403 protein-coding genes, 1 tRNA gene, 5 pseudogenes, 1 riboswitch and 1 other annotated feature (2 of these 411 only partly in view) are annotated in these 461373 nt (G+C 44.5%); of the genes and pseudogenes, 167 read left to right on the top strand and 242 right to left on the bottom strand.

Going from position 1 to position 461373, the window contains the following annotated elements; all coding sequences use genetic code 11:
• A protein-coding gene (locus tag MSG34_RS13515; protein WP_248337882.1) for an undecaprenyl-phosphate glucose phosphotransferase crosses the window boundary here: on the bottom strand, positions 1–487 show its beginning. 935 nt of this gene lie to the left of the window's left edge; 487 of the gene's 1422 nt are visible here — the first part of the coding sequence; it begins with the start codon at positions 485–487; the stop codon falls past the left edge of the window.
• A gap of 445 nt (positions 488–932) precedes the next feature.
• Here MSG34_RS13515 and MSG34_RS13510 point away from each other — a divergent pair, with 445 nt between their 5' ends.
• Positions 933–1172 (top strand): PAS factor family protein, encoded by a 240-nt coding sequence (locus tag MSG34_RS13510; protein WP_004733935.1) that lies wholly within the window; start codon positions 933–935, stop codon positions 1170–1172.
• Between the two features lie 143 nt (positions 1173–1315).
• Here MSG34_RS13510 and MSG34_RS13505 read toward each other — a convergent pair whose 3' ends face one another.
• The 4 genes from MSG34_RS13505 to MSG34_RS13490 all read right to left on the bottom strand — a co-directional run bounded on the left by MSG34_RS13505 (position 1316) and on the right by MSG34_RS13490 (position 6211).
• Positions 1316–3040 carry a methyl-accepting chemotaxis protein gene (locus tag MSG34_RS13505; RefSeq protein WP_248338190.1) on the bottom strand — a complete coding sequence of 575 codons (1725 nt, stop codon included), beginning with the start codon at positions 3038–3040 and terminating at the stop codon, positions 1316–1318.
• Positions 3041–3658: 618 nt separating this feature from the next.
• Positions 3659–4075, bottom strand: coding sequence for a MarR family transcriptional regulator (locus tag MSG34_RS13500; protein WP_017059185.1), 417 nt, complete (start codon positions 4073–4075; stop codon positions 3659–3661).
• Positions 4053–5015 carry a CDF family Co(II)/Ni(II) efflux transporter DmeF gene (gene dmeF, locus MSG34_RS13495; RefSeq protein ID WP_248337881.1) on the bottom strand — a complete coding sequence of 321 codons (963 nt, stop codon included), beginning with the start codon at positions 5013–5015 and terminating at the stop codon, positions 4053–4055. Before dmeF ends, MSG34_RS13500 begins: the two co-directional genes overlap by 23 nt.
• Before the next feature lie 290 nt (positions 5016–5305).
• Positions 5306–6211 (bottom strand): LysR family transcriptional regulator, encoded by a 906-nt coding sequence (locus MSG34_RS13490; protein WP_248337879.1) that lies wholly within the window; start codon positions 6209–6211, stop codon positions 5306–5308.
• Positions 6212–7150: 939 nt separating this feature from the next.
• Between MSG34_RS13490 and MSG34_RS13485 the strand changes: the two genes are divergently transcribed.
• Positions 7151–8410, top strand: a complete 1260-nt coding sequence (locus MSG34_RS13485; RefSeq protein ID WP_248337877.1) for an adenylosuccinate synthase — start codon at positions 7151–7153, stop codon at positions 8408–8410.
• 85 nt (positions 8411–8495) lie between these two features.
• Here MSG34_RS13485 and MSG34_RS13480 read toward each other — a convergent pair whose 3' ends face one another.
• From MSG34_RS13480 to MSG34_RS13410, 15 genes are all read right to left on the bottom strand, one after another.
• Complete coding sequence (locus tag MSG34_RS13480) at positions 8496–9437, bottom strand: sensor domain-containing diguanylate cyclase (protein ID WP_248337875.1); 942 nt, start codon at positions 9435–9437, stop codon at positions 8496–8498.
• Between the two features lie 159 nt (positions 9438–9596).
• On the bottom strand, positions 9597–10235 hold the full coding sequence (locus MSG34_RS13475; RefSeq protein WP_248337873.1) for an OmpA family protein: 639 nt from the start codon (positions 10233–10235) through the stop codon (positions 9597–9599).
• Between the two features lie 8 nt (positions 10236–10243).
• Positions 10244–11800 carry a TadE/TadG family type IV pilus assembly protein gene (locus MSG34_RS13470; protein ID WP_248338188.1) on the bottom strand — a complete coding sequence of 519 codons (1557 nt, stop codon included), beginning with the start codon at positions 11798–11800 and terminating at the stop codon, positions 10244–10246.
• A 10-nt stretch (positions 11801–11810) separates the two neighbouring features.
• Entirely contained in the window at positions 11811–12368 is a 558-nt protein-coding gene (tadF, locus tag MSG34_RS13465; RefSeq protein WP_248338185.1) for a tight adherence pilus pseudopilin TadF, read from the bottom strand.
• Positions 12358–12840 carry a TadE family protein gene (locus MSG34_RS13460; RefSeq protein WP_248337872.1) on the bottom strand — a complete coding sequence of 161 codons (483 nt, stop codon included), beginning with the start codon at positions 12838–12840 and terminating at the stop codon, positions 12358–12360. The genes tadF and MSG34_RS13460 overlap by 11 nt, the downstream gene beginning before the upstream one ends.
• Positions 12827–13564, bottom strand: a complete 738-nt coding sequence (locus tag MSG34_RS13455; protein WP_248337870.1) for a tetratricopeptide repeat protein — start codon at positions 13562–13564, stop codon at positions 12827–12829. The genes MSG34_RS13460 and MSG34_RS13455 overlap by 14 nt, the downstream gene beginning before the upstream one ends.
• 10 nt (positions 13565–13574) lie before the next feature.
• Entirely contained in the window at positions 13575–14417 is an 843-nt protein-coding gene (locus MSG34_RS13450) for a type II secretion system F family protein (protein ID WP_050645251.1), read from the bottom strand.
• Positions 14414–15316: a type II secretion system F family protein gene (locus tag MSG34_RS13445; RefSeq protein ID WP_248337868.1), complete on the bottom strand. Its 903-nt coding sequence runs from the start codon at positions 15314–15316 to the stop codon at positions 14414–14416. The genes MSG34_RS13450 and MSG34_RS13445 overlap by 4 nt, the downstream gene beginning before the upstream one ends.
• Position 15317: 1 nt before the next feature.
• Positions 15318–16589 carry a CpaF family protein gene (locus MSG34_RS13440; RefSeq protein WP_248337866.1) on the bottom strand — a complete coding sequence of 424 codons (1272 nt, stop codon included), beginning with the start codon at positions 16587–16589 and terminating at the stop codon, positions 15318–15320.
• Entirely contained in the window at positions 16586–17827 is a 1242-nt protein-coding gene (locus MSG34_RS13435; RefSeq protein ID WP_050621444.1) for a chromosome partitioning protein ParA, read from the bottom strand. The genes MSG34_RS13440 and MSG34_RS13435 overlap by 4 nt, the downstream gene beginning before the upstream one ends.
• A complete protein-coding gene (locus MSG34_RS13430) occupies positions 17827–18306 on the bottom strand; it encodes a hypothetical protein (RefSeq protein WP_248337864.1) in 480 nt (159 codons plus the stop codon). Before MSG34_RS13430 ends, MSG34_RS13435 begins: the two co-directional genes overlap by 1 nt.
• Positions 18303–19673 carry a pilus assembly protein N-terminal domain-containing protein gene (locus MSG34_RS13425; RefSeq protein ID WP_248338183.1) on the bottom strand — a complete coding sequence of 457 codons (1371 nt, stop codon included), beginning with the start codon at positions 19671–19673 and terminating at the stop codon, positions 18303–18305. Before MSG34_RS13425 ends, MSG34_RS13430 begins: the two co-directional genes overlap by 4 nt.
• On the bottom strand, positions 19673–20497 hold the full coding sequence (gene cpaB, locus MSG34_RS13420; RefSeq protein WP_248337862.1) for a Flp pilus assembly protein CpaB: 825 nt from the start codon (positions 20495–20497) through the stop codon (positions 19673–19675). The genes MSG34_RS13425 and cpaB overlap by 1 nt, the downstream gene beginning before the upstream one ends.
• A gap of 21 nt (positions 20498–20518) precedes the next feature.
• Positions 20519–20944, bottom strand: coding sequence for a prepilin peptidase (locus MSG34_RS13415; protein ID WP_248338181.1), 426 nt, complete (start codon positions 20942–20944; stop codon positions 20519–20521).
• A gap of 148 nt (positions 20945–21092) precedes the next feature.
• Positions 21093–21299 carry a Flp family type IVb pilin gene (locus MSG34_RS13410; RefSeq protein WP_019826707.1) on the bottom strand — a complete coding sequence of 69 codons (207 nt, stop codon included), beginning with the start codon at positions 21297–21299 and terminating at the stop codon, positions 21093–21095.
• A gap of 416 nt (positions 21300–21715) precedes the next feature.
• Here MSG34_RS13410 and MSG34_RS13405 point away from each other — a divergent pair, with 416 nt between their 5' ends.
• On the top strand, positions 21716–22609 hold the full coding sequence (locus tag MSG34_RS13405; RefSeq protein WP_248337860.1) for a LysR family transcriptional regulator: 894 nt from the start codon (positions 21716–21718) through the stop codon (positions 22607–22609).
• Positions 22610–23248: 639 nt separating this feature from the next.
• Here the strand turns inward: MSG34_RS13405 and MSG34_RS13400 are convergent.
• Positions 23249–23325 (bottom strand) — tRNA-Val (locus MSG34_RS13400).
• Positions 23326–23590: 265 nt separating this feature from the next.
• A complete protein-coding gene (locus MSG34_RS13395; protein ID WP_017630504.1) occupies positions 23591–24259 on the bottom strand; it encodes a DUF2726 domain-containing protein in 669 nt (222 codons plus the stop codon).
• Positions 24260–24532: 273 nt separating this feature from the next.
• Here MSG34_RS13395 and MSG34_RS13390 point away from each other — a divergent pair, with 273 nt between their 5' ends.
• Positions 24533–24718, top strand: a complete 186-nt coding sequence (locus MSG34_RS13390; protein ID WP_017059179.1) for a hypothetical protein — start codon at positions 24533–24535, stop codon at positions 24716–24718.
• Between the two features lie 135 nt (positions 24719–24853).
• On the opposite strand, the gene MSG34_RS13385 is transcribed toward MSG34_RS13390, so the two are convergent.
• Positions 24854–26812 (bottom strand): GGDEF domain-containing protein, encoded by a 1959-nt coding sequence (locus tag MSG34_RS13385; protein ID WP_248337857.1) that lies wholly within the window; start codon positions 26810–26812, stop codon positions 24854–24856.
• Positions 26813–27073: 261 nt separating this feature from the next.
• Here MSG34_RS13385 and MSG34_RS13380 point away from each other — a divergent pair, with 261 nt between their 5' ends.
• Positions 27074–28180: a M20/M25/M40 family metallo-hydrolase gene (locus MSG34_RS13380; RefSeq protein ID WP_248337855.1), complete on the top strand. Its 1107-nt coding sequence runs from the start codon at positions 27074–27076 to the stop codon at positions 28178–28180.
• Between the two features lie 107 nt (positions 28181–28287).
• Here MSG34_RS13380 and MSG34_RS13375 read toward each other — a convergent pair whose 3' ends face one another.
• Both MSG34_RS13375 and MSG34_RS13370 read right to left on the bottom strand, forming a co-directional pair.
• Entirely contained in the window at positions 28288–28710 is a 423-nt protein-coding gene (locus MSG34_RS13375; protein ID WP_048611912.1) for a DUF3859 domain-containing protein, read from the bottom strand.
• 74 nt (positions 28711–28784) lie between these two features.
• Complete coding sequence (locus tag MSG34_RS13370) at positions 28785–29153, bottom strand: ATP-binding protein (protein ID WP_248337853.1); 369 nt, start codon at positions 29151–29153, stop codon at positions 28785–28787.
• A 275-nt stretch (positions 29154–29428) separates the two neighbouring features.
• Here MSG34_RS13370 and metA point away from each other — a divergent pair, with 275 nt between their 5' ends.
• Both metA and pilW read left to right on the top strand, forming a co-directional pair.
• Positions 29429–30370: a homoserine O-succinyltransferase gene (gene metA, locus MSG34_RS13365; RefSeq protein ID WP_017066439.1), complete on the top strand. Its 942-nt coding sequence runs from the start codon at positions 29429–29431 to the stop codon at positions 30368–30370.
• Between the two features lie 167 nt (positions 30371–30537).
• Entirely contained in the window at positions 30538–31305 is a 768-nt protein-coding gene (gene pilW, locus MSG34_RS13360) for a type IV pilus biogenesis/stability protein PilW (protein ID WP_248337851.1), read from the top strand.
• Between the two features lie 88 nt (positions 31306–31393).
• Here pilW and rlmF read toward each other — a convergent pair whose 3' ends face one another.
• Together rlmF and MSG34_RS13350 are read right to left on the bottom strand one after the other, a co-directional pair.
• Complete coding sequence (rlmF, locus tag MSG34_RS13355; RefSeq protein ID WP_248337849.1) at positions 31394–32716, bottom strand: 23S rRNA (adenine(1618)-N(6))-methyltransferase RlmF; 1323 nt, start codon at positions 32714–32716, stop codon at positions 31394–31396.
• A 4-nt stretch (positions 32717–32720) separates the two neighbouring features.
• Positions 32721–33218: a M48 family metallopeptidase gene (locus tag MSG34_RS13350; protein WP_102320098.1), complete on the bottom strand. Its 498-nt coding sequence runs from the start codon at positions 33216–33218 to the stop codon at positions 32721–32723.
• Between the two features lie 137 nt (positions 33219–33355).
• Between MSG34_RS13350 and MSG34_RS13345 the strand changes: the two genes are divergently transcribed.
• Complete coding sequence (locus MSG34_RS13345) at positions 33356–33592, top strand: glutaredoxin family protein (protein WP_016786183.1); 237 nt, start codon at positions 33356–33358, stop codon at positions 33590–33592.
• 88 nt (positions 33593–33680) lie between these two features.
• Here the strand turns inward: MSG34_RS13345 and MSG34_RS13340 are convergent, their stop codons facing one another.
• Positions 33681–34553, bottom strand: coding sequence for a LysR substrate-binding domain-containing protein (locus MSG34_RS13340; protein WP_248337847.1), 873 nt, complete (start codon positions 34551–34553; stop codon positions 33681–33683).
• 110 nt (positions 34554–34663) lie between these two features.
• Between MSG34_RS13340 and MSG34_RS13335 the strand changes: the two genes are divergently transcribed.
• Both MSG34_RS13335 and MSG34_RS13330 read left to right on the top strand, forming a co-directional pair.
• Positions 34664–35863 (top strand): MFS transporter, encoded by a 1200-nt coding sequence (locus MSG34_RS13335; RefSeq protein WP_248337845.1) that lies wholly within the window; start codon positions 34664–34666, stop codon positions 35861–35863.
• 85 nt (positions 35864–35948) lie between these two features.
• Positions 35949–36515, top strand: coding sequence for a DUF1415 domain-containing protein (locus MSG34_RS13330; RefSeq protein ID WP_017096948.1), 567 nt, complete (start codon positions 35949–35951; stop codon positions 36513–36515).
• A gap of 28 nt (positions 36516–36543) precedes the next feature.
• Here MSG34_RS13330 and MSG34_RS13325 read toward each other — a convergent pair whose 3' ends face one another.
• Positions 36544–37614, bottom strand: coding sequence for a diguanylate cyclase (locus MSG34_RS13325; RefSeq protein WP_248337843.1), 1071 nt, complete (start codon positions 37612–37614; stop codon positions 36544–36546).
• A 213-nt stretch (positions 37615–37827) separates the two neighbouring features.
• Between MSG34_RS13325 and MSG34_RS13320 the strand changes: the two genes are divergently transcribed.
• A complete protein-coding gene (locus MSG34_RS13320; protein ID WP_017059167.1) occupies positions 37828–38403 on the top strand; it encodes a nucleoside triphosphate pyrophosphohydrolase family protein in 576 nt (191 codons plus the stop codon).
• Between the two features lie 131 nt (positions 38404–38534).
• Here MSG34_RS13320 and MSG34_RS13315 read toward each other — a convergent pair whose 3' ends face one another.
• The 18 genes from MSG34_RS13315 to MSG34_RS13230 form a co-directional block, all read right to left on the bottom strand.
• Positions 38535–39023, bottom strand: coding sequence for a GNAT family N-acetyltransferase (locus MSG34_RS13315; RefSeq protein WP_050052538.1), 489 nt, complete (start codon positions 39021–39023; stop codon positions 38535–38537).
• Between the two features lie 304 nt (positions 39024–39327).
• Complete coding sequence (gene cydX, locus MSG34_RS13310; protein ID WP_017083482.1) at positions 39328–39429, bottom strand: cytochrome bd-I oxidase subunit CydX; 102 nt, start codon at positions 39427–39429, stop codon at positions 39328–39330.
• Positions 39430–39439: 10 nt separating this feature from the next.
• Complete coding sequence (gene cydB, locus MSG34_RS13305) at positions 39440–40576, bottom strand: cytochrome d ubiquinol oxidase subunit II (protein ID WP_248337841.1); 1137 nt, start codon at positions 40574–40576, stop codon at positions 39440–39442.
• A gap of 12 nt (positions 40577–40588) precedes the next feature.
• Positions 40589–42175, bottom strand: a complete 1587-nt coding sequence (locus MSG34_RS13300; RefSeq protein ID WP_248337839.1) for a cytochrome ubiquinol oxidase subunit I — start codon at positions 42173–42175, stop codon at positions 40589–40591.
• 142 nt (positions 42176–42317) lie between these two features.
• Positions 42318–43748, bottom strand: coding sequence for a PLP-dependent aminotransferase family protein (locus tag MSG34_RS13295; protein ID WP_248337837.1), 1431 nt, complete (start codon positions 43746–43748; stop codon positions 42318–42320).
• Positions 43749–43871: 123 nt separating this feature from the next.
• Positions 43872–44429, bottom strand: coding sequence for an MAPEG family protein (locus MSG34_RS13290; protein ID WP_348983360.1), 558 nt, complete (start codon positions 44427–44429; stop codon positions 43872–43874).
• A 196-nt stretch (positions 44430–44625) separates the two neighbouring features.
• The gene (locus MSG34_RS13285) at positions 44626–46092 is read right to left on the bottom strand and encodes a lytic polysaccharide monooxygenase (protein ID WP_248338179.1); all 1467 of its coding nucleotides are present in this window, start codon (positions 46090–46092) and stop codon (positions 44626–44628) included.
• Positions 46093–46481: 389 nt separating this feature from the next.
• Complete coding sequence (gene gbpA, locus MSG34_RS13280; protein WP_248337833.1) at positions 46482–47927, bottom strand: N-acetylglucosamine-binding protein GbpA; 1446 nt, start codon at positions 47925–47927, stop codon at positions 46482–46484.
• Between the two features lie 461 nt (positions 47928–48388).
• Positions 48389–48748 (bottom strand): DUF6559 family protein, encoded by a 360-nt coding sequence (locus tag MSG34_RS13275; RefSeq protein WP_017066163.1) that lies wholly within the window; start codon positions 48746–48748, stop codon positions 48389–48391.
• Between the two features lie 58 nt (positions 48749–48806).
• Complete coding sequence (btuD, locus tag MSG34_RS13270) at positions 48807–49565, bottom strand: vitamin B12 ABC transporter ATP-binding protein BtuD (protein ID WP_048617263.1); 759 nt, start codon at positions 49563–49565, stop codon at positions 48807–48809.
• Positions 49552–50547 (bottom strand): vitamin B12 ABC transporter permease BtuC, encoded by a 996-nt coding sequence (gene btuC / locus MSG34_RS13265; protein ID WP_017096955.1) that lies wholly within the window; start codon positions 50545–50547, stop codon positions 49552–49554. Before btuC ends, btuD begins: the two co-directional genes overlap by 14 nt.
• A gap of 133 nt (positions 50548–50680) precedes the next feature.
• The gene (locus MSG34_RS13260; protein WP_017092609.1) at positions 50681–51709 is read right to left on the bottom strand and encodes a succinylglutamate desuccinylase; all 1029 of its coding nucleotides are present in this window, start codon (positions 51707–51709) and stop codon (positions 50681–50683) included.
• 278 nt (positions 51710–51987) lie between these two features.
• Positions 51988–53784 (bottom strand): M3 family oligoendopeptidase, encoded by a 1797-nt coding sequence (locus MSG34_RS13255; RefSeq protein ID WP_248337831.1) that lies wholly within the window; start codon positions 53782–53784, stop codon positions 51988–51990.
• A gap of 125 nt (positions 53785–53909) precedes the next feature.
• Complete coding sequence (cobC, locus tag MSG34_RS13250) at positions 53910–54527, bottom strand: alpha-ribazole phosphatase family protein (protein WP_248337829.1); 618 nt, start codon at positions 54525–54527, stop codon at positions 53910–53912.
• A 9-nt stretch (positions 54528–54536) separates the two neighbouring features.
• Positions 54537–55157 (bottom strand): bifunctional adenosylcobinamide kinase/adenosylcobinamide-phosphate guanylyltransferase, encoded by a 621-nt coding sequence (cobU, locus tag MSG34_RS13245; protein WP_248337827.1) that lies wholly within the window; start codon positions 55155–55157, stop codon positions 54537–54539.
• A 9-nt stretch (positions 55158–55166) separates the two neighbouring features.
• Entirely contained in the window at positions 55167–55973 is an 807-nt protein-coding gene (locus MSG34_RS13240; protein WP_248337825.1) for an adenosylcobinamide-GDP ribazoletransferase, read from the bottom strand.
• Entirely contained in the window at positions 55973–57037 is a 1065-nt protein-coding gene (gene cobT / locus MSG34_RS13235) for a nicotinate-nucleotide--dimethylbenzimidazole phosphoribosyltransferase (protein WP_248337823.1), read from the bottom strand. The genes MSG34_RS13240 and cobT overlap by 1 nt, the downstream gene beginning before the upstream one ends.
• A 58-nt stretch (positions 57038–57095) precedes the next feature.
• Positions 57096–57707, bottom strand: coding sequence for a flavin reductase family protein (locus tag MSG34_RS13230; RefSeq protein ID WP_248337821.1), 612 nt, complete (start codon positions 57705–57707; stop codon positions 57096–57098).
• A gap of 664 nt (positions 57708–58371) precedes the next feature.
• Between MSG34_RS13230 and MSG34_RS13225 the strand changes: the two genes are divergently transcribed.
• Together MSG34_RS13225 and MSG34_RS13220 are read left to right on the top strand one after the other, a co-directional pair.
• Entirely contained in the window at positions 58372–59067 is a 696-nt protein-coding gene (locus tag MSG34_RS13225) for an NAD-dependent epimerase/dehydratase family protein (protein WP_248337820.1), read from the top strand.
• Between the two features lie 185 nt (positions 59068–59252).
• Entirely contained in the window at positions 59253–60626 is a 1374-nt protein-coding gene (locus MSG34_RS13220) for an L-cystine transporter (RefSeq protein ID WP_048611859.1), read from the top strand.
• A gap of 113 nt (positions 60627–60739) precedes the next feature.
• Here the strand turns inward: MSG34_RS13220 and MSG34_RS13215 are convergent, their stop codons facing one another.
• Both MSG34_RS13215 and MSG34_RS13210 read right to left on the bottom strand, forming a co-directional pair.
• Positions 60740–61132 (bottom strand): heme-binding protein, encoded by a 393-nt coding sequence (locus MSG34_RS13215; protein ID WP_248337818.1) that lies wholly within the window; start codon positions 61130–61132, stop codon positions 60740–60742.
• Positions 61133–61141: 9 nt separating this feature from the next.
• A complete protein-coding gene (locus tag MSG34_RS13210; protein WP_248337816.1) occupies positions 61142–62152 on the bottom strand; it encodes an aldo/keto reductase in 1011 nt (336 codons plus the stop codon).
• 132 nt (positions 62153–62284) lie between these two features.
• On the opposite strand from MSG34_RS13210, the gene MSG34_RS13205 reads away from it, so the two are divergent.
• The 6 genes from MSG34_RS13205 to MSG34_RS13180 all read left to right on the top strand — a co-directional run bounded on the left by MSG34_RS13205 (position 62285) and on the right by MSG34_RS13180 (position 69240).
• Positions 62285–63169 (top strand): LysR family transcriptional regulator, encoded by an 885-nt coding sequence (locus MSG34_RS13205; protein ID WP_248337814.1) that lies wholly within the window; start codon positions 62285–62287, stop codon positions 63167–63169.
• 317 nt (positions 63170–63486) lie between these two features.
• Positions 63487–64248, top strand: a complete 762-nt coding sequence (locus MSG34_RS13200) for a YdcF family protein (RefSeq protein ID WP_050646737.1) — start codon at positions 63487–63489, stop codon at positions 64246–64248.
• Between the two features lie 478 nt (positions 64249–64726).
• Entirely contained in the window at positions 64727–66199 is a 1473-nt protein-coding gene (locus tag MSG34_RS13195; RefSeq protein ID WP_248337812.1) for an aerolysin family beta-barrel pore-forming toxin, read from the top strand.
• Between the two features lie 218 nt (positions 66200–66417).
• Positions 66418–66639: a hypothetical protein gene (locus tag MSG34_RS13190; protein ID WP_017059142.1), complete on the top strand. Its 222-nt coding sequence runs from the start codon at positions 66418–66420 to the stop codon at positions 66637–66639.
• A 326-nt stretch (positions 66640–66965) separates the two neighbouring features.
• A complete protein-coding gene (locus MSG34_RS13185) occupies positions 66966–67616 on the top strand; it encodes a DUF3299 domain-containing protein (RefSeq protein ID WP_086970108.1) in 651 nt (216 codons plus the stop codon).
• 67 nt (positions 67617–67683) lie between these two features.
• Positions 67684–69240 (top strand): amidohydrolase family protein, encoded by a 1557-nt coding sequence (locus MSG34_RS13180; protein WP_248337810.1) that lies wholly within the window; start codon positions 67684–67686, stop codon positions 69238–69240.
• A 135-nt stretch (positions 69241–69375) separates the two neighbouring features.
• On the opposite strand, the gene MSG34_RS13175 is transcribed toward MSG34_RS13180, so the two are convergent.
• The 3 genes from MSG34_RS13175 to MSG34_RS13165 form a co-directional block, all read right to left on the bottom strand.
• Positions 69376–70326 carry an AraC family transcriptional regulator gene (locus MSG34_RS13175; RefSeq protein ID WP_050645295.1) on the bottom strand — a complete coding sequence of 317 codons (951 nt, stop codon included), beginning with the start codon at positions 70324–70326 and terminating at the stop codon, positions 69376–69378.
• A gap of 312 nt (positions 70327–70638) precedes the next feature.
• Positions 70639–71394 carry a hypothetical protein gene (locus MSG34_RS13170; RefSeq protein WP_050712068.1) on the bottom strand — a complete coding sequence of 252 codons (756 nt, stop codon included), beginning with the start codon at positions 71392–71394 and terminating at the stop codon, positions 70639–70641.
• A 162-nt stretch (positions 71395–71556) separates the two neighbouring features.
• The gene (locus tag MSG34_RS13165) at positions 71557–72078 is read right to left on the bottom strand and encodes a DUF2058 domain-containing protein (protein WP_010441213.1); all 522 of its coding nucleotides are present in this window, start codon (positions 72076–72078) and stop codon (positions 71557–71559) included.
• A gap of 415 nt (positions 72079–72493) precedes the next feature.
• Between MSG34_RS13165 and MSG34_RS13160 the strand changes: the two genes are divergently transcribed.
• Together MSG34_RS13160 and MSG34_RS13155 are read left to right on the top strand one after the other, a co-directional pair.
• Complete coding sequence (locus MSG34_RS13160) at positions 72494–73828, top strand: sphingomyelin phosphodiesterase (RefSeq protein WP_248337808.1); 1335 nt, start codon at positions 72494–72496, stop codon at positions 73826–73828.
• 39 nt (positions 73829–73867) lie between these two features.
• Entirely contained in the window at positions 73868–74818 is a 951-nt protein-coding gene (locus tag MSG34_RS13155; RefSeq protein WP_248338177.1) for a chromosome partitioning protein ParA, read from the top strand.
• Positions 74819–74822: 4 nt separating this feature from the next.
• Here MSG34_RS13155 and MSG34_RS13150 read toward each other — a convergent pair whose 3' ends face one another.
• Complete coding sequence (locus MSG34_RS13150; RefSeq protein ID WP_248337806.1) at positions 74823–75857, bottom strand: AraC family transcriptional regulator; 1035 nt, start codon at positions 75855–75857, stop codon at positions 74823–74825.
• Between the two features lie 169 nt (positions 75858–76026).
• On the opposite strand from MSG34_RS13150, the gene MSG34_RS13145 reads away from it, so the two are divergent.
• Both MSG34_RS13145 and MSG34_RS13140 read left to right on the top strand, forming a co-directional pair.
• On the top strand, positions 76027–77040 hold the full coding sequence (locus tag MSG34_RS13145; protein ID WP_248337804.1) for a DUF2804 domain-containing protein: 1014 nt from the start codon (positions 76027–76029) through the stop codon (positions 77038–77040).
• 87 nt (positions 77041–77127) lie between these two features.
• The gene (locus MSG34_RS13140) at positions 77128–77976 is read left to right on the top strand and encodes a sterol desaturase family protein (protein ID WP_248337802.1); all 849 of its coding nucleotides are present in this window, start codon (positions 77128–77130) and stop codon (positions 77974–77976) included.
• A gap of 15 nt (positions 77977–77991) precedes the next feature.
• On the opposite strand, the gene MSG34_RS13135 is transcribed toward MSG34_RS13140, so the two are convergent.
• The 4 genes from MSG34_RS13135 to MSG34_RS13120 are packed head-to-tail and all read right to left on the bottom strand — an operon-like array spanning position 77992 to position 82109.
• Positions 77992–80430 carry a carboxypeptidase-like regulatory domain-containing protein gene (locus MSG34_RS13135; RefSeq protein ID WP_248337800.1) on the bottom strand — a complete coding sequence of 813 codons (2439 nt, stop codon included), beginning with the start codon at positions 80428–80430 and terminating at the stop codon, positions 77992–77994.
• 47 nt (positions 80431–80477) lie between these two features.
• Complete coding sequence (locus MSG34_RS13130; protein ID WP_017083454.1) at positions 80478–81188, bottom strand: molecular chaperone; 711 nt, start codon at positions 81186–81188, stop codon at positions 80478–80480.
• Positions 81185–81622 carry a DUF4402 domain-containing protein gene (locus MSG34_RS13125; RefSeq protein ID WP_054546464.1) on the bottom strand — a complete coding sequence of 146 codons (438 nt, stop codon included), beginning with the start codon at positions 81620–81622 and terminating at the stop codon, positions 81185–81187. Before MSG34_RS13125 ends, MSG34_RS13130 begins: the two co-directional genes overlap by 4 nt.
• Before the next feature lie 52 nt (positions 81623–81674).
• Positions 81675–82109, bottom strand: coding sequence for a DUF4402 domain-containing protein (locus MSG34_RS13120; protein WP_004734871.1), 435 nt, complete (start codon positions 82107–82109; stop codon positions 81675–81677).
• 1033 nt (positions 82110–83142) lie between these two features.
• Between MSG34_RS13120 and sbcB the strand changes: the two genes are divergently transcribed.
• The 5 genes from sbcB to purT all read left to right on the top strand — a co-directional run bounded on the left by sbcB (position 83143) and on the right by purT (position 88161).
• The gene (gene sbcB / locus MSG34_RS13115) at positions 83143–84567 is read left to right on the top strand and encodes an exodeoxyribonuclease I (protein ID WP_248337798.1); all 1425 of its coding nucleotides are present in this window, start codon (positions 83143–83145) and stop codon (positions 84565–84567) included.
• A gap of 25 nt (positions 84568–84592) precedes the next feature.
• Complete coding sequence (locus MSG34_RS13110) at positions 84593–84964, top strand: CidA/LrgA family protein (protein WP_004734867.1); 372 nt, start codon at positions 84593–84595, stop codon at positions 84962–84964.
• Positions 84965–84966: 2 nt separating this feature from the next.
• On the top strand, positions 84967–85644 hold the full coding sequence (locus MSG34_RS13105; protein WP_017090893.1) for an LrgB family protein: 678 nt from the start codon (positions 84967–84969) through the stop codon (positions 85642–85644).
• 286 nt (positions 85645–85930) lie between these two features.
• The gene (cdd, locus tag MSG34_RS13100; RefSeq protein WP_050650073.1) at positions 85931–86818 is read left to right on the top strand and encodes a cytidine deaminase; all 888 of its coding nucleotides are present in this window, start codon (positions 85931–85933) and stop codon (positions 86816–86818) included.
• Between the two features lie 167 nt (positions 86819–86985).
• On the top strand, positions 86986–88161 hold the full coding sequence (purT, locus tag MSG34_RS13095) for a formate-dependent phosphoribosylglycinamide formyltransferase (RefSeq protein ID WP_017059132.1): 1176 nt from the start codon (positions 86986–86988) through the stop codon (positions 88159–88161).
• Positions 88162–88276: 115 nt separating this feature from the next.
• Here purT and MSG34_RS13090 read toward each other — a convergent pair whose 3' ends face one another.
• Positions 88277–88930: a thiopurine S-methyltransferase gene (locus MSG34_RS13090; RefSeq protein ID WP_050645308.1), complete on the bottom strand. Its 654-nt coding sequence runs from the start codon at positions 88928–88930 to the stop codon at positions 88277–88279.
• Between the two features lie 324 nt (positions 88931–89254).
• Here MSG34_RS13090 and MSG34_RS13085 point away from each other — a divergent pair, with 324 nt between their 5' ends.
• Positions 89255–90031 carry a RelA/SpoT domain-containing protein gene (locus MSG34_RS13085; protein ID WP_017059130.1) on the top strand — a complete coding sequence of 259 codons (777 nt, stop codon included), beginning with the start codon at positions 89255–89257 and terminating at the stop codon, positions 90029–90031.
• 154 nt (positions 90032–90185) lie between these two features.
• On the opposite strand, the gene MSG34_RS13080 is transcribed toward MSG34_RS13085, so the two are convergent.
• The 4 genes from MSG34_RS13080 to MSG34_RS13065 are packed head-to-tail and all read right to left on the bottom strand — an operon-like array spanning position 90186 to position 92768.
• A complete protein-coding gene (locus MSG34_RS13080) occupies positions 90186–90770 on the bottom strand; it encodes a cytochrome c (protein WP_248337796.1) in 585 nt (194 codons plus the stop codon).
• Positions 90767–91240, bottom strand: coding sequence for a cytochrome C (locus MSG34_RS13075; RefSeq protein ID WP_248337794.1), 474 nt, complete (start codon positions 91238–91240; stop codon positions 90767–90769). Before MSG34_RS13075 ends, MSG34_RS13080 begins: the two co-directional genes overlap by 4 nt.
• Positions 91240–92466: a molybdopterin-dependent oxidoreductase gene (locus MSG34_RS13070; RefSeq protein ID WP_248337792.1), complete on the bottom strand. Its 1227-nt coding sequence runs from the start codon at positions 92464–92466 to the stop codon at positions 91240–91242. Before MSG34_RS13070 ends, MSG34_RS13075 begins: the two co-directional genes overlap by 1 nt.
• Positions 92463–92768 carry a cytochrome c gene (locus MSG34_RS13065; protein ID WP_248337790.1) on the bottom strand — a complete coding sequence of 102 codons (306 nt, stop codon included), beginning with the start codon at positions 92766–92768 and terminating at the stop codon, positions 92463–92465. Before MSG34_RS13065 ends, MSG34_RS13070 begins: the two co-directional genes overlap by 4 nt.
• A 346-nt stretch (positions 92769–93114) precedes the next feature.
• On the opposite strand from MSG34_RS13065, the gene MSG34_RS13060 reads away from it, so the two are divergent.
• The gene (locus MSG34_RS13060) at positions 93115–94104 is read left to right on the top strand and encodes an ABC transporter substrate-binding protein (RefSeq protein ID WP_248337788.1); all 990 of its coding nucleotides are present in this window, start codon (positions 93115–93117) and stop codon (positions 94102–94104) included.
• Between the two features lie 191 nt (positions 94105–94295).
• Here the strand turns inward: MSG34_RS13060 and ihfA are convergent, their stop codons facing one another.
• Positions 94296–94592: an integration host factor subunit alpha gene (gene ihfA / locus MSG34_RS13055; RefSeq protein WP_004734853.1), complete on the bottom strand. Its 297-nt coding sequence runs from the start codon at positions 94590–94592 to the stop codon at positions 94296–94298.
• 653 nt (positions 94593–95245) lie between these two features.
• On the opposite strand from ihfA, the gene MSG34_RS13050 reads away from it, so the two are divergent.
• From MSG34_RS13050 to MSG34_RS13040, 3 genes are read left to right on the top strand one after another with little or no spacing between them, the layout of a single operon-like run.
• Positions 95246–95701: a transcriptional repressor gene (locus MSG34_RS13050; RefSeq protein WP_248337786.1), complete on the top strand. Its 456-nt coding sequence runs from the start codon at positions 95246–95248 to the stop codon at positions 95699–95701.
• A gap of 51 nt (positions 95702–95752) precedes the next feature.
• The gene (locus tag MSG34_RS13045) at positions 95753–96313 is read left to right on the top strand and encodes a carbonate dehydratase (RefSeq protein ID WP_248337784.1); all 561 of its coding nucleotides are present in this window, start codon (positions 95753–95755) and stop codon (positions 96311–96313) included.
• A complete protein-coding gene (locus MSG34_RS13040) occupies positions 96303–97304 on the top strand; it encodes a GTP-binding protein (protein WP_248337782.1) in 1002 nt (333 codons plus the stop codon). Before MSG34_RS13045 ends, MSG34_RS13040 begins: the two co-directional genes overlap by 11 nt.
• Positions 97305–97399: 95 nt before the next feature.
• On the opposite strand, the gene MSG34_RS13035 is transcribed toward MSG34_RS13040, so the two are convergent.
• Entirely contained in the window at positions 97400–98296 is an 897-nt protein-coding gene (locus tag MSG34_RS13035; RefSeq protein WP_248337780.1) for an EamA family transporter, read from the bottom strand.
• A 103-nt stretch (positions 98297–98399) separates the two neighbouring features.
• On the opposite strand from MSG34_RS13035, the gene MSG34_RS13030 reads away from it, so the two are divergent.
• Together MSG34_RS13030 and cqsA are read left to right on the top strand one after the other, a co-directional pair.
• Complete coding sequence (locus MSG34_RS13030) at positions 98400–99782, top strand: PLP-dependent aminotransferase family protein (protein WP_248337778.1); 1383 nt, start codon at positions 98400–98402, stop codon at positions 99780–99782.
• Between the two features lie 280 nt (positions 99783–100062).
• Positions 100063–101244 (top strand): alpha-hydroxyketone-type quorum-sensing autoinducer synthase, encoded by a 1182-nt coding sequence (gene cqsA, locus MSG34_RS13025; RefSeq protein WP_248337776.1) that lies wholly within the window; start codon positions 100063–100065, stop codon positions 101242–101244.
• 150 nt (positions 101245–101394) lie between these two features.
• On the opposite strand, the gene MSG34_RS13020 is transcribed toward cqsA, so the two are convergent.
• The 3 genes from MSG34_RS13020 to MSG34_RS13010 all read right to left on the bottom strand — a co-directional run bounded on the left by MSG34_RS13020 (position 101395) and on the right by MSG34_RS13010 (position 105723).
• Positions 101395–103443 carry a hybrid sensor histidine kinase/response regulator gene (locus MSG34_RS13020; RefSeq protein WP_248337775.1) on the bottom strand — a complete coding sequence of 683 codons (2049 nt, stop codon included), beginning with the start codon at positions 103441–103443 and terminating at the stop codon, positions 101395–101397.
• 254 nt (positions 103444–103697) lie between these two features.
• Positions 103698–104513, bottom strand: coding sequence for a TauD/TfdA family dioxygenase (locus tag MSG34_RS13015; protein ID WP_248337773.1), 816 nt, complete (start codon positions 104511–104513; stop codon positions 103698–103700).
• 310 nt (positions 104514–104823) lie between these two features.
• Positions 104824–105723, bottom strand: coding sequence for a Vmh family MBL fold metallo-hydrolase (locus MSG34_RS13010; RefSeq protein ID WP_248337771.1), 900 nt, complete (start codon positions 105721–105723; stop codon positions 104824–104826).
• A 160-nt stretch (positions 105724–105883) separates the two neighbouring features.
• On the opposite strand from MSG34_RS13010, the gene MSG34_RS13005 reads away from it, so the two are divergent.
• Together MSG34_RS13005 and MSG34_RS13000 are read left to right on the top strand one after the other, a co-directional pair.
• Positions 105884–106777, top strand: a complete 894-nt coding sequence (locus tag MSG34_RS13005; RefSeq protein ID WP_248337769.1) for a LysR family transcriptional regulator — start codon at positions 105884–105886, stop codon at positions 106775–106777.
• 145 nt (positions 106778–106922) lie between these two features.
• A complete protein-coding gene (locus MSG34_RS13000; RefSeq protein ID WP_248337767.1) occupies positions 106923–107324 on the top strand; it encodes an ACT domain-containing protein in 402 nt (133 codons plus the stop codon).
• 106 nt (positions 107325–107430) lie between these two features.
• On the opposite strand, the gene MSG34_RS12995 is transcribed toward MSG34_RS13000, so the two are convergent.
• On the bottom strand, positions 107431–109317 hold the full coding sequence (locus MSG34_RS12995) for a methyl-accepting chemotaxis protein (protein WP_248337765.1): 1887 nt from the start codon (positions 109315–109317) through the stop codon (positions 107431–107433).
• A 343-nt stretch (positions 109318–109660) separates the two neighbouring features.
• Complete coding sequence (locus MSG34_RS12990; RefSeq protein WP_248338175.1) at positions 109661–110377, bottom strand: DUF1826 domain-containing protein; 717 nt, start codon at positions 110375–110377, stop codon at positions 109661–109663.
• Between the two features lie 277 nt (positions 110378–110654).
• Here MSG34_RS12990 and MSG34_RS12985 point away from each other — a divergent pair, with 277 nt between their 5' ends.
• From MSG34_RS12985 to MSG34_RS12955, 7 genes are all read left to right on the top strand, one after another.
• The gene (locus tag MSG34_RS12985; protein WP_248337763.1) at positions 110655–111227 is read left to right on the top strand and encodes a YceI family protein; all 573 of its coding nucleotides are present in this window, start codon (positions 110655–110657) and stop codon (positions 111225–111227) included.
• A 384-nt stretch (positions 111228–111611) separates the two neighbouring features.
• Positions 111612–112802 carry a YbfB/YjiJ family MFS transporter gene (locus MSG34_RS12980; RefSeq protein WP_248337761.1) on the top strand — a complete coding sequence of 397 codons (1191 nt, stop codon included), beginning with the start codon at positions 111612–111614 and terminating at the stop codon, positions 112800–112802.
• 50 nt (positions 112803–112852) lie between these two features.
• Positions 112853–113509 carry a glutathione S-transferase N-terminal domain-containing protein gene (locus MSG34_RS12975; RefSeq protein WP_248337759.1) on the top strand — a complete coding sequence of 219 codons (657 nt, stop codon included), beginning with the start codon at positions 112853–112855 and terminating at the stop codon, positions 113507–113509.
• Positions 113510–113681: 172 nt separating this feature from the next.
• Entirely contained in the window at positions 113682–114377 is a 696-nt protein-coding gene (locus MSG34_RS12970; RefSeq protein WP_248337758.1) for a VC0807 family protein, read from the top strand.
• 381 nt (positions 114378–114758) lie between these two features.
• Complete coding sequence (locus MSG34_RS12965; protein ID WP_017059113.1) at positions 114759–115034, top strand: HU family DNA-binding protein; 276 nt, start codon at positions 114759–114761, stop codon at positions 115032–115034.
• Positions 115035–115059: 25 nt separating this feature from the next.
• Positions 115060–115203, top strand: a complete 144-nt coding sequence (locus tag MSG34_RS12960; RefSeq protein WP_017059112.1) for a hypothetical protein — start codon at positions 115060–115062, stop codon at positions 115201–115203.
• A 293-nt stretch (positions 115204–115496) separates the two neighbouring features.
• On the top strand, positions 115497–115700 hold the full coding sequence (locus MSG34_RS12955) for a hypothetical protein (protein WP_050645367.1): 204 nt from the start codon (positions 115497–115499) through the stop codon (positions 115698–115700).
• Between the two features lie 42 nt (positions 115701–115742).
• Here MSG34_RS12955 and MSG34_RS12950 read toward each other — a convergent pair whose 3' ends face one another.
• On the bottom strand, positions 115743–116834 hold the full coding sequence (locus MSG34_RS12950) for a transporter substrate-binding domain-containing protein (protein WP_248337756.1): 1092 nt from the start codon (positions 116832–116834) through the stop codon (positions 115743–115745).
• 220 nt (positions 116835–117054) lie between these two features.
• Positions 117055–117492 carry a PaaI family thioesterase gene (locus MSG34_RS12945; protein WP_248337754.1) on the bottom strand — a complete coding sequence of 146 codons (438 nt, stop codon included), beginning with the start codon at positions 117490–117492 and terminating at the stop codon, positions 117055–117057.
• A 35-nt stretch (positions 117493–117527) separates the two neighbouring features.
• On the opposite strand from MSG34_RS12945, the gene MSG34_RS12940 reads away from it, so the two are divergent.
• On the top strand, positions 117528–117806 hold the full coding sequence (locus MSG34_RS12940; RefSeq protein WP_004734814.1) for a DUF134 domain-containing protein: 279 nt from the start codon (positions 117528–117530) through the stop codon (positions 117804–117806).
• A 67-nt stretch (positions 117807–117873) separates the two neighbouring features.
• Here MSG34_RS12940 and nqrM read toward each other — a convergent pair.
• The 4 genes and pseudogenes from nqrM to MSG34_RS12920 all read right to left on the bottom strand — a co-directional run bounded on the left by nqrM (position 117874) and on the right by MSG34_RS12920 (position 120888).
• Positions 117874–118070: pseudogene (gene nqrM / locus MSG34_RS12935) on the bottom strand ((Na+)-NQR maturation NqrM).
• Entirely contained in the window at positions 118055–118546 is a 492-nt protein-coding gene (locus MSG34_RS12930) for a NifB/NifX family molybdenum-iron cluster-binding protein (protein ID WP_248337752.1), read from the bottom strand. Before MSG34_RS12930 ends, nqrM begins: the two are co-directional and overlap by 16 nt.
• A 280-nt stretch (positions 118547–118826) precedes the next feature.
• A complete protein-coding gene (locus MSG34_RS12925; protein ID WP_248337750.1) occupies positions 118827–120230 on the bottom strand; it encodes a HAMP domain-containing sensor histidine kinase in 1404 nt (467 codons plus the stop codon).
• Positions 120214–120888 carry a response regulator transcription factor gene (locus MSG34_RS12920; protein WP_248337748.1) on the bottom strand — a complete coding sequence of 225 codons (675 nt, stop codon included), beginning with the start codon at positions 120886–120888 and terminating at the stop codon, positions 120214–120216. Before MSG34_RS12920 ends, MSG34_RS12925 begins: the two co-directional genes overlap by 17 nt.
• Before the next feature lie 225 nt (positions 120889–121113).
• Here MSG34_RS12920 and MSG34_RS12915 point away from each other — a divergent pair, with 225 nt between their 5' ends.
• The 3 genes from MSG34_RS12915 to MSG34_RS12905 all read left to right on the top strand — a co-directional run bounded on the left by MSG34_RS12915 (position 121114) and on the right by MSG34_RS12905 (position 123768).
• Positions 121114–121611: a heme-binding protein gene (locus MSG34_RS12915; RefSeq protein WP_248337746.1), complete on the top strand. Its 498-nt coding sequence runs from the start codon at positions 121114–121116 to the stop codon at positions 121609–121611.
• Between the two features lie 242 nt (positions 121612–121853).
• Positions 121854–122576, top strand: a complete 723-nt coding sequence (locus MSG34_RS12910) for a DUF1007 family protein (protein WP_248337744.1) — start codon at positions 121854–121856, stop codon at positions 122574–122576.
• A 94-nt stretch (positions 122577–122670) separates the two neighbouring features.
• Positions 122671–123768 carry a nickel/cobalt transporter gene (locus MSG34_RS12905; RefSeq protein WP_248337743.1) on the top strand — a complete coding sequence of 366 codons (1098 nt, stop codon included), beginning with the start codon at positions 122671–122673 and terminating at the stop codon, positions 123766–123768.
• Positions 123769–123882: 114 nt separating this feature from the next.
• On the opposite strand, the gene MSG34_RS12900 is transcribed toward MSG34_RS12905, so the two are convergent.
• A complete protein-coding gene (locus tag MSG34_RS12900) occupies positions 123883–124215 on the bottom strand; it encodes a PepSY domain-containing protein (RefSeq protein ID WP_248337741.1) in 333 nt (110 codons plus the stop codon).
• Positions 124216–124479: 264 nt separating this feature from the next.
• On the opposite strand from MSG34_RS12900, the gene MSG34_RS12895 reads away from it, so the two are divergent.
• The 8 genes from MSG34_RS12895 to MSG34_RS12860 all read left to right on the top strand — a co-directional run bounded on the left by MSG34_RS12895 (position 124480) and on the right by MSG34_RS12860 (position 129466).
• A complete protein-coding gene (locus tag MSG34_RS12895; protein WP_017072037.1) occupies positions 124480–124839 on the top strand; it encodes a carboxymuconolactone decarboxylase family protein in 360 nt (119 codons plus the stop codon).
• Positions 124839–125369: a VOC family protein gene (locus tag MSG34_RS12890; protein ID WP_248337739.1), complete on the top strand. Its 531-nt coding sequence runs from the start codon at positions 124839–124841 to the stop codon at positions 125367–125369. The genes MSG34_RS12895 and MSG34_RS12890 overlap by 1 nt, the downstream gene beginning before the upstream one ends.
• Complete coding sequence (locus MSG34_RS12885) at positions 125366–125809, top strand: DMT family transporter (RefSeq protein WP_048611750.1); 444 nt, start codon at positions 125366–125368, stop codon at positions 125807–125809. Before MSG34_RS12890 ends, MSG34_RS12885 begins: the two co-directional genes overlap by 4 nt.
• A complete protein-coding gene (locus MSG34_RS12880) occupies positions 125806–126324 on the top strand; it encodes a DMT family transporter (protein WP_248337737.1) in 519 nt (172 codons plus the stop codon). The genes MSG34_RS12885 and MSG34_RS12880 overlap by 4 nt, the downstream gene beginning before the upstream one ends.
• The gene (locus MSG34_RS12875; RefSeq protein ID WP_248337735.1) at positions 126314–126637 is read left to right on the top strand and encodes a hypothetical protein; all 324 of its coding nucleotides are present in this window, start codon (positions 126314–126316) and stop codon (positions 126635–126637) included. The genes MSG34_RS12880 and MSG34_RS12875 overlap by 11 nt, the downstream gene beginning before the upstream one ends.
• Before the next feature lie 354 nt (positions 126638–126991).
• On the top strand, positions 126992–127930 hold the full coding sequence (locus MSG34_RS12870; RefSeq protein WP_248337733.1) for a LysR family transcriptional regulator: 939 nt from the start codon (positions 126992–126994) through the stop codon (positions 127928–127930).
• Positions 127931–128166: 236 nt separating this feature from the next.
• Positions 128167–128661 (top strand): YcxB family protein, encoded by a 495-nt coding sequence (locus tag MSG34_RS12865; protein WP_248337731.1) that lies wholly within the window; start codon positions 128167–128169, stop codon positions 128659–128661.
• A gap of 79 nt (positions 128662–128740) precedes the next feature.
• Positions 128741–129466, top strand: coding sequence for a metallophosphoesterase (locus MSG34_RS12860; protein WP_248337729.1), 726 nt, complete (start codon positions 128741–128743; stop codon positions 129464–129466).
• A gap of 60 nt (positions 129467–129526) precedes the next feature.
• On the opposite strand, the gene MSG34_RS12855 is transcribed toward MSG34_RS12860, so the two are convergent.
• Positions 129527–130726, bottom strand: a complete 1200-nt coding sequence (locus tag MSG34_RS12855) for a hypothetical protein (protein WP_059019414.1) — start codon at positions 130724–130726, stop codon at positions 129527–129529.
• Positions 130727–131111: 385 nt separating this feature from the next.
• Here MSG34_RS12855 and MSG34_RS12850 point away from each other — a divergent pair, with 385 nt between their 5' ends.
• The 5 genes from MSG34_RS12850 (at position 131112) to MSG34_RS12830 (ending at position 137551) form a co-directional block, all read left to right on the top strand.
• A complete protein-coding gene (locus MSG34_RS12850; RefSeq protein ID WP_248337727.1) occupies positions 131112–133184 on the top strand; it encodes an FUSC family protein in 2073 nt (690 codons plus the stop codon).
• A 200-nt stretch (positions 133185–133384) separates the two neighbouring features.
• A complete protein-coding gene (locus MSG34_RS12845; protein WP_248337725.1) occupies positions 133385–134293 on the top strand; it encodes a LysR family transcriptional regulator in 909 nt (302 codons plus the stop codon).
• 128 nt (positions 134294–134421) lie between these two features.
• Positions 134422–135591, top strand: a complete 1170-nt coding sequence (locus MSG34_RS12840; protein WP_248337723.1) for an MFS transporter — start codon at positions 134422–134424, stop codon at positions 135589–135591.
• 262 nt (positions 135592–135853) lie between these two features.
• Positions 135854–136231: a hypothetical protein gene (locus MSG34_RS12835; protein ID WP_248337721.1), complete on the top strand. Its 378-nt coding sequence runs from the start codon at positions 135854–135856 to the stop codon at positions 136229–136231.
• 177 nt (positions 136232–136408) lie between these two features.
• Complete coding sequence (locus tag MSG34_RS12830; protein ID WP_248337719.1) at positions 136409–137551, top strand: GGDEF domain-containing protein; 1143 nt, start codon at positions 136409–136411, stop codon at positions 137549–137551.
• Positions 137552–137708: 157 nt separating this feature from the next.
• Here the strand turns inward: MSG34_RS12830 and MSG34_RS12825 are convergent, their stop codons facing one another.
• Positions 137709–138455 carry a nuclear transport factor 2 family protein gene (locus MSG34_RS12825; protein WP_248337717.1) on the bottom strand — a complete coding sequence of 249 codons (747 nt, stop codon included), beginning with the start codon at positions 138453–138455 and terminating at the stop codon, positions 137709–137711.
• Positions 138456–138656: 201 nt separating this feature from the next.
• Complete coding sequence (locus tag MSG34_RS12820) at positions 138657–139157, bottom strand: nuclear transport factor 2 family protein (RefSeq protein WP_048609116.1); 501 nt, start codon at positions 139155–139157, stop codon at positions 138657–138659.
• A gap of 164 nt (positions 139158–139321) precedes the next feature.
• Between MSG34_RS12820 and MSG34_RS12815 the strand changes: the two genes are divergently transcribed.
• Positions 139322–140206, top strand: a complete 885-nt coding sequence (locus tag MSG34_RS12815; protein WP_248337716.1) for a LysR family transcriptional regulator — start codon at positions 139322–139324, stop codon at positions 140204–140206.
• On the opposite strand, the gene MSG34_RS12810 is transcribed toward MSG34_RS12815, so the two are convergent.
• Both MSG34_RS12810 and MSG34_RS12805 read right to left on the bottom strand, forming a co-directional pair.
• Positions 140203–141225 carry a DUF2955 domain-containing protein gene (locus MSG34_RS12810; protein WP_248337715.1) on the bottom strand — a complete coding sequence of 341 codons (1023 nt, stop codon included), beginning with the start codon at positions 141223–141225 and terminating at the stop codon, positions 140203–140205. The genes MSG34_RS12815 and MSG34_RS12810 overlap by 4 nt on opposite strands.
• A 12-nt stretch (positions 141226–141237) precedes the next feature.
• On the bottom strand, positions 141238–142287 hold the full coding sequence (locus MSG34_RS12805) for an HlyD family secretion protein (RefSeq protein WP_050634529.1): 1050 nt from the start codon (positions 142285–142287) through the stop codon (positions 141238–141240).
• 407 nt (positions 142288–142694) lie between these two features.
• Between MSG34_RS12805 and MSG34_RS12800 the strand changes: the two genes are divergently transcribed.
• Positions 142695–142937 (top strand): hypothetical protein, encoded by a 243-nt coding sequence (locus MSG34_RS12800; protein WP_048611711.1) that lies wholly within the window; start codon positions 142695–142697, stop codon positions 142935–142937.
• A gap of 137 nt (positions 142938–143074) precedes the next feature.
• On the opposite strand, the gene MSG34_RS12795 is transcribed toward MSG34_RS12800, so the two are convergent.
• Entirely contained in the window at positions 143075–144886 is a 1812-nt protein-coding gene (locus MSG34_RS12795) for a PLP-dependent transferase (protein ID WP_248337714.1), read from the bottom strand.
• 142 nt (positions 144887–145028) lie between these two features.
• Here MSG34_RS12795 and MSG34_RS12790 point away from each other — a divergent pair, with 142 nt between their 5' ends.
• Complete coding sequence (locus tag MSG34_RS12790) at positions 145029–145484, top strand: Lrp/AsnC family transcriptional regulator (protein ID WP_122082511.1); 456 nt, start codon at positions 145029–145031, stop codon at positions 145482–145484.
• A gap of 11 nt (positions 145485–145495) precedes the next feature.
• On the opposite strand, the gene MSG34_RS12785 is transcribed toward MSG34_RS12790, so the two are convergent.
• Entirely contained in the window at positions 145496–146122 is a 627-nt protein-coding gene (locus MSG34_RS12785) for a type II secretion system protein GspG (protein ID WP_248337713.1), read from the bottom strand.
• Positions 146123–146459: 337 nt separating this feature from the next.
• Between MSG34_RS12785 and MSG34_RS12780 the strand changes: the two genes are divergently transcribed.
• Together MSG34_RS12780 and MSG34_RS12775 are read left to right on the top strand one after the other, a co-directional pair.
• A complete protein-coding gene (locus tag MSG34_RS12780) occupies positions 146460–147368 on the top strand; it encodes a dienelactone hydrolase family protein (RefSeq protein ID WP_248337711.1) in 909 nt (302 codons plus the stop codon).
• A 311-nt stretch (positions 147369–147679) separates the two neighbouring features.
• On the top strand, positions 147680–148591 hold the full coding sequence (locus MSG34_RS12775; RefSeq protein WP_248337709.1) for a hypothetical protein: 912 nt from the start codon (positions 147680–147682) through the stop codon (positions 148589–148591).
• A 91-nt stretch (positions 148592–148682) separates the two neighbouring features.
• Here MSG34_RS12775 and MSG34_RS12770 read toward each other — a convergent pair whose 3' ends face one another.
• Entirely contained in the window at positions 148683–149051 is a 369-nt protein-coding gene (locus MSG34_RS12770) for a hypothetical protein (protein WP_248337707.1), read from the bottom strand.
• A 15-nt stretch (positions 149052–149066) separates the two neighbouring features.
• Entirely contained in the window at positions 149067–149939 is an 873-nt protein-coding gene (locus tag MSG34_RS12765; protein ID WP_248337705.1) for a patatin-like phospholipase family protein, read from the bottom strand.
• Between the two features lie 527 nt (positions 149940–150466).
• On the opposite strand from MSG34_RS12765, the gene MSG34_RS12760 reads away from it, so the two are divergent.
• Positions 150467–151975 (top strand): DUF3360 domain-containing protein, encoded by a 1509-nt coding sequence (locus MSG34_RS12760; protein ID WP_248337702.1) that lies wholly within the window; start codon positions 150467–150469, stop codon positions 151973–151975.
• A gap of 97 nt (positions 151976–152072) precedes the next feature.
• Here MSG34_RS12760 and MSG34_RS12755 read toward each other — a convergent pair whose 3' ends face one another.
• Positions 152073–152411, bottom strand: a complete 339-nt coding sequence (locus MSG34_RS12755) for a cytosolic protein (RefSeq protein WP_248337701.1) — start codon at positions 152409–152411, stop codon at positions 152073–152075.
• A 637-nt stretch (positions 152412–153048) separates the two neighbouring features.
• Here MSG34_RS12755 and MSG34_RS12750 point away from each other — a divergent pair.
• Positions 153049–153306 carry a hypothetical protein gene (locus MSG34_RS12750; protein ID WP_048609136.1) on the top strand — a complete coding sequence of 86 codons (258 nt, stop codon included), beginning with the start codon at positions 153049–153051 and terminating at the stop codon, positions 153304–153306.
• Positions 153307–153661: 355 nt separating this feature from the next.
• Here MSG34_RS12750 and MSG34_RS12745 read toward each other — a convergent pair whose 3' ends face one another.
• The 5 genes and pseudogenes from MSG34_RS12745 to MSG34_RS12725 all read right to left on the bottom strand — a co-directional run.
• Positions 153662–154804 carry an MFS transporter gene (locus tag MSG34_RS12745; RefSeq protein WP_248338173.1) on the bottom strand — a complete coding sequence of 381 codons (1143 nt, stop codon included), beginning with the start codon at positions 154802–154804 and terminating at the stop codon, positions 153662–153664.
• A 45-nt stretch (positions 154805–154849) separates the two neighbouring features.
• Positions 154850–155581: a GTPase gene (locus MSG34_RS12740; protein WP_248337699.1), complete on the bottom strand. Its 732-nt coding sequence runs from the start codon at positions 155579–155581 to the stop codon at positions 154850–154852.
• A 75-nt stretch (positions 155582–155656) separates the two neighbouring features.
• Positions 155657–155800, bottom strand: a complete 144-nt coding sequence (locus MSG34_RS12735; protein WP_248337697.1) for a hypothetical protein — start codon at positions 155798–155800, stop codon at positions 155657–155659.
• 438 nt (positions 155801–156238) lie between these two features.
• Positions 156239–157165, bottom strand: a complete 927-nt coding sequence (locus MSG34_RS12730) for a hypothetical protein (RefSeq protein WP_248337695.1) — start codon at positions 157163–157165, stop codon at positions 156239–156241.
• A 297-nt stretch (positions 157166–157462) separates the two neighbouring features.
• Positions 157463–157798 (bottom strand): annotated as a pseudogene (locus tag MSG34_RS12725) (alpha/beta hydrolase); the annotation flags it as partial.
• Positions 157799–157969: 171 nt separating this feature from the next.
• Here MSG34_RS12725 and MSG34_RS12720 point away from each other — a divergent pair.
• Entirely contained in the window at positions 157970–158653 is a 684-nt protein-coding gene (locus MSG34_RS12720) for a hypothetical protein (protein WP_248337694.1), read from the top strand.
• A gap of 142 nt (positions 158654–158795) precedes the next feature.
• Here MSG34_RS12720 and MSG34_RS12715 read toward each other — a convergent pair.
• Positions 158796–159668, bottom strand: a pseudogene (locus tag MSG34_RS12715) (alpha/beta hydrolase).
• Between the two features lie 296 nt (positions 159669–159964).
• On the opposite strand from MSG34_RS12715, the gene MSG34_RS24255 reads away from it, so the two are divergent.
• The gene (locus MSG34_RS24255; RefSeq protein WP_248337692.1) at positions 159965–161746 is read left to right on the top strand and encodes a HEPN domain-containing protein; all 1782 of its coding nucleotides are present in this window, start codon (positions 159965–159967) and stop codon (positions 161744–161746) included.
• A gap of 93 nt (positions 161747–161839) precedes the next feature.
• Here MSG34_RS24255 and pheT read toward each other — a convergent pair whose 3' ends face one another.
• The 7 genes from pheT to MSG34_RS12675 form a co-directional block, all read right to left on the bottom strand.
• Positions 161840–164227, bottom strand: coding sequence for a phenylalanine--tRNA ligase subunit beta (gene pheT, locus MSG34_RS12705; RefSeq protein ID WP_248337690.1), 2388 nt, complete (start codon positions 164225–164227; stop codon positions 161840–161842).
• An 18-nt stretch (positions 164228–164245) separates the two neighbouring features.
• Positions 164246–165229 (bottom strand): phenylalanine--tRNA ligase subunit alpha, encoded by a 984-nt coding sequence (gene pheS / locus MSG34_RS12700; RefSeq protein WP_004734764.1) that lies wholly within the window; start codon positions 165227–165229, stop codon positions 164246–164248.
• Positions 165230–165538: 309 nt separating this feature from the next.
• On the bottom strand, positions 165539–166630 hold the full coding sequence (locus MSG34_RS12695; RefSeq protein ID WP_248337688.1) for a GGDEF domain-containing protein: 1092 nt from the start codon (positions 166628–166630) through the stop codon (positions 165539–165541).
• Positions 166631–166832: 202 nt separating this feature from the next.
• Positions 166833–168065 carry a hypothetical protein gene (locus MSG34_RS12690; RefSeq protein WP_248337687.1) on the bottom strand — a complete coding sequence of 411 codons (1233 nt, stop codon included), beginning with the start codon at positions 168063–168065 and terminating at the stop codon, positions 166833–166835.
• A gap of 9 nt (positions 168066–168074) precedes the next feature.
• On the bottom strand, positions 168075–168866 hold the full coding sequence (locus MSG34_RS12685) for an outer membrane lipoprotein-sorting protein (protein ID WP_248337685.1): 792 nt from the start codon (positions 168864–168866) through the stop codon (positions 168075–168077).
• Between the two features lie 44 nt (positions 168867–168910).
• Positions 168911–171409 (bottom strand): MMPL family transporter, encoded by a 2499-nt coding sequence (locus MSG34_RS12680; protein WP_248337683.1) that lies wholly within the window; start codon positions 171407–171409, stop codon positions 168911–168913.
• 119 nt (positions 171410–171528) lie between these two features.
• Positions 171529–172314, bottom strand: a complete 786-nt coding sequence (locus MSG34_RS12675; protein ID WP_048611674.1) for a TetR/AcrR family transcriptional regulator — start codon at positions 172312–172314, stop codon at positions 171529–171531.
• A 546-nt stretch (positions 172315–172860) separates the two neighbouring features.
• On the opposite strand from MSG34_RS12675, the gene MSG34_RS12670 reads away from it, so the two are divergent.
• The gene (locus MSG34_RS12670; protein WP_248337681.1) at positions 172861–173646 is read left to right on the top strand and encodes a hypothetical protein; all 786 of its coding nucleotides are present in this window, start codon (positions 172861–172863) and stop codon (positions 173644–173646) included.
• Entirely contained in the window at positions 173567–174349 is a 783-nt protein-coding gene (locus MSG34_RS12665; RefSeq protein ID WP_248338171.1) for a hypothetical protein, read from the top strand. The genes MSG34_RS12670 and MSG34_RS12665 overlap by 80 nt, the downstream gene beginning before the upstream one ends.
• A 153-nt stretch (positions 174350–174502) precedes the next feature.
• Here MSG34_RS12665 and MSG34_RS12660 read toward each other — a convergent pair whose 3' ends face one another.
• The 3 genes from MSG34_RS12660 to MSG34_RS12650 all read right to left on the bottom strand — a co-directional run bounded on the left by MSG34_RS12660 (position 174503) and on the right by MSG34_RS12650 (position 180735).
• Complete coding sequence (locus tag MSG34_RS12660) at positions 174503–174997, bottom strand: outer membrane beta-barrel protein (protein WP_017107497.1); 495 nt, start codon at positions 174995–174997, stop codon at positions 174503–174505.
• A 143-nt stretch (positions 174998–175140) separates the two neighbouring features.
• The gene (gene hrpA / locus MSG34_RS12655) at positions 175141–179208 is read right to left on the bottom strand and encodes an ATP-dependent RNA helicase HrpA (protein ID WP_248337679.1); all 4068 of its coding nucleotides are present in this window, start codon (positions 179206–179208) and stop codon (positions 175141–175143) included.
• A 198-nt stretch (positions 179209–179406) separates the two neighbouring features.
• Positions 179407–180735: a MipA/OmpV family protein gene (locus MSG34_RS12650; RefSeq protein WP_248337677.1), complete on the bottom strand. Its 1329-nt coding sequence runs from the start codon at positions 180733–180735 to the stop codon at positions 179407–179409.
• 81 nt (positions 180736–180816) lie between these two features.
• Between MSG34_RS12650 and MSG34_RS12645 the strand changes: the two genes are divergently transcribed.
• From MSG34_RS12645 to MSG34_RS12635, 3 genes are all read left to right on the top strand, one after another.
• A complete protein-coding gene (locus MSG34_RS12645) occupies positions 180817–181317 on the top strand; it encodes a hypothetical protein (RefSeq protein ID WP_248337675.1) in 501 nt (166 codons plus the stop codon).
• 24 nt (positions 181318–181341) lie between these two features.
• On the top strand, positions 181342–183369 hold the full coding sequence (locus tag MSG34_RS12640; RefSeq protein WP_248337673.1) for an alkaline phosphatase family protein: 2028 nt from the start codon (positions 181342–181344) through the stop codon (positions 183367–183369).
• 140 nt (positions 183370–183509) lie between these two features.
• The gene (locus MSG34_RS12635) at positions 183510–183959 is read left to right on the top strand and encodes a TerB family tellurite resistance protein (protein ID WP_048609171.1); all 450 of its coding nucleotides are present in this window, start codon (positions 183510–183512) and stop codon (positions 183957–183959) included.
• Between the two features lie 33 nt (positions 183960–183992).
• Here MSG34_RS12635 and MSG34_RS12630 read toward each other — a convergent pair whose 3' ends face one another.
• The 6 genes from MSG34_RS12630 to MSG34_RS12605 form a co-directional block, all read right to left on the bottom strand.
• A complete protein-coding gene (locus MSG34_RS12630; RefSeq protein ID WP_050621982.1) occupies positions 183993–184430 on the bottom strand; it encodes a hypothetical protein in 438 nt (145 codons plus the stop codon).
• 5 nt (positions 184431–184435) lie between these two features.
• On the bottom strand, positions 184436–185350 hold the full coding sequence (locus tag MSG34_RS12625; RefSeq protein WP_248337671.1) for a helix-turn-helix domain-containing protein: 915 nt from the start codon (positions 185348–185350) through the stop codon (positions 184436–184438).
• A gap of 240 nt (positions 185351–185590) precedes the next feature.
• A complete protein-coding gene (locus tag MSG34_RS12620; protein WP_050654444.1) occupies positions 185591–186286 on the bottom strand; it encodes a hypothetical protein in 696 nt (231 codons plus the stop codon).
• Positions 186287–186301: 15 nt separating this feature from the next.
• Positions 186302–186658 carry an antibiotic biosynthesis monooxygenase family protein gene (locus MSG34_RS12615; RefSeq protein WP_048609176.1) on the bottom strand — a complete coding sequence of 119 codons (357 nt, stop codon included), beginning with the start codon at positions 186656–186658 and terminating at the stop codon, positions 186302–186304.
• Between the two features lie 307 nt (positions 186659–186965).
• A complete protein-coding gene (locus tag MSG34_RS12610; RefSeq protein ID WP_017068784.1) occupies positions 186966–187496 on the bottom strand; it encodes a 3'-5' exonuclease in 531 nt (176 codons plus the stop codon).
• 86 nt (positions 187497–187582) lie between these two features.
• Entirely contained in the window at positions 187583–189121 is a 1539-nt protein-coding gene (locus tag MSG34_RS12605) for a sensor domain-containing diguanylate cyclase (protein WP_248337669.1), read from the bottom strand.
• A 349-nt stretch (positions 189122–189470) separates the two neighbouring features.
• On the opposite strand from MSG34_RS12605, the gene MSG34_RS12600 reads away from it, so the two are divergent.
• From MSG34_RS12600 to MSG34_RS12590, 3 genes are all read left to right on the top strand, one after another.
• Positions 189471–190103 carry a DUF2760 domain-containing protein gene (locus tag MSG34_RS12600; RefSeq protein ID WP_017091262.1) on the top strand — a complete coding sequence of 211 codons (633 nt, stop codon included), beginning with the start codon at positions 189471–189473 and terminating at the stop codon, positions 190101–190103.
• The gene (locus tag MSG34_RS12595) at positions 190103–192061 is read left to right on the top strand and encodes an Hsp70 family protein (RefSeq protein ID WP_248337667.1); all 1959 of its coding nucleotides are present in this window, start codon (positions 190103–190105) and stop codon (positions 192059–192061) included. Before MSG34_RS12600 ends, MSG34_RS12595 begins: the two co-directional genes overlap by 1 nt.
• Before the next feature lie 153 nt (positions 192062–192214).
• Positions 192215–195055: an Hsp70 family protein gene (locus tag MSG34_RS12590; RefSeq protein WP_248337665.1), complete on the top strand. Its 2841-nt coding sequence runs from the start codon at positions 192215–192217 to the stop codon at positions 195053–195055.
• A gap of 171 nt (positions 195056–195226) precedes the next feature.
• On the opposite strand, the gene MSG34_RS12585 is transcribed toward MSG34_RS12590, so the two are convergent.
• The 8 genes from MSG34_RS12585 to MSG34_RS12550 form a co-directional block, all read right to left on the bottom strand.
• Positions 195227–195442, bottom strand: a complete 216-nt coding sequence (locus MSG34_RS12585; protein WP_012604204.1) for a hypothetical protein — start codon at positions 195440–195442, stop codon at positions 195227–195229.
• Between the two features lie 268 nt (positions 195443–195710).
• Positions 195711–196184, bottom strand: coding sequence for a DUF2947 domain-containing protein (locus MSG34_RS12580; RefSeq protein ID WP_248337663.1), 474 nt, complete (start codon positions 196182–196184; stop codon positions 195711–195713).
• Positions 196185–196336: 152 nt separating this feature from the next.
• Positions 196337–196924, bottom strand: a complete 588-nt coding sequence (gene rimJ / locus MSG34_RS12575; protein ID WP_017060432.1) for a ribosomal protein S5-alanine N-acetyltransferase — start codon at positions 196922–196924, stop codon at positions 196337–196339.
• Positions 196925–196942: 18 nt separating this feature from the next.
• Positions 196943–198487 carry a transcriptional regulator TyrR gene (gene tyrR / locus MSG34_RS12570; protein WP_019822554.1) on the bottom strand — a complete coding sequence of 515 codons (1545 nt, stop codon included), beginning with the start codon at positions 198485–198487 and terminating at the stop codon, positions 196943–196945.
• Positions 198488–198610: 123 nt separating this feature from the next.
• Positions 198611–199663, bottom strand: a complete 1053-nt coding sequence (locus MSG34_RS12565) for a TIGR01620 family protein (protein ID WP_248337661.1) — start codon at positions 199661–199663, stop codon at positions 198611–198613.
• Between the two features lie 14 nt (positions 199664–199677).
• Entirely contained in the window at positions 199678–201051 is a 1374-nt protein-coding gene (locus MSG34_RS12560) for a YcjX family protein (protein ID WP_248337659.1), read from the bottom strand.
• Positions 201052–201262: 211 nt separating this feature from the next.
• The gene (locus tag MSG34_RS12555; protein WP_004734731.1) at positions 201263–201448 is read right to left on the bottom strand and encodes a hypothetical protein; all 186 of its coding nucleotides are present in this window, start codon (positions 201446–201448) and stop codon (positions 201263–201265) included.
• A 164-nt stretch (positions 201449–201612) separates the two neighbouring features.
• Positions 201613–203130 (bottom strand): fumarate hydratase, encoded by a 1518-nt coding sequence (locus MSG34_RS12550; RefSeq protein ID WP_248337657.1) that lies wholly within the window; start codon positions 203128–203130, stop codon positions 201613–201615.
• A 254-nt stretch (positions 203131–203384) separates the two neighbouring features.
• On the opposite strand from MSG34_RS12550, the gene pabB reads away from it, so the two are divergent.
• Positions 203385–204764, top strand: coding sequence for an aminodeoxychorismate synthase component I (pabB, locus tag MSG34_RS12545; RefSeq protein ID WP_248337655.1), 1380 nt, complete (start codon positions 203385–203387; stop codon positions 204762–204764).
• Between the two features lie 162 nt (positions 204765–204926).
• Here pabB and MSG34_RS12540 read toward each other — a convergent pair whose 3' ends face one another.
• Positions 204927–206645, bottom strand: a complete 1719-nt coding sequence (locus MSG34_RS12540) for an ATP-binding protein (RefSeq protein ID WP_248337653.1) — start codon at positions 206643–206645, stop codon at positions 204927–204929.
• A gap of 1 nt (position 206646) precedes the next feature.
• The gene (locus MSG34_RS12535; protein WP_017060423.1) at positions 206647–207189 is read right to left on the bottom strand and encodes a heme NO-binding domain-containing protein; all 543 of its coding nucleotides are present in this window, start codon (positions 207187–207189) and stop codon (positions 206647–206649) included.
• A 303-nt stretch (positions 207190–207492) separates the two neighbouring features.
• On the opposite strand from MSG34_RS12535, the gene MSG34_RS12530 reads away from it, so the two are divergent.
• The 3 genes from MSG34_RS12530 to MSG34_RS12520 all read left to right on the top strand — a co-directional run bounded on the left by MSG34_RS12530 (position 207493) and on the right by MSG34_RS12520 (position 211137).
• Positions 207493–208092: a CoA pyrophosphatase gene (locus MSG34_RS12530; protein ID WP_248337651.1), complete on the top strand. Its 600-nt coding sequence runs from the start codon at positions 207493–207495 to the stop codon at positions 208090–208092.
• A gap of 309 nt (positions 208093–208401) precedes the next feature.
• A complete protein-coding gene (locus MSG34_RS12525) occupies positions 208402–209655 on the top strand; it encodes an aromatic amino acid transport family protein (protein WP_052878186.1) in 1254 nt (417 codons plus the stop codon).
• 120 nt (positions 209656–209775) lie between these two features.
• Complete coding sequence (locus MSG34_RS12520; RefSeq protein WP_065676971.1) at positions 209776–211137, top strand: L-serine ammonia-lyase; 1362 nt, start codon at positions 209776–209778, stop codon at positions 211135–211137.
• A 153-nt stretch (positions 211138–211290) separates the two neighbouring features.
• On the opposite strand, the gene MSG34_RS12515 is transcribed toward MSG34_RS12520, so the two are convergent.
• A complete protein-coding gene (locus MSG34_RS12515; protein ID WP_017060419.1) occupies positions 211291–212433 on the bottom strand; it encodes an aromatic amino acid transport family protein in 1143 nt (380 codons plus the stop codon).
• An 801-nt stretch (positions 212434–213234) separates the two neighbouring features.
• On the opposite strand from MSG34_RS12515, the gene MSG34_RS12510 reads away from it, so the two are divergent.
• Positions 213235–214857, top strand: a complete 1623-nt coding sequence (locus MSG34_RS12510) for a methyl-accepting chemotaxis protein (protein WP_248337649.1) — start codon at positions 213235–213237, stop codon at positions 214855–214857.
• 86 nt (positions 214858–214943) lie between these two features.
• Here the strand turns inward: MSG34_RS12510 and MSG34_RS12505 are convergent, their stop codons facing one another.
• The gene (locus MSG34_RS12505; protein WP_248337647.1) at positions 214944–216434 is read right to left on the bottom strand and encodes a SulP family inorganic anion transporter; all 1491 of its coding nucleotides are present in this window, start codon (positions 216432–216434) and stop codon (positions 214944–214946) included.
• 558 nt (positions 216435–216992) lie between these two features.
• On the opposite strand from MSG34_RS12505, the gene asnS reads away from it, so the two are divergent.
• Complete coding sequence (gene asnS, locus MSG34_RS12500; RefSeq protein WP_248337645.1) at positions 216993–218393, top strand: asparagine--tRNA ligase; 1401 nt, start codon at positions 216993–216995, stop codon at positions 218391–218393.
• A gap of 134 nt (positions 218394–218527) precedes the next feature.
• Here asnS and MSG34_RS12495 read toward each other — a convergent pair whose 3' ends face one another.
• On the bottom strand, positions 218528–218734 hold the full coding sequence (locus MSG34_RS12495; protein WP_004734707.1) for a hypothetical protein: 207 nt from the start codon (positions 218732–218734) through the stop codon (positions 218528–218530).
• 127 nt (positions 218735–218861) lie between these two features.
• Positions 218862–220265: a PLP-dependent aminotransferase family protein gene (locus MSG34_RS12490; protein ID WP_248337643.1), complete on the bottom strand. Its 1404-nt coding sequence runs from the start codon at positions 220263–220265 to the stop codon at positions 218862–218864.
• 218 nt (positions 220266–220483) lie between these two features.
• Here MSG34_RS12490 and MSG34_RS12485 point away from each other — a divergent pair, with 218 nt between their 5' ends.
• From MSG34_RS12485 to MSG34_RS12475, 3 genes are all read left to right on the top strand, one after another.
• Positions 220484–220783, top strand: a complete 300-nt coding sequence (locus MSG34_RS12485; protein WP_017060414.1) for a hypothetical protein — start codon at positions 220484–220486, stop codon at positions 220781–220783.
• A gap of 250 nt (positions 220784–221033) precedes the next feature.
• Positions 221034–222575 (top strand): HD domain-containing phosphohydrolase, encoded by a 1542-nt coding sequence (locus MSG34_RS12480; protein ID WP_248337641.1) that lies wholly within the window; start codon positions 221034–221036, stop codon positions 222573–222575.
• A gap of 202 nt (positions 222576–222777) precedes the next feature.
• A complete protein-coding gene (locus MSG34_RS12475) occupies positions 222778–223968 on the top strand; it encodes an amino acid aminotransferase (protein WP_019822582.1) in 1191 nt (396 codons plus the stop codon).
• A gap of 144 nt (positions 223969–224112) precedes the next feature.
• On the opposite strand, the gene MSG34_RS12470 is transcribed toward MSG34_RS12475, so the two are convergent.
• Positions 224113–224754: an outer membrane beta-barrel protein gene (locus MSG34_RS12470; protein ID WP_048617493.1), complete on the bottom strand. Its 642-nt coding sequence runs from the start codon at positions 224752–224754 to the stop codon at positions 224113–224115.
• A 150-nt stretch (positions 224755–224904) separates the two neighbouring features.
• Between MSG34_RS12470 and MSG34_RS12465 the strand changes: the two genes are divergently transcribed.
• The gene (locus tag MSG34_RS12465) at positions 224905–226794 is read left to right on the top strand and encodes a DUF294 nucleotidyltransferase-like domain-containing protein (protein ID WP_048609207.1); all 1890 of its coding nucleotides are present in this window, start codon (positions 224905–224907) and stop codon (positions 226792–226794) included.
• 5 nt (positions 226795–226799) lie between these two features.
• Positions 226800–227516 (top strand): 3'-5' exonuclease, encoded by a 717-nt coding sequence (locus tag MSG34_RS12460; RefSeq protein WP_248337639.1) that lies wholly within the window; start codon positions 226800–226802, stop codon positions 227514–227516.
• Positions 227517–227593: 77 nt separating this feature from the next.
• Here MSG34_RS12460 and MSG34_RS12455 read toward each other — a convergent pair whose 3' ends face one another.
• Complete coding sequence (locus MSG34_RS12455; protein ID WP_248337637.1) at positions 227594–228286, bottom strand: MOSC domain-containing protein; 693 nt, start codon at positions 228284–228286, stop codon at positions 227594–227596.
• A gap of 151 nt (positions 228287–228437) precedes the next feature.
• Between MSG34_RS12455 and MSG34_RS12450 the strand changes: the two genes are divergently transcribed.
• Positions 228438–229253 (top strand): helix-turn-helix transcriptional regulator, encoded by an 816-nt coding sequence (locus MSG34_RS12450; RefSeq protein WP_248337635.1) that lies wholly within the window; start codon positions 228438–228440, stop codon positions 229251–229253.
• Between the two features lie 25 nt (positions 229254–229278).
• Here the strand turns inward: MSG34_RS12450 and MSG34_RS12445 are convergent, their stop codons facing one another.
• The 4 genes from MSG34_RS12445 to MSG34_RS12430 all read right to left on the bottom strand — a co-directional run bounded on the left by MSG34_RS12445 (position 229279) and on the right by MSG34_RS12430 (position 235209).
• Positions 229279–231168 (bottom strand): GGDEF domain-containing protein, encoded by a 1890-nt coding sequence (locus tag MSG34_RS12445; RefSeq protein ID WP_248338169.1) that lies wholly within the window; start codon positions 231166–231168, stop codon positions 229279–229281.
• A 20-nt stretch (positions 231169–231188) separates the two neighbouring features.
• On the bottom strand, positions 231189–232313 hold the full coding sequence (locus MSG34_RS12440; protein WP_082242363.1) for an extracellular solute-binding protein: 1125 nt from the start codon (positions 232311–232313) through the stop codon (positions 231189–231191).
• Between the two features lie 375 nt (positions 232314–232688).
• Entirely contained in the window at positions 232689–233783 is a 1095-nt protein-coding gene (gene serC, locus MSG34_RS12435; RefSeq protein ID WP_048611612.1) for a 3-phosphoserine/phosphohydroxythreonine transaminase, read from the bottom strand.
• Positions 233784–233946: 163 nt separating this feature from the next.
• Positions 233947–235209 (bottom strand): DUF945 family protein, encoded by a 1263-nt coding sequence (locus MSG34_RS12430; protein WP_248337633.1) that lies wholly within the window; start codon positions 235207–235209, stop codon positions 233947–233949.
• A gap of 183 nt (positions 235210–235392) precedes the next feature.
• Between MSG34_RS12430 and MSG34_RS12425 the strand changes: the two genes are divergently transcribed.
• The 3 genes from MSG34_RS12425 (at position 235393) to MSG34_RS12415 (ending at position 238656) form a co-directional block, all read left to right on the top strand.
• Positions 235393–237336 carry an ATP-binding protein gene (locus tag MSG34_RS12425; protein ID WP_248337631.1) on the top strand — a complete coding sequence of 648 codons (1944 nt, stop codon included), beginning with the start codon at positions 235393–235395 and terminating at the stop codon, positions 237334–237336.
• Positions 237329–237826, top strand: a complete 498-nt coding sequence (locus MSG34_RS12420; RefSeq protein ID WP_017065410.1) for a response regulator — start codon at positions 237329–237331, stop codon at positions 237824–237826. The genes MSG34_RS12425 and MSG34_RS12420 overlap by 8 nt, the downstream gene beginning before the upstream one ends.
• 287 nt (positions 237827–238113) lie before the next feature.
• Positions 238114–238656 carry a hypothetical protein gene (locus tag MSG34_RS12415; protein WP_048609214.1) on the top strand — a complete coding sequence of 181 codons (543 nt, stop codon included), beginning with the start codon at positions 238114–238116 and terminating at the stop codon, positions 238654–238656.
• Between the two features lie 150 nt (positions 238657–238806).
• Here the strand turns inward: MSG34_RS12415 and MSG34_RS12410 are convergent, their stop codons facing one another.
• The gene (locus MSG34_RS12410; RefSeq protein WP_017060401.1) at positions 238807–239388 is read right to left on the bottom strand and encodes a TfoX/Sxy family DNA transformation protein; all 582 of its coding nucleotides are present in this window, start codon (positions 239386–239388) and stop codon (positions 238807–238809) included.
• A gap of 358 nt (positions 239389–239746) precedes the next feature.
• Here MSG34_RS12410 and MSG34_RS12405 point away from each other — a divergent pair, with 358 nt between their 5' ends.
• The 5 genes from MSG34_RS12405 to MSG34_RS12385 all read left to right on the top strand — a co-directional run bounded on the left by MSG34_RS12405 (position 239747) and on the right by MSG34_RS12385 (position 245305).
• A complete protein-coding gene (locus MSG34_RS12405) occupies positions 239747–240667 on the top strand; it encodes an HDOD domain-containing protein (RefSeq protein ID WP_052878172.1) in 921 nt (306 codons plus the stop codon).
• Between the two features lie 54 nt (positions 240668–240721).
• Positions 240722–241627, top strand: coding sequence for a lysine exporter LysO family protein (locus MSG34_RS12400; RefSeq protein WP_017071961.1), 906 nt, complete (start codon positions 240722–240724; stop codon positions 241625–241627).
• 174 nt (positions 241628–241801) lie between these two features.
• Positions 241802–242329 carry a hypothetical protein gene (locus MSG34_RS12395; RefSeq protein WP_017065407.1) on the top strand — a complete coding sequence of 176 codons (528 nt, stop codon included), beginning with the start codon at positions 241802–241804 and terminating at the stop codon, positions 242327–242329.
• A gap of 118 nt (positions 242330–242447) precedes the next feature.
• Positions 242448–244091 carry a pyridoxal-dependent aspartate 1-decarboxylase PanP gene (panP, locus tag MSG34_RS12390; RefSeq protein ID WP_248337629.1) on the top strand — a complete coding sequence of 548 codons (1644 nt, stop codon included), beginning with the start codon at positions 242448–242450 and terminating at the stop codon, positions 244089–244091.
• A 359-nt stretch (positions 244092–244450) separates the two neighbouring features.
• Positions 244451–245305 (top strand): MurR/RpiR family transcriptional regulator, encoded by an 855-nt coding sequence (locus MSG34_RS12385; RefSeq protein ID WP_004734686.1) that lies wholly within the window; start codon positions 244451–244453, stop codon positions 245303–245305.
• A 123-nt stretch (positions 245306–245428) separates the two neighbouring features.
• Here the strand turns inward: MSG34_RS12385 and MSG34_RS12380 are convergent, their stop codons facing one another.
• Positions 245429–246721: an iron-containing alcohol dehydrogenase gene (locus MSG34_RS12380; protein ID WP_248337627.1), complete on the bottom strand. Its 1293-nt coding sequence runs from the start codon at positions 246719–246721 to the stop codon at positions 245429–245431.
• Positions 246722–247127: 406 nt separating this feature from the next.
• Here MSG34_RS12380 and MSG34_RS12375 point away from each other — a divergent pair, with 406 nt between their 5' ends.
• Both MSG34_RS12375 and MSG34_RS12370 read left to right on the top strand, forming a co-directional pair.
• Positions 247128–247391 carry a GrxA family glutaredoxin gene (locus MSG34_RS12375; RefSeq protein WP_009847069.1) on the top strand — a complete coding sequence of 88 codons (264 nt, stop codon included), beginning with the start codon at positions 247128–247130 and terminating at the stop codon, positions 247389–247391.
• 250 nt (positions 247392–247641) lie between these two features.
• Positions 247642–249324 (top strand): aspartate:alanine antiporter, encoded by a 1683-nt coding sequence (locus tag MSG34_RS12370; protein ID WP_017060395.1) that lies wholly within the window; start codon positions 247642–247644, stop codon positions 249322–249324.
• 238 nt (positions 249325–249562) lie between these two features.
• On the opposite strand, the gene fabV is transcribed toward MSG34_RS12370, so the two are convergent.
• From fabV to MSG34_RS12350, 4 genes are all read right to left on the bottom strand, one after another.
• Positions 249563–250765 (bottom strand): enoyl-ACP reductase FabV, encoded by a 1203-nt coding sequence (fabV, locus tag MSG34_RS12365; protein ID WP_029405477.1) that lies wholly within the window; start codon positions 250763–250765, stop codon positions 249563–249565.
• Between the two features lie 209 nt (positions 250766–250974).
• Positions 250975–253257: an acyl-CoA dehydrogenase gene (locus MSG34_RS12360; RefSeq protein WP_248337625.1), complete on the bottom strand. Its 2283-nt coding sequence runs from the start codon at positions 253255–253257 to the stop codon at positions 250975–250977.
• A 55-nt stretch (positions 253258–253312) separates the two neighbouring features.
• The gene (locus MSG34_RS12355; RefSeq protein WP_017065403.1) at positions 253313–253942 is read right to left on the bottom strand and encodes a TetR/AcrR family transcriptional regulator; all 630 of its coding nucleotides are present in this window, start codon (positions 253940–253942) and stop codon (positions 253313–253315) included.
• A 444-nt stretch (positions 253943–254386) separates the two neighbouring features.
• Entirely contained in the window at positions 254387–258196 is a 3810-nt protein-coding gene (locus MSG34_RS12350; protein ID WP_248338166.1) for a VCBS domain-containing protein, read from the bottom strand.
• Positions 258197–258497: 301 nt separating this feature from the next.
• Here MSG34_RS12350 and MSG34_RS12345 point away from each other — a divergent pair, with 301 nt between their 5' ends.
• Both MSG34_RS12345 and MSG34_RS12340 read left to right on the top strand, forming a co-directional pair.
• Entirely contained in the window at positions 258498–259805 is a 1308-nt protein-coding gene (locus MSG34_RS12345) for a TolC family outer membrane protein (RefSeq protein ID WP_248337624.1), read from the top strand.
• Complete coding sequence (locus MSG34_RS12340) at positions 259805–260416, top strand: OmpA family protein (protein WP_052878165.1); 612 nt, start codon at positions 259805–259807, stop codon at positions 260414–260416. Before MSG34_RS12345 ends, MSG34_RS12340 begins: the two co-directional genes overlap by 1 nt.
• Before the next feature lie 220 nt (positions 260417–260636).
• Here MSG34_RS12340 and nhaA read toward each other — a convergent pair whose 3' ends face one another.
• From nhaA to MSG34_RS12315, 5 genes are all read right to left on the bottom strand, one after another.
• Positions 260637–261800: a Na+/H+ antiporter NhaA gene (nhaA, locus tag MSG34_RS12335; protein ID WP_248337622.1), complete on the bottom strand. Its 1164-nt coding sequence runs from the start codon at positions 261798–261800 to the stop codon at positions 260637–260639.
• Positions 261801–262075: 275 nt separating this feature from the next.
• On the bottom strand, positions 262076–263224 hold the full coding sequence (locus MSG34_RS12330; RefSeq protein WP_081228722.1) for a lipocalin-like domain-containing protein: 1149 nt from the start codon (positions 263222–263224) through the stop codon (positions 262076–262078).
• Positions 263214–265667 (bottom strand): ABC transporter permease, encoded by a 2454-nt coding sequence (locus MSG34_RS12325; protein ID WP_059019300.1) that lies wholly within the window; start codon positions 265665–265667, stop codon positions 263214–263216. Before MSG34_RS12325 ends, MSG34_RS12330 begins: the two co-directional genes overlap by 11 nt.
• Positions 265648–266319, bottom strand: a complete 672-nt coding sequence (locus MSG34_RS12320; RefSeq protein ID WP_017060385.1) for an ABC transporter ATP-binding protein — start codon at positions 266317–266319, stop codon at positions 265648–265650. Before MSG34_RS12320 ends, MSG34_RS12325 begins: the two co-directional genes overlap by 20 nt.
• 122 nt (positions 266320–266441) lie before the next feature.
• Positions 266442–267815 (bottom strand): MATE family efflux transporter, encoded by a 1374-nt coding sequence (locus tag MSG34_RS12315; RefSeq protein ID WP_059019298.1) that lies wholly within the window; start codon positions 267813–267815, stop codon positions 266442–266444.
• Positions 267816–267913: 98 nt separating this feature from the next.
• On the opposite strand from MSG34_RS12315, the gene MSG34_RS12310 reads away from it, so the two are divergent.
• Positions 267914–269344 carry a DUF2867 domain-containing protein gene (locus MSG34_RS12310; protein ID WP_248337620.1) on the top strand — a complete coding sequence of 477 codons (1431 nt, stop codon included), beginning with the start codon at positions 267914–267916 and terminating at the stop codon, positions 269342–269344.
• Between the two features lie 320 nt (positions 269345–269664).
• On the opposite strand, the gene MSG34_RS12305 is transcribed toward MSG34_RS12310, so the two are convergent.
• The 3 genes from MSG34_RS12305 to rsuA form a co-directional block, all read right to left on the bottom strand.
• On the bottom strand, positions 269665–270324 hold the full coding sequence (locus tag MSG34_RS12305) for a DUF2913 family protein (RefSeq protein ID WP_248337618.1): 660 nt from the start codon (positions 270322–270324) through the stop codon (positions 269665–269667).
• Entirely contained in the window at positions 270324–271541 is a 1218-nt protein-coding gene (locus MSG34_RS12300; protein WP_248337616.1) for a Bcr/CflA family multidrug efflux MFS transporter, read from the bottom strand. Before MSG34_RS12300 ends, MSG34_RS12305 begins: the two co-directional genes overlap by 1 nt.
• Positions 271542–271724: 183 nt before the next feature.
• Entirely contained in the window at positions 271725–272420 is a 696-nt protein-coding gene (gene rsuA, locus MSG34_RS12295; protein ID WP_017060380.1) for a 16S rRNA pseudouridine(516) synthase RsuA, read from the bottom strand.
• A gap of 97 nt (positions 272421–272517) precedes the next feature.
• Between rsuA and MSG34_RS12290 the strand changes: the two genes are divergently transcribed.
• From MSG34_RS12290 to MSG34_RS12275, 4 genes are all read left to right on the top strand, one after another.
• Positions 272518–274260, top strand: coding sequence for a DEAD/DEAH box helicase (locus tag MSG34_RS12290; protein WP_059019294.1), 1743 nt, complete (start codon positions 272518–272520; stop codon positions 274258–274260).
• Positions 274261–274440: 180 nt separating this feature from the next.
• Positions 274441–274839 (top strand): membrane protein, encoded by a 399-nt coding sequence (locus MSG34_RS12285; RefSeq protein ID WP_017066076.1) that lies wholly within the window; start codon positions 274441–274443, stop codon positions 274837–274839.
• A gap of 61 nt (positions 274840–274900) precedes the next feature.
• Complete coding sequence (locus MSG34_RS12280) at positions 274901–275560, top strand: response regulator transcription factor (RefSeq protein WP_017060377.1); 660 nt, start codon at positions 274901–274903, stop codon at positions 275558–275560.
• A 104-nt stretch (positions 275561–275664) separates the two neighbouring features.
• Positions 275665–277011: an ATP-binding protein gene (locus MSG34_RS12275; protein WP_017060376.1), complete on the top strand. Its 1347-nt coding sequence runs from the start codon at positions 275665–275667 to the stop codon at positions 277009–277011.
• A gap of 133 nt (positions 277012–277144) precedes the next feature.
• Here MSG34_RS12275 and MSG34_RS12270 read toward each other — a convergent pair whose 3' ends face one another.
• Entirely contained in the window at positions 277145–278182 is a 1038-nt protein-coding gene (locus tag MSG34_RS12270; RefSeq protein ID WP_248337614.1) for an alkene reductase, read from the bottom strand.
• Positions 278183–278338: 156 nt separating this feature from the next.
• On the opposite strand from MSG34_RS12270, the gene MSG34_RS12265 reads away from it, so the two are divergent.
• The gene (locus tag MSG34_RS12265; protein WP_048609233.1) at positions 278339–279235 is read left to right on the top strand and encodes a LysR family transcriptional regulator; all 897 of its coding nucleotides are present in this window, start codon (positions 278339–278341) and stop codon (positions 279233–279235) included.
• A 57-nt stretch (positions 279236–279292) separates the two neighbouring features.
• On the opposite strand, the gene MSG34_RS12260 is transcribed toward MSG34_RS12265, so the two are convergent.
• Positions 279293–280549, bottom strand: a complete 1257-nt coding sequence (locus tag MSG34_RS12260) for an LssY C-terminal domain-containing protein (RefSeq protein WP_248337612.1) — start codon at positions 280547–280549, stop codon at positions 279293–279295.
• Positions 280550–280563: 14 nt separating this feature from the next.
• Positions 280564–281292, bottom strand: a complete 729-nt coding sequence (locus MSG34_RS12255; protein ID WP_017079049.1) for a glycosyltransferase — start codon at positions 281290–281292, stop codon at positions 280564–280566.
• Positions 281293–281659: 367 nt separating this feature from the next.
• On the opposite strand from MSG34_RS12255, the gene rplY reads away from it, so the two are divergent.
• Positions 281660–281938 carry a 50S ribosomal protein L25 gene (gene rplY, locus MSG34_RS12250; RefSeq protein WP_017060373.1) on the top strand — a complete coding sequence of 93 codons (279 nt, stop codon included), beginning with the start codon at positions 281660–281662 and terminating at the stop codon, positions 281936–281938.
• Positions 281939–282106: 168 nt separating this feature from the next.
• Here the strand turns inward: rplY and MSG34_RS12245 are convergent, their stop codons facing one another.
• The 3 genes and pseudogenes from MSG34_RS12245 to MSG34_RS12235 form a co-directional block, all read right to left on the bottom strand.
• Positions 282107–282499, bottom strand: coding sequence for an NUDIX domain-containing protein (locus MSG34_RS12245; RefSeq protein WP_248337610.1), 393 nt, complete (start codon positions 282497–282499; stop codon positions 282107–282109).
• A 61-nt stretch (positions 282500–282560) separates the two neighbouring features.
• The gene (locus MSG34_RS12240; RefSeq protein WP_248337608.1) at positions 282561–283322 is read right to left on the bottom strand and encodes a nucleotidyltransferase domain-containing protein; all 762 of its coding nucleotides are present in this window, start codon (positions 283320–283322) and stop codon (positions 282561–282563) included.
• Positions 283323–283393: 71 nt separating this feature from the next.
• A pseudogene (locus MSG34_RS12235) lies at positions 283394–284056 on the bottom strand (DNA alkylation repair protein).
• A 204-nt stretch (positions 284057–284260) separates the two neighbouring features.
• Here MSG34_RS12235 and MSG34_RS12230 point away from each other — a divergent pair.
• A complete protein-coding gene (locus MSG34_RS12230; RefSeq protein WP_248337606.1) occupies positions 284261–284782 on the top strand; it encodes a prepilin-type N-terminal cleavage/methylation domain-containing protein in 522 nt (173 codons plus the stop codon).
• A 169-nt stretch (positions 284783–284951) separates the two neighbouring features.
• On the opposite strand, the gene MSG34_RS12225 is transcribed toward MSG34_RS12230, so the two are convergent.
• From MSG34_RS12225 to MSG34_RS12205, 5 genes and pseudogenes are all read right to left on the bottom strand, one after another.
• On the bottom strand, positions 284952–285497 hold the full coding sequence (locus MSG34_RS12225) for a GNAT family protein (RefSeq protein WP_248337604.1): 546 nt from the start codon (positions 285495–285497) through the stop codon (positions 284952–284954).
• A gap of 40 nt (positions 285498–285537) precedes the next feature.
• Positions 285538–285933, bottom strand: coding sequence for a DUF3465 domain-containing protein (locus tag MSG34_RS12220; RefSeq protein ID WP_086773680.1), 396 nt, complete (start codon positions 285931–285933; stop codon positions 285538–285540).
• 67 nt (positions 285934–286000) lie between these two features.
• The gene (locus tag MSG34_RS12215; RefSeq protein ID WP_050648790.1) at positions 286001–286249 is read right to left on the bottom strand and encodes a TIGR03643 family protein; all 249 of its coding nucleotides are present in this window, start codon (positions 286247–286249) and stop codon (positions 286001–286003) included.
• 124 nt (positions 286250–286373) lie between these two features.
• Positions 286374–286580, bottom strand: a pseudogene (locus MSG34_RS12210) (hypothetical protein); the annotation flags it as partial.
• A gap of 222 nt (positions 286581–286802) precedes the next feature.
• Complete coding sequence (locus tag MSG34_RS12205; RefSeq protein ID WP_248337602.1) at positions 286803–287228, bottom strand: hypothetical protein; 426 nt, start codon at positions 287226–287228, stop codon at positions 286803–286805.
• Positions 287229–287754: 526 nt separating this feature from the next.
• Here MSG34_RS12205 and MSG34_RS12200 point away from each other — a divergent pair.
• Together MSG34_RS12200 and MSG34_RS12195 are read left to right on the top strand one after the other, a co-directional pair.
• The gene (locus tag MSG34_RS12200; RefSeq protein ID WP_231624734.1) at positions 287755–287946 is read left to right on the top strand and encodes a hypothetical protein; all 192 of its coding nucleotides are present in this window, start codon (positions 287755–287757) and stop codon (positions 287944–287946) included.
• 334 nt (positions 287947–288280) lie between these two features.
• Positions 288281–288700: a BLUF domain-containing protein gene (locus tag MSG34_RS12195; protein ID WP_048614428.1), complete on the top strand. Its 420-nt coding sequence runs from the start codon at positions 288281–288283 to the stop codon at positions 288698–288700.
• A 99-nt stretch (positions 288701–288799) separates the two neighbouring features.
• Here MSG34_RS12195 and MSG34_RS12190 read toward each other — a convergent pair whose 3' ends face one another.
• From MSG34_RS12190 to MSG34_RS12180, 3 genes are all read right to left on the bottom strand, one after another.
• A complete protein-coding gene (locus MSG34_RS12190) occupies positions 288800–289750 on the bottom strand; it encodes an OmpA family protein (RefSeq protein WP_248337600.1) in 951 nt (316 codons plus the stop codon).
• Between the two features lie 62 nt (positions 289751–289812).
• Positions 289813–293328 carry a hypothetical protein gene (locus tag MSG34_RS12185; RefSeq protein ID WP_248337598.1) on the bottom strand — a complete coding sequence of 1172 codons (3516 nt, stop codon included), beginning with the start codon at positions 293326–293328 and terminating at the stop codon, positions 289813–289815.
• Between the two features lie 27 nt (positions 293329–293355).
• Positions 293356–303750, bottom strand: a complete 10395-nt coding sequence (locus MSG34_RS12180; RefSeq protein ID WP_248337596.1) for a DUF11 domain-containing protein — start codon at positions 303748–303750, stop codon at positions 293356–293358.
• 306 nt (positions 303751–304056) lie between these two features.
• On the opposite strand from MSG34_RS12180, the gene MSG34_RS12175 reads away from it, so the two are divergent.
• Positions 304057–305916 carry a helix-turn-helix transcriptional regulator gene (locus MSG34_RS12175; RefSeq protein ID WP_248337594.1) on the top strand — a complete coding sequence of 620 codons (1860 nt, stop codon included), beginning with the start codon at positions 304057–304059 and terminating at the stop codon, positions 305914–305916.
• Positions 305917–306052: 136 nt separating this feature from the next.
• Here the strand turns inward: MSG34_RS12175 and MSG34_RS12170 are convergent, their stop codons facing one another.
• The 5 genes from MSG34_RS12170 to MSG34_RS12150 form a co-directional block, all read right to left on the bottom strand.
• Positions 306053–306556: an ABC-type transport auxiliary lipoprotein family protein gene (locus tag MSG34_RS12170; RefSeq protein WP_248337592.1), complete on the bottom strand. Its 504-nt coding sequence runs from the start codon at positions 306554–306556 to the stop codon at positions 306053–306055.
• Positions 306556–308181, bottom strand: coding sequence for an intermembrane transport protein PqiB (gene pqiB, locus MSG34_RS12165; RefSeq protein WP_248337590.1), 1626 nt, complete (start codon positions 308179–308181; stop codon positions 306556–306558). The genes MSG34_RS12170 and pqiB overlap by 1 nt, the downstream gene beginning before the upstream one ends.
• A gap of 24 nt (positions 308182–308205) precedes the next feature.
• Positions 308206–309453 (bottom strand): paraquat-inducible protein A, encoded by a 1248-nt coding sequence (locus MSG34_RS12160; RefSeq protein ID WP_248337589.1) that lies wholly within the window; start codon positions 309451–309453, stop codon positions 308206–308208.
• Between the two features lie 231 nt (positions 309454–309684).
• Positions 309685–311079, bottom strand: a complete 1395-nt coding sequence (locus MSG34_RS12155; RefSeq protein WP_248337587.1) for a polysaccharide lyase family 7 protein — start codon at positions 311077–311079, stop codon at positions 309685–309687.
• 215 nt (positions 311080–311294) lie between these two features.
• A complete protein-coding gene (locus MSG34_RS12150; protein WP_086970306.1) occupies positions 311295–312161 on the bottom strand; it encodes a LysR family transcriptional regulator in 867 nt (288 codons plus the stop codon).
• Positions 312162–312302: 141 nt separating this feature from the next.
• Here MSG34_RS12150 and MSG34_RS12145 point away from each other — a divergent pair, with 141 nt between their 5' ends.
• Entirely contained in the window at positions 312303–312677 is a 375-nt protein-coding gene (locus tag MSG34_RS12145; RefSeq protein WP_248337586.1) for a nuclear transport factor 2 family protein, read from the top strand.
• A 203-nt stretch (positions 312678–312880) separates the two neighbouring features.
• Here the strand turns inward: MSG34_RS12145 and proX are convergent, their stop codons facing one another.
• Genes proX through proV form a run of 3 tightly spaced genes read right to left on the bottom strand, consistent with a single transcriptional unit; the run spans position 312881 to position 316166 of the window.
• Positions 312881–313888: a glycine betaine/L-proline ABC transporter substrate-binding protein ProX gene (gene proX / locus MSG34_RS12140; RefSeq protein WP_017065372.1), complete on the bottom strand. Its 1008-nt coding sequence runs from the start codon at positions 313886–313888 to the stop codon at positions 312881–312883.
• On the bottom strand, positions 313881–314975 hold the full coding sequence (proW, locus tag MSG34_RS12135) for a glycine betaine/L-proline ABC transporter permease ProW (RefSeq protein ID WP_048617625.1): 1095 nt from the start codon (positions 314973–314975) through the stop codon (positions 313881–313883). Before proW ends, proX begins: the two co-directional genes overlap by 8 nt.
• Before the next feature lie 3 nt (positions 314976–314978).
• Positions 314979–316166, bottom strand: coding sequence for a glycine betaine/L-proline ABC transporter ATP-binding protein ProV (proV, locus tag MSG34_RS12130; protein WP_248337584.1), 1188 nt, complete (start codon positions 316164–316166; stop codon positions 314979–314981).
• A gap of 641 nt (positions 316167–316807) precedes the next feature.
• On the opposite strand from proV, the gene MSG34_RS12125 reads away from it, so the two are divergent.
• Entirely contained in the window at positions 316808–317545 is a 738-nt protein-coding gene (locus MSG34_RS12125) for an HAD-IIB family hydrolase (protein ID WP_248337582.1), read from the top strand.
• Positions 317546–317585: 40 nt separating this feature from the next.
• On the opposite strand, the gene MSG34_RS12120 is transcribed toward MSG34_RS12125, so the two are convergent.
• The 3 genes from MSG34_RS12120 to MSG34_RS12110 all read right to left on the bottom strand — a co-directional run bounded on the left by MSG34_RS12120 (position 317586) and on the right by MSG34_RS12110 (position 321504).
• Positions 317586–317798, bottom strand: a complete 213-nt coding sequence (locus MSG34_RS12120; RefSeq protein WP_248337580.1) for a TIGR02450 family Trp-rich protein — start codon at positions 317796–317798, stop codon at positions 317586–317588.
• 141 nt (positions 317799–317939) lie between these two features.
• Positions 317940–320387 carry a molybdopterin guanine dinucleotide-containing S/N-oxide reductase gene (locus MSG34_RS12115; RefSeq protein ID WP_248337578.1) on the bottom strand — a complete coding sequence of 816 codons (2448 nt, stop codon included), beginning with the start codon at positions 320385–320387 and terminating at the stop codon, positions 317940–317942.
• A 22-nt stretch (positions 320388–320409) separates the two neighbouring features.
• Positions 320410–321504, bottom strand: coding sequence for a NapC/NirT family cytochrome c (locus MSG34_RS12110; protein ID WP_248337576.1), 1095 nt, complete (start codon positions 321502–321504; stop codon positions 320410–320412).
• Positions 321505–321811: 307 nt separating this feature from the next.
• Here MSG34_RS12110 and MSG34_RS12105 point away from each other — a divergent pair, with 307 nt between their 5' ends.
• Both MSG34_RS12105 and MSG34_RS12100 read left to right on the top strand, forming a co-directional pair.
• The gene (locus MSG34_RS12105) at positions 321812–322087 is read left to right on the top strand and encodes a nitrogenase-stabilizing/protective protein NifW (protein WP_048614798.1); all 276 of its coding nucleotides are present in this window, start codon (positions 321812–321814) and stop codon (positions 322085–322087) included.
• A 135-nt stretch (positions 322088–322222) separates the two neighbouring features.
• On the top strand, positions 322223–323347 hold the full coding sequence (locus MSG34_RS12100) for a M14-type cytosolic carboxypeptidase (RefSeq protein WP_029223407.1): 1125 nt from the start codon (positions 322223–322225) through the stop codon (positions 323345–323347).
• Between the two features lie 139 nt (positions 323348–323486).
• Here the strand turns inward: MSG34_RS12100 and MSG34_RS12095 are convergent, their stop codons facing one another.
• Positions 323487–323843 (bottom strand): hypothetical protein, encoded by a 357-nt coding sequence (locus MSG34_RS12095; protein WP_048609429.1) that lies wholly within the window; start codon positions 323841–323843, stop codon positions 323487–323489.
• Positions 323844–324074: 231 nt separating this feature from the next.
• Positions 324075–324701, bottom strand: coding sequence for a LysE family translocator (locus tag MSG34_RS12090; protein ID WP_248337574.1), 627 nt, complete (start codon positions 324699–324701; stop codon positions 324075–324077).
• A gap of 209 nt (positions 324702–324910) precedes the next feature.
• Between MSG34_RS12090 and MSG34_RS12085 the strand changes: the two genes are divergently transcribed.
• The 3 genes from MSG34_RS12085 to MSG34_RS12075 all read left to right on the top strand — a co-directional run bounded on the left by MSG34_RS12085 (position 324911) and on the right by MSG34_RS12075 (position 327054).
• The gene (locus tag MSG34_RS12085) at positions 324911–326149 is read left to right on the top strand and encodes a DEAD/DEAH box helicase (protein WP_248337572.1); all 1239 of its coding nucleotides are present in this window, start codon (positions 324911–324913) and stop codon (positions 326147–326149) included.
• A 253-nt stretch (positions 326150–326402) separates the two neighbouring features.
• On the top strand, positions 326403–326624 hold the full coding sequence (locus tag MSG34_RS12080) for a hypothetical protein (RefSeq protein ID WP_017057116.1): 222 nt from the start codon (positions 326403–326405) through the stop codon (positions 326622–326624).
• 127 nt (positions 326625–326751) lie between these two features.
• Positions 326752–327054 (top strand): thiamine-binding protein, encoded by a 303-nt coding sequence (locus tag MSG34_RS12075; protein ID WP_050650209.1) that lies wholly within the window; start codon positions 326752–326754, stop codon positions 327052–327054.
• Between the two features lie 59 nt (positions 327055–327113).
• Here the strand turns inward: MSG34_RS12075 and MSG34_RS12070 are convergent, their stop codons facing one another.
• Together MSG34_RS12070 and MSG34_RS12065 are read right to left on the bottom strand one after the other, a co-directional pair.
• Entirely contained in the window at positions 327114–327281 is a 168-nt protein-coding gene (locus MSG34_RS12070) for a hypothetical protein (protein ID WP_197283236.1), read from the bottom strand.
• Between the two features lie 109 nt (positions 327282–327390).
• Positions 327391–327654 carry a DUF1289 domain-containing protein gene (locus tag MSG34_RS12065; protein ID WP_081090123.1) on the bottom strand — a complete coding sequence of 88 codons (264 nt, stop codon included), beginning with the start codon at positions 327652–327654 and terminating at the stop codon, positions 327391–327393.
• A 188-nt stretch (positions 327655–327842) separates the two neighbouring features.
• Between MSG34_RS12065 and MSG34_RS12060 the strand changes: the two genes are divergently transcribed.
• The 5 genes from MSG34_RS12060 to MSG34_RS12040 all read left to right on the top strand — a co-directional run bounded on the left by MSG34_RS12060 (position 327843) and on the right by MSG34_RS12040 (position 332774).
• Complete coding sequence (locus MSG34_RS12060; protein ID WP_004734625.1) at positions 327843–328289, top strand: META domain-containing protein; 447 nt, start codon at positions 327843–327845, stop codon at positions 328287–328289.
• A 383-nt stretch (positions 328290–328672) separates the two neighbouring features.
• Complete coding sequence (locus MSG34_RS12055; RefSeq protein ID WP_248337570.1) at positions 328673–329839, top strand: ABC transporter substrate-binding protein; 1167 nt, start codon at positions 328673–328675, stop codon at positions 329837–329839.
• A gap of 5 nt (positions 329840–329844) precedes the next feature.
• Positions 329845–331545 carry a thiamine ABC transporter permease gene (locus MSG34_RS12050; protein ID WP_248337568.1) on the top strand — a complete coding sequence of 567 codons (1701 nt, stop codon included), beginning with the start codon at positions 329845–329847 and terminating at the stop codon, positions 331543–331545.
• A complete protein-coding gene (locus MSG34_RS12045; protein WP_248337566.1) occupies positions 331511–332161 on the top strand; it encodes an ATP-binding cassette domain-containing protein in 651 nt (216 codons plus the stop codon). The genes MSG34_RS12050 and MSG34_RS12045 overlap by 35 nt, the downstream gene beginning before the upstream one ends.
• Positions 332151–332774, top strand: a complete 624-nt coding sequence (locus MSG34_RS12040) for a CDP-alcohol phosphatidyltransferase family protein (protein WP_050645072.1) — start codon at positions 332151–332153, stop codon at positions 332772–332774. The genes MSG34_RS12045 and MSG34_RS12040 overlap by 11 nt, the downstream gene beginning before the upstream one ends.
• 76 nt (positions 332775–332850) lie before the next feature.
• Here the strand turns inward: MSG34_RS12040 and MSG34_RS12035 are convergent, their stop codons facing one another.
• The 4 genes from MSG34_RS12035 to MSG34_RS12020 form a co-directional block, all read right to left on the bottom strand.
• Positions 332851–333804 carry a class I SAM-dependent methyltransferase gene (locus MSG34_RS12035; protein WP_248337564.1) on the bottom strand — a complete coding sequence of 318 codons (954 nt, stop codon included), beginning with the start codon at positions 333802–333804 and terminating at the stop codon, positions 332851–332853.
• A gap of 8 nt (positions 333805–333812) precedes the next feature.
• Entirely contained in the window at positions 333813–334511 is a 699-nt protein-coding gene (locus MSG34_RS12030; protein ID WP_048609419.1) for a TIGR01621 family pseudouridine synthase, read from the bottom strand.
• 178 nt (positions 334512–334689) lie between these two features.
• Positions 334690–336306, bottom strand: coding sequence for a methyl-accepting chemotaxis protein (locus MSG34_RS12025; RefSeq protein WP_248337562.1), 1617 nt, complete (start codon positions 336304–336306; stop codon positions 334690–334692).
• Positions 336307–336513: 207 nt separating this feature from the next.
• Positions 336514–337947 carry a sodium-dependent transporter gene (locus MSG34_RS12020; protein WP_081090249.1) on the bottom strand — a complete coding sequence of 478 codons (1434 nt, stop codon included), beginning with the start codon at positions 337945–337947 and terminating at the stop codon, positions 336514–336516.
• A 367-nt stretch (positions 337948–338314) separates the two neighbouring features.
• Here MSG34_RS12020 and cls point away from each other — a divergent pair, with 367 nt between their 5' ends.
• Complete coding sequence (cls, locus tag MSG34_RS12015) at positions 338315–339769, top strand: cardiolipin synthase (RefSeq protein WP_048609417.1); 1455 nt, start codon at positions 338315–338317, stop codon at positions 339767–339769.
• Between the two features lie 183 nt (positions 339770–339952).
• On the top strand, positions 339953–341137 hold the full coding sequence (locus tag MSG34_RS12010) for a cystathionine beta-lyase (RefSeq protein WP_248337561.1): 1185 nt from the start codon (positions 339953–339955) through the stop codon (positions 341135–341137).
• An 86-nt stretch (positions 341138–341223) separates the two neighbouring features.
• Here the strand turns inward: MSG34_RS12010 and MSG34_RS12005 are convergent, their stop codons facing one another.
• The 9 genes from MSG34_RS12005 to pspA all read right to left on the bottom strand — a co-directional run bounded on the left by MSG34_RS12005 (position 341224) and on the right by pspA (position 350058).
• Positions 341224–341694 (bottom strand): hypothetical protein, encoded by a 471-nt coding sequence (locus MSG34_RS12005; protein WP_248337559.1) that lies wholly within the window; start codon positions 341692–341694, stop codon positions 341224–341226.
• Positions 341685–342623, bottom strand: coding sequence for a winged helix-turn-helix domain-containing protein (locus MSG34_RS12000; RefSeq protein WP_248337557.1), 939 nt, complete (start codon positions 342621–342623; stop codon positions 341685–341687). The genes MSG34_RS12005 and MSG34_RS12000 overlap by 10 nt, the downstream gene beginning before the upstream one ends.
• A gap of 109 nt (positions 342624–342732) precedes the next feature.
• The gene (locus tag MSG34_RS11995; protein ID WP_248337555.1) at positions 342733–343299 is read right to left on the bottom strand and encodes a DNA-3-methyladenine glycosylase I; all 567 of its coding nucleotides are present in this window, start codon (positions 343297–343299) and stop codon (positions 342733–342735) included.
• Positions 343300–343377: 78 nt separating this feature from the next.
• Positions 343378–346488: an efflux RND transporter permease subunit gene (locus tag MSG34_RS11990; RefSeq protein WP_061039426.1), complete on the bottom strand. Its 3111-nt coding sequence runs from the start codon at positions 346486–346488 to the stop codon at positions 343378–343380.
• Positions 346481–347566, bottom strand: coding sequence for an efflux RND transporter periplasmic adaptor subunit (locus tag MSG34_RS11985; protein ID WP_048614477.1), 1086 nt, complete (start codon positions 347564–347566; stop codon positions 346481–346483). Before MSG34_RS11985 ends, MSG34_RS11990 begins: the two co-directional genes overlap by 8 nt.
• Before the next feature lies 1 nt (position 347567).
• Positions 347568–348602: an efflux RND transporter periplasmic adaptor subunit gene (locus tag MSG34_RS11980; protein ID WP_248337553.1), complete on the bottom strand. Its 1035-nt coding sequence runs from the start codon at positions 348600–348602 to the stop codon at positions 347568–347570.
• Between the two features lie 157 nt (positions 348603–348759).
• Positions 348760–349146: an envelope stress response membrane protein PspC gene (gene pspC / locus MSG34_RS11975; RefSeq protein WP_029405576.1), complete on the bottom strand. Its 387-nt coding sequence runs from the start codon at positions 349144–349146 to the stop codon at positions 348760–348762.
• Positions 349139–349372, bottom strand: a complete 234-nt coding sequence (gene pspB, locus MSG34_RS11970; RefSeq protein ID WP_004734605.1) for an envelope stress response membrane protein PspB — start codon at positions 349370–349372, stop codon at positions 349139–349141. The genes pspC and pspB overlap by 8 nt, the downstream gene beginning before the upstream one ends.
• A 14-nt stretch (positions 349373–349386) precedes the next feature.
• Positions 349387–350058 (bottom strand): phage shock protein PspA, encoded by a 672-nt coding sequence (gene pspA / locus MSG34_RS11965; RefSeq protein ID WP_010440091.1) that lies wholly within the window; start codon positions 350056–350058, stop codon positions 349387–349389.
• 274 nt (positions 350059–350332) lie between these two features.
• Here pspA and pspF point away from each other — a divergent pair, with 274 nt between their 5' ends.
• The 7 genes from pspF (at position 350333) to MSG34_RS11930 (ending at position 357512) form a co-directional block, all read left to right on the top strand.
• The gene (gene pspF, locus MSG34_RS11960; protein ID WP_248337551.1) at positions 350333–351355 is read left to right on the top strand and encodes a phage shock protein operon transcriptional activator; all 1023 of its coding nucleotides are present in this window, start codon (positions 350333–350335) and stop codon (positions 351353–351355) included.
• Positions 351356–351457: 102 nt separating this feature from the next.
• On the top strand, positions 351458–353080 hold the full coding sequence (gene sapA / locus MSG34_RS11955; protein ID WP_248337549.1) for an ABC transporter substrate-binding protein SapA: 1623 nt from the start codon (positions 351458–351460) through the stop codon (positions 353078–353080).
• The gene (locus MSG34_RS11950) at positions 353080–354042 is read left to right on the top strand and encodes an ABC transporter permease subunit (RefSeq protein WP_048614483.1); all 963 of its coding nucleotides are present in this window, start codon (positions 353080–353082) and stop codon (positions 354040–354042) included. Before sapA ends, MSG34_RS11950 begins: the two co-directional genes overlap by 1 nt.
• Positions 354029–354916, top strand: a complete 888-nt coding sequence (sapC, locus tag MSG34_RS11945) for a putrescine export ABC transporter permease SapC (protein WP_017065331.1) — start codon at positions 354029–354031, stop codon at positions 354914–354916. The genes MSG34_RS11950 and sapC overlap by 14 nt, the downstream gene beginning before the upstream one ends.
• On the top strand, positions 354916–355917 hold the full coding sequence (locus MSG34_RS11940; protein WP_017060305.1) for an oligopeptide/dipeptide ABC transporter ATP-binding protein: 1002 nt from the start codon (positions 354916–354918) through the stop codon (positions 355915–355917). The genes sapC and MSG34_RS11940 overlap by 1 nt, the downstream gene beginning before the upstream one ends.
• Positions 355914–356696, top strand: coding sequence for an ATP-binding cassette domain-containing protein (locus MSG34_RS11935; RefSeq protein WP_017060304.1), 783 nt, complete (start codon positions 355914–355916; stop codon positions 356694–356696). The genes MSG34_RS11940 and MSG34_RS11935 overlap by 4 nt, the downstream gene beginning before the upstream one ends.
• A 36-nt stretch (positions 356697–356732) precedes the next feature.
• Positions 356733–357512: a DUF2927 domain-containing protein gene (locus MSG34_RS11930; RefSeq protein WP_061039418.1), complete on the top strand. Its 780-nt coding sequence runs from the start codon at positions 356733–356735 to the stop codon at positions 357510–357512.
• Positions 357513–357609: 97 nt separating this feature from the next.
• On the opposite strand, the gene MSG34_RS11925 is transcribed toward MSG34_RS11930, so the two are convergent.
• Both MSG34_RS11925 and MSG34_RS11920 read right to left on the bottom strand, forming a co-directional pair.
• The gene (locus MSG34_RS11925) at positions 357610–357999 is read right to left on the bottom strand and encodes a DUF2750 domain-containing protein (RefSeq protein WP_004734596.1); all 390 of its coding nucleotides are present in this window, start codon (positions 357997–357999) and stop codon (positions 357610–357612) included.
• A 149-nt stretch (positions 358000–358148) separates the two neighbouring features.
• On the bottom strand, positions 358149–359054 hold the full coding sequence (locus MSG34_RS11920) for a manganese-dependent inorganic pyrophosphatase (RefSeq protein ID WP_248337547.1): 906 nt from the start codon (positions 359052–359054) through the stop codon (positions 358149–358151).
• 201 nt (positions 359055–359255) lie between these two features.
• On the opposite strand from MSG34_RS11920, the gene MSG34_RS11915 reads away from it, so the two are divergent.
• Positions 359256–360470, top strand: coding sequence for a putative manganese transporter (locus MSG34_RS11915; RefSeq protein ID WP_248337545.1), 1215 nt, complete (start codon positions 359256–359258; stop codon positions 360468–360470).
• 294 nt (positions 360471–360764) lie between these two features.
• Here the strand turns inward: MSG34_RS11915 and torA are convergent, their stop codons facing one another.
• From torA to torE, 3 genes are read right to left on the bottom strand one after another with little or no spacing between them, the layout of a single operon-like run.
• Positions 360765–363227, bottom strand: coding sequence for a trimethylamine-N-oxide reductase TorA (gene torA, locus MSG34_RS11910; RefSeq protein ID WP_052879880.1), 2463 nt, complete (start codon positions 363225–363227; stop codon positions 360765–360767).
• A gap of 24 nt (positions 363228–363251) precedes the next feature.
• The gene (gene torC, locus MSG34_RS11905; RefSeq protein ID WP_017060299.1) at positions 363252–364433 is read right to left on the bottom strand and encodes a pentaheme c-type cytochrome TorC; all 1182 of its coding nucleotides are present in this window, start codon (positions 364431–364433) and stop codon (positions 363252–363254) included.
• 50 nt (positions 364434–364483) lie between these two features.
• Positions 364484–364666 (bottom strand): trimethylamine N-oxide reductase system protein TorE, encoded by a 183-nt coding sequence (gene torE, locus MSG34_RS11900; RefSeq protein WP_008222628.1) that lies wholly within the window; start codon positions 364664–364666, stop codon positions 364484–364486.
• Between the two features lie 437 nt (positions 364667–365103).
• Between torE and MSG34_RS11895 the strand changes: the two genes are divergently transcribed.
• The gene (locus MSG34_RS11895; protein ID WP_050621868.1) at positions 365104–365898 is read left to right on the top strand and encodes an ABC transporter permease; all 795 of its coding nucleotides are present in this window, start codon (positions 365104–365106) and stop codon (positions 365896–365898) included.
• A 354-nt stretch (positions 365899–366252) separates the two neighbouring features.
• Here MSG34_RS11895 and focA read toward each other — a convergent pair whose 3' ends face one another.
• Entirely contained in the window at positions 366253–367095 is an 843-nt protein-coding gene (gene focA / locus MSG34_RS11890; protein WP_248337543.1) for a formate transporter FocA, read from the bottom strand.
• Positions 367096–367457: 362 nt separating this feature from the next.
• A complete protein-coding gene (locus MSG34_RS11885; protein ID WP_248337541.1) occupies positions 367458–368765 on the bottom strand; it encodes an ATPase in 1308 nt (435 codons plus the stop codon).
• 257 nt (positions 368766–369022) lie between these two features.
• Between MSG34_RS11885 and MSG34_RS11880 the strand changes: the two genes are divergently transcribed.
• From MSG34_RS11880 to MSG34_RS11870, 3 genes are all read left to right on the top strand, one after another.
• Complete coding sequence (locus MSG34_RS11880) at positions 369023–369253, top strand: TIGR02647 family protein (protein ID WP_017060280.1); 231 nt, start codon at positions 369023–369025, stop codon at positions 369251–369253.
• Positions 369254–369367: 114 nt separating this feature from the next.
• Entirely contained in the window at positions 369368–370222 is an 855-nt protein-coding gene (locus tag MSG34_RS11875; protein WP_248337539.1) for an NAD(P)H-binding protein, read from the top strand.
• Positions 370215–370880: a YdcF family protein gene (locus MSG34_RS11870; protein ID WP_248337537.1), complete on the top strand. Its 666-nt coding sequence runs from the start codon at positions 370215–370217 to the stop codon at positions 370878–370880. The genes MSG34_RS11875 and MSG34_RS11870 overlap by 8 nt, the downstream gene beginning before the upstream one ends.
• 150 nt (positions 370881–371030) lie before the next feature.
• On the opposite strand, the gene MSG34_RS11865 is transcribed toward MSG34_RS11870, so the two are convergent.
• Together MSG34_RS11865 and cysS are read right to left on the bottom strand one after the other, a co-directional pair.
• Positions 371031–371609, bottom strand: a complete 579-nt coding sequence (locus MSG34_RS11865; RefSeq protein WP_017060277.1) for a thymidine kinase — start codon at positions 371607–371609, stop codon at positions 371031–371033.
• A gap of 97 nt (positions 371610–371706) precedes the next feature.
• The gene (gene cysS / locus MSG34_RS11860) at positions 371707–373092 is read right to left on the bottom strand and encodes a cysteine--tRNA ligase (protein WP_017060276.1); all 1386 of its coding nucleotides are present in this window, start codon (positions 373090–373092) and stop codon (positions 371707–371709) included.
• Positions 373093–373444: 352 nt separating this feature from the next.
• Between cysS and MSG34_RS11855 the strand changes: the two genes are divergently transcribed.
• From MSG34_RS11855 to MSG34_RS11840, 4 genes are all read left to right on the top strand, one after another.
• Complete coding sequence (locus MSG34_RS11855) at positions 373445–373939, top strand: peptidylprolyl isomerase (RefSeq protein ID WP_017060275.1); 495 nt, start codon at positions 373445–373447, stop codon at positions 373937–373939.
• A gap of 84 nt (positions 373940–374023) precedes the next feature.
• Positions 374024–374758, top strand: a complete 735-nt coding sequence (gene lpxH, locus MSG34_RS11850; protein ID WP_248337535.1) for a UDP-2,3-diacylglucosamine diphosphatase — start codon at positions 374024–374026, stop codon at positions 374756–374758.
• A gap of 123 nt (positions 374759–374881) precedes the next feature.
• Positions 374882–376099, top strand: a complete 1218-nt coding sequence (locus MSG34_RS11845) for an EAL domain-containing protein (RefSeq protein WP_248337533.1) — start codon at positions 374882–374884, stop codon at positions 376097–376099.
• Positions 376100–376235: 136 nt separating this feature from the next.
• Complete coding sequence (locus MSG34_RS11840) at positions 376236–376748, top strand: YchJ family protein (protein ID WP_248337531.1); 513 nt, start codon at positions 376236–376238, stop codon at positions 376746–376748.
• A gap of 257 nt (positions 376749–377005) precedes the next feature.
• Here the strand turns inward: MSG34_RS11840 and hisIE are convergent, their stop codons facing one another.
• From hisIE to MSG34_RS11795, 9 genes are all read right to left on the bottom strand, one after another.
• Positions 377006–377656 (bottom strand): bifunctional phosphoribosyl-AMP cyclohydrolase/phosphoribosyl-ATP diphosphatase HisIE, encoded by a 651-nt coding sequence (hisIE, locus tag MSG34_RS11835; protein WP_009848800.1) that lies wholly within the window; start codon positions 377654–377656, stop codon positions 377006–377008.
• Positions 377653–378426 carry an imidazole glycerol phosphate synthase subunit HisF gene (gene hisF / locus MSG34_RS11830; RefSeq protein ID WP_048609396.1) on the bottom strand — a complete coding sequence of 258 codons (774 nt, stop codon included), beginning with the start codon at positions 378424–378426 and terminating at the stop codon, positions 377653–377655. Before hisF ends, hisIE begins: the two co-directional genes overlap by 4 nt.
• On the bottom strand, positions 378408–379145 hold the full coding sequence (hisA, locus tag MSG34_RS11825; protein WP_248337528.1) for a 1-(5-phosphoribosyl)-5-[(5-phosphoribosylamino)methylideneamino]imidazole-4-carboxamide isomerase: 738 nt from the start codon (positions 379143–379145) through the stop codon (positions 378408–378410). The genes hisF and hisA overlap by 19 nt, the downstream gene beginning before the upstream one ends.
• A gap of 43 nt (positions 379146–379188) precedes the next feature.
• Positions 379189–379803 carry an imidazole glycerol phosphate synthase subunit HisH gene (gene hisH, locus MSG34_RS11820; protein ID WP_017060268.1) on the bottom strand — a complete coding sequence of 205 codons (615 nt, stop codon included), beginning with the start codon at positions 379801–379803 and terminating at the stop codon, positions 379189–379191.
• Between the two features lie 9 nt (positions 379804–379812).
• Positions 379813–380901: a bifunctional histidinol-phosphatase/imidazoleglycerol-phosphate dehydratase HisB gene (gene hisB / locus MSG34_RS11815; RefSeq protein WP_248337526.1), complete on the bottom strand. Its 1089-nt coding sequence runs from the start codon at positions 380899–380901 to the stop codon at positions 379813–379815.
• 131 nt (positions 380902–381032) lie between these two features.
• Positions 381033–382073 (bottom strand): histidinol-phosphate transaminase, encoded by a 1041-nt coding sequence (gene hisC / locus MSG34_RS11810; RefSeq protein ID WP_048609393.1) that lies wholly within the window; start codon positions 382071–382073, stop codon positions 381033–381035.
• Between the two features lie 9 nt (positions 382074–382082).
• Positions 382083–383384 carry a histidinol dehydrogenase gene (gene hisD, locus MSG34_RS11805; RefSeq protein ID WP_248337525.1) on the bottom strand — a complete coding sequence of 434 codons (1302 nt, stop codon included), beginning with the start codon at positions 383382–383384 and terminating at the stop codon, positions 382083–382085.
• Positions 383384–384280: an ATP phosphoribosyltransferase gene (gene hisG, locus MSG34_RS11800; RefSeq protein WP_029223418.1), complete on the bottom strand. Its 897-nt coding sequence runs from the start codon at positions 384278–384280 to the stop codon at positions 383384–383386. Before hisG ends, hisD begins: the two co-directional genes overlap by 1 nt.
• 53 nt (positions 384281–384333) lie before the next feature.
• Positions 384334–384469, bottom strand: a sequence feature (His leader region).
• A 190-nt stretch (positions 384470–384659) separates the two neighbouring features.
• A complete protein-coding gene (locus MSG34_RS11795) occupies positions 384660–386252 on the bottom strand; it encodes a Na+/H+ antiporter NhaC family protein (protein WP_050645092.1) in 1593 nt (530 codons plus the stop codon).
• Between the two features lie 112 nt (positions 386253–386364).
• Positions 386365–386542, bottom strand: a riboswitch (Lysine riboswitch).
• Positions 386543–386906: 364 nt separating this feature from the next.
• Here MSG34_RS11795 and MSG34_RS11790 point away from each other — a divergent pair.
• The gene (locus MSG34_RS11790; protein ID WP_017060262.1) at positions 386907–387317 is read left to right on the top strand and encodes an H-NS family nucleoid-associated regulatory protein; all 411 of its coding nucleotides are present in this window, start codon (positions 386907–386909) and stop codon (positions 387315–387317) included.
• 194 nt (positions 387318–387511) lie between these two features.
• Here the strand turns inward: MSG34_RS11790 and MSG34_RS11785 are convergent, their stop codons facing one another.
• Positions 387512–388816, bottom strand: a complete 1305-nt coding sequence (locus MSG34_RS11785) for an inosine/guanosine kinase (protein WP_017065317.1) — start codon at positions 388814–388816, stop codon at positions 387512–387514.
• Between the two features lie 102 nt (positions 388817–388918).
• Entirely contained in the window at positions 388919–389188 is a 270-nt protein-coding gene (locus MSG34_RS11780) for a hypothetical protein (RefSeq protein ID WP_010439986.1), read from the bottom strand.
• A 204-nt stretch (positions 389189–389392) separates the two neighbouring features.
• Between MSG34_RS11780 and mnmA the strand changes: the two genes are divergently transcribed.
• The 3 genes from mnmA (at position 389393) to purB (ending at position 392708) form a co-directional block, all read left to right on the top strand.
• Positions 389393–390529: a tRNA 2-thiouridine(34) synthase MnmA gene (mnmA, locus tag MSG34_RS11775; RefSeq protein WP_017068076.1), complete on the top strand. Its 1137-nt coding sequence runs from the start codon at positions 389393–389395 to the stop codon at positions 390527–390529.
• 47 nt (positions 390530–390576) lie between these two features.
• Positions 390577–391194 carry a high frequency lysogenization protein HflD gene (gene hflD, locus MSG34_RS11770; protein WP_019822494.1) on the top strand — a complete coding sequence of 206 codons (618 nt, stop codon included), beginning with the start codon at positions 390577–390579 and terminating at the stop codon, positions 391192–391194.
• 143 nt (positions 391195–391337) lie between these two features.
• Positions 391338–392708 (top strand): adenylosuccinate lyase, encoded by a 1371-nt coding sequence (gene purB / locus MSG34_RS11765; protein WP_019822492.1) that lies wholly within the window; start codon positions 391338–391340, stop codon positions 392706–392708.
• 255 nt (positions 392709–392963) lie between these two features.
• On the opposite strand, the gene htpX is transcribed toward purB, so the two are convergent.
• Positions 392964–393827: a protease HtpX gene (gene htpX / locus MSG34_RS11760; RefSeq protein WP_048609388.1), complete on the bottom strand. Its 864-nt coding sequence runs from the start codon at positions 393825–393827 to the stop codon at positions 392964–392966.
• Between the two features lie 277 nt (positions 393828–394104).
• On the opposite strand from htpX, the gene MSG34_RS11755 reads away from it, so the two are divergent.
• Complete coding sequence (locus tag MSG34_RS11755) at positions 394105–394272, top strand: hypothetical protein (protein WP_017078977.1); 168 nt, start codon at positions 394105–394107, stop codon at positions 394270–394272.
• A 114-nt stretch (positions 394273–394386) separates the two neighbouring features.
• Here the strand turns inward: MSG34_RS11755 and bioD are convergent, their stop codons facing one another.
• The 4 genes from bioD to bioB are packed head-to-tail and all read right to left on the bottom strand — an operon-like array spanning position 394387 to position 398121.
• A complete protein-coding gene (gene bioD / locus MSG34_RS11750; protein ID WP_048617718.1) occupies positions 394387–395070 on the bottom strand; it encodes a dethiobiotin synthase in 684 nt (227 codons plus the stop codon).
• Entirely contained in the window at positions 395067–395870 is an 804-nt protein-coding gene (gene bioC / locus MSG34_RS11745; RefSeq protein ID WP_248337523.1) for a malonyl-ACP O-methyltransferase BioC, read from the bottom strand. The genes bioD and bioC overlap by 4 nt, the downstream gene beginning before the upstream one ends.
• Entirely contained in the window at positions 395871–397082 is a 1212-nt protein-coding gene (gene bioF / locus MSG34_RS11740) for an 8-amino-7-oxononanoate synthase (protein ID WP_248338163.1), read from the bottom strand.
• The gene (bioB, locus tag MSG34_RS11735) at positions 397069–398121 is read right to left on the bottom strand and encodes a biotin synthase BioB (RefSeq protein ID WP_016792500.1); all 1053 of its coding nucleotides are present in this window, start codon (positions 398119–398121) and stop codon (positions 397069–397071) included. Before bioB ends, bioF begins: the two co-directional genes overlap by 14 nt.
• A gap of 159 nt (positions 398122–398280) precedes the next feature.
• Between bioB and bioA the strand changes: the two genes are divergently transcribed.
• From bioA to MSG34_RS11715, 4 genes are all read left to right on the top strand, one after another.
• Entirely contained in the window at positions 398281–399558 is a 1278-nt protein-coding gene (bioA, locus tag MSG34_RS11730; RefSeq protein WP_248337521.1) for an adenosylmethionine--8-amino-7-oxononanoate transaminase, read from the top strand.
• A gap of 331 nt (positions 399559–399889) precedes the next feature.
• Entirely contained in the window at positions 399890–403342 is a 3453-nt protein-coding gene (locus MSG34_RS11725) for an ATP-binding protein (protein WP_248337519.1), read from the top strand.
• Positions 403339–404490: an EAL domain-containing protein gene (locus MSG34_RS11720; RefSeq protein ID WP_248337517.1), complete on the top strand. Its 1152-nt coding sequence runs from the start codon at positions 403339–403341 to the stop codon at positions 404488–404490. The genes MSG34_RS11725 and MSG34_RS11720 overlap by 4 nt, the downstream gene beginning before the upstream one ends.
• Before the next feature lie 2 nt (positions 404491–404492).
• Positions 404493–406139, top strand: coding sequence for a response regulator (locus MSG34_RS11715; RefSeq protein WP_248337515.1), 1647 nt, complete (start codon positions 404493–404495; stop codon positions 406137–406139).
• Positions 406140–406264: 125 nt separating this feature from the next.
• On the opposite strand, the gene serS is transcribed toward MSG34_RS11715, so the two are convergent.
• The 5 genes from serS to lrp form a co-directional block, all read right to left on the bottom strand.
• Positions 406265–407572: a serine--tRNA ligase gene (serS, locus tag MSG34_RS11710; protein WP_010439959.1), complete on the bottom strand. Its 1308-nt coding sequence runs from the start codon at positions 407570–407572 to the stop codon at positions 406265–406267.
• Positions 407573–407714: 142 nt separating this feature from the next.
• Positions 407715–409070 (bottom strand): replication-associated recombination protein A, encoded by a 1356-nt coding sequence (locus MSG34_RS11705; protein WP_231625735.1) that lies wholly within the window; start codon positions 409068–409070, stop codon positions 407715–407717.
• 64 nt (positions 409071–409134) lie between these two features.
• Positions 409135–409731 (bottom strand): outer membrane lipoprotein chaperone LolA, encoded by a 597-nt coding sequence (gene lolA / locus MSG34_RS11700; RefSeq protein ID WP_017060248.1) that lies wholly within the window; start codon positions 409729–409731, stop codon positions 409135–409137.
• 75 nt (positions 409732–409806) lie between these two features.
• On the bottom strand, positions 409807–412977 hold the full coding sequence (locus MSG34_RS11695; protein WP_248337513.1) for a DNA translocase FtsK 4TM domain-containing protein: 3171 nt from the start codon (positions 412975–412977) through the stop codon (positions 409807–409809).
• Between the two features lie 163 nt (positions 412978–413140).
• Positions 413141–413635: a leucine-responsive transcriptional regulator Lrp gene (gene lrp, locus MSG34_RS11690; RefSeq protein ID WP_004734558.1), complete on the bottom strand. Its 495-nt coding sequence runs from the start codon at positions 413633–413635 to the stop codon at positions 413141–413143.
• Positions 413636–413791: 156 nt separating this feature from the next.
• Between lrp and ald the strand changes: the two genes are divergently transcribed.
• On the top strand, positions 413792–414916 hold the full coding sequence (gene ald, locus MSG34_RS11685; RefSeq protein WP_017060246.1) for an alanine dehydrogenase: 1125 nt from the start codon (positions 413792–413794) through the stop codon (positions 414914–414916).
• Between the two features lie 155 nt (positions 414917–415071).
• Here ald and MSG34_RS11680 read toward each other — a convergent pair whose 3' ends face one another.
• Both MSG34_RS11680 and cysB read right to left on the bottom strand, forming a co-directional pair.
• Complete coding sequence (locus tag MSG34_RS11680; RefSeq protein WP_248337511.1) at positions 415072–416274, bottom strand: methyltransferase; 1203 nt, start codon at positions 416272–416274, stop codon at positions 415072–415074.
• Positions 416275–416414: 140 nt separating this feature from the next.
• Positions 416415–417389, bottom strand: a complete 975-nt coding sequence (gene cysB, locus MSG34_RS11675; RefSeq protein WP_017060244.1) for an HTH-type transcriptional regulator CysB — start codon at positions 417387–417389, stop codon at positions 416415–416417.
• A 322-nt stretch (positions 417390–417711) separates the two neighbouring features.
• Between cysB and MSG34_RS11670 the strand changes: the two genes are divergently transcribed.
• Positions 417712–418476, top strand: coding sequence for a hypothetical protein (locus tag MSG34_RS11670; RefSeq protein ID WP_048614538.1), 765 nt, complete (start codon positions 417712–417714; stop codon positions 418474–418476).
• 143 nt (positions 418477–418619) lie between these two features.
• Complete coding sequence (gene miaE / locus MSG34_RS11665; protein ID WP_248337510.1) at positions 418620–419375, top strand: tRNA isopentenyl-2-thiomethyl-A-37 hydroxylase MiaE; 756 nt, start codon at positions 418620–418622, stop codon at positions 419373–419375.
• A gap of 104 nt (positions 419376–419479) precedes the next feature.
• On the opposite strand, the gene pyrF is transcribed toward miaE, so the two are convergent.
• The 11 genes from pyrF to MSG34_RS11610 all read right to left on the bottom strand — a co-directional run bounded on the left by pyrF (position 419480) and on the right by MSG34_RS11610 (position 431083).
• Entirely contained in the window at positions 419480–420175 is a 696-nt protein-coding gene (pyrF, locus tag MSG34_RS11660; RefSeq protein WP_017078954.1) for an orotidine-5'-phosphate decarboxylase, read from the bottom strand.
• 124 nt (positions 420176–420299) lie between these two features.
• Entirely contained in the window at positions 420300–421475 is a 1176-nt protein-coding gene (gene lapB / locus MSG34_RS11655; RefSeq protein WP_016769333.1) for a lipopolysaccharide assembly protein LapB, read from the bottom strand.
• A gap of 12 nt (positions 421476–421487) precedes the next feature.
• Entirely contained in the window at positions 421488–421760 is a 273-nt protein-coding gene (locus tag MSG34_RS11650; protein WP_017066774.1) for a lipopolysaccharide assembly protein LapA domain-containing protein, read from the bottom strand.
• Positions 421761–421889: 129 nt separating this feature from the next.
• Positions 421890–422174 carry an integration host factor subunit beta gene (ihfB, locus tag MSG34_RS11645; protein ID WP_017060238.1) on the bottom strand — a complete coding sequence of 95 codons (285 nt, stop codon included), beginning with the start codon at positions 422172–422174 and terminating at the stop codon, positions 421890–421892.
• Between the two features lie 121 nt (positions 422175–422295).
• Positions 422296–423966 carry a 30S ribosomal protein S1 gene (gene rpsA / locus MSG34_RS11640; protein ID WP_010439921.1) on the bottom strand — a complete coding sequence of 557 codons (1671 nt, stop codon included), beginning with the start codon at positions 423964–423966 and terminating at the stop codon, positions 422296–422298.
• 106 nt (positions 423967–424072) lie between these two features.
• Positions 424073–424753 (bottom strand): (d)CMP kinase, encoded by a 681-nt coding sequence (gene cmk / locus MSG34_RS11635; protein WP_017060237.1) that lies wholly within the window; start codon positions 424751–424753, stop codon positions 424073–424075.
• Positions 424754–425044: 291 nt separating this feature from the next.
• Positions 425045–425791, bottom strand: a complete 747-nt coding sequence (kdsB, locus tag MSG34_RS11630; protein ID WP_048609374.1) for a 3-deoxy-manno-octulosonate cytidylyltransferase — start codon at positions 425789–425791, stop codon at positions 425045–425047.
• Positions 425791–425970, bottom strand: a complete 180-nt coding sequence (locus tag MSG34_RS11625; protein WP_004736429.1) for a Trm112 family protein — start codon at positions 425968–425970, stop codon at positions 425791–425793. Before MSG34_RS11625 ends, kdsB begins: the two co-directional genes overlap by 1 nt.
• Positions 425951–426958, bottom strand: coding sequence for a tetraacyldisaccharide 4'-kinase (gene lpxK / locus MSG34_RS11620; RefSeq protein WP_248337508.1), 1008 nt, complete (start codon positions 426956–426958; stop codon positions 425951–425953). The genes MSG34_RS11625 and lpxK overlap by 20 nt, the downstream gene beginning before the upstream one ends.
• A gap of 14 nt (positions 426959–426972) precedes the next feature.
• Positions 426973–428721 carry a lipid A ABC transporter ATP-binding protein/permease MsbA gene (gene msbA, locus MSG34_RS11615; protein ID WP_248337506.1) on the bottom strand — a complete coding sequence of 583 codons (1749 nt, stop codon included), beginning with the start codon at positions 428719–428721 and terminating at the stop codon, positions 426973–426975.
• 31 nt (positions 428722–428752) lie between these two features.
• A complete protein-coding gene (locus MSG34_RS11610; protein WP_248337504.1) occupies positions 428753–431083 on the bottom strand; it encodes a DNA internalization-related competence protein ComEC/Rec2 in 2331 nt (776 codons plus the stop codon).
• 17 nt (positions 431084–431100) lie between these two features.
• On the opposite strand from MSG34_RS11610, the gene MSG34_RS11605 reads away from it, so the two are divergent.
• On the top strand, positions 431101–431613 hold the full coding sequence (locus MSG34_RS11605; protein WP_017060232.1) for a DUF2062 domain-containing protein: 513 nt from the start codon (positions 431101–431103) through the stop codon (positions 431611–431613).
• Positions 431614–431819: 206 nt separating this feature from the next.
• Here the strand turns inward: MSG34_RS11605 and lolE are convergent, their stop codons facing one another.
• Genes lolE through lolC form a run of 3 tightly spaced genes read right to left on the bottom strand, consistent with a single transcriptional unit; the run spans position 431820 to position 434958 of the window.
• Positions 431820–433064, bottom strand: a complete 1245-nt coding sequence (gene lolE, locus MSG34_RS11600) for a lipoprotein-releasing ABC transporter permease subunit LolE (RefSeq protein WP_248337502.1) — start codon at positions 433062–433064, stop codon at positions 431820–431822.
• Positions 433065–433757, bottom strand: a complete 693-nt coding sequence (lolD, locus tag MSG34_RS11595; RefSeq protein ID WP_048614550.1) for a lipoprotein-releasing ABC transporter ATP-binding protein LolD — start codon at positions 433755–433757, stop codon at positions 433065–433067.
• Positions 433750–434958: a lipoprotein-releasing ABC transporter permease subunit LolC gene (gene lolC / locus MSG34_RS11590; RefSeq protein ID WP_059020945.1), complete on the bottom strand. Its 1209-nt coding sequence runs from the start codon at positions 434956–434958 to the stop codon at positions 433750–433752. The genes lolD and lolC overlap by 8 nt, the downstream gene beginning before the upstream one ends.
• 227 nt (positions 434959–435185) lie before the next feature.
• Between lolC and MSG34_RS11585 the strand changes: the two genes are divergently transcribed.
• The 4 genes from MSG34_RS11585 to MSG34_RS11570 all read left to right on the top strand — a co-directional run bounded on the left by MSG34_RS11585 (position 435186) and on the right by MSG34_RS11570 (position 440737).
• Positions 435186–435755, top strand: a complete 570-nt coding sequence (locus tag MSG34_RS11585) for a hypothetical protein (protein ID WP_048614554.1) — start codon at positions 435186–435188, stop codon at positions 435753–435755.
• A 6-nt stretch (positions 435756–435761) separates the two neighbouring features.
• Positions 435762–439223 carry a transcription-repair coupling factor gene (gene mfd / locus MSG34_RS11580; protein ID WP_248337501.1) on the top strand — a complete coding sequence of 1154 codons (3462 nt, stop codon included), beginning with the start codon at positions 435762–435764 and terminating at the stop codon, positions 439221–439223.
• A 63-nt stretch (positions 439224–439286) separates the two neighbouring features.
• Positions 439287–440054, top strand: coding sequence for a peptidoglycan binding protein CsiV (locus tag MSG34_RS11575; RefSeq protein WP_017065298.1), 768 nt, complete (start codon positions 439287–439289; stop codon positions 440052–440054).
• A gap of 137 nt (positions 440055–440191) precedes the next feature.
• Positions 440192–440737 (top strand): GNAT family protein, encoded by a 546-nt coding sequence (locus MSG34_RS11570; RefSeq protein WP_009847153.1) that lies wholly within the window; start codon positions 440192–440194, stop codon positions 440735–440737.
• A gap of 111 nt (positions 440738–440848) precedes the next feature.
• Here MSG34_RS11570 and MSG34_RS11565 read toward each other — a convergent pair whose 3' ends face one another.
• The 7 genes from MSG34_RS11565 to hinT form a co-directional block, all read right to left on the bottom strand.
• Positions 440849–442138 carry an NAD(P)/FAD-dependent oxidoreductase gene (locus MSG34_RS11565; RefSeq protein ID WP_009847154.1) on the bottom strand — a complete coding sequence of 430 codons (1290 nt, stop codon included), beginning with the start codon at positions 442136–442138 and terminating at the stop codon, positions 440849–440851.
• Between the two features lie 511 nt (positions 442139–442649).
• Positions 442650–443189 (bottom strand): alpha/beta hydrolase YcfP, encoded by a 540-nt coding sequence (gene ycfP, locus MSG34_RS11560; RefSeq protein ID WP_009847155.1) that lies wholly within the window; start codon positions 443187–443189, stop codon positions 442650–442652.
• A 108-nt stretch (positions 443190–443297) separates the two neighbouring features.
• On the bottom strand, positions 443298–444152 hold the full coding sequence (locus tag MSG34_RS11555; protein WP_248337499.1) for a phosphotransferase: 855 nt from the start codon (positions 444150–444152) through the stop codon (positions 443298–443300).
• A 205-nt stretch (positions 444153–444357) separates the two neighbouring features.
• Entirely contained in the window at positions 444358–444948 is a 591-nt protein-coding gene (lpoB, locus tag MSG34_RS11550) for a penicillin-binding protein activator LpoB (protein ID WP_017060223.1), read from the bottom strand.
• Positions 444949–445034: 86 nt separating this feature from the next.
• Positions 445035–445418, bottom strand: coding sequence for a YcfL family protein (locus MSG34_RS11545; RefSeq protein WP_017060222.1), 384 nt, complete (start codon positions 445416–445418; stop codon positions 445035–445037).
• The gene (locus tag MSG34_RS11540; protein WP_017065296.1) at positions 445418–446809 is read right to left on the bottom strand and encodes a hypothetical protein; all 1392 of its coding nucleotides are present in this window, start codon (positions 446807–446809) and stop codon (positions 445418–445420) included. Before MSG34_RS11540 ends, MSG34_RS11545 begins: the two co-directional genes overlap by 1 nt.
• Before the next feature lie 278 nt (positions 446810–447087).
• Positions 447088–447438 carry a purine nucleoside phosphoramidase gene (gene hinT / locus MSG34_RS11535; protein WP_017065295.1) on the bottom strand — a complete coding sequence of 117 codons (351 nt, stop codon included), beginning with the start codon at positions 447436–447438 and terminating at the stop codon, positions 447088–447090.
• A gap of 277 nt (positions 447439–447715) precedes the next feature.
• Between hinT and MSG34_RS11530 the strand changes: the two genes are divergently transcribed.
• A complete protein-coding gene (locus tag MSG34_RS11530) occupies positions 447716–449707 on the top strand; it encodes a methyl-accepting chemotaxis protein (RefSeq protein WP_248337497.1) in 1992 nt (663 codons plus the stop codon).
• Between the two features lie 198 nt (positions 449708–449905).
• Positions 449906–451072 carry a DUF1887 family protein gene (locus MSG34_RS11525; protein WP_017065293.1) on the top strand — a complete coding sequence of 389 codons (1167 nt, stop codon included), beginning with the start codon at positions 449906–449908 and terminating at the stop codon, positions 451070–451072.
• Positions 451073–451267: 195 nt separating this feature from the next.
• On the opposite strand, the gene udp is transcribed toward MSG34_RS11525, so the two are convergent.
• From udp to MSG34_RS11505, 4 genes are all read right to left on the bottom strand, one after another.
• Entirely contained in the window at positions 451268–452026 is a 759-nt protein-coding gene (gene udp / locus MSG34_RS11520) for a uridine phosphorylase (protein WP_017632176.1), read from the bottom strand.
• 282 nt (positions 452027–452308) lie between these two features.
• The gene (locus MSG34_RS11515) at positions 452309–454666 is read right to left on the bottom strand and encodes a zinc/cadmium/mercury/lead-transporting ATPase (protein WP_248337495.1); all 2358 of its coding nucleotides are present in this window, start codon (positions 454664–454666) and stop codon (positions 452309–452311) included.
• Between the two features lie 153 nt (positions 454667–454819).
• Complete coding sequence (locus MSG34_RS11510; RefSeq protein WP_048614570.1) at positions 454820–456283, bottom strand: MATE family efflux transporter; 1464 nt, start codon at positions 456281–456283, stop codon at positions 454820–454822.
• Positions 456284–456486: 203 nt separating this feature from the next.
• Positions 456487–456903 carry a CBS domain-containing protein gene (locus tag MSG34_RS11505; protein ID WP_017060213.1) on the bottom strand — a complete coding sequence of 139 codons (417 nt, stop codon included), beginning with the start codon at positions 456901–456903 and terminating at the stop codon, positions 456487–456489.
• A gap of 302 nt (positions 456904–457205) precedes the next feature.
• Here MSG34_RS11505 and MSG34_RS11500 point away from each other — a divergent pair, with 302 nt between their 5' ends.
• Entirely contained in the window at positions 457206–457439 is a 234-nt protein-coding gene (locus tag MSG34_RS11500; protein ID WP_107898753.1) for a hypothetical protein, read from the top strand.
• Between the two features lie 167 nt (positions 457440–457606).
• Positions 457607–457903, top strand: coding sequence for a hypothetical protein (locus tag MSG34_RS11495; protein WP_050622140.1), 297 nt, complete (start codon positions 457607–457609; stop codon positions 457901–457903).
• Positions 457904–458002: 99 nt separating this feature from the next.
• On the opposite strand, the gene MSG34_RS11490 is transcribed toward MSG34_RS11495, so the two are convergent.
• Positions 458003–458989: a glycosyl transferase family protein gene (locus MSG34_RS11490; RefSeq protein WP_282449703.1), complete on the bottom strand. Its 987-nt coding sequence runs from the start codon at positions 458987–458989 to the stop codon at positions 458003–458005.
• Positions 458990–459155: 166 nt separating this feature from the next.
• On the opposite strand from MSG34_RS11490, the gene MSG34_RS11485 reads away from it, so the two are divergent.
• From MSG34_RS11485 to MSG34_RS11475, 3 genes are all read left to right on the top strand, one after another.
• On the top strand, positions 459156–459764 hold the full coding sequence (locus tag MSG34_RS11485) for a TetR/AcrR family transcriptional regulator (protein WP_248337491.1): 609 nt from the start codon (positions 459156–459158) through the stop codon (positions 459762–459764).
• Between the two features lie 123 nt (positions 459765–459887).
• Positions 459888–460382: a peptidylprolyl isomerase gene (locus tag MSG34_RS11480; RefSeq protein ID WP_048609354.1), complete on the top strand. Its 495-nt coding sequence runs from the start codon at positions 459888–459890 to the stop codon at positions 460380–460382.
• Between the two features lie 206 nt (positions 460383–460588).
• Positions 460589–461373 carry the 5' portion of a BamA/TamA family outer membrane protein gene (locus MSG34_RS11475; protein WP_248337489.1) on the top strand. Its footprint extends 358 nt past the window's final position, so 785 of the gene's 1143 nt are visible here — the first part of the coding sequence; it begins with the start codon at positions 460589–460591; its stop codon lies off the right edge, out of view.

Genomic DNA, 461373 nt, shown 5'->3' with positions numbered 1-461373 from the left:
CTAGCGCTCCGGCCATGTGATAACCCGTTTGCGTCGCTCCGATGACGATGGCTTTATTTCTATACTGACCTTGAGCAAACATGCCTGTTTTAGTAAATCGTTCCAGTGCCCTTGCCGATATCATGAAATAAGGTACAGCCATAGACCAAATCGCGATAACTACACGTGAATGGTCTTCCGAACGCTTCGCAAAAAAAGCGATCATTAGAATGACAAGAATCGTCATTCCCCAACACAAGGTCAGTCTCTGAATTTTTTGAAACGTTGTTGTGAAGTCTTGGTTTCGATAAAGCTCAAAAACTTGTGCGAACAACAAGTGAAGTACACAACCTAAGCTTGCAAGGGTGACGTAATCCTTTGATACGTTACCAATATAAAGCCAACTTGCGCCCGTTAATGTCGCGACGATAATGAGCAAATCCAGCATCTTATGAGCGACTACACTTTCGTACTCACCATTCTGTACTTGGTATTCTTTTGAAATCATTGTTTCAAAGCCAGTTTGTTATAAGCCATTAATTTTGAAAGTGATTAGTCGAACAACTGTTGCTTTTAGTAGCACCTGATTCACTGATGATTCAGGCTGTGATTACTGCTCTACTACTTGTTTATCATGACTAATACAGAAGCGCAGTTGCCGTTGCTTACTTTCTTCCTTTCGGTCAGTGGGGAGTAAACTTAATTTCACTCCTACTTAGACACTTTATAATTGGCTGAAATATTAATGCGTATTTGGTACGCTGTAAAGATATTATTTGTACTTGGTACGCAATAGTTTGAAAGTGTAGAAAAGACCGCGATCTAAGGGTCCGCTTTGAAACCAGTATTAGGCTTCCCTTAAAACATTGATAATATTGTATGACTTATATCACAGTAAACGAATACGAAAAGATTATAAAATAAGCGCCTCCCACTTAATGATAAAGAGACGAATGAACACTACCACCACTCTTGTTTATGACACTTTGAAAAGCCTTGCTGCTCACGCTCCTGAGCAACATGCCGAGATTCGCCAGCGTTTATATGAGCAGTTGAGCCTGCCATTTAACAAGCAGCTCTCGTTATACGCTAATGTGCTTGGTCCTATCAGCTCAGGTAAGTTAGCGGGATGCGACAATATTGATAAAGCGGTTGAACTGGCACTGGATGTGCTGGAAGGCCGAAATAAGTAATTCCCCTTTAAATACGTAATATAACGGCCCAGATCTTCCCCCAGATCGGGCCGTTTTTTTATTCTCGTCATTTATCTAGTTGAATTTTAGGCACAAAAAAGGCGCAGATGATCCGCGCCTTTGGTTTAGTGTTTTCTGAATGTTTACGAAGTCTTGAACTGCGCGACTGCTTGGTCCATATCGTTCGCTTGTTCTGCTACCTTGTCCACTTCAACTAAACAATGCTGCGCCGAAGCGTTGTTGTCATTCGAGATAGTATTCAGCTCAGTGATTGAGTCGCTCACTTGCGCCATTACTGCGCCCTGCTCTTCAATCGCTGAGGCAATACGTTCTGAATTACCTTGGATGCTTTCCATATCGCTCAAGATAAGTTGCAAGCTTGCATCCAGCTCTTCCGAATCTTTCAGTGTTAGTTGGCCTTGTTGATTACACTCGCCAATCTCTGTCATCGACGCCTGCATCTGGCTTTGAATTGCACTCACCACTGAGGTTATTTCTGTGGTCGATTGATGCGTTCTGCTTGCTAGTGCGCGTACTTCATCTGCAACCACAGCAAAGCCACGACCTTGTTCACCCGCACGTGCTGCTTCAATCGCTGCGTTCAATGCCAATAGATTTGTTTGTTCTGCAATGCCTTGGATGATGTTTACTGCATCACCGATTTGGTCAACATGATGGTTCAGTGAGCTAATCGAATCTTGGCTGCTTGAAAGACGTTCAGACAACTGGGTGATGTTGCTGATGGTTTCAACCACCACTTCACGGCCTTTATCGGCATTCACTTTTGCTTGATGAACACCTTCAGCCGCAACTGATGTGCTTTCTGAGATTTCACCAATGGTGAGTACCATCTCTTGAACTGACGTTGTCATTGTAGAGGTGTGATTTGCTTGAACTTCAAACTGTTTGATTACTGACTCTAGCTCATCATGCATGTTTGATGTGCTTTGTGTCAGTTGCAGTGATTTAGATTGAGAGGCCGCGATAAGCCCTTCAAGTTGGTCAAGCAGTTGGTTGAAGTATTGACCGAGCGTGCTGAGTTCGTCTTTACCATCTAGGTGAGAACGAATAGACACGTCGTTTGAATTAACGATATTACGGATAACCGATAACAGGGACTCAATTTTACCAATGATAGAACGGACGATTAACCAGCTGAACAGAATGATCGACACAAGCAATGTGACGCAAAGGATGTTGTTGATCAGCGATAGTTTGTCCATCTCTTGCTGCGTTTGTTGGTCTAACACCGCCGAGAACTCTTTAAACTGCGTCTCGATAACGTGTGAGCCAGAGCGCGTTTCGCCTAGCAGACCTTCGTTATGCTTCAAACCGATCACGCGCTTTTGCTCAACCACTTGGCGAGCAGCGTCAATCAAAGCAGCTGAACTACCCATATTCGAAGTTATAGAAAGAACACTCGGGTCAAACTCCCCCTTCTCAATTAAGTCATTGAACAGGTAAAGTTCAATTTTTTGTTCCGCACTGGCTGTCGCACTGATGTTATCGAGCGAAACATGAAACTCGCCTAGCAGGCCTTTGTCGCGTGCTAGCCCATAGACTTCGCTCGCTTTTACTAGGTTAACAAAGCTGGTGTGGTAGGTTTCGATGTCTTCACGTAGGTGTGTACTGTTGGCTAAACCTAAATCACTGAGCACTGTATCTAGCTCAGATTCCGACGCTAAGAATTTATTGTAGTTTACGTCGAACTTGTCGAGGTATTTCATATCACTACGCAGTAAGAAATCTTTCTCGTTACGGCGAAGGTTGAGCAAGCGCACTTCAAGTTCTTTGGTAATTTGTTTGGCTTCGCTCATTTGAGCGGTGGTGTCTGCAAATTGTGATGTGGTAAACAGCAGTGAAATCATGCCGAAGATGGAGAACATCCCCAACGAATAGAGCTTTTTCTTTATATTCATATACGTGGCTCGTCTTTACTAAATTAACTATGAGTATCTAAATAAATCGCATCAAAGAATGGATATCCAACTTGCGCGACCTGATTATTGTTATGGTTTTTATATCGATAATGAGCGTCTAAAACTGTGGCTTCTAAGTCCACTAGCTATGACGTTCTCAATTGCATTTAAACAGCAAATGAAGCAGCCAACTAAAGTTAATTTTATCAATAACACAAATTTATTACATGTACATTAGTTGATTGATAAAAGTGAGAGACAGCTATTTGACGGAGTGTGAGGGCTTGAACACCTTGCTATGTAAGGCTTTGAATTAAAACACTTTGGACTATTATTGACCTAATGGTTAGAAATGACGCTTTTTTGGCTCATCAGAGGAACAAAAATGAAGACCAATATTGGAGATTTTGACTTGTTTTTTAAACGGTGAATCCATCGATTGGTGATTGTACAGTCAAGCGTAAATGGCGAAAAAAATGGACCTACTCAAGTCGAGTCAGGTCCATTTTTGGATTTCTTAATCAATCGCTTTACGGCTAATAAGTTAGGCTGCGAACTTAAGGCTGACTAAAACGCTTTCACCATCTTGGTTAGGCACTTCAATAACACCGCTTTCTCGTCTTCTTCGATGTCTTGCGTCAGCTCATTAACCAAATTCAAGTGAAGCTGGTTATGGTGGACGTGGATCTTCTGACCTTCATCAGTTAATGCCACCACAATTGCACGACGGTCCGTTGGGTGTTCATGGCGTTCAATCAATTCAGCTTTAACCAGCTTTTCGATTTGAACGGTAAGTGTACCCGTGGTGATGCCCAACTTTTCAGCGAGCTCTTTCATTCTTAACGCGCCATGCATACCAAGTACTTCAATGGTGTGTACTTGAGCCAGGGAGTAACCCGTCTCTTTGACAACAGACTGCTCCCACGAAGACATTTTATCGTAGAACTCAGTCAGTATTTGGTTAAGCTGTTCTATATTTCGCATGGTCGTTTGAATGCACTTCAAGAGTAAGATGATTAATCTTATCAAACTTGGCGAGCATTTGTTTATATTCAGAGACGGTTTTATCACTGTTTGATTCAAGAGTAATCGCCGCTGAATAGTGATGCCCACTCACCTTCCACATATGGAAATCGGTGACCGACGCATAAGGCGTTAAGGTTTCGGTCACTGAGTCGCGATAATCTTGGTCGATATTCTCATCAAGTAGGATTGGGCTGGTTTGTTTCATAAGGTTCATCGTCCACTTAGCAATCACGAATGCGCCAACCATTCCCATTGCTGCATCTAACCAGTTCCAACCGTAAAACTTACCGAATAGCAGTGCAACAATCGCAAGCAGCGAAGTTAGAGTATCCGCCAACACATGCATGTAGGCTGCGCGTAGGTTGTGGTCATGATGGTGCTCACCATGTTTATGACCATGGTCGCTGTCGTGATCATGGCTATGTGAATGGCCATGCTCGTGTCCGTGATCATGATGGTGATCGCCAAGTAAAAACATACTCACCACATTCACAGTTAAACCAATACAAGCAACGATGATCGCTTCATTGAACTGAATCGCTTGTGGGTTAAACAAACGATGCACTGATTCCACCAGCATCAGTAATGCCACAATCCCCAATGCAATCGCGCTGGTGTAACCCCCTAACACGCTGACTTTGCCAGTACCGAAAGAGAAACGCTCGCTCTCGGCATGTTTCTTCGCATATCGGTATGCAAATAAAGTGATACCAAACGCTGCGGCGTGCGTCCCCATGTGCCAACCATCGGCAAGCAATGCCATCGAGCCGTAAATAGTGCCCGCAACGATCTCAACAACCATGGTAACGACGGTCAATAACAGGACATAGAACGTGCGTTTCTCACCTTGGCTGTTATATGAAGAAAAGTTGTGTTGGTGACGTGTTGGAAAACTCAAAATGGCGTCCTTAGCTTGTATTTGTGGTTAGATAATTGTGGTTAGATTATCGTTGTTAATAAAATCCCTTTGATTGACAAGTAATTTGACTATCAAAGTAATTAGTTGAAATTTAGTTTGATTATCAAACTTTGTCAACGATGAATTTTGAAACTATGATTTGCGGGACGAATAGTTGATGGTGCGCTCTAGATTGTTCCAGCGCTTATTGATTCAGTAAAAACGAGGCTTTCCAGGGACAAAAAAGCCCACGCGAGGTGGGCTAATTGAATCAAACTTAATAATTGTATTTATTTGTTTTGCAACAGAGTAATCTCATCATTCACCCACCCTAACAACTGCTTGGTTGCTTTCGACAAGACTTGGTTCTGCCGAACAATATAACCAAGGCTGGTGCTCGAGAAGTTGGTCAATGGTGTCACTGTTGAGTTCAAGTGATGCTTCGTTGATACCGCGAATTCAGGGACAATCGCCACGCCAAAACCCGCTTCTGCCCAATCGATTTGAGCGTCAACACTCCCTACTTCCATCACCCTATAACTTGGTAGATTAAGGCTCGGTAAACCTTCATCAATGAAGTCGCGGGTTCTCGTATCATGGCCTAATAAAATCAAAGTGAGCTCTGCATCAGTATCCCTGATATCACTTTTTAGCAAACTATCAGAGTCTTGGATATCAAACCCATCGCCAAGCGCACACCAAGAAAGCTCTTGCAGCTTAGTGAAATACAAGGACTCGTTGTGCTGTTCTTTGGCGATAACAAAACCAATATCTGCCTGAGCATTTTTAACTAAACTCGATGCCTGAGATGAGGTGGTATTCAAGAGCGTAAGGTCAATACCGGGATACTGCGCTTTGAACTTCTGGAACGGGCGAATTAGCAAGAATCGAGAAATGATGTCACTCACAGCAATGGTTAATGTCCCTACTTTAAGGTCGTTAATGGCATTGAGATCGGCCTGACAAACCTGAAGTTCAAGTAACGTTCTTTGGCTTGTTTCCAATAGCCGTTCACCCGCTTGAGTCAATTGAAATGGGCTTCGCTCAATCAACTTTATGCGTGTTTGTTGTTCTAGTTGTTTTAGGTGCAAACTCACATTGGGTTGTGTCATATGCAATGCAATGGCCGCTTTCCCGAAATGCTTGTACTCCGCAAGCGTCACAAACGTCTTCAACAAATTAATATCGAGCATCATGTTCTCTCTCGTGTCACTTATTTCATCCACTAAAAATGAAGAATGCCCTTCCGTCACTCCCTTCAGTGCGGAATATCCTCACATCGTCATTCCCTACTGTGAAGAACGAACGTGATAGGGAATCTCGCTTGTGGTTTGAGATTCCTGATACCTCGTTCCTCGGTTCTGGAATGACGCCAAGAAATCGAGTCGACGTTAGGTTCGTCACTTCCAGTTGCAAGGTATTGCAATCGCGTCTCTCTCTATGACGAATTACACCCCACCCTGTCATTCCCTACAGTGAGGAATACCCTCACATCGTCATTCTCTACATTGAGGAACGAACGCGATAGGGAATCGCGTTTGTGGTTTGAGATTCCAGATACCTCGTTCCTCGGTTCTGGAATGACGGTTGTTTTGACGTTTCTCTACTAATTATCGTCGTTCATTAAATTGAGGAATACCCCCATATCGTCATTCCCTGCAGTGAGGAACGAACGTGATAGGGAATCTCGCTTGTGGTTTGAGATTCCAGATACCTCGGTTCTGGAATGACGGTTGTTTTTAAGTTTTTGTACCAATTATCGTCATTTACTAAAGTAAGGAATAGCCTCACATCGTCATTCCCTACAGTGAGGAACGAACGTGATAGGGAATCTCGTTTGTGGTTTGAGATTCCTGATACCTCGTTCCTCGGTTCTGGAATGACGCCAAGAAATCGAGTCGACGCTAGGTTCGTCACTTCCAGTTGCAAGGAACTGCCATCGCGTCACTCTCTACTACGAATTACACCCCACCCCGTCATTCCCTACAGTGAGGAACGAACGCGATAAGGAATCTCGTTTATAGCTTAAGACTTTAAGGATATATGGAATCCTTATCAAGATAATAAAGATAATTAATTTCTCTTATCCACCTTGTAGGCCTAACATGATTTCTCAATCAGTTAGGAGAAAAATTATGCCATCTATCGTTGTTGTGGGCGCAAACTGGGGTGATGAAGGCAAAGGCCGCATCGTCGATTTTTTAGCAGACCAAGCTTCTGCTAGCATTCGTTTTCAAGGCGGAAACAATGCGGGTCATACTGTGGTAAATGACTTCGGTACATTCAAACTGCACCAACTACCTAGTGGTATTTTTAATCCTAATTGTACGGCGGTTCTTGGCCCTGGCATGGTGATCAGCCCTGCTGCGCTAACTGAAGAGATTGCAGAAGTACAGGCGGCTGGCATCAAAGTGAAAATGGCGATCTCCGATCGTGCGACACTGTGCCTGCCTTTGCATGCTCTTGAAGATACGCTTGAAGAAGAACGTTTGGGCGATGGTGCATACGGTTCAACACGTCAAGGTATTGCACCAGCGTACGGCGATCGTGTAATGAAAAAAGGCATTCTTGTGGGTTGGCTGAATCAACCTGAGATTTTAGAGCAGCGTATTCAATTCCTACTTGATTGGAAGATGCCTCAACTTAAAGCGCTCTACCCTCAATGTGACTTCTCTCAGACTGCTTCTGAAATGACAGAATGGCTACTTGAAGTGACTAAAGCTTGGCGCCCATTCATTTGCAACGTAACTGAGCCGCTGAAAGCACTGCAATCGCAAGACGCGAACCTACTGTTTGAAGCTCAGCTAGGCGCAGGTCGCGACCTTGTCTACGGTGAATACCCTTGGACAACGTCTTCGAATGTAACAGCAGCTTATGCAGGCATTGGCAGTGGTTTACCTGCCCTTCGCCCTGAGCGTGTTATTGCTGTTGCTAAATCGTTCAGCTCGTCTGTTGGTACTGGCACGCTTGTAACTGCAATGGAAGAGCAAGACAGCTTCCGCGAAAGCTCTAACGAATATGGTGCAACAACAGGCCGCCCACGTGATATGGGTTACTTCGACGCGGTAGCAACTCGCAACGGTGTTGACCTGCAAGCTGCAACGGAAATCGCACTGACTAAGATTGATTGCCTGTCTGGTTTGTCTGAACTTAAGATCTGTACTGCTTACTCAGGCGAGCATACTGAGAACCCAATTTGGCCACAAACGGCTGAGCTAAAACCTGTATATGAAGATATGGCTGGCTGGTCTGAAGATATCACGGGTTGCCGCACGTTTGAGAGCCTTCCTCAAGCAGCACAAGATTACGTTACTCGCATCGAAGAGTTGATGGGTGTTCCAATCGTGATGGTATCAGTAGGTCCAGAGCGCGAACAAATGATCATTCGCGCTTAGGTTAGAAAGCTATTACACATACATCTACATCTACATCTACATCAAAGCCCACACTAGTGGGCTTTTTTACGCCTGTCACGAACATCTAAATCTTGTTCTTCTTGTTGAGGTACATGTTTTCATCGGACGACTTTATTAGATTAATGATATTGAAGTTTCGAGAGTCAGCAATACCACAACCATATGAAAAGCCAAGTGAGACCTCATCATCGCAATGAAAGCCTTCAATGAAATCATGGAATTCAGCGTGAATTTTTTTGACCAGCTCCCGAGCAAAATCCACCTCTTCTGAGTGTATGACGACAATGAATTCATCACCGCCAACCCTCGCCGATATCGTGTTGTACTTTGAATTGTTTTTAATGCATGACGCAAAGCCAGATATGTAATCATCACCTTTGAAGTGACCATAGGTATCATTGATGTATTTCAGGTTATCCAGATCAAAATACAAACAAACAACCTCTCCATCACTGATGTTTGCTTTGTTGAATTCATGGAAAAACCCCCTACGATTAAGCAGCGTCGTCATGATATCAAAGTGACTGTTTTTGTATAAAATCCTACTCTCTTCTTTTAACAGGATTTCAGAACGCAATAGAGTCGATATGTTCTCAATCAAGTTAACTTGGCTTTCGGTATACGTTGTTGGGCTTAAATCAAACACCAAGAGCACCGCAAACACTTCTTCATCTATATCCCTAACAGGAACCCCGCAAAAAGACTTATAGGCATGCTTACCATTCGCAGAAACGGAATCACCACCAGCGTGACCACTCAAATAGACCGTGCGATTTTCGTTATGCACATACTCACAAAAGAGGCTAATTTTGCTCTTATGTTGGTTGCACGATATGTTTGACGAGCTCCACACACTCTCAGAACCGGAGCAACTCAAATCAGAGATCATGATGATGCCCGCATTCGATGCGTCCATTATGTCTCGTATGTTATCCAATATAGATACCCAAGTATCGACATCGATATTTCTTTGCATCCCTTCAGAAGAGAACTTATCAAAAAGCATTAATATTTCTTTAGTATCAGACAGTTAAACTTAATCGAATATTCATTAGTATACGTTGTAACAAAAATCCCAAGAGCGATGATCTAGGGCGGTTATTACCTAGTACTAAGCAACAACCAAGCACTAAGTCAGAACCAAGCAACAACCAAACCCTACATCCTAATTTTCTAATTCAGCAGCATCGTTCGCAGAGGCCCAAATTTCTGAGCGTCGATTCTTGGCTCTACCCTCTGGCGTTGCGTTAGACGCGATAGGTTCACTTTCACCAAATGAATGAATAACAAGGCGGTTTTTCTCGACACCCTCAGCGATTAAGCCATCCGAGGTCGTAAGCGCTCTTTGCATGCCCAGCGCTTGGTTATAACCTTCTGCGCCTGTGCTATCCGTGTGGCCATCAACCGTAATTGAACTTCCGTTAGCCTTCAGTTCACCTGCAAGCTGACTCAATGCTTTGCTGCCCATCGGCGTTAAGTTGTGTTGATCAAAACCAAAATGAAGACGGGCCAACAACCCTTGACGCTCTTGATTACTGATCCAAGTCTTACAGCCGGATTGATTGGTACTTAGATTAGATTGACCTGCCAAGGCTTTTTTTAACTCACTGCTATCAGACTGCTGCTCAATTTGTAAAAAGCCCTGTCTGTGTTGAGCTATACCCACGACATCATCAACTCTTACACTATGCTGATATTCACTAAATGCCGTGTCGCAATAAACACTGATACCTTCTTCCGCATTAGCGATAAAACTAAGTTGCAATGTCGATAGGACGATTGAACTGATCATTAACTTTTTCATATTTTCCTCTAGTACAACTTAGTGATTCCGCTTGTTTTCGAGCCTTTACGGATGAGTTCTTCTATCTTTTCAATCAATTCATCGAGGTTAGACACATCGATGATGTCTTCATCAGAATCCACAACACAGTCTTGAAAACCACTTTGTTGAGACGCTTGAAAATCGATACCAATAACACCTATGTATAAGCCGGGTATCTCCTCTCTTGCTTTGTCACACATACCTCGGTCGACAAGTCCTTTGAGGATGCCGTTATTAGGGCTCTCTTGCCCGTCACTCAAAATCAATAGCATCTTGATTTTCTTGTTGTAAGCCTGTTGTTCTTCTTGATCGGAACTGTTCGGGTCACCATTATGGAGAACTTGGGAGCCTCTCAAAATACCCTGAAACGCCGCTGTACCCCCGTCTGCCCACATCGAGTTAATCGGGTCTAAATCTGATAGCTTGTTCGATAGCTGAATGTTGGAAAACTGCGATGAATTTGAAGAACCATGCGCGTTGAATAGTTTTGCTCCACTCACACCATAGAAATCAGGCTTTAACCCCGATTTGTCAGTAAACATGGTCGACACTGAGGTCGATAAATCTACATAGTCGTAAACATCGGCAACAAGGTAACGATCGAGACTCATCACATCTTTGATACGCTTAGCGTACTTTTGGTTGTCCGATTTTGGGTTAGGGCAATATGATTTCCAGTACGCACAATCAAGCACATCATCTTCCGAATAGGTTCGCCAGTAATCCCAGTCAACATCGTTGTAGGAATATGGTGATACATTCGTTTTATAGTTGTCTTTGTAGCTCAACTGGCTTGTCGCCCGCGCTTGATTTCCCGAGACGATTTCCCTCGTTCGAACGTTAAAAGGCACAAAGCCAACTCGGTTAAGCAGCTTGTCTCCAGTGGTATCTTCACCCGGCTCATCACATACGTCTTTCAATTCTCCATCGACATTCTCTTGTTCAATCGATGTGCAAAGAATTTTGCTGGATATTTCGTCGATGGCCGTTTTCAAATCGTCGATTTTTTTATGTCGACTAGAACCCCATCGTTCATCCATAGAACCAGAAAAGTCCGACACGAACACAATGTCGATGTTGTTATCACCCAAGTAAACCGGGTACTTACGAGCTAACGAACGCCCCGCCAAATCTTGCTGCTGATCAAATGAAGGGATAAAGCTGCTCGCGAACCAAGAGTCGTGCGTGGTCTTGGCATTCACTGTGTATTGAATGTATTCAAGAACCCCAGCGCCCTCGTCTTCCGCTTGGTGGAACCTGTCTGCAGAGAGGTTGGTTGATTTAATGTCCCGCACATAGTTTTCGACATATTTGGTTGCTAGCCTACCAGCCTGATCTTGTTGATCTTCAATGGTCACCGCTATCGCCGCCGCCTCTGCGGAATCCCTTAATCGGCTGGTCTCTTGAACATAACGTGTGCCTTCAACCGCCCAAAAGGTCATACCCATGATTGGCACGAGCAATAAGCCCATCCAAACCGCGGCCACCCCTTGCTGTCTTTGGAGGCTAAGATGCTGACGACTGATATGACGGTCATGCTGCATTTTCATTTCATTATCTCCCAGGCATTATTGAAGATGAGCCAATCTTAACCGTGGTACTGGTGCCACCGTTGAAGAAGGGTTTGAACCAAGAACTCTGCTCTTCACAAAGGCTGATCCGATACAGTGGATAAACAACGCCCTTCTCTACTGGAGCCAGATCTGCATGCGCGAGAATCGAATCCGTTTGGCAATTTAAACTTCTATATTTGCTGGATGTGAACTCAGCAACATTCGTTTTATTGGTCAACGACTCAATCTTGATCCCCACACTGTCTACTGGTGTATTTAGCATTCGGCTTGCCACCTTCGTCATCTCTAGTAGCTCAGTGTTAGTCACGGCTAAGTTCTTTCCTGCCAACACATCGGCTTCAAAATAGCGAGTCCGCTCTTTGATAACATTGACTAAAGCAAAGCTCGATCGATCAAGCTTGGCACGGGCGAGCAACTGATAGCTCAAGTCCGCTCCAAACAAATAAACGCCCCATAAGGCCACAAGAATGAAAACTAACTCAATGGTGTACGAACCTTGCTGGCGCCTCTTAGAAAGCACTCGTTGTTTACGGAGCATCATCTTCCCACCCCTCGTGTTCTAAGTTCAAAACCATGGTGCGTGAAATATCTCTGTCAGCGGCACCGGTCAGTTTAATCACAGGTGTATAACGGTAAGTCACCGTCATTTCGGCTAAGTCGTAATTGAAGTTCAAACCTTGATCTGAGTGCCCTCTGTTCGCGATAAAATCGTCATAGGTTTTGAAGTACTGACCTGCGATATAGAACCTTGAGCTATCAATTAGAAAACTCCATAGATTGTCATCGTCTTCAATTAACGATCTGAACTTGTTCTCGTACTGTTCGTTGATCCCTTTGCCTTCATAAATTTTGGTATTCCTGATTGTTTCTCTAAGCGAATACTCGGTCATGTTCACGACATAGATCTGGTAACTCGATTCGAAAATCGCAAAGGTAGCGAAAAACAGAACAAGCGCACCCAACACAAACTCAATCGCCGTGACTCCTTTCTGCTTGTTAAGACGCTTCATCGTTAACTCCTAGTTGAGTTAATTCAGCTGCAATGCTCTGGATCTCTTCTGCTGAGAAATCGCCTTTAAGTAACTTTTTGGCCGAATCGATTTGTTGAGTTTTCATCAGCGCGATAGCAAGATTTGCTTTAACGATCTTATTTGCCGGGTCTTCTTTTAAAATCGGGGCTAACGTTCCGATCGCCTGTTGGTACTCGCCATTGGCCATTTGAATCATCGCAATGTTGTTCTTAACAACGACATCGTCATAACCGCGTAAACGTGCTCGATTAAGCTCTTGGTACGCTTCATCGAATCTTCCAACTTTGGTGTACGACACGCCGAGTAACACGTGAATCTGACCTGTTGTATTTCCTGATTCGATAGAAGTTACATACGCAGCAATCGCACTTTCAACGTCATTTTTTGCATCAAACACTTGCCCTTCTAACTGGTACAAGTTGGGATTTTCAAACCCCTCTTTTTGCAAGTGTTGAACATAGAAGTCAGCCGATTCGATATCCCCTTTATGGAAATATGCCCAAGCCAGTTTCTCTTTTACCTCTGGGTCTTCGGAATCTTGTGCTAACTCAGCCTTGTAATAGCTAATGAGGCCGTCATAGTTATTCACTTTTTCCATGCTCGTGACGTCGGCAAGTTGCAAGTCTTGTTGCGACGGTGCTGATTGACAGCCCGACAACACACTAAGCGCTAGACCAATGAGACAGATACGTTTTCTAATCACTGGTAACTCCCTATATGTTCAATGTCATTTGCATGATGCTCGGTGCGAGAATCAGGATAACGATCGGAAACATAATGAAGAGGATCAAAGGCACACTCATCTTCGCAGAGAGCTTACCCACCTTTTCCTCAACGGTAAGAATTTGAACTTTTCGCATGTCTTCAGCGAGATCACTTAACACACTCGCCACGGATGTTCCGTATTGCAGGTTCTGGATGATGGTCAGCACAAAGCTTCGTACTGGCGGCGTCGGGATGCGTTCACTCAGATCATTGAGCGCCTTTTCCAGTCCGTGTATCTTCGCCGAATCCGATGTGCGTTTAATTTGGTAACAAAGGTCTGAGTCAAATTCAGCCAACTCTTTTCCCAAATAGACCAATGCAGCTTCAATCGTCATACCGGTTTGCACACATACGGACATCATGTCTAGCAGATACGGGAGTTGAGCTGAGGTTCTGCTGATCAACATCTTACGTCGCATTTGCAACAAGGTATCTGGAACGACAATGACGCCAATCAGCGCGAAAATAACCACGACCAGTTTGTTGGTTGATGTCATATCCCCCAAGAGCACCAACCCAGAAACCAACGCCAATACCAGTAACTTGGCAGGAAAATAGAATTTCGCCCACTCAGTGTTGTAGTAGCCCGCCTCGATCATTTTTTGCTCGAGTTCATGGCGATGTTCTTTACCAAAACGAACGAAAAAACGGTTAACACGAGAAGGAGCGCGAGCCGAGTTGTCTCCAATATAGAGCGCAACTGTCTTATGTCGTTGCTCTTTACGAATAGAGTCGATAATCAAAAAGAGTAGCGAAAAAAACAACACAATAAGGGAAGCCAGTAACATCATGCGCGTACCCCCCTGACTAATAGCCAAACAATAAACAAACCGAAAAGCTCACTACCCAATACGTAAAACAATACGATTCTTCCCTCTGGATCGTAGAGAACAAAATCCACATTTTCAGGGTTAACGTAGTTAAGAATAATCATAAAAATCAGAGGAATGGCGGCAACGATTTTGGCGGAGATTCGAGCTTCCGAAGTCATCGCCATTTTCTTTTTCTCTAATGTTCTAGAATCGACCAGCACTCTAATTAACCGTGCTAACACCCCCTTGAGTTGCCCGCCCCGAGCGATATTCGCCCTAATCGTCACGGTAAAGAACAGGAATTCTGGGTACGGGTAATTTTTGCACGATCGTTGAAGTACAACTTCGGGAGATTCGCCTAGCTTTAGTCGCTCTCCCATTAGCTTAAACTCGCGGCCAATCGGGTTGTGCATGACATCGCCGACATAACTGATGGCTTGCATTAAGCTGTCACCCGCGGTGACGGCACTCATCAGGATATTCAGCGCATCAGGGAAAGTATTCTCAAAATCTCGACGCCTTCTTGTGACCAGAAAACGATAGCCGGAAAAGGTAAACATCAAAGATGAACCCAGTACCAACCAAGAATTGGTGATTGATAGTAGATCAGTAACGATGTACCAAGACGCGATAAGGCTGCCCGTTATATATAAGGCGATGTACAACGACGATCTCGGGCCCAACACCATTAATGTTGGCGAGATAGAATCTTTAAACTTTTGCCAGCCCTGCTTACGTACCAATGACTTCACGTTAATCGCATTAAAGTTTTCTGCTTCCGCTTCTTCGATATTGAAAAATTGGTAGACCTTTTTGACCTTTGAATCTCGGATCAAAAGCAGCACAAACGCGAACAGGATTAATGAAACCCAAAGCATGTTATGCCCCCTTAAACGCAGCGATGAGCTCTTCATAGAGCCCGAAGAACTGGGCCTTTTTCACAAGCTCAGATCGTTGCATGATGCCGTCTGTGACGAATTCGCCTTTAACCGTTTCTCCGTAATGTGCGTCGTCATAACGAAAGCGATAGATCTCTTCCATCACCACGCTCTCGCCTTCAAGGCCGACGATTTCAGAGATGCTCGTGATCTTACGAGACCCATCGCGTAATCTGTTGACCTGAACAATCATCTGAACGGCACTCACGATCGTTCTTCGAATCGCATCAAGCGGTTGATTCAAATTCGCCATCATCACCATTGATTCAACACGAGCAATCGCATCGCGCGGCGTGTTAGCGTGCAATGTAGACATCGAACCATCGTGACCCGTATTCATGGCTTGCAGCATTTCAAACGCTTCAGAGCCACGACACTCACCCAGAATAATTCGGTCTGGACGCATACGAAGCGCATTGATAACCAACTCACGCTGAGTTACTGCTCCAGTTTGCTCAACACTTGAGGTACGTGTTTCTAGTCGTACCAAGTTGGGTTGTTGCAGGCGCAGCTCGGCCGCATCTTCAATGGTGACGATGCGTTCATCTTCAGCAATATACTGAGACAACGCATTGAGCAACGTGGTTTTACCTGAGCCAGTACCGCCAGAAATCAATACATTGATGCGACAGCGTGAAGCGATCATCAACACTCGCGCCATCTCCGGAGACATAGACCCAAAACCAATCAAATCTTCAAAGCCAATCTTCTGCTCTCTAAACTTACGAATAGAGATCGATGTGCCATCCAATGAAATCGGCGGAATCACAATATTCACACGGCTGCCATCTTCAAGCCTGGCATCGACCGTCGGCGAAAGCTCATCCACACGTCTTCCAACACGTGAAGCAATACGCTTAGCAATCGCTAACAACTGCTCTTCATTGACGAACGAGACTTCGGATTTTTTGACCTTGCCGTGTCGTTCGAAAAAGATGTTGCTGGGCCCGTTCACCATGATGTCGGAAATGGACTGATCTTCGACTAACGGCTGCAAAGGTCCCAAACCAAACAGTTCATCGATTAAGCTTTTCACCAAGCCTGACTTCATCATCGAAGTGATCGGTCTTTGGTAGCTATTCGCCAGCAGATCGACAGCCGCTTGTATTTGGGATTCAAGGTCTCGGCGGCTCATTTTCTGAACCGCTTCTGCATCTAGGGCTTCAAAGATTTGGCCACGAAATGCGAGGTATAAGTCTTTGTTAGAACTCATTTAGCACGTACCTTTTTCAACCAAGAATTCATACTCTTGTGATCTAAAGGCTGACCATTAATCAACTTCACTAGCTGTTCCATAGAACGGCTAATGTGGCGGTCATGCTTATGGCCTCGTTTGCCATCGATAATGATGTGTGCCAACGCTTTGCAGTAGTCGACTTCGAGATCAACCTCTGCGCCTAAGTACTTGGTCAGATCGGGCTTTTGTAGAACGTAAGCGTTTTCCGGACGATGGTAGTTCACCACGGTAATCACACGAGTACGCGACGATAACGAAAGCTGTAAGTTGGAGACTTTCTCAAACAATCGCTTCGCACTTCTTACTGAAGACACCGACGCATCTAAAACCAGCACCACCACATCAAAGTTTTCTACCAAGAGTTGAGGTTCAACTTTGAAGTCCACACCACCTGAAAAGTCTTCAATAATGAAGTTGGCGTTACGCGCTAACAACTCACACAAAGTTTGGTTGTAATTAAGAACATCGGTTTGGCTCATGTCGCCATCAATCGCCAACAGACGTAAATTCTTGCGAGCGTTAATTAGGTAACTCAACGCCCCTTCTTCATCCATTTCATGCAATGGCGCAGTAAACTCATCAATGGTTCGCGGCTTAAAGTCTTTGAGACCCAGCAAGACATCAATGTTGGTATCGGCATATTGATGATCGACAAGAATCGTGTCCGAGCCTTGAGTCGATAACAGTGAGCCCAGCTCAGTGGTAATAAACGACGCGCCAACGCCACCTTTGGCGCCAACAATTGCAACTCGCTTGGCTTTGCGTTTCTGGCTCACACCAGAGAAAGTCTTAAGGTTCTTGCTAACGTGATTTAAGAAGTCCGCAAACTCTTGTTTGTTCACCGGCCAAAAAACGTAATAGAAACCCATCTCTTTAAGAGAACGAAGCGTAGAAATCGCATCCTCTTTACCAATCACGACCACACCTTTATGAGTGGGCAGTTTGCTGGCAAAAGATTTAGCGTCTTCAACAACATTGGTCGATTCATTGAGTTCCAGAATAACGATATGGCTACTCTGTTGTTCTGTTAGTTTGGTCAAGCCCGCTTTGGCTTTGACACAAGCAGGATCACTCCACCCTTCAAAGCGGAAGACTTCTTGAACAAGGTCTAAACACTCTTGAGATTGATAGAACAAAGTACACCCGGCAACGCCTGTTGTTGCGGTCGGAGTTGGCTTGGCCTTTGTTGTTAATGCTTTCGTCAGGTCAAACATTATTGTTCTCCTACCAATCTTGATTTGTAGGCCACTTGCTTCAAACGCATCGATTCAGCAAAGCAGTCTGGCTGTCTCAAGCGAACGTGGATCTGTGCTGGCGTGCATTCTTGAGTCTTCAAACGTGTTAGTGTCACCTGAATATTTAAGTCGTTAGGCAACAGCTGAGCACTTCGATACACCACTCTTTGTGGTGCAATCACATGCGATGGATATTGCTTGAAAATCTCTTGCAACATCGCTTTGCTACGAATTGATTTGTAATCCACAACATAGGTCGCTTCTTTGTCCATGGATTCAATATCCTGAATCAATCCTTTAAGCTGCTTGGCCGTTTCTGCACGGTTTTTCATCGTAAACTCAAAGTTATGATGCTCTTTGTACACCAAGGCTTCAGAACCATGCCCGACAAAGTATTGCTCAGAGGCGCAGCCCAAAAGTGAAGAGGTAAATAACACCATCAATAATAGTTTCTTCATTGGATAAACCCTCCTTGCGACAACAAGCGAATCGTTGCATCAGAAGACGTCACCGCCTTGCCATCCCACTTAACGTTGAGCCAACGCGCTAATGTAGAGGTCTTCTTGATGTAAGGCAGTTGAATGTCTTTCGGTTTCATCGGTTCCACAAGATTCACGGTCGCAACGATGATCAATTCAGTGCGTTTTCTTTCTGTGGTTGCTTTTCGGAATGCAGCGCCAAGTACTGGAATATCGCCAACGAAAGGGATCTTTTGCATTTTTTCCAAATCAGTACTGCTCATCAAGCCACCAAGAACGAAGCTGTCGCCATCGGCCAGTTCAACGGTTGTCATGGCACGTCGTGAAGCCAATTGTGGGACTTTGATTCCTGCCGCTTCGACATAGCCCTCAACTTCGCTCACTTCAGGCGCTAACTGCATGCGGATCTTGTCTTGGCTAAGCACTTTCGCCGTTAGGTCGAGTTTGATGCCGAACTCTTTGAATGAAATGTTCACGTTACTGCTTGTAGAAACGATAACGGGCACTTCGCCACCCACAAGGAAACTTGCAGATTCACCAGATAACACGGTTAAGTTAGGCTCAGCCAAAACTTCTGCAATCTGATCGTTACCTAACGCAGTGATTAATGTACTTAGGTTAGCTGCATCGAACTGGTCGAAAACAAACTCGCCAACACTCGAGCCCACTGAGCTCCAATCGACACCAACGGTTTGGCCAAACGATTCGGTGACTTGAGCCACAGATATTTTGACGTTCACCTGCTGGGTAGTCGCGACCTCAATACGTTCGATGATCCCTTCCCACGTCATGTTGCGCGCAAAGACCATGCTTTCTGGCTCTTCATAATCAGAGTTGTCGGATTTAAACTCTAGCTTCTGAGTTTTATCCCACTTCTCGGTCTTTTCTCGTCCTAGTAGAGTGGCAACCAAACGATAGATGTCGTCACGAGTCGCTTCCGAATCCACAAGGCCACTAACGGCAACTTGCTCACCCACTGATTGAACCTTGACATTGGCATCAGGGAAATGAAATTTGAGTTGACGCCTAATATCCGTCAGATTCAAATCAACAATAATGCGATCGGAAAGCAATACCTCGTCATCAATTCCGTAGACGATCAGGCGAGACTGCCCAATACCATTGGCGAACACGACTAGGGTGTTGTCATTTATTACCTTGTAGTCAACGATATCAGGGTTATTAATGAACACTTGGCCAACCGGGCTGTTGAATTTGATGTGCTGACCATCGTTGAGCGTAATGGAGCGATCGGCAGCAAAACTGTTTGTTATAAAAAGTAAGCCAATCAGCGGTGCCAACATGGAAACACGCAGTGCTTGCTTGATTCGATGATGAATCATAATTACAAAGCCTCTCTAGGGTTATTCTCATTACCGCGTAACTCAGCAATCCCGGTATAGTTATCGATAATGTTGCGCACCTCCGCGAACTCAGGTTGCGTATAGGTTTGGCTTCGATAAATTTCGATGTGCATTGTGCGCTGGGCTAGTGCGAGCTTTGGTAACTCATCGGGGCTAACTTCAATGACTACCGTAGTCAGTCCATCCTCTTTGCTCGGAGCTCGAGCAGTGACAGAACTGTCGCCTGTTTCGTCATTTCCGATGTTGAGGACTTTGACGTTTTTAAGAAACATTGAGGCTTTCACTCCCCTAAACCGCTTTGGCTTATCGATATTGCCAGCCAAGTTGGCATTAGGAGAACTCACCGTCAGTACATCGATAAACGAACCCGGTCTGATGTAGTCGTTAATTAGGTTTTTGTCGCTGACTTTTAATGGGTATAGCGTCATACCATCCGAGACCAGAAGATCAATGTATCCAGGCTGGCCAGGCGTCACCTGATATTCAGGCAGTACAACCTCGCCGGCGTTAAGGTTTCGATTTAACAAAATAGAGGGTGAAAAGCTGATTTGTGCGTCTTCTCTGACACCGAGCGTTAATGCTTTACTAAGAGGGAGTTGTTGTTTGACGACGCCTTGAGCATCGAGCGGAAGCCCTTTTTCATAAGGTTCTGTGGTCATCCAAACAGAAACATACTCTTCACTTTTTTCTTCCGCTACTTCAGCGGTCGTTGACGGTTTAGGTTCACTCTTGAACAAGTCGATAACGCCCAGTGCGCCAACTATCAAGGCGGCAATGGCAACAAGTAATACCAGTCGAGATCTCATAATGTTCTCATTCTTGGAGGTTTATATATGTGGCGTAGATTGAGTTAAAATGACTAAGTAAAATCCAATGCTAATGGCTATCCCATATGGAATACCCTCTTGGTAACGGGCATTTTCTCTTATTAATTTTTTAGTCATTAGATAAGTAACTGCTAAAATACCACCAGAAAAAACCGTCAGAATATACGCCAATAATAAGTCATCAAAAGGGATGGTAAGTGACAAAATAACGGCGTATTTAATATCACCCGCTCCAATCCATATCAGCTTATAAAGAATAAGCCCTCCACCTAACATCAGTAAAAAGCTCATTATTTGAATATCTAACGGGGATATGAAACACTGCAAGAAGAGTAATACGTACAGGGCGTAATTTTGTATCTTGCGATAGAGAAAATCAGTAACCGACACATATATACTCAGCACTGCCAAAGCCACTAAATACAATTCATGACTAAAAATTGGAAATACCACCTAAATTTGGTTAGAATAAATCTTATTTCACGATGTAAATTAACCAAGCCAGACCAATGTAAACATGGGTCTGGCACGAATATCTTTCGATATCTTCTACATTAGCTAATAAGGCTTGATGTTAGCTGCTAGCAGTTTCAATAGCCGTAGCTACTTGTTCAAAAGCACCTTCTAGCTTACCAATGAAGCCATCAGCGCCTACTGCTGTAGTTACTAATACAGCCATTGCAACAGCAATAAGACCATATTCAATCGCAGTTACGCCGCGCTCATCGTTCTTGAATTGTGATAAAAACATGTTTGTTTTCACGTAAAGCTTAGTAATCATTATTTCTTCCTATAAGGGCTGTTGAAAATTCGTCGCCATTATAATTACCGCCCCCACTCAGTGGAAAATACCCCCTATCGATTTAATCAATAGGTCGAGCAAAAAATGATCAGAATAAGCACAATAAAAACATAATAATTAAAAACAAATCGCTAAATAACAATACCTTACATATAAAATCCACTCCCACAAAGAATATTTATTTAAATTTATAAACTTGAAAAAGTAAGACACTGGTCAATATTCTTACTTATCTAAAGTTTATATAAGGTTTGGAAGCAACCTAAGAATTAATTGACCAAGCTTTATTACTCCTTATAAAACTTGTTGAAATACAATTATCATCACGCTATTGTTCTTCGAATCAACAAACAATAATAAATATAATTTCTTTGTGTCAAAAGGTTAGTCGAATCATGAAACTACATTTCGAAAATATTGTTTCGTTCATTGCAGTAGTTGAAGAAGGTTCATTTAGCTCTGCTGCTCGCATGCTTGGAAAATCACAGTCAACCGTTAGTACAGCGGTTCAGAATCTGGAGTCAGATTTAGGTTTCAATGTATTTAATAGAGAACACTCTAAAGTTTGGCTAACGGAGAAAGGAGAACGCCTATTCCAACTCTCTTTACCTGTGGTATCGAAATATCGAGAATTGGTCACCATTGCTCAACAAATGAATATATCTGACCAGATAGTTTACCGAGTAGGTATAGATCCGTTGGTGTTCAATCAAAACGTAAAGAAGACACTATTGGCATTTTCAGAGGCATTCCCAAATGTGGATTTACTTGTCGTCACGAAACCAAGTTTCGTTTTAGGAAACTACATAAATGAAGGGAAGATAGACTTAGCGTTAGGGAACCCCTATCACAAGACAAATTACGACTTCAATATAGAGGAGTTATTTCACGTCAACTGTTGGTGGGTAGCCCATGAAGACTTGGTAACCCTTGAGTCTCACGCAGCATCACAGCGAGTCCTATTAATGGATGGTTGTGAAGAGCTTCTTAACTTATCAAACATCGCTGCATATAACCTATGGCGACTTGATGATCTAGGGACCATCATCGACTTATGTAAGGCTCAAAAAGGCATCGCATTTTTACCCGGGTTTCTTATCGATGGTAACGTAAAAGAGAATAAGCTTAAAGTCATTACAGACCACCCTGATTTTTTTGGTAAACGAGTTATTGCCTCCCTCTTCTGGCACATACATTCTGACTTTAGCTTGTTTAACCAATGGATAAAAAAAGAGCTACAAACCACAACTAATTACAAACAAACATTTGTTGCTGATTTAGCTCAATAACGCTCTCTTACAATCTGGCAATCACGCTCTGGTACATTCACTAGCTTAGGGTGTGATACTAATAAATCCATACATCTTGATATATCTCCGAAATAAATCATAGATAATAAATATAATTAACGTCGTTATAAATTTGTTTATTCTATAGCTCACCAATCAAAACTTAACTGCACATATAACCTTCCATAGCTTAGATTTAATTAACAGAAAGAACTTACATCTATTTATCGCCATACTCATAATTCAACTGGTCACAAGATCTAAGGTTATGTGTTTGGCGGTATTTCGAAGAGATCAGTTGGGATTGTCGTTTGGTCGTCTACAAGTCCACTGTGGAGCTATTTAGGTAATACGTGTGTCTAGCAGACATAGAGCGACTTAGATTTCGCTTAATCCTCTCACAAGCAACGATATAGAGGATTAGAAGGTAAGTCGATTTAGACGACTCACATGCCCCTCCTTGGTGCTGACGACCTTTCTAACTACGTTAACTCGACAGTCGAACTACAACATTGGATAGGTAAGCCCTAAAGAGCTTCATAACAGGTGGAAGACTAGAACATTCATAATGCGGGGAATTACAGACACAAAAAAGCCCACACTAGGTGGGCTTTTTTGCTTGTTCATAAAGAACGAATCTGGTGCCCGCTACTGGACTCGAACCAGTGACACCTTGCATGTCATGCAAGTACTCTAACCAACTGAGCTAAGCGGGCAATGCTGTGAAACTTAACTAACCGCTTTACTAAGTGGCTAACGCTTCAGAACGAGATGGATAATAACGAGTGAATGGGTAGCGTGCAAGGATAAATTTGCACAAAACAGTTCGTTTGCTTTTAAAAACAACAATCAGAATAAATTTTAAACACAAAGCAGATCAATGGCTTGAAGTAGATCACATTTCATCTCAACTTCAATGGCGACATACATCGACACGCTTTGTGCTATTTATGGCTGTCTTGAGTATTTTGACTCAAGATATTAGTTCGTTTCCTCATCTACATCGAATACAACGTTGTAGTTTTCGGTATAGGTGCAGTTTGGCTGGCGGCTACAAGTGAAGAAGCGTCGGCCTTTGTAATCGCCTTGGCTTGCCAGTTTAATAATCATCGGGCTACCACACTTCTTACAGAATCGAACTTCTTTGGATGGTTCGATTAAATCGATGTGGGCTGCCAGTAACCTCTTCAAACGGCTCACTTGGTAGCTGTGTTTAATAGATGCACCAATCAGTGGCAAGCCTGCTGATTTGCAAACGTGAATCAGTAGCTTTTCGCGGTCGACTTTCCCTTTATTGAGCTCTTTGCCGTTATCAAGTTCGATGATCACGCGGGGCTCTAGCGTTCGCGGGTCGCAAACAACAAAGTCGAAGTAACTACGTGAGATCTTGTTGTTGGCGATAAACCAATTCTTCTTGTTGTTCGTCTTAGCAGGAACAAGCACGTTCGACATGCTGACTTTCGCAAACACTTCCCCATGGTTACCCACAGCGGATTTTAGCGCATTATAGAATGTCGCCTGTTGCGCCGACATCAACGCACCTTTCTTCTGATAAGCGTGGTCTTTGGTGTCATCGTGTTTCACCACATACTTTTGAATAAAGTAAAAGAACACAACCAGAACAATTACAACGATAAAGATATTAGTCATTTTCCAACACAATCGAGTCTGTATAGGGATTAAGAGAGTGGCTAGCGTATGTAGAAAAGCATCACCTGGCAAGCAAAAGAGCGAGAGTTGCCAACCAGAATCACGACCTTTGAGCGCAGTGCCCAGCGAGAGGTCGCCCCTTCGCTAGACACACATCTCCTATTTTGATTATCAAATCATCAATTACACTCTAGATTGATTTGGATCAATTTACCCGAATTTGTGATCAACTAGTCTGAAAAACGTTAGGCAAATGTTAATAAGGAAATTGATATGGAACTTAAACAAGACCCAAGATGTTATACCGACGTATGTGTAGATGGTAAATGGTTCCACTATGACCACTGCGGAACCCAAGCCTATATGTTAAAAGGCGGCGCTTCGGCAGTGATTGAGCTCGCTAGCGAACCTGCGACAGAAGGCGAATTGGTTGAAATGCTCCAAGGTGTCGCTAAGTAATCCAGCAAGCCAAATCAAAGTATGAATTAAGCGAATAAGAGTAGATAGCTGTATTAATTCAGATAAGCACTCTTATTCGCTTAGTTATTGAAGTTCAGGTTTCTTGATTACAGGGGATTAACCAAGTTTAGGCACTCAAATGATAACGACTTTATTGCGCCCTGACTGCTTAGCTTGATACAAAGCGTCGTCTGCCGATTTCAAGTGTTTCTTATAGGTACGGCTATTCAACTGTTGTTCCGTTAGATGAGTCGTCGCACCAATCGATGTGGTTAATTCTAGTGGGCCAGAATGTGTTTCAATCGGTCGGTCAGCGATCGTTTTTCTTATCAGCTCAAGCTCTTTATCAGGCTCTTGATTCCCAGCCAGTAACATAACGAACTCTTCCCCGCCCCATCTTGCCACTACATCGTTTGTTGATAAGATTTGCTCTAAACGCTTAGCGACTTCCACCAACACTTGGTCACCGATATCATGCCCATAAGTATCATTTACTTGTTTGAAGCGGTCCAAATCTAGAATAGCGAGCGTATACCCAAACGACGACAAATGGTCTGGCAACGGCTGAGTTAACCGTTGTTCCAAGTAACGCCTATTGTATAAACCTGTCAGTTCGCATCTTGTTGATTGCTTGAGTAACTCTTTGTTAGTCTTCTGGATCGAGCGTAACCTAATCAAAAGTAATGCGGCGCTGATCATCACCATGATACCCAACGCGACAACAATTCGATTCCGTAATTGCTGCTTATCTAATGTCAGCTCACCCAACTCTTTTTCTGCGTTAAGCAGTTCGTTTTCTTGAGCTAATGATGCTGTAGCGAAATCTTGCTCTAGTAAAAAGATATCACTCTGGCGCTTATCAAATAGCAGCGCTTTGTTACCCTTGTAATAGAGTTTGAAGTAACGGAGCGCGTTCTCGCTGTCGCCTCTTGAATCATAGTATTCAGCAAGTGTTCTTAAGCCGAGGACCTTCCAGCTACGAGTCCCCACAACATCGAACATTGCAGACGATCGCTTTAGATCAGCAAAGACAAAATTATCTCGATTCAAACCGATATTTGCTAAGGCTCTATTTAAGTAACACTGCCCCAATTGAAGTGTGTATTTGTCCACTCCTGGGTATCTAAGACACAAGTTTGCGACTTGCCGTGCTGACTCAAAGTTCTTTTCTGCCAACAACACATCACTCTCTGCTTTTAATAGGATGATTTTGTATCGTTCACTCACGTTATCGCCATTTAGCTTAGCCGCACTTTGATATGCTTCTCGACCCTTGACCAAATCACCACTGCGCAGATAAGCAAAAGACTCATTCACATGCAGCACGCCGATGGTAGACGCTTCAAGTAGTCCGCTCTTGTAATAGAGTTTTTTGGCTCTTTTAATCAGCTTGAGCGCCTTAGGCCAGTCTTCCAAATAGATATAAAGCAGTGCCATGTTTGACACTAACTTGCTGTTGTAGATGTGTTGAGGGTACTTCTTACCAAGGTCTAAACCTTTATGGAAAAAGTATTGAGCTTCGGGAAAGTCATTGCGGATATTGTTGATAACACCAGCCGTGTTATAGGCCTTAATCAACAACTCTTCATAGTGGAGCGATTCCGCGATATCTATCGCAGCTCTGATTTGGATTTCAGATTCCGCCAGCTCACCCTTACTGATGTATTCGATCGCCAATTCAACGAGAGATTGGGCCTTTAGCCAACCCATATGTTCGTGTTGTGCGAGTGCTTTAATCTGTCTGACGTATTCTGAAACCGCTTTGGTATCCAACTTGTGTTGCGCGAGGTTCGACAAAATCATTAATTCGTAAGCACGATAGATGGCTTTATCTTGGTCTGGGAACTTGTCTTGGAGAGCCTCGAGTTGTTGGGAAGCTAAATTTGGGTCACCACGAGATACATCGAGAATATCGATCAACGCAGATCCATATTGAGAGAGTAATAACTCTTTCTCTGGACTATAAACACTCGGGTTTTCAGGGCGAATATGCTTTAAATCGTCGTCATAAGTTGGATAGAGCAAATACAGCCCTAACACAACACTCATCAGCACCACTAAAAGGAATGAACCTAACACATTGTTTCTATTCATTTATCAGTGCCATTATTGATTACATTCCAATTTCATCGACGTATGTTTAAAAGCGGTCAAACATTATACCCGACAGATATACAGATTAAAATCCTGCACACCGGTGGATCTGAGTTGGATTTTTCTCATTAATTAGAATAATCAGGCAACTTTCTTGATTTAACTCAGACAATCATCTACCTCATTGGCGTTATAGTGATTTTCCTGTTCCTACCTCCGCGGCTTCTTTTTGAACAAGCGGAAGCATAATGAGAATTAACAATGACCCAAATTAATGAACAACGTCTTGTAGAACATTTCTGCGATCTAGTGAAAATTGATAGTGAATCTCGTAACGAAAAAGCGATTGCTGAAGCTTTGGCTGAGCAACTCAGTGAACTAGGTTTTGAAGTTCACAAACTGGCAGTTCCTGAAGAAGTGTCTAACGGTTTCAACATCTACGCTCGTCTAGATGGCACTCTTCCAGGTAGCACAGTGTTCAGCTGTCACATGGACACAGTAACGCCAGGTATCGGCATTGAACCAATCATCGAAGACGGTATCATCCGTTCAAAAGGCAACACAATTCTAGGAGGCGACGACAAGTCTGGTATCGCAGCTATCATGGAAGCGGTTCGTTGCATCAAAGCTGAAGGCCAAGAGCACAAAACTATTGAGATTGCGTTCACTGTATTCGAAGAAGGCGGTCTGTTCGGCTCTTTGAACTTCGACATGTCTTACATTCAATCTGAGCACGCAATCGTGCTTGATACAGGCGGTCCAATTGGCACTATCGTAAACGCAGCGCCTGGTCAGCAGAAGATTGTAGCTAAGATCAAGGGTCGCCCTGCTCACGCTGGATTAGCACCAGAAGAAGGCATCAGCGCAATTCAAGTTGCTGCAGACGCAATCACTAAGATGAACCTACTTCGTATCGATGAAGAAACGACAGCAAACGTTGGTATTGTTGAAGGCGGTCAAGCAACTAACATCGTAATGCCAGAGCTTAAAGTCGTGGCTGAAGCACGTTCTCTAAACGGTGAAAAGCTAACGGCTCAAGTTGAGCACATGATCTCTACATTCCAAGAGAGTGCAAAACAGTTCGGCGCTGAAGTAGAAATCGAATCGACTCGTGCTTACGATGCATTCGTTATTGCAGATGATCACCCGCATATTCTTTCTATCAAATCGGCGTTTGAGAAGCTTGGCGTAACAGCGAACACTAAACGCACTGGCGGCGGTAGCGATGCAAACAACTTCAACGCGAAAGGTCTAACAACAGTAAACCTTTCTACAGGAATGGCGAAAGTTCACACCACTGAAGAGTACATTGCAGTGAAAGACATGGTCGCTATCACTGAGTTTGTTGTGGCTTACGTAACGCAATAATCGAATCCATTAGCTAGGTAGTCACTTCTATCTAGCACAATGAAAAAAGCCGAGACATCATCACGATGCTCGGCTTTTTGTTGTTTAGATGGCATAGAAGGTCGAATCTAAAACCCCCTACGCTTCCAGAATTGGCCTTCGTCTTTTGCTACGAGGTCGAATGTCTTGTCGGCGATGATGTTGCCTTTTAGCTCGACCGTCATGCGCCATTTGCCTAGCTTGTTCGATACAGGTGCCCAGATAGTGTCACCTAAGTAGAAATCCCAGTCATTGTTACCGACATACTCTTCACCATCAAACGGTTCGAGCACTTCACCTTTGTCTGTGGTGATGTTTGGGTGATAAATGCAGTAACGGATCTTCTCCCCTTTGGCTTTTTTGATATTCAGGATATAGCCAAACTCTACGTCGATTTCAGCATCAACGATGGTGGTGAACTCTTGGATTTTTGGAAGGTCTTTAGATTTAGAATCCCATGTGGAATAGATACCATAAGAAGTCATGTCGACCACAACAGAGCGCTTTGCCATTTCAATCGTTACCTTGAAGTTGTTCTATTAATTTAATTCTGTTTGCCATTCAGCCAAGCTGGATAAGCACGAGGCTATTCTTGCCAGTCTCTCGCCATACGCTTAATCACAGAAGGTTCGATGTCGTGAATAGTGCCATATTGCTCTCGGCACACTTCGATAATTAATTCTGCTTTATATTTACGTGCAAGTTGGCGGTAGGCTTTCATTTCCCAATGCTTAATAAAGGTATTCGAAACAACCACATCAAGCCCTTGCATTAAGCCGTTTTCAGCCGTGTTTTGACACCACTCATGAGCTTGTTGCAGCTGCCTAGGATCAAAATGGTACTCACCTTGCTCATTCACATAATACATATCGGCTTCGACATGCAATGCATCGTAGGTTTTTGCTTTTGTTGATTTACCAGAACCAGGCAACCCTCGAATAAGTACTAACTTCATCTGTCACTTTACAGGCTAATTCGAAAACATGAGTTTATCGTAAATAGTAACGAGTTTCTCTGATAACTGCCTTTGCTCAGCATCCGAAAACCAACTACTTAAACACGACTCCGATAATCACTGAATATAATGAGACTCCCCTCGAAGCGCGTGGATGGCTTCTGATAGAAAACACAAATAATTTACATCTATCCATTTTGCATATCGACAAGCGTATCAAACTACTATAGATTTAGATGTATAGACGTCTACATATCTAGCTTAGGGAGAAAGCTGTGCCTATTCGCATTCCAGACCAATTGCCAGCATCCGATGTTCTTCGTGAAGAAAACATCTTCGTTATGCCGTTATCAAGAGCATCGACACAGGAAATTCGTCCACTTCGAGTCTTGATCCTCAACCTAATGCCGAAGAAGATTGAAACCGAAACTCAATTTTTACGCCTACTATCGAACAGCCCATTGCAAGTTGATGTAGAGCTGCTGCGCATTGATGACCGACCAAGCAAAAACACACCGACTGAACACCTTGATAACTTCTACCGCCAATTTGAAATGGTCAAAGAAAGAAACTTTGATGGATTGATCATCACTGGTGCGCCGCTTGGCTTGGTTCAATTTGAAGATGTGATCTACTGGGATCACCTGAAAACCATCATGGAATGGGCAAACAAGCACGTTACTTCAACGCTATACGTGTGTTGGGCGGCTCAGGCTGGTTTGAAATTACTGTATGATTTGCCAAAACGCACTCGTAAAGAAAAGCTGTCTGGTGTTTACAACCACGAGATACATAACCCATACCACCCTATTTTACGTGGCTTCGACGATACATTCTTGGCTCCGCACTCTCGCTATGCGGACTTCTCTCAAGAGTACTTAGCGGAGCATACAGACCTTGATGTTCTTGCGACTTCGGATGTTGCAGGCGTATACCTAGCGGCGACCAAAGATAAACGAAACGTGTTTGTCACCGGTCACCCCGAGTACGACTCTCATACACTTCACAATGAGTACATTCGTGATTTGGGTGAAGGCATGGAGCCAGTGATACCAATCAACTACTACCCGAATAACAATCCAGACAACAAACCGGTTGCAAGCTGGCGTAGCCACGGGCACTTGTTGTTCTCAAATTGGCTAAACTACTGTGTTTACCAACAAACGCCTTACGATCTGGATCACTTCAGCGAAGACAACTTTACCAAAGACGATTAAGTTCTTTCTTCTCATTCACAAACACATAAGCCGTGTTCAGTATGTTGTTGATAAAACGACGAATTGGACGCGGTTTTTTATGGTGTGTGGGTCGCATTCCATAATAGATTTACCACTTCAATGGGTTTGATTTCATATGATGGGTTGGTGTTCATAAGGAGCTTCACATGCCTGCCAAGCCGTCATTCTCAAATCCGATTTCGTTATCCCGCCGCCTTTCGTTATCAAATGTGGTACTACTCGCCTCGCTTTCGTTGGTCGGTTGCGTCTCTGTCACTGAAGGACCGCCAAAGATTGAAAGTGATCCTATCGCGATGTCTGAATCTCGAATCGAATTAGGTTTGGGCTATATGGGACAAGGCAATATGGTGAGAGCGCGTGAAAACCTTGAACTCGCGATTAAACACGCACCTAGCTACTACCGTGCTCGACTTTCAATGGCGCATTACTACGAAAAAGTGGGCGAAGTAGACGAAGCAAGGACCACTTACCGAAAAGCACTCAGTCTTGATTCAAGAAACGGCAATGTATTGAACAACTACGGTACCTTCTTGTGTAAACAGGGCGAATACGAACAAGCCGATAAATACTTTAATCGCGCTATCGACCAACCTTACTACTACTTGGTGTCTGCAAGTTATGAAAACGCCGCGTTTTGTGCATTTAAGGCTGGCAATACCGACCAAGCGAAGTACTACTTCAGCAGAGCGATTGACCACGATCCAAACCGCGTAAAATCGATACTACAATTATCAAAAATTGAAGTGAGTGACGCCGATTACAATGACGCTCGACTCCGTTTATTCAAATTCCACCAGCGTTATGGCTATCAAATTCCATCGCTTCAAATCTTGGTCGACCTCGAAAACAGAGCAGGTAACAAAGCTCTAGAGCAGAAATATCAGAGTAAGTTAGATGAGTTGCTTTCTGCTTAGCGAACATGCAAAGCACAAAAAACGGGCTTGTTGCGTTAACAACAAGCCCGTCGGTATTTCTGCTTAATATCTTAACTAAGTACAGCCACTATTTAAGAGCAATCCACTCTTGTCTTTGTTCATCGTCCATAAAGGTCCATGCGATAAATCGACTCACCTTCTGGCCTTGCGACATCTCGATGACTTTTACTTGTTTAGCTCGTAGCTTACCCAACTCTGAACGAACCATATCGACGTTGTCTTTCTTAGAAATCAATGTCGTAAACCACAAGACTTGAGTCGCAAAAAGTTGACTCTCTCTCGCCATCTTCATAATGAAAGCGGCTTCACCACCTGGGCACCAAAGCTCGGCTTTTTGACCACCAAAGTTTAAGGTTGGTTTAGCTTGCTTAGTTGATTTATCTAACTTAACTGGCTTCTTGTTCGTTTCAGGCTTGAATGACTGACCGGCTTTCTTAGCACGGTTTGCCGCTAGATTATCCAGTTTACGTTGTGAGCCCTTTTCCGCCTCTTCAAGAGAGCTGTGGAATGGAGGGTTACAAATAGTGACATCGTAACGTTCATTATCCTTAATCACGCCCTTAAAGATAGATTCAGAGTCAGCTTGTAGGCGAGCGCGGATCTTACCTTTTAGATTAGGGTTACTTTCAGCAATGAAGTTCGCTGTTTTAATAGAGACTGAATCGACATCAGTTCCCGTGCAGCGCCACTTATACTCTGTCGCACCAATAATTGGGTAGATACAGTTTGCACCAACACCAATATCTAATGCTTTCACAGAAGCATGATTATAGGGTTCACCTTGACCATCGCTATTAAGGATGTCGGCTACTCTGTGAATGTAGTCTGCACGGCCAGGAATTGGCGGACACAAGTAACCAGCAGGAATATCCCAATGTTTAACGCCATAGTGATGCGCCAACAAAGCTTTGTTAAGTAGCTTAACGGCTAATGGATCAGAGAAATTAATGGTGTCTTCACCCACTGGGTTCTTGATCAGATGCTCTTTTAGCTCAGGCAAGGCTGCAACCAACAACTCGAAGTCATAACGACCAGTGTGCTGGTTTCTTGGGTGTAATCCACCTTGAGGTTTTTCAGCCGAACGTCTTTTCTGAGCTGCGTTCTTGTTAAAAGCCGTTTTATTGAAAGAACCCTTATTCGATGATCCTTTATTCGAACCCGGTTTGCCTTTGCTGTCTTTTGCAAAAGGTCGCTTTGCTTTGTTATTGTCAGCGCCTTTAGGGACACTATTCTTGCGGCTTTTATCAGATGTGTTCTTGGTAGAAATACGCTTGTCGTTGCTTGGCTTAGCTGTACTTGGCTTAACATCAGCTTGGTTATCTTTTGTTTTTGCTGATGAAGTACTGTTTTTCGACAGGCTTAGCGTCGTTCTATTTTGTGATTGGCTCATTGGGCTACTTCTTTAAATCTAAATACATCATGAATAAACGGGCATCCAACTCAAGTTGATGATATTCCGATTCCATGTGACAGCATAGTTGGTAAAAGGCTTTGTCGTGCTCTTTCTCTTTGATATGCGCCAGTTCGTGTACCACCAGCATTCTTAGCAAAGGTTCTGGTGCATTTTTAAAAACACTGGCGATACGAATTTCATTCTTTGATTTAATCTTTCCACCGTGATTCTTAGCAACGTAAGAATGCAGACCTAACGCATTATTGATTAGGTGTATCTTGCCGTCGTAAATCACTTTGCTGATCGGTGGTGTTTTTTTCATGTAACGATTTTTTATCTCAATCGCATAGTCAAACAGGGCTTTCTCGCTTTTGATTTCATGATTCTTTGGGTAGCGAGCTTCAAACCACGGCACCAATTTACCCGACTCAACAAGTTGAGTCACAGGATCGAGAATGTGCTTAGGATAGCCTTGAATATAGCGTAAAGAAGGATGCATGCTGAAAGACCGTACAAGTTACACCACAACAATACGTTGTGGTCTTGAAAATTGAGCCGCATAGTGTAACTGATCACACTTTTCTAATCACCTAGGATTCGTTACACTTTAGCGAGATTCACCAAGAGAATGAAAAAATGAAACGTGTTGTATTGTACGTCGCAGACAAATGCCCGCACTGTAAAGATGCCCAAAGGTATTTAGACTCTAAGAAAATTGTTTACCGCCTGACGAATGCAAAGATGCAGCGTGGTCGTAAAGAATTACAAGCGATGGGTGCTCGTTCTATCCCCGTGCTTAAGATCGGCGATCAAGTGATGGTCGGCTGGAATCAAAAGAACTTCGATAAGATGTATAACTCAAAGAACACTTAACGTGATTTAAGAGACTTATATTTCTACAAACAAAGCCCGAATGTCCAGTCTAGGATGCTCGGGCTTTGTTTATTTAAATCTTACTAAATCACACATACCGCTTAACGAAGTCAATAAAGGTTCGGTCTGCTTTTGACAGATAACCTTCCTTTCTCCACGCCAAAGATAGGTTCAGTTTCACAGGGTCTTTAAATGGCACGCCTACTACATCTTCCTCGTATTCTGTAACCAAGCTTAGCAGCGCAGTAATAGCGAACTCTCGCTTCACGATAGAAAGAATCATCGGCAATAAATTGGTTTCGAACGCGATGGTCATATCGAGGTTGTACTTCTTACAAGTCGCATCGATAAAATCACGGTGGAAGTAGCCTGATTTGAACATGATCAGCTCTTGAGCAAAAAATTCTTCAAAGGTAATGGATGGTTGCGTTGCCAGTGGGTGATCTTTGCCAACGACAGCTAACATTTCTGAGCTTAACAGGTGGTCAGTTTCAAGATCATCAGGCACGTTTTCATGGTTGATTACGCCAATATCGAGTTCGCCGTTTAACAACATTTCACGAATAGAAGCGGTGCCTGCATCAATCAAGGTCAACTTTAGGTTTGGGTACTGGCTTTTAAAGGCCATCACTACTTGAGGAAAAAAATAACTGCCCATCATGCTTGGAGCGCCTAATCGCACTTCTCCCTTTTCCAGTCCCTTTAGCTCATTCATCGCGAGTTGAGCGTCATCAAACTGCTGGGCTATTCGCTTCGCATGCTCAAACAATACCTTTCCCTCTTCCGTTAAGGTGACAGATTTATCTCCGCGACGGAATAGAATCAAATCAAGCGTCTGTTCTAGTTTTTTAATAGAAATGCTCAATGCAGGCTGAGCTATATGCAGCGCTTTGGCGGCCTGAGTGAAGTTACCAAACTGCGCAACAGCCAGAAAATGTCGAAGTGGTTTTGATTCAAGCATGGCGATATATTAAATATATAGAGGTGATATTTTTAATATATTTCTTTAATCAAATTTGTGCTGATAACTTGTTCACAAATAGCTTACTAACTCGTGCAGGCACAACGTAAATGTTTGATAAAGGCAGTCCTCAATACAAACGAATTACCCAATCATTGGCGATTGGCTCGTTTATCATTTTCTGTAACCTTTACCTCTTTCAGCCAATCTTGCCGCACATGGCGGAGCACTTCCAAGTATCTGAAACTCAAATCAACTGGCTGTTTGCCGCGACAACACTTGGGCTTTCCATCAGCTTGGTGCCTTGGGCTATCGCTTCTGAAACCTTTGGCCGAAAACCCATCATTCTGTTCAGTCTGTTCGCTATTCCTTTGATTGGGCTGAGCATGGTGTTCACAACCACCCTACTACAGCTTGTTATTGCCCGAGCATTCATGGGAATCGCGGTTGCTGCTTTTGCAGGCGTGGCGGTTGCCTATATGGTCGAAGAGTTGTCACCGAAAGCATTCGCAGTCGCGATAGGCGGTTATATTGCGGCTAACTCATTAGGTGGTATTTTCGGGCGTGTATTGGGTGGCTTAATTACGGATTATTTCGACTGGCATGCGACAGTTTTGTTTTTCGTTATCGGCTCTTTGCTTGGCGCTCTCTATATTGCATATAGCCTGCCTGATCAACAAAACTTTAAGCCACAGAAAGGCCTGTTCTTTCACCATAACCGCTCTGTAATGATGCACTTAAAAAACCGTACACTGTGGTTAGCTATGCTGATTGGGGGTGCTAACTTTGCTCTGTTCGTTAACCTGTATTCGGTAATGGGCTTTAGGCTAGTCTCTGCGCCTCATTCAGTGCCTGTGGGTTTAGCTTCGTTGATATTCTTATGTTACTTGGCCGGAACGGTGAGTTCTAAGCTCTCCAACAAATGGACACTTCGCTTTGATCCTTTAAACGGAATATTGATGGGCGTGTGCATTAGCTTAATCGGAATGTTAGTTTCAGCCGTCGATAAAGTCCCGTTCATGTTAGCTGGCTTGTTATTGATTAGTGGCGGTGCGTTCTTTGCCCACACTCTTGCCTACTCTTGGGTGAGTCAAAAAGCGCCGAGCGCGAAAGCGACAGCAACGGCACTTTACTTAGTCCACTACTACATAGGTGGCAGTTTAGGTGGTTTCTTACTCCTATATTGCTGGCAGTTGTTCGGTTGGAATGGCGTAATTGCAGGCGGCTCGATCTTCTATGTCGCGATATTTACTTGGGTCTACCAGTTGAAACAGCTACAAGTATCGACTTCCAAACTCGCACAAGCATAACTACGACTGAGTTTGTAACTCAATTATTGCTTTTGATTAACGTCCGTTCTGATATCCTACGCAAAATTTTATTTCGGAACCTGTTATGTCGAACACTCAAAGCACAGATCTTCAAACCATCCACGACCAAGTTAAACAATGGTTAGACGATGTCGTTATTGGCCTAAACCTGTGTCCATTCGCAGCCAAGCCACAACGTAATAAACAGATTAAGATCTTTGTGAGTGAAGCGAATACGGAAGAAGCGTTATTGGAAGACATCATGACGCATTTCGTAGAGTTAGATAACACGCCTGTCGCAGAGTTGGAGACGACTTTGGTGGTTGTACCTAACATGCTGCAAGATTTCTTCGACTACAACATGTTCATTGATTGGATTGAAGCGTTGATCAAGCAAGAAGATTGGGAAGGCGTTTACCAAGTGGCAACCTTCCATCCAGACTATTGCTTTGGTGGTGCAGATCCAGAAGACGATGAAAACCTAACGAACCGTTCTCCGTACCCGGTTTACCATTTGATTCGTGAAGCAAGTATGGAAAAGGTGTTAAAGCACTACCCTAACCCTGAAGCGATTCCTGATACCAACATCGCGAGAGTTGAGTCTTTAACGCCAGAAGAACGCCGTAAACTGTTCCCTTATCTGTTCAGTTAATAGTTCAGTTAATCGCTAACATGCTGGCTCATATTCCTGAGCGCTCTTGATGATATGGACGAGAAATAAACTGATCTCGTCCATTTTGTTTCGCAATGTACAGACATTCATCGGCAACTTTGATCAGTTTATCTAACGCCGACATCCTTTGCCCTTTGGTATCCCCTGTACTCAACTCAAAATGACACGCACCAATTGATATAGTGACAGGCTTTCTATCCAGTTTGATTTTCTTCATCTCTTGCAAAAGAGTCATGAACTTATCTTCTACACAACTTGGTGTTTTATTTGGATACCAAAGAATGAACTCTTCACCACCAAAACGCGCCACAAACTCACCTTCTTGAATGTTATTGCTTAGCACGTTCGCCACTTTCTTTAAGACAACATCACCCATTTGGTGGCCATAGGTGTCGTTGACCTGTTTAAAGAAATCGATGTCGACAACGGCCAAGGTTCCCTTACCTAAAGAGCCTTTTAACTGCTCCACTTCTGCATTCAATGTTTTGAACAAGCAACGTCTATTTGGCAAGTGTGTCAGAGGATCGTACAGAGCTTGGTACTCTAACTTCTCATTCAGCTCTTTGAGTTTTCGTTCTTGCTGCCTTCTAACCAGCTCTACTTCGATCCATGATGCCATTAGTCTCATCACGTCGACATCGAACTCTTTGAACTCGCGATGATAGGGTGCTGGGCTTGAAAAGTTTAGGGTGCCATAAAGCTCATCATTAACGAAAATGGGAACCCCAATATAAGACTCCAAACCAAAAGATTGGTAAGCAGGGTGCTTCGCATATTTATCGTGTTTACCACAATGCTCAATGCAGATAGGACCAATCGATTTACAGGTAATTTCGCAATAGGTTGAACGATAATCGAAGGTGTCACCGCTATTGAGTTCTACCCCTTCAGGCGTAACACAATGTTCAACAACGTAAGCATTGCCATCGACTTTCGATAAGATACCAATATCAAGGTTGAAGCGTTCTAGCCCCATAATAAGCAGCTGAGCGATCTGAATATCGAAGCCCTTTCGATAATCATTGGTGATTTGATACAAGCGGCGTATAACAATTTCGCTTTCACTGGCTTGGTTCATAAATGGGGTTCCGCTGCTGCCGAAGTTAATGGCAACATTAATATTTGGTATATTAAGAAGAGTAAAGTGTAAAAAAACATAATAATCAATTAGTTTGTATGCAAAATACCTCATTGGTCCAATGAATAAAAGTCGACTTCTTCGACTTTGCGTTAGCACCCTATTCCTAGCTTTGGTAAAATAATCCATTAACGAAACAGAATGGATAGGAAAATGAACCTTTCTCAACTAAGCCAAGAAATCTACGATCACCTTTACCGCGACATTGAAGAGTTCCGCAGTACTTTTGATCTGCCTGTTGCTGCTCCTGAAACAATGGACGAAAAAGGCGATACGCTACATACCTCTCTAGCGATCGAAGAACTAACAGAACTTGCAGAAGCTGACTCTAAAATCGAACAAGCGGACGCTATTGTAGACAGCGTTTATGTTTTGATGGGACGTTTGGTTCACCTTGGCCAAGCTAAGGTAGAAGACAACCTAGCAATCAGCTACCTGATCGACCTACTGTTGAATGTTTCTAAAAACCGCTCAATTGACTTCTTACCGTGCTGGGACGAAGTACACTCAAGCAACATGAGCAAGGTATGTCGCAACGAAACTGAATACGCTGAAACAGAAGCTTTCTATGCTGAGCAGAACATCAAGCTGATGGCGGTTCAAAAAGGCGAATACATCATTGCTAAGTGTGCGGAAGATTTCGTATCTGAAGGCAAGACAGTTCGCCAAGGCAAAGTACTAAAATCTGTACACTACCGTCCTGCGAACCTTGAGCCACTAACGGCTTAAGTAAGGTTAAGACTGAAGCGGTTAAAAGCTTCAGCTAACTTGAATAGCAAACGCCACGTTTAAATAACGTGGCGTTTTATTATCTGTCAGTCAATTCTAACTGTGCGTTAATCGTAGCTGTGTGCTAAGTGTTATACCAGTCGAGCCATATGATAAGCCGCCACATATTCGCCATTTCTGAAAGCGAACCCTGCGGACTCTCCTTCAATCACGAAACCGAACTTCTTATACAGGCTAATGGCTCTTTCGTTATCGGTATACACCGTTAACTCCATTCGTTTGATGTTAATCCAGTTATCACACAAGTCGATTGCTGTTGCGAGCAGTTGACTACCAACGCCTTTGCCTAGCACATCGTCTTTAACACCCATACCAAATGAAGCCACATGTCGTCTTCTTGGATTCACACACACTTCCATTCCCAAGTTGCCAACAATCTCATCGTCGATCATCGCGACATACGAGTACACGTTGTCAGGCATATTAGAGATTCGTTTTTGCCAGCTTTCCAGAGATGGGTTTGGGAGTTGCAGTGTACCGGTATAAGCATTAGTGCATTCGTAAATTTCTTTGATTCCCTTTGCATCTGACGGCTCAGACCGTCTCACTATAATACTCATCGCAACTCCTAATATTTCTTCGCTAAATATGAAACACATCCTCAATGTGCACCTAAACACACTAACAAATAGTAAATATTTAACAATAGGTTAGGAAAAATTGTTTTGATTAAATCTGATATAGAGTTGAGATATAGGTGTGCTAATAAGAAGGCAGCTTACTCGCTTCAAGTCTTACCATCTTGTACCACGAAGAAAGAACCAAACCTTACGTAATTTAGGAAGGCTCATAAAGAAGACCAGAAACTTACGCTTCTGGTCTTCTTATATATTTCTTATTTTTTTATATAACCCTGCTCAGCGATTAAGACTCTGTTTCTGAGTCACTTTTCTCTAAGCTAATCACATTCAAAACCGCGAATGCTGAGGCTAGGAATAAGCCCAATATCCAAACAAAATACCACATGAGAAACTCCTTAATACAGTGAATGGCCATTACGTTCGACATACTCGCTATCGAGTCGTCCAAACATGGTTAGATAACTAAAAGCGGTATAACACAGGATGATTGGCACCATCACAAACGCCACACCTGTCATGATGTTCAAGGTCAGTTCACTGGAGGTTGAATCCCACAACGTTAGGCTATGACTCGGGTTAACGCTAGACGGGATAATGAACGGGAACATCGAGAAACCAGCCGTTAAAATGATGCAAGCATTAGTCAGGCTTGAACTGATAAAAGCAATCGCATCCCATTTCAATCTTGCGCCAATCAAAGCCAGTAATGGAATGGTCACGCTGCCGATCGGTGCAAACCACATCCAAGGATACGTATCGAAGTTGGTTAACCAAGCACCTGCTTGTGTAACGACTTTTTTATTTAAAGGATTCGATGCTGAGCTATGATCCATCGCACTGACTATCACATACCCATCACTATGGTTAATCGCCATACAGCCAACCACCATAAGGAAAGCGACAAGTACCGCACTCGCCTGAGTCATCCTTCTTGCCTTTTTGTACACTGCGTCTGTGGTTTTCACCATAAGCCAAGCACTCCCTTGTAACAGCGCCATCAATAACCCAACCAAACCACACAAAAGCGCAACTGGATTAATTAAATCGATAAACGAACCATGGTACTCAACCATCAATAAGCTATTCAGTGTAAAAGGTAAGCCTTGCATCAAATTGCCAAACGCGACGCCAAACAAGATAGGTGGGAAGAAGCCTGAGAAAGAGATTGCTAAGTCACATACTTGTCGCCACTGATCGCTGTCGATCTTTGCTCGATACTCAAGCGCCAAAGGACGCAACCATAACGAGATAAGCACCAAGTACATCGCAACATATAAGCTTGAAAAAGATGTCGCATACACTAACGGCCAAGCTGCAAACAAAGCGCCACCTGCGGTAATTAACCACACTTGGTTGCCGTCCCAATGAGGCGCGATGGAGTTGATCATGACTCGTCTTTCAGCGTTCGTTTTACCAATAAACGGCAACAACGCCCCCACTCCCATATCAAAACCATCGGTGATCATAAAACCAATCAGCAGTACACCAATCAGAACCCACCAAATTAAACGCAATGTGTCATATTCGAACATGAGTCAGTCACCTTATTGTTGAACTTTTTGTGCCAATTTGGCTTCAAGCGAAGTTGTATTTTGTTCATAGTGATAGCGGCCCGTTTTTAAACTGCTTGGGCCTTTTTTAGCCACGGTAATCATCAAGTAACTTTCAACAATGATGAATACGGTATATAGGCTGATAATGAGAGCAAGAGACGTAAGCAGGTTTTCAACGGTTTGAGAAGAAGCCGCGACCGTCACAGGAAGGATTTCACCTACTGCCCAAGGCTGACGGCCGTATTCCGCAACAAACCAGCCAGCTTCAATGGCAATCCAAGGTAATGGAATTGACCATAGCGCCGCTTTCAGTAACCAAGGCTTTTGCGTAATGTTTTTACGGTAGGTTTGCAGGAAGGCCGCACCAAAAACAAACAACATAACGAATCCACAGCCCACCATGATTCGAAATGACCAGAAAAGTGGCCAGACAGTTGGAATGGAATCATCTGCCGCTTGTTGGATTTGCTGTTCAGTCGCATCGGTTACGGTATCGGTGTAACACTTAAGCAATAAGCCATAACCGAGATCGTGCTTGGTTTGATCAAAGGCTTGTTCCGTCTCATAAGAGGTATCGCCAGCTCGTAAACGTTCTAGCAATTCATAAGCGATGATTCCGTTGCGAATGCGGACGAGGTGTTGGTCGCGCAAATCGTGAAGGCCAGTTACCTGCTCATCCAAAGATCGCGTCGCAATAATTCCCATCACATAAGGGATTTTGACCGCGAAGTCGGTTTTGCCTTCCTCTTGGTTTGGTAATCCGAACAAGGTAAATGCCGCAGGTGCGGGTTCTGTGTGCCATTCCGCTTCAATTGCCGCAAGTTTCACTTTTTGAACATCACCCAGTTCATAGCCCGACTCATCACCTAATACGATCACCGAGATAATAGAAGCAATGCCGAACGAAGCTGCGACAGCAAACGAACGTTTTGCAAAAGCAACATCACGGCCTTTAAGCAAATAGTAAGAGCTCACACCAAGGATAAACATTGATCCACAGGTATACGCTGAGGCCACTGTATGCAGGAATTTAACTTGTGCGACAGGGTTAAGCACCACGTCGGCAAAGCTGGTCATCTCCATACGCATGGTTTGGTAATTGAACTCTGATCCAATCGGGTTTTGCATCCAACCGTTAGCAACCAAAATCCACAGTGCAGAGAAGCTTGAGCCCAGAGCCACCAGCCAAGTCACTAAAAGGTGTTGGCGTTTAGATAGCCTTTCCCAGCCGAAGAAGAACAATCCAACAAAGGTAGATTCTAGGAAAAATGCGACAAGCGCTTCGATGGCTAAAGGTGCCCCGAAAATATCGCCAACATAGTGAGAATAATAAGACCAGTTGGTGCCGAACTGGAACTCCATGGTTAAACCCGTCGTGACACCCAAGGCAAAATTAATGCCGAACAGTTTGCCCCAGAAGCGGGTCATGTCTTGATAAATCTGTTTACCGGTAAGTACATAGATCGACTCCATGATCGCCAGTAAGCACGACATGCCGATAGTCAGAGGGACGAAAAGAAAGTGGAACATAGCGGTTAGCGCAAACTGTAAACGCGACAATTCAACTACATCAAACATTTAAGCTCCAAACATCATAATGATGGCTTTCATATTAAGAATTGGAGCGTATTTCAGCACAGTTCTCGCGAACCAAACTAGAACAGATTGGTTGATAAAAAACAGAACAGATTTACTTATTAGACGAACGACTGGTCAGAGCTTAACCGCATCTGATAGCTTGTGATTCCATTGTCTGAATCAAGCCGCCGAGCGTTCGAATGGCTTCTGCTATTTTGTCGTCACAAGCATACGAACAGTTGAGACGAATGTGGTGTGAGAACTTTTTGTCACTGCTGAATATGATTCCCGGAGCGACAGAGATGTTTTGTTCAAGGGCTAGCTCATACAGCTTTTCAACACAAACAGAGTGAGGCAGCTCTATCCAAATGAAGTAGCCACCTTGGCTTTTATGCACCATCGCACTTGAAGGTAAACTGGATTCTAAGAGTGCTATATGAGCTTTCTTCCTTTCATTCAAAAGTTTACGAAGCTTTTTAAGATGGTTGTCATAACTATAAAACGTAAGGTAGTGAGACAAACCGAGCTGAATAGGAATACTGCTGGAAAGAGTTGATAAGTGCTGTAACCGCTGAATCTTTAACGCTTGTTTACGTGCCACTACCCAACCAATTCGAAAGCCCGGTGACAATGATTTGGAAAACGAACCACACAACATGATCTGTTCGCCGGTGTCATAGGCTTTTGCAGGCAATGAGCTTTGGTTGCCGACATGAAGTTCTCGATACACATCGTCTTCAATCATCGGGATCTTATGTTGGTTCACCAACTCTGCCAATCGCTGCTTGTTTCCATCACTCATCGAATAGCCAACAGGGTTTTGCGATTCTGTCATGAACCAGCACGCTTTGATGTCCATTGAAGCGAACACCGATTCCAACACATCTAAATCAATCCCTGTTGTCGGGTCTGTTGGAATCTCTACGGCAGTGAGGTTTAGTCTTTCAATTGTCTGTAACACACCATAGAACGCAGGATACTCGATAGCGACCAAATCACCCGGTTCGGTACAGGATTGCAGGCATAAGTTAAGTGCCTCCATCGCCCCAGAAGTAATCACAATGTCGTCTGGCAGTACGTTTAAACCTTGAACTTGATAGCGTTGAGCAATTTGCCTACGAAGTGTTTCACTGCCTGGAGGTAAATTGGTGAGCATGCTGTTGTCGGGCATTTGACGGCTGGCATTAGCTAAGCTGCGTGACAGTGCTTGATGGGGAAACAAGGCGGGATCAGGGAATGCCGAGCTAAGTGGAATGATGCTAGGGTCTTTGGCTCGTTGAAGTACATCGTATAGCAGGTCACTGATTTTAACAGGATACGGCTTGATAGCTTTTTGTTTTGAATGGTCCGAAACGAATACATTTCTGCGCGGTAACACGAAATAGCCAGACTTAGGTTTTGAGCGCACATAGCCTTGGTCTTCAAGCTGCTGATAGGCTTGCAGTACCGTCTCGATACTGAGTTTATAGCGCTTACATGCATCTCTAATTGATGGGATCTTCTCACCACTCAACCAAATATTTTGCTCTATCTGATTCTTAATTGTATTGGCGAGTATCTGTGATTTTTTCATCAAAAAGTCTTTCGTGTTCGAAGATAGTAAGCACGTCATGTTACAGGCAAAGGGATACTCTGCCCTAATCGAAATTCATTTGCCTTGGTTTAAAATCGGGCAGCACCTTGGCAAAACGTCTAACTAACTTAAGGCGAATACCAATTGAGTAACCACCAATACTAAGCACAGCACTACCGTTGAATAAAAGGTTAACGCAAAACCAAAAGCCCTTGCCGGAGCTCCATGGCTGTAGCCTTTGAAAAAGAAGATACGCCCAATAAAAAACAACACTGAACACACGAGCCCCGCCGATAACCAAGCAAAAGGCATTAACAAACTCCACGTGGTATAGACACCAAATGCGATGACCAGTTGCTCTAAGGTATTTTGAAGCAAGCTTTGCAGCATTAGGGCTTGCTTTGTTCCAGACGTTAACCCACTGCCATCAATATCTTCTGGACTGAAAAACCGAAACTTGGCTAAGCGTCCAATAGAGACGATTAACATCAAGGTCGGTAGTATCAGTGACAGCCCTAAAACAGTCACCCTATCTTCTAGTAAGCTGGCTTGAGCGTAATTGAACGGGTCTAAGACGATGGCGACCCAGATTGCAACAATCGCGCTTAGCATAGCCAACGCCATTCCCTTAAAGACTCCAACTTGTTTGCTGGTTAGTTCCATAAAACCCTCGCCATCCATTCAACAAATTTACTCATTATTACCTATCAACCAGTTGACGTTTGTGACGCTCTTTTACTATATGAAAGGATAAAACCAATAGAAATCAAACCTATTTCGTTTATTAAGACTTTCAAATGAAAAAGACACCACACTCGTCAAAAAGTGTGGTGTCTTGGTTATTACTTTAAAGCTATTGAACTAACGATAGTTAAGATTAGTTGGCTGGACGCCAAACGCCCCATTTGTCATTTTCATAAGTCGCTTTAGGGTTTGTACCACCTTGAACCCACCATTGTGCTTTCCATGACTGGTTCGAGTAAGTCACGACTTCGCCACCAAGGTAAGTCGCTGATGAGTCCCACGTGCCTGGGTCTGGCGTAGGGTCTGGGTCAGGAGTCGGATCAGGATCCGGCGTTGGATCTGGGTCTGGTGTTACGCCACCGTCATCGGCAATTACTTCAAAAGTGAAGGTTTCAACACTGCCGCTTTCAATCGAGCTAGCCATAAACGATAAAGTTTCGTTTGCAGTGATGCCAGTGGTATCCACTACGATAGAAGCCGTGCCGTTATTTTGGATGCTTACTGAAGAACCTTGAGTTTGAGTCAATGTCGCGGCTTCGCTTGTTGCAATCACAACCTTATCGCCAGCATTCACTACATTGTCACTCTTCACTAGCTCGTAGATGTCACCTTTTAATGGTTCAACACCACCGTCGCCACCATCAATCAACGTTAACTGACCAGAAGCACGGCTATCTTTTGAATTGAAGAAGTTACGTGAAGGATCGTTTTGGAAATACATGTAGTGCTGCATCTCAGCGTGCCAGTCACCAATGAAGATCGCGCCATCTTTAAACTCTTCGTGCCAGCCATTAATTTCTGAAGCTAACAAACGAGCCCAATCGTTAACGTTTGAAGTATCGATAACGATGTCGAAGCTACGCGCTACTTCACCATACTTGTTGATAATGTCGTACTTAACTGTGTCACCAACTTCTGGCGTTCCAAATTGGTCTGAAACAAACAGCTCACCACGCACTAGTTCGGGTTCTGGACCCGGCTCTGGTGGAGGATTTGTGCCACCCGCAATAGTGATGTCTGAACAGTTGTAGAAGCCTTCGCCCGCAGCATCATCACGTTGCCAGCGAACGAATAGAATCGCATCGCCAGAACGGTCTGAAGGAATAGTGACATTAATGCGGTACTTACCACCATTAACCGGAACGTTACCCTCTTCTTGGATAAGATCTAAGTCGCCCCACGCTAGGCCTTTGCTTAGATCTGCGTTTGGTTTCGTTAGGTAGAACTCCCAGAAAGAAGGGTTGTGTGGCGCAGTCGCATTGAATACATATTCAAACGTACCAGTATTTAGCTCGGTACGAGTCCAACCAGTATGAGGCGCACCCATGCCGCGTTTTTGCGAATCATTGGCATAACATAACGTGCCGTCGGGAATCGCCGCTTTTACAGCATTGATGTTATTGAAATCCTGAACATTTTTAGCGTATTCGTTACGTTGAACAAATGGGTAGGAACCCGAAATGTCTTTTGCTTGAGCACACGCAGCATTAGGTGGTGTACCCGACCAAATCCCGCCTTGCTCGTAACACGTGTTCTGACGCGCACTTGGAAATTCAGACCAACCATGAGCATTTGCCACTGAAGGCACACTCGATAGCATAGCCATACCTACTGCTACTTTTAGAATATTATTATTTATTGTTGTCACTTTCCCACTCTCTATTATTTTACCCTGCACACAACATTAACTGGTCACTTACCAATCAAAATTGCACTTCGAGGGTTTATAGTTTTTGTTTGAAGAACAACGAAAAATATATACGTCAATTTTATCAATGACAGCGGGTTTTATATTGATAGGAATCAGAGTCACACAACTCAAAGAAATGCGTTGTCGATAGATGATGTTGCTTCGAATTATTGGATCTCAGTATTCCGTCTTGATTGAGGGAACATTATTCAAAGTGAATAAAAAAGCGGCTTGGTGATTAAGCCGCTTTTGCATCTAGAGATTTAATATACAGCTAAGTGAGTTCGATTAACTCGTAATTAATCTAACTTTTTCCATTGTTGCTCAACCCAATTTGGATCTGCTGCCACGCCTGGAAGGTACGCTTCATTGTTACATTCTGATGCCCATGGGCCGTAACATTGATATACACCTTCGCCTTCAAATAAAACGACGTCGCCATCAACATAGTTACCAAAGCCTTCTGGGTAGACATAATCATGTGCAGGTGGTGGCGCATCGGCATCAACTAAATGGAAATCCATCATTTGTTGGCCTACCAATTTACCTTCACTGTTTTTTACACTCACTACCAACATATGATGACCAGCCTCTGATTTAGACAAAGGTAATGCAACCGATTCTGACGAGTTATCTTCAACCTCCCCACTCCAGTATGCTAAAGACTCTCGAGCATGGTTATACACGGTGAGTTCAGCTTGGGCATCGCCCTCGGCTACCAATGATAGATCGAGTACGGTTGCTTGTTCTCCGATCACGTATTCTGAATCCAGACCTTCAACCATCAGTGACGTATCGGGTTCTGGCACCTCAACATCGTAGCCTATTTCCACACGCTGAATACCGCTGTCAGAATTCACATATATTGGGTTCACACCGTAAATAGGTGTAAAACCATTTTCACTCAACACGCCAGACTTGATGTTATTGCGATCTTCATTAACTTTGGTTGCTAATGCCTTAGACCAGTTCTTTGGTTGGCCATCCTCACTATTTGCAATCTCGATACGAGTACTGAGCGCTGAGTTTTCACCAGACCCATCAAACACGCGCGTATATACCGCGTCGCCTTCTTTCAAATTAATCGTAGGAGTTATCTGACCTGCTTTTTCCCAACCCGGAAGTTGAGAATCATCGCCATCAAACACCACATCAATCGCGTTATAGAAAGCCTTGTCGGTGTCGCCCACATCCCACACAGCTAGAATCACGTGATAGCCTTCTCGCTCTGGCACGTTACAGGTGTGAGTCGCCGTGTTCTGTGTCATCTCTCCATGGGCATCAACTTCACAAAAGGGATTTAAGTCAAACTCTGAGCGCGCTAATGGTGAATTTTGGTCCCAACCTTCTTTCGTAATGTAATATTTAAAACCAGCCGCAATATGGTTGGCTCTAAATGTCCATTCAAACTCTTGAGAGCCCGCTTCGATTGGGCGTTTCTGCCAGCGCTCTGAAGTTTGTTCATCGAGGTTTCTTGCCATTAATATTTCAGCACTGGCAATGTAACCATCAGCAGGGCCATCTTCAGGGAAGCCGTCAAAGCCTTCCACACTTTGTGGCTCATACTGTATGTCGCCACAGTCCATGTTCTTCGCCTGACCTTCAGAATCTTCTAAGTGACACAAAGCGACACGACTTATGATGTTGCCATCATCGTTCAGCGATATAAATCCATGTGCCATAGCGCCACCACAAGCCGCAGACAAAGCGATGGCTAAAGCCGTTTTCTCTATTCCGATTCTCATAACATTTCCACTTAAAGACGTCATATTTCCCATTAACAAGACAAAATGATCTTCGCTTGTTTACCTATCCACTTGTTTGATTGAGTAAGCACCTCAATTTGCTATTAACCGTTACTTGGCTCGAACATTAATAAAGCAAATGCATATCAATCAATTTGAGCATGGTCGAGGAAGGTAGGATTATTTAGTCAATAAGGCTGATTGATATTCATCAAAGGTAATACGAAGGGAAAATTATCTTATACATCTGAAGACTATGAAGTTTATTCAAGAAATAGAACAAGGGAACTAGCTAAAAACCTGAAAGACTAGAGGTGAGAAAGGTATGAACTGGCTGATCAGGATATCGCATTGACGCTAAAGTAGAGGGTTTGTTGTCAAAATAACGGTTTTGACGAGTCACATTAGATAAAGGTGCTTTGATGCGAAGTTGATTTAAATAAAGGGAGCTTGGTAAAGCCTTAATAGCGGCTATGCATGCCCATGCGATGTGACATGTCGTCGTCCATACGACCGCCCTTCCAACCGCCGCCACCCAATAGATTAAGTACATCTCGTGCTGTGTAGTCTTCTCCGCCGAAGAAGTCATTAGACACATCATTACGTAGCAACTGAATTGTTGGAGCTAATTCAACAGCAAGATCTTGTGGATCCGCAAACAAGGCTAAAGCAATCTGTTGTTGGCGCTTACTCAACTCACGAGAACTTGTTTCAACCTGCCCAATCGAGAAGAAATCACGGCTTCCGTAGCTCTTCACCATCTTTGCAGACAATGACTTAATCACCTTTTTGATTCTTCTTCTTTGGATGTATCTAAACATATTTGCTTCCTTTACTAACTCGCCTTGAACCGAATGTTCAGCTTAACCAATTAGTCTTTTAACCAAACAAAAGATAGGTTTGATTATCGACTGAGATACTTTTGACTTCGGTGTTGAACACGGACTCTAGTTGTTCTGGAGTAAGCACTTCTGCAGCTGTGCCAGATGCTTGAAGTACGCCTTTATCAAGCAACAACACCTGGTCGGCGTGTCTTAGGGTTCTGTTCAAATCATGGTTTGCCATGATCACGGCAATGCCCTTCTCTGCCACTCGTTCAATGAGCTTGTACAACAAGGCTTCTTGAGCAATATCCAGTGGAGCTGCGGGTTCGTCGAGGATCAGCAGCTTCGCGTATGGGTTAAGCGTTGGCCAAATTTGCAGGCACATTCCCGCCAAGCGAACGCGTTGCCATTCACCACCCGACAAGGTCTGAATTGAACGATGAAGTTTGTCTGCTATGTCTAGCATCTGGCTGATTTCTTCCAAAGCTGCGTTGATTTCAGCATCAAGGCCGTGTGAGGAGCTTGGCAGTGACAATGCAAGATACTGGAACACTTCCAAGTTGAAAGCCGGTCTCGCGCTTTGGCACAAGTAAGCACGATGCAATGATAAGTCTTGTAGAGACAGCTCCGACAAATCCTGCCCGTCGATCTTTATATCGCCTTTGTAACCATCACCAATGCCAGATATCGATTCGAGTAAGGTACTTTTTCCGCTGCCATTCGGACCGATAACGTGAGTCACCTGCCCTTGCTTGAGTCCAAATGATAGTGGTAATAAACGAGCGCCGACGCTCAGGCTCTTAATTTGAATCATGATTTTTAATTAACATCCAAATGAAGATAGGCGCACCGATACTGGTGGTCATCACACCCAAAGGTAATTCTGCAGAATCGAGTAATGTACGCGCGCAAATATCAGCAAACACCAACAACGCAGCGCCAGCAACGGCAGACAAAGGAAGAAGGTATTTGTTATCAGTACCAATCGCTAAACGCAATAAGTGTGGCACAACCAAGCCAACAAAGCTGATCACGCCACCTAAAGCTACCGCGCAGCCGACTAAAATAGACACGGCGAAAATTAGACGCCAGCGTAATCTCGGTACGTTCACGCCCAATTGTGCGGCATGCGTTTCCCCAATCATCAGTTTGTCTAGCTTGCTACCTTGCAAACACAGCCAAATAATCACGGGGATCATCACTAACGTAAGCGAGTGTTGATACCAAGTTACGCCACCTAAGCTGCCCATCAGCCAATACATCAACAAGCGTAGGCTTAAGTCATCACTAAAATAGAACGCCCATGTCACCATCGCACCAGAAAGAATGCCTAACGCGACACCGACTAGCAGTAATTTGGCCGTGGTGAGTCGCATCGTTTTTACCATGCTCACTAGAATCACGGTAAAACAGAGTGAACCTAAAACGGCGGCAATCATGAACAGTTCTGGTGTAGGAGCAAACGGTAAGAAGAACAATACGATAACCATCGCCAAACTTGCGCCACCAGAAATGCCGAGCACACCTGGCTCTGCTAATACATTACCCAATAACACTTGTAAGCTTGCGCCAGATACAGCTAACCCAGCCCCGATCGCAATCGCTGCTAATAATCGAGGTAAGCGTAAATCAATCAGTAGTTTTTGTTCTAACGTGGACAATGTGCCCAGAGGGGAAATGAAAAGATCGCCAACCATTAGGTAAATCGCACTCAGCGCGACAAGCAGTGCTGCCATCAGATAAATGGCTCGGGTCCATTTGCGCTGTTTTTGGTGAAGAAGTTGTTGGAAATCCATATCAAGCTACTTTGAAATTGTTCGCGTAACCTTACCTGTATCCCTAAATAAACTCAAGGCTCACACCGTAATGTGAACCTTGATATTTCAACCAGTTGAGCGGTTGTTTTGGTCGTTCTAGTTCGACTAGGTATTAATCGTACACAAGCTGACCGTGGTCGAATCGTGTTTCAACTTCGCACACCATTAAGGCCGCTCGTTGACCAATAGCCACGTTACGATTTGGGAATACCACTGCTTCGTTTTCATTCTTCGCCATCAATGGCTTATCACCATCATGACCAAACACTTCACCGTGCTTAAACGCCGTAAAGTTCTCAACGTCATCAGAGAACATGAAATCAAAGTCATCGTGCAAACGAACAATGGTTCGGCTTACGCGATATGTAATGGTTTTCTTCGGCAAATGCTCTGGTTCTATTTCAGCAATCAGATTACGCATTGCCAAATCGAAAGCCGTTAGCTTATCAAGTTGGTTCTCACCAATTCTTGCTACCTGCCCTAGCTCCATTGTCAGTGCTTGCGCTTCAAAGTTTTCAGCGCTGTACCAACTGAAGGTGCTGGTTGGTGCATTCGACAGCAACACAGCTTCAACGTGAGCACTGTTGATGAAATCGAAAAGCTCCTTGTTACGTACTTCGTGGCGAACCTTAGGGCTTACGGCGAACGAGTAATGCTTAGACAAACGGATCGCACAGTGCAGATCTAAGTGCCAACGAGTAGCAGGTACCGTTTCCTTGTAAAACTCAGTAACTAAGTACTTAAGGTTCTTTGCGATATCCACTTCTCGATTGCTTTCGTGCTGTTTTTCATCAAACAGACGGTTCATATTCACATCAAGAAAACGAGTATGCGCGTTGGTTGCTTCTGGGTGAGCAATGATGAACAAACATCTTGCTGTCACTACTTGGAAGCCTGTTTCAATATCCTCAATGAGCTTATCAATCAGCTCCATTGGTGAAGTTTCGTCACCATGAACACCGGTTGAAAAGATGATGTTCTTGGTTTCAGAATTATACTCAGCGGGAATCACTTCCAATACACCGCGTTGATGAAGCTTAATTTGAACACCGTTACTCAGTACGGTCTGTCCTGCAACCACTTCTTGCTCAAGATCTAGGCTGTCAAAAAGAAATGATTGGCGAAAGAGGGTCTTCGTCATGCGCTACTCCTTAATTGCACGGCCGTATGTTAATAAATTGTACATAGAAATTGTGTTGCTAGGATCGCACTTATCAATAGAAACTCCGTTATCACTCACAAATACTACCCATATATTTTTGTATTACCTGCTGATTTTACTAACCGACATCTGTTCCAAATAACTTTCTCTATTTAAAGCAACTTTTGGCTGTCTCAGCTTTTCTAAAGTCATGTCAGCAAGATAAGAGCCACGTAAGCTAACACAGCTCTTACCTGCCATGAACAGATTGAGATCAATTAATCTTCCTGATCGAGCAATCTTTCAAATTCATCGATTTGAACTTTGACCATGTCGATGCTTTGTTGCCAAAAATCCGCTTGAGTCAGGTCCATTCCTAAGTGCTTTTGAACGACTTCTTCCGCCATCATGCTGCCTGTATCACGAAGCAACGACACGTAATCACCGTAGAATTGCTCGCCTTTTGCATCGCGCTGAGCGTAAACCCCTTTACTGAACAGGTAACCGAACAAATATGGGTAGTTGTAGAAGCTCACTTGAGAGATGCTGAAGTGCAGTTTGCTCGCCCAGAAGTAAGGGTCGGCTTCTGTCATTGCATCTCCGTACCACTCTTTCCAAGTCGTTTCCATCAAGTCACACAGCTGCTGAGCCGTTAGCTCGCCTTTTTCACGCTGCTGGTAGAAGGCTTTTTCAAACTCAAAACGAACAGGAATGTTCACCATTAATGCCAAAGAAGAAGAAAGCTCTTCCCACAGCATTTCGAGCTTCTCATTGCGTGTTTGTGCTTGTTTTAACAAGTGGTCACGAACGATGTTCTCTGCAAAAATTGACGCGGTTTCTGCTAGCGTCATCGGGTAGCGTGTTTGACACAACGGCATGTCTTTCATCACCCAGTTGTGGAACGCGTGGCCTAGCTCGTGTGCCAATGTCATTAAATCTGAGCGGCTACCGCTCCACGTCATAAACACTAGCGGGGTGCGCGTGGCAGCAAACTTGGTGCAGTACGCGCCTAAACGTTTGTTGGCAGCTGGTGCGGCATCAATCCAACCGTTCTCAACCATCAAAGCGACAAAATCAGCCATCTCCGGATTCACTTCAGCGAACGCAGTTTTGATCACTTCGATCGCTTCATCAAATGGGTAAACCTTAGATTCAGCGTCACCAAGTGGTGGCATCGCTGCTAAATGATTCCAAGGCTTCATTTCATCGAGACCGTGAACTCTTGCCATCAACAAACCCGCTTTCTGACCAACAGCTCGATTCGCTTTCGCTACCGACATCATGGTGTCTAGCGTTTCTGGCACAATGCGGCTGCCGTGTAGACTTGGATCAAGGAAATGCACATCGCTAATCTTCGAGCGCTTTTTGTTTTCAGTCAGTCGCCAACCCGCCAATGCATTTAGAATCGAAGCAAAAGACTCTTGATGCGTTTTCATTGCGCCTTGAACCGCGCGCCATGCCGGTTCTTGTTTGTCGAATTCGCTGCCGTACAACAGGCTCGCGGCTTGTGAAAAACCTAGAGCTTCCTCTTCACCTTCCAGCTTTAGCGACAGTTTTAAAGATCCGGTAAGGTTATCGTATAAACGACCCCATCCGTCACGACCATCAACCTTCATCGCTGCCAATAACTGCTCTTCAGCAACACTGAGTCGGCTGCTTGATAACTTACGTGAGCTTTCAATCGCAAAGCGTTGGCCTGCTACGTCCGCACTATCATGTTCTAATACTGCATCAATAAATTCTGGTTCTGCGTGAATTAACGTGTCTTCGTAAGGGCTAAACGCTTGAGACATTTCAGAGTTCAGTTTCGCAACTCGACCAAGCAATGCTTTAGCTTCTGTGTGTGTCGCATCGACCGATGCATGGCAATTCGCGAAGGTGTTGATCGTACTCAGTAACGTGCCTGCCGCTTCTGAAGTTTGAATCGCGTTTTGCATCGCTAGAATGATATGACGCTTTTCAACGTGTAGGTTCAACAGCTCAATGCACTGTTGAATGAGTTCAATGTCCTGTTCGATTTTTGCATCATTAAGATCGCTATAAGCAATGCTTAGATCCCAACTCGGTGTTGTCATGACTAAATTCCTTTCACGTAGGTAGTAATACCAATCAGGTATAGCGGCTGTGAACGCCGCTTTATATCGATTTCTGTTTAAAGATCTAAAAGATTGTTAATTCTTAAACTGTGTTTTTTGAACACTCAGAGAACAGGTAGCCCTATCGATTTAACGCTGATAAAGCTCTGCGCAAACTGAGTGATTTGAATATGCGTTATCGATGCGTTTTCTATCGATAACTTCGAGTACAAACTCGGATTTTTCCAATCAATATCAAGGCAGTGCGCTAACAATATGCGAATCACACCACCATGAGTAACCAACAATATATTGTCACTTGGATCATTCAAAAGTTGCGACCAAGCTTGAGTTACTCTGTCGTGGAAGCCCTGTAAACTTTCTGCACCAGTTAATTGATGATTAGCAGGATCTTGCCAAAAGGTTTCTAACATTCCCCACTTGTCTTCAAGTTCATCAAATGGGACACCATCAACTTCACCGAAGTTCATTTCCTGAAAGCCCGATGCAACAGACAAAGGCACAGACATACGCTCTGCAAACAAGCTAGCGAGATCACCACATCGTCTTAGTGGAGAGCTAACCACGCTATCAAAGGTAATGTCTTGTGTCGCAAGCGCCTCACATATCTGTTCTTGAAGCTCAGGGTTGACCAGCACATCAGATAAACCATTGAGTGCAGCTTTTCCTTCGACTTTGCCATGTCTTAGCAGATAGATGTTTTTGGTTGTTCCATTGACCATGTGTGCGACCTAACCTTGAGTATCAAGCAAGTGATTAGATGGTTTTAAATGCAGCGGCAATCCGGCAGCAACCAGCGTGACGCGTTCGACGACGCGAGCTAGCGCTTGGTTCATGCGCCCCGCATTGTCCACAAACAAGCGCGACACTTTCCCCAGCGGCACCACACCTAAACCGACTTCATTAGACACCATGATAATTTGCGCCGGGCTTTGCTCGACGCTTTTGACCAATACTTCAACCACGGCTTCAACCTGTTCATTGGTTGCGTCATCACCCAGTTCAAAGATGATGTTGTTCAACCACAAGGTTAGGCAATCAATCAACACCACATCTTCTTTCTCAAAAGACTGCAATTTTTCGGCTAATTCGACCGGTACTTCATGCTCAATCCATTGCTCGCCACGACGTTGTTGATGGTGCGCTATTCGTTCTCGCATTTCATCATCAAGATATGTCGCAGTCGCAATATAATGGAGGCGTCCATTTGAACATGCTTCAATCGCACATAATGCTTGTTGCTCTGCAAAACTCGACTTGCCAGAACGAGCCCCGCCCAATACCAGATGGCTGTTTCGCTGACTTGCTTGATTAATTTGATTAGCTTGAAAAGTTTGATTCGCGTTTGTCATAGGAAGCCGTTATAGAAAGCCATTGTAAAAAGCAGTTATGAATACAAGGTAAATCAGCAACTCCATTAGCTGTTGAGCTGCACCCAAGCAGTCGCCAGTAAAGCCACCAATTCGAGCCGTTAACCACTTTTTGAAACCAGTTCTGAACAGATAGGCGACGACAGATAAAACCAAGGCGAATTCAAGACCAAACCACAGGCTAGGCAGCACACCTACAAGCAATAAGAAGACAAGTTCGCCTTTGGTTTGCTTGTTGGCCAAAGGCTTACTTTTACTGGTATCTAAATCACTAACATAAGGCATGTCGTAAATCAGCGATGCAGCAATCGCACGGCTAAAGGTATAACTGGTCACGATAACCATAAACAGAGCCGTCATGTTGACCAGCTCATTCAACAACACCCACTTGCCAAGCAAAGCCATAACCAGTGCAGACGCACCATAAGTACCAATTCGACTGTCTTTCATGATGGTCAAGCGGCGTTCTAGAGTCATGCCGCCACCAATGCCATCCGCCATATCAGTCAAACCATCTTCATGGAATGCACCTGTGAGCATCAGGCTAAAACTCATCATCAAGAAAATCGCCACTGCACTCGGCAATACCGTATCAAGTAGCAAAAACACACCGCCACATAGAACACCAAGTAACAAACCAACCGTTGAAAAGTAGCGACCAGAACGATTCATTCGCTCTGATGAATAGGGCGTGTTCTTTGGCATTGGCAAGCGAGAAAAGAAACCCATCGCCAGCGCAAACAGCTCCCACTGATAGGTGACTCGATCTTTCAACGATCTTTCTGGTGCATCACTCATTAAACCGTGACTCCAGCACTTTCGAAGCTCGCCATGTTGTTATAAAACTCGGCTGCCGCACGAATAATTGGCATAGCTAGCGCAGCACCTGTGCCCTCGCCTAATCTCAATCCAAGATCGAGCAGTGGCTCAGCGTCTAGCAGCTCTAATAGAATTTTGTGCCCCGACTCTTCAGAGCGATGTGCGAAGATCATATAGTCTCGGCAACTCGGTTCAATTAAGGTCGCGACATACGCTGCAACCGATACGATAAAACCATCGACTAATATTGGTGTTCTGTTTTGGTAAGCGCCAAGGAAACCACCGACCATTTGAACGATTTCATAACCACCAACTTGTGCTAGTGCCTCTTTGATATCTTTAAGATCTGTAAGCTCTTTAACTTCTTTAGGGTCTAAACCTTTGCAACGCGCAACACCTTGCTCAACCACAGCTACTTTTCGCGCAATTTGTTCATTGTTGATGCCTGTTCCTAGGCCAACACACTCATCTGCAGACCGATTCGATAATGCACTTAAGATCGCTGATGCGCTGCTGGTATTACCGATTCCCATTTCACCAAACATGATAATATTGGTGCCATTTGAAATGGTTCTAGAGACAAGCTCAGAGCCCAGTTCAATCCCACGCTCAACCGTCTCTAAACTCATTGCTGCTTCATTGGCAAAGTTATTAGTTCGCGTCCCCAAACGCTGATCGATCAACATGTCACTGTCAGATTCCACAGGCAACAATATCCCCGTGTCGACTACTGTGATATCGATGTTATTCACCGCACAGAAGCAATTGATCGCCGCGCCACCGCTTAAAAAGTTCAACACCATCTGTTGTGTGACGGCACTTGGAGCAATACTCACGCCTTCGTCAGCAATGCCATGGTCGCCAGCAAAAATGATGATACTCGGCTTATTTAATTCGATGTGTTCAATCGCCGCTTCTTTGCCTTGGCTCTGAATCAATGCCAGTTGATGTGCGACTTTTTCTAGTAAGCCAAGCGCACCAAGCGGCTTGGTTTTTTGGTCAATTCGGTGTTGGATGTAATGCGAGTATTGGGTATCTAACATGGTTTTTAAAAACGCTTATTCTGGGTACGTTGATTTAGGGACTGCTACTTAGGGATAGCTACTTAGGGCGTGCGACAGAGAACACATTGGAAAGCGTCGCGTATTCACCGCCACCAAGACGAGACAAAGGATCCAATGCCAACGCATCAATCTTAAGACGTTCACTCTCTTTGTCGATGATATCTTCCGAGATGTACACGGTTTCGACCTGAGCAAATATCAAGCTTTGCGGAACCTCGCCAACTTCTTTTACTTCATAAAGTGTGCAACCGAAAGCTACCGAGCACTCTTTAACTCTTGGTAAAGAAAACCCTTCAAATTCAACGAGATCAATGTTATTCGCGGTGACTTCTGAATCACCATGTTCAAGGGTAGCCGCTGTCGCTGTCATTGTTTCTGCAGAACTTGAAGAAGCAATGTGAATCACTAGCTTACCCGTTTCTAAGGCATTACGAGTGGTATCTTTGATTTCGCCGGACGGCTTCTTCCCAACCGATAACATCAGTAACGGCGGATTGCTGGAAACAGGCGTGAAATAAGAGAAAGGCGCTAGGTTGTACTCTTGGTCAGAAGATTCCGTCAATGCCCACGCAATCGGGCGAGGAACAACGGTTTGTGTCATCAGGTGATAAATCTGAGTGGGAGCAAGAGTATCAAGCTTGAGGTTCATAGCACGTCCTTGGTCTATGTGAATTACGACTCAGTTTACGTGTTAAGCAATGCTGTATCTATGCCTAATCAACAGAAACCGTAGAGAGTGTTCTTAATTTAAACAGATCACACTGGTTTTTTCTCAAATTGACAATCAAATTGACGAACCCTAAAACACCTACAATACTGATAATAGATTTATCAATAACTTACATTTTGGCATCGTTTATGCTTTATCTAGAGTACTTGTTAATCTCTCCATTGATAAGTACCCATACAGTGAATGCCCACAACACTAACGCTACACAAAGAAAGACAATCGATTGAAAGACAAAACAGAACAACGATTTAGGAGGTGTAATGATTCCAAACTCAAGTAAAAGAAAACCAAATAAATCAAGTAAGAAAACCAGCAAAAAGGTAAGGAAAATCCCACTATCCTTCACCTAGAAAGCAGTAAAGTAAATAACAAAGCCCGTCGCCCAGCGGGCTTTGTTATTTTTAACGCCGTACTAATGCTTCAGACCGTACTTATGCGTCGAGCCAAACTAAATCATCTCTTTTTCCATTAACAGGCGACTCCCCACATACTACTGACCACTCGTTTAACAAACTTTTATTCGCTTAAAATTCAAACACTGTTTATATTAAACAAGCACTTGTGGAGTGAATAAGGGATTAAAATGAGCATTGCTGGAGACAAAACATCGGTTGTTGTGGCTGGTGCAACAGGGTTAATTGGTCATCATGTGATGAAGTTGCTCATCGATGAACCCGCCGTTGATCATATCTATGCCCTATCTCGCCGAGCGTTAGATTCACAGTTTGATTCCAACAAGCTCCACACACTCATTCACAGCGACCTGCAAGTTACCAGTTGGGATGACACGAATGCGACGCCTAATCTTGGCGTTATCTGCTTAGGTACGACTAAGAAAAAGGCAGGATCAAAAGAAGCGCTTCGCAAAATCGATGTGGAACTGGTTAGCCAAGTCGCACAGTCGATGAAGTTTCTTGGGGTTCAACGCGTAGCGGTCGTTTCTAGCTATGGCGCTTCACCAGATTCCTATTCGCACTACCTTCGCTGTAAAGGACAAATGGAACAAAATTTAAAATGTATTGGCTTCAAGCAGCTTTTCATCGCACGCCCTGGGCCTCTGGTGGGTGAGCGTGATGAACCTAGAGCTGATGAAAAACTCCTACAAAGTGTCTTTCCTCTGTTGTCTCCGTTTATGTTTGGTAAGTTCAAAAACCTACGTCCTATTCAGTCGGAAGACGTAGCCAAAGCAATGTTGTTCCGATTATTCGCAAATAATTTCCAAAATATCGAAATTTACTCGTCAAGTGACATGCTCAATTTATTGGCAAAATATCGCTAAAAAGCTCACCTATTCATCACAATGTTGAATATCCACCCATCCTATTGAGTGGATATTACTAATCGTTCTAATAAATTACTTTTCCTTATTTTACGTTTTGTTACAGGTCGCTACTGTAGCTAACAGTATTTGCGCCCATATATCCAGGTGCTCTATCGATTTAAAGTAATTCATAAGGAAAACAAATGTCATTTTCAGCTATCGCTGCCTTAGCGGTATTCACTGGTATCCTCTTTTTTCTCTACGGACAGCAGAAAAAAGAAAACACACTTTCTCGCCTCGTTTTACTCGGTTTAGTATTTGGTAGCGCATTTGGTCTTGGTCTTCAGCTGTTATTTGGTGAAGGCAATCCGGTCATCAATGAGACACTTGATTGGGTAAACATTGTTGGCCGCGGTTATGTTGGCCTACTGAAAATGGTGATCATGCCATTAGTATTGGTTTCAATGATTGCCGCAGTAGTGAAGCTTGAAAAAGGCGGTTCACTGGGCAAGATTTCTGGCATCACCATTTCTGTACTGCTAGCAACAACCGCGATTTCTGCGATTGTTGGTATTGTTGTAACGCAAGCATTCGGCTTATCTGCTGAAGGTTTAACAGAAGGTGCTCGCGAAACAGCACGTATCGCAACACTTGAAAGCCGCATCGGCAGCGTTTCAGACCTAACAATTCCGCAGATGCTGATCAGCTTTATTCCGACTAACCCATTTGCAGACCTAACGGGCGCTCGCTCTACGTCTATCATCGCAGTGGTTATCTTTGGTGTGCTAACGGGTATTGCTGCTCGTAAAGTGATGGCAGAGAAAGAAGAACTAGAATCTCCAATCCGTACGTTCGTTGAAGCGGCACAATCTATCGTTATGCGCTTAGTTAAGATGATAATGGCACTCACGCCATACGGCATCGCAGCGTTAATGGCTAAGGTAGTTGCAACATCAAGTGCTTCTGACATCCTCAGCCTACTAGGTTTCATCGTTGCATCTTACGTTGCGATTCTACTGATGTTCGTTGTACACGGTGTGTTGGTTTCTTTTGTTGGTGTAAACCCGAAAGAGTATTTCCAAAAGATCTGGCCTGTACTGACGTTCGCTTTCACGTCTCGTAGTTCTGCTGCAACGATTCCACTGAACGTTGAAGCTCAAATCACTAAGCTTAACGTGCCACCAGCTATTGCTAACCTGTCTGCCTCTTTCGGTGCGACGATTGGTCAAAACGGTTGTGCGGGTATCTACCCTGCAATGCTAGCAGTTATGGTTGCACCTACGGTTGGTATCGACCCAATGGACATCAACTTCATTCTGTCTCTGATTGCTATTATCACAGTGAGCTCATTCGGTATTGCTGGCGTAGGTGGCGGTGCAACGTTCGCGGCACTTATCGTACTTCCTGCTATGGGCCTTCCTGTAACGATTGCAGCACTGCTTATCTCTATCGAGCCACTTATCGATATGGCACGTACAGCGCTTAACGTATCTGGTGCAATGACAGCCGGTACCATCACAAGCCGACTATTAGGTAAGAAAGACAAGCAACAAGATCTCGAACAAGCGAACGCTTAACGGGTTCGATTGGTTCAAGCACTTGAATCTCGTTAAACAAAAAACCGATGCACATGCATCGGTTTTTTATTATCTGTTACTTCTAACTTCCATTGCTTCACAAGCAACAGCACTTAGAGCACAAGTTGAATCACTTTCTCAGCAAGTGCTTCATCGTCATCTTCACTTAATCCACTGATACCAATAGCGCCAATCATCTGCCCCTTTAACTCAATGGGAACACCGCCTTTAAAGCCAGTGATCTTAGCGTCGGTCCAGTAACTTAAGTCTTTACCGGTTTCTCTCGCCCAAGCCCCTAAGTTACCACTTGGCTGTCTGTCTCTTGCAGACGTATAAGCTTTGTTCTGTGCTAACAATCCGGCTTGAACACTCACATTATCCATGCGAATAAACACCAGTAATTCACCATGCGTATCACACACGCTCACCGCAATTGCTTGTTGATTACGCTCAGCAATGTCGAGAGCATTAGACACCAATTGTTGCGCGATCTTTTGATTCAACATACTCATTCCTTATGGCAGTGCTTGACCACGTGAGTACACGTATAAGTTGTACCACTCTTCACGAGACAGGTTTATCTGAGTCGCGACTGCCGAAGCTTTGATTCGCTCTAGATTTGTGGTGCCAATTACAGGTTGGATACGAGCAGGATGACGAAGCAAAAATGCCAACACAATCGCTTCACTTTCTACGCCATATTGGTTCGCTAACTGAGCCACGTAGTGCGCTGTTTTTTTCACATTCTCATGTTCTGAATACAAACCTTGCTCAGCAAATCGGCCTTGTGCCAAACAACCCCAAGCTTGCAGTTGGATATTATTCATTTGGCAATGCTCTAGAGTGCCTGCGGCGAAGTCTGATTGATGGTGCCCTTGCGAGTTAATCATCACCCCATCGTTCAACCAATCCAATTTGGCTAAGCTCATCTCAACTTGATTCGCGACAATGGGCTGCCCAAGTGCAGATTGTAGGTACTGAATTTGATGGCTGTTCATGTTCGACACACCAAAGAAATCGACCTTGCCTTGTGCTTTTAAGCTCTCTAACGTTCTTGCTAGCTCATCGAGTTCCATCAAAGGATCTGGACGATGTAACAGCAACACGTCGAGCTTCTCGGTATTCAGGCGGTTCAGAATACCGTCTACCGATTGACCTACCCAATCAGCCGAGAAATCATAACGACCAACATTGCCCTCGCCTTCAAAACGAATCCCACACTTAGATTGAATGAACATCTGTTCACGCAGCTCAGGTGCTTGTTGTATTGCTTGACCAAAGGCTTGTTCAGCTTTGCTGAAGGTATAGATATCCGCATGGTCGAATAAGTTAATGCCCGATTCTAATGCTGTGTCGATTACACTTCGTGTTTGAGCAACATCCGCACTCGTCACTGGATTATCATTCCAGCCACCACCTAACCCCATGCAGCCATAGGCAATTTGCCCAACATTCGGTAGATAATTTGATAATGGGATACGTTTTTTGTCATTCGTTTTGTTTGTAGATTCAATGCTGTTCGTCATATCGATTCTCACTTAGAAGATTTGCTGACCAGAAATATGCCTCTATCATATTGTTCTTTTTAAAAAACAGAATATGCTAGTTACGAAATGATTGTTTGATATGACGAACAATAGATTGGTAGGAACACGCGAATGAACGAACACAAAAGAATAGAACGACTGATCCTGTTTGTAGAACTGGCTCAGCAACTTAACTTTACCAAGGCCGCCGAAAAGCTCGGTATCTCTAAGAGCTACCTTTCTGAGCAGATCAAACGTCTAGAGAATGATTTACAGTGCCCGCTTTTGGTCAGAACCACGCGCAGTGTTCGTTTAACCCAAGAAGGCGAACGCGCCTTACAACAAGGCTTAACGATTCGCTCGCAAGTCTTACAGCTTGAACGCAGTGTTTCTGAGCAACACGACATCGTAAAAGGTCTATTGCGCCTCACCGCGCCAAAGATGTTTACTGAGGTATATCTATTCGATATCTGCCAACAGTTTAGGCAGCAATATCCAGAAATCCGCTTTGAGATAAACAGCAGCTACACCAACTTTAATCTCAATCAAGATGATATCGATATCGCGTTTCGTGCCACCAATACTCCGCCTGACAACATGGTGGCGAAACACTTGATTAGCTATCAGCATGATTTAGTCGCGACTCCCAGTTATCTTAATCAATTTGGTCGCCCAACCAATGTGAGTGACTTAAGTGATCATCAATGCTTAGCAACGCTGCACCAAACCGAGTGGCCTTTAAAATCGGCAAATATTGATGTGTCCGGCTGGCTTTCAAGTAATGACAACCACTTACTTAAGCAACAAGCCATGGCAGGCAGCGGTATCATCCGTATTGCAAGTTACTACGTTGCGAAAGAGGTCGAGCTTGGAGAGTTAGAGCAAGTGCTGCCTGATGAATGCTTACAACAAGGCAACAGTATTTATCTGTTCTATCCGCAAGTTATTTATCCGGCAAAGAAACACCAAGTGTTCGTGAAATTTGTTCAAGCTTACTTTGATAATTTGAGAGCTTGATCATTTGGCAGTTTAAGAATATGAGAACTGAGTTAACGAATTGAAAAATGAGAAGCCGAGGAACCGATAAATTAAATAACACGAAATAAGGTTTAAATAACCCTCTTGGTTTATATACCTATATTTAGAATGGGATTATCGAACAATAATAAAGCGATTTGTGAATACTCTCATCGATGATTGTGTTAAATAGAAAGAAATCGTGCATTTGTTCAATAATACAATGAGTTAGCTATGAACGATTAACATAACTGATATATGATGCACCGCTTCAGTATGTCACATCATTTTGGCACCAGTTCGATAACAGGATCCTCATGAGCTTTATTATATTATTACTTCTTCTGCTATTCGTAGGCTTTACACGTTTACTTCAGTGGCGAAAAACCTCTCTGTTTTTATCTCTTGTTCTTATATCGTCATTTGTGCTGATTGGTTCAGGTTTAATTCCTCGTTATTTACTGAACGACCTACAAGCCAACTACGAAAGTAAGCCTGATATCCAATGGTCTGACAACAACGCCATTGTTCTTCTGGGTGCAGGAACGCAGTTAATTAAAAGCACGCAAGAGTTTGAGCCAGCCTTTTTCTCTTTTGGCCGAATCAGCGAAACAGCCAGCCAATATAAAGATTGCGCCAAAACCCAAACCACATGCAAAGTGATCATCAGTGGTGGCGATGCACAAAATAACGGTGTTACCGAAGCAGAAGTTTATCAACAACAATTGCTCAGACTTGGTGTTCCGATGGGAGACATCATTCAAGAACCAAATAGCGTCAACACTTGGAAGAATGCACAGCTCACTAGTGACCTAATGAAGCATCATAAATTCGACAACATTGTGTTGGTTTCATCTGGCCTACATATTCGTCGTAGCGAGCTCTACTTCAACCACTTCGGTTTGAATGTTATTCCAGTAAGAGCCGACTATATGGCTGCTCAAATTTCATGGTTGCCATTGTGGTACAACTTTGCGGTCACAGATTTTGCTTTGCATGAGCAGATAGGCTTTGCTCGTTACAACATTTACAACTTTATGGGTTGGAATAGCAAACGCGAAAAGCCAGGTGATGCTTAATCTCTACCAATTAAGTTAACTCGAACAATTCAAAATGCGGCAGCAATCGAACGGTTGTTGGCTGCATTTTTTGATCTTGCTTATCACAACATCCTTTCTTATTTGGCTTACTCAAGTACTTCCCCCTCCTTTAAGCAATAAACCTCTCTAATCCACCTTGCTGGCCTAAATTTTCCAAGCCAACATACCAAATGGCGAGACTTCAAAAACAGAAACGTTCAACAATTAATCACCCATAGATTGGATTGTTGAAACTAATTGAAGTCATCAAGGTAAGTCTTTATCAAACAACAAGTTGATCAGTACAACCTCCTGATATCTATAAGTATTTATTTTCAATTCATTTCAGTATTTTTGGCATTGTTTTATATGACAAAGTACACCCCGCTAGAGTCCCTCTGCTTTAAATCAATACCCATAAAACTAATAAATCGAATTAAATAAAAACAGCCCAATAATGGCATTTAGGAACTTATTCATGCTTAACGTCAGTAAAACCGTTCTATTTAGCTCTGCCCTATCGGTAATCTCTTTTACAGCTCATGCCAAGATATATTCAGACCAAATCGTATTGGATAACCTCGGTGAAGACATCTGCCGTTCCGATTATCGTCCGCTCAATAATACAGAAGCGCAAGAACACAAAACCGCCCTACTGTCTCGCATGAATGTGTGGGACATTGCTGGCCTTAAAAATGACTGGGTGATCATGGGGTCTGGCTACCACGGGCTCATCAAACAAGGACAACCAAGCGACAATACTTGGTGCTACCCCAATACCCCAGACGCTGGCCTGCCTTACTACGAAGCGCAAGCCATCGAAACAAACAATAACCTTGATGTTCAACGCGCCTTAGTCAGCGACAACACGAACTTTATCAGACCACTGAGTTACTTAGCCCATAACCTGGGTTACGCTTGGGTTGGAGGCGATAACGCGCGTTATGTCGGCCAAGATATGGCAATAAAACCGCTAAACAATGGTTGGGAGATTAAAGGCAATAACGATGGAAGCTGTGCCGGTGATCGCTGTAATGAGAAGACAAGCATCACTGTTGATAACTTCGCTTATACACTCGATAACACATCGTTTTTACACGGTTCCATAACAGAGACCGACCAAGAGCTGATTGAAACCGTCTCGGCTTATGCAATCAATGATGGCGATCAGCCTAAACAAATCGTCGTCGACCTTCATTTTGAGCAATCCACACAATGGAGTAAAACACAGCGCTTCGACCTTGCTGATTCAGTCGTCATTGATGAGACCTTTCACTGGCCACAAGTTGGAAAAACAGAAGTAAGAGTAGCGCTAGAAGATGGCCAACGTTTCTCCGATACCAACAGTGGTACTCGTTTTGAACCAACAGAACTGCAAGCCATCATTACCGTGCCTGCTCACTCAGTACTTCCTTTTCAAGTAGAGTTCTTACGCTCTACCATCACTTACCCATACCGTATCAAAACCAACATGAGTTACGACGTGAACTTCGCAGGTTTCCTTCGTTATAGCGGCAATGCGCTAAGCTCACATCCAACAAACCGCCCTACGGTCTCACACACCTTTACTATTGGAACCACCAGCGAAGATCAAGCGAATATCCGCTACCAATGGGACCACCGCTATATTCCTGGAGAGATGAAATGGTGGGATTGGAGCTGGGCAATCAACACCAATGGCTTGAGTAGCATGCAGTACGCCGCAGGTGCCAGTGTGCGTCCTTTCTACACCTATGTTTCAGGCCAGTTTAGTGCGGAGTCACAATACTCTGGAATGATAGACATTGGTACCGAGCACTCTATTGATTCATTTAACGCCATGACACCTTCAGGCGATTACACAACCTACTACGTCGGTCACATCGAAGTTCTGACTGACTTCGACCCTGCGGCTCTAGCGCAACTGGGTTATAGCAGCGCACAGCTAGCGCTTACCCCAATGCAGCAATAACCCCATAGAAAGTGTCAGCTGTTATTCCAAGCCCATTGCACCTGCTCTGGGCTTGATTCGTCTTACATTCTCTTAGTCGTACATCTACATTAGCCGCTAAGTATTCACTTTCTGAATCGTTTTTCATTGACTTAAAAATGAAATCATAACGACACACTAATTTGCGTAACTTAGGGTGCAAATAGGCAATCAGATTACAGTGCCTATCAGGAGGATGTATGAAACCAAATCGATCTACGGTACTCACTGGACATGTAAAACACTGCCCATGTTGTTCTACCGAACTGGTCATCAAAGACCACATTCACGTTTGCCCGCGCAATGAAATTGGCGACTGTTACTTCGATGGCTACGACCAACACGAACAGCGCGCCAATACCGATTTTATCGATCATGCAAGTGCCAATGATAGCCTTGTTTACGGCATGTCAGAACATTAGCTAGCGAACGTCAATCAGCCTCAATTCCTGTTCAAATGCAAACAAGCCCTGATGCTCTTTCTAGTTAAAAGCGCATCAGGGCTTTTCATTTATTACGCCCTTTTTATTCTTCAATAATCCCTCTTCCTCCTATCAGAATGCCCATCCACACTTGGCGCAAAGTGACCTATCTGTATTTTCAGCGGTTGCTATTATTCACAGCACGAATCACGGAGAGCAAATCAATAGGATTTGACAAAGCTTCGTTACTTACTATTCGTTTAGATTGATAGCGAATAGCTGAGACATTGCGAACGACCCTACGACAACGCTGGAGAATCCATCAGATGCTATTTCGATTTAGTTCACTCTTTACGACTCTGTTACCAGGTTTACTGCTTAGCTTTAGTGCTATGTCGTCAACCATGGTGATGTGGGAAGACCTGATTCCGCCGCCAACAAAAGAAGTCGCGCTACCCGCGTTGAATCAAGATCAAGTCTCTAATCTATTTGCCGTTTTGAACTATCAGCAAACGAGCCTCAAGCGCGAGATGAACTCTGAAGAGACACAACAATACGAAGCAAGCAAGCTCGCATTAAGTGAATCTGGTTATGACGCTGATGAATTACTGGCACTGAGAGAAGAAGCACTAGCGGTAGAACACATTCGCTTAACAACGGTCAACACCGACCTCGAACTGAACGATGTGACTATTCCGGGCTTTGTTGTTCCGCTTGAAATGGACGGCATGTTAACGACGAAGTTTCTTTTGGTACCCATCGCAGGCGCGTGTATCCATACCCCGCCTCCGCCGGCAAATCAGACCATTATTGTCGATATTGATGAAGGGTTCCCACTTCAGGATCTTTACAGAGTCGTTATGGTTTCGGGAGATATCGCCACCTTTGAACAAGATCTACCTATCTCATTCATTGATGGAACCGAAGTGATCAGCACGGGTTACTCAATGGCGGCGCATAAAGTCAATTACCCTTAGTAATTCGCCAACTTGCAATAACGTATTCATTTTCAATAACGTATTTATTTTCAATAGGAAAGCAGTCATGAAATCATCCATTCGCTCTGTTGCGTTACCCATCGTCTTAATTGCGTCAGCAGCTAATGTTTACGCAGAAAGCTACGACGTTGTCATTCAAGGTGGTCATGTTATCGACCCAGAGACAGGTTTGAGTGATGTACGAAATATTGGTATCAACAAAGGCACAATTGAGACGATCACTAAAGATTCAATCACGGGTAAAACCATCATTGATGCGAATAATCACATTGTCTCTCCAGGTTTCATCGACCTCCATCACCATGGTCAAAACATTGCTGGCTATCGTATGCAGGCACAACAAGGTGTCACCACTGCCCTTGAATTAGAATCGGGTATTTTGCCTATCGGCGACTGGTACAAAGGACAGGCAGAAAAGAACCTACCGATTAACTATGGCGCATCAGCAGCGTGGACATTTGCTCGTATCGCAACGTTCACCGACAGTGAGCCACAAGCTAATTTGCAGTACTTTCAAAGCATGCAAGGGCTCGACAACTGGAAGCAGAAAATCGCGACGCCAGAGCAGCTAGAAAAGATCATGGCATACGTTGAGCAAGGCTTAGACGAAGGTGCGATCGGGATTGGTATCAATGCAGGTTATGCGCCGGGTTATGGCCAGAAAGAGTACTATGCCCTTTCTAAGCTTGCGGCAGAGCGCGACGTTGCGACTTACACGCACGTTCGTTATGCCAGCATGATGGAACCAGGAAGCAGCTTTGAAGCTATTCAAGAGCTGATTGCGAACTCTGCACTGACTGGCGCGAAGATGCACATCAACCACATCAACAGTACTTCACTGCGCGATATTGACGCGACATTGGAACTGTTCGATGAAGCAACCGAGAACGGTTTCCATGTTACAGCCGGCGCTTACCCATGGGGAGCAGCAAGTACGGTGGTTGGCGCAGCGATGTTTAGCGGGCCAGAATGGAAAGAGCGTTTAGGCTATCAAGAAGAAAGTATCCAAATGGGTACCGAACGTCTGAATAACGAAGAGCTTCTCAAAGCACAGAAAGAACAACCAGGCTCAATCATTAACTGGCACTTCTTAGATGAAGCGGTACCAAGTGAGTTGTCTGCTCTGGATAAGTCAATCATCCATCCCAATGTGTTGATTGAATCAGACTCTATGCCTTGGATGTTGATAGAAGATGGCAAGGTAAGCTATTACGATGGTGATGAGTGGCCAATTCCAAGCGAGGCATTTGCACACCCTAGATCGAGCGGTACGTTCACTAAGATCTTAGGTACGTACGTAAGAGAGCGTGGTTTGCTTTCTATGGAAGAAGCGATTCGCAAAATGAGTTACATGCCTGCTACTGTGCTTGATGGCTTCGTACCGCAAATGGAGAAGAAAGGCCGTATCCAAGTGGGTATGGACGCAGACATCGTTATCTTTGACCCAAAAACGGTCGCGAACAAAGCGACATACCAAATACCGGCTGCGATTTCTACAGGGGTTGATACCGTGTTAGTTAACGGTCAGTTTGTGGTTCAAGATGGCGAGCTTGTAACAAATGCAGCACCGGGACAAGCAATACGTCGTGACATTAAGAAATAAGGTCATTCGAGCGTTAGAGTAATATACACAGATCAAAATTAGATTAAATCAAAATAAAGCCAGCCCCTTCCAACTTACATCTAGTGACTGCAAGGGCTGGCTTTTTGTTTATCCGTTAAAACATACATATCTTAATTAGCTGGTTTGCTTTTGATATTGCGCCGGCGTTTTGCCCAACCACCCTTTGAATGCTCGGTTAAAGTTAGATAAGTCGCTATAGCCACATCGCCATGCTGTCTCGAAAGGTGATGTGTTGGCTTTAAGCAACCGCTTCGCCACCTGACAACGAGCCTCATCTCGCAAACCACGAAATGTACAACCATGATCAGTGAACTGCCTTTGCAGAGAACGCGACGAAGTTCCAATCAATGAGGCAAGCCATTGAATATTAAACCACGGTAGAACCGCGTAGGTTTGTACCAATGCAGTAATTACCGTCAACCAATCACTGTCTATTGGCTTGTCTACTGGGACAAAATCCGCTGACAACGGCACTTCAATGGCACCAAATGCATGATCGAAATGGAACGCGTCTAGATTCGCAGTATTGGTAACATCTCTCGCCAAGTGGTCAGGAAAACTCATAAACACCGAGTTAGGCTCCCAATGATGACCCAAGAACATGCGACACAACGAAATAAAAGCAAAGGTTCGAAACCATTCTGCTTGGTCATAACCGGGTAACGAAGGATGGTATGAACCTCGGTGACACAAGTACCACTTGCCATCGATTTTATCGACCCAAACCACCATGTAGTTGTTTAACGTCGGCATCATTTCAAGCAGATGATGAAGTGCATGTTCTAAGTTTTCACATCCTGAGAACTCAGAAACCAGTTCAGGAGAGATTTGGTCAAGCGTGATTAACCGCCCCACGTCAAACCCAACATTCTTATTGGTTTGCTTGACCATTGCACCGAGAAAAGCCATCGCTTGATGAGAAGACAACCAATACTCTCGGTCTTCAATATCTTCAGGGAAGTCGTATTCAGCCGCAATTTTTCGCCACTCAATCCCCTTTTGTTCAAAGTAAGCTAAGAAGGGAGCAAGGTTGTTTGAGTTACTGATATTAATAGGATTCTGCATTAAGCGATTAAAACCTTAGAGACCATCTATTAACGACTATAGCGTTAATTGTTTTTCGATGTGAACTGTTACCTAAACATTGAGGAGTACGCTGCGAAAAAGTACGCTGCGAAAGTACACTGCAAGTGATAAGAGCCACGTAGATGTGCTGGCATAGAGCTTAGATTGAATGGTTTTGGGTGAGCTGATAGGAGAAGCCTACAAGGGGCGATATTAAAACAGGTTGCGGAAAGTGAAAGTGTAAGATGAGAAACTGAAATTGAATGAAGCCTCCATGCTTCGGGATCTTTAATCGTTAAATAGGTGTAGGTTCTAAAAGTAAACCTTATAGAAAACCCACGCTACCGTGTCATCAATATCGATTTTTTTCGATGCAGATTTCATGCTGCCGTTGGTATTTTCAATCTTGAATTGCCCCCAACGAGTACCATCGCTCGACAAAGGCGTACCCGCAGTTATTGAGCTTTTCAGTAATGAGGTTTCAATGTCACCATCCATGTAGGTGTACTCAGGTGAAAGCATGAAGTACGTGCCATCAGCACCCGGTTTCCATGAGATATACGCCGCAGCCATACCACCGATAATACTGGTTCCACTTACACCCATCGAAGACGCAAAATCACTGTCATAATCACCCGCTAGTACGCCCACTCGACCGAACAGAGTTAGGTTTTCTACGTCCGGTTTGATCATCACGACTCCACCCAACGCTGCAGTCGTGAACTGAGTATTGTCGATAATATCAATCGAGCCCGCCGCTGACGGCATAACAGGGTTAGCGAAATTCATAACATGGAAATATTGCAGTCGGCTGTCTTTGTATTTTCCGTCTTGGTCCATGGTGCCTTCGATGGTACCCATCGCCATTTGACCGTTTTGTAAACCATAGCCAATAGAGCCCGACAGTTTCACGTCGCCTTGGTTACTAAAGCCTAGGTAAGCGGATGTGTTAACGGCGGTCAGGTTCGAAGGATCAATCACTTCCTCATTAGAATCTTGTGCGTGAGCTAAAGTGATGCCAGCGCAAAACAGAGTGGTTGCGAAAGCAATTTTGGTGCGTTTTTTCATGTGTGTTCTCCCGTATTAAGGGGACGAACTATAGAGGTTTGCCTAAGTTTATTAAGGTCATTTTGCGCCAAAAAAAATGCAGCGCCAATCGAGTGATTGTTCGCTGCATTCTTAGATCCTGTAAACTTAGCTAGCCATTAGAATGGAGCTAGGTAAAACGGATTACCACATTAGATCATCTGGGATCACGAAGTCTTTGTACGGGTCATCTTCGTCTACTTCGTCTGTGCTACCTGCCTGCGTATCAACGATAGATTCTTCGTCGCGCATAGCAATCTTGTTCGCTACTGCTGTTGGAATAACAACATAGCTCTCGCCTTGACGAGCAATACTTAGAATGCCTTTACTTAGTTGCTTTTGAGTCAGCTCTTCTACGTAAAGGTATTTAACTAGCGTACCGTCGGTGAAGTTGTATTTGATCTCACCGTTCTTCTGTTCGATCTTGTTCATCTCAATCAGTTGCTTCACTTGAGCTTTAATTTCTTTGCTCAACTGCTGTTCTTTCAACTGTTGGTTTAACTCTTTGTCTTTCGCTTGCTGCGCCAGTTTAGTTTCTTCTGCTGCCGCTTTTGCTTCACGAGACTGAACGCGAGACTTTTTAGAGCCTTTCTTCGCCTTCTTTAATTTTTTCTCATTTACCAAGCCAGCTTTAAGCATCTGCTCTTGGAGTGTTAACTTTGCCATGACTTTCCCAGTTCAGGATTAAAAACGGCACTATCATACCTGTTTTTAAGGTTTCTGTTTACTGAACAAGAGTAAATTACAGAACAATCGCAAAATTTGTGCTGATAGATCTAAGCTGTCGCCAAAATCCCTTCTAGTTGCTCACAACCTCCACTTTACCGCAGCACACAGTTTTCACTTAAGCACGCCAACAATGGCTGTTCCACCGACTCGAAAGCATTAACTCACTCTATTATTCGCGCGCGTACCATTTATCATTCCAACAAGACAATATGTTAATTTTCAATGGTTAATCAATTTTATAAAACCTTGGCATATATCTCATATTTGAATAAATGCCATAGAGTTATAACTCCAATGTCATAACTCTTGACTACGTTATTCTAGACATCAATCAATAAGGATAACGTAAACGATGAAAACTCAATGGACTTGGTTAGCTGCACTTGTGGCATCCACATCAATCGCTTCGACCTCTGCGATCGCAGACACCGACGTGTATCTCACCAATAACACCAATCAAATGATGACCATTCAAGCCAACCACACCGGTACCGACCTACTTCAACTCGGTGATGAGTGGCAACAGCATGTTGAACAGATTGGCCCTTGGGAGACGAAGAAGCTGATCAGTTTCAATCGCTGGACTGGAGTAAAATCTGGGGAGACCTATGAGTTTGACACTGTAGTATCGAACGCTGTGGGCGAGAGTGTCACGCTCAACCAAACCATGAAGGGACATTGGTATAACTCGACACTGCAACATGGTTTGAGTGCCGCAGACGTCAACCTAATATTGCATGACGATCGTAATATTCATCGCAACACCACCGATGCCTTCGGGGTCAATGCAGAGCTAGCACTTAAAGCCGATTCTACAGCGCGCTATGATGATATTTATTACACCATCACCCCGCCCAAAGTGGATGAGCAGCCAGAGCCGGATGCCAATACACTGAAAGTCATGACCTACAACATCTGGGCGCTGCCTGCCATCGCTTCACATATTGGTGACCGCTACGCTCTTCTCCCTCAATACGTAAAGGGCTACGACGTGTTGGCGCTTCAAGAGGTGTTTGCTAACGGCAGAGATGAATTCTTGCGTGAACTTGCGAAAGAGTATCCTTATCAAACCAAAATGCTCGATAAAGATGGGATTAACATCTATGACGGCGGCGTAATCATTGTCAGCCGCTACCCTATCGTTAATGAAGCTCAGTATGTTTTCCCTGATTGCACGGGCACAGATTGCTTTGCTGATAAAGGTGTTAACTACGCCGAAGTGATCAAGAACGGTCAGGCTTACCATGTGTTTGGCACTCACACCGCATCATTCGATACGGACACCGCTCGTGACTACCGACAACGTCAATTCAAGCAGATGCGTCAGCTTGCTCAATCACTGGAAATACCAACCTCTGAAACGGTTATTTACAGCGGTGACTTCAACGTGAACAAGCTCAAGTTCCCAGGTGACTACCAACAGATGTTTGCTAACCTGCAAGCTGAAGAGCCACAATATTCAGGTTACACCGCTTCTACCTTTGACCCTCGCATCAACAACTTTGCGGGCGAACCTATGTCGGGTGGTGAGAACGTTGAGTATCTCGATTATGTGGTAGTGAGCTCGGAATATGCCGCTAAAGCGCATAACGACAATCGCGTGGATGTTCCAAGATCAACAAGCAGTGAGTTATGGAAGCACTACAACCTTTCAGACCACTTCCCTGTTAGCGCCGTGATTAAGTAACTCGGTGAATCAATAATGCATCGAGTTATATTAATCCTCATGCTCGTCTTAACGGCGAGCATTATTGGCTATTCGTGGTCATCAAAAACGAACGAAACAGCGCTATCTTCTGCTCAACACACAGAACCTAAGCCGCGTGTTTCTACGACAACTGCTGACGATAATTCCACACCAACTGCAACCGCCAGCTCGGAAAATGCAGCATCGCAGAGCAATCAATCCCAAACTGAATCATCGGGCGGAGAAACGCATGTTGAAAACTTAAGCGAACTTGAAGGTAAAGCTCTATTCGATGAACTCGATGGGTTCTGGAAGCTTTGCCAACAACGTGATGACTGCACTGAGCAACTCGCACGATTAAAATCGGAGTTGCCGAGTATATGGTTTGAGTTACTGAGCGACTATCCTCAGCTATCAGTCGACTGGCAATTAGCCCAAAGTACCATCCCACTTGAATCCATAGAGACTCTTGAAGATCGTGTTGCCTTATTCAAGCAGTCTGCACAGCAAGTATGGGGAGAGTTGGCCCACCAGCTATTCGCAGACCAGTTTGCGCAACTAGATTTTACGCTCGACGCCAACACCCTTGAAGAGAACGAAGCGAGCCAGTTTTTGGCCAATTATCAAGATTTGCTTAGTGAATGGCAAAACAATACGGGCACGTTAAACGCCGAAACACAGCTTCAAAAATATGAACTGGCAGTCTCTTTGATACCCAGCAGCTATAGCCCTGCTGAAGTTGCATCAGTCAAAGCCGACCTCCAAGGTGCCTACTTAGATGAAGCGCAGGCCAGCAACATTGCCGTGCGAGAACAACAAGTCGCACAACAGCAACAAACCGTGATGAGCTATCACAAGCAACTGGATCAGCTCAAAATGACCTTAGACTCTCAGCGAAGCTCGAGTTATGCCACTTGGACTCAACAAGATTGGGACCGTTATTATCAACAGCAAGTCACCGATTTCAGGGAGCAGTTTTTTAGCAAGTAACGCTTTAACTTAAACCGTCACGAAACTGAGCGGGCGTTTTATTGAGCCAACCTTTAAACGCCCTTCTGAAATTTGCCGGGTCGCTATAACCGAGCCTTTCACCGATATCATCGATACTCATGGTTGTGCCGAGTAACAGCTCTTTGGCCAGTTCCACTCTAACTTCGGTAAGCAATATTTGATAACTGGAATCATGGGTCACTAGCTCTCGCCTGAGTGTACGAGAGCTACAACCAAACTCATCCGCGAGTTGTTCTATATTCGGGAAACTGCCTGCGGTTTGATAAAAGATCGTTTTGATCTGGTTAGTCAGCAGGTGCTCAGAGTCCAGCGTTTCCACTATCGACTGGCAAGACGCGAGATAGCGCTTCAGGGTCGCGGCATCATGAGTCAATAAAGTTTGTGATAAAACGGAGACATCAAAACGCAGTTCACAATAGTTTTGTTCAAAAATCACCGAGCACTGGAAACGCTCGTCATAAAGCTTGGTGTAATTAGGGCGAGCATAAGGCAAAGCCAAAGTATGAATATCCAACTCATGACCAGTCAGTTCTTCGAACAAAGAGACGATTGAACTCAAGAAATACTCACTGCAGAAAGGTAGGAGATCGCCCACTTCCAAGGTGTTCTCAATCTGAATCACTGCTTGCTCGGAATCTAGAAATAATTTAACCGAGAAAATAGGACCGTTCAGGCGCAGATATTTAAAGCCCGACTTGATGGCCTCCCCGACATTTTGACTTGTCGATAGCGCATAACCCAACACACCAAAGTGGCTCAAGCTAGCGTGTTCCCCCAGCCAAAGCCCTAAGCCATCGTGAGGAAAGCTCTGATTCGCCGCGCTAAATAACGAAAGTTTGTCAGCGTAAGTCAGCTTTCCATTCGGGTCTCGCCAATCCATGTTCGGCAAACCCACATCATTGAGTAGCCTTTCAATATCGAGACCTCGTTGCTCTAACGTATTCAACAGCAGCGCGATATCTAATGTACCCAATTGATGCCGATGTCCGGTCGGCTTATACTCCGCGATAATCTCCAATCGTCTCTCCTTATATCGAGCCCATTCCCATCAACATGACTACTCAGCTTCAACAACACTACTGACAAAATCGTGATTGGTAACGCGCTCTTGTCCGAATATGACCTCCCAATTCTACGCTACTCATCGCACAATGGCTTTAGTTGTTAAATTTATGTGAACTATCGCAATGATAAAAACGAATCCTGCTCCACACAGTTTGATTGATTCTAATGGTCAGCCGATCATTGGACATTTCGATGGCATCCCAAAGCACCTGAACATCGAGAACTTTGACTACCGAAACTCGATGGATGCAAAAGCAAACCTTTGGCAGAAGCACTTCCACTACAAGCAATTTCAATTTGTCAGCATCGTCACCGACACGCACATTATTGGTGTCGCTATCGCGGATATTCGCTACTTAGGCTCGGCATTTTGTTATCTGTACGATATTGAAAACAACCATCTAGAAGAGTCATCTTGGTTGAGGCCATTAGGGTTTGATAAACAAGTTACCGCTTCGCCATTTGACGGCACGACAAACATTGCAGGCCAAAGCATCATCTTTAATATTGAAGGCGGGCAATGGCAAGTTCGATTGAATACCAAACTCATCAAGGCCGATATCGCTTTAGAGCCTAAAGCCGACAGCTTGCCCTTGGCGATGTGCAGCCCAACGGGTTATTCAGGTTGGACTTACACCCAAAAGCACAATGCTTTGCGCATCAGCGGTGACATCCAAATCAAGGGAGAATCACTCGTTCTCGAACAAGCTCGTGCTGGTTATGACTTTTCAGCGGGTTACATGAGACGTGAAACCAGTTGGCGCTGGGCAAGCATCAACACGCAATCCAATGGCACAGATATTGGCCTAAACCTCGCGGCGGGCGTGAATGAAACCGGAGGCTGCGAAAACGTGTTATGGGTCAATGGAACCAGACACTTGCTTAACCCGGTACAGTTTACGTTCAGTCGCCAAGACACGAACTTGCCTTGGCAGATAACATCACAAGATGGACGTATAAACCTGACCTTTACGCCCTTAAATAACCGCAGCGAAAAGCTCAATTCATGGCTGTTAAAGAGTAACTTTCGTCAGTTCATTGGTCACTTTTCTGGCTCGATTGAAGACAACAATGGAGTGACACATCAACTCGATGGTGTTCTTGGCCTAACAGAAGATCACTTCGCTCGCTGGTAGCGTAATTCTGCTGATTGAATCTCAGGCGAGCAAGTCTAAGTAAACTTGATACTAAGAACGCGTATGGCGTCTCAACAAGGATAAAACATGAATATCGACGCATTAATCAATCACCCAGAATGGCTACTGCTGGTATTAGCGCCCTTATTCATGGTGTGCATGGCGGCTGAGTATTTTATCGGTCAGAAGCAAGGTCGACTGCCAGATAACTCCAGCTATAAACTTTCAGAAGTGATGTGTAACTTCACGCTTGCGGGAATGCATCAACTCTCGGATTTGCTCACCGGGTTATTGGTCGTGCAGTTGTATCTTTGGCTGTTTGGTTGGCGCTTAATGGACGTTGAAATGGGCGTACTGAGTTTTGTTGTATTGATGGTATTACAAGACTTTTGCTATTACTGGTTCCATAGAGCAAGCCATCGTGTTCGCTGGATGTGGGCCGCGCACGTCGCGCACCACAGTTCAGAAAGCATGAACTTCAGTACGGCTTTCCGTCAGAGTTTGATGTACCCATTCGCAGGCATGTGGCTATTTTGGGTACCGCTCGTCATCATAGGTTTCGACCCTAAATGGGTCATCTTTGTAGTGCTTCTGAATCTAGGTTTGCAGTTCTTCGTCCATACACAATGGATACGAAGCTTGGGGCCACTTGAATACATCTTTAACACCCCTTCGCATCATCGAGTACATCACGGCAAAAACCCGCAATACATAGATAAGAACTACGCCGGTGTTTTGATCATTTGGGATAAATTGTTTGGTACGTTCGAACCGGAAGTTGAAACCGTACGTTACGGCGTCACTAAACCAGTAAACAGTTTTAACCCTATAATCGTCACCTTTCAAGAATGGAAGGCCATATTCAAAGATTTGAGGAACCGAGAGCTAACCACGAAACAGAAAGTGCGATTGATACTCTCGCCTCCCTCGGATTAATCAAAGCGATCGGGTCTAGTACACCTTATGAAAATCAATGAGGTTGAATGTGAGGTCGCTTACCCAGAAATCGCCGTCCAAGTCGGCACCTTGCACGTATCGCTTGTCTCCCATTTCTAAAGTCACAATGTATTTGCCCGCGATTAGCCCCTCTACCATGTAAAAGCCATCGCTCTCAATCTCGCTCGAATACTCGGCGCCTATCTGGATATGTTTAAAGTGCAGATAAGCACTGTTTTCTAGGTCACCTTCTACCGTGCCATCGACGCCAAATGACACCACCATTTCGATATGAGCATGAGTTAGCCCGACTTGCTTAGTATTTACAAATACGGGGTTTTGAATCGGCGTGAGGTTAAGGTCGAGTGCCCCTTCATCAATATAGATAGGCAGATTATCTCGAGCCGGAACACTTGAGAATTCAAATCGGCCTTTTGCATCACTGACTGCTCGTTGATCCAAGATTTGTAGGCTTACGCCTTGTATCGGCTGTTTGTGGTGATCGTAAACAATGCCCGTCAGCTTAGAATGGTTGTATCGATTCCACTCAACAAACTCACCAATACTTTCGTCAAAGTAAGTTTTAGCACCGAATTCGGTCGTCATCTCGACACCGTATCGGTCTTCGGTTCCTTCTAGCTTAAAGAGTAAATAAGGGTTCACTCGAGCTTCTAAAGAAGCGGAAAACGAAACTTCCTGTTTCTGATAGCGAGCCGATACGTTCGTCGTGAGCTCTTGAAAAACCTCCAACGGATCTAACAGGCACTCTTTGCACGCATTTCTCAGAGACAGCTCCGTTCGTTCATGATGACCAGAGCCATCAACAGTTCCAGAAATATTCCACGACGTATCCGAAAAACCGCTTTTAGCCAAGCCAATCGTATGGAGGTAATCGTCTTGATGAGAAGCTTTGATGTATCGATAGTCACCGGCGTATGAGACAAACAGATTACGAGCCACTTTCGAGTTTAACTTGGGTTCAACGCTCAACTCATCTTCATCATCCCTTACCGTCAAAAAGGCCGTTAGATTGGCAAGCGACAGGTTGTATTTGAAAACATCGTACTCCATCGACTCTAAGTCCAATTCATCGGTTTTATTGAGCTCTATCGATGCCGACTGATCACCATTGATCAAAATATCAAACTCCATTGGAAACCGATTGAACTCTGGTAACCAACCGATATGACCCGCAAACCAATGCGCCGGTAAGTATCGTCCTTGAACACCAATCAAGTCTTTACCATTTTGCCTCATAAAGGCACTACCCACGGTGAAGTAATCGGCAAGCCCATATTCGAGCGACACAACGCCAGCCCGGTCAGCACCTTCATTGCCTACCACTTGCACGCCCCACTCATTACTTGGCAGAAATGCATCTTCTAAACCGGCGACGGTGATCTCTTCTTCCTGCCAGACACCTTTCGATAAGTAGTAGCGAAACTTGATGGTGTCACCGGGGGAGATGTTGTCTTCTTCAACCACGAAACGTCCAAACTCATCAGAGCGATAAGTGGTTTGATAAATGCCATTGACTAAAACATCGATGCTGATATTAGGTTGAGTAGTTCGTTCGAGTTGAAGGTTGCCGAACTCTGTCTGTCGCTTTCGGTTGGTGTAATAGAGCCCATCTTCGAGGGTTTGATTCACGGTAAAGACGCTGCCATCTAATAACACATGGCCGACTTCCAAAGAGCCTTCACCATCATGAGCTTCTACCGCAATGTTGTAATAAACGATAGGGTTATCTTCTCGTGAATCAATCGACAAGCGAGACAAGGAGTGTTCAGTGCTTAATATGGTGTCTGAGATTGCGTAAACATCACCGCCAGTTTCACTGTCGTGATAAACCGAAGTCGCTAACCGAGTCGCCAAACCCACGGCGGCAACAGGTTCGAAAGCTGGCGTGTTTTCAGCTCGCTTAAGATCCTCGGCCTTCTTACGTGATTCATTTTTCATCTTAGAAATAGCGGCTTCCAGTTCAGTCAATGAACTGAATTCTGGAGTAACGGTGAGCCGGTAATCATCAATATCCCAACGCACTTTAGCCGGGATACAAGCTTGTAAGCTATACCAATGGACGTAAGTTTCTGAGTCGATGACTTGATATTTGATCGACTGGATATTGGTGTCATCGCGATAACAAATGGCTTGTTCGGTATCTAAAATGTACGGAGGAGATTCTCTTCCCACATCTTGAGGCAAATACAGTTCGCAATATCCGCTTTCATCACACTGACCATTCATTTCGAGTAGATAAAAAGCGGCATTGGATATCGAAATGAAGGGTTCTTCGTAGTCATCCATCATGACACGATAAAAGCTATCCCCGACTTTCCCGACTCGAACTTCAACATGGGCTGGATAGAGTTCACTCGCCTCACTTTCTGCTTTAGATTGCGAATACGCACCAAAAGGAAACAGTGAAGCGAGCAACAAAAGTCGCCAAACCATGCAATTGAACACTGGCTTTTACAGAGTCAGCGACAATGAAACGAGCACTACAGAACACATTCGTACAGAGGCTGTTCGTTCTGAACCAGTGAGATCTTTGAGCCTTTTGGGAAAGGCTTGGTTAATTCAGCATTACGAAGTAGCACCACTTTTTCGCTATGCTCGTCTACATTCAATTTCGCAGTAAACTGAAAGTTACCATCGTTTCGAATCTTGATGCTTTGGTTGTCACACTCAAACTTAACATCTTGCACCCGCTCACCTTTCTGAACATAAACGGGTACATAACTGTTGATGTGAAAGTTCAGTTGAAAGGCTGAACCATCACTGTTGGTTTTACTTGAAGACAACGCAATGTCTGATAGCTCTGCAGCTTTTGCTATTGGGGAAAACCACAAGTAAGCACGATATTCACCATCAGCCATGTCAGCAGGTAAAGCATTCATACGTAAGCGAACCGTGCGTCTTTGATTGGGTTTAAGTTCACGAATTATTGGTGGTGACACTTTAATCCAACTAGCGATATCTTCTGATTGCGCGATATTAGCGTCAGTTCGAACTAAGCCACTCGCCTTTACCGGGCGATAAATCGGTTTTATCTCCAAGCGAATCGGTTGATCTGAATTGTTTTCGACGACGATTTTTTCAGTCACCGAAGTGTCGGCATCCAGCACAAAACGAGTCGGTGCGATAAGTAACTGAGCATAGGCTTGTGTTGTGAAGATTAAGCCGAGAACACATGAGATAAACAACTTCATTTATAATTAACCTCAAAAGGAATTGTACTGGTGTAAAGGCCTGCTGGGTGGTTAGCGCCGATTTTCACTTTGGCACCAATACACAATAATTTGCTTCTTCCATTCCCTTTGATTTTGGCTCTACCACGCTTTGATAAGCCACAACCAAAATAGAACTTTCTAATACGCAGGCGTTTGGATTTGCGAGAATGGTTTAGATATTGCTTGGAAGGGAGAGAAACAACGATTTTTTTACCAGGCTCACCTTCAACATAAAAACGAACCACATAAACCTGACTATTGGATGGGTTTGAATCCGCATTCTGGCCCGACCCAGAGATATACATACCCGGAAATTTCACTTCCATATTCTCAGGAATAATTTCTAGCGCATGAAAAGGGCTGGAGTAAATCATCAGACCAATATAAATCGCGTATTTTAATAGAACACTCATAGTAAAAGCGGCTGCTTTATAGCAGCCACAATATTACACTGGTTTCATTTAATTACTGGTAAGTAACATCTACTGCAACGTTAGCAGTATATGTACCAGCAACTAATGTCGCACTTGAAGTACGTGCAGTACCACCAATATTAAGAGCCGCAGTACCACCGGTAAGAGTAATAGCGTTATTAAAGTCGAATTCAGCTGCAATCGTATTTACGCCGTTAACCAAGTTAGTATCAGAAATACTTACTGTTACTGCATCACCAGATTCTCCAGAAAGAGTAAATGCCGCCGCTCCAGCATCACCTTGAGCGATAACAACGTCCGTTGTGTTGTCTGAAGTGATGATACCGAAGTCAAGATCACTTGTTTTTGTCATTGTAATTGCTTGTTTTACTTCTAGTGTTGCATCAAAAGTGTCACTCACAGCGAAAACGTTCGCTGAAGAGATAGAAAGTGCAGATACAGCAACAACCTTAAAGACTTTGTTCATTTCTTTAATCCTTTATATAAAATCGGCTTTATTATTAGGGTTACCTAATAGTCAATCAAAGTTAACAATTAAGTAACAACAATCCTATTTAGAAAATATATATATTGACACTTATTTATAAAGAAATGAGGCGCAGTGAGAATAAGATCACGCAAATTGATATAAATAACACTAACGAAAATAATGGTATTAGAGTATTACTACCAATTAGATATAAAACTGGTTTTACATCTAATTCCTTTGTTTCTGTGTGTTATTTATATTTATAAAAACACCTCAACTTAAATAGTCCAAAAATAAGATAGAACATTCCCCCACTATTCTATTCAGATTCATCACTATATAGATCGACGTGTTGCAATATAGTCTCAAAAGTGAAACAAACTGATATCTACACAGTATTGTAATAAAAATGAAATATTAGAGTTTTCTTTATATCCAATTCAAACACGGATTATATAAAGTATTAAAAGTGAGACAGGTACAACTATCCAGTCAAATTAACCCCAACAATCAAAAATATCGAAAATGAAATCAAATCTAAGAGGATTGTATTGCGAAAAACACCTTGATTGGACAGATCCAAGACAGGCAAGTGAAGCAGTTTAAACATCTGCGCTACGGATTAGACATCTGCGCTGCGGTTTAGACACAAGCACAGCGGATTAGCCTCAGGTACAGGTACAGCCGATTAGCCACCAGTCAAAAAACAACGAGATGTTTCTAATCACACAGCTTTAGAGTACAAGACAAACAAACTCATTCGCGGTAAACCTGAAACCCGACTCATCGCGTCACAACAGTTAAGGTGACAAGATAGGTTAAAAAAGAGGTACACAGGCAGAATTGTGACCATAGAAAAGCCACAATTGGATTCAAACCCTTCCCCACCGACTCGATTGAATAGTAAAGCACCGTTTTCCGGCAATTTATTTGTGATCTGGGTTGCACGCGTACCGCATACTATCAGATACTGAACAAAACTAACCTTCAGCCACAGTAAACGTTCCGCGCTTGCTGTTCAGGAAATTCAATGAGTTCAGATAATCAGCCGACCTACTTCTTTTTCGATTACGAAACGTGGGGCGTTAGCCCAGCAAAAGACCGTCCGAGTCAATTTGCGGGTGTTCGTACCGACCAAGATTTCAATGTTATTGGAGAGCCTCTGGTTATCTATTGCCAACCTCCTGCTGATTACCTCCCTGCGCCAGAAGCAGCATTGATCACCCGTATCACGCCACAGAAAGCGGCTTCACAAGGTCTTCCTGAACCTGAGTTTATCGCTAAGATCCATGCTGAATTAGCGAAACCTAACACCACAAGCCTTGGCTATAACAGTATTCGATTCGATGATGAAGTAACGCGTTACACCTGTTACCGAAACTTCATCGACCCATATGCGTGGAGCTGGCAGAACGGCAACTCACGTTGGGATCTGTTAGATGTAATGCGCGCTGTTCACGCACTGCGCCCTGAAGGCATTGTTTGGCCAGAGAACGAAGAAGGTTATCCAAGCTTCAAACTGGAACACCTATCTGTGGCAAACGGCATTGAACATGAGAACGCGCACGATGCGATGGCCGATGTTATTGCGACCATCGAGTTAGCGAAGAAGCTGAAAGCTGCACAACCTAAGATGTTCGATTACCTCTACAACATGCGTCATAAGCGTAAGCTGAATGACCTGGTTGATATTGTAAACATGACACCATTGATGCACGTTTCGGGCATGTTTGGCCGTGACTGCAACTACACAAGTTGGATTGTGCCTATGGCTTGGCACCCAACCAATCAAAATGCCGTTATCGTGGTTGATTTAGCCAAAGATCCAAGCCCACTGTTAGAACTGGACGCAGATGAACTCAGAGACAGACTCTACACCAAACGCAGTGAACTGGGTGAAGACGAGCTACCCGTACCAATCAAATTGGTTCAACTGAACAAGTGCCCTATTCTTGCTCCAGCTAAAACGCTGACGGCTGAAAATGCCGAAACCATCGGTATTGATCGCCAACAATGCTTGAAGAACTTGGCACTGCTGCGCGAACACCCAGAGATCCGCGAAAAACTGATCGGCCTGTACTCACAAGAGCGAGAGTACGAAAAGAGTGATGATGTTGATACACACCTTTATGACGGTTTCTTCTCACCTGCTGATAAAACAGCGATGAACATCATTCGCGAAACTGACCCAAATAACTTGGCAGCTTTAGATATCACCTTCGGTGATGAACGTATTAAACCGTTACTGTTCCGTTACCGTGCGCGTAACTTCCCATGGACGCTCGACGAAGCTGAGCAATTGAAATGGGCGAACCATTGTCGTGAGTTTTATGAGTGCCGTTTAGAAGAGTACATGCTCAACCTTGAAAACCTCGCGCACGAACATGAAAGCGACGAGAAGAAAATGGCTATCTTGAAGGCGGTTTATCAATACGTAGAAAAGTTAGCTAGCTAATTCCATTATCAAGAGACGTAACACTTTGAAAGAAAGATTGATCCAACTGGTTTACTGCTTAATCTCCTTCACCTTAATCATAGGTGCACTTACAGCAGGTAACGCGTTACAGCACTTTTTGGATACCTCAATCCCAGGCAGTATTTTTGGCATGTTGATTCTGTTTGCCGCCATGGTGATTGGTATTGTTCCTTCGCACTGGGTACAGCCCGGTGCAAGCTTGATTATCCGCCTAATGATCTTACTGTTTGTTCCGATCAGTGTTGGGTTGATGGATCACTTCGACATGCTCATCGCGAACGCATTGCCAATTATGGCGAGCGCCGTTGGTGGCACGTTGTTGGTGTTGGTGTCCTTATCATGGTTCTTAGACCGCTTGCTTTCGAGAGGTAACTGATCATGTGGATTCTACTCACCATCGTGGTATTCCTGTTTGCTCGCTGGGTAAGTCAAAAAGTAAACTCGCCGCTTTGTAATCCCCTGCTAATCAGCATTGGTATCATCATTCCGATTCTCACCTTCTTCAGAGTACCGTTTGAAACTTACTATGCCGACAACACCTGGATTACCTACATGCTTCAGCCTGCGGTTGTTGCACTTGCTTACCCACTTTATGAACAGCTACCTCAAATCAGAGCCAACTGGCGCATCATTACCTTTGCTTGCACGCTAGGCAGTGTGATGTCGATGACAACAACAGCATTAATCGCAGTAGCATTTAAAGCGGACTTAACTTTGATTGCGAGCTTGTTAGGCAAATCAGTCACCACGCCAATTGCAATGGAAGTATCGAGCCATTTAGGTGGTGAAGCAGCGATTGCGGCAATATTGGTATTGATTGTGGGTCTATTTGGGGCAATTTTTGCTTACCCAATCTACAATCTCATTGGTATTAAGAGCCCTATTGCACGAGGTTTAACCATGGGTACCGTGTCTCACGCTTTAGGCACCGCGACTTGTGCGGAAAAGAATCAGGAAGATGCAGCATTCAGTTCTCTGGCTCTTGTGCTTTGTGGCGTCATTACCTCGATCATCGCACCGAGTATATTTTCGCTCGTGGTTTGGTTCTATTCTTAACCTAAACGATCACTACGCGATTCAGCCCAACCAGAATGCTGTTTATTACAGTGTCTGTTTGGGCTTTTTATTCGCATTTATTTAGCAATAGCAGTCAAGTCACGGTCTTTTACGAGCACTAAGTGCGATATCAGCTGTATAAATGGCTCTTGTAATCGATTTCAAGTGTGACCTCACTCTAATTATGCAAACCAATGTAACAGCAACAATTCAATAGTGATCTTTATCACAGAAAATTCCTGAGCAATGCATAAACTTAAAGCCTAAGGTCAATTAAGGATTCAACATGAACAGTCGTATTACCCTGGCGCTGGAAAGTGCTCCATCATCAATGAAAGCGCTTTTGAGTGACATCGTATTAGCAGACAACTTTGACGCGACATTGTCTCCAGAACAATTTGCTAGCCTACTGCAAGCAAGTGGTCTAGCGGATGACGAACTACGTATTGCGCTACTTCCTTTTGCCGCAGCGTATTCTTACGCTCCGTTATCTGACTTTTATGTTGGTGCAATCGTGCGTGGTTTGTCTGGTACTCTGTATTTTGGTGCAAACCTTGAAATTGCTGGAGCTCAACTTGGTCAAACCGTTCACGCTGAGCAATCTGCAATCAGCCACGCTTGGATGAAAGGCGAGCAAGGTATCTCAGATATCACCATCAACTTCAGTCCTTGTGGTCACTGTCGTCAATTCATGAACGAACTGACAACAGCAAAAGAACTTAAAGTTCAGCTTCCACAACGTGATGAAATGTCTCTGCAAGAGTACCTACCAGACTCGTTCGGCCCTGCTGATTTAGGTGTGACAACTGGCCTAATGACAAAGCTTGATCATAAGTACACGACCGAAGAAACAGCACCTATTGTTGTAGAGGCGCTAGCAGCACTAAACCGCAGCCATGCTCCTTACACCAAAAACCTAAGTGGTGTTTCATTACAACTGACGTCAGGTGAGATTTTCACGGGTGCTTACGCAGAAAATGCAGCGTTCAACCCGAGCCTACCACCTCTGCAAGTCGCGTTAATTCAACTTAAACTAGCTGGCTTCGATTTCGAACAAATTGAAAGTGCTGCTTTGGTTGAAATCGCGGAAGGTAGCATCAGTCACCTAGCGGACACGCAATCTACATTAGAAGCGATTAATCCCGACATTCCAGTGACTTACTTAGCAATCTAAGTACATATAATTAACAAAAATTTAAATAAGCGGCCCTAATTAACAGGGCTGCTTTTTTTATGCCTGTAATTAACGCAACAACTTGCGCAAACGTTTGCTTTTGTCATTGAAATAAGTATGATCACCCCGTTTTCAATCAATCGTTCAAAAGATCGGAAGGAATTTCTATGTTTGGTACTGCTACTCGTGAAAATGCTACTCGTGTACTTCTATTAGGTTCAGGTGAACTCGGCAAAGAAGTTGCTATCGAGTGCCAACGTTTAGGTTTGGAAGTTATTGCTTGTGACCGTTATGCAGACGCACCAGCAATGCAAGTTGCGCATCGTAGCCATGTATTAGACATGTTAGACGGCGATGCACTTCAAGCGATCATTGAACTAGAAAAGCCAGATTATGTGGTTCCTGAAATTGAAGCTATTGCCACCAGCAAACTGGTAGAGCTAGAAGCGCAAGGCTTAAATGTCGTTCCAACTGCGAATGCGACCAAGCTAACGATGAACCGCGAAGGTATCCGTCGTCTAGCTGCAGAAGAGTTGAAACTGAGCACTTCTCCTTACCGCTTTGCAGACACCTTTGAAGATTTCTCAGCCGCTGTTGAATTCGTCGGCATGCCTTGCGTTGTTAAGCCAGTAATGAGCTCTTCAGGTAAAGGTCAAAGCGTTATCAAAACAGAAGAAGACATTCAGAAGTCTTGGGACTACGCACAAGAAGGCGGTCGTACTGGCGCGGGTCGTGTAATCGTTGAAGGCTTCATCGACTTCGATTACGAAATTACGCTACTTACCGTTCGCGCAGTCGACGGTGTTCACTTTTGTGCGCCTATCGGTCACCGCCAAGAAGACGGTGATTACCGTGAATCATGGCAGCCACAAGTGATGTCAGACAACGCACTTAAAGCCGCGCAATACACGGCTGAACAAGTGGTTAACGCACTAGGTGGTCACGGTATCTTTGGTGTCGAGCTGTTTGTTAAAGGCGATCACGTTATCTTCAACGAAGTATCCCCTCGCCCACACGATACTGGCTTAGTGACATTGATGTCTCAAGACTCATCTGAATTCGCACTGCACGTACGTGCCTTTACTGGTATGCCGATCAAGTCCATCACGCAATACGGCCCGTGTGCATCAGCGGTTATCCTTGGCCAAGGCACTTCAACCAACATTCGTTTTGAAGGTCTTACAGAGGCGCTAGACGCACCACAAACGCAGGTTCGCTTGTTTGGTAAGCCTGATATCGATGGCCGCCGTCGTCTAGGTGTGGCGCTTACTCGTCGCAACAGCACTGAGACAGCGATTGAAGATGCAATTGAGAGCGCGTCAAAAGTAAAAGTGATTTACTAACCAGCTATTCAATCCTGAACAATCACGAGTTCAAATCTGAACAGTAAAAAAAGACGGGCTATCGAGCCCGTCTTTTTGTTGGTGTTATCTGTTGGCTTAACTAAGCAGACGGAACTTAAGCGTCTGACTCAATCAAATACACTTCTTCACTGAAGCGAGACAAGCCCTTCTTAACAATCTTCGGATGTTCATCGTCCGCTATATCTTGGTTCAACAATGTGATTTTGTATCCTGCAAACAATTGATCAATCTCTAACTTAGGTACGCTAAACGGAGGCCCCGCCATCTCGTTTTGGTCGTAATCCAGAGTCACCAGAAGGATCTTACCACCCGGTTTCAGCAGTTGTTTCAAACGCTCTACATACTGCACTCGCATCTCTTCAGGCAATGCGACTAAAGACGCGCGATCATAAATGGTATCGACAGGCTGGATTGGCGCCGTGAAGTAATCGCCTGTGTAGATGTTCAGTTCATCGAATTGGTAGAGCTCGTGCTGACCGCTAATTTGAGTCACAGTCGGGGTATAAAGGTGCTCTGCAAAAAATGCGCGAACCGCAATCTGGCTTAACTCGACACCTTGAACATCTTCATGCTTTGAAGCTAGCCAAATCAGATCTTCACTTTTACCACAAAGTGGAACAAACACACTCTTCTCGTAGCTAGGCTCAGTCTTTTCCCAAAATTTAATCAGAAGTGGGTTTACATCTTCGAGGTGGAAACCAATTTGGTTGGCTGCCCATTTATTGTGCCAAAATTCAGGATTATTCATCTTTCGTTCATGTTAAACAGTCATAATGCAAGGGTACAGTATAGAGAGGTAAGAGCAACCTTAGCTTGGTTTAAAGTACCAAATTGCTTTCGATAAAATCAGAAACTGGCTTAGTTCAAAGTTCTGATAATTGCGGAACTAACGGTTGGATTATTTGTCTATATCTTCACATTTTAAAGCAATATTAAACGTTAGAGTTGGTTTCTGTCTTAGCTAGCCCCATTTAATATGTAGTGAGTTTAGTTAAGCTGTTTTTACTCTTGTGCGTTACTGGTTACCCCTTTTGACTACCCGTTTTTTGTAACCTTGTATTTTGGAGTTTGAATGAGTGTATTTCTCCGTACGACGGCCCTAATGCTTTTGGTATTGAGCCGAGCGCCTGCATTCGCAGCAGCACCTGTTTCAACAAGTTCAACTGATCAAACGCGCACTCCTGCGCAAAACCAAGTATCTTCAAACGTATTCCGTCATAGTTTGAGCGGCCTTTACGGCATCAAAGCCTTCGACTCACGCCCGACTCAGCCTTACACCGACTTCGATATTCTGTACAGCAAAGCGCATCAAGGCCAAGCTGAACTAGAAACTATCTGTAAAAGTACTGCCCTACTCACCAATTCTGAAGCGCTATTTGCTGGCGTTAAATCTCAAGCTCGTGCAGAAGAAAAAATCGCCCTTGAGCTTGATGGTGATGTGACAAAAATTACCGACTTAGCCCGTGCAACTATCATCGCAAACGATGTCGAGAGCTTGGTTGAAGTTTACGAAGCGTTAAGCCGTGAAGCAGACGTTGTTAAGCTGAAAAACAAGTTTAAATCACCAGCTGACTCTGGCTACCGTGACCTTAACTTGTTGGTTCGTTTACCTAAAACCAACATCATTGCAGAGGTTCAACTTCACTTAAAAGCAATTGCTGATGTGAAAAGTGGTCCTGAGCACGAGCTGTACGAAATTATCCAAGGCATTGAGCGTCACGCAATTGCAGAACATCGCCCAATCAACGATATCGAAGCGGCACAAATTAATAGCCTAAGACGCCAATCTTTAGAGCTTTACCAACAAGCATGGCAACCGTACATCACAACGCACATTAAAGCGGCTTAGTCACTGACTAAACAATTATCATAAACAAGAACGACAAAGGGCTGCATAATCGCAGCCCTTTGTTTTATCTATTGTTTTGCTTATCGTTATCTACTGTTTTACCCACCGAACCTCGTAGAGACCAACTTAACTAGTGTTCCCAGAGAAAGCTCACCTACTTGTGATAATACTCTTTAGTGCGATTGTATAAGTCCAATGGCTTCAACGTACCATAGAACGCGGCTACGTCTTGTAGGTCTTCATCTGAAAGGTGTTTGACCACAGACTGCATGTACAAATCTTGGCGTTCATCACTTTTAAAATCACGCAGCTGTTTAAGAATATACCCCGCTTTCTGACCTTTGATGTTTGGATAAGATTGTACGAAGGGAATAATTTTGTCGCCATGACACTGGCTACATAGATTTTGAACCAACTTCTCACCTGACACTAAGCTAGGTATGTAATCGTTGGTGATTACCTTGCTATCGACAAGCGTTTCAACCTCAGTTTTAGCTTCCGCTTTAGTCTTCGACACTGGTTCCGACTCTATTCCTAATGATTCGACTCGCGAGGCAACTTTATCTTCAGTGCTCGGCTGTTCATCAGTACACGCCGACAACAACAAAACTACTGATACAGCGGCTATCGCAATAGCTCTATTTGCAGTAACTCTATTAGCAATAGCTCTATTAACAACAGCTCCTTTCGCCACAATTCCATTCACAAGAGAGGTCCGTTTTAATCGATTGATGATCATTGGCTCTCTCCCGGCATAGGTGGCATCAAAGCGCTATCAATAGGCTTGCGACGATACTTGTTCATATCGATGCCTTTGTCTTGATAGTAGGTACTGAGGTAATCCAATACCGGATCCCAAGTATCAGACAGATCCCACAGCCCTTGAGTGTCGACCATCCACTGAATGGTTTCACGCCATTGCGCTCTGTTGCCGCTGTTCTGAGCAACGATTAAGCTGGTATGACAGGCGTTACATTGCCCTTTCACGGTCTCCCAACCGGGTGCCATGATCAGCCCCGACGCTTTATCTACGCCATAGTACTCTTTTGGGTTCTCTGGAATGTCTTCAGCATGAACAAGCATCGACGTTAATAAGCTACACACCAATGCCGCTCTCATTATGCCTTTACGGTAACTGCGTTTGCTTACAGGAGTTGAGTCTGTATGAAATGAACGGTCATCAATAGGCTTATTGGAAATAGACAGCATCACGACACTCTTACTGCGATACGGTGGCAACCATTAAACAGGTAACCTTTCGGATTCCATTGCGGTTGCACGACTGGCTGGCTATCGCCTTCGCTATCGGTCGCCTTCGCCCAGATCTCATAATAGCCTGTCATGGGAAGGTCTAGATCGGCTTCCCATTGTTGCCACGCGCCCTTGTTTACCGGCTTATTCAGCTTTGCATCATGCCAAGTGGTGCCGTAGTCGTAACTCACTTGCAGCTTCTCAACAGTTCTTAACCCAGCCCAAGCATGACCACTGACTTTAACCTTCTTACCGAGGGCAAACTCTGTCCCACTTTTTGGAGAAGTAATCAGCGACTTCACAATCATCTCTTCAATGATTCGGAAATCTTTGTTATCCACTTTCTCACCCGGAGCGATTGGGTTCTTAGGCACTTGATAAGCAGGAGCCGCCATCTTGTGGCCATCATGAATCTTGTTTCGAATACTGATGCCTGTTGTGCATTTCTGAGAAACAGAAGCCGGTCGACCGCCAAATACAGTTCGTAGCGGATAACCATGGAGATAAGGAATTGGCTCGCCATTCATTTCCCATGCAATCAAGGCGTTATCGTTCATCGCCGCTGCAATAGGAACGCCACGTGAAATCGCCTCACCTTTACCACTCAAGTGCTTATCAAAGCCATGGTTACCCACATAAACCGCATCATCTTTAATGCCACAGTCTTTAAGCACATCACTCAACAACACACCTGTCCACTGTGAACAATAAACACCAGCATTGTTCCATTGATTGCCTTTAGTGCTCGGATAAAAATTGTTACGGCTGTTACCACCACACTCCAACACAAGGCTTTGCGTGTGATGTTTAAACTTAGATTTGAGCTCAGCTATCGTGTAGGTTTTGCTCTGTTTAACCGACTCACCTTTCACTTCGAAGGTCCAAGTATCTGGGGCCATCTCCGTAAAATCTGGCATCAAGCCATTCCAACGAACAAAGGGAACATCTACAGGAGTCACAGCAGGTGCGAGCATACTTTCTGGCGGATACGCATTCAAAGGGTTGGTATTTAAAACGGTGTAGTAATCCGGTAGATCTTCTGCTTTTGCCCACGTTAATGCATTGATGTCCAGTGCTGCTAAACCTTCAGGGCGATTCGCGGCAAATACCCACGACACCGGCAATGCAGATACTGCGGTTGCTGAAAGCGCGGCTTTAAGGAACTGTCTTCTATCTAAACTCATTGCGGTGACCCTGTGTTATTCAGTTGGTAAAAGTAATTAGCTAACTTCTTGATGTCTTCTTCTGACAATAGTTGCGCGACTTTAGACATCGTTTTGTCCTTACGCTTGCCACTTTTAAAGTCAGTCAGTTGCTCAGTAAGGTAGACTTGGTTTTGCCACTTAAGGTTAGGGATAGAGGGAAACGAGGTGTCGCTGTTACTGCCATGACAAGCAATGCACATATTGGCGAGTTGCTGGTACTCAGCTGCCGAAGCGACAGTCGATAAAAAGAGTAACATCAAAGCTAAAGCGGACTTACGCAAAGCTTCTCCTTAGATTTAGATCAACAAAATAGATTAACTAGCTGCTTATTGATCGCATTACAGCAAATTACTCGGCAGATTTAAATTCAATTAGATTTAACCTCTGTTCAATTTCACTGAACGGATTTAAAAAGCCAATGAGATACACTTAATTCATACTCTCTAGCTGTCCATTTTAAATGTATGGTTTATCTTTTATTCCAACTCCTCTCATCTAACCTAAAAACAGACCGATCGTAGTCAGTTCAAATAAGTCACAAATATCTGGGTGATTGCTCTTTATCCCTTTAAGTTTTTTTGCTTAGATACAATTTCAACCATTTGACAATTAAAGGGATTTCGTCATATGAATATCAAAACATCTGCGATTTTCGTGCTCTCCGCTCTAGCGTTACCTTCTCATGCCAATGAGTGCGGTGAGTTCACGATAGCCGATATGAACTGGAACTCGGCAAGCCTAATAGCACACGTAGACCAATTCATTCTTAATGAAGGTTATGGCTGCGACGCACAACTTATCCCCGGAGATAGCGTACCAACGGGTACCTCTATGATCGAAAAAGGTCAACCAGATGTCGCGCCCGAACTTTGGACAAACGGAATCAAAGAAGCACTCGACAAAGGCGTAGCGGATAAACGGTTACGTTATGCAGGTAAGTCGCTGGTTAATGGGGGTGAAGAAGGGTTTTGGGTCCCGAACTACCTTGTTGAACAGTACCCAGAGCTTACAACCATTGAAGGTGTGATTAAAAACGCAAAGCTGTTTGAACACCCAGAAGATGATGAGAAGTTTGCGTTTTATAGCTGCCCTGCGGGTTGGACTTGTCAGATTACCTCCGGTCACCTGTTCGATGCGCTTAAGTTAGAAGATCACAATTTTGAAATGGTTGATCCCGGCTCAGGCGCCGCTTTGGCAGGTACGATAGCGAAAGCTTACGAACGCAAAAAAGCATGGTTTGGATATTACTGGTCGCCTACGCCTGTGCTAGGTAAGTATGAGATGGTTAAAGTTGATTTTGGTAGCGGTATCGACGTCGAGGAATTTCGAAACTGCACGACTCAACCTGACTGTGAATCACCTAAAGTAACCATGTTCCCACCAGCGCCGGTTCACACGGTAACAACGGAGAGCTTCGCAACGAGCCAGCCTCTTGCCTACGAATACTTCCAGAAACGTGGTTTCACCAATCAGAAAATGAGTCAGATGTTAGCTTGGATGGAAGACAATCAAGCGGATGCAGAAGAAGCTATGTATTACTTCTTAGAAAGCTCTCCAGAAGTTTGGAAGCCTTGGGTGTCTGAAGAGATCGCAAGCAAGGTTCAACAAGCCCTTTAGATCGAAGATTCAAAGGCAGAGGCCTAGTCTCCGTTTTAGCATCTAAAGTAAGTTCGTTACGGGGAACAGGAAGGAGATGGAGTTTGAGAGTTTGAGAGTTTGACAAAGATTACTCGAAGTTAAAGAAATACGTTTCGCTTAAACTCTATGCAGATACAAAAAGACCACGCTAGGCGTGGTCTATTGCTTGGCTACTTCTCGATTTTAATATTTTCAACTCGGGCCTTTAGTTTTTGTCCCGGTCTGAAAGTAACAACACGTCGAGCAGAAATTGGAATGTCTTCACCAGTTTTCGGGTTACGACCAGGTCGCTCGTTTTTCTCGCGAAGATCAAAATTACCAAAACCAGACAGTTTTACCTGTTCGCCATTTTCGAGTGCTTTACGAACTTCTTCGAAAAACACTTCAACCGTTTCCTTGGCATCCCGCTTGCTGTATCCGAGTGTCTCAAACAGGTTCTCAGCCAAATCGGCCTTAGTGAGTGCCATAAAACTTTCCTCAAAGCTATGTTAAACATTGCTACTATCGTGAGTAGCGCCAAAGCATTTACCCTATTCAATCAATGAGATAAGGTCATTTACAAGGAAAGTGTATGCCAAGCTTCTGATTTTCGCCAACTTTTTTATCTTAACTATTTAATTATTCTTTCAAATCAGAAAGATAACTCGCTTCAAAATTCACATATATAGCTAAAAACCATCTATTCAACAGCTTCCAAATGGAGTTATATTCTATATAAACAACATTTAATAGAATTTAAAACTTTAGCGATCTAAATAATAATTTTTGAGACTTTTCTCCGATACCCAATAAAATCAGCCACTTGATTTGATATGGAACTCAACAGAGGTTACTAATTAAGCGTTATTAAATATGAGATTTGTATCATTTCAGAATTTAATTCGAATTCACTTATAACAACCCACTCTCTTTTGGCGTTTTAATCAGTAATCCAATCATTATAAGAAAGCTTCTTTGACACAACATGCAAAATGATGGGCAATAAACGGCTATTATTCATCTACAAAGTAAGCCTGAAAAGAGAGATCCCACCTAAGAGGTTGTTTAAGTAAAAGTTCGTTTCATATAGTCAGTTGTTATGTTATAACATATCTACATTGTCACTAATTTTGTGGATTGAATGAGAGACATCGAAGCGATCATCGAGCACGTAAAACAAGGCTGTAAAACGAACGGAAAACAGTTTACCGCTAAAAGACTGTTGATACTGCGTGCACTGGTTCATGCCGACAAAGCGCTGTCTGCGTATGAAATCGTTGAGTATTGTAAGGAACACTTTGATCAACACGTTCAAGCGATGTCGGTTTACCGAGTGTTGGAGTTTCTTGAAGAGCAGCACTTAGCGCACAAACTGCAAGTCTCTAATAAGTACATACTTTGCGACCATATCCTTTGCGATCATGAGCACGGCATCCCGCAGTTTTTGATTTGCTCTAAGTGCGACAAAATCAGCGAGCAAACCATCGCCCCTTCCATCATTCGCGATCTTCAATCTCACGCAAAGCAAGAAGGCTTTACTGTAACAAGCCCCCAGTTAGAGATTAGCTGCGTATGTGATGAATGCGTCGATATATAAATATTCCGCTCCAGGTAGGCCTAGCGGCACTAAAAAACTAAAGAGCTCAATATGTTAAGAAGAAACCCTAGCGGCCATATGCCGAACGTGTCGGAAACCGCCTTCATTGACCCGACCGCTATCATCTGCGGTAAAGTCATCATTGAAGATAACGTGTTTATCGGCCCTTACGCCGTCATTCGTGCCGACGAGGTTAACGAACAAGGCGACATGGAAGCAATCGTGATTCAGCGCGATACCAATATTCAAGATGGTGTCGTCATACACTCAAAAGCAGGAGCAGCGGTTACCATTGGAGAACGCTCTTCTATCGCTCACCGCTCTATCATTCATGGGCCATGTGAAGTTTGTGACGATGTCTTTATTGGCTTCAACTCGGTGGTATTCAATGCTGTGATTGGCAAAGGTTGCGTCATTCGCCACAACTGTGTGGTAGATGGCCTCGATTTACCGGAAAACTTCCATGTTCCACCAATGACCAATATAGGCTCAGGGTTTGACTTAAATAGCATCTCCAAAGTACCGCCTGAATACTCCGCATTTTCAGAGTCTGTGGTATCAGCCAACCACACCCTAGTTCAAGGCTACAGGAGAATTGCTAATGAGCTCTGATAAGTCACCTATGTTAGGCATTCCAACCAACATTATTACCGGGTTCCTTGGAGTGGGAAAAACTTCTGCGATTCTCAACCTGATGAAGACCAAACCAGAAAATGAACGCTGGGCTGTGCTAGTGAATGAGTTTGGAGAAATCGGCGTTGATGGTAGCTTGATTCAAGGTAACCAGACCACACAACAAGTGTTCATTCGTGAAGTACCCGGTGGTTGCATGTGTTGTGCGGCAGGTTTACCGATGCAAATCGCGCTCAATCAACTGCTTACCGAAGCCAAACCCGATCGTTTGTTAATCGAACCAACAGGGCTTGGTCACCCTAAAGAAGTGCTACAAGTTTTGTCCTCTGAGCATTACCGTAAAGTACTATCACTGCAGAAAAACGTGACTCTAGTCGATGCACGGAAGCTCTCTGATTCTCGCTATGCAGATCACGATACCTTCAATCAGCAAATCACCATTGCCGATACCGTAGTTGGTAACAAAGTCGACCTATACCAAGATGGCGACGCAGAGAGGCTGGCCGAATACGTTACTGAAATTTGCGACCCGAATACCAAGCTAGTCTTCGCTTACCATGGAAAAATCCCTTTTGAAGAGTTCGAAGGAGATACAAACTTCTTTGGCCAACAAGCGCACCACCATCATCATCACCAGCAAAAAAAGCCGCTCGCTTCAGAAATACCGATGCCAGAAAGCGGCATGATCAAAGCGACTAACCAAGGTGAAGGTTTTGAAAGCGTTGGTTGGCGATTCTCTGCAGAGAAACTGTTTGACCACCAGCGTTTGAGATACTTTTTAATTGGATTGAAAGCAGAGCGGATGAAAGCGGTATTCATTACTCAAAGTGGTATTTTCGGGTACAACTTAACAGAGGATGGCTTGACGGAATCAGAACTCGATGAGTGTATCGAAACCAGAATAGAAGTGATCGGTCTAGAAATAGACGACGATCTTGAGAGCCAGTTACTTGAGTGCATGATCACTTAAGTCATAGAAAGAAATAAGCCCACTAGCCTTGTATACCAAAGCTAGTGGGCTTATTTGTCATCCAAAGCTGCTCATGCAATAGCAGCTTTCTTCAATCATTTTTGTTCAGCAAGTGTTTGTGTCGCTTTGGTATTCGTTACATTCGCAGGTTTCACAATCAAACCAATCCCGACAAGAAACAGTATTGATGCAACAACCTGAGCGACAGACAGCACCTCGTCATACATAAAGTAACCACTTATCAATGCGAAGATAGGCACTAACAAGGTTAACGGCGCGGTCGTGCTTAACGGGTATTGGATTAGCAACTTATTCCATACCCAATAACCAAATAGCGTGGTTGGGTAAGCCTGAAACAGCACCGCAGTCGTCGTGTTCCAATCCCATTGTTCGATGCCCTGCCAGATAATTTGGTCACCATGTAACATCACGGCAAATAACACTAATGGCACCGGAGCAAACAGCATCCCCCAGACATTGAACGCAAAAGCTTGAGTGGTTTTCGATGCCTTAACAATCACGCCCATCAAGGTCCAACTGCACGCCGCAATCATAATCAAGATCACGCCATTAACGGTGACATTACCCGTAGCTGCAGATACCAATACCGCCAACGCACACATAGCTAGCATCGCACCCAATAATTTACGAATAGAAGCACTCTCCTTGAACACCCACACGCCAACCGCCATGCCGATTAATACGTTGGTTGAAAGCAAGACCGATGAAAGCCCCGAAGACAAACCCGCAGTAATCGACCATGAAGCCATACCCCAAATTCCCACACCGAACACAAAGCCATAACTGACTAAGTAGCGCCAAGCAACATTAGGTCTCGCCACGAAAAATATCACCGGAATCACCGCTAGCGAAAAACGCGCAGCAGTGGCTAATAATGGATGAACGTTGGTCACACCCATCTTGATCATCGAGAAATTGAACCCCCAAATCGCCATGACGAATACCGCTAACAACAAATCATTTCTTTTCATACTGACCCCTCCTTTGTTTCGAATGAGTATCCCTTGAACAATAAAACCAGTACAGATACAATTTTTATAATAAAAACCAGTACAGTTAATAACGGTCGTGACAATGAGTATCTACAGAAAGCTAGCCAATCAGTTTATCGATGAGATAGAAACAGGCAAAAGACCGGAAGGCGGACGCATGCCTTCGCTACGTCAATTGGCCAAGCAACAGGCGATCAGCATGTCGACCGTGGTGAGCTGTTACCAAGAACTGGAATCACAAGGCTGGATACATTCTCGACCGCAAGCAGGGTATTTTGTCTCGCCTCACAAGCCGCCTCACTCAACGCCTGAGTGGGCACAGTTTGAGAGTAAGATATCGAGCGTTAAGCAAACCTCTTCGACCCACAACTCAATCAATGGGCCTTTAGGGGTTTCGAGCACCACTAATGATGAGCAGTCGATCGTTGAACTGGAACGAAGTTTTCGTCGCGCTATTAGGCGTATGAGCAACAGGCTTAACCATTACCCAGATACACAAGGTGAGCCGATTTTACGACAGGCATTATCCACTCATTTTGCCAAGCTCGATGTGCACTTTTCACCTGAAGAGATGGTGATTACGGCTGGCTGTATGTCTGCGATTAAGGCCGCACTTGAATCTTGCACTAAAGAAGGCGACACCATCGCTATTAGCTCGCCATGTTTCAACGGTATTCTGGAATTGCTCGGACAAATGTCGCGAAAAATCATCGAGATCCCGTCTCTAGATGATGGTGTCGACTTGCAACAACTGGAAGCGAATTTGAAGAATAAACGAGTGGATGCCGCGATCTTTTGTACCTCTCATATGAACCCTCAAGGGATCAACATGTCAGCCACTCAAAAGCAGAAACTGGCTGAATTAGCGAATCACTATCGAGTGCCGATCATTGAAGATGATGTGTATCTGGAGCTTTCTTATTCCTCACACACGCCATTGCCAGCAAAATACTATGACAAAGGCGGCTATGTATTATGGTGTGGATCAGTATCGAAAAGCCTGTCACCGAGCTACCGATTAGGATGGTGCTTACCGGGTAGGTTTATCAACGAATACAAGGCTCAGTTTTCTGCTGCAAGCTATGGCGTTGCCCTGCCGATTCAGCTTGCGGTTGCTGACTTTATTGAATCTGGTCAATACGCAAAAAACGTTCGAAGAAGGTGTGCTCAAATCCTTTCATTACGCCAGCAATACCTAAGCTATTTAGCTCAGCATCTTCCTCAAGATGTGAAGATAAGTAACCCACAAGGTGGCATGGTACTTTGGCTGCAAATACCCAACTTGAACCAATCAACCTTTGCTCAGGCAGTTGCCGACCAGAACATTGATATCAGGCTTGGACACCTGTTCAGCACTCTCGACCTTTACAGCAATTGCTTACGCATCAATATTGGTTACTCGTTAAAGGGGAAAGCCAAGCAGCAATTGGACGACTTAATAGAACTGATTCACATTCATAGGTAATACGTGCTAATTCATAAACGAAGCTAGCAAACCGTAGCTTTTCATAGCCATTCGAACACCGAATTTTAATAGCCTTTTATCATAATAAAGAAGGCTATTATTCCCATCTGAACTAGGTTAAAGCCCCGAACCGTAAGGAAAATCACTCGCCTCAAAACCCTTAAATACTGAGTTTGCAAGCACGCACAAAAATATGCAACTTGGCTAATGACACCTCACTTTTAATCGTCAATATACAGCCGTCAGCGCTGGCGTTTTCCTGTATTTGAAGAGAACTATTATGAGTGATAAAACAAAAACCAAACCACTACCTTCCTTTATCGAAGAACGCTTGAACTTCTATATTCAAGACCTAATTACCCAGAACCAAAGCCAAAAGCATTTGGTTTTGGGTAAACGTCCACCACGCAACGCTGTTGTCATGCAGAGCAATGATTACCTAGCCCTGTCACACAACAAGCCGATCCAACAAGCTCACCAAGCGGCGATCAGTGAACACGATGACAACGTGGTGATGTCGGCCATTTTCCTGCAAGACGATGAGTCTAAACCTGCGTTTGAAACCGAACTCGCAAGCTATGTGGGAATGGAGAGCTGTTTGCTTTCTCAGTCTGGCTGGGCTGCTAATATTGGGCTATTGCAAACCATCTGCCCACCAAGCACACCTGTGTACATTGATTTCCTTGCACACATGTCGCTTTGGGAAGGAATCCGCGCTGCCGGCGCAGTTGCCCACCCGTTTATGCATAACAATATGAATCACCTGCGCAAACAGCTAGAACGCCACGGCTCAGGCGTCATTGTTGTCGACTCGGTTTACAGCACAATTGGAACCATTGCCCCACTACGCGACATCTACGAAATGGCGCAAGAGTTTGATTGTGCGGTCGTCGTTGATGAATCCCATTCACTAGGTACACATGGAGAAAATGGTGCAGGCTTAGTCCAAGCATTAGGACTCACCAACCAAGTCGACTTCATCACCGTTAGCTTGGCAAAAACCTTTGCTTACCGCGCTGGGGCAATCCTTGGCCCTAAACAACTGTCTAGAACCTTGCCGTTTGTGGCGTACCCTGCGATTTTTAGCTCGACAGTATTACCACAAGAGGTGGTTCGTTTAGAGAAAACGTTAGAAGTGATCAAAGGTGCAGAAGACAAACGAGAAGCCTTATTCAATCGGGCTAAGTCGTTGACTACGGGGCTAAAGCGAATTGGCTTTAACATCCGCAGCGAGTCTCAAATTGTAGCGCTAGAGTGCGGCAATGAAAGAAACACTGAACGAGTGCGTGACTTCCTAGAACAGCGTGACGTGTTCGGTGCGGTTTTCTGCCGCCCCGCGACGGGCAAGAACAAAAACATCATCCGCTTTTCGGTCAATGCCGACATGACGCCAAGAGACATTGACCATGTGCTCACGGTTTGTCACGAAGCGTACCATCACCCCGAGTTAGAGTTCGTGTAACCTTTTTCGAACCGTATTTATAACCAACACCAACGGCAGGACTGAATGGACGCTATCATGTCGCGATACAAAAAGAGCCCAGCAATTCGCTGAGCTCTTTCTTGAATCTATGTCTACCCACTGCCCGTGAACTTCAGACGATTACATCCGCTAAATCCAGTGAGCAATTTTATCGAACAGTCGGTTTTTGTCGGCAGGTTTAACAATAAAGTCCGACATGCCTGACGATTCCATCTTTTCCAAGGTAACGGGAGAACTGTCACCCGTGTGAGCAATAATCGGCACCGAAGAGTATTCTTTGTCGGCACTTCGAATACGGCGAGAAGCTTCAACACCGTCCATGATTGGCATTTCAATATCCATTAGGATCAAGTCGATGTCGTCGGTATCAAGCGCATCTAAGGCTTGTTGGCCATCTTCTTTCTGCACAACATCAAAACCCTGCTTTTCCAATAACATTGCCGTAAATCGGCGTAGAGACTCGTTGTCATCGACCACCATAATGGTACGTTTAGTGGTGGCCTCTAGCGGTTTTACAGCAACCGATGGCATCACATAGTTGGAGTCAAACAGTAAACGATCAATGGTCGCTTTGGTATTCAGTAGCCAAACTTGCGTTTCCACCCAAATAGGCTCGAAAGAGATGTTACGCACACGCTTGATAGGATGACGCTCATACAAGTAAATGATTCGCGCCTCAGTGAACGAAAGTAACGATTCAATCCTATCGAGGCAATTGGCTCTTAAATCCAAGCTCTCCATATCAACGAAAATCAAGTCGAACTCAAACTGATATTCCTTATTCTGAAGCGCTGATGCCACATCCAAAATCTCTAGGTCAAAACCCATAAAGCGAGATATTTCAGTCATTTTACTGGAAAGCACTGTCTGATCACTGATCATCAGCACCGTCTTGAGTTTAGTCAGTTCGCTCTTGATTTCCTCTACCGAATTGGAAGTCAAAGAGGGGAAAATCATCGTGAACTGTGTCCATTGATCCACTTCAGACTGGCATTTAATCTCACCACCAAACGAGCGCATGACCTTCTGACAAAATGGCAAACCTAAACCGTAATTACCCGACTGGCCTGTGGTGTAAAAGTCTTGGAAAATACGACGAATAATATCGCTCGAAATACCAGAGCCGTTGTCCGTCACCATAATTTGGTTCGTCACTTCATCGCTGAACATGGTGACATGAATGTGAAAATCTTCAGGGCTACGATGATGGAACGCATTCTTGAACAGGTTATACATGACGTATTTCAGCAAGGTGTCGCTGCCCAAGAACTCAAAGTTACTCTGCACATCCAAGGAGATTGCTGACTTATCAGCAGAGCGCTTGTAATTGAAGCTGTCTATCGCATTCTCAACCACCGCTTGCGCTGAATGCTTCTTAAACGTAGAGCGAGAGACTCGGTTTTCATCAATTGAAGTCAGTAACAGATCTATCGTTTCGTTACCGGAATGAATGATCTCCATCGCTTCATCACCCACTTCACGCAGCTGAATCACTTCCTCATTGCTTAACGCATATTGCCCTTTTTGATCGCCACTTTTAGGGTTCGGCAATATGGACTGCATGACATCAATAGAGGTAAGCAAACCGCTTAGAGGGTTTCGCATCTCATGGGCGATACCTGCACCAAAAGACTTCGCCAATGACACCTTGTTTTCATGTTCCACCTGATTGCGGAAGTAGAACAAGTTGCCGAATAAGTAGATAAACAAAAAGATTGGCACATGCGTCCAATCCATTGTGAGTTCTAGGTAGAAGCCTTGTGCTACCCAAGCGCATAAGGTGGCAATCCCAATACCGGCAAAGGTTTGTGCAAACATCACTCTCGTCACGTGCACTAATAAAATATGGAGGAAAATAGCCGACATGAATGACATAACCCAAACGTTGGACCAATTATTCATTAGCAGCATGTAGAAAAAGAAACCTGGCAAACAGATAGTTACAGCGACTTGATAATAAGCCGGAAGGTATTTTCGCCATTCAAATGGGACACGATTGCGAAATATAATGCCAAAGAACAATACCGAGCAAAACAGGCGAAGTGCTAAGTTTTCGTAGGGTTGCGGAAACAAAAACTCCCACACAATGTAGTAAATTGGAAAACCGACAAAGCCCATCCAACCTACGAGAGTAAGGTTTGGTTCTGCGTACTGGTAAACTTTACGAATCGCGTTCATACGAAATACTTTGTTCTCTAAGCCCTGACGTTTATTAATTCTATGATTTGGTTTTTATACTTATATTTTGGCGCCGATTATATTACACATCACGTCCGAGCAGTGGGGTTTCAATCAAATAACCAACAGATTTGTTTTTATTATTAAGCGTAGATGAATAAAGTCTCAGTTTTATACTTTAATTCAGACACTAAACCTGAGTTTCTGAGACTTGTCCGCTAGCGCTGACACCAACTCCCCCTCCTTACTTACTGTTATGTCACTGTTACTCTATGCATTTTTCTTGGAGTATCACCGTAATCTATCACTGCGTAATGTTGCGTTACCCTGTTATCCCAGATCGCCATTGAGCCGTTGTCCCATTTGAAACGAACTTGAAACTCAGGGCGTCGAGCAATTTCAAACAGATGACAAAGCAGCTCATCACTCTCTTGACGAGGCAGTTCGTTGATATAGCGAGTAAACTGCTCATTGATATACAGCGTTTCCTTACCCGTTTCAGGATGAACTTGAATAACAGAGTGAACCACTGGCGGATTCTCCTGTGCTGTTTTGATTAAGGATTTGTGCCAATCGAGCTCAATGTCTTCTGGCTCTATACCTTCAAAGGCCACCAGCGAATGAGTCGCAGACAACCCTCTCAACTTAGCTTTCATATCTTCATTTAGAGATTCAAAAACCGCCGTCATAGAACACCAGATAGTGTCACCACCGACGCTTGGAATGTGTTGAGCATGCAACAGGGAAGCTTTCGACGGCAAGCTGCGCCACGTTAAGTCGGTATGCCAATAACTTTCCATTGGCGCATTGCCACGGGTTGTTTCAATCACACTCACCTGGGGCGCACTTTCCACACAAGGGAAGAAAGGATGTGCAGGTTCTAACGTTCCAAAGCGTTCTGCAATCATCAAGTGTTGTTCTGGAGACAAAGTCTGCCCGTCGAGAAAAATCACTTGATGGGTAATAAGCGCTTGATACACCTTATCGAGTTCATCAGCACTGCATGTAGAAAGTTCTAATTCGTGGATACGAGCTCCGATGTGAGGAGTAATGGGTTCTATTTTCAACATACTTTCGCTTATTGGTGGCATTGAGTTGCAGGGCGGATCTGGCTACTAGGCTAATCTGGCTACTAACAGTAAACCGGGCAAATGCAGATTTTCTTTCCCACTTGAGATAGAAAATCATCTCTCCGAAACAAAAAAAGAGCCCCTAAGCTGGAGCTCTTTTCGTTTTTTGATACTTCCTGTATCCATAGACAAGTCCAATCTGTAGTACTTTCACTGAAAGCCAGATCATCGATATCTCCAGTTGTGTATCACCAATAAATCTAGCATACAATCTTCAGACTGTTCTGCGACACAACCGAGATAATCAACTCTAGTGCCAAACCATCTCGCCGCTCAGCACTTTCGCGCCAAGTTCTAAATCGCCTTCCGTAACCTCAAATTTTGGGTAGGCTTTCTTCATATAATCACTGATCTCGACCGATGTTGGATTACTTTTGCTCGCCAATGCTTTTTCAATATCAGCCACATAATCCTTCGTAAACTGAACTGCATTTATCCCAGTTGGCATTTCACCTAAATAGTGACCCGGAATTACAACCTCTGGCTCAAGTGCTTTCATACGCTCTAACGATTGTGACCATTGGCTACGAATCTCTTTCGATGCGGTATCTGCCATCCATACATGCACACCGCTATACACCGACACGCCGCCAAATACGGTTTTTTCAGATGGAACCCATAGATAAGCTTGGTGTGTGTTTATCTCTTTCACTTCGATGGTTTCACCTTCGATGCTTAATGTTGTGTCGTTCATCACCGTTGGAACAATCACCTTAGAGGGCGCATTGTCTTCTAATATAGGCCCCCAGTATTCAAGCTTTGCATCTTTGGTGCGTTTGATATGTGCGACAACCGCTTCACTGGCTACGACCTTGACGTTAGGAAATGCCGAAACTATCGGTTCCAAACCAAAGTAGTAATCTGGGTCGCCGCTACTGATGTAAATCATCGATAATTTTTTGCCTGTAGCTTTGATTTGCTCCACCAGATTTTGCCCGTCTGCGACACTGAATTGTGCGTCAAATAGAATCACTTCTTTCTCACCCGAAACCAATACCGAGCTTGCAGGGAATATCGAGTTCTCACCTGGGTTATAGTGAGTGATGTTCAGATCTGTCGCTAACGCAACACTTGATACCAGCACCGTTCCTAGGCTTATGGTTCCTAAAAGCATGCTTTTTGATAACAGGTTTTTCGATAACGTATTCATGGCTTTATTCCGATATTTGGAGTTGAACACCTGCCAACTCGCTGAATGTCCAAACATCTTATTTGATTGTTTTTAGATGAAATAGATATCAAATTGACTTTAACTGTTGCAGTTTTCGGACATATACTGAGGTCGGTTTAATTCTCTAGGCAATAAAACAATGGATAAACTCGAGGCAATGAATGTCTTTGTCACCATAGTGGAGCGTGGCAGTTTGAGCGCAGCGGCAGAGCACCTTGATCTCTCACGAACCAAGGTCACTCGCTATTTGGGTGAGTTAGAAACATGGATGGATACACGCTTGCTTCACAGAACAACACGAAGCTTAAGTTTAACCAGCGCAGGTAAGGAAACACTTGAGGTCACCAGAGAACTTTTGGCACTGGAAGCATCCCTAGCTGGCATCAGAAACCAAAACCGAGAGCATTTAAAAGGTCAGCTGCGTATCACTGCGAGCTACTCGATTGTCGATAGCTTCTTGATGGAATCAATTAGTCGTTTCATCGCCAAATGGCCAGAGGTTTCTATCGACATTATCTCGACTGATCAGACCGTCAATCTGGTTGAGTCACGCATTGATTTAGCAATTCGCATAACCAACGAACTGACGCCCAATATTGTCGCGAAACAGATCGGGGAATGCCGCTCCGTGATTTGCGCATCGCCTCAATATCTAAAAGAGAACGGCACACCCACAGAAGCCCAAGATCTAGCGCACCACAACTGTTTATCGTTCAGTTACTTTGGCAAAACCGCATGGACGTTCAATGGCTCCAATGGGCTCGAATCGGTTCCGATTAAAGGGAATATCAGTGCAAACACCTCGGAAGTATTGCTGTCTGCCACCTTGAAAGGCAACGGGATCAGCATATTGCCCTTCCCTTCAGTCGAAAACTTGATGCGTGATGGCCTGTTAGTACCACTGCTTTTTGAATGGCAACCTAAAACGCTCGGTGTTCATGCTATTTATGGAACGCGTAAGCAGATAACTCCGCTGTTAAGGGCTTTTATTGATCATCTATCAAGTGAGATGGAACTATCGACAAGTTGGTAGAAGTACGATGCCATCAATAACGAGGAAAACTTGTCATTAATAAAACTGATACAGAATTAAAATCATTAATTTTACTTAACTGTCAGTTGCTTCTATCGTGACTGCATACATCATCAATTAGCTTATTCACGCAGGGAAACTGACTATGACTGCCATTACCGACCTAGATGTCTTATTGAAATCCATGTCACCAGAATTAATCGACGGGAATTATGTTTTTTGCACTGTCGACGGAGCATTAGCAGACTATGTTCAGCTCAACCCAATCTCGACTTTTCGTGAAAAAGAAGGTTTAACACTGGTTCTTGAAGAAGACGTTGCGACCAAAGCTCAGCTAGACTTCGAAGCTGTGTTTAGCCTGATCACTTTATCGGTGCATTCGAGCCTTGAAGCGGTTGGATTAACGGCTGCGTTTGCGACAAAGCTTAGCTCATACGGCATTAGCGCTAACGTTGTTGCAGGCTACTATCACGACCACATCTTCGTTCAAAAAGACAAAGCAGAAGCTGCAATGAGTGCGCTGAAAGAGTTTTCAGAAACTGATTAATTAAGAGTTCGATGACTCACAAATACAAAAAAAGCGACGTAATCTACGTCGCTTTGACTTATTGCTTACCGCGCACTCACTGATCAGGCATCAGCGAGTAGAACAGTTAAGCAAGCTTAAAAGTGGCCACTTTGTCGCTTAAACCCGCGGCTTGGCTTTTAAGTTCGTTTGACTCAGTTAAGCTGTCCTGTGCGCCCACAACCAAATGGTCAGTAACATCTTTAATGGTCGTAATGTTTTGGGTAATTTCGCCCGTCACGTGTGTTTGCTCTTCAGCAGCCGTCGCGATTTGAGTCGCCATATCACTGATCAAAGCCACCGCCGAATTGATCTCTTCAAGCGCATGCGAAGCTCTGTCGGCATCTTCTACGGAATGTATCGCCAGTTTAGAACTGCTTTCCATCAGCTCAACCGCCTGAGCTGTCGTGCGCTGTAGGATATCAATCGTTGATTTGATCTCTTCTGTTGAAGAGTGAGTGCGCTGCGAAAGCACACGTACTTCATCAGCAACCACAGCAAAGCCACGACCTTGTTCACCCGCACGAGCCGCCTCAATTGCAGCATTCAAAGCAAGCAAGTTGGTTTGCTCTGCAATACCTTGAATCGTTGCGAGTACGGTCGAGATCTCTTGAGCATGCTTGTTAAGCTCGCTAATCACACTACCCGCTTCGTTCACTTCATTAGCTAGGTTATTGATTGAACCTTTGGTATCCACAACCAGTGCGTGGCCGCTGTTAGTGCTTGTCGCTGAATCTTGCGCCGCTTTTGCTGTTTGCTCGGCATGCGATGCGATCTCTTGCGTGGCGCTCGCCATTTCAGTTACAGCCGTCGCGACCATAGTGATTTCTTGCTGCTGATGATTAAGCTCATCCACCGAACGGTTCGCACGCTGAGCACTTTGCTCTGACTGGCTGTTTAGCTGCTCTGACTGCCCACGGATATGGCCAATCAACTGCTGTAAACTTCCAACAAAGGTATTGAAGTTATGAGCCAACTCGCCCACTTCATCTTGGTTTTCAACATGAATGCGTTGAGTTAAATCACCACTACCATTCGCGATTTGCGCCAGTGCTTGAGATACGTGGTTCAACGGACGGAATAGAATCGAACACAGCAGGTTAAACAGTATGGTACATACGATCACCACAAGTAGCGTCACCAACACTTGACCAATCACAGCATCAAATAGTGGCGCAACCAATGAGTCATGGTTAACAACGCTCACAGTAATCAAGCTCGTTCCATCGATCGCACGTGCGTACAGAACATAGTCGCTGCCGTTCAACTCGATAGAAGTGTCTTTACCGCTAGTCAGCGCCTTTTGTACATCCGCAAAATCTAACCCAAGTGAGCTGATATTTTTGTTCAGTAACTTGGTGTCAGGATGCGTATAAACCGTGCCTTTATTTGTCGCGATGAACATGTAACCTTCTCCCGGAAGAATCACTTGCTCTAGGCTATTAAGAATGTCGGTAATTTCAACATCCGCGCCTAACACAACCTGTTGACCATGTAATTGCATGGCAGTACCCAGCGACACAACATTCGCCCCAGTTGCAGCTGCAACCGTTGGATTATCCATGAACACCTTGCTTGGGTTCGCAACGGCATTTGTGTACCAACCCCACAAACGAGGATCATCATTACCCGGCGGAAGTACTACCCCATTCGCGTTCTTTTGAGAACCGTCTGGAAACGCCAAGAAGACATTATCAAAAGAGGCTGAATCACGAACCTGTTTTAGGTGAGTCACCAAGCTTTCTTGTTTGGATTCTTTCGAAAGAGAAGTAAGCGCACGCTCTTTGGATAAGATCCAATCCGATACATATTGATTGTAAGAAGCCGATGCGCCTTCTAAACGCTGTTCAACTTCTGTATCCAACCTTTGCAATGAAGCACGAAAAGACAATGCCTCGACCAAAATCCCCCCCAGGATAATGGCCATACTGGCTGAAATCGCCAGTTTATTTTTAAGCGAGAGTTTCTTGAACATAGGAAACCTATAATGTGGAAGTAAAAAACCGTGGCGAACAAATTGGTTGCCAAAGAGGTTTGCAAGCGGGATATATTTTACGCTTTAAAATAAATTAAGAAACCGATGAGGAACTGAAATATTGATATATGTGAGTAAGTGCACGCATCGTAACCCATTGATTTAGAGAATGGTAAACTCTAAATTTTGAATTAATGTGCTAAACAAGGTCAGCTGATGGGTGTCTCTGTTTGAGAGTAATAACGGTACAGATCGTGCTATACCGTTAGCTCATTAGGAAGGTATTTAAATGAGTTGAACGTCTGAAAAGAAACAGGTTGCGGACTAAATAGTCAAAAGTTGATCAACCAAAGTCCAACGTTAACAACAATCGTGTCTCGTCAGATGAAGTGACTGGTGAACGATGCACAAGACCCGCATTTTCGTTGCCACTCCAGCGCTCCCCTTTTAGTAATGCCACATCACCACTCGACAGTTGTTGGATATCTGACTCATAATTGTATAAGCCGGACTCTGAATCTGGGTGTCCGTTAGCCCCTCGCCCTAGCTTAGAACGGTCGACTAAGTCGTTTGGCAACCATTGAGTCGCAACACCATGATAAGTTGTCACCAAGCGGCAAGGCACTTGATCAAAATGGAAACGCGGGCACATCGCTTTATTCAGAACGGCTAAACGCAACCCGACTTCTTCAAGCTCGAACAAACAACAGAACATATCCACCAGCTCTGCCATATTTTCTAATAGCGCTTTAGAGGCGGTGCCATCGGTAGCAAATTCCAACTTATCGAAAGCATTATCAGGTGACACGCTAACAGACTTACTAAAGTTTGGATTCAAGGCGATAAATTCACTGATTGCCGTCGTTAAGCCTTCATCAAACTGTCGCTGCCATACCGCCATATTAATATCGCTTTGGTAGATATCCGCTAATACCGTTGGCTGCTCAGAAGCACTCAAGCTTGGCTTGTGATTTGCCTTATCCTGAATACTCACAGCTGAACTAATGTTGAGTGGCTGGCTGCTATTGGTAGCCAAAGGCTTGGTTAACACGGCATTCATTACGTCGTCTCCTTGATACATGCTCATCGCTTCCCTCCTACCAACATAAAAACTATTCTTGGTAAGAGTGATTTTTAGTTACGTTATAACATAACTAAAAATAAACAAGTCACTTCGTCGATCATGATTCCAGTAATACAGCGACGCCCTTCTTTGCCAGCGGTAATTTTTCGAATGCTGAACTAAGCTTCTATCAATCACTCTTTCCAAAAAGCCATTTTAAAGACGCACGACTCAAAAACGTAAACCTGTGAATTCATCAATCTGGTGACAACTTATGAAAAAACTAATCTCTACATTCGGCCTCCTATGCACCGTTATCTCCGCTCAATCTTTCGCGGAATCGGGCTACACATTAGATCCGAAGTTATCGAACATCACATTCGCGACCATTAAAAAGCAGTTTGTTGTCGAGCCCGCATCCATCAAACCTATGTCTGGAGGGCTCAACGAAGAGGGGCAGTTTTCAATAGAATTGGACTTGAAAAGCGTGAGCACCGGTGTCGCTATCCGCGACCAAAGACTCAATGAACTCTACTTCGAATCAATGAATTTTCCTGAAGTGAAGATCTCTGGAAAGGTTGAACCGTCGATGCTATCCGGTGACCCAAAAAGAGCAACAATAGCAGCGGAAGTTACCTTACACGGCGTAACCAAAACGATCGATTTCCCAGTTGTGGTGGTTCCATCCTCAGGGTTTGTCATGGTTAGCTCAGCTTCGACAATCATCGTCAACGGCGCTGATTTTGGGATATCGACAGAGAACCTAAACAAACTTTCGGCAACCGTGGGTGGATTAGCGATTTCCGACAAAATCCCTTTAAGCTTTAACCTACTTTTCGACCAATAATGGACTTATAACTCTTCCTTTCTATTCTCCCTAATTTCACATTCATCAATCGTTTGAGAGCGGTGAATGTGAGTGAGAGTAACTGAGCATCAAACTTTTCTAAATAACCTAATCATTTAGCTCCAACTTTAGTCTAACCATTGATCACTCAATTCTACGATGATTAAAACAATCGCTTATTGCCTTCCCCTTGGCAGAGCAACAGGTCCACCTAAGTGTTTAAACATACTGGCTATTTTCCTACCTCGAACCCACCTTTAGATATGCAACTTATATGACTAACAGCCTAGTGATATTGATTGTGAATGATGTCAGTATGCAAAATCAAACAAAGATTTTGTCCTATTGCCAGAGCATCTAGTCAAACCGAAAAGAGCCCCTTTTATGCTGAATACACACATCGTTAATCGAGACAGCTTGGCTGGAATGGGGGCGACTCTAATAGGCAACGGAATCGGCAGGTTCGCTTACATAGCCTTAATGCCGGCTCTCATTCAAAGCGGTTGGTTTAGCAAGAGTGATGCGTCTTATCTTGGTGTAGCAACCCTTCTTGGATACATACTGGGTGCACCAGCTGCCAATATACTGCTGCGTTATTTTAGCGCCGGTCAGTTGATTCGTTTCGCGATGTTGGTGAGCAGCTTTAGCTACTTGGGCTGTGCTCTGCAGGATGCGCCCTTGGCATGGTTCTATGTTTGGCGAACTTTGGCTGGAGTTTCGGGTGCTTTGCTAATGGTCGTCGCCCCTCCGGTAATTGTTCGAAAATTTAACCCAGATGTGAAGGCTCGTGTAAGCGGGGTTGTATTTTCAGGCATTGGGCTTGGTGCAATGTTATCTGGCACCCTAATTCCTGTGCTCATTTATTTTAGTGTGGTTTCGGCTTGGATTGGCATGGGTGTCATCGCATTGGCCACCACTATGCTCACCTGGAATACATGGCAAACCCAACCTAATACGTCAAAAGCGCCCTATATAAAATCTTCCTTCTCTCAGCTATCAAAACCTAAGTTAATCAGCGTAACGCTTATTCTTGTAGCTTATACCTTCGACGCTATCGGTTACCTACCACACACCTTATTTTGGGTTGATTACATCGTGCGTGAACTGGGCATGTCGTTCACTAGCGGTGGGTTGTTCTGGGCAACCTTTGGTATTGGTGCCGCCATTGGCCCATTAATAACAGGCATATTGGGAGACAAGCTAGGGCTAAAGAAATCACTCTGCATTGCATTTAGCTTCAAGGCTCTAGGCGTCGCATTACCCCTTTTTAGCACTCACCCCATCGCGCTATTTATCTCTTCTTTATTGGTCGGTATTTTCACGCCGGGGACGGTCACTCTGGTGTCGACTTACACATTGGAGATTGTCGGTTATGAACTGCACACCAAAGCGTGGGCTGGGATGACACTTTCCTTTGCTATATCACAAGGAGTCGTCGGACTTGTGATGGCGTACTACTTAAATCATATGGCGTCATATGATTTGTTGTTCAGCATGAGTGCTGCTGCTTTGATTTTATCTGCGGTGTGCACCTTAATGACCGCGACTCGACCTAAGCGTGAACACACAATCTAAATCTAAACGCGCTTTTTGGACTCAGTTATCGAATAAAATAAGGGATTAACATGCAACTCTACTTAAATGAAACCTCTCCGTTTTCACGCGTAGTCGCAGCAACAGCACTTCTGTCTCGTTGCTCGCCTTTGTCTTTTGTTTGGGTCGACCCTTGGAGTACGCCGACCAACCTGAAAAACGTCAATCCATTTTGCTTAATTCCGGTATTGGAACTGGAAGATGGAGCTTTACTAACAGAAAGCTTATGTATCTGCCAATACCTAATTGAAACGTATCAACCTCAAACGCTACGCCAAGTGACGTTAAGTGATGCCCATCAAATGAAGCATCTAGGAACAGCAAAGACATTAATGGAGATAGCTTTTCGAACCGCAGCACTAACACGCTATACCGATAGTGATAATGTGCTAATCAAGAGAGGACAAGACGGTATCGCTGCCGCGCTAAAGCAACTTGACCAAGAGATAAACACACAAGGGTTAGATTCCCTTCTTACTGATAACTTGGCCACGTTGTATCTCCATGTCGCTTTAGATTACGTCCAATTCCGACATACTGCGCTGTTTGATGAAGCGAACAGCCGAAACATCACCGATTTTTTACACCGTTCTCCATTCGCAGACGTACTGGCACACATAAGCATTGAGAGATTGGCAAGCAAGCCTGACTATGAAATGTTATTAAACTCGTTCGGTCATGGGGCTTAAAAATGGCATGAAACAAAGACGTGCAAAGTTTAGAATTGAGCATTAGATAGGCTCAGAGATGTCGTTGATGTCACATGTCGTTACACAGCATGACGCCTTAAGGCTTTACATCTTGGGCGAGGTAAACAACAATCCCTGAGAATAAATCCATAACATAATGTATTTAGAAATTATGAGTAGTACAGAAAACAAAAAATCGAGTCCTCTTTTCGAAGTCGTGTTTAACGTCTTTCTTCCTTCATTCATCTTAATGAAATTCAGTGGAGAGGAGCACCTTGGAACAGGCTTAGCATTGCTCGTCGCCCTTGCCTTCCCTATTGCTTACGGTGGCATGGAGTTAATCCGCAACAAGAAGTTCAACTTCATCGCGGCGCTTGGCTTCGTCAGCGTGCTATTAACGGGCGGTATTGGTTTCTTCGAACTAGACACTCGCTGGTTAGCACTAAAAGAAGCATTAATCCCTGGTCTAATTGGTTTGGCGGTTCTTGGCTCAACCTTCACCCGCTACCCGTTTATCCAGAAAGTTATCTTCACACCGGCCCTGTTAAATATCTCTCTTATTGAAGAGCGCCTAAAGCAGTTCGGTAACCAAGCAAAGTTTGATCGTTGTCTAATGACATCGAACTACCTATTCGCAAGTACCTTCGCTTTCTCTTCTGCGATGAACTATTTCCTAGCGACTTGGATTGTGACAAGCCCTGCCGGCACTGCAGCCTTTAATGAAGAGTTGGGTAAGCTCACGCTATACAGCTACCCAGCCATAGCTATCCCTAGCATGCTGATGATGTTAGGTATTTTCTATTACATTTGGCGCCAAGTTCGCGCTATGGCTTCGTTAGAAACAGAACAAATCTTTATTACTAAGTAGTTCTCGTTACGTTAGCTTTGAATACAGAACCGCTTCAAATACTAGATTTTTTAAACGCCATAAAGCCCAGCCCTATCGCTGGGCTTTATAGTTTTTAGTGTCTAATTCATGAACCCAATCGGCGTTCCTTTGATTGATACTCTCAATCAACCAAGACATTCACCGCCACTTATCCGTCGTGAGCTCAACTAACTCGCTTTAAATCCATAATAATCAATGAATTCCATTGATTGAGCCGACAGATGCTTTTATAGTCAATTCTGTTGGTTACTTTACAAAGCTCTACCCAACCACTGACAATATTTCAGTTGCCGTTGATAAGATCGCATAAGCTAGGTGCTAAAGGTAGACGCCAGCCGTACTCAATAAGGAATATAGATTATGAACAAATCTCAATTAGTTGAACACATCGCGACTTCTGCAGACATCTCAAAAGACCAAGCAGGCACGGCGCTCAATGCGCTTGTTGAAGGTATTTCTACTTCGCTTGCTAACGGTGATGACGTATCGATCCTTGGATTTGGTAGCTTTAAAGTTAACTCTCGTGCCGCTCGAACTGGTCGCAACCCGCGTACCGGAGAAGAGATTCAAATTGCAGCGTCAAAGACGCCAGCATTTAAAGCAGGTAAAGCACTGAAAGAGACGTGCAACCTGTAATACAAAAAATACAAGGAAGGTTACGATGACGACTAAGGAAAAAGCAAAAACGAGCCGAAGCAAAAAAGCAGGTAAGTCGACTAAAGCACAAGCCGAAACGCCCAAGACTCGTCAACGCATTGAAGAGCTTCTCGAAGAGCGTGAATTGGCCAAACTGTTAGAGCTATAGTTTATGTAAGAACTAAAGTTTAGGTTTGAGCAAAGTGATAGTTTGTTATCGTTCTAATGCCACTGCAGATTTGTAGTGGCATTTTTGGTTTAAGAACACCCCCATTAAATCAATTCCCTCCTCACTTCCAAAAACGAAATTTTAGCTTACTGGCTTAACGCCGATATCGCGTTGACGGTTACGTTTGAGAAGCGCATGATTTTATCTCGAGCAGAATCGTTGTCTGGCGTGTTAACCGTGTAATCGCCCCAAAACTCGTTCTGTGCAACGTACTCAATTGAATGGCAGGTCACATGAATAAAGTAATTATGTTAGTAATGGGGCTGCTTTTTACCAGTCGATTGTTTGCCAGTATTGTGCCGCATGTTGGTCAACTTGAGCATGATGCGCCTATTCTCCTTCGCTCGGCATTGATTGTGGGTGTTGCGGCTTACGCGGTTTGGAGTGCATTCAAATACTTCAAAAAGACCAAGGCCTCCGGTTCAGATCAACTGTAACGGCGACAGTCCAAAAGCTTTTGAATATGCCTCTAATTTCGATTACTGATCTGCGAAATAATCGACCAAGATTTTACGCCACTTTCGTGACTCACGAATCTTCAACAGTGCGCGGTTAATCTCTTCTTCGTACGAGTTATTTTCAGTGATGATAAAGCCATAATTCTGCTTTTCTAGCTGATACGGCAACACTTCCAGATCTTCAAACTGCCCGCTTATTCTGCCATTACCAATCATATATTTGAGAACCACATCATCAGCGACAATCGCTTCGACTTCACCATCCTCTAAAGCCGCTAGAAGCCTTGGCATATCGACATAACTCTTGTGTCGAATACCGAAGCTTGTGAGCATCAAAGAAGACGTCGTGGCAACCTTGGCACCCACCTCCACATTCGCAAGATCATTCACACCTTCAATATGGGAAGAGCCTTGGCTCAGAGTCAGTTTACTGGCTAAAACAGCGGTAATACTGGCGATAAACAGCATACTAAACACACCAATGAACACCGTGGCAATTCGTCCAGTTAGGCTCTTAAATTCAAAGTAATTGAAAGGGCCTCGCGTGATAAAAAGTAAGCCCATGATAAAGCTTTCCAACAAACGTCCCGTTCGGCTTTTCATCGAGTAGAGCTTTTCATTCTCGCCATGCTCCAATAAGTAGAAAAACGCACCAATTACGCCAGAGATAAAGACGACGGCACCAATGATCAACCACAGCGCGGGATTGAAGAAAATGGCATGTAAAGTTTGAAGGTAGCCTTGCTTTTTAACTGCGATGGCTAAGTGAGTTTCGTAAAAAGAATGAGAAAAGTCGGCAAATAACTCTCGCTCAGGGGTGATTGAGATGCAAGATACACCGACATCAATTTGCTCGGTTTCAATTGAATTGAGTAAGTCATCTAAGCGGTGGGTCTCTAGCGTGTACTCAACGCTCATCTCTTTGGCGATCTGCTCCCAGAGCTCGACACTAAGGCCACTCCACTCGCCTTCCATAGAGTTGATGACAAAAGGAGGACATGGATAAACGCCGACTTTAAGCGGGGCGGAAGAAGCATAGCTACTGAAGAATGGAAAAAGTAAAACGATTGATAGAGCACAATATTGGAATGTCGATTTGAAGAATTTTGGCATCAGCAGCCCTCCGAGAAAAGGCAGTGATGAATTGAATCGAGTGCCGGGAACTCGCTCTAATGAACGGATTCAAGCGTGCTCAGGAGCTAAAAGATGGATAGTGAATTCAAGACTGCCCTGCTAGTTTTATTCGTTATTACATTAACTATAGAAAACCTCTATTTATTGTGCAAAACAGCGGAATCAACAAACTAGCACCATCCAAGCTGTCGCTCGATAACTAGGGTGATGACATAAACTGGCTTTGTGCCGACGAACATAACTTTCCACACTGCGTAATTTGGCTTTCAAGGAAGTAGATATTACGTTTGCTTTTGACCCATTGAGCGCGAACTTCCAGCTCTTGACCAATCAAAATCGGGTGATGAAAACGAGACATTAAACTCACCGTCATCGCTTTGATATCATTCTGAAATAAACAATGCAGCATCGCGCTGTCATGCAATGTGGTTACTATGCCGCCCTGCATGATGCCATCGTAGCCCTCAGCTTTATCTGTTGGTACAATCTTGGCCCTGGTTTTATATTTAGCTAAAGCCTCGTGCTTAGTTAAAGTGTCATGCTCGCCAACAGCTTCAAAACAAATGGCGCTGTCGGTGAAAAAGCCTTGGCTGCACACTTGGCAACGCCGATGGTTGTGTGGAATGAAAACCTTCATACTTACCTTTTAACCTTAAATACCTAGAGATTGATATGGCTCGACCAAAAAAACATCGCCAGTTATGCACCCGAGCGGCTTACTCTTGCTTTAAGCCTAATGGCGTTCCTATGGACGAGCTTCATAAAGAAGAATTGCTATTAGAAGAGTTAGAAGCCTTACGCTTGGCTGATCAAGAAGGATTGAGCCAACTTGAAGCCGCAGAACAAATGCAGGTGTCTCGCCAGACGTTCGGCAACATCATCAAGCGTGCACGAGCCAAAGTCGCCAAGTGCATCGTCAACGGTCACGCGTTGGTGATTCAAAGCGCTTAACTCGCGCACTAGCCCTACGTTAGTTAGCCCAACGTTAGCTAGCTCAACGACAGTGAATTCTCGATACTTAGCTTGATGGCTCAGAGATCTGATACAGCTTTCGACTCTGCCCTTCACACACATCTTTGCAATTGCATTCACGCTCAATATCTAACTGCGCAAGCCCCCCACAGCTGCCTTGATTGACTTGCGAGAAAAAATCACACCTATCGCCATCAACGCGACGATTCCGACAAACCCCAATAGCGTCAAAAAAAAGGGCATTTTCGGAACCCTCGAATACCCCCTAAGTGATTCGGCTGTGCCATAAGAATCGCGGAGTCTTTCTTGCGCCCTTCCTCACCGCAGCCTTTCTTATTACTGCACTCTCTCTGACTGTGCCCTTTTTTACTGTGACAAACGTTGCGAGGCTCGCGACCGTAATCGAGATCGGTCACTTCCCGTAGATTGTCGAAATCCAAAGTCCCGATTTCTGCCTTACCTGTTGATGCCAAGACTCTAATATCGTGGTTGAACAAGTGCGCTAGCATCTTCTTCCCTATGTGACGGACGACTACAGATTTCACATCGTAAGAACGGAGGACAGAGATCCATTGCTTCTTTTTATTGCAAGCGGTGTCGGACTCAACCAAAGGAACAATCTGCTTTATTTGTCGTTGTTCATCGACAATCGCAATCTGTGGGGAACGAGCAAAATGGTTGCCTACATGAAGGTCGCGACAAGGTACTGCGTATAACATAGTAACTTCCTGTTATTGATGATCAGAAGTTCAGCATACGCCCCATTATTAGCATATGCCAACAACTATCATGTGAAAAATAAGATTTACTGGATCGATAACTAAGATCAAAAGCTACAAGCTACAAGCAGCCAATAGGGTTGGCGCAGGTTACTCTACCTCCCAAACCTGTTCACGGAGAGCCTACCTTCCCCAAAAACAAGAATGCCCCACTAGTGCGGGGCATTCTTTGTACGTACGAGTTGAAATTTCAAAGACTAAGTGACGATATAAATCGTTGTTACAGCGAAAGAGTAAAAGTACTTCCCACACCCAATTCAGATTCAACGACTAGCGTTCCTTCTAGATTCTCGACCATGGCAAGCGCTAAAGATAACCCAAGACCATACCCCTCGATATTGCTGCGGCTGCTGTCGACTCGGTAAAGTCGTTCAAAAATCAAATCCTGATATTTCTGTTCAATGCCAACACCAGTATCTTGGATGGTTATCGCGATCTTACCCTCTGAACTTTGCTCGGCTTTGACCGTCACTCTTCCTTCGGGCTCGGTGTACTTAATCGCGTTATCAACAAGGTTAACCAACACCTGAGTCAATTTGTCAGGATCTGACTGAATAACAAGAGCATCAGCGCTCTCAACCTCAAGCTCAACTTGTTTATCTTCTGCGACATCTTCATACCAGCTCACCACATTGGCAATCACATCAGAGACCTGAGTCGGCACTTTCTGTGGTATGCGCTTTCCAGTCAGCTCGTCGTTCAGCTTCATCAAGGCGGTTAACATATTGCTTGCCTGCATGGCGTGTTCAGAACAATCTGCCAATGCGTCTTTCATCGCTTGTTGGTCGGCGTTATTGAGCAATGCCGTTTGGGAGGCTAACGTAATACGCGACAAAGGAGTTCGAATATCATGAGCGATCGCATCGACGGTCGTATTCAAGGTTGTCGTCACGTGCTGTAACTTGGCAACCGCAGTATGGACACTAGAGCTGATCACATTGAGCCCTTGCGGTAAATCAGATTCGGCTTCATTTTTAGTGCTAGCGCTAGGAAATTCTAACTGCCCTTTTTTCAGCTTATCGAGCAGGTCGCCAAAGGTCACTAACGGAGACATCGCACTCTGGATAATGTTACGAGTAAAAACTGCGGTCACAGCCACGAGAGCAAGCAACGCATATAAAGTCATTAGCCATTGATTGTACGCGATAAAGTCTCTTGCTCGGTTATCCAAAACCAACCAGAAATCATACTGCTCCCCTTCAATAGGCAACGACATATAGGGACTCAAGATAAAGCTCTCTAGCCATGAACGATTGTCATCAATTTGGTAGCTAGAAAAAGGCTGTTCTGTCGATAAATGTTGAACACCAGCGATAAACACGCCATCAGATGAAGCGCCCTTATCAAGCTTATACGCCGCAATGTTGTTTTCGAGTAGCCGATGAGGATTCGCCTCTAAAACATGAATCAATCGCTCACTCGAATCGTAAGTCAAAATACGCTGATACTCGGTCGACATAGACGTAAGGATCTTCTTTTCCGTTTGGTAAAGGTCGAAAAAGAAGATAGCCCCAACAATCAGTTCCACCAGCAGCAAGCAGAGCAGTAAGGCCGACATAAAGCGAACCAACAAATGTCTCTGCGTTTTAGCAAGCGCCTGTTCAATACTACGACTTGAGGACATAGCCAACACCTCGAAGTGTGTGAATTAATGGCTTAGAAAAACCCTTATCAACTTTGCTGCGCAGCCTACAAACCAAAACATCGACCACGTTGGTTTGCGGATCAAACCGATGCCCCCAAACATGCTCAAGAATCGCGGTTTTCGACATCACAGCCTCTCGGTTTTCGAGCAATAATTTCATCAACATAAACTCGCGTTGATTAATGGTGATCGTTTGTTGCTCTCTTTGTAGCGTGTGTTTAAGTAGGTCTAGGCTAAGCGGGCCGTAATGCAATTCTAATGCTTGAGGCGTGGGTTGCTTTCCTCGGCGTACCAAGGTTTGGCAACGAGCCAATAACTCAGGAAACGCAAAAGGTTTTACCAAATAATCATCAGCACCTGACTGTAGCCCTTGCACTCGTTCTTCCACTGAGTGTTTGGCACTTAATATGATGACAGGCGTCGCGTAACCTTGCCCTCTGAGTTCAGCCAACACTTCAAACCCATCTTTCTTTGGCAACATGATATCGAGAATGATCACGTCATACTCTTCGGTTACGGCCTCGTGTAATCCATCAACACCATCTGTTGCGTGCGTCACCGTTATCCCTTCTTGCTGAAAACCATTCACCAAAAATCTCGCGATATGAATGTCATCCTCAATCAATAGTATTTTCATTAACGTCCGTTTATCTGTTAGCCGTGGTCTAAACACACTCTATCAATATCCTTTCTCGAATATAACCAACATTGCAACTTTGTAATGTTCGAGAAAGCTCCTCGTAATCATGTGTTCGTTAGTATGAACCTGTTGAATAAAAACACCCTTTCTAAACAAGCAAAAAATAGTATTCGGAACTTGAAAACGGATATTTTTGAAAACAGATGCTTTAACGGAGTAAACATGAAAATGACAAAACTAACTGTACTAGCAGCAACTCTTGGTTTCCTTAGCCTTTCTCACAACGCAATGGCAGCAGAAACACAAACGCTCTCTTTCACACAGATCTCATCAGAAGCGGCATTCAAGCTTGCTCATGAAGCGGTTAGCCAATGTGAGGCTGATGGTTACAAGGTGTCTGCTACGGTCGTCGGTTTATCAGGGAATGTGATTGCGCAACTTCGCTCAGATGGCGCAGGTATCCACACGCTTGATAGCTCACGCAAGAAAGCTTTTACTGTCACTAGCATGAAGCAGCCGTCAGGTAACCTGATGAAACTCATCGCCGACAAACCTATCATGCAACCCTTGCAGAATATGGACGACAACTTGTTGTTCTTGGCGGGTGGTGTTCCGGTACAACTGAACAATGCCATGATTGGCGCGATTGGTGTGGGTGGCGCTCCGGGTGGCCACTTAGATGTCGCTTGTGCTGAAAAAGCGATTAAGAAGTTCTTCTAAGCAAGTCCATTCACTCGCCTAATTTGGTTATGCCTTTGCCCACCCCAACAATAAATGCCTCGCACTTGCGGGGCATTGCTGCAAATTAAAGCAGTTGCGAATGAAAGCAGTTGCAAATAAAAGCAACTCCGAATTGAAACCGATAGTAGAAACGTAAACAGGCAAAACATGACACAAATTTGATGTGAATAATCCACTCAATTGTTATATTATAACATTACACTTAATGACCATTCTTTCTCATGAAACAGCTATTTATTCTAATCGATGTCATCAATCGTCTCTCCTCACGCTATGTAAGCCGTTTCGCGACATACTTTCGCTCTCTTAAGGGCTTGACTGTTGGCCTAGCATTATTATTTTTTGCGCCAAATCTATATGCCCACCCTCACTCTTGGATAGAGATGAAAACTCATATTGAGGGAGAGAATGGCATGATCACCGGCCTCTCTATGGAATGGTCTTTTGATGCAATGACATCCATGTACATGTTGGATGGAGAAGATGTCTCCGCCGATACAGAAGCTGAAACATTCAAAAAGCTCGCTGCGTCTGTAATCGAAAACATGATGTACGAGCACTACTTCACGTATTTTTATGATGGTGAAGAGCCCATCAAATATCAGGTGGTCGAGAACGCAAAGTTTGAGCGTGATAAAGCCAAGATGGTTCTAACATTTGACCTACCACTTTCGAAACCTAAACCAGTGACAAGAGACTCGCTTCGCGTATTGATTTTTGACCCTAGTTACTTTGTCGACATGTCGTGGTTATCCAACAGCGACGTGACCTTGTCACCTGAACTAGCGAGACAATGCCAGTTAGAATTAATCGAGCCTAACCCGACTCCAGAGCAGATGAGTTATGCGATGTCTCTACCTGTCGATGCAGATCCAGATAACACGCTAGGCCAACTGTTTACACAATCGGTTGAGCTTCATTGCGCTGCGGTTCCCGCTTCTTAGTCGCAGTGATTCGTTTCAGCCTTTAAGTCAGCGTCTAGCTGATTAAGCATGGCAACTAATTAACAGAAAGATCTCAGATATAGGTTCTTGTTAAATGAAGAAAAATCAATCCAAACTCAATCACTACCACATTGGTGCTGGTGCTTTCGTGCTTATTGCTATTGGTGCGTATCAACTGTGGTCCATGTGGCCATCGTTAGTTATCTCTAGCATCCAATGGCAAAGAGAAGTCAATTCAGAGCTTGCAGACCTACTCTATGAAGCTAAGTCCAACCCTTGGGGTGCAGGCAGTTACCTTATCGGGTTCAGCTTTATCTATGGCATGCTTCATTCTTTGGGGCCTGGGCACGGCAAAGTTATCGTGTCTACTTACTTAGCGACTCATCCAACCAAAGCAAAAGCGAGTTTAGTGCTTACGGTCGTCTCCGCTTTTTTACAAGCACTGGTCGCGATCTTACTAGTAAGCGTGTTGCTGTGGGGCTTTAGTGCTTCCATGCGAGTCGTGAATGACAAAGCGAATATGTTTGTTTCATTAAGCTTTGCCTTAGTAGCAATCGTCGGCGCGCTTATATGTTGGAAGGCTTTGAAAAACATCTACATCGCTATGCGTAAGCCTAAGCTAAAAGTGAAAGCCATCACCACATTCGCAACAGACACAGCTGCGCCAATTTCAGCGCGTTCGCCAATGGCACTTCGTTCATCAATATCAACCCCTTCCCCGATAATAGGCGCTACTAGCGCAATGCAAGCCGCTGGTCACACTCATGCAGATCATTCTCATGCCGACTGTGGGTGCGGCCACCAGCATGTAGCCGATGCAGACGCAATCAACAAAGCCTCAACGCTCCGAGAATATGCGGGAATCATCGTGACGATTGGCGTAAGGCCGTGCACCGGAGCAATCATGGTACTGCTTTTCGCAAACATGGTTGGCCTATATTGGATGGGCGTATTGAGCGCCTTTGCGATGGCCGTAGGCACAGCATTAACAACCTCATTAATCGCAATGATGACGCTAACAGGCAAACACTTAGTGAAGCGCTACTTGGCAGCAGGCAACAAGAACAGCAACGCCTCATTAAAAGCCGCAGGTCACTACTTGCAACTCTTTGGCGGCATTTTGCTTGTGTTGATTGGCTTGTTATTAATGAACGGCCAAGACAGCGGCATGTCCCCTGTTTTCACTATGTAGCGCACAACCGAGTAGCAATTAAACTCAGGTTCTTTTCACTCGTACCGCACACATCAAGGCCTCGCAAACGCGAGGCCTTAGTTTTATCTTATGAATGTAAATGGTCTTCTAGAATCACTTATCCACGTCACCAGTAACGCCTTCATGGGATAATTCTCCGGACAGTTCAGCTTGTATTTCAGCAAGGCTTTCTTCTTCAACCGCCACAATTTGTGCAGTTACCGCATCAACTTCGATCTCATAAGCTTTACCATCACGCGTAACAAACACATCCCATTGATTGTCAGGCTCGTCATGACGAATACCAAGTACCTCGACATCCAAAGATAACAGCGCCGCTTTGATCGCTTGTTCTTTACTGATTATCTCTGAGCCTTGAGTCGCATAGGTTGAAACACTAAATGTACTAACAGCGGCTAAAACACCGCATAAAATTAACTGTTTCATTGTTTTCTCCTTAGCTTTTATAGCTATTTTCACCACCTTGATAATGTGGTGTAGCGCGTGAAAAAAATGTTAGTCATTGTGTAGGTGCCTTCCATTTCCGCTCTTCTCCACTTTCTCGCCTTACCCTCTTTTCCTGTTCTCAGCCCGTCTGTGCAGATTCCGCATAAGTCCTATTCCATTCCGCTGGTTTTTCAAATTTCATCGCTCTCTATAATCCCCTTCATCCGCTGCGGCGAACCAAATTGATAAGTGAGAAAGTTGAATATGACTAAGAAATATCAGAATGCAGTGCTGGATGATCAAGCACTGATTGAGGGCCTCAAATCGATCAACCCAGTATGGGGCGATATGACCGTACGAGTGGCGGGAGAAGCATGGGGCATGCCGTTAATTGACCAGAAAACCAAAGCGCTCATTAGCCTTGCGATTGACCAAATGGCACTCAACGTAACGGGTGAAGGTAATCCATTTGGCGCTCACGTTGATATGGCCCTTAAACAAGGGGCGACCTATGCAGAGCTTGAAGAGCTAATCGTATTTGCATCGGCATACACTGGCTTTAACAAAGGGGCGACGACGATGGGCGCACTCAACAAAATTCGTCATGAACGAGGAGATTTCTAATGGCTATTCCAGGGCTAAAAAAACCAGACCATATCGGTTTCACAGTACCGAATTTAGATGAAGCTATCGCTTTCTTCCGAGATCACTTTGACTTTGAACTGGCGTATGAGTTTGGTCCATTCGCGTCCGATGATGACTGGATGAAAGATCATTTAAACGTTAATCCACGTGCAGAGATCACCAAGATCGCAGTGATGAACGCGAAAGGGATTAACTTAGAGATCTTTGAATACTCAGACGCAGTAGAAAGAAATAAAACAGCACCAAATAACGCTGACATTGGTGGTCACCACCTTGCTTTCTACGTTGAGGATATGGATGCCGCGGTAGCGTATCTAAAAGACCAAGGCATCACAGTCCTCGGAGAACCAACCACCATGACTGAAGGTCCTACCGCTGGAGAGTCTTGGGTTTACTTCATGGCACCTTGGGGCATGCAACTAGAACTTGTGTCTTATCCAAACGGCAAAGCTTATGCAAATAAAGCTCATGCAAATCGTGCTTCTGTTGCGTTGTTTGACCCAAGATGAACATTATTTTTATCGTGATGATTGTGATCGCGGGTATGGGCTTGTCTTTCGAGGCAGGCTTACTTGGCCCTTTAGGTGAACAAGTCGGCCATTTATGGGCCACCTTGAGCATCTTTGGCGTTGGTACTGCGTTGCTTTGGATGATTCGTCACTTCACACCGAATGGACAATTCAAAGCTTGGAATACCATTCCAAAATGGCAGCTTATCGGTGGTTTACTGGGGCCTATCTACGTGGTCGTTCTTACATTAGCGACGCCAATTTTAGGGGTCGCTATGACGATGGTTTGCGTCCTGTTTGGTCAAATCACTAAGAGTTTTGCGATTGATTACTTCGGCTGGTTTGCAATGCCAAAACAAGCGACTAACCCACTACGTTTGCTTGGTTTGGGGTTCATATTCCTCGCTCTCTGTTTTGTGTATTTAGGAGGACAATCATGACGCTGATTATTTTGCTCGCCATTGCATCAGGCATGGCATTGAGTGCTCAAGCGGCGATTAATGGTCAACTGGGGGCAAAAGTTGGTGTGATTGAAAGCTCCCTGCTGACCTTTAGTATGGGAACCGTTATCACGGGGTTACTGATTTTCTTCTTTGAACCAAGTTACGACGCAACTCTGTTATCGGTACCTAAATGGCAACTCGCGGGCGCACTATTTGGCATCTTTTACATGATCGTCATGGTTGCGGCAGTGCCAAAGGTTGGTGTCGCGATTGCCACTGTTGCCACCATTTTAGGCCAGATGATCATGAGCCTGATAATCGATACTCAAGGTTGGCTTGGGAATGCGCCCATTGAACTGAATTATTGGCGTATTGCTGCCATGGTCTGCATTGCATGCGCCTTGGTCTGTATTTATATCGCCAATCGCCAAATACAAACCGAATCAGAAGCACCGTTAGCAAAAGACAATATTACGACTCAACTTACCAAGGAAACATTGCATGTCAGCTAAAACCATCATCGTGTTCTTTAACCTAAAATCAACCACAGATGAAACTCAATATCTTCAATGGGCCAAAGAGTCAGATCTACCGACGGTAAACAAACTCAGTAGTGTTTCATCGTTCGAGGTCTTCAAAGGCATCAGCATGTTTGGTCAAGATAAGCCGTTACCATGGGATTACTTTGAGATTATTCAGATTGATTCTGAAGAGGCATTTCTTAACGATATTAAAACTCAAGAGATGCAGAAGATTGTCGAGCAGTTCCAATCTTTCAGCGAGGATGCACACTTTATTGTTACTGAGAATATTCTCACCGCATAATAAATGAACCTTCAGGCAAGCTAACTATTAGCTTGCCTTTTTTTATGTTTAGAACGTAATCTTTAACTAGGGCGTGTTGATCTTTCGAGCTGATTTTTGCAGCGAGTTGCTAGGGATTTATACAAGACAGAGGCGTCGATGTGTAGCTAGCCTACATGAGAAGCCGATAACGTAGTAGAAATGGCCAGCAAACGCTGCCCGAAGGGTTCGGCTAAAAGCGTTTTATTCTTTGTTGAGGGGGATTTGCTTAGAGTGCTAGGCTACTTCCCCCTCGCCGCGATTAAAACGCTTTTATCTCGAACAAAATTTAACCACGAAAGGTCAACACGCCCCAATAAAAGTAGGAGAAAGCTTGTGAATTACGATGTCTCTTTATTGGAAATAAAACTGTTCTTGATGACCACCCAGTTTGGCAACTTTTCTGAGGTGGCACGTCGCCAAGACATGACACCATCGTCGGTGTCTCGCAAAATGGCGCAGCTCGAAGAGAAAGTCGGAACCAAACTTTTACATCGTCATACACGCTCAATTTCTCTTACTGATGAAGGTGTGGCATTTAACAAGCATTGCACCGAAATCATCAATCAGTATGAATCGGTTGTCGAACGCATTGAACAGCGTGCAGACACGCCTCGTGGCACCGTCAGAATAAGCGCGCCGGTTGCCTTTGGTCGGCTCCACATCGCGCCATATCTCGCGGAACTGTTAGAAAGGTATCCACTTCTCAAGGTGGAAGTCCAGCAGACGGATGCATTTGTAAACCCCGCGGCTGAATCTATCGACTTATTGATCCGTATTGGTGTGCCGCAAGATTCTTCATTAAGGATGAAACGTTTTGCTAAGCAGCGCTACGTCATGGCAGCGAGTCCAAACTACCTAAAATCTTATGGCACCTTAACTACGCCTGAAGAAATCAAACAACATAACTGTTTAGTGTTTAAGGGACCAAATGGTCTTCAAAGCTGGTTTATTGGTGAAGATAAATTAGAGCCGTATGAAGTTTCAGGATCACTCTACAGCAACAATGCAGAAACGTTGGTCGCGAGTGCGGTCGGTGGCAGTGGAATTGTCGTCTTCCCTACTTGGTTAATTGGCGAAGAATTGAAGAGTGGTCAACTTGTCCCTTTACTAGACGGTTACCAAGTCTCAACCAGTTTAGAGCAACAATCGATCAGTGCCCTTTATCTTGATACTGATAATCTAGCGGCAAAAGTCAGGGTCGTAATTGATTTTCTAGCAGACAAATTCAGCAGCACAAGCGACAAGAACTCATGCTACTGGGATGCTATTTAATCGAGTTTCACCCGATCAATAGCCACCAGCTGCTTAGGTTTTGTCTGCCAATCCTAAGGCATCAAGGTATTGTACTAACAAGAGCAAACCCTGACGGTATTATTGATTTACAAAAGAGAAATAAAACCGCTAAAGAAAAGTGCTGAGAAGCGATACAATGCTCGAGTTGCGAGATCGCAGCATGAAATACCAATTCAAAGAAAGCCCATTAACAAGAAGCATTAAAGTAGCCTCACATGTCTAAAGAACCCGGTTTCACTACAGAATACAAACTCGACAAGACGTTTTTCGCGGAGTGTTATGATCAAACTAGCCTTCCGACTCAATTTCCAAAAGCCTACTTAAAAGGAATACTGTTTCTTATTTTTGGTGTGGTTCTACTGGAGTTTGAACTATTACCTAACGGCTATGTTGGCTGGTTCTTTATTGTTTTGAGTGTGATTGAAGCATTCAGTGTGTACTGCAAAAGAACCTGGTGGTTATGGCGACAAAAAATCAGCTCTGGCGCAGGCAGCAAAATCATCTTTCAAGGTGATGCTAACGGAGTGAGTTACAAAAACCACAAAGCGACCAATACCATCGCGTGGAGTGACATAGACCAACTTGAGCAGACCGATCTCGGTTTTATCCTGCATATCGGTAAACAGCGCCAATATGTGAGTAAATCTTGTTTAAGCGAAGAAGCCATTGCCTTCATGATTGAACACCACGCCGCATCAAAAGTGAACTAACACCAATAAATGCCTGCTGACTTAGCAGGCATTTTTCTATCGCCTTTAATTCTACGTATTGAATGACCGGACAATAATAATGAATACCGTGTACCAAATCAGTGATTGCCACCTTTCCGATGATTCCAGCTATGAGAACCTGCGTAGAGCTCTGGAATACGTCAGCAAAGACACAGCATGCAAGACAATTTTTCTGACTGGTGATATTCGTTGTAATCCAAAATCTGGCGACTACGTTCGATTAGAGGCGTTCATTAGGCAACACATTGGCGCTCAATCCATTTACGCGATTGCGGGTAATCATGACGACTCTCGCTTAATGCGCACTGAGCTAAAAGGCTCGACGATTTATGTCACCGACAAAGCCACCATCGGTGAACGAGAGTTTGTGTTCCTAGACTCAAGCTTCAAGCCGCTAGACAGCCGCCACCCACTTGGTTCAGGGCGTATTGATAACCGCGGCATGGCTAAGCTAAAACGACAATTGAGAAAGGCCAATGATCCTATCGTGGTTGTTCACCACCCTGTCATTCCAGTCGGGGCAGATTGGATGAAAGCAATCCGTCTAGAGAACGATGCTGATGTGATGAGCGTGCTGCGAAAATATCGTGTTCGTGATGTGGTCTGCGGTCATGGCCATGATGGAATAACGGCGACACAGCAAGACATAACTCAATATATGGCCCCGGCGACAGCCTATGGCTTTGACCACTCGATCAATGGATACAATCGCAGCGAGAAGGTAGGATTAAGTCGAATCGCGTTGTCGACTGACTCCATCAACTACCAAGCTGTCTACCTTTAAGGATGCAAGCTTTAACCTTGCTGCGCTGCTAATTCGATGTTCCGCTAGCTTGGTGCTCCGCTACAAATATTCTTTTACTTCTTTGAGCTTACCTTTCAACTTGTCTTTTTTGCTTAGCGCTTTGTCGAACTCGTCTTTTGATGTATTGAGATAACTCACACCATCTTTAATTTGAGCTAAGTAAGCCACGTAGATGGTGTCCATAGTGACGAATTCTATACCCGACTTGGTGATGTATTTGCGGGCAAACTTTCTGGTTTTTTCGTAAGACTTGTAAATCTTACCTGCAAGTTCACTACCTGGTGCGTAGCTAGCAAACTTATCGGGCTCCTTCTTAAACTTATATTTGAGCTTTCTCATGTGCTTTTTCATGAGTGAACGTTTCTTGTAAGCTGGCAGATCCAACACGCCAATAAGCACCTCTTCTTTAGAGCTGACTAAAGGATGTAGAATCCACATCATCGCGACAACCGGTATATCTTGGATGCTCTTGTTGAAAAACGTACAGCAAGCTAGACCAGTGATCGTGCTCTTGTTCAGATACATTCTCAGGCATTCTTTTTGGAAAGCTTTGTATCGGGCGATAGTAATCTTTCTGTAAATGTAGTTAACGCACCACTGACAAATTGATTTCGCCGCTCTTGCTATGGCTGTCGCTGGTGAGGCAGTACCCAAAGAAACGATATTGACCACCAAGGTTGCGGAATTAAAAGAAAACTCCAACAACCCGTCTTCTAAGGCTGTCGCTTTAATTTTTCTTCTCACCACTCTCAGCGTCATCTGCCCTTGGCTATCCGCTACTGATATCACCTTGGTCGCTTTCTTATAGAGTGAAACTCCCTTCAGGCCTTTATATGCGCCTTGAACGATCCCTTTGGTGTCTTTAATGAAAGGAGCAAATTCTTCCCAAACATCGCTCACTAAGTCAAAGATCAAAGGTTTCATCTCGGTGAATACGTTTGAAGGTAATAACTCCAATCCAGGAACGCCTTGAACCGTCCTGTTTACCTGAGCGAAGATCTCATTTGATGTGTCACCTACCGCTTGCCCATTATCGCTATCATTCGACTTTGAGAGGTCCTTCACCTCATTCGTTATTTTTCTGACTTTGTTCAGCACCTTTCTATTTTTTCTGATTTGCTCAGGTGTTTTTACTGTGTCATCGATACTTACTTCACTAAAAAACCTAAGAAAGAAAAGTTGTTTGTCGTCTATCGGGTCACCTGTTATTTCCAAAGAATTGTTCAAAATATCTGGCATGATTCACTGTCCTTGTTCATCCATTTAAGATCGTTTAGCAAGTTGAATATTTACACACAAAAGAGGTTGATATGAAGGATTGTAAAACGCGAAAAGAGCCTCGAAACGTATTGGCTGACTCTTTATCTTTACCTCTCGGAGTGATCAATAATCGCCCCACCATACTGTTCGATATCAGTCTTTTCTGTGGCTAAAAAGTTTGAGCTATAAAATCAAATGTAGCTTCTGTTTACGCATAGAGCCAACTGACTCAGCTAGGAAGGTGTGGTGAGTCGAATTTCACCTAAAGGTTTGTTGTGCTTTAATTTATCAATCTGTGATTGAAGACAGCGCGGAAACAGATTTGGCGTTACACTCATTAAGATCAAACAAATAACGAGGGTCTATGACGTTTTCTCCTGCCATATTGCGTAAAGTCTGGTACTCCCCTTCCATTAACCTTGGGCTTCGCGCCACCAGTGCCATTGTGCTGTTTCTCGGTTTAGGGGTGCTGTCGAATCAAACCACTATCGCCATGACCGCGCTGATGACCATGCCAGCCGCCCTGATTAGTGGACTCGACGCAGCAGGGCCAAGGAGATGGACACGTTTTGCGATCACCGCAACGGCTTGGGGCATGACTCTGGCCGTCAGTTACGCTCTGCTGAAAAGCGGACTGCCTTTATGGGTGACTTATGGTTCAATGGGTGCGTTGCTAGCCAGTGCGGCGGTAAACGGTCCATTCTGGGCAAGGCTCGGCATGTCTAGCCTCCTGATTTCTGTGGTCAGTCTGTCGCTTCATAACTCCAACACAGCGTTAAGCTTGTACCCGATGTTGGTACTTGGCCCCCTTACTTTTTCGCTGTTTAGCTGGCTGTGGTTTGCGCTATGGAAGCACTATGCATTGCGCGTGTGTCTGTCCGCGATTTACGAAACCTTGGCAGATTACATCCAATATCGACAAGCATTCTTGTTAGGTAGCGAAAGTGATGCACCGAAAAGACGTATCAAATACCAACTCATCGAGTTGTTCCAACAGGCTCTTCAATCCGAATCTTTTAGATCTAAACAAGAAGACGCTAACTCGCTCCGACAAGCCTTGTTCCTCGCGCTTGATACGTTTGAAGTGATAATCAGCAGCCACACAACGAATCCCGATCTATTAAGCCAATTTCAGTCCAGTAAGCACAAGCGAGACTTGCTATTAGTGTGGAGCCAACATTGCCAGCAAAGGTTAAGACACAAAGCCAAACAGCTTCTGCTCAACACAAACGAAGAGATGAAGCATTTAAGTTCATTACAACAAGAAGCCGACGACTTGATTGAAGCGGTCAAGCTCGAAGACCAACCCCGCTTTCGTTATTGGGCATTCGCCGTGAAGCACATCTCTCGTCGTATTGAGCTTAATGAACCCGCTTATGAACGTTCTTTTGAAGTGCAGCCGTTCGAGTTGTCTTTTCGCCTGCCAAGCCGAGGTAATCCAATTTGGCGTCATGTTACCCGTGTCGGTTTAATGTTCGCACTTGGTGCTGGAATTGCAGAATACTTCGAATTGATTCGCCCTGATTGGGTTCTGATTTCGATGCTAATGGTAATTCAACCAAGCTTCTTAGCAACACGCAGTAAAACGTGGCAACGCTGTTTAGGTACGGCGCTTGGTGTGCTGTTCGCGACCTCTTTGATTCACATTGGTGTACCGACGACCGCGATGTATTCGCTTATCGTCATCCTCTTGCCTGTCGCGATGCTTAATATTATGCGCCATTACTCGCTAGCCATTGGCTGTATTACGGCGCTATTGATTTTGGTGTATCAGACCATGGCGCACCAAGGGCTCGACTTTGCCGCGCCACGCGTTATCGACACCGTAGTCGGTGGTGCGATTGTTCTGCTCGGATATAGCTTGTTATGGCCGCAATGGCGAGGCAAAGAGATCCACACTCAAGCGTTAAAAGCGCTTAATAGTTCAAAAATCTTATTTGTGTATTGCTACGAACAGCTCCAAATTGGCACCGAACACCATGACCATACTGCGCTAACCAAGCAACGTGCCGCTATGCTAACCGCCGAAAGCGACCTAGAGCTGATTTACAACGAGATGCAGCAAGAGCCAAAACACACTCGCGCCGACCCTCACTATTATGAAGATATGCTGAGTCACTATCGATTGTTAAGCCATTACCTCTGCTTGCTGATTCCGCTGGTCAGGAAAGGCACGCAATACCAAGGCTCACAACAAGTTGAGAGCTTGATTCATGATGTGATGGATGCATTGATCAATACCATTCGTGATAACCGCGTCCATGAGTTGCCCGCGCTCACTAATCAAACCGAAGCCCAACATCCAATGTCTGCTGCTGGGCAACGTTCGGTAGAAGAAATCATCTGGTTAGCGCTGATGACAGTAAAACAAATGCACGATTTAGTTCGGCGCAATCTCGAAAACGAAAAGTTTGACAACGAAGAACTTGATAACTAAAAGCTCGAAAACGAATAAGCGAGAAAACAGAGAGCTTGAAAGCTGAATATGTAGGATTATCGCCCCGCTCTCACAAGTGACCAAAGCCTTGCAAACGTTATTACCCTAAGGTTTGCTAGCAAGGTCTTTGTGATTGATAATAAAAGCAATATAGGCGCAAGTTAGCGCTTTTTTATCACTTAGGTTTATATTGAGGCTATATGGAAATCAAAGTACTAAAAAGCTTTGTGGCTGTCGCGACACATTGCAGTTTTTCAAAAGCTGCAAAAGAGTTGAATACCGTTCAACCAGCCATTAGCCGCCATATCACAAGCCTTGAACACGAACTTGGAGTGAGCCTATTTTTCCGTACATCTCGCGAAGTCGTCATTAGCGCCGCAGGGCAGCACTTACTTAAAGATGCGATTAGACTCATCGAACAAACGGAACAAGCAAAACAGTCCGCGATTCGAGCTTATTCTGGTTGTATTGGTACTTTAACGATTGGTTATCTTGGAGGCGCAACTCTGAGTTTTCTGCCTCGTTTAGTTCGACAGTATATTGCTGAAAACCCCAATATTGATGTTGATCTTGTTGAGATGACGGCTTCTGAACAGATCGAAGCTCTGGACAAAAGAGAGATCGATATTAGCTTCTCTCGTCCACTGCCGAACCTGCTTGTGGATGATTACACCTCGGTGACGATTTATACAGATAAGCTTGTTGCTGTTTTGCCCGTCACCCACGAGCTGGCGCAATACTCCACCATTCAAATAAAACAACTGCAGCAAGACCCTTTCATCTTATTTGAACGTGAACAAGCGGTAGGATTATTTGATTCCGTCATTACTCAATGTGACCTATCTGGCTTCTCTCCAAATATAAAAAAGCAACCCAACAACATGCAAACCGTGTTAACCCAAGTATCTTCTGGCTTAGGTGTCTCTATCGCTCCGCATGCAATTCGTGATTTACGCAGTGAGGGCTGTGTATTTGTTAACCTTGAATCTGTGGATGTACAAATGCCATTAGTGATGACACACCATTCACACACTCTATCCCCAACGGCCAGAGTATTTGTTGCCGTAGTACAGAGTGAAATTGAGGCGATTCAACAAAACATGGCTTAGAAAGTTATCTATACCAGATTCGTATAGAATTTAAATCAAATGGTTATTTTTGTTATTCAATCGCTAACCTTAGACTTAGCTCATCGAAATCATTCATTAAAACGATGAACCAAAGTTAAGGTGTCACCATGTCAAAAGCGACTAAAGAAGTGTTGAGCACAGGACGTTTGTTACTGATGTCGAGCGCTGTCTCGGCAACTGCTGCAAACCTTTATTATAACCAACCCATCTTACCTAAGATCGGCGCAGAACTAGGGTTAACAAGCGAACAGCTAGGCGCAGTGCCAGCTGCCGGTCAGATTGGTTATGCCGTGGCACTGCTGTTCTTATCGCCCTTAGGAGACACGTTACCTCGCAGACGCCTAATAGCGATCTTGTCTATCATGTTGGTGTTGTCATCTTTTGTCGCGTTTACTGCATCTAGCTTAGTGGCCCTGGTTGTTGCGTGTTTTGCGATTGGCTTGAGCGCCAACATCACTCAGCAACTGATTCCATTTGCAGCGTCACTAAGTACTCCAGAAACGAAAGGGAAAGTCATTGGCACATTAATGACAGGCCTAACTGTGGGCATCTTGCTTTCGCGTACACTCAGTGGGTTCATCGGTGAGCAATTTGGATGGCGCGCGGTATTTATGATGTCAGCAAGTATTGCGATGGTCTTTGGTGTGTTGCTGTATGCTTTTTTACCGACGAACACACCGACAACTAAAATACCTTACCTTAAACTGGTTGCGAGCATGGCCACGTTAATCAAGCAGCATGCGACATTGCGAACTTCCGCTTTAACTGGCGCGCTTTGGTTTGCTTCGTTCAATGCGCTGTGGGCGACGTTAGCTCTGCATGTCAGTGAATCTCCGTTTAACTACAATGCACAACAGGCAGGAATGTTTGGTGTTATTGCACTTGCTGGAGTCATTGGAGCCAAAGTTTCAGGGTCACTGGTGAGCAAGTTTGGCTCTCGAAACATGATCAGCATGGCGTTAGTTATTATTACTGCTGGTTTTGTTATATCGGGGCTTTTCGCTGACACATTGGCTGGATTGATCGTCGGTATCATTCTCATCGACCTTGGGGTATTTAGCGCTCAAGTATCGAACCAAGTACGCGTATTCTCAATTGACCCACAAGCTCAAAGTCGTATCAACGGTATTTATATGCTTGGCTACTATCTCGGTGGTGCGTTTGGTTCATTTGTGGGAATTCAGGCATTTGAACGTGCGGGTTGGATTGGTGTTGTGGGCTTTAGTATTGCAGTCGTGATATTGAGTTTTAGCGTTAACCGTTCAAATAAGCAATAAGTCGTCTTGTCTTAAGTTTTAAGTTTTAAGTTTTAAGTTTTCCAATATACAGAACGGATAGTCACTCTGTATTTGATAGCAAATTGCCGACCAGTGATTTGCTATCTTTAAACATCTAATAAGGCAGTAGTAACTCTACTATCTCAAGTTTGAATGTCATGATTCTCAAACAAGCTTTCCCGACTAGAGAGCGGTTATGCCTTTGCGAGATGATCTTGGTCTATCCTTATCATTTAGACGACTGAGTTCCGAGGCTTTGAGTATGAATAAACTGTTTTTAATCTTATTGGTTTTTATTTTGTCCGGATGCGGAACAAGTGATAGTGCATTGATTGAGAGTGGTCACAACACCTCTTACATACAAGGTTTTCACGATGGTAGGCATAGCGGCATGCAAGAAAGCGGTAATAGCTTCGAAAGCTACATAAAAGATGGAAAGCGTTTTGAATCAGACAGTGACTACAAACAAGGCTGGATCGCAGGTGAATCAGAGGGGAAAAAGCTACAAGCGGAAGCAACAGCGATCGGTCAAGGTGCCGCTGCTAGTTATCCTCAAAAATCGACAACGACGGATTTAGATGACGTAGCAAAGGACACCTTAAAAGGCGTCGATACATCGGGCTTAGAGAATTTAAAATAAAAGTATAACAAAGGGCTCTGGGATAGCTCGTACCTTGCCCGACACTTACCAATGCACCTGAGCATAAATTGATCTGCATCAGCATATGGTTTAATAATGATTAACTACTAAACATTCATAATACAAATTGCGCAATACTGAATTGAGAGAGTTCATTTTTACGTTGTTGGTGATTTCATGGATGTACACACCTTAGCTATATATACCTCTTTGTTAGCAGCCACTGTCGCGAGTGCTATGTTGTTAACGCATAAATATATACTCGCAGGCACCACGTTAGGGGTAAATTATATTGCTTATGCTGCTTTGCTGTTAGGAGCCAGTGTTACCCCACTTTCGTTCGGCGTGACTCAATCTTCAGAATCCATCGTTTTTCTTTCCAATGGTGCTTACGCAACGGCTTTTGGTTTATTACTCGTCGGCATAACCGTGTTACGAGGAGCAAGTCGGTCTTTTCTCGTAATATCAATCATCATTAGCTCCCTTGGCATTAGCTTCTTTATTTATAGCGCCATAATTGCGCCTTCTGTTACTTCTAGGATCGAGGCTCGAAGTATTCTCGTTGTGACAATATGTATCTTAGCCCTCTGTGCAAACTATTCAGGGGAAAAGCACGATAACAGAGAAGCAAAGTGCCTGTTGAATCTGACCCTGTTTATCAACATTCTCTATATGGCAATTAGGGGCGTACTTGCTCATACCAAAGGAACGAATTCAAACTATTACCTGATATCAGATATTCATAAATTGTCTTTCGTTATCATGACAATCACAATTATTAGCCTCGCATTTTCAGTGTTTTGGATCTTAACTGATCGTTTATTAAAGCAAACCTATCGTTCATCAATTACTGATGAACAAACAGGCCTTTATAACCGTAGAGGCTTAGCAGAGCTGATACCCAAGCTTGTTCAACCAGGCCGAGAGAGTGACATTTCTGTACTGATGGCCGACCTCGATCACTTCAAAAAAATTAATGATTCCTATGGTCATGACAAGGGAGATGATGTGATTAAGCACTTTGGTCAAATTCTTGAAGATACATGCCGAACAAGCGATTTCTGCTTTCGCTATGGTGGAGAAGAGTTTGTGGTCATGTTACCTAGAGCGAATAAAACTCAAGCAATGCAAATCGCTGAAAGAATAAGAAACCACGCAAAACACAACTCCAATCAAGAGCTCACTTCTGGCACGTATACTGTCAGCATTGGAGTGACTCAAGCCCTCATAAACGATGACTGGAATTCATTAATTAAAAGAGCAGATAACGCCCTCTACGACGCAAAATCTCAAGGGCGCGATTGCATTGTTGAGCGTTAAGCCGAGTTGTAAAACAGTGTAAATATTCTTCCATCACAAAACATGTTGGCTAAGATTTAACAAGTTAAACACACACAACAAGTAAGGTTAGCAAGGATGCGCATTTTTCGGTTTGTTTTAGCGATAGCATTATTGGCGTAACCCCCTTAAAGCGACTCTAGAACTTTCCGCCATTTACCCATTCTGCTTTTGGTGGTACGGGCTCTTGGTTTACCCATATCTCTTTAATTTGACCGCCCTCAACTCGGAAAAGATCAAAACGCGCAACCTCGAGACCATCTTCAATAACTCGGCTGTAAGCTGCTACGAAATTACCTTGACCGACAATCTTAAACACATGGTCATAGCCACCAATATAACTTTCCAAAGAGCTCACATCTGAGGCTTGATAAACAGCTAGCTCTTCGTGCTGGAGGTACTTTGATAGCTTGTTTTTCTGCCCTAGTACCATGACATCACATAAAAATTCACGGATAAGGTTTTTATTCTCTTCTGTTTTACCTAGGTCAGTATGATTGATTGGCCCTTGCAGTCGACCTTCCCCTTCCGTCGGTTGAGCTTCGAAGGCAGAGATCACATCCCAATGTTCAATAATTTTATCGTCACTATCGGTATCGAATAAATCCGTGGTCACCCACTTATACTCACCATTATTAATGTCTTGGAATGCTTGAACAAACACGAATTGGCCATCGACGATTGAGCGTATGATCTTTATGTCTCTAACAGGGCAGCGTTTTAAGAACGGTTCGAAGAACTCAACAAAACCATCAATACCGTTGCGTACCCCAGTGCTATGTTGAGTATAACGTTGACCGGTGTACTTCGTTACCGCCTCTAATGCATGACCATCGCGGATACCTTCCAAATACAGATTAGTCGCATTTGCTAGCTTATTGCTCATAATAGTTGCTCCAAACTTAATAGTGCCAAAGTACGTTATTTGGCTCGTTCGCTGAAAACCCTGATGAAGATAGTTTCAGGTGTCCTTTTTACTGCCGGATTGTTCAATCGGCTCGACCATCGCGTCGCTATTCAAAACCAAGTTAAGCTCGATATACCTCTACAGCATACCGAGCCTTCACTACCTAATTGGTCACTGTGGTTACTGTTTGGCGTGATAAGCTTTAGATACTGCGTAGCTATCCTCAAGCCAGTTCCAACTCTTCACTTTGCCATCTTCAACCTGAACTCGAACTGCCCAGCTGAATTTACCCGTGTCTACACCAGATTCATTCGCAATGGCACTCATGCTGCCCATGAATACTGCTTGGTCGCCGTTTACAAAACTATAGTCTGTTGACCAGCTTGTGACTTTCAAACCTGCGCCAAATAGAGGAAAGAAAGTATTGAGCACTTTTTCTTTTGACTCCCAGTTACCGATCCAAGGGATGTCGGCGTCACCTTCGTTGTGCCAGACAAAATCATCGGCCATTAATGACTCGAGTTTTTCCATATCACCTGAGCCTGCTGCCCATAAGAATGCTTGAGCCGTTTCTAGTGTCTTCGCTGAATCGACTGCTTTTGTTTCATCTGCAAGGGCTGGAGTGAGTTGAAAGAAAGCCAGAAGACTCGCTAGACCGATAAGTAGATTTTTCTTTAACATTTTCTTTCTCCTGATTGTCAATTTTGAAGCTCAATGAGTGGGGGATTAGAAGTGCCATCTGTGCATGCTTTGAACTTCAGTTCTGTTTGTTGCCTTGTTGAGATAACTATAGCTGTGCTAAATTTTTGGTAAACTCACTAATTGAACACGTTGGATATGCGCAAATGCACAACATAAGATGGGATGACCTGCAATATGTTCTAACAGTGGCGAATGAAGGATCCCTGTCGGCCGCGGCAAGAGCACTTGGTGTAAACCACAGCACCGTTTTACGTCGTATTGACACCTTTGAGTATCGTCACAAATTACGAATTTTCCATAAACTTCCTACCGGATACAAACTAACGGTTGAAGGACAAAAGCTTCTGGAGTCAGCTCTCGCTATCGAATCCGCAGTAAGAGAATTGGAACACAAGATTTTTGGACAGGAATTGAAGCTAGAAGGCACGCTAAGAATAACGACGACCGATACCTTATCTCGCCTCATTCTCGGTACTCATTTGGCTGCTTTTCATCGGCTTTATCCAAAAATTCAGTTAGAACTCAGCCTCACATCTCGTCAATTGGATATTTCACACCTAGATGCAGATATCGCGATTCGCCCAGCAAATGAGTTGCCAGCCCATTTGGTTGGGACCAAGTTAAGTAAAATTGCCTTTGGTGTTTACGGATCACCAGAATATATAAATGGCCTTAAGAGTAAGCACCCCTTAAAGTCTGCCTCTTGGTTAATGATGCATAGAGGCAGTGCTTCGCTACAGGTTTCTGAACTGATTTCGGAAGACAAAATTGTCATGAAAGCCGACTCTTTTGAGCCCCTGATCATCGCGGCTGAAAATCAGATAGGGTTGGCCTACTTACCCTGCTTTTTAGGTAACAGTAAGGGAACTCTGCACAGAGTAGATATGGAAGTGATGCACCAAAATACAGACCTATGGATGATGACTCATAAAGATTTAGAAGATTCAGCCAGAGTAAAAGCATTTTTTAATTTTATGAAAGGCGCAATCAAATCAGACCATAATCGGTTGGCCGGATTTGATTATTAGCGAACGAGTGCCGGCTCTTCACCAGTAGGCTTACGAACAAAATGACACAAAGCCCACAGCACAAACAAAGTCACAGTCAGCTCCCAAGCGCGCAGGAAGGTACTTTCCAACCCCAAATTACTACTGGTCATGTACAACTGAATCGGCAGCATGGTCGCCAATAATGCATCGGCATGAACGTCCCTGGCTGAACCTTTCGCTTTGGCCATTGATGCGGTGATCATAAAGGCAAATAAACCCAACACTATGGTGTAGTAACCGAATGTAGACTGATGCCCTGCCATCAACAAGGTGAACACCACGGCTACTGCACAGCCGCCTACTTGAGTTTGAAAACGGCGGTCAACCACGTCGATAAAGCTTTTGTGTGTGGTTTGGGTTGCAGCAGCAATCACTGGCACCATGCAGAACGTTGCTGAGATGATGTCAACGATCATCAAGAATGCCAAACCAAGACCAATCAACGCGAGTGAAATTGCTCTGCTCTCAAATGTGACTGGCTGTTCTTTAAATACAGGGGGCTTGCTTCCTTGCTCAACAGGGAACAGAGCCACCATGGTTTTTGCTACTACCATGGTAATCAACATGGATACCAAAATTTCATGAATACGCATCGGCATATCCATGGTGGTGTGCTGAGCAAACACCACAATCAAAATCCAGTTGAATGTTGGCATCAACATTTTACCTTTCTTCGCCGGCGTAGTAGCTCGACGACGCATAAAGTCGAAGAAGAGTAGGCTAATGGTCCACACCACAAACGGATGCTGTGAAAATACCTCAGTCACCACCAACGCTGTACTTGCTGCCAATAAAGTGGGTGCCAAGGTACGGATCAGGCCAAGCCAAGAGTAATCTTTGTTCTTGGTCATGATGATGGTTGGATACAATGCCAGATAAACGGGAGAGTCTAGGTTTAGTAGCTTTCCCAACACCATACAAACCGTCACAGTAAGTGCGACACGCAGCGCTTCATTACGTTGAGAATGTCCCTGTGCGGTGTTTTCGAATGTCCACATAGTCATCTCCTACTAGTAGATATAGCGAAATATTGAAACCAAGTGAATCCAAGCCGAGCCAATAACGTGCATTATTGGATTACCGCTTTCAACAATCACACTCGCTCGTGAACCTGAGATCATCGAAGGATCCAGTTCGTTAACGGTAATGCGGGTACGTACTTTCTGTTGCTCACGGATCCAACGCGTATCATTGGTCACGCTAGACAGTTTGCCATTGGCGTTATTGGTGTCGTAAATCGCACGCTCTTGGCTACTTACTTCACCCGTAAAGACTTTGCCCGGTAGCGCATCAAAAGAGACCAAAACTTCGCGGCCATTAGTTAGCTTATCAATGCCTTTCTCATTGAAGTCTGCACTGATCCACGCATGAGCTTCGTCCACCAGCAGCAATGATGAAGTACCTTGAGTGATATAACTGCCCGATTGCAATTGTAAGTTGGTCACGACGCCTTCCGTTTGCGCGACGACTTGAGTGTGGCCTAAATCCAGTTCCGCACTGGCAAGTTTTGCTTCTGCTAATTCAATGGCTGCAGTGCGGTCTTGGGTCGATAACTCAACTTCAATACGTTTCACTTCCGCGTTCGCAGCTTCAACCGCACTACTCGCAACTTGTGTATTGGTGATTGCATCATCAAGATCTTGTTCAGTCGCAAGTCCTTTGTTACGCAGTTTTTGGTTACGTGCGAGTTTCTGTTTCGCATTGTGATATTCAAACTCTCGTTGGCTTTGTGTTTGTTTCGCTGCTGCTAATTGCTGCCATTTCGCCGAGTCAGAATCACGTGCTTGATGCAGTTCGGCTTTCGCTTGTGCCACTTTCAATTGGTAGCTACTGGCATCGATAGCAAATAATGGCTGACCTTTTTCAACTAACTCGCCATTACTAACCATGACGTCGGTAATCACACCGGACACTTCTGGCGCAATGGTCGCCACGTTACGATACAAAGTCGCTTGAGTGGTGAAAGGGGAAACATTATCTGAGGTGACTAAAAAAGCGGAGAACAATGCTGCCGCTGAAAAAACAGTGTAAATTGCGTATCTATAAAAATTCTCGTTCATGCTTGTGCCTAATTTTCATTCGTTATAAAGCGCCGCGCTCACGGCTTATTCGATTCTCTTGTCTACGAAAACTAGGTTATAACCATTCACAAATGGAAAATAGAGCCAATTAAAGAAGTGATAATTCCATATTTGGAAAGGTTGATGATTTGTACCAATTTCGCTCAATGGTTGAGCGAAAAGGTCAGATAAGGGTGTATTGAAACGTTAGAATTCCATTCCTCTCCTTCCCTTCCCTACGAGCAATAAGAGATAGAAGAAGTAAGCCGCACCCAGTTACATTCCATTGGATTGCTTAATTTGCACTGGCTTCTTATGGTTAAAATGCCTATTGTACAAACCATAAAATTATAGAGACTCGCGGCCTTTGCCACAGAGACTCTCCATTTAAAGCGAAAAGACTTACTATGAATTTTGATATCAATGCACTGAAACATCACCAACTGGTCGAAGATGGTCAATTAGAAGGATGTTACATTCATCAGCCTGTGCAAGGCAGTCAGCCAGATGACAAAGCCGTTTTAGAAGAGCGCCAAGCGCTGGAAAGCCAAGGATATAAGGTGGTTCAGGTTAAAGCGAAAGGCGGAACAACAACGTTTGCCGAGGCTATGCAAGAGCTTGCGAAAAAGACAGGCCACCAGCCTAAATAGTAAGTGACTTGGTAAACCAATATGGTCACTTGGTTCTATATCGAGAAAGCACCCTACCGACTATTAAGTCAGCAGGGTGCTTTTTTATTTACTGCCTTTTAACTAACTGATTTTCCAACTTCCCTTACTGAGCTAAGTTACTGACTCAGCTGACTGAACTTCGGCAAACTCTTCACAAACCTCTGGTGTACATCCATATAAGTTTGCATATAGATTTCATCGATATTGTCACCACTCGGGAAGCTGGATGAGAAATCTATGTGCTTACGGTCAATCGACAATTTCGCGGCCTCGACAATATGAGCAATGAACATTCTAGGGTCTTCTAAGCCGATAGAGATACGCATTGTGGTCGGTTTGATGCCTGCTTCATTGAGCGCTTCATCACTGAGTTCTGAGTGCGTAGTCAGTGCTGGACACAGCGCCACGGTATTGGTTTGCCCTAAACTTACTTGCATGCCGATAGCGGGCTCAAGCATGTCGAAGAACTGTTTAAAGCCATCTCGATTAATTGGCGGACGGTCGCCGTTACCTTCCATATCAATAGTGAAAAGCGCCGCTGGCAATCCCAAGTACATGTTGTTCTGGCAGTGCTCATAGTTATCGCTGTTTGGCAAAGCTGGACACGACACATTGATGTCTGGGTGAGCATCGAAGATCTTCGCGAGAGTCAGGGTATTAATCGTTTTCTGCACTACACGCATCTCATAGGTTTTCATGCCATTGAGCACTTCAAACGCTTTGTCTGCATCTAAGAATGCGCCCTTAATGTAGTACACATTCCAAAACAGCGTTTCGTTCCATGGGATTTTGGCCTCATCACCGTTGGGCTTGGTGAAAGTGACATCCTCTCCTTTTGGCACAAACATAGTCTCATTGCGACCAATCACAACCCCAGCAGTTGTGGTGCCAGAACCCGCCAGTTCTTTGGTGTAGGAGTGAATCACATAATCTGGCCTTTCCATCACATCATCACGTTTTAGTACTGGGTGCAGTAATGGCGTGCCCACTGTCGAGTCGACAATTACATCCCAGCCACGAGAGTGACCAGCTTTACTGATGCTAGCCACATCTAACACGTACCCATGCGGGTTACACGGTGACTCTAGGTAAACGTAGATTTTCTTACCTGCGGCTAGACGATCTGCGTATTTATCAGCAACTTCATCAAGGCGAGTCGCAAACTCATCACCGGAGTAACCATCCACCCACTCTACCGCGACATTAAGGTTCGACGGCTTGCCAAACCAATCTTCCAACAGCTGGTAAGAACCGCCGTAGATATTGCGTGAAGCCAATACAATGTCTTCATGCCCGAGCAAGTGGCTCAACAACCCATCAATAGCCGCCATACCCGAGTTAAAGTTCCATGCGAGGTATTCGTTGGCTCTAGAGCCTGCCTCAATATCAACCATATGGTTAGCCAGTGAAATCGATGTTGGGTTAAGCAGTCGAGAGTAAATATCGTGCAGCGGCTCTTTACCGTTGAACGCATCTTCAATCCATTCTGTACACGCAAACAAATAGGTAGCAGTGCGTGTAATAACAGGGCTGGCAGAGAAAATAGCGGCAACATTATCGAAGATAGGATAAGCGCCTTTAGACGCAAAATTGCCATTATTGGTGGCAATAGATTGGTAAGTAGCACGCATTGGGTTTTGCAGATTATCGAGGATCTTAGCGATCTGGAATGACAAGAAACGTTTGGCGTTAAACCAAGCGATTCGGTCACTCTTGTCGAGTTCTGAAAGTCCATCAACCGTCAGTGCCCAAAGATCGTGAGTCTTGGTATTGGCTTGGTACAGTGTCGTCGCCAGTTCAATCAGCGTGACGCCGTAATCACTGTTTGGGTCGATACCAAAATGCTTTGCTTGCTCAATGGCAAGGGCTTCTGCTTGTTCATGTTTGGTTGTTTTACGCAGCGGGCTAAGTTGAGTTGAAGTATTCATAATTCCTAAGTCATTCCATGCTTATTGTTCCTCTTTTAATTTTAGTTTTGGGCAGATGTTAAAAATTGCTATTTGCGCAGTAAGACATACACTTTGAGCAATAATATTGCCAAACTAAATTCAATATTGATGGATTATGCTAATGGATGAGATCGACAAGAAAATACTGGCTGAACTGCAAAACAACGCTCGGCTGACTAATCAAGAGTTGGCCGATCGAGTGGCACTGTCGCCCTCTCCTTGTTTACGTCGAGTTCGAGCATTAGAGAAACAAGGGATCATTCGTGGCTACCACGCTAGCGTAGATCAAGAAGCGTGTGGCTTACCTGTGAATGTGTTTGTGTTGGTGAAGCTTGAAAAGCCGACAGAAGAGAACATGCGAGACTTCGAGAAGCACATTGAAGTGATTGACGAGGTGTTAGAGTGTTTTTTGATGACAGGCAATCACGACTACCTATTGCATGTCGTCAGTGAATCACTCAAAAGCTACGAGCAGTTCATCCGCAAACAACTAACTCGCCTGCCTAATATTGCTTCTATTGAATCGAGCTTCGCGTTTGGGCAGGTCAAAACCAAGACTAAGTTGCCAGTGAGATAATTAGAAACGACTTAATTTAGCTGTGCTGATGGCATTGGATAGTCGTCTCCAATCATACAGATAAGTGCGCCGCCAAAAGCTTTGTCGTAACGTATTTTTCCTATCGCATCAGAGCTTTCTATGCTCGAACTGCCGTCTACCATCTGATTAATTTCTTGTGCGACTTTTGTTGGCACCAACCAAATACAAGCCGCAACAGAGCAAGTGGATGACGACGATTCGCAACCGGTCTCGGAGCTTCCTCTTACCCAAAGACTATCCTTCTCCTTAAGCAGTAATTGCGTTGCTATGTAATCTGGGTGGTCGATGTACTGATCGCCACCTATCCATGTATCGTCATAAGGTAGATATGGCCCTTGCCATGTTGATAAGCCCGGATTTTCAATTAAGTGATTGATGTTTAAGTAGCCGAAGTTCGTGTCGGTATCGGAAGTGATGGGAGGCAGAGAGCCATTATCACGAGAATATTGCTCAGCAGCATCCAAAACAGTATTAAGTTGGCCGATTAGAAATTTTGCCTCGTCGACACGGGACATTCGGTTCCCGAACGGGTTGTAGATAAAAAAAGCGGCAATGAACATCAGTAAGCCAAACGTTACAAGTTTCCATTTTTTTATCTGACGCAAAAGTTTCAACATCTATTTTTATCTCTCATCAAGAAGGTTCTGATAACGCTAAGGTCGTCCCTGTGGAAAAGATTATACCAGAGTAAAATCAAGCGTTTTGCATTGAAACGTACTTGTCCATATCTGTGGCAAATAGACCTATCTCTGATGTGCCCAACTTAGAGCTAGAACCTCCGTAAAACAAACCAAAGCGATGGGAATCGATTCGAAGTGATCGTTTTATCTGACTGTCATTTAATTTTTGTACTTTGATATAACAAATAGCTCGAAAATTATTGAGCGATCGTTCAATTAAATTGAAATATCTTCTATAGTTGATTGGTCAAACAACTCACAACAAGGAAAAGTTATGAATCCAAATACCGAATCTCAATCAACGCCGACTCGATCTATCCCTCAAGAAGCATTTGATTGGTACGACGAATATGCACACGGCCTGATTGATCGCAGAGAGTTTATGGCTCGTCTATCTGGGCTAGCTGTACTTGGCTTAACCATGACGACGCTAACTTCTGCATTGATTCCTAATTATGCGCAGGCAGAGCAAGTCTCTTTCAATGCTCCTTCCATCAAAGCAACCTACGAGAAGTTTTCTTCACCTAAAGGACACGGCGAAGGCTATGGTTACTTGGTTGTACCCAAAGAGTTAGAGGGCAATGCCCCTGTTGTATTGGTCATTCATGAAAATAGAGGCTTAAACCCATACATAAAGGATGTGGCAAGACGACTCGCAGCAGCGGGTTTTATTGCGTTTGCACCTGATGCACTCTATTCGCTTGGTGGGTATCCAGGTAATGATGATGAGGGTCGAACAATGCAGAAGTCGCTATCACGAGAGAAAATCGAAGAAGACTTTATCGCAGCCGCAAACTTCTTGAAATCCCATGAAAAAAGTAACGGCAAGCTAGGCGCAGTCGGTTTCTGCTTCGGTGGCTATATCGTGAATATGTTAGCGGCTGTCATGCCAGAACAACTCGATGCGGGCGTTCCCTTTTATGGTACTCCTGCCGCACCAGATTTGAGAAAGAACGTTAAAGGCCCCTTGCTGATCCAATTTGCAGGAATCGATAAACGCGTGAACGCAACTTGGCCAGACTATGAAGCCGAACTCAAAGAGAACCAAGCAGACTACACCGCTTACATCTATGACGGCGTGAACCATGGCTTCCATAACGATTCAACTGGCCGCTATGCTGAAGAAGAAGCAGAGTTAGCTTGGAAACGTACACTTGAGTTCTTTAACCAAAAGCTTTCTTAATAGGCAATAGAGTAATTTGATCTGTTGTGGAATCTAAATTTACATTGTGCAGTTATCTGGAAGGTGTTACTAATTTGTCCTATGAACAGAATTGACCTAAATGCAAAAACCACCACTACCACCATGAGGTTACTCAGGGTGTAGGCTTTTGCGTCGTCAAAAAACCTCTGAGTGATTCATCGCCAGAGGTTTTTTTGTATCTAGGCTTTGTATTTCACTCAGAACAAATAAGAGATGTTCGTTCTACGCGAATTAAATTGAACTTCAGCTATTAATTATAGATAGAAGTGGTAACTCAGTTAGGAGAAGACATGCAACCTAAAGATAATAAAGAGCAAGTAAGCCCAGTTTCATCTCGGTTTGAAGAAACTGCTGTAATACCTGGCTCGGCACAAATAACACCGATTCTTGTTTATGGTAAGCGTCGTATTAAAAAAGAAAAACTTGGTGAATTTAATAGTGCATTTCAAGCTTTCTCCAAATCAGCTTACGAAGAAAACCCAGACATAAAAGCAATCTTTGCCTTTCCTGATAAAGAAGATCCTTTGGCATACTGGCATATTTTATGGATACGAAGTGCCCGAGCGTTTAACGATTACTTGTCTCGCCCTACTCAAGGAGAACCCTTGTGGGATACGTATGATTTCTCCTCTGAAAGCCCAGACACTTTAGCTGTGTATGGCGGGTGGGATGAAGAGACAAGAACGAAAACTCTAGCTGTTTCAGGCGTACGCTACGAATTTAAGAATAGTATTGCAGGCTTCATGAAACCTGATGGCGGTAGAGAAGAAGGTCCTCCGTTATTTGGGTTTACTACGCGTTACGTAAAACCTGGCCGAATACAGAATCTAGGCACTTCATTCCAGACAGTATGTGACATGTGGTGCCAAAAGATTCCAGGTATCTTGATGGCTGCTGTCTTCCCAGATGAAAACACACCTAATTTGGTTCACGACTTGAGAATATTTGCCAACCATAGCTCTTACTTAGCGCATGTCGACAAGTCTGACAATTTGCTAACGGAAGCAATGGCTGCATGGTTTGAAAATTACGACACCAGCATCCCATTTTCAGGACAACTTTATGCCGCGAACACAAAAGATGAAGCTCTCCATACAAGTTCGATTAAATCGAGTTCCACGCCCAGAGCCCAACTTGAGACATTCCATTTCGGCGAAGATGGTATGTTGGGGCAAATGCCTAATATGACTCGAAATGACTAACAACGGACTCAGTATCTATCGAGCTACTCTAGTCCATAAAGGCCTCGCACACGCGAGGCCTTAGTTTTTTCTACCTAGCAACAAATATAAGCTAGAAACTACTATAAGAATGAGGAACGCGATTTTCTTCATCCCAGCCTGATAGCTCAATATTGATCAATGATCTGCGCTGCTCATTGCACAGTGAAGCGATATTGATGATAGGGAGTTGGCTGCGAAACTGCGCGGTGAGTATCACCTTTTTACTTTCACTAAGGCTGCTTCGACATTGCGCCAAAATCGCTTCAGTATCTAGCTGGTGTGCGTTTTCGATAATTTGGATATCACCGTTCTCTTGATAGCAATCTATCATCCAAGATACAGCTGGCACTTCGATGCTGGTGAGTACGATGACATCTTTTGTTGTGACCAATTCTTTGAGTCCAGATAGTTTGAGTTCAGTTTCCATAATTACTCTCATTCAGCAGCAAATACATTAAAGTCGGTTGCCCAGTTTAGCCTGTGCTAAATGGTAGCCTCTGTCTATCATCTCTTGTGAGCGATCAAACTCTAAGGTGCCACAGGCATTGCGTGGGAGTTCGAGCGTAATATCGGCGGGATAAGCGGCCAGTTTTTGGCGAGCAATGGTCGATTGCATCGCATCAAACGCTTGGTTGGCAATGTCGTAGGCCGCAAAATTGAAGCTCATTTTACTTTTTACGCTGCTGCCTAGATTATCGATAAAATGAACAACCTTTTCGTGCAGGTTACTCTCTTTCGTTGGTAGGGAAACAGGGATAATTTCCTGTTGAAGCATTTCAGGTTCACCACCTAAGTTCACCGCCAGTGTAAAGTCTGTGTTGTCACCAAAGGTAGGCGCAATTGGTACGGGATTGAGTACTCCGCCATCAATGAGTTCTTCGCCATTGACGACATGAGGTGTAAAGAACAATGGCAAAGAGATAGAGGCACGAATGGCATCAAACAGAGAACCTGATTGCAGCCAAACCTCTTTTTCATCGGCGACGTTGGCAGCAACTGCGGTATAAGGGATGGGCAGATCTTCAATTGAAATCTCGCCGATCAGTCCACGCAGTGTGTCGATGATCTTGTCGCCTTTGAAGATACCACTCGATTGCCATGAAAAGTCCAACAACATCGCCATGTCCCCTTGGTCGATACTGGTGACCCACTCTTCAAATTCATCCAACTTACCCGCAGCGTAGACACCACCGATAAGTGCGCCAATTGAACAGCCAGAAATGGATTTTATCTGATAGCCATGCTCAATTAACCAGCGGATGACGCCAACGTGAACCAAGCCTCTTGCGCCACCACTGCCAAGTACCAATGAGATCGTTTTTGCCATCGTATCAATCCTTTAAATCATGAGTTCTTTGAATAAAAACTATATCACTTCGTGTAACCTTAAGCAGTGTAATGCTTTGAAAAGACCTAAAGCCGCTGGTGAACATCTTCATTTTGGGATAGTAAAAATTATCTTCTAGCTTACACCTTGGTCTCAAACGCCTGAACAACGTTGAAGGGTGTTTCACCATCCCCCCACCAAAACGCCAGAAAGCACTGATTGGTGGACGTTATCTGCCGCTTTAGCACCAAGTATTTCTTGTTATATATTCGTTTATTACCAATAAAGCTCATCACCTACAAATAAACAGACACATACTCTCTACCGAGTCTAATACTCGTCGGCTTGCTCTACGACTAATGTCTAACCGACTGAGTCTATTTGTTTTTTTTGGTTTGGTATAAGGTACTAACAACTAAATGTTAATGAATCTTTAATTATAAGTTGACGCATTGTTTGCGCTTCTGCATGAGTAAACAACGTTTGTTGGAATAACACACCTTAGAGTGTGAACGAAAGGAATCAAAATGAGCACTACTTTAGAGTCCGCACATATACAAACAGAGAAGCCTCAAGCCAATGAGGATGAACTCACCTATGAACAACAACATAAACCAAGCTCAGAGTTTGAATCCCGAGAACAGTATCTAGAACACGAATTACAAATCATGTCGCCTAAGCGCTGGCGTCCCAATTTGCCGTTTAAAGATTATCGATTTGAGATAGAAGACACCATCCCAGCGATGGCGGCGACCATTGGTAAAGTGGTTATGGTAGGTGCGATTGCAGCCACCTTTGCTGGAGCTCTCGGGTTAAATGAAGATTTTATTCTAGAGAACGTTCGATACGAACTCCTTATTGCCTCTGTCTTCATCATCCTTTTCTCTGGTTTTCTACTACCAACGGCCAACCTCGCAGGTACACACGGTCCACTCATTCCATTGATTCCGATTGTGGTTGCGGCTGGCGGTCACCCAATGGCGTTTGGCCTGTTGATTGGCGCGTTTGGCCTGCTGTTAGCCATCAGTAAAGGCGGCAGTATGTTGGCCAATCTCACCAGTAAAGGCGTTTGTGGTGGCTTGCTACTCTACCTTGGCTTTGTAGGAACCGCTTCTCAGGTAAAAAAACTGTTCGCTTGGGCTGAAGGCATCGGCATGAGCCACATCGCTTTTGTCGTGATCTTCTGCACCATTATTCTGTATGCGCTATTGGAACACTTCCGCAAGCGTTGGTTAGCGGTACCTCTTAGCTGCTTGCAGGGTGGTACGATTGCATTTGCCATGGGTGCCCCATTCGCTTTCCACACTGAGCCAGGCTTACCTAACATGAACCCTATGTATTGGTGGGGAGAAGATACGGGTTGGATGCTAGGTCTACCGACGATTGAGCACTTCATGGTGGTATTGCCGTTTGCGATTCTAGCAGTAGCGATGTGGTCACCAGATTTCTTAGGACATCAAGTATTCCAAAAGATCAGCTACCCAGAGCGTACTGAAAAAGTACACATGAACATTGACGACACCATGACCACTGCGTCTATTCGTCAAACGTTTGGTTCTCTGCTTGGTGGTACTAACTTTACGTCTTCATGGGGGACTTACATCGTACCAGCGGCGATTGCTAAACGCCCTATTCCTGCTGGCGCATTGCTAACGGCTCTGTTCTGTATCATCGCCGCAGTTTGGGGTTACCCGATGGATTTAGCTATCTGGCAACCTGTACTGTGTGTCGCGCTGATTGTTGGGGTATTTGTGCCATTGCTAGAAGCTGGAATGGAAATGACGCGTGAAGGAAAAACCACACAGTCGGCAGCGATTGTTGTATTTTCTTCAGCGCTCGTTAACCCTGCATTTGGTTGGGCTCTCACCATGCTGTTGGACAACTTAGGCTTAGTTGGCTGTAAAGAACGCAGTAGCGAACTAAGCAAGATGAGCCGTTGGGTATTGCCAGGCATTATGTTTATTGTGCTAACAAGTGTGATGGCGTTGGTTGGCCTTCTACCAGGGATTCCAGCGATTATCCCAAGCTTTCGTTAAGCTAGATTAATCGTTAACTTCGCTAGAAATACAAAGGCCTCGTACATGCGAGGCCTTAGTTTTTCTATCAAGGGTTAATAGCCCTACTTCACTGGCTTTAATTCATTCGGGTAATGAAGGTTTGTTCGTCATCGACAAAAGCCACGTAGTCGCCGTGATAGATGAAAACACGCCCTCTGCCCTCAACGATACACGCCAGTTGTGGGTTTAAATCTTCTTCAAGATCCTTACTTTGGTACGTGCCAGTATCTGAGATCACGCCGCGGAGTGTAGGCAAAAACCCACAGCTGCGCTTGGCTTGATCAATCAGGCTTAATTCACTGCTAATAGAGAAGTAAGACGGGATAGGGCCAGCATCTTCGATAAACATCGGTTTCAATTCTTCAAAAGCTGTAATCACCAGCCAGTCGATGCCGTTCACATGATGGATAAACATTGTTTATAAATACCTAGATTCTCGATAGTTCTGATGCAGGGATTCTATCACTATCAAGTGTAGAGCGTGGGAGAAATTGAGTTTCACTAGGAACACAAGAAGGCCCCGCAATCGCGAGGCTTTCGTTTTTCTATCGAACCGTTACCGTTATCCTTTAACAACGACAGCACCCTACTTCACTGGCTTCACCGATTTCGTCACGTTGTATTGAACGATTCTAGCATCAAAACCTCCCCCTCTAACTCCCCCTCAAAGGGAGTTCACCGATCTCTTTAGATGAACGCCCGAGGGGGAGAACATTCTTTGGCACTGAACATATAGCTGCACTTGTCACGATCGGTATTCAGTTCCTCCCCTTTCCCGTTGCCAACAAGAGACTGGAGATGTAAACCAAGGGGAGGTTAGGAGGGGATTGTCACGTGCAACTACCCTATTTCACCAGCTTCAAAGCTTTCACCAGCATAATGTTGAGTTGCTGAGTCGTGCTAGCACTGGGAAGTGGCTTGATCCTTCAATGCAGCAAATGCTACAAACCTTGACGTGTTTCTAATTCGTTTCTGAGTCCGCCAATCTCGAAATTTCTTGCTAAAAAGGTAGAAAAGTTTATAGTATTTTTTAGCTAAATTTGAGAATCAATATGTCATTACAGAAAAAACAATCCAAAGTATCACTGAACATTAAAATTTCATCAGACTTAGATGTTCGTCTTAAACGAGCTAGAAAAGCAGCACGTGAACAGGGGTTGATGTTCAACGTATCTCAAGAAGTTGAAAAGTTTCTTGAGAAGGAAATAAAGAAAGTGGAACGCCAACTATCAATCGATGAAGAGATTAAGAATAACCTCGAGGATCTTGGTGGGCTTGATATAGATAAAATGATGAAATCAATGGATTAATCAAAAATAACAAAGCGTGGAGATAATTATGGGCACAATAATCGGACTGTTAATTTTAGCCGGCATCACTGTATTCCTAAAGCGTCAAACGGGACTTCATTTGCATGAGTGGATTGCAAAAAAATATAAAGACTCTCAAGACAAAAAATAATGGACTCTATCAGTTTGACAGGCTCCATCGATTTGACTTAAAAAACTAAGGCCCCGTAATCGCTAGGCCTTGGTTTTATCTTCTAACGGCTATAACTATCTTTTAATAACTACCGCACCCAACTTCACCGCTTTCATCAACGTTAGGTGAACTGCTTTGGTTACTCTAACAATAGGAAATGACCAGTCAGATAAATGAGTGTCGCTATTGGTTCTGTAGCCTATTGAATCCATTAATTCGCTGATGTAGCTGCGTGCCCATAGTCAACGACACAAACAGGCTAATCAAAGCAATCACTGCTCCTGTAACAAACACCCATTGATAACCAGACATCCAGACAATTCCCAACAAAAAGGGTAAGAACACCGCTGCAATATGGTTGATAGTGAATGACAAACTCGCCGTTGAAGCCACTTCATCTTCCCTAATTGTCTTTTTAAAGTAAGTGTTTAAAGCTATCGCAAAGCTAAAAATGATACTGTCGATAACATATAACCCCGCTGCCGCATAATGATCATCCACAAATGCGTAAGATAGGAACACCAACACTAACGCGGCATACTCAATGATCAAAGCGAGCCTCTCTCCTACTCGATCTATAAATCTCCCAACATACGGTAGAGCAAGAGTCGCAGCTAAGCTGGAGACCATAAACAGAGCGGCCATCATCGCGATCGTATATTGAAACTTGGTCACCATCAGTAAGCCAGCAAATGCCACAAAGATCTGTCTTCTTGCCCCATTCAAAAAGGTAAGAATGTAATAGGTCGTGTACTCGCGTCGGACAATGAGTTTGGTATGTTGCTTCACCTTTGTGTGAGTATCTTGGAACGTGACCAAGTAAACCGCCAGCCAGAAACATATTGCTCCACAAGTAAAGAAAATGACCTTATCTGAAACATCAAACAAATAGCTCGCAACCATAATGCCTAGAAAAGTCACCATTGAGACAAAAGAGGCTGCAGAGCGAATTTTCCCCATTGATTCACTGAAGTTCTCAGTCGCTAACAACTGTGTTGAGAGTGATTTGTTCACCGCTTCTAAATAATGGAAACCAATAGACATGATCGTCGTGCTGAAATAGAAGCCATAAATCGAAGGCAAGTACCCAGTCACGGCAACACCTAGCCCTAATGTTGCAACCGACAATACCGCGACTCTTTGTTCTGAAGCGATGAACAACAGAAACAAAACAGTAAATGAGAGCAAGCCTGGGATTTCCCTAACACTCTGCAATACACCCACATCAGCACCGGTCATACCGACAGTATCGACAGCGAAGTTATTCATAACAACTCGCCATCCAGTATTCGCTATCACTGACGCGATAGCGATGATAACCAACATCGCGAATGAGCTTCGCGATGTTAAAAGCCTAAGCCAGAGAGTCATTTAAGCCGCCGATTCTAAAAGAAAATCTTGAATATGATCGCGCATGAATAAAGCCATCGAAGAGAGGTCTTCCCATGTTTCTTTATTCGTGTGGGTAATGCACTCAACAAAAACTTTGCTTAAGTGTGGCTCAGCATGTAGCCAACGACTGACATATTTCCCGGTGTAACACACATGCTGCATTTCATCTTCTAAGATTTTTTGAATCGTTGGACGCATTTGTTTCATGCAATCATCGTCAGACTCATCGATGATCGCCAAATGCAGTAACAGTAAACGCCATGAACGTATTTCAATAGAGTGAACCCTAAACAGGAATGTCTTGAGCTCATCGTCAAAGTTCATGACTTTATCTAACTCATATTGAACTTCATGTTCATGCGTTTCTGTCTCGTACCCAGTTAAAGGAATAAGACTGGCAAACAACGTAGAATGATTCATCTCATCGTTATAATGACGCAACATCAGCGGCCTTAATTCATCATCAGCATACCGCTCTGCGATCATTCGTAACCTTGCCGCACCTTTAGCCTCATCGATTGCATTGTGTAAAAGGTAGTAAGCCATCATCTTTTTATTTTGAAAAATAGTTCGAGCCAAACCATTCATCATCTCAGAAGTGAAAGACAAATCAGATACTAAATATTTCTCAATGCAATCCTTGTATTCTTTTGAAAGACTCACACCTTGGGTATCAAATAAATCATAGAGACTGTTTTGTATATTAATCATAAATCATTCCTTTCCTCAGCAGACATCTTCAATAAGACACTCTCTCGAGTGCCTTATTAAGAGGGAGCAAGCTAATTAGCGAGACTCTTTTTTGTGGTGTTCTGACGGGGCTGGATTCGGTTCAAAGGCAGCATTCGATCGCACCAGTCTTGGAGGTTGGTTAGAGATATCTTGCTTCTTAAGATTTAACGATAAAGCCGTTCTTAGTTTTCCGTTCATATTCAGATCCTCAAAAATAATGGTATGTTCTGAGCTTGGTAACGATATGCAACTAAGACAAAGAACACAGAAACAATACAACTCGTTAACAAATTGTTACACGATCATTTTTAGAATGTTATTTCTTGAGATTGGTAAGTATTCGGAGAGGTTTTACTTATTTGAGAGATTCATTGGAGATTGTTATTTGTCACTGAACATACAGCTGCACTGGCAACGATCGGTATTCAGTTGCTCCCCTTTCTCATTGCCAGCAAGAGGTTGGAGATGTAAAACCAAGGGGAGGTTAGGAGGGGATTTGTAGCGGATTATCACGTGCATCTGCCACTTTGTTTTGCTCGCTCTACAGAACACAAAAAGGCCTCGCGTGTGCGAGGCCTTGTTTTGCCTAAGTTTCAACGAACGATCACCGAAGTAATTGGCGATGGTAAAACCAAATCAACTCGAGAGCCATTCGTCCAGTACTGTGATGAATTTAGGGTTAATGAGATAACCGATGGAAGCGTGCGGATTGCTTTTCCCGTTGCGAATATTGAGGTTGTAAATCGGGTGGATATCTTTCATTCCGCCGGGTATCAGACCCAGTTTGAGCATACCCTTGAAGTCATTTTTAATTTTGCTGTCATGAGAGATAAAATCATCTTCTGCTGATATGTTTATCCATTGCTGAATGTTCAAAGGGTACTTCTTCTCATCTTTCAAGCGACTCCCTTTTAGCCTATCTTTTACGTTTTCATCGCCTAACGGTGACCCGAGCGTCAGCAATAAATTGACCTTCTTGTCCGCACCATAGTCGTGTCTATACTCTCCATAATGAGACAACTTCCATAACACGTCATAACTGATCATCGACCCAAGACTGTGCGATACAATCATCACATCATCCTGATTATCAAGCGCTTCCTTCAGTTCAACCATTAGCCTATGCCTGACATCGCTACCAAAATAGGTATCTTCATACCAATAATGCGCCATATCCGGCGCGACCATCGTTATGAGTGTCTCAGCCACACCTAGCTTTCCAAACAGCGATGAAAAAGTATCTGCTAACGCCTCTTTTAGAAAACCAATTTTAGATACCTTGTTATACGTTGTTTTATTGAACTGGCTTGTCTTGTACTTTTTGAGTTCAGACAACGCTTGCTGCCGACTTGCAGGGTCTTCCGTTGGTTTGTCTAACAATGTGTTTGATAGTTCACCGTAATAGACAAACCGTTTATCGACATCTTTAAAAGCTTGTAACGAACTTGAGTCTCCACAATCTCGCTGTAAGCCATGTTCTATAGCCTCGTACCAGAGTGCTTGAAGGGAAGCTTTATCGGGCTTTTGAGCGCGACCATGAATGAATATTATTTTCTTAGCCATAGCAGGACGTCCTAAACACATAGTTAAAATTATTATCAGTAGAAAGCACCACTAGATTCGGTCAGCCCTTACTAATAACAGTGGTGCTAATTACGTATCTAAGGGTGGTTGATAGAGCATTTATATAACTATGAGGCCGTCGTTTAAGGACCATAAAAGAATGAACGATGCGAACATTACTCACAAATTGAAATGAATGTATCTAGCAAAGCCTCCAACTAACAAAAAGGCCTCGCAAACGCGAGGCCTTAGTTTTATCTATCACCGATTACATCCATATTTTAACAACTACGGCGCCTACTTCACTGACTTAACCGCATTCATCAACGTTTCGTTGAACTGCTGTGGTTGCTCAAGCATTGGGAAGTGGCCTGAGTCTTCAATGTAGTAAATGCTGTAATCCTTGATGTGTTTCTTGTTCGCTTCTGAATCTGTTGGCCATAGACGAGCGTTAACCAATATTACTGGCACGTTCACGTTCTCATACACGCGGTGTGCTTCGCCAGTCACGTATTGGCCTAGATAATGGCGGAACTGGTTTATCGCGATAGCTGGCTGTGCTGATGCCATGTCTTGTGTTACCCAGTAAAGTAAATCTGCGTCTACGTCTTTTGGTAGCGAGTCTTTTAAAAACTATGGGGAGTCATCCCGCAAACCTGACGCATCCTTAACCTAAATTAGTGGTTTAATGTTGAGTAACCTAAAAGAGATATACAACTTTGACCAATAACGTTAACATAATGTTTTAAAGGGAAATTATCCTATAATCCTAGTGAAAAACTAGCGCGTCTTCGGGAGCAGTGAGTGAAAGTATTTTTAAAACATTACAAACTTTGTAATGACGCAGATGTATGGAAAGTATTTAGGACGATAGTTGTAAATAATAATATCGCTGATCTGATTGTGTTGATATGTCAGTTCTTACTCTTTACATTCGGAGCAATTGGTCTCAAGTATTTCGCAGAGGGAATGTTTCAGTCAACGTTGTCACTGTCTTTCTCTTTGATCATGTGCTTCAAAATGATCAAAAAATATAACAGATGCCGACAAAAAGCATTTGAACGTTACTCGAACATTTTCCAGCATGAGCTCTCATTTTTTAGTAAAAATAACGAATATTTACAATTCGTTTTATTCTATGAAGGGGCGATTAAATCAAAAACAGCAAAAAATTGTGATTTTAATAGCACTCTAGAATATTGTAATACCGAAATCGAAAGTTATTCACAATCACCAATAGTTACAAACCCTTGGTTCATAATATTTGCGTCCTTTTTAGCAGCATCACTAATATCACTATTTTGGGAGTCCAATGAGACATTTATGGCTATAGGGCTATTTTCCGTCGTTTACGCTTCTTTGTTTTTTGTGCCATGGATATTAAGCAATTCTGGAAAACACCGAGCATTGACTAGGTTAAGGAAATTCTGCTTTTGGGCACAAAAACTATCTGATGAAGAAAAAAGAGTATTCCTTAAGATCAGGTAGAATACATTTTAACAAGGTCGAAAAGTTTAGAGCAAGGCCTTTTAATCGTTGCTGAACTAATCGGCATGAGCGCACCATCTAGAACAAAAAGGCCTCGCACACGCGAGGCCTTAGTTTTATCTATAGAATGATTACAACCGCCCTACTTCACTGACTTAACCGCTTTCATCAATATTGTGTTGAACTGCTGTGGTTGCTCTAGCATTGGGAAGTGGCCTGAGTCTTCAATGTAGTAAATGCTGTAGTCCTTGATGTGTTTCTTGTTCGCTTCTGAGTCCGTTGGCCATAGGCGAGCGTTAACCAATATTACTGGTACATTCACGTTCTCATACACGCGGTGGGCTTCGCCTGTCACGTATTGGCCTAGATAATGGCGGAACTGGTTTATCGCGATAGCTGGCGGTGCTGAGGCCATGTCTTGCGTTACCCAGTAAAGTAAATCTGCGTCTACGTCTTTTGGTAGCGAGTCTTTCACGAATGCAGCAATACCCGCTTGGAAGTCTGCTTCAAAGGGTTTGGTCGTCGCATCTAGGTCGCTTTGTGAAACCGCTAGCGCGACGTTTTGCGACGTGTCGACACCAATAATGCCCTTCACTCTTTTCGGCATCAGTTTAGCGGCTTCTGCAATAACACCACCAGCCATTGAATGACCAACTAAGACGACTGAATCAAGTTGTTCTTTGTCGATTACGGCTTTGATGTCTTCAGCGAACGCAACCATGGTGTACTCTTCACGGTTGAACGATGAGTTACCGTGCCCTGCTAAGTCCATAGTGATCACTTGGTACTGCTTTGAAAACTCACTCACTTGGTTCTGCCATAGCCTGCTGTCTAAACTCCAGCTGCGAATGAAGATTAGCACCGTATCCCCCGCTCCCACTTCTTCCATACGCAATTTGCTCACCATCGTGAGATATAGAAATACCGTACTTAACCATTGAATCATGAGCCATGGCATTAAAGCTGCCAGCGCCATGAATACCAAGAATGTGATGTTTAGAATTAAACGTTTCATAGTGTCTCTCTACTTACTTTGGAGAGAACACAGAAAGCGCCCCTCTCAATCAACATAGCCACTATAAAGTGTGAAATTGTAGACAGGTCAATAAGTCACCTTTAAAGGATATAATTGATATTAAACTCCGACTCTATGACTAGATGAACGCTCCTTTTTCACAGTGAACCAATAGGTTAAACCTACAATCATATTGACATAAAAATTAATAATAACAAAAGCTTACAGACAGTGACATTTCGGGGTATGATACCAATAATTTAAATGCATATTTATTTATACAAGAGAGTTTAGTAGTGATTATTACAAATCTTGCGACTTGGGCTTATAAGCCAGAGCTTGAAGGATTGTTATTTTTTTCCCAGAGGTTATTGGAGTTGTCTTACGACCGTTCAGACTATGTAGAAAAAAATATTAAAGTACCTCTGAAAGATATAATAACCGAGTGTTTAGAGTACATTGAACTCCAAGAGAAGGGTTTACATATTACTTCAGATACCGAGTTGAACATGTTGTATGATGAGATTCGAGAAAACATTAGAACTGATTCAGTCGTAAAAAAACTATTAAACGAAAAAGCAGAAGTTTATCTTTCAAAATTAAACGCTTCAAATGATAATAAAGAGCTTAAAAACATACTAGAATTAATTAAGTTTAAGATCCCTTCACAGCGATATCTAAATGAAGTAGTTGAACAGTTAAAAGAAGCAATCAGTACACCTAAACAAAAAAAGAAGATACAAAATTTAACTGATAAACTATATGAGTTCCTGGTTTCTTATGGGTATCAAAAAGGTACTATATACTTTTTAACAAATAGACATTTTTTTGATAAGTCTGGTATAAATAAAGTCTCATCATTAGAGGATTTAGCTGCCTTTCTTGAATACTTCGACCTTGAATATAAGGAATTTGAAGTTATTTTCACCGCTTCTAAAATATACAACGAAATATCTGAAGCTTGTAAAAACCTGAACCTTAAAATATTCAGCACTAAAGAACATGTATATAATGAAATTTTAGAAAACAAGTTTTTTAGAAATCCTAGAGATAAGAAAGTATTTCTTAGTTGTGCTAATGTAGAAGCTGTCGACTATCAACACGCGATGCGAGTTGCTGCTTCTAGGGTTGGTATGTTATCAGATCTATTAGTTGTTTTTTCGCATCGCACCAAACCATGGTTTTCCGATTACTGCCTCGTCTACAATCATAGTAAAAATCATGTTGTGAATATAAGTAAACAAACTAATATGATGTCTTCGTTAAGCGAAGCTGACTTCGCTCACACTAAAGATATTTTCCCGGTATTTTTATCTAACTTCGGTTTAGAACAAGATTCATTCAAACGTTTTATTCGAAGTGTAGAGTTACATGCACATGCTTTAGAAAATGATGAAACTGCATCACAAATTTTAAATTTATGGATATGCTTAGAGGCTCTATTAATCACGGGAAAAACGAAATCTCACATTTCAACTGTAATTGAATCCATATCCTTAATCTATTCTTTCTATGCTGTCCGCCATAGAGTCTGTGCATTAAAAGACATTTTTTTAAAGTGGAACGAAATAGAATTTCGTGCAGTAATGGGAAATTTAGGAATAATCGATGAAGAAGAAGCTATGGCTGCCCTTTTATCAGTGAAGCAGTATGAAAAAATAGCAGTAGATTTATTGTCCAAATTAGATGAGCAACCATTAATTCGATTTAAGTTCATTAACCTTGTAAATATCCTCCAAACAAGGAAAGGAATAAGTAATTTAATTGAAGAAGAAAAAAGTAAATGTGAAAAAGATCTTCGTAGAGTTTATCGAACTCGAAATAAAATCGTCCATCAAGGTGATATTAATGGGCATAAAGATTATCTCGTGGAAATGGCTCATTTTTATTTAGACTTGGTTTTATTTTCGATAATTGAACGTAAAGTATCTTTTGATGATATTAGCTCGATTGACAACTTAATCCAAGAAATGAGGATTAATATTGAATGTCATAAAAGTTACCTTAAAGAAAAAAATAAAACTGATGAGCTAGTGCCTACAGACTTTAAAAATGTATTATTTGGACCTTCATCGTAATCAGCACTTAGAAATTTAGCTCTTGCTTGAATTTGTTCTTACAAAAAAGGCCTCGCAATGCGAGGCCTTTGGTTTTCTATCTATCAGAAAAGATTAGTCGCGAAGTGCTGCGCCGAATTTCTCTGAGATTGAAGCTACGATAGCATCTACTGAACCAGCGATGTCTGCATCTTCAAGTGTGCGCTCTACAGACTGTAGGCTAAGTGCGATTGCTAGGCTCTTCTTACCTTCTTCAACGCCTTGACCAACGTATACGTCGAACAGTTTAGCGCCTGTTAGGAATTCGCCACCAGCTGCGATACACGCTTCAACGATGTCGCCAGAAGCAACTGCTTCGTCAACAACTACTGCGATATCACGACGGTTTGCAGGGAACTTAGATACGGCTACTGCTTCTGGAAGCACGCGAGTGTTGATAGCTGCCCATTCGATTTCGAATACGATAGTGCGGCCGTTAAGACCAAACTTACGCTCTAGTTCTGGGTGAACAGTACCAATGATACCCACTTCTTTGCCGTCTACTACGATAGCCGCAGTTTGACCTGGGTGAAGTGCTGGGTGCTTCGCTGCTTTGAAGCTGTATGCGATTTCGTTTGCTGAAAGCTCAAGAACGGCTTCTAGGTCACCTTTAAGATCGAAGAAATCTACAGTGTTAGTTGCAATGTCCCAGTGCTCTTCGCCACGAGTACCAGAGATAACGCCCGCAAGCATCATTTCTTGGCGCATGCCGTTTTCAGCAGTTGCTTCAGGGATGAAACGTAGGCCTGATTCGAATAGACGAACGCGAGACTGTTGACGCTTCTGGTTGTGAACAACTGTGTTTAGTAGACCTTGGATTAGGCCAAGACGCATTGCTGACATGTCCGCAGAGATTGGGAATGGCAGGATTAGCGGCTCAACACCAGGTACAACAAGCTTTTGCTGTTCTGGTTCTACGAAGCTGTATGTGATTGCTTCGTGGTAGCCACGGTCTACAAGAAGGTCACGAACGCGCTTAAGCGGTTGGTTAGCTTCTTTGTGGTCATTCATTTTAAGTGCCGCTTTAGGCGCTTGGTTTGGAATGTTATCGTAACCGTAGATACGACCTACTTCTTCAATTAGGTCTTGCTCGATTGCGATATCAAAACGCCAAGATGGAGACGTTGCCGTCCAACCTGCGTCTGTAGTCTCTACTTCACAACCTAGGCGAGTAAGAATTTCCACTACGTCTGTAGATGGGATTTCGTGACCTAGTAGGCTGTCTAGCTTAGCGCGACGCAGAGCAACTACGTTTGCTTTTGGTAGATCAGCTTCAGATTCGCTGCCGTTTACTGGCGCAACTTCACCACCACAGATTTCAACTAGAAGCTGTGTTGCACGCTCCATTGCTGCTGCTTGAAGTGTTGAATCAACACCACGTTCGAAACGTAGAGAAGAATCAGTGTGAAGGCCGTAAGCACGTGCGCGACCACGGATGTGATCCGGTGCGAAGAATGCAGCTTCAAGAAGAACGTCAGTTGTTTCAGTAGTAACACCTGAATCTTGACCGCCAAAGATACCAGCGATTGCTAGTGCTTTGTTGTGGTCAGCGATAACAAGTGTGTTGCTGTTTAGTTCAGCTTCGTTGCCATCTAGAAGTGTTAGTTTTTCGCCCTGCTCTGCTAGACGAACCACGATACCGCCTTCGATCTTAGCTAGATCAAATGCGTGCATTGGTTGGCCTTGCTCTAGCATCACGTAGTTTGTGATGTCTACAACTGGGTCGATTGAACGGATACCACAACGACGCAGTTTTTCTTGCATCCAGATTGGCGATTCCGCTTTCACGTTTACGTTCTTAACCACACGGCCAAGGTAACGTGGACAAGCATCAGTTGCTTTGATTTCAACAGATACTGTGTCTTCAATACTTGTTGCAACAGCTTCAACTGCTGGCTCTGTAACGTCTGCGCGGTTTAGTACGCCAACTTCACGAGCAAGGCCACGGATGCTGAAGCAGTCTGCGCGGTTTGCTGTTAGGTCTACGTCGATAGTTACGTCGTTAAGCTCAAGAAGCTCACGTACGTCCATACCTAGCGTTGTGCCTTCAGGCAGCTCAAGGATGCCGTCAGACTCTACGTCGATACCTAGCTCAGAGAAAGAACAAAGCATGCCGTGCGATGGAACGCCACGTAGTTTTGCTTTCTTGATTTTGAAGTCACCAGGAAGTACTGCGCCAACTGTTGCTACTGCTACAGTTAGGCCAAGACGACAGTTAGATGCACCACAAACGATGTCTAAAAGTTCTTCTTCGCCGATATCAATTTTAGTTACTTGTAGTTTGTCTGCGTCTGGGTGCTGACCGCACTCAACCACTTTACCTACTTTAACGCCGGTGAATTCACCAGCAACAGGTTCTACATCGTCAACTTCCAAACCAGCCATAGTGATTTGGTGAGCTAGCTCTTCGCTGTTAATTGCAGGTTTAACCCACTCGCGTAGCCAAGATTCACTGAATTTCATAGTTTTGACTGCCCCGGATTACTTGAATTGTTTAAGGAAACGAAGGTCGTTCTCGAAGAACGCACGAAGGTCATTTACGCCGTAACGAAGCATCGTTAGACGCTCTACACCCATACCGAATGCAAAACCAGAGTATTTCTCAGGGTCGATGCCAACAGAGCGAAGTACGTTAGGGTGAACCATGCCACAGCCTAGAACTTCTAGCCATTTGCCATCTTTACGTTTCACGTCAACTTCAGCTGAAGGCTCTGTGAACGGGAAGAATGAAGGACGGAAACGCACTTCAACTTCTTCTTCAAAGAAGTTACAAAGGAAATCGTTAAGAATGCCTTTAAGTTGTGCGAAGTTTACGTTCTCATCAACTAACATACCTTCCACTTGGTGGAACATTGGCGTGTGAGTTTGATCGTAGTCGTTACGGTAAACACGACCCGGAGCAATGAAGCGGAATGGCGGTTTGCCGTTTTCCATCGTACGGATTTGAACACCAGAAGTGTGCGTACGTAGCATTAGATCAGGGTTGAAGAAGAAAGTATCGTGATCAGTACGAGCTGGGTGATCGTCTGCGATGTTTAGTGCATCAAAGTTGTGGAATGCATCTTCGATCTCAGGGCCAGACTCAGTGCTAAAGCCAAGCTCACCAAAGAACTGTTCGATACGCTCAACTGTGCGAGTAACTGGGTGAAGACCACCGTTCTCAATGCGACGACCTGGTAGGCTCACATCGATAGTTTCTTCAGCTAGTTTCGCTTCAAGCTCTGCACGTTGTAGTGCGTCTTTGCGAGCTGCGATCGCTTGTTGAACAGCACCTTTCGCTTTGTTGATCTCTTGACCAGCAGTGCGACGCTCTTCAGGTGGAAGTTTACCTAGGCTTTGTAGTTGAAGAGTTAGTTCACCCTTCTTACCTAAATACTGAACTCGCACTTCATCAAGTGCGACTAACGAATCTGCTGTATCAATAGCAGTCGTTGCATTAGCAATGATCTCTTCTAGATGTTGCATCATTTCCTCATCTACCAGTTGGTAGTGTCCGTATCGGATGATTAGTTTTTTTAGATAGCTACACATAGTAATCAAACACGCAACCAATGCCAAATTGAATCGTTAAAAGAGCAAGTTATTGACTAAAAACACGGCAAATTTAACAGGATATTAATGAGTAGTAAGAGGAAGTGGCACAAATACGAGTGCCACTCCTTTGTTTAGAAGTGAGCGGGGCTCAAGATTTACAGAGAGCTGAGTTCTGAATCTCTAGTGAACCGAGATCTAAAACTAAAGCGAACTTAGATCTGAACTTGAAATAAACCAGTTTTAAATCTGAATCGAACAAACACTGTTTTTACCTGCGTTTTTTGCTAAATAGACGGACTCATCGGCGGCTTTAATTAACTCGTTCATTGAGCCGAATTCTTGGGTTATTTCAGCCACACCGACACTAATACTGCCAATCCAAACTTGATGACTGGTTTCAACCTCTAATTCAGACACTTTCTGGCGAGCCGTTTCCGCGATGTGCATGCCACCTTTGAGGTCGGTGTTAGGGCAAATAACCAAGAACTCATCGCCACCTAACCGGCAAACAATATCATCATTACGGAACGTATTTTTCAGTTCACGCGAGAGGGTTTGTAGCACCAAGTCACCGGCATCATGCCCACTTGTGTCATTAATGCGCTTGAAGTTGTCGGCATCAATCATAATGCACACTAAAGGAATACCAAGTTCTTTGGAGTCTTGCCAATGTAGCGCTAACTGTTTAAAGGCACTGCGGCGGTTAGGCAAATGAGTGAGTGAGTCTGTTAACGACAGTTCTTCAAGCTTCTTACTCGCTCGTTTCAATTCTGCCGTCCGTTCCTCGACTTTGTCTTCGAGTAACTGATTGAAGCGTAACAACTGTTTGTTTCGTTCAGAGACTTGTTCAAACAGGCCGTTAAGCGCAGCCAACAGCGGGACAGTCGCAGAATCTTGCTGCTTTTCTTCTGCTTCAAAGGCTTGTAGAGGTGTTGCACCCTTTTCTATCGCGGTCATTTGTCGCGCCATGTTTTGATCGATGCCGAGGATGTGGTAAGCAAGCCAATGGATGAGGAAGTCCAATAACTGCCGTGCTGACACCTGATCTTCTTCCAAGATGAAAGCTTGCATAAACACACGATGCGCTTTGATGTGTTCTTCAATGTGTAACTGATGTACACCGCAATCTCTCATCAAAGATTCTTCTTCTTTAAAGTGAAATTCGGCATAGCGTGTGAGATCAAGTAAAGCGATGTTAATGTCGTCTATAGAGATTGTATTCTCTGACAAAAGATTTCCGTAGTGGTTGATAAAACCAACAAGGTATTGATGTTGTTCATCTACAACACCAATGCCCGTTTCAAAGTTTTGATCCCAATTAAATAAACTCATAGATCCCTTAGGGCCGATACCACCAGCACGATTTACATGCATATTCGGAGGTTATAGATATTCGAAAAATATAACCATCTTACCTGTGGGACTATTCGATTATTTGCTCTATTTTATAAAAAGATGACGTTGAACATTATAAATATAGCGCGTCTTAATTCTGAGACGCCTCCTTTAACAAGAACGCCCCACCAAACTAACACTAGAAATAATATTCCAACGCTACCTCAACAAAATCATCCTTTCGAGCGAAGAACAATAAGTCTTCTGGGGTTTCGTTCTCAAACAACCAAGCGTTTAATCGCCACTTCAGGTTGTTGTTGATTCGGCTTGATGCTTCCAACTTGGCACTGTAGACATCGCTGTTATCTAAATCTTGGGTGATGCCCGTAAGTACTTCGGTGCCGTCTTCATCATTCAAGGCAAAACGCGCGCCTAAGAACACATCGTTTTGGCCGATGGTTTGAGCATTGTTGCCTCGGCTGTCATACAGGTATTCCGCAATGAAGCCGATGTCCCAGTACGATTCAAGCGCTCCAACCCAAGTGTATTCAAAGCCTGTTGCGACGCCTGTGTGGTTGTCGTAACTATCGCGATAAATGCTTTCCAGCTTCCATAACCAGTCACCGATAATGCCCTGCACATCCAGTCCGAAGTGCTGCATTTGCGCGTAGTATGGCTTGAGTTGGTTGCCTTGCACACGGTAATAAGGGTCGCGGTTTGTGCCGCCCAAATAACTTAAACCGACATCCCAATCACCGTACATTTGGCTATAGCGCAGCGCCACATCGACGTGTTTTTCTTCTCGCGAAGATTCGTAAAGCGCATCGTTCGATACTGGCACGGTTGGTCTTAAGCGTCCGTCTTCGCCTGCAAAGGTACGTTCACGAAAATACGGCAGTAACATGGCGTCGATGGCTCCCCAGTCTTTTATCGAGGTGAAGTGCACCATTGGCTGACCTAGCTTGGATTCGCCATCGACCGATTCAATAGCGTCGGTTTGGTTTACCACATCCACTAAATGCGCCGATTCGGTCACGCCCCAAAACACTTTGCCTAAACCCGCCCGCAGTTCGTAGTCATCCCAGTAGGTGAGATACAAGGCTTCACGAATATCACCATGAGTTCGTTCATCGTCTTCACTGTCTAGGCGATAAAACGGGGTGAAGGTAAAACTGCCGTTGCCCTCTTGTTGTTCCCAATAAAACTCTGGCTGCAAAACCAGTGAGCTTTGCCCTTTATCTTGCCCTTGTAAGCCGTCGCTAAAAAACTGCCTGTGTTCAAGGTTAACCTGCCCTGCGAGCTGTGGGCTAATCTGTTCTACGAACTCAGAGCTAAATCCAGCCGCCACACATGGTAACGACACCTGCATGAGTCCAACTGTCGCTGCCAAGGTTAAAGATAACTGCGTTCCTGTTAACACAATCCTTTTCATATTCTTGCCTTACTTTGCACGTTTCAGTGTGTTTTTCTGGAAATCTTTGTCCTTAAGACCGGTCTGGAACGCTAAATCTGTCGTGGTTAAAACGGTACTTTTTCCTGTTTGATGGTTTTGCATCGACATGGTGTGCGCGCGCCAGTATTGGTTTAGGTATTGTTTGTAGTCTTGGAACGACAGGGTTTTCAGCAATGCGCCTTTACGGTCGTAAAACTCCACTTGAACGGGGCGGTAATATTGTTGGTCTAGCCATACTTTCTGCTTGGTATAGCCAGAGTTTTTGTCGGTAGGAACTTGCTCTAAAACAAAGGTATCCACACCTTCAATTTTGGCGTCTTCAATGTAGTTGAAGGTGTACTTTTCTAGCTCAAACGAGCTTAAGTCTTCGTAAGCAAATTCACTGCCCATAAACGGGCCCGACTTGTTACGTGAAGAGATGCGTTTTACACGTTTCAGAGCAGGCAGATACAACCATTGTTCATCAGATTTAGAGATGTGTGAATGGTTTAAGAAAGCCGTGCCTTTTACATCACGTGGCTCATCAAAAATGGTTAAGCCTTTGTCACCATCGTCATCCACTTCTAATGACTTCAATCGCATTAGACGTGTGCTGCTTTCGCCCTGTTTGTTGCGAAGTAGCATCTCCATGGTCGCGACAGAATCGCCCCACCCCATATCCACGGCTTTGCGTTGCTCGGCTATTTCTAGGCCTTTAGCTGGGTCTGCTAATGCTGGGAAAGCTGCCAACGTGCTCAGCGTGAATAATGTAGTAACGAATGATTGTTTAACGCTTTTCATAAATATCTCCTTGAGTCAGCCCACCGCAGCAGGCTGACGATTCCTTATTTGGTTGAAGCAGACAGTTCGCCAGTCGAGCTAGGCTGGGACTTAGTGTCAGGCTTGTTTGAATAGTGAGTCTGTTTGTCGAAGATCATCAGCAAACTCGGTAGCAAGATGAAGTCGACCACCAGCGCAATGAAAATCACAATCGCGCTGAGCAAGCCCATATCGGAGTTGAGTCTGAAGCTCGACATCGCCAACACTGAGAAGCCCGCCACAAGCACGACAGTAGTGATCCACAATGCGCGTCCGACGGTGTGAAAAGCGTATCGGACCGCTTCTTCTGCTGATTTCCCTTCCATTCTGGCGCGCTGGTATTTACTCAAGAAGTGCACCGCATCATCAACCACGATACCCAACGTGAGCGTGACCACGACTGATAAACCTAGGTTGATTTCACCGGAGATGAGCGCCCATAAACCAAAGCCAATAATCGCCGGGGCAATATTTGGTACTAGGCTAATCATGCCTAAGCGAACTGAGCGCAATGCAAAAATCATCAAGCCAGAGATAAGCACTAAGGTGATAGGCAAAGTTGATAACATGCTTGCCATGTTGGTTTCGCCAATGTGAGCAAACATCAGTGATGGGCTCGACGCGACTACTTCATACTGAGGTGCATTGGCTGCAAACCATGAGTAAATGCGCTCTTCGAGTTCCACCAATTCCACACTGCCTAGGTTATCGACCGTGAGTACCATTTTGATCGATGACTTATCGACGTTGATCTGGTTGTTCAAGTCCAAGCCATACGGCAGAGACATCTCGTAAAGCAGTAGGTATTGCGCGGCTAGCTCTCGGTTAAGCGGTAGCTGGTAATAGCTGTCATCATCGCCGTGCATGTTCTTATTCAAACGCATGTAAACATCAGAAAGTGTTGCGACATGGTCGGTTTCAGGTTGGACGCGTAGCCACTCAGTAAAGTCACCAATCGCTTGCAAGAACACAGGATCAGCAATCGCTTGAGACTCGTTGGTTTTCACTGCGATGCTGAGGGTCGTCATGCCACTTACGGTCTCTTCCATGAAGTCGGCCGCTTGTCTGAATTCGCTTGAGGTATCGAAATACTTCACCGATTCATCGTTCACTTTGTTGAGTGGAATTAACGCAGCAGCACCGACAATCACAAGAGTTGAAACAGGCAGCAGTGCTTTACGGTTCGCAACGACAAAGTCACCGAGCTTATCCATAAAGGTGACTTTGTCTGCCGCCTTAGGATTGGCAGATAGACGTTTAACTGGCAGCAGTTTTAACAATGCAGGCAACATAGTTACAGATAGGAAGCACGCGATGAGTACGCCTAGTGCCGACAAGTTACCGAAGTCTCTTAATACTGGAGAATCCGACATGTTCATCATCAAGAAGCCGATCGCAGTGGTCACTGAGGTGATTAGAATCGGCATCGCATTGAGCTTGATGCTGTATTGAATGGCTTGTGCTTTCTCCATACCGCGCTGCATCGCTTGTCTCATGGTCACAATCACGTGAACACAATCGGCCACCGCCAAAGTCAAAACCAAGGTTGGAACATTCACGGTTGCGGTGCTCAAGAACATCCCTGCCCAACCGGATAAACCCATGGTGGCGACAATTGAGGAGATGATCACAATAAGCGTGGCCACCACACTAAAGAACGAGCGCAGCATAAAGGTCAGGAACACCAGCACCACCAACAGCATTAAGGGAACCAGCGTTGAGCTATCTTCTTGAGCCGAAGTCATAAACGCGTTGTTCATGACGATGATGCCCGCTTTATGGAACTCAACATTTGGGTACTGAGCTTGGTACTTGCCAATCATGGCGTTGATGGCCGCAATCACCTCTTGCACTTCCGCGGTTTTATCCACTTCTGGCAATTGCACAGTGACGTTCACAATGGTCACATCGCCAGAGGCTGACACTAAGGCATTCTTAAGCAGTGGTTCGTTGAGGGCGATCTGTTTGACTTTGGCGATGCGCTCGGGCGTATGCTCGTATTCTTCATACAGCAGGTCTTCCACTAAGAGGTCATCTTCAACGGCTTCGGTATGCTGATAATTGGCCAGCGAATCGACACGGCTTGAGTATGGGATCTGCCACGCATCGACCGTGAGGTTTTGAATTAAGGTGAGTGTTTCTGGGGTGAAGACATTGCCGCCTTCAGGTGCGACAACAATCGCGAGGTTGTCGGTTTTCGCAAAGGTAGTTTGGATTTCATCGAACGCCATCAACTGTTTGTTGGTGCCTTCGAAGAAGATGTTGTAGTCCCCTCTAAAGTAAAGGTTCTTTGCCCCTAATGCAGAGAGAATGATGATTGAAAAAACCACCAGCAGAACGATAAACGAACGCTTGGTCGGTATTGAGTGCCAACTGTTATTTAGATCCCCGTTTACGCTATCGACGTTACGGTTATCTCGATTTTGGTGATCGAAAGCTGGCTTCTGGCTGTCATGTTCCATCACAGTCTCCATTTGTGACGATTCGTCATAGTTGTGTCTTAAAAAGCCAGCTGAAGCTGACAAAAACACAATTCTTAGTCATATACTCAAGAAAACCAAAACCACACTAGGCTAAACTTAAGTTTATGACGAATCGTCACTAATGGTTATTAATAAACCCACATGAGTGGGCTTAATGGAAGCTATCGACCTACAGATTCTAAGTAGGCAATCTCTTCACTGAACAGTTCTTGTTCTACTCGACGCCAAGTTTTGCGGTAGTCCCAATCAGTAGAAAGAGGCTGCCAGTTGAGGCCGTCTAGTAGCATGTTCGCGTTGTATAATACTGAATACGGGTCTTGTAACCGCTTAATACAATGACTGTTTGAAGCATTCTGTGACAAGGCATTTGAACCAAATGCGATTGACCAGTTTGCAAACACGATGGCGTCTGAACCCATACCAGAAGGGAATTTTAGGTCACCAGCATCGACTGCTTGGTTAACCATTAAATCGGCTTGTTCAATCACCAATTCTTCCAGTTCATTCATCTCGGCTACGCGTGCACTAGACGCTTTCTCTAGTACCCACGGGCTTTTTGCCATGATCGCACAAGTTGATAGTACCGGCTCCATGCGAACATAGATTCGGTAAGCAACGTGTAATGCAACGACCTTTTCGCGTGTGTTGCCTTCAAACTCTCCAGAACGAGCAAACATTAATGCTTCGGCCTTTAAAGAGTGAATACACAAGGCTAAAACTACGTCTTCTTTGCTGCAAAAGTGATTGTATATTGTACCTTTTGAATAAGAACTCGCGGCCGTTAGCTTATCCATCGTCAGGTTTCCGAACCCTTGCTCTCGAACCAGATCTTTTGCTAACAACATCAATTCTACTTCTCGGTCTGCGATAGACTGCTGCTTTTTAGACAACACGCCTTTGCAACCAAAGATACCTTGTTTATCGCCTTTACAACCAAAGCCAAACATAATTTCTCAGTCCGTATTTTAGCTTAGCTATCATCTAAGCTTCGCCAGTATTTAAAGCACTCCTATCCAATATATTAACACGAATAGTAAATTCATGTAGTTAACCATTTTATGACGCTTCGTCATTTCTGACTTATCGTCATAATAGCGCAAATATTGATCATATCAAGGTGTTTTATAAATTAAATACAGTTTATGAATAGATAGATAAGGGGATGGAGAGTCGATAAGACAATCATCAATAGTCGACCTTGAGAGAAGACCTTAAAAGAACGCCTGTATTTTGACCAACAGAATGCGAAAGCGAATTGGTCATTCTTAACCTAACAAAAAATGTCGGCACTTTACGCTGTTATGCGTATTCATGCCCAATGGTTCCTAGCTTAAACTACAAGAATGAATGACTGTAGGCTTACTTTATGGGGCAGACGTCTCCTTATGGTCAATATTTGGCTTACTAATGTCGTTTTCTGTTAAGTTGCTATAAATTCGGTAAGGGGTGACTTACAATAGTGACAACGACTTACCTTTTTTGAGAACACGATATTGAGCGCCAAATATTCTTATTTAGCTTGGCAAGTGAATACTTCTAGCCCTGCAGAAAAGCTGGTTTTATTGATGCTTGCAGACGGTGCTGACGAATTCGGCTACACCAATGTGTGCCTACAAACAGCAGGTCAACTTTGTGCTCTCTCTACGTTTGGTTTAGCCGACTGTCTTAAGTGTTTAGTCGACCAAGGTTTTCTCGATAAGGTGAAAGTAGATTATCGAGATAAAAAAGAGATTCACGTTTTCAAAATGCTCATTGAGCAAGAGCAAGCTGCGGTGCACGTTGAGGTTCAACCGACCAATAGTATTCCGGTCTACTCTACCGCACCTGCACCTGCACCTGCACCTGCACCTGCACCTAAGTTTCAGCCTGCTCCGGCGCCAATGCAACACATGCAACAGGCCCCTCGCCCACAAGGCCGAGGCTCAATGAACAGCAACACCGTTTCAACGCATGATTTGGATGAAGAGATCATTCCAACATGGGCGGAACGTGCGTTTAAATTCTCCGGCCTTGCTGGTGACCATAGTTTAGTATGGAAAAAATTTGTCCTCTGGTATAAAGCCAAAGCCAATGAACTAATGCCAATATCACGCATCGAATCTAAGTTGCAGTACTGGTTAGTTAACGAGAAGCAAAATGAAAGACAACAACAGCAGAAGACCTCTCAATATTCAGGAAATGCAGGACAAGCTCAAGGAAATGGGTATCGACAAAAGCTTAGCCCATCTGAACGCTTCAGGCAGCAGCTCATTCAAAAAGGCAAAAAGCCAACCTTCTGAGCCAGCTCAACCTGTTGTACCTGACGCTACAGGTCCATTAGTACCTGAAGTGATTGAAGCGCAAAGTACCGAAGTGAAAGTAGCGGCTGCACAAGCTGCGGATTCTGGTGCGTCTCAACAAGTGCCTGTTGTTGATCAAGATCCTACAGAATTAGAATTAACGGATTGGTGTATTCACGTGTTTGGCTCTTTCTTGAGCGTTTACGAAACACAGTGGGAATATCAGTACGGTAGTGAGCCAAGCGGTAAGTTCATCGAGTTTGCTAACTCTGTTGATTCAGACGGCCTTAACCGCGTGCTAATGCACTGTCACGAGCGTATTCAGCTTGGCAACAGTTGGCCGCCGCAAATGGGTGAGCTTTGGATCCTAAAAGATTCTCTAACGGAAGAAGAGTTGCTGGATAGCCGTATCCGTGTGTTGTCGCGCACTGCGGTGAACAAGATTGAAAAATGGTTAATCCAAAACAAACTGTACGACTTAAAGCGCACCGCGGAAAACAAGTTGGATGGTCTGTTTAAGAAGTACTACTTGGAAGCGAAGCGTTTAGATGAGAAAGGCATGCTAGAAACGGAGTTGCCACAATTCCTGCTTGCCGCTAACTCAGTGAAGAACCTAAACGATTTAAAACGTGAAGAGTACGAAAGCCAACACGGCAAAGCGATTAACCCAAGAATCCAGCGTATTCTAAACAGTAAAAAGTAACCGTCCGCTAGCTACCTGTTAGAAGAAAACAGAGTTGCGATTACACGGTTAACCGATACAAAAATGCCAGCTATCAAGCTGGCATTTTTTATGAATTCTTACGAACTCTTTAACGACTATCCGACCGTTATTTACGATCGTTTTACTGATTAATTACAGTAGGTGGATAGTTGCGTTTAGAGAGAAAACGCCTGCGTCGTCATCTTTCATTTTGAAGTTTTGGTAGCTAGCGCCTACAGATAGTGGACCGAAGATGAAGTATTCAGCGCCTACAGCGTACATGATATCAACATCGTCTTGCTTGAAGTTATCGCCTTTCACTTCGTAAGAGTGAAGACCACCCTTCGCGTATACGTGAAGAGGACCGAAGTCGATGCTTGGTTTGATCGCTAGGTAAGCTGTGCTTACGTCAACACCTTGTTTAGCACGGTTGCCGTAGCTAACGTTGTCGAAAGAACCTAGGTCCCAGTAACCCGCTTCAACACCAATTAGTGGAAGGATACCTGTACCTACGTGGATGCCCACCGCATTTTCATCTTCACCAGCGAATGAGTTTTGACCACCCATTACACCGCCGTACAACCAAGAATCAGCCATTGCTGTTGAAGATGCACCTAGTAGTGCTAGTGCCAATAACGTTTTTTTCATATTCGACCTTTTTCGTCCTAGTGGCAGGCCTTGAGTGGTAATAAATTGCCACCAAGTCGCCCTGTATGTAATAACTATTCAATTAGTAATGCAATAAGCAAGATTTATACCCAAACCTTGCCATTGCGTCTAGCTTTATTCCTTTAGCAAGCATCAATCGCGTTTTTAACACGCTTATCTGATACTGGGTAAGGCGTACCGAGCTGCTGTGCGAAGAAGCTTACACGAAGCTCTTCTATCATCCAACGCACCTCTTTTACATTTTCTGGAACCGCGATCCCTTTTGGAATTTTATTCAGCAGTTCTTTGTAATCATTCATTACTGACTCAACTTTGATCATGTGAAGACGATCTTTGTTCGGGTCAATTGGCAGTTTTTCCATGCGGCGTTCAATCGCTCTCATATAGCGTAGAATATCCGGCAAGCGTTTCCACCCACATTCTGTGGCAAAACCCTTAAAAATCAAACCTTCTACTTGAGCTTTTATGTCAGAAAGTGCGAATGCCATAGAAAGATCCACGCGTCCTTTCAGCTTTTTACTGATGCTGAATGCCGTGGTTAGGATGGTTTCAACCTGTTGAGCAATCTCAACTACGGTATCACCTAGCTCTGCACGCACGTGTTCTTTCAGTGCTTCAAACTGCTCTGGTTCCCAAACCAAACCGCCCTTCTCTTCAATCAGCTTATCAATACCACAAGCGATACAGTCATCGATAAGATCGAGCACCTGTCCGTATGGGTTGAAGTACAAGCCAAGTTTCGATTTGTTCGGCAAATTCGAGTGCAAGTATTTGATCGGCGATGGTACGTTCAACAGGATTAAACGACGCTGACCCGATTTCATTGCCGAGATCTGCTCTTGCTCGGTTTCGAACAGTTTGATCTCTACGCTGTCTTTGGTATCCACCAACGCAGGGAAGGCTTTAACATCGTAGCCGCCGCGCTTCTGTTGGTAGACTTTTGGCAATTCACCAAAGCTCCACGTGTGCAGGTTCTGCTGCTCGATATCGTCGTCTGCTACTTTAGAAAGCGTTTCTTGAACCTTATCTTTCAGGCTCTCTTTCAGCTCATGCAGATCTTTCTGTTCTTTCAGCTTACGCTTGCGATGATCGACAGCGCGGAATGTTACCTTTAAGTGCTCTGGAATCTGGTCTAACTTCCAGTCATCACGTACCACTTCCACACCCGTCATGCGGCGTAGCTCTTTCTCAAGAGAATCCAGTAACGGTGCTTCAAGTGGTGTCACGCGAGCCAAGAATGCATCAGCGTAGTTTGGCGCAGGCACAAAGTTACGGCGTAGCGTTTTAGGTAACGACTTAATCAAGCTAATCACTAGCTCTTGGCGTAGACCTGGGATCTGCCAATCAAAACCGTTCTGGTCGATCTGGTTCAAGATAGGCAGCGGAATGTGTACCGTTACACCATCGTTGTCGTCGCCTGGCTCAAATTGGTAGCTCAGTTTCAGCTTGATACCGTTTTGATGCCAGAAGTTCGGGTAATCCAGATCGGTAACGTGGCTAGCATCGCCTCGGAACAGCATCGACTTTTCAAAGTTAAGCAGCTCAGGGGTTTTCTGACTGGTCTTCTTCCACCATGTATCAAAGTGACGACCAGAAACCGCTTCTTCGCCCACACGCTGGTCATAGAAATCGAACAGTTCATCATCATCGATCAAGATGTCACGACGACGCGATTTATGCTCTAGCTCTTCGACTTCTTGTAGAAGCTTACGGTTCTGCTTGAAGAAAGCGTGTTTGGTTTCCCACTCACCTTCTACCAACGCGCTACGCACGAACAACTCGCGGCTGACGGTGGCATCAATCGCGCCGTAGTTCACAAGGCGTTTAGGTACGATTGGGATTCCGTAAAGCATCACTTTTTCGTGTGCCATTACCGCTGCTTGTTTCTTCGACCAATGTGGTTCGCTGTAGCTACGTTTAATCAGGTGTTTCGCTAGCGGTTCAATCCATTCAGGTTGAATCTTCGCGATAACACGCCCCCAAAGTTTTGAGGTTTCCACCAGCTCAGCAGACATGATCCACTTAGGCTGTTTCTTAAATAGGCCTGACGCAGGGAAGATGTGGAAACGCGCATTACGTGCACCTTGATACTCATTCTTCTCTTGGTCTTTCATACCGATGTGCGAAAGCAGACCTGATAGCAGTGACATGTGAATGCCATCGTAGCTGCCCGGTTCTGTATTCAACTTAGTATCCAGCTCACGCATTGCTTGGTGAATTTGGAAGTACACATCTTGCCATTCACGGATACGTAAATAGTTGAGGTAATCTTGCTTACACTGTTTGCGGAACTGGTTACTCGACAGCGCTTTTTGCTGCTGCTTAATGTAATCCCATAGGTTCACAAACGTGATGAAATCAGACTCTTTATCGAAGAAGCGCTTGTGCTTGTCATCAGACGATTGTTGCTTATCTGATGGACGCTCACGCGGATCTTGAATCGACAACGCAGACGCAATCACCATCACTTCGTGTAGGCATCGGTTACGTGGCGCTTCAATCACCATACGCGCTAAACGTGGATCGATAGGTAGCTTCGCGAGCTTACGACCAATCGCCGTTAGCTTCTTCTTGTCATCGCCGTGGTTCTTATTTTTGTTTGCAGCTGGTTCAGCTGTTGCGATCGCACCCAACTCTTCAAGCAGTCTTACACCATCTTGAATGTTGCGCTTATCGGGCGCTTCAACAAATGGGAACGCTTGAATGTCGCCTAGGCCTAGCGCTGTCATCTGAAGGATAACCGATGCTAGGTTAGTACGAAGAATCTCTGGGTCGGTAAACTCTGGGCGTGATTCGAAATCTTCCTCTGAGTACAGGCGAATACAGATACCTTCCGCAACACGACCACAACGACCTTTACGCTGGTTAGCACTCGCTTGAGACACTGGCTCAATCGGTAGGCGTTGTACCTTAGTACGGTAGCTGTAGCGGCTGATACGCGCCGTACCCGGGTCGATAACATACTTGATGCCCGGAACCGTTAACGAGGTTTCTGCCACGTTGGTTGCCAGAACGATGCGTCGACCAGTGTGAGACTGGAAGATACGGTTCTGCTCACCCGCCGATAAACGCGCGTAAAGCGGAACAATTTCAGTATCACGAAGGTTGCGTTTACTCAATGCATCTGCGGTATCACGAATCTCTCGCTCACCGTTCATGAAGATCAAGATATCGCCAAGGCCTTCATCACACAGCTCATCAACGGCTTCAAAGATGCCTTCGATTTGGTCGCGGTCTGAATCACTTTCATCACCACCTAATGGGCGGTAACGCGTATCTACTGGGTAAGTACGGCCAGAGACTTCAATGATTGGTGCATTATTAAAGTGCTTAGAGAAACGCTCAGGGTCGATGGTTGCCGACGTGATGATCACTTTCAGATCAGGACGCTTTGGCAGCAACTCTTTCAGGTAACCCATGATGAAATCGATGTTCAGGCTACGTTCGTGCGCTTCATCGATGATGATGGTGTCGTACTGATTTAAGAATCGGTCGTGTTGAATTTCCGCCAGCAGAATACCGTCGGTCATCAATTTGATTTGGGTGTTGTCAGAAATCTGGTCGTTGAATCGAACCTTATAACCAACGAACTCACCCAGCTGTGTTTCCATCTCTTCAGCAATACGGTTCGCAACCGAACGTGCAGCAAGACGACGTGGCTGAGTGTGACCAATTAAGCCAAAGCGGCCGCGGCCAAGCTCAGAACAGATTTTTGGTAACTGAGTCGTTTTACCCGAACCGGTTTCACCCGCCACGATAACCACTTGGTTTTCAGCAATGGCTTTCGCGATGTCTTCGCGTTTTTGGCTAACCGGTAGAATTTCTGGGTATTCAATCGTTGGTTTCTGTGCCGCACGCTGAGTTGCCGTCATCATCGACTTAGCAATGTCTAACGCAATCTCATCAAAGACAGCGTGCTTAGCTTGTTCGTTCTTAATTTTGCTCGCACCAGCAATTCGCTTACTCAAACGGAAGCGATCGCGCATCATACATTCGTTGAGCGCTTTACGAAGAGAGGCTGGGCTATTCTGAGATGATTTGTTGTTTGTCGCTGATTGATCAGCTTTTTTGGTATTTGATTGTTCAGCAGATTTCTTCGATGCAGCTTGGTTTGGTTTCGCTTTGCTCTGTGAAGAACTTGGCAGTGCTGCATTCTTGTTGTTATCTGCTTTTTCCGGAGACGAAGTCAAAGCGTGTCCTATTCTTGTACTTATTAAACTCGCGCGATTATATCACAAGTCTCAAACAAAAAAGCCTGACAGCAAAGGGAAAACCTTTTGCTATCAGGCTGATTAATATCGCGAACACTCGCAGGAGCTATGAAAGCGAGGTCAAATGTAAGTCGTACTTAGTCAACTACGGCTAAAAACGACATTTCAAAACTAACCTTAGAACTCGTACTGGAAGTAAACCGTGTTGTAGTTACTGCCACCTTTGATTCGTCCGAACTGGGATGCGTTTTCAAAGATTGCAGAACGGTGATGCAATGAATAACCGAACCATAAGTTGTTCAAGTCATTCTTACCAATCAAGTCGCCGACGTTGACATCGAATGAGAAGTCTAAGTAGTTCAACAGATGGCTTGCGGTGTAACCTTTACGGTCCATCTCAGAGCCTTCGATGTAGGTAATCGAATCGATGTAAGACATACCTTCTGCCACACCAACACGCCACTGAGTTGGCCAATCAAAGGTGTAATACGCTTTGATTGCGATAATGTATTCGGTGCTGCTTGATTGAACGTCTGAACTCCAGTGGTGCGCAATACCTGGCGTTAGGTAAATGTCCAACGGGAAGCCGAAGATCTCATCGGTTAACGGGTGTCCATAGAAGAACGAGGTCAACTGGTTGTTGTATTCGTCTTTCTCTGTATTGAACTTCATGATGTCGCCAATATTGGATGGCGTTGCCCAGCCGTGTGCGACACGTAAATACGGCGCATTGCTCAGCTTAGGTTTCGGCGCTTTCTCTTTGTCGTTAAAGAAGCCAAAGCCAAGGTACAACTCACCTTGATAACGATCTTCAACAATCGACGAGTCGTAAGCGTTATCGTCCAATCGAGTCACACTGGTTGAACCCAATAAGTACAAGTTTGAAACCACATGGTAACGCGTTTCAACACCAACATTTAAGTCAACACCGGCACCGATGGTTTCATTAGACGCGGAGTAATACTCACTGTTGAAGTCAGCACTTTTATAACGAAGTGTCGCGCTCGGGTAAAACTCCCAATCTCCGGTTTCATACTTAGCTTTAGCACGTAAGTTACCGTGGAAGTTGTATTCACTGTCGCTCATTAATTCCGTCTCAACTGACCAAGAATCATCAAGTTGGTAGGTCAGTTGAGCACCGAAATCCACCGTATCGCCTTCAATCGCGTTCTGCTCAGATGCCGGGATATCAATAAAGCGCATGCGAGAGATAGCATTGAAAGACCACTTCTCATCGTCAGTTTGATAGAGGTATGCCCCCATCTCAGTACCGTCAATAAACACATAATCGTTCTTGAAAAACAGCATCGGTACGAATGAGCTAACCGATTGGTCGCCACCAGACGTGTCATAAGGGATGCTCGCAGTACGGAACATAGCAGCGATGCCCCACTCTTGCTCTTCAGCGGCCCACGCATTAGCACTTACGAAAATGCCACTTAGGAAAGCGCTACCTAGTAAAACCAATCCAGATGACGGAAGAGTCGGTAAATAATTGAGCTTCATTCTTGTGTAATTACTCTTTGAAAAAAATATTGTGTTACTGATTAGACATTTATTAACCATGACGGCTAACTATTTTTAGGTTTGCTCGGCATTGACCGTTACAATGTAGAATATTCTCGGTTAAATGAAAGTATTGTGAAAGTCTCCGAATTACAAAACATTATAGATCACTTACCCAAAGATTCCGATCCAGATATTGTTATGGGTGAGGCGTGGTTGCCCGAGCGTTTGGTGGATACCAACCTAGATGGTGACATGCTATTTCTTGAATTCGATAATGCCCCTGAAGACAATCAAGGGGATGAAGAAGGCCGTGGCTTTGTTGAGCACGAGATTGCTATGATTCGAGAAAAGCTCGAACTGTTGTTAGACGAGCCTTCTGATACCAAGACCAAAGCCGATGCTCTATTGGCAATATTTCTAATGGGTCATGAACTTTCTAGCTCGGAAGTTATCGAAATACTTGAATCAACAGAACTTGAATCAACAGAATCTGACTCAGTAGAACTTGAAGCATCAACGCTTGAAACCACAAAGCCAGACACGAACAAGCTCGAAACAAAAGAACACCACGACGACTAACCACCAACGATTTTAGGTACCGTATTGAAACCCTCTACGACATCATCTCTTCCCCTGTTACTCGCCGGACCCATTTTAAGAAAAACCACCGCGACTGAAGTGGTACTTTGGTTAGCCACCAGTTCGCCTCTTACAGGCAGAGCCGAGCTTCATACTCAAGAAATAGACGATTCTGAAGCAGCACAAGACCAGCCGTTCTATAGCTCATCGCTTGAAGAACATGATTCGATTCAAATCGGTACACATGCGTGGGTAACGCTAATTCGCTTACAAGGTGAGTTTCCGACTAATACGCTTATTGAATATGACATTCACACAGAGTCAGGTTCACTAAAAGAGCTCGCTCCTCACCTTGTTTACAACGGTAAATCTCGCGTTGAGTTTAAGATATCGACCTCAGCTGATTACATTCTGCATGGATCTTGCCGTAATCCGCATCATCCAAGCAAAGACAGCCTAGTCGCAGCCGACAACAAGGTGGCCGAGCAAACCGTCACTGAAAGACCCGACATGCTGATGATGAGCGGCGATCAGATCTACGCCGATCATGTGGCAGGCCCAACACTTGATGCTATTCAGCAAGTGATTCAACTGCTTGGTCTGGTTGGTGAGAGCTTACCGACCGACTCGCAAATTAAGCAAATCAACAGCAGTGACGCTCTGTATAACAGTGAATATCACTTATATCAGCGTCATCACTATTTGCCGCACCACACCGCTTCAGAATCCATGCTCGATAAGTTCTTCCCGAATCGTGGCGTGCCGATTTTTAGCTCTACCGATTGTGAAAACCACTTGGTCACGCTGTCTGAGTTTATCGCGATGTACCTATTGGTTTGGTCTCCAACACTGTGGCAATGCGTCAATCGAGAGCGTTTAATTGAGAATAACTTCACTCAAGGTGGACGCCAATTAACACCGACTGAGCAGCAACAATGGCGTGATGAAAGCGTCATCATGGATGATTTCATTGCTGGCTTACCGCAAGTCCAACGTCTGTTCGCGCATATTCCAACGTACATGATCTTTGATGATCACGATGTGACTGATGATTGGAACCTTACCGTGGGTTGGGAACATGCCGTCGACCAAAACCAGTTCGCGACTCAAGTCATTGGTAACGGCCTCGCAGCTTACTGGATGTGTCAGGGTTGGGGTAACAAGCCTGAGAGCTTCGACGGAACGTTTATCGAGCAAGCAAAACAGCTTTTTGTCGATCAACCGCTCATTGCTAAACAACCGCGCATTAGTAAACAAACTCATAATGAAACCGGCAATGCAGCGACTACTCACTCTATTGGCAACATCGAGCCAGACAAGCATCAAGCCTTTATTGAGATGCTGAGTCGCTTTGAAGAGTGGCATTACACAATAGATACCTCACCCAAAGTCATTGTGTTGGATACTCGAACGCGTCGCTGGCGTTCAGAGTCACGCATGAATAAGCCTTCAGGTTTAATGGACTGGGAAGCCCTGATTGAGTTTCAACATCAGTTAATGAATCAAGATAAAGTGGTGATCGTTTCTGCTGCACCGATGTTTGGCGTGAAGTTTATTGAAACACTGCAAAAGATGGCGACCACAATCGGCAAGCCATTAGTGATTGACGCTGAAAACTGGATGGCACATCCGGGCAGTGCGAATACGCTGATCAGTATCTTTACCCATACCAAAACACCGACCAACTTCGTGGTACTTTCTGGCGATGTTCACTACTCCTTCGCTTATGACATCAAGCTTAGATATCGCCGTAACAGCCCGAACATCTATCAAATCACGTGCAGCGGCATTAAAAACCAGTTCCCTGCTCCGCTGCTCAAATTCTGCGATGTATGGGACCGTCTGTTATACAGCCCTCGCTCAGTTTTGAACTACTTCACTAAGCGTAAACGCTTGAAGATCGAAAAGCGAAGCCCCGACAATCAAACCTTCTATCGCCTTTCAAACCGCAGTGCGATTGGTGAATTGAGGCTAGACACTGATGGGAAACCGCAATCGATCACCACACTGAGCGGCGATGGTAAGGTTACGCGTTTTCCGGAACCGGACTAGGAAGTGCTCCTAATCGCTCGCGTATCCGTAATGTCAGTTTTTAGTAAAGACGCTTGCGATCACACTCTGTAGACCCAATAGTTATAGTTGATAGCTATCAGCGTTACGGAACCCGATACAAATTTTAACTGGAGCTCGTTATGTTCAATTCTCTCACATCAATGTTTAAACAATTGATTGAAGGCCAGGACCTAAGCAAAAACCAAGGCACATCACCTAATATCGCCATCGCGAGTTTGTTGTGTGAAGTCGCGGGAGCCGACCATCAGATCAATGAATCAGAAAGAGTCGCTAAGCTACAGCTTCTGCAACGCTTGCTGGATTTAGATGAAGAACAAGCAAAGGTGTTGCTCGCGCAAGCAGAACCGAAAGTAGAGCAATCAGTATCGCTGTATGACTTTACATCGCAACTCAGAGACCTTTCTCAGCCAGTGCGAATCGACTTAATCAAAGCGATGTGGGAAGTGGCGCATGCCGACGGGGAAATTGACCCTATCGAAGACTCTGTGATCCGTAAAACAGCAGAACTGCTCTACGTTGACCACAGTGACTTTATCAAAACTAAGCTGAACGTCCTCGGTAAAAGCTAACCAAAGGTTTTCTATTCGCGTTAAGCCTCTGTATTAACGTAATCGATCGCCATGCATGATACCTTTAAGTTCTAATGGCGCGCCTTTTTTCGTTACATAAAGGCCGCGCTGATTCGATACCAACACACTGCGCTTACCTTGGGTTTGTTGAATGTATAAGTGCTTGATATTGAATGTCTGTTTATCTTGGGCCTGCTCTTGGTCCAATTGATAAAGGTAGTAGTGATTCCCCCAGCGTAAGAACACACCAAACATTTGCTTGGTTTGGACGACATTCCCATCCATGTCGTAACCAATGTACTGCATTTTAACTCGACCATTTTCCAATCGAAGTGAGATTTTCTCCCAGCCTATCATCGGGTATTCTGCGGTGAATTTATAAGTACTTTTGGTTGCGAGCCCAGAAATTAAGCCTACATTTAGAATCACAAAAAGCGTCAACAAGATAGGCATCCAAAACTTACGATTCATATCAGCTATCCTCGCTCATCGTCATTGTCGTCATCACAAGAGAGCGATTTAAACTGATGGCTCATCTCTTTCCAGCGCCCGTTTATCAAAGCAACGGCTTGAATGTTCTGACACCCAACGCCAATGCGATGCAGGTAGAGTGACTCAACACCGAGTTCTGACACAATATTCAACTCAGTTAACAGCTCTTGATCAAAATTCAGACTGTCGTGATAAACATCCATGCCGTGATAACTCGTCTTATCCATAAAAAAAGCAAACTGATAAAACAGCATGAGAAGAAACGCGCTAACTAATATTCCTGCGATACGAGAGCGATGACGCGCGACAAAACGCTTCACCTGACGTTGTTTATACGAGTCGGGTTGCCTCGTTAAGGCTGGCTCATGTTCATTGTCACCACGTTCAGTACTCGAGCTCCTTGCTGCTGAGGTTACTTTAAGCGCTTCAACTTTAGGCGCTTCATATTGAGGTACTTCAACTTGAATAGTCGAGGTGGGCGTTGATAGATAGCCATCGAGCTGTTGAGGTCTGCTAAAACTGTACCCTTCCTTTTGCACCGTTAAGATTTTGCAATCACACTTAAGTGAGCCTAATGCTGTACGAATGTTCTTCACTGCAACATTAAGCGAACTGCCTGTCACTACCCTGCCCGGCCAACAATGCTCAAGCAAGAAGTCGCGACCCACAGCTTTGGGGCTGTTCTTCACTAAGAACTCAAGAATCAAGGCTTCTGAGGGAGACAAAGTCACCCGCTTGTCCAAGTTCGAATCAATGAGTGTGTTGTTAACCATCTCGAGACCCGAAGCGTCTAATATGATTTTTTCAGGGCTACTGGCGTTCATTTCGGCGAGGTGTTCATAAATAAAAAGGTCATCAAAAAGGTGTTTGTTTGGTCGAACAAATGCCAAACCATACATAAAAAAGAATAGTGATAAGTTTAGCCAATAATTAAGCCAAATATAAGCTCAGCAGGTAACAAGATAAAATAACAATAAGGTGAGTGAGTCATGCAGACTCACTCACCTTAGTACAAAGCCTAACCATTAGAACAACTAATGAGGTCTATAGAAAGAAAGCTACATCGATTGATTTTGATAATTTTCGTTTTCGATAGCTTCCATTTTCTTTAATTCTTATTGTCTATAGATCTCATTTATTTATAGGTCTAGTTTAAAGCCCAGTTCACTGACCATGACTTCAGCAAAGCCTAGCTTTACTGCATTCAACTGACTGGCAACTTCGCGAGCTTGTTGTTCGTCTTTAGCCAATATTGCCATTGAGTAGATAGGTCTGATCATCGCTTTTTGGTTTGGCTTCTCTTGGGCTATTTCTTGATGTTTTAAGTAAGCAGACGTAATCACACCTTGAGCGCTCCAATCGACAACCATTTGTAAATCTTGACTGATAATCTCATCGACAATGAATTGATTCTCAGGCTCTGTCCAAGCGAGTTCGACTGCGTAGTTTTTGAAAGCAACTTCGGTGTTTAACCACTTATTGCCGATGTCTCTGATTTCGGTAACCTCGACAAGCTCTTTAAATTGGAATGGTAAGTTACCAATCAACTCACGAACGTGCTGTTCACTGTCCGCTTCAATCACAAACTTGATGATCGGAAACTTCTTATCTCCGACAAAGCTTTCTGATACGAACATGTCGTGGACCAAGCCTGCATCAACTAAGTTAGCAAAGGCTTTTTGCTGATGAGGCATTGCCTCAAATACCGCTTGAGCATCATCGGTTTTCCAAGCCACTGACACGCCGTATGCCGCAGCATGGCTATAGCTAGAGAATAGAATCGCTGAAAATAGAAAGCTAAAAATAGCTAAAAAGGTTCCTCGAATTGTTTTCATTATGTGGTTTCCTAATTAGTCGCGAATAATTTCATACAAGTTAGGATCAGCAGAAACCCCTTCGATTTTTAAAGGTGGTAACTCTTTTCTCATCACTTGTATTGCATCATGGAATTGCTTCTTACTTTCCCATTCAGCGACATTGATAAAGCGGTATGTCGCGTCCGAGCTTAAAGAGCGGTGCAATTTGGTAGAGATATATCCTGGTTGCTTCACCAAAACATCTCGCGCATCTTCCCAATACGTTAATGTCGCAGCTTCATGGGCTGGCTCGACCGAAAAAGTGTTTATCAATACAACGGGTTGTGCCGAAACCAACGCACTTACGCTTAGCGCCCCCAGTGCCAATCCATACTTAATTATGTTCTTCATCTTATTCTCCTTTTTTTGGGTGAGCTAACGCTATCATCTAGCCCAACCCAATCAAGGCTGCTAACTGCGATTTAATATTAATTAAAAAGCTAAATTTCAAACCAATAATATTCACTCGTTAATTAAGCGATGTAGCCATTCACTATTGATAAACCACTCGCTGAAATGAGTTTTCTTTGGAAGGGAATTTTCCTTAAATTACAGGCATAAAAAAACCACCTAATAAGTAGGTGGCTCTTAATTTGAATAACTCACAAGAGTCTGGCGGGTTTGAGTTTTTAACCAAGCGTCCGTTTAATGCAAACGACTACAGCATCGTCAGCGTTAGCTTAGCCAAGTTATAAGCATCGACATAACCCGAGTGCTGACGACCTTCCCACTCAATGTTTTTCGCTTCTTGTGCGGCGCGGTGACCAATACGTTTGTCTTTCAATCGATTCTGAACTCGATAAAGCGTGGCGATATTCAAGAATTCGCTGAACGGCGGTTCGATGCCTTTCTCAATACACTCTTTGTGTAAGATGAGGTCGTCACGCCCCCACGCTGCATAGATTTTTTTTGGACCGCCGAAGTTCTTAATCATCGACTTGATGACAGACTCTAATGGGCGACCCTGTTTTTCGATTTTACGAGGTGTAATGCCCGTTAACTCGGCACAGAATAGAGAGACTTCGTCTTTCTCTGGCTTAACGTAGTATTGTGCTCGCTTCACGATAGTGCCAGATGCTAGATCAATCTCAGCAAGACCAACTTCAATGATCTCCCCTGTTGTTCCCACACCGTCTTCGCTCCAACAGCACATTTCCAAATCGAAACACACCACTCGATTGTGATTCATACGTCGCCTAATTCTCTCGTCAAAATTTCGTGAAATTGTACATGAGCCCAATAAAGAACTCGACCCTAGTTGTATCAAGTGCTCATTTAGCCTGCAATTGTCACTCGATTTCGGCCATTCGACTTACTTTGATAGAGCATGCTGTCGGTTTTTTGCAGAATCTCTTCCGTGTTTTCGTTGGCACGAATGGCAGCACCAATACTCAAAGTGCAACTGAGCTGTCGACCTTTATGCTCACAATGAGAGTGACTCACTGTGCTTAGAATACATTGTAAATATCGGTCTAGGGCTTCATGGTTTGTAATACTAGAAATGATACAGAACTCATCTCCACCTATACGAAACAGGTTATCACCCTCTTTCAGGTTCACTGAAATCAGCTTGATGACATGAATGAGTAAAGCATCCCCTGCTGGGTGACCGAATTGGTCGTTAATGCCTTTGAACTTATCGACATCAAATCCGATAAGACTAAAGGGTTCATTTCGCTGTATCGCTTTATCTAACATCTTATTGAAAGCACGTCGGTTATAAACTTCCGTAAGACTGTCATGGTTGGCAAGAAAACGAAGCTCTTCTGTTCTTTTATCAAGCATTTGATACAAACGCTCTTTCTCTCGGATTTGCATGTTAACGATATACGCCAACAACAAAGAGATAGTCGTCCCCACCAAAACAATTCCAGTTAATACCAAATAGCCATAGAAAGAGATGCATGAATCTATTTTGTAATCGACCTTCCAATCACGGTTAGTCAATTCAATCGTCTTTGTTATGTGGTGGCCAGAAACGGCTTCATAACCCTCGGTTTCAAACAAGATTGGCGAGTCTTCTGCTTCGAAACCCGTATCGGTAACACGAATATAGACATCCATGTCGCCCACTGCCGAAGCCAGTAAGTTTTCAAAGTAATAAGTCGTGCGAACCACACCAATCACAACACCGAGTAGGTTGTCGCTTTCCCCCTCAAATACAGGGTGATAAACCAGCATACCTGTCTTTGGTGTGTCTTGATCTAAGCCGTCTTGAAGCAAGCGAACTTTGTCTGAAATATTCGCTTTACGCGTCTGTTTAATATTATCTAGAACCAGCTTGAAGCGCTCACGAGAAGAGTAAAAGCCAAGAACATTGTCGTTTGCTTGTGTGTTTGGATACAGGTCACTAGCAATGAACGCTGGCTCGCCATCTAAGATGTAACCAAAGGCTTTTGCTTCGTGTTTTGGAATCGTGAACAGTTCGTAAGACGGGTATTTTTCTTTCATCTTAGCGGTATGCTCGGCAATCTCGTCTGCCGGCACTTTTTGCATCCACTGTAAGCCGATTAAGCTTTTTGAGTCATTAATCGTTTGCTGAGCAAAACGGTCAAATTTATCCCAGTTTTCAGGTTCGTTAGAATAGAAAAAATTAGCACCTGAACCAATATAAGCCACATCATTGGCGATAAACGCTTCCAAGCTCAATGTCTGGTGAGTAGCAAAGCTATCCAGATTCATATTTAGCGCACGGTTTTGGTTGAGTGCGACTAATATAAAACACAACACAGTAATCAAAAAACTGACCGAAAATACGACCAATGGGAGAGTTCGTCTCTTCAACCCGGTTAGTGGGTCGGTTGTGTGGGGCATGTTGCTTCCAAATAGGCTTTAATGAGTTAAAAGTATATAACGGAAGGGAATGATGCTCCATTTAAGTTTGGTTTTAAAAATGACATAAAATGGGCATTGTTTACCTCGCCCTTACATCGGCGACCAATATTCGACCGAATCTCGACTAAATTTCAAGCTAACACACCAAAAACCCACTTGATTAAAAACATTAAATACCACTCTTAAGCCTTGAATATGCTAGTATCCATCCATATTTATAGCTTGAAAGTGACCGTTTCGGCCTAGGTGCCAATGAGTTTCTTTCCAACCTGTATATTCCTTTGAACCGACGAATATACCGTTAAATCAATTTTAAAGAGAAATCACTATGATCGTTGATTTGAACCTAATCCCACAAACGTTTGATATGCTTCACGCAGGCCTAACTGCATCAAGCGTTTTACTGCTGCTAATTGCCGTTTCTCGTAAAACCAAAGTGGTTGAGAAAGTCGTAGAAAAACCAGTAGAAAAGATCGTTGAAGTTGAAAAGCCAGTTGAGAAAATTGTCGAAGTAGAGAAAGTAGTTGAAGTTGAACGCGTGATCGAAAAAGTAGTCGAAGTTGAATCTAAGCTGGCAACAGCACCAACAGACTCAGCAATGCAGCTACTGTCTATCATGCAGCAAGAAGCGCGTCTTATCGACTTCCTAAAAGAAGACCTAACGTCATTCTCTGATGAAGAAGTTGGCGCAGCAGCTCGTGTTATTCACACTGGCGGTCAAAAAGTATTAGCCGATTACGTAACGCTGTCTCACATCCGCACAGAAGATGAAGAAACACGTATCACTATCGCTGAAGGTTTCAACCCTCAAGAAATTCGCCTAACAGGCAATGTAACGGGCAATGCACCGTTCAACGGCACACTGGTTCACAAAGGTTGGAAAGCAACTGATATGAATCTGCCTAAGCTTGCTGAAAACTACGATGCATCTGTAATTGCACCGGCAGAGGTGGAGCTATAATGGAACACCAAAGTCATTCAGCTCAAAACCATTCACAAGAGCAGCAAGCACCTAAGTTCAGTGTTGGTATCGATTTAGGTACTACGCACTGCGTTTTGTCTTACATCGATACAACCAATGAAGACGCTCGCGTTGAGGTGATGCCAATCCCTCAACTGACGGCGCCAGGTACAGTAGAAACTCGCAGCCAACTTGGCTCGTTCCTATACCAACCGCACGAACATGAAATGAATGCGGGCTCTCGCGTTCTTCCTTGGTCTTCAGAGCCGAAAGCGCTAGTGGGTGCGATTGCTCGTAATCTTGGTTCTAAAACCCCTATCCGTTTGGTAGCCAGTGCAAAATCTTGGTTATGCCACGGTGGTGTTAACCGTCGCGATGCTTTCCTTCCTGCAGGCAGCCCTGAAGAAGTGGAAAAAGTATCTCCGCTTAAGACAACTGAATTGTACCTTGAGCACCTTAAAGACGCATGGAACCACGCAAACCCAGAGCACAAACTGGCAGACCAAGATGTAACGATCACGGTTCCAGCTTCGTTTGATCCTGCGGCTCGTGACCTAACAGCTGAAGCTGCACGTAATGTTGGTTTCACTCATCTAACGCTTTTAGAAGAGCCTCAAGCAGCGCTTTATAGCTGGATCGATAATAGCAACGACAAGTGGCGCGACGAAGTAGACGTTGGCGACATCGTGCTGGTTGTGGATATCGGTGGTGGTACTACCGACCTTTCTTTAGTTGAAGTGACTCAAGACGATGGCAACCTGAGCCTGAACCGTATCGCTGTAGGTGAACACATCCTACTTGGCGGCGACAACATGGACTTAGCACTGGCTTACCGCCTGAAAATGAAACTGGCTCAAGAAGGCAAAGAACTGGCTCCTTGGCAGGTTCAAGCTATGACTCACGCATGTCGTGATGCGAAAGAAGCACTGCTAAACGATGCTGAACTGCAATCTGTGCCTATCGTTGTTCCAAGCCGTGGTTCTAAACTGCTTGGCGCAACACTGAAAACAGAACTGACTCAGCAAGAAGTACAACAAACATTGGTTGATGGCTTCTTCCCGAAAGTAGCCGTGACTGAGCACCCAGTACAAAAGACGCGTGGCGCACTGACTCAAATGGGTCTGCCTTACGCTCAAGACGCAGGTATTACTCGTCACATTGCCGCATTCCTTTCTAAGCAAGCGAACGCGCTTTCTGGAAACAGCGAAACGGCTCAGCAAGATTTCAACCCGTTTGCAAACATGCCGGGTATGCCCGGTACACAAGCGCAAGGGTCAGAAGCGCCAGCGGCAGACTTCATCAAACCAACAGCAATCCTGTTCAATGGTGGTGTTCTAAAATCGAACCTACTTGCTGATCGTCTTTCAGATACGATCAACGAATGGTTGATCAATGCTGACGAAGAGTTCGCAAAACAGCTTTCAGGTCTAGATCTAGACCTAGCAGTTGCAAGCGGCGCTTCATACTACGGCGCAGTTCGTCGTGGCCAAGGCGTTCGTATCCGTGGCGGTATCGCTTCTTCTTACTACGTAGGAATTGAAAGCGCGATGCCAGCAATCCCGGGGATGGCTCCTCCAATGGAAGCACTGTGTGTTGCCCCATTTGGTATGGAAGAAGGTTCAAGCGTACAAGTACCTAGCCAAGAGTTCGGTCTAGTGATTGGTCAGCCAGTACACTTCCAGTTCTTCGGTTCAACCATTCGTCGTGAAGATGAAGCGGGTACGCACCTTGATCACTGGGCGCCTGAAGAGCTTGATGAGCTTCCTGAAATCCAAGTGACACTGCCGGTTTCTGAAGGCCGTCGCGAAGGTGAAGTCGTTCCAGTAACTTTGGCTTCTCGCGTTACTGAGCTAGGTACCTTATACCTAGAAGCGATTGCTACTGACAACGGTCAGAAATGGCACGTTGAGTTCGACGTTCGTGAAGACTCGAATAACGACTCAAACGAACAAGCATAATGAATCAACGGCACCTTAGCGGGTGCCGTTTCTTTATCAATACGGTTCTCAACCTAGTCCTGCCTGTTTCTCAGGAATGACGTTTACGAATAACAACAATAAGACCAAAGCTATCAAAAAACTGGTCATCACTCTGGAAGAATAAGGTTTTGTATGGCAACTCCTCGTTTTTTAGTCGGCATTGACTTAGGCACAACCAATACGGTTGTCGCTTACTGTGAAATCAACGACGACCTACAACATGCTCCCGTTTCTCTTTTCGATATTGACCAACTCATCGGCCCCGGTGAAGTGGTTCGCAAGCCCCTACTTCCATCCTTTCGTTACCACCCAGCACAAGGTCAAATCTCCCCTTCTGACCTGACTATGCCGTGGGAACCAAGCCCAGTTGAAGGCGATATAAAAAACGTTATCGTTGGAGAATGGGCCCGTGAATTGGGTGCTAAGGTTGAAGGTCGCCAAGTATCGAGTGCCAAGAGCTGGTTATCACACCAAGCGGTTGATCGTAACTCCGACATTCTGCCTTGGGCTGGCGCAGCTGATGTCGATAAAGTCTCGCCAGTTGTGGCGAGTGCAAGCTACCTCAACCACATTCGCCAAGCATGGAACTACCGTAACCCGAGCAACAAGCTGGAAGACCAAGACGTTGTGGTTACCGTTCCTGCTTCCTTCGATGAGACCGCACGTAAGCTGACACTTGAAGCGGCAGAACTGGCGGGCTTAGGTAAGATTCTATTACTCGAAGAGCCGCAAGCCGTTTGTTATGACTGGTATGCCCGTCACCAACAAACCGCAGCAGATGAACTTCAACAAACCCCGCTGATTCTAGTGTGTGATGTTGGTGGTGGTACCACCGATTTAAGCTTAATTGAAGCCAAATTCGATGCGAATAGCGACGGCAATAACGAGCTCGCACTCGACCGTATTGGCGTTGGTGAACACTTGATGCTAGGTGGTGATAACCTCGATTTAGCACTTGCTCACCTCGCTGAGCAACGCTTCAATCAAAACAAAAAGCTGAATGCTTCTAGCCTAACCAAACTGATTCAGCAGACTCGCGCCGCAAAAGAGAGCCTACTTTCTGCCAATGCACCCGATGATGTGAAGATCACCATGCTGGGCAGCGGTTCTAAACTGCTTGGCGGTACTAAGAGTATTGGCTTAACCAAACAAGAAGTTCATCAAATCGCATTGGAAGGTTTCTTCCCGCTTTCTGAGTTTACTGAAACACCCGACAAACGCCGCAGTGCTGTGGTTGAGTTTGGTCTGCCTTACGTGGCTGACCCTGCGGTGAGTAAACACGTTGCAGAATTCCTAGCAACACACCAACAAGTATCTAAAGCCGCATTAGAAAACTCAGACTCTATTGAGTTCGATGACACCAAACCTGCAATTCCAGTTGGCGTGCTGCTCAATGGTGGTGTGTTTAACAGTGAATTGGTCACTGAACGAATCACACAGCTACTTGGCAACTGGAACGGCTCTCCAATCACAGTGCTTGATAACCCTCATCCAGATTGGTCTGTTGCCCTTGGCGCGGTCGCCTTTGGTAAAGCCCGCCGTGGTGCACAACTGAAAATCGGTGGTGGTGCCGCTCGTTCTTACTTCTTGCATCTACAAGAGAAGAACAAGATGGGCAAAGCGCTTTGTCTGCTTGCCAAAGGTACTGAAGAAGGACAAGAGATACGCTTAAACAGCCGTCGTTTCTCGCTGACTTTAGGTGAGCCAGTACGATTTAATCTACTGACTTCAACACACGATCAAATTGCTCACGACACCGCCATTCAAAACGGCGTGATGGTCAATGTGGATGCCGACTTGTTCTCCCCTCTTCCACCGTATATTTCTACCTTGGAAGGCTCAGGTACTGCAGAACTTCAAGCCAACCAAAAAGAGCGTGTTGAAGTCCTGCTCGCTTGTCAGTTAACCGAAGTCGGCACACTGAAAATGGAGTGTGTGAGTACAGAAGATGACTCTAAACGTTGGTTGCTTGAGTTTGAAGTAAGAAACAAGCAAGGCGATGAATCTGATACCTCCGCGCTTCACCCAAGATTGGAAGAGTGTAAGGAGTTGATTTCTCGCCTCTACAGCGGTAACAAGAAGAGTGCTGAATCGAAAGAGATCAAAACGCTATCGAAAGATCTTGAGAAACGACTAGGTAAACGCGATGAATGGGACTTCACGACCCTTCGTCATCTGTTTGATACCTTTTCATTAGGTCGAAAACGTCGTCGCCGCTCAGAATCACACGAGAAAAACTGGCTGCGTTTGGCGGGTTATTCGCTACGTCCTGGCTTTGGCGATCCGACTGACTCATGGCGTATCGAACAAATTTGGGGCCTTTACCAACAGAACATTCAGTTTAAGAACCATCAAGGTTGGACGGACTGGTGGGTATTCTGGCGTCGTGTCGCTGGCGGGCTTAACCAAGAGCAGCAAGAGAGTATCTTGGCGGACATCGCTAAATACCTTCACCCAGGTGCAATGAAAAACCCTAAGACAGCCAAAGATGCGCAAGACAATGGTTATGAAGCCATGGTTCGTTTAGCGGCGTCACTTGAGCAACTTGAGGTTGAAGACAAAGTACTGCTGGCAAGTTGGTTCTTAAGCAAAGCGATTAACCATAATCAGTTTGAGCAAGCGCACTGGTGGGCGCTAGGTCGATTGGCTTCAAGAACGCCTTTGTATGGTAGCCAACACAGCGTGATTCCTAGAGAACAAGCTGAACAATGGTTACCGAAACTGCTTGAGCAGAACTGGCATAAAGAGCAGATGATCGCCTTTGCCGCGGTGATGATTTGTCGTAAAACCGGTGACCGTCAGTTTGATATCTCTGATGACTATCGCAATCAGGTGATTGAGAAGCTTAAGCAAAGCAAGGTACCTGACTCATGGTTAACACTAGTGAGTGAAGTGACTGAACTTTCTGAGAGCGAATCTAAGCGTGTATTTGGTGATGCGTTACCAAGCGGATTAAGCCTGATAAACAACTAGGTTTAAAAACGATTAGCTTTCGTTACTAATGGTAAAGAAGCTAGCAAGAAAAGAAAAAGCCACTTTCGATTCGTTGAAAGTGGCTTTTTTATTGGTGGCTTAAGGCTGGTATGTGTAATCGACTTATAGCTTTTTGGTTAAGAGCCTTAGCCGTGTTGCAGTTCATCATTGTTAATGTTTGGTTCCAGTTGGGTTGATAGGAAAATCCGTATTTTCATAAATGTCAGATAGTTTTTTCGGTTTTTTCTCTTTTGCTCCTTTGTTTGATTGATTATGAGTTTCGCTTAAAAGCCATTCCTCATGCATTTTTGCTGAATCCAAAAACTCTGGATCCTCCATTGCTTCCTTGCGAAGTTTATTTACACGTTCGAGAGTATCCCAAATCATAATACTTCACCTCCACTAAGGCAGTAATATAAAGATAGCTCAACCCCATAAAACTTCAACTAACCCAATGAGATAGCGATCTCAATTTCGTAATTTACCCGCATTGAACGAATGAAAATGGTCACCTTTGTCAGCGCTCAAATAGTGGGTACTTTTCCATGATCTTCGAAGATCATCAGGCACAAAAAAAGCGAGCTCAATGCTCGCTTTTTGTTTATCTATCTGCTGTTCGAATCACCAACACCTGCTCGATTAAATCACACCGAGGTTAAGCACGGTTACCGATTTTCACCTTGCCATTGGTAGCAAACCAAAGGGCTTCTGAACGACGGCGACCAATTAAAATCGGGCCATCATCGTAGAACAAGAAGTTCTTCCAATGCTTCTTGAAAATCGCCCATTTGGTTTCAAGAACATTGTACTTTTCGTAACAAAAATAAACAGTTACGTCATCTTGCCAATCAATAGAGTTAAGAATCTCTTCTGGCATTTCAGGCTCATCCGCCTCCCAATGCGCCATCCAACTGATCTCTTCATTCCAGTTCGATGCCTTGCTTGGCCAGTCTTGCGAGCTCAGTCGTTCTGCGTCTGGACTTTGAGGGCTCACGTTCTCTTTCCAGAACTGAGATGCTCTCGCCTGTGTCATTGGCTTAATCTTTTCCAAGTCCTCTGCCGGCAGCGGCATTGACTGGTGGGTGAAAATCCATTTTCTTTGGTATTCGTCCAAAGTTGTGTATGACATCAAAATTCCTCAAATATCTTCTCAGGCTGATGGATTTACCATGCCTATCTGTTCTTTTTGATGCAGTGACGGTTTCATTTTATCTATGTCGTCACTGCCTCTAAATCTGTATTTACGCTTAATTGATACTTATGCCTAATGACTATTGGTCTCTATACAGCGCGTCTATCTTCCCAGTTTGGGTTAACTAATGCGGTCAGTATATGGTCTTCCCATTTACCGTTAATCTGTAGGTAGTCTTTAGCAAAGCCTTCTCGGACAAAACCAAGATGTTCTAATACACCAGCACTGCGTTCGTTGTGAGGCATGTAGCCCGCCATTAAGCGGTGCATGTTCTGCACATCAAACATATAATCTTTAGCCATGCTCAAGCCTCTGCGCATGTAACCGTGGCCCTGTGCACTTTGCGCTAATGAGTAACCGACATTACAAGCGTAGAACGGGAAACGAGACAAATTACTGAACGATATGGTGCCTAACATTTCATTAGAGTCAGCGTTAATCAGTAAACAGTAATAGCCTAGCCCCATTTTATGAAGCTCGTTTAACTTGATCAGTCGCTGCGCCCAACTCGCTCTATCAAAGAACGCATCTTCGCGTATCGGCTCCCAAGGTTTCAGGTACTCTCTGTTAACCTGAAAATACTCGCTGATCATGCCAGCGTCATCAATTTCAGCCGTGCGTAGAATCAGATTACCATCATGCTTATAAATGCGCTCTGGTGTACTCAAATCTTCCATAATCTTGTTCTTATTCGATCAGTTCTTTCTGATACCGTAATCACGAAGCTTATTCGCAATTGAGGTATGAGATACATTCAAACGTTTTGCTAGCTTACGGCTTGATGGGAAAGACTGATAAAGCTTCTCTAGAATCTGAGATTCATAGTCTTTCATGATTTCATCGAGCGAGCCGTCTAAGCTCAGGTTCGCCATTCCAGCCGTCATTGTTTCAAGCTGTGGCAAATGGAATTGCTCAACCGTTAGTGTGTCTGAATCTAGCTCTGTTAGTGCACGTAGAACCATGTTGTCTAACTGACGAATATTGCCCGGCCATTGGTAATTACCAAGCTGGTCGATTAACTCTTGAGTCAGTTTTGGTTTTAACATACCTAATTGCTGCGCGTACTTTGCAACGAACAATTCCAACAGTGGCGCTACGTCGTTTGAGCGTTCACGCAATGCTGGAATAGACAGAGTCAGTACATTCAAGCGGTAGAACAAATCTTCACGGAACGAACCCGAGTCTGCTAATTCAGAAAGACGGTGGCGCGTTGATGCAATAATACGAACATCAGCGTGCATCTCTTCTTCTTCGCCAACACGACGGAATGAACCATCTTGTAGGAAACGCAGCAGCTTGATTTGAAGATGCGGGCTCATCTCGCCAATTTCATCTAAAAATACCGTACCGCCATTCGCTTGCTCGAAAATGCCTTTATGACCTTGCTCATGGTTGAATGAACCCGGCGCATGACCAAACAATTCCGTTTCCGCTACGTCATCAGGCATCGATGCACAGCTTAGAATCAAGAATGGGAAAGACGATCGATTTGAACGGTTATGACACGCTTTCGCCAGCATCTCTTTACCCGTACCTGTATCGCCTTCAATTAATAGAGGCTGATCCAGCATAGCCAATTTCTTAGCTTGGCTGATCAAGGCTTTATGGCGATTAGAGACACCAACAAAGTGTTCGAAACCTAAGTTATTCTGTTCTGGGATTGAATCTGGCGAGTTCATCTCTTGATTACAAGAACGAATCGTCATTACTGCGCTTGCCAGTACCGCTTCGTTGACATCACCACCAAGGTAAATCGGCAGGATCTCAATAGAGAAATCTAAACCATCCAACACGACAACTTCACGATGGCGCGTTACATCGCCCTCGATCCAGCGAGCAAAGTTAAAGCTAGGCACAAACGTCGCTAGCGGTTCACCGATGACTTCGTCTTCTTGCTTATTAAAAAGGTTCAATGCAGCGTGGTTAGCCATATCGACTGAGCCTTTAAGGTCAATCGCAATCACGGGATCAGGTAGGTTTGCCAGCAGAGCAATCAGCTCTGTGTTATGCCTTTCGCTTGGCATAAATTGGATCTTACGTACATCCTTCACACCTGAAATTCGGCGAATTTCAGCCATAAGTTCACTAAAAGCATCAAAATCGATATCAGGGCAGTTTAGGTAAATAATACCTTTAACATCAATTTCGATTCCTCTTAAATCAATGCTTTTTGAGGCCAAGATATCGAGCAACTCACGCGTTAAGCCGAGTCTGTCTTCACACAATACTTCAAGACGCACAAATAGTCCTATTATAGGTGTCAGGATAAGTTGACAGTAGTGTGGATTAAGCTCTGAGTTCAGTCAAGAAGAAGAGTAAACATATGTTTACTCTTCTTCTCAAACTATTGAGCTTCAAATGCTTTATTTGAGAGTGATACGCTTTATTTCAGAAAGGACGGCTTTGCGGAGGTCTGCCAATTTTACTTTCCGTTCATTATGCCAAGGCATAGGGCGAAGCAGTGTCATGGCTTTTAGACCCAGTCTCGCAGTAAGGATACCGACACCTAGCCCCTGCCCTGCTCGAGCTGAAACCTTGCCTGCAAGATCCATCGAGACGAGATCCATACTTGCATCAATCGCGAGCTCACTGGCTCCCGCAGCTGCCATGTTGATTAACACCAGTTTAAATAGCTTAATCCGAGACCAGTAGCCAAGCTCAATGCCATACACATCAGCAAGCTTGTCTATCATGGTGAAATTTCGCCAAGCCACCAGCAACATATCAGCCGCCGCCAATGGACTCACCGCGACCAAAGCTGCCGATTCGGTCGAAAACTTAGTGACGATTTGAGTCGCAACCTTATCTTGTTGACTCACAACTAACGCATCGTACATATCCAACACTTCTGCATCACTGTGTGCTGGGTTAATGCTGTTTCGCCACTTATCGTACGAAGGCGACTCAGCGATAATGCCGCCTTGCTTGGCGATGTTTTCACAGAACGCTTTGCCCTTGCCGACACTTTGACTTTGGAGTAGCTCTTCACTCTGCTCTTGCACACTAAAGTGATCTTTAAGTGAACGCAGTTTCCACAGCTCTTTGCCTATTGCGCCTAAACCCAATGAAGCAATGGCAGCAATGAAGCCAGCCCAACCCAACCCAAGCCAGTCAGCCGTTTGAATCGCGGTAACCACCGAATCAATTGCCTGCCATCCAACTAGCCCAGAAAAAGCGACCAATAAACCCGTTCCAAACCACTTCTTCTTTTTGCTCGGTCGAATCACTTGTTCCAATTGCTGCTCAGCTTCGCCATCAAGTTCGGCTTCCACTTGCGGTGCGACAGGGACAAATGTCTCTTGTTCTGTGAACAGTTGTTGAGCGCCTAAATCCGGGGCAGCCTCGCTCTTGTCTTGCTCATCAAAAGAGGTCTTCAACGGTTCATTAAAGACCTGCTTTGTTTTTAATTCACTCATTTTGATTGCCTCAATTACTTCAACTTGTCGCCAATGAGATACTCTAAAACCTTGTCGACTCTTAGATGTTGGCAAGGCTCATCGGAATGTTGTTCCATCGGTCTAAAGCTCGTGAAATCAAACTGGTTGGTTTTCCAATACTGTTTATTGGGCAACTTACGCGGCACCTCTCCCGGATACATGGTTTGAGGGACATTGTCCAAAGTCACACCTTGCAACGCCGGAACATTGTCTGAACCCGACGAGATATAGCCCGCGCTGGTCGCTTGAATAGACGCGATGCTCATACAACTCATGTCGATGTGTTCAAACGCCGCCTGTTGCCAAGCCGGATGCACCATCTGTTGTAACAGTGACACCAAGTTCGGATGCTGATCCGGTGTCACGTGGTCAGCCTTGGTGGCTGCAAACAAGATCTTGTCGATCTTCGGCGCGAATAAACGTCTTAAGATATTGCTTCGCCCGTACTTAAAGCTCTTAAGTAACTGTTCTAACGCGCCACGCATATCCATGAAAGAGTCATAGCCCGCATTAAGTGGCTGTAAGCAATCCACTAGCACGATTTGTCTGTCGAACGTCGCGAAGTGATTCTTGTAGAACGCCTTTACGACCTTTTGTTGATACTCTTCATAACGCGCTTTTAAAACCGCATAGTTACTTGTTTTAGAGAACTTGCCCTCAGGTGCGATGCACGGGAAAAATTGCAGCACAGGCGCGCCTTCAAGCTCACCCGGCAATACGAATCGACCCGGCTGCACCCAGTGCAACCCGTTATCCTTACAAGTGTGAAGGTACTGAGTATAGCTATCGGCAATGGCGACCAGTTTCTTTTCGTCTGCTTCGGCTAACAAGTCAACGTCACCACGCATTGCGTTCCACTGTTGCGAGTAAGTTTCTCTGTCGCCTTTCAATGCGGCAAACTGAGATTGGCTCCAGGTATCGAAGTCCATATCCAGTAACGGCAAATCAAGCAACCATTCACCTGGATAATCGACAATATCGAGATAAAGGGTGCTGTTTTTACTCAGTAGCTTCTTTGCGCCCTTCGCAGACTTATATTTGATTGCTAGACGAATCTCACTGACATCACGCGTTGGTACCGGCCATTCTGGTGGCTGTGCATTCAACGACTCCATGGCTTCATCATAAGAGAAGCGTGGGATCATCATGTTGTGTTGCGGGATGCGCTTTGCGCCAATAATTCTTCCATCTCTCGCTGATGCAAGCAGTGGCAAGTTTTTGTGGGTAGACGTATGAAGAAGCTGATTAACCAGCGAAGTAATGAATGCTGTCTTACCCGCACGAGAGAGCCCCGTGACCGCGACTCGAATATGAGAATCCGTTCCTCTGCTTATAAAGTCACTCATTTCTTGAGTTAGGTGTTTCATTTGAACGACTCCGTGATAGTTAGGCTAGCTGGTTATGATAATAAAGAGGCAAGCCTATGTTCTTTCCCAGTTGGGATAGTTTGTATGCTTTTGTTTGTTCTTTTGCTAATAGTGGTGAGTATGCAATACACATTCTTAATGCTAGATGAATAAAAGCCCCTGACTACATTCATAATCAGGGGCTTTAGAATTTTTGCACGATATCCGACGTTTAATCGTCTTCAATCAACTTGTAGATAACAAACAGTGCAATCTCTGCAATTAGCCAAAGCGCACATGTAATCGTCACATATTTATTATCAAAGATACTGATCCCTTTCAAGATCAGGTCGTAGCCAACAAAAGCACCAATCACCACTGCCAAGATAATCTGTAGGATCTGAATAAAACGAGGCATTCCTCTCTCCTATGTTCTTATATCAAACTATGTGTTTATCACTATATCATTGATAATATGACAAAAGTGCAGATAATGCTGCACTTTTGTCTTTAACTTTCTGTCAAAAATTGCAATTCAAACGCTGAAGTTAGCGACAATTACGATTTTTTGGCTTCGGTTAATTACGCTTTCTCAGCTTCAGCAATCTTCACTTTCCACGTGTCAGGGCCGATCTGGTGTGCGTTCACGCCGTTAGAGTCAACCGCTACCATTACAGGCATATCTTCAACTTCAAACTCGTAAATCGCTTCCATACCGAGATCTTCAAACGCAACTACACGTGCTTTTTTAATTGCTTTCGCGACTAAATAAGCTGCACCGCCAACCGCCATTAGGTAAACCGCTTTGTGCTCTTTGATTGATTCAACCGTTGCAGGGCCACGTTCCGCTTTACCGATCATGCCCATAATGCCAGTTTCGTTCAGCATCATGTCAGTGAACTTATCCATACGTGTTGAAGTTGTTGGACCCGCAGGACCTACCGCTTCGTCACCTACTGCATCAACAGGACCCACGTAGTAAATGAACTTACCTTTGAAATCAACGCCGGCAGGTAAGCCTTCGCCGCTTTCTAGCATGCCTTGAATACGCTTATGTGCCGCATCACGACCCGTTAAGATCTTACCTGATAGCAGAACCGTTTCGCCGGTCTTCCACTCTTGTACGTCTTCTTTAGTTACTTCATCAAGGTTAACACGGCGTGTGTTTGCGCCCGCTTCCCAAGTGATGTCTGGCCACTCTTCTAGCTTAGGTGGCGTTAACTCTGCTGGGCCGCTGCCATCTAGTGTGAAGTGAACGTGACGCGTTGCTGCACAGTTCGGGATTAAGCAAACTGGCTTAGATGCTGCGTGTGTCGGCGCTGTTTTGATTTTCACATCAACCACAGTCGTTAGACCGCCAAGACCTTGAGCACCAATACCCAATTTATTTACGCGGTTGAAGATATCTAGACGAAGCTCTTCTTCTGCGTTCTCAGGACCTTTCTCGATAAGTTCTTGGATATCGATGTGTTCCATCAAAGATTCTTTCGCAAGCACCGCAGCTTTCTCAGCGGTACCGCCGATGCCTATGCCTAGCATGCCCGGTGGACACCAGCCCGCACCCATGGTTGGTAAGGTCTTCTCTACCCACTCTGCAATATCGTCAGAAGGGTTCAACATAACCATCTTGGTTTTGTTCTCAGAACCGCCGCCTTTCGCTGCGATTTGGATTTCAACTTTGTTGCCCGGAACCATATTAATGTGGACAACCGCTGGCGTGTTGTCTTTAGTATTAATACGCTTACCTGCAGGGTCCATTAGGACAGATGCACGCAATGGGTTATCTGGGTTGTTGTAAGCTTGACGAACGCCTTCATCAACCATCTGTTGTACTGTTTGATCCGTTTCCCACCTAACATCCATACCGATGTTCACGAAACAAGTAACAATACCCGTATCCTGACAAATTGGACGATGGCCTTCCGCAGACATACGCGAGTTGATAAGAATCTGAGCGATCGCATCTTTAGCTGCTTGGCTCTCTTCTTTCTCGTACGCTTTTTCTAGGGCTTGGACAAAGTCTAAAGGGTGATAATAAGAAATGTACTGAAGTGCGTCAGCGACACTGCTGATCACATCTTGCTTACGAATAACCGTCATTGCATGCCTCTTTATTGTTCTGGTTCCATGTGGGTTCACAGTTTGGCTATCTATGCCAAATCGAATTAGGTGGTTTAGCTTTTTATTGTGTTGAGCTGTATTTAGTTGCTTTAGCAATCGCTTGCATAGCTTTAAACTAAACCACTTGGATTACTCCGTTCTAATCAAGAACCCATTTTATTTTCAATTTATGATACTCTTGCTTCCTCTCACACGCCATGCAGTGATCGAACTCTTTGTCACAAATTAAACAAATGAATAACAACGAATTTCGCTCTATCCAAATCAAGCCGCTTGAATATCAATCAACTTTAGCTAAACAGCTGTTTTCCCATATTGAAAACCTGCCGTGGGCAATGCTATTACGCTCCGCTTCAGAAAGCCATGTTGATAGTCGATACGATATTTTAGTTGCTCACCCCATCGCCACCTTCGAAACAATCGGTGCAAAAACGATCGTTAATGTTAATGAGACGTGCGAGGTTTCAGACTCCGATCCTTTCGAACTACTCGACCAATATCAGCAGCAGTTATTGCCTGCGACTAAAGAGCACACTGAGTTGCCATTCGTTGGCGGTGCTTTAGGCTATTTTAGTTATGATTTAGGGCGCAGAGTCGAGACACTTCCATCACTCGCAACGCGTGATATTGAAGCACCTGATATGGCGGTTGGCTTGTATGAATGGGCAGTTATCGTTGATCACCAACTGAAAACGGCGTGTATTGTCGGCAGCAATATCGATGAACATCATGATTGGCTGATGCAGCAAATGGCTCAATCACACCTAACACATGTGCCCTTTGGATTAATCACACCGTGGCAATCCAATATGAGCGAGGAGAGCTACGCCACTAAGTTCGATAGTGTTCAAGAGTACCTGTTATCCGGCGACTGCTATCAGATTAACTTAGCTCAGCGCTTCAATGCTCAATACCAAGGCAGTGAATGGCTGGCTTATGACAAGTTAGAACAGTACAACTCAGCGCCCTTTTCTGGTTTCATCCGTTTGGCCGACTGCGCAATCATCAGTGTTTCGCCAGAGCGTTTCTTAGAACTCAAAGACAACGTCATTGAAACCAAGCCAATCAAAGGCACACGACCTCGTTCTGACGACCCGATGATTGATGATGCTAACGCGCAAGACCTAGCAAGCGCCGATAAAGATCAGGCGGAAAACCTGATGATCGTCGACCTACTTCGTAATGACATTGGCCGAGTGGCAAAACCGGGTACAGTACATGTACCAAAGTTGTTCGATATTGAGAGCTTCCCTGCCGTGCACCACTTAGTAAGCACGATACGAGCAGACCTTGATGATCAATATTCTGCGACTGACCTTCTGAGAGCGTGTTTCCCTGGAGGGTCGATTACCGGCGCGCCAAAAGTTCGCGCGATGCAGATCATTGAAGAGTTAGAACCGCATCGACGTTCAGCGTACTGCGGCAGTATTGGTTACATCAGCCGAAATGGCAGGATGGATACCAGTATTACCATTCGTACATTAGTCGCCGAGAACAATACGCTTTATGCATGGGCTGGCGGTGGTGTGGTGTTTGATAGTGATTGTGCTTCTGAATACCAAGAAACTCTGGATAAGCTGAGTCGAATTCTACCGGTACTTGAAGATTGCTAAACCTAGTGTCATTAACTGCTAGTTCCGCGACTTAATGACGAGTTCCGCAGCTTGACGATTGGCAAAAATTCGATATAAAAAGAAACCGAAGGATCGCAAGATCACTTCGGTTTTTTAGTCTTTAAGTTAGAGCACATGACTCACAACGCTTTATTCGCGTGTTTAAGCGACCTTCACCGCAGAGACACCCCACTTCTTGAGCATCTCTTTAAGATCGTTAGCTGTGTAAGGCTTACTCAAAATGTCATCCATTCCACATTGAATACAACGTTCGCGTTCTTCAAGTGTCGTTCCGGCGGTCAGTGCCACAATAGATTTAACGTAACCCTTCTCTCTTAGCTTCTCTGTTGCTTCAAACCCATCCATAACAGGCATTCTGCAATCCATGAATACAATGTCGAATTCGTTGTCTGACGCGAGCTCAAACCCTTCGACACCATTACTTGCGATAGCCGGTTCAATCTCATGTTTACGTAGCATCTGTTGGATGATGATCTGGTTCATCTTAATATCATCAACCACCAGCACTTTAAGTAGTGACAATTCCGCCTCAGACTCAAAGCCCTTGGCGACACTATCACTCTCTGCCGGAACATCGACAACTTGAAGAGGAATCGAGATGGTAAACGTCGTGCCTGAACCAACGACACTGGTCACCCCAATATCGCCATTCATCAAAGCCACCAGCTTGCGACAAATCGCTAACCCAAGCCCGGTGCCCTCATAGTTCCGGCTACTTGAGTTATCTGCCTGCGTAAAAGGTTCAAATAGAGTCTTATGTGCTGATTCAGCAATTCCGACTCCGGTATCTTCTACAGAGAAAACAAATTGGTTTTTGTCCCACTCAATATCAACATTCACATGCCCCTCTTCTGTAAATTTAATCGCATTACCGATTAAGTTCACAAACAGCTGTGTGATGCGCTCTAAATCGCCTTGGAAATGGGAGGGAACGTTTGACGCAACACTGATATTGAATTCTAGCTGCTTCTCTATTGCTCGATTGACGAAGATACTATCAATCGTGTTTCGCAAGTCATTCAGGGCAAATTTCTTTGGAATCAGCTCTAACATCCCTGCGTTAATTTTGCTGAAATCAAGCAAGTCATTAATGATGGTTCTGAGAAACTCTCCAGATTGGCTCAGGTTGTTCACTATTTCACGCTGAGAACTGTTGAGTTCGGTATCACTGATCAACTCGGCACTGCCCAGTAAGCCATTAAGCGGTGTTCTTAACTCATGGTTAATCATGGCCACAAAGTCACGCGTTGCCCTTTCGGACTCTTCCGCTCGTTTACGTGATTCAATATTTCGGTTGATTGCTAGTTGATGGGTTAAGGCACTGCAGATAAGATCCGTTACTAACAACAGTTGGCTTTGTATAAACTCGTAGTCTTGGTCTAACAACCTGACTCTGACGATTAACGCGCCGACTATGACTTTTTCAACCTCTAAGGGCACGGTCAGTAGGTTGTCTTGCCAATGAGGTTCTTGAATGTCTTGCTCTAACACCTCGACAGTCTCATCGCCATAATCATAGGTCTGTAACTGAGGGATGAGCTTGGGAGGTAGAATCAAACGACTGGCTTCGATTAAGTAACTGTTGGTCACGTTGGTCGTTAGTTCAGATAGCATGACATCATCGAGATCATTTCTTAGAAACGCGCGCCCAAAATTAATCAACAGGTTGTCGATTTGTTCTTGGAATTCAATGCGGCGTATATTCGCGTTGGAGCGCTTTTCTAACTGACGCAAAGCAAGCTCAAGTTGTTGGTTAGCCTCGAACAGTTCGAGGCTCTTCTGTTCCAACAATCCTTCAGCCGCTTTCCTTGCCGCGATTTGACGCTTAAGCTTCTTCTCTAGGGCAGATGCCAGATCCATATTACTTTTCTACTTTGAGATTAAACCTAACCACGCTTTGGTCATCATTTTGTGGCGTCATCTCCACCGCGATAGATTCACCGTGGTATTCAGCGCATCCTTCTATAAGTCCTAAGCAAACATGAGACATACACCTTGCGCTTTTGTAGTCAAAAACAAGTTGTGCTTCGGTCGTGGTGATAAAACTGAATTCAGGTGGCTCAGCATCTGGATAGAGCTTCTTCACTTCGACGTGAATGTAGCGCTCTACGTGCTGAATAAATTGAAAGGTGGTATTGCTGTGAGCAAGGCTCGCTTTATTCGGTAATGAGGCCAGTAAGTTCTTAAATACAGACTGCCCAAACACGCGTTGCAAGCTTGCCGCATCAATATCGGTTTTCTTACTCAAGTTGATAATCAACCTGACAAGGTCTTTGTGGTCGTAACTGCCGACCGACGTATAGATCCCTTCATCTTCTGACATTTCTAGAACTTCTTCCAAAAGCTCTAGCCCAAACTTGTCTTCAACAAGCTCTAAAAACTCGGTGAATATGATTCCTTTCATCTCATACCTTTTCTTCTATTTCTTTTTAGAATGGTCCACTAAGTTATTGTTATCAAATTCTTAAACAAAAAATCTACGTTTCGTCACCCAATTTTATGACATCGATAACGCTTACTCGCCTGTATGCACATATTGAATATAGCAAAAATCGTCATTTTGAGGAGATTCAGTGGTAAAAAGCCCCTCATGGCATCCAATTGATAACTAAAAGAGGGAAAGTAAATGAAGAAAAACTCAATATTGGTAATCAACCCTCGGTTATGTCTATACTTAAAATCATAATAATCAATATATTGGCTTGATATGAATAAAGAAAACTTCCTTCAGCAATTCCAACTTAACCCAACCGTTGGCTATCACCCTGAGTCAGTAGAGCGTGTTTCGCACATCAGTGGCGAGCAATTACGTAAAGCGGCAGTGGTGGTAGGTTTAGTTGAAAGAGAAGATGGTTTACATGTCATTTTTACTAAAAGAGCGGCTCATTTAAAGCATCATCCTGGCCAAGTCAGTTTTCCTGGCGGTAAACACGAACTCTCTGACCCTTCTATGCAATTCACCGCACTTAGAGAGCTCCATGAAGAGGTAGGAATTCGATCGGATCAAGTTAAAGTTGTTGGGCAATTACCCGCTTTGAGTACCATTAGTAAATTTTCTGTGACGCCGATTGTTGCTATGGTCGATCCTGACTATGAAGCCATCATCGATGAGAACGAAGTTGCCTCTATTTTTGAGGTGCCTGCCACCTATGTTTTAGACCAAGCCAAGTTACACAGTCACACTGTTAACTTCAAACAAATCAAGCATCGTGTTTTTGCGATGCCTTTCCAAGAGCACCTAATTTGGGGCGTTACGGCGCAAATTATCCAATCACTGCAGCAACATGTAGTGCAACGAATTACATAGCAACTACGTTTTGTTTAATCTCTGTTAACAAAATCCAGACTTTCTATGGAACAGATTTATTAATGCAATTTTACGCAAACGTTTCCCTGGTATAAATCTATACAACCCCGCCTTTCGCATAAATAAAACTAATACCAAGCATAAACATAAATCACCTGTGGCACGCTATTTTCGTGATCAAAAATCCGTTTTTCGCATATCATGTGACACGCCGTTTCATTACATGATTTAGATCTATTTTTTGCAGACGAAAATTCTGCAGAATTAGCCCCGACTTATTTCCTGTTCCCAAAAAATGAGTAATTTAACATGAACACAACAACTTCTTCGGCAAATGCCGTTAAAGATTCAAGCAAGTTTAACTATAAAGATTTTACCTGGTGTTTATCACTATTCGGTACAGCAGTTGGTGCTGGCGTACTATTCCTTCCAATCAAAGCTGGTGCGGGTGGTTTTTGGCCATTAGTTATCCTAGCTCTAATTGCGGCACCAATGACTTGGTTCGCACACAAATCTCTAGCTCGTTTCGTACTGTCTGCTAAAAACCCTGAAGCTGACATTACAGACACAGTTGAAGAGCACTTCGGTAAGACTGGCGCAAACATTATTACTTTTGCTTACTTCTTCGCTATCTATCCGATCGTTCTTATCTACGGTGTTGGTATCACAAACACGGTTGATTCTTTCCTAGTAAACCAAATGGGTATGGAATCTATTCCACGTCCTCTTCTTTCTGGTGCACTTATCCTTGCTATGACAGCAGGTGTTGTATTCGGTAAAGAGCTGATGCTTAAAGCAACTTCAGCAATGGTTTACCCACTAGTATTCATCCTACTAGCGCTATCTTTTTACCTAGTTCCTGATTGGAACACTTCAATGATGGACGTAAGCCCAGAATGGTCAACAATGCCTTCTATTATCTGGCTTGCTATTCCAATCATCGTGTTCTCTTTCAACCACAGCCCAATCATTTCACAGTTCTCTAAAGAGCAACGTCGTGTATACGGTGAAGACGCAGTTAAGAAAACTGACGCAATCACTGGTGGCGCAGCAATGATGCTGATGGGTTTTGTAATGTTCTTCGTATTCTCTGTAGTACTTTCTCTATCTCCAGAGCAACTAGCAACAGCACAAGCGCAAAACATCTCGGTACTTTCTTACCTAGCTAACGTTCACGAGTCTCCACTTATCTCTTACATGGGTCCTCTTGTAGCGTTCGCAGCGATTACTTCTAGCTACTTCGGTCACTTCCTAGGTGCTCACGAAGGTCTTGTTGGTCTAATCAAGTCTCGCTCTGGTTCTTCAATCTCTAAGATTGAGAAAGCATCTCTAGCGTTCATCGTTGTTACAACTTGGATTGTTGCGGTAGTTAACCCAAGCATCCTAGGTATGATTGAAACAATGGGTGCTCCAATGATTGCAGCTATCCTGTTCCTAATGCCTGTATTCGCGATGCAGAAAGTACCAGCTATGGCTAAGTACAAAACTTCAGCACCTGTGCAAATCTTTACAGCTTTATGTGGTCTAGCGGCTATTAGTTCTGTAATCTACGGCGCTCTTTAATCTCAAGCCCTTTTTATAAGATGGCATCCATCTTATATCGCGAGATTAGACAAAAAATATAATGATAATAAATGAGCCTCCCTACTCCCCTTGGGAGGCTCTCTTTTTGAGGTAATCGCTATGATTAGTGTATTTGATATCTATAAAATCGGTGTTGGTCCATCGAGCTCACACACAGTTGGACCAATGAAAGCGGGTAAAGAATTTATTGATGACCTACGTTCAATGGGAAAATTGCGCGACATCACTAAAATCACCGTGGACGTATATGGATCACTATCACTGACAGGGAAAGGTCACCACACAGATATCGCAATCATCATGGGTCTTGCTGGCAATACTCCTGAGCGTGTTGATATCGATTCTATTGCTGGCTTCATTGCTCGCGTAGAAGAAACTGAGCGCCTTCCTGTTGGCATGCACTGTCATACAGTATCGTTCCCACGCGATGGCGGTATGAACTTCCACACTAGCAACCTTTCTCTACACGAGAACGGCATGAGCATTCATGCATGGGTTGGTGACGAAGTTGCATACTCAAAAACGTACTACTCAATTGGTGGCGGTTTCATCGTTGACGAAGAGAACTTCGGCAAAGAAGAAGAAAACCCAATCAAAGCACCTTACGAATTCACAACAGCTGAAGAGCTGGTTAATCAGTGTAAAGAAAGCGGTCTTTCTATCAGTACACTGGTTATGAAAAACCAAGCAGCATTCCACTCAGACGAAGAGTCTCGCACTTACTTCGCTAACATCTGGAAAACGATGCGTGAGTGTATGGATCGCGGGATGAATACTGAAGGTATCCTGCCTGGTCCACTGCGTGTGCCTCGTCGTGCAGCAGCACTTCGCCAACAGCTAATGACTTCAGAAAAAACAACCAATGATCCAATGACGGTTGTTGACTGGGTAAACATGTTTGCTTTCGCAGTAAATGAAGAAAACGCAGCTGGCGGTCGTGTAGTAACGGCACCAACAAACGGCGCATGTGGCATCATCCCTGCTGTATTGGCTTACTACGATAAGTTCATCCAAACAGTGACAGAGAAAGATTACATCCGTTACTTCGCTGCTTCTGGCGCGATCGGTGGTCTTTACAAGCGTAATGCTTCTATCTCTGGTGCTGAAGTTGGCTGTCAGGGTGAAGTTGGTGTGGCATGTTCTATGGCTGCGGCTGGTCTTGCTGAGCTTATGGGTGGTAGCCCTGAGCAAGTATGTATGGCTGCAGAAATCGGCATGGAGCACAACCTAGGTCTAACGTGTGACCCAGTTGCTGGCCAAGTACAAGTACCATGTATCGAGCGTAACGGTATTGCTGCAGTTAAAGCAATCAACTCGACTCGTATGGCACTTCGTCGTTCTTCTGCTCCTACTGTTTCTCTAGATAAAGTTATCGAAACAATGCTAGAAACAGGTAAAGACATGAACGCTAAATACCGTGAGACGTCTCAAGGTGGTTTGGCTGTTAAGGTAGTTTGTTAATTAGCATTGTTTGCTAATAGCCTCTAACACTGCTTGCTTGGTAACGAGCAAATAATAAAAAAGGAACGCCAATGCGTTCCTTTTTTTGTATCTGAATTCCGGCCACTTATATCTAAGATGCTCGATTTGCATCTTAGATAATGGACCAAAGAACTAGATCACTTGTGAGATAAGCAGGAAACAACCAAACAGCAGTGAGAACAACATCATTGCGCTGCCACCTTCTGCTCGGTATCGGTCATCAGCAACTTTCATGAAACGCTGTTTGTGGACCATAACCAGAGGAACAAACACCGCTAGGAATACCAAGATGATGCCTGCGTAATTCAGCACTTGTAGGAACTTGTCTGCAGCAAGCAATGAACCCGCCAACGGTAAGATAAAGCTAATGCAGTACGTTACCGCTGTATTTTGGTTGAACATGTCTTTGTTCTGGTTGAACAACGCCATCGCCACACCAAAGAAAGAGGTCAACAACGCCAAGCCAGTGAAGGTAGACAGAACGTTACCCACCCAAGGAGACTGAGCCTCAAACGCCGCCATCAAATCTGATACGTTCTCAAAGCTTCTGAATTGCTCTTCACTCAAGTTACCCACTACCGCGAACAACCAACACAGGTAACACACTAATGGGATCAGAGAACCGATAATCACCATGTTACGCAACTGTTTGTCTGTCGCTTCGTGGTTATAAGAAACCAAGGTTGGAATCACCACCATAAAGCCAAAGCTCGTAAACAGGATGGCACTGGTTTTGATTAGATCAACGTGGTCATGGCTGGTTACCTGCATCAAGTTTTCTTGAGTCATGCTCGGCGCTAAGAAGGCCATGGTTGCAAACAAACTAGCAAGCATCACGAAGAACAATGCTCGGTTGAGCTTATCAATCACACCAGTACCACTTGCGACTACTGCACCTGCAAGCAAGGTAAACACGGTTTGGCTGGTAGTCGCGGTAATTTCGACGCCAAAGTTAGACAGCAACTTACTCAGCAAGTCACCGGCACCCAGAATGTAAGCCATTAATAGGCAAATCAACAACGCGTATAGCAAGCCGTTGGTAAGCAACTGACCTTGTTTACCCAAGGTTTTTCGGGCAATAGAGTTTAATCCTAGACCGCCACCCGCTTTGATGGTTGCTTCTAGAAGTAGTAATGCTGCGTAAGTCGTACCGAAACAGATCAGTACCATAAGCAGTGTGCCGTAAAGCAATCCGAATTGAGCCAATACCATTGGGATCGCAAGCATACCAGCACCGAGAGCGGTACCAGCGATAATTAGGGAGCTACCCATCATTTTAATATTCATTGTTTTTAACTTATTTGTTTAGTTTTTATAGATGTGAGTCTTCGTTCATCGAGCGGATGACAAAAGAGTTCAGATAGAAATAAAGTTATAAAACGAATAACAATAGGAGCGATAAACGATAAAGAAGCGTGCAGAGACGTTGTCGAACAGGGCGTTCAAAGGGGAGCTTGTCTTAAAAGAGGTAAAACGAGAAGCGTGAGTAAGCATTAACTGATGTGGTGAACCTTCCGTAGGTTCAATAATCGGCGATGTAATCTTGAATTTCATGTATGTGTCCAATAAGTCACATTCCATAGTATTTGAAGCAGCGTATCCGTTGCTGCCCTACCTCTATCATAGAGGTCTTTTCATCTTATCGAATGAGCCTCGAAACACAACGCTATAACCACAATTTTTGCTATTAAATTGAACAAAACAGCCATTTGGATATAAATTGACCACTAAGTCGTCTAAAACAATAGTCTTTATTGATAAAAGACAAGCGGACAAATACATCGAGCTAATTAACAACCAAGGCTTTTCTAATTATCAGTACAATCACAGCGCTCTATTCGCAAAACAGCAGTCTGTTTCAATAACAGCTGTATGTTTCACAACACGATGTTTTAAGAACAGCAGCAAGCTTGAAGCGCGTTCCATTTCAACATCAGACACAACACAAACTCGCTACATCACAGAAACATAACCACAACCGGAGTGTGGTCACACAATTCGTTATACCCCATAGGTGGTAGGGATTCTTACTAGTACAGTATTTTCGTCATTATAATTAATAAAAACAACCACCTTATGCGCTCAACAATCACCTTCAAAATCCTAGTGGCCCTCGCCATCGTGTTCACTTTTTTGCTGGCAATATCGACCTATTTCCAATACTCGCAGCAAAAACAACTGGTTAACTCGGTGTTGAGTGAACAGCTAAACGACAAAGCAAGTAACTACTTCGACAGCCTCAACATGATGATGCTCACCGGCACAATGGCACAAAAAGAGACCCTTCGTCAGAAAGCACTGGCTCAAGAAGGCATCGAAGACGTTCGTGTTTTGCGCGCCGACGCTGTCAGCAAGTTATATGGCCCAGGTAATGACAACCAAACACCGGTTGACGATATTGATAAGCGAGCGCTAGCGGGCGAAACCGTTATCGAACCTTTTTCTGCTGATTGGGGCAAAGGCTTAGTTATTGCTCTGCCAATGAAGTCGAGTGAAGATTACCGAGGAACCAATTGTGTCGCCTGCCATATGGCACCAGAGGGTGAAGTATTGGGTGCGATTCGCCTCGAATATAACCTCAACCATGTTAACTCGCTGATTAACACTCAAACCATGGCGGCTATTGGCATTATGGCGGTGATCTCGTTTGCAGGATTCGTTCTTACAATGGGGCTCATTCGTAAGATTATCGTTCGTCCGCTGCAACAAACTTCTCGCTTTATGACCCAAGTAAGCAACGATAAAAACCTATCCACTCGGCTGCCTAAGCAAAGTAAAGATGAGATCGGTACGCTCGCGAACTCCATCAACTCATTCATGGGTACCGTTTCTGACAGCTTAGAGAAGGTACAAGACACCTCTCACAAATTGAATGCCTCAGCAAACCAACTGACCAGCGTTGCACAAATTACCGAGCAAGCCGCCAGCGATCAACAAAATGAAACAGCTGAAGTACAACACAACGTTGAAGGTATACAAGCGCAACAAGTCAATGTAGAGCAAGCCACTTTAACCGCTTCAGAACTCATTAATCACACCGCCGATGTGGCGTGTAAGAGTGCGAACCAAGCACATGATGCAAGCGGTGAGATAAAAAACCTCGTCAGCAGCATAGAAGAGGTGAAACACAAAATACTGACACTCAACGAGCAGACTGGAGAAGTCTCTTCAATATTGAGCGTGATTCGTGGTATTGCCGACCAAACCAACCTTCTTGCATTAAATGCAGCTATTGAAGCGGCTCGTGCGGGAGAACAAGGCCGAGGCTTTGCGGTAGTAGCAGATGAAGTTCGCCATCTCGCATCGCGAACCGCTGAAGCAACAGGCAGTATTGAATCAATCATTCATCAATTCCAGCAAGGCAGTGAAGAGTCGCTGACTTCTGCCGATCGCGTTTGCGAACAAGCCCATCAAAGCTCGACCGATATCGACGCACTTTCAATTGAAATGAATGGTGTGGTCGAAGAGATGAAACAGGTGCTGGCTCACGCACAAAACATTCAGCAGCAAACGCAATCCACCACACACGCTACCCAAGATGTGCAGCAAAAAGTCGAGACCATTACCTCTCATGCCGATAATACGTCGCGCTCTGCTGGTGAAACTCGTGGGATCAGTAATGACTTGGAAGAACTATCCGATCACCTTGAGTCACTGATTAATCAATTTACTTTGTCGAGTACCAAGAAGAAGTCATAGATCGCCAACAAAAAAGCGCTCAACAATGAGCGCTTTATCTTCATAACAATGTCTAGTTCAGGCTTTAAAAGTACCTTAAACCATGATTAGTGCGTAATGGAAACCGCGGTTAAGTCTTTATGCTTGTGATACATCGCGTGTTTGACTATCAGATTCGCACTCACGCTATCCATTCCTGACACTTCAACATAAGCCCCTTTTTTACGGAACTTGAACACAACCTTATCAAGCGCTTCAACCGACGTATTATCTAAGAATGACGCATCCGATATATCGATGGTCACTAAAGAGTTCGCGTTGTCATAATCAAATAAGTCGACAAACGCATCTGACGAAGCAAAGAAGACATGACCTTTTACTCGGTGAATAGTGTGCATTTCGTTGGTCACGACTTCATCGGATATAAACACCATGGATTTGCTGGCATGTGCATAAAACAGAGCCGACAGCACCACGCCAACCGCAACACCTATTGCTAAGTTATGAGTAACCACCACCACCGCCACGGTTGCTAGCATGGTTACATTGGTTGGGAGTGTGTGATCTTTAAGCTCAACAATGGAACGCCATGAGAATGTGCCGATAGAAACCATGATCATCACAGATACTAAAGCCGCCATCGGTATCAGCTTCAACCAATCAGAAACAAACACCACCATTAGCAACAAAACCACTCCAGCGATCATGCTGGATAATCGGGTTAAGCCACCTGATTTGATGTTAATGATCGACTGACCGATCATTGCGCAGCCCGCCATTCCACCAAATAATGAGGCAACGATGTTCGCTACTCCCTGCCCTTTACACTCATTGTTTTTATTACTTTCAGTATCTGTCAGATCATCGACTATGGTCGCTGTCATCAAGGATTCCAGCAAGCCAACCAGAGACAGAGCAATCGAATATGGCAGGATGGTCGCAAGCGTATCAAACGTGAATGGAATATTAGGAATCAAGAACACAGGCAGTGAATCAGGAAGCTTGCCCATATCGCCAATCGTTCTCACATCTAAGCCGAACAGCAAACTAACGATTGTCAGGGTAACAATCGCGACCAGTGGAGAAGGTATCGCACGACCAAATTTGGGGAAATAAGGAAGCAGATAAATGATCGCCAAACCCAAAGCGACCAACACGTAAACGCTTGAAGGAACGTTGATCAACTCAGGAAGTTGGGCCATGAAAATTAGAATGGCGAGCGCGTTAACAAATCCAGTAATCACCGATTTAGAAACGAAATTCATCAGGTTACCAAGCTTGAGATACCCAGCTGCGATTTGAATGACGCCAGCTAAAAATGAAGCAGCGAGTAGATATTCTAGTCCGTGCTCTCTCACCAAGGTGACCATTAACAGCGCCATAGCGCCTGTTGCCCCGGAAATCATTCCCGGACGACTGCCAACCAAAGCAGTGACGACACAAATACAGAACGAGGCATAGAGCCCTACTTTAGGGTCAACGCCTGCAATAATTGAAAATGCGATGGCTTCAGGGATCAATGCGAGTGCAACCACAATCCCAGATAATGAATCTCCTTTAACGTTTGATAACCAGTGTTTTTTTAAATAATTAAGCATGTAATTCTCTTTTACTTGTACAGCCAGTCCTGCCTTGTTGAGACATAATTTGATCGACTGTTTTTCTTGAATGAGCGAGCGCTCGAAAAGTGCGGGTGTAGAGAGAATGCAGGGGTTAAGGCGGCGTAATTAACAAGTAGATATTAAACTCCTCTTGTTGCTTTAGTGGGAAATTAAGAAGGTGATCAAGTCCAAAATGACTGAATCCGCGCCAATATAGAGTGAGTCTCAACACAATCACACTCCCATTATTGAAAACAAAGGTTTCGATTACGCCTTGCTCGTTCAACAGCTCACATAGGGTCAAAGGTAAGGCTGACGCTAAGATCGAACAAAAAACACACCCTCAAACCTATTTATCGTCAGTAGACACAATATTTCTTTCACCAAGCAAGAATAAAGGTTGAAGCTGTCGGTATGACAGGTAATATGTTCAATCGATTTAAAAAGTTTATACAACTTAATGTTTCGGTTAATTATTGTTCAAATGTATGTTTATTTGCAGCAATGCCAGAGACTTTGAGTTGAATTTGTCCCTCAATGGAGAATGAAATCAACATGACTTACGCGCCTGTAACAGACGTACTTGGCGGCAAGCTAGCGGTAGACAGTGAAGTAACTGTTCGCGGCTGGATCCGTTCACGTCGTGATTCCAAAGCTGGAATCTCTTTCCTTGCCATTTATGACGGCTCTTGTTTCGACCCGATTCAGGCCGTGGTTCCTAATAATCTTAATAATTACGAAAACGAAGTATTAAAGCTAACGACTGGCTGCTCTGTTGAAGTAACGGGTAAGATTGTTGAGTCTCCTGCGAAAGGTCAAGACTTCGAACTAGCAGCAACTGAAGTTAAAGTTGTAGGCTGGGTTGAAGACGCTGACACTTACCCAATGGCTAAGACACGTCACTCTATCGAATACCTTCGTGAAGTTGCTCACCTACGTCCACGTACAAACGTGATTGGCGCAGTAGCACGTGTACGTAACTGTCTATCTCAAGCGATTCACCGTTTCTACCACGAGCAAGGCTTCTTCTGGACTTCTGCTCCGCTTATTACTGCATCTGATGCAGAAGGCGCTGGTGAAATGTTCCGTGTTTCTACGCTAGACATGGAAAACCTACCACGCACTGAAAAAGGCGACGTAGACTTCAACGAAGATTTCTTCGGTAAAGAGACGTTCCTAACAGTATCTGGCCAACTTAATGCTGAAGCTTATGCTTGTGCACTAAGCAAGGTTTACACGTTCGGTCCTACGTTCCGTGCTGAAAACTCAAACACAAGCCGCCACCTAGCTGAGTTCTGGATGGTTGAGCCTGAAGTTGCGTTTGCAGACCTTAACGATGTAGCGAAACTGGCTGAAGACATGCTTAAGTACGTTTTCGCTGCTGTTCTTGAAGAACGCCGCGACGACCTTGAGTTCTTCGCTTCTCGCATCGACAAGCAAGCAATTACTCGTCTAGAGCAATTCGTTGACGCTGACTTCGCACAAGTTGACTACACTGACGCAATCCAAATCCTACTAGACTCTGGTAAGAAATTTGAGTTTGACGTTGAGTGGGGCATCGACATGTCTTCTGAGCATGAGCGTTACCTAGCTGAAGAGCACTTCAAAGCACCTGTTATCGTTAAGAACTACCCGAAAGACATCAAAGCTTTCTACATGCGCTTAAACGACGACGGCAAAACAGTTGCAGCAATGGACGTACTTGCACCAGGCATCGGTGAAATCATCGGTGGTGCACAACGTGAAGAGCGTCTAGACATTCTAGACGAGCGTATGATTGCTATGGGTATCGACCCTGAGCACATGAGCTGGTACCGCGACCTACGTAAATACGGCACAGTACCTCACGCTGGCTTCGGTCTTGGCTTTGAGCGTCTAGTGTCTTACGTAACAGGTATGGGCAACGTTCGTGACGTGATTCCATTCCCACGTACACCACGCTCTGCAAACTTCTAATTCGAAACCTATTCGATATTAAAAGTTAAGAACAAATAAAAACCTCCGCACTTGCGGAGGTTTTTTTATGTTCGGAATAAAACGAGACGACGGCTGTTTCTGCATGCCACCATCCAAGACTCGTTACTCAATAGCTAATCAACATCTTGGTCGATAGCGTATTTTATTGCGAGACCGCAGATTGCCATCATAACGAATGGGATCGCGGCAGTGGTGTATTCTGCCCACGCCATATCAGCGAATGCTTTTGCCAGCAGTACGTGGCCGAGAATAAGCAGAAGTGCGCAAACAATCGCGACAATAATCAGCTTAACTTCATTTCCCATAGTCATTTTCAACATAACGGTATCTCCAATATTTGGTCTACCGTTATTGAATCACAACTCTTTGGTCAATTAGGCGTACAGTTACCCCACAAACAACCCGTACAGTTGGAATGATTGTCTGTTTTATGAGGGACTTAAGGTTTTACGAGTGCGTAAGTTGATGTGCCAGCTTGCCAAGCCAGATGAGAGCCTGTTCTTTCTCTTCTGTCAGTTCATAAGAGAAGTTCAATCTGATCGCGTTATCTACTCTGCCCTGCTCACTGAAAAGATCACCAGATGCGACACTAATACCTTGCTCGATAGCCAGTTGATGAAACTGTTGGCTGTCGAATTTTTCAGAGAAACGAATCCATACCAAGTAGCCACCAGCCGGTTCTTCAATCTCGATTGAATGCGGAAAGTACTGCTTAATGACATCGATAAATCGCTCTTTCCTGACGACAAGGTTTTTACGCAGTTTACGAAGGTGATTGTCGTAGCTTTCATGTGTTAAGAAATGGGCGACACCAAGTTGAACAGGCGCGCTGCTCGATAACGTAGAAAGAAGCTGTAACTTTTGAATCGCATCGTTAAAACGCGTGTTCACAACCCACCCTACTCGATAACCCGGACATAGGCTTTTTGAATACGACCCACAAAGCAAGACGGAATCGGTCTTATCGGAGGCCTTTAATGGCTTCGGCTTGTGCCCTTCATAATAAAGGTCGCCATACACGTCATCTTCAATAATGTAGGTTTCATGTTGTTCTGCAATCTCTACGACACGGCGCTTTGCCTGTTCCGACAAACTGGTTCCCGTTGGGTTTTGAAAAGTCGTCATCAGCCAACACGCTTTAACATCTTGGTTTTGTAGTGCGTTTTCAAACTGCTCTATATTCAGCCCATTGATTGGGCAAACGTCCACTTCAATAGGGTTCAGCCCGAGCCTCTCGACAGCCTGCAGAGCACCATAGAATGCCGGAGACTCAATCACGACGTTATCACCCGACTTGGTGACCGTTTGCAGGCTCAAGTTGAGCGCTTCCATAGCACCGGACGTAATCACGATGTCTTGATGATTAACTGTAATCCCTTGTTGCAAGTAGCGTTGCGCGATTTGTCTTCTTAAAGACTCACTGCCCGGTGGCAAATTATTGATCACACTGGTGCCAGTCATTTTCCTACCCGCGCTGGCAAGGTTTCGAGTCAAGGTAGGTAACGGGAACAGGTCAGGATCGGGGAATGCAGAGCCGAAAGGAATCACACCTTCGGCTGAACTCGACTTCAAGAAATCAAATAAGCGGTCATTAATGGCTTTCTTTTCACTAACGAGTGGCTGCGCGTAATCAACGCCGTCCAGCCTTGGCGCTACAAAGTAGCCCGACTGAGGTTTAGCGATGATCCACCCTTCGCTTTCTAGCAACTGGTAGGCTTGTAAGACAGTACTGTTGCTGACGTTGTAATTTCGACAACTCATGCGTACCGAAGGGATCTTCTCTCCGGATCGCCACGTCTTGTTGGCTATCTGAGTTCGAATATCCTTTGCAAGCTCTTCATAACGCGCCATCTAATTGTACTACCTAAAGAAATTCTGTGAGCCGGTGATTTTATCACTTACGCCAACAACTATTGCTGCTATCCATATGATCACACCTAATTTCCACAATAGTGTGAATTAGTTCACAGATAACTTTGTAAGCTTTGCTAAGTTTGTACCCAAGGTAGGAGCTAAGTTGGCTTTCTACCTCAATAATTTGATGTAACCCAAAAACATGCGAGATAACAATGAAAAAAATAGAAGCAGACCAATTAAGTTATAAAGGAGAGTCAAACGGTGTTCACAGTTGGACAACACCGAGCGGTCAGCCATATTACTGGCACCCAGATTGGCTCCATATTGCTGAAGATGCGACAGGCTCACATCCAAAGCAAAAGATCGATGTCGAACAAGACCAAGCACCAACGGAAAAACACGCGGTGTCTGCTATTCTGAAACACATCAACCAATGGGCTGCAGACAAACTAGCGTCTCACCCTGAGATTGAAACCGGCTCAATCGAAGCTGAAATCAATCTCAAAAAGTAACGGGGTAAAATAGATAGCGAACTCAATCATTTGCGATTCTAACCCACTACACAGACTGAATAGCCTCGAACCTCGACCGAGGCTATTCAAGTATCTTCATAAAAATGCTGCAATAACCCCCACCTAGCTAACAAATCTCTAACACAAACCAGTTTCTTGTATCAATCCACGAAAGCTATCGATAGAATTTCCGGTCTTATTCACGTCAGTTATGCTAATCATTCGCAATTCTAAAGTCGTGAATCAATGAATGCGTGAATCTAATAAGAATGAGAACAAAGGCTTATCGATGGATACTTCAAATTACAATCAATCGCTAACGACTAAGTTATACGTCATTGCTGGCGTGCTGTTTGGCACCTATGGCAGTCGGGTGTGTCCTATGCTCGAGAGCTTAACGACGTTAGAGATTTTCACACAAGTCAGTATTGTGTTTGTCTTATTATGGCTCGCGCGTCGTTACCTATTGGCGCAACATACCTTGGTCAAGCAAGGCCGATTCGCGCAACTCGATACCCTGCTATTTTTTGCTGCAAGTGTGCCTTTCGCGCTCTACTACAACTTAAGCTATGAATTTACCATAGACAGTAATTTGAAGGTGCTGTTTGGCATGAGTTTATTCGGTTTCTTTACCGGAACCATTCTTCAATTGAACGCTAAGCTCAGCCAAATGGATAAAATGGAGACGACCGGACAATTCGACTTCCAACTGGTTGGTGAAAGGAGTTCACTGGTCAAGCAGATGATAGGCTTGGTTATCGTGCTTCTGGTCACACTGACGACTATGTTGACGATGATTGCTGTCAAAGACATCTTCTGGTTAGAACATAACCCTGACCGCTTATTGGACGGCACCGGCAAGATCAGCGTGATCAAAGAGTTTATTTATTTGGCTGTGGTACTGGGTGGCTACGCGATTACCATCATGACGCTTTGGAGCAAGCTAATTAAGCGCATTCTCCTAAGCCAAGAGCACGCATTAAACAAAGTCACCAATGGCGAGCAAGGCGTTCGCTTACCTATTTTCGGCTACAACGAGCTTGGCTCAATGGCATCTATGACCAATACCATGCTTGATAGCCTTGAAACTGCGCAAAACGAAGTCAAAACCACACGTGACGTGGCTATTGTGAGCTTATCGGCATTGGCTGAATCTCGAGACAATGAAACGGGCGCTCATATCCTCAGAACTCAAGAGTACGTCAAAGTACTCGCACAAGAGCTCAGCAAATCAGAAACCCACTCAAGCTTGTTAACACCAAACTACATCGAGTTGCTTTACAAATCTGCACCTTTGCACGACGTGGGCAAAGTCGGTGTGCCTGATAGCGTGTTATTGAAACCGGGTAAATTGACGGACGAAGAGTTTGAGATAATGAAAGGTCACCCCGCGATTGGTGCTGAAGCCTTATCTATTGCAGAAAAGCAGCTGGGAAGTAGCTCTTTCTTAAGAGTTGCAAAGGAGATATCTCTGACTCACCACGAGAAATGGAATGGCAGCGGTTACCCTAATCAGTTGTCGGGGGAAGATATTCCTCTATCGGGTCGTTTGATGGCATTGGCCGATGTTTATGATGCGCTCATCTCGAAGCGAGTCTACAAACCAGCCTTTACTCATGAACAAGCTAAACAGATCATCTTAGAGGGCAATGGGACGCATTTTGATCCGCAAGTTATCCAAGCTTTTCTGGCCGTCGAACAAGCGTTTGTTTCAATTGCCGCGACCTACAAAGATGGCAAAAATGTAGCCAGTGAACTCGAGCGCGAAAGCTTTATTGCTCAACCAGCGTAATCTATTCAAAAACCACTAACTTCTTGCACTCTATAGGTTAATCCGTAGGGTGTTTTGTTATCAAATACCCTCTTTAGTCAATAAATCTGATTGAAATGGATTTTTTTTAGCCTTTCTGTTCACTTCGTATTGTCTTAAAAATTCCATACAGGTATAACTACCCATAGATACTATCCCCTCTCAATTGACATGGATGAAGATTATGTTTGAAAAAGTGTTAGCTGCTCCCGCCGATCCTATCCTCGGCCTTACTGAAGAGTTTAAAAAAGACTCTCGTGCAGAGAAAATCAACCTTGGTGTTGGCATCTACAAAAATGAAGATGGTCAAACGCCTGTACTTAAAACAGTAAAGAAAGCAGAAGCTGCACTTCTTGAAAACGAAAAAACCAAATCTTACCTAACGATTGAAGGTACGGCTGAATACGGTCTAGCGGTTCAGAAACTTCTTTTCGGTTCAGACGCAGAGATCGTTGCATCTCAACGCGCTAAAACAGCACAAGCTCCAGGTGGTACAGGTGCACTTCGCGTAGCGGGTGAATTCATCAAGCGCCAACTGGGTGATGTGAAAATCTGGATCAGTAACCCAACTTGGGCTAACCACAATGGCGTTTTCGCTGCTGCGGGTATCGAAACGGCTCAATACAGCTACTACAACGCCGAAACTAAAGACAAAGACTTCGCAGGCATGGTTGCTGACCTAGAGAAAGCTTCTGAAGGCGATATCGTTCTTCTGCACGGCTGCTGTCACAACCCAACAGGTATCGACCCAACAACTGAAGAGTGGGAAGTACTGGCTAAGCTGGTTGCTGAGAAGAAACTGCTTCCTCTATTCGATTTTGCTTACCAAGGTTTTGCAAAAGGCGTTGAAGAAGATGCTGCTGGCCTACGTATTTTTGCTCAATACAACAAAGAGATCCTTGTTGCTAGCTCGTTCTCTAAGAACTTCGGCTTGTACAACGAGCGTGTTGGTGCATTCACTCTGGTTGCAGAATCTGCAGACGTAGCAACAACTGCGTTCTCTCAAGTTAAGAGCATTATCCGCTCTATCTACTCTAACCCACCAGCGCACGGCAGTGCTGTCGTTACTCACATCCTTGGTGATGCTGATCTACGAGCTGAATGGGAAGCAGAAGTAGCAGAAATGCGCGACCGTATCCAAGAGATGCGTGAACTGTTTGTTACTACACTGAAATCTGAAGGTGTTGATGCAGACTTCACATTCATCGAACGTCAAAACGGCATGTTCTCTTTCTCTGGCCTAAGCAAAGAGCAAGTAACTCGCCTAAAAGACGAATTCGCAATCTACATTGTTGGTTCTGGCCGTATCAGTGTTGCTGGTATGACTAAGTCAAACATGGGTCCTCTATGTAAAGGTATCGCTGCGGTTCTTTAATCGTAAAGCTCTACCTGTATTTGCAGACCAGAAACCTGACTTGCAGACCAATAGATGTGTAAAAGCCAGCAATTAAGCTGGCTTTTTTGTGTCTGTCTCTTTGTATATAAGAGCTATTAGGGCACTTAGCCTTTTCGTTACTGGCTAATACTCTAGGAAAAATTCCACACCTAGCTCGTTAGTACGCTCGCTACGAATCTTACCTTCACCATCTCGATGTTGGTATGACCCACCAATCGCAAACTTGTTGGTCACTAGATAGCGTAAACCTAAGTGATAGATCTCTTCATCAAACAGGTCACTTCGGTTCACTTGCACACTGCCATTGGCAATCCAACGTTTCGCAAAGCCATAGTTAAGCTCAGCTTTTAACCCTTGGATGAACTCAGTATCTGAAGATTCAGTTCGGTTGGTGTCATTATCTTCAACCTTACCTTTCGTGATACCAAGCAGGTAGTAAGCCACTATATCTAAATCTTTCTTAATGCTGTAACGGTAACCAACACCTGGCATTAGCGTATCAATTCGAGTTGTGGTGTCATCAGGGTGAATGAAACGTGCGCTGTAGTCTCCCAGCAACAACCAATCATCCGTCATCGCGTAACTGACGCCTAATCCATACGACGAGGCATTATTATTACTGCCTGCATCTTCATTTAAACTGCCCGAATGCGCCGTGGCATAAATATGGTCGTAATCCAAAATATCCACCGCGTTAGTGTCCGCCCACAAACTTGGAGAAAACATAAAAACCGCAGATACAAAACTAAGCTTCCACTTCGACATTCCTATCATCCTTAAACTGTCACTCCATTTATTGAAAGGTTAGTCTATCCATAAGACTTTAAAAAGGTTTTAGCTCACAGATTGATTTGTGACGGCAAAATATTATCAAATGTTGTACCATGAAATCATACAAACCAATGGATGATCATTATGGATGCTGAGTTATTAGAGATTCAAAACTTTCTGGCACAATACCCCCCTTTCACAGAACTCCCTGAGGAGATGTTGGCGAAAGTGACCAGTAGTGTGGAAATTTCTTATTACCGCCAAGATACCCCTATCATTCACTTTGGTGATCAAATTCATGACTTATACATCGTTCGAAGTGGCGAAGTCGAAGTCTACCGTCGTAAGGGCGAGCTCTATAACCGCCTGGATGAAGGCCACTTGTTTGGTCAAATGGGCCTACTGACCAACAACAAGGTGCGTTTCCCTGTTAAAGCGACCGAAGATACCCTGCTCTACTGTATTCCTGAGCCTATCTTTCAAGAGCTCTACGACAACTACGACTCCTTTGCCGATTTCGTAGAAGTAGAAGATAACGCGCGACTGCGCCAAGCCAACTCCGACAGCAACGACGCTAACGACCTAACAACATCCAAGGTTAAAACGCTACTGACCAGCGAAGCGCCAATGATCGAAAAAACGCGCACGATTCAGCAAGCTGCGACCATGATGGCACAAGATAATGTTTCCTCTTTGCTGATCATCGACCCAGATATCGTTGAAGATGATGAAGATGACTCAACACCCGTGATTGGCATCATCACCGACCGAGATTTATGTACGCGTGTCCTCGCTGAAGGTCTCGACCCATCGGATGAAGTATCCAGCGTGATGACACCCGAGGTTATCTCACTCGACCACAACGCCTATGTATACGAAGCCATGATGACCATGCTTCGTTACAACGTGCACCATTTACCAGTGCTTAAAGATAAGAAGCCAATTGGTATTATCGAAGCGACCGATATTGTTCGTTACGAATCTCAAAACTCGCTGTTATTGGTAAGCAGCATCTTCCAACAACAAAGCATTGAAGATCTAAAGGTGCTTTCCGAGCAAGTGAAAGACAGCTTTGTGCGCTTAGTTAACGAAGATGCCAACGCCCACATGGTGGGTACTGCAATGTCGGTAATTGGTCGTAGCTTTAAGCAGCGAATTATCGAACTGGGTGAAGAGAAATTGGGCAAGGCGCCTATTCCTTACTGTTTCCTTGCATTAGGATCTATGGGCCGTGATGAGCAGCTACTGGTTACAGACCAAGATAACGCAATCATTCTTGATGATACCTACGACGAGAAAAAGCATGGTAAGTACTTTGAAGAGCTATCGACCTTCATTTGTGATGGCTTAGACCAATGTGGTTATGTGTACTGTACTGGTGACATCATGGCAACTAACCCAACGTGGCGTATGACTCGTCGACAATGGGAAGAGTGCTTTGCCGATTGGATTGATGATCCAAACCCGAAAGCCCTATTGAATGCTTCTATCTTCTTCGACTTAGATGGCGTTTATGGTCGCCTGAAATGGGCGGAGCAATTGAACAGCTTTATTGTTCGACGCGCACGTAAGAACAACCGTTTCTTGGCGTGTCTTGCACGTAACGCACTCAACCGCACACCGCCGCTTGGCTTCTTCAAAGATTTCGTGATGGAAAAAGATGGCCGTCACAACAACTCAATCAACCTTAAGCGTCGTGGTACTGCACCACTGGCCGATTTGATTCGTGTTCACTCGCTCGCGGTAGCGTCTCGCTCTAAGAACTCATTCGAACGCTTAGATGACATTATTGACGCTGGTATTCTGCCAAAAGGTCGAGCTCAAGATTTGAAAGATGCCATGGAGTTTATCTCTCTGGTTCGTATTCGCCACCAAGCACACGATGTCGACAACAACATCGAGCCTGATAACAACATCGAGCCAGAGAACCTGTCTGACTTCGAGCGACGTAACCTAAAGGATGCATTCCAAATATTAAGTAATGCGCAAAACTTCCTTAAGTTCCGTTATCAAGCCAGCAACAAGTTTAAGTAGGGCCTATGAACAAACTATTCAGATCACCTGCGGTCGATTGGCCATTTAAGTTTGCTCAGAAGCTAGAACGAGCGAGAGACGAGCGCTTAAAGCACTTTTATAGCCAGCCTCTTCCTGCGCCTGATACGCCACTTTCAGAAGTGATGTTCTTGGCTGTCGACTTTGAAACGACGGGGTTAAACCCAAACAAAGACGGCATCATTACCATTGGTTTAGTGCCATTTACGCTCAATCGCATCTACTTGCGACAAGCCAAACACTGGACGCTAAGACCAAAACAGAAGTTAGAAGAAGAGTCTGTCGTGATTCATGGCATCACGCACAATGACATCATTGATGCGCCAGACCTTAGTGAAGTGTTGGGCGAGATCTTAGAATCAATGGCGGGGCATATCCCTGTGGTTCACTATCGTCGTATCGAACGTGACTTTTTGGATAATGCATTGAAAGTGCGACTCGGTGAAGGCATTGAGTTCCCAGTCCTCGACACGCTCGAGATTGAATCTCAGATCCAAAATAAACTGGCTGGCGGCTTGTGGAATAAGCTAAAAGGTAAGAAGCCAGCTTCAGTGAGACTGGGGCAGAGTCGTCGTCGATACCACCTGCCCGACTACACGCCACATCATGCATTAACGGACGCTATAGCGACCGCTGAGCTTCTCCAAGCGCAAATTGCTCATCACTTTGACGCTGATATGCCTTTGAAGAGTTTCTGGCTCTAGCTGGCGTTGAACAGAACGTACACATGTAAAGCCCACTACTTCCCATAAGTGGGCTTTTTCATTTTCATTGTCTGTGTTTAAGCAGCTGTTGGCCCGACCAAGCGCATCTCCCAATCTTCAACTTCGCCCGTTTCGAGACGACGCTCAACCAGTTTCCCCCAAGACTCGACCAAAGGAAGTTCAGCCATCTGGCTCAGTTCTTTTCTATCTAGGCTTCCGGTAAAGACAGCGCCCATAATGCGCGCGAGCGACCAATCAGGGTATGGTCTTTCACACAAAGTAATCTCATCACCTGCGCCAATATCGCCCTCTTCCAATACACGGAAGTACCAGCCAGTTCGAAGTGTGTCTTGCAGTCTTCTCGCCATATCGTTTTGATCGAATCGCACATTAAGCTTCCAACAAGGCATGCGCCCTTGCGAAACTTCCAATAATGTTGAACCAATTCGAATCTTATCTTTTAAACAAATAGACGTTTCAGTCACTCCGCTTGAGCTTAGGTTCTCGCCAAATGCGCCTGCAGTTTGAAAGATGGCTTTGCTGCCCAATTCCTTTTCCCAAACTGGGTAATGTTCGCTTGGGTAAATATGAAGGGCTTTTTGAATGCCGCCATGAAAACGAGGGTCACCTTGTTCGTCATTGGTAAAACCAAGCTCTGTGGCGTGTTGACGTTCCGACAAAACCTGTTTGTTGATGGCACTCTGTGTACCGTGAGCAAAGGCAACGGTTTTACCTACCAATACGCTGTTGATTATACCTAACTTCTTCATATCCCTTCCCTATTGCTGGACACTTTATTACTGAAAACATACTTGTTGAACTGTATGAGGTAAGACGACATCACACTCGACTTCATTCACTATGCCGAGCATGATAGCCTAACAAGCCAATGTCAGAGTAGAGATGTAAGGACAATCAACAATGCCAACCCGCCAAATAGATTCTCACTCCGATGTCATGACTTCCAACGAGATGATGGCTGCCAACCCCAACTCACCAGCGCTAGTAAAGACCATCGACATGCCTAAAGGTTTCATCGATGCAATGCACCAACATGATTGGCATCAAGTGATCTTTCCAATCAGAGGTTTATTGCAAACTAAGACTGATCACTACCAGCATCTTGTTCCGCACACTTCTGCGCTGTTGGTACCTGCGGGTATTCAACATGAATCTATCGCATTGAGCCATACGACGTTTGTCGGTATCTACCTTAACCCTGTGTTTGGCAGTGAATATGAACCTGAAGTGCGAACCATTACCCTCACGCCGTTTCTAAATGAACTATTGCAAGAGATCCGAAGGCAGTGCGAAGGATTGGTGAGTAATGGTGAGGTATCGCGTTTACTTGCGGTACTGCACGACCAAATAATGAAAGATAATGTGCAAACCTTTCAATTATTGCTCCCCGAAGACAGGCGCTTAAAGTTGATATTCGAAGCGCTGAAAGACACACCAAGATTAGATTATTCGTTAAAAGAGTGGGGAGAAAAAGTCGGCGCATCGGAGCGAACGTTATCGCGTTTGTTCTCAAAAGAGTTCAACACGTCATTTCAGTTGTGGCGACAACAAATCCGACTGATTTATTCGTTATCTTTGCTTGATGAAGAGCTCTCAATCCAACGTATTGCTGACCAAGTTGGTTATCAAAACGACTCTTCGTACATCAAAGCGTTTAAAGCTTATTTTAATGTCACGCCGCAGCAGTTTCGCTCCAATGGGCGTCGAAAATCGTGACCGCTATTTGTCAGCGTGATTGGCATTACTTCCCAACCACAGACAACGTTTGGTAATAACGACGCTTTTGCTGATACATATTCTCATCAGCGACTGAGAACAATTGCTCAACGTCTGTTGAATCACTAGAGGCTGCACCAATCGAGAATCTGACAGGAATAGAGATACCCGCTTTAGTCTCGATTGCCTGTTGCTCCTGAGCAATGTACAACTGCTCAGCCATCTCTGCGACATTGAGCGAATTCGACTCACCAGACGTTAAGGTAAGCACCGCAAATTCATCTCCACCCAAACGATATAGATTACTGGCAGGTGTCAATTCGTGGCTGATTACGTCTACGCAGCGCTGTATCAGCTCATCCCCGACTTCATGTCCATGAACATCATTGGTCGTTTTCAAGCCATTGATATCAATAATGATCAAAGAAATCTGATTTTGGTTGTCGTTAATGCTTCGTTTGCTGAATTCGAGATCTTCATTAAAAGCTTTACGATTCAAACAACCAGTCGGCATGTTAATGCGCGTAATATTTTCGAGCTCTAGCCAACCTGCTAACTGTTTTTGGTACATGTCAAAAATCAACAGATCTTCTTCACTGAGTAGAGCAAATGAGCTCGAACAAAAATACCCGATTGCCGTCCCCTGTGAGTCACAGAGTCTCAAGTCAGCCTCGCCAGTTCGGTTAAAATGAAACTGAATCGAATGTTGAGCAAGTAATGTCTTTAACTCTTGATCGACCATTTGAGGAATCAACCGATATTCAGCCGCCTGTCTCGATGATGCAAACTGCACGATCTTCAAAATACGATGCTTCTGGGATTCTTCACGCGCGAGCGAATACGTTAACTTGCTGGTTTTCTCTTCGACTAAGTCCTCTAGCTGAACATTAAATCTTTCGAGTTTATCGTTACTTTCGGTAAGCTCACGGACTTGGTATTGTATGCGACCCCACAAGGTTTCCAATAAACGACTCAGCGTGACGAACTCTGTAAAACGATGTTCATCCACACTATGAGTCGGTGACTGGTTATGCGAATACGACGTAACAGATTCAGCCAACAGGTTTAACTGCCCTGAGAACCAGCGGCTTAGGAACAGAGCAAACACAATCGCGATGGCAAGCGTCGCCACCAATATTCTGACAAAGACCACCTGAGCTTGTTGCATCTCTAATAAGCGCGCACTGTCGGAAATATGATGTTTGACGTTCAGTATCAATTTGTCGGTAAAGAATTTACTGTCGATAGAGATAATGTTCGCACTTTGTTCAGAAGACTGAGCATCCGTTGAATCAACATAGTTAAACTCAACCGACTCATTTTGATACAGGAAAGGCGTCACTTTAGTGTTAAGTCTGTCATACCCCATAAGAACCACAAGATAGCCCTGCGGCGTGTATGTAGAACCTTCAATCAAACGATAAGGTAAGATCGGCGCGACAAAAGCGATACCGGCAGTGGCATTATCCGCCAACTCAGTTTCGGTAAACTCGGTGTGGAACAATTTCCCTTGCCCATAAACCGATTGAGGACGCTTCAAGCTTTCTAATAACTGGCTCTGCTCAAAATGGTACAAGCTGCCTTTACTGTCATAAATGGGCTTCCAGTTTTGGTCCAGAATATAAGTCGCGGACACACTCTCCGCTAGCGCATTGAAGCTATCCATCTTGTCCCAAACAACACTTGAGAAAAAGATATTACCACCCGCTTTAATCAATGATCGGTCTTGCGAATACCATTGGGTTAGGCTCGCCGTCAGCTTAATTTGCTCTTGTACGGTTTGACGAATACCGGTCGTAGAGTTGTCCAGTTTGGCTTCTTTTTGCTCTAAAGAACTTTGGTTTTGTTTATTGAGAATCAACTGTCCCGCTAGGTAAACAGGGAGCATTGAGCAAGCCAGCAACACCAAGCCCATGGTGTATTTTAATGATAGCTTCAATCTCTTACCCTCATATTCGCCGAGTAATATTGAACAAAATCATTGTAAAACTTATGCAGTTCACTCTTTGGCATCCCTGACTTGTAACGCTGATACGCCCGAGCCGATGCCTCCCAAACGATCGCCATCTTGTAGTCACTCGACATCATTTGCGACGCTTGAAACTCATCGTACATATTTGAAAAAGTCTGGTTGCCTTCCTCAACACGGCGTTGATTGACCTCATAAAACGGCGAAACCATGGCACTCGAGTGAGCTAAATAGGTGAAACTGTTTGATTGCAGGTATTGAACGACCTCTTTCAAAGCTAATTTCTTATCTGGATTTTGCATGCCTTTTTCCGTGACAGCAAAAATCTTCGCGCCACTAAATGAAGACATACTCTCACCACGATAGGTCGGCAACGAATTGATGTATAAATCTCGACCAAAAGCGGCATCGAGTTCGCTGAAAGCCCAGTCGCCGTCAATCAAAAACTCGACTTCCCCATTGATGAATCTCTGCCTCGCGCAAATATCACTGCACGATGATTCAATGACTTTTTTCTGCTGTAACATGTCGATGAAATCAAAAATGGCAACTAACCCTTCACCGTTAACATTCTTCGACGATAATAAGTCTTCAGAAAAAAGCTGATAGAAAGCTAGATAGAAGTACATGTTTGGATTGGGAAAAAGCACACTCACTTGATCGGACTTAGCAGAGCGTTCAATTAGGCTTTCCCATGTCACAACTTGCGCTTGAGGCTTGCTCGAATACAGAACGACCTGGTTTCCAATACCAACCGGTAACGCCTTAAGCTCACCGTTAATGACCACCGCATCGAGTGCCTTTTTCTCATAGCGTTGGGTATCAACCCAAGCCTCGGGAAGTGTCGCTAATTCGATATATTCAGTTAGACCTAAGAAGTCAGAAGGAACCCAAATGGCATCGGGAAAGGTATTGTCTCTAGGGTCAGCAACAAGAAGTTCAGAACGAATACTGTTGACGTCAAACGAACGAATTTCTACACGATGATCAGTCATCGCTTCGATATGTTCTTTTACATAATCGGCCGTTTCATAATTAATACCAGCCCATATTTCAAGTGTGGACGAACAAGCAACGGCTGGAAATAGCATCGCAAATAGACTCAATAACCTCACACTTGACTCCTTGTGTAAAAAATTAGACGTTGGATTTTAATTGCCCATCAATAAACCGGTCGATGCAGCTTATCGCTCGCTGTTCATGATTGGAGATTCAGCTTTGGGCGACACGTTATATAGTAAAAAGTGTCTGAAAAACAGTTGGTACTCTCGCTTTAAGAGAAAGGTCTGCTCATTCCGATACATCCGTCATATCTCTGGATGGCTGTTCTTACAATAAATCAACATACCATACCCTTTATTATTAACGACAAAAAAAATGCCGCAAAAGCGGCATTTATCTCGTTCGGTGCATTCGACACAATAAAAATCAAATAAGCAATTTATCGGTCAAAGCCCTGTCATCGATTAAGCGTACTTCTCTTCGAAATCTTTCATGAAGCTAACCAGAGCTTGAACGCCTTCCAGAGACATTGCGTTGTAAAGTGAAGCTCTCATTCCACCTACTGCTCTATGGCCTTTCAGTGATTTCAAACCTGCAGCATCAGCCAATTCTAGGAACTTACCATCTAACTCAGGTTTCGCCAGTTGGAACGGCACGTTCATTCTAGAACGGTTTGCAGTGTGAACATCGTTTTTGTAGAAAGCTGAGCTATCAATTGCACCGTAAAGCAACGCTGCTTTCTCTTTGTTCACCAACTCCATCGCTTCAACGCCACCTTGAGCTTTCAACCACTTGAACACAAGGCCTGATAGGTACCAAGCGTACGTTGGTGGTGTGTTGAACATTGAGTCTTTTTCAGCAAGTACTTTGTAGTTCAGAATACTCGGCAACACGTCGTTTGCGAGTTCGAGTAGATCATCACGTACGATTGCAATGCAGATACCCGCTGGGCCAATATTCTTTTGCGCGCCCGCGTAGATAACACCATACTGAGACACGTCAATCTTACGAGACAGAATGTTAGATGACATATCCGCTACGATTGGCTTATCCGTTTGAGGAAGCTCGCTGATTTCAATACCATCGATGGTTTCGTTTGGACAGAAATGTACATACGCCGCTTCTGGGTCGATTTTCCAATCTTTAGCTGGAACAACCGCTGCTTTGCCATCGATTGACGTCTTCGCGTTGAATACATCGATTTCGCAATATTTGCTCGCTTCAGTCACTGCACTTTCTGCCCAGTAACCCGCATCGATGTAAGTCGCTTTCGTCGCATCACCTAAAAGGTTTAGAGGAACAGCAGCGAATTGAGCACGAGCGCCCCCCTGACAGAAAAGAACTTTGTAGTTGTCTGGGATGTTCAGAAGATCACGTAGGTCCTGTTCGGACTCGTCAGCAACTTGAATAAATTCCTTGCTGCGATGGCTGATTTCCATCACGGAAGTCCCTAAACCATTCCAATCAATAAAGTCCGCTTGCGCTTGTTTCATTACCGGTTTAGGCAGTGCCGCTGGGCCAGCACTGAAGTTGAATACGTTATCTAATGTAAGTTCCATGGGGATGATTGCTCCTGCTAAATAATAACTATGCAAGTAATACCATGTTTTACCCAACATAAAAACAACAAAAGAGGTCTTAAGACCTCTTTTGTTTTGTACCGTATAAAATGTTTAAGCTTAACCTGCTAAATCACCCTATCAGTATTCAAGCCTGCTCTGTTTATTGAACAAAAACCGGCATAAGTAGAGCGATTAATGGAATTTCTTGTCCATTTTCGAACACTAGGTTTCCATTTTCTAGGTCAGCGCTGATTTCATAACCACTTTCTGTTTCCTTGATCATTTCCATCACAAGCAATTCATCGATACCTTCACGGATGAATGGGTACTCTTCAACAAGTTCATTTGAGAAGCTAGAGTGAACGTTACCAGTTAATGCAGGCATGAGCATCGAAGGGTTGCTGCTGATGTTTTCTGTCCCTTCCGGTACGCTCACCAACCACTTAGATTCGAACTGCCCTTTACCTAACTCTAGCGACATGTTGTTCATTGAAAGGTCGAAACCTTTTGCAAACAGGATATCGATAAATGGAATGATCGCTGCAACGTCTTCTTGCGTCATCACAGGATTAGATTGGTAAATCTCAAAGATTTTCTCAAACGACTCGCTATCCAACTTCGACATTTCAAAATCGACGTTTAGGTTGTTCAACTGGCCTTCACTGGTCTCGATGTTTGCGATATCCAGCTTGAGGTTGCTGCGCAGACGCTTAGTTGCTTCATCTAGATGTGATTCAAAATCGTACTTAGAGTTTTCAATGGTCATGAAAGGCTGCATTGCAGAGTCTGAAACCAAGAAGCTATCGATAGTAAAATTCTGAGTACCTAACCAGTAGCCTTTCGCTTGTTGGCCTGAACCCACACCTTTCAGATTAGACAGCGTTACCTCTTCACCGGTTTCAAAATCAATTTGAACTGAAGGGATTGAAAGCTCGTAATCAACTTGGCCTAAAACAGTCGCATGGCCAGAAAGATTCGATTTAGTGATCGATACCGACGTACCATTCTCATCAGAACCTTGATGATTGAACTGGCTTAACTCGAAGTTAAAGTCAGTGTTGCCGTTTAGCTCAGTGCTAGTCGTCAGAGTTAAAGGCAGAATATCGCTATTCTCAAACGTCGACAGTGCATTTAAGCTCACCAAACCGTGGCTAACCGCACTATTGATGACAAACTCACTCGGCAGTCCATCAATCGCAAGTTGCTCTTTCAGGTTTTCATCCGTCACAGTTAAACGAGTGGTTACGTTCGAAGACAGGTAACCTCTATCGTATTCCACGATCTCAGCTTGAATGCTTGAATTGTTAAGCTTTGCAACGCCATCGGTAATAGCATTCTGTCCAATTTGGCCAACCGCTAGTGGCCAACAAAGAGCCAATGAGATTGCGCCGCCAATTGCACCAATTTTTCTTAACTGTTCCATGAGTTCTCTTTCTACACGTGTCTGTTTTTTTTAGTCTAACCCATCAGTAGCAAACAAGAAACATTGAGTTAAATCAGTCTATTGCTCGATACTTCGATTGCCTCAATAAATTAACGGCTAGCTCTCATCCTTATTCGGCGGTTCTTGCTAGGCTAGAGACGTCGCTACTATTAAGGTTGAGCTGTGAATCAATACGCTGTTATCTGTTTGGACAATAATCCGGTTAGCATTGAAAGAATACGTTCGGAGCTGGCTCCGTTGGCTTCTGTATTCGATATTTATACTGCCGAGAACATAGAAGATGCTCATCACGCATTAGAAGATATTCATGATCACAACCAAACCGTAGCCTTGGTGATCACTCATCATCATTCTGAATTTAATGGCGTGCAATTTCTGATTGAACTTGAACAGCTGCCCCATAGTAATACCGCAAGAACGATATTAGTCAGCGCTTCTTCAGACATTCAATCCATTCTGACCGCTGTGAATGAAGGCAGACTCAATCACTGTCTAACCAAACCGGTTCAAGATCAGGTTCTATTCAAATCAGCGCAAAAAGAGCTGACCTCTTTTGTCATCCAATACGACTCAGAAAACCTGCTCTCTTACAGTGATGCATTGGATCAACAGCGCTTACTCAGAGCGCACATTGAACAAAAGATTCACTCTTTCCAATCGGGTTTCATTCACGACTACCACCAGCTTTCTGATAATGCCCTTGCAGAGCGTGTCGTCAGTGCTCTGCAGGATGTCTTCTCAAAAGATGATAAAACTAAGGCCATTCGTGACTACTCCCCTGAGCATCTGCTCACTGTAGAAGGCGAAGACAATCGCTTTTTATGGCTGATCATTGAGGGTGAAGCGGCTCTATATAAGAAAGATGAACTCGGGCAACAGCGGGAAGTGGTACGTCACTCCAAGGGGAACATTGTTGGCGGGATGTCATTTGTAACAGGTGAGCCTTCGTTTTCTACCGCGATAACCCTAACGCAGACACGCGTTATCAAACTGGATAAAGATAGCTTTGCTCAGGTGATGCATTCAAACAATACCCTGCTGCCTTTATTTACCAATCTATTGCTCCGTCATTTTAATCGACGTTTGCAACGCAGCATCACCAATAAGATCAAACTTCAACAGACACTAGAATCATTAGAGTCTGCACATCAACAACTGATCGAAAAAGAGAAAATGGCGATGCTCGGGCAGCTTGTCGCGGGAGTCGCACACGAGCTGAATAACCCGATTGCAGCCATATTAAGAAGCATCGAAACTCTGTCAGAACATCTCGACCAGATATTGGCAAACCTATCCGTTCCAGAGTCCAATAAAGGGACTGACGTACTGGCACATTCAAAGTTAGCTAAGCCACTATCGACGGCTCAAGAAAGACAGCTCGTAAAGCATCTTACGTCGACGATTGATGACCGTGCTTTAGCAAAAAAAGCCGTGAGACTAAACCTAAGCCAAGACTCTACGGTTCTAAACACATTAAAAGAGTCCCCTGTCGCAGGCAAAGAGCTGCTCAATGACTTAGAGCATTACCACTATATTGGAAACTCTATCCGCTCAATTCAAGTGTGCAGCAAGCGTATTGCCGATATGGTCAAAAGCCTAAAAAGCTATGCTAGAGAAGATGAAGAAGTTCGCCACTACACAGATATCCACGAAGGGCTTGAAGATACCTTAGTGATCTTCGAAAACAGGCTTAAACACCACCAACTCGAAAAGCATTACGACACCGACTTACCGCCTTTATTGTGCCAGTCGCTATCACTGCAACAAGTGTGGACCAACCTTATCTCCAATGCGCTCGATGCCCTTTCTGAACGAGGAAAAGTGTCCATCACCACTTCTCAACAGACAAAAGGCGACGACACGTTTCTTGTGGTGCAAATCTCCGATACTGGCCACGGCATTGCCAAAGAAGACATCAACACCATTTTCAACCCGAATTTCACAACCAAAAAAGAAGGCAACTTTGGTTTAGGGATTGGGTTATCCATTTCTCAACAAATCGTTTCGGCTCATCAGGGATTTATTTTGGTGGAGTCAGAGGTAGGCAGTCATACAAACATGCAAGTGTGGCTTCCATTCAAACAAGAAGGAGCACCTCATGAATAAGTACCTAATTTTATGTGTCGATGATGAACCTGAAGTTCTCAACAGTGTCCTTCAGGACTTGGCGATATTTGAAGAGAACTTTCTGGTTGAAGGTGCTGAGTCTGTCGATGAAGCCAAGCAAGTCATCAAAGAAATGGGACAAGATGGTATTAAGCTCGCGTTAATCTTGTGCGACCACATCATGCCAGAAGAAACCGGCATTGATTTTCTGATCGAACTCAACCAACACGACGCGACTAAACCAACACGTAAGCTGTTGCTCACAGGGCAAGCTGGGCTGGAAGATACCGTCACGGCCATTAACAACGCTGCACTTGATTTCTATATTTCAAAACCTTGGCAAGGCGACCAACTGCGAGACACGATTACTCAACAATTGACTGACTATGTCATTGCCAACGACAAGCAATTGCTTAACTGGACTTCGATCTTAGATACCGAGCGCATACTGACTTCAATGGCGGATAAACGCACCAGTTTTGGTGAATAGCGCTGATTGGTTAATGGATACTGAGAAAAGCGGCATCCGATATAAGAACCGCCCGAACACATACAAATTTTGGATAATTCGCTCGTCTATTTTTCTCATTCGCCCTAAAACATGAGATCTCCGTTACATACTGATCCTTAATTTGCTTGTTTTTTAACTAAATGAGTAAGGTTTTACATTTTAAAGGATTACTTTTCCGTGAGTTAGATTAAACTGTCTCAATGTTTATGGTTTGCCGATTTGTCTCAAACCAAAGGAATTAACACTAATATAGGTTTACGGTCGTTATGCGCAAAATTCTACTTACTACCGCTATGCTATTGGCTTCTGGTCAAGCACTAGCTGTTGATGAACAACCACAGGTAATGAGCAACTTTAACTATGATTACTTTGAAGCACGCATCGGTGCTAGCCCAGTAACATTTGGTGGTGCGTTCAGTAAGTCAATTCACCCGAACGCTCACGCTATAGCACGTATCGATTCAGAATTTGAAGGCGATTACGACTCAGCTGTAGGTCTTGGTTTCCATGCTCCATTAAACAACTGGGCAGACCTAACTGGTGAAATGCTAGCTCGTATCGTTCAGCCTGAGAACTCAAGCTCTACTGATATCGGTATGGAAATCAACGTTGGTGTTCGCCAATGGCTTGGTCCACAGCTAGAAGTTGGTGGTAAAGGTGGTTACGTTTCTATCGATGACAACGATGATTGGACAGGTTCTGTTTACGCGCGTTTCCACTCTACAGAGCTTTTCTCTCTAGGCGCTGAAGCTCGTATTAACGACTTCTACGGTGACCAACTTATGTTCACTGCTCGCTTCAAGTACTAATACTTAAAGCCAAACTAGCTCTTAATGAGCACTTAGCCTTTTGATACTTAGTCTTTTAAGAAATCCGGCTAAGACAGAAACAAAAAAACCGAGGACATTCCTCGGTTTTTATTTATTAACAGTAATCTTAAGCATATAAGGCAAACTTCTTTAGTGGCAGCTCTTTAGTAGTTGCTGCTTGCGTGGCTCTTGTAATAGTTTCCAGTGAATACCATCAATTGCACCCGCAAATTTCCAAAGTAGTTTAAGGTCAACATCGTTTCCGTACGCTTCGCGAACCTTATTAAACACTTCAGGCGCGCCCAACTGCATAAACATTGAAACATCATCCACACCCGCTTTTTTAACCATGCGCTCTAACGTAAGCTGCATGTTTGGTAGATCTCTTAATCTACGGCTAGCTGATGATTTCTTGAAGCTACGCTGCTGAATTGAATTATCGATTGAAGTACGAATAATACTATCCAATTCAGGATGTTCACAGGTAAACAGATCCGTAATGTCGTAATAGTTTACGGTTGCTGTTGTCTGCTTTTTTACATGACGATACTTTTCACAATCAAGATCGGTCAGTTTTTTATCTAATGATTTTCCACCTCTAATGAATAAACAACCTTCACTCAATAAAGCGAACATAGCGTCATTTTGAAAGAGGCCAATACCTCCGAACATAGAACGTTTTTGATGCTCACCAAATTGATTCACGTAATTAATAAATGCTGTCTCGGTCATATCCGTTGATCCTTAATCAAATTACCCCGATTAGGTTGATCACCAGACAAGCAGCTTGTTATGCGAAAAATTATAAATCTATTTTGTTATTCTATAGGTGAATATTATGGTTTCGTTTTTCACCTTTAAATAAATCATACTTCGAAAAGAAAAATAAGTCTGGACTTAGTTCACATCAATCAATTGAGTATTCTGGTTTTTCATGATTGACGTCACAGTAAACTATCAAACCATGCTTGAATTTGGACACCTAGTGATACACCGGTTCAAATTATTAAAGGTTATGTGGACGGATGAGTATTGCCTCGCAGCATCGCGGCTTGTAAAATGGCAAGACATACATGTTTTTACTTTTTATATGAATCATTTATCGTTTTTCTGGCTACCTCAAAATAAGGCTCTTCTCTTAAAGGGTCTAGAATCAGAGTTTGCCCAACTTGTTGGACATTCTATCTCAGCGGGAAAAATAACACTTCCTCCTATCCCTAACGTTGTACTGAAGATTCAATCGCTTTGTACCCTTGAATCAACCGGGATTGCTGAAGTTGCCGAGTGCTTACTCGAAGACCCAGGCCTCGCTGCTATTGTCATTCGTGTGGCTAACTCTGTCGTCTTTAACCGACGCAATATTACTTGTGTTGATATTATGACGGCTGTGTCGCGCCTTGGCATATTAAGAGTACGTGACATCGTGACGGCTCAGGCTATTGAGCAACTCAAACACTCAGTCAACCTCAGTAAAGAGTGTAATAAGTTATTGGTTCAGAGCGCATCTGTATCAAAAGAGCTAGGCGCCACTATGGTACTGGTGACCAACGGCTTCAAAGAGCTCTCCCCTATTGAATACCGTTACCTTGAACATGAAAAATCACTGCTTGTTGGATTACTGGCTGACATTGGTTTGTTCTGTTTGGTTAGCGAATACCACCTCTACCTCGAAAATGGCAATTACCTAGATCACGACATCGCTCTACAAATCTTCCAAGGCCAATGTTCTGCTACCAGTAAATTGGTGCTTAACCGTTGGGGCTTTGACAGCGACTTTATTGATGTGTGCAGCAATACCATCAATAACCACGAACAGCGTGAAGTGTCTTACTTGGATATTGCTCGAATCGCTAACCACCTGCTGATGTTCAGAAACAAGGATGAGAACATCGATGATCACGAAGTTGAACTTAACGTGACTGGTGCAGAGGTGCTTTATAAATTAAGCAACTTGAGCAAGCATGATTTTAATGCAAAGCTAAGCGACGTGATCAATACTAGCGGCTTCTAAGTCACTGTTAAATTACAAATAAGTGTAATATGAAGTAAATGCAATGGGGAAAGCATGTTTACAGGGATGATCTTTATATTTGCGCCACTCGTCGTGGGGTATCTTTTTGCAATTTCGAACGCTCAGACATTAGAATTTATCAACCGCTCAACATCGCGGTTGATCTACGTGATTCTGGCGTTAATGGGACTAAGCTTAGCCGCCCTCGATAACCTAGGCAGTAATCTGCAGACAATCCTTCTATATACCGTCACTTTCTTTGTCTGCTTAAGCGTATGTAACCTAATGGCATTGCCCGCTATTGATAAGTTATTGCCACTCAAAACCGACAGTAGCAAGAAGAAGCTTCCCCTCTCTTCTATGGCGATGGAATCTGCCAAACTCATCTTAGTGGTAGGTTCAGGGCTAATCGCTGGTTTAGTGCTGCCTATTGGCCTTGATTGGGTTGATACCGCAAGCGAATGGATTCTGTTTGTTCTCCTATTCTTTATCGGCATCCAACTGCGTAATAGTGGACTCACACTTCGTCAGATCTTACTCAACAAGCACGGCATGGTTATCGCAATCACCATTATCATCACCTCAATGTTAGGTGGTGTAATCGCGGCTTACATCCTAGATATCCCACTGTTCAAAGCCTTAGCAATGTCTTCTGGGTTTGGTTGGTATTCTCTGGCTGGTATCTTGATGGGTGACGCCTTTGGCCCTGTCTATGGTGGCGCTTCTTTCATGCTTGAGCTTTTAAGAGAGTTAGTTGCCTTGGTACTGATTCCAGTGCTGATTCGCAGCTACCCATGCACTTCCATTGGTTATGCTGGTGCGACTGCGATGGACTTCACCTTACCGGTCATTCAAACAACAGGCGGCGTTCGATGTGTGCCTATCGCTATCGTCAGTGGCTTTATCCTCAGCTTGCTTGTTCCGATATTGATGTTGTTCTTTGTATCTCTTGCTAACTAGATCGCAGGAATAGCGTTTGTTTTAGATTAGAATGCAACTCGAATACCAATGCCCAAGACACCGATACAGTTACCGAAATAAAAAGACACTAAGTGTCATTGCTCAACAAATAACGATCACGGTAACCTGTAACGACAAAGTTATAAAAAGAATAAACTTACAAAAGGAACCACTATGAAACGCCTTTGCGTCGCATTACTGCTAGCTTCAACTTCTACTTTCTCTTTTGCAGCAGATTCAATGTCTGAGACAAACCAGTGCCAAGCAAAAAAATATGATGCGTACATCGACGCTTCTTTGAATTGGTATGCCGACCTTGCTGCATTAACCTCTGAGCAATATCCAGAGCTAACAGAAGTGAGTGAGTGGTTCCTAGAAGGTCGTAAGCACCACTTTGAGCTTAACCGTGCTGCGGTTAACTACTACCTTGTGAACGATTCAAGCAAAGTGGCAACAGAGCAACCTGTAGAAGGTTGGTTGCAACTCGAGCAACACGACATTAAAACGCTATCAACACGTGATGATGAGCTTGGTAAAATCGCGAAAACAACGTTCGATGACCGCCAATCAACGCCTCACGCTCAAAACTACGAGCTACGTTCTGCCTTTGCAGAGCTGCTTAGTCACCCTAAGCAAATCGACTCAGCGCTACAGCGTTACAACCAGTCGATCAGTAAACTTGAAGCGATTAAGTGTAAATAACCCCTCATTTAATATGCTTTTTTGAGAAGTTGGATTTCATAATTAAGACGGGACATTGTTCCCGTTTTCGTTTAGATTGTCCCGCTCGCGTCAATATTAGAAAAATAACTCGCTTGCTATGGTTACGGAACAAAAAACAGCAGATGTTAGCTTCGACAGTCTTCTACGTATCTTCACGGTACCTGAAGGCCCAGATTCAACACTCACTCAAATTGAAGACAAACTTTCACGAAACCTGAATCAATTCTTACGTGAACATATTGTGGCTGAAGAAAAGCCACTGCGTGAAATTGAGAAAGATTTTTCAAATGCTCATATCCCAGAGCAGCCTGAGTTTGTTTCTGAACATACTGAGCATCTCCTTGATTCTCTTGTGTCTCATTCGGTTCACACGTCTTCGCCAAGTTTTATTGGCCACATGACCTCTGCGTTGCCGTACTTCCTGATGCCGCTTTCAAAAATCATGATTGCGTTGAATCAGAATCTAGTAAAAATCGAGACCTCAAAAGCTTTCACTCCCCTAGAACGTCAAGTTCTGGGCATGTTACATCGCCTGATTTATCAAGATAGTGACCAGTTTTATTCTCGTTGGATGCACAGCGCAAACCACTCTTTAGGTGCGTTTTGTTCTGGCGGTACCATCGCGAACATTACTGCGCTTTGGGTCGCACGTAACAACGCACTAAAAGCGCAAGGTTCGTTCAAAGGTGTGGAAAAAGAGGGCTTGTTTAAAGCCATGAAGCACTACGACTACGAAGGCCTTGCCATCTTAGTCTCTGAACGTGGCCACTACTCTCTGAAAAAAGCCGCGGATGTCCTTGGTATTGGTCAAGAAGGTCTAGTGTCTGTTAAAACAGATAACGACAACCGTATTTGTACTGATGATTTAAGACTCAAGATCGAGCAACTCAAGCAGAACAAGATCAAACCTTTCGCCGTCATTGGTGTGGCTGGTACAACCGAAACCGGTAATATCGACCCGCTAAGAGACATTGCTGAGGTATGTGCCGAATCCGATTGTCATTTCCACGTTGATGCTGCTTGGGGCGGTGCGACTCTGATGTCTAACAATCATCGTCACCTGCTTGATGGTATTGAACTGGCGGATTCAGTCACGATTGATGCGCATAAACAGCTTTATATCCCTATGGGTGCGGGCATGGTTCTGTTTAAGAAGCCAGATGCGATGACAGCGATTGAACATCATGCTCAATACATTCTTCGTAAAGGCTCAAAAGATTTAGGTAGCCATACGTTAGAAGGTTCTCGTTCAGGCATGGCAATGTTGGTTTACGCCGCAATGCACATCATTAGCCGCCCAGGTTATGAACTGCTGATCGACCAAAGCATCAACAAAGCGCGCTACTTTGCCGACCTAATTAAAGATCAGAACGACTTCGAACTGGTTTCTGAACCTGAGCTTTGCCTACTGACTTATCGCTATGTACCTGAATCAGTCAAAGCTGCCCTGCTTAAAGCTGAGCCTGAACATCGTGTCGAACTGAATGAGTTGCTCAATGAGTTGACTAAGTTTATTCAGAAGAAGCAGCGTGAAACAGGTAAGTCTTTCGTGTCACGTACACGCTTAAACCCTGAAGCATGGGCACATCAACCAATCATCGTTTTCCGCGTAGTGTTAGCAAACCCACTAACAGGCAATGATATTCTTTCGTCAGTGCTTGAAGAACAACGTGAGATCTCTAAACTAGCACCAAACTTGATGGGCAAAATCAACAAACTGGTTACGCAAATCAACGCATAGTCATTCAATTTTAGTTGCATCAAATTGAAAATTTCTTTCTTTTTGATGTAACTAAGCTGTCAGTTCATACTCATTTTGCATTCTTTTTGCTCAAACTCTCTTCCAATTCTGTAGTTTTCTAAAATTTTGTTGAGGTTTGTCATATTCTTAAGCATTCATGCCCTGTTTTTGTATTAGTAAATAGTATGTTGGGTTTATACTGACTCTATGGTGCTAGTTAGCTTGATATCTATTTGACGCAGCAGTATTTACGATACCGAATATACATTTGGTTTTGTGTTTACTGATATTTGCTTCAGCCATACCCCCTGGTAAAAGATATTAACTGGCAAGTTGTTCTCTATACCCTTGTGAACACTATGAATACATTAGAAAAAATACAAAAAAACCTGGAAAATTTCAGCAAGTCTGAGCGTAAGGTAGCCGAAGTAATTATGGCTTCCCCTCAAACTGCAATTCATTCTAGCATTGCTACCTTAGCTAAAATGGCTGACGTGAGTGAGCCTACAGTTAACCGCTTCTGTCGTCGATTAGACACAAAGGGCTTCCCTGACTTCAAACTTCACCTAGCTCAAAGCTTGGCGAACGGTACACCTTACGTGAACCGTAATGTTGAAGAAGATGATGGTCCAGATGCTTATACGCATAAGATTTTCGAATCAACTATGGCTTGTCTAGACGTTGCTAAAAACAGTCTAGATGCGATGCAAGTAAACCGTGCGGTTGACTTGCTGACTCAAGCAAAACGCATTTCGTTCTTCGGACTGGGTGCCTCTTCTGCTGTCGCCAAAGATGCTCAAAACAAGTTTATTCGTTTTAATATCCCAATCACATGTTTCGAAGACATCGTGATGCAACGAATGAGCTGCATTAACTGCAGTGATAACGACGTTATTGTTCTTATCTCTCATACTGGCCGCACTAAAAGCCAAGTTGAGATTGCAAACTTAGCGCGTGAAAACGGTGCGACAGTGATTGCTATCACAGCAAAAGATTCTCCACTGGATAAAGCGAGCTCGTTGTCTATTTCTCTGGATGTTCCAGAAGACACTGACGTTTACATGCCAATGGCAAGTCGCGTTGTTCAAATGACGGTTATCGATGTGCTAGCGACAGGCTTTACGCTACGTCGTGGTTCTGGTTTCAGAGAGAACCTAAAGCGCGTCAAAGAATCACTTCGTGATTCACGTTACGAGAAGTACTCTCAGTTCTAATCTGCTTAGTCATGAACTAAAAACAGATGACCAGAGAACAAGCGAAATAAAAAAACGGAGCCTAGCGCTCCGTTTTTATTTGTCTGTATAAAATGACTTATACAACGAACGAGTTTAAGACCGCTAGATAGTCCAGCTATTGCCCTTCTCAACCACGCTGTTTTCGGACGCATAAGAATTGATAATGGTAAAACTCGACTCGACAGCAGGTTCATGGTCAATTTGATTCATTAAAGTTTCCTCATACTCCCCCTCTCCACAACTGCACTTCTCGCATACCTGCTTCAAAATATGTACGAGCCTCTCGTGGTTAAGCGGCAAAGGGTTTCCTTTAATCGCCACTGACTTGAGCGCATCGGTAGACACCTCATCAAACTGTGCTTCACAAACACCAAATTCTAGCAAGTTGGGTAGCTTAAGCGTATCAAGCACTTCAGATAACCAAGAAATTGCCTCCTCTTCTGCTGCTTCTACGTTACCTGTTACTATCTGAGCGATTCGCTGATAACGCGCTAGGATGTCGCTTCTTTGCTGCTCTTTTGCAACGGCTATGTTCTCCAACATCACAAACGGCGCTAAACGCGCGGTAATCACACTATGAGGCGCAGAAATCTTACCTCCTAGTGCGGAGGCTAAACCGTGGGCTGCGCCAAGCTTGGCATTGGTTATCGCCATACCACCGAGCATAGAAGCGAAAGCAAGATCAGAACGCGCTTGAGGCTCATCATAAACACACGCTTTAACCACAGAACCACTCAACTTACGCAGCCCTTCTTCACAAATCATATCGGTTAACGGATTCGGTTCACCACACACGTAGGCTTCCATTAGATGAGTAAAGGCATCCATCGCACCTCGCCCAGATAGATACAGATTGGTTCCATGAGTTAGGGTTGGGTCGACAATCGCCACGTCAGCCAGCATGTCTGGGCTTCTAAGGCTGATTTTTACTTGGTCTTGCCCTGATTTCAGCACCGCGTTTTTCGTGACCTCGGCACCGGTACTCGCCGTGGTTGGAATAGCGATAAACGGAAGTGGTTTGGTTTTAAGAGGAACATTACGCCCGACCACTTCGACATAGTCATATAAATTGCCTTGATTAGGTAAAACAGCTGCTAACGCCTTACCCATATCGATGGCGCTACCGCCCCCCATCGCGACAACCATGTCTGGCTTAAATCGACGAGCGGAAATAGCCGCCTCTTCAACCATTTTAATATTAGGTTCACCGGAAACGGCGATGTGCTGATAACGCATACTCTGAGCATCGAGATAGTCAGTAACAATTGAAGTGCGCTCTAATGTATTGCCTGTAACCAATAACACGCTGTAGCCGTATTGATTAAAGAGAGACAATGAAGCGGAAAGTGCTCCATCACCAAAGATGATCTTTGTAGATGTCATAAATTGAAACATGGTGCCTCCTGCGCCTATGACCGAACAAAACTGCGAACTCTTGGTTGTTGGAATTTAGCCTTTATATCGTGCATCAGCATTAAGATGCCTCGTTCTGTATGCGCTTTTTTTGACGAGGTGCAACTTGTCGCATTAAAGATAGATTAATGTCGTATTCTTAGGGGTAATTCACACTCTTTAATTAGGGGTAATCAATCTAGATACCCATCAGAAATCAGCATGGATCCTTTTTGTGACCATTATTTGCTCTGATAGACAAAACCTATTGTATTAAGAGGTAATTCCATCTTTATTTCCCCATGGCATTGAGGCATAGTTGGTTTTAAGAAATTTTGAGTGGCATTCACTAAAGAATAGTTAACATAATCGAGTTAACGAGCCTCATCCCGTATTTAGGAGAAATTAAATGTTTGTAGTTATTTTTGGTCGCCCTGCTTGCCCATTCTGTGTTCGTGCAAAAGAGCATGCTGAAACTCTTAAAGCTAAACGCGATGACTTCAACTACCGTTACGTTGACATCCACGCTGAAGGTATCAGCAAAGCTGATCTAGAGAAGACTGTTGGCAAACCTGTAGACACAGTGCCACAAATCTTCATCGACCAAGACCACATCGGCGGCTGCACAGAATTTGAAGCATACGCAAAAGAAAACCTAGGTCTTTTTGACTAAGCTAGGATTTCTCAGACGAGAATCGAGGCTAAGGCCTTAAACAGCTAGCCCATTTAGGCGTTAGACTGTACGATTTATAGAAAGCCCGCTCACTTTAGCGGGCTTTTTTTATGACCAGTTTTCATACGGAATAAGAATAAGGTCAAAATCAAGTAAATTAGCAAAATATTGCTTATAATTTATTTATATTTAGATACAATTCACATCTCAAACTTACCCTGTGTTCCACGCCAATTATTGAGCGACCACCGTGAATATCGACGTTGTTTTTCTGTTAGAACAAAACCCCATTCTCCTCATCTTTGTTGTTTTATCGATTGGATTAGCCATTGGTAAAATTCGTTTCGGTAGCCTCCAACTTGGTAACTCAATCGGTGTTTTGATTACTTCCCTTATCATGGGACATCTTGGCTTTTCTTTTAACGCAGATGCGCTCACCATTGGTTTCATGCTGTTCATCTACTGTGTTGGCATTGAAGCTGGACCAAACTTCTTCGGTATCTTCTTCAGAGATGGTAAGCACTACCTCATTCTGAGCCTTGTGGTTCTCTCTACCGCAATTGCTTTAACCTATTTCAGTAGTCATTACCTTGGCCTCGGGTTTGGTTTATCCGCAGGCATGATGGCGGGTGCCTTAACAGCAACGCCGATATTAGTAGGTGCTCAAGATGCTCTGAATTCTGGGCTTGCAGAATTACCAAGAAATATGGATTTAAGCCTAATTATCGAAAACCTTTCTGTTGGTTACGCGATGGCTTACTTGGTTGGCTTAATCAGTATGATTATGTTTGCCCGCTTGATTCCAAAGCTTCAAAAAGTAAACCTACACGACTCGGCAGAGCAAATCGCCCAAGAACGTGGTTTAGGCGCTTCAGGTCAGCGTAAGGTTTACCTACCCATTATTCGTGCTTATCGAGTGGGCCCAGAGCTTATCTCTTGGACTGACGGTAAGAATCTGCGTGAACTGGGCATCTATCGCCAAACAGGGTGTTACATCGAGCGTATTCGACGTAATGGTATTCTTGCCCACCCAGATGGTGATGCGATTCTGCAAGAAGGCGATGAGATCGCATTGGTTGGTTTCCCAGACAGCCACGCTCGCCTAGACCCAAGTTTCCGTAACGGTAAAGAGGTTTTCGACCGTAACCTTCTCGACCTGCGTATCGTGGAAGAAGAGATCGTCGTTAAAAGTGACAGCATCGCAGGTAAACGCCTATCAGACTTAAACCTGTCTGAATATGGCTGTTTCCTTAACCGCGTAGTACGAGCTCAAATTGAAATGCCGATGGACTTAAACATCGTGCTGTCTAAGGGTGATGTACTGCAGGTGAGTGGTGAAAAGAGTCGTGTGCACGGCCTAGCAGAGAAAATTGGTTTCATCTCAATCCACAGCCAAATGGCGGATTTGATGGCCTTCTGTAGCTTCTTCATTTTGGGTATTTTGTTTGGTTTGATCACCATGACATTCGGTCAGGTGTCGTTCGGGCTAGGTAACGCAGTTGGCCTGCTTCTATCGGGCATCATGCTTGGTTTCCTACGAGCGAATCACCCTACTTTCGGTTATGTGCCTCAGGGTGCGTTGAACATGGTCAAAGATCTCGGTTTGATGTTCTTCATGGTCGGTATCGGATTGAGCGCCGGTGGTAAGATATTTGAGCACTTAACCCAAGTTGGCCCTCAGGTCATTGGTATTGCTCTGGTAGTCAGTGTACTACCGGTATTCTTTGCTTATTTGGTTGGTGCTTACGTATTGAAGATGAACCGAGCTCTATTATTTGGTGCCATCATTGGCGCGCGGACTTGTGCTCCGGCGATGGACATCGTAAATGACCACGCTCGCTCAACCATTCCAGCTCTGGGTTACGCAGGTACTTACGCGATAGCCAATATACTGATGACCTTAGCAGGTACTTTCATCATCATAATTAGCTAGCTTATTCAGCGTTATCGCGCTTTAGATTAGATATTTTAAATGCACTAGTTCATGTTTGGATTAGTGCATTTTTTATGACTTATTTCCTCTGACTTGCTTTTGGAGTTCGTCGAACCTCGAATCCCGCATCTGCTCTTAAATCACTTCGTATCTCGCCACTCGAATCCCGTATCTGCTTTTAAGACAAAAAAATAGGCGCTCAATGAGCGCCTATTTCGTTTTGATTCGATTGTTTGAATTAAATGTCAGCTACATCAAATTCAACAGCTGGGTTAACCTCAGCCTCGTAATCAACACCTTCAACACCGAAACCGAATAGCTTCAAGAACTCTTCTTTGTACTCTACGTAGTCAGTCAGTTCTTTTAGGTTCTCAGTTGTGATTTGAGGCCATAGGTTACGACAGTGATCTTGAATGTCTTCGCGAAGTTCTAGGTCATCTAGACGTAAACGGTTCACTTCATCCACTTCTGCTGCGCTGCCGTCTTCTTTATATAGACGTTGGCTAAACATACGGAAGATCTGTTCCATACAACCTTCGTGAATACCTTCTTCACGCATCTTCTTGAACACCATAGCGATGTAAAGAGGCATTACAGGAATAGCAGAGCTTGCTTGAGTCACAACAGACTTAAGAACAGCAACGTTTGCAGTACCGCCAGTTTGGCCTAGTTTCTCGTTAAGCGCTGACGCTGCACGGTCTAGATCCATCTTAGCTTTACCTAGCGCGCCATCCCAGTAGATTGGCCACGTTAGTTCAGTACCGATGTAGCTGTAAGCAACAGTTTTACAACCGTCAGCTAGAACACCCGCTTCAGATAGAGCGTTGATCCAAAGTTCCCAATCTTCACCGCCCATTACAGTAACAGTGTCTTTGATCTCTTCTTCAGATGCAGGCTCAACGCTTGCTTCGATGATCATGTCTTTGTTGGTATCAACAGCCGTTGATGTGTACGTTTCACCGATAGGTTTTAGAGCTGAACGAATCACTTCGCCAGTCTCTGGCATTTTACGCACTGGAGATGCCAGTGAGTACACAACCATATCGATTTGGCCTAGATCTTCTTTGATCAGGTCAATCGTTTTCTGTTTCGCTTCGTTAGAGAAAGCATCGCCGTTTAGGCTTTTTGAATACAGGCCTTCTTCTTTAGCTAGCTTGTCGAACGCTGCTGAGTTGTAAAAACCAGCTGTGCCCGGTTTTTTCTCAGTACCGGCTTTCTCAAAGAAAACACCGATAGTTGAAGCGCCGCCACCAAATGCAGCCGCAATACGTGAAGACAAGCCGTAGCCACTTGAAGAGCCAACAACTAGTACACGTTTAGGTGCGTTTGCGATTGGGCCTTGAGCTTTTGTGTAAGCAATTTGTTCTTTTACATTAGCTTCACAACCGACTGGATGTGTTGTAGTACAGATGAATCCGCGAATTCGAGGTTTGATGATCATATTCAACTTCCTTAAAAAATCAGGTTAAGGATAAAAGTTTCGTACGCAAATGGCATCTAATTTCTGTAAAAATGTGGTGAAAATGCAAGTGGTTGGAGCACTCAGCTGATATTTGCTGACTAAGTCACCATTTGTTAACGCATCTATTGCGACTTCTACGACAAAAACAAAAAAGGCACCTAATTAGGTGCCTTTTATCGTTTCTTTATCTAAGCAACGCTATTTAGCTTAGGTTTTAACTCTTTTCGCGTCAAAGTTTCACTAAAGTCATGACTGAAGTGGTCAACTTGAATCGCAGCGTAACGCAGTTTATCGGCAGCCACAATTTGGTCGACTTCTTCTTGCGTTAGCACATCAGCAGCAAGTGCTTGAGCAAGTTTGTCTTGCAGTAAGCCTTTACGAGCCACTTTGCCCTCTTTCACTGCTTTGAAGATCTTACGCTCTAATGGCTTGATGCTGTACATCGCATTGAACGCGTTCTCCATTAGGCCAACACTGTCCTCTTCTTCCTTGCCGATGTAGCAAAGGTGAGTCAGACGTTCACGGTGCGCGCCCGGAGTCATCAAGCTTTCTGCTAGTTGCACTGTTAGGTTATCACTTGGTTTTTCGAAGTGGTTACCGACAGGGAAAACTAGACCTTTAAGTACTTTACCTACCATCTTGTTCGGGAAGTTTCTGTACGCTTCTTGTAGCGATTTAGCCGCGTTGTGGAAACAGTGTTGAACCGCGTAGTGCACGTAGTCCAGGTCAGCTTGTTGACGACCTTCGTCTTCATATTTCTTAAGCGCTGCAGACGCCATGTATAAGTAACTTAGACCATCACCTAAACGTGCTGAGATAAGCTCTTTACGTTTCAGTTCACCACCTAGCGTTAGCATTGCGAAATCCGCACTGACTGCAAGCGCACGGCTCAAACGAGTCAAATCTTGGTAGTAAGGCTTAGTTGGACCGCTCATGTCGGCTTTAATGAACTTAGAGCCAGTTAGTGCTGCGCCAAACGCGCCGAACGTGTTCTTAGTTGCGTGAGAGATATGCTTGAACAGCAAGCTATCAAAGTCTTTTGCACCTTGCTTCTCGTCTGGGTTTGCTGCTGCTTCCATTTCGCTTAACACGTATGGGTGACAACGTGTCGCACCTTGACCAAAGATCATCAGGTTACGAGTCAGGATGTTCGCACCTTCTACTGTGATAGCAACTGGAATACCTAGGTAAGGCGCAGCCAAGTAGTTCATTGGACCATCTTGAATTGCACGACCTGAGTGGATATCCATTGAATCATTCAGGATAGTACGCGCCATTTCTGTCATATGATATTTCGCGATAGCCGTAACGATACCCGGCTTCTCTTTCATATCAAGTGAAGTAGTTGTCAGCGTTCGAGTCGCTTCTAGTAGATACGTTAAGCCACCAATACGGCCTAAGCTCTCCGCAACACCTTCAAACTTACCAATCGACATACCAAACTGCTTACGAACATACGCGTATGCGCCAGTTGTTCTCGCAGTTAGGTGGCCCATTGCTGTACCCAGTGCTGGTAGTGAAATACCACGACCTGCAGACAGACATTCCACCAGCATACGCCAGCCTTTACCTGCGTAATCTGCGCCACCGATTAGCCATTCCATTGGGATAAACACATCGTGACCGCGTGTTGGGCCATTCATGAATGCAAGACCAAGTGGGTCATGACGTTCACCAATCACAACACCTTCGTGATCAGCCGGGATTAGCGCACACGTGATACCGATGTCTTCTTTGTCACCCAGTAGCTTTTCTGGATCGTGCAGTTTGAAAGCCAGACCAAGCACAGTCGCCACTGGTGCTAGCGTAATATAGCGTTTGTTCCAGTTAAGCTTGATACCTAGTGTCTCTTTGCCTTCGTGCATTCCCATACACACAGTACCGACATCAGGGATACCACCCGCATCAGAACCCGCTTCTGGGCCTGTTAATGCGAAACATGGGATATCTGTACCGTCAGCAAGACGAGGGAGCCAGTAGTCTTTCTGGTCTTGAGTACCGTAGTGAGACAGCAGCTCACCAGGACCAAGAGAGTTTGGAACCATTACCGAAACCGCAGTACTGATACTGCGCGTCGCAATCTTAGTTACGATAGTTGAGTTGGCGTGTGCTGAGAATTCACGACCGCCATACTCTCTCGCAATAATTAGCGAAAAGAAACGCTCTTTACGTAAGAAGTTCCACACCTCTTCAGGAAGGTCTCGATCTTCTTTTACAATTTGATGGTCATCAAGCATAGCGAGCAAGGTTTCAAGCTCATTATCCATGAACGATTGCTCTTCTGCTGTCAGCTGAGGTTTTGGGTATTGGTGCAGCTTAGTGAAATCTGGCTTACCAGAAAACAGCTCTCCGTCCCACCACACGCTACCCGCTTCCATCGCTTCTTTCTCGGTGCTAGATAGTGGTGGTAGTACTTTTTTAAAGAGTTTAAAAGCTGGGTCACTTACCCATTTTTGTCTTAGAGAGCTCATAGTTCAGATCCTTTTGTTCACTATATTGGTTGTGAATGTTTCGCTTTTTATTGTTTTATTCTTCTGCTGACATGCCAGCGGCTAAATATGGAATAAGAATATCAACCACTGCCTTAGCATCTATCTTTCTGTCATAGTCATTCTCTGCAATTTCTACCAGAGCCTGACTTGATGCCATGGTGAATACACAAGTCCCTAGGGTGAAGTGTAATCGCCAAAATAACTGTTCTTGAGTGAGGTTCGGATTCGCTTTCATTACCGACGTCGTAAACAAAGAAAGTACTTCGCTATAACGGGTAGTAATGAACCAACGCAAGTGCCCTTGCACATCCGTATAACCTCTGCCGATGAGTAGCATGAATCGGCTGGTACCATTTGGCCTAACATCATTAAGTGCTCTTAGTGGCTGTCTCAAAGACTCAAACACGTCACTCATAGAATACGTTTCGTTCAAGTTTAAGTTCACTAATGCATCTTGCAGTGCTGGCATAAATGCTTCTAAGTAACGATTGAGTACCGCACGAACCAGAGTCTTCTTATCGCCAAAGTGATAGTTCACTGAAGCTAAGTTGACATTCGCTTTACTCGTAATCGTACGTAAAGAGGTGTCATTAAAACCGTGCTCAGCAAATAAGCCTTCAGCCACATCTAAGATTTTGTCTTTGGTTGTACTTCTTGGTGCCATTTCAATCACTCGTATTAAACAACTGTTTGAAATATACGCTTAGTACATTTATTTAACAAGCAAGCAACATCACATTTTCACAAATTGGTCGTACCAGTTAATAAAACTCAGCACTAACCGATTGAATCACTGTGTGTTTACAAAAAAAGAAAAAAATAATGAATTTTCTTGGAACTGAAATGGAAATGGAGGGTCATAAATTAGGTAGAAAACAGCGTATTTAGAAGTTTAACAGGCCGTCAAACTTGTTCTTCTCACTGCTTTCTTAATTACTGCATTTTCCTTATTAACTCCTATACTTGTATCCGCCCAAACCACGTTGGTTTGGGCTTTTTTTTGTGTGTTGTTCCGATACCTTTTCTTTAGCGGGTACTCGACACAAAAAAGCCCCCGAAATCGAGGGCTTTTCTTACGTTAAGCGTTAGAGCCTTTCACATTATCTAATTAAGCAGCATCATTTTTTATCAACTCTCCCAGCACGGCTAGGTCATTACCTAGGTCAACCGAACCACCCAGTTCAGTCGCAATCCCCTCAACAACGATAGTTTGGACATCATCCCCTCCATTGATTGGAATGGACAACGCGATATCTTCTCCGTCGACAGAGACCTCAATCGCATCAAGTAGCTCGGCCATTTGAGTCTCATCTTGAGGGTCTTCGACCAAATCATTGAGGTCAATCAGATCCCCAGAACCACCTGTATAAAGCTCGAAATCTTTAATAATATCAGTACCGTTGTCGAGCGCAGAGTCTAGCCAAGTGAAGATGTTGTCTCCGCTATCTCCAATAAGCAGATCGTTGCCTGACTCGGCATACAAAGGTTCATTACTCGCAGCACTAATAACGTTATATTGCTGCGGTTCTTCGATATCTATGGTGACCGTCTCTACCGTGCTTTCTGCACCATTAGAGTCGACCGCGACATAATCAAACTGCGGGTCTTCAGTTACCGCCTCGTTACCTTGGACATAGCGTAACTCCCAACTGCCCCCTGTCGATGACAGCTCCATCCCAACAATCGGATTGTCTGGTGAAGAATAACTAAAATCATACAGAATTTGGCTATTCCCTGTATCTCCTGGATCTTTTTGATATTGCTCCGTCTGAGTAGTGCCATCAGCAAAGCTATAGATCACTTCAACATAAACATTACTATCAGTGTTAAATGAACCACCCAACCCATCTAAACCAAAATCAACAACCTCTAATGGATTATTAGTAAAGTCGAGGACCAAGGTCTCCTGTTTGTTCATACCTCTACCATCAGTATCACCAATACCAAAGCCAACATGAGATTGTTCACCTTGATACTGTTTCAACGGTTTATTATTGTTATCTTCGATCGTTAGTGTAATCGTATTACCGTTATCTAGCGTAATAAGTCTCTCTGTTGGTGAAACTTCCACACCCCAATTATAGAAACCATCAACAAGCTCTGGCATATCCTCAGGATCGCCACTAAAGCCCATTTCAAACATTTCTCCGGGCCCAGCTACAAAACTGATATTGTTCGGAACAAACAACTCACCGTTATCAACATCAGACTGTACGATTTCTCTCGTGACGCCATTTTCATCGGTATACAAAAGGCTGCCGTTGGTTGGCAAACTTTCGATTCGAATATTAAGCGGAATGTCGTCATGGTCATCTTCTATATCCGAGATATAATCTGGCATGCCGCCATCTTCAGAATCGAAGAGAATAGGTATAATCGCGTCCTCATCATTAACGACCGTAAAGCTGGTCGCTTCAGGTGCGTCATTGACACCATTGATTGTTATCTCGATAACATGCTCTACACCATCAATCGCGGTTACCACATATCTTTCAATAACCGTGTCATCATCATTCAAGTATTGAACCGCATCGTTATCAACGACATAACTCCATGCGCCCTCTGGAGTAATCGTTAACATACCCAAAGCAAGTGCATAAGTAGACCCAATAGGGGTAAACACACCATTAGGTTTAAAGGCGGGCATGTCACTCGTGTCGACATCAGTAATCGTTAAAGTACCTGACGCTGAAAGTTCGTTGGTATCAGGATCGACATTAACATCTTCCGTCACCTCACCCATGTCAGAATCACCTTCACCAACGGTAATCTCAGATGGATCATCGGCACCATTGATGGTAATCGTCACTTCGCTTGTGGTTCCGTCAATCGCAGTAACCGTGTAAACCTCAGTAACGAACTCATCGTCATCAAGATATTGCACATCATCGTTATCTACAACGTACGTCCATTCGCCATCATCGGTTATGGTCAACATACCTAACGCGGTATCATTGGTCGAACCTTCTGGATTAAACGTTCCGTTAGGTTCAAAGGCCGCAACATCATTGGCATCTACATCAGTAATCGTCAGTGTTCCCGTCGCCATCAAGTCATTGCTTTCAGGATCGACATCGACATCTTCCGTCACCTCACCCATATCAGAGTCACCTTCTCCAACGGTGATCTCCGACGGATCATCGGCACCGTTGATGGTGATGGTCACTTCACTTGTGGTTCCGTCAATCGCAGTAACCGTGTAAACCTCAGTGACGAACTCATCGTCATCAAGATATTGCACATCGTCGTTGTCTACGACGTAAGTCCATGCTCCATCATCGGTTATGGTCAACATACCCAATGCGGTCTCATTGGTCGAACCTTCCGGATTAAACATTCCGTTGGGTTCAAAAGCCGCAACATCATTGGCATCAACATCAGTGATCGTCAATGTTCCCGTCGCCATCAAGTCGTTACTCTCAGGATCAACGTCGACATCTTCCGTCACCTCACCCATATCAGAGTCACCTTCACCAACAGTAATCTCGGACGGATCATCGGCACCGTTAATAGTAATGGTCACTTCGCTCGTGGTTCCATCTATTGCAGTAACCGTGTAAACCTCGGTAACGAACTCATCGTCGTCAAGATATTGCACATCATCGTTATCTACAACGTACGTCCATTCACCATCGTCGGTAATGGTCAACATACCCAACGCGGTATCATTGGTTGAGCCTTCTGGATTAAACACACCGTTTGGTTGAAAAGCAGCGACGTCGTTATCGTCAACATCGGTGATCGTTAGTGTCCCAGAAGTAATTAAGTTGTTGCTCTCTTGGTCAACATTAACATCCTCAGTCACTTCACCAGTGTCTGAATCACCTTCACCTACGGTTATATCAGATGGGTCATCGGCACCGTTAATAGTGATGATCACCTCACTCGTAGTACCGTCACTTGCTGTCACAGTATAAACTTCAGTAACGAACTCATCGTCATCCAAGTACTGAACGTCATCGTTGTTAACTACGTAAGTCCAAGCACCATCAGGGGCGATGCTCAATACACCTAGCTGTGATTCGTTTGTTGAACCTACGAGGTTAAACTCACCATCAGCTGAAAAGGTAGGAGTGTCGCTGTCTACATCTGTAATCACAATCTGACCAGACGTCACTAATTGATTGGTGATTTCATCTACATCAATGTCCTCAGTCACACTGCCCGAGTCATCAGTAGCCACAGCCGCATCATCCGTACCAATTATCGTTACTGTAATGACTTGTTCGCCTCCATCGGAGGTTTGTACTGTCGTCGAATCTTGAATTTGCTCACCATCCGCAAGCTCATCATAAGGACTGTTGGCCACGAAGGTCCAAGTACCATCGTCGTTTACAACAAAAGTACCGAGATCATTATCCCCAGCGACCTCTTTAACAATAAAGGTAACGTCTGGGTCTTCACTCGTTAAAGCTCCCCCAGTTTCAATAGGTTCATCCTGCTCAAACTCAATAACATTAGTTTCACCTGAAATAAGCGCAAAAGCGATGATATCAAAAAGAGCAAGACTTTGCGTTTCGGACAAACCTTGAGACTCAAACCCATCAGTTTCAAAATTTGTGGCAGCTTGAGTTTCGGCGCCGGTACGTTCAATCCTACCGCTGTTGGTCAAACTAGAGCCTTGCTCACCAGCTGCAGTATCAAACTCATCTCCTAATTCCGTTGGATCAAATCCTTCTTCAATAGCACGCTGAACTTGAGCGATCGCATCATCAGTATCTAGTGCATTTTGTTGGCCTTGGTTATCTACAAAACGTGCAGATACGCTTGGCACGCTCTCTTCACTAGTCCCAAAACTGATAATTACGTCACTAGCAGCTGGTTGTTCGCCCGGAGACAAACGTCTAACTTGCCCTTGAGCGTCGAGTACTACACTTCCGCTAACAAGGCCTAGTATACTTAGGTTGATATTTCCCATATCCATATTCCCACTTCTGCCCAGAACACGCCAAACGCGGAACCAATCCCACCCTGCGCTGTGGCTATTTCCTACAATAAATCTAGTAGTGGCGCTATTGATAATCAACTCACTAAAAGTTGGTAAATCTGGTGCTTTTTAAATTAGTCAATAGCAATAGCGACTTACATTCAAAAAAAAACCTACAAACTTCGCATTTTTTTGCAAATGTCCTAAGCTTCGTTTAATACCCTTCTCTCAATTCAGCGATAAACGTAGGTTGGGAAACGGATGAGACATTGAAAGTAGAAGGAGAGCTACTTTGAAATTGTTTAAATTATCCATCTTATGCTGCTTAGTTGCTGCAACACCACTCGCCGCTCAGACTCTGGAACAGTCTGTTGCTATTACCTTGGCAACGAATCCAGAGATAAAAAGCATCTTCAACGAATATGTGAGCGTGCGAAAACGTAACGATGCCTCAGGAGGAGCATACAAGCCAAGTATCGACCTTGACGCCGGTATTGGTTACGAAGGTATAAACCCTGCACCAAACAACGGTCCCGATACCGATCTAACAAGAAAGGAAGCGACGATTTCCCTCACTCAATTGCTGTGGGATGGTTCCGCGACGCTGAACGACATTGATCGTACCGCCGCAGAAGCCGAGTCGGTACGTTTGCAATTGATCGCGGATGCCGAAGACAAAGCGCTGGAGGTAACACAAATCTATCTAGATGCAGTGAAAGCCACTGAAGTGCTGGCACTGTCAGAAAGTAATCTTTCAATACACAAGAAAATCTATAAAGACATAAAGAAACGAGCGAATTCAGGCATAGGTTCGACAGCTGATGTATCGCAGGTAGAAGCTAGGATTGCGAAGGCTCATGGTAATTTGTTGGCCGCACAGAATAATTTGATCGATACCCACACCCAGTTTAGACGAGTGGTGGGTCAAGAACCCCTAGGCTTAATTTACCCAAGAGCCGATATTTCTAAAATTCCTTTGTCGTTAACTGACGCCATTGTTGATGCATTAGACCAACACCCAGTGATCAAAGTCGCAAACGCAGATGTCGATTCAGCCCACTTCCAATACAAACAATCAAAGGGCGTGAACTACCCTACCTTCTCCATCGAGGCTTCTCAGTCGTGGCGTGATGATGCAGGTGGCGATGAAGGCTCAAGTCAAGAGACCCTCGCGATGCTACGCATGCGATATAACTTGTACAACGGCGGAACAGACAGTGCTAATTCAGAAGCTGCGGCATACCAATTGAACAAAGCAAAAGATCTGAGAGATCGCGCTTATCGACAAGTGGAAGAAGGTCTTCGCCTCTCATGGAGTGCATTGGATCTAACGTTACAACAAAAGAACTTTCTATCCGACCATGTTGACTCAGCTTCGGAAACTGTTATCGCATATGAAAAACAATACCGAATAGGCAAACGTACTCTGCTTGACTTACTCAACACTGAGAACGAACTATTTGAAGCCCGTAAAGATTACCTAGATGCCCACTATTCAGAGCAGTACGCTAAGTACCGTGTGATGAACGCTACAGGTTCTTTATTGAACGCTCTACTGGTCGACATTCCAGAAGAGTGGACTACGCCCGTGGAGTATTAATGATGAAAATACCTTACTTATTACTTCCCGTGTTAACGATGACTTTATTTGCCTGTTCAAACCAGCAGGAAGAGGCTTATATCGAGACACCTGAAGCAGAACAGATTGCAGACCTGCAAGACGATGATAGAGATGGTGTGGTGAACGCTCGTGATATCTGTCCAGGTACGCCTGAGACATCACAAGTCGACAATGATGGTTGTGGAGAAACGATTCGTGCGGAAGAAGTCAGACAGCTAAAAATACTCTTTGCTCATGATTCATTTGAAGTGAACCCGATCTTCTCAGACCAGATCAGCACGATGGCAGAGTTTCTTGAAACCTACAAAAGTGCCTCGATTGAAATACAAGGCTATGCGAGTAAAGTGGGTTCTAACGAGTACAACTTAGACCTATCAAAGAAACGAGCAAACAATGTTCAAGACGAGTTACTATCGAATGGTATCGAACCAGAGCGAGTGCGAATTATCGGCTATGGTGAAGAGCGCCTAGAAAGCGATGGCGACGACCCTACTTCACATGCATTGAACCGTAAGGTAACAGCGACTGTGGTAGGGTTAAGTGAACAAATCGTCGAGGAATGGACCATATTTACCACGCTTGAAAAATAGCGTGACATTGTCACTGTGGATCTAGATGTGACATAGAGCGAGTGTCGAACAACAGCAGCTTAGTTATAAGATCAATAAAGCCGTGATAGGGTTGCCCATCACGGCTTTTTTGTTCTTTGTCGTCACATGAGTCGAGGGAGACTCTGTGACCCTTCTTGCTACTCAGAAGTTGACTTGTTACTCAGTGAGTAGGCTCCCTATTAAGCGAGCCGACTACCGATTATAGTTTTACTTCTTGATGCTTAGTTTTCGGTAGAGAAATACTTAGCAGGAAGTAACCTAAGATAGCTGCAGTCGTTGAGCCCATCAGGATACCTAATCGAGCAAGCGTATCAAAATCTGCGTTCGTTGGACCAAATGCCAGTGACGAGATAAAAATAGACATCGTAAAGCCAATACCACACAACACAGATACCGCGAAGATGTTCATGAAGTTCACACCTTCAGGAAGCTTAGCTACGCCGGTTTTCACAGCACCCCAGCTGAATAGGAATATACCCAGTGGCTTACCAACCAATAGACCCATAGCAATACCAAGCGGTAGCATACCTGTAAGGTTTGAAATTGAGATGCCTTCTAGTGAGATACCTGCGTTTGCAAATGCGAAGATTGGCAAAATTGCAAAAGCGACGTATGGGTGCAGAGCATGCTCTAAGTGTTTCAGCGGAGAACGCTCCCCTTTATTACCTTTCAGTGGGATAGCAAAACCAATTACTACACCTGCCAATGTTGCGTGAACACCAGACTTCAATACTGCGAACCACAGAATTGCACCAACAATGAGATAAACACTCAGCTTAGTCACATGCTTGTTGTTTAGCATGAACAACACACCAGTCGCGATGAAGCCAACTGTAAGTGCAAGTGTTGATAGGTCGCCTGAGTAGAACAGAGCAATGATAACAACAACACCTAGGTCATCGATAATTGCCAGTGCTAGCAGGAATACCTTCAAGCTTACCGGTACACGGTTACCAAGAAGAGCCATGATACCCAATGCGAATGCGATATCAGTCGCTGCTGGGATAGCCCAACCTTGAAGCGCTTCAGGGTTACTTGAGTTAAATAGCACGTAAATAAGTGCAGGAGCTAGCATACCACCCACAGCTGCGATAGCTGGGAAGATTGCTGTCTCTTTAGACTTTAATGCGCCTTCTAAAAGTTCGCGCTTAACTTCTAAGCCGATTAGAAGGAAGAAGACAGCCATTAAGCCATCGTTAATCCAGTGAGACACAGACATACCAAGAACGTAACTGTGAAGTACACCTTGGTAAATTTCGTTCAGTGGTGAGTTTGCTACAAACATTGCGATCGCCGCAGCGATGACTAGTATGATGCCGCCAGCAGATTCCATTTTAAAGAAGTCACGGATGACGTCGGTCATGATTTCGCCCTTATATTTATTATTTAAATAAACGAATAACAAAGAATAACCACGAGTTTATATCCAAGTTTAATTGATAGATAATCACTTCTTCGGATGTTTAACTTCGGTTTTTCCTACAAATACTAAACAATACGTCGTATATTCCATAATGTTGTTATGCACCATGAATTAAGTATAGATGAGATCATCGAACCTGTATGCACAATTCATTGGGGGCGGCTAAAAGTCGCAGGCATAAAAAAAGGCTATCAAATGATAGCCTTAGGTGTTTTTTAGTAGCCAGTTAACTGCATAAAGCCTGTCGCTTCATGACTCCCGCTCGCCCTTATTGGCCCTTCCCAATATGGTATGACAAATGGAAGCCACATATCCCTGCGTATAATACGCGTCGTGAGGTTGATATCATGCTTAGGGACGTTGATGATCCACTGTAAAGGCATCCGTCTTCCATTCATCAACGTTGTATTTTGCAATGGTTGAATGGAAATTTCGGATTCCGTTAATTGGTAAACTTTGCCTGAGCGTGTTGCTAATGTCCCGAATACGTAAGGCAACTGTTGGTTATGACGATAACGGTTAATGCTCAGCGCAGTGCCGTCATCGAGGTTAAATACAAACCAATCCCAACCTTGTTGGCCCACTCCAAGTAAGCCACTGCCCCACTCTTTATGTACCCACGCTGTGCCTTCCACTTCCTTGGTAACGCCGTCTAGGTTCAACACACCACTCAACGATAAAAATGGAGCGCTGAAGTTATAAGACGCGACAGGTAATAAGTCGTGCTTTTTCTGATAACCGTTATCGCCGTTGAGCACATAGGGCCCTTTTGCAATGGTGTCGAGTTCAAGTCCAAACGTGTCTGTTTGCACTTGAAGGCGTCCTGGGAATGGGGTGTTGCCGAGTGCACGCCAGTTCCAGTTATCAATCCAAAGCCTGAATGGACGATTAGTCATTCCCGCTTGGCCAATGCCGCCACGAGCCATGCGCTGTTCTTTCCATACTTTGGACTTAGAAGAGACCACTACATTTGAGATATAGACTTGAGGGCTTTGCCACCCTGGTGTTTCACGTTCGTCCGTTGCGATACGGAAAAAGCTCCACTGGACCGAATAGTCTTTACCATCATCACCTTTCAAAGATGCAAAGTAATGCCACCACTCGTGCTGAAACTCTGGGTGGAACTTAAAATCTTGTGGTAGCGAAACATTACGGTCTGGCAAAACAGGTTCGAACACATTGAAGTGTTCATTGACCAATATTGAGTTAACTTCATTCACGCCCTTTTCACCAGGATCGATGAAATAGGAGTAATAACCCCAAACACTTAAAAAGATGCCGAAGAAACTGATTAATAGCAGAGAAGACAAGATTCGTTGTCTTAACTTAGTTGAAGTATTCCGTAAAAACATACTAAAGCGCATCCCTCAGTGACTTCATCGGAGTGTTCCGAATCATTCTCATCACTGGTAAAGCACCAGCTAGCATCAATGCTGCCATGGCCCATGCAAATGTCTGCAAATAGTCCCAAGGAATCACTTGTAACTCGAGTGACCACCCAAAAGACTGCTTTATCACGATATCAACAATTAGGCTCGCTAACGCCAATCCGAGCGGAATCGCAATTAAGGAGGAAATAAGCCCAAACACAAACAACTGCAAACTACCTGTCAGGATCAGCTCTTTCGCCGAGACACCCAAACAGCGCTGCAAGGAAATATGCCTTTGGCGAGACACTTCTCCCGCAACCGTCGCGAAGAAGATACCGAAGACGGCGATAACCAAGGTGATGTTCCCTAGTGTATCTGCAATCGCGAACGTCCTATCGAACACCCGCATTGCTTGACTGTGAATATTGTTGTTATCGAAAACACGCTCAGAACCAAGTCTAAATACGCTTTCCAATCGACTGCGAAGCCCTAATGAATTCACATCGTCTTTGAGTATTACGCCAAGTCCGACATTACCCCGCCCTGCAAACCCATACAGCCAGTTTCGATGCGACATCATGACTTGATGGTAAGGGTTACCATAATCGTAATAAACACCGACAACCTGCCAACCAGAGCCGAGACTGTCATAGAGGTCGATGTAATCGCCAGGGCGAATCCCCAGCTTGAGAGACATCGATTCACTGATCAACACACCTTTAGAGTGATGTAAGTGATACCAGTAATTCGGAATACCTAATTTAATTGTCAGCGCTTCTAGTTCGCCTTCAGAAGGGCCTGTACTGACCACCTGAATGCTACCAACTGGAGACGCAACATCTTTCTCCCAACGCCACCAAACCGAATCCACTTCAGGTTGGTCAGATAGCCAATTACTCATACGAGCAGCGGCATTGTTGGTTGGGTAGATATAAAGATCGGCTGCCAAGCGCTGCGTTAGCCATTTATCGGTGGTATCTCTAAAGCTACCAACCATGGTTTCTACACCAATATTGGCTGTTAAGGCCAACATAAAGGCCATCGTCGCTACGCCACGGTAACTCATACTGGAAGCTGCATCAGCAAAGAACCAACGAGCACGAACCCAGCGCAACGAATAAGAGAGGCTATTAAATAACTTCCACATCAAAAACGGGGTAAATAGCGCCACACTGATCAGCATTAGCGCAATAATCGCAAAACCCGTTTCTTGAGTCTGAGGGGCTTGGTACACGGCGACAGCGGCAACTAAGAAGCCACAGCCAATCAATGCTTGCCAAGTAAACTCAGTACCCGCAAAGCGCATCAAAGATAAGCGAGAGGTCAAACGAATCGGTTGTGACCTAAGCAAGCGCACCAATGGCCAAGCACACGCTAAGAACGCACCAAGTAACGCCATCAATAAGCTGTAGCCGCTCCATCGCCAATTCCAGTCGATCGTTAAGCCAACGTTGGCATCGTATAAGTCGCCCAAGCTTGAAGACACCGCTGGTAATAATTGGTTGGCTAACATGACCCCGAATACATTACCGCAGATCCAGCTCAGTACCACCAATATCAACAATTCTAAGCAAAGCGCTTTAGCCAATTGCCAGCCCGATACACCTGTTTGTCTTAAGATCCCGACTAACGGCTGGCGCTGAATAAATGACAACGACATCGCCTGATAGAAAATGAATAAGCCAACCACAAACGACAGCATACCCATCGCTTTTAGATTTAAATGGAACGCACTGGTTAGCGACTCAAGCTCTGCCTTAGAGCTACGAGAGATAGTCAAACCATTAGGTAACATATTTTTAAGACGTTCAAACTTCTCGGTGGGCATGTCTGAACAAGCAATTACTGAAAGCCCAGCACTGCGTTTAAGCATTCGGAGCAAGGAGATATCCGCAATCAACCTTGTACCATTAATCATATTATTTTGATCAACAACCACAGGACCAAGTTCAGAACCATCCATCAGAGAGATGTAATCACCGTTGTGCCATTCCATGTGTTCAGCAAGATCATCACTGACAAGGATTGGGTATGGTGGCTTCATGAGGTTCAAAGCGGTGAGATCTTTTAACGCTATACCAGGTTGTAGCTGAAGCATAGAAACAGGATCTATACCGACAACCATGAAGTTTGCGCCATTTTCATCAGTGATACGATGGTGATCAAGAGGAGAACACTGTTGAAAGCCTTCGCGGCGAAGCTGGATATAAAAGCCTTGCGGGATTTTATTGGCGTTGTGTTTTGGTCGAATACGGTAAGGAAGAGGATTCGAAAAGAGTTTTTCGCCATGTGCATAGCTTTGCTTGGCGTGTTGGTTGATAGCAGTAACACCAACCAAAAGTGATACGCCGAGGGTTAAACCAAGCCATACCAAAATAATCTGCAGTGGGTAACGTCGATAGTGACCGAGTAGTGCCTTAACTACGGGCCATAACATGCAGTTGCCCTCCTTGTAGACGGATCCTGCCATCCATATGCAGAGCTACTTTTTCACTGTGTGTTACCAACAGCAACGTACATTCTAATTGACGAGCCAAAGAGGTCAGTAAACGCATTACCGCTTCTGCATTGCGCTCATCTAAACTTCCGGTCGGCTCGTCGGCCAGCAAGATTTTTGGTTCCATATACAGCGCGCGCGCAATGGCCGCACGTTGTTGTTGGCCACCAGACGCTTCTTCAGGGTAACGGCCAAGCAGAGGCATAAGATCTAAAGCAGAGAGAATCTGTCTCCAGAGGCCTTTGTCTTCAGGTAAGCCTTTTAACTGGCGGCAAAAGCGGATGTTATCGGCAATATTTAGCGTTGGCAGTAAGTTGAACTGCTGAAAAATATGGCCAATGTTGTTTCTGCGATAAGCGGTGCGGTCACGCTCGGTTGAGTCGTGCATATTGAAGTGAGGGAAAGCGATTTCGCCTGAATCCGCTAGGTCTAAACCCGCGATAAGATTCAGTAACGTACTTTTACCTGAACCGCTTTCTCCCATTAATGCCAACTGGTCACCTTGGTTTAATGTTAATTCAGCACCTTGCAAAACAGGGTGAAACTCCCCCCCATCGACATAGCCTTTACATAGGTCTGACAGCTTTAACATTAAACAGCTCGCATTAGTTAGAATTTGGAAGGAGAATCTACACTAATTCCCTGTTAGGAGGAAGTATTTTGAAAGATAGATCACACGCCAACGATAAAGTGATGCGATTGGTGCGCCCTACTTCAACTTCCTATCAAGTTTTTAATCCATTTTCTTGTTTTCATGCGATAGAGCGACCCGCCCCACTTGAGGACTTCTTCCGTTAGAAAAAGCAGATATACCCATTCCGGTGGAAACTTTAAATAAATAGCCGCAATGGCTGCCAATGGGATACCGATCACCCACTGAGCAATCAAATCTTGATAGAGGCAAAACTTCACATCACCACCCGCTCTCAACACCCCAACGATCACAGTCAATGGCACCGAGCGAATGACAATACCCACACTGAGGATCAGAATGAATTTCTCTGAGAGGGCTCTGGTTTCTTCCGTCAATGCGCTGAAGGCATTAAGTATTGGCGTTTGAACGAAGTAGAGAAAAACGGCTACAACGATACTGGTTAAGAAACACAGAATTGTTAAGCCAAGTGCTTGATAGTAAACCGCTTCATTATTTTTCGCGCCAAGCTGGTTACCCACTAGAACCGCTGCCGCATTCGATAGACCAATCAATAAACTCAATGAGATAGACTCAACCGGCGTCATTACTGACAGCGCAGCCAGACCTTGAACGCCCGATTGTCCCATGATCGCGTGGTAAGCAAACAACCCCCCCGCCCATGCTAAGAAGTTAAACGTGGTCGGCAGAGACAGCTTCAAGAAGCGAATCACCTTATCGATCGAAGCTGCCGCTTTAATATCGCAGAACTTAAAAGCTAACAAATGCTTAGAGAAATAGAGATAACCAAACAAAGTCGCGACTTCAATCGCGCCACTCAGTACCGTCGCAATCGCCGCACCTTTGATTCCAAGCGCAGGAAAGCCTAAGTTACCGAAGATCAGTACCCAGTTTAAGAACACATTAGACAGGATGCCGATACCGCTGAAGAAGGTGCTTAGCCCGGGTTTGTGCATCGCTCTCAAACCTACAGCCATACTGCTGACACACGATACCGCTAGCATGCTAAATGAGGTAATTACGATGTATTCAACGCCTAAGTTGATGACCTCTTGAGAGTCAGTCGTCACGCCCATGATTTGTGCAGGAAATGAAACGAAAAACGCAATGGTCAGTAATGCAAACAGTGTCGAAACCAGCCACGTCAGCGCAGTACTTTCTCTCACACCTTGTCTGTTACCCGCGCCCCAATATTGAGCAGTAAGAAGAGCACCGCCCGTGGTAACACCCACCAGCATAATGGTCGTCACGAACATCGCTCGGCTCGCCACACCCACAGCTGCGATGTCTGCTTCGCCAAGTTGGCCCAACATCAATACATCCACCAAGCCTCGGCTTGAAAACATAATGCTCTGCAAGGTGATGGGCAGTGCAATCGCAATAAGCCTGCGAACAAAATCACCTCGTGTGTGATGAATAATTGAAGAGAGCAACATAGAGAGATACCTAAACGGAACGTATTGATGAATAAAGATAAATATCGCGCTATTATATCAATGTTCGGTTTTTAACCACAGATATAAATGGAGTAACAATGAAGAAAGTACTGGTTTTAGGCGCTTCTGGATATGTTGGTTCGCAACTCCTCCCTCTCCTGCTTGAGCAAGGCTATCAAGTCACGGCAGCAGCAAGGCATATCGACTATTTAAAGGCACGGACCGAACCTCACGAAAACTTATCGCTTGAGTATCTTGATCTGGCCGATCAAGCTGCGACACAAGCCTTAGTCCCCGACTTTGATCTTATCTTCTTTCTCGTCCATGGCATGGCAGAAGGCCACGACTTTATCGATTATGAGCTGAACTTAGCCCGTAACTTTGTTTCGGCTCTTGGCCCAAAGAATCAACACGTCATCTACCTGAGCTCTTTACAGCCTCAGACAGGCGATTCAGAGCATCTTCAAGCGAGAAAGAAAACCGGCGAACTGCTTCGTAAAGGACCCGTTCCAGTTACCGAGCTTCAAGCAGGCGTCATCATAGGACCCGGCTCTGCAGCATTCGAGATCATGCGAGATTTCGTGTACAACTTGCCGATTATGATTGCGCCAAAATGGGTTGACTCTAAAGCCAACCCGATTGCTTTGCAGAACCTGAACCACTATTTACTAAAACTCGCACAAGACACGCCTAGCGATAGCCAAACCTTTGAGGTTGGCGGGCCGGATATTGTCTCTTACCGAAACCAATTTGCTCATATTGCCAAAACCGCCGATCGTCCACTCAGGCTGTGGGCGACATCGCTACTGACACCAAAGATTGCTTCATATTGGTTAGGCGTGGTGACTTCTGTACCGTCCAACATAGGCAGAGCACTGCTTGCAGGCTTAAAGCACGACTTCATCGCCAGTTCGACCACCATCAGAGAAAAGTACCCTCAGAAGCTCGTCTCGTTTGAGAGCATGGTTGAACAAGCCATTCACGCTGAAGGAAACTTTGTCAAAAGCAATGTGTGGGGCTTTGATAAAACCGCATTCAAACGCTGGCAAGCGGGATACGGTTATTACCCGAAGAAAACAGGCGCAAGTATCACTTCAAGCGCGTCATTAGAATCGCTCTGGCACGTGGCTCAACAAATCGGAAGCCCGAAGCAAGGTTACTTCTTCGCCAACGCTTTATGGCGCACACGCGAATGGTTGGATGTTCTTTTCGGTGGCGGTGTACCAGTTCGACAAATGCCAGAAGGACCCAATCTAAAAGTCGGTGACAAAATCGATTCGTGGAAAGTCATTCGTTGTGAAGAAAACCAGTTTTTATCTCTGCTTTTCGGTATGAAAGGCCCCGGTTTAGGGCGACTCGAGATTACCGTCTCTGACCACGGTGATTCTCGCGAGCTAAACATCTCGGCTTGGTGGCATCCAAAGGGCTTTCTAGGATTACTGTATTGGTTTGCGATGATGCCTGCCCACCTGTTTATTTTTAAAGGCATGGTAAAGGCGATTGAGAAGCAAGCTAAAGAACAGGATTAAAAGCAGATACGAGATTCGAGTGTCGAGATGCGAAAAGATTAAAAGCGGATTCGGGTAACGGGATGCGAAAAGATTAAAAGCAAATTCGAGATTCAGGTAACGAGATGCGAAAAGGTTAAAAGCAAATGCGAGATTCAGGTAACGAGATGCGAAAAGATTAAAAGCAGATGTGGGATTCGAGTATCGAGATGAGAAAAGATTAAAAGCAAATTCGAGGTTCGGGTAACGGGATGCGAAAAGACTAAAAGCAAATTAGCGACACGCGCTATGAGAGGCAAAAAAGAGCGGATAATTCCGCTCTTCGTATCTCGAATCCGCTATTAGCCGATAACGCTAATTGGGATCTCAGCCAGTTGGTTGCCTTGGTTAGCAGGGTAAACGATGTATTCACCGTGATACTTCACCGCAGACTTATAGTCCGTTACTTTGTGAAGCATGAAGCCCGCTTCCATCGCCGCTTGGATGAACTCAGCGTGGTTGCCACGAACAAACCAGTTCATCGGCTTAACCATCAACTCGCCGTCGAAAGACTCGTCACACTGTTTGCCACACAAAGCAAAAGAATGCTCGCCATCGGTGAAGAATTGAATCTTGCCACCAGTCGTTAGCTCATCTTCACTCGATACGCTCCAACCCATCTCATACATTTTGTCCATGAACGCTTCAACATCACTGTCTTTTAGCACTTTAGGCTCTTCGCCTTCAGGGAAAAAACGTCCGTAAAACGCAGAAATGCGTTTAAAGGTAAAAGTTAAATCAGAGTTATTGCCTTTTGAGCGACCCTGTTTCTGCCAGCGAACTAAGTCAGGCACAATCACGCGATCATAAGCTTGAGATTTAATCGCTTTTGTTACCCAACGAACAAGATAAAGGTTGTTCGCGATAGGCGCGTCGATCGCTTTGCCAGACTTATGCAGAGCATATAGCTCGCCCAGCGCATCGTTCACTAACTTCTGAATTTCAATATAGTATTTTGACATTATGCCTTCTTTCCTAATGTCCAATATAGTAATGCTGACAGTATTGCACATGCTGCCATCATCATAGCCATTGGCCCTGCAGTGTCACTTGGTAGCATGGCAACAATTGCCCCCACCACAGAACCAGTACCAAATCTTAACGTGCCCGCAAGCGAAGAAGCTGTGCCGGCCATATTCGGGTATCCGCTTAAAAGCAGTGCCATTGAGTTACTACCAATGGTAGACAGTGTGCCGATAAACAGCATCACGAATGGCACAATACCCCACAAACCGATATCTAACATCCAACCAACTAACAGACCTAAGCCCGCAAACAGTTGAATGGTTAAGCCGACTCTAAGCATAGCGTGAGAGCCCACTTTCTTAACGATTCGACCGTTGATGCTCGTCATCAAGATCATAGCAACAATATTCAAGCCGAACAGGTAGCCAAACAGATCAGGGCGAACGCCATAGATATCGATGTAAACGAATGAACCTGCCGTTAAGAACGCAAACATCCCTGAGAATGAGAATGCACCAGAGAAAATCAGGCCCATCGCCGTTGGGTTCTTACACAGGCGAGCGTAGTTACGAATCGTTGTTTTAACGCGCAATGGTTGTCGGTTTTCTGCAGGTAGCGTTTCTGGGATCTTCATCGATACCGCTAGAATCACGATCACCGCAAAGATAGCCAGTACCCAGAAAATTGAACGCCAGCCGAACCACAACGCTAAGTAACCGCCAATCATCGGAGCAACCAATGGCGCAACTGTCATCACCAAAGTAACGAAAGACATGGTTCTTGCGAAATCTTCACGATCGAACATGTCTCTTACCACCGCTTGGATGATAACGGCCGCCGCAGCACCAGCAAAACCTTGAGCGGTACGGATGTAAGTCAGCGCTTCAATACCGTGTGTTGTCGCACTCACCATAGAAGCGATAGCAAACAAGAACACACCAATAAGCAGTACAGGCTTACGACCATAGCTATCCGCCAACGGGCCATGCAGCAACTGCCCCAGCGCGAAACCTGCGGTATAGGCTGTTAGCGTGATTTGTACCTCACCCGCCGTCACACCAAGATCTTTAGCAATGGTCGGCATCGCTGGCAGATACATATCAATGGCTAGCGGAGTAAGTGCACCAATCGCACCTAGAATCAAAAACAGCACTAAGCCTAATTGAGGTGTTTCTGGTTGGGAGCTTGGGCTCTGTGAGGTCGATGTTTGCATGGTTCTCCGAATGTTCAACTGATAGAGCTAGGGACTAGCGTGAGTACGCGAGTCAAAGATTGGCTGAGACTTTCCTAGTACCAGTCAACATCATCAGCCGACGCTATCCATGGTCGGCTTTACAACGAAAGGGCTATTTCCATCAAAAGTTGTTTCTTGTTAAGAGCAACTTCTAGCTAAGGACTACTTCCAGATTGAATCGACTTCTTCTTGCGTTAGGTAACGGTATTCACCTAACTCTAAAGATTCGTCCATCTCAATTTCGCCAATACGTTCACGGTGTAGTGCTTCTACCTTGTTACCAAGAGCAGCAAACATACGTTTAACTTGGTGGTATTTGCCTTCGTGAATCGTTAGCAGCACTTCACGCTCTGCACGAACTTCTAGGTGTGCAGGAAGTGTTAGGCCATCTTCGCTCTTAAGCTGGATGCCCTCTTTGAATTTTTCAACGTAATCGTCTTCAACAGGTTCAACCAACCACACACGGTACGTCTTCTCGCACTTGTGCTTTGGCGAAGTGATACGGTGAGACCACTTACCATCGTCGGTAATCAATACAAGACCTGTTGTATCAATATCTAGACGACCAGCAAAGTGCAGCTTGTCCATTTTGATTTCATCAAGTAATTCAAACGCGATACGATTTGCGCCATCTTCATGCGAACAAACAAAGCCTTCTGGCTTATAAAGCATGATGTAACGTGGGCCGTGAACATTCAGTTCATTGCCTTGCCATTCCACAACGCACTCTTCAGTTACCTTGAGTGAACCGCTTTTTTGAATGACATCATTTACTGTCACTGCCTTGGATTTTAATAAGTGTGTTGCTTCTCTTCGAGTGACGCCTAATGCATCGCACAGAAATTTATCTAAACGCATGAATACCTCAACTAATCTAAGTCGGGTATTATAGTCACCTTTGCTCAATTAGTTGAGCTATTTCACACTATTTGTTTTCTACCCTACAAGACGCGATATGTATACACTCCGCCCGTACCAAGCTGATTCCGTAAAATCAGTGATTCATTACTTCAGAAAACACCAAACTCCGGCTGTTCTCGTGCTTCCGACGGGGGCAGGGAAAAGCCTTGTGATTGCAGAGTTGGCAAGGCTTGCGAAAGGTCGAGTGTTGGTACTTGCTCACGTAAAAGAGTTGGTTGAACAGAACCATGAAAAGTATGAAGGTTATGGGCTGAAAGGCTCAATTTTCTCTGCGGGTTTAGGACGCAAAGAGACCGACCAACAAGTCGTGTTCGCTTCGGTGCAATCAGTGGTGCGAAATCTCGATTCATTCTCTAACCAATTTTCGCTATTGGTAATCGACGAATGCCACCGTGTTCCCGATGAAAAGACCAGTAGTTATCAGAAAGTCATCACTCACTTACGCGAGAATAATTCGGGCATCAAGGTGCTTGGATTAACAGCGACCCCATATCGTCTTGGGATGGGTTGGATTTATCAATACCACACTCGCGGTCAAGTACGTTCAGATGAGCCACGCTTCTTCCGCGACTGTATTTTTGAACTGCCGATTCGTTACCTGCTCGACGAAGGCTTCTTAACTCCTGCACGTATGATCGATGCACCCGTGTTGAGCTATGACTTTTCGCAGTTAAAGCCCGCGAACACTGGTCGCTACAAAGAAGCAGAACTCGACATGGTGATCGAGCAATCGAAACGCGCGACCCCACAGATTGTCGACCAAATCATTCACCTAGCCCAAGACAAACTCGGCATCATGGTATTCGCTGCGACCGTTCGACACGCGCAAGAGATCCTCGGCTTATTGCCAGAAGGTGAAGCTTCAATTGTGATTGGCGATACACCAACTCTCGAACGTGACCAAATTATCAGCGACTTCAAAGAACGTAAAATCAAGTTCTTGGTTAACGTATCGGTATTAACCACAGGTTTTGATGCGCCACACGTCGATTTAATCGCGATTTTACGCCCGACAGAATCCATCAGTTTGTATCAACAAATCGTTGGCCGTGGCTTACGCCTATCTCCGGGTAAAAAAGAGTGTTTGGTGCTCGACTATGCGGGCAACAGTTACGACCTTTATCAACCTGAGGTCGGCGACCCTAAACCCGATTCAGACAGTGAAATCATCACCATCCCCTGCCCGGCGTGCGGCTTCAACAATAACTTTTGGGGCAAACTAGACAGCAATGGCTTCTTACTTGAGCACTTTGGTCGTAAATGCCAAGGCTACTTTACCGATGAAGACACGGGCGAACGCGAACACTGCAACTATCGTTTCCGAGCGAAATATTGCGGTGAATGTGGTGCGGACAACGACATTGCCGCGCGCATTTGTCATGAATGCGATGCAACCTTAGTCGACCCAGACAAAAAGCTCAAAGAAGCGCTGAATCTAAAAGATGCCTTGGTATTTGAATGTTTAGAAATGGACCTCAACGTGCTTAAGGACGAGAAAGGTAAATCACAACTTAAGGTCACCTATCGCGGGGAAAACCAAGCGCAAGTGCATGAGTTTTGGTCATTAACCACCAAAAAGCAGAAGCAAAACTTCAAAGACCAGTTTGTTCGCCCTCACCTTGCAGACAGACATCGCCCTTTTGAAGAAGCCTCACCAACGAAAGTGGTTGCTCACCAACATAGATTCCGCCCACCTCAATTCGTGATTGCACGTAAGGTCGGACGCTTTTGGAAAATGAGAGACAAGATATTCGAAGACGAACTACAGCAGCGTTAAGGTTAAGAATAAAGGTAAGTCTTACGTTCTTAACACTCGGCAATTAATCTTATGTATTAAAGCCTGCGCCATTTAAGCGTTAAGTTTTTCGGTATCAAATTCTCATTATTAATCAGGTTCACTTTCTGTTCAGAATTACTTTTTTATACTGAACGCTATCAACCTTCTCTAGGATTCGCTATGTTTAGTAAAGCTATGATTTCTTTGTTTTCTATAAGCTTAGGCTTATTTGTTTCTGCTGGCGCATGGGCTGACTCACATCATAATGGTCATGAATTAGTGCAGGACGTTCATAAAGCAGGAACCAGCATCGAATTTGAAGAAGACCAAGACGAAGTCTACGAAGCCGTGCGAGAAGGCTACATTCGCCCTTTCTCAGAAATGTATGCAGCGGTTGAAAACGATCTTCATGGCAGAATCATTAAAGTCGAACTAGAAGAAGATGACGACATTTGGGTGTATGAACTAAAAATCAATTACCAAAACAACATCATCAAAGTCGAATACAACGCTGAGACGTTAGAAATGCTTATGATTAAAGGCCGCAACTTTAAAGACGCAATTAAACACGGCGACTAGTTACGTACGACGAAGAGCTAAGCACGACGAACAGTCATTACAAGAATTAAGAAGAACAATTATGAAAATTTTAGTCGTTGAAGATGAGCCTCGTTTGGGCCAACAAATTATTGAAACACTTGAGGGGGCCGACTGGGTTCCAGAGCTTTCTCAAGATGGTATCGACGCACTCTACCGTGCAACGTCAGAAGAATGGGACGCAATTGTCCTCGATTTAGGTTTACCTAAGCTTGACGGCCTAACGGTATTAAAAGGCATTCGAGACGAAAACATCAACACGCCAGTGATTATCTTAAGTGCTCGTGACACACTAACTCAACGTGTTGAGGGCTTGAACGCCGGTGCAGATGACTATCTAACTAAGCCATTTGAAATGGTCGAGCTGATTGCCCGTATCCGTGCTCAACTGCGCCGAGCGTCAGGCAGTGCTGCTCCGATACTTCAAATCGGTGATCTAAGCCTAGACACACGCAGTTCTAAAGTGTTGTGGCAAGGCCAAGCGGTTAGTCTAACCGCGCTAGAATATAAAGTCGTTGCGTACTTCATGCATAACCAAAACAAGGTTATCTCGCGTACAGAGCTGGTTGAACACATCTATAAACAAGACTTCGACCGCGACTCAAACACGGTTGAGGTGTTCATTGGTCGTATTCGCAAAAAAATCGCACCAAAGATCATCAAAACCGTTCGTGGCCTTGGCTATCAACTGAATGCTGAATAGCTCAGTCGTCAATCACGCCAAGAGCAACCATCAATTAAGTGGACAGCCTGTTCTGATCATCGCAACACGATAAGTCACGATGAGCAAAGGCAGGCTGGAAGTGCATGAATCTAAAGAAACGAACACTTAAAAACATCAGTCTAAAAAGCCGCTTGCTCCTTGCTGCGGCTTTTTGGCTAGGTGCGATGATATTAGCGGCTGGTGTCGGGATCCCAAAGCTGGTTAACGACTACCTCGTCGACGACATGAAGCAGCAGCTTGGTTTAACCATGGATGAGTTAACCGCCAATATCGAAACCAATGACAGTGGTAACCTGATCATGGCAGAGCGTCTGTCTGATCCTAGGTTCAACCAGCCCTACAGTGGTATTTATTGGCGCGCCGCTACCCAAGAGCAGATCATTCGATCGCGCTCGCTATGGGATAAAGACCTCACCATCAAGCGTTCGCCAATTCACACATCAGTCAAAGGACCTGAGAAAGAAAAGCTGATTTACATCGAGCAAGATATCTACCTGCCTGAACTGAGCGACCCTGTCACGATCACCATTGGTATTGACGAAGATCCGCTAGAATCCACACTTACCGAACTAACTGGCCAAGTCTGGTTGATCCTAATGCTGCTGTTTGTTGGCGTGCTGATGTTGATCGGTATTCAAGTCAGTTGGTCGTTATTACCGCTCAGCAAGATGCAACGCGAACTGGTAATGCTAAGAAACGGCGAGCAACAAGGGTTAAGCGATAACTACCCGAAAGAGGTTTCTCCATTAGTCTCGGATCTCAATGCCCTGCTCTTCCACTATCAAGAGCTATTAGAGCGAGCTCGTAACCACGCGGGTAACTTATCTCATGCGTTGAAAACACCGCTTTCAGTTCTAAAAAATGAGATAGAGCGACTTCCAGAGGATGACAAAGCACTGCTGCAACAGCCCATTCATCAGATTCAAAGCCAAATTGATTATCACCTTGGCCGCGCTCGTATGGCAGGTGCAATGAACATTCTTTCGGTGAAGTCTTCACCTTGTGAGCGTGTTGAAGCTATCTCAATGGCGTTTGATAAAGTCTACGCAGCCAACGAAGTCACCATAATTAACGAGCTAGACTCTGAGATTGAAGTGGCGGTAGAAAAAACCGATCTTGATGAAATGGTCGGCAACCTACTCGAGAACAGTTACAAGTGGGCTGGCAGCATTATTCGCGTCCATGCAAATGAACTCGACGATGGCAACATAGAGTTGGTGATTGAAGATGATGGCCAAGGCATTCCTGAAGAGAAGCTTGAGCAAGTGACCAAACGTGGCGTTCGACTTGATGAAACCACACCAGGAACAGGCTTAGGGCTTAATATCGTGAATGAAATGGCACACAGCTACCGAGGCAGCCTAACGCTCAGCAAGAGCTCAATGGGCGGCTTAAAAGCTTCTTTGGTGCTTAAAGTAAGTAAAGGTTAAGTAAGCTAAACGCGCTAAATAAACCAAGTAAACACGATAAGCCCTAGCACAACGCTAGGGCTTAACTTTATTCTGGTTTAACCGAATTCGAAATATCCACTATGGCTCATACTGATAACCCCACTTATCACATTTACACCAACTCAGCTAACATCTCATTACTGTACGGTTTTATTTCCTGTTGAGTCTTCACTCTTTCTATATAGTCTGGGTTTGCAATCAATGGACGACCGATAGCCACTAAATCAGCATCTCCTCTGGATAGCATTTCACGCGCACTCTCTGCGCTATATCCGCCACTCGCGATAACGGTCCCTTGATACAAGCTTCGGATATATTGAGTAACCGAACCATCAATATGCTGATAAGGCTTGTCATCAATCGAGCCGTTATGAACATAGGTGAGCTCGTACTGATTGAGCTGCTTCAAGTAATAATCTGAAATCACCTTATCTTCTTCGTTTTCCTCTAAATGCAGATACCCGACCGGAGATAAACGAACGCCTACGTGTTCAACTTCTTGTTTTACAGCCTCAATAATCCTGAATAGAAATTGACTCATTTTCTCAGGAGTTCCGCCCCATGCGTCAGTTCGTTGGTTTGTCTCCCAGTGAAGAAATTGATCGATCAAATAACCGTTCGCACCATGAATCTCAACACCGTCAAACCCAGCCTTACGAGCGTTAGCCGCGGCTTGTTTAAACTCTCCTATTACAGAAAAAATGACCTCTTCGCTCATTTCACTCGGCATGCCATACTCCAAATCTTTGCCTCGTGGCACTTTCCCCTGTAAAGGAACAGCCGAAGGTGCTAGCGGCAACTTCCCTTCAAGGTAAAAAGGATGCGAGACACGACCACAATGCCAAAGTTGAGCAAAGATCTTGCCTCCATTCTGATGAACTTTGTCCGTTACCTTTTTCCAGCCTTCAATCTGTTCCTCATTATATAAACCGGGACTATTTGGGTAACCTTGCGCCATTGGCGAGACGATCGTGCCTTCAACGATAATTAACCCGGTATCGGCTCTACGAGCGTAATAATCAGCCATAGCGTCCGTCGGTATCAAATCATCACTCGCTTTTGAGCGACTCATTGGAGGCATAACAATACGGTTATCAAGATTCAGCCCATTACCTAATTCAATGTTTTCAAACAAAATATCTTCTTTCATGTTGCCTCTCTTCATACCCTAATTTCGTCATTTTCAATTAATTCAAACTCAGTCTTGTTACTACTTTCGTTTGCTGGAGAGAATCTTAACCACAAACAAAAGCGACTAGAAGTATGCTAAATTAACTACCAAGTATGCGTTTTTGGAATATTTAAGATGGATCAATTAGGTGCAATGCGAGCCTTTGTCAGAGTTGTTGAAACAGGCAGTTTCTCTGCTACAGGGAAAGAGATGAACACGACTCAAACCACCATTAGTAAAAAGGTGGCGGCACTGGAAAAGAAGGTTGGTGTGAAACTATTAACTCGAAGTAGTAGAGATCACTCACTGACTTCTGCAGGGGCACAATACTATGAGACATGCGTTGCCATTTTGAGTGAGCTTGATGAGGCGGAAGCAAAAGCTCGCTTGGAGGTATCCTCCCCTCAAGGAGTGGTGAGTGTTGCTGCGCCGATTGCATTTGGTCGACTTATCATTGCGCCGTTAATTACCCAATTCTTTGAACTGTATCCAAATATAAAAATCAATTTGCTCCTCAATGATAAGCATATCGATTTGATCAGTGAGGGCGTTGATGTTGCTATCCGAGCAAAAGAGTTGGAAGACTCATCTCTTGTTGCAAGACACCTTTTCGACGATCCAATGTTAACGTTAGCGTCCCCAAGCTACTTAGCCAAGCACGGAGAACCAAAGCAACCCGAGGACTTAAAAAATCACAACTGTCTAGTTTATTCTAGGTTGAAATCACCTAACCTCTGGCATTTCACCAGCAAAGAGAAAACGATGTCGACAACTGTATCTGGCAATTTTCAATGTGATAATGGAGATACGTTGCTTGAAGTTGCTTTGGTAGGTGCAGGCCTAGTTCAACTGCCTCTTTGGATGGTAAATAACGAGCTCTCGTCTAACCGACTAAAAATTGTTCTAGATAACTACTCTAGCCAAAGCCTGCCCTTTAATGCCATTTATCCACGAAACAGATACACACCTTTGAAAGTTCGTTGTTTTGTCGATTTTTTAAAAGCAGCGCTCTCTAAAAAGAGCATTACCTGAGAGCCATGCATGCTAAAAGCAGAGATATCAAAAGCAGACAAATTAACTTAGCGAGTCTTAAGAGCCGATAACCAGAATCCTGCCATCCGTATAATAGTCATGATCGTCATTCATTACTTCCACCGTTGCCAATGGGTGTTTAACTAACTCGATGTCTGGTAGTGACGTTCGTATCTGATTAGCGAGCCTATCTCGCTCTTCATCAACGTTAGGGTCAATGTTATGAAGTACGGTTACAATGCCTGAATAAGGGGTGACTTTAAGGCCATCATCATAACTAATTGCGCCTAACCACTGAGGCTGGTTAGTTTTAATATCAACACCAGCACGCCACCAGCGAATATGGCTACGCTTCATCAAGTTACCCGGCAATTGAAACGCCATATCTTGCGGCTTGTCTCTCCAATATAAATCGGACACTGGTGGCGTTTTGTCTCTAAGCAATGCGAGGTAACCAGCCCATTCAATCTCATTTCGAGAGAAGGTTTGATTCTCTATCCAGCCTAATTGCTTCATTAAATCTCTTGGAGTTGCTCCAACATAAATTACGTTGATCGCTTGCGCTGAGTAGAATGACGATTTCCCTGGGAATGCTTTATAGGTAACCGAGTTCCAGTCTACTTTGTTTATTTGAGGCGTCTCTTGTTGATTCTGAAAGTCATCCGCTTTCCAAAAAAAGTGGGCGTAGTTCGCAAACAATACCCACGCTAACATCAGCGCACTCGACTTAAGAACCAAGCGTCGCCACTTCATTCGGTAACCGATAATGGTGAAGACCAATACCGCGAACACACCGACGATCAAGCTATTGTGCTCAGAGATAAATATCTTAAGGCTATTAAGCCACGGAAAGTTTTCAACGCCGTGCGCCAGCAACATACCCCAAGCAATGAACTGCCCTCCACCAAGGGCCAAGCCGAACAACGCCAACACACTGAAATTGCGCCACGGTACACGATGCGAACCCGCTATAAATGGCACTACCCAAGCGATAGGCCCTAATAAGCGAGCAAAAAGAATGATGTATGTGCCTTTGCGAGCAACCAGATAGCGGCAGCGCGCGATTAATCTTTTGGTTTTAGGACGAAACTTAATGAGCCTTCGTTGCGCCTTAGCGCCGTATTTATAACCAATGAAATAACTGAGTTGGTCACCAAGTAAACCACCTAGCATTACCAAAACCAACGCCATCCATGCACCTGAATACAGTTGAAAGCCCGCTGCGATAAAAAAGGGCTCTCCCGGTACAAATAGGTTTGGGCCAATGAGAGCATCACCCAATGCTCCCAGAAATAGCCCTAGTCCATCAAACATAACAACCTCAATGCTTACTGTTCTTTGTAGTGACCAAACTTGTAGTTCATCTCGTTGTTACGCATTTCGCCTTTAAAGAAGCGTCTTACATTGGCTTTAAGATAAGTAGAGCCTGTCTTCACAACGCCATCTTGGTCTAAACGACGCGGGTCAAAGCCAAAGGTCATATTCAGGAATCTAAATCGCCATGTTTTGCTCGCACGTTTTACGTAGTCACAGTCTTCACACAGTACGATCTCTTCATCGAAACCGCCGATCTCATCATGCGCTCGTTTCGTCGAGAAAATACATGCGCCAATCGCCGTCGGAAAAAAGAATTGGGTAGTAAACAAGCCAGCGTTAAATAGCCCGTAACCAAACTTGTGTACAAGCGGCAGACCTTTCGAGCTCATGTAGACACCCGCCACTTCAAGCTTCTTCTCTTCTAGTTCATAAAGCGCTTTCGCCAGGAAGTTTCGAGGCAAGCTCACGTCAGCGTCTAAGAAAAGGATCCTGTTGTATTGCGCTAATGACGCACCTGTATTTCGGCCAAGGCTCACACCACGGTTTTCCATATGATGAACCGTTAGTTTTGGCAACGCGTTTTCATAAGCTTGTGCCACTTCTCTGGTGTTGTCTTCACTGTTCGAGTCGACAACAATCACTTCGAACTCTTGATGGGTTTGCACGCTCAACTCTTCCATTAAGCGGCTAATGCGTTTCTCTTCGTTTAACGTAATAACGACAATACTTACTGGTTCCATGTTTTCACCTATTCATTCTGCTGATTAATTAACACTAATATTAACGAACTAAGCCTTAACCAAGTCTTAGGCAAACATTCATTTTCCGTTCATTAACTTGATGATTTAGCGGTGATATAAATAGATAAGAATTGCGATGTAAAAGGGGGTAAAATGCGCTAAACAAGCGTTAGCGAACGTTTTATCTCCAAACGAACCCATTATCGAAGGAAATTCACTTTGAGATGGGCTTCTTACTTGCTCATATTGGAATGTGATGTTAGTATCCGCGCTTGCTTAAGCATGAACTTTTATGTTTAAGCATTACCACATACTCAAGGTCGCATTGAGGTGTGAAGTTAATTTTTACTAATTTGAGAGTAAAACTATGAAATTTGAAGCAGTAGTACGTACTGAACTAGGTAAAGGTGCGAGCCGCCGCCTACGTCACGCTGGTAAATTCCCAGCTGTAATCTACGGTGGCGAAGCTGAAGCTGTAGCTATCGAACTTGTTCACGCTGACGTGATCAACCAAATGGATAAGCCTGAATTCTACGAAGCAATCACTCTACTGATTGACGGCGCAGAAGTTAAGGTTAAGCCACAAGACGTTCAACGTCACGCGTTCAAGCCAAAAGTTGAGCACATGGACTTCATCCGTATCTAATTCCCTACCAAGGAATAAGATTGGATTAATCCAGCCTTCTGCATAGAAAAGATAATCGATCTTACCAGTCGAGAAATCTAGAAATTCGAAACCCCGATGCTACCAACATCGGGGTTTCACCGTTTTTGTACCCTCAAAAAATACCCAAAACATCTTATCGAATCCAAACTAAAGATACCTACCCACGCGCTCTACTTCTTTCAAAGCAATACGATCGGCTGCTATACCAACAGGAGCTGAACCTAGTGAATACCACTTAACATCATCAGCCTCTTGAGCGGTGATATCTCCTTCCCAGTCACTCACAATAAAATAATGAATCAACTGAAGTTCCTTCGTAGGATGGTAAAGCGAACACAAGTATTGGTAATCAATCGGAACAACATTAAGCTCTTCGTCGATCTCACGAAAGAGTGTCTGAACCTGGTTTTCACCGTGTTCAATATGACCGCCAGGTATAGTGATTAAACCGGGATCGGTCTCCCTAGACTTACTACGCTTTTCTAGTAATATTTGCGATTCGTTCAGCATGATAAAAGAAACACACTCGTGGACATCCATCTAATTTTCCTAAAACCGTAACAACGGTAGTTAAGTTTGCTGTTCTAGCTTGTGTTAATGCTTAATTTACAACAAGCTCTTTGCTCAGTCTTTCATACAACTCCAAGGCTTCAACTTTAGAGGTTAATTGCCCGAGAGCGTATTGATGTGCTATTTCAATATCGTCGCTTTGATTAGGGTAATAACGCTTGGCTACTGCAGCGCATTGGTTCAAGTCGGTGTACCAGCTGCCGTCTTGCTCAGCCACAAAGTAATACGCTGCACGCACTAACTTCTTGCCAATCACCTTAGCGACATCCCCACCAACCATTGTTTGAAAAGACGGGCTCATTTGCTCAAGAAAAGTAGACAAGTCGCCATTAAGCGCTTGGGCGATCTCAATGCTTGGTTTGTATAGTGGGAACTCATTAGATAAATCATTCCCCCAAACACAACAGCAGCAATGCTTGATCCAAAAGTGCCAGTGATACTTTTCCGTGGGTTGCAGAACATCGCGCTGGAAGCCAGGATCGATATCAAGCTTGCTCACTTGCGGATATGCTTTGGGAATGGTGTCAGAAAGGAGCTTAAATACTCCCTTCTCTTTTTGGCCAATAGGCGTAGTAAGTACGATAGAGACATCCAAATCAGAGCGACCAATAATGGCAGTCCCTCTTGGCACGCTACCGTACAAGTAGATACCATCTATTTGTCCCGGGAGCTCTCTTAGCAACGAATCAACGGCTGCTGACACCACTTCTTGAAATTCAGGCGTAATGTTCTTTGACGAATAAAGGTTTTGAATAAATCCGTCTTTATCGAGCCCTCTAGTTTGGTCTTGCACCTTGGATTCCTATTTTAATCGTTATAATTAATCACACAGGATTCTACTTATGATTTGAGGAGTGCTAGTGGTTAAAGTGACATTAGCTCTCGCTTAGTTTTATCGTTCACCTTTTCAAACGCGTAGCGAAAAGCGACTCGTGGCATTACGGCATGGTTAGCCTTTAAATAACGAATAACCAATTCAGGCTCTTTTTGACTGAGCACTTTTAGCATCCAACCATAGCCTTTTTGCACAAGATCATGTTCATCTTTAATCAACAAATCAGCCACTTTAAAGGGGTTCAAACCTGAGTACTTATCATTATTGATCGGATAGATTAAGACAACAGTGGCCGCTCTTCGCACGGCAAAGTTAGAATGTATGACCCATTTCGTTGTCATCTCGAACAACTCATTGTGCTGAGACAGTAACTCACCAAACGCATGAGTACAGAAGTCATCACAATCATTCCAATCGGTAACGTAGTGGATTAACCAATGTTCAAATATGGAGAACGTTTCTTTCGAATATTGTTTCCTTACTCTAAAAGCCCAGTCGTAAGCAATAACGCCTAACGCCCAACCCCTTTCTTCAAGTAATTGAGTACACAAGGACAAAACATTGGAGATGTCTTTATTTTTGATTGTTTTAAAAACGAGCGCCTATATAGATCGAACCTGCCCTGTTTTAACACTAGCCTCTGGATAACCAACGTCTGAAAGATGAAGCGTTACCGTTTCAACTATATTCATTAATTGCAAAACCTTCATAGAACTAAAATTAATATCAAAGTGAAATACACAGTACTTAAGTCATACGTATACAATTTATAAAATTCCAGTTACTTTAATCACAACATTCATTATTGAGCATTTAAATTACCACTAAAACAAGGATATTTCCTTTGGTAAGAGCAACTTATAATGCATACTAGCGGCCTTAAAAAGAGGTACTAAATGAAAAAGAACGGTTTTACACTTATTGAGCTTGTTGTCGTTATTGTGATTCTTGGAATACTCGCCGTTACGGCAACCCCTAGATTCCTTAATGTGAGTACAGATTCCCATATTGCAGCCGTGAAAGGTACTGGCGCTGCTTTTAAAGCTGGTGTCGACCTTGCCTATTCAAAAAATTTAACCTCAAACGGTGGCGGTGCATCTACGAATGTGCCTATCTATGATGACTCCGCAACCGGCCAGCTTGACTTCAATGAGTGGGGATACCCAGCCCAGCAATGGCACTTACCCGAAGACTCTCCAAGGTTAGACAACACTGAAGACTGCATCTCAGTATGGGGGGCTCTACTCCTTGATCCACCAAGTGTTTCTAGCTTTAACTCGCCTACAGATACAGACTACATCGCAGAATACATTCAAACCGATCAATGTATCTACCATTACAGAGTAGTGCCTGGAATTTCAATCTATTATAATTCGATGGACGGTGAGGTTACTGTAGACGACGAGCCAGATAATTAAACCTCAAAGACAAATTTTCAGCACCTCGCCAATTTAGAATTGCGCATAACAGCTCGCCACGCATTGATAATCAACTATTTGAAGTTAAATATAAGCACGTTTGCGGATAAACAAGCGTGCTATCTAGCTCACCTGAAGGCAAGCGCCTAGCATTAGCGCAGCCCGCTTCTTACTGTTGACCAAATCGTTCCCATTCAGTGCTAAGAATCGCTAATACGACCGTATCCCACCATTTACCTTTGAAGAACCGATGATTCTCAAAGCGCGCTTCTTCTTTCATTCCCAGTGACTGACACAATTTGATGGCTGCCAAGTTCCTACTGATGGTTTCGGCGCAGATGCGTTGCACGCCCAACTCTGAAAACCCAAAATTAGCGAGCGCTTCAGCCGCTTCTATAGAAAGCCCTTTTCCCTGAATTTCCCTTGAGAAAGCGCAACCCATTGAAGCTTGTAGGTTGCCTTCAAGACGTAAACAAACGGTTCCAATAAACTTCCCTGAATCTTTGTTTTCAACCGCGAGCTGATAGGACTGGCGTGGTACTTCCAAAGCCTGCTCAACAAACAACTGGGTTAGCTCTCGATATTTGTTAGGTTCACAATCACTTTCGTCATAGAAACGCTGATACTTTACGTCTTGAGACATGCCAACAAACGCAGGCTCATCTTGAGGCCTCATATCTCGAAGAATCAATCTGCTGGTTTCGAGTTTGAACATCAAATTTCCTTTTTCATGTTAAAACAAAACGAGGTGTCGCTTACTCGTATACTTTCCCATTATGCTTTAACCAACCATGAGCATGATGATTGCGAGGATCTTTGTGCGTCCAGTGCATTACGCCACCTTTCTTGTTCCATTCATATTCACCATAAAACTCAACTCGGTCGCCCTTTCCCAGGTCCTGAACACGAGGAGCTAAGTCAATATTATGTGCGACTAGCAAGGTTTGTCCGCTATCGAGTCGCAAAATGAATTTCTGATGTCGAGAGCCTTTATTATCATCAGGAAGTACTCGATACACCGTACCCGCTCCGCGCACCTGAACGTCGCTTTGATGATTTTCGTAAGCTTGCTTAAGTCGCGTATCATTCGCTTGAACATGATTGATGCCAAAGCTAAGCAGCACCAAAAGTAGAGCGCAAAATTGTTTCATTCCCTTCATTTCTTTCGTTTCCCATATCTGAGTGTTGATTTGGGATACTGACTGGGCATCCCCTCTTCTAACGATGCTTGTACTGAGTTGGACAATAACCTCTCGATACATCGGTATTACGCAACTTTACATGTTTAGTCGAGCGCCCAGAAACACGAGAGCGCCACAGCTTAAAACTGCAGAGCTTAAGATGACTGCGCATAAAACGAATCACTTGCGATTCATTCAAACCAAATTGCTGTTCTATTGCTTCAAACGGCGTTCTGTCTTCCCACGCCATTTCAATAATTCTTGATTCATTCTCTTTGGATAACATTGGGCATACTCTTCCTTAATAAACTGGAGAAATACGCTCGTTCCAAATTTAAAGATCACAGGACAAACACTTTGAATTGACGCGTTATAACGTTCAATAAAACAACAAGCTAGCAGCGAGGCAATCATGGAGTTAAATAAGCTTGTGCAAACTCTCTAAGCACTCTCGCATTGTTGTGGTATTTGCTATCCCCGCACTTTATGCCATCGACTCTGATGTCCGGGCTAGAATAAGCAGGTATAACATCTCGCTCATAAGACATCACAGTTCCTCTGTCAGCACAAATTGCGCCGAAGGAATATTGAGGAGCTCTTGGATACGTTCCAGAAATCATCTCCAACTACTCCCTATATTCAAAGCCGCAAAGATCACCAAAAAATGCCGTGACTTAAGATTCATACAGATAACTATTACAAATATAAGCGCAGTCCTCTCAAAGTAACCTGCTCTATTGGTGCTGTTCCGAAAACAAAAAGCTCGTCATACAATGACGAGCCTTATTGATTATGGGAGCTTAACGGTTATAAGACCCAAGCCTTAACCGATCTAGCCATTAAGAAACTTGATCGCGTAAAGCCAATTCAATGTTTTTCAACACTTTGAACTCCTCTCGAGTACAACCTCGAGCTACAGATACCCAGTGATCACCAGTTTCGTCTGATCCTTTAAACTCTGCACGCAACTCATATCTTCGCCATGTAACAAACGCCAAAATAAAGGTCAGTGCAAGCATCGGCAAACCGAACTGAGGAACGAATGCCCAAGTCGCTGCCGAGAGGACTAAAGCCAACGAAACGATATTGATTGCGTTTTCTTTAAGACCCAATTGACGAATTTCTAACTGTTTGATTTTACGTAAGCTGTAAACATCCTTCTTAACTCGAAGTTCATCAGAACTCACTAGAAAGTCTGATGCTTTGTATGACCTACGAAGTCGCACTAAATTCGCTAACCTGTTGCGTGTTTGATTCTTTTTCATCGCCTTTCTCCATGTCATTAAAGGTTAGTAAAAACTAATACAATCATGAAGTTAATGAACGAATGCTTATTTTATAAATCAAACCAATATTAAAATCAAGCCTATGTAATTAATAACAATTATAACAACGCCACTTGGCATACAAAATTCAGATAAAAGAAGATTTATTGAGGAGTCTACTCATCGTAAATCGATGTACTTTAGTTAAGTGAAATATAGGCCGATAATGGTTCCAATAACCGACCAAACATACCAAACGGCGGGCATGATTCCTCCTGCTTTGTAACCACTTATTTCAACGCGATTTTTGCGACAAATTTCGTGTTCAAGGAATGCTGAACAGTGGTCACATAACGCTCTACTTATCATAGACAGTATAACTTCTTCACCACCCATCCATTCAGCTTTTAAATGCCCGAATCACTCAATTGAACATATCAACATAGCTTATCGATTAAGCAATTGATCTCATAATGTAGAGCCTGTACGCTTACACTATGCACACGGTTACCTAATGGAGATCACGATGAACGAACTACTGACATGCGCTATGGAACAGAAACAACGAACAACGGTGACGAGTTTGTTCGCAAGAAATGGATTTAAGATCGCAACGACTGACTTTGATGATGTGACTTTCGAACGTGAAAGTGTGTTGGTCAACGTTCGATTTGATTCCTCTTCTAACGTCGAATCGATTTCGGTTTTAAGCGAGTAGGATTTATCACCTCAAACGTTAGCGTAAAGCAGGTAAGGGCAATCAACTGAAGGTGTGGAAGCATCAACTCTCTTCATTGACCAAATACAAGTGTAAAATAGAGCTTATTGCCTGCTTTTCACGCCATTCTTAAAGTGCGCTAACTGCCAACGCTCGAATAATTCCATCTTATTTCTGAGCTCCCTTTCTTCTTATGATCAATTCTTCTCCACTTGTTCACCATTCTCACTATCCTCAAAAAACGCATTAATGACAATTCTACCAATAATTAGCAATTCCATGAGCTTGGCTTATATTTGTTAGTACCCTTTGAACAAAAATCGAAGTGATGCCTATGCTCCTAACTCGGTTAATTTATGTCAGTACGCTCTGTGAAAGTTGCGATTCTCAGGCTTTGAACGACATTCTTCAGATTTCACACGACCGCAATAAGCAAAGCCATTTAACTGGCCTTCTAAGCCACAATGATAAGTATTTCCTGCAATGCATTGAAGGTTCGAGAACCGCAGTGAACCATACTTACAATCATATTTTGAATGACAAGCGACACAAAAACGTCATGATTTTATATTTCAAAGAGATCGATTGTAGGCAGTTTGGTGATTGGTCTATGGGTGATATTCCACAATCTAGTCTCACTGAACTGGTTAATTTACAGTTTTCAACATCCGATCAGTTCAACCCGTATGAGATGTCAGGAGAAAGTGCCTACCGAATGCTTCTGGAACTGAAACAGAATTTGCCATCAGAATAGAGCTTCGCTCCGACTTAATCCCTAGAGTTAGCAACAAAAAGCCCCAACGTATGGGGCGTTTTGTTATAGAGACATCTATTCGATATTCTTCGGTGAACTCTACTCGCTCTCGCTGCTCACCGCTTCTTGTTCACTGCCAGCAAGAGCTTGCTGTTCGGCGGTAATATCAGATTCTTTGAACACAATGAACGCGCGGCGGTTTAATGCATCGGCTTTTTCAGAACGTTCATTAATCGCAGGCTGCAACTTACCAAATGACTTCACTTCCCAGATGAACTGCTTAGGGTCGAGTTTGGTTTTGAGGTATTCAACCACCGTTTCTGCGCGGCGCTCTGCCAGTTTTTCATTGTAAGAAAGTGAACCCGCTTGGTCGGTGTGCCCTGCCACCATAATACTGCCTTGCAGACCGCTCAACTTCGTTGTGAAGTCATCTAACTGCGTTAGATCTTCTTGTTTGAGTACTGATTTGTCGAAATCGAAGTGTGGTGTCATTGCCATATAAACTTTACGTTCTGGTTTTGGTGGCTCACAGAAAGGCATCTCTTCGTACTTCTGAGCTTCTTCAAACACAATAAATGCACGGCGGTTCTCCGCTCGGTCTTTATCTGTCTTACCAAACAGAAGAGGTTGAGTCTCACCAAGGTGTTTCACTTCCCAGTCATATTGCGTTGGGTCTAGTTTCCCTTTCAAATAATCTGCGACCGATTTAGCACGGCGCTGTGAAAGACGTTCGTTGTATTCCAGAGAACCTTTGTAATCAGTATGGCCGACAATCGTGATACGCCCTTTGAGGCCTCTGATCTCTTTAACAAAGGTATCCAAGTTGATCTTGTCGAGGTCGCGTAATTGGTATTTATCAAACGCAAAATGCTCTGCGATAGCGATGTGCACCTCACGCTCTGGCGCCAAACACTCGCTGATTAAAAACTTAGACACATCGATGCCTGCGAACTTGTCTCGGTTCTCCTGGCTCACGTACGTGTCGGTTGCACAGCCGGACAGCAGCAAGGTACTCATCACTGCGCTTATTAGGAAAATAATTGTTTTCATCTTACTCTTAACTGCCACTTTGAATTCTCAACTCTTAACTTTCAAGCCACTTTTGGGCTGGCTTAAATCTTACCTACTAAGTTAATGAACACACCGGATGCGTCGTAATCGTCATCATTGGTTAAGTCACTATCAAACGCAGAGAAGTTATAACCAATCCCCATTTTGAAGTTCTCGCCGATGTGCTTGTTCACCGAAACTAATGCACCGTGTTCTAGCTCATCGTTGAGAGTGTCTGTTTTCCAGTGGTATTCACCCGTCACATCCCACTCTTTCATCACGCGGTAAGAAGCGCTTAACCCGTATAGGTCGATATCGCTTTTAACCAGCTCATTCGAACCAGACGCTCGTTCAAAAGCTTGCTGTTTGTCTTTATGCGCGTACTTAGTACCGACATCCCAGTGTTGGTCGATCGAATAGATCGCTTCAACTTCAATGATCTGACTGGTTTCGTCTTGATAATCCACATCGCGATCCAGTTGGTCGAAATCTGCAATATAGGTGTAGCGGCTCAGTAAATTGAGTCGATCGTTGTAGATCGGACGATACGCGAGGCCGCCAGTGGCTTCGGTAAATTGCGCCATGGTTTCGCCCGTGGTTTCGCTTTCGGTGATGGAGTAGTTGTACTTGCCAAATAGCGTGTACTCTTCCGTTAAATGATGCGTATAACGGTTGGTGGTCACGATTTGTTGCAGCTCACGTTGTGCTATCTCTGGGTCGTCTTCACTCTTATCCACTCGATATTCGAATTTATGACTTAGAGTGATGTCGTCCAGATCAATCGATGCATTGAAGCTGATGGACTCACGCTCTGTGGTGATGCTCTGGTCATCTTCAATTTCCCCAAGTTGATAACCGATCCCCATCTCGACATCTTCCGTCACATCGTAACCAAAGCCATACGAGTCGATACGACCGTGACCATCGTTTTCATCAACGAACTGGTTCTCTTGGTAAAAATCGACACTGCTGGTGAGATCTGCACGCTGACCGACAATCACGTTATTTTCGCCTTCGTAGTTATCATCAACGTAGGTCACGTATGTGGAGTGGTCATCAGACACATCGTAAGTCACGGTTGCTTCGGCGACTTGCCCGCGGTCGCCATCGGTGTATTCACCACCCAACGACAGATCTTCCAATACTTGGAATTCCGCACCAATCGATGCACTGTCATTCTCGTCGTAGTCATCCGATTGAGATACTGTGGTTTGCCCTTTGATGTAGACACTGTTGTCGCTGTCCCACATGTATTCCAAACGCACGCCCGCTAAGGTCGCATCGCTGTGCTCGTCGTTTTGGTTAAGTTCTTCGGTTTGTTGCCCAGCTGCAGATACCTTAATGTGCTGGGTGATTTTGAACTGAGTCTCAATCTCAATCGTTTCAGTATCTGTTTCTAGATTACCATCGACATCGCGCTCTTCATTGGTCGAGAAACGAGATAGCACCGCCAAGCGATCAGTTGCTTGTAAACGAAGTTCAGCACCGTAAGCTTCTTGTTCAAGGTCATCGCTGCTGCTCGCGTAGCTGTATCCCGCGTCTTTGTCTCGATACCAAAGTTTCAGGTCATTACCAACGGCACCAAAGATGGTTGGGGCAAGGTCATAAAGACTGGTAACAGCTGTGATTTGGACACTATCACCCTCGCGGTCTTCCAATGTGTCGCCAATTGGCGTAAAGGTTAAACCACCGTCGGTAGAGACGAAATTCGACTCGGTTTGTCTACCTTCACTGCGCGCAAACTCAGCCTTAATGTAGGTCCCTTCAGTAGCACGTAACGTTAAGTCCGTACCATAAGACTCGTAATCTTGATTGTCTTTCTCTTGGGTCGCGTACGTCACGCCAACGCCAATGTAATCGTTGATCCAGCCTTTGGCACGACCACCGTAAGACATCGCATCTAATGAGTCAGAACCTTGTGGGACGTACTCATAGTCAACAACCAGAAAGTTTTCGTAGTCGTCTCCGTTTTCAATCACGCTACCAAAGCTGTCGGATAGGATATTGTCCAGTGGCTTGGTCAAAATAATACGACCTTGGTACGGGTCAAAGTCATAGTCGACGCCCGGCTCAAGTGGGATTTCATTCTGCACTAGGCCAGATTCATCTTTTACTTTCACATAAACCTTGTCGCTTCCTGGTACCGCTTCACCATGACGAAGGAAGTACAGAGAACCGCCAGTGCCCAAGAACTCATCGTGTGCATACAACGAATCTGCTTCTGCGGTAAAACCGACCACGTTCAAACGATCTTCACCGTATTGTGTAGTATCACGAGTACGATAATCAGCTTTGAAACCATAGAGGCTACGGTTGTAATCGTTGTTCTCGGTGCCTGTTAAACCCGTGTTGTAGTTACCCCACAAGTATTGAGACTTATCGTATTCAACATTGAGGTAAACCTTGCCTTTGGTGTTGACCACTTTTTCGATGTTTGAGCTATCGCCATAGTTGCCGTAATAAAGCTCATCGTCGTCTTCGAGGATATCGAACACATCCGAATCGTCGGAGGCGAACGGATGTTTGAACATGTCTTTGATTTCACTTTCTCGCGTATCAAAGTGAGTCGTTACACGAAGTTTGTCGCCAAATTTACCCTGACCAAAGTACGCTAAACGACCTTGGTTATAGATGTCATCTTGGTACTGGTTATCGACACTTAATGCATCGCTATTACCAGACACATTGTTCCTACCAACATAAAGATCAGCCAAGCCAGTTTGTGCGTAGTAAGTATCTGGAATACGAACGTACAGCTTATAACGACGCTCATCGCCGTTATCAAACACAACCTTGGTTGGGAAAATGTAGGAGTCTGTAGGTAAGTACTGCTCTGCGTATAAGTTGCCGTCTTCGACATCAAATTCATCTTCACCGATGATGACTTTATCTACGCCCTTTAAGCCAGTGCCGATGAATTTCGCTAAGCCCGCATTGGTCGGGATGTTGTGACGCATCAACTTAGCTTGGCCGTAACTTTTATCTTTGCTCTCTTCATCATCGTTATCGTTTCGGTCGATATCGACTTCAGAGTCCGGCTTGACTAAGTCAGTCACACCAACGGTGGTTACATCCATGTTGCCATCTTTGTCCCACGCTTTTAGGCGGAACATCAGCTGCTCCCCGACATTAAATTGGTAATCAACATCGGTTTGACCATCCCAATTGATGTCAGAGTCGTTCGCCAGTTTGTCGCCATCAAGTACAGCGATTGGCTCAGACAAGCCAAAGTCACCCACTCGGTACACTTCCAACTGGTACTTTTTGATGTAGTAACCATAGTTGGTGGTAATGGTGAAACCGACGCTGTCACGCAGTGTGCCTTGCTCCACTTCTAATTCATCGCTAACACTGACGTCGAGCACTGGGTCAAAGCGTGTGATGTCGCGGCTTGCCCAAATAGCGCCTTGTTCTAGGTAAATACGCGAACTATCTTGATCTTGGTTCGGCTTAGTGATTTCAATGCCAGTCGTCTCAGAACCGAGTTTTTCAAGCTTACCTGTGTCTTTCGCTACCGCCATCACAGGAATGGCCGTTAACACACACGTCGCTAAACGAGACTTACTAAATACTTTCATACAATTTCCAGATACGGTTCCAATGGCTTACTTCTGTTCACTTTGTTGGTCTTTACGATGAACGCTAAAGTTGAACTTGGTGAGCTTGTTCGGGGTAATTCGCAACACTTTCGGGTTTTCGCTTACTACTTCCATGGAGGTGGAGAGCGAATCAGTGTCCAACTTCACTAGGAAGTTCTTACCTTTCTTATTGAGTACCCATTGGTCGGGCACGTGGTAACGACCGTACTGGTCTGTGTAAATAACGATTCCCTCAACCGTCATCAACTTAACGCCCGGAATACCATCTTCGTAGATACCTTTGTTCTCGATAACGATTTCCCACAGGTAATCCTCGCCATCGCGATATAGGTTTCTAGTTACATTGAGGTTTTCCGCACTCAGTCCCTTTTTCTTGTCCGATTCATGCTTAAACTGAATCTGACCTTGTGCATCGAACTCGATGCGAGAGCCCGCATCGGTCGTGACGTAGAAATCAAAGCTCTGCTGTGTGCGAGTTTTAAATTGAATAACCACTTTGCTGGTTTCTGGCAGTGTTCGGTTCACTGAATGTCCCCAAAGATCACCAAGATCCAAGCCTTGCTCAAGTGCAGTGGTTATCGCACCATCTTGAATAGCAACGTCTTGACCATCACGAATGATGTGCGTCGAATCAGCGATGTAGCCTTGTGTTGCTAAGTTCGCAGTTAGCTCAACATCAAACGCGGTTGCATCAGCTTGGAATCCATCTTTGTTGTGATCTTCAAAAACTTTACCGATGATCGATGAGGTATCAAACACCTTGTCCGGCTCTATGGTCACTTTGGCGGTGTCTTCATTAGAAACAGCCGTGCCATCAACCTTCGCTACTGCTGTGTTGATGTAATCACCAAAGGTGGCACCTACTGATACACGCAATAAGTAACGAATACGCAGCTTCTTGCCCGGATCAAAGTTCAACGATGTGAACATTAACTTGCCGGTGTCTGATGGCTCTTGAGAGATAACCTGATCGTCTTCCGTACCAAACTCACCATCATTGCCGCTTAGCACAACTTCTGATGTATCCACGATGTATTTCAGACCACCTGGGTAACGGTCTTCCACAGTCACGTTCTTAAAGTAAGATTCATTGTTGTTCTCAACGATGATCTCATACTCAACCGCATCACCCACTTGCGCGGTATCTTGCAGCGCAGACTTGGTTAGTTCCAACTCCCCAGAGTTATCTGGAATCTTCTTGATGTGAGTAGTTACGCTGTCGCTGGTTTCAGTACCGTCAGATTCAGTCGCCGTGAAGGTATTGGTAATGTCGTCATCCAAGCCCTTACCTAGCGTACCCACGACCTCAAACGCGAAGGCATTTCGTTTGTTGGATTTCAGGTTAACGGTGGTGTCTAAGTCTTTATTCGACGGGAAAGTAAGACGCTGAATAACCACGCCCGAATCGTCGACTTCGACACCTTCAATTGTCCAATCGGTAAAGACTTTATTAGCAGTGCTGTTTTGTAGCTCACTGATCTCATCGGTTAGACGAACATTGGCCGCGTTACCTTGACCGTTGTTAGTCACAGCTAAGTAATAAGTGACCCTGTCGTCATCTTCGGTGTATTCAGGTTTATCAGAACGTTTTTCAACAACCAGATCAGCACCCACCGGCGGTAAATCCAAAGCCGATACTTGGTCTGCCACTGCCTGCATCGAGGTTTCAGACGCCAACATGCCCTTAGAACGAGCGCGCATCGCTGGGCTGCCAGTTAAGTCGAGGTAGTAACCAAGCACATCGATGTTAGTCAGCATGTCTTCATTGACCGTCAATGTGAACGTGTAATCAATCTTGCCGCCCGGCGCGATGTCGACCAAGGTGAACAGGTCTTTGTTGTTATCAAAGGTGCCCGGTTGAGTTTCAGCCCCTTCTGATGTTGCCGTTAGTGTCCATTTATCAAACGCATTGCTAAAATCACCATCAATATGATCACCCATGGATTCAGAGAACTGAGTGTAAAGCGCGACATCTTTGGCTATACCACGGCCTATGTTTTGCACCACTAAGTGATACTCAACTTGCTCACCTGGAACGTAATACGGGGCATCGGTAAACAGCTCGGCTTGAACCACAGCCGCCACGGTGTGAACTGGAGGGCTGATAACATCGCCGCCGTCGACTTGCGCGGTGTTAATGATGTGTCCGGTCGCGGTATCGACTACGGTGCCTTTTGATCGGAACACAACTGTGCCGTGCGGCGCGATATCTACGTTGTACTCCGTCTGGCTAACTTGCTCGGTGGTGGTGCCTATTGTGGTTGAATCGACCACCAAAGAGGTGGAACCAGCCACAAAAGCGGGTCCTGTCGAACCGTTGTAGTAGGCGACCTCAATCGACTCCATATCATCAACAACACTTAAGTCACTGATGTAGTTGTTCGAGGTGTTTTCAATGGTGATCAAGAACTCAAGCTCACCACCCGGCTCATATTCGGTTTGCACATTGGTTTTCGTCGCAACAAACTCCGCCTCTTTCGGTGTGATAATCACTACAGAGTCTTGTGGGGCACCATTGTAAGTGATGGTGGCCGTATTGCTGATATCACCAATCGCTGTCGTGCGAATTAACGCCTTAACGTGGAAGGTTACTGTGCTCTGTGGCGCAACATCCATACTCACATCGATATCTTCACTCAAGTCAAACGTCTTGGGAGTGACAACAGAGCGATCGTCGGAAGCTTCAAAGCTCACTTCCCAAAGTAGGAATGCCGACTCTTGTTTATCCGCGGTCGTGTCGACTTGAATGTCACTGATGATGTCTTGAAGTTGAACACCAGATGCAAACGCATCAGAGCTGTTGGTTACGGTGATGTCGTAGTTAATCAGCTTGGTTACTTCATACGATGGCGTATCAACCGTCTTCTTGACCGAAACCGTCGCCAACACTGGTGTACTGGTAGCACTGTCATCAAATGTTGTGCCGTCAAAGGTCGCTGATGCGATGTTTGTAATATCGCCTGTCGCCAACGGATTAGTCGCCACTTGAATAGTGAAAACAATACTGTCTTGAGGCGCAATATCGAGCGTCTCATTAAGGTCTTCACCACTGGTTGCATCCGGTACTGGGGTTTCACCGGTTGTCGATACCGCCGATATTTGGATTGAAGCAGGGTCAAAAGCTTGTTCAGTCGCACCGCCTGCGATCGTGGTTTCAACCGACTTCAGCGCATCTTCAATAGCAACATCTTCAGCCCAACCTAAGCCGTTATTTTTAACGGTTACCGTGTACTGAAGCGCCTCTCCCGGAAGGTACTCTGCTTTATCGACGTCTTTAGTGATCTCAACTTGCGCGTCTTCTGGAATGTAGGTCGCGTCGGCAGAGTGCTCACCGTCGTCGCTATCAACTTTAACGACATTAGTGATCTCGCCTTTGGCCTTATCATTAACAGTGTTGGTCACGACAAATGAATAACTGTCACCCGGGTGAATGCTGTAAGTCACACTATAACCCTGTGCGTTATTAACCGCATCTTTGCGAGCATTCAGAGCTGGATCGCCACTGCCATCAAGCTGTTCGTCGCTAATGATCCAATTACCTGTCAACGCTTGCTCTTGATCTGGGCTGTTAGCCACCTCTGTTATGATGGTGTCGATACGATCAGTTAAGACTTGATCGACAAGGTAACCTTCACCCGTGTTAGCCACAGTGATCTTGTATGAGATTGGTTGACCCGGTTGGTATTTGGCATCAGGTTCTGCAATTGGCGTCGTCTCTTTGGTTAGAACCAATTGACCCGACTTCGGAGTGATAAAGCCTTCTCGTAAGCGAGCGATCTTCGAATCGTCCAAACCATGTCGTAGATAAGCCGTATTGGTAAAGCGTCCAATCGCATCATCACGAACCTTACCTTGAACATGAATACGGATAACTGTGTACTTATTACCGCCACCCGTACCTGCATCGTCACGCCCTGCCATCTTGATAGATTCGGCAGGTAAATCGATGTCTGGATTGTTTTGACCAACTAACTTATCAAGCTCTGAGAAGTCATTAGCGTTGAGATCTGACGGCGCCGAGTTATAAAGCACATCATAATCTACCGTCCATTCTGTCAATGCCGTTTTCATTGAACCATCGACGGTTTCGACTTCAAAGCCGCTGATGATGTCACGAATCGAAAACAGGCCAGAATCCACATCGTCATTGGTGATGTCAATGTAGTAATTCACTGTTCCACCCGGCACGTACTCAGGCGTATCCGTCCATTTATCAATTAGGATATTCGAGCGGCCCGGATCAAGTACGATGTCGTTGGTGTTATCACCGTTCACTTGCGCCGTGTTGGTAATAGTGCCTGTCGCTGAAGTCGACACGGTGCCTTTCACGTCAAACACAATACGCTCACCAGGACGAAGATCGACAGTTGCATTCAATGGTACGCTACCGCTGTAGTTACCTTGCACGTCATAAGTGCCAACAGGTTCAACCGCAATAGCCGTTGTCCAGCTAGAGAATGCATCATCGCCATCTTCGGTTTTAATGGTGTGAATCGCATCGATAACGCTCACATCATTTGCGATGCTATCGCCTGTGTTATCTAACGTAACTTGATACTCAACATCACCACGTGGTGCGTAAGTACAACTGCTGCCATCGTTTGAAGGAACAGAACACCCTGCCGATTCACCATCGGTATAAACCAAGGTTTTAAAGTAATCGAGCTCGGCATCTTTAGGTGGTATCACTTGCGACGTCGCAGAGCCACTTCCTGCGGTCACTTGGTTCGCATCAATCGTGCCCAAAGCATCATCACGAACGACACCGGTTAAGTTAAAGGTCAGCACTTCTCCCGCGGCAATATCGGTTTCAATATCAAGGTTGCCGCTGGTGTTGTAGCTTGGTACATAGGTATCAATGTTGGCATCAATACCATTGCTAACTTCATGGGTGATATCGCCAGAAACAAAAGCGAATTCCGTTTTACCGCCAATCACTTCGACTTGAATGTCTGTGATTGTGTCTTTGATCTGAATATCATTCGCCCAACCGTTTTCAGGGTTTGTGACTACAAATTCATACTCAACTTCGTCACCCGGAAGATAGGTATCACCATCACTGAACGGGTTGCCGTTGATCGACACAACACGTTTTTCAACACTGGTATTATTTTCAAGCGGCATTAAATTCGCTGTTCGAGCACTACCGTCGTACGTCGCTTTATTTTGAACGTCACCCAATGCATCTTCACGAATTTGAGCATGAATAGTGAACGTTAGGCTTTCTTGAGGCGCGATAACAATTTCGTTATCAATATCGATGTTATTGCCAGGTACAAAGTCAATCGCGTCGGTAATAGAGCCTGTCGCAGCCGTTTTATCTAGGCTAACGTCCCAGCCAGCCAAGAACGGTTGTCCAACAGGATCACCACCTGAAGTGGTGCTGTCTTCTGCAATACGAGTTTGAATTTCCGAAATCGCATCTTCTAGGCGAGAACCATATTCTATACCATCACCCGCATTCTTAATCTCAACACGGTAGTAAACCTCACTCTCGCCAGAAGCTTGAGAATATTCAGTTTTTTGCGAAGAGAAGCCTGCATCATAAAACGCTTTTTTAGAGAACGTGACTTCAGGATCCGCCATCGTTGATGGTGGCGATACCGCGATCAACTCATTGCCATTGTCTTCGTCGATGAAAGCTTTGTTGGTAAAAGAACCAACCGCTTTCGGACTGATCTTGGCTTTTATGACATAGCGGACAAACGCTGACGATGCAGCTCGGCCAAAGTTGTCTGCCGAGATATCGAAGTGAGTATCAATCGGCTTATTGTCTTGGATTGAGTTATCAACATCTGGGTTGGAAATACCTGAGCTATCTGAAGACGTTTCAATTTCCCAACTATCGAAGGCAGGACCACGACTACCATCGAAATATTGTGTGGTTATTTGGTCGATGTCATCACGCAAGCTCATATCATCAACGTGGGCGCTCGCAATGTTCTCAATTAAAATTTCATACTCAACATAACCACCTGGCATGTAGTTAGTTGCGCCAACCAGTTCGTTTTCATCCGTGTCGTAATACGCCAGAATGTTCTTTTCAAAATCAACTTTTCGAGCTTCTTGACGAATATCATGAGATATCGTGTCGCCATCGACGGTTAGAACGTTAACAACATCGCCATTGGCTTTGTCATTGATAGTCGCGACAACTTGGTACTCAAGCTTAGCGCCCATCGGGATATCGGCTTCAACATTTAAGTTACTGTTGGTTGATGTGTAAACATTGCCAGCACCTGCGCCCGCATCCACATACTCAGAATCGGTTCCAGTTGCGATCGATGTGATGGTCCAATCTGAATACGCTGGTCCTGTATTACCATCCACTAAGCTGACCGTAATATCTTCGAGGTTATCGACGATTGGAATATCGTGCGCGTTACCTTTGCCGTCATTTTCAATCACTAAGTGATAGGTCACCGTCTGAGCTGGCTCGTACACCACTTCATCAGTCGTTTTATCAAAATCTAAATGGTAATCATCGGGAATCACGACGGTATCTCGGTAATGAATATCACCGACCGCATCCGGTCTTACTGTACCTGTTACTGTGTAAGTCACGTCTTCGCCAGCATCGATATCAATTGAAGTCACAATGTCAGTGTCGTTCGCAACATCACCGTCTTTGGTACCATCGGTTGTACCCGCGTTCGCAGGGTCGCTCTTAGCAACCGCCACCGTAAACTTGTTTGAACCTACCGAATCATCGAAAAATGGATTACCTGAATTGCCGTCTTGTAGCTCCACTGATATGTCATTAATCAGTTCGTTAACGTCAACGTTATTTCGATAACCGTGCCCGTCTTGAGAGTTGTACTTGATGGTATAAGTCAACTGATCGCCCGGAGAGTAGCGGTTAATGTTAGTTGTGCGAACAACGCCGCCACTGTTATGTACCTGATGATTTTCAGCCACGGCACGTTTGGCATACTCACAATCGTCAGTACAACCGGCATTATCGTTATGAATCAGCACTGCTTCGTTGCGGATTATGCCGCCGTCTCTGTCAGCGACACCATTAGATACCGCATTGTCTTTGACATGCGCCTTAATACGCACCGTGACAAAGTCTTTGGCCGGAATTGAAACTGGGAACTCCACATCTTCAGTCGTTTGAGGGCCGAAACCTGAGCCAGTATCAACAGACCAATAGTCAAACGGGTTTTGATTAAGAACATCTTCTACTTCACCATCTTTATCATTCGCTAGCGTAGTAGTGATCTCACTCAGGCGATCCATGAAGATAAGATCGGTCTCATCAGTGTCGCTGTTATTGCCAATAACGATGGTATAGGTGAGATCTTCACCCGGTGTGTAACGGACAACATCGGTCGTTTTAGCTAGTGAAACATTGATGTCATAGGTACTGTGTGAGTTATCTATTTGAGCGGAAGAGCTGTGGTCACGGTCTGTAATAGGATCGTAAACATCAACACGGTTAGATACTTGTTCTTCTTCATAGTCAGACTTAACAATGCCGCTCACCTCATAGTGAACCCACCCTCCGGGAGTGATATCAACGTCGGTATTGATGTCAGTGTCGTTAGTAATGTCACCGTAACGAGAACCTGGCTTATCGGTATTGGTCGAACCTACAATTGTCCAACTATTAAAGAAGTTAAGCGCTGAAATGCTATCTTGTACCGTTGCGTCATTTGCGTAACCAATGCCGCGGTTATAGATATAAATATCGAATGTAGCGCGCTCACCTACAACAAAGTCGGTATTTTGAGCGGTCTTAGCGACTACAAGATTCGGTTCGCTAGGATAGGTACGTACCGTATCCGATAGATTAGTATCTGGTCCCGTCACTGTTGCGGTATTGGTGAATGCTCCCCAAAGAATCTCACTGTCGACACTGCGATCGAGTGTCCCAACAATGGTATAAGTAATCGTCGCACCTGGCGGGATCTGAGCGGTGGCATCCAGATCATTGTTATCCGAGAACGATCCAGGGTCAGTCACAGCTTTCACCCACGGAGAGTCTGCCTCTCTTTCTGCACTGATCGTCCACGAAGAGAACACGGGCTTGGTTTCACCCGGCTCGTGAAGTAACTCTGCTTCTATGGTATTGATTTCATCTTTAACATTGATGTTGGAGGCGAAGCCGTTCCCTGCTGGGTTGGTAATGCTGATCGTATAAGTGACAGTATTGGTGGTGTCGGTATACGCGTTTTGTTCGTTATGACCATCAACACGCTTATCCAATACTAAGTAGTAATCTCGTGGGTATGAGCCTCTATCGGAATAAAGCACGCTGTCGACCGTCACTTCATTACGGATTTCATCATCAGCAATGGGGTTTACGATCGCCGCAATGCTATAAACAATCTTATCGTGTGGGGCCAACTTAGCCTTCTCGTCCAAGATAAGTTTATTGCTTTGATTACCTTCAATTTGACCAGTAAAGCCGGGATCACTGTTTGTCGAAATTGAACCGTCAGAGGCATAGGATTTCGCAGTAATAACCCAGCTCAAATACGCTTTAGTCGGTGTATCATTAATAGACTGAGTCATGACAGACACTAAATCATCATAAACCGGTACATCTATCGCGTAGCCGTCACCGTTATTCTCTACCGTAATGTCGTAGTTCAGGGTACCGCCAGCTGAGTAGTAACGAGAATCCACTTCCTTTTGGACTTTTAATTTCGAGTTTGGCATTTGTACACCAGAGCCCGACTCGCCTAAGTTATCCCCTAAACACAAACCCGCATCGGTACCATCATCAACAATCTGACCCACACTGGTGTCTGCCACTTTTGCGGTCAGCTTATAATGAACGTAGCCTTCAGGTGCGAGGTCGACTTTCAAATTGATGTCGTTTGTTGTCCAAGTATTGTAATTAAATGAACCATAATTCGATCCATCACCACTTCTATCGGCGACTTCAAGCTTCCACTCGGAAAATGCTGAAGCGTTAGAGCCATCCGCTTGCTCTGTCACGATACAAGCAAATTTATCGATAACTTCAATATCGTTGGCGAAAAACTCTGTGTCCTTGTTAGAAATAACAATGTCATAAACCACTTCGTTATCACCGGCTATCCCCGGGACATAAATAGTATCTGTGGTGTTCTTATTACGTGTAATTTGACTTGATGACGTAGTCAGAACGTCTTTCGAATCGAGAATATTAGCCAAAGCATCGCCAGAATCAGCGAGGCCATCAGCATCAACCACTCGGGCAACAACTTGGGGGATTTGACCAATAGACACAGGGCTAACGTCCACCACAACGGAATAAACAATCTGCTCACCGGGATAGATAGACACTTTGTCTTCTAGTGACTTGTTGGACTCCTTTCCAGACGCATTGAGTTCAGAAAGGCTATTAGAACCAATCGAGGTCACTTCGTTGGTCCAAAAATCGTAAGGATTACCAACCGTGTCAGTTGCGTTCTTTTCGTTGCTGACATCGTTACCTAGATCGGTTTCAAGATCCGCAAGAAACTGCTGAACAGAATAATGGTACGCGATACCAGTGTTTGCTTGGTTAGCAACCGTGACCGTATAGGAAAACTCATCGTCGACTAGGTAGTTATCCGATTGGTTCAAGGTATGTGTCAGGGTGATACTAGGCTCAGTGGGTGGAGTGATAACCTCATCAACTGTGACCAAGTCATCGCGTGTTTCAGCCGTTATGTCGTCATTAACAATGTCGCCGACTAAATTGTCGGCAACGGTCGCTTGAATTTCGTAAGTCACAGACCCGCCTATATCAATCGACGCATCACTTACTGCTAAGTCCCCTGATTCGGCGAAGGTGCCTGGTTCGCTCTTGCTGCCTTCAACCTTGCTGACTGAGTTAACGTTGTCAGTAAAGGCTTGTTGCAAAGCCCCTTCAATATTGAGTGCCTTTATGTCTGAAATGACATCTTGAACGTCGAGCGTCTGAATAAACGTATCGCCAGTATTCGAAACCTTAATCTTATAGGTGAGTTTGTTATTGAGTTGATAGTTCGCCTTATCGACCGAAACAACAACATCGTGTTGATACACGCCACGTTGAATGGATTCTGTATTTGATTCAACAGTATCCAACAGTCCAGTGCTCACACTTGCGACGTTATCAATCGTTCCGGCTGCGTCACCAGAAACGGTGGCGACCATGGTGTAGGTCACCGACCCACCAGCTGCAATACGCACACCTGATGCATCTAAGTTTCCGAAGCGACTGTAATCACCTGGAGATGAAAGGAAGGAGGATTGCGCTTGAGTCGAGACTTGCGAGAACGCGCTGACATTATTCCCTTGGTCATCTGTCGTTAAGATATTTAATAGCTCATCTTTAACGTCCAACTCAGCAATAGCTTTATCCGACTCATTCGTTAAAACAAGCGTATAAGCCACCTCTTGGCCGTTGTCGTAAGACGCGCTGTCAACAGACAGATCCATAACAAGACCCGCTGTGTCCGCATAGGAGGCAAATGGAAACAATAGAATGGATAAGAAAAAGGCAAGATTGTATCTGAACATTAACGCGCACTTCACAGTAGATTGACAAGCGTCTAGGCAAAAAGCCATAGATTTGACGTCACTAATTTGGCACCCAGCCTGTTAGGGACATGCGCAACATACAGTTCAAACAATCCGAACAATTAACATCCGTAAAAAACAAATTACTGAAGATGTTAAATAGAGAGTCTGATGTCTAAATTAGAATCAAGACATTGAGTTAATTATCAGAAGGTTAATGTTTTAATGAGTGAGTTTTCACAGTTGTTACGTAACTTCAGAAAGGAACTTCAATTTACGCAAACAGAGTTTGCAACCTACTTAAATCAGCTGGACGATGAGTTTAATGCGGTTGACGTCGTAACGATAAATCGTTGGGAAAACAGTAAGGTAAAGCCTAGTACATACAAAGCACTCAAGATCTTACAGTACCTTGGCGGAGATTTGTTTGAGACAATAAAGAGCTTTAAGTCCGAACAAAAAGACACGTTAATCGAACTGTTTTTAAACGAATCCTATGGCTCATTTCAAAGTAGAATTTCAGCTCTATCAGGCCTGAATCAACAACAAGGCAAACGCAACTTTAAGTCACTGCCTTTAATGTCAGAGCCGTGTGACACTGGCGTTATCGACAGAATCAAACTACTTTCTAAATTCACAAAAGTCGATATTTCGCCACTGGACCAAATTGATTTATATCTCTACTACTGTGAGAAAAAAGCACATGGTCACAAGCTGATCAATGTAGATGGCGACATTGTGAGTCACAACGTAGGCTTTTTCTTTGAAGACCATCAATTTGAGACATTAAAAACTCAAGAGCTAGATCTAAGAATTGCCTGCTCTTTAAATTCAAGCAAAAGCATAAATTATTTTAATATAAGCTCACACTCAGAGAAAAAAGATCATGTTATTGAGCATATAGTTTCAGATATAAAGTTACTTTCTCAGAACAAAAACATTAAAAAATATTCTGTTTTAGTAAAAGATCCCAATATGATGAAACTCTTGAAGGGCGTGGGGTTTGAAGTGTTTAAATTTTCAGAACCTTCTGCTAAAAAATGTAATATCACATTCAAAAATAAACATTATAGCTACTGTATATTAACGATTGATAAAATAGACTACCTGACGAATCGGAACGTAATGTCACTAATCAAAGATGAATATTCTACCATGATGAAATTTCCGCAATTACTGCGCGAAGCGCGCAAGAAATTGAAGTTAACGCAAAAGGATTTTGCGGCATACATTAATCACTTAGATGATGAATTCAGCTCTGTAGATGTCGTAACGATAAATCGATGGGAAAATAGCAAAGTAAAGCCAAACAATTACAAGGCTCTAAAACTATTGGACTGCCTTGGCCTGGACTTGTATACAACGTTGAAATCCTTTGATTCAGAAGATAACGAAGACAGTGCATTACTTGAAGACTTCCTTCGTGAGAGGTTCTTTTCGTTTCAAAGCCGAATATCGTCTATCACTAAAGGGGAAATAGAAGAAGGCTGCGACTGTCAGATCATGCCACTAATGACAGATCAGAATGACAAAGCAGTAATAGATAGAATAAAGCTGATTTCACAATATACAAAGATGGATCCTTCAGCCCTTGATACCATAGATCTGTTTCTCTATTGCAGTGAAAAAAAGGCGCATGGCAGAAAAATGGTCGATGTTAATGGCGATATTGTTAGTCATAGCCTAGGTTTTTTCTTCAACGAAGAGGTGTTCGAGCAATACCAAAATAAGCATCTACATATTAAGCAAGCTTGCTCTTTAGATTCTAACCAGAACTTAAATTACATTGTGGTTAGCGGTCACTCTGAGAAGCGCGAACAATCTATTGCGAACCTAATTTCCGATATGAAGCTTCTTGCAAGAAATACTAAGATTAAAAAGTATTCCATGATCATTAAAAACCCAAGTGCATTGGAACTTATGAAGAACATCGGATTTGAAATATGGAAGTTTTCAGAACCAACAGAAGAAAAGTCGAACATTACCTTCAAAAACAAAAACTACCGCTATTGCGTACTGACTATCGACAAGATCGAATTACTTAGTAACAAGAATGTTATCGCATTTATTAATAAATATGGTTAACGACTCAGGTTTACTGGATATAAACAGCCACCAAACAATAGGTGGCTTTTTAATCCTCCGAGAGCTACCCATTAGCAATAGGGTGAATCAGTCAATTAGCCAGATATACGACCAGCGGTATTAATCAGACAAACACCTAAGGCAATTGCGTCTGTATTTCAGATAACACCGTATCTAACCCTTCACCTAGTGCTTCAACAAGCGCTTCATAACCTGCTTCTTTCAAGGGTACTTTGGATTCGAAGTCGGCACGCGCAAGTACTGTATCTTGATCGCTCAATACCCAAGTTCCTTTCACTTCTGCGTTTCCGGTATAAGAACCATTGAACTGCTCAAAGGTTATCGTCAACTCTCTTTCGGGCTCTCCTGATGTATCAGAGGTATTGACCCGCTCTTCAAGCAACCCTTCAAGGTTCTCAGCCCAAACGTGTTTACGCGCAGACACCAATTCATTTTCAGACTTGCGATAAGCTATTCCTATCGTGTCGAGGTAATCCGGCAAATCAACACTAGTTTTGACCTTAAAGATGGGCTTATCCAATGTACTTTCAGGCAAGAGGTAGGCGTTAGTACCATCAGTAGGCGCAGCGCACCCCAAGAGCCCGACTGACACAACCAGTGATATAAATAGCTTTCTCATTATTCCACTCCCTTAACTGGAATCGGGTCTTCTTCTACTTCGCTACCGAACACCAACGCATTCGGTTTGTCGTTCAGCACTTTAATCAGTGGGCGAAGCTCTTTTAACACATGTTCTAACTCTTCAGATGCACTGATCAATTGCTTGTAAGCGTCGGAGTCATCATCGTAACTTTCTAATGTCGCCTCAAGTTGCTTCATGGTGTCACTCAGATCTTGTGGTAACGCTTTTGCGCCCTCACTACCCATCAGTTGATCGACACTCTTCAAGGTAATATCTAATGATGCAAGCGATCCGTTTAAATTGGCAATAGTCGCGTCTAACGGTAGCTCGTTAATCTTGGTTAGGAAATCGGTGATCTGATTTTGAATTTCGGTTAGACCACCCGCGACAACTGGGAACACAGGGTAACCATCAAACTCTCTGGGTTCGTAAGTCTCCTCATCTTCATAAAAATTAATGTCGACAAACAGCGCTCCTGTAAGCAAGTTACCCGTTTTCAAGGTCGCTCTTAACCCTTCGCCCATTTGCAGCTTGACGCGTTCAGCAAAGGCTTCGGCATTCACGGCTCTAAAGACTTCAGAAACTCGTTCTATTTCCAGCTTGATTAAGATAGGAATACGGTTCGAGACTTTGCCATCTTTATCCATGCGAATTTGTAACGGCACCGTATCTACAGTGCCAATCCTGACACCACGATACTCCACTGGAGCTCCTTTCCTTAAACCTCGAACCGATTCTTCAAATAGCAACACATACTCGATCGATGTCGTGTACTTACCTTGTAAAACCGCGTCGTAATTGTCGTACAGTGTGTACTCTTGAAGGTTCTCTTTTATCTGTAATCCAGGCTTAATACTCTCGGCTACATCAAAGCTCACACCCCCAGTCAGGATGCTTTCTATTGATGCAAAGTTAACGTCTAAACCATTCGCACCAAACTTCACATCGATTCCAGAAGATAGCCAAAACTGCGTTTTTTCGAAAATCAGGCCATCATAAGGTGCAAAGATAAACAGTTGGTATTTACCCTCTTTCTTTTCATAGTCAAAGCTTGTTTTCTCAACCCGACCCACCACGAAGCCATGATGCAAGACAGGTTCTCCTACACGCAGTTGATTGGCCTTATTATGTGAAACCACCACACGAATTCCTTTGGTATCAGGTCCCGCGACGGGTGGTGTATCTAATACATCGAACTTCAATTGAGACTCACTCGATTTACCCGGCTTCAACTCAATGTACGACCCCGACAAAATGGTCTCAAGCCCACTAATGCCATCGGTGCCGACATGGGGCTCAACCACCCAAAACTGGGTTTCTTTATTGATCATGCGTGAGGCTTTCTTGTCTATCTGAGCTTTGGCTATGATGTATTCGTAATTTTCACTCAGCGCGACATCCGTAATAGTGCCCACATGTACATTTTTAGACTTAATTGCTGTCTTTCCCGCTTCGATACCTGAAGCATCAGGCAAGATCAAAGTGATCTCTGGTCCGCGATTGTTGAAGTACTGAAACAACATCCAACAGCCGACCAGAACCGCGATAATGGGCACAATCCAGACCGGAGACAATTCATTTTTTTTTGATACTTTCGCATCTGACGCGCTTTGTTTATCCATATACCCCACACCTCTACCGAGAGATTATTTCCATATAATTCGAGAATCAAAAATCATTGCCGATAACATAGTGAAAATGACGACGGCAGCAAAAGACAAAGCAGCAGGCCCAGGATAAATCGCCATCAATCCGTCTAATTGAACCAAGGCAACCAGAATGGCAACCACAAAAATATCTATCATTGACCACCGACCAATAAACTCAGTAACACGGTATATTTTGAGAAATCGAGTCGCTTCATCAACAGGTAAACCCTGAACCCTTTTTGCATTCCAATACAAGTGTGCCAGCGCAATCATTTTTGCCATCGGTATAAACACACTGGCAAGCAAGATGATCAAAGCGACTGGGTATGACCCCATATTCCACAGAATGATGACACCTTCGATGATGGTTGAACCTTCACTCGTCCCGAATGCAGACGTATACATCATTGGGTATAGGTTTGCCGGGATGTAAAAAATAATGGATGTGAGTAATAGAGCCCACGCTATCTGAAGGTTTTTGGTTGGATTAAATCGGTGTAGGTGAACATGACAACGAGAGCATTGACTAAGTTGGTCATCATACAAGTGAACCTGCCCACAAACATGACAAACCAAATGCTCATGCTTTTGGAAAAGGCTACCCGTTACCGATTCGTGCAACGAGTTCGGAGGGATCAATCGGTCCCAGATCCAATCAAAATCAACCAACGAAATGGTTTTGACCACCAGCATAGCGTAGATACCAAATGCCCAAAATGATATGCCCATAGAGACATCGGCTAGTGCTGCTATTTTAATCAAACTAACCAACACACCAATCAAAAATACATCCACCATGAGCCACGGTTTAACCCAGCTCAAGGTCTTTAAAATGAAGATCGCTAAACGGCTTAGGTTCGGCGAGTGGGTGCGCCTTTTTTCAGTCAACGAATAGAACCAGATCGCGCTAATCAGAAAATAAGCAGGCAGGAAAATAACGGCAAGAAATAAGAGTGCGGCAATCAGTGAATTATCTAACCTATTCATCATATCCACGGCTTGATAAAGGGTTATTTGTTGACTGATACCTTGGACGCTAAATGACATGTAGGGAAAAGTAAGACTCATCACGAGTGTGATCAAACTGGCCACTGCGTAGGCCATCACTCCTTGCCCCTTACTCGCGCCGATGCTGCACAAAGTATGATGACAACGAGGGCACGACGCCTCACTGCCCGAAGGTAATTCCCGGAACTGACTGACTAACCCACATTCGATGCATGACTTGGTACAAAGATCAGACAATAACGGATCCTCTTAGCGGTTGATAAGCAACTAGACACCAAGACTAACTATAAGTAAGGGTTGGATTTTTTGCCAATATGCACACAATTAAACAAATACAGTATGGTAGAAATGAGAGGTAGAAAGATAAAAGAAGAGATGACCAATTGGTCACCTCCTTTTAATCATTGAACGAATACAAACGGCAACGATTTAACTCGTTGCCGTAGTCACGCACTATTTACAGCGTGATCAGTTGTGATTGTTGTTTAACTGATAGAAAGTCACTTGCGCATAATCGCTGTCGTCACTTGAGTTATCTTGCAAGTAGATACCTGCTTTGAAGTACATGTAGTTATCTGCATCGTCATAACCGCTGTTACTCATATCCACTTCTTTTGCCGCCAATTCTGAGCCATTTTGACTAATGGTAGTAATCAACTTGTCACCTCCAACAACAATGGAATACGAGAAGGTTTCATCGAGTGCAATACCGTCACTTGGGTTGCTAGTGCTGTTTAAATCACCGTCAGACGTCACCATGTTACCTAATAGATTATGCCAAGTTTCATCGCCACCGCTCGATTTCGATGTTTCATGAGCAAAGTAGATTGCGCCTTTGTCGTTGCCTGGTAGTTTATGGTAGTAAAGGCGAATAGGTTCGTTTTTCTCGGCATGGATCTGGCCAATCACGATTCGACCCACTTGTTCAGTGTTCGAAGTGGTTGTTGTCACGTGGTTGATGGCTAACGTCGCATTTAACGTCCCGTCGATACCACCAAAGTCCGACTGCTCACTCGATGGAATAGACGAAAACGCCCAGTTATTGTCTTTACCCGAAGTGGAGTAAGAGGTATCACCGCGACGAAGCATTTCTCTTAATTCAGTACGAACATATTTTGTTCCGCTAGATGTAGTCACGCCTTCGACTGGCGTGTAGAACACTAAGCCACCATCACTACCGGTATAGAAGAATTGGTCTTCATAACCCGAATCCAGCGTGTTCTCTTTGATAGAAGTTGCGTAGCCGTCACCTTCATCAACGGGAATGCTCACATACCAGTCCAGTAAGTCGAAATTACCTGACGGCGGTAGGTTTGGATCGAGTCCATAGTCAGGGCTATCATTGCCACTGATTTCGACTTCAGTAATATTCGTCCAAACACTTTCCGCACTGTTTTCAAAGACTTTGATACGAACCCAACGAGCTTGAACATCCGTCACATCGTAGGTTTCAAAACCAGATGTGCTGCCACTACTATATCCATAGTAAACCTTGTCCCAGCTGCTTGAAGTTTCATCAGCGAGCGCTCTGATCTCGAACTTATAAGTTTGCTCTTCGCCTTTACCCCAAGCTATCGCGACGTCTTGAACATTTTGTACCGAGCCTAGGTCGAGCACTAAATTGACGGGCGCATTCTGAGCAGCCCAACGTGATGACCAATCAGTGCTTCCATCAATCGTATTCGAAGCTGGGTAAGAGTTGTGCGCTCCACCCCAGTCTGACGCGGATTGAATGTTCAGTGTTTCAGCCGATACGCCATAAGTAGCCATCGCTAAAAGAACCGCACACGACAATTGTTTGTAAGGTTTAAGTTGGTGAGTTCGAGGTTTGCAATAAGTGAGTTTGCAAGGTTTAAAAGTCATACAAGTCTCCATGATATATTTCACGTATATTATTTATTCCATATTTTGTAGGGTGTTACCGAAGTAACGAGAACCACTATAGGACAATATTTGTACGACAAGTTGAACAAGCATCACGATCATGAATTATTATATTACAAATAAATAACTATGTGACATGAACCATTCTTATACCAAACACATCATCTAATAAGACAGCAATATAACGAGAAGCTTTAAACCAAATTACACTTGAGCTTCTCTTCCAACGCTTGGATACACAGCTTGATGGCGATAGGCGTATTTGAAGCAAATGGGTTTAGCGCATAAACCGTGTTGGTCGGTAGTTGGAAGCTTGGCATTATGTCGACCACTTCATTAGATAACTGAGAGAGGTAGAAATCTGGAATCACACCGATACCGACACCAGATTTGATCAAGGCAAGGCAGCTGTGGAAAGAGTTGGTGGTGCAGCTTGCTTGTTGTTGGTAAACGAAGTCTGTTTCAGTGTGAGAGGTAAAGTAATGAGAGATCTGCTTCCCCTGCCACGAGTTAGCGATATAAGGGATAGAATCAAGCTCGCGTTCACGCATGCTTTCAACGCCACACAACACATCTTTAAATTCACCCAAGCGTTTCTGCTTGAGGTTACTGTCACGAGAACTACCCACTCGTACCGCGAGATCAATATCGTGCTCCATGAAGTCTAGATGTTGATCGTCGCTTATCAGTTCTGGCTTTAGCTTCGGATATTGCTTCATCAGATCCGCAATAACAGGCGCAACCAACAAGTCCATCAGCGCATTAGGTGCCGTGATACGAATCCGACCTTGTGGCTCTTCTAGCTCAGCTTTTGCCATATCCCAAGCCGATTCAGCGATCACATTGATGTCTTTGCAACTCAAATAAAAGCGCTCACCCATGCTTGTCAGAGTTTGTCTTCGTGTAGTGCGTTTAAGAAGTGAAGCACCTAACTCTTGTTCTAGAATTTTGAGATGTTGACTGACGACAGATTTAGACAACTCTAGCTTTTCAGCCGCAGCCGAGACTGAACCCTGCTCTACGATATGAGCGAAAATCGACATCTGCTTTAGCTTACTCATCTTATTGTTCTCTTTTTACAAACAGTATTTTCTATTATCTCTGTTTTTCAAATCAATTTCCAAGACTAAACTCAATTCAACTTATCGAGATACCAAATAAAAAAGACAGTGCTCGAAACAAGACTGTTATGGAGAAAGACAATGTTAGACAACCAAATTTTAGAAGCATGTAAGCAAGGCATTAACGCGTGGCAAAAGGCTTTCAACAACCAAGATGCGAAAGGTTGTGCCGATCAATATACTAAAAGCTGTGTAATGGAAGCGCGTCCATTTGGTACTTTTGAAGGTCGTGAAGCGATTCAAGCATTTTGGCAAAACATCATCGACCAAGGCTTCAAAGACGTTGATTACACCGATGTTAAATGGGAAGAGCACCCAGACGGCGGTTACATTCTTACCGCTAGCTGGACAATGAACAAAGCGTTTGGTGTTGTACATCGTGAACACTGGGCACTTGAAGCCGATGGCTGTGCTCGCTTAGTCAGCGACGACTTCGAAGTTCAAGGCGAACGCTAGAGCTGTAATTAAAGGCTCAAAACTCAAAATAGAAACAGAAAACAAAAAGCCAGCAATCCAAATGGACTGCTGGCTTTTTAATGTTCACTTTTGTCGCCCTTTCACTTGATTTGAAGGTGATTGAGTGACTCTACACAATCACTCAACACGCTCATCATTTCAAATCAAAATGTCTGGTAAGACAGAGCAAATACAAGTCAACGTTACAGTGCTGCTTTCTTCGCTTCTGTAATCCAACCATCGAACGTGCTTTGGTTCGCTTTAATCCAACCATTTACGTGCGCTTCGATATCCGCAGAGCTGTTCTTACCTTTACTCATCATCATGTTCTGAGCACTTACATCATTGATGTTAAGTTTGATGATTTCGAAAAGCTTCGCTGCTGATGGGTTGTTCTTAGCAAACTCTTTATTCGCAATAATGCGCATTGAGTTCATTTCGAAGCCGTAGTTTTTACCGTTAGATAACGTCGTATCCACGTTCGAACGCTCGCCAGGAAGTGCTGAGAAAGGAACCTCTAACCAAACTACATCTTCGTTAGGCACCAATACGCCACTTACCCAGTAAGGTGTCCACGTGTAGTAAAGGATTGATTCACCTTTTTGGTAACGAGAAATCGTATCTGCAATGATTGCAGCGTAGTTACCTTGGTTGTGAGTCACCGTATCGTCCAGTTTGAACGCTGAAAGTTGGTGTTCAATCACCATCTCACAACCCCAACCTGGGTTACAGCCTGTTAGGTCTGCTTTGCCATCACCGTCCGCATCAAACAGCTTCGCGATTTTTGGATCCGTTAATTGACCAATGTTAGTGATGTTGTACTTTTCAGCCGTTTTCTTATCAATTAGGTAACCCTGAGCAGCGCCGCTTACATATTGGCCTTCACGGTAGAATTTCTCATCACCACCAGCCATTGTGTATTTGTCAGCATGAAGCGGGAACCAACCTACTGTTAGGAACGTTGCATCACCCTTTGCAATTGAAGTGTAACCTACGTTGTAATCCACTTCTTGAGTTGATTTCACGTCATAACCCAGTTCTTCTAGAGCACGGTTAACGATCAATGTTTGGAACGTCTCTTCCGCTACAGACGATTGAACCGGCTGAACTGATACGCCCTCACCCGGTAGGCTTGCTGCCCACACGTTAGTCGATACCGCTAATGTAGAAACGATGCTTACTGCGAGTTTACTCTTCCATGAATTATTCATTGGTGTTTTTCCTTAATTGAAGTTCTGATTTGTTACCGCGATTAAGTACATTCAGTACAAGGGAAACAGGTCCCATGCGATACCAGCGTAATTTTGTATTACCAGCGTTGACACCCAGTACTTGGGTGATTCGGTCTAATAAGATGGCTAAGATAACGATGCCTAAACCACCAACAGCGGCCAGTCCCATATCTAAACGGCCAATACCTCTCAGTACCATTTGACCTAAACCGCCTACCGCAATCATTGATGCGATAACCACCATCGATAACGACAGCATCAGTGTTTGGTTCACGCCCGCCATGATAGTTGGCAATGCAAGTGGCAGTTGAATTCGGTAAAGCATCTGCTTTTTGCTTGCACCGAATGAGTGACCCGCTTCGATCAATTCTTCCGGAACTTGCTGAATACCCAAGATGGTCAAACGAACAACAGGAGGAAGTGCGAATATGATGGTCACCACGACACCCGGAACGTTACCGATACCAAACAACATTACGATCGGTACTAAGTAAACGAAGGCTGGTGTGGTTTGCATGGCATCCAAAATTGGGCGCACGAATTTAGCCGCCGTGTTACTTCGGGCGAGCCATATCCCCATGGGTAAGCCAATCAACAGACAGAAGAATACGGATGTCATGACCAGTGACAATGTGGTCATTGCTTCAGACCAAGCGCCAATCAAGCCAATGAAAGTCAAAGATACGGCAGTTGCAACGCCAAGCTTCAAGTTTGAAAATTGCCACGCCACTAGAAACAAGATGATCAACATGAATGGTGCTGGCGTAGACACCAACGCCGTTTCAAATGAACTTAGAATAAAATCGATAGGCACACGAATCGCTTGGAATAATGGGCGTCCGTGCTCAACTAACCAATTCAGTCCAGACTCAACCCAAGTGTCGACAGGTAACACAGCCTCTGCAAAAGGGTTCAGTGGATCAAAAGGAGTCGTTTCAACGGTTTCGCTGCTTAACCAATCCGCTGATGGTGAGGTATCAGTGGCTTGACCCCAAGGATCACTTGCAGGTTGAGCTGCAGGAGCCGATTGAGACCATGGGTCATTATTTGTTTGTTCAGACGACATGATCTACCCCTTATCCAATGTTTGTAACAGTCGTGACTTAGTCACCACGCCAAAGTAATTACCTTGCTCATCCACAACAGGCACTGAGTAAGGCACACCACCAACTAGGCCAAGCACATCATTGATTGGTAAATCAGGGTTTAGCGTTAATCCATCATCGAGCTGCGCGCTGACGAGTGATTTGTTCTCTTTGTGAGCTTTACGAAGCGAGTCGATAGAGACAATACCGGAGTAACGGCTGCTCTTCTCAACTACGATGCCGTACTCGCGGTCGTTATCCATCAAAATTTGTAGAGCTGACGCTGGGCCATCGTGTTCTGATTTTTTAAATACCGCAGCTGGCTTCTTACGCGCAATGTCTTTCACAGTAAGTACGCTTGCTACGTTCACACCGCGGAAGAAAGCTTCGACATAATCGTTCGCTGGGTTATTAAGAATTTCGTCTGGAGTACCGACTTGAACCACTTCGCCATTTTGCATAATCGCAATTCGGTCACCGATACGCATTGCTTCATCTAAATCATGCGAGATAAAAACAATGGTTCGTTTATCGTCATTTTGAAGGCGAATAAGCTCATCTTGCATTTCTGTACGAATCAAAGGATCGAGCGCCGAGAACGCTTCGTCCATCAACAAGATATCTGGGTCACATGCTAGTGCACGAGCCAAACCAACACGCTGCTTCATACCACCAGATAGTTCATCTGGGTAAGATTCTGAATATGGGCCAAGGCCAACACGCTCAAGAGCTTCAAGTGCTGATTGCTTTCGTTGTTCAACTTCAACACCCGCAAGCTCTAGACCAAACGCGGCATTCTCGATAACCGTCATATGCGGCATCAAAGCGAAATTTTGGAAAACCATCGAGATGTTGTTGCGGCGGACTTCGCGGAGTTCATCTTCTGAGATGTGGGCAATGTCTTTGCCTCGAAGAAGCACATTGCCTTTGGTAGGTTCGATCAAGCGGTTAAGAAGGCGTACTAGGGTTGATTTGCCAGATCCTGACAGTCCCATTATGACGAAAATCTCGCCTTCTTGAATACTAAGAGAAACATCGTTAACGCCGATCGTTAGCCCTGTTTCTTCGAAAACTTTATCTTTATTCGCGCCTTCATTAATCATTGTAAAAGCACGATCGGTGTCTTCACCAAACACCTTGTACAGTCCCTTAACTTCCAGTATGGGATCCATGTAATCTAATCCTTTCTCAGTTATTTAAACTTAAAAATGGTTATTTAAACCCGAAAAACAATTAGCACTCTAAGTAATTAGCACATGTAAATCAAGGAGCTTCGTTCGGTAAAATAAGGCAACAGACCGAAACCAGACCAGTGACATCGAGGTCAAAAAACAAGCGAAAACACAACAAATCACTGATAATTAAAGGGATAAATTAGACAAATGCACGACCGATATTATGTATTACTTAGTCGTAGATTATTGAATATTAATTTTACATTAGAGTAATTAATAGGCTGAATGAACCAACAAAAGCCACAATTAGTTCGTGCACAAATAATTTGAATACGAACTATTTATTAAGCTTTCATGATGTTTCCGAGGCGAAAGTTCGCTCGGCAACAAGGATAAGATCGACTCTCAATCTCTACCTAAAAACCAAAGGTCAACCAGCTAAAGTCAGCGAGTTGAAATCAACCTTTTAGACCAAGAATTTTAATACATCACACCAACTGTGATACTTGCTGCAAACTGTCAATTGATGATTATCTAAGCTGGACTTCAACTTGTAGAGTACTCATTGCTGAGCCATTCTTTATAAAAGAAATAAGCATTTCCCCGTGACGAAATAGAGAAAAAGACAAGGAATTCGAATGATAAAAATGTTGGTGTGTGACTTTGACGGTACGCTTGATGGGGGATCATCTCACGGTGTTAACCAGCTATTTGATTACCTCACAGAGCAACCTGATATCCGCTTTATCATCGCGACGGGAAGAACATTACCTTCGATTCGAGTGGGTTTAGAATCGGATAACTACCCGAAACCACACAGTATTATTAGCGATGTGGGCACGAAAATTCATCATGTTCATTCCCAAAAACCAGACCATGTTTGGCATAACCAACTGGAAGCTTCTTGGAACAAATCAAAGGTAGAGACGGCTCTCGCACCCCTTGATTTTATGGGTGAGCGCATAGAAAACCATCAAGGCGATTACAAGATCACCTTTGAAGGAAAGCTTTCAGAGCCTCAACACGAACTGATTGAATCTAGCTTGGAGATGCACGGATTAGATGTTCACCTTACTTACTCTCATGATTGGTACTTAGATATCACACCAAAAGGCGTTAACAAGGCGACTGCGATTCACCACCTACTCGAACAACACGATTTGAGCGTTGCAGAAGTATGTGTCGCAGGTGATTCAGCTAACGACACCTCTATGCTCACGATTGAGGGCGTAAACTCGATACTGGTCGCTAACCATTACCCAGAGGTTGCTCACCTATCGGATAGAGACAACGTATACACGAGTAGAGCAACACATGCTGAGGGTGTGTTAGAAGGCCTTAAATACTGGCAAGGGCGTGCAGCAACGGGTAATTAGAAATAAGTAGAGGTGACCGACTGCTCCCTGCTTCCTATCCTTATTTCCAACCGGGAAGCCAATCATCCTTGTCGGTGAGATCCCGCCAGTTGATGTCTTCCTCTCGTTTGGTCATCACCGCCTCGAGCAAACAACGAATGACCTCCCCTTCTTCAAACTCGACCTCTGTGACCATAAAATGTTTTTCTTTCTTTAATGGGCTAACTGCTGTCCATTTACTGCGAAGTAGTTTCTTTGGATTGATTCGATTCATGACCTTATTTCTCGCTTAGATGTCATTGATTATTATGGATTGTCTAGCCGACATTGAGTAATAGTCTTCACCGCAAGAAAAGGATCAAAAAAAGCCAGCGATTAGGCTGGCTTCGTTCAGTGAGCTATTTCTTGTTAAAGATTAGCCGTTTTTAGGTGGATCAAATGCCGTGAGTTCTAATACTGGACCTGTGTATTTTTCAATCTTCACAAGCGCAGAGTTTGCAGCACAGCCATTCGCCAAACGAGAAGTCGGGATATCCAACGTAAGCACGTTACAGCCACCGTTTTTACATAGACCTGTGTCTTTATCTAAATCAGGCCAACCGCCTTCATGGATACATACAGAGCCTTGTTTGATGCCATCCGTCACTAATGCACCCACCAATACTTGTCCACGACCATTATGTGCACGAACCAAGTCACCCGTTTTAATGCCTCGAGCTTTCGCATCTTCAGGGTGGATTGAAATCGGCTCACGGTCTGCAATCGCGTATTCTTCACGAATCTTCGCGTAGTTGAACTGGCTATGCAGACGATGCGCGGCGTGCGCTGTCATTAGTTGCAGTTCGCCATCTTTAGCGTTGCCTGTGTACTCTGTTGGTTCTAACCAAGTTGGGTGTGCTGGGCAATCATCTAGTTGGTAACCTTCAATGGTTCTTGAGAATATCTCGAACTTGCCACTTGGTGTACCTAGTGGGTTCATGATTGGGTTCTCACGAAAATCAGCGTAACGAACAAACTGTGCGTTCTTCTCGTTCCACTTCATCTCGATCAACTGATTATCTTCCCAGAACTTGCTGAAATTAGGCATTACGATACGCTGACCACGGCCACCTTGCTGTGCGGTTTTGTAGAAACCATACAGCCATTCCATCTCGGTCTTGCCTTCGGTGTACACATCACGACCGCCCGGTGCAAGTAACTCAGACATGTCCGCAAATACATCGAAATCGTTACGGGCTTCACCTTGTGGCTCAACCACTTTCTTCATTGGTACTAAGTGTTGGTTACTGTAGTCACCCGTCATCGTCATGTCATTACGTTCAAACGATGTAGTAATTGGCAGAACAATATCCGCGTGCTTAGCTGCTGCTGTCCAGTATGGTTCTGAGATAACAATCAGCTCAGGTTTTTGCCACGCTTTGATTAGGCGGTTGGTATCTTGGTGGTGAGTAAAGTTCGCACCGCCTGCCCACCAGATCATTTTAATCTCAGGGAATGCTAAGTTGTGACCATTGTGATGGTAGCTTGAACCCGGGTTTTCTAGTGCTTCAACAATACGCGCTACAGGGAAGGCATTCACAGAACCCGATACTGCCCAGTCGTTACCAGCCGATGAACCACCGCCAAGAGACGCTGAAATCGCAGGAAGTACACCCGCATCGCGTGCAGGGTTACCACCGTTTGAGTAGTGGTAAGAAAGGCCAAAACCACCACCTGGTAAACCAACTTGACCTAGCATCGTCGCTAGCGTAACCAACATCCAGTGGCGTTGTTCACCGTATTGTTGACGCTGCATCCCCCAGCCAGACATCAACATGGTGCGGTTGCTGCTGAAAATATCCGCCAGCAGTTCCAGTTGCTTCACTGGTACGCCACAGATCTCAGACGCCCACTCAGCAGATTTTTCTACGCCGTCTTCCTTACCCATCAAGTAAGCTTCGAATACGTCGTAACCTGTTGTGTATTTACCCAAGAATTCTTTATCGTGCTTGCCCTGTTTCACTAACGTGTGTGCGATACCCATCATCATGGCTACGTCAGTCATTGGGTGAGGAGCGATCCACTCTGCGTTGTCACCAAAGAACTCGATAGTTTCAGAGCGCATTGGGTCAATCGCAATCACTGTCTTGCCCGACTTCTTCAACTGGTGGAAGAACTCAAGACCTGCACAGTCGGTTGAGCTCCAAGCGATCTTCAAGGTGTTAATTGGGTTTAGGCCCCAAAGTACCACCACATCACTGTGCTCAAGGATAACTGGGTAAGTCGTCTGCTGTTCATACACCTCAATCGAACCCACAACGTGCGGCATGATAACTTGCGCAGCACCTGTTGAGTAATCACCTAAGTGACCAGAGTAACCACCAGCCATGCTCATGTAACGTTGTAGAAGCGTTTGCGCTTTGTGCAGAACACCACTTGAACGCCAGCCATAAGAGCCTGCGAATACAGATTCCGCACCGTGCTCTTGACGAATACGTGAGTGTTGTTGGTGAATCAATTTGTACACTTCATCCCAAGAGATACGAACAAATTCATCACTACCACGTACACCTTCAGGTGCAGATGGGTTAGCCAAGTAGCCCTTACGAACCATAGGGTACTTAACACGCGCTTTGGTGTGTACTTGATCAGGGCCTGTGGTCTGCAGGCTATTTGGAACCGTTTGTGCCAGTGCATTCGTCGTCGACACGAGTTTGCCGTCTTTCACTTCACACAACATTGGGCCCATACGGCCTGATGTTAGAACACCAGAACCACGTTTGTCCGAAGCAATTGCACTCATCGGCGTCAAAGATGTGAATGCCAACGCACCGGCTGTGATACCTGTGCCTTTCATAAATCCACGACGTGTCATATTAGTCATAATTTTATCCTTCTAATTCTCTTTAGTGACCAACAACGTCTTTCGCGTGGTTTTGGAAGTACTTAGTCAGCAGCTCAAGGTTTTGCTCAGAAATGTCTGTACGGTCGCCCATACTTTTCGCAACAGGTCCCCAAGCATTCACAGTGAAGTGGTTTGAAGGAATTTTCGCGTGACACGTTGCACAGTAAACGTTGTCCAACTCTTCTGCATAAGACCAGATTGGGTCTAGTTTATCGACAACTGGAGAAGTGATATCACCCGTTAGCGCAACTGAACGCCACTCGTTACCGTAAGCATCGGCTTTATAGTCACCAGTAGTCAGTGCTTCTTGACCTTTGTCTGTCAATGTCGCAACGATTGCACGTTGGCCTTCACCGAAGTAAAGCACTTGCTCTGCACCTTTCATTTGGAATGCATTCAAAGTCACAGTACGGTTGTCGCCTTCAGCCTTAACCACTTGCAGTTCTGCTGTTGGGTTTACACTGCCTAAGTCACCCATTGCGATATCGGTTACTGGGTAAACCACTTTCGCATCTGCTGGCGTGTTTTTCGTAAATGCAATCAGGGTATCGAACGCTTTGCTATCTAGCTGAGCTTCAGGAGCAAAATGTGCGACGCCTTTGTGACAATCGATACACGTTTGGTTGTTTTCACGACCGTAAGCATGCATTTTCGCTGCATCACGAGATTGCTCGAACTCTTCCATTGCATCGAATTCGTGACAAGAGCGACAAGTCGCTGAGTCATTCTCGCGGAATTGAGCCCAAACGGTCTCAGCCATCTCTTCACGGTGTGCTTCATATTTCTCAGGCGTGTCTATCTTCCCTGAAATAAATTCGTGGTAGATGTCTTTGGACGCTCTTACTTTGGTGATCACGTAGTCAATCGGATCAGTTGGAATGTGGCAATCGGCACATTCAGCTCGAATGCCTTTTGCGTTACTGAAGTGTACTGAACCTTGGTATTCTTTGTGGGGTGCTTCCATTGTGTGGCAAGAAACACAAAACTCAGTGCTCGATGTATAGTGCATAACGGCTGCAGTTCCCCCTAAGGTTAACCAGCCAATACCTATACCAACCGCCGCTATTAGTGCGATATAACGTTTTTTTATTGTCATAATTCTTAATCATCTTCAACAATTGGTTACAATTAAGATCAGAGTAGTACTTTAGGGGTAGATCGGTTTGATTTGGATCATAAATGGTATTCTGAGGAACAAAAATTGAACCTTTATGAGAACCCAAGGCCACTTCACGAAATTATCCCCCACCAGATACAATCACCCGCCAAATAATAGGCGGCGGTTAAATATCTATTATTAATTAATCTAACATCAACGAGACAAAACGGCTTTCTAAGTCAAAGAAGTAAATTGTAAATCTATTACAATATTGGCTATCTATTTTTCATAAACTCCTCACTCAATGAACCAAACAGAATTCCAACAAAAAATAGCGAGTTTCACCTCGATTGAACAAGCGCTTGATTACTTTGAAATTGGCTTTGATAGCAAGTTTATCGACCAAAATAGAGTCGAGCTTGTGAAGCGCTTTAATGGTTATCTGATCCTGTCGAAACCCGATGATTGGTTTTCTGGAAGAAGAGCGTTGAAAAATGCGTATTGTAAGGTTCAACGGAGCAAGTTGGATCGCCACACACGTTCTGCCTGCCGCGGGTGTACCACTTGCCAACGTCGATAGATAGAAAGTGCATCCCAAAATAGAGAACTAGAAAAGAGATAGTTGAAATAACATCTCATTACGATTCAGTTAGTGGTTTGCTCGAAAAAAAGTGTGCTAGTCTTACGGCAACTCAACTACGAGATAAAAACTACAATGAAAATTTTCAGCAATTTCGAAAGCGGCAACATTCACGTCGTTTCAGCAGATTCACCACAAAACATTCAACTGACTATCCCAGCAGACAACCAGACTGAAATCTCTCAGTGGTTTCACTTCCGCTTAGAAAGTGAAGCTCAACAAGCTCACCACTTTGAAATCGGTCAATTGGCAACATCTGCCTATCCTGAAGGCTGGAAAGATTACGATGTGGTTGCATCGTATGACCGTGAAGAGTGGTTCCGTATCCCATCTCAGTTCGATGGCGATACATTAAGCTTTGATATCATCCCTGAACACGATTCAATGTACTTCGCGTACTTCGCACCGTACTCATACGATCGTCACCAAGATCTTCTGCACAGTGCTCAAACGCACCCAGCTTGTAAGCTTGAAACTCTAGGTCACACACTAGACAACAACGACATCACTTTGCTAACCATCGGTGAGCCAAGTGAAGAGAAGAAAAACATCTGGGTTATTGGTCGCCAACACCCGGGCGAGACGATGGCTGAATGGCTAATCGAAGGCCTGCTACAACGCTTGCTTGATGAAACAGATACGGTCGGTCGCTCTCTGCTAGACAGCGTTGTGTTCCGCGTTGTACCAAACATGAACCCAGATGGCAGCATCCGCGGTCACCTGCGTACTAACGCGATTGGCGTAAACCTAAACCGCGAATGGCAATCACCTTCTATGGAACGCAGCCCAGAGGTATTCCTTGTTCGCGAGCGTATGTTAGAAACGGGCGTTGACCTATGTCTAGATATTCACGGCGACGAAGCGATTCCATATAACTTTGTCGCGGGTAGCGAAGGCACACCTTCTTACAACGAGCGCATCGCTAAGCTAGAGAATCACTTCAAGCAAGCACTGCTCACTATCACGCCAGAGTTCCAAGATGAATTTGGTTACGATAAAGACGAACCGGGCAAAGCAAACATGACAGTTGGCACAAACTGGATTGGTGAGCAATTCAAGTGTTTAGCTTACACAGTCGAGATGCCATTTAAAGATCACATCAGTCACGCTGACGAACTTTACGGCTGGTCTCCAGAGCGAAGTGTCGCGTTTGGTCACGACATGCTAGCCGCGGTTTGGGCTACAGTAGACGAGCTATAGAGTCACTAAGCTCTTTAATTTGTCCATATATCTAGCTTGATAGATAGAACAAAGCCCAGCACTTGTGAAAGTGCTGGGCTTTTTAATCTCTGCTTAGAATGAGCGATTTGCGCCTTAAGGAATCTAACGTCAGTCGCTTTTAAGCCACTCTTAAGCTTGCAAAAAATACCGGGTATCTTTGCCTAATATGCCTTTGTTCAGACACCATATCTTTGAAGCTTGGGCCTTGTGATAACTGAACGATCACTTCATCGCCCTCTTGTCTCAATACAGCACCACTAACATCGATACTGTTATTGTCATGCAACCTCAAGGTACCAGCCATTGAAAAGCCACGATAAACCGGAATGATGTTACGCATCATCAGGCGTACACCCTTTTCAGAAACTTCGCTGACATGAAAAAGCTCATCCTTAATTCGCATCACCGGACGAGCCTTTTGAGGGTACTTTAAGCGGTAATATTTGCGTTTCTGGGTGAATGAATCTTCACGCATCAGTGACTCCCTGTCTCTGTTATTTCGGTCAAGCAATAGACTGTAGCTTCAATTGGTTTCAAACAAACACATTCACCAAACTGATAGCTAATTATTATATCGACTTTCCGAGCTAATGCTTTAGAGATTTATACAGAGAAACAAGGATTGCTTAGCATTCACTTAAAAATGAGAACTGAGTCGGATATGAACTGAGCCAATAGCTAAAAATCCAATTCTTCACGTCGCACCCTAAAGGTGAAACAATGCCAACTGAACGCTGAAGCCCACGAATAGAATCCCACACACAATGTTCATCATTTGCGAGGTGCGCTTTTGAACCAACAAGCGCTTAAAGGTATCCGCCATTAAGATCACAACTAAGAACCACATCGACACCACTGACGCTTGAATTGCACCGAGCATCAAACTGTCTGTCACAATCGCATCTGTTGAAACAAATTGAGGGAATATAGAAAGATAAAACAGGACAATTTTAGGATTCAGTAGATTAGTGAGAAGCCCTTTGAAAAATTGGTTATAAAGCTTACTTCCCGATGCACTGACCACAGAGAGCACGCCCTCTTGAGCACGCAGTGCCGCACGAAAATGGTTGTACCCAAGCCAGACAAGATACAAAACCCCAGCCCACTTTAGCCCTTCAAAGGCCATGGGAGTGTTCGACAGTAATAGGCTTATGCCGTTGGCCGAGATAAAGGCGTGAAAAAAGAAACCACATGACACGCCCAACACGTTCACAAATGCGAACAGCTTCCTTTGAGTTAAGGCTGTGCTTAATACCAACAGCGCATTTGGGCCCGGGATAATGGCAATAAAAAACACGATAACAATAAACAGCCAGATACTGTCCCAACTCATTTCGATCTCATTTCATGAACATTTTTAGGGCGGACATTGTACGTCCATTCAGTCCCATTACAATATGATAAACGCTTAATTATCGCGTATGGCTAACAGACATAATTCACGCGTATAATGAATGTGTTTATCGTCTAACATACAAAACTGATTCTCTAACATTTGTAGCCCTGTTAGACTCCACCTCCCTTTTGATACTTGGTTCATTTATGTCATTTGCTAGCCTAACCCTTAACGCAAAAACCGTTTCCGCACTCCCATCTCAATTCAATAAGCCGACAGAGATACAGCAAGCGGTAATTCCTACCATTATTGCGGGGAAAGACGTACTTGCATTGGCTCAAACGGGCAGCGGTAAAACATTGGCATTCGGCTTACCTTTAGTGAATAACATCAACCAAGATGTAAATGCACTGCAAGCACTGATCATTGTTCCAACCCGTGAACTTGCATCTCAAGTGACCAAATCTTTAGAGCCGATCGCGACAACGCTCAATATCAAATTGGTAACGCTAACGGGCGGCGTGAATACTGATGATCAACAGCAACAATTATCGACTAAACCACAATTAGCCATCGCCACACCGGGCCGCTTACTTGCTTTAATCAAAAGTGGTGAACTGGATGTAGCTCAGTGTTCATCATTGGTTCTTGATGAAGCCGATCGCCTGATCGACATGGGCTTTTGGCCAGATATTCAAGCGATTACTGCAGCACTACCGAGCAAACGTCAGTCACTGCTGTTCTCTGCGACACTTCCGCCCGAATTAGTAGGGCAAGCTGAAGAGCTTCTTTTAAATCCAGTTAAAGTCACGACACACCAAGAAAACAGCGTGGTCGCGACTATTGAAGAAACCCTGTATTTAGTAAACAAAGGCAGTAAAGCTCAAGCGCTCATCGCACTACTCAATCAACACACATGGCCGCAAGTATTAGTATTTATTGGTGCAAAAGACAATGCTGATGCATTAACCAAACGATTGAATAAAGCCAAAATCAGTGTGAGTGCGTTACATGGAAATAAGAGCCAAGAAGAACGAGAGCAAGCATTAGAAAGTTTCAAAAATGGCGAGACTCGTGTGCTTATCGCGACAGACGTGATGGCTAGAGGCATCCATATTGATCAGTTACCTGTCGTAATTAACTTCGAATTACCGTCACACGCAGCAACTTATGTACACCGCGTTGGTCGCACAGCAAGAGCAGGAAGTACTGGTTGCGCGATCTCTCTGGTTAGCCACAGCGAAACTGACTACCTCAATGCGATTCGCACCTTGACCAATAAGCCGTTAGTGCTGCAACCATTAGAAGGTTTCCCGGTTACCGACAAACCTGCATCTGAAGCGACCGCTCGCAAGCGTCCACCTAAAGACAAAATGGCCAATCGAAGAACAGCCAAAAAGAAGAGCATTAAGCAATTTAAAAGCAAACCAAATAGCTCCAAGTAACCAGAAATAGCGCTAAGCAGCCAGAAATAGAATGGTCAGCCCAGTTTGTACTGGGCTTTTTTATATGCAACAAAACATAAATTCACACCCAAAAACTTACCTAAAGTTGCCAACTTAAATGACACTTTTGTGAATTATGATGCCAACGTATTGATTCTTGGTTGCTCAAAAAAAATACTCTTAAATCACGTTGACGCCCCTATATCTGGCAACTAGATTTTTCTATTAGTGTCTACAACAGGAGGTCATTGAAATGAAACGTGCTAGCTCTACATATCGATTACAACTGATTAAGGAAGTGGCAACCCGCCGAGATCGTCAACGTTCCAATGACCCGATGGCAAACTACATACAAACCCTAATAGATAATAAAGATGATTGTGATACTTCGGTTGAACGCAACCAGAGGTTCAGTGGCAGTCATTTTGATGAGCACATAGGTGGTTGGGTAAGTGACCACTGGGGTAACAAGTAGGACAACGAGAGTAATCCAACCAGCATAACCGCTGTAGAATTCGTCTCCGCATTAACCTATCATCTGCAACAATTCCCTATCCTAGAGTAAGCAGAAAGTGTCTGAGTTAAAAAGAGAAAAAGAAGTGATGGTTGCCTTCCAAGTGATACCTCGCGTTAAAGAAGGCAACAACTTCGAAGTGGTTGATAAAGCCATTGAAGTTGTGAAAGCTGCCGATGTGCCTTTCCAAGTCGGTGCGATGGAAACCACGATGAAAGGTGAACTCAACCAATTACTCGATATCGTTAAAAAAGCAGAACAAGCTTGCTACGATGCTGGGGCTGTAGAAGTGATCACAAACATTAAGATTCACAGTAAAACCACCGACACCGATGATACATTTTGCACGTACCATCGTGGTGTAACGAAAGCGAATCACATGTTTGTTTAATCACATTTTTGTTTCTGAAAACTGAGCTTTAAGAAAGACTCTGAAGAAAACCAGTGGTGTTATTGGAAAGGCATGTCTGAGAGGTGAGAAAGGATTTCCATTCGTTCTTCTTCTGACATCGAATGCCAATCACGCGGAGTATCTTCAGGGTCATCTTTTGCCCCGATCGGTTTTCGGTCCAGTGCTTTGACTGGCTCTTTTTTGAGTTTTACGTTCTTTTTATTCATACCGACACCACTCCTTCAGGTACAAAGGTACCTACCTTAATATTACACCCCAACCATTATGTAAAGTAATAGTTACTTCGGAGTTAAATAAAATCTAAATACTTCCTCTTTAGCCAAAAAGATCTCTTTGGGGACTTGTATTTCCCTCTTCATCGACCTGCTTACCAACCAAGTTTTTTTGCTTCATTATTTTTCTTCTATAGCGCTGGCGACACAGCTTTATCACGTGCAATTGTTCTGACGGTGTCATCGACATCCAATTAAAGCGCTCTTCTCTTTTGCGCATACAACCATTGCAATAGCCTTTGTCATCGCTTGAACAAACCCCAACGCAAGGGCTTGGAACTTGGAAAAACTCTAACTGCTCCACCATGCCTCCTTACACATTCAAAATTACGCTTACTCTCTCAAAAATAAGCGATTAATTTGTCGCCTAGCTCATGGAATCCATACTAAACTATGACCTTATACTGACACATATAGTGTTTTGTAAACTATACTTTGAACCCATCAAGTTACACTTATTCGGTAACTTCGTTCTTTCCTTTGGAGCCTTATAATATGAAGTTTAGTTCAAAAAAATTACTAGCAGTAGCCGCTTTACCTATGATGCTAGCAGCATGCACAACAACAGGTGACAACGCGATGCAAGTAACACCAACCGATCTACAGCACCATAATTGGGAACTTGCGCAAATTGATGGCAAGGACATTGTGAAAAGCGAAGACCAAGCAGCTCCTCGTCTAGAGATCGGCGAAAAGATGACTGCAAACGGCATGGCTGGTTGTAACAACTTCTTCGGTCAAGGCGAGCTGAAAGACGGTCAATTCCGTATCAAGCAAATGGGCATGACAATGAAAATGTGTCACGGCTCTGCGATGGAAATCGAACAATCAGTTTCTGCTACTCTAAGCGAGTGGAGCGACGTAACGCTAACAAACGATACACTAGTACTGAAAAACGATGTACACACGCTAACGTACACCATTCGTGACTGGGTAAACTAATCCGTCATCGAAACCAAATATTGATTAAAGGGGCCTGATGGCTCCTTTTTTATTGCCAGCTAGTCCTCACTACTTCTTCAAAATTGACGCTCATCGCCGACTTTTCGTACCAACCTCCAATAAACCTCAAAAATCTCTCATTTAGATGCAATAAATTCAACGGTTCAGCGGTCTGTTGCTAGGATGGCAAAAGCCTAGAGTCTGTCGAGTTTTCGAGATGATTACATATCGAACAAAACTCAACCTGCAACTCCCTGCTTGTTCTCAAGTAATTGATTGAATTTACTGTTGAATTAGAATTTATTTCAGAAACAGATAGAATAACTATTAGGGAGTTTGAAAATACAATGCTCTTGCCCGTTCACTACCAAATGGAAAAGTTTATGAACAAGATAGTAAGTACGTTAGGAATCATGGCAACCGTTGCATACAGCGCAACCATTTATGCTGATGAAGCAACATCCACCGACAGCTGGAACCAAATAGAACAGCAGGCAGAGGGAGAAACTGTCTACTTTCACGCTTGGGGCGGAAGCCAAGAGATCAATCGTTACCTACAGTGGGCAGGCAAGAAATTACAAAGTGGCTACGGTGTTACCTTAAAGCATGTCAAAGTCACTGATATTGCCGAAACCACCACTCGATTACTTGCAGAAAAGGCGGCAGGAAAGAACACCGAAGGCAGTGTCGATATCGTTTGGATCAATGGTGAAAACTTCCGTTCGATGAAAGACAACGCGCTGTTATTTGGGCCATTTACAGAATCACTTCCAAACTGGCAGTACGTTGATAAGTCTCTGCCTATTGATGTCGACTTCTCTGAACCGACAGAAGGCCTAGAAGCACCATGGGGCGTTGGACAACTTGTGTTCATCCATGACCAAGAGACGCTGCATAATCCACCACAATCATTCTCTGAGATGTTGAGCTACGCTCAGGCTTTCCCGAACCGCTTAAGCTACCCTCGCCCACCAGAATTTCATGGCACGAGCTTCATTAAGTCTCTATTGATTGAACTAACAAACAATAACCCTGCGCTGGCTCAGCCGGTTTCAGAAGACAACTTCCAAGAAGTGACGGCACCACTTTGGGCTTACTTAGATAAATTTCATAAAGTGGCTTGGCGCGGTGGCAAACAATTCCCAGCAGGCACATCGGAAAGCATCCAACTCCTGGATGACGGACAGGTCGATCTCGCGATTACGTTTAATCCAAACTCTGTTTATTCAGCACAAGCAAGTGGTCGCCTAGCCGAAACCACCAAAGCTTATGCTCTAGAAAGTGGCGCATTATCTAACATTCACTTCCTTGCGATTCCTTGGAATGCCAATGCAACCGCAGGTGCTCAAGTGACCATTAACTTCTTACTGAGCCCTGAAGCACAGTCTCGCAAAGGTGACCTGAATGTTTGGGGCGATCCTTCGGTTCTGAGCAGCAAGTACCTCACTGGCAGCGCTAAAAACACCCAGCAATTTAAATCGGTTGATGAACCACACCCTAGCTGGCAAAACGCGCTCGAGAAAGAGTGGCTTAAGCGATACGGTAACTAGTCTTCATGCTACGCGCTCTATATTTTGTTGTTATAGCTGTATGCATTATCCCAACCATTCCTGGGGTAGCGGGAGTCGTGGCTTCGTCACTGAGTTTCATCCCGCCCCTTGGTTTAGAGGAGCCAACGCTCAACGGCTTTAGCCAAGTCTTTCAATGGGAAGGGGCTTGGCACTCTATTGGCTTAAGCCTAGGTTCAGCAATTGCAAGCAGCTATATCGCCTGCTTCCTGACCTTTTGTATTCTTCAAGCCTCTTGGGGAAACAAGTTTTGGAGAAAGATTGAGTTAACGCTATCGCCAATGCTTGCCATTCCACATGTGGCTTTCGCTATCGGCTTTGCTTTTCTGTTTAGCCCAACGGGGCTTGGCGCAAGAGCCGTACATCACTTGCTCGGCGAATCGGCAACGAGCTCTGAATTGGCGTTATTGGTAAAAGACCCATACGCGTTCGGCTTAATCATTATGCTCGCACTCAAAGAAGTCCCCTTCTTATTGCTGATGAGCATTTCGATACTTCAGCAAATTGATGTAGAGCGTATCACCAAGGTCAGTGCATCACTCGGTTACAGCCGCGCTCAGATCTGGTGGAAATGTATTTTCCCACAATGGTTTACTAAGCTTCGTTTCCCAATGCTAGCGGTACTCGCTTACAGTGTCTCGGTTGTCGATATTGCTCTGATCATAGGCCCAACCAACCCGCCAACCTTTGCCGTTTTGGTATGGCAATGGTTCAACGATCCTGACCTCAACCTACTCCCGCGAGCTGCTGCTGGTGCCATCGTTTTATTTGGTTTAGCTTCGTTGATCATCGCCTTGGCGCGTTTAGTTGAATGGGCAATTCTTAAGTACTTTCGAACTTGGCAGTATTCAGGAAGAACAGGGGCTAACTTGCCGGGGAAAACAGTATTCACAGTGCTTGCTAGCCTTTCATTGCTGATCATTCCTTTAATGGTAATTTGGAGTGTTGCTCAGCGTTGGCGTTTCCCTGATTTACTGCCGAGCCGCTACAGCATGCGCTTCTGGGAGCTCGAGTGGGATGGCATCATGAGCACCGTTGGTCAAAGCTTATGGATTGGTCTGATTGCTGCTTCAGTCGCTCTGCTACTTGCGCTAGTTGCTCACGAATACAGAATCAAATACAAGTGGCAAGTTCCGGGCTTCATTATCGCTATTCCAATGTTGATACCACAGCTCTCGGTGTTGTTTGGTATGCAGGTCACGACCCTCTACATCGGCAGTAGTGCCTATGAGTTCTGGGTGATTTGGGCGCATGTTTTCTTTGCTTTCCCGTTTGTGTATCTGTCTTTGGACGGCCCATGGAAAAGCTTCAATGATGGGTTGATTAAAGCATCGCTGAGCCTAGGTAAATCGCCATTTCAGAGTTGGTATTCAATCAAACTACCAATCTTACTTCCTGCGATTGCCTTTGCTTGGGCGGTCGGAATCAGTGTGAGTTTGGCTCAGTACTTACCCACCTTGATGCTCGGCGCGGGCCGTATTAGCACGATCACCACAGAAGCCGTTGCCCTAACCAGCGGTTTCGACCGCAGGGTGACAGCAATCTATGCCATTTGGCAGGCTCTATTGCCTCTGTTCTTTTTCTCTTTAGCGATATTAGTCAGCCGACTTCAACTTAGATATCGCCGTCTTACTTTTAAAGGTTTCCTAAGTAATGAGTCTGTACCTCAACGACCTCGCCATCCGTAAAACCGATGGGGATTCGCTGTTCTCAGCGCTAAACGTAACATTAGAATCGGGCCAAATACTGGCTTTGATGGGGCCGAGTGGCTGCGGAAAGTCGACCTTGCTGGATGCGATTGCTGGTCACTTAAGTGAAGAATTTTCGTATTCTGGCACCGTTGTATTGAACGATATTCAGTTAGACGACTTGCCTTCACATCAGCGTGAAGTCGGTATTTTGTTTCAAGATGACTTGTTGTTTCCGCACCTCAAAGTATGGGAGAACTTGGCGTTCTCTCTGCCTAATTCAATTAAGGGCTCCGCTCGTCAACAGCAAGCAATGGCTGCGCTAAAAGACATTGAATTAACTCACTTGGCAGAGTCTTTCCCGGATCAAATATCTGGTGGTCAACGCGCAAGAATAAGCTTAACTCGTATGTTGTTAGCCAAGCCTAAGCTAGCCCTGCTCGACGAACCGTTCAGCAAACTGGACCAAGAATTAAGAGCACAATTTCGCGATTGGGTGTTTGAACAGCTGACCAAAGCGAATATCCCAACATTAATGGTCACGCACGACGAAGCCGATGTACCTCAAGGGGCAGAAGTGCTGTCTTGGCCATGGAGAAGTAACCATGCTGGATAAGTACTCCATTAAGGTCATTAAGTGGCCATTAAATCAATCGGCTAAGTTACTGAACCAATTGGGTATCACTGCCAATCAAACCACGTTATTCGGATTTCTGGTTGGGTGTTTAGCATTTCCAGCGTTAGCATTTCAGCAATACGAATGGGCGTTGGGGTTTATTGTATTTAACAGGGTTTGCGACGGGCTTGATGGAGCCTTGGCTCGAATCCAAGGCATTAGTGATGCGGGCGGTTTCCTCGATATCAGCCTAGATTTCCTATTCTACTCGTTGATCCCTTTTGGATTTGTCATTGCCAACCCAGAACATAACGCCATTGCCGGTGCATTTTTGATCTTCTCTTTTATCGGCACAGGCAGCAGCTTTTTAGCGTTTGCGGTTATGGCAGGCAAGCGAGGCATTGAAAACCCAGTCTATAAGCATAAGTCTCTGTACTACATGTCAGGGCTAACCGAAGGCACTGAAACCATCGCTTGTTTCATTGCTTTCTGTATTTGGCCTCAACACTTTGCGGTTATCGCTTACACCTTTGGTGCAGCTTGTTGGCTAACCACGTTCATGCGTATTTATTTTGGTTTCCAGACTCTCAAGAATCAAACCACCGAATATTAGTGTCGAGATTCCTCATAGACAAAAACGCCGCTCAAATGAGCGGCGTTGTTATATTCTAGCTAATACTTGAAGCCAATTAGGCATCTGCAGAAGCGCTAATTTTAAATCTCAGAACCTTCAGGCTTGAATCAAGGTCGACATCGACAAACTCAGGCGGGTTGTCCAGACGCTCAATGAATTCAACGCTTGGTGCTTCTTCTGCCATCGTCTCAATCAGGAAGTTTGGTGAGACTGCTGGTGAGTTCACACACGCAATCACCTCACCGCCTTCAGTTAGAAGTTCAGGCAAACGACGTAAGATCTTTTTGTAATCTTTGGTTAGAGCAAAGCTGCCTTTTTGGAACGAAGGCGGATCGATGATAACGAGCTCGTAAGGGCCGCCCTTCTTGATTTTTCCCCACGACTTAAAAATATCGTAGCCAAGGAAGTTAACCGAGCGCATATCGTGATCATTCAGACGGTGGTTATCGCGGCCTTTATTTAGTGAGCCGCGAGACATGTCCACGTTCATACATTGACGAGCGCCACCAGCGATAGCCGCGACAGAGAAACCACAAGTGTATGCGAACAGGTTAAGAACGTTCTTATCCTTGGCATTATCTTGTACCCACTGACGACCATTACGCATGTCTAGGAACAAACCGAAGTTCTGATTACGGCCAATGTCTAATTGGTACTTAAGACCGTGCTCAACCACAACCGGAGAATCATTCAACTCGCCCCATAGAACCTCTGAAGGCGCGCCATCAGCATAACGGTGTTGCAGAACAATGCTTGTGCCCTGCTTTGATTGCCAGATATCTTTGTTGGTGAGTTCAACCAATCCAGCTTTTAGAGATGACAAGAATTCGTCGTCTACTTCTTTAAACACGTTAACCAGTAGCTGTCCATCAACCCAATCACATGTCAGTTGCTCTAGACCAGGCCAAAACTTACCGCGGCCGTGGAAAATACGGCGTAGCTCGTTTGGTACTTCATTAAGTTGCTGTTCAATATGATTAAAAAACAGAGGTAAAGCTGATGCTTCCATTATTTCACTCACTTAGTGTTTAGCTTTGGCCAAGTTAATGACCAAGGTTCAAGCCAACTGTCCAAACCGTTCGACACGGTTTCTTGATGCCACTTCTCTCCCAAAGAGTCTAAGCTCCTTGGGTCACAGACATATTCGTAGGCTTGTGATTGATAGGTAAATCGAATCGCAAAGGCATGCAGATAACCTCTGTCAGCCTCACTCGATGGATTATAAATAGGGTCACCAACAATGGCTGAGCCGATCGACTTCATCGCGACACGGATCTGGTGAGTTCGCCCCGTATAGGGTTTGCATAACAGCAGACGCTCACCGGGTTCAGCCGTTGCTGATAAAAACTGAGTAATCGCAGGGTTCTCTTTGGATGTCAGAAGTTTCCAACTTGAGCGTCGTGAGCGCTCCATGTCTCCTGAGATCAAACCTTGCTTTTTCTTTGGCTTCTTAGAACCGATCGCAAGGTAGTATTTCTCTACTTCACGCTTTGCAAATAGCTGTGAAAGCTCGCTCGCTGCCGACGCATTTTTTGCCAACAGCAGAATGCCCGAGGTCATTTTATCAAGTCGATGAACGAGATACAGCTTAGGCTCATTAATTGCCTTAGCAACTTCTTGAAGCAACATGGTATCGCCATCGTCTTTGTGGACGCTGACTCCAGGATGCTTATTGATAAGTAAAAAATCAGAGTGGTTCAGAAGAATATCGAACATGTAAAGGCTAGCTCCATTGTAGAACGTGGAGTATACCGCGTCTGAACCCAGATTCCAGCTACGAAAAAGCCCAACTCACTCAATAAACATTGAATCGTTGGGCTTCTTTTCAGCAAGTAGCAATCAGTGCTTGGTCTTTACTCGATTACCAATAGGCAAATAGAACCAAACCACCGCTTTACGCCAGTTTAAACTTACCGACTAATGCTTCTAGCTCAGCAACCTTAGCGTTCAAGCCTGATGTATTTTCAGAGCTACGAGTTGCTAGCTGCAGAGATTGCTCAGAGATATCGCTAATCGCGGTAATGTCCGCTGCAATTTCTTTGGTCACAGCCGTCTGTTCTTCTGCCGCAGTTGCAATAGAGTTGACCATGCTTTGTACATTGCCTGCACCACTTACAATCGCTTCTAGCGCAGAAACAGCGCCTGAGCTTTGCTCGACGCCAATCTCAACTAAACGACAGTTGTCTTGGGTGGAAGTCACCGCTTCTTGAGTGCCCGATTGAATAGATTGAATGATACCCGAGACTTCTTGTGTCGCTTTGGTTGTTCTTTCTGCTAGCGCTCGCACTTCATCGGCTACCACAGCAAAACCACGACCAAATTCGCCAGCACGTGCCGCTTCAATTGCAGCGTTAAGAGCTAACAGGTTGGTTTGCTCAGCAATGTCTTCGATTACCTTGATAACGCTACCAATCTGCTCACCATGAGAACCCAGCGTGTTCATCTGTAGCGACATGTCACTCATTTGAGTCGACACTTGTTGAATACTCGCCACCATCTCAACAATCACGTTGCGGCCATCTTCTGCAGACGTTTCAGAGCGACGCGCTTCTTCATAAGTAGAAGTACCTTGTTGAGCCACTTCAGAAATGGTCAAACTTAGCTCTTCAGCAGCAGTTGCAATCAAGTTAGCTTTGTCTGCTTGAGCTGATGCACCAGTAACGATGTCTTGGCTAATAGAAGAGAGCTCCCCTGTCACAGATTGAACTTGATGAGTCACAGACGAGATAGAACCTAGTAGGTCTACTAGCGATTTCTGCATCTGGTTAATCGACTTAGCAAGCTCAGCCAATTCATCACCAGAGTCATCAATAATATCGCCTGCCGTTAGGTCACCATTTGCAACACGTCGTGCTACTTGTTCAACACGAGTCAGGCGGTTGGTTATAGAGCTAGACAATACGTACGCAATCACACAACCAAAGACTATCGCAATAGCAGACAACACCATGATGGTGCGCTCGATGGTAGTAAACGTATCGGTTAGTGTCAGTAGTGACTGTTCTGTATCTGCGCGTTCACTTGCTGATGCTTGATCCAGCAAGTTCTCAATAGGGATAAGGTTGCTCTCATACAAAGATCGTAGCTGTTGAATGTTGGCTAGTAGCGCAGCTTCATCATTGATCTTTGGCACAAGCTTTGATTCAAACTCTTGAGTGAAACGCCCCATCAGGTCTTCAATTCGCTGAATACGGCGGTGGTCTTCCGAACCTCTACTCTCCAACCGCTTCGCCTGCTCGATTGCTTGGGCAAATTCGTTCTTATTGGTTCGATAATCGTTCAGCGCGTTATCAACCTGAATGATCGCACCCAACGCATCTCGGTAGACATCCCCAGCTTCATCTATCAAAACAAGATAGGTAACAGTGCCCGGTACATCGTCCATTCTGATCTCATCAGCACTTTTATGAGCGCCAATAACCTCTATCCATACAATACTGACTAACGTGACAAGCACCGCCAATATAGAGCCAAAACCGGCATACAGTTTCTTTCTCACCGATAATTTCATACAACACCTACCTAAATAAAATACGGCTTAGAAAACCTTTAATATTCAATATATCGGCTAGCGCACGGATAACTTGAGTGAATAGACGACATTTATTTTCCATCAATAATTAAGTTTTGGACATAAAAAAACGGGAGCCAATGGCTCCCGTTTCTTAACTTACTTTAACTCGCGATTCTAGCTTCTAAGAATTATGGTTTCTTAGAACTATAGCTTCTTAGAGATAAGCGCAGAACCAGCAATAATACCAATACCTAGTAGCATGATTGCACCTTTACCACTGTCGAAGCCAGAAGAGATACCCATGAACGCTACGATAGCGATAGCTACTGGGATGATGTACTTAACTAGTGTGTACCATAGACCGAATAGAGGGAAAGATACTTCACCGTCGTTAGTGATTTCTTTCTCAAGGTCTGCACGGTTTAGTCTCCAACCAGCGAAGATACATACCAACATACCGCCAACGGCTAGGAAGATCTTATCAGTTAGTAGGTCGAAGATATCGAATGCGCCAGTACCGAACAGTGTAGGACCGAAGCCACCAAGTGATAGAGAAGCGAAGATACATAGAATCGCCATTACTACACTTGCAGACAGTACTGCAGTCACACGCTTCATGCCTTTCTCATCGATTAGGTAAGAAACCACAACTTCTAGTAGAGATACTGAAGAAGTCAGTGCCGCAACACTTAGACCAACGAAGAACATTAGAGCGAATAGAAGACCAACTACGCCGCCCATTTCAGCAAATAGCTGAGGAACAACAACGAATACTAGACCAGGACCAGCTGCAGGTTCCATACCGAATGCGAACATTGCAGGGAACATTGCAACACCAGCTAGGATAGCAACACCTGTATCCATAGCTGTAACCATAGCCGTAGTTTGAACTAGGTTCTCTTTCTTCTTAAGGTAAGAACCGTAAGTCAACATACAACCCATACCAAGAGATAGTGAGAAGAATGCTTGACCTAGTGCAGCTAGGATTACACCGCTGTCTACTTTAGAGAAATCAGGGCTGAATAGGAATTCAAGACCAGCCATCGCGCCCGGAAGCATGATGCCTTTGATTGATACCACGATAAGGATAATGAAAAGAAGTGGCATCAGGATCTTACCCGCTTTCTCAATACCACCAGAGATACCCTTCATAACAATAACAATGTTAAGTAGTAGGTATAGGCCCATCCACATAAGTGGTTGAACTGGGTTTGAGATAAAGCCACCGAAGCTGTCACCGATTGCTTCAGGTGCATCTAGTAGACCACCAGCAATCTTACCGATGTATGCGATAGACCAGCCACCTACTACAGGGTAGAAACCCATGATAAGTAGACCACTGACTACGCCGATAACACCAGCGAACGTCCAACGACGGTCAGTTGTTTTGAATGCACCTACTGCTGATTTTTGCGTATGACGGCCAATCGCAAATTCAGTCAGCATTACACTGAAACCGATGAAAATTACAAAAAATAGGTAAATTGCAACGAATGCACCGCCGCCACTTTCGCCTGCTGTGTAAGGGAATTTCCAAATGTTACCTAGACCAACAGCAGAACCTGCTGCAGCCATTACGAATCCTAACTTCGAACCCCAGGTATCGCGGGGTGTTGTGGTTGTATTACTAGTAGCCACGTGTACTCCAAACTTTTGTGTTATGTGATGTTGTGTTTTGCTTTGGGTGGCGTCTTTAAAAGATAAGGCGTATAAAAAAATTTACACACCTAAAAGATTTGATTGACGCTCGTTATCTGGCAAGTAAACCAGTTTAAGAATAAAATTGGAAGCCCGAACCGTACATATTTCGTTACCAATGTAAATTTTTATGGTTAAATGCCGCCTTTTCATACAAAACAATCGTTTTCGTCTTAAGTTAACCAAAACTTAACAACTATAACCTGTTTACAGCTTTAGCTCTAATTTGTAAATAGTTGATTCCTTAAATTCCCATATCCGCAAAATAGCATTACTATCTAAGTGTCTCTTTTTTCGAGTATTCAATGTGGAAAAGCTCTACCATTTTTTAACTTTAGCTTCTGTCGCTTTATACTGGGTGCTTGTAGCCGGTGTGACTTTCCGTGTCGTGCTAAAACGACGCTCTGTCAGCGTTTCTCTCGCGTGGTTGATGGTTATCTACATTATCCCAATTGTAGGTGTCGCTTGTTACTTCCTTTTCGGAGAGCTAAACCTAGGCAGAAAAAGGGCTGAGCGCGCTCACCGTATGTTTACTCCGTTTGGTGATTGGTTCCGAAAACTAGATGATTGCCAGCTCCACCTACCAGGAAAGGTCGGCTCCCCTATCCACAAGATCGATGAACTTTGTAATAATCGGATGGGCATTCCTGCACTCAGCGGAAACACACTTTCACTGCAAGCGTCTCCCAATGAGATCTTACACGCAATTATCGAAGATATAGAAAATGCCCAAACCAGTATCAAGATGGTTTTCTATATTTGGCACCCTGGAGGCTTAACGGATTCGGTTGCTTCCGCACTCATTCGAGCTGCGAAACGTGGTGTGGATGTTAAAGTCTTGCTTGATTCTGCAGGTAGCCCGCGCTTTTTCAAAAGCCACTGGCGTTCAATGATGAAAGACGCCGGTGTGCAAGTTGTACAAGCACTAGAGGTTAGCCCTTGGCGTATTTTAATACGCCGCCTAGATCTAAGACAGCACCGTAAGATCATCGTCATTGATGAAACCATTGCCTATACCGGCTCAATGAACATGGTTGATCCTGCTCACTTCAAACAGAGCTCAGGTGTGGGTCAGTGGATTGACGTAATGGTTCGTGTAACTGGCCCTACCGTTAATGTGCTGTCAGCCATTCATGGTTGGGATTGGGAAGTGGAAACAGGTGAACGAATCCTTCCTGATTTACCAGAGTGTCCGGTTGAAGAGGTAATGACGCATCATCCAGTTCAGGTAGTACCATCAGGCCCGGGCATGCCGGAATATTTGATCCTACAAGTTCTGACCATTGCGATTAATCAGGCAAACCATTCCGTTCGTATCACTACACCCTACTTTGTACCGAGTGCCGATTTATTAGAAACACTCAAAATGACAGCGCAACGCGGTGTAAACGTAGAACTGATCATCCCACACAACAACGATTCATTGATGGTTAAGTGGGCTTCGCGCGCGTTTTATACTGAACTGCTTGAAGCTGGCGTGAAGATTTACGAATTTTACGGCGGGCTTCTTCACACCAAGTCAGTGGTGATTGATGAAGAGTTCTGTTTAATCGGAACGGTCAATATCGACATGCGCAGCTTATGGCTTAATTTCGAAGTGACGCTAGCCGTTGACGATGTGCACTTCACTCAGCAGCTATCTGAACTTCAGCAATCTTACATCAAGTCATCGCACCCAGTAGAACTCGAGCAGTGGGAGCAGAGAAATCTGCGTAACCGCTTCTTCGAAAGGTTGTTCTATCTGTTCAATCCACTGCTGTAATCCAATCAATGGGTCCATGCCGACTCATCTCTCACTGCCTATCTGATTTTTAACCTTTCACGATAAACGACGTGAAAGGTTAAAAAGAGAAAGAAAAGCATAAAAACTCCCGCTTCACTCTTGCTTTGAAGGCTATTGGCATGTTTTAAATAGGACATAACCGATTGATAAGGAATTCACAGCATGTCCGAGAACAAAACCACTAAGCTGATCACTGCAGGTCGTGATAAGAAGTGGACCAATGGTGTCGTTAACCCACCAGTACAGCGCGCTTCAACTGTCGTGTTCAACTCAGTAGAAGAAAAGCGCAAGGCTACGATTAATCGCGCCAACAAAACGCTTTTTTACGGACGTCGTGGAACCAATACTCATTTCGCTTTCCAAGATGCCATGGTTGAAGTGGAAGGCGGCGCTGGCTGTGCGCTCTACCCTTGTGGTACGGCCGCTATTTCTAATGCCATCCTCTCTTTTGTAGAAACTGATGACCATATTCTGATGGTCGATACCTGCTACGAACCGACGCGTGATTTCTGTGACACCATCATGAAAAAGATGGGAGTCGAGACGACTTACTACGAGCCAACGATTGGTGAAGGCATCCAAGACCTTATTAAGCCAAACACTAAGGTTCTGTTTACCGAATCTCCGGGTTCAGTCACCATGGAAGTTCAAGACATTCCAACGCTTGCGCGTATTGCTCATGAACATGACATCATCGTTATGTTAGACAACACATGGGCAGCCGGTGTGAACTTCTCACCGTTTGACTTCGGTGTTGATATCTCTATCCAAGCAGCGACTAAGTACATCGTTGGTCACTCTGATGTGATGCTAGGGACAGCGGTAGCCAATGAAAAATGTTGGGACCAACTAAGAGAACAGAGCTATCTGATGGGGCAATGTGTTTCGCCAGATGACGCTTACCTCGGCCTACGTGGTATTCGTACTCTTGATGTTCGCCTACGCCAACACGCAGAAAGCAGCTTGAAAGTCGCAAAATGGTTAGAGACTCGCCCTGAGGTTGACCATGTTCGTCACCCAGCACTAGAGTCTTGTCCTGGCCATGAGTTCTTTAAACGAGATTTTACGGGCGGTAATGGCTTGTTCTCTTTCGTACTGAAAAACTCCAACACAAAAGCAACCACAGCGCTACTTGATGGTATGACGCACTTTAGTATGGGTTACTCATGGGGCGGCTTTGAGAGCTTGATTCTAGCGAACGAACCGAACAGCTTTGATAGCCTAAGAACAGTAGCGAACCCTAACTTCGAAGGTACCTTGATTCGCGTTCATATCGGTTTAGAAGACGTTGATGATCTGATTGCAGACCTAGAAGCCGGGTTAGAGCGTTACAACGCCCTCGTTTAATTTAAAGCGTTAACAGACTCAGACCAAAAAGGCAGGATATTCCTGCCTTTTTCAGATTAGCGTATTAGACACATAGCTTTAAAAAGCTAATGAACGTTAAAACACGCCCAATTAAATATTTCAGTTCGATGTTCATTGAACATATACAAAGACTGATCCTTCACTGCAATAGCGTAGTCAATCGTCACCCCTTTATACTCACTGTAATCCTGATTGATAACGGGATCATGAAAAGGCGTCGCCGTTCTCACATCAAGGATACTCATCGACAGATTGTTTCCATCCAGTCCGTAGTAGCCGGAATAAAGGTTTTCCATCGTACTCTCGTTACCGTCTTGTTCAGTAATCGTCACAAACTCTCTAATGCTAAAAGTATGGTCAGACTGAAAAGTAAGGCTTATGCGCTCGTACAGTACTTGATATGGTTGGAACGCCTGAGATAAGAAATCCGTTTTGATCGTTTTACAGTGCCATCGAGTACCTGCTAATTCGTTTTGCTCTAACAAGAAGCTCGAAGCGGCGATTGCACAAAGAATGAGTAAGCCAATTAGTCGCAAAAGTAACTCCTCTTTTCCATGTACTGAGCAAACGAATCAAAAGACGACTCTACATTGAAAACCGAAGCACTATAATTCAGAGCCTCACCATCTTTCCTTTGAATCAACATGTATAACGCGTCATCTTCGGGTTGGTCGACTGATGGGTAAATACGGACAAAGACATCAACGTTGCAGTGGCTAGGTATCGCATCCGTTAGCTTTTGAGTGATCGCAGGCAACGAATAGGATTCATTGTGCGCAATATGGAAAAAGTAGTGATTGGTATTGTCTGTGTAGCTGTCGCGATATTCGGCTTTATCAATAAAATAAGGCAGTGGCGTATAATAGGTTTGGAAAAGGTTGAACGCCGTTACGACGACACAAATCAATGCGACTAAATAGCCCGCTTTAACAAGGTGCGTATTGCTTTTTGAGTTTGAAGATTCTAATTCAGCTGAGTTCAGTTCTTGGTAGGAAGACGTCTTGAGTTCTGAATCAGTGACCGTTGCCGTGTTAACGTCTGTAGAGGTTTCAGTCTCAGCCAACACTTCTGGCTCGACAGGCGAAGAGTTTGATTTAGATGCCTTTGCAGTCACTTGAGAAGGCACAGTTTTAGTTTTGCTAGGCTTTATCGACTCATCGATTTCAAGTGAATAGCCCGTTTTACTGACCGTGCGAATCGTCGCACAGCCACAAGTCACTCGTGATAGCGTTTTTCTAATCTTAGATATCACGTTAGTGAGCGCTTGCTCTGAGACAATCACATTACCCCAGCACCTATCAAATATCAGGCCTCGTTCAACACACTCACCAGCATTTTCAAGTAAGAACAGAAACACCTTACCTTCTATCGGCGCGATAGTTTCTACGTGGCCATCTTCTCGCACAAACTGCCTAAGCAAGGGATCATAAAGAGCATCACAGATTTGGTAGCTTTGTTGTTTCACTATCGTCTTCTAGGTTTGAATTTGGTTGCATATGATATTGAATAGTTTATAAATGACCAGTAAATTTTCCTATATTAACGCAATTATTTTTCGACGATAAATAACACTTTTATTTGTGCGGACAACCTACGGTATGGTCATTAACCATGCCTGTCGCTTGCATGAACGCGTAACAGATTGTTTCCCCTACAAACTTAAAGCCTCTCTTCTTCAAAAACTTACTCATCGCTTTAGATTGCTCGGTAGAAGCGGGAACTTGAGACATCTCAGTCCATTGATTCACGATCACCTCATTATCGACAAATTGCCATAAGGCATTAGAAAGAGAGCCGAACTCTTTCTGTAATTCAAGCGTTGCTCGTGCATTGTTGTATACCGAAGCAATCTTGCCCTTGTGTTTAACCACATCGAAGTTTTCAATGATGTGCGGCACGTTGTCTTCATTCAACTCAGCTAGCTTGTTTAGATCGTAATTATCGAACGCGGCACGATACCCTTCACGCTTTTTCAGGATCGTAATCCAACTCAGGCCCGCCTGAGCGCCTTCTAAAGTAATGAACTCAAACAGAACTTGGTCATCATAAACAGGCACGCCCCACTCTGCGTCGTGGTACTCCCTTTCAAGCTCATGTTTAAGCGCCCATGCACACGTTCTATCTGATGTATTTACGTCCATTTTTGTATTCTCTTTTTAACAATCGGTATATAAAAATAATGCCCCAATTAGGGGCATTATTTCAAAAGTCAGTTGACGTTAAGCCACTTCAATTTTATGGAATAGACGATACAACACAGGTACTACGATTAGCGTGAGTACAGTCGCAAAGCCCAAACCAAACATAATGGTTACTGCCATCGGCTTGAAGAAGATATCCGGTAGTAGAGGGATCATACCAAGAATGGTGGTGATCGCTGCCATACATACCGGACGAACACGACTCAGTGCCGCATCAACAACCGCGACATACGGATCTTTACCAGATTTCATCTCAATCTCAATTTGATCAAGCAGTACGATACCATTCTTCAGAAGCATCCCAGATAGACTCAAGAAGCCCAACAGCGCCATAAAGCCGAATGGTGTATTCAAGGCTAACAAGCCTGTCGTCACCCCTATCAACGCCAATGGAACCGTTAACCAAACAATCAGAGGCTCTTTCACTGAGTTAAACAAGAACACAGTGATTAAGAACATGAACAAGTAACCCAGAGGCATGGTTGTGAACAATGACGCCTGTGCATCTGCTGACGACTCATATTCACCACCCCATTCCAATGAGTAACCCGGCGGCATCTCAATCGCTTCAATCTGTGGTTGTAAGCGTTTCTGTAGAGTTGAGGCCGTCTCTTCACCCAATAGATCAGGATCCGCCATTACCGTCAGCATACGCTTACGGTTCTTACGGATGATCAGTGGATCTTCCCATTCGAGCTCGTAACCTAACGTTACTTGTTGGAGTGGGATGTACTCACTTAATGCTGGGCTCCAGATCTTCATGCCTTCGATGTTACGAATATCGACACGCTCATCTTCAGGTAAACGAGCCACAATCGGCATCAACGTTGTACCATCACGATACACACCAATCGACTTACCAGAGAAAGACATTGCTAGGAAATCGTCAACGTCAGATTTGGTAATACCATAACGACGCGCTTGGCTTTCATTGAACTGAGGCTCTAATACCTTAGTTCTTTCACGCCAATCGTGACGAACGTTAAACGCGCCTTCATCAGCACGCATGATGTCCATCACTTGAGCAGCGATTGAACGTAAAACCGTTGGATCTGAACCCACAATTCGCGCTTCAATTTTCGCACCGCCACCAGGACCTAATTCGATCTGTTTAAGCTTGTAGTCGATCTCTGGGAACTGACCATTTACATGATCACGGAAGCGCTTCATTAACCCTTCAAGCACTTCATAACTTTTCACACGAACCGTTATCTCGCCGTAAGCGCTATAACTTTTCTCTGGCGCATAAGTCAGCATGAAACGTTGCAGACCTTTACCTGCGGTTGTCGTGATGTGCTCAACTTCGTCCTGCTCTGCTAACCAACCTTCAAGCACTTTAAGCTTGGTATTGGTCGCTCGAATATCGGTACCTTCCGGCATCCACACATCCACTTGGAACATCGGTGTGGTTGAAGACGGGAAGAAGGCTTGCTTAACGAAACCAAAACCGTACACACTCGCGCCTAAACCAATAATCAGAACAAACATGGTTAACCAAGCACGCTTCATACAGAACTCGAGGAAGTTTTTGTAGATAACAAAAACCATCCCGTTGTATGGGTCCTTACCTTCGTTATCTGGGTCGACCTTCTGACCTTTAAAGAACATGTCGGCAAAGAACGGTGTGAGCGAGATGGCAGTAAACCAACTCAGCATCAAGGAGATCAGTAGCACCGTGAACAAGGTGCCACAGTATTCGCCTGTTGAATCTTCAGATAAACCAATTGGAGCAAACGCAGTCACCGCAATCACCGTCGCACCAAGTAGCGGCCATTTGGTTTGGGTTACGATATCTGTGGCGGCCTGCATCCGGGTTCGCCCCTTCTGCGTGCCGATCAATATCCCTTCCACCACCACAATGGCATTATCCACCAGCATCCCCAAGGCGATAACCAACGCGCCCAGTGAAATACGTTGTAGGTCGATCTTGAAGTACTGCATGAAAATGAAGGTACCGAATACGGTCAATAGCAGTATCAAACCAATCAATAGGCCCGACCGTAGTCCCATGAAGAACAGTAACACCACGATTACGATCGCAACCGCCTGCCCTAAACTCACCACAAATCCGCTTACCGACTTGTCTACCTCTTTGGGTTGGTTGTAAACCTCGGAGATGTCGATACCGACGGGTTGTTGATATTTTAGTTCGGCCAGTCTTCGGTCAAACGCTTCACCCACCGCTACTACGTTCACGCCTTGCGCAAAAGAGACACCAAGGTTAAGTGCGAGCTTGCCGTTATAGCCAATGATGTTACTTGGCACTTCAACATAACCACGAGTTACATTCGCCACATCTTTTAGATAGATGAGACCTTGAGCGCCACCTTCTGTCAGAATCAAATCACCAAGCTGTTCAACATTCTGGAACTCACCCGTTGGATGGATTCGAATGTACTCGTCGCCAATTCTGACCGCACCAGCACTTGATACAATATTTTGAGTCGATAAAAGGTTAAATACTGTGCTTGGAGACAGACCCAGAGAGCTTATCCGTTTCATCGATATCTCAATGAACACTTGCTCTTGTTGTTGGCCGGATACCGAGACCTTACTGACCCCATCGACCAACTCGAGCTCTCGCCTTAGGTAATCAATGTAATCCAGTAGCTCTTTATAGCTGTAGCCGTCCCCCGTCACCGCCAGCAAAATACCGTAAACGTCACCGAAGTCATCGATGACTTGAGGGTCATTGACCCCGGGTGGCAGCTCCACCTTGAGATCATTCACTTTTCGGCGAAGCTCATCCCATATTTGCGGAAGATCATCAGGGCCATAATTATTCTTCATCGTAACCGTAACCTGAGACAGGCCACGGCTGGAGATAGAGTTCACTTCGTCGACATAGGTAAGCTGTTGAATCGCTTTCTCTAGTGGATAGGTAACTTCTTCTTCCACCTGCTGAGGCGTTGCCCCCGGGTATGAGGTCACGACCATTGCATCTTTGATGGTAAAGGCAGGATCTTCTAAACGCCCCAGACCGAAGAACGCAGAAACACCACCAATAAGAAAGATCAGAGATAGCATCCAGCTAATGACTTTGTTACGTATAAAGTAAGAAGCAACACCTGTGATCTGATCATCACCCTGTTGATCGTCATTTTGAGGCTTGTTATTTACTTCACTCATTGTTCGTCTCCTGAGACAATACTTCCACTGTCATCCCATCTCGCAATCGCGATACGCCTGCAACAACGACATGCTGCCCCATTTCCAGTCCTTTCATGACCTGCAATGTTTTCTGATTTGCTTTTCCTAATACGACTTGCTGTTTCGAGACGGTATTGTCGTCATTGAGCACCCATACATAAGAGTTTTGACGCGTTAAATCATCACCATCGGCATTAAATACCGCTTCAATTGGAATCAACACACCGGCTTTTAGCTCTAAGCCGATTTCTCGCCCATTTGAAGTCACCTCAACCGCCATACCGTCCAGAATCAAATCATCTTCAGGCATTGGCAAAGCAAGCGTCACCGTAAACGTGCCCGTACTTGGATCCGGTTCTGTTGTGAACTCCTTAATACCTGCCGTGTATTCATTGCCACTTGGCACTCTAACCACAGCCTCAACGTTCGATAACAGTTGTTCGCTCGGTTGGTTGACGTAGATTTGGTCAGGCAGCTGAATAACGACCTCAACATCTTCGACACTGTGGATGTTCACCACCTGTTGGCCTACCTGAATATTTTCATATTGGTCGACACTGACACGAGAAATAATCCCATCAACAGGTGCACGAAGCATGGTGAACGATAAGCGCAGTTTCGCCAGTTCCAACTCGGCATAAGCAATCTGGCGTTGAGCAGCAATTTCATCGAATTGCGACTTAGCCAATAAGCCTTTCTTCACTAGCGGACTCGAACGTCGGTATTGACTGTTGATTACCGTGTAACGCGCTTGAGCATTGTCCACATCCAATTGATAATCGGTAGGGTCAAGCTCGGCAATGATGTCCCCTTTGGAAACACGTTCACCTTCTTTCACATCTAACTTGAAGATTTCACCAGCTACCCGGAAACTGAGGTGAGCTTTCTCAGCCGCATTTGCTACCGCAGGGAAATAGAGTTTGTCGCTAAAATCGATGACTGAAATCTCGATAGCTTTAACCAAGGGCGTGTTATTCACTTCTACAGCTTGCTTATCTTCACAAGCTGTCAGTAAGGCTAAACACGACAGGCCAGCGGCCACTTTAAGTGTTTTCATGTTATAGCCCCCTTTCCTTGATCCACTCTCGAACTTTAACGCCCGATTCAAGACCATTGACGCCAGAAGTCACAATGCGATCGCCATCGTTCAATCCAGAGACTATATGACGTTTTTCATCGATGACAATGGCAACATTTTCAACAATGCCGTCGCTATTCACACGCCACACAGAGACATCATCTCCGTCGGTCATCATTGCCGACGTTGGAATTTTGGTGGCAGCCGCTAACGATGAAACGAGATTTACCGTGCCAGACATTCCGGGCAAAATACCCACATCGGTTGGCCTTTCCATTACCATGGTGACCTTGTATGAACCTGTTTTCGGGTCGGCTTCGGTATCCACTTCTTGGAAGGTTAAAACGTAAGAGTTTTCAGGAAACGCATCAAAAACCATGGTTGCATCTGTCTCGAACCCTGATGAAAAGCGCGTAATAAGTTGGTCGGGTAATAAGAAGACGACTTTAAGAATTTGATTGGTTTGAATGTTCATCACGCCTTGTTTAGCCGCAATGTATTCATGGTTTTCAGCCGGAATAATAGAAATCGTTCCATCGTAAGGCGCAACAAGAGTGGTATAGCGAAGGTTTGCTTTGGCTTGATTAAGCATCGCTTTAGCAGAATTGTGATTGGCTTTCGCTTGGTCGAAATCTTGCTCAGATACGACTCGGTCTTTACGTAGCTTAATCGAACGTTGGTATTGAACGTCAGCAAGCTTAAAGTTGGCTCTTGCTTGCTTCTCTAACAGCTGATATTCGTCGGGATTGAGCGTTGCAAGCCCTTCACCTTTACTGACCTTTTGACCAGATGTTACATCGATAGTCTGAAGTAGCCCTGGAACACGAAATGCCAGTACGGCTTTGTCACCCGCTTCAGTGGTGGCAGGAAAGCTACGTTCAAAGGCATTACTACCGACGGAAACGGTGAAGAGTTTGGCGGGTCTAGAATCAGGTTCAGGTACGGGAGGAAGCTCCTTACCACACCCAGACAACCCAGCTAAGGCTGTCAATAGGACAACGGAGGCTCTATACATTGGTGATCATCCATATCTATAAATATTTTTATAACATAGATTAATCACATGTAACTTACCAGTTATCGTAAGATTTATTTAGACAAAATTATTAAAAAAAATAACGGCTTGGAATAAATTTTCCTAAACCGTTATCTAATCTTTTTTAGACTTATCGTTACATGTTCTTAAATGCCCGGTCCACTTTGAACGTGTCGGAGGTCACATAAGCTTCCATGTTGCGGACACTGGTCTCTAACTTCTGGAAATCACCCTCTAAAGTGCCCAGTAACGACTCTGCCGTTTGCCCTTTTTCCCAAGGCTTTTGCTTGAGTGTGTGCTCCTGCTTGGCTTTCATCTCATCAACATAATGAGGTGGTTGTTTTTCAAGCATAAATGTCAAAGCTAAATACGCTAATAACACCAGAAAGCTACCACCCAGCAGTGCCGCAGAGATAACTAAGATGCGAACCAACCATACTTCAAGGCCAAAGTAGTTCGCTAACCCTGCACACACACCAGACAATTTGCCGTTAATCGTGTCGCGATACAGTTCTCTACTCATAGTTTCGTCTCCAGTTAGGCGACTCCGCATCCAGTATTTTTTCTAGCGTTTTCACTCGGTCTTGCATGGATTCGGCTTGCGCAGAAAGCTTATGCAAACGTTGAAGATCCGTTTCAGAAAGACCATTGCTGGATTTCTTCTTGCTGCGGTAATGTAAGAATAACCATAGCGGTGCCACGAAGATTAAAAAGACAATCAGTGGACCTGCAATTAGAAATGTTGACATAGACAACTCCTAAATTATTTATCGCGGTTTTCAACTTGTTGCTTCAGTTTCGCTAGCTCTTTTTCGATTTCATCTTGAGCTTGTAGCTCGGCAAATTCTTGGTCTAAAGATTTTGCGTTGCCAGTCTTAGCGTAAACGTCCGCTTCAGCTTCTAATTCATCCACTTTACGCGAGAATTGTTCAAACTTCGCCATTGCTTCGTTGGTTTTGCTTGAATGCAGATGTTTTTGAACATCACGACGATTGCTCGCTGCATTATTACGAATCATTAATGCTTGCTGCTTTGCGCGAGTTTCTGCAATTTTGGTTTCAAGCTTGCCGATCTCACTGGTTAGCTTTTCGATGGTTTCATGAACCAAAGTTTGCTCGGTGTGAAGGCTCTTGATGATGTCTTCAAGTTTTTGCTTTTCGATTAGCGCCGCTCTTGCCAGATCTTCACGTTGCTTAGTCAGTGCGAGTGTCGCTTTGTTTTGCCAATCTAGAATCTGAGTTTCGATAGCTTCAACTTTACGTGCTAACTCTTTCTTATCTGCGATTGCTTTTGCTGAGTTAGTACGAACCTCAACCAGCGTATCTTCCATTTCTTGGATAATCAGGCGAATCATCTTTTCAGGATCTTCAGCCTTATCTAATAGTGCACTGATGTTTGAATTTACAATGTCTGCAAAGCGAGAAAAAATACCCATGAGGAACTCCTTAATTACAATGATGGCAAATGCGTTTCAAATCGTTGTGCGACTTTATCAATCCACTTGCTCAAAAATTTACGTTTGTTGTTAAACCTACCATAAGTAATCCAAGTAGCGTGCCAACTTTTAATCCATTTATTATCAGTTACTTACAATAAAATGGTGATTAACCCGAACCATGCTATGATGAATTTAGCCAAGTATTGGTATTTTTCACCACTACGACTCTTACATGACTATCTCCAGCGATCAATTCATACAAGGACGCGCTATGCAGCAGAACCTCATTGGTGAATCACCTAGCTTTCTCTCTGTTTTAGATAAAGTATCCCAACTCGCACCAATAGAAAGACCCATTCTGATCATTGGCGAGCGCGGCACAGGTAAAGAGCTCATCGCACAAAGACTGCATTACCTTTCAAGACGTTGGGATCAACCTTTGATCTCATTGAACTGCTCAACCCTCAGTGAAGGTTTGATTGATTCTGAACTGTTTGGCCACGAGTCAGGGTCGTTTACGGGTTCGAAAGGTCGTCATCATGGCCGTTTTGAAAGAGCAGAAGGCGGTACACTGTTTCTGGATGAGCTGGCGACCACTCCCCTTGCGGTTCAAGAGAAGCTATTGCGGGTTATTGAATACGGGCAATATGAACGTGTCGGTGGGCAAAAGGCGCTAAGTGCCAATGTAAGACTGGTGTGTGCAACCAATGCCGACTTACCAGACATGGCATTAAAGGGCGAATTCAGGGCTGACCTATTAGATAGACTGGCGTTTGACGTCATTACTATCCCTCCTTTGCGTGAGCGAAAAGAAGACATCATGCTACTGGCCGAGTACTACGCCATTAAGATGTGTCGTGAATTGGAATTGGAGTTGTTCGTTGGCTTTGCCCCTTCTGCCGTTGAATCGCTTTTAGATTATTCTTGGCCAGGGAATGTACGAGAGCTCAAAAACGTCATTGAGCGAGCTATCTATCAGCACGGGAAAGATCCATATCCTATTGAATATTTGGTATTTAACCCATTTAAGCCCGCATGGAAAACAGAGCAAGATTCCTCTCCGGAAACTGGCAATGAGCCGTCTAACAGCCATACTTCATCAGAGAGCTTGTTTTCTTTGCCGCTTGATTACAAAGCATGGCAAGAACAACAAGACATCAAGCTACTCAACCAAGCCCTCAAACAGAGCAAATATAACCAGAAACAAGCCGCAGAATTACTTGGGTTAACCTACAACCAATTACGTGGAATGGTGAGGAAGTACGCGATTGTCGGACAAGCTAACGATAAATAGCTGTCCACACTTGATTATTATTTGGAGCCGAATAAATAAAATGTTAAATTGTCCGGATCTTGAGGCTCCTCTAACGCCTCGTTTCGAAAAGTATTTCTTTTTATGAAAGCACTAATAAGACTATCACTGAGCATCTGCACGCTGAGCTTTCTCGCTGGATGTGGTGAGAGTGTGAATCACGAGCAAATCCGTGAAAAAGGCTTCATTTATTGCGGCCAAGGTAATCCTAGTACCTTCAACCCACAGCTGGTTGATAGTGGCATTACCGCAGAATCGCTGAGTCCTCAAATCTTCGATACACTGCTCACTCTTGATCCGATGACGTACCGACCAAAACAGAACTTGGCGACAAGTTGGTCTGTTGATAAATCAGGTACAGAGTACACGTTCAAACTGCGCCCAAATGTTGCGTTCCAAACGACAGACTGGTTCACCCCTACTCGTAGCATGAACGCACAAGATGTGGTGTTTAGCTTTGAACGTGTCATTGATAGTTCAAACCCATTTCATTATGTGGGTGGTGGCCTATATCCGTGGTTTGCCGGAATCGACTTCAAGAACCTGATTGTCGATATCACCGCAGTCGACGACCTAACAGTGAAATTCCAATTAAGTCGCCCAGACAATTCATTTCTCAACAATATCGCCACCAGCTATGCAGTCATTCACTCTAAAGAGTATGCCAATAAGCTCATTGCTGCGGATGAGAAAAATCGAATCGATTCCAACCCTGTCGGCACTGGCCCTTTCTACTTAGATGAATACCAAATCAACGACCTAGTGCGCTTGAAAAAGAACAAGCACTACTGGAAGGGTGAAGTACAAATGGACCAAGTTGTGTTCGATACTTCGCAACGTGGAACAGGCACACTTGCCAAGCTTCTTCGCAGTGAGTGTGACGTGCTCAATTCTCCGATTTCTAGCCAAATCCCTATTATTCAGGCTCATGAAGAGTTGAAGATCTCTGCCACTCCGGCGGTTAATGTCTCTTTCATCGCGCTGAATACTGAGCACCCTGCACTGCGTGATTCTCGAGTTCGTAAAGCGCTCAATTTAGCCATCAATCGTCAGAACATTCTTGATTCTGTGTATTACGGTACAGGAACCAAAGCCTACACTTTACTTCCTCCTACTTCTTGGGCTCACCAAAAAGATAGCGTTCAAGTTCGCTACGACCGAAACTATGCAGTTGCGCTTCTCAAAGAAGCTGGCGTTGAGCCTGGGTTAGAGCTTTCAATGTGGGTACCACTAGAGCCACGCGCATACAATCCAAGTCCAAGAAAAACGGCAGAACTGATCCAAGCAAACTTAGCCGATATTGGTATTGAATTGAAACTCTATACCGACGACCGATTTGACCGCACACAGTTGTCCTCTATTTCCTCAACAGACTTGTTGCTTACAGGCTGGATAGGCAATACCGGTGATCCAGACAACTTCTTGCGCCCTCTGCTCTCATGCAGCTCTGAACGTGCAGGGTTAAACGTCTCGATGTGGTGTAATTCAGACTTTGATTTCCTTCTCGACTTAGCATTAGAGATCAATCAACAAAGGCACCGTGTGAACTTGTACCGACAAGCCCAAAACATTCTCAATGAAGAAGTTCCTGTGATTCCTCTGGCTCATGGTGTGCAATTTCGCGTGCACGATCGTTCGCTAACAGGCTTTCAAGCAAGTCCTTTCAATGCCCAACCTTTTGATCAAGTCAGAAGAGAGGTGCACTGATGTTTTGGTATACATTAAGACGTGTAAACTTATTCGTTATTACGCTAGGGATTCTGACCTTGGTGGGTTTTTCCCTGCTTCGATTAGACCAAACCTCACCTTGGGCAATTCAAGATTTTTGGCCCGGTTGGATTAGCTATATCACTGAATTATCGACGCTAAACTTTGGCCTAAGCAAACACGGTGTTCCTATCATCGATGAATTGGTCGTGGTGTTCCCTGCAACGCTAGAGCTGTGCTTCTTTGCCTTTGTGTTGGCACTCATCATCGGTATCCCTTTCGGCACCATTGCTGGAATGAGACAAGGTAAGTTTGTTGATACCACCATATCGTTCACCTCAATGGCCGGTTACTCTGCGCCTATATTTTGGGTCGCGTTACTGATGATCATGGTGTTTTCACTGCACTTTGAGATGTTCCCTGTTGGTGGCCGATACGACCTACTTTACGAAATTGAACACGTGACTGGCTTCGCGATGATTGACGCCTTTTTTGCCGAAGGCCGCTACCGTGCGCACGCACTACAAAGTGTTATCGAGCATATGGCGTTGCCTTGTCTTGTTTTAGCACTGGCGCCAACGACTCAGGTCATCCGATTGATGAGAGCGTCAGTAGCTGAAGTAATGACGCAAAACTACATCCGTGCAGCACGAATTAAAGGTCTTTCAACGAGAGAGATCATCACGCAGCACGTGCTAAGAAACGCGATACCTCCGATTATTCCAAAGGTCGGCGTTCAACTATCGAGTATGTTAACGCTTGCTATTATTACCGAGTCTATCTTTAACTGGCCGGGCATTGGTCGCTGGTTATTGGATGCCTTATCGAATCAAGATTACGTTTCAATTCAAGCAGGCGTAATTGTGGTAGCAACCTTGGTTTTAACCGCCAACATTATGTCCGATCTACTGGGCGCGATGATCAATCCACTGGTAAGGAAGGAATGGTATGCTAACAAATAACGTCTACCAAGAAGAACAGATTCCAACCCAGTTCGAGCGTTTCTGGCGCAGCTTCCGTAGCAATAATCTGGCTATGTTTGGCTTGTGGTGTTTGGTGCTTATCATTCTGGTCACCGTCACTTCACCCTGGCTAGCCCCGCATGATGCTCAAGAACAAACCGGTCACCTATTAACGCCGCCCTCTTGGGATCCAGCGGGAACGGTTGAATACTTTCTAGGTACGGATGACTTAGGCCGAGATATTCTCTCTCGCTTGATCATTGGCTCTCAGCTGACGTTTGGCGCCGCAGTGGTAATTACCTTTATCGCAGCCGTCATTGGTTGTCTGATTGGTGTACTTGCTGGTATGACTCGTGGGTTACTTTCAAGCACACTAAACCACCTGCTTGATACCGTTATGTCGATTCCATCTCTTCTGCTGGCGATTATCTTCGTGGCATTCCTTGGCTTTGGTGAGTTTAATATCTTGCTCGCCTTGTGCTTGGCACTGATCCCGCGCTTTATACGCTCGGTGTACATTGCCGTGCATGCTGAAGTAGAAAAAGACTATATTCTGGCTTCTCGCCTTGATGGTGCGAACGATTTTTACCTGCTTTGGAATTCAATCCTTCCGAACATTCTTACCGTGATCGCACTTGAAGTTACACTGGCACTGTCAGTCGCAATTCTTGATATCACGGCCTTGGGTTTCCTAGGGCTTGGCGCTCAAGCACCGAGTACCGAATGGGGCTCAATCTTGGGTGACTCGGTCGAGTTGATTTACCTTGCGCCATGGACAGTTACCCTACCCGGCTTAGCTATTATGTTTACAGTGATCGTGATTAACCTCGTCGGTGAAGGTGTTCGCCAAGCGCTAAATGCAGGAATCGAATAATGCCGTTACTTGATATTCGACATCTAACCATCGAGATTGAGACCCCTCAAGGGATGGTTAAAGCGGTAGATCGAATGAGTATTACCCTCAATGAAGGGGAAATTCGTGGCTTAGTAGGTGAATCAGGCTCAGGTAAGAGCTTGGTTGCGAAGGCTATCGTCGGAGTATGTAAAGAAAACTGGAAGGTTTCTGCAGACCGAATGCGCTTAGGTAATATCGACCTACTGCAACTGACGCCGAAAGAAAGGCGCCGAGTGATCGCCCGCGATATCGCAATGATCTTCCAAGAGCCATCGACCTGTCTTGACCCTTCTGAAAAAGTAGGCAACCAACTCGTTGAAGCGATCCCTTCCCATTCGTTTGAAGGTCGTTGGTGGCAACGATTTAAGTGGCGTAAGAAGCAAGCGATCGCGTTACTGCACAAAGTCGGCATCAAAGACCACTCTCGCCTAATGGACAGTTACTCTTATGAGCTGACAGATGGTGAGTGTCAAAAAGTGATGATCGCAATGGCGATCGCTGCCAAGCCAAAAGTCTTGATTGCTGATGAACCGACCAACGATTTAGATCCGATTACACAGTCTCAAATATTGCGTCTGTTGAGTCGTATGAACCAGATCAATAACACCACCATCGTGTTGATCGGCCATGACTTAACCACCATTACCCAATGGGCAACCCGCATTACCGTGATGTACTGTGGTCAATCGGTAGAATCTGCTGATACGCCGAAGTTGTTGGATGCACCTAAGCACCCATATACTGTTGCTCTGCTAAAAGCGATGCCAGATTTTAACGACTGGATTCCCCACAAAGAAAAACTCCAGTCTTTGCCAGGGTCAATTCCACCGCTGCAACATCTTCCTATTGGTTGTCGATTAGGGCCTCGCTGCCCATACGCGCAAAGGCAGTGTGTCGAGATCCCACACACTAAACGCATCAAGAACCATAAGTTTAACTGTCACTTCCCTCTGAATATGGAGAAGAAAAAGAAATCATGAGTGCATTATTAGAAGTCAGTGATTTGTCTAAAGACTTTACGACTCGCTCTGGTCTTTTCCGTAAAAAGATTCATCAGGCGGTGAAGCCAGTTAGCTTTTCGCTCGAGGCAGGCCAGACGATTGGTTTTATTGGTCAGAATGGTTCTGGCAAATCTACATTAGCAAGAATGCTCGCAGGCATGGTTGAACCAACCGCAGGCGAAATCCGCGTGAATGGCGAAAAGCTAGAACACAAAGACTACTCGACTCGTTGTAAGCTGATTCGAATGATCTTCCAAGATCCCAACACATCGCTTAACCCGCGTATTCAGATCGGTCGAATTCTTGAAGGTCCATTAAAGCGAAACACCAATATGCCACCAGAAGCCCGTATGCGTCGTGTGAAAGACACACTACTGCGCGTGGGCCTTCTACCGGAACATGCTTACTTCTACCCTCAGATGCTTGCAGCGGGCCAAAAACAGAGGGTTTGTTTGGCTCGTGCCTTAATACTTCAGCCATCCATCATTGTTGCTGATGAAGCTTTAAATGGTTTGGACATGGCAATGCGCTCGCAAATCATCAATCTGTTCTTAGAACTTCAAGAAGAGATGGGCGTATCGTTCGTTTATGTATCTCAACACCTCGGTATTGTGAAGCACATTACCGACAAGATCATTGTCATGCACGAAGGCAATGTGGTTGAGAGTGGGGAAACGGATCAAGTGTTGACCAATCCAACTCACCAAATCACCCAAAGATTAGTTGAGAGCCATTTCTCCAAAGCGCCGAACCACTAATCTGTAATCACGCTAAATTCAGCAGAGGGGAAAAGTATGTATCGAACAGCTTCAATGCTTCCCCTCTTGTTGGTACTGCTTTCCTTTAACGCGACAAGCACACCGCTCACATGGCTAGATAGAAGCTTCGTCGAAACTGCCTTTTATAACGTCGCGCTTCAACACGAATACTCCCAAGGCAGCAAACCGCTCGCCAAGTGGAAACAACCTATCAAGATTTGGATCGATCATAGAGTGGGCGATGAGGAACTGCATCAAGAGCTCACAGAGCTTCATATCAAACACTTATCTGAAGTCACCCAGCATCCGATAACAATCGTCAGTAAAGAGTCCGAAGCGAACGTTAAATGGATATACACAAGGCAGAGTCAGTGGATATCTGAGGCGAAATCGGTGCTCAAGCTCAAATCGACTCAGCATTTAAATAGCGCCATCTGTACGGCGGGTTATCGAACCAATTCTAAAGGTGAGATTGTTTACGCTGGGATTGTAATCCCGGTTGATCAGGCCAGATCGCGAGGTAAGCTGGTCGCCTGTATCGTGGAAGAGATCACACAGGTTCTCGGCCTGCCGAATGATTCAGATAAAGCCTACCCTTCTATTTTCAATGACCATACGCCAGAAGACTTATTATCGCCCTTAGACGTAGTGCTACTGCAACTGCTGTATGAACCAGAACTGAAAGCTGGAATGACAAAATCTGAAGTAAAACCTATCGCTCGAAAGATACTCAAGAGATACAGCAAAACAGGTGTGCTTCAACAAGCTTCTAAAGCCGCACAGCAAGCGCCTTTGTATCAGTTGATTGGGTATTGAAGAAAATACGTTGAAACAACTTAGATGGGATAATTGAATGATAGCGCTGCCTAAGAAAGGCAACGCTGACTTACGATGTTACTGTATTACGAAAGAACTAGCGCTTAGCTGCCTGCTTTTTCAATTCGAAGTCGAACTCATCCGGAAACAAGATAACGCCTTCTTCTTGCTCGTTCGGGAATACTACAACAGCAAGTTCGTCGTCTTCTAGACCGTTCGTCCAGCGACTGTGCCATTTGTTCAACGAAATAGACTCAGCTTTACACTCAGACCAATCACCCGTTGCCCATGATTCGGCGAACTCTTGGTTTGGCCATACTGGAACACAGTCTTCATCTTCTGTGTTCAGCATTACACAACCGTGTTCATCGGTTAAGATCCATACTTCACGGTTTGCTACGATTTCTTTCACACAGTATTTCAGGCGTTGCTCGCCCGTATACTTGTTGATTTCAGCGATTTTTTTATCGTCTAGCTGTGTAGTCATCTTAATTTCCTACTTTAGTCAGTAACTTTGCTCTTAAAGCTATTTTATGCCGAGTGTTTTTAACTTCAAACATTATCGATGAAGAAGAAAGTCTACTTCAAAGAAAAACGCCTGCTAAATAAGCAGGCGTTTAATATTAAGCGACTTGATTAAACAAGCTCACCTTGTAGCCAAGGCCAGCCTTGCTTCTTACGGCTTAGTGTATTTTCCATCATCAATACGCCGTCTTTCTCGTGCTTAACCAGTTTCTCAGCCCACTCACCTTTGTAAAGAAGGCGAGTTTGCGCAGTAGTGATGTCAGTTAGCATTACCGCAGCAAATGCTAAACCATCTTTCTCACAACGCTCTTCAAGATCAGCTTCTAGAGCTTCAATCATGCCGTCTACTTGCTCAAGAGTCGCAAGTTCAACTTGACCAACAACAACATCACGACCGTTGAATGGGTAGCCTTTAAGGTCTTTTTCTACTAGCTGTGCAGCAGATAGGCCTTCGATGTTTGTCTTAGCGATTAGAAGCGCTTTGATGAATGCATCAACGTCAGTTACGCCAGCAATTTCAGCAAGCTCAGCAACCGCGTCTTTGTCTTTTTGAGTACATGTTGGAGAAGCGAAACCCACTGTGTCTGAAAGAATTGCAGACATCATTAGTTTAGCGATTTGTTGAGAGATTGCGTGACCTTCAATCTTGAACATGTTGAAAAGTACAGTGTTTGTACAACCAACAGGCCAGATCCAAGCTTCCATTGGGTTTACTGTCATCACATCGCCTAGACGGTGGTGATCGACAATACCTACGATCTCTGCTTCAGCAACATCGTCTGGTGCTTGTGCTAGATCTGAGTAGTCTACTAGCCAGATTTTCTCACCAGCAACAGAAGTACGAAGCTCTGGTTTTTCAGCGCCAGCAACTTCTAGAATGTGTTGAGTTTCGCGGTTGATCTCGCCTTGGCGAATTGGTGTCGCTTCCTCGCCACGAGCTTTAAGAAGCTCTGTTGCAACTAACGCACTACAAATACTGTCACTATCAGGGTTTTTGTGACCAACAACTAAAATCATGTTTCTTCCTATTACACTAACAATTATGACTCTACCTTTAGAGCCTCTCTTTATTAGCCATACTTTACCTCATTTTTTTAGATTGGTCATGTTTCGTAGGTTTAGCCAATAATAACAATAGATAAAAAAACAACAAATGCAATTGATAATTATTATCATTCGTATATATTTATCTTAAGCCACTATTGTTGAGTAACACCTATGGATCGACTAATCTCTTTTTTGCCAAGCAGCAGCGCTGCGAAAACAACTCAGTTTTCACTCTCATTTAAGCGCCTGCTTTTACCCATCTCACTAGCAGCATTGGTTGCAGCCCCGGCTACACGAGATCTGACGGTGACCACGCTGTCAGATGCCTTCTGGGCAGTGTCTTGCTACGTTGCTTTAACTTTGGCTATTTACCACGGGTTAAGCCTTTACATCAACAAAGACAATGTATTCAACAAGCTTGTACATCAGTCTCGTTCAAACCAAGTGGTGTTTGCCGCTTTGATGGGCGCACTGCCCGGTTGTGGTGGTGCGATTGTGGTTACTACACAGTTTATATCCGGCAAACTTGGGTTCGGCGCGGTTGTTGCTGTACTTGTCTCTACCATGGGCGATGCTGCCTTCTTGTTGATAGCAAGTGAGCCTAAAACCGGTTTAGCTATGATGGCGATGGGCGTGATTGTGGGTACAGCGTCAGGTCGAATCATTAACCTATTCCATGCCGATGACTTCTTACGTCCAAAACAGGCTGAGCAAAATGAAGCCGTTCGCAGTTGCTCATCTCAATCCCAAGACAAAGAATCCGTCTCTAAAAAGGCGATCAACCTGCAAGGCTACCTATGGTCTGTGCTGATTATTCCCGGTGCTGCGGTGGCTCTACTTGGCTCTTTTCAAGTCGATGTCAACGAGTTGCTCGCGTTGCCTGAAATGTCGATGGAATGGGCGGGAACAATCTTACTGATTAGCTCAATGTTTCTATGGGGTCTGACCCGCGAAATTGAGGATTACAAATCAGCTGTGAGTGAGGACGAAAAATGTATGGGCTCTCATCCACTGCAAAAGACCGCTCAAGATACAAACTTTGTTACCGCTTGGGTGGTGGTTGCCTTCCTTTTCTTTGAGTTCGGCTCTGTAATAGCAAATGTCGATTTTGCGACGCTATTCTCAAGCTGGGGCATCATGCTCCCCCTGGCTGGCGTGTTGATGGGTTTGCTACCGGGCTGTGGACCACAATTATTGGTCACTAGCTTATACCTTTCAGGCGCACTACCACTTTCGGCTCAGGTAGGTAACGCAATTTCAAATGATGGTGATGCACTATTTCCTGCGATTGCGATGGCACCGAAAGCAGCACTGGTCGCAACCTTGTATTCAAGTGTGCCCGCTTTAATCTGTGCTTATGGCTATTGGTTTATGTTTGAGATCTAACGTGATCAGACTTAACTCCATAGGCTTCTGTAAGGTCGGTACTTTGTATCGGCCTTTTTGTTTCCGTCAGCCTAAGTCTTTCCACAGTTTTTTTGACCTTCCCTTCCTGATCCACTGTTTCTACTACTGCTCTCAAATAGCACGTTACAGCCTGTCTCAAAAACGCCCTCTATTAGCCCTGTACAATGCTTATTTAGAAACACCAACACAGATATCAAAAATACAAAAAGCCCCTGTAAGAGTACTTACAGGGGCTTTAATTCAAGCTTTAATCTTAGCCTTTAAGCGAGATGCTTAAGAAACTTCGATTGGACCACCGAATGAAGTTACTGGAGGCAGTTTGCCTTGGAACTTCTCGAAGTCTACCAAACATGTGTTTGCTGACGTTGCTTGAGCAAGTTCAGACGTACCGATATCTTGAGTCAGTGTGTTTGGATCGCCGTATGTATCTAGCGCGCCCACTTTCTCGTTGATCGGACCGTACCAAGCACCTTCTTCGATACGAACAACACCAGGAGCATAGCTATCCATTAGAACAGCACCCGCTAGTAGTTGACCACGGTCGTTGAACACACGTACTACATCGCCATCTTTGATGCCTTTCTTCTTAGCATCTACTGGGTTGATGTAGATTGGCTCACGGCCTTGTACCGCGTAAGTCGCACGCCACTCTTCAGATTCACACATCTGAGAGTGAAGACGCTTGTCTGGGTGACAAGATTGTAGCCAGTATGGGTGTTTGTCAGAGCCTGGACCACCGTGTGAACGTTCAGATTTCTCGAACCACATTGGGTGTTCTTGACAGTGCTCGTAACCCATGTTGCCAACAGTACGGCTTGTGATTTCGATGAAACCAGAAGGAGTACCTAGTGCGTTGATCTCTGGATCTTCACGGAATGAAGCGTGGCGAGTCCATGGCTTACCTTTACCGAAGTCTAGGAAACCTTTCTCCCAGAACTCAGCAAACTCAGGCATTTCGAAGCTGCCTTCGTTTGAAGCGCGACATTCGTCGTACAGAGATTTAACCCACTGCATTTCGTCCATACCACGCGTGTAATCGTCGTAGCGACCCCAACGCTTAGTCAGGCTAGACATGATCTCGAAGTCAGTCTTAGACTGGAACAGAGGATCCACTAGCTTGTGCATTGCGATCAAACCACGACCAGAGTACGCACCGTAACCATCGATATCGTTACGTTCCCACTGAGTACAAGCTGGAAGAACAATATCAGAGTGACGACAAGTTGCAGTCCAAGCGAAATCAACAGCCACTACAGTTTGTAGGCTCTTGAATGCTTTACGCATCTTGTTGCGATCTTGGTGGTGGTGCCACGGGTTGTTACCACTGAATACCATCATCTTGATGTCAGGCAGTGTCACTGTCGCGCCGTTTGCTTTGATCTTCTTACCTGGCTCTAGCAAGCTATCTACCCAACGAGCAACAGGGATTACGCGGCTGTAACCGTTGTAATCTGTGTTGGTGTACTTAGGCGTTTGACCTTGGTCGATGTTCAGCGGGAAAGAACCCGGAGCAGCGAAGCCAGTTGAAGATACACCGATACCAGAGTAGTGGTGACCGTAAGAGATACCACCGCCCGGAAGACCAATTTGACCAACCATTGCTGCGATAACTGCACACATCCAGTAAGGCTGTTCACCGTGCTCTTGACGTTGGATACTCCAACCAACAAGAATCTGTGTACGACCGTTAACCAGCATCTTAGCGAAGTCACGGATAGAGTCCGCGCTTGCGCCACAGATAGCAGAAGCCCACTCAGGAGTCTTCTCAACTTTATCTTTCGTTTCACCTTGAACGTACTTGATGAAATCTTCAAAACCTAGACAGTAAGTTTCGATGAACTTCTTGTCGTATAGGCCTTCGTTGTAAAGAACGTGAGCAACACCAAGCATGAACGCCACATCAGTTTGTGGGTTGATGTACATTTGCTCGTTTTCTAGGTAACGACCTGTTTTGTTTTTAACAGGGTCAACAGAAACAACGTTGATCTCTTTCTTAGCAACTTTTTCTTTCAGCTGTTCTAGGTATGCGAACGACTCGTGAGTCTCACATGTCCAACCTACTTGAAGGTTTTTAACTGGATCGTTACCCCAAAGAACAATGTTGTCACTGTTTTCTAGGATAAGTTCCCAAGATGTACCTTGAGCATATACTTCAGTAGAACCTAGCACGTAAGGCATGATCGTTTGACCAGCACCTGTCGAGTAGTCACCGATTTTCTTCACAGAGTAACCGTGAAGTGCCATTGCACGTTGCATGTGGTTAGTACAGCTGTGGAACTGACCCGTTTGTCTCCAACCAGTTTGACCTGTGTGAAGCGCCCATGGACCGTAATCTTTCTGTACGCGTTCTAGTTCGCGGTAAACAAGGTCTAGTGCCTCATCCCAAGTCACACGAATAAAGCGGTTGTTACCACGCGTATCTGCGCTGTATTTATGCTTTTTCAACCAATCCAGGCGAACCATTGGGTAACGCACACGTGATGGGCTGTAGATAATACCTTTAATACCTTTCAGCATCTCTGTTGGGTGCTGATCGATTTCTAGAGGTTTAATTTCTTGTACTTTACCCGCGTAAACGCGAGCTCGGAATGCACCCCAGTGAGAACCAGAGACTTTCCACGCGCCGTCTGTTTCTGCAGCTGATGCTGAAGCCGACGCCAATAAGCTTGGACCGATAACCGATGCCGCACTTGTCGTCGCGACACCTTTCAGAAAACTTCTTCTTGTAATTGCCATTGTGTTACTCCAATTGACGTCTTATTAGTGATGGCCTTCAGAAAAATCTGATGAGTGCTTCTGTAGATACTTAAGAACAAGTGCTTCTGTATCTGTATCGAAGTTAACGAATGCAATCATACCATCTAGCATGCCTACCCAACCGTTAGCGCTGAAGTGAGCTTCATCTGGCTGTGAGTGACACGTTGAACAGTTAGATTGGTACGCTTGACCAGCTGCGTTCCAGATTGGATCGAAGTTATCAACCATAGACTCTTTCTTCATCCAAAGTGCTAGGTTAACTTCTTCCCAAGGAAGGCCAGTTAGCTCATCTTCTTTCTTCTCACCAACAGTGATTACGTCACTTTGAGATACTTCTTTCGTCAAGATTGCAGTCGAGATGTTCATACCGAAGTCTTCTTGGATTACACGTCCGAAGCCTTTCGCTTTACGCCAACCGTCGATTTGAATCTTGATCATGTCGCCTTTTTCGTCGATCACAGCAACTTTACTTGCAGGGCTTAATAGACCCGCTTCAACTTCAGCTGTTTCATCTGTGTACATTGGTAGGTGACGAATAGAGATCACGTCTGAACCATTTGCGTAAGATGTGCTGCTTGCTACATTTTCTAGCTCGCCAACAATACCGCTTGCTGATGCCATATCTAATGGAAGGTTGTGAGCAATACCTTTGTGACAGTCAACACAGCTTTGATCACGCTCTGCCGCGTTCTTCATCTGGATACGTGCTGTTGGGCGCATGTTTTCGAAATCCATTGAATCGTAGTTGTGGCAGTTTTTACACTCTAGAGATTTGTTCGAAGAGAAACGATCCCATTCGTGTTTAGCCAGTTCGATACGACGAGCTTCGAATTTCTCAGGTGTATCTAAGTCACCAAACACTTGAGCGAATACTTCTTTAGATGCTTGCATCTTACGAGCAATTTTTGCTGTCCATTCATGTGGAACGTGACAGTCAGGACAAGTAGCACGTACACCAGAAGTGTTTTTCCAGTGAACCGTTTCTTGTAGTTCTACGTATACGTTGTCACGCATGGTGTGACAGCTTACACAGAATTCTTCTGTATTTGTGTGCTCTAGAGCTGTGTTAAAACCGCCCCAGAAAATAACACCGGCGATAAAGCCACCCATAGTTAGTACACCAAGACTGATGTGTACCGCTGGGCGAGTCATTGTGCGCCATAATTTAACTAAAAATGATTTCATGTTTAGCTCTCTTAAATATTGATTTTAAAAAATGTTGTTACTAGAGGGCATTACATGCCGCCGTGAGCACCAGGAGGTCCGAATACAAACACTTGCAGTGCCCAAACTAGGAAGCCGTAACCACCTACAAAAGCCACACTTAATATTGGAAAGAGAACCACCGCGATGAAGAGGAAAGACTTCCACTCCAACGAGCGTTTTTCGCCAGTTTCAATTTTATTAACATCACTCATACATTTTGCCTATTTTGTATTTAGTAATTTCGAGTAACCCATTCTATGGGGCTAAAGTTCTTAAGTATCTAACGACAAATTTTAGACCATACTCAAAGTAGGGTTCAATCAAATCTCCCGTTATAACCCTTGCTAATCAATACTTTTTTGAGCTCATCCAAAGTTGTTTTTAGTTAAACAAAGTTATTAAAAAGTATTAACAAATGTGAAGAATTAAGTATATTTCACAAATGTTAAACTCCAACACCTGCGCAACCATATTGTAACCAATTTTAACGTTTTACCTACTAAGTAGTAGCCAAAAATGCCTCAAACAACCAATATTTTGTGGTTTGATTGTTAAATTATTGAGTATTTTTTAAAGCAACGGCTGAGAAGCTGAAATGCATCATTTGGCACTTTCAGATATGATGGGGACCTACTTAAAAGGAAACATTATGCAAGACGTTATTGATATATCTTGGTGGCAGTTATTGTTCTTCAGCTCACTTCTCTTGCTACCCATTACCATCAACCACAAGTTAAAACTCGGCCTTGGCAAAGAGGCTTCTATCAGCATCATTCGTATGGTTATTCAGCTATTTCTGGTGGGACTTTACCTAGAATACTTGTTCACTTTGAATAGTTTGTGGGTCAATTTGCTGTGGTTATTTACGATGATTATCGTCGGTGCAAGCTCGATTGTTGAAAAATCTAGACTGCCAAGAAACCTACTTTTGGCTCCTGTCGCCGTTAGCCTTGCGGTAACTTGTGTACCTATTGTCTTGTTCATCTGCTTTTTCATCATTAAGCCGACACCGGTTTTTAACGCGCAGTACCTTATCCCAATCGCAGGGATGTTATTGGGTAATAGCTTAAGCAGTAATATCGTGGCATTGCAGAACCTGTTTAGTGCCTTTGAAACACAGAAATCAGAATATGAAGCAGCAATCGCGTTAGGCGCGTCTCCTACTTATGCTGCTGCGCCTTTTGTACGTAATGCGATACAGAAAGCGATGTCCCCTATCATGGCCTCTATGGCAACCACAGGCCTAGTAACGCTGCCGGGAATGATGACGGGGCAGATCTTAGGTGGTGCTTCACCGATGATCGCGATTAAGTATCAACTGATGATCATGCTGGCGATTTTCGTGATGATGAGCTGTTCTTTAGCACTTGCGCTTCACCTCTCATTGAAGACATCTCTGACCAAAGAAGGGCGAGTTCTCGCTCAAATACAGCCTTCGAAATAGCCTCCCTACTCCACTTAGATCTGGTTACTCACTGAATTTGAGACAGGTTATCCACAGAAACTGTGGATAACCAAATCAATATAGATCCTTTTTTGTCCATTTCGACCCAAGGAAAGATCATCGCCTTTGATCTTTGGGTGATTTCAAAGACATATACACACATGGTGATCAGCGCTGTTGCGTACTCAGATGATCATTAGAGAGATGAAGAAGTAGGTTTTCCACAAATAAAAAACGGCCTGCAATGCAGACCGTCTTGTAAATGTCATAAGTCAGTTCAGTGTTTCCACAGAGCGTTAACTCATTTCGTCAACTGAGTTAGTCACGCCATCTTTGTCGATAGCGCCACCTTTATTAGTCACGTAGGTAGATCAACCAGTACCACATGCCAACAAAGATACCGCCGCCAATGATGTTACCTAAAGTCACAGGCAATAGATTATTCATCAGAAAGTCGATCATGTTTAAGTCGACATAATCGGCAGGGTTAGCACCTGTCATGGTCCAAAATTCAGCCGGAGCAAATGTTTTGATACCGATAGCTAAAGGCACTTGGAACATATTCGCAATACAGTGCTCGAAACCAGCCGATACGAACATCGCTACAGGTAAAATCATTACCGCAATTTTGTCAGTCAGTGTGCGTCCACTAAACGTCATCCATACCGCGATACAAACCAATACATTACACATGATGCCGAGCGCGATAGCTTGGATAAAATCGTGGTGCATCTTATGTTGGGAGATCGCCATTGCATTCAAACCCACTTGACCGTGGTCGAACATGTACTGTTTGGTCAGTAACATACAAGCCACCAGCAGCAATGCGCCAATCAAGTTACCTACATAAACTGTAGCCCAGTTCTTAACGAGCGTCCGCCAACTAATCTTGCCACTTGCACGAGCAACCAGAGTCAGCACCGAACTGGTAAATAGCTCACCACCGGTAACAACAACGAGAATTAAGCCCAAGCTAAATGCAAGGCCACCTAATAGGCGAGTAATACCCCAAGGCAAATCACCAGCACCAGTCGTTACGATGGTGTAGAACACAAACGCAATACCGATGTGTATGCCAGCGGAAATCGCTAGGAGAAAAGATTTGATTGGATCTTTGGTTGCTTTACCTACGCCAATATCTGCAGCGCGCTCAGCCATTTGTGGCGGTAATAATGAGTCAAATTGGTTTAGATTCATGATGATTTACATTTTGAAACATGTCGTCGGGAGCGCGATAATCCTCTCTTTCATTTCTGAATTCAAGAGCTATTTTAGGCACAAAATAGCTCTAACAGCCTTGTTGAAAGCAAATAGTCCGAGTTATTCCAAATTCATACGACTTTAGTAGTAAAAAGAAAACTCTGCTGAATGATTAGTTATCAGCATAGAAAATAACACACCTATAAATATCAACAAGTTACGTTAAAACCAAAAGAATAACGTACACTAAAATGGCTCACAGAGCGCTTTTATTTCTAGATTTTGACATAGATCAACAGAACGTAAAAAAGCGCCCTAAGGCGCTTTTAACTCAATCACAAATAAAGAAATTAGTGATGCTAAACCGAAGGTTCAATCACTTCTTCTGATGATTGTTCTAGGGTTGAATCCTCTAGAGTAGATTCAACAGCCGGGGACATCACACCAGAGTCACTTTCGTTGGCAACTTTGCCACCTAAGCTTTTCAAACTATCCACTAACTCTTCTAAGCTTTTAATGTGAGCATCACTCTTGGTAATCTGCTCACCGAGCAACTCACTGTGCTTGGTTGCTTCAGACAGTTGCTGCGCTTGCTTCTGGTTTTCAGACTCCAGCTTAGCCAATTGCGCAGTCAAAGTTTCAATCTCTGACTTTAAAAGTCCTGTCATATCAGAGCGTTTTAACGCTTTAACACTCGCTACAATCTTCTGTGATTGCTGACGTAAGCCAACATCACGGTAATCTTCATCATTGACGATTTGTGAAATGCTCAGTAGCTGGTTCTCTGCATTCAAAACCGACTGTTCGAACTGGTCGCCTTTTACGCTCGCCAGCACTTTGACTTCATGAGCAACACTGCGCACGTGGTTCAATTCAAACTCTGCAGCGTGAACCGCATCTTCAATGATCGACTTTTCACGAGGGCTAGCTTTCACTTGGCTTTCGGCCAACGCAATTTGAGATGCCGCCTTAGCAAAGGTTAGAGGAGCAACGTCATCAAAGTCTTCATCTTCCAAGAACTCTAATTCGTTCTTCAAAGGTTCGATGTATTTCTTATGCGCCACTTTAACTTCTAGTAAGCGAGCATTGTTAAGAAATTCCACCTGAGCTTCTTGAGCGTCTTCAAGCTCATCGACCAGCACATACTCGAACAACTCGCTGTATTCTGAATACAAACGTTTGTAGCTCGAGGCAAACATGGTATCTGCGCCAAGAAACTTCAGGTAATCCATTTGGACAATCGAATCAGCGAGCACTCGGTCAGCCTTCTTCTTTAACACTAAGATCGAGTCATAGTTTGATTTGATCAAAGCGATTTTTTCATCGAACGCTTCTGCGTAAGTTAGGCTCGAAAAAATGGAGTAACTCTTGGTTATTCGAGTTTCGTCTTTCAGTAAGTCCGCATAAATGCTTTCAGCATCATCCCATGCGTCTAATAGTTCATTGTAATTCTCTGGTGCATAGAGAGACAATTGAGCATGGTCTTCAAGCTTAACTTCCCATTCGGAGTAAACGCTTTGGACAGACTGAAATGAACGAACCTCTATTGTCGATTCATTATTGTTGTTTGTGGTTTGGTTCGCGTCTGTCTGCTCTGAGGGTGTGCTTTGACAACCTGAGATAGCAAATAGCATACTGATCGTTAATGCTACTTTGTTCGCTCTCACTTATGCATATCCTTTTTATACAATATTCGCTCAATGCAAATTATTTCTAGTCACAATATATTACAACCACTTAGCAATAAACATCATTGATGATTTAAGTGGGTGCAAATCACCCAATATAACCAAAATAAACTCATCACCCGATGATTAATCAATCAATTTGGTATCACTTATCAATTCTCTTTATTTGCTATTGCCTGAGCCGAGAATGCGCACTAAGGTGAAGGTAGAGAACGTTATGAATATATAGGTTAATTATGAAGTACAACGCTGAACATATTGCTGATTTAAACCTCCTTCTTCAATTTGATGTAAGTAGTGCTGCTACTGGAATTAAAGTTCATCAAGAGGCTGCTCAAGAAACTCAAGACGCTGTTAAGCGCCTATTCGAAAAAAACCTTTGTACTCAGCCAGACGGCGGTTATCTAACTGATGAAGGTATCGAGATGGCAGAGCGCGCAGACAAGCTTCTTCGCGTACTAAACTAAAACTCCATTGTTCTAGTAAAAACTCCACTTGCTTCGGCCGTGGAGTTTTTTCATTTTTGGGCAAAGCTTTGTTAGGCTTAATGTAAATTCGTCATTTGCAGTTGTGAGGAACACATGGCTTCTATATTTATTGTCGGTGCAGGATGGGTAGGTGCACCTTTATCTGAACATTTAGAAAAACATGGTAACCGAGTGGTGGTCACGAAAACGACCCAAGCGGGAGCAGATGCCATTGGTAGCGAACAAATTCCATGTGAAGTGTTTAGCTTTGATTCATCCGATCCACAACAGACTATCGGGCGACTCTATTCATTGTTACTCGAAAACAACACTGAAATTGTGATTGGCAGCTTCCCTCCTGGCTTTAGAAAAGGAGCAGGACAAGAGTATGCCGACTATTGGCAGCAACTCACCAATGCATGCCAAAAGGCCAACATTAAAAAGCTCATTATGGTTAGTTCAACCACGGTATACCCAACCAAGCCGGGTGTGTTGAACGAGCTGGATGCATCACTCCCCCTTTCAACCTCAGGTAACGAGAACGCGTCTTCATTTTCCGATAACGCACGAATCATGCTGCAAGCTGAACAGTCAGTGATTGATTCCGGTATCGACTACACCATTCTTCGCTTTAGTGGCTTAATCGGCCCAAGCCGTCACCCATCACGCTTCGCAAGCAAGTTAAAACAAGTCAGCACCCAAGCTCCAGCCAACATGCTGCACCTTGATGACGCGATTGGTGCTGTCGATTTCGCTATCAGTCAACTGCACAACGAAGTAGTTAACGTGACCACACCAAATACGGTCAGTAAGGCGGAGTTTTATGCCGCGGCACTGAAAAGCGCCAACAGTAGTGAGCCTCTACCGGACGTTGTTGATACCCCAGACAAGTTAATCTCTTCGAAGAAGATTCTCGACTTAGGTTATTCATTTAAATTCGAATCCACACTGGACGCACTTCATGACTGAACAATCTATTGCTAACAAAGATCCCAACATAAAACTGCATCGCTCAGTCGACACTCTTTGGAACTTTATGTCTATGGGTCACAAGGTTACGCCTTCAGACTGTATCTTTGTGTTGTGCAGTAATGATACTCGTGTCGCTGAGTACGCAGCGGATCTGTATAATCAAAAGGTCGCGCCTTACATTGTTTTTTCTGGTGGTGTGGGACGCTTTACGGAAGGAAGCTTTGAACGCTCAGAAGCAGAAACATTCGCTTCTATCGCACGAGATTGTGGTGTGCCTGACTCTGACATTATCATAGAGAAATACGCGACAAATACTGGGGAAAATGTACGATTCACTCATAAATTGCTGACAGAGCAAGGGTTATCGCCGAAGAGGCTAACCTTAGTTCAGAAGCCCTTTATGGAGAAACGTACCTACGCCACCTTCAGCAAACAGTGGCCTGAAGAAACGACAGAAGTCACGGTGACTTCAAAATGGCAGGATTGGGTTGATTACTTTAACGAAGAGTTGCCGTTAGACATGGTGTTAGGTGCGTTGATTGCTGATTACGAGCGAATCAAAATCTACCCAGCGAAAGGCTTTCAGATTGAGATGCCGATCCCCGACGACGTTGACCACGCCTATCAAGCATTGAAGAAGCTCGGTTTCGAATAAGTCAAAAGATCGACTTCGAATAAAATAAAAGCTCGATCGGGAATAAAACAAAAGCTCGGCTTGGAAGAAAGCAAAACACAGGCCCAATAAACAAAAACGGTGACACTTGGTCACCGTTTTTCGTTCTTTCGCGTTAGCAAATAGATCGGCTTATTTACCCAACGCTTCTTTGTAGTGCAGACGGCAAACAGAAACGTATTTGTCGTTACCGCCAATAGCCACTTGGTCGCCCTCAGCAATCGCCACACCGTGCTCGTCGGTACGAATTACCATGTTCGCTTTACGGCCACAGTGACAAATTGTTTTCAACTCAACAAGTTTGTCTGCCCAAGACAATAAGTAACGGCTACCTTCAAACAGTTCACCCAGGAAATCGGTACGTAGGCCGTAACAAAGTACAGGGATGTGAAGCTTATCAACCACTTCTGTTAATTGGTATACCTGCTCCTTCGATAAAAATTGGCACTCATCGATCAAAACACAATGACGCTTTTCTTCCTCATTGAGCTTTTTGATCGCATCAAACATGTTGGTGTCATTTTTAAACAGCTGAGCTTCAGATTGCAGACCAATTCGTGAGCTCACTTTACCGATACCATAGCGGTCGTCCAACGCTGCCGTAAAGATCACTGGCGTCATGCCACGTTCTTGGTAGTTGAATGAAGATTGAAGAAGCGTTGTTGATTTACCCGCATTCATTGCCGAGTAATAAAAATACATCTGAGCCACAGAAATATTCCTGTTAATTAAAAGTTGAAGATAGAAAAGGTGAAATAGAGAATTCGTGCTAGAAAAAAGGGCTGAAAATCAGCCCTTTTTATAAGATTTACTTACGACGCCAAGTCGTACCTTCTGGGCCATCTTCCAGAACAATACCCAACTCGTTTAGCTTATCACGCGCAAGATCGGCGTTTGCCCAATCCTTTGAAGCACGAGAGTCGTTACGCAGTTTGATCAACGCTTCAATTTCAGCTACTTCGTCGTCGTTACCAGCCGCATCACCTTGAAGGAACGCTTCTGGCTCTTGGTGAAGAATACCGATGATGTCTGCTAGTTCACGCATCAATGCACCAAGTCCGCTTGCTTTTTCAATGCTTTCAGGCTTGATACGGTTGATTTCACGAGCCATTTCAAACAGTACTGAATAAGCTTCAGGTGTGTTGAAATCATCGTTCATCGCTGTAGAGAATCGAGTCACGTACTCTTCGCCACCGGCAGGAGCGGCTGTAAGGTCGAGGCCACGAAGTGACGTGTATAGACGCTCTAGTGATGCACGAGCTTGGTTTAGGTTATCTTCGCTGTAGTTTAGCTGGCTACGGTAGTGACCAGACATTAGGAAGTAACGTACCGTTTCAGCATCGTAATGTGCTAGCACGTCACGGATAGTGAAGAAGTTACCCAGTGATTTAGACATCTTTTCTTTGTCTACCATCACCATACCACTGTGCATCCAAGTATTTACATATTGAGTGCCGTGCGCGCAGCAAGACTGTGCGATTTCGTTTTCGTGGTGAGGGAACTGCAGATCTGAACCACCACCGTGGATATCGAAGTGGTTACCAAGAATAGACGAGTTCATTGCTGAACATTCGATGTGCCAACCTGGACGACCCGGGCCCCATGGCGATTCCCATGTAGGTTCACCTGGTTTAGACATCTTCCAAAGAACGAAGTCTAATGGGCTACGTTTTGCAGATTCAACATCAACGCGAGCACCCGCTTGAAGCTGATCAAGATCTTGCTTTGAAAGCTTACCGTATTCGTCGAATTTCTTTACTTCAAACATCACGTCGCCGTTGCTTGCAACGTATGCGAAACCACGTTCAATCAGCTTTTCAACAAGCTCAATGATTTCAGTGATGTATTCTGTCGCACGAGGCTCAACATCTGGACGCTTCATGTTCAATGCATCAAAGTCAGCGTGCATTTCACCGATTAAACGCTCAGTCAGAGAGTCACAAGACTCACCGTTTTCGTTAGCGCGTTTGATGATTTTGTCATCGATATCTGTGATGTTACGAACGAAGTTCAAATCGTAACCAAGGTAACGAAGGTAGCGAGTTACTACGTCGAAAGAAACGAACGTACGACCATGACCAATATGACAGAGATCGTATATGGTTACCCCACAGACATACATGCCGACTTTGCCAGCTGTAATTGGTTTGAATTCCTCTTTCTGTCTTGTGAGCGTGTTATATATCTTCAGCATGATCTCTATCTATTTTATGGATTAATCAAAATAAGCTCGCAGTATAACAAGTCATACCTTAATAGGTAATCCCCAAAAGCAGGAATTATACCAATCACAGTAAGTAGATGGTCATAAATAGCGCAGAAAAAATGCTTGAGAACAAGGAAGAAATTTTCGATAAGTAGTTATTCTACATTCAAAATTTCTAACGACGTTATCAAGTGTTTTAACAAGCTAGGATGACCAGTTATTTGCGACGATTGGTATTATCTCAAACATCTGAGTTAAGTGAATGATTTGGTGATTTGAAAGTCTGCCAACATGCGCTAGAATTCGAACTTCATATTAAAAAGACAGTAAGGTAACAATCATGATCATCCTTCACACAAATTTTGGTGACATCAAAGTTCAACTTAACGAAGAAAAAGCACCAGAAACAAGCGCAAACTTTCTACAGTATTGCCGTGACGGTTTCTACGACAACACACTATTCCACCGTGTTATCGATGGTTTCATGATTCAAGGCGGCGGCATGACTTCTGGCCTTAAAGAAAAAGCGACTCGTGCAACGATCAAGAACGAAGCAAACAACGGTCTTGCAAACAAAGTTGGTACGCTAGCAATGGCTCGTACTATGGAACCGCATTCAGCGAGCTCTCAGTTCTTCATCAACGTTAACGACAACTCTTTCCTAAACTTCCGTAGCGAAAGCCTAGACGGTTGGGGCTACTGTGTATTCGCAGAAGTTGTTGAAGGCATGGACATCGTAAACAAGATTAAAGGTGTAAGCACTGGTTCTATGGGTATGCACCAAGATGTACCTCTAGAAGAAGTGATCATCACTGGTACTACAATCGAAGCTTAATCCATCGTTTTCGATTAGTATTAATAATTGATGAGCCGATAAAATCAGGATACAGGGAGCGAATCGCTCCCTTTTTTTAGACCTATGAAAACATATTTTATATCAGATCTGCACCTTTCTCCGTCACGACAAGACATCACTGACTGCTTCTTAACCTTTATGAAAAAGGAAGCCATAGAAGCGGATGCACTTTACGTGCTAGGCGACCTTTTCGAATTCTGGATTGGTGACGACGATAAGAGTGAGTTCGCAACTTCTATCCGCCAAGCGTTTATCGACTTAGTAAAAACAGGCGTGCCTTGTTACTTCACTCAAGGGAACCGCGACTTCTTAGTCGGCAAAAAATTTGCTAAGCAAACGGGCGTTCAACTTCTCGATGAAGTTTCTACGATCGATATCTACGGGCAAAAAGCGGTGGTGTTGCATGGTGATACATTATGTACTGAAGACGTAAAGTACCTCGCCTTTCGTGAAAAAGTGCATCAGCCATGGTTACAATGGGTCTTCAACCGAATCCCATTTTTCATCAAGAAGAAAATTGTTTCGAAGGTTCAATCAGATATCAAAGATGACAAGCAGACCAAGTCTCTCGACATCATGGATGTGACACAGCAAGAAGTCGAAGATGTGATGGAACGAAACAATGTCGATTTGATGATCCACGGCCATACTCATCGCCCAGACATCCATACATTCAATGCTAATAATTGCACTAAAACCCGTGTCGTACTTGGCGATTGGTATACGCAAGGCTCAGTGCTGGTGTTCACGCCGCAAAGTTGTGAACTACAGAATCGAGCGTTTAGCAATAGCTTTTAACATCACTATTAAACTTTCACTTTGATTATTATTATCGGTCAGACTTTCTTAGAAAGTGTATGGTAATTTCTAGTGAATTAGCTATTATCTCTCTATCAGAAATAAACCGAACACAGTACCAAGTTGAAATATTCATACGTAGCGCGTCAACCAATACTCGACACAGGCAAGAAAACCATAGGTTACGAGTTGCTATTCAGGGATGGTCCTAAGAACACTTTCCCTGAAGTAGAGCCGGAGCTCGCTACTAGCCGTTTGCTTTCCGATCACTTCTTATCGACCCACTATAATACGTTGGGTGATAAGCTTGGTTTCGTGAACTTCCCATACGCAAGCCTAATCAACTTAGTCCCTACTCTGTTCCCCAAAGAAAGCCTCGTTGTTGAGGTTCTTGAAGACTGCGAACCGACAGACGAGTTACTTGAAGCAATCAAAACCATCTTTGACGCGGGTTATACCATTGCGCTAGACGACTTTGTGCCAAGTAAAGCTTGGAAGCGCTTCTTACCCTACGTTTCAATTATCAAGTTCGATATCCGTTTAACACCAATTGCCAAAGCAGCGATGTTTGTGAACTCTCTCAAAGGACTAGATATCAAGTTCCTTGCTGAGAAAGTGGAAACGTACGAAGAATACCAAGAAGCGAAAAAAGCAGGCTTCACCTACTTTCAAGGTTATTTCTTTAGCAAGCCAGAGATGATCCAAACACGTGCACTCAACCCAGCATTCCTGACGACCGTTCAGCTGTTAAAAGAGATTGCGCACGATCCTATCGACTTTGGCGAAGTTGAGCGTTTGATTACGCTCGATGTGACCATGTCGTATAAGCTACTTACCTACGTCAACTCCGCTGGCGGTTCACCAACAACGATTCGTTCATTCCGCCAAGCGCTTATTTACCTCGGTGAACAAAAGCTGCGTAAGTTCGTTTCACTGGTGGCTATCGCATCCGCGAAAGAAGATAAGCCGGACTCACTTTATGGCTTAGCGGTAATACGCGCACGTCAGTGTGAACTCTTGGTTGAGAAGATGAATGTTAAGGTTGAGCCTGGACAAGCATTTTTGACCGGTATGTTCTCTCTATTGGACTCACTCTTTGACCAACCATTGAAACAAGTACTCGATTCAGTGCCGATCGACATCGAGATCAAACAGGCCTTGATTCAACGTAAAGGCGTGTTAGGCGCTGTATTGGCGATGGTGGTTGCTTATGAACAAGCTCGTTGGGATGAAGCGACTCGTATTCGCCAGCTTCTCAAACTGAGTGAAGCTCAACTTGGTCAAGCTTATGACGAAGCGACGACTTGGGCTCAAGAGCTATTGTCTCCAGCCTTGAAATAGTAAACTTCGCGCTAACACTTTGATAATTTCAATAACTTCAACAGAAACTAAACTTTGGTGAGCGATCGTTTCTTGGTAAACTCCCACGCATTCATTTATGGCCTCTTAATAGAGGCCATTTTTACAGGATCTGACTATGTCTTTATGCCCATGCGGTAGCAATAATACTTACCAACATTGCTGTGAATCAGCGCACCTTAACCACAGCGCCGTTGAAACACCTGAGCAATTGATGCGCTCTCGTTATTCCGCGCACGTGTTGGGTTTGGTTGACTATGTTGTTGCGACTTACCACCCTAGCTGCAATGCAGAAGCACAAAGAGAAGGCATCGCCGAATCTATCGACAGTGATTGGTCAGGGTTAGAGGTCATCGATACTGCGGCAGGTTCACACCAAGACGAAGGCTTTGTTGAATTTAAAGCTTACTTCAATGAAGACGGCGCACAATACTGTATGCAAGAGCGCTCGCGTTTCGTTCGTGAAAACGGCCTATGGTTCTATATCGACGGTGAGTTCCCAGAGCAAGAAGAAACTACACAGCCAGAAATCGATCCTCGCTTAAACCAAACGGTTGAAAGCTTCAAGATCGGCCGTAATGACCCGTGTATTTGTGGTAGCGGAAAGAAGTATAAGAAGTGCTGCGGGTAACTCGCACGAATAAGAAGTCAGACTAATAGAAGAGATTCCTGATGTCGCTTAGGCTCCTCGGAATGACGTAAAGTCAGAGTTTAGAAAAGTGACGTAGGGCTTAGAAATCTTGAAATCTTGAAATCTTGAAATCTTGAAATCTTGAAATCTTGAAATCTTGAAATCTTGAAAATTAAAAAGCTAAAAAGCCCCGTAAACATATTTGTTTACGGGGCTTTTATCTATCTGTTACGTAGTTCGATTAATCTCAACAGAGCTTACTTATGGCGCTCTTTTAATTTGTTCACCACATCGTTCATCGATAAGCCTTGGTCTTGTAAAAGAACCATCAAGTGATAAATCAAATCTGCTGATTCACACACTAATTCCGCCTTATCGCCCGACGTCGCCGCAAGCGCGACTTCAACGCCTTCTTCGCCCACTTTTTGCGAAATACGCTTGGTGCCACGGGCATATAGACTGGCAGTATAAGAAGATTCAGGGTCTGCGTCCTTGCGGGCAGCCAGTAGCTGCTCAAGCTGATGAAGCCACACCATCTGAGACTCTTCTTGCTTGTCTCCATCCCAACATGTTGTTGTACCTGTGTGGCACGTTGGGCCAATGGGATTAACTTTAACCAGTAAGGTGTCGCTGTCACAGTCCAAGGCGATGTTTTGCAGTTGCAATACGTTGCCCGACGTTTCACCTTTCGTCCAAAGACGCTCTTTGGTGCGAGAGAAAAACGTCACATTGCCTGTTTCACCGGTTTTCTCAAGTGCTGCTGGGTTCATGTATCCCATCATTAACACTTGGCTCGATTGGTAATCTTGAACAATAGCTGGCACTAAGCCATCGACTTTTTCCCAGTTAATACGCTCTGACAATGCGCCTACTTCTGTTTTTGATAAGCTTGCGGTTTCAAAACTCATAGTCGCACCTCTACATCTTGTTGTTTTAAATATTGTTTAAGTTCACCAATATTGATGACTTGCTTGTGGAATACCGAAGCCGCTAGCGCTCCATCCACGTTGGTCTTCTTATAGGCTTCAGCAAAGTGCTCCATCGCGCCAGCGCCACCAGAGGCAATCAATGGCACATTACACACTTCACGCACCATGTTTAACTGATCGATGTCGTAGCCGTTACGAACGCCATCTTGGTTCATCATGTTTAACACAATCTCACCTGCGCCACGCTTCTGTACTTCCTGCACCCAATCTTTGGTTTCCCATTTGGTTGCTTTAGTACGCGCTTCATCGCCAGTGAATTGGTAAACCTGATATTTACCGGTTTCTTTATCGAAGTATGAATCGATGCCGACAACGATACACTGCACGCCAAACTTATCAGCAAGGTCAGTGATCAGTTCAGGGTTAGCCAGTGCAGGTGAGTTGATCGATACTTTATCTGCACCAAACTCAAGAATGCGCGCTGCATCTTCTGCTGATTTAATACCACCAGCCACACAGAAAGGAATATCGATCACTTCAGCTACGCGTTTTACCCAGCTCTTGTCGACAACACGGCCATCGCTTGATGCGGTGATATCGTAAAATACCAGTTCATCAGCGCCCTCTTCTGCATAGCGTTGTGCTAGCGGAACGATGTCACCAATAATTTCGTGGTTGCGGAACTGAACGCCCTTAACAACCTGTCCATCACGGACATCCAAACAAGGGATTATTCGCTTTGCCAACATGCAAATGCCTCCTCTGTGGTAAACTTACCATCAAGTAGCGCGCGCCCCACAATCACTCCAGCAACACCGCTGCCTTTAAGCGCTTCGATATCAGCTAGGCTGCCAATGCCGCCCGATGATTGGAACTGAACTTGTGGGTACTGCTTACAAAGATCAACGTAAAGCTCTACGTTTGATCCTTCTAGCGTGCCATCACGTGAAATATCGGTACACAGAACGTGTTTAAGGCCAACCGTGAGGTAGTCTTCAATTAGCGCTTCAATAGTCACTCCTGAATCTTCCTGCCAACCTGAAATCGCCACTTTACGTGTGCCGCTTTCGTCGATGTTGATGTCCAAAGCTAACACGATTTTTTCCGCGCCGTACTTCTCCATCCAACCTTTGACCAACTCAGGTTGCTTAACGGCTGTAGAACCAACCACAACGCGCTGTGCGCCAGCTTCAAGTAAGTCGACCACATCTTGCTCATTACGAACACCACCACCAATTTGGATATTGGCAGACGTACTCGCAAGTAGCTTTGCGATAAGGTCAAGTTGACGAGCCGTTGTGTCTTTTGCGCCCGTTAAGTCGACAAGGTGCAGCCAGCCAGCGCCAGCTTGGTGATACAGATTAAACTGCTCTGCTGGGTCTACTTTGTATTCTGTTACTTGCCCGTAGTCTCCTTGGAATAAGCGAACTACTTGGCCTTCAATTAAATCTAACGCGGGAATAATCATTTACATTCCTTATATGGCAACGTTAGCCGTTGCCTAATCCTTATTACAATTCCAAGAAGTTCTGAATCAGCTTAGATCCAGCTTTCGAAGATCGCTCTGGGTGGAACTGAACACCATAATAATTACCACTTTGAACCGCCGCAGTGAACGGATTACCGTAATCACATTGTGCGATTGTGTAGTCGCCCACTGGCATTGCGAAGCTATGAACAAAGTAGAAGTATTCGCCTTCTTCAATGTCTTTAAATAGAGGGTGATTAGGTGTTGCGGTGACGGTGTTCCAACCCATGTGTGGTAATGGCAAGTCGCCCGTTTCAAGTAAACGAACTTCACCATCACACAAACCTAAGCATTCAACTAACTCGTCAGCCTTTTGGCCTTTCTCTTGAGACAGTTTGCCTAACAGCTGCATACCTAAACAGATACCTAGCAGAGGCTTCTCTACTTGCTTCACAAGGGTAACAAGGTCACGCTCTTGCAGGTTCTTCATAGCCTCACTTGCTGTACCTACACCGGGTAGGAATAGCTTGTCGGCAGCAAGAACTACTTCTGGTTCTTTTGAAATTTCAACTGCGTAGCCCAGACGTTCAATCGCAAACTTCACCGATGAAACGTTGGCACAACCCGTATCAATGATAACGACTTTTTGCTCTTTCATACCGATCCCTTACAGAACGCCTTTGCTGCTTGGTAACTCATTACCTTCAACTTTGATTGCTTGGCGAAGAGTACGGCCAAACGCTTTGAACAGGCTCTCAATGATGTGGTGATCATTATTGCCATCAGAAGACAGGTGCAGCGTACAAGCCAATGTATCAGTTAGAGAACGGAAGAAGTGAACCACCATCTCTGTTGAAAGATCACCCACTTGATCGCGGCTGAATTTAGCATCGAACTTCAGGTATGGACGGCCAGAAAGGTCTAGCGCACACTGAGCCAAACACTCATCCATTGGTAGGCTGAAACCAAAACGGCCAATACCACGTTTGTCGCCTAGTGCATCTTTCAATGCCTGGCCTAGAGCAAGAGCGGTATCTTCTACTGTGTGGTGATCATCGATGTGCAGGTCGCCCTTCACAGTCAGGTTCATTTGGAAACCACCGTGTGTCGCGATTTGATCAAGCATGTGGTCGAAGAAACCCATGCCGGTATCGATCTTGTTGCCACCGGTTTCATCAAGGTTTACTGCAACCTTGATATCGGTTTCTTTAGTGGTACGAACTACTTCAGCAATACGCGCATTAACCGTCAGATCTTTAACGATTTGTGGCCAGTTAAGCGTTCCTTCAGTTTCCGCATCCGGGCCATATTGAATACCGCGGATAGCCATGTTCTCTGCCAGTTGAAGATCCGTCATTCGGTCGCCAATCACAACAGAGTGTTGGAAATCGACTTTACCGCCTTGTAGGTACTCTTTAACCATACCCAGTTTAGGCTTGCGGCAAGAGCAGTTGTCTTCGTCAAAGTGAGGGCAAATAAGCACGTCGTCAAACTTAACGCCTTGAGATTCGAAGAACTCCATCATCATATTGTGTGGCGCATCGAAATCTTCTTGTGGGTAGCTATCGGTACCTAGGCCATCTTGGTTAGTGACCATCACTAAGCGGTAACCAGCATCTTGCAAAGCAAGCAGGCTAGGAATCACTAGCGGTTCGAATTTTAGCTTGTCTAAACGGTCTACTTGAAAGTCAACTGGCGGCTCAACAATTAAGGTGCCGTCACGGTCTATAAAAAGTATTTTCTGTTGTTTACTCACTTGAACTTCCTTTTAATTTTAAATCTGGTGGCCTAGCAAAAATCAAACGCTAACCCAAAATATTGGTTTCACTTGCCAGCCTGCGATTAATCAAATCAAACTGGCAAATGTTATTACTGGTAAGCCTTTCGTTACTGATAAAAGTTACGAATGAATCCAAGTGTCTTTTCGCACTCTTCGCGGTTACCAATACTAATACGAACACAGTCTTCAATAGGTGAATTACGCAAAATAATGCCCGTATCCCAAGCTGCTTTAAATAACTCATCGCCGTTCGGGAATTTCACCAGTAAGTAGTTACCCCAGCCATCAAAAACCGTCACTTGAGGCATGCCTAATAGACCCGCCTGTAAATACGCTCGGTTAGCACTTAAATCCAGAACTTGGAACTTAGCTCGCGCTAGTCCTTGCTCTGAAAGTGCTTGAACGGCAATATCAGCAACAGGGATTGGCACAGGATAAGGCGCAATCACTTTCAACAGTACATCGATAAGCTCTTTATTCGCTAGCGTAAAGCCACAACGTAAGCCCGCCAAAGCAAAGGCCTTCGACAAGGTGCGCAGAATCGCTAGGTTTGGATATTGCTCAAGCAAATCAACGGTTGACGCTTCTGGACAGAAATCGATATACGCTTCATCCATCACCACAATCGCTTTGTCTTGAGTCATTTCAAGCAACTTGATGATGTCTTTACGATCAACCAAATTTCCGGTTGGGTTATTTGGGCTACAAACAAACACCACTTTTACGTTGTCGAGTTGAGCTTCAATAGCTGGAAGATCCAATTGCCATTCAGACGTCAGAGGCACAACCTTACGCTCAACACCAATCGTCTCTGCACTGATTGCGTACATACCGTAAGTAGGTGGGCAGTAAAGAATAGCGTCTTCGTTCGGCTCACAGAAAGCACGAATCAGTAATTCAATACCTTCGTCAGCACCACGCGTTGTCAGAGTTTGCTCTGATTTCACGCCTGCGTATTGAGCGTAAGCGTCAATCAGTTCTTTTGGCTGACACTCGCTGTAACGGTTAAGACGAGACAAGTTCAGGTTGTACTCGTTATCAAACGGAGATTCGTTGGCGTTCAACCATACATCTCCGCTGCCACCGATGCGTCTTGCAGACAAGTAAGGTGTCAGAGCCTGAACTTGTTTTCTTGCTAACTTTTCCATGCCCTACCCTTATTTCGCTTTATTTAACTTTTCAACTCGGATGGTCACAGCGCGTTTGTGTGCATCCAAGCCTTCGGCTTCCGCCATTGTTACTACTGTTGGCGCTAGACGTTTCAAGCCGTCAGCTGTTAGCTCTTGCACCGTCATTCGCTTAGAGAAATCAGCCAAACCTAGGCTTGAATACGTCTTGGTATAACCGTAAGTCGGAAGAACGTGGTTTGTGCCTGATGCGTAGTCACCTGCAGATTCTGGAGACCAGTCACCCAGGAAGATTGAACCTGCATTGTCTAACAATGGCAGCAATTCACGTGGATTCTTGGTTTGAACGATCAAGTGCTCAGGGCCGTAGAAGTTCGAAATCGCAATCGCTTGAGTGAGCGATTCAGCAATGATGATTAAGCTTGAAGCCAATGCTTGCTGAGCGATGTTCGCACGAGACAGCTCTTTCAATTGCTTCTGAACCGCTTCTGTTACTTGGTCTGCCACCACTGGAGATGGTGTTACTAGGACAACCTGAGAATCAGGACCGTGCTCTGCTTGGCTCAACAAATCCGCCGCGATGAAGTCTGCATCTGCAGTTTCATCGGCAATCACTAACACTTCAGACGGGCCCGCAGGCATATCAATCGCCGCGCCGCGGAAGTCATTGCTCACTTGACGCTTAGCTTCCGTTACGTACGCGTTACCTGGGCCAAAGATCTTATCGACCTTAGCCACACTCTCAGTACCGTAAGCCATTGCAGCCACCGCTTGACCACCACCAACGTTGTAAACCTCGTCGATCTTACAAAGCTTAGCGACATACAAGATTTCATCAGCGATTGGCGGAGGTGAACAAAGTACAACCTTACGACAACCTGCAATTTGAGCGGGAACACCTAACATAAGAACCGTTGACGGAAGTGGCGCACTGCCACCTGGAATATAAAGGCCAACAGTATTAATAGCGCGCGTCACTTGCTCACACACAACACCAGGCTGTGTCTCAACCTTAATCGGTTGAGGCTTTTGAGCTTCGTGAAACTTCGCAATGTTGCTATAAGCTTGCTCTAACGCTTGCTTCATCTCTGGTGTTAGACGAGCACACGCCTCTTCGATCTCACCCGAACTGACTCGGATAGATTCTGGAGTCACACCATCAAACTTTGCAGTCAGCTCTCTAAGCGCGGCATCGCCTTCATTTCGTACTTTTGCAATAACATCAGAAACAGTCGCTGTGATGTTTGCACCTTCAGTAATAGCTGGACGCTCTAATACCGAGTCTTGCTGTGATTCACTTAAAGATTGCCAAACAACGGTTCTCATCGTCACTACCCCATCATTTTTTCGATTGGTAATACTAGAATCGAGCTTGCACCCAACTCTTTCAGCTGTTCCATTGTTTCCCAGAACAAGTTCTCTGTACTTACTAGGTGAACGGCAACTTTGTCTTTGTCTGTTGATAGTGGAAGAACCGTTGGATCTTCAGCACCAGGCAGTAATGCTTTGATTTGCTCTAGCTGAGATGTTGGCGCGTGAAGCATGATGTACTTCGACTCTTTCGCTTGTTGAACACCCTGCATACGAGTCAGTAGTTTTTCAATCAATGCAGTTTTGTCTGCGTCGAACTCACCAACACGTTGAATCAGTGTTGCTTTAGATTGGAAGATAGCTTCTGCTTCTTTTAGGCCGTTTGCTTCTAGCGTTGCGCCTGTAGAAACTAAATCTGCGATAGCGTCCGCTAGACCTGCGCGAGGAGCAACTTCAACCGAGCCTGTTAGCATACAAGTGCTGAATTCAACACCCTGCTCATCCATGTAGGCTTTCAGTAATTGTGGGTAAGTTGTCGCAATACGTTTGCCCGCAAGATCTTGTGGGCCGTTGTATTCTTCGTCTTTGTTGATTGCGATAGAAAGGCGGCAACCACCGAAGTCTAAACGACGTAGTGTGCGAAACTCTGATGGCTCTTTTAGAGCAACACGGTCTAGGCGAACTTCTTCTAGTTCATTTTCACCGATGAAACCAAGGTCAACCACACCATCCATGATAAGACCTGGGATGTCATCATCACGAACTAATAACAAGTCGATTGGCATATTTAGTGAATGAACAACTAGGCGCTCACCCATGATGTTAAATTTAACACCACATTTTTTAAGTAGGTCTTGGCACTCTTTACTTAAGCGACCTTTCTTTTGAATTGCGATTCTTAGGCGTTGTGTCTGCATTGCTGTATCCCTGTGCAAATATTTGAATTTATTGATTATTTAAAAGCGCTAAAACTAAAAAACCCTCGGAAGACTTTGTCATCCCGAGGGTTTAAATCTAAATTCTTTGACTTAACCTCCGGGAGAATTCTTGCTCCCGGGTATACGTAAATCTCCCCGAAAGACTAGATAGGGTGATGATGGTGATGAATGTTCATTACTAATTTACGCATACTTATAAGCTCTTCAGTTGTTTGCTTTCTTATCTCCACACTAACTAAGCTGAGATCCTTTTTCAACCATTTATTCGAACTTTTTTCACGAAACTTAGAATTAAATTAACAAGCACAAAAAAGGGAGGCTAATGCCTCCCTGATAGTTTACTGATTAGCTTTCAGTTTTAGCTTTTGCACGTCGCCATTTTGCAGCGAGAGAAATAAGCCAATGCAAAACATACAGCCACAAACGTTAGAGACGCTGCGCCAAATGCGATGCCAATTGAAGATGTCATACCTAGGGTAATGAAACCAATGCACGATACGAACGCCACAGACAACGCGTATGGAAGCTGAGTCGATACGTGGTCAATGTGGTTACAACGAGCACCTGTAGAAGACAGAATCGTTGTGTCTGAGATTGGAGAACAGTGGTCACCAAATACAGCACCTGCTAGAACCGCACTTAGCATCGGCAGAATTAGCGCGATGTCAGATGCCGCAGCCATGTCGCCCGCGATAGGTAGCATGATACCGAACGTACCCCAAGATGTACCTGTCGAGAAAGCCATAATGCCAGCCAGAAGGAACAAGATAACTGGTAGCCAGTGGTAATCAATGCTGCCCGTTACTAGAGACGATAGGTAAGAGCCTGTTTTCATGTCGCCGATTACAGAGCCGATAGTCCAAGCGAACACAAGAATTAGGATAGCGCCAAACATAGAGCTTGCACCAATCCACATCGTTCTTGCGATGTCTGCCATAGGCAGCTTCTGTTTGAATACAGTTGCTAGAGCAACGATTAAGCCGATAACACCACCATAAACAAGTGACTTACCTACATCCGTGTTTTCAAACGCACCTAGAAGGTTAAATGCTTGACCATCAGCAGTAAGCGCTTGGCCACCGGTGTAAAGCATCGCAGCAACCGTCGCTACGATTAACGATACGATTGGCATAACCAGATCAGAAACTGAACCGTTTTCGCTCTCTTCGATGTCTAGCTCTTCATTTAGATCGTGCGCTTGCTTTTGATCGTTGTCGCCTTCAAAGCCACGGCCTTGAGATGCTTCGATTTCATGCTCACGCATCTTACCAACGTCTAGACCGAACCATGCCACTGCAAACACCATTAGTAGTGCGAATACAGCATAGAAGTTCATTGGGATAAGACGAACGTATGCACCCAGTGCAGAATACTCTGTCACACCGTGTGTCACTAAGATGCCACCAATGATAGTGATGATGTAAGCACCCCAGCTAGAAGCAGGCATGATCACACACATAGGAGCAGCCGTTGAATCTAGGATATAAGCAAGCTTAGCGCGAGATACGTAGAAACGGTCTGTTACAGGACGAGAGATAGCACCAACCGCTAGGCTGTTAAAGTAGTCATCTACAAAGATGAATACACCTAAGAAAGCAGCAAGTAGTTTTGAACCACGTTTGCTCTTAACACGAGACTGTGCCCACTCCGCGAATGCGCGAGTACCGCCAGACAGTGTTAATAATGCCGTTGTCATTCCGAGAATAATTAGGAATGCAATGATGCTCATGTTCCAAGTGTTGATGCCACCATCTTCGATGAAAACACCAGATGCTTTAGTAAACACGTAACTAGCTGCGTTACCTACTGAGTAGTCAGCAAGTAGAATCGCACCCATGATGATACCGACACCCAAAGAAACCAATACACGGCGGGTAACAATAGCAAGGCTCAAAGCCACAAGGGGCGGAAGCAAAGATAAAGGTGATGTTGCAAAATCTATTAAATTCATGATCTTCAAAAACCAGTTTTTTATTTGGCTAGAGATCTACTGCAGACAAACTTGATACGGCTGACCAAGCTCATGTTGAACTAAGCGAAAGGGAAGTGAACACTTCACCCAACCCTACAGTAGCGCTCCATAGTTTAAAATTAAGACTATGGCAGTGTTGTACCTATTGAGCACAACCCCAGCAAATTGCTTAGATATACAATTTACTTCGGCAATTACACCTTTCATTCCCGTTCATTGGCATCACCCCAACGGAAGTTACTTTTTATAATTGCACCTCTACGTGCGATAACATTATTAACCGTGCAAACCAGAGTTTAACAACAAATTAACCAATACCTCGCATCAGGTAGCCGCAATTGTACTCATCAAGAGCAACAATGCAACATATCATTCCGAGAAAAATAGCTTTTTGCTAATGAACTAATCAATAAGAGAATAGTCTACATAAGTTAACTACTCCACCAGTCACATATCAGTTTTTAAGATAATCTTAATAATTATTATAAATTCGATAGAAATACGGCTCTGAATTTTCAACTATTCATCTCACTTTTATATTTAAATATGTAATAGAAGAAATACTATTTGTTTTATTCCTAGGCTCTGTTTATTATTAGGAAGATTATTTAGTTTACCTTGATGGAAAATATCATGTCTGAATTAACAAAAACTCTATTAAATATCCGCAGCCTTCGTGCGTTCTCACGTGAATTAACTCTTGAGCAACTTGAAGAAGCGCTAGACAAGCTGACTATTGTTGTACAAGAGCGTCAAGAGTCTGAAGCTGAAGAACGTGCTGCTAAAGCAGAGCAAGAAGCTAAGCTTTCTGCTATTGCTGAGCAAATTGCAAAAGACGGAATTGATGTTGCCGATCTTATTGCTGCACTTTCTGGTGAAGCAAAATCTAAAACAACAAAAGCTAAACGCGCTCCTCGCCCAGCGAAATACAAATACGTAGACGCAAACGGCGACGAGAAGACTTGGACAGGTCAAGGCCGTACGCCTTCAGCTATCCAAGAACAGCTAGATGCTGGTAAATCTCTAGAAGAGTTTGCTATCTAAACATTTAGTTTACTTAGTGAGTAATCAATTACACGCTAAGCAATAGAATTAATATTTAAGTCGACCAAAGTATTATTTACGACTTCAATATATTCAGAAACAAAAAAGGCTCCTTTCGGAGCCTTTTTTATATTTGTACTATCAGTATTAGAAACCAACTGATACTGATAGTACTACTGATTAAAGAAAGTAACTTATCTTTCCCAGTACGCTTCTTCTAGGCTATCTTCTCTTTCAGGAAGGCCACGAGATAAACGTGGAGAGTGTTGAACCAACACTTCATAGCTAGCACGGTTAGAATATTTACAAACTTGTGAGAACGAAGAGTACGTCAAGAATGAATGTTGGTGCTTACTTGAGTTTGGCACGTTTTCTTTGTGGTACTTATTCGCAGCCATATCATGTAATAAAGCTGATAACGCAGCATCACCTGCACCATTGGTATTTTTGATCTTTTCTGGTCCACCCATGTATGGCGCAATGTGCGAATACACTTTAGTTGGGTTTTCACATAAATCTTTATGCGCAGGACGGCTAAATTCAAAACGGTTGAATTCAGCAATTGAACCTGGAAGTAAAGGCAGTGACGTTTCACGCTTAGCTGCATCTTCTGTATAACCAGCCATAAATAGGCCAACAGGTCCCGCAGTACATAGAACAAGGTCTACCCACTCTAGCGCTTTATCTGATGCAGCAAGCGGATCGCTTTCACCCGTTAATGCTTCAGCTTCGTCTTCATTCATTGCAACAACCGTTACGTGTTGCTCAAGGAAATCTTTCCAGAATTCTGGATCATCTTGAATAACGAACTTAGTACCTAGTGTAAGCACGACTGGCACATCGTATTTCTTCGCGTATTCGATCGCTTTCATTGTTGCTTCAGGCATCGGGTCGCCTGGCTTACAACGAACTAAATAAGCCGTTAAAACTAAAGCAGAAGCACTTTTGAAGATTTTTTCAGGAATGCTTTCTGGTTTTAATTGGTTCATTTGTCCTTCGCTAATTGCGAAAGTACGTTCACCGTCTTCTGTAATTAATGCAAAGCAGCGACCAATTGCGCCATCTACCCCTTGTAAATGGTTCAGATCCATTCTGCTTGATGTATTACATAAATAGCGGTAACCGTAGCTACCAATCTTAATATCTTGGCTCATTACACCTAACAGTGTAGAACGGTCATCCGCCAATACTGAGTAATTGTGTAATGTGTTACCAATTGTGCCACCAGCGTATTCATTGGTAATCAGGCACTGTTCTTTTAATTCTTGATATAAAGATTCAGCGGCTGCGTCGCCAATAACCAGTGAATGTCCCTTGCTCAAACCATACTTCTCAATAAGTTCAGAACTCACCTTTGCTTCAATATCCACCAATGTTTGGTCAATACCGATAATATGAGTGCGTGACATTCTTTTACTGCTTTGAGCTTGGCTCACTAGAGGATCACGAGCGTGAACCGGAAAGTAGTGCTTTGATTTACGTTGTCCAGGGAATTTCATAGGGCTAGTCTAAGTCAAGGGGAAATAGGTGGCGGATTCTACCGCGCTATATTTAACGCGGCAATCTTTCAAACTATAGCAAACGTTTGCCGAAGGTTTTTTTTATTCGCCTTCCATAAAGCTTAAATCAGGCAGCATGCCCAAATGCTCTGCGTAACGTTTTTGATTAAACTCCGCGCCGTTTTTCATAACGTCAAATACTTCAATTGCCAGTGCACATGCCATAGCCGCAATTGCTTCTTCACGTGGAGTGCCAGTCATCATTAAACGCATCAACGTCTCTTTCACTTTCACTGGTTCGCCATCTTCAAGCTGGTTCTCGATAATCTCAATCAGCTCTTCTTCTTGCATAAATTCGTTTTGTTCAGACATTTTTTTATCTCAGGTCTTGGATTTCGAGCGACTATGCCACATATACTTCTGACATCCTAGCGACTCACCTCGCTCTCATGCGATTCTCTAACAAAGTCAGCGCACTATTTGTGCAAATGAAACTGTGATTCCGGTCTCGGATCTGTCACGGCGTTTCTCTTTCTGTTAGAATCTGCGACCAAGTAATAGTAACGGTGTTTAGACATGTCAGATATCAGCTCTGGAAACAGCGAAAAGAAAGTAATTGTCGGTATGTCCGGCGGTGTAGATTCGTCAGTATCGGCGTATCTTCTTCAGCAACAAGGCTATCAGGTAGAAGGCCTTTTCATGAAAAACTGGGAAGAAGACGATAACGAAGAATACTGCACGGCAGCTGAAGATCTTGCTGATGCTCAAGCGGTATGTGACAAACTAGGTATCCACCTTCACACTATCAACTTTGCTGCAGAATACTGGGACAACGTATTCGAATACTTCCTTGAAGAGTACAAGGCAGGTCGTACACCTAACCCAGATATCCTTTGTAACAAAGAAATCAAATTCAAAGCATTCTTAGAGTTTGCGGATGAAGTGCTAGACGCAGACTACATTGCGATGGGTCACTACGTTCGTCGTACTTTCCCAACTCAAGAAGAGCTTGATGCTGGCGTAAAACCAGAAATGCTACGCGGTCTAGACAGCAACAAAGACCAAAGCTATTTCCTATACACGCTAAGCTCAGATCAAGTGGCACGCAGCCTATTCCCTGTCGGTGAATTAGAGAAGCCAGAAGTGCGACGTATTGCTGAAGAACAAGACTTGATCACAGCGAAGAAGAAAGATTCAACAGGCATCTGCTTTATCGGTGAGCGCAAGTTCACTGAGTTCCTAGGCAAATACCTACCAGCACAACCGGGTAACATCGAAACTCCTGAAGGCCAAGTGATTGGTCAACACCAAGGGTTGATGTACCACACGCTAGGTCAGCGTAAAGGCCTTCATATTGGCGGCACTAAAGGTGGCGGCGGTAACGAAGAACCATGGTTTGTTGGTGAAAAAGATCTGAAGCGTAATGTTCTAATCGCAGTACAAGGTAAAGATCACCCTCTTCTAAAATCAGAAGGTTTGATCGCTTCTCAGCTTCACTGGGTAAATCGCACACCAATTACTGAAGTTATGACATGCACGGTAAAAACACGTTACCGTCAAACCGATATTCCTTGTACAATCATCCCAATTGATGATGAGAACATTAAGGTTATTTTTGATGAACCACAGATTGCTGTGACCCCAGGTCAATCTGCAGTGTTCTACCTAGACGAAGTTTGTCTTGGTGGTGGTATCATCGAAAAGCGCATCTAATCAAATCGACGAACAACAAACGATAGAAGACAACTAGGAGTTACTACGTGGCTAATACACTTTATGACCGTACTATTGCTTTCGCCGGAATTTGCCAAGCTGTGGCTTTGGTTCAACAAGTAGCGAAAGACGGCCATTGTGATAAAGATGCCTTCGAAGCTTCACTCAATGCTATTTTAAATACCAACCCGGCGAACACCGTGGGCGTATTTGGACGTGAAGCGAACCTAAAGCTTGGCCTTGAGTGCTTAGTAAAAGGTATCGATAGTACTCCAGCTGGTAGCGATATTACGCGCTACATCATCAGCTTGATGGCTCTTGAGCGTAAGCTATCTTCTCGTAACGACTCTATGTCTCAGCTTGGCGATCGCATTCAAACTGCAGAACGCCAAACTGAACATTTTGATCTGTTTGACGAGCAAATGATCAGCAACCTAGCGAGCATCTACCTTGATGTTGTGAGCCCTATTGGCCCACGTATTCAGGTTTCTGGTACGCCAGCGGTACTTCAACAGACATCGAGCCAGCACAAAGTTCGTGCACTCCTTCTGTCAGGAATTCGAAGCGCTGTTCTTTGGCGCCAGGTTGGTGGTAAACGCCGCCATCTTATCTTCGGTCGCAAGAAGATGATCGAGCAGGCTCAAATCCTACTAGCTCGAATGTAATTTATTAGCTCGCGCCTCGTCGCGAGCTTGTTTTTTGTATCAATACAACTCTCACGCAAACGATTGCGCAATGTGCGTGACAATTGAGATTGTTACTGGTATAAACCTCTCAAAATTTAGAAAACTCAATTCAGGAGAACACCATGGAACTGTCAGCATTGACTGCTGTTTCACCAGTAGACGGCCGTTACGGAAGTAAGACTATTGCATTACGCAGCATCTTTAGTGAGTTTGGACTACTAAAGTACCGCTCTATCGTTGAAATTCGTTGGTTACAAAAGCTTGCAGCAACTGATGCAATCAAAGAAGTACCAGCGTTCAGTGCAGAAGCTAACCAGTTTCTTGATGAACTAGCCGCTAACTTCAGCGAAGAAGACGCTCTGCGTATCAAAGAGATTGAGCGCACGACAAACCACGACGTTAAAGCGGTTGAATACTTCTTGAAAGAGAAAGTTGCTGGCGTTCCTGAGCTTCACGCAGTTAACGAATTCATTCACTTTGCATGTACTTCTGAAGACATCAACAACACATCTCACGCGCTGATGCTTAAAGAAGCTCGTGACACAGTGATTCTTCCAGAAATTCGTAACGTAATCGATGCTATCAAAGCTCTTGCGAACGAGTACCGTGATATTCCTCTTCTTTCTCGTACACACGGTCAGCCAGCTTCTCCTTCTACTATGGGCAAAGAGATGGCTAACGTTGCGTACCGTATGGAACGTCAATTCAAGCAAATCGAAAGCGTTGAGATCCTAGCGAAAATCAACGGTGCTGTAGGTAACTACAACGCTCACCTTTCTGCATACCCTGAAGTTGAATGGCACCAATTCAGCGAAGAGTTCATCACAGAATCTCTTGGCGTAACTTGGAACCCGTACACAACTCAAATCGAACCTCACGATTACATCGCTGAGCTATTCGACGCTGTTGCTCGTTTCAACACGATCCTTCTAGACTTCGACCGTGACGTTTGGGGCTACATCGCTCTTGGTCACTTCAAGCAGAAGACTATTGCTGGCGAAATCGGTTCTTCTACAATGCCGCATAAAGTTAACCCAATTGACTTCGAAAACTCTGAAGGCAACCTTGGTCTAGCTAACGCAGTATTTAGCCACCTGGCACAAAAACTTCCAGTTTCTCGCTGGCAACGTGACCTAACTGACTCTACGGTTCTTCGTAACCTAGGTGTTGGTGTTGGCTACGCAATCATTGCATACACTTCAACTCTGAAAGGTATTAGCAAGCTAGAAGTTAACCGTGAAGCGCTACTTGCTGAACTGGACAAGAACTGGGAAGTACTGGCTGAACCAGTACAAACAGTAATGCGTCGTTACGGTATCGAGAAGCCATACGAGAAGCTAAAAGAGCTAACTCGTGGTAAGCGTGTAGATGGCGAAGGCATGCGTGCATTCATCGACGGTCTTGAAATCCCTGCAGACGAGAAAGTTCGCCTGAAAGAGATGACACCAGCGAACTACATCGGTCAAGCAATCGAGCTGACTGACAAGTTATAAGATTCGAACAAACGAATAAACAAAGGCTTCCCATGTGGAAGCCTTTTTGTTGAGTAGAACAAATGTTTCGAACAGTAGTCCCTAAATAAAACAACAGCCGTAAATCAAACCTGACTTCTCCAACTAGCCTCCCCCATTCAAATACTGCAAACCACATTAGACAAACTTCCTTAAACGCCAAGATCAAAAAAGGCCTCCCGAAGGAAGCCTTTAGCATAGATACTGCCGCTTAACGACAACAGCTTGTATTAGAAATTACATGTTACGTAGAGAAGCAATACGCTTATCTAGCGGCGGGTGGCTCATTAGAAGCTCAGTTAGAGACTTCTTACCATTGATACCAAATGCCATCATAGAACCTTCTAATTGTGGCTCATGGCTCACTTTTAGACGCTCTAGCGCTGCAATCATCTTCTCTTTACCTACCAAGTGCGCTGCACCTGCATCAGCATGGAACTCACGATGACGGCTGTACCACATCGTAATGAAGCTCGCTAGGAAACCAAATACCAGTTCCAGCACCATAGACACACCGAAGTACACCATCATGTTGCTGCCACCCTCTTCTTCGTTGTCATTCGACGCAACAATGTTGGCGATGAAACGAGATAGGAAGATAACGAACGTGTTCACAACACCTTGCATTAGAGTCATGGTCACCATGTCACCGTTCGCGATGTGGCTAACTTCGTGAGCTAATACCGCTTCAGCTTCGTCACGCGTCATACTGTGCAGAAGACCCGTTGATACTGCGACCAATGAATCATCACGCTTAGCGCCCGTTGCAAATGCGTTGATGTCTGGCGAATCGTAGATCGCCACTGTTGGCATACCAATACCAACTTGTTGAGCTTGACGGCTTACCGTCTCCATCAACCAATGTTCTGTTTCGTTACGTGGGCTTTCAATGACCATGCCGCCTACAGAGCGTAGCGCCATTTTCTTCGACATCATTAATGAAATGAATGAGCCGCCAAAACCAAATACCGCAGCCATCACCAATAAGCCTGAGAGGCTACCGGGTTGCATACCTGTAACTGCGTATACAATATTAAGAACAACACTTAGTACCAATACAACCGCTAGGTTGGTTGCAAGGAACAACATTACTCGCTTCATTACTTATCTCCGCATGAAAGCTGTTTTTATAAAACTTATTGTTATAGACAAGGCAGACAGCAATAGATTCCAACCTTGAAGATTTATACTTACTTATACATATAGTCTTAGATTAAGAAAACAAGGTTAAGCATTAAATTGCAACATTTGATTACGAGACCATGTCCGAATTAAATCCACTCTATTAGACCTAAGTCGTATGGTGTCGATATAACAATCCGTTTACAGTGACTTCAGATGATTTATTGGCTAGTCCATGTACAAAAAGGGAAGGATCATGGTTGAAGGTACTAACACTCAAATGGCTATCGATTTACTGTGCTGTCACCTAGGGATTACTGAAGAAGAAGCGAAAAAGCAGATTGGAATCCTAACACCGCAAACGGCACAGACAAAAATCACAGAAACTCAGCAAGCTTTAATGGGACTGACGAAAGAACATTAAATCCAAGCTTGTTTGTTAAAAGACCGGTTGTTTATCAACTCGAGGTCTAAAGGCTTAAAATAGCAAAAGGGCTGCAATCGCAGCCCTTTTCTTATTTAGTACATAACGTAGTAATTAAAGCGCAAGCAAAGGCTGCACATCAATGTACTTACCAATGTTCTTAGACTTCGCTTTCGGTACGTAAGGGATTTCACCTAACTTTGGCGCACCTAGCTTATCTTCAAGCATCGCAATAATATCTGCGTAGTGCTCAGTACCTGGATTGATACGATTTGCGACCCAACCTACTAGGTTTAGACCATCAGCACGAATCGCTTCTGCCGTTAATAGAGCGTGGCTCAAACAACCAAGTTTAATGCCCACAGTCAGTACTACTGGCAGCTGCTCTTTTTTAACCCAGCTAGACAGATATTCATCATCTGAAACCGGTACACGCCAACCACCAGCACCTTCAACTAGCACGATGTCAGAGTTTTGCTTATGCTCTTCCAGCTTTGCAGATAATACGGCTTCATCAATCACCACGCCGTCATGCTTTGCAGCGATGTGAGGCGATGACGGTAACAATAGTGCATACGGGTTTACGTCTTCGTAAGCAATATCTTGCGTCGCCGCTTCTTGAAGATGCAGAGCATCGCTATTACGTAAACCTTCAGGGTATTTCTCACACCCTGCAGCAACTGGCTTATAACCAATTGTCGATAAATCTTGTGCGGCCAAAGCTTGAAGAATCGCTTTTGAAACCACAGTTTTTCCCACTTCGGTATCCGTACCTGCAATAAATAATGCATCAATCATAATTGAATAACCCCTAAACAAACTTGATATGTTGCTGGCAAGAAACCTTGATGGTTTTTAAACTCTCGATATTCCCGTTCAACAAGCTGCAACATGCTACGACTTGTTAAACCCTGTGAGCGACCACTTACGTGATTAGCGCCGATGCCTTTAAGGTCGCGCATCAGTTCAAACGCAGTGTCGTACCAAACGGTGATGGTGGGCAAGTCTAGTTGATGAACCGTACAGCTAGATTGCGCTAACGCAATTTTTACCTGATTGATTGTAATAAAATGGTTAACGTGTTGATGTGCGTCAATTTTGGACCATGACTTTTTCAACTCAAACAGTGACCCATCAAGCAAAGTTGAGAAAATAACACGCCCACCAACCGCTGTAACTCGCTTCACCTCTCTCAAAGGCGACGACAGGTCGTCACACCATTGCAACGCAAGGCTAGAGAAAACGATGTCAAAACACCCATCTTCAAATGGTAATTGTTCGGCATCGGCTTGTTGATATAAAGAGACAGATGCACCACAACGCTTCTCTGCTGCTGCTAACATTCCAACAGAAAGATCAGCGCAAACCACTTCGGCGCCTCGTTTTACAAGTTGCTCTGAGAAATAGCCAGTACCACAACCTAGATCCAGCACCTTAAAGCCTGACAGATCGCTGGGCAATTTATCCAGCAGTCGGTGGCCAACATCGCGTTGAAATTCAGCGTGTTTGTCATAGGTTGTTGCTGCTTTGCCAAAGGCTTCGGCAATCGCACTCTTATCTTGGCCAACGTAATTATGCACTACCGCTTCTTGTGACATTTACTGAGCCTCTTTATTTGATTCAAAGCTTGGATGGGTAGGCGATTTAATGCCTGAGCCGATGTTTCGTTCAATGGCTTGATGCAACGACCTGGTTAACTGGAGAATCTGTTTTTGGCTATGGTTAGCTGTTAACGTGATTCGTAATCGAGCAGTTCCAGCAGGAACGGTTGGCGGCCTTATTGCGGTCACCCAAACTTGGTTTTTCTTTAACTCTTCAGCGATAGATAATGCCGCCTGAGCTTCACCTATCACAAATGGCTTAATCGGAGTCTGAGTATCCACAAAGCCTTTCAAGCCGCTCATCTGCTCTGCATAGAGAGACCCTAACTCAGTCAGCTTTTCTCGGCGCCATTCTTGAGTTTGAATCATCTTACAGGCATGAGACAAAGCTACCGCTTGTGAGGGTGGCATTGCCGTAGAATAAACATGATGACGAGCAAACTGAGTTAGATAGTCACCGACTTCTGACGAACACAAAACTGCAGCGCCAGACAGGCCAAATGCTTTACCAAAAGTGACGACTAGAATATCGGGTGAGATTTGTGCCGCACTGCAACTCCCTGCCCCTTTATCACCTAACACGCCAATACCGTGGGCATCATCAACCGCCAACCAACTGTCGTATTGATTTGTCAGGCTAGAGATACGCTCGAGAGGAGCTTGGTCGCCATCCATGCTAAACACACCTTCAGTCACGACTAACGATTGCGGAGAGCGGCTCAATAGCGACTCTAAATGTTGCGTATCGTTGTGCTTAAAGCGTTTCATGGTTGCAGGACAAAGCATCCCCGCTTCCATCAAAGAGGCGTGATTAAGCTTGTCTTGCAGCAGAGAGTCGTCTTTTTCGAGCAGAGAAAACAACAAGGCTTGGTTGGCGCTGAAACCAGAACTAAAGAGAATGGCACGTTCAAAACCCAACCATTCACAGAGTTGAGCTTCTAAATTTCGATGAGCAGGACTAAAACCCGTGACCAATGGCGATGCCGCACTGCCAGCACCATACTGAGAAAGCCCCGCTTGCCACGCCTCTACCAATTCAGGGTCGTTCGCCAAGCCTAGGTAATCATTACTCGAAAAATTAATAAAGCGAGAACCTTCGCAATTAAGCAAAGGACCATTACTGTTTTCGAGCACTTTAAGTTGACGAGTTAGCCCCTGCTCACGGCGTTGAACAAGGGCATCTTTGATACGAGATTTAAACAGTGGCATCGTAGAACATGTCATCTTTCGTTGGACGAGCAGCAACGCGCTCCACCACTTGATCTAACAGTTCGTTTTCTTGAATTTCATCAGGTTTCTGAGCCACTTGTTGGCTGTTGATACCTAACTTCTTAAACAGCTGCATGTCCGTGTCTTCATCTGGGTTTGGCGTAGTCAGTAGCTTACAGCCGTAGAAGATAGAGTTCGCGCCAGCCATGAAGCACATCGCCTGCATCTGTTCGTTCATATTCTCGCGACCTGCAGATAGACGAACCGCAGACATTGGCATCATGATACGAGCAATCGCAATCAACTTAATGAAGTCAAAAGATTCAACATCATCGACGTTTTCCATCGGTGTGCCTTTCACTTTTACGAGCATATTGATTGGCACACTCTCAGGGTGTACAGGAAGGTTCGCTAGCTCTACCAGCAGGCCTGCACGGTCATTGGTACTTTCGCCCATACCAATAATGCCACCAGAGCAGATCTTCATACCGGCATCACGTACGTGAGATAACGTATCTAAACGATCTTGGTAAGTACGAGTAGTGATGATGCTGCCGTAAAACTCAGGAGACGTATCAAGGTTATGGTTGTAGTAATCCAAACCTGCATCCGCTAGCTCGCCAGCTTGATCGGGGGTTAACATGCCTAGTGTCATACAAGTTTCTAGACCCATACCTTTCACACCTTTGATCATATCAGTCAGGTGAGGCATATCGCGTTCTTTCGGGTTTTTCCATGCCGCGCCCATACAGAAACGAGTCGAGCCTGCGTTTTTGGCTTTTTGCGCCGCATCCAAAACACGCTCTACTTCCATTAGGCGTTCTTTGTCGACATCCGTTCGGTAGTGAGCACTTTGAGGGCAGTACTTACAGTCTTCAGGACAAGCACCGGTCTTAATCGATAGAAGCGTACTCACCTGCACGTGGTTGTGCTCTTGGTACTGTCTATGAACCACTTGAGCTTCAAACATTAAATCCATAAACGGTTTTTCAAGCAGCGCTGTTACTTCAGCGACTGTCCAGTCATGACGAACTTCCACGTGTCGATCCTTTTTTATTATTTGATGTTTCATCTCTATCAATAGAGATTGCATTTATGCTTGGCTAGTCTACCGACAAGCTTTAGACTGTCAACACATTGATAATATCAAAAGTTTACATCTGATTGTTTTTTAATCACACCAAGAATGGAAGTTACTATGGATCTCGCCTTTGATCGCCAGCATATCTGGCATCCCTACACATCAACGTTAACACCTCTGACCTGCTATCCAGTCACCAACGCAGACGGTGTTTACCTAGAATTAGAAGGCGGAAAACGAATTATTGATGGTATGTCATCTTGGTGGTCAACCATCCACGGCTACAATCACCCTGAGCTAAATGCTGCAGCTCACAGCCAAATCGATAAGGTTTCACACGTTATGTTTGGTGGCATCACCCACCAACCCGCTATCGATCTATGTAAGAAGCTTTTGAATCTCGCACCAAGTAATCTTGAGCATGTATTTTTGGCCGATTCAGGTTCAGTAGCCGTAGAGGTTAGCCTCAAGATGGCACTACAATATTGGCACGCTAAAGGACAACCTCGTTCAAAGTTCCTCACACTAAGAGATGGCTACCACGGTGATACCTTTGCGGCGATGTCAGTGACCGACCCTGACAACTCGATGCACAGCCTCTACAAAGGCTTTTTACCGGAACATATTTTCGCTGATTCGCCAAAAACAGGCTTTTGGGATGAGTGGAACTCAAGTGACATCGATAGTTTTCGAGAAAAGCTGGCAGCACACCATCAAGAAGTCGCAGCGGTGATCTTAGAGCCAATCGTTCAAGGGGCTGGCGGTATGCGTATCTACCACCCTGAGTTCCTAAAACAAGTTCGCTTGCTGTGTGATGAATTCAACGTATTGCTGATCTTGGATGAGATTGCGACCGGATTTGGCCGCACAGGGAAACTGTTCGCTTGTGAGCATGCCGATGTTCAACCGGACATATTATGCGTAGGCAAAGCTTTAACTGGTGGCTATATGACATTGTCAGCGACGCTTGCGAGTAAGGAAGTTGCTGACACGGTATGTGGCGGTGAAGCAGGCTGCTTTATGCATGGGCCAACCTTTATGGGCAACCCATTGGCTTGCGCAGTCGGTGCGGCAAGTTTATCCATCATCGAGCAAGGCCATTGGAAAAATCAGACTCAACAGATTGAACAGCTCTTTTCTGAGTTGTTACCACCGTTGCGAGGGCATGATCTTGTTAAAGACGTTCGTTGGTTGGGCGCGATTGGCGTCGTTGAAACTCACACACCCGTCGATATGGAAACCATTCAAGCTCACTTTGTTGAACAAGGTGTTTGGATCCGTCCGTTTGGTAAGCTAATTTATATGATGCCTCCATTTATCAGCGAACCTGAGCATATCGAGCAACTGGTCAATGCCATTGATGCGGCACTAAAAGACCCAAGCTGTTTCAAATAACGATTTTATATTGATCTAATTCAGCCCGTAATTTCGGGCTGAATGATTTGAATTAAAGCCAATTAAAAAGAAGGACTTATTAGATATAATGTCCCAATTTTTTATTTATCCTGTCGATAAAAATTAATTCAAAAATTGTATTAGCAGCTGAATAAAATGTCGTCATAGAATGCGAGACTTTTTATCGCTCGCTAATTTTATGAAGACCCTGCTCCTCCTATTAATTATTCTAACCTCACTTTCTTTTTCAAGTATCGCGGAAGAAGTTAAGCTCAGCCCAGCTCAACAGAGTTATCTCCAAAGCCGACAAAAACTCGTACTCGCTAAACCCATGTACCGGTTCAATTACGTCTGGGAAGATCTCGTTGCATCTCGTAAGCAAAATACTCGTGACAACATCCAAGAATTACTTGAGCAATACCTTGATGTCGAGATTGAAATAAGAGAATACTTTTCTTCAAGAGCATTATTTTCAGCTATCGCTACCGGTGAGGCAGACCTAGCCATTGGTTTTGCGGAAACCGGAATAAGAGCAGAACAGTTTGAATTTTCAGAGCGATTATACGAGGTTCAAAATGTTTATTGGTACAGAGATGATGTGGCCAAGAATACCCCACACCATCAATTAAAGTGGGTATGCATTAAAGGCTCGCTGTTTTGCGAGTTACTCAATAACATAGGTATAACGGACCCAATGTTTGTCAGCAGTAGCGCTGAACTGTTGCCAGCTATAGCAAATGGCTTTGCAGATGCAACGATCCTTGATCTTACCTCAATTCAAAGTTACTACTCCGTCATGACTCCGGGTGAATGGCAAGGTGCACTCGCTTTTGACCAAGACCTCCCTAAATTCCCGATTCAGCTGATGATGAACAAAAATGACAGCTTGCTACACAGCGTTGTTGATAAGTTCTTAATCGCAAAAGAGAACGATATAAATAAACTGGCTTCAAACTACTTCTATCACTTCTACGATGAGCTAGTGCATCAGGTTATCCAAAGCCAATATGGGAAACGACCAATTCGCTTCACAGTGACAGAAGAGATCTATCCATACTCATATTTCGACCCTACAACGCAGGAGACGGTTGGCTTCATTCACGATGCGATAAAGCTTATTTCACGTAAGCTCGGGCTTAAATTTGAATATGTACCACCAGCAGGGAAAGACATTATTGAAATGCTCAAAAACGGTGAGGTGGAGTTTCTACCTGGCTTTGATGTAAAGAGTGTTGATGCGTCTCTGTTCATTGCTAGTGAACCCTTTATGACGTTCCAGTGGGCACTGATCAAAACTAATCATGACTCTGCCCATGATCGCACCGCAATACTAGATAGGACAGGCTATTTCGTACCAAAATCGAGCTTAGAAGGTCACTTGGCCGATGCGATTATTTATAAAAATATGGACTCGATCATCAAAGATATGAGTAACGGCGATCTCGCCTATGCTTATATCCCAGAGAGTATCGCCAACCTGTACATCTTTAATGGTTACGATGCGCTATTTAATATAGTCCCACAAACGAAAGACGTGTATCTAGAGCGTCAGATGGGGGTGATCTTCACCCCAAATGCTTCGTTCTTAAAATGCGTCATCGACTCTGCAATTTCACTCACCACTCAAAATGAAATTGATCTGCTGACCTTAAAGCACCACAACATCATTGCGCAATATGGATACAGCGAAGAACGGATTGTCGCTTATACGCTAGCAGTTGCTGGCGTGATCTTTGCGTTAATCACATTTGGCTTAGTCAAAACACGTCGCCTTTCTCTGTCACTATCACGTGCTCAACAATCGCAGCAGCGCAGTTACGATCAAATCCAATGGCTCACAACTTTGTTGAACAACTTACCAAGTCTGATAGCGATCCACGACAAGAATGGTCAATTGATACTATCCAATAGCGCCTTCGATAAACAGATGGCGACATGTTTTACTTACAAAGATGAAGCAAACTCTCCATTTTGCTGGCTTAGGGATAATGATGAACATAAAGGCAACCAATTAGGCGTGTGGAGCACCATCAAATGTGATTGCAGCAGTGGTGAACAGCACTTCCGCGTGATACGCCAATCTCTAGCCAATGGAGCTGAAGCCGACCCTTACGTGATCACCGTGCTCGATGACTTAACAAAGTGGGAAAAACAACAGCGTGAACTTGAGATATCTAACAAGAAAGCTCAAGAAGCGATCAAAGCTCGAGATCTATTTTTAGCCATCGTCAGCCATGAATTACGCACGCCTATCGCGGCCATGATTGGCCTGATGGAGCTGCTCAGTACAAAGATAGAAAACAAAGATGACATGGAGCTTCTTAGCAATGCTCAGTTGTCAGCTGAACGTTTGAAATTGCTGGTCAGTGACATTCTCGACATCTCCAAAATGGAGGCTAATCAGCTTCATTTAGAGTCGAAGACAAGCAATATCTACGACGAGTTATGCCCAATATTTAGGACATTTGAAAGCAATGCTCGACTCAACAATCTTAACTTTAAATTAGATTGGAAAGTCGACTCGATATCCAAAGCAAGCTTGGATTGGCTGAGAGTCACTCAGATCCTTAATAACCTATTGAACAATGCGATTAAGTTCACCGAGAACGGCTTTGTGTTGGTTACGGTAAAAACATCGAGCGAACAACTGCAGCTTTCTATTACAGATACAGGCTGCGGTATGTCTGACCAACAAATAGCGCGTGCGTTTCAACCTTTCGCACAAGGCGACCGCAGTATTAGTCGACGTTACGGCGGCACAGGACTAGGGATTACCGTGGTTCAACGCTTAGTCAACATGATGGACGGTGAGCTCAAGATTGAAAGTAAGTTGGGGCTTGGCACCAAGGTTTCTGTGACTTTACCAATTAAAGGGACAACGACACCACTTAAAGTGGTTACACCGATGCACTCTGAAGACAGAGAGATCTTGGCATGGTTTAAAGCTTGGAAAGTCGATAATCAAATGAATGATTACAGTCAGGTTATTGAGCGCTCCACACAGTGGCAGAACCTGTATCCAGACCTACTGCTGAGCGATATCACAGCTCAAGGCAAAAGCGTGACTCATGCTCCGGCGTCAGAGTACCACTTTACCGGAACCGTGCTTATCGCCGATGACGACCCAATCAACCGCTTGTTGTTTGCAAAACAGCTTAAGCGCTTTGGGTTAAAGACTGTCATCGTAAAAGATGGCCAAGAAGCGATGGAAGAATTAGAAAGCAGCGAAACACTGGTCGATATCATCATCACCGATTGCCATATGCCGAACATGGATGGCTATCAATTGACTGAGAAGATTCGTTCACTCGACAAGCTCAAACACTTGCCAATTATTGGCTGTACAGCCGAAGACTCGAAGCTGGTTATTGAGAAGGCTGAACGTGTGGGTATGGATCAAGTGATCTATAAGCCTTACTCGTTTGAAGAGCTCGCATGTGCGATTGAAGAATTACTGCCCCAACAAGCGGTAGAAACAATCCAAGCAGACCAATCTTGGGCACAGAATTATAGCCCAGAAGAACAGCTTCAAATGGCGACCGTTATTTTGGATTCATTCAGCTCAGACAAAGCGATGTTGCTAGAGCCTAATCCAAACATTAAAGCGATAGCACACAGAATCAAAGGTTCGGCAAGTCTGCTCAGCTTAGATTCTCTCAATCGTGCAGCAAAGGATTGTGAGAAAAATGCGGAAGACCCTATGTATTGTCACAAGTTAATCGAAGAGCTGGATTTAGCGATTGCCTCAGCTCAAGCGGTTATAAACAGGTTAGATTTACTATGAAAATTCTCATCGTTGAGGATTCATTGTTACAAGCAACACAAATTCGGATCCTACTTAAACGCTACAGCGTTGATGAGGTTTATACCGCCTACAACGGTGAAGATGCGATAGAGCTATGCAAACAACATCGCTTTGATATTGCGTTCTGTGACCTTCAATTGCCACAGATTGATGGTGTGTCGTTACTGGCTTCTCCGGAAGCTCAAGGTTCAATACAAACTGTCGTCATCCTGAGTGCGATGGCTGATGCTGCGTTGGATTCAACCAAAAGCATGTGCAAGCTCATTGGCTATAACGAAGTCGAAGCGATACCGAAGCCGGTCGATGAAACGCATATCCAGCGTTTGTTGTCGTCGTATAAACGAATACAAACCGGTAAGTCTATTCTGCCGACCGAAGTTAAGTTAGATGAACAGCAGACCATTGAAGCCTTTGAAAATGAATGGTTCACCAATGCTTATCAAACGCAACATGACGTTGAACAATCGACATTGGTGGGTGTTGAGGTACTTGCTCGCATCATGCATCCAGAATTAGGGTTGCTCACACCTTTCCATTTCATGGACACATTGCGTCAGCTTGGATTGATGCATCGACTTTTCTTCACCGTGCTTGAGCTGGCTCTGAAAGATATCTCGTCGATGCGTAAGCCGATCCACTTTGCGATCAATATTGAGCAATCAACGTTGAAGCTTGAGATTGCCGACCAAGTCGCAAGCTTATGTGACAAGTACAAAATTGATCCGTCACTGCTGACACTAGAAATTACAGAGCATGAAACGATCCTACTGGATGCGCATTGTTATAAGAACATCGCAAAACTCAGCATGTTGGGCGTTGGATTGTCAGTTGATGATTTCGGGACGGGTTATGCGTCTTTGTCTCAGTTATCGAGTTTGCCGTTTACTGAGCTCAAAGTAGACCGCAGTTTTGTAAACAACATTAGCGAAAACAAAAAGAATCAGATTCTAACGAAAGCTTGCATCAATTTGGCAGAAAACCTTGGCCTTTCTTGTATTGTCGAAGGTGTAGAACAGCAGCAAGACCTTGAATACTTAAAAACAATTGGCATGACCAAATATCAAGGTTTTATTACTTCAAAGCCTGCAAGCTTTTCGGAATTCACGTCAGTAAATAATTTAAAATAAACATGAAATTAACTCAATTAAATGCACTTATCGTTGATGACTCAGCGATAGTGCTATCAACTATTCGCAATATGTTGATTCATATCGGCTTTTCAGAGCGAATGATTTCAATTGCTAAATCCCCTCGCATCGCTATGACGATAACAAGCGAGACGACGTTTGATGTGATTATCTGTGACTACAACTTTGGTAACACCATCAATGGCAAGCAGCTGTTTGAAGAGCTTAAACAATCGAATAGATTGAAAGACGATGGAATATTTATTCTAGTTACCGGTGAGAATTCCGCTTTATCGATCCGCCCTATTTTAGAGCTTCGACCAGATAACTATTTATTAAAACCATTCAATCGTGAAACTTTAAAGCAACGTATTGTAAGCTCTTTAAAAAAGAAGCTGGTGCTACAAAAAATCTATAAGGCCGAACGAGAAAATGACTATAAAGCCGGTCTTGAGTTCTGCGAAGAGCTACTCGCCTTTAACCCAGAATACTTCGCCACAATTCAGCAATTTCGCGGAAGCTTTTTGTCAAAGCTCAAGCTTTACGAAGAAGCAAAGAACGTATATGAGAAGGCGCTTGATGAAGGCAGTTTTGATTGGGCTCAAGCGGGTCTAGCAAACAGCCTTGCGAATTTGGGTCAGTTCAATGAAGCACAACGAATGATCGAAAGCTTGATTGATTCAGCACCCACCAGCACCTTGTATCGAGATCAAGCAGCTCAAGTGAACCTTATCAGTAATAAAGTTCCTGCTGCGATTGCCCATTTTAAATTGGCAAGTGAACTCACACCGGGTAACTCAGAAAGGGAACTGGCAATCGCAAACCTGTGTCTCTCAGTGAATGATACTAAGGCAGCGTTAGCTCACTATCAGAACTATGTGCAGATCAATAGAGATACCTTTCGAGATAACCTCTATATGAAGCTCAACCATATTCGATTTTTGCTCTATTGCGCATCTGGTGAGAGCAACAATAAAGCGACACTCGATCAAGTAAACTATCTGATTTCGAAGATCCCTACAGACGCAAGAGCAGGTCTTCAAACTGATTTGGCGCTTATCGCAGCACACATTGCAATGGAATCAGAGCAGTACCAAAAAGCGGTCACTATTTTGACCGCACTGCACGACAGAAATAGCTTTAATGCATTCCCGGTCATCTATCATCACACCTGGTTGCTGGACAGAATGAGTTGTGAGAATGAGTTTAAAGTCGCAGAAAGCCGCTGTGGTATGTTGATCATCCAAACGGCGAACGAAACCGTTGTTTCTAGCCAAATGACCATGTGTAGTGAGATGAAACGCCGTAACGCAGAAAAGATGGAATGGCTCAAACAGAGCAACGTCAGCATTAAGCAGGCTTCATCGGATTATAAACAGGTACTGGTCGCTTATTTAGAGATTCACAAGCGATGCCCGATGATCAAAAACGTATGCATGAACATCGTCAAACTGCTCTCTGTTATTTGGCCTGACGCAATGGGCGCGAAACAGGTTTTAACGATTATTCAGAAGTGTGATGGCGTGGTCACTCAACTTTATACGCTTGATGAACTGACCCAAAACAATTATCAAAATTACTATCGAAAGGCGTTGCTAGCTTGTAAGCAATCAGACGAAGCAACCAAAGCGAGCTTCTCTTTTATGTAGCTTCTCTTTATACAGCTTCTACTTGGGTAACCTCCAGATACGAAAAAGGCTTTGCCATTACAGCAAAGCCTTTTGAATATTCTGGCAAGTCAGGTCAATCTAAATTTGATTAACCTAAATTGACATTAACCAATGTGCGTTACGCCGCCCATGTATGGCTGAAGTACTGCTGGGATAGCAATACGGCCGTCAGCTTCTTGGTTGTTCTCAAGGATAGCAACCATAGTACGACCAACAGCAAGACCAGAACCGTTTAGTGTGTGTACAAGTTCAGGTTTTTTCTCGCCTTTACGACGGAAACGAGCTTGCATACGACGCGCTTGGAAATCCCACATGTTTGAACAAGAAGAGATTTCACGGTAAGTCTCTTGTGCTGGAACCCATACTTCTAAGTCGTAAGTTTTCGCAGAACCGAAGCCCATGTCACCTGTACATAGAATCACTTTACGGTAAGGAAGCTCTAGAAGTTGAAGTACTTTCTCAGCATGACCTGTTAGCTCTTCAAGCGCTGCCATTGAGTCTTCTGGCTTAGTGATTTGTACTAATTCAACTTTGTCGAATTGGTGCATACGGATAAGACCACGAGTGTCACGACCGTAAGAACCCGCTTCAGAACGGAAACATGGCGTGTGAGCTGTCATCTTAAGTGGCAGTTCAGCTTCATCAGTAATCGTGTCACGAACCATGTTCGTTACCGGTACTTCCGCAGTAGGGATAAGCGATAGAGTCTTAAGAGGTACGTCACTTACTTGCTCAGTTAGCGGGCTTGTGTGGAACAAGTCTTCGCCGAACTTAGGAAGTTGACCAGTACCGTAAAGGCTATCGTGGTTCACTAGGTACGGTACGTACATTTCTGTGTAGCCGTGCTCATCAGTGTGAAGGTCCAGCATGAACTGAGCAATAGCACGGTGAAGACGTGCAAATTTGCCTTTCATCACGATGAAACGAGAACCCGAGATTTTAACTGCGCTAGCAAAATCAAGACCGCCAGACATTTCGCCAAGATCTACGTGATCTTTCACTTCAAAGTCGTAAGTCTTTGGTTGACCCCAACGAGAAACTTCTACGTTGTCATCTTCGTCTTTACCATCTGGCACTTCTGCATCAGGTAGGTTAGGAATAGACATTGTGATCGTTTCTAGCTCAGATTGAAGGTCAGCCAATGCTACTTTAGCTTGGTCTAGTTCTGCGCCTAAGTTGCCTACTTCTGCAAGGATACGCTCAGCTTCTTCATGGTCGCCTTTTGCTTTCGCTTGACCAATGGACTTCGATCGAGAGTTACGTAACGCTTGTAGCTCTTCAGTTTTCATCTGAAGGGACTTACGTTTTTCTTCAAGTTCACGAATTGTCTCTACATCAAGGGTGAAGCCTCGACGTGCTAATTTTGCCGCTGTTTCATCCAGCTCAGCTCGAAGTAATTTAGAATCCAGCATTGCTAATCCTATGCTTTAGTTATTTGAATATTCAGTAGTTTGCTACTGAATCACTGCTAAACCCCTAAAACTGGTGCTATTTCGACCAATTTATAACGATTTAATTGAAATTTTATGACTAGGTAACGATATCCAAAAAAGACTACTTTTCATAGCGTTTTTGTGGGCTTTTTGCGTCCAAATCCGCCAGATAATCTAGCTTCTCGCCAATTTTGGTCTCTAAGCCTCGTTTTGTTGGGAAATAGTATTGCTTCTCTCCCATTTCAGGAGGCAGGTACTTTTCACCCGCCGCGTAGGCTCCTGGTTCATCATGAGCATAACGGTATTCTTGCCCGTAGCCCATGTCCTTCATCAAAGTTGTCGGTGCATTTCGCAAATGATGGGGGACTTCATATTCAGGAAGGTTGTGAGCATCCGTTAACGCTTGTTTCCACGCGGTGTAAACGGCGTTACTCTTTGGTGCACACGCAAGATAAACTACCGCCTGCGCAATCGCACGCTCCCCTTCAGCAGGGCCAATGCGCGTGAAGCAATCCCAAGCCGACATCGCCACCTGCATGGCACGAGGGTCAGCGTTGCCAATATCTTCAGAAGCAATCGCTAGCAAACGCCTTACGATATACAAAGGGTCACAACCCGCCGCAATCATTCGCGCCGACCAATACAACGCCGCATCAGGGTTTGAGCCACGAATTGATTTATGAACCGCAGATATTAGGTCGTACCAAATATCGCCCTTGTTATCGAAACGTGCGACTTTCTCACCAGCCACTTCAGCCAACAACTGCAAGGTTATCGCTTTCTCGCCTCTATCGTTATCTTCTGCCATGTCATACAGCAGTTCAAGGTAGTTAAGCGACATACGTGCGTCACCGTTAACCAATTCTGCAAGGCGATCTAAAACATTATCAGCAAAATCAGCAGGCACATCACCTAACCCGCGTTGCTTGTCCTCAATCGCTTGGCGAATAACGAGAGAAATGTCATCTGTGTTCAGGGACGTCAGTTTGTAGACACGCGCACGTGACAACAAAGCGTTGTTCAATTCAAAAGAAGGGTTTTCTGTCGTCGCACCAATAAAGGTCACGGTGCCATCTTCGATATGAGGCAGAAAAGCATCTTGCTGACTTTTGTTAAAGCGATGGACTTCGTCCACAAACAGGATGGTTCTGCGCCCAGCTTGCTTGTTCTCACGCGCTTTTTCAATCGCAATACGAATGTCTTTTACGCCCGAAGTTACCGCCGATACGCGTTCCACTTCAGCATTCGCATAGTTTGCTGCTACTTCGGCTAACGTCGTTTTACCGGTGCCCGGAGGCCCCCACAAAATCATCGAGTGGATATGGCCCGCTTCCAATGCTCTGCGAAGTGGTTTACCTGGGCCTAATATATGCTGCTGACCGATGTACTGTTCGACAGTTTCCGGTCTCATACGAGCAGCAAGGGGACGAAAATCTTCGTCCCCCGCAAAATCTAAGCTGTAATTACTCAATTGCAATCTCTTGATTCGTTGATGGCATCAATACCTATCGACTTACTACCAAACGATCTGCTTGTTTAGATCAGTTTCTTTGGTCGTCGACCTCGACACCTTCCGGTGCCACAAAAGTAAAGCGGTCTGCTGCAGGTTTACCTAAGTCAACATTGCTAAAGGTAAACTCACCTTTTTGACCGTCTTGTTCAATCACATTAAAGCCCTGAACAATGCCCTTTTCGGTGATATTAATCTGGAAGTCGCCCTGATTAGAATCGACAGCGGTTGGCGTTAGCGTAAATTGGTTACCCGTTTGCGCCACGTTATAGTTATCCCAATCGCTTTCTTGGTTACGAGTAAGCAGGACAAAAGGTGTTTGTGATGTCGCTTGCTCTTGCCAGTAAATGCTCACTTGCTCAATGAACGGGCTGTAGTACCACAAGCTTTGGCCATCAGATACCAACAAGTTTTCATCAGGGAAAGTCGTTTCCCAGCGGAACAAGCTTGGGCGTGCAATCTCTACTGTGCCCTCACCTTCCATAACAACATCACCATCAGGGCTGGTCACGACTTGTTTAAAGTCAGCGCTGAAGCCTGCGTTTAATGCCAAACGACTACTCAACTCTTCTTTCGGAGAAGCAAACACTGAGAAGCTCATAAATAAAAGTGCGAATACTTTTTTCATCAATAATCCTGTTAGAACATAAGTCGGTCATATTTTCGATTTGACCGACTGAATAGTTATGAGTTCCTACCGGAACTAATCTTTTGGTGGCGCTGGTGCTAATACTTCTCGGTTGCCGTTATGGCCTGGAGCACTCACAATGCCTTGAGCTTCAAGTTGCTCGACAATACGTGCAGCACGGTTGTAGCCAATCTTGAATCTACGTTGTACGCCTGAAACTGAACCACGACGTGAATGAACAACGTGTTCTACCACTTGATCAAACAGAGGATCGACCTCTTCATCACCTTCCATCTTCTCACCCGGAAGCAAGGTTTCTGGAGTTTGTTCGCCGTTGGTGATCTCATCAATATAGTTTGGCTTACCACGCGCTTTCCAGTTATTCACGACTGCGTGTACATCGTCATCAGATGCAAAGGCACCGTGAACACGAGTTGTATGGCTAGAACCCGGTGGCAAGTAAAGCATATCACCCATGCCCAATAGTGATTCCGCACCACCTTGGTCAAGGATAGTTCGTGAATCCGTTTTGGTTGATACCGTAAAGGCCACACGGGTTGGAATGTTCGCTTTGATAAGGCCCGTAATAACATCCACTGATGGACGTTGCGTCGCTAGGATCAAGTGAACACCCGCCGCACGTGCTTTTTGTGCCAAACGCGCAATCAGTTCTTCAACCTTCTTACCGACCACCATGATTAGGTCGGCAAACTCATCAACGATAACCACAATGTAAGGCAGCTTCTCAAGCAATGGTGCTTCAGGGTCCATGCTGTCGCCCGGCTTCCACAGTGGATCGTGAATTGGGTGACCCGCTTCCGCTGCCATTTTAAGCTTATCGTTGTAACCTTTAATGTTACGAACACCTAACGCTGACATCAGCTTGTAACGGCGTTCCATCTCGCCAACACACCAACGAAGGGCGTTCGACGCATCTTTCATGTCGGTTACCACTTCAGACAATAGATGAGGGATACCTTCATAAACCGATAATTCAAGCATTTTCGGGTCGATCATGATGAAGCGAACATCTTCCGGTGATGCTTTGTAAAGCATACTCAGAATCATTACGTTCACACCTACCGACTTACCAGAACCGGTTGTACCTGCAACCAGAACGTGAGGCATTTTCGATAGGTCAGCAATAACGGCTTCACCTGCGATGTCTTGTCCTAGGACCACTGTTGTTGGCGATTTTGCTTCTTGGAACTGAGGGCTAGCAACCACATCTGAGAAGAATACCGTTTGGCGACTCATGTTCGGCAGTTCTAAGCCAACATAAGGTTTACCCGGAATCACCTCTACGACACGTACTGCCAATGCAGAGAGCGAACGCGCTAAGTCCATAGAAAGGCCAGAAATACGGCTTACTTTCACGCCCGGAGCCAGATCAAGTTCGAATCGAGTGATTACTGGGCCAGGGAAAATATCAACCACATCTGCCTTGATCTTGTAATCCGCTAGCTTAGATTCCACAAGGCGAGCAATTGCCTCTAGTGCGTCACGGTCAATAAAGGTTTCACGCTTTTCAGGGTGGAATAACAATTCAAGCGTTGGCAATGGCTCAGTAGGTTTCGGTAAATTAACATCTTGTTGAACCAAGAACGGGTTCTGCGCCGCTGCCATATTCGCTTGTGCTTCAGAGACAATGCTTTGGAATGCGGCGACATCTTGATCTTGATGCGCAGATTCTTCTTCCGTTACTTCTTCCCAAGGAAGATCAACAGCTGGCTCTTGGCTTTGTGCTGTTGGCTGTTCAGGCTCTGAATGTTCTTCTTGATAAGAGAAAGGTTCAAACTGTTCTTCGGTTAATGCTGCGCCAGCTAACTCAGCTTCAGCCTGCTCAGACTCAAAATCTGAACCCTGTTGGTAGCTTTGCTCTTCCGTTACATCAAACGGTGAAGGTTGTGCAGAGAAATCGTCTTCCACTGTTGCTTCTGGCTCGCCCATAGGTGAAGCGTATAAAGATTCAGGTTGAACATCTTCAGCACCAAATTCGCCATTTACTTGTGGTGAGCTATCTAATTCTGGTTCAGCACTTTCAAGGTCAGCATGAGCAGGGCTAACTTCTGGTTGTTCGCTCTGCATGTATTGTTGGTAAGCAACCTGAGAATCATGCGCGTCGACCTGATCTTGCTCCGCTAGGTCATCTTCATACATGGCCGCATTTTCTAGCTGCTCGATCGTTGCATTCAACTGTTTAGAGCGCTCAATACCTTCTTCTAACGGTTCTTCTGGCGCTTGGTAAACAGGTGCTGCAGGGGTCGGTTGCTCTGACTCAATTACCGCTTGAGGCTGAACCTGAGGTTCTTCATGAACAGGAGCTTCTTGTTTCGCAGGAGCATCGACTGGCATGTGAATGTTGTAATGACGCTTCGGCGATGCAGCATTGTCTCGCGTATTTGTCGCCACGTCTGAAGAATCATTGGTCGCAGAAAAACTCATCGCAGGATCTAGCGAGTCATGCTCTGTTGATTCTTTGTTGTCTTCTATAGCAGGAACATCGCGGTAAGTTGGCTCTTGATGCTGCTGATGACGTTCTTCGATTAAATCGCGGTCTGCTGATTCTCTTAATTGAGGCTCAAGCAGCTCTTGGTCTTGGCCTCGAGCCTTGTTAACAGCAGACGTGAAGAATTTGATGGCACATTCACCCAACCATTCCACAATGCTTAACCAAGAAATACCGGTCAATAGAGTAAAGCCAGCACCCCATAAGAAAAGAAGAACCAGCGTACTACCAAGAACATTCAACGTTGGAAGAGCAAGGCTTGTTAAAACGTCACCTACCACACCACCGGATGAGAAGTACCAGATATCGTCAAAGTTGATATCCGCTAGACCACAACTAGTCAAAATTAGGATAGTCAGACCAAGTAAGCGAGTGCCCCACAGCATGAAGTCGATCTGCTCGTCTTCATTACGTTTGCGGAATAATACCCACGCTGCAACCGTCACTAAGATAGGCAAAGGGTAAGCCAAAGAACCAAATACGAAGAAAAGCGTATCCGCCAACCAAGCACCTAGGTAGCCACCTGCATTTTGAATGTCACCACCCCACGCCGTTTGCGACCATGATGGGTCTGCAGGACTAAAAGTTAATAACGCAACGGCAAGTAGAATAGAGAAGAGAACACCGAGAATCAGACTGCACTCTTTGAGACGTTGAGAACCACTCAAACGAGGAGACTGAGGCTCTTCACTCGTTTTAATGATTGTTTCTACTTTATTACTGCTCTGCTTGAACATAAACCAACTTAATAATTAAACGGGATAAAAACATCTCGAGCGGCCAAAGCCGCTCGTTTCAATGAAACTACTGTTGATTTAACCATATCAAACAGAAAAACCCAATTCCAGAAAGCAAGAAAGCGGAACAAATGTCCGCTTTCTTTCATTTCACCAATTGTGACTAACGAGTTTTAATCACAAGTTGATTAGTTTGTTTCACTTCTTCCATCACTACGTAAGTTCGAGTGTCGTTTACGCCCGGTAGACGAAGTAACGTATCACCCAGTAGCTTACGGTAAGCACCCATATCAGATACACGTGTTTTTAGAAGATAGTCAAAATCACCCGACACTAAATGACACTCTTGGATGTCATCCAGTTTCTGCACAGCGGTGTTGAATTGTTCGAACACATCTGGCGCACCACGGTTCAACGTAATTTCAACAAACACTAAAAGTGAAGCATCAAGGTACTGTGGGTTCAGCAACGCTGTATACCCAGTAATGTAACCTTGACGTTCTAAACGACGAACACGTTCAAGACATGGAGTTGGAGAAAGTCCTACTCGTTTTGAGAGTTCAACGTTTGAGATACGACCGTCTTTTTGCAACTCATTAAGAATGTTGCGGTCAATACGATCTAGTTCCTTGGACGGCTTCTTATAATTGTCTGCCATTTTTTATTCCACCTTATTACTTCCTTGCAAAAAAATATACTACAACTTTTTAATATTCAGTATCAAATTTTATCTGAACCTATCTATACTAGATATTAATTCGACAGAATTACCCTACACATAGATAAAACAACCAAAATAAAATGAGGAGTCAGGATGATCATTGGCGTACCTAAGGAAATCAAGAACCACGAATACCGCGTTGGTATGACCCCAGCTAGCGTGAGAGAACTAATCTCACACGGCCACCAAGTTTTTGTAGAAACCAATGCCGGTACTGGTATCGGTTTTTCAGACGATGATTACATCGCTGTAGGCGCATCCATTCTTCCTACTGCTGCTGACGTTTTCGCGAAAGCAGAGATGATTGTAAAGGTTAAAGAACCTCAAGCTGTCGAGCGAGCTATGCTTCGCGAAGGGCAAATATTATTTACCTATTTACACCTTGCACCAGATTTTCCACAAACTGAAGAGCTTATCAAGAGCAAAGCTGTCTGCGTAGCCTATGAGACTGTAACAGATAATATGGGTCGCTTGCCACTATTAGCACCAATGTCTGAAGTAGCTGGTCGTATGTCTATTCAAGCAGGTGCACAAACATTAGAGAAATCTAACGGTGGTTGTGGTCTTCTTCTTGGTGGCGTTCCAGGAGTTGAACCAGCAAAAGTTGTTGTTGTTGGTGGCGGTGTTGTAGGTGCTAACGCAGCACGTATGGCTGTAGGCCTTCGCGCTGATGTTACAATTCTTGACCGTAACGTAGATACACTGCGTCGTCTTGATGAAGAATTCCAAGGTCGCGCAAAAGTGGTTTATTCTACTGAAGACGCTATTGAGAAGCATGTTCTAGAAGCAGACCTAGTGATTGGTGCTGTACTAATCCCTGGTGCAGCAGCGCCAAAATTGGTTACAAAAGAGCACATCGCTAAGATGAAGCCAGGTTCAGCAGTTGTTGACGTTGCAATCGACCAAGGCGGTTGTTTCGAGACCTCTCACGCAACCACTCACGCAGACCCAACTTACATTGTTGATGACGTAGTTCACTACTGTGTTGCAAACATGCCTGGCGCTGTTGCTCGCACTTCAACTTACGCACTAAACAATGCAACACTTCCTTACATTGTTAAGCTAGCGAACAAGGGCTACCGCGAAGCACTTCTATCTGATGAAGGCTTCCTAGAAGGTCTAAACGTTATTCACGGTAAAGTAACTTGTAAAGAAGTTGCAGAGAGCTTTGACCTTGAATACGTAGACCCAGCAGAAGCAATCGCAATGTTTAACTAATGATGTAATGACTAACTGAACGCAATAACCTTCTCGTTGAAGCGTTCAGTTAACTCATACACATTAAACAAAAAGCCAGTACGACATTATGTCGCGCTGGCTTTTTTGCATTAATGGATTTAGTTCGTAAAAACACGTAACAGTACGGTTTACCACTAGCGCTCGATTTTAACCCCATGAATCAATAGATTTCTTGGCGTAATACTGCGTTCACAGAACTCTTCAACCGAAGCTTCATAACCTTGCTCTTGCAGATAGATAGCGCGATCTAAAGCTAGCCATATCTCTAATGGTCGTCTAAAGACTTGTTGAACCAAACTCAGCTTTTCCATTTCCCAGAAAAGCGCTTCGCCTTGAATCAAATAAGAGTCAAAATCAATACCTGAGCCCAGCGATAGCTCTTTCACTTCAGATGCCCAACGGCAGAAAGATTCAAAACCCTCAGCTAACTCTGATTTTTTGATGCTCGGTACAGGAATGTATTCGTCAATGTTAAGTTCAGCCTTAAGTAACTGGCTGAAGCCTAGACGATAGCTCATCTCTAGTTGGCGATGTCTCTTTACTCTTTCACCACCAGTGACGGTTTCTTGAAGCGGAATTCTTAAGTCGCTCTTACTTAACGTTAATGCTGAGTTTTTCGCGACAGAAGACATCGCTTGGTAGTTTTCGTCTCGAATAAGATGATAACAACAAGGGGAAATAGTGACCGCGGGTAGCCCATGTGACACTGACTTTTTAACTAACTCAACATGAAGATCGCCACAAGCATGAAGGGCTACGGCATGTTGGTTTGAGTTAAACACGTTATCCGCACTTTCAGAAAACGCATCACCTTGAACAAAGTTCATCGCTAATTTCTGGTCATCCGCAATCTTTTGTCCGCTTTCGCATAACGATTGCTGCCATTCAAAGCTAGTGACTTTTTGATCAGATTGTTGAGATAGGATTCGACCAAGAAAGCCTTTACCCGAACACCACTCGAGCCACTCTTTGCCATGGTGATGGCCTAATGCAGCCTCGCCCATTGCGACAATTTGATGTAGCTTTCGGCCGGGAATACCCTCAGCAGTACCACGTGGGAGGTCTAAACCAACCAAAGCTGTGTTATCAAACTGAATGTTTTGGCTAGCAGTATCTAATTCAGGTAGGAAACGAGTCAGTTCCTCAACCAAAAGCTGAGGCTGCTCTTTTAAGGTTTGAATGCTTTCATTATCTAAGCTTTGTAACCAATCAACGAGTGGACGATTGACCTCTTTCCACGGCTGCTGTTGAGTTTGGCATAGGTGAAAAGGCTCTGAACGCCAGTAAATCTGGTGCTCTAGCAAAAATGAATCGAGTACTTTAAATCGTGAATGCATGCTTCCCCCTATGATGCGTGGATTGTAGGGGTAAGAGGTCGAAATGGAAAGGATCGATAAAGAAAACGAAAGCTAAAAGCCCAAAAGAAAAACGGCCTGCAAATACAGGCCGAATAAGAATCTAGATTTACACGATGAGATTAACGAACAGGCAGCTCGATATCTTTAAACATCTCTTCGATCTCTTCATTCGATTTCAAAGAAATAGCTTGCTCAACCACAGGGCGAGTCAAGTGCGGTGCAAAACGCTCCATGAAATCAAACATGTAAGAACGCAGGAAGGTACCTTTTCTAAAACCAATGCTGGTTGTGCTCGCACCAAATAGATGGCTCGCATCAATCGCAACCAAATCAGTATCTTGCTCGTGGTCAATCGCCATACTTGCAATTACACCAACACCAATGCCCATACGAACGTAGGTTTTGATTACGTCAGCATCGGTCGCGGTAAACACAACGCGCGGTGTTAACCCTACTTTGTTGAACGCAGTATCAAGCTCAGAACGGCCAGTGAAACCAAATACATAAGTCACGAGAGAGTAAGCCGCAAGATCTTCGATTGTGATATTACGCTTCTGTGCCAGAGGGTGATCTTTGGTAACGACGATCGAACGGTTCCAGTGGTAACAAGGCAGCATAATCGCATCTTGGTAAAGGTGTAGCGCTTCCGTTGCAATCGCAAAATTCGCTGTACCTTTAGCGACGGCTTCTGACATTTGGCTTGGCGTGCCTTGGTGCATGTGAAGCGATACTTTAGGGTAACGCGCCGTGAAACCTTTAATCACATCAGGCAGTGCATAACGAGCTTGAGTATGAGTCGTTGAAATATTCAATGTACCCATCTCTGGATGAGTGTGTTCACCCGCTACCGCTTTAATACTTTCAACGCGTGCCAAAATCTCTTGAGAGATACGAATGATATCCTCACCCGCTTGGGTAACCTGCGTTAGATGCTTGCCGCTACGCTCAAAAATCTGAATGCCTAGTTCGTCTTCAAGTAATCTAACTTGCTTACTAATGCCAGGCTGAGATGTGTACAAACTCTCTGCTGTAGCTGAAACATTTAGGTTATGGTTTACAACCTCAACAATGTACTTCAGTTGCTGTAACTTCATATCTAACCTCGTAATCCTTTACTCATTTCTGTGCTAACTTATTTGCAAAGAGAGCGTTATAGTCGCGTGTAATATAATTAATAGTTATAACGCTTCGAACACAAAAATGACAGGAAAATTGAGTTTTTCTAGCTTAACAAACAAAAACATCACTAACGCTTTGCAACCCAACCCTCATTCTCATACATTAGTTGGTAAGTTTTGATTGCCGATTTCGCTCAACAAGAGATAATCAGAAATTGCAATTTACGAGTGCCGATACACAATGGAATCGTGTATCCTCTCCAGTTAGCTATAGAAAATAATAAGCAGACTCAAATATATGAATATTGGTTTAATAATCGCCTTAGTAGCCGTTCTTTTGGTGTTAGTTTTAGGCTACAACATCATGCTTCAATATAAAGTTAAGGTAGAAACAGCGAAGAAACAGGAAGCTTCTCGTTATCTAACCATTATTGACGGTACAGAAGAACTGATTGGCAACGCTCATCACATGCCGTTTAGCCAAGATCTTCTTGTATGCTTAAACAATCGAATTCTTGATGCATTAGAAAACATGTATCAACTCGATCCAAAAAATAAGCAGCTTGCCCAACGCATTGAAAGCGTAAAACAACAAATCACTCAGCTAAAAGAGAACTACAAAGGTGGCGAGAGTACCGCTTTCCGCGTACCAAGTAGTGACAAACAAGCGATCATGATGCTTAAGTTAGTTAAGCGCCTACGTGATACGGTACGCAACGAGCACAATAAAGGCCGTTTCGAGACCCAAGCTTATGTGGTTGAAAATGCTCGCCTAGAAACGATTCAAATCCGTATTAACATTGAAAATGTTATCAAACGTGCAAACGATTCGATTTCTCGCGGACAACCGGGAACAGCGATTCAGCTATTACGCAAAGGTATTGATGCTTTGGCGACTAAGAACGACTCGTACTCTAATCAAGCCAAAGAAAAGCTTCAACAGATGCTTAACGAGCTTGACCAGAAACGCCAAGACAAAAACGCTCAAGATTTGCAGCAGATGGAATCTAAAGAACGAGAAGACGATATGGATGCCCTCTTCGGTCAGAAGAAGAAATGGTAACAGTCTAACTCAACACTTAAAGGCCGCCTTATTTACATTAAATAGGCGGCCTTTTTTGTAGCTGTTGAATTTCCTTTCTCTGTATAGGGAGATCTCTTGAGCTGTGATAAAATCCCCGCATTATCAACAAACTTTCCCTGACCATGTATCAAGAATTACTCGCTCCAATCCACTCTTTTCTTAAAGCCGAAACGCCAGATTCATGGATAGATGAAGCCAAAAAGCCTGAAAACCTTCACATCATTCTGCGCGATCACATGCTGTGTGAACTTAAGGCGGCACAGAGTGCTTTGTTCCTTATCCGCAAGTACGCCGTCGATAAAGAAAGCGCGAAGCAACTGAATGAATGGATTTTGCCATACGAACAATTTGCTTACCGTCGTATCGGAGACTTAGAGTCTCTGCGTGGTAAAAGCAACGTATCCAAGCAAATCACCGCGAAAGAAGGCTGTAATTACGGTGCTGACCTGATCGATAAGATGGTACTACTGATCAAAGAAGAGCTGCATCACTTCTACCAAGTCATGGAGCTGATGGAGAAGAAAGGCGTGACTTACCAGCCAATTGAGGCGGGTCGTTACGCTAAGGGCTTGATCAAGCAAGTTAAGACTTACGAGCCTGACGCTCTGGTTGATAAGCTTATCATCGGTGCGTTTATTGAAGCTCGCTCTTGTGAACGATTCGCTAAATTGGCTCCTTTCTTGGAAGAAGACATGGAGAAGTTTTATGTGTCTCTACTTCGTTCAGAAGCTCGCCACTACCAAGATTACCTTGAGCTAGCAGAGCAGATCGCAGGGAAAGATATTTCAGAGCGTATTGCGCATTTTGCTCAAGTAGAAGCTAATCTTATCACTTCAGATGACAACGACTTCAAATTCCATAGTGGTGCTCCGGTTTAAGCTCCACACAGAGCATTCAGTCCAGATTAGACTAATCCAGACTAAAAAATTAAGGCCAGCAATTTGCTGGCCTTCTTTATTTATATCTCAATCTAAATAAAGACTTAAGCTAACGTACCGTTGATCTCTGCAAGCACAGCAGCAGGGTCTATAGCTTGCGTAATCGGACGGCCGATAACAAGGTAGTCTGAGCCTGATTCAATCGCTTTAGAAGGCGTCATGATACGCTTCTGGTCACCAACATCTGCGCCGACAGGACGAATACCTGGAGTAACTAGCTTGAACTCCTGACCAAGTGCACCTTTAAGCAAAGATGCCTCTTGTGCAGAACATACAACACCGTCTAAGCCTGAGTTTTTCGTTAGAGACGCCAAACGCATCACTTGTTGTTGTGGTTCAAGGTCCAGACCGATACCCGCTAAATCAGATTGCTCCATACTGGTGAGTACCGTTACACCGATTAACAGTGGACGGTCTTTGCCATAAGGTTCTAAGATTTCGCGAGAAGCCGTCATCATGCGCTCACCGCCACTTGCGTGTACGTTCACCATCCAAACACCCAGTTCAGCGGCAGCACGGACTGCTTTTGAACATGTGTTCGGGATGTCGTGGAATTTAAGGTCTAAAAATACTGAGAAACCACGCTTATGTAATTCACGAACAAATTCAGGGCCAAACAGGGTAAACATCTCTTTGCCCACTTTTAGGCGGCAAGATGCTGGGTCAATACGATCGACAAAGGCTAACGCATCCGCTTGATTATCATAATCCAAGGCTACAATGATTTTTTGGTCGTTCATTTCATCTCCTAACGCAGTTAACTTTCTAAAAATTTCTAATCACCTAAGCAGGTGATAAATAACAGTCATAAAAATGCAGCCCGAAAGCTGCAATTAATAATTTGGTCTTAAAGTGACCACAAATCTATTCACCATCAAGCCCACGAATAGGCTTGATCGTCCCCCACCCTTTACATGAAGGGCAGTGCCAATACATTGAGTGTGTTGAGAAACCACACTGACGACAACGGTAATGAGGCTTAACCTTAAGCTGTTCACCAACCATAGATTGAAGTGTGGTTAAGCTGTCTTTTGCTCGGCCTTCTTCTGCTTCCGCTAGGTGGTAATCGATTAATCGATAAAAACCTTTCATGGTTGGATTTTTAACAAGCTGCTTTGTCAGTAACTCTTGAGCAGAGCCTACATCTTCATGGTGAGCAACCAATTGCGCCAGCATCAGTTCAGCAGATACACCTGCTTTCTTCTGAATACACGCTTTGAGGAACTCGACCAATTGAGCTTCTTGTCCAAGCTTGTGGTAACACTCAGCAAGGGTTGGTAACACCTCACTGATAAAATCGATATCTTGTTCTAGCACCGACTCAAGACAATCAATTGTCTTTTGGTAATCTTCGTTCGCTAAGTGGAACTTCCCTAGTGCGATACTTGCGCGAACACATTTAGGGTCTTCAGAAAGCGCCTTCTTAAAATGCTGAAGCGCTTTAGAACGATTACCATCGGCTTGTTCTTGCATCGCAAGCTCACACCAGAAATGCGCAACGGTCGCACGCATCTTCATTTTTTTCTTGCCGAGCTTAACTAAGATATTTCCGTAATGGATAGCCTTGTTCCACTCACGGGTCTGCTGATAAATAGCCACCAACTGCTGTAAAGCGCCCTCTTTATGGTCAGGTTCTTCTACAAGTTGTTCAAAGATTTTTTCAGCGCGATCAAGGAAACCAGAGACCATATAGTCTTTGGCTAATTGTTGCAGTGCGAGGTTTTTCTGATCGAGGGTAAGCCCCGAACGAGAGATGAGATTTTGGTGAATACGAATAGCGCGGTCGACTTCGCCTCTTGAGCGGAACAAGTTGCCCAAAGCCAAGTGAGTATCGATGGTTTCATTGTCTACTTGAAGCAGCTCAATGAAGTGATCAACCGCTTTGTCAGATTGATCTGACAGTAATAGGTTCAAACCCGTCACGTATTGACGGGAGATCTGGTGTGATTGCTTTTGTTTTTCTTGCTGAGCATTACGATTACCCATATACCAGCCATAAGCGGCTGCGATGGGCAAAAGTAAGAACAGTAACTCTAACATCAAATATAGCCTTTAAGCTTTAGTATCAGCAGCGACCTGCTTTGATTGCTTATTGAGTTGCTTCTTCAAGCGATGAATTTTTAGCTGAGACCGCATGTGCATATTACCAAAGACTAACCAAGCAAGGGCGAAGCCTGAAACGAATACAACACCTAATAAACTTGAGAGGTGGAAGTCACCTTGCGCTAGCAGATAGTTGAAATTCACAGTTGTTTGGTTTTGAGAGCCTAAAGCCAGTGCAATTAGGAAAAGTGCGATAACGGCGACTATTTTTATAATTTTCATAGTTCATCACTCATTGGTTGGTTAGCTGTACGATTATGCAGGAAAATTACTAATCAGACCACCATATTATGGTCATAAAAAAGCGGCATACATTATAGTATGCCGCTTTTCTTAATTCCGATAAGTAGGCTACATTCCTGAGTTTACTCGTTCACGCAACTCTTTACCTGGTTTGAAGTGAGGAACGTATTTACCTTCTAACTCTACCTTGTCACCAGTCTTTGGGTTACGTCCAACACGAGGCTCACGATAATGCAGAGAAAAGCTGCCAAAACCGCGAATTTCGATTCGATCACCACTTTCTAGTGTTGAAGCCATATGCTCTAAAATGTCTTTTACAGCGTCTTCAATTTCTTTTGCAGAAAGATGCGTTTGCTCAGCGCATAGTCTTTCAATCAATTCAGACTTAGTCATAGTTACCCTCGTTGGTTTTCTTTTTAGAAATTATAGACCTATCGGAAAAATAAGCAAAAAAAAAGGAGCCTTACGGCTCCTTTCTTGGCTAGATAGCTATAATTCTCTTAATGAGAAGCTATTATTCGCCTTTAGCAGCTTTGAATGCGTCTGCCATTGCGTTACCGAACGCGCCTTCTTCAGACTTGTTCAGTGAAGCCATTGCTTCTTGCTCATCAGCTTCATCTTTAGCTTTGATAGATAGGTTGATTACGCGGTTCTTACGGTCTACACCAGTGAACTTCGCTTCAACGCTGTCGCCAACGCTTAGGATTAGAGATGCATCTTCGATACGGTCGCGAGAAACTTCAGAAGCGCGGATGTAGCCTTCAACGCCTTCGATTAGCTCGATAGTAGCGCCTTTCGCGTCAACTGCAGTAACAGTACCGTTTACAAGAACACCTTTCTTGTTGTCAGCAACGTATGCGTTGAACGGGTCGTTTTCCATTTGCTTAACGCCAAGAGAAATACGCTCACGCTCTGCATCTACTGCTAGAACAACAGCAGAGATTTCGTCGCCTTTCTTGTATTCACGTACAGCTTCTTCGCCGGCAGCGTTCCAAGAAATGTCAGATAGGTGTACAAGACCGTCGATACCGCCTTCTAGACCGATGAAGATACCAAAGTCAGTGATAGACTTGATCTTACCAGTAACTTTGTCGCCCTTAGCTTGCATTTCTGCAAATGACTGCCATGGGTTAGCTTTACACTGTTTCAGACCTAGAGAGATACGACGACGTTCTTCGTCGATATCAAGAACCATAACCTCAACTTCGTCGCCAACATTAACAACTTTAGAAGGGTGGATGTTCTTGTTAGTCCAATCCATTTCAGAAACGTGTACTAGACCTTCAACGCCTTCTTCGATTTCAACGAAGCAGCCGTAGTCAGTTAGGTTTGTAACACGACCAGAAAGCTTGTGACCTTCTGGGTAACGCTTAGCGATTGCTACCCATGGATCTTCGCCTAGTTGCTTAAGACCTAGTGAAACACGAGTGCGCTCACGATCGAACTTAAGAACTTTAACTAGGATTTCGTCACCAACGTTAACGATCTCTGATGGGTGCTTAACGCGCTTCCAAGCCATATCAGTGATATGTAGAAGACCGTCAACACCGCCAAGGTCAACGAATGCACCGTAGTCAGTAAGGTTCTTAACGATACCTTTAACTTCAGTACCTTCTTGTAGAGTTTCAAGAAGTTCGTCACGCTCAACACTGTTTTCAGATTCGATAACAGCACGACGAGAAACAACAACGTTGTTACGCTTCTGGTCTAGCTTGATTACTTTGAACTCTAGCTCTTTGTTTTCTAGGTGAGCAGTGTCACGGATAGGACGTACGTCTACTAGAGAACCTGGAAGGAAAGCACGGATACCGTTAAGTTCAACAGTGAAACCGCCTTTAACTTTACCGTTGATGATACCAACAACAGTTTCAGCTTCTTCACAAGCTTTCTCAAGTACGATCCAAGCTTCGTGACGCTTAGCTTTCTCACGAGAAAGTTGAGTTTCACCGAAACCATCTTCAACAGCGTCTAGAGCTACGTCTACTTCAGCACCAACTTCAACTTCAAGTTCGCCAGCAGCGTTCTTGAATTGTTCAGCAGGGATAGCAGATTCAGACTTAAGACCAGCGTCTACAAGAACGAAACCGTTCTCGATAGCTACTACAGTACCTTTAACGATGCTGCCTTGTTGGAATTCAGTTTCAGATAGAAACTCTTCAAAGAGTTGAGCAAAAGATTCAGTCATTATTTAATCTTCAATAATTAAACGTCCATGGGTATCCTACCGCATGGGGTTGATAAATTCGCCGGTCATCATCCTTGCGACCAACGTTCGTACTAGCTCGGCGAAATTACCCAGCCAGTTTCGATTCAATATAGTGTAGTGCTTTTTCTACTACCTGCTCAATATTCATTGAGGTGGAATCAAGCACTAGAGCATCCTCTGCAGGGCGAAGTGGCGCCACTGGGCGATTACGATCTCGGTCGTCTCGCTCTTGGATCTCGCTCAAAAGGTCGTCAAATTTAACATCTAACCCCTTCTGTTGCAACTGTTTAAGGCGGCGACTCGCACGCTCTTCAGCACTTGCATCTAAAAATATTTTCGCTTCAGCTTCAGGAAACACAACCGTTCCCATGTCACGACCATCTGCAACCAAACCAGGCGCAGCGCTGAATGCACGTTGACGACGAAGCAGTGCTTCGCGAACGCGAGGTAAAGCAGCAACTTTTGAAGCCGCCATGCCAGTCTCTTCTTTACGAAGTTCACCAGACACATCTTCACCTTCTAAGATAACCTTAACTAAGTCGCCTTCAGCAATAAACTGCACGTCTAAGTGTGTAGCAAGCGGTACTAAAGCATCCTCTGATTCAGTATCCACACCATGGTGAATTGCCGCTAAAGCCAATACGCGATAGATCGCGCCTGAGTCTAGAAGATGAAAGCCTAGCTTATCTGCTAGCAACATACACAGGGTACCTTTACCTGCACCACTTGGTCCATCAACCGTAATCACTGGGCTTTGAGAAGGCATCTTTTACTCCACGTTTTGTCGTAAGTTTTATTCTGTACTAGCGATTCGCCACTACTTTATAGGCGGCATATTATAGAGAAAAATTGGTACTCGAGCGAGGTAAATCTCAGATAATTCCGTGTTGATGATGCATAAACCAATGCAACTATCTCAATATCCGTTTGCTTAGGTCAATAAGACACACACGCGCTTTTCGATAGCGCATTTTTCGGTAGATAAAAAAAGCCTCGCAATAGGCAAGGCTCATCATTTTTCATTTTGTAGAGCAAACAAGAACTCGCTCAAAGAAGCTTAGCCAATAATAGCCCGAACCGCTTCTAGGTCTTCAGGCGTATCAACACCAGCAGCCGGCGCTTCCGCTGCAACGTCTACGTGGATTTTTTCACCGTACCAAAGTACTCGTAATTGCTCTAGGCACTCAATACGTTCAAGAGTGCTTGGTTCCCAATTAATGTAGGTATTGATAAAACCCGCTCGGTAAGCATAGATACCAATATGACGAAGCAAAGGAGATTCCGCTGCAGTACCGTTGTTCGCGTAAGCATCGCGATCCCAAGGGATGGTTGCTCGGCTAAAATACAAGGCGTAACCGTCTTTATCGGTTACAACTTTAACGGCATTGGGGTTAAACACTTCATCAGCATGAGTGATTTCCACACCTAACGTTGCCATCGGAGCTGTACTGTTAGCAAGATTGTTGGCAACCTGATTAATGATCGAAGGTGGGATAAGTGGCTCATCACCTTGAACATTCACGATAATATGATCATCAGGAATCTTCATAACTTCAATCACTTCAGCTAGGCGTTCAGTGCCTGACTCGTGATTCGGTGATGTCATACAAACGGTCGCGCCAAATGCTTTAGCCGCTTTTTCAACTCGAGCGTCGTCGGTAGCGATAATAACGTTATCGGCACCCGCTTTCATTGACTGTTCGTATACCCATTGAATCATCGGCTTTCCACCAATGTCAGCAAGTGGCTTCCCTGGCAAACGGCTCGATTGGTATCTTGCAGGTATAACAACCGTATAAGACATTACTTACCCTCATCCATAGAAACGGTGCGAGCTTCAGGTTCTAAAAGAACAGGAATACCCTCTTTAATTGGGTAAGCAAGGCGATCAATTTTACAAACAAGCTCTTGCTTATCCTTGTCAAAAGTTAGTTTACCTTTACATACAGGGCAAGCAACGATCTCAAGTAGACGGTGATCCATAGTATTCCATAACCTCTTTTATTCTTTTTAAAATTTGCTGTTGCGAATCTTCATCGAACTGCGCAGAAACTGGAAGATACCACCAGTTATCTTGAGCATATTCTTCGCATTTTACAGCGTCTTTTTCTGTCATAATCAGATTCATACCTTTCTTAGCTAAGGCATGAAGTTCATCTTTATCAAAATCTTGATGGTCGGCGAAGCCCTGTGTGAAAACAACATCACCATCAAGATCTTCCAATGTTTTAAAAAAGCGCGGTGGGTGACCAATACCGGCAAAAGCCACCAGCTTCTGTAATTCTGCCACAGACCTTTTCTGACCCGTCTTTAGGTTAACCGCTTGGCTTGGAAGCAAAGACATCGAGAACTCTCTCCCGTGTGCTTTACCTCCATTGTTAACCAAAAAGTCGACTTCATCTAAACGAGATACAGGCTCTCGTAATGGACCTAAAGGAATCAAGCTCTCGCTACCAAAGCGTCTTGCACCGTCGATAACCGCAAATTCAATATCGCGTTCAAGCGCGTAATGCTGAAGGCCATCGTCAGTGATGATCACGTCGACACCTTTGCTCAGCAATGCTTTTACCGCGTTAGCGCGCACCGGATCGACCGCAACTGGCGCACCAGTTCGCTTCCGGATCAAACGAGGTTCATCACCCGAATGCTCAGCTGGCGTGTTTTCATCCAACACCAACGGATAGCTTGGTGCTTTTGCACCGTAGCCACGAGACACGATTCCGGGTTTAAAGCCGTGAGCCTGAAGCATCTCAACTAACCAAATCACAACCGGCGTTTTACCATTTCCGCCAGCGGTAATATTGCCCACAACGATCACAGGTAAAGGCGGGCGGTAGGTCTCTTTCTTCCCAGAGAGGTAAGCATCACGACGTTGACCACTAATCAATTTGAACAGCAGACTCAGTGGCCACAATAGCGGCCAGAGAAGATATTTCAACGGGTGATTGTTAAACCAAATCTTTTCGATCACAACAAGACCTAATCTTATCCGCTGAACTGAATTCGGTGTAATTGTGCATAGGCGCCATCATGTGCGATTAGCTCAGCATGTGCGCCCCTTTCTACAATATGACCATCATCAACCACTAGAATCTCATCGGCTTGCTCGATGGTAGAGAGTCTATGTGCAATAACTAATACTGTTTTGTCTTTCTGCAGTTCTTCTAATGCAGATTGAATCGCTCTCTCTGACTCTGTATCCAGTGCAGATGTTGCCTCATCAAGAATCAAAACAGGCGCATCTCTCAATAGAGCTCGTGCAATCGCAATACGCTGTCTTTGACCACCAGAAAGACTCGCGCCATTCTCGCCCACAACCGTATCAATGCCATTTTCCATGCCATCGATAAACTCACTTGCATGAGCAAGCTTAGCCGCGTGTTCGATCTGTTCACGTGAATACTGTTCTTCTGCTGCGTAAGCGATGTTGTTAGCCACCGTATCGTTAAACAGATGCACATTTTGAGAAACGAGAGCAAAGTGCTCCCGCAGGTTTCTCAATTCGTAATCACGAATGTCGTGGCCATCAAGCTCAATTGAACCAGAGTCTACGTCATAAAAACGAGTAAATAGGTTGGCAATGGTACTCTTACCCGAACCCGATCGCCCAACAAGCGCAACCGTTTTACCTTTCGGTATATTAAAGCTGACCTTATCAAGTGCTGGTTTCTCTGCACCGTCATAAGTAAACGTGACATCTTTTACTGCAACTTCACCCATTACAGTTTCAGGTTTCAACGTTCCTTTGTTTTGCTCGGTATCTAGATCCATCAAACCAAATAGAGTCGTACTCGCAGCCATACCACGTTGGAATTCAGACGTTACGTTAGTTAACGCCTTTAGCGGACGTAATAGACCAAACATTGCAGAGAAGACAACGGTAAACGTACCAGGAGTAAGCTCGGCTTTAATAGAATCGACACTAGCAAGGAATAGAACAACAACAATCGCAACTGATGCGATCATTTGAATAATCGGGTTAGCGGCCGCTTGAGCAGTGATTAGCTTCATGCTTTGTTGGCGCATTTGGTTACTAACTTTATCAAAGCGGTGTTTTTCTAGGTCTTGACCACCGTAAGTTAGAACCACTTTATGCCCTTTCAGCATTTGTTCAGCTGAAGAAGCAACATGACCCATGCTGGTTTGCATGTTCTTAGAGATCTTTCTGAATCGCTTCGATACGATACTGATCGCCCACGCAACCAAAGGTGCGACAGCAAATAACACCAAAGACAACTGCCAGCTATTCCAGAACATCAGCGTCAACAAGCCAATAATACTTGCACCTTCACGGACAATACTGACTAACGCTTTACTGGTTGCTGCAGACACTTGCTCTGAATCGTAAGTAATTCGAGATAGCAATGCGCCTGTCTGTTCTTTATCGAAGAAAGAAACAGGCATATGCATGAAATGACTGAATATTTTGCGACGAATTTCCATCACCACATTGCCAGAGACCCAACTCAAACAATAGGTTGAAACAAAACCACTGACGCCACGAACGAACATCATGGCAAAGATAATAATAGGGAGCGTACGTAAAAAGTCAGATTCAGCATTACCAAAGCCTTCATCAAGTAACGGCTTTAGTAAGGAGATCATATAGGTATCAGAAACGGCATTTATAATAAGCGCAATTACCGCAACACCTAGGCCGGCCTTATATAGTCGAATATAAGTCCAAAGTCTTTTAAATGTGACCCAGGTAGTTTCATCTGTTTGTGTTGACATAGAATCGCTTAATTTTCTCACAATAATCTATCTATTCTACTCCCTTACGGAGCATCTGCCTATACCACTGCCCGCCTTGTTGTTCTCTAATCGCATGATATTGCCAACCTTCTTTGCTAAGAGTGATGGTTATTTGTCCGCTTTCTCCAGTATCAAGCCAAGTACTCCCCGCTTCCTGATAGCGTTCAATAATAGACTCACTAGGCATTCCCCACTGATTGCCTTTGGCGAGAGAAGCTATTGCCAGCTGAGGAGACACCGCCTCAATAAACGGCTTAATCGATGACGAATCGCTACCATGATGCGGAACCAACATAACATCACTCCTTAGCTGTTCTCCTTCACGAGCAAGTAACCACTCAATTACCAGCTCAATATCACCAGTGAGCAACATTGAGAAATCAACACTATGATCTGAGATCTTGACCACACACGAATGTGGGTTATACGCCCTCTTTACTTGCTTAGGAGGCCACAGTACTTCAAAAACAACATCTTGCCAGTTCCAAACTTCTCCAATAGTACATGTTTGAATATTAGACGAGGCTTGAGTGGTAGGTTGGCGTTCTTGAATAATGTTCTGGCTGGTTCTTATCCACTTTGGCGTATAGTTCTCAAGTAACGCCGGATAACCACCAGCATGGTCAGAATCGAAATGACTCACAATCACGCCTTCTAATTCATAAATCCCCTTTTGGTTTAAAGTAGGAATCAACAAGGACTCAACAACCGAGCCTCCTGGCCACGCATTACCAAGATCATAAACGACAATCTGATTGTTCTTTTCTAAAACCAAAGACAACCCATGCCCAACATCCAAGATGTCTATGGTTAGCTTGTCTTGCTGAGGTTTACCAAACTCCCACCACAACACGAACACTGCAGTTACTAATATCGATAATGTTCGCTTGAAATACCGACTAACAAAGCTCAAAAACAAGATAAGGAATACTGATAATGCAATCGTCTGATTATCAACTTGGATCCAAAATCGCTCAGAGAAAGGAAGACTAAATACGAGAGGCTCGAGCGACAAGTCGACCAACTTCCACACCTGGCTAACCAAACCATTGTCTAGCGCCGTTATACCAACCACGCCAGACACTGACTCCGATATTAAGCTTAGAAACATTGCCAGAAACAACAGCGGGATCGTCACCATCGATACCCAAGGCAAGAGGAGTAAATTGTAGAAAACAGAGACTAAACTGAACCCTTTGAAAAACAACATAGAGAAAGGCGCGATAAGGAATGTCAGCATCAGTTGAATCTTAATCAGTTGGAGTGCCCTGTTGATAAATGTAAAGGTTGAAGTTGAGTGCTGTGTATTTAACGCGATATAGAGAACAGCGCCCAATGCACCAAAGGACAACCAGAAACTGCTCGACAAGGCTGAAAACGGCCAAATCAGCAGGACCACGCACAAGCTTAAAGCGACATACCGGAGCAAACTGATATTTTGCCCACGCCACAAGAAATAACTGGCGATGGCGCACATCACTAAAGCCCTCAAAGTTGGCAGCGTGAACCCAGCAAACCAACTATAGAAATACGCCAAGCCGAGCCCAAATATTGTAGGTAACCAAAGAAATGAAGGAGAAAGTAACCTGAATATCTTGCCTATCTGATAGCCGATACCAAAGGCAATCCCAATATGCAGCCCCGAAATAGCCATCAAGTGGATCAAGCCACTGCTTTTAAGCAAATCCCACCGCTGAGGCGGAATAAGGTCTCGATATCCAAAACTCAAAGCGATAATGAGATCTTGATTTGACAGCAGACTTAACCTTTCAAGGCTGGTTTCAAACCATCGGGAGCGTAAGTTGGTGTTAGAGTGAATTCGGTATTTGGTTTCTGCTCTGTAAGTTGCATTGGCAACCACGCCAGTACTAAACAAGTACTTTTCGAGGTCAAAACCGGCTTCATTAAGTTTGCCCCATACCGGCTTTATTGAGGTCGATAAATAGACATCATCTCCAAGTGTTAACTTAAAAGGGGTAAACAAACGCAATTTTATCAATTGGGGAAAGATTAATTTTTCGCCGCCAATTGATCTGGCTACTATTACGCTTTCAAAACCGTGGCTATTTTCACTAAAAAGGCTAACAACCGACGCATTTATGGTAGTATTCTGCCCTGATTGGAATAAGCGACTCGTTTGTATTTCAATCGCATTCCCTAGGCAGATAACTAGTATCAATGCTGTTACTGGACCTCTTGCACTCCGGAAAACGCTATACTTTGTTGATGCTAGCAGTAACAACAGCATCAATGGTGCCCAAACCCAATGAGGCATCACAGGCCAGAAGCTGGCAGACACAACTGTCGCAGCAAATGAAATCAAGAACCAAGTGTTAAACAAGAGAGTAGCTTCCTCCTATGCCAAGAAAGTTTATCAAACGATTTATGCCTGACCATGATCTAATCAAGCGTCAGAAAGCATTGAAAGTTTTTGGCAATGTTTTGTACAACCCCAACTTATGGTGCCTTAATCGTCGCTCTGCGGCTGGCGCGTTTGCTGTTGGGTTATTCATGGCGTTTGTCCCTCTACCAAGTCAAATGATTATGTCTGCAGGCCTTGCTGTCGCATGTGGCGTTAACCTGCCTTTAGCTGTCGCACTTGTTTGGATCAGTAACCCGGTTACCATGCCTGTTCTCTTCTACTTTGCTTATAAAGTCGGGGCGTTTGTTATGCATGTGCCACCTCAAGCCTTCCATTTCGAATTGTCTTGGGACTTCATCTTGGCGCAAATGAGCACTATAGGGCCTCCGTTCTTATTGGGTTGTCTGATTTGTGGAGTGGTTTCAGCAATGATTGGCTACTTTGGTATTCGCGGTTTATGGCGCTACTCAGTAGTAAGAAGTTGGAAGAAGCGACAAGCAAGGCACTGAACGCCATCACTTGTTATTCAATCTAACCTTGTATGTGCTTCACTTAAAACGTACACAAGTTAAAATCGGATGAGCTACTTACCTCTGCAAGATTGGCATGTAACGAAAGTCGTAAAGAACATGAATTGAATTCAATAAAAAAGGATCCCACTGGGATCCTTTTTTTGTATCGACTGAAAACTGACGGCCTGTTATTTAGGCGAATGCTATTTAGAACTCAGCACTGAGGCTGGGTTTAACTTCGCCGCGCGTGACGCTGGATACCATGTCGCTAGTAGGCTCAGCACAATCGCAGTGCCGGAAACGACAACAACATCCGTCATATCAAGTTGTGATGGCAAGAAGTCGACAAAATAGATATCGCCGGACAAGAACTGGTGATCGACCAGCTTTTCAAGCCCTTTGATTAGTGTCGTGAGATTAAGCGCCACCAACACACCTATCGCACTCCCGACTAAACTGCCTAAAACACCTGAGAATACGCCCTGCCAAACAAAGATGCGCTTCACAAGACCGTCTGATGCACCCATGGTTCTTAAAATCGCGATCTCTGATGCTCTGTCTTTTACAGCCATCATTAAGGTCGAGACGATGTTGAAACAAGCCACACCAATAACCAGTACCATCACCAGATACATGATGGTACGAACCAATTGAATATCTCGATATAAGAAACCAAACTTCTGCTGCCAACTGCGCAGATACACATACACATCAAGCTGATTACCCACTTCACGCACAATAGAATTCGCGTTCAGCACATCGGTCACTTTTAAAGAGACCCCAGTCACCGCCTCACCTAAGTTTGCGTAGACCTGAGCATCACCAATCGGGATTAGCGCCAAGCTGTGATCTATCTGGCCATTAAGCGTCAGCAAGCCAACCACTTTCACTCGAACACGCTTTGGCGCCTGAACCTTCACAGAACCATTTACCGTTGGAATCATCAAAGTCAGATAATCACCGACTTTCGCACCCAGCACATTCGCTACACCAGAACCCAAAATGATCTGCTGCTGTCCTGCCTTAAACTCGCTCCAAGCTTGCTTATCGATAAAACTCGACAGGCTTGATACCTGTTGTTCAAGTTGTGGGTCAACGCCGCGAACTTCAATTGCTTTGAGTTCTTTGCCCTTTTCAGCAAGTGCAGTAATTTTTACATAAGGCGCAGCAGCAACAACTTTATCGTGCTTAATCGATTCCTCAATCACGTGCTCCCAACGAGTCACAGGCTCATTCACGCCTTCAAACTCACCGTGAGGAATGACAGAAAGTACTCGTGATTGAAGCTCTCGCTCAAAGCCATTCATCGCAGATAAGCCAATAATGATCACCGCGACACCAACAGCGATACCAATCGTCGAGGACAAAGAGATGAACGACACCATCTTGTCTCGTTGTTTCGCACGACTAAATCGGCCGCCTATCAATAGGGATAAAGAAGAAAACACTTAGCTCTCCTCTTTTTCTACGTTGACCAGTAAACCATCTTGCATGTGAAGCTGGCGGTCCATCTTACCGGCAAGTTCACCATCGTGAGTCACGACCAAAAAGGCAGTATCGTATTCACGGTTCAGTTCACGCATTAAATCGTAAATAGATAGTGCGGTGTTATGGTCAAGGTTACCGGTTGGTTCATCCGCCAACACTAACGCAGGCTTATTCACCAATGCACGAGCAATCGCCACACGTTGCCTTTCGCCACCAGAAAGCTCTGAAGGTCGGTGATCAACACGATGACTCAATCCAACTTTATCCAACAGACGTTGCGCTTCTTGTTTTGCTTTCGCTGGCTTTTCACCACCAATCAGCAACGGCATAGCTACGTTTTCTAACGCTGAAAAGTCCGAGAGAAGATGATGGAACTGATAGACAAAACCAAGATGCTGATTGCGAAGCTTCGCCTGCTTATTTGAACTCAAAGATGCTAAATCCTGACCAAGAAAACTTACGCTGCCCGCAGAAGCATCGTCTAATGCGCCTAAGATATGTAGTAAAGTACTTTTACCCGAGCCAGAGGTACCGATGATTGCTACTAGCTCACCCTTTTCGATTTCAAAGCTGACTCCCTTGAGCACCTCAGTATCTAACGAGCCTTCACGGTACGTTTTACGGATATCATTACATTGAAGAAAATTACTCATAACGAAGGGCCTCAGCAGGTTTCACAGACGATGCACGATAAGAAGGGAATACAGTAGCAATCAGGCTAAGTGCAATAGCCAGAACCACAACAACAGCGATTTGAATTGGGTTAATCAGAATTGGTAGCTGGCCACCAAATGAGAACAGAGCAACGCCCATCGCCTCTAAAATAGTATTAAGGTTCATCGCTAGGGCAACGCCTAACACACCACCAGAGAGCGCACCAATCACGCCACTACTTGCGCCTTGAACCATGAAGATTCCCATGACTTGACCATCAGTCATGCCTTGGGTCTTAAGAATCGCGACTTCAGACTGCTTCTCCATCACCACCATGATAAGTGCCGAGATAATATTGAAAGCAGCAACACCGATGATAAGCCCAAGCATTAAGCCCATCATGTTTTTTTCCATACGAACGGCTTGGAATAGCTCACCACGTTGGTCTCGCCAGTCGCTCCACAACCAACCTTCCGGTAATGGCTGAGTCGATAACTCTGCAACTTCAAACGGGTCTTCAAAAAACAGTCTCCAACCTGAAATAGTGTCTGATTTATAACGCATCAAACGCCCTGCATCTTGGATGTCTGTCACCATCAGTTGAGCGTCGATATCAGAACCTGTATTGAAAATACCGGCAACGGTGAAATTTCGTTGGCTTGGAATACGACCTAATGGGGTGTATTGGCTAGCGCTGGTCACCATCAGGCGAACTTTGTCACCCATAGAAACTTTCAAGTTTCTCGCCAAAGTATGACCGAGGAACAACTGATATTGACCCGCCTTAAGTGAAGACAATCTGCCCGCAATTAAGTGGTTCTGAAGAGGGTCGTCTGAATTAGGTTCAATGCCGATTAATAGCCCCGCAGATAACTGAGCCGGACTCTGAATCACTGCCTCACTGCGGACAATCGGTTCAACGTGACCATTAAGCGAGATTTGCTCTGCAAAATTAGGCGCTTGGGCAGCAAGAGAGGTAGTGCCACCTTGCTCATAAACCACCGCTTGAGGAAGAACACCAAGAATTCGGTCTTTTAACTGCGCTTCGAATCCATTCATTACCGATAAAACAGTAACCAAAGACAGCACACCAATGGTGATACCTGCCGTCGACATATAAGAAACAAAACGGCTAAAGCGATCACCTGAACGGCCTTTCAAATAGCGTAGGCCAACAAACAACGAAATAGGATGAAACATACTTTGAACCATCTAAAGGGGATGCGGGTTAATGTAACGGGTATTGCTGTTACTGTGTAGGGGTTAATTGAAAATATAGAGTGAATTAACTCAATTAGTTAGGCTTGAAAAACAGAACCTTGTCAAATTGCCAAATTTCAAACAACTATTTGAGACTTTCAATTAACTGACCTTGATTACTGCGGCCACATAGCGATAATCAATAGATCACTTCAAGGAACTAACGCATGACAGAACAAGAGTTTTTCACCGTTCACCATAGCCTTACCGCTAATATTGAACCAATGGACAGCGGCTTCACTTTACCCTCTCAAATTCAATTCGAATCTGAGATCCCAGCACCATTTGTGGTGGCAAGTGAATTTAGCCAATTGGATCTGTTAGCTGACAGTGCGCGTGCTGAACTGAAAAACAGCGACTTGAAGAATGTCACCAGTTTATTGGATGCACAAAACTCAAAATTAAACCTCTTGTTGAGCTTTATGTTATCGCAGCAAGATGATGAGAAATTTCGCACTCACACCTATTCATTTGGTGCGAGTCAGTTTTCCTGCTTTTCAAAAGCAGACATCGAACCGGGTCGCTTAGTAAAAGCCAAACTTTTTCTAGAGCACCCAGCTGCAGCAATTTATTGCTACGCAGAAGTCTTTGCTAGCGAGGCGAAAGACTCAGGTTTCGAAATCAAATTTAAATACGCTCATCTTCGCGATACGGACCAAGACCTGCTAATTAAAGCGGCACTTCATCAACAACAGAAACTCTTGCGTCAACGCTCTCTAGACCGAGATAACAAGTAAATTAACATGACCAAAAAATCCATATTTACACTACCTAAACTTAAAGGTGCCGGTGACAAAAAGCACATCGGTAACCTAGTCGGTTCGTCTCTCGCTCTTGCCATTGCCAAACTCGCAGAGCAACACAACAGCCATACAGTCTTGGCTGTACCCGACCCACAAGTGGCGCTTAAGCTTCAATCTGAAATTGAACAGTTTACGGTACATGAAGTCGCATTATTCCCTGATTGGGAAACGCTGCCATACGATAGCTTCTCGCCGCACCAAGAGATCATCTCAGATCGTATCGCTCGCCTTTATGCACTGCCAACGCTAAAAGACGGTATTACGATCGTACCGATCAGCACGCTACTTCAGCGTCAATCACCACGTGACTTTTTACTGCAACACACCTTAATGGTGAAAACGGGCGATCTCTACTCGCTTGAGAAACTGCGCTTACAGCTTGAAAAGTCAGGCTATCGGTACGTTGATCAAGTGTTTGGCCCAGGTGAATACGCTAGCCGTGGTTCTATTCTCGATCTGTTCCCAATGGGCAGTAAAGACCCGTATCGAATCGATTTTTTCGATGACGAGATCGACACAATCCGTACTTTCGATCCTGAAAACCAACGCTCTATCGAAGACATCTCTGAGATCCGCCTGCTGCCTGCTCACGAATTCCCAACCTCGGAAACGGCGATTGAAGATTTCCGTATTCGTTGGCGCCAACAGTTTGATGCGCGCCGCGAACCAGAATCGGTTTATATGCAGGTTTCTAAGGGTACGTGGCCTGCTGGTATCGAGTACTGGCAACCGCTGTTCTTTGATCACACTGAAACCTTGTTTGATTACGTTGCCGATGAAGCGCAACTCTTGGTTCTTGGTGATGTCGAGACTGCAGTAGATTCATTCCTAACGGACGTTGCTCATCGATACGAACAGCGCGGTGTTGACCCATTACGACCACTGCTCACACCTGAACAACTGTGGCTAAAGAAAGACGAGCTGTTCGCACACTTCAAACAGAAGCCACAAGTCAATCTGAGCTTAGATTCAATTGAAGAGAAAGCTGGACGTACCAACCTTCCGGTTGTGTCTCTTCCTGATCTCAGCGTTCAGCATCAGAATAAAGAGCCACTCGCAAACCTAAGAAAGTTCACTGAAGCCTTCGAAGGAAAAGTGGTCTTTTCAGTTGAGTCTGAAGGCCGCCGTGAAGCTCTGAGTGAATTACTTCGAGGCATTAAAGTTCGTCCAAGCGAAGTTGAAAACCTCGACGCGGCGATTAAAGGTAAAGATAAGTTCAGCCTGATCCTAGGGTCAGCGGAACATGGCTTTATCCACGAAGAGCAAAACATCGCCCTTATCTGTGAAAGCGACCTGTTGGGTGATCGCGTTGTTCAGCGCCGCAAGAAAGACAAGAAAAGCGTTAACAGCGATACTGTCATTCGTCACTTAGCCGAACTTAAACCGGGTCAACCTGTTGTGCACATTGACCACGGTATTGGTCGCTACATCGGCTTGCAAACACTCGAAGCCGGCGGCATGAAAACCGAATATGTAACGCTTGAGTATCAAAACGATGCCAAGCTCTACGTGCCAGTTGCTTCTTTGAACTTAATCGGGCGTTACTCGGGTGGCGCTGAAGATTCAGCACCGCTACATAAACTCGGTGGCGAAGCGTGGCAAAAAGCGCGTAAACGCGCCGCAGAGAAAGTACGTGACGTTGCAGCGGAGCTACTTGATGTTTACGCCAAGCGAGAGCTAAAACCTGGCTACAAGTTTGTACTCGACCGCGGCCAATACGCGACCTTCAAATCTGGCTTCCCGTTTGAAGAAACCGATGACCAAGCGATGGCCATCAATGCCGTTATGTCTGACATGTGTCAAGCAAAAGCCATGGACCGTTTGGTGTGTGGTGATGTTGGCTTTGGTAAAACCGAAGTCGCGATGCGTGCAGCATTCGTTTGTACCGACAACAGCAAACAAGTCGCGGTATTAGTTCCAACCACCCTACTTGCTCAGCAACACTTCGAAAACTTCCGTGACCGTTTCGCTAACTTGCCGATTCGTGTTGAGGTTCTATCCCGATTCAAATCAGCTAAAGAGCAGAAGTTGATCATGCAAGATGTCGCCGACGGTAAGGTCGATATCTTGGTGGGGACTCACAAGCTGCTTTCGAGTGATATTAAGTTTAAAGACCTTGGCTTGCTGGTTGTCGATGAAGAACACAGATTTGGTGTACGTCAGAAAGAGAAAGTGAAAGCGATGCGTGCGGATGTCGACATCCTAACGCTTACTGCGACACCGATCCCGCGAACGCTGAACATGGCAATGAGTGGCATGCGTGACCTTTCGATCATCGCTACACCACCCGCACGACGCTTGGCAATTAAAACCTTCGTTCGCGAGAGTGATGATGCCATCGTCAGAGAAGCGGTACTTCGTGAAATAATGCGTGGTGGTCAGGTTTACTTCCTGCACAACCAAGTCGACACGATTGAGAAAACAGCAGAGTCACTACAGAAGTTGATTCCAGAAGCGCGTGTTACCGTGGCTCATGGCCAGATGCGTGAGCGCGAACTAGAACGCATCATGAATGACTTCTACCACCAGCGCTTTAACTTATTGGTGTGTACAACCATCATTGAAACCGGTATCGACGTACCAACGGCCAATACCATCTTGATGGACAGAGCCGATAACCTTGGTTTAGCACAGCTGCACCAATTACGTGGTCGTGTAGGTCGTTCGCACCACCAAGCTTATGCTTACTTGTTAACGCCACACCCTAAAGCAATGACCAAAGATGCGATCAAGCGATTGGATGCGATAGCTTCGCTCGAAGACTTGGGCGCAGGCTTTACCCTAGCAACTCACGATTTAGAGATTCGTGGTGCAGGTGAGTTGTTGGGTGATGAACAGAGTGGTCAAATCCAGTCGGTTGGTTTCACCTTGTACATGGAGATGCTTGAGCAAGCAGTAGAAGCATTGAAAGAAGGTCGAGAACCATCGCTTGATGACCTACTGCGTGAACAAACTGAAATTGAGATGCGTCTGCCTGCACTATTGCCAGATGACTACATCCCAGACATCAACACGCGTTTATCAACATACAAGCGTATTGCGAGTGTGAGTGACACCGACGAATTGGCAGAGTTGAAAGTCGAGCTGATTGATCGCTTCGGCCTTCTGCCTGATGCAACCAAGAACTTGTTGTCAGTTTCTGAGCTAAAATTAGCCGCAGCGTCTATCAAAGCGAAGAAAATTGAAGCCCACGATAAGGGTGGATTCTTAGAATTCTACCCGGATGCTGACATAAACCCGGCCTACCTTGTTAAACTGTTGCAATCTCAACCGCAAAAGTTTTCAATGGAAGGACCAACAAAGTTCAAGTTTACGATACCATTGGTCGACAGACGGAAACGAATTCAATTTGTTAGTGGTTTATTGGGCGAATTCAGACAAAACTTGCTGCCTTCAGCATAAGACCCAATCCACTTGCACATATAAATTATCCAGCCGGTAGTTCGGCTGGAAGACGGAGTAAAAATGAAAAGACTGATCCCACTGCTACTATTGTTCGTCTCACTGCCAAGTTTGGCGCAGAGACAATTTGATATAGAAGTGATCATTTTTAAGCGCGCTGTTGATGCAGAGAAGGTGAACGAATCTTGGCCAAATACACAGCCTAAGATTTCACTTGAGCGTGTTGGTTCATTTCAAGATACCCAATACCGAGCAAAGAAAGGCGTACAGATGTTGCCTTACTCGGAATACAAATTAACGCCTCAGAAAGACAAGCTACGTAAACACGCTGGCTTTGAAGTTCTGATGCATACCGCTTGGCGTCAAGGCGACCAAGGCAAGAGCTCTGCCCCTGTTTTCCACATTCAAGCAGGTAAAGATTTCTCTAAACAATTTAATGCTGATGGCTCTGAAAAAGGCGCAATCACAGCAGGCAGCGCTGATGGGTTCCAAGAAGAGACCATTGATAAGCCACTCTACGAATTAGACGGCAAGCTGCAAATCTACGTTCAGCATTACCTATACGCTGAAACGACATTAGATTTAAAAGCGCCAAGCGTTCGTGAAGTGACTCTACAAGAGCAACAAATCGAGCTAGATTCACCAGTAAGTGGCGCAGAAAGCAACGTCCAAGTGGGCAACCTAACTGAAATTTCTCCGACGGTTGAAGTCCAAGAGTTCCTTAAGAGCTACCGCATGGACCAAAAACGTCGTATGCGCAGTACAGAAACTCACTACCTTGACCACCCACTTCTTGGAATGGTAATTCAAGTTAGACGTGTAGCGCAGTAAGTTACTTGCCGATTCGGCTATAATTATATAAATAATTCAATCCGCCCTCCTAGTGAGGGCGTTTTATTAAGTGCTATCTATCTTTATTCTGTACTGACTCTCTTTGTTCAGTACTTACACGTTACTTGGTACGTCTTATGAGCCCTGAATTTCAGATCAACACACAAAACCTTAGCCTTAAAATCATTGAGGCCTCAGATGCTCAAGAATTTTCTCAGCTGGTTAAGTCCTCCCCTAGCTTGTTGCCATGGGTCGACTGGTGTCATAGCGAGTTTTCTATCGTCGAAGCCGAGAAGTTTATTCTGGCGACTCGCTTAAACTGGGTGAAAGCCGATGCGTTTGGCTTTGGCATCTTTGAACGAAAAAGCGATAAGTTAGTCGGTATGGTTGCGATTAATGAGCTTTACCACACCTTTAATATGGCGAGTTTAGGTTATTGGGTGGGTGATGACTTTCAAAGGAGAGGGATCGCCAAAGAAGCGATGCTCGCCCTATTTGAATTTTGTTTCGCGCAACTCAAGTTAACGCGTTTGGAGATTGTCTGCGATACCGAGAACCTACCCAGCCAAAAGTTGATAGAGAAGTGTGGCGCTGAGCGAGAAACCATTGCCAAGAATCGATTTCTGTTTAACGGTAAGCCCAAAGATGGCGTGGTTTATTCTGTGCTGCCTCCAACGTCTTAACAGCAGAAATGAGTTCAACACCTGCGATAGCACGTAAGCGACACGATCAAAAAAGAGCTCCAAAGAGCTCTTTTTTATTATCAGCGTAATGCCCTTAGAAGGCTTACCTGATTAGTGAAGCTTTAGGTTTGGACGAAGTACACGGTTAATACGACCAACCAGCATCATCAGTGATGTTTTGATTAAGCCGTGAAGCGCCATCTGGTGCATGCGGTACAAAGAGATGTACACCACACGAGCAATACGACCTTCAACCATCATCGAACCTTTCGTCAGGTTACCCATCAAGCTACCTACCGTAGAGAAACGGCTTAGTGAAACTAGCGAGCCTTTATCTTTGTAGATGTAATCTTTCAGGTCACGACCGTTCAACTTAGCAATGATGTTGCTGAATGCACAGCTTGCCATTTGGTGAGCCGCTTGTGCACGTGGCGGAACGAATGAACCATCTGCTTGTGTACATTGCGCCAAGTCACCGATCGCAAAGATGTTGTCATCCAGTGTTGTTTGCAGCGTGTTCTTCACAACTAACTGGTTGATACGGTTGGTCTCAAGACCACCGATATCTTTCATGAAATCTGGTGCTTTGATACCTGCTGCCCATACCATGATTTGAGCTGGGATCTTGTCGCCATCTTTGGTTGTTAGGCCGTCAGAATCCGCCTGAGTCACCATCGTATTCGTACGAACGTTCACACCAAGCTTGGTTAGCTCAGAGTGTGCTGCGCTTGAAATACGAGGAGGTAGAGCTGGAAGAATACGCTCACCCGCTTCAACAAGGTTAACATTCAGCTTGCTTGAATCTAGGTCGCCAAAGCCGTAAGTACGAAGCTCTTTAACTGCGTTGTGTAGCTCTGCAGAAAGCTCTACACCTGTTGCACCAGCACCAACAATCGCGATGTCTACCGTGCCTTGACCGTTCTTAGCGTGAAGCTTTAAGAACTGGTTGTTCATTTCTGTACGGAAACGGTGTGCTTGCTCTGGACTATCAAGGAAAATACAGTTGTCACGAACGCCTGGAGTGTTGAAGTCGTTTGACGTTGAACCTAGCGCCATCACAAGAATATCGTATTCAAGCTCACGGCTTGGCATCAGCAGTTCACCGTGCTCGTCTGTAAGCTCGCTTAGTGCAATCACTTTACGCTCACGATCGATGTCGTTCAGGCTGCCCATTTGGAAATCGAAGTAATGGTTTTTTGCGTGTGCACGGTAGCTTAGTGCATCAACCCCTTCATCCAGTGAGCCCGTTGCTACTTCATGAAGTAATGGTTTCCATAGGTGGCTTGCTTTACGGTCTACCAGAGTAATCTGGGCACGTTTCTTACGACCTAAAGTGCGGCCTAGCTTAGTTGCTAGTTCTAAACCACCAGCACCACCGCCTACTACGATAATTTTTGTCACAATGACAATCCTCTACAAAATGAATAAATGGGGTTCGGCTCGATTACTCCAACCGATAAATTCTATGTATCTACTCGGCCTTGAATGCGAAGGCTGTTACAAATTGGATTACCGCGAAAAAGAATAACGACAGCTCACCGAGTAGTTAGAGGGGTTACAAACAACAAATAATGGTTGTTGCTTTGCTCACGTGGATAAAAAAGGTGACTACCTGAGAGGCAGAACACAAATTATGGGCAAGTTTTTTCACTCGCTCTCAATTTTTTTTGATATTTGTCAAAATATTTTGCTTGGGAACATTATATATAGCAAAAAGATGACCGCAACAAAAAAATCCTTACCCTCAATGAGGATTCGCGACTAATTAGTTAACGTTTGCGCAAACTGATCTATAAATGCGCAAACTCACAGATCAAACAGCGATAACCGCTTTATGAAACACGAACGCAAAAGTTCAGATGTAAAAAAGCAGCACTCATTGAGTACTGCTTTTATAAAACATATGGATTGATTAAGCGTTTTTGAACGCTTTCATTGCTTGAAGATGTTGAGAGATTTTTTTGAATTTATGACTCTCTTTCTCGTCCCAGATTACATCGTAGTAATCTTCTAGCGCAGCAGCGGTTTTGGTATTGTCGTGAATTTCATCTTCACGAGAAAGCACCACTAAACAGCGTCCTTTGTTTTTCATACGGTACTGAGCAACACATTTAGTTGCGATGTCTTCGTACTCTTCTGGTCGGTCAATTCGACCTACCATGTTGTTCTCAGGATGCAGATTAGGGTTGAACACCACCTGCTTAATCCCACATAAGAAACCAATACGCTCAGACCAAAAACCACCTAAACCTACACCACAAATAATTGGATGCGGATCATCGGATTGCTCTATCACTTTATGCACTTCTTTTAGCAGATGCTGCATATCGTGTTTTGGATGCAAAGTACTGTAGTTGATGAAACGAACGTCATCATCAATGAATTGCAACTGCAGTATTTTTTCGTGATTGCCCGGGCTTGTTGAGTCGAAGCCATGTAGATAGATAATCATTGTACCTCCCCCGTTGAATATTGGTACGTTTTGATCAATCTAACACGAAAAACAAGGTTTTAAAGGTAACAGCTGAGAAATTATATTTTTCACTTCCTAAACGTGATCCTAGCTACATAAAGTGTGACTCAGGGCCTCCGCTTCACGCAGATAACTTTCATCACCCCAAAGCTGATGAGCAAGTAAATACCATAGCATCGCCATCATCTGGCTTCTTGGTAACCATGCTTCTACACCGTCAAGCCAAGGCTGAACATCATGGATACCTCTCAGCTGACAGTACTTCTCAACCGCTTCTGTAACTGGCACGCCAGCAACCGCAATGGTTAATGTTAAGTCGAGCCTAGGGTCTGCGAGCGCAGCGTATTCCCAATCGATAATCTTAATGCCGTCACTGTTTCTCACTAGGTTATAACCACCTAAGTCAAAATGGCACAAAGACAGGTCAACATTGGTAATACTCGGAGCCACGCGCCACTCTTGATAAATCTTAGTGCAGGCTTCGGTCTTATGAATCGCATCAAGCTGCAGCCAGTAATGGTCGACTCGTGCCGTGAAACTGAATGGTTGCAGTGGTAATCGCGCAGTATTAACCAGATGAACAGAGATCAGCGTTTTCAACAAGTCATCGAGTTCTAGATCTTCGTAAAGTGTCTCACCCGCAATCCACTCAACAAGTAACCCCTGCTCATTCACTACCATTGGGCTTGGCCCGATACCGAGTCGCTCAATGGCAGACAGCACTTGGTACTCTTCATGACGAGAGATGAAGAACGCTTTGGTGATAGCTGTAGTTGGCCGCCAAACATACGCAGTACCATCGGCATCGACCAACTTCCAACATCGATTGGTCAAACCGCCTGTTAATGTCTGTGCTCTAACTGGAGGCTCAGAAAAGTAACCGTCAAGCGAACTCAAACTGGTATCAAGAAGCTTAGCCTCAGACCAAGAAAAAATTGCCATATTTACTCCCTATAAACGTCTTAACTGCCCTATAAACGTCTTCATTCCCTACAAAAAAGACACTGACCAAAAGCCAGTGTCTCTTCATAAACAGCACATCATGCACTGCATTGGCGTGTGACCAAGCTATACGCTGTCAAGATTAAGCCTTGCCAATACTAGACATTGTCAAATCCGGCTGCGCATAGTTGGCAAGTAAGCGAAATTAAAGGCCTAGTAGGCTCTTAGATTGTTGCTTACGGATTTCAGTCTCGTCAGCCCATTCAATCAAGCCAGACTCAAGATCCATTAGACGCATCGTCATTTTGTAGTATACGTCTTCATCGCTACCCGCTTTCTTAACGATGCTTGATAAGTTGCCGTACAGCATGTACTGAGCACCAACCATTTTACCGAATTGAATCGCTGAACTTTGGTTTACAAGCTCATCGTTGTTTTGGAAGTTCAATTGGTCACGAACAGACTCTACACGGTCCATATCAACGAAACGGAACTTACCAGAGTTCAACATCTTCGTACTGATGGTGTCAGTGATTGACTCAGTATCGATGTGCTCACTTGTTTTGTTCTTGATTCGCTCTACAAACACGATTGGACGCTGTTCACGAGTAATGTAAGACACAGAACCAGACGCCATCATGCTATCGACCATTTCACCCGCAATCGTTTGAAGGTCAGTTGAACCGAAATCGATTGTCGTGGTTTCTACTGCTTGTGCATCACCGTAGCTTACCTTGTTTGAACAACCGCCTAAAATAACCGCTAAACCTAGTAGCGCAATGACACTCTTTTTCATTTTGTTTCCTCAACTTATCACTGAGCGGGGTTACCCACACTCTTAAATTCTTGTATTTACGAATCATGAGACCCGTTTAATCTAACTTACTGCTCTCGGAACTGGACTCTGAACTGAGTCGCTTTCGGGTTTACCGACACTTCCGACAACGAAATACTTTCAAAACCACGAACAATCGCTTGCTTCCAAGGACCTTGTTTAAGGTTGACCTCAAGCCCGGCATCGTCGTACCAGTAAAAACGATAAAGGATATGTTGATCGCCTTTATAGTTACTGTTTAAACGAACGATTCCTCGCGTATGACCGTCGACCAGATCGGTGCGAATATCTTCAACCTGTAAACGGCTGCCCAATACCTTGTCACCAAAGAAAACGTTCTGAGTCAGACTATCAACCCTTACGCCAGCTGTATTATCAGCACAACCAGCCAGAGCCATAACCGCTGCTAAGCTCACTAACCACTTTTTCATTACAGCCTCCCTAGCTGTTTATGCCACATTGTTGCGTTGTTTCCTTGTCGAGAAATCCACACCAAGGTGGTCTGCCCTTCTCGAATATCAAAGTCGTACGTTTTAGCGCCCGCTTCCAACGTATATTGACCGCTATTTGCTACAAACGTGCTGCTTTTAATCTCTGCAGGTAATGATTGCCAACTACGAGTGTCTGGTTGCTCTGTCAGTGTGTTCCACACGTTGAACAGAATATTACCGACATCATCGCCTTTGGTTGCTTCTTTACGAATGCGATCTTTCGCGACGACACGTAGCGCTTGGCGAATAACAATGCTCGTCATACGTTCCGACAAATCGTTCTGCGCCATCGCGTTTACATCAGTGATCAAGTGTTCTTGTAACGGTTGGCCGCTGATTCGCAAGGCAGAAAAACGCTCTACGTTTTGACTTGGGTAATATGGCAGCGCAAGAGAGTATATTGCCCCCTGATCGCGACTGTCATAAACAGGTAAATCTAGTCGCCAACTGTCCATAGCTTGTACAGCGCTCTGCTCTTGAAGAACAATCACTCGCCCTTCACCTGCACTAAGTTTAGAAGATTGCTTATAGCGTTTTTCTAATGTCGCTAAATCTTGTCGCATCCCTAAACGAGCGGCTGTTGCCATGGTTCTATCGATGATTTCTTGGTTATCTGGCATCACAGCCAAAGCACGACGATAGTCAACGTAGGCGCTGTTTAAATCATTTGACGCTTCATAAAGCAGACCAGACAAGAACATCAGATACGCATTCTGTACTGACTGCAGTTTTTTACCCGCATCAGGGTAATTGGCAAGGATGCTACCCACATTGGCAGACAAACCTTGCTTCTTCGCATCGCTGGCTGCTTTGTCTAACTCAGCTTCGCGTTGCTTCTTCGCTTGTTCTTGAACTTGGTTGGCGCGACGCATTTCGATCACCGCACCTTCTAAATCGTTTTTCTTGAGGTAATTTAAACCGAGGTACAGATGAAGAAAGCCCAACTCATAATCGGCTGGAACATACTCAGTAATATTGTCATTCACAGCCAACGCACCCACACTGGTTGCACTGTCTGAGATTGAGATCACGGCTTTGCGTTGCTGCTCAGTCACCGCCTGATCAGCCACTTCAAACGAAGCCTTACTCTCAGGGTATTTTTGATCCAGCAGATTAATTCTGCCTCTTTCAAAGTTATCAAGGATATCGCCTGCCGCGTAATCTGGTAGCTCTTGCTGAGCCTCTGAATAATCTCCAGATTTAACGGCTTGGTAGATCGCTTTGTTTTGTGCGCTGTAATGACTGAACAGGCTTCCTGCAGACATACTCGCACAACCTACGGTCAACGCCGATAACAGGGCAATGGAAGCGAATCTAAACTGTTGCTTCACTTATCGTCTCCGTGCATGTTTAAAATGCCAACTTTATTAGGGTCTGTTGACCTTTCTTGGTCTCATTATCAAAACGAAACGTGTTGTAAAAAGGATCTCAAGCCAGTTGAAACCCTACTGATTTAGCCTCTGCCTAGGCGATGCCGACATTCAGACAACAGATAGAACTTAAAGTTGGCATACAAACTACAAATTTTCCAACTAACTACTTGTGTTAACCCGCTAATGAGCGCGTTTAAACTAGCGCATTAGCTTTCATTAACTCGTTAGCTTTTTAGTTAGCTCATTAACAGCGGACCAAGTGGACGGCCACCAACCAAGTGCATGTGAATATGGTAAACCTCTTGGCCACCGTGAGAGTTACAATTCACGATAAGACGATAGCCGTCTTCTGCGATGCCTTCTTCTTTTGCTAACTTGCGAGCAACAGTAAACATGCGCCCCATCATCGCTTCATCTTCGACTTCAACATCGTTGGTTGTCGGAATCAGCTTGTTTGGGATAATTAGGATATGGCTTGGCGCGCGAGGATTAATATCGCGAAATGCGGTTACTAAATCGTCTTGGTATAGTAGATCTGCTGGGATTTCTTTGTTGATGATCTTAGTAAAAATGGTTTCTTCAGCCATGTTTCTCTCCGATAAAACATTTATTTTTTAATGCTTTGAGTATGCGCTATGCCGCATCAAACCACAATAAATCTGCTTTAAAGCATAATAAAAAACACCGTTCAAATCAAAGAAAACGAGCCTTAGCTCTCAAGAATGGCATGTTGGTTATAACTGAGCGTTATTTTTGACGTATGCGTCATAAAACGCGTAAGCCGAGCTCAATAGAATGCTGACAATTTTGTTAGTTTTACTTTGACCTGACATTAGGTCTGCATTTTTATTTAGGGAGAAAGCCATGAAGGGATCTGTGATCAAGCGTATGTACGCTGGTTTCGCACTGATCATCATCATGTTCGCAGTCACGATAACCATCATGATGAACAGCATGAATCAGATACACAGCAATTTTGAGAGTGTCTCAGAAACCTCATTGCCACTTGTCGCGCTTTCAAATCAAACAAGTGTTCAATTGCTTTCTGCTGATAAGTCATTCAAAGATTTCTTAACCACACAAAACGCTGAACGCATGTCTGCAATGCGTACAGAATTTGCTGCATCACAAAACTCTTTTTCTGAAGTTCTAAGCAATCTAGAGGCGGCAAGCCAGAACGACTCAACACTCATCGAACGCATCGCACAATTACGAGCGATGGAAGAACGCTACTTTACAGAAGCTGACGAAGCGATGAACAACTACGTCGCGATGTTCGAAGCACAAGAACAAGTGCAAAAAGCCTCTCGTGACTTCCAACGCTTACATTCAGAATTAACCGTTGGCATGAAAGAATACGTTGCCGATCAAAAAAGCATCTCTGTAAAAGTGATGGCAAAGAGCTACTTCATTAAACTGCAAGACGCAGAAGTTATTACCTCTGATGCACTTGCTAGCTCTGATGTTGCCTTCGTTCAGAAAGCCGTTAACCAAAACAAAAAGGCCGTTACTCATCTTAACTATGCTTATCGCGGCCTATCAACACAACTACCAGCACTTAAAAATGTCTTCGATGAGTCGGTTCAGAAGTTCACCAAAGACGTTGGTCAGAAAGGTGGCGTACTAGACAAACACAACAACTACCTACAAGCCAAGCAAGCGCTGTACGTGAACATCGCCAACCTAGCCGTAGAAGTTGACCAAGCAATGACTGTTTTGGACTCGTTCAACGTGACCGCTGAAGAGCAACTTAACTCATCACTAGCAGACGCAAGCAGCATCTACGACAAAGGCCTATTCAACGCGATTGCAATTGGCATTGTTGTAACCGTGTTCGCAGCTGCAATTGGTTACCACATTGCACATAGCGTACGAGAGCCATTAACTCGCATCCTAGGTACGTTAGAAGGTCTAACCGAAGGCGATATGACTCAGCGTATCGACATTCGTTACGACAACGAATTCAGCCGCGTGAGCCGTCACATCAACACCTTGGCTGACAACCTACACAACATCCTTGTGAAGCTGAATGACGCTTCAGATGACTTAACTAAGACTGCAAGCGTCAACCAGAAGACGTCATCAGAAACGCAGGCTCAACTGAACAGCCAACGTGAGCAAACCGCAACCGTTGCGACCGCAATGACAGAGATGTCTCATTCTGTACAAGAAGTGGCGAACAGCGCGCAAAGCTCACTAAGCATGGTTCAACAAGTAGAATCGGCTTCTGAATCTGGTCGTCAGATCATGAACACCAACATCAGCACCATTAATCAGCTTGAGGTTCGCCTGACTGAATCAGTGGGCGCTGTAGGCGAGCTACAACAGATGAGTAGCCAGATTGGTTCAATCCTTGACGTTATTCGTGGCATTGCTGAACAGACCAACCTACTTGCACTTAACGCGGCAATCGAAGCAGCGCGCGCTGGTGAACAAGGTCGTGGTTTTGCAGTCGTTGCCGACGAAGTTCGAGTGCTAGCACAAAAGACCACTCAATCGACCTCTGAAATCGAGACCATGATCAGCAATCTGCAATCAAGCTCGAAAACGGCAAGTAACGTAATTGAAAGCTGTATGAGCGATATGGACATGTCGGTGCAACAAGCTTCAAGTGCAAACAGTGCGATGGAAGAGATCCAAGCCTTGATTCTAGAGATCAGCCACATGAGTACACACATCTCTCAAGCAGCTGCTGAGCAGAGTGAAACTTCTGGTGATATCGCACGCAACATCGAAGACATCAATCACATCGCAGATAAGAGTTACCAAGCGATGTCTTCAATTGCAGAGGCAAGCCAAAACCTAACAATTCTGGCGAATCAACAAGGTGATTTGGTACATCAATTCAAGCTATAGATAAATGAAGAATCGATAGATATTTAGTGAGATTGTTGAGACTTCTTACCCAATAGTGGTAACTAATTGAGCTAGGGCAACTTTTATCAAGGGTTGCCCTTGTTTTTTATGAGCTTTGTCATTATATGATTATTAAGGCTTGCTGCTTCCCGTTTTTTTCTTTCACCTTTATGAGCGAGCCGCTATTAAGGAATTTATATGGCTGTTCATGTTGGCATTATCGATCAAGACCCCATTCGCTTGCTCACCCCATTACTTGATAACCGAACGGTCAGCACTCACATCGTGTTTATCGGCGACAAAAATCAAGTCAGTATGTACAAACGTTTAGACAGCGTTTTGCACAAGCGCGACATTACAAGTGAGTTTTTCGAAATTCCGACCATCGTAAATACATCCGTCATCAAAGAATCTATCCAAACCCTTGCTGAAGACCTCAAAGCACGCGGCCAAGAAGTGAAGCTCAACGCAAGTTGTGGCCTCCGTCACCGCCTACTTTCTGTGTACGAAGTATTCCGCACTTACCACTGGCCAATCTTCGTGGTTGAACCAAACAGTGACAAGCTGTGCTGGTTGTACCCGAATGGTAAAGAAGATGCACAGGTTCAAGACCGCATCACTATCGACGACTACCTGACTGTGTTCGGCGCTCGCGGTGAATTCAGCGATGTTCAGCTGTCTCCACAACTTGATCAGAAACTTTATGAGCTGGGTGAACGTTGGGCAAGTAACGCACTCGAACTAGGCCCAGGTCTTGCGACATTGAATTACCTAGCAACTACCTGCCGTAAAGAACAAAAACTTGATGTAGGCCTATCTGAGAAGCAACAAGGCTATCGCGAGCTCAACATGCTGCTAAGCGATTTGGTTGAAGCTAAAATTGCGACTTACGACAATGGTATTTTGACCTTCGCTAATGAAGACGCGCGCCGCTTCTCAAACGGTGAATGGCTTGAAACCTTGGTTCACAGCACAGTCAAACAAATCCAAGACGACATGCCGACCATTCAAGACCGCTCTTTGAATGTTCAGGTATACCGTCAACTGGGTGAACGTGAGGTTCGTAATGAGCTTGATGTTGCCTCAGTAGTGAACAATAAGCTGCACATCATCGAATGTAAGACCAAAGGCATGCGTGATGATGGTGATGACACCTTGTACAAACTGGAATCGCTTAGAGACCTGCTAGGTGGCCTACAAGCACGTGCAATGTTAGTGAGCTTCCGCCCTCTTCGCCATAACGACATCACACGAGCTGAAGATCTTGGCCTTGCATTGATTGGCCCTGACGAATTGAAAGATCTTAAAACTCACCTAACAGCATGGTTTACGGCTGCGGGTGGCAGTGAAGATCTAGAGTACTAAAAACCAATAAACTCATGAGAGCTCAATGCTCTTAAGCAGATTGTTAAAAAGGCGAATGACCATTAAGTCACTCGCCTTTTTTGTATCTGATACTTTTCTTGTCTACTTTATCTGCCACATAAAAAATGGCCGCATCATTCGATGCGGCCATTTTCAAAATTTAATGTCACTTGAAGACTAAAAGCACTTTAAGACTTAAAGCATTTTACGAGCAGCTTCTACAACCACTTTGATTGAGCGCGCTTCCGTTACTTTTAGAGTGTCGTGATCAGGCGTCTCTTTTTGAGTACGGTTGATGATTACACCAGCAACACAACCTGCTTTCAGACCAGAACTTGCACACATTGTTAGCAGTGTTGCAGATTCCATCTCGAAGTTCAGAACGCCCATGTCTTGCCATTCTTGCATAGAACCTTGGAAACGCTTAACAACGCGACCAGAGAACGTGTCGTAACGCTCTTGACCTGGGTAGAACGTATCACTTGAAGCCGTTACGCCCATGTGAACTGCTGCGCCTGATTCTTCAACTGCCGCTTTCATTGCTGTTGCTACTTCGAAGTCGGCAACGGCTGGGAACTCCATTGGAGCAAAGTGCAGGCTAGCGCCGTCTAGACGAACAGAACCTGTAGAAACAATCATGTCACCCACGTTTACGTGAGGTTGGATAGCACCAGTAGTACCAACACGTAGGAAAGTGCGAACACCAAGTTGAGCAAGCTCTTCAACCGCGATAGAAGTCGATGGACCACCAATACCTGTTGAACATACAACAACTGGCTTGCCGTCTAGCTCTGCGCGGTAAAGCGTGTATTCACGGTGACTAGCAAGGAATACTGGGTTCTCCATCTCTTCTGCAATTTTTTGCACACGAGCAGGATCACCAGGGATGATCGCAAGAGTAGCACCGTTAAGATCTGCTTCAGTAACACCTAAGTGGAAAACAGCTTGAGACATAGTTCGCTCCTTTTGGCTTATTGGGCTTTTTACCCTTATTTAAGCTCATAGTAAATTCGTGGGGTACGAACACACTCTAACCAAGCTCATTACAAAATGAAGTGACACATGTCACATGAATGATCGCAACAAGAATTCAAGTTTCACAAAAAACCGATTGGCATCACAAAAATAAGCAATCCGCACGCCTGTGTTGCATACTAATGAGACAAAAAGCGCCTTTAACGTATTACCGCTAAAGGCGCTTTTATATTGAGAATGCTCTATGTCGGTGAGCTAGATTTAGTCCGCTTTAGATTTGAATCGAAGCAGACGCAATGCGTTCAATGTCACCAATGCAGTTGCACCACTATCCGCTAAAACTGCCACCCACAGACCGGTAATACCTAACAAGCTTGTCACCAAGAATACGCCCTTCAAACCAAGCGCAAGGGCTACGTTTTGACGGATGTTATTCATGGTCGCTTGCGACAGTTCAATCATCGCTGGCAGCTCAGTTAAACGGTTATGAGTCAGCGCTGAATCCGCCGTTTCCAAAGCGACATCCGTACCACCACCCATTGCAATACCGACATTCGCCGTTTTCATTGCTGGTGCATCGTTAATGCCATCACCGACCATCGCCACGTGCGACTGTTGAGATAACTCCTCAACGTAAGATACCTTGTCGCTTGGCAATAGGCTTGCCTTGTACTGCATCCCAATCTTGCTACTGATCGCTGCTGCACTGCGCGGGTTATCACCGGTCAGCATGATAGATTGAATACCTAAGTCATTAAGTCGTTCAATCGCAAGCTTAGCGTCACTACGTAACGTATCTTGCCAAGCAATCAAACCAATCACAGTCGCAGCTTGTTCTGTTGACTCTTCTTGATCTTTAACCTCAAGAGCAACCACAACCGTCTTGCCCTCGCCTTCTAATGCTTCTACCTGAGAAACCACATCGAGACCAAGATCGAACGTCACTTTAGACGGTGACAAAACCTGATACTTAACACCATCAACATCACCTTCAACACCACTACCAATCAACGCTTTCTTGTTGTGTGATTCAGGAATCTCAATATTCAGCTCTTTTACTTTAGCGACAAGTGACTGCGCCAAAGGGTGAGTAGAGCCAACTTCAATCGCCCCAACCACACGCAGCATCGCGTCTTGTTGCCAACCCGATAGAGGTTGAATATCCGTAACCTGAGGCTTACCTTCGGTCAGTGTGCCTGTCTTATCGAAGGCGATGGTTTGGATTTTACCAAGCTGCTCTAGCGCTGCGCCGCCTTTAATGAGCGCGCCACGTTTCGCCGCCGCTGCTAAGCCAGAGGTAATCGCTGCAGGAGTCGAGATAACCAAGGCACACGGACAAGCAATCAATAACAGCGCTAGGCCACGGTATACCCATGTTTCCCATGGCTGCGCAAACAACAATGGTGGCGTGATGATGACCAACAGAGCCACTACCATCATTAACGGTGTGTACCAACGGCTGAACTTATCGAGGAATCGCTCTAGTGGTGCTTTACGAGACTCTGCTTCTTCAATCAGATGAAGAATGCGATCGATCGCGTTCTCACCCTGTTTTGAAGTGATGGTGATACGAACCACTTTATCGACCACCACAGCGCCAGCCATGATGCTATTGCCTTCGATGTGTTCAACAGGAACAGATTCACCGGTTAACGCACTTTCATCAAAGCTTGCCGCGTCTGTAATCAATTGACCGTCAGCAGGTAAACGAGAGCCCGCAGCCACTTCAATCACATCACCAGGAACCAGTTCACTGACGGCTACTTCTACACGCTCGCCGTTGATGATCTTGGTTGCGTTTTCTGGTACCAATGCCATTAGCGCTTGAACGCCACTTCTTGCTCTTGATGAAGCAAACGCTTCTAAGCGCTCACCAATCAAGAACAACAATAGAACCATCGCTGCTTCCGCAGTTTCGCCAAGGTACAAAGCACCCAGCGCGGCAACACTCATTAAGGTTTCAATAGCAAACGGTGTACCTGAACGCGCCAGCTGAACCGCTTTCTTCGCCACCGGATATAAACCAAGCAGACAAGTTACCGTAAACAAGCCTTCGCTTAATTGAGGAGAGGTACTTTTCACAAGCGCAGCAAACAGCATTGCTGCTGCAATCGCAATAATCTGTAAATTAGGTTGGATATGAGCTTGCCAAAAAGTCTCAGGTTGTTGTTTTTCTTTCTTTGAACCGACTTCCGTAAGAGGGAAACCCGTTTTGATAGAGACCTGTTCAATGGTGTCGGCAAGGCTTTCATTATCGAATTTCACAACCAGCTTTTCGGTAGCAAAGAGAACCTTCGCTTGAATAACACCGTCAATATTGCTGATCGCGTTTTCTATTTTTCTTGCACAAGCTGGGCAGTCCATTCCGGCAACCAGCCAACTTTTCGAAAATTTGGCATCGAGAGATAAGGTTGAGGACTGACTGTCTTCTTCTCCACTGTCCGACGAACTACAACAATCGTCTCCAGACGATGACGGTGCAGCAGAAGAGCTACAACAACCAGATGAAGTACCTGCTGCTGTGATGCTTGAAATTTTAGGGCTAGAGCAACTTGATCCTGCCGCTTGAGGTTGAACGTCCACTTTTGCTGAGCGGCACGCTGCATGTTTTGCGCACATAATGTATCTCCTTAATACTCAAAAGCCTTGAGGTTGTTGCTAACTTACGAGCAACAGAACCTTAAGTTCATCAAAAGTATAAACCTTGGAGGCTACTCCAAGGTCAAGAAGAAGTTTTCAAGAAAACAAAAATATTATGCCCGCGCCGATGACTTACTGAGATTTAAGCTCCGCACACTCCTCACGGTTCGCCGATACATCATCAATAAGCACCGCATCGTGTGAACAAAACGGCTGAGTGTTCAAGCTGACAATCGACACATCATCTTCCACTGGGTCGACTTGAGAGCCTTGCATCAGTTCAGCGATATGATGTCGAAGAACCAAAATACCTAAAATCCCGAACAGAACATTACCCAAAGCTTGACCATAGAGAACACCCAAAGCGCCATACCACTCCGAACCTAGATAAACGAACGGCAGAGTACCTAACGTGGCTTTACCCAAATTCAATGCTGTCGAGTAAAGCGGTTTGCCTAGGTTATTAAAAGAGGTGTTGGCAACAAATAGTGCGCCGTTAAAGGTGAAGGTTAACGCCACATAGGTACAGAAAGCTGCCACAATGATTGCCGCATCACCTTGTAGACTAAAGCCTTGAATTACATAACCTTGAACGAAGTACAATAAGATACAAACGGCAATGGTGTATGCCGTAGTAACCAATAATGAGTTGTTGAGTGTTTCTTTTACTCTGTCCATACGTTCTGCACCAAAATTCTGACCAATGATTGGCCCCACAGCGCCAGACAGAGCAAAGATAACCGCAAAACAAACTGGCGTCAGACGACCTATCACGGCAAAGCCCGCGACAAAGTCCTCACCATATTGTGCGATACCCGTTGTCACAATCGCATTACCGATAGGCGTTGCGGTATTGGTGATAATCGCAGGCAGCGCAATCGCCAATATTGGTCGAATATTAAGACGCCATTGCACAAAAGAAGGCGGAGCCACCAGCTGATGGCTGCGAATAAGAGGATAAAGCGAAAAGAATAGCACCGAGAAACGAGCGACAACCGAAGCGATAGCCGCCCCTTCGATGTTCCAACCAAAACCAAAAATAAACAGAGGATCGAGAATCGCGTTAACAATGCCGCCCGACAAAGTTGCCCACATCGAACGCTTAGCATCACCTGCCGCTCTTAAGCCCGCACCCGCCGCCATCGCTAACGCCAAAAATGGACCACTTGGTAGCAAAATCTGTAGGTAAGCTTGAGCACGCTCGGCTGCAATACCTTTGGCGCCTATCGCGGCTAGCAGCTCTGGAATATAAGCGAACATGATTGCAGTTATAGTTGAACTGATAACAAACGCAGTCAGCATGATACTGGTGCTTAGGTTTCGAGCGTGCTCTTGATTCTTTGAGCCGATGGCTTTGGACACTAATGCGCCCATGGCAATGGAAGTACCGATAGAAACGGAGGTAGAAAAGAAAGTCAGCGTACCTGCAAAGCCTACCGCAGCAGCCAATTCGACCTGTCCGAGCATACTGATAAACAGCATGTCGAGTAAATCGACCACAAATAACGCCATCAAACCGACAGAGCCAGCCCCCGACATCACCAATATGTGGCGCATCGTTGAACCTTCAACAAACTTTGCCGTTTGATTTGACATGAAACCTCCAAAAGTTGGAATACCCAAGAGCTAAAGCCTAATCAGCTGTTCAACTGTTCAACTGTTCAACTGTTCAACTGTTCAACAGGCTAGGGATCCAAAAAGAAAGGATCGACCAAGAAAAGCGCTATACAGAAAAAAGGCGCTAGTGCGCCTTTTTTCAATTGAGGGTATTGAGAAAAATAATCGTTCTTAACACGCTACTATACCTGATGTTTGAAGCATTCTTCCAAGTTCTTGCCAATTGCTCTCAAAACATCAGTTCTGGTGATAATACCCACCAGTTTTCGATTATCGATCACAGGGTATGCTTTAGGTTTTCCAACCTGCATCATGTCCGCCAATTCAATAATGGATAAGTCAGGTGACACCGACAGCACTTCTTGGTACATACAGTCACCCACAAGGTGTGTGTCTTGGCAGAAGTAACTGACCTTCACAAGTTTCTCGAGTAAATCCTGCTCTGAAAGGAAGCCAATCACTTGTTCGTTATCATCGATTACGGGCCCACCCATATGGTGGCTACGCATCACTTTGTCTAACGCTAGACTTAACGGCATATCAGGAGTAAATGTCACAACCTGCTGCGTCATGTAATCTTTCACTTTAATAGAATGCATTGCGTTCTCCCTAAATACTTTGCGTCATATATTTTTCTATCTTGTTAAGTTAATTGTTGTCTAAAATCTTGATTTTACTAAATGGATTTCAACAATTTTATTGATAGGCAAAACCTAACAAGACAAAAAAGTGAGACAAACAAAGGGTTGAGCACGTTTTCGAACACCGGAAAAAAGAAAAAAAGAGCCCTTACAAAGCCTTACTTTCCCTTGCTTAACCTTACTTAGCCGAGCTAGCCTGCGTAAATAAACCCTGTAATCTTCACCGCACTAATAATTAGAAATCCCGATTTAGGAAGTTTATGCAACACGACAACAACATGTACGCGTATGTTTATGCAGATAACGACGGCACAGAAAACACACTCATCGCCACTATTGATAATCAAGAAAAACCGCTTATATCAAGCTGCGTTGATGAGATAAAACGCATGTCATGCTTAGCCATTGATTTAGCAGCAAAACACGACCTAAAAGTGAAGCTGGTGAAATATCAAAGAGAACAAGAGATCGACTTCGGCCTATTCGTTAAATAGTGAATCCGACACTGATTTGGTTAATCTCTAACTGGCAGCCATAATAGCATTAGCAAGCGCAATAGCCGTGAATGGCTGCCGAATTCGACCTGACAAGCCTAACGGGTAAAGGCTATAATGATCAGACGGCGCCCTTGCCGATTTTCATTATCCAAATACGGTTTACTATGTCTTCTCAAACCTCACCTAAAACGTATCTAACGAATTCGTTATCTAAGTTAAAAAGCTACTTTAGTGAGTTATTGGATTTCCAATCACGCATTTGGGTGGTTCATATCTTTGAAGACTCTATTACCGATCAGTCGTTTGTGATTAATGAAGATGGATTTAAAGAACCGCTAGAGTGGATGAAGAAACGTGATTACCAAGCGAGAATGCTTGATCGTGTTGATAAGATGAAAATCTCACAGGTGATTGAGATTCAGTTCGAAGACAAAATGCATCGCTTGATGCGAGTGAAGTAGCTCTATTGTTTGGGCACGCACGAAAAGCCATTACTAGAAATTAAGCATAAAAAAGGCCAGCGCTCGCTGACCTTCTCTGATTTAGTTACAAACCACCATCTAACGCGCACAATACCCATGCCACAAACGCACCGCTTTCTGGTATGCCTCAGTTTTATCGTGCGTTTCTGCAAAGAGAATGGCTGTCATGCTGTCGACAACGGTATTCGCCATTAGCGCCATCTCTTCAGCCGAAGTGCCAAGTACACATTGACTAGGAAGTGGCAACTCTAGGTTCATCATCTCTTCCCAGTAGAACGATTCGACTTTGTCAGGAGAGCTCATCCATACCGTTTGGCTAACTTTAGGATTATATTCCGACTCACCGTTCATCCCTTTGAATGAAATCACCGAGTGGGATTTATTTCCGATAACATGCTCAACTTCCGCATGAAGTTGTGGGAAGCCAGGATGGAAACTGCCACGCAGACCTAAACGGCCACCACCAGGATTCAATGCTCGAACTACCGTGTTAATTGGTGTTCTCAAACCGTATCGGTGTTTCCAACCAATCATGGTTTGTGCTTCGGGCGCAAAATTAGCTAGCGGTAAATAAGCAATACCGTCTTGTTCAAGAATCGACTTAGCATGTTCAGGGTTCTCAGCACTTTGTACACCGACATCTTGCAAATGGCTTTCAACGTGCGTCCTACCGCTCGGCTTATCCATATAGCCATGCATTAGCACTTTATAGCCATTGTCAGCTAAGATTTTTGCTGCCAACAAGTTCCAAGGCTTGCCACTGGCGTTATCGTTACGCTTACCTGCATAACACGGCCAATCAATATCAGCGCCTAAATCTGGCACTCGAGATTGAAACGCTTTTACAAAGCCAGCGATCTCTTCATTAGTTTCATTCTGCACACGAATCAGCATCAGTAGCATAGCCATTTGGTCGTCACCGACCTCTCCGCTTAAATACTCATCCATGATGCGGTAGGCTTGTTCGAACGATAAAGGCTTACGCCCTCTTTCTCCTCGTCCAACTGTACGAATACACTCTAAAATACTACTCATTGATTGTTTATTCTCTTCCGTTGATATCAATAAAATTCGAATACACTTTCGATTCTATGATACCCACAGTGCATTGCAAAGCGATTCAGTGGCTATCGACCGAATTACCAATACGCGGATTGGTGTTCTAAAAGTAAACTTACTGGTGTAAAATTAGCGTATGAATGCTAACCGCGACATATTAAGTAGTATCCCGATGACTGTAAAAAAAACGCTGAGCCAAAGAAAACGTGAATCGATCGTTGCCGCTGCTATCGCAGAGTTTACTGAGCATGGCTACAAGGCCACCAGCATGGATAAAATATCGAGTCGCGCAGAAGTATCAAAGCGCACCGTATACAATCACTTTGCTAGCAAAGAACTGCTTTTAGATGAGATTCTAGACAGCATTTGGAGCAAAACTCTGGCCGCGACGCATTTCCCTTATCAAGCAGAACTGCCACTTGAACAACAGCTTTCGTCGATAGCCAATCAAGAACTTGAGTTACTTGAGTCTGAAGGCTTCATCGACCTGTCACGCGTGTTGTTCTCAGAGTATTTCCATAACGCCGAACTGGCGCATCAAGCGATGGAAAAATATTCCCAAGCAGAAAGTGGACTTACAACCTGGATTAAAGCTGCATTGGCAGACGGTCGTTTAATCGATCTTGACCCACAATTCGCCTCCACGCAGTTCATTGGTCTGCTTAAGTCTTTTGCGTTTTGGCCGCAAATCATTGGTCATGTGCCGTCACCGGATGCTGCGCACAAACAAGTGATCATTACTTCAAGTGTCGAGATGTTCCTTAAACAATATCAGGCGTGATTTTGGTGGTTGACGAGAATTCAACCACAATAAAACCATCACTGGTATCCGCTGTTATTTTCCCTATACTGCAACCCACTTTCGTCATTACGACTCAGTAAAACTTCAACTTTAGGTAGCCCTATGATTACTTTCACCACCAACTTTGGCGATATCGAGATTGAACTGAACCTTGAAAAAGCGCCAGTAACGTCGAAAAACTTCCTTAAATACTGCCAAGACGGTTTCTACGAAGGCACGACATTTCACCGGGTTATTGAAGGTTTCATGATTCAAGGTGGTGGTCACACTATCGACATGACAGAAAAACCAACTCGTGCACCGATCGTCAACGAAGCAAACCGTGGCTTGAAGAATGTGATTGGTTCTGTGGCAATGGCTCGTACTGATGCACCACATTCTGCAACGGCGCAGTTCTTCATCAACCTTGATGACAACGACTTCCTCGATCACACCTCAACAACCAATGCTGGCTGGGGTTACGCGGTATTCGGTAAGGTTTCAGCGGGTATGGATGTCGTAAACAAAATCGCTGTAGCTCCAACAACCATTCGTTGGGGACACGAAGATGTGCCTTGCGAAGATATTGTGATTACTAAAGTCACCATCAACGAGTAATTCACGACGAAAACGCAACGAAATGGTGAGAATTTTTCTCACCATTTTTTTATTGTCGATGTTATCAACTGTACTCATTTCTGTACGGTATATTTACAGGGTTAACCATTCCCTTACTATTAATCAGTATAAATGACGTGTTATGCTCCTGATCCGCAAGCTCCCATTGCTCTGCGGTCAACCTTACATTGGACGTAACTCTCTACATGACTCGACACTCTTTTTTGACAACAGCCCTCTTCTCTTCTGTTGCCAGTTTCTCTAGTTCCGCATTCGAAGTTGATACACGAGAATCAAAAGAACCAGAACTTGATAACCAATTTCGTGTTATCGCGATCCCCTTTTATGACCCGAGTGTAGATACCGGGATCTCTGTGGTGCCCATCTATAACTTCTACGCTGATGGCGAAACTAAGAACGCTTCCACATTATCAGCGACACTGACTTACACACAGAACGACAGCTATTACATTAAAGGTAATGCGGAGCTGTTGCTGAAAGATGACTCAATAAGATTTAGTGGCGAAATGGGGTTCTCTAGCACCAACATAACCTTGGTCGACCTTGTTGATACCAACCATCAAGAGTACGCGTTCGATGGCGATTTCTACTTCAAAGTGTATGACAATATCTATCTAGGTATGGGGTTAGACTTTTCTACGGCTCGCTATTTAGCTGACACACCCCGTGACAAACTGTTGTTGAAATTAACAGGGTTTAGCGAAGAATATGAAGCCGATACTGGTGCTAAACTTTCATTCTTGTGGGATGAGCGAGAGCATTACTATTATCCGTACCATGGCTTTTTGTTCGAACTCACGTATGAGAACCACGGGACTTGGTTAGGCAATGATGAAGATGCGACCTACTCTTCACTGTTTTCAGACTACCGTTTTTTCTACAGTTTGACCCATAACGATAACCACATTATTGCCAGCCGATGGGTGACTCGCTACCTATTAGATGCTGAAAATGCCCCAAGCAGTGCGTA

This window comes from Vibrio sp. 1CM2L, assembly GCF_023161695.1.
Taxonomy (GTDB): domain Bacteria; phylum Pseudomonadota; class Gammaproteobacteria; order Enterobacterales; family Vibrionaceae; genus Vibrio; species Vibrio coralliirubri.
The sequence above is the reverse complement of the archived record's forward strand: the minus strand, read 5'-3'. Positions and strand labels throughout refer to the sequence as shown.

Excerpts from the sequence above, each read along its gene's own strand:
- MSG34_RS13510 (WP_004733935.1), top strand. The coding sequence starts at position 933 with ATGAACACTACCACCACTCTTGTTTATGACACTTTGAAAAGCCTTGCT.
- MSG34_RS13505 (WP_248338190.1), bottom strand. The coding sequence starts at position 3,040 with ATGATTTCACTGCTGTTTACCACATCACAATTTGCAGACACCACCGCT.
- MSG34_RS13500 (WP_017059185.1), bottom strand. The coding sequence starts at position 4,075 with ATGCGAAATATAGAACAGCTTAACCAAATACTGACTGAGTTCTACGAT.
- MSG34_RS13490 (WP_248337879.1), bottom strand. The coding sequence starts at position 6,211 with ATGATGCTCGATATTAATTTGTTGAAGACGTTTGTGACGCTTGCGGAG.
- MSG34_RS13485 (WP_248337877.1), top strand. The coding sequence starts at position 7,151 with ATGCCATCTATCGTTGTTGTGGGCGCAAACTGGGGTGATGAAGGCAAA.
- MSG34_RS13480 (WP_248337875.1), bottom strand. The coding sequence starts at position 9,437 with ATGCTTTTTGATAAGTTCTCTTCTGAAGGGATGCAAAGAAATATCGAT.
- MSG34_RS13475 (WP_248337873.1), bottom strand. The coding sequence starts at position 10,235 with ATGAAAAAGTTAATGATCAGTTCAATCGTCCTATCGACATTGCAACTT.
- MSG34_RS13470 (WP_248338188.1), bottom strand. The coding sequence starts at position 11,800 with ATGCAGCATGACCGTCATATCAGTCGTCAGCATCTTAGCCTCCAAAGA.
- tadF (WP_248338185.1), bottom strand. The coding sequence starts at position 12,368 with ATGCTCCGTAAACAACGAGTGCTTTCTAAGAGGCGCCAGCAAGGTTCG.
- MSG34_RS13460 (WP_248337872.1), bottom strand. The coding sequence starts at position 12,840 with ATGAAGCGTCTTAACAAGCAGAAAGGAGTCACGGCGATTGAGTTTGTG.
- MSG34_RS13450 (WP_050645251.1), bottom strand. The coding sequence starts at position 14,417 with ATGATGTTACTGGCTTCCCTTATTGTGTTGTTTTTTTCGCTACTCTTT.
- MSG34_RS13445 (WP_248337868.1), bottom strand. The coding sequence starts at position 15,316 with ATGCTTTGGGTTTCATTAATCCTGTTCGCGTTTGTGCTGCTTTTGATC.
- MSG34_RS13440 (WP_248337866.1), bottom strand. The coding sequence starts at position 16,589 with ATGAGTTCTAACAAAGACTTATACCTCGCATTTCGTGGCCAAATCTTT.
- MSG34_RS13435 (WP_050621444.1), bottom strand. The coding sequence starts at position 17,827 with ATGTTTGACCTGACGAAAGCATTAACAACAAAGGCCAAGCCAACTCCG.
- MSG34_RS13430 (WP_248337864.1), bottom strand. The coding sequence starts at position 18,306 with ATGAAGAAACTATTATTGATGGTGTTATTTACCTCTTCACTTTTGGGC.
- cpaB (WP_248337862.1), bottom strand. The coding sequence starts at position 20,497 with ATGAGATCTCGACTGGTATTACTTGTTGCCATTGCCGCCTTGATAGTT.
- MSG34_RS13410 (WP_019826707.1), bottom strand. The coding sequence starts at position 21,299 with ATGATTACTAAGCTTTACGTGAAAACAAACATGTTTTTATCACAATTC.
- MSG34_RS13405 (WP_248337860.1), top strand. The coding sequence starts at position 21,716 with ATGAAACTACATTTCGAAAATATTGTTTCGTTCATTGCAGTAGTTGAA.
- MSG34_RS13395 (WP_017630504.1), bottom strand. The coding sequence starts at position 24,259 with ATGACTAATATCTTTATCGTTGTAATTGTTCTGGTTGTGTTCTTTTAC.
- MSG34_RS13390 (WP_017059179.1), top strand. The coding sequence starts at position 24,533 with ATGGAACTTAAACAAGACCCAAGATGTTATACCGACGTATGTGTAGAT.
- MSG34_RS13385 (WP_248337857.1), bottom strand. The coding sequence starts at position 26,812 with ATGAATAGAAACAATGTGTTAGGTTCATTCCTTTTAGTGGTGCTGATG.
- MSG34_RS13380 (WP_248337855.1), top strand. The coding sequence starts at position 27,074 with ATGACCCAAATTAATGAACAACGTCTTGTAGAACATTTCTGCGATCTA.
- MSG34_RS13375 (WP_048611912.1), bottom strand. The coding sequence starts at position 28,710 with ATGGCAAAGCGCTCTGTTGTGGTCGACATGACTTCTTATGGTATCTAT.
- MSG34_RS13370 (WP_248337853.1), bottom strand. The coding sequence starts at position 29,153 with ATGAAGTTAGTACTTATTCGAGGGTTGCCTGGTTCTGGTAAATCAACA.
- pilW (WP_248337851.1), top strand. The coding sequence starts at position 30,538 with ATGCCTGCCAAGCCGTCATTCTCAAATCCGATTTCGTTATCCCGCCGC.
- rlmF (WP_248337849.1), bottom strand. The coding sequence starts at position 32,716 with ATGAGCCAATCACAAAATAGAACGACGCTAAGCCTGTCGAAAAACAGT.
- MSG34_RS13350 (WP_102320098.1), bottom strand. The coding sequence starts at position 33,218 with ATGCATCCTTCTTTACGCTATATTCAAGGCTATCCTAAGCACATTCTC.
- MSG34_RS13345 (WP_016786183.1), top strand. The coding sequence starts at position 33,356 with ATGAAACGTGTTGTATTGTACGTCGCAGACAAATGCCCGCACTGTAAA.
- MSG34_RS13340 (WP_248337847.1), bottom strand. The coding sequence starts at position 34,553 with ATGCTTGAATCAAAACCACTTCGACATTTTCTGGCTGTTGCGCAGTTT.
- MSG34_RS13335 (WP_248337845.1), top strand. The coding sequence starts at position 34,664 with ATGTTTGATAAAGGCAGTCCTCAATACAAACGAATTACCCAATCATTG.
- MSG34_RS13330 (WP_017096948.1), top strand. The coding sequence starts at position 35,949 with ATGTCGAACACTCAAAGCACAGATCTTCAAACCATCCACGACCAAGTT.
- MSG34_RS13325 (WP_248337843.1), bottom strand. The coding sequence starts at position 37,614 with ATGAACCAAGCCAGTGAAAGCGAAATTGTTATACGCCGCTTGTATCAA.
- MSG34_RS13320 (WP_017059167.1), top strand. The coding sequence starts at position 37,828 with ATGAACCTTTCTCAACTAAGCCAAGAAATCTACGATCACCTTTACCGC.
- MSG34_RS13315 (WP_050052538.1), bottom strand. The coding sequence starts at position 39,023 with ATGAGTATTATAGTGAGACGGTCTGAGCCGTCAGATGCAAAGGGAATC.
- cydX (WP_017083482.1), bottom strand. The coding sequence starts at position 39,429 with ATGTGGTATTTTGTTTGGATATTGGGCTTATTCCTAGCCTCAGCATTC.
- cydB (WP_248337841.1), bottom strand. The coding sequence starts at position 40,576 with ATGTTCGAATATGACACATTGCGTTTAATTTGGTGGGTTCTGATTGGT.
- MSG34_RS13300 (WP_248337839.1), bottom strand. The coding sequence starts at position 42,175 with ATGTTTGATGTAGTTGAATTGTCGCGTTTACAGTTTGCGCTAACCGCT.
- MSG34_RS13295 (WP_248337837.1), bottom strand. The coding sequence starts at position 43,748 with ATGAAAAAATCACAGATACTCGCCAATACAATTAAGAATCAGATAGAG.
- MSG34_RS13290 (WP_348983360.1), bottom strand. The coding sequence starts at position 44,429 with ATGGATGGCGAGGGTTTTATGGAACTAACCAGCAAACAAGTTGGAGTC.
- MSG34_RS13285 (WP_248338179.1), bottom strand. The coding sequence starts at position 46,092 with ATGCTATCGAGTGTGCCTTCAGTGGCAAATGCTCATGGTTGGTCTGAA.
- gbpA (WP_248337833.1), bottom strand. The coding sequence starts at position 47,927 with ATGAGAATCGGAATAGAGAAAACGGCTTTAGCCATCGCTTTGTCTGCG.
- MSG34_RS13275 (WP_017066163.1), bottom strand. The coding sequence starts at position 48,748 with ATGTTTAGATACATCCAAAGAAGAAGAATCAAAAAGGTGATTAAGTCA.
- btuD (WP_048617263.1), bottom strand. The coding sequence starts at position 49,565 with ATGATTCAAATTAAGAGCCTGAGCGTCGGCGCTCGTTTATTACCACTA.
- btuC (WP_017096955.1), bottom strand. The coding sequence starts at position 50,547 with ATGGATTTCCAACAACTTCTTCACCAAAAACAGCGCAAATGGACCCGA.
- MSG34_RS13260 (WP_017092609.1), bottom strand. The coding sequence starts at position 51,709 with ATGACGAAGACCCTCTTTCGCCAATCATTTCTTTTTGACAGCCTAGAT.
- MSG34_RS13255 (WP_248337831.1), bottom strand. The coding sequence starts at position 53,784 with ATGACAACACCGAGTTGGGATCTAAGCATTGCTTATAGCGATCTTAAT.
- cobC (WP_248337829.1), bottom strand. The coding sequence starts at position 54,527 with ATGGTCAATGGAACAACCAAAAACATCTATCTGCTAAGACATGGCAAA.
- cobU (WP_248337827.1), bottom strand. The coding sequence starts at position 55,157 with ATGACAAACGCGAATCAAACTTTTCAAGCTAATCAAATTAATCAAGCA.
- MSG34_RS13240 (WP_248337825.1), bottom strand. The coding sequence starts at position 55,973 with ATGAGTGATGCACCAGAAAGATCGTTGAAAGATCGAGTCACCTATCAG.
- cobT (WP_248337823.1), bottom strand. The coding sequence starts at position 57,037 with ATGTTAGATACCCAATACTCGCATTACATCCAACACCGAATTGACCAA.
- MSG34_RS13230 (WP_248337821.1), bottom strand. The coding sequence starts at position 57,707 with ATGAACCTCAAGCTTGATACTCTTGCTCCCACTCAGATTTATCACCTG.
- MSG34_RS13225 (WP_248337820.1), top strand. The coding sequence starts at position 58,372 with ATGAGCATTGCTGGAGACAAAACATCGGTTGTTGTGGCTGGTGCAACA.
- MSG34_RS13220 (WP_048611859.1), top strand. The coding sequence starts at position 59,253 with ATGTCATTTTCAGCTATCGCTGCCTTAGCGGTATTCACTGGTATCCTC.
- MSG34_RS13215 (WP_248337818.1), bottom strand. The coding sequence starts at position 61,132 with ATGTTGAATCAAAAGATCGCGCAACAATTGGTGTCTAATGCTCTCGAC.
- MSG34_RS13210 (WP_248337816.1), bottom strand. The coding sequence starts at position 62,152 with ATGACGAACAGCATTGAATCTACAAACAAAACGAATGACAAAAAACGT.
- MSG34_RS13205 (WP_248337814.1), top strand. The coding sequence starts at position 62,285 with ATGAACGAACACAAAAGAATAGAACGACTGATCCTGTTTGTAGAACTG.
- MSG34_RS13200 (WP_050646737.1), top strand. The coding sequence starts at position 63,487 with ATGAGCTTTATTATATTATTACTTCTTCTGCTATTCGTAGGCTTTACA.
- MSG34_RS13195 (WP_248337812.1), top strand. The coding sequence starts at position 64,727 with ATGCTTAACGTCAGTAAAACCGTTCTATTTAGCTCTGCCCTATCGGTA.
- MSG34_RS13190 (WP_017059142.1), top strand. The coding sequence starts at position 66,418 with ATGAAACCAAATCGATCTACGGTACTCACTGGACATGTAAAACACTGC.
- MSG34_RS13185 (WP_086970108.1), top strand. The coding sequence starts at position 66,966 with ATGCTATTTCGATTTAGTTCACTCTTTACGACTCTGTTACCAGGTTTA.
- MSG34_RS13180 (WP_248337810.1), top strand. The coding sequence starts at position 67,684 with ATGAAATCATCCATTCGCTCTGTTGCGTTACCCATCGTCTTAATTGCG.
- MSG34_RS13175 (WP_050645295.1), bottom strand. The coding sequence starts at position 70,326 with ATGCAGAATCCTATTAATATCAGTAACTCAAACAACCTTGCTCCCTTC.
- MSG34_RS13170 (WP_050712068.1), bottom strand. The coding sequence starts at position 71,394 with ATGAAAAAACGCACCAAAATTGCTTTCGCAACCACTCTGTTTTGCGCT.
- MSG34_RS13165 (WP_010441213.1), bottom strand. The coding sequence starts at position 72,078 with ATGGCAAAGTTAACACTCCAAGAGCAGATGCTTAAAGCTGGCTTGGTA.
- MSG34_RS13160 (WP_248337808.1), top strand. The coding sequence starts at position 72,494 with ATGAAAACTCAATGGACTTGGTTAGCTGCACTTGTGGCATCCACATCA.
- MSG34_RS13155 (WP_248338177.1), top strand. The coding sequence starts at position 73,868 with ATGCTCGTCTTAACGGCGAGCATTATTGGCTATTCGTGGTCATCAAAA.
- MSG34_RS13145 (WP_248337804.1), top strand. The coding sequence starts at position 76,027 with ATGATAAAAACGAATCCTGCTCCACACAGTTTGATTGATTCTAATGGT.
- MSG34_RS13140 (WP_248337802.1), top strand. The coding sequence starts at position 77,128 with ATGAATATCGACGCATTAATCAATCACCCAGAATGGCTACTGCTGGTA.
- MSG34_RS13135 (WP_248337800.1), bottom strand. The coding sequence starts at position 80,430 with ATGGTTTGGCGACTTTTGTTGCTCGCTTCACTGTTTCCTTTTGGTGCG.
- MSG34_RS13130 (WP_017083454.1), bottom strand. The coding sequence starts at position 81,188 with ATGAAGTTGTTTATCTCATGTGTTCTCGGCTTAATCTTCACAACACAA.
- MSG34_RS13125 (WP_054546464.1), bottom strand. The coding sequence starts at position 81,622 with ATGAGTGTTCTATTAAAATACGCGATTTATATTGGTCTGATGATTTAC.
- MSG34_RS13120 (WP_004734871.1), bottom strand. The coding sequence starts at position 82,109 with ATGAACAAAGTCTTTAAGGTTGTTGCTGTATCTGCACTTTCTATCTCT.
- sbcB (WP_248337798.1), top strand. The coding sequence starts at position 83,143 with ATGAGTTCAGATAATCAGCCGACCTACTTCTTTTTCGATTACGAAACG.
- MSG34_RS13105 (WP_017090893.1), top strand. The coding sequence starts at position 84,967 with ATGTGGATTCTACTCACCATCGTGGTATTCCTGTTTGCTCGCTGGGTA.
- cdd (WP_050650073.1), top strand. The coding sequence starts at position 85,931 with ATGAACAGTCGTATTACCCTGGCGCTGGAAAGTGCTCCATCATCAATG.
- purT (WP_017059132.1), top strand. The coding sequence starts at position 86,986 with ATGTTTGGTACTGCTACTCGTGAAAATGCTACTCGTGTACTTCTATTA.
- MSG34_RS13090 (WP_050645308.1), bottom strand. The coding sequence starts at position 88,930 with ATGAATAATCCTGAATTTTGGCACAATAAATGGGCAGCCAACCAAATT.
- MSG34_RS13085 (WP_017059130.1), top strand. The coding sequence starts at position 89,255 with ATGAGTGTATTTCTCCGTACGACGGCCCTAATGCTTTTGGTATTGAGC.
- MSG34_RS13080 (WP_248337796.1), bottom strand. The coding sequence starts at position 90,770 with ATGATCATCAATCGATTAAAACGGACCTCTCTTGTGAATGGAATTGTG.
- MSG34_RS13075 (WP_248337794.1), bottom strand. The coding sequence starts at position 91,240 with ATGCTGTCTATTTCCAATAAGCCTATTGATGACCGTTCATTTCATACA.
- MSG34_RS13070 (WP_248337792.1), bottom strand. The coding sequence starts at position 92,466 with ATGAGTTTAGATAGAAGACAGTTCCTTAAAGCCGCGCTTTCAGCAACC.
- MSG34_RS13060 (WP_248337788.1), top strand. The coding sequence starts at position 93,115 with ATGAATATCAAAACATCTGCGATTTTCGTGCTCTCCGCTCTAGCGTTA.
- ihfA (WP_004734853.1), bottom strand. The coding sequence starts at position 94,592 with ATGGCACTCACTAAGGCCGATTTGGCTGAGAACCTGTTTGAGACACTC.
- MSG34_RS13050 (WP_248337786.1), top strand. The coding sequence starts at position 95,246 with ATGAGAGACATCGAAGCGATCATCGAGCACGTAAAACAAGGCTGTAAA.
- MSG34_RS13045 (WP_248337784.1), top strand. The coding sequence starts at position 95,753 with ATGTTAAGAAGAAACCCTAGCGGCCATATGCCGAACGTGTCGGAAACC.
- MSG34_RS13040 (WP_248337782.1), top strand. The coding sequence starts at position 96,303 with ATGAGCTCTGATAAGTCACCTATGTTAGGCATTCCAACCAACATTATT.
- MSG34_RS13035 (WP_248337780.1), bottom strand. The coding sequence starts at position 98,296 with ATGAAAAGAAATGATTTGTTGTTAGCGGTATTCGTCATGGCGATTTGG.
- MSG34_RS13030 (WP_248337778.1), top strand. The coding sequence starts at position 98,400 with ATGAGTATCTACAGAAAGCTAGCCAATCAGTTTATCGATGAGATAGAA.
- cqsA (WP_248337776.1), top strand. The coding sequence starts at position 100,063 with ATGAGTGATAAAACAAAAACCAAACCACTACCTTCCTTTATCGAAGAA.
- MSG34_RS13020 (WP_248337775.1), bottom strand. The coding sequence starts at position 103,443 with ATGAACGCGATTCGTAAAGTTTACCAGTACGCAGAACCAAACCTTACT.
- MSG34_RS13015 (WP_248337773.1), bottom strand. The coding sequence starts at position 104,513 with ATGTTGAAAATAGAACCCATTACTCCTCACATCGGAGCTCGTATCCAC.
- MSG34_RS13010 (WP_248337771.1), bottom strand. The coding sequence starts at position 105,723 with ATGAATACGTTATCGAAAAACCTGTTATCAAAAAGCATGCTTTTAGGA.
- MSG34_RS13005 (WP_248337769.1), top strand. The coding sequence starts at position 105,884 with ATGGATAAACTCGAGGCAATGAATGTCTTTGTCACCATAGTGGAGCGT.
- MSG34_RS13000 (WP_248337767.1), top strand. The coding sequence starts at position 106,923 with ATGACTGCCATTACCGACCTAGATGTCTTATTGAAATCCATGTCACCA.
- MSG34_RS12995 (WP_248337765.1), bottom strand. The coding sequence starts at position 109,317 with ATGTTCAAGAAACTCTCGCTTAAAAATAAACTGGCGATTTCAGCCAGT.
- MSG34_RS12990 (WP_248338175.1), bottom strand. The coding sequence starts at position 110,377 with ATGAATGCCGTGTTAACCAAGCCTTTGGCTACCAATAGCAGCCAGCCA.
- MSG34_RS12985 (WP_248337763.1), top strand. The coding sequence starts at position 110,655 with ATGAAAAAACTAATCTCTACATTCGGCCTCCTATGCACCGTTATCTCC.
- MSG34_RS12980 (WP_248337761.1), top strand. The coding sequence starts at position 111,612 with ATGCTGAATACACACATCGTTAATCGAGACAGCTTGGCTGGAATGGGG.
- MSG34_RS12975 (WP_248337759.1), top strand. The coding sequence starts at position 112,853 with ATGCAACTCTACTTAAATGAAACCTCTCCGTTTTCACGCGTAGTCGCA.
- MSG34_RS12970 (WP_248337758.1), top strand. The coding sequence starts at position 113,682 with ATGAGTAGTACAGAAAACAAAAAATCGAGTCCTCTTTTCGAAGTCGTG.
- MSG34_RS12965 (WP_017059113.1), top strand. The coding sequence starts at position 114,759 with ATGAACAAATCTCAATTAGTTGAACACATCGCGACTTCTGCAGACATC.
- MSG34_RS12960 (WP_017059112.1), top strand. The coding sequence starts at position 115,060 with ATGACGACTAAGGAAAAAGCAAAAACGAGCCGAAGCAAAAAAGCAGGT.
- MSG34_RS12955 (WP_050645367.1), top strand. The coding sequence starts at position 115,497 with ATGAATAAAGTAATTATGTTAGTAATGGGGCTGCTTTTTACCAGTCGA.
- MSG34_RS12950 (WP_248337756.1), bottom strand. The coding sequence starts at position 116,834 with ATGCCAAAATTCTTCAAATCGACATTCCAATATTGTGCTCTATCAATC.
- MSG34_RS12945 (WP_248337754.1), bottom strand. The coding sequence starts at position 117,492 with ATGAAGGTTTTCATTCCACACAACCATCGGCGTTGCCAAGTGTGCAGC.
- MSG34_RS12940 (WP_004734814.1), top strand. The coding sequence starts at position 117,528 with ATGGCTCGACCAAAAAAACATCGCCAGTTATGCACCCGAGCGGCTTAC.
- MSG34_RS12930 (WP_248337752.1), bottom strand. The coding sequence starts at position 118,546 with ATGTTATACGCAGTACCTTGTCGCGACCTTCATGTAGGCAACCATTTT.
- MSG34_RS12925 (WP_248337750.1), bottom strand. The coding sequence starts at position 120,230 with ATGTCCTCAAGTCGTAGTATTGAACAGGCGCTTGCTAAAACGCAGAGA.
- MSG34_RS12920 (WP_248337748.1), bottom strand. The coding sequence starts at position 120,888 with ATGAAAATACTATTGATTGAGGATGACATTCATATCGCGAGATTTTTG.
- MSG34_RS12915 (WP_248337746.1), top strand. The coding sequence starts at position 121,114 with ATGAAAATGACAAAACTAACTGTACTAGCAGCAACTCTTGGTTTCCTT.
- MSG34_RS12910 (WP_248337744.1), top strand. The coding sequence starts at position 121,854 with ATGAAACAGCTATTTATTCTAATCGATGTCATCAATCGTCTCTCCTCA.
- MSG34_RS12905 (WP_248337743.1), top strand. The coding sequence starts at position 122,671 with ATGAAGAAAAATCAATCCAAACTCAATCACTACCACATTGGTGCTGGT.
- MSG34_RS12900 (WP_248337741.1), bottom strand. The coding sequence starts at position 124,215 with ATGAAACAGTTAATTTTATGCGGTGTTTTAGCCGCTGTTAGTACATTT.
- MSG34_RS12895 (WP_017072037.1), top strand. The coding sequence starts at position 124,480 with ATGACTAAGAAATATCAGAATGCAGTGCTGGATGATCAAGCACTGATT.
- MSG34_RS12890 (WP_248337739.1), top strand. The coding sequence starts at position 124,839 with ATGGCTATTCCAGGGCTAAAAAAACCAGACCATATCGGTTTCACAGTA.
- MSG34_RS12885 (WP_048611750.1), top strand. The coding sequence starts at position 125,366 with ATGAACATTATTTTTATCGTGATGATTGTGATCGCGGGTATGGGCTTG.
- MSG34_RS12880 (WP_248337737.1), top strand. The coding sequence starts at position 125,806 with ATGACGCTGATTATTTTGCTCGCCATTGCATCAGGCATGGCATTGAGT.
- MSG34_RS12875 (WP_248337735.1), top strand. The coding sequence starts at position 126,314 with ATGTCAGCTAAAACCATCATCGTGTTCTTTAACCTAAAATCAACCACA.
- MSG34_RS12865 (WP_248337731.1), top strand. The coding sequence starts at position 128,167 with ATGTCTAAAGAACCCGGTTTCACTACAGAATACAAACTCGACAAGACG.
- MSG34_RS12860 (WP_248337729.1), top strand. The coding sequence starts at position 128,741 with ATGAATACCGTGTACCAAATCAGTGATTGCCACCTTTCCGATGATTCC.
- MSG34_RS12855 (WP_059019414.1), bottom strand. The coding sequence starts at position 130,726 with ATGCCAGATATTTTGAACAATTCTTTGGAAATAACAGGTGACCCGATA.
- MSG34_RS12850 (WP_248337727.1), top strand. The coding sequence starts at position 131,112 with ATGACGTTTTCTCCTGCCATATTGCGTAAAGTCTGGTACTCCCCTTCC.
- MSG34_RS12845 (WP_248337725.1), top strand. The coding sequence starts at position 133,385 with ATGGAAATCAAAGTACTAAAAAGCTTTGTGGCTGTCGCGACACATTGC.
- MSG34_RS12840 (WP_248337723.1), top strand. The coding sequence starts at position 134,422 with ATGTCAAAAGCGACTAAAGAAGTGTTGAGCACAGGACGTTTGTTACTG.
- MSG34_RS12835 (WP_248337721.1), top strand. The coding sequence starts at position 135,854 with ATGAATAAACTGTTTTTAATCTTATTGGTTTTTATTTTGTCCGGATGC.
- MSG34_RS12830 (WP_248337719.1), top strand. The coding sequence starts at position 136,409 with ATGGATGTACACACCTTAGCTATATATACCTCTTTGTTAGCAGCCACT.
- MSG34_RS12825 (WP_248337717.1), bottom strand. The coding sequence starts at position 138,455 with ATGAGCAATAAGCTAGCAAATGCGACTAATCTGTATTTGGAAGGTATC.
- MSG34_RS12820 (WP_048609116.1), bottom strand. The coding sequence starts at position 139,157 with ATGTTAAAGAAAAATCTACTTATCGGTCTAGCGAGTCTTCTGGCTTTC.
- MSG34_RS12815 (WP_248337716.1), top strand. The coding sequence starts at position 139,322 with ATGCACAACATAAGATGGGATGACCTGCAATATGTTCTAACAGTGGCG.
- MSG34_RS12810 (WP_248337715.1), bottom strand. The coding sequence starts at position 141,225 with ATGTGGACATTCGAAAACACCGCACAGGGACATTCTCAACGTAATGAA.
- MSG34_RS12805 (WP_050634529.1), bottom strand. The coding sequence starts at position 142,287 with ATGAACGAGAATTTTTATAGATACGCAATTTACACTGTTTTTTCAGCG.
- MSG34_RS12800 (WP_048611711.1), top strand. The coding sequence starts at position 142,695 with ATGAATTTTGATATCAATGCACTGAAACATCACCAACTGGTCGAAGAT.
- MSG34_RS12795 (WP_248337714.1), bottom strand. The coding sequence starts at position 144,886 with ATGAATACTTCAACTCAACTTAGCCCGCTGCGTAAAACAACCAAACAT.
- MSG34_RS12790 (WP_122082511.1), top strand. The coding sequence starts at position 145,029 with ATGGATGAGATCGACAAGAAAATACTGGCTGAACTGCAAAACAACGCT.
- MSG34_RS12785 (WP_248337713.1), bottom strand. The coding sequence starts at position 146,122 with ATGTTGAAACTTTTGCGTCAGATAAAAAAATGGAAACTTGTAACGTTT.
- MSG34_RS12780 (WP_248337711.1), top strand. The coding sequence starts at position 146,460 with ATGAATCCAAATACCGAATCTCAATCAACGCCGACTCGATCTATCCCT.
- MSG34_RS12775 (WP_248337709.1), top strand. The coding sequence starts at position 147,680 with ATGCAACCTAAAGATAATAAAGAGCAAGTAAGCCCAGTTTCATCTCGG.
- MSG34_RS12770 (WP_248337707.1), bottom strand. The coding sequence starts at position 149,051 with ATGAGAGTAATTATGGAAACTGAACTCAAACTATCTGGACTCAAAGAA.
- MSG34_RS12765 (WP_248337705.1), bottom strand. The coding sequence starts at position 149,939 with ATGGCAAAAACGATCTCATTGGTACTTGGCAGTGGTGGCGCAAGAGGC.
- MSG34_RS12760 (WP_248337702.1), top strand. The coding sequence starts at position 150,467 with ATGAGCACTACTTTAGAGTCCGCACATATACAAACAGAGAAGCCTCAA.
- MSG34_RS12755 (WP_248337701.1), bottom strand. The coding sequence starts at position 152,411 with ATGTTTATCCATCATGTGAACGGCATCGACTGGCTGGTGATTACAGCT.
- MSG34_RS12750 (WP_048609136.1), top strand. The coding sequence starts at position 153,049 with ATGTCATTACAGAAAAAACAATCCAAAGTATCACTGAACATTAAAATT.
- MSG34_RS12745 (WP_248338173.1), bottom strand. The coding sequence starts at position 154,804 with ATGTTGGTTATCATCGCTATCGCGTCAGTGATAGCGAATACTGGATGG.
- MSG34_RS12740 (WP_248337699.1), bottom strand. The coding sequence starts at position 155,581 with ATGATTAATATACAAAACAGTCTCTATGATTTATTTGATACCCAAGGT.
- MSG34_RS12735 (WP_248337697.1), bottom strand. The coding sequence starts at position 155,800 with ATGAACGGAAAACTAAGAACGGCTTTATCGTTAAATCTTAAGAAGCAA.
- MSG34_RS12730 (WP_248337695.1), bottom strand. The coding sequence starts at position 157,165 with ATGGCTAAGAAAATAATATTCATTCATGGTCGCGCTCAAAAGCCCGAT.
- pheT (WP_248337690.1), bottom strand. The coding sequence starts at position 164,227 with ATGAAATTCAGTGAATCTTGGCTACGCGAGTGGGTTAAACCTGCAATT.
- pheS (WP_004734764.1), bottom strand. The coding sequence starts at position 165,229 with ATGCAACATCTAGAAGAGATCATTGCTAATGCAACGACTGCTATTGAT.
- MSG34_RS12695 (WP_248337688.1), bottom strand. The coding sequence starts at position 166,630 with ATGAGTTTATTTAATTGGGATCAAAACTTTGAAACGGGCATTGGTGTT.
- MSG34_RS12690 (WP_248337687.1), bottom strand. The coding sequence starts at position 168,065 with ATGAAAAGGATTGTGTTAACAGGAACGCAGTTATCTTTAACCTTGGCA.
- MSG34_RS12685 (WP_248337685.1), bottom strand. The coding sequence starts at position 168,866 with ATGAAAAGCGTTAAACAATCATTCGTTACTACATTATTCACGCTGAGC.
- MSG34_RS12675 (WP_048611674.1), bottom strand. The coding sequence starts at position 172,314 with ATGTTTGGCTTTGGTTGTAAAGGCGATAAACAAGGTATCTTTGGTTGC.
- MSG34_RS12665 (WP_248338171.1), top strand. The coding sequence starts at position 173,567 with ATGGGTATCGACAAAAGCTTAGCCCATCTGAACGCTTCAGGCAGCAGC.
- MSG34_RS12660 (WP_017107497.1), bottom strand. The coding sequence starts at position 174,997 with ATGAAAAAAACGTTATTGGCACTAGCACTACTAGGTGCATCTTCAACA.
- MSG34_RS12650 (WP_248337677.1), bottom strand. The coding sequence starts at position 180,735 with ATGAAGCTCAATTATTTACCGACTCTTCCGTCATCTGGATTGGTTTTA.
- MSG34_RS12635 (WP_048609171.1), top strand. The coding sequence starts at position 183,510 with ATGTTCAATTCTCTCACATCAATGTTTAAACAATTGATTGAAGGCCAG.
- MSG34_RS12630 (WP_050621982.1), bottom strand. The coding sequence starts at position 184,430 with ATGAATCGTAAGTTTTGGATGCCTATCTTGTTGACGCTTTTTGTGATT.
- MSG34_RS12625 (WP_248337671.1), bottom strand. The coding sequence starts at position 185,350 with ATGTATGGTTTGGCATTTGTTCGACCAAACAAACACCTTTTTGATGAC.
- MSG34_RS12620 (WP_050654444.1), bottom strand. The coding sequence starts at position 186,286 with ATGAAAACAATTCGAGGAACCTTTTTAGCTATTTTTAGCTTTCTATTT.
- MSG34_RS12615 (WP_048609176.1), bottom strand. The coding sequence starts at position 186,658 with ATGAAGAACATAATTAAGTATGGATTGGCACTGGGGGCGCTAAGCGTA.
- MSG34_RS12610 (WP_017068784.1), bottom strand. The coding sequence starts at position 187,496 with ATGAATCACAATCGAGTGGTGTGTTTCGATTTGGAAATGTGCTGTTGG.
- MSG34_RS12605 (WP_248337669.1), bottom strand. The coding sequence starts at position 189,121 with ATGCCCCACACAACCGACCCACTAACCGGGTTGAAGAGACGAACTCTC.
- MSG34_RS12600 (WP_017091262.1), top strand. The coding sequence starts at position 189,471 with ATGATCGTTGATTTGAACCTAATCCCACAAACGTTTGATATGCTTCAC.
- MSG34_RS12595 (WP_248337667.1), top strand. The coding sequence starts at position 190,103 with ATGGAACACCAAAGTCATTCAGCTCAAAACCATTCACAAGAGCAGCAA.
- MSG34_RS12590 (WP_248337665.1), top strand. The coding sequence starts at position 192,215 with ATGGCAACTCCTCGTTTTTTAGTCGGCATTGACTTAGGCACAACCAAT.
- MSG34_RS12585 (WP_012604204.1), bottom strand. The coding sequence starts at position 195,442 with ATGATTTGGGATACTCTCGAACGTGTAAATAAACTTCGCAAGGAAGCA.
- MSG34_RS12580 (WP_248337663.1), bottom strand. The coding sequence starts at position 196,184 with ATGTCATACACAACTTTGGACGAATACCAAAGAAAATGGATTTTCACC.
- rimJ (WP_017060432.1), bottom strand. The coding sequence starts at position 196,924 with ATGGAAGATTTGAGTACACCAGAGCGCATTTATAAGCATGATGGTAAT.
- MSG34_RS12565 (WP_248337661.1), bottom strand. The coding sequence starts at position 199,663 with ATGAGTGAATTAAAAACAAAGCAGGTCTTTAATGAACCGTTGAAGACC.
- MSG34_RS12560 (WP_248337659.1), bottom strand. The coding sequence starts at position 201,051 with ATGAAACACCTAACTCAAGAAATGAGTGACTTTATAAGCAGAGGAACG.
- MSG34_RS12555 (WP_004734731.1), bottom strand. The coding sequence starts at position 201,448 with ATGCCTCGTTTTATTCAGATCCTACAGATTATCTTGGCAGTGGTGATT.
- MSG34_RS12550 (WP_248337657.1), bottom strand. The coding sequence starts at position 203,130 with ATGACGGTTATTCGTAAGCAAGATGTGATCAGCAGTGTCGCTGACGCA.
- pabB (WP_248337655.1), top strand. The coding sequence starts at position 203,385 with ATGAATAACAACGAATTTCGCTCTATCCAAATCAAGCCGCTTGAATAT.
- MSG34_RS12540 (WP_248337653.1), bottom strand. The coding sequence starts at position 206,645 with ATGGATCTGGCATCTGCCCTAGAGAAGAAGCTTAAGCGTCAAATCGCG.
- MSG34_RS12535 (WP_017060423.1), bottom strand. The coding sequence starts at position 207,189 with ATGAAAGGAATCATATTCACCGAGTTTTTAGAGCTTGTTGAAGACAAG.
- MSG34_RS12530 (WP_248337651.1), top strand. The coding sequence starts at position 207,493 with ATGAATAAAGAAAACTTCCTTCAGCAATTCCAACTTAACCCAACCGTT.
- MSG34_RS12525 (WP_052878186.1), top strand. The coding sequence starts at position 208,402 with ATGAACACAACAACTTCTTCGGCAAATGCCGTTAAAGATTCAAGCAAG.
- MSG34_RS12520 (WP_065676971.1), top strand. The coding sequence starts at position 209,776 with ATGATTAGTGTATTTGATATCTATAAAATCGGTGTTGGTCCATCGAGC.
- MSG34_RS12515 (WP_017060419.1), bottom strand. The coding sequence starts at position 212,433 with ATGATGGGTAGCTCCCTAATTATCGCTGGTACCGCTCTCGGTGCTGGT.
- MSG34_RS12510 (WP_248337649.1), top strand. The coding sequence starts at position 213,235 with ATGCGCTCAACAATCACCTTCAAAATCCTAGTGGCCCTCGCCATCGTG.
- MSG34_RS12505 (WP_248337647.1), bottom strand. The coding sequence starts at position 216,434 with ATGCTTAATTATTTAAAAAAACACTGGTTATCAAACGTTAAAGGAGAT.
- asnS (WP_248337645.1), top strand. The coding sequence starts at position 216,993 with ATGACTTACGCGCCTGTAACAGACGTACTTGGCGGCAAGCTAGCGGTA.
- MSG34_RS12495 (WP_004734707.1), bottom strand. The coding sequence starts at position 218,734 with ATGTTGAAAATGACTATGGGAAATGAAGTTAAGCTGATTATTGTCGCG.
- MSG34_RS12490 (WP_248337643.1), bottom strand. The coding sequence starts at position 220,265 with ATGGCGCGTTATGAAGAGCTTGCAAAGGATATTCGAACTCAGATAGCC.
- MSG34_RS12485 (WP_017060414.1), top strand. The coding sequence starts at position 220,484 with ATGAAAAAAATAGAAGCAGACCAATTAAGTTATAAAGGAGAGTCAAAC.
- MSG34_RS12480 (WP_248337641.1), top strand. The coding sequence starts at position 221,034 with ATGCGTGAATCTAATAAGAATGAGAACAAAGGCTTATCGATGGATACT.
- MSG34_RS12475 (WP_019822582.1), top strand. The coding sequence starts at position 222,778 with ATGTTTGAAAAAGTGTTAGCTGCTCCCGCCGATCCTATCCTCGGCCTT.
- MSG34_RS12470 (WP_048617493.1), bottom strand. The coding sequence starts at position 224,754 with ATGTCGAAGTGGAAGCTTAGTTTTGTATCTGCGGTTTTTATGTTTTCT.
- MSG34_RS12465 (WP_048609207.1), top strand. The coding sequence starts at position 224,905 with ATGGATGCTGAGTTATTAGAGATTCAAAACTTTCTGGCACAATACCCC.
- MSG34_RS12460 (WP_248337639.1), top strand. The coding sequence starts at position 226,800 with ATGAACAAACTATTCAGATCACCTGCGGTCGATTGGCCATTTAAGTTT.
- MSG34_RS12455 (WP_248337637.1), bottom strand. The coding sequence starts at position 228,286 with ATGAAGAAGTTAGGTATAATCAACAGCGTATTGGTAGGTAAAACCGTT.
- MSG34_RS12450 (WP_248337635.1), top strand. The coding sequence starts at position 228,438 with ATGCCAACCCGCCAAATAGATTCTCACTCCGATGTCATGACTTCCAAC.
- MSG34_RS12445 (WP_248338169.1), bottom strand. The coding sequence starts at position 231,168 with ATGGGCTTGGTGTTGCTGGCTTGCTCAATGCTCCCTGTTTACCTAGCG.
- MSG34_RS12440 (WP_082242363.1), bottom strand. The coding sequence starts at position 232,313 with ATGCTATTTCCAGCCGTTGCTTGTTCGTCCACACTTGAAATATGGGCT.
- serC (WP_048611612.1), bottom strand. The coding sequence starts at position 233,783 with ATGGAACTTACATTAGATAACGTATTCAACTTCAGTGCTGGCCCAGCG.
- MSG34_RS12430 (WP_248337633.1), bottom strand. The coding sequence starts at position 235,209 with ATGGAACAGTTAAGAAAAATTGGTGCAATTGGCGGCGCAATCTCATTG.
- MSG34_RS12420 (WP_017065410.1), top strand. The coding sequence starts at position 237,329 with ATGAATAAGTACCTAATTTTATGTGTCGATGATGAACCTGAAGTTCTC.
- MSG34_RS12415 (WP_048609214.1), top strand. The coding sequence starts at position 238,114 with ATGCGCAAAATTCTACTTACTACCGCTATGCTATTGGCTTCTGGTCAA.
- MSG34_RS12410 (WP_017060401.1), bottom strand. The coding sequence starts at position 239,388 with ATGACCGAGACAGCATTTATTAATTACGTGAATCAATTTGGTGAGCAT.
- MSG34_RS12405 (WP_052878172.1), top strand. The coding sequence starts at position 239,747 with ATGAATCATTTATCGTTTTTCTGGCTACCTCAAAATAAGGCTCTTCTC.
- MSG34_RS12400 (WP_017071961.1), top strand. The coding sequence starts at position 240,722 with ATGTTTACAGGGATGATCTTTATATTTGCGCCACTCGTCGTGGGGTAT.
- MSG34_RS12395 (WP_017065407.1), top strand. The coding sequence starts at position 241,802 with ATGAAACGCCTTTGCGTCGCATTACTGCTAGCTTCAACTTCTACTTTC.
- panP (WP_248337629.1), top strand. The coding sequence starts at position 242,448 with ATGGTTACGGAACAAAAAACAGCAGATGTTAGCTTCGACAGTCTTCTA.
- MSG34_RS12385 (WP_004734686.1), top strand. The coding sequence starts at position 244,451 with ATGAATACATTAGAAAAAATACAAAAAAACCTGGAAAATTTCAGCAAG.
- MSG34_RS12380 (WP_248337627.1), bottom strand. The coding sequence starts at position 246,721 with ATGTTTCAATTTATGACATCTACAAAGATCATCTTTGGTGATGGAGCA.
- MSG34_RS12375 (WP_009847069.1), top strand. The coding sequence starts at position 247,128 with ATGTTTGTAGTTATTTTTGGTCGCCCTGCTTGCCCATTCTGTGTTCGT.
- fabV (WP_029405477.1), bottom strand. The coding sequence starts at position 250,765 with ATGATCATCAAACCTCGAATTCGCGGATTCATCTGTACTACAACACAT.
- MSG34_RS12360 (WP_248337625.1), bottom strand. The coding sequence starts at position 253,257 with ATGAGCTCTCTAAGACAAAAATGGGTAAGTGACCCAGCTTTTAAACTC.
- MSG34_RS12355 (WP_017065403.1), bottom strand. The coding sequence starts at position 253,942 with ATGGCACCAAGAAGTACAACCAAAGACAAAATCTTAGATGTGGCTGAA.
- MSG34_RS12350 (WP_248338166.1), bottom strand. The coding sequence starts at position 258,196 with ATGGGAAATATCAACCTAAGTATACTAGGCCTTGTTAGCGGAAGTGTA.
- MSG34_RS12340 (WP_052878165.1), top strand. The coding sequence starts at position 259,805 with ATGATGAAAATACCTTACTTATTACTTCCCGTGTTAACGATGACTTTA.
- nhaA (WP_248337622.1), bottom strand. The coding sequence starts at position 261,800 with ATGACCGACGTCATCCGTGACTTCTTTAAAATGGAATCTGCTGGCGGC.
- MSG34_RS12330 (WP_081228722.1), bottom strand. The coding sequence starts at position 263,224 with ATGCGCTTTAGTATGTTTTTACGGAATACTTCAACTAAGTTAAGACAA.
- MSG34_RS12325 (WP_059019300.1), bottom strand. The coding sequence starts at position 265,667 with ATGTTATGGCCCGTAGTTAAGGCACTACTCGGTCACTATCGACGTTAC.
- MSG34_RS12320 (WP_017060385.1), bottom strand. The coding sequence starts at position 266,319 with ATGTTAAAGCTGTCAGACCTATGTAAAGGCTATGTCGATGGGGGGGAG.
- MSG34_RS12315 (WP_059019298.1), bottom strand. The coding sequence starts at position 267,815 with ATGTTGCTCTCTTCAATTATTCATCACACACGAGGTGATTTTGTTCGC.
- MSG34_RS12310 (WP_248337620.1), top strand. The coding sequence starts at position 267,914 with ATGAAGAAAGTACTGGTTTTAGGCGCTTCTGGATATGTTGGTTCGCAA.
- MSG34_RS12305 (WP_248337618.1), bottom strand. The coding sequence starts at position 270,324 with ATGTCAAAATACTATATTGAAATTCAGAAGTTAGTGAACGATGCGCTG.
- MSG34_RS12300 (WP_248337616.1), bottom strand. The coding sequence starts at position 271,541 with ATGCAAACATCGACCTCACAGAGCCCAAGCTCCCAACCAGAAACACCT.
- rsuA (WP_017060380.1), bottom strand. The coding sequence starts at position 272,420 with ATGCGTTTAGATAAATTTCTGTGCGATGCATTAGGCGTCACTCGAAGA.
- MSG34_RS12290 (WP_059019294.1), top strand. The coding sequence starts at position 272,518 with ATGTATACACTCCGCCCGTACCAAGCTGATTCCGTAAAATCAGTGATT.
- MSG34_RS12285 (WP_017066076.1), top strand. The coding sequence starts at position 274,441 with ATGTTTAGTAAAGCTATGATTTCTTTGTTTTCTATAAGCTTAGGCTTA.
- MSG34_RS12280 (WP_017060377.1), top strand. The coding sequence starts at position 274,901 with ATGAAAATTTTAGTCGTTGAAGATGAGCCTCGTTTGGGCCAACAAATT.
- MSG34_RS12275 (WP_017060376.1), top strand. The coding sequence starts at position 275,665 with ATGAATCTAAAGAAACGAACACTTAAAAACATCAGTCTAAAAAGCCGC.
- MSG34_RS12270 (WP_248337614.1), bottom strand. The coding sequence starts at position 278,182 with ATGAAAGAAGATATTTTGTTTGAAAACATTGAATTAGGTAATGGGCTG.
- MSG34_RS12265 (WP_048609233.1), top strand. The coding sequence starts at position 278,339 with ATGGATCAATTAGGTGCAATGCGAGCCTTTGTCAGAGTTGTTGAAACA.
- MSG34_RS12260 (WP_248337612.1), bottom strand. The coding sequence starts at position 280,549 with ATGTTTGATGGACTAGGGCTATTTCTGGGAGCATTGGGTGATGCTCTC.
- MSG34_RS12255 (WP_017079049.1), bottom strand. The coding sequence starts at position 281,292 with ATGGAACCAGTAAGTATTGTCGTTATTACGTTAAACGAAGAGAAACGC.
- rplY (WP_017060373.1), top strand. The coding sequence starts at position 281,660 with ATGAAATTTGAAGCAGTAGTACGTACTGAACTAGGTAAAGGTGCGAGC.
- MSG34_RS12245 (WP_248337610.1), bottom strand. The coding sequence starts at position 282,499 with ATGGATGTCCACGAGTGTGTTTCTTTTATCATGCTGAACGAATCGCAA.
- MSG34_RS12230 (WP_248337606.1), top strand. The coding sequence starts at position 284,261 with ATGAAAAAGAACGGTTTTACACTTATTGAGCTTGTTGTCGTTATTGTG.
- MSG34_RS12225 (WP_248337604.1), bottom strand. The coding sequence starts at position 285,497 with ATGTTCAAACTCGAAACCAGCAGATTGATTCTTCGAGATATGAGGCCT.
- MSG34_RS12220 (WP_086773680.1), bottom strand. The coding sequence starts at position 285,933 with ATGAAACAATTTTGCGCTCTACTTTTGGTGCTGCTTAGCTTTGGCATC.
- MSG34_RS12215 (WP_050648790.1), bottom strand. The coding sequence starts at position 286,249 with ATGTTATCCAAAGAGAATGAATCAAGAATTATTGAAATGGCGTGGGAA.
- MSG34_RS12205 (WP_248337602.1), bottom strand. The coding sequence starts at position 287,228 with ATGAAAAAGAATCAAACACGCAACAGGTTAGCGAATTTAGTGCGACTT.
- MSG34_RS12200 (WP_231624734.1), top strand. The coding sequence starts at position 287,755 with ATGAACGAACTACTGACATGCGCTATGGAACAGAAACAACGAACAACG.
- MSG34_RS12195 (WP_048614428.1), top strand. The coding sequence starts at position 288,281 with ATGCTCCTAACTCGGTTAATTTATGTCAGTACGCTCTGTGAAAGTTGC.
- MSG34_RS12190 (WP_248337600.1), bottom strand. The coding sequence starts at position 289,750 with ATGAAAACAATTATTTTCCTAATAAGCGCAGTGATGAGTACCTTGCTG.
- MSG34_RS12185 (WP_248337598.1), bottom strand. The coding sequence starts at position 293,328 with ATGAAAGTATTTAGTAAGTCTCGTTTAGCGACGTGTGTGTTAACGGCC.
- MSG34_RS12180 (WP_248337596.1), bottom strand. The coding sequence starts at position 303,750 with ATGGATCTGTCTGTTGACAGCGCGTCTTACGACAACGGCCAAGAGGTG.
- MSG34_RS12175 (WP_248337594.1), top strand. The coding sequence starts at position 304,057 with ATGAGTGAGTTTTCACAGTTGTTACGTAACTTCAGAAAGGAACTTCAA.
- MSG34_RS12170 (WP_248337592.1), bottom strand. The coding sequence starts at position 306,556 with ATGAGAAAGCTATTTATATCACTGGTTGTGTCAGTCGGGCTCTTGGGG.
- pqiB (WP_248337590.1), bottom strand. The coding sequence starts at position 308,181 with ATGGATAAACAAAGCGCGTCAGATGCGAAAGTATCAAAAAAAAATGAA.
- MSG34_RS12155 (WP_248337587.1), bottom strand. The coding sequence starts at position 311,079 with ATGACTTTTAAACCTTGCAAACTCACTTATTGCAAACCTCGAACTCAC.
- MSG34_RS12150 (WP_086970306.1), bottom strand. The coding sequence starts at position 312,161 with ATGAGTAAGCTAAAGCAGATGTCGATTTTCGCTCATATCGTAGAGCAG.
- MSG34_RS12145 (WP_248337586.1), top strand. The coding sequence starts at position 312,303 with ATGTTAGACAACCAAATTTTAGAAGCATGTAAGCAAGGCATTAACGCG.
- proX (WP_017065372.1), bottom strand. The coding sequence starts at position 313,888 with ATGAATAATTCATGGAAGAGTAAACTCGCAGTAAGCATCGTTTCTACA.
- proW (WP_048617625.1), bottom strand. The coding sequence starts at position 314,975 with ATGTCGTCTGAACAAACAAATAATGACCCATGGTCTCAATCGGCTCCT.
- proV (WP_248337584.1), bottom strand. The coding sequence starts at position 316,166 with ATGGATCCCATACTGGAAGTTAAGGGACTGTACAAGGTGTTTGGTGAA.
- MSG34_RS12125 (WP_248337582.1), top strand. The coding sequence starts at position 316,808 with ATGATAAAAATGTTGGTGTGTGACTTTGACGGTACGCTTGATGGGGGA.
- MSG34_RS12120 (WP_248337580.1), bottom strand. The coding sequence starts at position 317,798 with ATGAATCGAATCAATCCAAAGAAACTACTTCGCAGTAAATGGACAGCA.
- MSG34_RS12115 (WP_248337578.1), bottom strand. The coding sequence starts at position 320,387 with ATGACTAATATGACACGTCGTGGATTTATGAAAGGCACAGGTATCACA.
- MSG34_RS12110 (WP_248337576.1), bottom strand. The coding sequence starts at position 321,504 with ATGACAATAAAAAAACGTTATATCGCACTAATAGCGGCGGTTGGTATA.
- MSG34_RS12105 (WP_048614798.1), top strand. The coding sequence starts at position 321,812 with ATGAACCAAACAGAATTCCAACAAAAAATAGCGAGTTTCACCTCGATT.
- MSG34_RS12100 (WP_029223407.1), top strand. The coding sequence starts at position 322,223 with ATGAAAATTTTCAGCAATTTCGAAAGCGGCAACATTCACGTCGTTTCA.
- MSG34_RS12095 (WP_048609429.1), bottom strand. The coding sequence starts at position 323,843 with ATGCGTGAAGATTCATTCACCCAGAAACGCAAATATTACCGCTTAAAG.
- MSG34_RS12090 (WP_248337574.1), bottom strand. The coding sequence starts at position 324,701 with ATGAGTTGGGACAGTATCTGGCTGTTTATTGTTATCGTGTTTTTTATT.
- MSG34_RS12085 (WP_248337572.1), top strand. The coding sequence starts at position 324,911 with ATGTCATTTGCTAGCCTAACCCTTAACGCAAAAACCGTTTCCGCACTC.
- MSG34_RS12080 (WP_017057116.1), top strand. The coding sequence starts at position 326,403 with ATGAAACGTGCTAGCTCTACATATCGATTACAACTGATTAAGGAAGTG.
- MSG34_RS12075 (WP_050650209.1), top strand. The coding sequence starts at position 326,752 with ATGGTTGCCTTCCAAGTGATACCTCGCGTTAAAGAAGGCAACAACTTC.
- MSG34_RS12070 (WP_197283236.1), bottom strand. The coding sequence starts at position 327,281 with ATGAATAAAAAGAACGTAAAACTCAAAAAAGAGCCAGTCAAAGCACTG.
- MSG34_RS12065 (WP_081090123.1), bottom strand. The coding sequence starts at position 327,654 with ATGGTGGAGCAGTTAGAGTTTTTCCAAGTTCCAAGCCCTTGCGTTGGG.
- MSG34_RS12060 (WP_004734625.1), top strand. The coding sequence starts at position 327,843 with ATGAAGTTTAGTTCAAAAAAATTACTAGCAGTAGCCGCTTTACCTATG.
- MSG34_RS12055 (WP_248337570.1), top strand. The coding sequence starts at position 328,673 with ATGAACAAGATAGTAAGTACGTTAGGAATCATGGCAACCGTTGCATAC.
- MSG34_RS12050 (WP_248337568.1), top strand. The coding sequence starts at position 329,845 with ATGCTACGCGCTCTATATTTTGTTGTTATAGCTGTATGCATTATCCCA.
- MSG34_RS12045 (WP_248337566.1), top strand. The coding sequence starts at position 331,511 with ATGAGTCTGTACCTCAACGACCTCGCCATCCGTAAAACCGATGGGGAT.
- MSG34_RS12040 (WP_050645072.1), top strand. The coding sequence starts at position 332,151 with ATGCTGGATAAGTACTCCATTAAGGTCATTAAGTGGCCATTAAATCAA.
- MSG34_RS12035 (WP_248337564.1), bottom strand. The coding sequence starts at position 333,804 with ATGGAAGCATCAGCTTTACCTCTGTTTTTTAATCATATTGAACAGCAA.
- MSG34_RS12030 (WP_048609419.1), bottom strand. The coding sequence starts at position 334,511 with ATGTTCGATATTCTTCTGAACCACTCTGATTTTTTACTTATCAATAAG.
- MSG34_RS12025 (WP_248337562.1), bottom strand. The coding sequence starts at position 336,306 with ATGAAATTATCGGTGAGAAAGAAACTGTATGCCGGTTTTGGCTCTATA.
- MSG34_RS12010 (WP_248337561.1), top strand. The coding sequence starts at position 339,953 with ATGTCCGAGAACAAAACCACTAAGCTGATCACTGCAGGTCGTGATAAG.
- MSG34_RS11995 (WP_248337555.1), bottom strand. The coding sequence starts at position 343,299 with ATGGACGTAAATACATCAGATAGAACGTGTGCATGGGCGCTTAAACAT.
- MSG34_RS11990 (WP_061039426.1), bottom strand. The coding sequence starts at position 346,488 with ATGAGTGAAGTAAATAACAAGCCTCAAAATGACGATCAACAGGGTGAT.
- MSG34_RS11985 (WP_048614477.1), bottom strand. The coding sequence starts at position 347,566 with ATGAAAACACTTAAAGTGGCCGCTGGCCTGTCGTGTTTAGCCTTACTG.
- MSG34_RS11980 (WP_248337553.1), bottom strand. The coding sequence starts at position 348,602 with ATGTATAGAGCCTCCGTTGTCCTATTGACAGCCTTAGCTGGGTTGTCT.
- pspC (WP_029405576.1), bottom strand. The coding sequence starts at position 349,146 with ATGAGTAGAGAACTGTATCGCGACACGATTAACGGCAAATTGTCTGGT.
- pspB (WP_004734605.1), bottom strand. The coding sequence starts at position 349,372 with ATGTCAACATTTCTAATTGCAGGTCCACTGATTGTCTTTTTAATCTTC.
- pspA (WP_010440091.1), bottom strand. The coding sequence starts at position 350,058 with ATGGGTATTTTTTCTCGCTTTGCAGACATTGTAAATTCAAACATCAGT.
- pspF (WP_248337551.1), top strand. The coding sequence starts at position 350,333 with ATGCAGCAGAACCTCATTGGTGAATCACCTAGCTTTCTCTCTGTTTTA.
- sapA (WP_248337549.1), top strand. The coding sequence starts at position 351,458 with ATGAAAGCACTAATAAGACTATCACTGAGCATCTGCACGCTGAGCTTT.
- MSG34_RS11950 (WP_048614483.1), top strand. The coding sequence starts at position 353,080 with ATGTTTTGGTATACATTAAGACGTGTAAACTTATTCGTTATTACGCTA.
- sapC (WP_017065331.1), top strand. The coding sequence starts at position 354,029 with ATGCTAACAAATAACGTCTACCAAGAAGAACAGATTCCAACCCAGTTC.
- MSG34_RS11940 (WP_017060305.1), top strand. The coding sequence starts at position 354,916 with ATGCCGTTACTTGATATTCGACATCTAACCATCGAGATTGAGACCCCT.
- MSG34_RS11935 (WP_017060304.1), top strand. The coding sequence starts at position 355,914 with ATGAGTGCATTATTAGAAGTCAGTGATTTGTCTAAAGACTTTACGACT.
- MSG34_RS11930 (WP_061039418.1), top strand. The coding sequence starts at position 356,733 with ATGTATCGAACAGCTTCAATGCTTCCCCTCTTGTTGGTACTGCTTTCC.
- MSG34_RS11925 (WP_004734596.1), bottom strand. The coding sequence starts at position 357,999 with ATGACTACACAGCTAGACGATAAAAAAATCGCTGAAATCAACAAGTAT.
- MSG34_RS11920 (WP_248337547.1), bottom strand. The coding sequence starts at position 359,054 with ATGATTTTAGTTGTTGGTCACAAAAACCCTGATAGTGACAGTATTTGT.
- MSG34_RS11915 (WP_248337545.1), top strand. The coding sequence starts at position 359,256 with ATGGATCGACTAATCTCTTTTTTGCCAAGCAGCAGCGCTGCGAAAACA.
- torA (WP_052879880.1), bottom strand. The coding sequence starts at position 363,227 with ATGGCAATTACAAGAAGAAGTTTTCTGAAAGGTGTCGCGACGACAAGT.
- torC (WP_017060299.1), bottom strand. The coding sequence starts at position 364,433 with ATGAAATCATTTTTAGTTAAATTATGGCGCACAATGACTCGCCCAGCG.
- torE (WP_008222628.1), bottom strand. The coding sequence starts at position 364,666 with ATGAGTGATGTTAATAAAATTGAAACTGGCGAAAAACGCTCGTTGGAG.
- MSG34_RS11895 (WP_050621868.1), top strand. The coding sequence starts at position 365,104 with ATGCAAGACGTTATTGATATATCTTGGTGGCAGTTATTGTTCTTCAGC.
- focA (WP_248337543.1), bottom strand. The coding sequence starts at position 367,095 with ATGAATCTAAACCAATTTGACTCATTATTACCGCCACAAATGGCTGAG.
- MSG34_RS11880 (WP_017060280.1), top strand. The coding sequence starts at position 369,023 with ATGAAGTACAACGCTGAACATATTGCTGATTTAAACCTCCTTCTTCAA.
- MSG34_RS11875 (WP_248337539.1), top strand. The coding sequence starts at position 369,368 with ATGGCTTCTATATTTATTGTCGGTGCAGGATGGGTAGGTGCACCTTTA.
- MSG34_RS11870 (WP_248337537.1), top strand. The coding sequence starts at position 370,215 with ATGACTGAACAATCTATTGCTAACAAAGATCCCAACATAAAACTGCAT.
- cysS (WP_017060276.1), bottom strand. The coding sequence starts at position 373,092 with ATGCTGAAGATATATAACACGCTCACAAGACAGAAAGAGGAATTCAAA.
- MSG34_RS11855 (WP_017060275.1), top strand. The coding sequence starts at position 373,445 with ATGATCATCCTTCACACAAATTTTGGTGACATCAAAGTTCAACTTAAC.
- lpxH (WP_248337535.1), top strand. The coding sequence starts at position 374,024 with ATGAAAACATATTTTATATCAGATCTGCACCTTTCTCCGTCACGACAA.
- MSG34_RS11840 (WP_248337531.1), top strand. The coding sequence starts at position 376,236 with ATGTCTTTATGCCCATGCGGTAGCAATAATACTTACCAACATTGCTGT.
- hisIE (WP_009848800.1), bottom strand. The coding sequence starts at position 377,656 with ATGAGTTTTGAAACCGCAAGCTTATCAAAAACAGAAGTAGGCGCATTG.
- hisF (WP_048609396.1), bottom strand. The coding sequence starts at position 378,426 with ATGTTGGCAAAGCGAATAATCCCTTGTTTGGATGTCCGTGATGGACAG.
- hisA (WP_248337528.1), bottom strand. The coding sequence starts at position 379,145 with ATGATTATTCCCGCGTTAGATTTAATTGAAGGCCAAGTAGTTCGCTTA.
- hisH (WP_017060268.1), bottom strand. The coding sequence starts at position 379,803 with ATGAAAGAGCAAAAAGTCGTTATCATTGATACGGGTTGTGCCAACGTT.
- hisC (WP_048609393.1), bottom strand. The coding sequence starts at position 382,073 with ATGGAAAAGTTAGCAAGAAAACAAGTTCAGGCTCTGACACCTTACTTG.
- hisG (WP_029223418.1), bottom strand. The coding sequence starts at position 384,280 with ATGCAGACACAACGCCTAAGAATCGCAATTCAAAAGAAAGGTCGCTTA.
- MSG34_RS11795 (WP_050645092.1), bottom strand. The coding sequence starts at position 386,252 with ATGAATTTAATAGATTTTGCAACATCACCTTTATCTTTGCTTCCGCCC.
- MSG34_RS11790 (WP_017060262.1), top strand. The coding sequence starts at position 386,907 with ATGTCTGAATTAACAAAAACTCTATTAAATATCCGCAGCCTTCGTGCG.
- MSG34_RS11785 (WP_017065317.1), bottom strand. The coding sequence starts at position 388,816 with ATGAAATTCCCTGGACAACGTAAATCAAAGCACTACTTTCCGGTTCAC.
- MSG34_RS11780 (WP_010439986.1), bottom strand. The coding sequence starts at position 389,188 with ATGTCTGAACAAAACGAATTTATGCAAGAAGAAGAGCTGATTGAGATT.
- mnmA (WP_017068076.1), top strand. The coding sequence starts at position 389,393 with ATGTCAGATATCAGCTCTGGAAACAGCGAAAAGAAAGTAATTGTCGGT.
- purB (WP_019822492.1), top strand. The coding sequence starts at position 391,338 with ATGGAACTGTCAGCATTGACTGCTGTTTCACCAGTAGACGGCCGTTAC.
- htpX (WP_048609388.1), bottom strand. The coding sequence starts at position 393,827 with ATGAAGCGAGTAATGTTGTTCCTTGCAACCAACCTAGCGGTTGTATTG.
- MSG34_RS11755 (WP_017078977.1), top strand. The coding sequence starts at position 394,105 with ATGGTTGAAGGTACTAACACTCAAATGGCTATCGATTTACTGTGCTGT.
- bioD (WP_048617718.1), bottom strand. The coding sequence starts at position 395,070 with ATGATTGATGCATTATTTATTGCAGGTACGGATACCGAAGTGGGAAAA.
- bioC (WP_248337523.1), bottom strand. The coding sequence starts at position 395,870 with ATGTCACAAGAAGCGGTAGTGCATAATTACGTTGGCCAAGATAAGAGT.
- bioF (WP_248338163.1), bottom strand. The coding sequence starts at position 397,082 with ATGCCACTGTTTAAATCTCGTATCAAAGATGCCCTTGTTCAACGCCGT.
- bioA (WP_248337521.1), top strand. The coding sequence starts at position 398,281 with ATGGATCTCGCCTTTGATCGCCAGCATATCTGGCATCCCTACACATCA.
- MSG34_RS11725 (WP_248337519.1), top strand. The coding sequence starts at position 399,890 with ATGTACCGGTTCAATTACGTCTGGGAAGATCTCGTTGCATCTCGTAAG.
- MSG34_RS11720 (WP_248337517.1), top strand. The coding sequence starts at position 403,339 with ATGAAAATTCTCATCGTTGAGGATTCATTGTTACAAGCAACACAAATT.
- MSG34_RS11715 (WP_248337515.1), top strand. The coding sequence starts at position 404,493 with ATGAAATTAACTCAATTAAATGCACTTATCGTTGATGACTCAGCGATA.
- serS (WP_010439959.1), bottom strand. The coding sequence starts at position 407,572 with ATGCTGGATTCTAAATTACTTCGAGCTGAGCTGGATGAAACAGCGGCA.
- lolA (WP_017060248.1), bottom strand. The coding sequence starts at position 409,731 with ATGAAAAAAGTATTCGCACTTTTATTTATGAGCTTCTCAGTGTTTGCT.
- MSG34_RS11695 (WP_248337513.1), bottom strand. The coding sequence starts at position 412,977 with ATGTTCAAGCAGAGCAGTAATAAAGTAGAAACAATCATTAAAACGAGT.
- lrp (WP_004734558.1), bottom strand. The coding sequence starts at position 413,635 with ATGGCAGACAATTATAAGAAGCCGTCCAAGGAACTAGATCGTATTGAC.
- ald (WP_017060246.1), top strand. The coding sequence starts at position 413,792 with ATGATCATTGGCGTACCTAAGGAAATCAAGAACCACGAATACCGCGTT.
- MSG34_RS11680 (WP_248337511.1), bottom strand. The coding sequence starts at position 416,274 with ATGCATTCACGATTTAAAGTACTCGATTCATTTTTGCTAGAGCACCAG.
- cysB (WP_017060244.1), bottom strand. The coding sequence starts at position 417,389 with ATGAAGTTACAGCAACTGAAGTACATTGTTGAGGTTGTAAACCATAAC.
- MSG34_RS11670 (WP_048614538.1), top strand. The coding sequence starts at position 417,712 with ATGAATATTGGTTTAATAATCGCCTTAGTAGCCGTTCTTTTGGTGTTA.
- miaE (WP_248337510.1), top strand. The coding sequence starts at position 418,620 with ATGTATCAAGAATTACTCGCTCCAATCCACTCTTTTCTTAAAGCCGAA.
- pyrF (WP_017078954.1), bottom strand. The coding sequence starts at position 420,175 with ATGAACGACCAAAAAATCATTGTAGCCTTGGATTATGATAATCAAGCG.
- lapB (WP_016769333.1), bottom strand. The coding sequence starts at position 421,475 with ATGTTAGAGTTACTGTTCTTACTTTTGCCCATCGCAGCCGCTTATGGC.
- MSG34_RS11650 (WP_017066774.1), bottom strand. The coding sequence starts at position 421,760 with ATGAAAATTATAAAAATAGTCGCCGTTATCGCACTTTTCCTAATTGCA.
- ihfB (WP_017060238.1), bottom strand. The coding sequence starts at position 422,174 with ATGACTAAGTCTGAATTGATTGAAAGACTATGCGCTGAGCAAACGCAT.
- rpsA (WP_010439921.1), bottom strand. The coding sequence starts at position 423,966 with ATGACTGAATCTTTTGCTCAACTCTTTGAAGAGTTTCTATCTGAAACT.
- cmk (WP_017060237.1), bottom strand. The coding sequence starts at position 424,753 with ATGCCTTCTCAAAGCCCAGTGATTACGGTTGATGGACCAAGTGGTGCA.
- kdsB (WP_048609374.1), bottom strand. The coding sequence starts at position 425,791 with ATGTCTTATACGGTTGTTATACCTGCAAGATACCAATCGAGCCGTTTG.
- MSG34_RS11625 (WP_004736429.1), bottom strand. The coding sequence starts at position 425,970 with ATGGATCACCGTCTACTTGAGATCGTTGCTTGCCCTGTATGTAAAGGT.
- msbA (WP_248337506.1), bottom strand. The coding sequence starts at position 428,721 with ATGTCAACACAAACAGATGAAACTACCTGGGTCACATTTAAAAGACTT.
- MSG34_RS11605 (WP_017060232.1), top strand. The coding sequence starts at position 431,101 with ATGCCAAGAAAGTTTATCAAACGATTTATGCCTGACCATGATCTAATC.
- lolD (WP_048614550.1), bottom strand. The coding sequence starts at position 433,757 with ATGAGTAATTTTCTTCAATGTAATGATATCCGTAAAACGTACCGTGAA.
- lolC (WP_059020945.1), bottom strand. The coding sequence starts at position 434,958 with ATGTTTCATCCTATTTCGTTGTTTGTTGGCCTACGCTATTTGAAAGGC.
- MSG34_RS11585 (WP_048614554.1), top strand. The coding sequence starts at position 435,186 with ATGACAGAACAAGAGTTTTTCACCGTTCACCATAGCCTTACCGCTAAT.
- mfd (WP_248337501.1), top strand. The coding sequence starts at position 435,762 with ATGACCAAAAAATCCATATTTACACTACCTAAACTTAAAGGTGCCGGT.
- MSG34_RS11575 (WP_017065298.1), top strand. The coding sequence starts at position 439,287 with ATGAAAAGACTGATCCCACTGCTACTATTGTTCGTCTCACTGCCAAGT.
- MSG34_RS11570 (WP_009847153.1), top strand. The coding sequence starts at position 440,192 with ATGAGCCCTGAATTTCAGATCAACACACAAAACCTTAGCCTTAAAATC.
- ycfP (WP_009847155.1), bottom strand. The coding sequence starts at position 443,189 with ATGATTATCTATCTACATGGCTTCGACTCAACAAGCCCGGGCAATCAC.
- MSG34_RS11555 (WP_248337499.1), bottom strand. The coding sequence starts at position 444,152 with ATGGCAATTTTTTCTTGGTCTGAGGCTAAGCTTCTTGATACCAGTTTG.
- lpoB (WP_017060223.1), bottom strand. The coding sequence starts at position 444,948 with ATGAAAAAGAGTGTCATTGCGCTACTAGGTTTAGCGGTTATTTTAGGC.
- MSG34_RS11545 (WP_017060222.1), bottom strand. The coding sequence starts at position 445,418 with ATGAAAAAGTGGTTAGTGAGCTTAGCAGCGGTTATGGCTCTGGCTGGT.
- hinT (WP_017065295.1), bottom strand. The coding sequence starts at position 447,438 with ATGGCTGAAGAAACCATTTTTACTAAGATCATCAACAAAGAAATCCCA.
- MSG34_RS11530 (WP_248337497.1), top strand. The coding sequence starts at position 447,716 with ATGAAGGGATCTGTGATCAAGCGTATGTACGCTGGTTTCGCACTGATC.
- MSG34_RS11525 (WP_017065293.1), top strand. The coding sequence starts at position 449,906 with ATGGCTGTTCATGTTGGCATTATCGATCAAGACCCCATTCGCTTGCTC.
- udp (WP_017632176.1), bottom strand. The coding sequence starts at position 452,026 with ATGTCTCAAGCTGTTTTCCACTTAGGTGTTACTGAAGCAGATCTTAAC.
- MSG34_RS11515 (WP_248337495.1), bottom strand. The coding sequence starts at position 454,666 with ATGTGCGCAAAACATGCAGCGTGCCGCTCAGCAAAAGTGGACGTTCAA.
- MSG34_RS11510 (WP_048614570.1), bottom strand. The coding sequence starts at position 456,283 with ATGTCAAATCAAACGGCAAAGTTTGTTGAAGGTTCAACGATGCGCCAC.
- MSG34_RS11505 (WP_017060213.1), bottom strand. The coding sequence starts at position 456,903 with ATGCATTCTATTAAAGTGAAAGATTACATGACGCAGCAGGTTGTGACA.
- MSG34_RS11500 (WP_107898753.1), top strand. The coding sequence starts at position 457,206 with ATGCAACACGACAACAACATGTACGCGTATGTTTATGCAGATAACGAC.
- MSG34_RS11495 (WP_050622140.1), top strand. The coding sequence starts at position 457,607 with ATGTCTTCTCAAACCTCACCTAAAACGTATCTAACGAATTCGTTATCT.
- MSG34_RS11485 (WP_248337491.1), top strand. The coding sequence starts at position 459,156 with ATGACTGTAAAAAAAACGCTGAGCCAAAGAAAACGTGAATCGATCGTT.
- MSG34_RS11480 (WP_048609354.1), top strand. The coding sequence starts at position 459,888 with ATGATTACTTTCACCACCAACTTTGGCGATATCGAGATTGAACTGAAC.